This window comes from Pseudomonas donghuensis (assembly GCF_000696345.2).
Classification (GTDB): Bacteria; Pseudomonadota; Gammaproteobacteria; order Pseudomonadales; family Pseudomonadaceae; genus Aquipseudomonas; species Aquipseudomonas donghuensis.
This window is the reverse complement of record NZ_CP071706.1, coordinates 270,001-731,373: the sequence shown is the minus strand read 5'-3', so window position 1 is coordinate 731,373 and position 461,373 is coordinate 270,001. Positions and strand designations below refer to the sequence as shown.

At 62.9% G+C, this 461,373-nt stretch carries 390 protein-coding genes, 3 tRNA genes, 3 rRNA genes, 2 pseudogenes and 2 riboswitches (1 of these 400 only partly in view); of the genes and pseudogenes, 181 read left to right on the top strand and 217 right to left on the bottom strand.

The features are described from left to right. Positions 1-60 precede the first annotated feature (60 nt). From BV82_RS03290 to BV82_RS03270, 5 genes are all read right to left on the bottom strand, one after another. On the bottom strand, positions 61-777 hold the full coding sequence (locus BV82_RS03290) for an ABC transporter ATP-binding protein (protein WP_010221628.1): 717 nt from the start codon (positions 775-777) through the stop codon (positions 61-63). Further along, positions 774-1,649, bottom strand: a complete 876-nt coding sequence (locus BV82_RS03285) for an ABC transporter ATP-binding protein (RefSeq protein ID WP_010221627.1) — start codon at positions 1,647-1,649, stop codon at positions 774-776. Before BV82_RS03285 ends, BV82_RS03290 begins: the two co-directional genes overlap by 4 nt. Beyond that, the gene (gene livM, locus BV82_RS03280; protein ID WP_010221626.1) at positions 1,646-2,929 is read right to left on the bottom strand and encodes a high-affinity branched-chain amino acid ABC transporter permease LivM; all 1,284 of its coding nucleotides are present in this window, start codon (positions 2,927-2,929) and stop codon (positions 1,646-1,648) included. The genes BV82_RS03285 and livM overlap by 4 nt, the downstream gene beginning before the upstream one ends. Before the next feature lie 2 nt (positions 2,930-2,931). Continuing rightward, positions 2,932-3,846, bottom strand: a complete 915-nt coding sequence (locus BV82_RS03275) for an ABC transporter permease subunit (RefSeq protein ID WP_010221625.1) — start codon at positions 3,844-3,846, stop codon at positions 2,932-2,934. Between the two features lie 160 nt (positions 3,847-4,006). Next, entirely contained in the window at positions 4,007-5,143 is a 1,137-nt protein-coding gene (locus tag BV82_RS03270) for a branched-chain amino acid ABC transporter substrate-binding protein (RefSeq protein ID WP_010221624.1), read from the bottom strand. 470 nt (positions 5,144-5,613) lie between these two features. Between BV82_RS03270 and pncB the strand changes: the two genes are divergently transcribed. Then, positions 5,614-6,816, top strand: coding sequence for a nicotinate phosphoribosyltransferase (gene pncB, locus BV82_RS03265; protein WP_010221623.1), 1,203 nt, complete (start codon positions 5,614-5,616; stop codon positions 6,814-6,816). Between the two features lie 3 nt (positions 6,817-6,819). Next, positions 6,820-7,647 carry an ammonia-dependent NAD(+) synthetase gene (gene nadE / locus BV82_RS03260; RefSeq protein ID WP_010221622.1) on the top strand — a complete coding sequence of 276 codons (828 nt, stop codon included), beginning with the start codon at positions 6,820-6,822 and terminating at the stop codon, positions 7,645-7,647. A 95-nt stretch (positions 7,648-7,742) separates the two neighbouring features. Here nadE and azu read toward each other — a convergent pair whose 3' ends face one another. Next, on the bottom strand, positions 7,743-8,189 hold the full coding sequence (gene azu, locus BV82_RS03255; protein ID WP_010221621.1) for an azurin: 447 nt from the start codon (positions 8,187-8,189) through the stop codon (positions 7,743-7,745). Between the two features lie 354 nt (positions 8,190-8,543). On the opposite strand from azu, the gene BV82_RS03250 reads away from it, so the two are divergent. Further along, positions 8,544-9,131: an LOG family protein gene (locus BV82_RS03250; protein WP_010221620.1), complete on the top strand. Its 588-nt coding sequence runs from the start codon at positions 8,544-8,546 to the stop codon at positions 9,129-9,131. A 90-nt stretch (positions 9,132-9,221) separates the two neighbouring features. On the opposite strand, the gene BV82_RS03245 is transcribed toward BV82_RS03250, so the two are convergent. The 4 genes from BV82_RS03245 to BV82_RS03230 all read right to left on the bottom strand — a co-directional run bounded on the left by BV82_RS03245 (position 9,222) and on the right by BV82_RS03230 (position 18,441). After that, the gene (locus BV82_RS03245) at positions 9,222-10,127 is read right to left on the bottom strand and encodes a transglutaminase family protein (protein WP_036995512.1); all 906 of its coding nucleotides are present in this window, start codon (positions 10,125-10,127) and stop codon (positions 9,222-9,224) included. Further along, positions 10,127-12,613 (bottom strand): circularly permuted type 2 ATP-grasp protein, encoded by a 2,487-nt coding sequence (locus tag BV82_RS03240; protein WP_036995510.1) that lies wholly within the window; start codon positions 12,611-12,613, stop codon positions 10,127-10,129. The genes BV82_RS03245 and BV82_RS03240 overlap by 1 nt, the downstream gene beginning before the upstream one ends. Before the next feature lie 39 nt (positions 12,614-12,652). Then, positions 12,653-15,937, bottom strand: a complete 3,285-nt coding sequence (locus BV82_RS03235) for a transglutaminase family protein (protein WP_036995509.1) — start codon at positions 15,935-15,937, stop codon at positions 12,653-12,655. 200 nt (positions 15,938-16,137) lie between these two features. Continuing rightward, entirely contained in the window at positions 16,138-18,441 is a 2,304-nt protein-coding gene (locus BV82_RS03230) for a YgiQ family radical SAM protein (RefSeq protein WP_036995507.1), read from the bottom strand. Between the two features lie 168 nt (positions 18,442-18,609). On the opposite strand from BV82_RS03230, the gene BV82_RS03225 reads away from it, so the two are divergent. After that, a complete protein-coding gene (locus tag BV82_RS03225) occupies positions 18,610-23,139 on the top strand; it encodes a hypothetical protein (protein ID WP_036995506.1) in 4,530 nt (1,509 codons plus the stop codon). Positions 23,140-23,144: 5 nt separating this feature from the next. Here the strand turns inward: BV82_RS03225 and dnaB are convergent, their stop codons facing one another. From dnaB to rnr, 7 genes are all read right to left on the bottom strand, one after another. Then, the gene (gene dnaB / locus BV82_RS03220) at positions 23,145-24,542 is read right to left on the bottom strand and encodes a replicative DNA helicase (RefSeq protein WP_010221608.1); all 1,398 of its coding nucleotides are present in this window, start codon (positions 24,540-24,542) and stop codon (positions 23,145-23,147) included. Between the two features lie 110 nt (positions 24,543-24,652). Then, positions 24,653-25,099, bottom strand: coding sequence for a 50S ribosomal protein L9 (rplI, locus tag BV82_RS03215; protein WP_010221607.1), 447 nt, complete (start codon positions 25,097-25,099; stop codon positions 24,653-24,655). Positions 25,100-25,120: 21 nt separating this feature from the next. Then, complete coding sequence (locus tag BV82_RS03210; protein WP_010221606.1) at positions 25,121-26,011, bottom strand: YybS family protein; 891 nt, start codon at positions 26,009-26,011, stop codon at positions 25,121-25,123. Positions 26,012-26,047: 36 nt separating this feature from the next. Beyond that, a complete protein-coding gene (rpsR, locus tag BV82_RS03205; RefSeq protein WP_009403887.1) occupies positions 26,048-26,278 on the bottom strand; it encodes a 30S ribosomal protein S18 in 231 nt (76 codons plus the stop codon). A 28-nt stretch (positions 26,279-26,306) separates the two neighbouring features. Then, a complete protein-coding gene (rpsF, locus tag BV82_RS03200) occupies positions 26,307-26,732 on the bottom strand; it encodes a 30S ribosomal protein S6 (RefSeq protein WP_010221605.1) in 426 nt (141 codons plus the stop codon). A gap of 254 nt (positions 26,733-26,986) precedes the next feature. Beyond that, positions 26,987-27,739: a 23S rRNA (guanosine(2251)-2'-O)-methyltransferase RlmB gene (rlmB, locus tag BV82_RS03195; protein ID WP_036995505.1), complete on the bottom strand. Its 753-nt coding sequence runs from the start codon at positions 27,737-27,739 to the stop codon at positions 26,987-26,989. After that, entirely contained in the window at positions 27,736-30,327 is a 2,592-nt protein-coding gene (gene rnr / locus BV82_RS03190) for a ribonuclease R (RefSeq protein ID WP_036995504.1), read from the bottom strand. Before rnr ends, rlmB begins: the two co-directional genes overlap by 4 nt. Positions 30,328-30,593: 266 nt before the next feature. Between rnr and BV82_RS03185 the strand changes: the two genes are divergently transcribed. The 4 genes from BV82_RS03185 (at position 30,594) to BV82_RS03170 (ending at position 33,613) form a co-directional block, all read left to right on the top strand. After that, positions 30,594-30,680 (top strand) — tRNA-Leu (locus tag BV82_RS03185). 87 nt (positions 30,681-30,767) lie between these two features. After that, a tRNA-Leu gene (locus BV82_RS03180) sits at positions 30,768-30,854 on the top strand. 177 nt (positions 30,855-31,031) lie between these two features. After that, entirely contained in the window at positions 31,032-32,045 is a 1,014-nt protein-coding gene (locus BV82_RS03175; protein WP_010221602.1) for an extracellular solute-binding protein, read from the top strand. Next, positions 32,045-33,613 (top strand): ABC transporter permease, encoded by a 1,569-nt coding sequence (locus BV82_RS03170; RefSeq protein ID WP_010221601.1) that lies wholly within the window; start codon positions 32,045-32,047, stop codon positions 33,611-33,613. The genes BV82_RS03175 and BV82_RS03170 overlap by 1 nt, the downstream gene beginning before the upstream one ends. 66 nt (positions 33,614-33,679) lie before the next feature. Here BV82_RS03170 and BV82_RS03165 read toward each other — a convergent pair whose 3' ends face one another. From BV82_RS03165 to BV82_RS03110, 12 genes are all read right to left on the bottom strand, one after another. Then, positions 33,680-35,614 carry a methyl-accepting chemotaxis protein gene (locus BV82_RS03165; RefSeq protein WP_010221600.1) on the bottom strand — a complete coding sequence of 645 codons (1,935 nt, stop codon included), beginning with the start codon at positions 35,612-35,614 and terminating at the stop codon, positions 33,680-33,682. 138 nt (positions 35,615-35,752) lie between these two features. Continuing rightward, complete coding sequence (locus BV82_RS03160) at positions 35,753-37,045, bottom strand: adenylosuccinate synthase (protein WP_010221599.1); 1,293 nt, start codon at positions 37,043-37,045, stop codon at positions 35,753-35,755. Between the two features lie 54 nt (positions 37,046-37,099). Beyond that, on the bottom strand, positions 37,100-38,287 hold the full coding sequence (locus BV82_RS03155) for an ATP phosphoribosyltransferase regulatory subunit (protein ID WP_010221598.1): 1,188 nt from the start codon (positions 38,285-38,287) through the stop codon (positions 37,100-37,102). A 275-nt stretch (positions 38,288-38,562) separates the two neighbouring features. After that, a complete protein-coding gene (hflC, locus tag BV82_RS03150) occupies positions 38,563-39,432 on the bottom strand; it encodes a protease modulator HflC (protein WP_010221597.1) in 870 nt (289 codons plus the stop codon). After that, on the bottom strand, positions 39,432-40,595 hold the full coding sequence (gene hflK / locus BV82_RS03145) for an FtsH protease activity modulator HflK (RefSeq protein WP_010221596.1): 1,164 nt from the start codon (positions 40,593-40,595) through the stop codon (positions 39,432-39,434). Before hflK ends, hflC begins: the two co-directional genes overlap by 1 nt. Before the next feature lie 96 nt (positions 40,596-40,691). After that, on the bottom strand, positions 40,692-41,993 hold the full coding sequence (gene hflX, locus BV82_RS03140; RefSeq protein ID WP_010221595.1) for a ribosome rescue GTPase HflX: 1,302 nt from the start codon (positions 41,991-41,993) through the stop codon (positions 40,692-40,694). Positions 41,994-42,005: 12 nt separating this feature from the next. Further along, positions 42,006-42,266, bottom strand: coding sequence for an RNA chaperone Hfq (gene hfq / locus BV82_RS03135; protein ID WP_010221594.1), 261 nt, complete (start codon positions 42,264-42,266; stop codon positions 42,006-42,008). Between the two features lie 96 nt (positions 42,267-42,362). Further along, positions 42,363-43,334, bottom strand: coding sequence for a tRNA (adenosine(37)-N6)-dimethylallyltransferase MiaA (gene miaA / locus BV82_RS03130; RefSeq protein WP_036995503.1), 972 nt, complete (start codon positions 43,332-43,334; stop codon positions 42,363-42,365). A 1-nt stretch (position 43,335) separates the two neighbouring features. Beyond that, on the bottom strand, positions 43,336-45,237 hold the full coding sequence (mutL, locus tag BV82_RS03125; RefSeq protein ID WP_036995502.1) for a DNA mismatch repair endonuclease MutL: 1,902 nt from the start codon (positions 45,235-45,237) through the stop codon (positions 43,336-43,338). After that, positions 45,234-46,658 carry an N-acetylmuramoyl-L-alanine amidase gene (locus BV82_RS03120; protein WP_198421649.1) on the bottom strand — a complete coding sequence of 475 codons (1,425 nt, stop codon included), beginning with the start codon at positions 46,656-46,658 and terminating at the stop codon, positions 45,234-45,236. Before BV82_RS03120 ends, mutL begins: the two co-directional genes overlap by 4 nt. Positions 46,659-46,661: 3 nt before the next feature. Next, on the bottom strand, positions 46,662-47,132 hold the full coding sequence (gene tsaE, locus BV82_RS03115) for a tRNA (adenosine(37)-N6)-threonylcarbamoyltransferase complex ATPase subunit type 1 TsaE (RefSeq protein ID WP_010221590.1): 471 nt from the start codon (positions 47,130-47,132) through the stop codon (positions 46,662-46,664). Beyond that, the gene (locus BV82_RS03110; RefSeq protein WP_010221589.1) at positions 47,120-47,980 is read right to left on the bottom strand and encodes an NAD(P)H-hydrate dehydratase; all 861 of its coding nucleotides are present in this window, start codon (positions 47,978-47,980) and stop codon (positions 47,120-47,122) included. The genes tsaE and BV82_RS03110 overlap by 13 nt, the downstream gene beginning before the upstream one ends. A 62-nt stretch (positions 47,981-48,042) precedes the next feature. Here BV82_RS03110 and queG point away from each other — a divergent pair, with 62 nt between their 5' ends. Further along, a complete protein-coding gene (gene queG / locus BV82_RS03105; protein WP_036995501.1) occupies positions 48,043-49,116 on the top strand; it encodes a tRNA epoxyqueuosine(34) reductase QueG in 1,074 nt (357 codons plus the stop codon). Positions 49,117-49,239: 123 nt separating this feature from the next. Here the strand turns inward: queG and BV82_RS03100 are convergent, their stop codons facing one another. Together BV82_RS03100 and orn are read right to left on the bottom strand one after the other, a co-directional pair. Further along, positions 49,240-49,851 carry a trimeric intracellular cation channel family protein gene (locus BV82_RS03100; protein ID WP_010221587.1) on the bottom strand — a complete coding sequence of 204 codons (612 nt, stop codon included), beginning with the start codon at positions 49,849-49,851 and terminating at the stop codon, positions 49,240-49,242. 100 nt (positions 49,852-49,951) lie between these two features. Further along, a complete protein-coding gene (gene orn / locus BV82_RS03095) occupies positions 49,952-50,494 on the bottom strand; it encodes an oligoribonuclease (protein ID WP_036995500.1) in 543 nt (180 codons plus the stop codon). 91 nt (positions 50,495-50,585) lie between these two features. Between orn and rsgA the strand changes: the two genes are divergently transcribed. Together rsgA and BV82_RS03085 are read left to right on the top strand one after the other, a co-directional pair. Next, positions 50,586-51,617: a small ribosomal subunit biogenesis GTPase RsgA gene (gene rsgA, locus BV82_RS03090; protein ID WP_010221585.1), complete on the top strand. Its 1,032-nt coding sequence runs from the start codon at positions 50,586-50,588 to the stop codon at positions 51,615-51,617. 257 nt (positions 51,618-51,874) lie between these two features. Then, entirely contained in the window at positions 51,875-52,357 is a 483-nt protein-coding gene (locus BV82_RS03085) for a TIR domain-containing protein (RefSeq protein WP_010221584.1), read from the top strand. A gap of 62 nt (positions 52,358-52,419) precedes the next feature. Here the strand turns inward: BV82_RS03085 and motB are convergent, their stop codons facing one another. Both motB and motA read right to left on the bottom strand, forming a co-directional pair. After that, positions 52,420-53,442, bottom strand: coding sequence for a flagellar motor protein MotB (motB, locus tag BV82_RS03080; RefSeq protein ID WP_036995499.1), 1,023 nt, complete (start codon positions 53,440-53,442; stop codon positions 52,420-52,422). A gap of 3 nt (positions 53,443-53,445) precedes the next feature. Then, positions 53,446-54,297: a flagellar motor stator protein MotA gene (motA, locus tag BV82_RS03075; protein ID WP_010221582.1), complete on the bottom strand. Its 852-nt coding sequence runs from the start codon at positions 54,295-54,297 to the stop codon at positions 53,446-53,448. A gap of 131 nt (positions 54,298-54,428) precedes the next feature. On the opposite strand from motA, the gene BV82_RS03070 reads away from it, so the two are divergent. Genes BV82_RS03070 through asd form a run of 3 tightly spaced genes read left to right on the top strand, consistent with a single transcriptional unit; the run spans position 54,429 to position 57,694 of the window. Further along, positions 54,429-55,964: an HDOD domain-containing protein gene (locus BV82_RS03070; protein ID WP_010221581.1), complete on the top strand. Its 1,536-nt coding sequence runs from the start codon at positions 54,429-54,431 to the stop codon at positions 55,962-55,964. 47 nt (positions 55,965-56,011) lie between these two features. Continuing rightward, the gene (locus tag BV82_RS03065; protein ID WP_036995498.1) at positions 56,012-56,821 is read left to right on the top strand and encodes a rhodanese-like domain-containing protein; all 810 of its coding nucleotides are present in this window, start codon (positions 56,012-56,014) and stop codon (positions 56,819-56,821) included. Between the two features lie 9 nt (positions 56,822-56,830). Beyond that, entirely contained in the window at positions 56,831-57,694 is an 864-nt protein-coding gene (gene asd, locus BV82_RS03060) for an archaetidylserine decarboxylase (protein WP_010221579.1), read from the top strand. Positions 57,695-57,805: 111 nt separating this feature from the next. Here asd and serB read toward each other — a convergent pair whose 3' ends face one another. Next, positions 57,806-59,020 carry a phosphoserine phosphatase SerB gene (gene serB, locus BV82_RS03055; RefSeq protein ID WP_010221578.1) on the bottom strand — a complete coding sequence of 405 codons (1,215 nt, stop codon included), beginning with the start codon at positions 59,018-59,020 and terminating at the stop codon, positions 57,806-57,808. A gap of 135 nt (positions 59,021-59,155) precedes the next feature. On the opposite strand from serB, the gene BV82_RS03050 reads away from it, so the two are divergent. Further along, the gene (locus BV82_RS03050; protein WP_036995497.1) at positions 59,156-60,658 is read left to right on the top strand and encodes a HAMP domain-containing protein; all 1,503 of its coding nucleotides are present in this window, start codon (positions 59,156-59,158) and stop codon (positions 60,656-60,658) included. A 205-nt stretch (positions 60,659-60,863) separates the two neighbouring features. On the opposite strand, the gene BV82_RS03045 is transcribed toward BV82_RS03050, so the two are convergent. From BV82_RS03045 to BV82_RS03005, 9 genes are all read right to left on the bottom strand, one after another. After that, a complete protein-coding gene (locus BV82_RS03045) occupies positions 60,864-61,568 on the bottom strand; it encodes a PqiC family protein (RefSeq protein ID WP_026001219.1) in 705 nt (234 codons plus the stop codon). Positions 61,569-61,745: 177 nt separating this feature from the next. After that, positions 61,746-64,004, bottom strand: coding sequence for a DNA topoisomerase IV subunit A (gene parC / locus BV82_RS03040; protein WP_010221575.1), 2,259 nt, complete (start codon positions 64,002-64,004; stop codon positions 61,746-61,748). Positions 64,005-64,014: 10 nt separating this feature from the next. Further along, positions 64,015-64,533, bottom strand: coding sequence for a retropepsin-like aspartic protease family protein (locus tag BV82_RS03035; protein WP_036995496.1), 519 nt, complete (start codon positions 64,531-64,533; stop codon positions 64,015-64,017). Further along, positions 64,530-65,516 (bottom strand): esterase-like activity of phytase family protein, encoded by a 987-nt coding sequence (locus tag BV82_RS03030; protein ID WP_036995495.1) that lies wholly within the window; start codon positions 65,514-65,516, stop codon positions 64,530-64,532. Before BV82_RS03030 ends, BV82_RS03035 begins: the two co-directional genes overlap by 4 nt. Continuing rightward, complete coding sequence (parE, locus tag BV82_RS03025) at positions 65,513-67,417, bottom strand: DNA topoisomerase IV subunit B (protein WP_010221572.1); 1,905 nt, start codon at positions 67,415-67,417, stop codon at positions 65,513-65,515. The genes BV82_RS03030 and parE overlap by 4 nt, the downstream gene beginning before the upstream one ends. 36 nt (positions 67,418-67,453) lie before the next feature. After that, positions 67,454-68,062 (bottom strand): YqiA/YcfP family alpha/beta fold hydrolase, encoded by a 609-nt coding sequence (locus tag BV82_RS03020; RefSeq protein ID WP_036995494.1) that lies wholly within the window; start codon positions 68,060-68,062, stop codon positions 67,454-67,456. A gap of 102 nt (positions 68,063-68,164) precedes the next feature. After that, positions 68,165-68,980 carry a 3',5'-cyclic-AMP phosphodiesterase gene (gene cpdA, locus BV82_RS03015; RefSeq protein WP_051636765.1) on the bottom strand — a complete coding sequence of 272 codons (816 nt, stop codon included), beginning with the start codon at positions 68,978-68,980 and terminating at the stop codon, positions 68,165-68,167. Positions 68,981-69,064: 84 nt separating this feature from the next. After that, on the bottom strand, positions 69,065-69,517 hold the full coding sequence (locus BV82_RS03010) for a DUF1249 domain-containing protein (RefSeq protein ID WP_010221569.1): 453 nt from the start codon (positions 69,515-69,517) through the stop codon (positions 69,065-69,067). After that, the gene (locus BV82_RS03005) at positions 69,508-70,128 is read right to left on the bottom strand and encodes an NUDIX domain-containing protein (RefSeq protein WP_010221568.1); all 621 of its coding nucleotides are present in this window, start codon (positions 70,126-70,128) and stop codon (positions 69,508-69,510) included. Before BV82_RS03005 ends, BV82_RS03010 begins: the two co-directional genes overlap by 10 nt. A 186-nt stretch (positions 70,129-70,314) precedes the next feature. Here BV82_RS03005 and BV82_RS03000 point away from each other — a divergent pair, with 186 nt between their 5' ends. After that, entirely contained in the window at positions 70,315-71,061 is a 747-nt protein-coding gene (locus tag BV82_RS03000; RefSeq protein WP_036995493.1) for a DUF3298 and DUF4163 domain-containing protein, read from the top strand. Here BV82_RS03000 and cytX read toward each other — a convergent pair. Continuing rightward, positions 71,030-72,322: a putative hydroxymethylpyrimidine transporter CytX gene (cytX, locus tag BV82_RS02995; RefSeq protein ID WP_036995491.1), complete on the bottom strand. Its 1,293-nt coding sequence runs from the start codon at positions 72,320-72,322 to the stop codon at positions 71,030-71,032. The genes BV82_RS03000 and cytX overlap by 32 nt on opposite strands. A gap of 134 nt (positions 72,323-72,456) precedes the next feature. Beyond that, the gene (thiC, locus tag BV82_RS02990; RefSeq protein WP_010221565.1) at positions 72,457-74,343 is read right to left on the bottom strand and encodes a phosphomethylpyrimidine synthase ThiC; all 1,887 of its coding nucleotides are present in this window, start codon (positions 74,341-74,343) and stop codon (positions 72,457-72,459) included. Positions 74,344-74,500: 157 nt separating this feature from the next. After that, positions 74,501-74,605: riboswitch (TPP riboswitch) on the bottom strand. A gap of 141 nt (positions 74,606-74,746) precedes the next feature. Here thiC and BV82_RS02985 point away from each other — a divergent pair. Continuing rightward, complete coding sequence (locus BV82_RS02985; protein ID WP_036995489.1) at positions 74,747-76,180, top strand: TolC family outer membrane protein; 1,434 nt, start codon at positions 74,747-74,749, stop codon at positions 76,178-76,180. A gap of 77 nt (positions 76,181-76,257) precedes the next feature. On the opposite strand, the gene waaA is transcribed toward BV82_RS02985, so the two are convergent. Next, complete coding sequence (waaA, locus tag BV82_RS02980) at positions 76,258-77,526, bottom strand: lipid IV(A) 3-deoxy-D-manno-octulosonic acid transferase (protein WP_010221563.1); 1,269 nt, start codon at positions 77,524-77,526, stop codon at positions 76,258-76,260. 14 nt (positions 77,527-77,540) lie between these two features. Next, positions 77,541-78,431, bottom strand: a complete 891-nt coding sequence (locus tag BV82_RS02975; RefSeq protein ID WP_036995487.1) for a LysR family transcriptional regulator — start codon at positions 78,429-78,431, stop codon at positions 77,541-77,543. A gap of 86 nt (positions 78,432-78,517) precedes the next feature. On the opposite strand from BV82_RS02975, the gene BV82_RS02970 reads away from it, so the two are divergent. From BV82_RS02970 to BV82_RS02955, 4 genes are all read left to right on the top strand, one after another. After that, on the top strand, positions 78,518-78,850 hold the full coding sequence (locus tag BV82_RS02970; RefSeq protein WP_010221561.1) for a DMT family transporter: 333 nt from the start codon (positions 78,518-78,520) through the stop codon (positions 78,848-78,850). Between the two features lie 68 nt (positions 78,851-78,918). Then, on the top strand, positions 78,919-80,094 hold the full coding sequence (locus BV82_RS02965) for an NAD(P)/FAD-dependent oxidoreductase (RefSeq protein ID WP_036995485.1): 1,176 nt from the start codon (positions 78,919-78,921) through the stop codon (positions 80,092-80,094). After that, the gene (locus tag BV82_RS02960; RefSeq protein ID WP_010221559.1) at positions 80,091-80,900 is read left to right on the top strand and encodes an aldo/keto reductase; all 810 of its coding nucleotides are present in this window, start codon (positions 80,091-80,093) and stop codon (positions 80,898-80,900) included. Before BV82_RS02965 ends, BV82_RS02960 begins: the two co-directional genes overlap by 4 nt. 47 nt (positions 80,901-80,947) lie before the next feature. After that, positions 80,948-81,910 (top strand): hypothetical protein, encoded by a 963-nt coding sequence (locus BV82_RS02955; protein WP_010221558.1) that lies wholly within the window; start codon positions 80,948-80,950, stop codon positions 81,908-81,910. A 33-nt stretch (positions 81,911-81,943) separates the two neighbouring features. Here BV82_RS02955 and hldE read toward each other — a convergent pair whose 3' ends face one another. The 4 genes from hldE to BV82_RS26595 all read right to left on the bottom strand — a co-directional run bounded on the left by hldE (position 81,944) and on the right by BV82_RS26595 (position 85,969). Continuing rightward, positions 81,944-83,365: a bifunctional D-glycero-beta-D-manno-heptose-7-phosphate kinase/D-glycero-beta-D-manno-heptose 1-phosphate adenylyltransferase HldE gene (hldE, locus tag BV82_RS02950; protein WP_010221557.1), complete on the bottom strand. Its 1,422-nt coding sequence runs from the start codon at positions 83,363-83,365 to the stop codon at positions 81,944-81,946. A gap of 133 nt (positions 83,366-83,498) precedes the next feature. Beyond that, positions 83,499-85,307: a lipid A export permease/ATP-binding protein MsbA gene (gene msbA / locus BV82_RS02945; RefSeq protein WP_036995483.1), complete on the bottom strand. Its 1,809-nt coding sequence runs from the start codon at positions 85,305-85,307 to the stop codon at positions 83,499-83,501. Positions 85,308-85,322: 15 nt separating this feature from the next. Further along, positions 85,323-85,493: a hypothetical protein gene (locus tag BV82_RS26600; protein ID WP_420831686.1), complete on the bottom strand. Its 171-nt coding sequence runs from the start codon at positions 85,491-85,493 to the stop codon at positions 85,323-85,325. Next, complete coding sequence (locus BV82_RS26595; RefSeq protein WP_420831685.1) at positions 85,493-85,969, bottom strand: hypothetical protein; 477 nt, start codon at positions 85,967-85,969, stop codon at positions 85,493-85,495. Before BV82_RS26595 ends, BV82_RS26600 begins: the two co-directional genes overlap by 1 nt. Before the next feature lie 387 nt (positions 85,970-86,356). Here BV82_RS26595 and BV82_RS02935 point away from each other — a divergent pair, with 387 nt between their 5' ends. Beyond that, positions 86,357-86,959 carry a BUD32 family EKC/KEOPS complex subunit gene (locus BV82_RS02935; RefSeq protein WP_036995481.1) on the top strand — a complete coding sequence of 201 codons (603 nt, stop codon included), beginning with the start codon at positions 86,357-86,359 and terminating at the stop codon, positions 86,957-86,959. 6 nt (positions 86,960-86,965) lie between these two features. On the opposite strand, the gene BV82_RS02930 is transcribed toward BV82_RS02935, so the two are convergent. From BV82_RS02930 to putP, 9 genes are all read right to left on the bottom strand, one after another. After that, positions 86,966-88,060, bottom strand: coding sequence for a glycosyltransferase (locus tag BV82_RS02930; RefSeq protein ID WP_036995479.1), 1,095 nt, complete (start codon positions 88,058-88,060; stop codon positions 86,966-86,968). Between the two features lie 48 nt (positions 88,061-88,108). Further along, the gene (locus tag BV82_RS02925) at positions 88,109-88,882 is read right to left on the bottom strand and encodes a glycosyltransferase family 2 protein (protein WP_036995477.1); all 774 of its coding nucleotides are present in this window, start codon (positions 88,880-88,882) and stop codon (positions 88,109-88,111) included. Between the two features lie 67 nt (positions 88,883-88,949). Next, positions 88,950-89,906 (bottom strand): glycosyltransferase family protein, encoded by a 957-nt coding sequence (locus tag BV82_RS02920; protein ID WP_036995475.1) that lies wholly within the window; start codon positions 89,904-89,906, stop codon positions 88,950-88,952. 51 nt (positions 89,907-89,957) lie between these two features. Continuing rightward, positions 89,958-91,358, bottom strand: coding sequence for a PIG-L deacetylase family protein (locus tag BV82_RS02915; protein WP_036995474.1), 1,401 nt, complete (start codon positions 91,356-91,358; stop codon positions 89,958-89,960). Continuing rightward, positions 91,355-92,251 carry an antimicrobial resistance protein Mig-14 gene (locus tag BV82_RS02910; protein ID WP_036995473.1) on the bottom strand — a complete coding sequence of 299 codons (897 nt, stop codon included), beginning with the start codon at positions 92,249-92,251 and terminating at the stop codon, positions 91,355-91,357. The genes BV82_RS02915 and BV82_RS02910 overlap by 4 nt, the downstream gene beginning before the upstream one ends. Further along, the gene (locus BV82_RS02905; RefSeq protein WP_036995472.1) at positions 92,251-93,381 is read right to left on the bottom strand and encodes a glycosyltransferase; all 1,131 of its coding nucleotides are present in this window, start codon (positions 93,379-93,381) and stop codon (positions 92,251-92,253) included. The genes BV82_RS02910 and BV82_RS02905 overlap by 1 nt, the downstream gene beginning before the upstream one ends. Next, on the bottom strand, positions 93,365-95,122 hold the full coding sequence (locus tag BV82_RS02900; RefSeq protein WP_036995471.1) for a carbamoyltransferase family protein: 1,758 nt from the start codon (positions 95,120-95,122) through the stop codon (positions 93,365-93,367). Before BV82_RS02900 ends, BV82_RS02905 begins: the two co-directional genes overlap by 17 nt. A gap of 158 nt (positions 95,123-95,280) precedes the next feature. Further along, a complete protein-coding gene (locus tag BV82_RS02895) occupies positions 95,281-96,117 on the bottom strand; it encodes a 23S rRNA (adenine(2030)-N(6))-methyltransferase RlmJ (RefSeq protein WP_010221549.1) in 837 nt (278 codons plus the stop codon). A 126-nt stretch (positions 96,118-96,243) separates the two neighbouring features. Next, positions 96,244-97,728: a sodium/proline symporter PutP gene (putP, locus tag BV82_RS02890; protein ID WP_036995470.1), complete on the bottom strand. Its 1,485-nt coding sequence runs from the start codon at positions 97,726-97,728 to the stop codon at positions 96,244-96,246. A gap of 353 nt (positions 97,729-98,081) precedes the next feature. Here putP and putA point away from each other — a divergent pair, with 353 nt between their 5' ends. Next, positions 98,082-102,035 (top strand): trifunctional transcriptional regulator/proline dehydrogenase/L-glutamate gamma-semialdehyde dehydrogenase, encoded by a 3,954-nt coding sequence (gene putA, locus BV82_RS02885; protein ID WP_036995468.1) that lies wholly within the window; start codon positions 98,082-98,084, stop codon positions 102,033-102,035. A gap of 56 nt (positions 102,036-102,091) precedes the next feature. Here the strand turns inward: putA and BV82_RS02880 are convergent, their stop codons facing one another. Continuing rightward, positions 102,092-102,652: a hypothetical protein gene (locus BV82_RS02880; RefSeq protein ID WP_051636763.1), complete on the bottom strand. Its 561-nt coding sequence runs from the start codon at positions 102,650-102,652 to the stop codon at positions 102,092-102,094. A gap of 205 nt (positions 102,653-102,857) precedes the next feature. On the opposite strand from BV82_RS02880, the gene BV82_RS02875 reads away from it, so the two are divergent. The 7 genes from BV82_RS02875 to yccS all read left to right on the top strand — a co-directional run bounded on the left by BV82_RS02875 (position 102,858) and on the right by yccS (position 114,018). Further along, positions 102,858-104,660 carry an acyl-CoA dehydrogenase gene (locus BV82_RS02875; RefSeq protein ID WP_036995467.1) on the top strand — a complete coding sequence of 601 codons (1,803 nt, stop codon included), beginning with the start codon at positions 102,858-102,860 and terminating at the stop codon, positions 104,658-104,660. 32 nt (positions 104,661-104,692) lie between these two features. Next, positions 104,693-106,135, top strand: a complete 1,443-nt coding sequence (locus tag BV82_RS02870) for a TldD/PmbA family protein (RefSeq protein WP_010221543.1) — start codon at positions 104,693-104,695, stop codon at positions 106,133-106,135. Continuing rightward, entirely contained in the window at positions 106,135-107,466 is a 1,332-nt protein-coding gene (locus BV82_RS02865; RefSeq protein WP_010221542.1) for a TldD/PmbA family protein, read from the top strand. The genes BV82_RS02870 and BV82_RS02865 overlap by 1 nt, the downstream gene beginning before the upstream one ends. A 105-nt stretch (positions 107,467-107,571) precedes the next feature. Then, entirely contained in the window at positions 107,572-108,999 is a 1,428-nt protein-coding gene (gene mdtD / locus BV82_RS02860; RefSeq protein WP_010221541.1) for a multidrug transporter subunit MdtD, read from the top strand. A 105-nt stretch (positions 109,000-109,104) separates the two neighbouring features. Then, positions 109,105-110,442, top strand: coding sequence for an ATP-dependent RNA helicase DbpA (gene dbpA, locus BV82_RS02855; RefSeq protein WP_232531859.1), 1,338 nt, complete (start codon positions 109,105-109,107; stop codon positions 110,440-110,442). A gap of 92 nt (positions 110,443-110,534) precedes the next feature. Next, a complete protein-coding gene (locus tag BV82_RS02850; protein ID WP_036995466.1) occupies positions 110,535-111,716 on the top strand; it encodes a BaiN/RdsA family NAD(P)/FAD-dependent oxidoreductase in 1,182 nt (393 codons plus the stop codon). Between the two features lie 118 nt (positions 111,717-111,834). Further along, positions 111,835-114,018, top strand: coding sequence for a YccS family putative transporter (gene yccS / locus BV82_RS02845; RefSeq protein WP_036995465.1), 2,184 nt, complete (start codon positions 111,835-111,837; stop codon positions 114,016-114,018). On the opposite strand, the gene BV82_RS02840 is transcribed toward yccS, so the two are convergent. Then, the gene (locus BV82_RS02840) at positions 114,019-114,759 is read right to left on the bottom strand and encodes a substrate-binding periplasmic protein (protein ID WP_010221537.1); all 741 of its coding nucleotides are present in this window, start codon (positions 114,757-114,759) and stop codon (positions 114,019-114,021) included. A 232-nt stretch (positions 114,760-114,991) separates the two neighbouring features. Here BV82_RS02840 and BV82_RS02835 point away from each other — a divergent pair, with 232 nt between their 5' ends. Then, positions 114,992-115,444 (top strand): GNAT family N-acetyltransferase, encoded by a 453-nt coding sequence (locus tag BV82_RS02835; protein WP_010221536.1) that lies wholly within the window; start codon positions 114,992-114,994, stop codon positions 115,442-115,444. A 95-nt stretch (positions 115,445-115,539) separates the two neighbouring features. Here the strand turns inward: BV82_RS02835 and BV82_RS02830 are convergent, their stop codons facing one another. The 9 genes from BV82_RS02830 to tkt form a co-directional block, all read right to left on the bottom strand. Beyond that, positions 115,540-115,836: a winged helix-turn-helix domain-containing protein gene (locus BV82_RS02830; RefSeq protein ID WP_010221535.1), complete on the bottom strand. Its 297-nt coding sequence runs from the start codon at positions 115,834-115,836 to the stop codon at positions 115,540-115,542. A gap of 17 nt (positions 115,837-115,853) precedes the next feature. Beyond that, complete coding sequence (locus tag BV82_RS02825; protein WP_036995464.1) at positions 115,854-116,354, bottom strand: YgjP-like metallopeptidase domain-containing protein; 501 nt, start codon at positions 116,352-116,354, stop codon at positions 115,854-115,856. A gap of 40 nt (positions 116,355-116,394) precedes the next feature. Further along, entirely contained in the window at positions 116,395-118,515 is a 2,121-nt protein-coding gene (locus BV82_RS02820) for a putative bifunctional diguanylate cyclase/phosphodiesterase (protein WP_010221533.1), read from the bottom strand. A gap of 213 nt (positions 118,516-118,728) precedes the next feature. Next, positions 118,729-119,793 carry a class II fructose-bisphosphate aldolase gene (gene fba, locus BV82_RS02815; protein ID WP_010221532.1) on the bottom strand — a complete coding sequence of 355 codons (1,065 nt, stop codon included), beginning with the start codon at positions 119,791-119,793 and terminating at the stop codon, positions 118,729-118,731. A 97-nt stretch (positions 119,794-119,890) separates the two neighbouring features. Continuing rightward, complete coding sequence (locus tag BV82_RS02810) at positions 119,891-120,217, bottom strand: MliC family protein (RefSeq protein WP_010221531.1); 327 nt, start codon at positions 120,215-120,217, stop codon at positions 119,891-119,893. Positions 120,218-120,268: 51 nt separating this feature from the next. Beyond that, entirely contained in the window at positions 120,269-120,520 is a 252-nt protein-coding gene (locus BV82_RS02805; protein ID WP_026001215.1) for a hypothetical protein, read from the bottom strand. Further along, positions 120,520-121,683 carry a phosphoglycerate kinase gene (locus BV82_RS02800; protein WP_010221529.1) on the bottom strand — a complete coding sequence of 388 codons (1,164 nt, stop codon included), beginning with the start codon at positions 121,681-121,683 and terminating at the stop codon, positions 120,520-120,522. Before BV82_RS02800 ends, BV82_RS02805 begins: the two co-directional genes overlap by 1 nt. A gap of 12 nt (positions 121,684-121,695) precedes the next feature. Next, positions 121,696-122,763 (bottom strand): erythrose-4-phosphate dehydrogenase, encoded by a 1,068-nt coding sequence (gene epd, locus BV82_RS02795; RefSeq protein ID WP_036995463.1) that lies wholly within the window; start codon positions 122,761-122,763, stop codon positions 121,696-121,698. Positions 122,764-122,917: 154 nt separating this feature from the next. Next, positions 122,918-124,915, bottom strand: coding sequence for a transketolase (tkt, locus tag BV82_RS02790; RefSeq protein WP_036995462.1), 1,998 nt, complete (start codon positions 124,913-124,915; stop codon positions 122,918-122,920). Between the two features lie 259 nt (positions 124,916-125,174). Between tkt and BV82_RS02785 the strand changes: the two genes are divergently transcribed. From BV82_RS02785 to BV82_RS02770, 4 genes are all read left to right on the top strand, one after another. After that, positions 125,175-126,176, top strand: a complete 1,002-nt coding sequence (locus tag BV82_RS02785) for an ArsR/SmtB family transcription factor (protein ID WP_026001214.1) — start codon at positions 125,175-125,177, stop codon at positions 126,174-126,176. A 12-nt stretch (positions 126,177-126,188) separates the two neighbouring features. Then, positions 126,189-127,379, top strand: a complete 1,191-nt coding sequence (gene metK / locus BV82_RS02780) for a methionine adenosyltransferase (protein ID WP_010221525.1) — start codon at positions 126,189-126,191, stop codon at positions 127,377-127,379. Positions 127,380-127,574: 195 nt separating this feature from the next. Continuing rightward, the gene (ligB, locus tag BV82_RS02775; protein ID WP_010221524.1) at positions 127,575-129,254 is read left to right on the top strand and encodes an NAD-dependent DNA ligase LigB; all 1,680 of its coding nucleotides are present in this window, start codon (positions 127,575-127,577) and stop codon (positions 129,252-129,254) included. A gap of 59 nt (positions 129,255-129,313) precedes the next feature. After that, entirely contained in the window at positions 129,314-129,709 is a 396-nt protein-coding gene (locus BV82_RS02770; protein ID WP_036995461.1) for a DUF1090 domain-containing protein, read from the top strand. Between the two features lie 81 nt (positions 129,710-129,790). On the opposite strand, the gene BV82_RS02765 is transcribed toward BV82_RS02770, so the two are convergent. Further along, positions 129,791-130,237: a c-type cytochrome gene (locus tag BV82_RS02765; protein ID WP_010221522.1), complete on the bottom strand. Its 447-nt coding sequence runs from the start codon at positions 130,235-130,237 to the stop codon at positions 129,791-129,793. Between the two features lie 130 nt (positions 130,238-130,367). Here BV82_RS02765 and mltA point away from each other — a divergent pair, with 130 nt between their 5' ends. Then, a complete protein-coding gene (gene mltA / locus BV82_RS02760) occupies positions 130,368-131,519 on the top strand; it encodes a murein transglycosylase A (RefSeq protein WP_010221521.1) in 1,152 nt (383 codons plus the stop codon). Between the two features lie 6 nt (positions 131,520-131,525). On the opposite strand, the gene BV82_RS02755 is transcribed toward mltA, so the two are convergent. After that, the gene (locus BV82_RS02755) at positions 131,526-131,912 is read right to left on the bottom strand and encodes an MAPEG family protein (protein ID WP_036995460.1); all 387 of its coding nucleotides are present in this window, start codon (positions 131,910-131,912) and stop codon (positions 131,526-131,528) included. A 25-nt stretch (positions 131,913-131,937) separates the two neighbouring features. Further along, complete coding sequence (locus BV82_RS02750) at positions 131,938-132,771, bottom strand: EamA family transporter (RefSeq protein ID WP_036995459.1); 834 nt, start codon at positions 132,769-132,771, stop codon at positions 131,938-131,940. Between the two features lie 200 nt (positions 132,772-132,971). Here BV82_RS02750 and BV82_RS02745 point away from each other — a divergent pair, with 200 nt between their 5' ends. Beyond that, positions 132,972-134,207, top strand: coding sequence for a cation:proton antiporter (locus BV82_RS02745; RefSeq protein WP_036995458.1), 1,236 nt, complete (start codon positions 132,972-132,974; stop codon positions 134,205-134,207). Between the two features lie 66 nt (positions 134,208-134,273). Here the strand turns inward: BV82_RS02745 and BV82_RS02740 are convergent, their stop codons facing one another. Then, complete coding sequence (locus BV82_RS02740) at positions 134,274-134,672, bottom strand: acyl-CoA thioesterase (RefSeq protein ID WP_010221517.1); 399 nt, start codon at positions 134,670-134,672, stop codon at positions 134,274-134,276. A gap of 336 nt (positions 134,673-135,008) precedes the next feature. Here BV82_RS02740 and BV82_RS02735 point away from each other — a divergent pair, with 336 nt between their 5' ends. The 7 genes from BV82_RS02735 to BV82_RS02705 all read left to right on the top strand — a co-directional run bounded on the left by BV82_RS02735 (position 135,009) and on the right by BV82_RS02705 (position 142,845). Next, positions 135,009-135,515 (top strand): inclusion body family protein, encoded by a 507-nt coding sequence (locus BV82_RS02735; RefSeq protein ID WP_036995457.1) that lies wholly within the window; start codon positions 135,009-135,011, stop codon positions 135,513-135,515. A gap of 82 nt (positions 135,516-135,597) precedes the next feature. Next, positions 135,598-136,107, top strand: a complete 510-nt coding sequence (locus BV82_RS02730; protein WP_036995456.1) for a hypothetical protein — start codon at positions 135,598-135,600, stop codon at positions 136,105-136,107. Positions 136,108-136,206: 99 nt separating this feature from the next. Next, a riboswitch (S-adenosyl-L-homocysteine riboswitch) is annotated at positions 136,207-136,311 on the top strand. Between the two features lie 21 nt (positions 136,312-136,332). Next, positions 136,333-137,742, top strand: a complete 1,410-nt coding sequence (ahcY, locus tag BV82_RS02725) for an adenosylhomocysteinase (RefSeq protein WP_010221514.1) — start codon at positions 136,333-136,335, stop codon at positions 137,740-137,742. A gap of 93 nt (positions 137,743-137,835) precedes the next feature. After that, a complete protein-coding gene (gene metF, locus BV82_RS02720; protein WP_036995455.1) occupies positions 137,836-138,681 on the top strand; it encodes a methylenetetrahydrofolate reductase [NAD(P)H] in 846 nt (281 codons plus the stop codon). 110 nt (positions 138,682-138,791) lie between these two features. Beyond that, entirely contained in the window at positions 138,792-139,874 is a 1,083-nt protein-coding gene (locus tag BV82_RS02715; RefSeq protein WP_010221512.1) for a hypothetical protein, read from the top strand. A gap of 65 nt (positions 139,875-139,939) precedes the next feature. Next, the gene (locus BV82_RS02710; RefSeq protein WP_010221511.1) at positions 139,940-140,725 is read left to right on the top strand and encodes a substrate-binding periplasmic protein; all 786 of its coding nucleotides are present in this window, start codon (positions 139,940-139,942) and stop codon (positions 140,723-140,725) included. Between the two features lie 221 nt (positions 140,726-140,946). Next, on the top strand, positions 140,947-142,845 hold the full coding sequence (locus BV82_RS02705) for an RNA helicase RhlE2 (RefSeq protein WP_036995454.1): 1,899 nt from the start codon (positions 140,947-140,949) through the stop codon (positions 142,843-142,845). Between the two features lie 64 nt (positions 142,846-142,909). Here BV82_RS02705 and BV82_RS02700 read toward each other — a convergent pair whose 3' ends face one another. The 3 genes from BV82_RS02700 to BV82_RS02690 form a co-directional block, all read right to left on the bottom strand. Then, positions 142,910-143,488 carry a YceI family protein gene (locus tag BV82_RS02700; protein WP_036995453.1) on the bottom strand — a complete coding sequence of 193 codons (579 nt, stop codon included), beginning with the start codon at positions 143,486-143,488 and terminating at the stop codon, positions 142,910-142,912. Positions 143,489-143,521: 33 nt separating this feature from the next. Then, the gene (locus BV82_RS02695; RefSeq protein ID WP_010221508.1) at positions 143,522-144,073 is read right to left on the bottom strand and encodes a cytochrome b; all 552 of its coding nucleotides are present in this window, start codon (positions 144,071-144,073) and stop codon (positions 143,522-143,524) included. A gap of 263 nt (positions 144,074-144,336) precedes the next feature. Then, complete coding sequence (locus BV82_RS02690) at positions 144,337-146,193, bottom strand: flavin monoamine oxidase family protein (RefSeq protein ID WP_036995452.1); 1,857 nt, start codon at positions 146,191-146,193, stop codon at positions 144,337-144,339. Between the two features lie 191 nt (positions 146,194-146,384). Between BV82_RS02690 and BV82_RS02685 the strand changes: the two genes are divergently transcribed. After that, positions 146,385-147,791: an adenosylmethionine--8-amino-7-oxononanoate transaminase gene (locus BV82_RS02685; RefSeq protein ID WP_010221506.1), complete on the top strand. Its 1,407-nt coding sequence runs from the start codon at positions 146,385-146,387 to the stop codon at positions 147,789-147,791. Between the two features lie 99 nt (positions 147,792-147,890). After that, entirely contained in the window at positions 147,891-148,610 is a 720-nt protein-coding gene (locus tag BV82_RS02680; protein ID WP_010221505.1) for a 16S rRNA (uracil(1498)-N(3))-methyltransferase, read from the top strand. Here BV82_RS02680 and trhA read toward each other — a convergent pair. The 7 genes from trhA to pilG are packed head-to-tail and all read right to left on the bottom strand — an operon-like array spanning position 148,607 to position 158,508. Further along, positions 148,607-149,224, bottom strand: coding sequence for a PAQR family membrane homeostasis protein TrhA (trhA, locus tag BV82_RS02675; protein WP_010221504.1), 618 nt, complete (start codon positions 149,222-149,224; stop codon positions 148,607-148,609). The two genes, BV82_RS02680 and trhA, sit on opposite strands and share 4 nt — an antisense overlap. A gap of 55 nt (positions 149,225-149,279) precedes the next feature. Further along, the gene (locus BV82_RS02670; RefSeq protein ID WP_010221503.1) at positions 149,280-149,747 is read right to left on the bottom strand and encodes a chemotaxis protein CheW; all 468 of its coding nucleotides are present in this window, start codon (positions 149,745-149,747) and stop codon (positions 149,280-149,282) included. Then, complete coding sequence (locus BV82_RS02665; protein WP_036995451.1) at positions 149,740-155,052, bottom strand: Hpt domain-containing protein; 5,313 nt, start codon at positions 155,050-155,052, stop codon at positions 149,740-149,742. Before BV82_RS02665 ends, BV82_RS02670 begins: the two co-directional genes overlap by 8 nt. A 25-nt stretch (positions 155,053-155,077) precedes the next feature. Then, the gene (locus tag BV82_RS02660) at positions 155,078-157,123 is read right to left on the bottom strand and encodes a methyl-accepting chemotaxis protein (protein ID WP_010221501.1); all 2,046 of its coding nucleotides are present in this window, start codon (positions 157,121-157,123) and stop codon (positions 155,078-155,080) included. A gap of 15 nt (positions 157,124-157,138) precedes the next feature. Next, the gene (locus BV82_RS02655) at positions 157,139-157,693 is read right to left on the bottom strand and encodes a chemotaxis protein CheW (RefSeq protein WP_026001212.1); all 555 of its coding nucleotides are present in this window, start codon (positions 157,691-157,693) and stop codon (positions 157,139-157,141) included. Continuing rightward, positions 157,690-158,055: a twitching motility response regulator PilH gene (pilH, locus tag BV82_RS02650; protein ID WP_036995589.1), complete on the bottom strand. Its 366-nt coding sequence runs from the start codon at positions 158,053-158,055 to the stop codon at positions 157,690-157,692. Before pilH ends, BV82_RS02655 begins: the two co-directional genes overlap by 4 nt. Before the next feature lie 42 nt (positions 158,056-158,097). Next, positions 158,098-158,508: a twitching motility response regulator PilG gene (pilG, locus tag BV82_RS02645; protein WP_010221498.1), complete on the bottom strand. Its 411-nt coding sequence runs from the start codon at positions 158,506-158,508 to the stop codon at positions 158,098-158,100. 314 nt (positions 158,509-158,822) lie between these two features. Between pilG and gshB the strand changes: the two genes are divergently transcribed. The 15 genes from gshB to BV82_RS02570 all read left to right on the top strand — a co-directional run bounded on the left by gshB (position 158,823) and on the right by BV82_RS02570 (position 173,768). Further along, complete coding sequence (gene gshB / locus BV82_RS02640) at positions 158,823-159,776, top strand: glutathione synthase (RefSeq protein ID WP_036995450.1); 954 nt, start codon at positions 158,823-158,825, stop codon at positions 159,774-159,776. A 109-nt stretch (positions 159,777-159,885) separates the two neighbouring features. After that, positions 159,886-160,791 carry an energy transducer TonB gene (locus tag BV82_RS02635; protein WP_010221496.1) on the top strand — a complete coding sequence of 302 codons (906 nt, stop codon included), beginning with the start codon at positions 159,886-159,888 and terminating at the stop codon, positions 160,789-160,791. An 84-nt stretch (positions 160,792-160,875) separates the two neighbouring features. Beyond that, positions 160,876-161,859: an ankyrin repeat domain-containing protein gene (locus BV82_RS02630; RefSeq protein WP_051636762.1), complete on the top strand. Its 984-nt coding sequence runs from the start codon at positions 160,876-160,878 to the stop codon at positions 161,857-161,859. A gap of 71 nt (positions 161,860-161,930) precedes the next feature. Next, positions 161,931-162,500 (top strand): YqgE/AlgH family protein, encoded by a 570-nt coding sequence (locus BV82_RS02625; RefSeq protein ID WP_010221494.1) that lies wholly within the window; start codon positions 161,931-161,933, stop codon positions 162,498-162,500. Next, complete coding sequence (gene ruvX, locus BV82_RS02620; protein WP_010221493.1) at positions 162,500-162,931, top strand: Holliday junction resolvase RuvX; 432 nt, start codon at positions 162,500-162,502, stop codon at positions 162,929-162,931. The genes BV82_RS02625 and ruvX overlap by 1 nt, the downstream gene beginning before the upstream one ends. Before the next feature lie 62 nt (positions 162,932-162,993). Continuing rightward, positions 162,994-163,512 (top strand): bifunctional pyr operon transcriptional regulator/uracil phosphoribosyltransferase PyrR, encoded by a 519-nt coding sequence (pyrR, locus tag BV82_RS02615; protein ID WP_010221492.1) that lies wholly within the window; start codon positions 162,994-162,996, stop codon positions 163,510-163,512. A 12-nt stretch (positions 163,513-163,524) separates the two neighbouring features. Continuing rightward, positions 163,525-164,529 carry an aspartate carbamoyltransferase catalytic subunit gene (locus tag BV82_RS02610; RefSeq protein ID WP_010221491.1) on the top strand — a complete coding sequence of 335 codons (1,005 nt, stop codon included), beginning with the start codon at positions 163,525-163,527 and terminating at the stop codon, positions 164,527-164,529. Continuing rightward, entirely contained in the window at positions 164,526-165,797 is a 1,272-nt protein-coding gene (locus BV82_RS02605; protein ID WP_036995449.1) for a dihydroorotase, read from the top strand. Before BV82_RS02610 ends, BV82_RS02605 begins: the two co-directional genes overlap by 4 nt. 184 nt (positions 165,798-165,981) lie before the next feature. Next, positions 165,982-166,512 carry an ATP-dependent protease subunit HslV gene (gene hslV, locus BV82_RS02600; protein ID WP_010221489.1) on the top strand — a complete coding sequence of 177 codons (531 nt, stop codon included), beginning with the start codon at positions 165,982-165,984 and terminating at the stop codon, positions 166,510-166,512. A 77-nt stretch (positions 166,513-166,589) separates the two neighbouring features. After that, positions 166,590-167,927: an ATP-dependent protease ATPase subunit HslU gene (gene hslU / locus BV82_RS02595; protein WP_010221488.1), complete on the top strand. Its 1,338-nt coding sequence runs from the start codon at positions 166,590-166,592 to the stop codon at positions 167,925-167,927. A 92-nt stretch (positions 167,928-168,019) separates the two neighbouring features. Beyond that, positions 168,020-168,397 carry a gamma-butyrobetaine hydroxylase family protein gene (locus BV82_RS02590; RefSeq protein ID WP_010221487.1) on the top strand — a complete coding sequence of 126 codons (378 nt, stop codon included), beginning with the start codon at positions 168,020-168,022 and terminating at the stop codon, positions 168,395-168,397. 349 nt (positions 168,398-168,746) lie between these two features. After that, on the top strand, positions 168,747-170,426 hold the full coding sequence (gene phaC / locus BV82_RS02585; protein ID WP_036995448.1) for a class II poly(R)-hydroxyalkanoic acid synthase: 1,680 nt from the start codon (positions 168,747-168,749) through the stop codon (positions 170,424-170,426). Positions 170,427-170,486: 60 nt separating this feature from the next. After that, complete coding sequence (gene phaZ / locus BV82_RS02580; protein WP_010221485.1) at positions 170,487-171,338, top strand: poly(3-hydroxyalkanoate) depolymerase; 852 nt, start codon at positions 170,487-170,489, stop codon at positions 171,336-171,338. Positions 171,339-171,457: 119 nt separating this feature from the next. Next, on the top strand, positions 171,458-173,140 hold the full coding sequence (phaC, locus tag BV82_RS02575) for a class II poly(R)-hydroxyalkanoic acid synthase (protein WP_036995447.1): 1,683 nt from the start codon (positions 171,458-171,460) through the stop codon (positions 173,138-173,140). Positions 173,141-173,153: 13 nt separating this feature from the next. Further along, entirely contained in the window at positions 173,154-173,768 is a 615-nt protein-coding gene (locus BV82_RS02570; protein ID WP_010221483.1) for a TetR/AcrR family transcriptional regulator, read from the top strand. Between the two features lie 99 nt (positions 173,769-173,867). Here the strand turns inward: BV82_RS02570 and BV82_RS02565 are convergent, their stop codons facing one another. The 3 genes from BV82_RS02565 to BV82_RS02555 form a co-directional block, all read right to left on the bottom strand. Continuing rightward, positions 173,868-174,629 (bottom strand): phasin family protein, encoded by a 762-nt coding sequence (locus BV82_RS02565; protein WP_036995446.1) that lies wholly within the window; start codon positions 174,627-174,629, stop codon positions 173,868-173,870. A 10-nt stretch (positions 174,630-174,639) separates the two neighbouring features. Further along, positions 174,640-175,059, bottom strand: a complete 420-nt coding sequence (locus tag BV82_RS02560) for a phasin family protein (protein ID WP_010222343.1) — start codon at positions 175,057-175,059, stop codon at positions 174,640-174,642. Positions 175,060-175,292: 233 nt separating this feature from the next. Beyond that, a complete protein-coding gene (locus tag BV82_RS02555) occupies positions 175,293-175,568 on the bottom strand; it encodes a polyhydroxyalkanoic acid system family protein (protein WP_036995445.1) in 276 nt (91 codons plus the stop codon). A gap of 124 nt (positions 175,569-175,692) precedes the next feature. Here BV82_RS02555 and ubiE point away from each other — a divergent pair, with 124 nt between their 5' ends. From ubiE to BV82_RS26585, 11 genes and pseudogenes are all read left to right on the top strand, one after another. After that, the gene (gene ubiE / locus BV82_RS02550; RefSeq protein ID WP_010222341.1) at positions 175,693-176,463 is read left to right on the top strand and encodes a bifunctional demethylmenaquinone methyltransferase/2-methoxy-6-polyprenyl-1,4-benzoquinol methylase UbiE; all 771 of its coding nucleotides are present in this window, start codon (positions 175,693-175,695) and stop codon (positions 176,461-176,463) included. After that, entirely contained in the window at positions 176,463-177,086 is a 624-nt protein-coding gene (locus BV82_RS02545; protein WP_010222340.1) for a ubiquinone biosynthesis accessory factor UbiJ, read from the top strand. The genes ubiE and BV82_RS02545 overlap by 1 nt, the downstream gene beginning before the upstream one ends. Next, positions 177,083-178,690 carry a ubiquinone biosynthesis regulatory protein kinase UbiB gene (ubiB, locus tag BV82_RS02540; RefSeq protein ID WP_010222339.1) on the top strand — a complete coding sequence of 536 codons (1,608 nt, stop codon included), beginning with the start codon at positions 177,083-177,085 and terminating at the stop codon, positions 178,688-178,690. The genes BV82_RS02545 and ubiB overlap by 4 nt, the downstream gene beginning before the upstream one ends. A 72-nt stretch (positions 178,691-178,762) precedes the next feature. After that, positions 178,763-179,155 (top strand): phosphoribosyl-AMP cyclohydrolase, encoded by a 393-nt coding sequence (hisI, locus tag BV82_RS02535; RefSeq protein WP_010222338.1) that lies wholly within the window; start codon positions 178,763-178,765, stop codon positions 179,153-179,155. 1 nt (position 179,156) lies between these two features. Then, a complete protein-coding gene (locus BV82_RS02530; protein ID WP_010222337.1) occupies positions 179,157-179,492 on the top strand; it encodes a phosphoribosyl-ATP diphosphatase in 336 nt (111 codons plus the stop codon). A gap of 25 nt (positions 179,493-179,517) precedes the next feature. Further along, positions 179,518-179,787, top strand: a complete 270-nt coding sequence (locus tag BV82_RS02525) for a twin-arginine translocase TatA/TatE family subunit (protein ID WP_010222335.1) — start codon at positions 179,518-179,520, stop codon at positions 179,785-179,787. Between the two features lie 3 nt (positions 179,788-179,790). Continuing rightward, positions 179,791-180,174, top strand: coding sequence for a Sec-independent protein translocase protein TatB (tatB, locus tag BV82_RS02520; protein WP_036995444.1), 384 nt, complete (start codon positions 179,791-179,793; stop codon positions 180,172-180,174). Next, positions 180,171-180,962 carry a twin-arginine translocase subunit TatC gene (gene tatC, locus BV82_RS02515; RefSeq protein ID WP_010222333.1) on the top strand — a complete coding sequence of 264 codons (792 nt, stop codon included), beginning with the start codon at positions 180,171-180,173 and terminating at the stop codon, positions 180,960-180,962. The genes tatB and tatC overlap by 4 nt, the downstream gene beginning before the upstream one ends. Beyond that, complete coding sequence (locus BV82_RS02510) at positions 180,959-181,666, top strand: 16S rRNA (uracil(1498)-N(3))-methyltransferase (RefSeq protein WP_010222332.1); 708 nt, start codon at positions 180,959-180,961, stop codon at positions 181,664-181,666. The genes tatC and BV82_RS02510 overlap by 4 nt, the downstream gene beginning before the upstream one ends. A 24-nt stretch (positions 181,667-181,690) precedes the next feature. Next, positions 181,691-182,806 (top strand): annotated as a pseudogene (locus tag BV82_RS26590) (methyl-accepting chemotaxis protein); the annotation flags it as partial. Next, positions 182,789-183,661 (top strand): methyl-accepting chemotaxis protein, encoded by an 873-nt coding sequence (locus tag BV82_RS26585; RefSeq protein WP_374045263.1) that lies wholly within the window; start codon positions 182,789-182,791, stop codon positions 183,659-183,661. The pseudogene BV82_RS26590 and the gene BV82_RS26585, both read left to right, overlap by 18 nt. Positions 183,662-183,727: 66 nt before the next feature. Here BV82_RS26585 and BV82_RS02500 read toward each other — a convergent pair whose 3' ends face one another. The 14 genes from BV82_RS02500 to hutC form a co-directional block, all read right to left on the bottom strand. Then, the gene (locus BV82_RS02500) at positions 183,728-184,462 is read right to left on the bottom strand and encodes an amino acid ABC transporter ATP-binding protein (protein ID WP_010222327.1); all 735 of its coding nucleotides are present in this window, start codon (positions 184,460-184,462) and stop codon (positions 183,728-183,730) included. Next, on the bottom strand, positions 184,455-185,417 hold the full coding sequence (locus tag BV82_RS02495; protein ID WP_010222325.1) for an amino acid ABC transporter permease: 963 nt from the start codon (positions 185,415-185,417) through the stop codon (positions 184,455-184,457). Before BV82_RS02495 ends, BV82_RS02500 begins: the two co-directional genes overlap by 8 nt. Before the next feature lie 78 nt (positions 185,418-185,495). Continuing rightward, positions 185,496-186,296: a transporter substrate-binding domain-containing protein gene (locus BV82_RS02490; RefSeq protein WP_162471126.1), complete on the bottom strand. Its 801-nt coding sequence runs from the start codon at positions 186,294-186,296 to the stop codon at positions 185,496-185,498. Positions 186,297-186,547: 251 nt separating this feature from the next. Continuing rightward, positions 186,548-189,121 carry a glucans biosynthesis glucosyltransferase MdoH gene (gene mdoH, locus BV82_RS02485; protein ID WP_010222323.1) on the bottom strand — a complete coding sequence of 858 codons (2,574 nt, stop codon included), beginning with the start codon at positions 189,119-189,121 and terminating at the stop codon, positions 186,548-186,550. Next, complete coding sequence (locus tag BV82_RS02480; protein ID WP_036995587.1) at positions 189,114-190,829, bottom strand: glucan biosynthesis protein G; 1,716 nt, start codon at positions 190,827-190,829, stop codon at positions 189,114-189,116. The genes mdoH and BV82_RS02480 overlap by 8 nt, the downstream gene beginning before the upstream one ends. Before the next feature lie 261 nt (positions 190,830-191,090). Next, positions 191,091-191,528, bottom strand: a complete 438-nt coding sequence (gene dtd / locus BV82_RS02475) for a D-aminoacyl-tRNA deacylase (RefSeq protein WP_010222321.1) — start codon at positions 191,526-191,528, stop codon at positions 191,091-191,093. Beyond that, positions 191,525-192,496 carry a prolyl aminopeptidase gene (gene pip / locus BV82_RS02470; protein WP_010222320.1) on the bottom strand — a complete coding sequence of 324 codons (972 nt, stop codon included), beginning with the start codon at positions 192,494-192,496 and terminating at the stop codon, positions 191,525-191,527. Before pip ends, dtd begins: the two co-directional genes overlap by 4 nt. Before the next feature lie 168 nt (positions 192,497-192,664). Then, a complete protein-coding gene (hutG, locus tag BV82_RS02465; protein WP_036995442.1) occupies positions 192,665-193,468 on the bottom strand; it encodes an N-formylglutamate deformylase in 804 nt (267 codons plus the stop codon). A 10-nt stretch (positions 193,469-193,478) separates the two neighbouring features. Then, positions 193,479-194,684: an imidazolonepropionase gene (hutI, locus tag BV82_RS02460; protein ID WP_036995441.1), complete on the bottom strand. Its 1,206-nt coding sequence runs from the start codon at positions 194,682-194,684 to the stop codon at positions 193,479-193,481. A gap of 15 nt (positions 194,685-194,699) precedes the next feature. Beyond that, the gene (locus tag BV82_RS02455; RefSeq protein ID WP_010222317.1) at positions 194,700-196,106 is read right to left on the bottom strand and encodes an amino acid permease; all 1,407 of its coding nucleotides are present in this window, start codon (positions 196,104-196,106) and stop codon (positions 194,700-194,702) included. Between the two features lie 91 nt (positions 196,107-196,197). Further along, positions 196,198-197,730, bottom strand: coding sequence for a histidine ammonia-lyase (gene hutH / locus BV82_RS02450; protein ID WP_036995439.1), 1,533 nt, complete (start codon positions 197,728-197,730; stop codon positions 196,198-196,200). A 67-nt stretch (positions 197,731-197,797) separates the two neighbouring features. After that, on the bottom strand, positions 197,798-199,477 hold the full coding sequence (gene hutU / locus BV82_RS02445) for a urocanate hydratase (RefSeq protein WP_010222315.1): 1,680 nt from the start codon (positions 199,475-199,477) through the stop codon (positions 197,798-197,800). Between the two features lie 296 nt (positions 199,478-199,773). Further along, the gene (locus tag BV82_RS02440) at positions 199,774-200,346 is read right to left on the bottom strand and encodes a HutD/Ves family protein (protein WP_036995437.1); all 573 of its coding nucleotides are present in this window, start codon (positions 200,344-200,346) and stop codon (positions 199,774-199,776) included. Continuing rightward, positions 200,343-201,053, bottom strand: a complete 711-nt coding sequence (gene hutC / locus BV82_RS02435; protein ID WP_174242316.1) for a histidine utilization repressor — start codon at positions 201,051-201,053, stop codon at positions 200,343-200,345. Before hutC ends, BV82_RS02440 begins: the two co-directional genes overlap by 4 nt. Positions 201,054-201,196: 143 nt before the next feature. On the opposite strand from hutC, the gene BV82_RS02430 reads away from it, so the two are divergent. Then, complete coding sequence (locus tag BV82_RS02430) at positions 201,197-202,561, top strand: formimidoylglutamate deiminase (RefSeq protein WP_036995435.1); 1,365 nt, start codon at positions 201,197-201,199, stop codon at positions 202,559-202,561. Positions 202,562-202,652: 91 nt separating this feature from the next. Here BV82_RS02430 and BV82_RS02425 read toward each other — a convergent pair whose 3' ends face one another. Further along, complete coding sequence (locus BV82_RS02425) at positions 202,653-203,228, bottom strand: lipocalin family protein (protein ID WP_010222310.1); 576 nt, start codon at positions 203,226-203,228, stop codon at positions 202,653-202,655. Next, a complete protein-coding gene (locus BV82_RS02420; protein ID WP_010222308.1) occupies positions 203,225-203,479 on the bottom strand; it encodes an outer membrane protein assembly factor BamE in 255 nt (84 codons plus the stop codon). The genes BV82_RS02425 and BV82_RS02420 overlap by 4 nt, the downstream gene beginning before the upstream one ends. A gap of 235 nt (positions 203,480-203,714) precedes the next feature. On the opposite strand from BV82_RS02420, the pseudogene BV82_RS26580 reads away from it, so the two are divergent. Then, positions 203,715-204,752: pseudogene (locus BV82_RS26580) on the top strand (HAMP domain-containing protein); the annotation flags it as partial. Between the two features lie 24 nt (positions 204,753-204,776). Next, positions 204,777-205,607 carry a methyl-accepting chemotaxis protein gene (locus BV82_RS26575; RefSeq protein WP_374045262.1) on the top strand — a complete coding sequence of 277 codons (831 nt, stop codon included), beginning with the start codon at positions 204,777-204,779 and terminating at the stop codon, positions 205,605-205,607. Between the two features lie 83 nt (positions 205,608-205,690). Here BV82_RS26575 and BV82_RS02410 read toward each other — a convergent pair whose 3' ends face one another. The 3 genes from BV82_RS02410 to BV82_RS02400 form a co-directional block, all read right to left on the bottom strand. After that, positions 205,691-206,287, bottom strand: a complete 597-nt coding sequence (locus tag BV82_RS02410; RefSeq protein WP_010222304.1) for a DUF924 family protein — start codon at positions 206,285-206,287, stop codon at positions 205,691-205,693. Positions 206,288-206,290: 3 nt separating this feature from the next. Further along, the gene (locus tag BV82_RS02405; protein ID WP_010222303.1) at positions 206,291-207,301 is read right to left on the bottom strand and encodes a class 1 fructose-bisphosphatase; all 1,011 of its coding nucleotides are present in this window, start codon (positions 207,299-207,301) and stop codon (positions 206,291-206,293) included. A 143-nt stretch (positions 207,302-207,444) separates the two neighbouring features. After that, positions 207,445-209,895 (bottom strand): glycogen/starch/alpha-glucan phosphorylase, encoded by a 2,451-nt coding sequence (locus BV82_RS02400; protein WP_010222302.1) that lies wholly within the window; start codon positions 209,893-209,895, stop codon positions 207,445-207,447. Positions 209,896-210,094: 199 nt separating this feature from the next. Here BV82_RS02400 and BV82_RS02395 point away from each other — a divergent pair, with 199 nt between their 5' ends. Then, complete coding sequence (locus tag BV82_RS02395) at positions 210,095-210,502, top strand: YkgJ family cysteine cluster protein (protein ID WP_036995432.1); 408 nt, start codon at positions 210,095-210,097, stop codon at positions 210,500-210,502. 141 nt (positions 210,503-210,643) lie between these two features. Here the strand turns inward: BV82_RS02395 and typA are convergent, their stop codons facing one another. Continuing rightward, positions 210,644-212,467, bottom strand: a complete 1,824-nt coding sequence (typA, locus tag BV82_RS02390) for a translational GTPase TypA (protein ID WP_010222300.1) — start codon at positions 212,465-212,467, stop codon at positions 210,644-210,646. Between the two features lie 128 nt (positions 212,468-212,595). Next, on the bottom strand, positions 212,596-214,050 hold the full coding sequence (gene thiI / locus BV82_RS02385; RefSeq protein ID WP_010222299.1) for a tRNA uracil 4-sulfurtransferase ThiI: 1,455 nt from the start codon (positions 214,048-214,050) through the stop codon (positions 212,596-212,598). 330 nt (positions 214,051-214,380) lie between these two features. Here thiI and glnA point away from each other — a divergent pair, with 330 nt between their 5' ends. The 4 genes from glnA (at position 214,381) to ntrC (ending at position 219,594) form a co-directional block, all read left to right on the top strand. Then, positions 214,381-215,787, top strand: a complete 1,407-nt coding sequence (gene glnA / locus BV82_RS02380; RefSeq protein ID WP_010222298.1) for a glutamate--ammonia ligase — start codon at positions 214,381-214,383, stop codon at positions 215,785-215,787. A gap of 144 nt (positions 215,788-215,931) precedes the next feature. After that, positions 215,932-216,819: a chorismate mutase gene (locus BV82_RS02375; protein WP_081839656.1), complete on the top strand. Its 888-nt coding sequence runs from the start codon at positions 215,932-215,934 to the stop codon at positions 216,817-216,819. Positions 216,820-217,075: 256 nt separating this feature from the next. Further along, positions 217,076-218,161 carry a nitrogen regulation protein NR(II) gene (gene glnL, locus BV82_RS02370; protein ID WP_010222296.1) on the top strand — a complete coding sequence of 362 codons (1,086 nt, stop codon included), beginning with the start codon at positions 217,076-217,078 and terminating at the stop codon, positions 218,159-218,161. Then, complete coding sequence (gene ntrC / locus BV82_RS02365; RefSeq protein ID WP_010222294.1) at positions 218,158-219,594, top strand: nitrogen regulation protein NR(I); 1,437 nt, start codon at positions 218,158-218,160, stop codon at positions 219,592-219,594. The genes glnL and ntrC overlap by 4 nt, the downstream gene beginning before the upstream one ends. Positions 219,595-219,900: 306 nt before the next feature. On the opposite strand, the gene BV82_RS02360 is transcribed toward ntrC, so the two are convergent. Continuing rightward, a complete protein-coding gene (locus BV82_RS02360; protein ID WP_010222292.1) occupies positions 219,901-220,338 on the bottom strand; it encodes a hypothetical protein in 438 nt (145 codons plus the stop codon). Between BV82_RS02360 and BV82_RS02355 the strand changes: the two genes are divergently transcribed. Beyond that, positions 220,337-220,792 (top strand): tRNA (cytidine(34)-2'-O)-methyltransferase, encoded by a 456-nt coding sequence (locus BV82_RS02355; RefSeq protein ID WP_010222290.1) that lies wholly within the window; start codon positions 220,337-220,339, stop codon positions 220,790-220,792. The genes BV82_RS02360 and BV82_RS02355 overlap by 2 nt on opposite strands. A gap of 98 nt (positions 220,793-220,890) precedes the next feature. Here the strand turns inward: BV82_RS02355 and secB are convergent, their stop codons facing one another. The 3 genes from secB to BV82_RS02340 are packed head-to-tail and all read right to left on the bottom strand — an operon-like array spanning position 220,891 to position 222,095. Next, positions 220,891-221,382, bottom strand: a complete 492-nt coding sequence (gene secB / locus BV82_RS02350; protein ID WP_010222288.1) for a protein-export chaperone SecB — start codon at positions 221,380-221,382, stop codon at positions 220,891-220,893. A gap of 40 nt (positions 221,383-221,422) precedes the next feature. Then, the gene (gene grxC / locus BV82_RS02345; RefSeq protein WP_010222287.1) at positions 221,423-221,677 is read right to left on the bottom strand and encodes a glutaredoxin 3; all 255 of its coding nucleotides are present in this window, start codon (positions 221,675-221,677) and stop codon (positions 221,423-221,425) included. A gap of 1 nt (position 221,678) precedes the next feature. Further along, complete coding sequence (locus BV82_RS02340) at positions 221,679-222,095, bottom strand: rhodanese-like domain-containing protein (RefSeq protein ID WP_010222286.1); 417 nt, start codon at positions 222,093-222,095, stop codon at positions 221,679-221,681. A gap of 218 nt (positions 222,096-222,313) precedes the next feature. On the opposite strand from BV82_RS02340, the gene gpmI reads away from it, so the two are divergent. The 4 genes from gpmI (at position 222,314) to BV82_RS02320 (ending at position 227,482) form a co-directional block, all read left to right on the top strand. Next, positions 222,314-223,849, top strand: a complete 1,536-nt coding sequence (gene gpmI / locus BV82_RS02335; RefSeq protein WP_036995429.1) for a 2,3-bisphosphoglycerate-independent phosphoglycerate mutase — start codon at positions 222,314-222,316, stop codon at positions 223,847-223,849. Positions 223,850-224,001: 152 nt separating this feature from the next. Beyond that, positions 224,002-225,288 carry a murein hydrolase activator EnvC family protein gene (locus BV82_RS02330; RefSeq protein WP_010222283.1) on the top strand — a complete coding sequence of 429 codons (1,287 nt, stop codon included), beginning with the start codon at positions 224,002-224,004 and terminating at the stop codon, positions 225,286-225,288. Between the two features lie 88 nt (positions 225,289-225,376). Further along, the gene (locus tag BV82_RS02325) at positions 225,377-226,705 is read left to right on the top strand and encodes a S41 family peptidase (protein ID WP_010222282.1); all 1,329 of its coding nucleotides are present in this window, start codon (positions 225,377-225,379) and stop codon (positions 226,703-226,705) included. A 9-nt stretch (positions 226,706-226,714) separates the two neighbouring features. After that, a complete protein-coding gene (locus BV82_RS02320) occupies positions 226,715-227,482 on the top strand; it encodes a divergent polysaccharide deacetylase family protein (RefSeq protein ID WP_036995427.1) in 768 nt (255 codons plus the stop codon). Here BV82_RS02320 and BV82_RS02315 read toward each other — a convergent pair. Then, positions 227,473-228,213 (bottom strand): substrate-binding periplasmic protein, encoded by a 741-nt coding sequence (locus BV82_RS02315; RefSeq protein WP_036995425.1) that lies wholly within the window; start codon positions 228,211-228,213, stop codon positions 227,473-227,475. The two genes, BV82_RS02320 and BV82_RS02315, sit on opposite strands and share 10 nt — an antisense overlap. 128 nt (positions 228,214-228,341) lie before the next feature. Next, positions 228,342-230,345, bottom strand: coding sequence for a choline BCCT transporter BetT (gene betT / locus BV82_RS02310; RefSeq protein ID WP_036995423.1), 2,004 nt, complete (start codon positions 230,343-230,345; stop codon positions 228,342-228,344). A gap of 422 nt (positions 230,346-230,767) precedes the next feature. On the opposite strand from betT, the gene betI reads away from it, so the two are divergent. The 6 genes from betI (at position 230,768) to selO (ending at position 241,673) form a co-directional block, all read left to right on the top strand. Next, positions 230,768-231,433: a transcriptional regulator BetI gene (gene betI / locus BV82_RS02305; RefSeq protein ID WP_010222276.1), complete on the top strand. Its 666-nt coding sequence runs from the start codon at positions 230,768-230,770 to the stop codon at positions 231,431-231,433. A gap of 31 nt (positions 231,434-231,464) precedes the next feature. Then, on the top strand, positions 231,465-232,937 hold the full coding sequence (gene betB / locus BV82_RS02300) for a betaine-aldehyde dehydrogenase (protein ID WP_010222275.1): 1,473 nt from the start codon (positions 231,465-231,467) through the stop codon (positions 232,935-232,937). A 151-nt stretch (positions 232,938-233,088) separates the two neighbouring features. Then, positions 233,089-234,780 carry a choline dehydrogenase gene (gene betA / locus BV82_RS02295; RefSeq protein ID WP_010222274.1) on the top strand — a complete coding sequence of 564 codons (1,692 nt, stop codon included), beginning with the start codon at positions 233,089-233,091 and terminating at the stop codon, positions 234,778-234,780. 241 nt (positions 234,781-235,021) lie between these two features. Then, positions 235,022-236,764, top strand: coding sequence for a potassium/proton antiporter (locus tag BV82_RS02290; protein ID WP_010222273.1), 1,743 nt, complete (start codon positions 235,022-235,024; stop codon positions 236,762-236,764). Positions 236,765-236,803: 39 nt separating this feature from the next. Continuing rightward, on the top strand, positions 236,804-240,154 hold the full coding sequence (mscK, locus tag BV82_RS02285; RefSeq protein ID WP_036995421.1) for a mechanosensitive channel MscK: 3,351 nt from the start codon (positions 236,804-236,806) through the stop codon (positions 240,152-240,154). A gap of 58 nt (positions 240,155-240,212) precedes the next feature. Next, positions 240,213-241,673, top strand: a complete 1,461-nt coding sequence (gene selO / locus BV82_RS02280; RefSeq protein WP_036995420.1) for a protein adenylyltransferase SelO — start codon at positions 240,213-240,215, stop codon at positions 241,671-241,673. Positions 241,674-241,683: 10 nt separating this feature from the next. On the opposite strand, the gene BV82_RS02275 is transcribed toward selO, so the two are convergent. Beyond that, positions 241,684-242,169 carry a DUF4265 domain-containing protein gene (locus tag BV82_RS02275; RefSeq protein WP_010222270.1) on the bottom strand — a complete coding sequence of 162 codons (486 nt, stop codon included), beginning with the start codon at positions 242,167-242,169 and terminating at the stop codon, positions 241,684-241,686. 109 nt (positions 242,170-242,278) lie between these two features. Here BV82_RS02275 and trxC point away from each other — a divergent pair, with 109 nt between their 5' ends. Next, a complete protein-coding gene (gene trxC / locus BV82_RS02270; protein ID WP_010222267.1) occupies positions 242,279-242,713 on the top strand; it encodes a thioredoxin TrxC in 435 nt (144 codons plus the stop codon). Here trxC and BV82_RS02265 read toward each other — a convergent pair. Further along, positions 242,710-243,483 carry a ParA family protein gene (locus BV82_RS02265; RefSeq protein ID WP_010222266.1) on the bottom strand — a complete coding sequence of 258 codons (774 nt, stop codon included), beginning with the start codon at positions 243,481-243,483 and terminating at the stop codon, positions 242,710-242,712. The two genes, trxC and BV82_RS02265, sit on opposite strands and share 4 nt — an antisense overlap. A gap of 317 nt (positions 243,484-243,800) precedes the next feature. On the opposite strand from BV82_RS02265, the gene BV82_RS02260 reads away from it, so the two are divergent. Genes BV82_RS02260 through BV82_RS02155 form a run of 22 tightly spaced genes read left to right on the top strand, consistent with a single transcriptional unit; the run spans position 243,801 to position 262,682 of the window. Continuing rightward, positions 243,801-244,517: a beta-ketoacyl synthase chain length factor gene (locus tag BV82_RS02260; protein WP_036995418.1), complete on the top strand. Its 717-nt coding sequence runs from the start codon at positions 243,801-243,803 to the stop codon at positions 244,515-244,517. Next, positions 244,493-245,305: a lysophospholipid acyltransferase family protein gene (locus BV82_RS02255; protein ID WP_010222264.1), complete on the top strand. Its 813-nt coding sequence runs from the start codon at positions 244,493-244,495 to the stop codon at positions 245,303-245,305. Before BV82_RS02260 ends, BV82_RS02255 begins: the two co-directional genes overlap by 25 nt. Further along, the gene (locus BV82_RS02250) at positions 245,280-245,552 is read left to right on the top strand and encodes a phosphopantetheine-binding protein (protein ID WP_010222262.1); all 273 of its coding nucleotides are present in this window, start codon (positions 245,280-245,282) and stop codon (positions 245,550-245,552) included. The genes BV82_RS02255 and BV82_RS02250 overlap by 26 nt, the downstream gene beginning before the upstream one ends. A 9-nt stretch (positions 245,553-245,561) precedes the next feature. After that, positions 245,562-245,816 (top strand): acyl carrier protein, encoded by a 255-nt coding sequence (locus BV82_RS02245; protein ID WP_010222261.1) that lies wholly within the window; start codon positions 245,562-245,564, stop codon positions 245,814-245,816. Further along, complete coding sequence (locus BV82_RS02240) at positions 245,813-246,358, top strand: COG4648 family protein (protein ID WP_010222260.1); 546 nt, start codon at positions 245,813-245,815, stop codon at positions 246,356-246,358. The genes BV82_RS02245 and BV82_RS02240 overlap by 4 nt, the downstream gene beginning before the upstream one ends. Continuing rightward, complete coding sequence (locus tag BV82_RS02235) at positions 246,355-248,034, top strand: acyl-CoA synthetase family protein (protein WP_036995417.1); 1,680 nt, start codon at positions 246,355-246,357, stop codon at positions 248,032-248,034. Before BV82_RS02240 ends, BV82_RS02235 begins: the two co-directional genes overlap by 4 nt. Next, positions 248,027-248,761, top strand: a complete 735-nt coding sequence (locus BV82_RS02230; protein WP_036995416.1) for a glycosyltransferase family 2 protein — start codon at positions 248,027-248,029, stop codon at positions 248,759-248,761. The genes BV82_RS02235 and BV82_RS02230 overlap by 8 nt, the downstream gene beginning before the upstream one ends. Beyond that, positions 248,758-249,696 carry an LpxL/LpxP family acyltransferase gene (locus BV82_RS02225; RefSeq protein WP_010222256.1) on the top strand — a complete coding sequence of 313 codons (939 nt, stop codon included), beginning with the start codon at positions 248,758-248,760 and terminating at the stop codon, positions 249,694-249,696. The genes BV82_RS02230 and BV82_RS02225 overlap by 4 nt, the downstream gene beginning before the upstream one ends. Continuing rightward, positions 249,677-251,221, top strand: coding sequence for an HAL/PAL/TAL family ammonia-lyase (locus BV82_RS02220; protein WP_026001259.1), 1,545 nt, complete (start codon positions 249,677-249,679; stop codon positions 251,219-251,221). Before BV82_RS02225 ends, BV82_RS02220 begins: the two co-directional genes overlap by 20 nt. After that, entirely contained in the window at positions 251,214-251,639 is a 426-nt protein-coding gene (locus tag BV82_RS02215) for an acyl-CoA thioesterase (RefSeq protein WP_010222254.1), read from the top strand. The genes BV82_RS02220 and BV82_RS02215 overlap by 8 nt, the downstream gene beginning before the upstream one ends. Beyond that, positions 251,636-252,235 carry an outer membrane lipoprotein carrier protein LolA gene (locus BV82_RS02210; protein ID WP_010222253.1) on the top strand — a complete coding sequence of 200 codons (600 nt, stop codon included), beginning with the start codon at positions 251,636-251,638 and terminating at the stop codon, positions 252,233-252,235. The genes BV82_RS02215 and BV82_RS02210 overlap by 4 nt, the downstream gene beginning before the upstream one ends. Next, the gene (locus BV82_RS02205) at positions 252,225-254,537 is read left to right on the top strand and encodes an MMPL family transporter (RefSeq protein WP_036995414.1); all 2,313 of its coding nucleotides are present in this window, start codon (positions 252,225-252,227) and stop codon (positions 254,535-254,537) included. Before BV82_RS02210 ends, BV82_RS02205 begins: the two co-directional genes overlap by 11 nt. Continuing rightward, positions 254,534-255,694, top strand: a complete 1,161-nt coding sequence (locus tag BV82_RS02200) for a hypothetical protein (protein ID WP_036995413.1) — start codon at positions 254,534-254,536, stop codon at positions 255,692-255,694. Before BV82_RS02205 ends, BV82_RS02200 begins: the two co-directional genes overlap by 4 nt. Then, positions 255,681-256,928 carry an NAD(P)/FAD-dependent oxidoreductase gene (locus BV82_RS02195; RefSeq protein ID WP_036995411.1) on the top strand — a complete coding sequence of 416 codons (1,248 nt, stop codon included), beginning with the start codon at positions 255,681-255,683 and terminating at the stop codon, positions 256,926-256,928. The genes BV82_RS02200 and BV82_RS02195 overlap by 14 nt, the downstream gene beginning before the upstream one ends. Next, on the top strand, positions 256,925-257,659 hold the full coding sequence (locus BV82_RS02190) for a class I SAM-dependent methyltransferase (protein ID WP_036995410.1): 735 nt from the start codon (positions 256,925-256,927) through the stop codon (positions 257,657-257,659). The genes BV82_RS02195 and BV82_RS02190 overlap by 4 nt, the downstream gene beginning before the upstream one ends. Further along, entirely contained in the window at positions 257,656-258,141 is a 486-nt protein-coding gene (locus BV82_RS02185; protein ID WP_010222248.1) for a hypothetical protein, read from the top strand. Before BV82_RS02190 ends, BV82_RS02185 begins: the two co-directional genes overlap by 4 nt. After that, positions 258,138-259,337 carry a beta-ketoacyl-[acyl-carrier-protein] synthase family protein gene (locus tag BV82_RS02180; RefSeq protein WP_036995408.1) on the top strand — a complete coding sequence of 400 codons (1,200 nt, stop codon included), beginning with the start codon at positions 258,138-258,140 and terminating at the stop codon, positions 259,335-259,337. Before BV82_RS02185 ends, BV82_RS02180 begins: the two co-directional genes overlap by 4 nt. Then, a complete protein-coding gene (locus BV82_RS02175; protein ID WP_010222245.1) occupies positions 259,334-259,804 on the top strand; it encodes a hotdog family protein in 471 nt (156 codons plus the stop codon). Before BV82_RS02180 ends, BV82_RS02175 begins: the two co-directional genes overlap by 4 nt. Next, positions 259,797-260,525, top strand: coding sequence for a 3-oxoacyl-ACP reductase FabG (gene fabG, locus BV82_RS02170; protein WP_036995407.1), 729 nt, complete (start codon positions 259,797-259,799; stop codon positions 260,523-260,525). Before BV82_RS02175 ends, fabG begins: the two co-directional genes overlap by 8 nt. Then, complete coding sequence (locus BV82_RS02165; RefSeq protein WP_036995405.1) at positions 260,525-261,751, top strand: beta-ketoacyl-ACP synthase; 1,227 nt, start codon at positions 260,525-260,527, stop codon at positions 261,749-261,751. The genes fabG and BV82_RS02165 overlap by 1 nt, the downstream gene beginning before the upstream one ends. 25 nt (positions 261,752-261,776) lie before the next feature. Beyond that, a complete protein-coding gene (locus BV82_RS02160) occupies positions 261,777-262,220 on the top strand; it encodes a hypothetical protein (protein ID WP_050990002.1) in 444 nt (147 codons plus the stop codon). Positions 262,221-262,235: 15 nt separating this feature from the next. Next, positions 262,236-262,682, top strand: coding sequence for a hypothetical protein (locus tag BV82_RS02155; protein ID WP_010222241.1), 447 nt, complete (start codon positions 262,236-262,238; stop codon positions 262,680-262,682). A 1-nt stretch (position 262,683) separates the two neighbouring features. On the opposite strand, the gene BV82_RS02150 is transcribed toward BV82_RS02155, so the two are convergent. Then, the gene (locus tag BV82_RS02150; protein WP_010222240.1) at positions 262,684-263,583 is read right to left on the bottom strand and encodes a LysR family transcriptional regulator; all 900 of its coding nucleotides are present in this window, start codon (positions 263,581-263,583) and stop codon (positions 262,684-262,686) included. 153 nt (positions 263,584-263,736) lie between these two features. On the opposite strand from BV82_RS02150, the gene BV82_RS02145 reads away from it, so the two are divergent. Beyond that, complete coding sequence (locus BV82_RS02145) at positions 263,737-264,966, top strand: MFS transporter (RefSeq protein ID WP_302184151.1); 1,230 nt, start codon at positions 263,737-263,739, stop codon at positions 264,964-264,966. 67 nt (positions 264,967-265,033) lie between these two features. Here the strand turns inward: BV82_RS02145 and BV82_RS02140 are convergent, their stop codons facing one another. The 10 genes from BV82_RS02140 to pilM form a co-directional block, all read right to left on the bottom strand. Beyond that, positions 265,034-265,381: a YgiW/YdeI family stress tolerance OB fold protein gene (locus BV82_RS02140; RefSeq protein ID WP_010222238.1), complete on the bottom strand. Its 348-nt coding sequence runs from the start codon at positions 265,379-265,381 to the stop codon at positions 265,034-265,036. A gap of 140 nt (positions 265,382-265,521) precedes the next feature. After that, complete coding sequence (gene hemE / locus BV82_RS02135; RefSeq protein WP_010222237.1) at positions 265,522-266,583, bottom strand: uroporphyrinogen decarboxylase; 1,062 nt, start codon at positions 266,581-266,583, stop codon at positions 265,522-265,524. A 188-nt stretch (positions 266,584-266,771) separates the two neighbouring features. Continuing rightward, the gene (locus BV82_RS02130) at positions 266,772-268,190 is read right to left on the bottom strand and encodes an FAD-dependent oxidoreductase (protein WP_010222236.1); all 1,419 of its coding nucleotides are present in this window, start codon (positions 268,188-268,190) and stop codon (positions 266,772-266,774) included. A 116-nt stretch (positions 268,191-268,306) separates the two neighbouring features. Next, the gene (gltB, locus tag BV82_RS02125) at positions 268,307-272,752 is read right to left on the bottom strand and encodes a glutamate synthase large subunit (RefSeq protein ID WP_036995404.1); all 4,446 of its coding nucleotides are present in this window, start codon (positions 272,750-272,752) and stop codon (positions 268,307-268,309) included. Between the two features lie 363 nt (positions 272,753-273,115). Continuing rightward, a complete protein-coding gene (locus BV82_RS02120; RefSeq protein ID WP_036995403.1) occupies positions 273,116-274,738 on the bottom strand; it encodes an AAA family ATPase in 1,623 nt (540 codons plus the stop codon). 16 nt (positions 274,739-274,754) lie between these two features. Continuing rightward, on the bottom strand, positions 274,755-275,852 hold the full coding sequence (aroB, locus tag BV82_RS02115; protein ID WP_010222232.1) for a 3-dehydroquinate synthase: 1,098 nt from the start codon (positions 275,850-275,852) through the stop codon (positions 274,755-274,757). Between the two features lie 98 nt (positions 275,853-275,950). Then, on the bottom strand, positions 275,951-276,469 hold the full coding sequence (aroK, locus tag BV82_RS02110; protein WP_010222231.1) for a shikimate kinase AroK: 519 nt from the start codon (positions 276,467-276,469) through the stop codon (positions 275,951-275,953). Positions 276,470-276,473: 4 nt separating this feature from the next. Next, the gene (locus tag BV82_RS02105; protein WP_051636761.1) at positions 276,474-277,715 is read right to left on the bottom strand and encodes a type IV pilus secretin PilQ; all 1,242 of its coding nucleotides are present in this window, start codon (positions 277,713-277,715) and stop codon (positions 276,474-276,476) included. 24 nt (positions 277,716-277,739) lie between these two features. Further along, a complete protein-coding gene (locus BV82_RS02100; RefSeq protein WP_036995402.1) occupies positions 277,740-278,591 on the bottom strand; it encodes a pilus assembly protein PilP in 852 nt (283 codons plus the stop codon). Further along, the gene (gene pilM / locus BV82_RS02095; protein WP_159387996.1) at positions 278,588-279,835 is read right to left on the bottom strand and encodes a pilus assembly protein PilM; all 1,248 of its coding nucleotides are present in this window, start codon (positions 279,833-279,835) and stop codon (positions 278,588-278,590) included. The genes BV82_RS02100 and pilM overlap by 4 nt, the downstream gene beginning before the upstream one ends. Before the next feature lie 8 nt (positions 279,836-279,843). Between pilM and BV82_RS02090 the strand changes: the two genes are divergently transcribed. After that, positions 279,844-282,297 (top strand): penicillin-binding protein 1A, encoded by a 2,454-nt coding sequence (locus BV82_RS02090; RefSeq protein ID WP_374045261.1) that lies wholly within the window; start codon positions 279,844-279,846, stop codon positions 282,295-282,297. 170 nt (positions 282,298-282,467) lie between these two features. Here BV82_RS02090 and BV82_RS02085 read toward each other — a convergent pair whose 3' ends face one another. The 3 genes from BV82_RS02085 to rpmE form a co-directional block, all read right to left on the bottom strand. Beyond that, complete coding sequence (locus tag BV82_RS02085) at positions 282,468-283,736, bottom strand: malic enzyme-like NAD(P)-binding protein (protein ID WP_010222225.1); 1,269 nt, start codon at positions 283,734-283,736, stop codon at positions 282,468-282,470. A gap of 178 nt (positions 283,737-283,914) precedes the next feature. Continuing rightward, positions 283,915-284,736: a thermonuclease family protein gene (locus BV82_RS02080; protein WP_026001258.1), complete on the bottom strand. Its 822-nt coding sequence runs from the start codon at positions 284,734-284,736 to the stop codon at positions 283,915-283,917. A gap of 2 nt (positions 284,737-284,738) precedes the next feature. Continuing rightward, a complete protein-coding gene (gene rpmE / locus BV82_RS02075) occupies positions 284,739-284,954 on the bottom strand; it encodes a 50S ribosomal protein L31 (protein ID WP_010222223.1) in 216 nt (71 codons plus the stop codon). Positions 284,955-285,125: 171 nt separating this feature from the next. Here rpmE and BV82_RS02070 point away from each other — a divergent pair, with 171 nt between their 5' ends. The 3 genes from BV82_RS02070 (at position 285,126) to BV82_RS02060 (ending at position 289,934) form a co-directional block, all read left to right on the top strand. Then, complete coding sequence (locus BV82_RS02070) at positions 285,126-287,345, top strand: primosomal protein N' (protein WP_036995400.1); 2,220 nt, start codon at positions 285,126-285,128, stop codon at positions 287,343-287,345. A gap of 161 nt (positions 287,346-287,506) precedes the next feature. Then, positions 287,507-289,243 carry an arginine--tRNA ligase gene (argS, locus tag BV82_RS02065; RefSeq protein WP_010222220.1) on the top strand — a complete coding sequence of 579 codons (1,737 nt, stop codon included), beginning with the start codon at positions 287,507-287,509 and terminating at the stop codon, positions 289,241-289,243. A gap of 1 nt (position 289,244) precedes the next feature. After that, complete coding sequence (locus BV82_RS02060; RefSeq protein WP_010222218.1) at positions 289,245-289,934, top strand: SPOR domain-containing protein; 690 nt, start codon at positions 289,245-289,247, stop codon at positions 289,932-289,934. Positions 289,935-289,982: 48 nt separating this feature from the next. Here BV82_RS02060 and BV82_RS02055 read toward each other — a convergent pair whose 3' ends face one another. Then, on the bottom strand, positions 289,983-290,402 hold the full coding sequence (locus BV82_RS02055; RefSeq protein WP_010222217.1) for an NINE protein: 420 nt from the start codon (positions 290,400-290,402) through the stop codon (positions 289,983-289,985). Between the two features lie 169 nt (positions 290,403-290,571). Here BV82_RS02055 and BV82_RS02050 point away from each other — a divergent pair, with 169 nt between their 5' ends. Further along, positions 290,572-291,282, top strand: coding sequence for a C40 family peptidase (locus BV82_RS02050; RefSeq protein ID WP_374045260.1), 711 nt, complete (start codon positions 290,572-290,574; stop codon positions 291,280-291,282). Here BV82_RS02050 and BV82_RS02045 read toward each other — a convergent pair. Next, the gene (locus BV82_RS02045) at positions 291,279-292,307 is read right to left on the bottom strand and encodes a type IV pilus twitching motility protein PilT (RefSeq protein WP_036995399.1); all 1,029 of its coding nucleotides are present in this window, start codon (positions 292,305-292,307) and stop codon (positions 291,279-291,281) included. The two genes, BV82_RS02050 and BV82_RS02045, sit on opposite strands and share 4 nt — an antisense overlap. Positions 292,308-292,373: 66 nt before the next feature. Between BV82_RS02045 and BV82_RS02040 the strand changes: the two genes are divergently transcribed. The 9 genes from BV82_RS02040 (at position 292,374) to BV82_RS02000 (ending at position 299,046) form a co-directional block, all read left to right on the top strand. Next, entirely contained in the window at positions 292,374-293,060 is a 687-nt protein-coding gene (locus BV82_RS02040) for a YggS family pyridoxal phosphate-dependent enzyme (RefSeq protein WP_010222211.1), read from the top strand. A gap of 38 nt (positions 293,061-293,098) precedes the next feature. Next, the gene (gene proC, locus BV82_RS02035; protein WP_010222210.1) at positions 293,099-293,917 is read left to right on the top strand and encodes a pyrroline-5-carboxylate reductase; all 819 of its coding nucleotides are present in this window, start codon (positions 293,099-293,101) and stop codon (positions 293,915-293,917) included. 10 nt (positions 293,918-293,927) lie between these two features. Beyond that, the gene (locus BV82_RS02030; protein ID WP_010222208.1) at positions 293,928-294,518 is read left to right on the top strand and encodes a YggT family protein; all 591 of its coding nucleotides are present in this window, start codon (positions 293,928-293,930) and stop codon (positions 294,516-294,518) included. 164 nt (positions 294,519-294,682) lie between these two features. Continuing rightward, complete coding sequence (gene metX, locus BV82_RS02025; RefSeq protein ID WP_010222207.1) at positions 294,683-295,822, top strand: homoserine O-succinyltransferase MetX; 1,140 nt, start codon at positions 294,683-294,685, stop codon at positions 295,820-295,822. Positions 295,823-295,829: 7 nt separating this feature from the next. Beyond that, positions 295,830-296,450 (top strand): methionine biosynthesis protein MetW, encoded by a 621-nt coding sequence (metW, locus tag BV82_RS02020; protein ID WP_010222206.1) that lies wholly within the window; start codon positions 295,830-295,832, stop codon positions 296,448-296,450. 24 nt (positions 296,451-296,474) lie between these two features. Then, positions 296,475-296,909, top strand: a complete 435-nt coding sequence (locus tag BV82_RS02015; RefSeq protein ID WP_010222205.1) for a DUF4426 domain-containing protein — start codon at positions 296,475-296,477, stop codon at positions 296,907-296,909. Further along, on the top strand, positions 296,906-297,502 hold the full coding sequence (gene rdgB, locus BV82_RS02010) for an RdgB/HAM1 family non-canonical purine NTP pyrophosphatase (RefSeq protein ID WP_010222204.1): 597 nt from the start codon (positions 296,906-296,908) through the stop codon (positions 297,500-297,502). Before BV82_RS02015 ends, rdgB begins: the two co-directional genes overlap by 4 nt. Further along, the gene (gene hemW, locus BV82_RS02005) at positions 297,499-298,713 is read left to right on the top strand and encodes a radical SAM family heme chaperone HemW (RefSeq protein ID WP_036995398.1); all 1,215 of its coding nucleotides are present in this window, start codon (positions 297,499-297,501) and stop codon (positions 298,711-298,713) included. The genes rdgB and hemW overlap by 4 nt, the downstream gene beginning before the upstream one ends. Positions 298,714-298,722: 9 nt before the next feature. Beyond that, on the top strand, positions 298,723-299,046 hold the full coding sequence (locus BV82_RS02000) for a DUF3392 domain-containing protein (RefSeq protein WP_010222202.1): 324 nt from the start codon (positions 298,723-298,725) through the stop codon (positions 299,044-299,046). Positions 299,047-299,189: 143 nt separating this feature from the next. Here the strand turns inward: BV82_RS02000 and trmB are convergent, their stop codons facing one another. The 4 genes from trmB to BV82_RS01980 form a co-directional block, all read right to left on the bottom strand. Beyond that, entirely contained in the window at positions 299,190-299,912 is a 723-nt protein-coding gene (gene trmB / locus BV82_RS01995) for a tRNA (guanosine(46)-N7)-methyltransferase TrmB (protein WP_036995396.1), read from the bottom strand. A gap of 9 nt (positions 299,913-299,921) precedes the next feature. Then, a complete protein-coding gene (locus BV82_RS01990; RefSeq protein WP_010222199.1) occupies positions 299,922-300,716 on the bottom strand; it encodes a thiazole synthase in 795 nt (264 codons plus the stop codon). Positions 300,717-300,764: 48 nt separating this feature from the next. Beyond that, positions 300,765-300,965 (bottom strand): sulfur carrier protein ThiS, encoded by a 201-nt coding sequence (gene thiS / locus BV82_RS01985; protein ID WP_010222198.1) that lies wholly within the window; start codon positions 300,963-300,965, stop codon positions 300,765-300,767. A 101-nt stretch (positions 300,966-301,066) separates the two neighbouring features. Then, positions 301,067-301,438 carry a DUF423 domain-containing protein gene (locus BV82_RS01980; RefSeq protein ID WP_010222197.1) on the bottom strand — a complete coding sequence of 124 codons (372 nt, stop codon included), beginning with the start codon at positions 301,436-301,438 and terminating at the stop codon, positions 301,067-301,069. A 34-nt stretch (positions 301,439-301,472) separates the two neighbouring features. Between BV82_RS01980 and mtgA the strand changes: the two genes are divergently transcribed. Continuing rightward, complete coding sequence (gene mtgA / locus BV82_RS01975; protein WP_420831680.1) at positions 301,473-302,231, top strand: monofunctional biosynthetic peptidoglycan transglycosylase; 759 nt, start codon at positions 301,473-301,475, stop codon at positions 302,229-302,231. Positions 302,232-302,294: 63 nt separating this feature from the next. On the opposite strand, the gene BV82_RS01970 is transcribed toward mtgA, so the two are convergent. The 5 genes from BV82_RS01970 to ftsY form a co-directional block, all read right to left on the bottom strand. Further along, positions 302,295-302,804: a DUF1993 domain-containing protein gene (locus BV82_RS01970; protein ID WP_010222195.1), complete on the bottom strand. Its 510-nt coding sequence runs from the start codon at positions 302,802-302,804 to the stop codon at positions 302,295-302,297. Positions 302,805-302,884: 80 nt separating this feature from the next. After that, entirely contained in the window at positions 302,885-303,739 is an 855-nt protein-coding gene (gene rpoH / locus BV82_RS01965) for an RNA polymerase sigma factor RpoH (protein ID WP_010222193.1), read from the bottom strand. Positions 303,740-303,851: 112 nt separating this feature from the next. Beyond that, positions 303,852-304,880 carry a permease-like cell division protein FtsX gene (gene ftsX, locus BV82_RS01960; protein ID WP_010222192.1) on the bottom strand — a complete coding sequence of 343 codons (1,029 nt, stop codon included), beginning with the start codon at positions 304,878-304,880 and terminating at the stop codon, positions 303,852-303,854. Continuing rightward, positions 304,877-305,548 carry a cell division ATP-binding protein FtsE gene (gene ftsE / locus BV82_RS01955; protein ID WP_010222191.1) on the bottom strand — a complete coding sequence of 224 codons (672 nt, stop codon included), beginning with the start codon at positions 305,546-305,548 and terminating at the stop codon, positions 304,877-304,879. Before ftsE ends, ftsX begins: the two co-directional genes overlap by 4 nt. Beyond that, positions 305,545-307,065 carry a signal recognition particle-docking protein FtsY gene (ftsY, locus tag BV82_RS01950; protein WP_036995394.1) on the bottom strand — a complete coding sequence of 507 codons (1,521 nt, stop codon included), beginning with the start codon at positions 307,063-307,065 and terminating at the stop codon, positions 305,545-305,547. Before ftsY ends, ftsE begins: the two co-directional genes overlap by 4 nt. 230 nt (positions 307,066-307,295) lie before the next feature. On the opposite strand from ftsY, the gene BV82_RS01945 reads away from it, so the two are divergent. The 6 genes from BV82_RS01945 to BV82_RS01920 all read left to right on the top strand — a co-directional run bounded on the left by BV82_RS01945 (position 307,296) and on the right by BV82_RS01920 (position 314,668). Continuing rightward, the gene (locus BV82_RS01945; protein WP_036995393.1) at positions 307,296-308,651 is read left to right on the top strand and encodes a M16 family metallopeptidase; all 1,356 of its coding nucleotides are present in this window, start codon (positions 307,296-307,298) and stop codon (positions 308,649-308,651) included. Next, complete coding sequence (locus BV82_RS01940; protein ID WP_010222188.1) at positions 308,644-310,143, top strand: M16 family metallopeptidase; 1,500 nt, start codon at positions 308,644-308,646, stop codon at positions 310,141-310,143. The genes BV82_RS01945 and BV82_RS01940 overlap by 8 nt, the downstream gene beginning before the upstream one ends. Further along, a complete protein-coding gene (rsmD, locus tag BV82_RS01935) occupies positions 310,143-310,736 on the top strand; it encodes a 16S rRNA (guanine(966)-N(2))-methyltransferase RsmD (RefSeq protein ID WP_010222187.1) in 594 nt (197 codons plus the stop codon). The genes BV82_RS01940 and rsmD overlap by 1 nt, the downstream gene beginning before the upstream one ends. A 103-nt stretch (positions 310,737-310,839) precedes the next feature. Next, a complete protein-coding gene (locus BV82_RS01930) occupies positions 310,840-312,198 on the top strand; it encodes a M16 family metallopeptidase (protein ID WP_374045259.1) in 1,359 nt (452 codons plus the stop codon). Continuing rightward, positions 312,191-313,600 (top strand): M16 family metallopeptidase, encoded by a 1,410-nt coding sequence (locus BV82_RS01925; RefSeq protein WP_010222185.1) that lies wholly within the window; start codon positions 312,191-312,193, stop codon positions 313,598-313,600. The genes BV82_RS01930 and BV82_RS01925 overlap by 8 nt, the downstream gene beginning before the upstream one ends. Before the next feature lie 66 nt (positions 313,601-313,666). Further along, positions 313,667-314,668 (top strand): hydrolase, encoded by a 1,002-nt coding sequence (locus BV82_RS01920; RefSeq protein ID WP_036995392.1) that lies wholly within the window; start codon positions 313,667-313,669, stop codon positions 314,666-314,668. Positions 314,669-314,725: 57 nt separating this feature from the next. On the opposite strand, the gene BV82_RS01915 is transcribed toward BV82_RS01920, so the two are convergent. Beyond that, positions 314,726-315,580 carry a sulfurtransferase gene (locus tag BV82_RS01915; protein WP_010222183.1) on the bottom strand — a complete coding sequence of 285 codons (855 nt, stop codon included), beginning with the start codon at positions 315,578-315,580 and terminating at the stop codon, positions 314,726-314,728. 39 nt (positions 315,581-315,619) lie between these two features. Continuing rightward, the gene (locus BV82_RS01910; RefSeq protein WP_010222181.1) at positions 315,620-316,285 is read right to left on the bottom strand and encodes a TetR/AcrR family transcriptional regulator; all 666 of its coding nucleotides are present in this window, start codon (positions 316,283-316,285) and stop codon (positions 315,620-315,622) included. 150 nt (positions 316,286-316,435) lie between these two features. Here BV82_RS01910 and BV82_RS01905 point away from each other — a divergent pair, with 150 nt between their 5' ends. The 6 genes from BV82_RS01905 to ggt all read left to right on the top strand — a co-directional run bounded on the left by BV82_RS01905 (position 316,436) and on the right by ggt (position 322,693). Then, positions 316,436-317,869, top strand: coding sequence for a coniferyl aldehyde dehydrogenase (locus BV82_RS01905; RefSeq protein WP_036995391.1), 1,434 nt, complete (start codon positions 316,436-316,438; stop codon positions 317,867-317,869). Between the two features lie 24 nt (positions 317,870-317,893). Next, the gene (locus BV82_RS01900) at positions 317,894-318,427 is read left to right on the top strand and encodes a hypothetical protein (protein WP_010222179.1); all 534 of its coding nucleotides are present in this window, start codon (positions 317,894-317,896) and stop codon (positions 318,425-318,427) included. A 27-nt stretch (positions 318,428-318,454) separates the two neighbouring features. Continuing rightward, entirely contained in the window at positions 318,455-320,053 is a 1,599-nt protein-coding gene (locus BV82_RS01895; protein ID WP_036995390.1) for a GMC family oxidoreductase, read from the top strand. A 112-nt stretch (positions 320,054-320,165) separates the two neighbouring features. Beyond that, complete coding sequence (coaD, locus tag BV82_RS01890) at positions 320,166-320,645, top strand: pantetheine-phosphate adenylyltransferase (RefSeq protein ID WP_010222177.1); 480 nt, start codon at positions 320,166-320,168, stop codon at positions 320,643-320,645. Between the two features lie 108 nt (positions 320,646-320,753). After that, positions 320,754-321,005, top strand: coding sequence for a YfhL family 4Fe-4S dicluster ferredoxin (locus BV82_RS01885; protein WP_010222176.1), 252 nt, complete (start codon positions 320,754-320,756; stop codon positions 321,003-321,005). Further along, positions 321,005-322,693: a gamma-glutamyltransferase gene (gene ggt / locus BV82_RS01880; RefSeq protein WP_036995389.1), complete on the top strand. Its 1,689-nt coding sequence runs from the start codon at positions 321,005-321,007 to the stop codon at positions 322,691-322,693. The genes BV82_RS01885 and ggt overlap by 1 nt, the downstream gene beginning before the upstream one ends. A gap of 6 nt (positions 322,694-322,699) precedes the next feature. Here the strand turns inward: ggt and mutM are convergent, their stop codons facing one another. Both mutM and BV82_RS01870 read right to left on the bottom strand, forming a co-directional pair. Then, a complete protein-coding gene (gene mutM, locus BV82_RS01875; protein ID WP_010222174.1) occupies positions 322,700-323,512 on the bottom strand; it encodes a bifunctional DNA-formamidopyrimidine glycosylase/DNA-(apurinic or apyrimidinic site) lyase in 813 nt (270 codons plus the stop codon). A gap of 3 nt (positions 323,513-323,515) precedes the next feature. Then, positions 323,516-324,382: an HDOD domain-containing protein gene (locus BV82_RS01870; RefSeq protein ID WP_010222173.1), complete on the bottom strand. Its 867-nt coding sequence runs from the start codon at positions 324,380-324,382 to the stop codon at positions 323,516-323,518. 154 nt (positions 324,383-324,536) lie between these two features. On the opposite strand from BV82_RS01870, the gene BV82_RS01865 reads away from it, so the two are divergent. Next, on the top strand, positions 324,537-325,733 hold the full coding sequence (locus tag BV82_RS01865; protein WP_010222172.1) for a class I SAM-dependent rRNA methyltransferase: 1,197 nt from the start codon (positions 324,537-324,539) through the stop codon (positions 325,731-325,733). Positions 325,734-325,791: 58 nt separating this feature from the next. Here BV82_RS01865 and BV82_RS01860 read toward each other — a convergent pair whose 3' ends face one another. After that, positions 325,792-327,465 (bottom strand): DUF4153 domain-containing protein, encoded by a 1,674-nt coding sequence (locus BV82_RS01860; protein ID WP_036995388.1) that lies wholly within the window; start codon positions 327,463-327,465, stop codon positions 325,792-325,794. 315 nt (positions 327,466-327,780) lie between these two features. Here BV82_RS01860 and ilvD point away from each other — a divergent pair, with 315 nt between their 5' ends. Further along, on the top strand, positions 327,781-329,622 hold the full coding sequence (gene ilvD, locus BV82_RS01855) for a dihydroxy-acid dehydratase (RefSeq protein WP_010222169.1): 1,842 nt from the start codon (positions 327,781-327,783) through the stop codon (positions 329,620-329,622). Positions 329,623-329,693: 71 nt separating this feature from the next. Here the strand turns inward: ilvD and BV82_RS01850 are convergent, their stop codons facing one another. From BV82_RS01850 to BV82_RS01835, 4 genes are all read right to left on the bottom strand, one after another. Then, positions 329,694-332,099 carry a TonB-dependent siderophore receptor gene (locus BV82_RS01850; RefSeq protein WP_036995387.1) on the bottom strand — a complete coding sequence of 802 codons (2,406 nt, stop codon included), beginning with the start codon at positions 332,097-332,099 and terminating at the stop codon, positions 329,694-329,696. A gap of 130 nt (positions 332,100-332,229) precedes the next feature. After that, on the bottom strand, positions 332,230-333,174 hold the full coding sequence (locus tag BV82_RS01845) for a FecR family protein (RefSeq protein WP_159387982.1): 945 nt from the start codon (positions 333,172-333,174) through the stop codon (positions 332,230-332,232). Between the two features lie 29 nt (positions 333,175-333,203). Next, on the bottom strand, positions 333,204-333,737 hold the full coding sequence (locus BV82_RS01840) for an RNA polymerase sigma factor (RefSeq protein WP_010222163.1): 534 nt from the start codon (positions 333,735-333,737) through the stop codon (positions 333,204-333,206). An 80-nt stretch (positions 333,738-333,817) separates the two neighbouring features. Then, on the bottom strand, positions 333,818-334,873 hold the full coding sequence (locus BV82_RS01835; RefSeq protein WP_010222160.1) for an HAD family hydrolase: 1,056 nt from the start codon (positions 334,871-334,873) through the stop codon (positions 333,818-333,820). A gap of 240 nt (positions 334,874-335,113) precedes the next feature. Here BV82_RS01835 and BV82_RS01830 point away from each other — a divergent pair, with 240 nt between their 5' ends. Then, the gene (locus BV82_RS01830; RefSeq protein ID WP_010222159.1) at positions 335,114-336,505 is read left to right on the top strand and encodes an L-cystine transporter; all 1,392 of its coding nucleotides are present in this window, start codon (positions 335,114-335,116) and stop codon (positions 336,503-336,505) included. Positions 336,506-336,556: 51 nt separating this feature from the next. Here BV82_RS01830 and BV82_RS01825 read toward each other — a convergent pair whose 3' ends face one another. Further along, positions 336,557-337,075, bottom strand: a complete 519-nt coding sequence (locus tag BV82_RS01825) for a dihydrofolate reductase (RefSeq protein WP_010222158.1) — start codon at positions 337,073-337,075, stop codon at positions 336,557-336,559. A gap of 63 nt (positions 337,076-337,138) precedes the next feature. Here BV82_RS01825 and BV82_RS01820 point away from each other — a divergent pair, with 63 nt between their 5' ends. Together BV82_RS01820 and BV82_RS01815 are read left to right on the top strand one after the other, a co-directional pair. Continuing rightward, positions 337,139-338,530: a DUF2868 domain-containing protein gene (locus tag BV82_RS01820; protein WP_026001253.1), complete on the top strand. Its 1,392-nt coding sequence runs from the start codon at positions 337,139-337,141 to the stop codon at positions 338,528-338,530. Next, positions 338,523-339,887 (top strand): GTPase/DUF3482 domain-containing protein, encoded by a 1,365-nt coding sequence (locus BV82_RS01815; protein ID WP_010222156.1) that lies wholly within the window; start codon positions 338,523-338,525, stop codon positions 339,885-339,887. Before BV82_RS01820 ends, BV82_RS01815 begins: the two co-directional genes overlap by 8 nt. 52 nt (positions 339,888-339,939) lie before the next feature. On the opposite strand, the gene BV82_RS01810 is transcribed toward BV82_RS01815, so the two are convergent. The 6 genes from BV82_RS01810 to BV82_RS01785 form a co-directional block, all read right to left on the bottom strand. Next, positions 339,940-341,067, bottom strand: a complete 1,128-nt coding sequence (locus BV82_RS01810) for a TIGR03364 family FAD-dependent oxidoreductase (protein WP_036995384.1) — start codon at positions 341,065-341,067, stop codon at positions 339,940-339,942. Between the two features lie 113 nt (positions 341,068-341,180). Further along, a complete protein-coding gene (locus tag BV82_RS01805) occupies positions 341,181-342,206 on the bottom strand; it encodes a putative 2-aminoethylphosphonate ABC transporter substrate-binding protein (RefSeq protein WP_010222153.1) in 1,026 nt (341 codons plus the stop codon). 39 nt (positions 342,207-342,245) lie between these two features. Then, the gene (locus BV82_RS01800; RefSeq protein WP_036995382.1) at positions 342,246-343,970 is read right to left on the bottom strand and encodes a putative 2-aminoethylphosphonate ABC transporter permease subunit; all 1,725 of its coding nucleotides are present in this window, start codon (positions 343,968-343,970) and stop codon (positions 342,246-342,248) included. A 1-nt stretch (position 343,971) separates the two neighbouring features. Then, positions 343,972-345,036 carry a putative 2-aminoethylphosphonate ABC transporter ATP-binding protein gene (locus tag BV82_RS01795; RefSeq protein WP_010222151.1) on the bottom strand — a complete coding sequence of 355 codons (1,065 nt, stop codon included), beginning with the start codon at positions 345,034-345,036 and terminating at the stop codon, positions 343,972-343,974. Between the two features lie 206 nt (positions 345,037-345,242). Continuing rightward, positions 345,243-346,112 (bottom strand): LysR family transcriptional regulator, encoded by an 870-nt coding sequence (locus BV82_RS01790; protein ID WP_010222149.1) that lies wholly within the window; start codon positions 346,110-346,112, stop codon positions 345,243-345,245. Positions 346,113-346,119: 7 nt separating this feature from the next. Then, entirely contained in the window at positions 346,120-348,384 is a 2,265-nt protein-coding gene (locus BV82_RS01785) for a heavy metal translocating P-type ATPase (protein WP_036995380.1), read from the bottom strand. Between the two features lie 82 nt (positions 348,385-348,466). Between BV82_RS01785 and cadR the strand changes: the two genes are divergently transcribed. Further along, a complete protein-coding gene (cadR, locus tag BV82_RS01780) occupies positions 348,467-348,910 on the top strand; it encodes a Cd(II)/Pb(II)-responsive transcriptional regulator (RefSeq protein WP_010222147.1) in 444 nt (147 codons plus the stop codon). Positions 348,911-348,948: 38 nt separating this feature from the next. On the opposite strand, the gene BV82_RS01775 is transcribed toward cadR, so the two are convergent. The 3 genes from BV82_RS01775 to BV82_RS01765 are packed head-to-tail and all read right to left on the bottom strand — an operon-like array spanning position 348,949 to position 351,574. Further along, a complete protein-coding gene (locus BV82_RS01775) occupies positions 348,949-349,920 on the bottom strand; it encodes a thymidylate synthase (RefSeq protein ID WP_036995378.1) in 972 nt (323 codons plus the stop codon). 47 nt (positions 349,921-349,967) lie between these two features. After that, on the bottom strand, positions 349,968-350,777 hold the full coding sequence (gene lgt / locus BV82_RS01770; protein ID WP_036995377.1) for a prolipoprotein diacylglyceryl transferase: 810 nt from the start codon (positions 350,775-350,777) through the stop codon (positions 349,968-349,970). A gap of 14 nt (positions 350,778-350,791) precedes the next feature. Beyond that, complete coding sequence (locus tag BV82_RS01765; protein WP_036995375.1) at positions 350,792-351,574, bottom strand: sulfite exporter TauE/SafE family protein; 783 nt, start codon at positions 351,572-351,574, stop codon at positions 350,792-350,794. A gap of 130 nt (positions 351,575-351,704) precedes the next feature. Here BV82_RS01765 and BV82_RS01760 point away from each other — a divergent pair, with 130 nt between their 5' ends. After that, on the top strand, positions 351,705-352,451 hold the full coding sequence (locus BV82_RS01760) for an NRDE family protein (RefSeq protein ID WP_010222142.1): 747 nt from the start codon (positions 351,705-351,707) through the stop codon (positions 352,449-352,451). 96 nt (positions 352,452-352,547) lie between these two features. On the opposite strand, the gene ptsP is transcribed toward BV82_RS01760, so the two are convergent. Next, positions 352,548-354,827: a phosphoenolpyruvate--protein phosphotransferase gene (ptsP, locus tag BV82_RS01755; RefSeq protein WP_010222141.1), complete on the bottom strand. Its 2,280-nt coding sequence runs from the start codon at positions 354,825-354,827 to the stop codon at positions 352,548-352,550. A 22-nt stretch (positions 354,828-354,849) separates the two neighbouring features. After that, on the bottom strand, positions 354,850-355,329 hold the full coding sequence (locus BV82_RS01750) for an RNA pyrophosphohydrolase (protein WP_010222140.1): 480 nt from the start codon (positions 355,327-355,329) through the stop codon (positions 354,850-354,852). A 140-nt stretch (positions 355,330-355,469) separates the two neighbouring features. Between BV82_RS01750 and BV82_RS01745 the strand changes: the two genes are divergently transcribed. After that, a complete protein-coding gene (locus BV82_RS01745; RefSeq protein WP_010222139.1) occupies positions 355,470-356,126 on the top strand; it encodes a histidinol-phosphatase in 657 nt (218 codons plus the stop codon). 34 nt (positions 356,127-356,160) lie between these two features. Here the strand turns inward: BV82_RS01745 and BV82_RS01740 are convergent, their stop codons facing one another. The 4 genes from BV82_RS01740 to ilvA are packed head-to-tail and all read right to left on the bottom strand — an operon-like array spanning position 356,161 to position 359,881. Continuing rightward, entirely contained in the window at positions 356,161-356,628 is a 468-nt protein-coding gene (locus tag BV82_RS01740; RefSeq protein WP_036995374.1) for a DUF2269 family protein, read from the bottom strand. After that, positions 356,625-357,881: an SDR family oxidoreductase gene (locus BV82_RS01735; protein ID WP_036995372.1), complete on the bottom strand. Its 1,257-nt coding sequence runs from the start codon at positions 357,879-357,881 to the stop codon at positions 356,625-356,627. The genes BV82_RS01740 and BV82_RS01735 overlap by 4 nt, the downstream gene beginning before the upstream one ends. Positions 357,882-357,896: 15 nt before the next feature. Beyond that, a complete protein-coding gene (locus BV82_RS01730; protein WP_036995371.1) occupies positions 357,897-358,325 on the bottom strand; it encodes a DUF2269 family protein in 429 nt (142 codons plus the stop codon). A 41-nt stretch (positions 358,326-358,366) separates the two neighbouring features. Beyond that, positions 358,367-359,881, bottom strand: coding sequence for a threonine ammonia-lyase, biosynthetic (gene ilvA / locus BV82_RS01725; protein WP_036995369.1), 1,515 nt, complete (start codon positions 359,879-359,881; stop codon positions 358,367-358,369). A gap of 136 nt (positions 359,882-360,017) precedes the next feature. Between ilvA and rpiA the strand changes: the two genes are divergently transcribed. After that, positions 360,018-360,689, top strand: a complete 672-nt coding sequence (gene rpiA, locus BV82_RS01720) for a ribose-5-phosphate isomerase RpiA (RefSeq protein ID WP_010222132.1) — start codon at positions 360,018-360,020, stop codon at positions 360,687-360,689. Between the two features lie 92 nt (positions 360,690-360,781). Here rpiA and BV82_RS01715 read toward each other — a convergent pair whose 3' ends face one another. From BV82_RS01715 to BV82_RS01700, 4 genes are all read right to left on the bottom strand, one after another. Continuing rightward, the gene (locus BV82_RS01715; RefSeq protein WP_036995368.1) at positions 360,782-361,693 is read right to left on the bottom strand and encodes an SdiA-regulated domain-containing protein; all 912 of its coding nucleotides are present in this window, start codon (positions 361,691-361,693) and stop codon (positions 360,782-360,784) included. Between the two features lie 85 nt (positions 361,694-361,778). After that, complete coding sequence (locus BV82_RS01710) at positions 361,779-362,711, bottom strand: SdiA-regulated domain-containing protein (protein WP_036995367.1); 933 nt, start codon at positions 362,709-362,711, stop codon at positions 361,779-361,781. 149 nt (positions 362,712-362,860) lie between these two features. Next, positions 362,861-363,526 carry a fumarylacetoacetate hydrolase family protein gene (locus tag BV82_RS01705; protein WP_010222128.1) on the bottom strand — a complete coding sequence of 222 codons (666 nt, stop codon included), beginning with the start codon at positions 363,524-363,526 and terminating at the stop codon, positions 362,861-362,863. A gap of 41 nt (positions 363,527-363,567) precedes the next feature. Further along, positions 363,568-364,965: an FAD-binding oxidoreductase gene (locus BV82_RS01700; RefSeq protein ID WP_036995366.1), complete on the bottom strand. Its 1,398-nt coding sequence runs from the start codon at positions 364,963-364,965 to the stop codon at positions 363,568-363,570. A 172-nt stretch (positions 364,966-365,137) separates the two neighbouring features. Between BV82_RS01700 and serA the strand changes: the two genes are divergently transcribed. After that, positions 365,138-366,367, top strand: coding sequence for a phosphoglycerate dehydrogenase (gene serA, locus BV82_RS01695; protein WP_010222125.1), 1,230 nt, complete (start codon positions 365,138-365,140; stop codon positions 366,365-366,367). A 56-nt stretch (positions 366,368-366,423) separates the two neighbouring features. Here serA and BV82_RS01690 read toward each other — a convergent pair whose 3' ends face one another. Next, complete coding sequence (locus BV82_RS01690; RefSeq protein ID WP_010222123.1) at positions 366,424-366,900, bottom strand: DUF4399 domain-containing protein; 477 nt, start codon at positions 366,898-366,900, stop codon at positions 366,424-366,426. Between the two features lie 225 nt (positions 366,901-367,125). Between BV82_RS01690 and BV82_RS01685 the strand changes: the two genes are divergently transcribed. Beyond that, positions 367,126-367,896, top strand: coding sequence for a transporter substrate-binding domain-containing protein (locus tag BV82_RS01685; protein WP_036995364.1), 771 nt, complete (start codon positions 367,126-367,128; stop codon positions 367,894-367,896). 105 nt (positions 367,897-368,001) lie between these two features. On the opposite strand, the gene BV82_RS01680 is transcribed toward BV82_RS01685, so the two are convergent. After that, positions 368,002-368,484 (bottom strand): 2-thiouracil desulfurase family protein, encoded by a 483-nt coding sequence (locus BV82_RS01680; RefSeq protein ID WP_036995363.1) that lies wholly within the window; start codon positions 368,482-368,484, stop codon positions 368,002-368,004. 1 nt (position 368,485) lies between these two features. Then, on the bottom strand, positions 368,486-369,118 hold the full coding sequence (locus tag BV82_RS01675; RefSeq protein WP_010222120.1) for a 2OG-Fe(II) oxygenase: 633 nt from the start codon (positions 369,116-369,118) through the stop codon (positions 368,486-368,488). 114 nt (positions 369,119-369,232) lie between these two features. Between BV82_RS01675 and BV82_RS01670 the strand changes: the two genes are divergently transcribed. Continuing rightward, positions 369,233-369,982, top strand: a complete 750-nt coding sequence (locus BV82_RS01670; RefSeq protein ID WP_010222119.1) for a DUF2059 domain-containing protein — start codon at positions 369,233-369,235, stop codon at positions 369,980-369,982. Here the strand turns inward: BV82_RS01670 and bipL are convergent, their stop codons facing one another. After that, the gene (bipL, locus tag BV82_RS01665; protein ID WP_036995361.1) at positions 369,983-370,924 is read right to left on the bottom strand and encodes a phospholipase BipL; all 942 of its coding nucleotides are present in this window, start codon (positions 370,922-370,924) and stop codon (positions 369,983-369,985) included. It lies immediately after the preceding gene. Between the two features lie 98 nt (positions 370,925-371,022). Here bipL and BV82_RS01660 point away from each other — a divergent pair, with 98 nt between their 5' ends. Beyond that, a complete protein-coding gene (locus tag BV82_RS01660; protein WP_010222116.1) occupies positions 371,023-371,592 on the top strand; it encodes a DUF6436 domain-containing protein in 570 nt (189 codons plus the stop codon). On the opposite strand, the gene BV82_RS01655 is transcribed toward BV82_RS01660, so the two are convergent. After that, on the bottom strand, positions 371,589-372,137 hold the full coding sequence (locus BV82_RS01655; RefSeq protein WP_010222115.1) for a sugar O-acetyltransferase: 549 nt from the start codon (positions 372,135-372,137) through the stop codon (positions 371,589-371,591). The two genes, BV82_RS01660 and BV82_RS01655, sit on opposite strands and share 4 nt — an antisense overlap. 84 nt (positions 372,138-372,221) lie before the next feature. On the opposite strand from BV82_RS01655, the gene BV82_RS01650 reads away from it, so the two are divergent. Then, positions 372,222-374,591: a penicillin acylase family protein gene (locus BV82_RS01650; RefSeq protein WP_036995360.1), complete on the top strand. Its 2,370-nt coding sequence runs from the start codon at positions 372,222-372,224 to the stop codon at positions 374,589-374,591. Positions 374,592-374,704: 113 nt separating this feature from the next. On the opposite strand, the gene BV82_RS01645 is transcribed toward BV82_RS01650, so the two are convergent. The 11 genes from BV82_RS01645 to BV82_RS01595 all read right to left on the bottom strand — a co-directional run bounded on the left by BV82_RS01645 (position 374,705) and on the right by BV82_RS01595 (position 385,399). Next, positions 374,705-375,583, bottom strand: a complete 879-nt coding sequence (locus tag BV82_RS01645; RefSeq protein WP_010222113.1) for a transporter substrate-binding domain-containing protein — start codon at positions 375,581-375,583, stop codon at positions 374,705-374,707. Continuing rightward, a complete protein-coding gene (locus BV82_RS01640; RefSeq protein ID WP_010222112.1) occupies positions 375,580-376,353 on the bottom strand; it encodes an amino acid ABC transporter ATP-binding protein in 774 nt (257 codons plus the stop codon). Before BV82_RS01640 ends, BV82_RS01645 begins: the two co-directional genes overlap by 4 nt. After that, positions 376,350-377,009, bottom strand: coding sequence for an amino acid ABC transporter permease (locus BV82_RS01635; RefSeq protein WP_010222111.1), 660 nt, complete (start codon positions 377,007-377,009; stop codon positions 376,350-376,352). The genes BV82_RS01640 and BV82_RS01635 overlap by 4 nt, the downstream gene beginning before the upstream one ends. After that, entirely contained in the window at positions 376,990-377,655 is a 666-nt protein-coding gene (locus tag BV82_RS01630) for an amino acid ABC transporter permease (RefSeq protein WP_010222110.1), read from the bottom strand. Before BV82_RS01630 ends, BV82_RS01635 begins: the two co-directional genes overlap by 20 nt. Positions 377,656-378,084: 429 nt before the next feature. Further along, the gene (locus BV82_RS01625) at positions 378,085-378,870 is read right to left on the bottom strand and encodes a MetQ/NlpA family ABC transporter substrate-binding protein (RefSeq protein ID WP_010222109.1); all 786 of its coding nucleotides are present in this window, start codon (positions 378,868-378,870) and stop codon (positions 378,085-378,087) included. 176 nt (positions 378,871-379,046) lie between these two features. After that, the gene (locus tag BV82_RS01620; protein WP_036995359.1) at positions 379,047-379,988 is read right to left on the bottom strand and encodes a sigma 54-interacting transcriptional regulator; all 942 of its coding nucleotides are present in this window, start codon (positions 379,986-379,988) and stop codon (positions 379,047-379,049) included. 69 nt (positions 379,989-380,057) lie between these two features. Beyond that, a complete protein-coding gene (locus tag BV82_RS01615) occupies positions 380,058-380,639 on the bottom strand; it encodes an alpha/beta hydrolase (RefSeq protein WP_036995358.1) in 582 nt (193 codons plus the stop codon). Between the two features lie 209 nt (positions 380,640-380,848). Then, complete coding sequence (locus tag BV82_RS01610; RefSeq protein WP_010222106.1) at positions 380,849-381,250, bottom strand: ExbD/TolR family protein; 402 nt, start codon at positions 381,248-381,250, stop codon at positions 380,849-380,851. Between the two features lies 1 nt (position 381,251). Beyond that, positions 381,252-381,980: a MotA/TolQ/ExbB proton channel family protein gene (locus BV82_RS01605; RefSeq protein WP_010222105.1), complete on the bottom strand. Its 729-nt coding sequence runs from the start codon at positions 381,978-381,980 to the stop codon at positions 381,252-381,254. Positions 381,981-382,008: 28 nt separating this feature from the next. Next, positions 382,009-382,809 (bottom strand): energy transducer TonB, encoded by an 801-nt coding sequence (locus tag BV82_RS01600; RefSeq protein ID WP_036995356.1) that lies wholly within the window; start codon positions 382,807-382,809, stop codon positions 382,009-382,011. Positions 382,810-383,056: 247 nt separating this feature from the next. Beyond that, complete coding sequence (locus BV82_RS01595; RefSeq protein WP_036995355.1) at positions 383,057-385,399, bottom strand: TonB-dependent receptor; 2,343 nt, start codon at positions 385,397-385,399, stop codon at positions 383,057-383,059. Positions 385,400-385,543: 144 nt separating this feature from the next. On the opposite strand from BV82_RS01595, the gene BV82_RS01590 reads away from it, so the two are divergent. Together BV82_RS01590 and BV82_RS01585 are read left to right on the top strand one after the other, a co-directional pair. Continuing rightward, a complete protein-coding gene (locus BV82_RS01590) occupies positions 385,544-386,494 on the top strand; it encodes a LysR family transcriptional regulator (RefSeq protein WP_036995354.1) in 951 nt (316 codons plus the stop codon). 100 nt (positions 386,495-386,594) lie between these two features. After that, positions 386,595-388,202, top strand: coding sequence for an alkaline phosphatase family protein (locus BV82_RS01585; protein WP_036995580.1), 1,608 nt, complete (start codon positions 386,595-386,597; stop codon positions 388,200-388,202). A gap of 93 nt (positions 388,203-388,295) precedes the next feature. Here the strand turns inward: BV82_RS01585 and BV82_RS01580 are convergent, their stop codons facing one another. From BV82_RS01580 to dibA, 6 genes are all read right to left on the bottom strand, one after another. Next, a complete protein-coding gene (locus BV82_RS01580; RefSeq protein ID WP_010222100.1) occupies positions 388,296-389,285 on the bottom strand; it encodes a sulfate/molybdate ABC transporter ATP-binding protein in 990 nt (329 codons plus the stop codon). Between the two features lie 3 nt (positions 389,286-389,288). Then, positions 389,289-390,161, bottom strand: a complete 873-nt coding sequence (gene cysW, locus BV82_RS01575; RefSeq protein WP_010222099.1) for a sulfate ABC transporter permease subunit CysW — start codon at positions 390,159-390,161, stop codon at positions 389,289-389,291. 14 nt (positions 390,162-390,175) lie between these two features. Next, on the bottom strand, positions 390,176-390,994 hold the full coding sequence (cysT, locus tag BV82_RS01570) for a sulfate ABC transporter permease subunit CysT (RefSeq protein ID WP_010222098.1): 819 nt from the start codon (positions 390,992-390,994) through the stop codon (positions 390,176-390,178). Between the two features lie 88 nt (positions 390,995-391,082). After that, complete coding sequence (locus BV82_RS01565; RefSeq protein WP_036995353.1) at positions 391,083-392,090, bottom strand: sulfate ABC transporter substrate-binding protein; 1,008 nt, start codon at positions 392,088-392,090, stop codon at positions 391,083-391,085. A gap of 47 nt (positions 392,091-392,137) precedes the next feature. Beyond that, positions 392,138-392,320 carry a sulfur starvation response protein OscA gene (gene oscA, locus BV82_RS01560; RefSeq protein ID WP_007941032.1) on the bottom strand — a complete coding sequence of 61 codons (183 nt, stop codon included), beginning with the start codon at positions 392,318-392,320 and terminating at the stop codon, positions 392,138-392,140. A 175-nt stretch (positions 392,321-392,495) separates the two neighbouring features. Then, complete coding sequence (gene dibA / locus BV82_RS01555) at positions 392,496-394,391, bottom strand: phosphodiesterase DibA (protein ID WP_036995351.1); 1,896 nt, start codon at positions 394,389-394,391, stop codon at positions 392,496-392,498. A gap of 150 nt (positions 394,392-394,541) precedes the next feature. Here dibA and desA point away from each other — a divergent pair, with 150 nt between their 5' ends. Both desA and BV82_RS01545 read left to right on the top strand, forming a co-directional pair. Further along, positions 394,542-395,726, top strand: coding sequence for a delta-9 fatty acid desaturase DesA (desA, locus tag BV82_RS01550; protein ID WP_010222095.1), 1,185 nt, complete (start codon positions 394,542-394,544; stop codon positions 395,724-395,726). 135 nt (positions 395,727-395,861) lie between these two features. After that, entirely contained in the window at positions 395,862-396,851 is a 990-nt protein-coding gene (locus BV82_RS01545) for a GGDEF domain-containing protein (protein ID WP_010222094.1), read from the top strand. A gap of 100 nt (positions 396,852-396,951) precedes the next feature. On the opposite strand, the gene BV82_RS01540 is transcribed toward BV82_RS01545, so the two are convergent. From BV82_RS01540 to gabD, 3 genes are all read right to left on the bottom strand, one after another. Then, positions 396,952-398,160 (bottom strand): response regulator, encoded by a 1,209-nt coding sequence (locus BV82_RS01540; RefSeq protein WP_036995350.1) that lies wholly within the window; start codon positions 398,158-398,160, stop codon positions 396,952-396,954. A gap of 141 nt (positions 398,161-398,301) precedes the next feature. Beyond that, positions 398,302-399,582: a 4-aminobutyrate--2-oxoglutarate transaminase gene (gabT, locus tag BV82_RS01535; protein ID WP_010222092.1), complete on the bottom strand. Its 1,281-nt coding sequence runs from the start codon at positions 399,580-399,582 to the stop codon at positions 398,302-398,304. A 183-nt stretch (positions 399,583-399,765) separates the two neighbouring features. Next, complete coding sequence (gene gabD, locus BV82_RS01530; RefSeq protein ID WP_010222091.1) at positions 399,766-401,208, bottom strand: NADP-dependent succinate-semialdehyde dehydrogenase; 1,443 nt, start codon at positions 401,206-401,208, stop codon at positions 399,766-399,768. A gap of 261 nt (positions 401,209-401,469) precedes the next feature. On the opposite strand from gabD, the gene BV82_RS01525 reads away from it, so the two are divergent. The 6 genes from BV82_RS01525 to BV82_RS01500 all read left to right on the top strand — a co-directional run bounded on the left by BV82_RS01525 (position 401,470) and on the right by BV82_RS01500 (position 405,641). Next, positions 401,470-401,546, top strand: a tRNA-Arg gene (locus BV82_RS01525). 378 nt (positions 401,547-401,924) lie between these two features. Beyond that, the gene (locus tag BV82_RS01520) at positions 401,925-402,164 is read left to right on the top strand and encodes a hypothetical protein (protein ID WP_200874275.1); all 240 of its coding nucleotides are present in this window, start codon (positions 401,925-401,927) and stop codon (positions 402,162-402,164) included. 52 nt (positions 402,165-402,216) lie between these two features. Further along, complete coding sequence (locus BV82_RS01515) at positions 402,217-404,073, top strand: DUF3857 domain-containing transglutaminase family protein (RefSeq protein WP_010222089.1); 1,857 nt, start codon at positions 402,217-402,219, stop codon at positions 404,071-404,073. 134 nt (positions 404,074-404,207) lie between these two features. Continuing rightward, positions 404,208-404,561 carry a hypothetical protein gene (locus BV82_RS01510; RefSeq protein WP_010222088.1) on the top strand — a complete coding sequence of 118 codons (354 nt, stop codon included), beginning with the start codon at positions 404,208-404,210 and terminating at the stop codon, positions 404,559-404,561. A 15-nt stretch (positions 404,562-404,576) separates the two neighbouring features. Further along, on the top strand, positions 404,577-405,026 hold the full coding sequence (locus tag BV82_RS01505; RefSeq protein ID WP_010222087.1) for a DUF805 domain-containing protein: 450 nt from the start codon (positions 404,577-404,579) through the stop codon (positions 405,024-405,026). A 174-nt stretch (positions 405,027-405,200) separates the two neighbouring features. Continuing rightward, entirely contained in the window at positions 405,201-405,641 is a 441-nt protein-coding gene (locus BV82_RS01500; protein ID WP_010222085.1) for a CBS domain-containing protein, read from the top strand. A 12-nt stretch (positions 405,642-405,653) separates the two neighbouring features. On the opposite strand, the gene BV82_RS01495 is transcribed toward BV82_RS01500, so the two are convergent. From BV82_RS01495 to BV82_RS01485, 3 genes are all read right to left on the bottom strand, one after another. Further along, on the bottom strand, positions 405,654-406,289 hold the full coding sequence (locus tag BV82_RS01495; RefSeq protein ID WP_010222084.1) for a hypothetical protein: 636 nt from the start codon (positions 406,287-406,289) through the stop codon (positions 405,654-405,656). A gap of 71 nt (positions 406,290-406,360) precedes the next feature. Further along, entirely contained in the window at positions 406,361-406,603 is a 243-nt protein-coding gene (locus BV82_RS01490; protein WP_010222083.1) for a DUF2789 domain-containing protein, read from the bottom strand. Between the two features lie 60 nt (positions 406,604-406,663). Further along, positions 406,664-407,122, bottom strand: a complete 459-nt coding sequence (locus tag BV82_RS01485; protein WP_010222082.1) for an aminoacyl-tRNA deacylase — start codon at positions 407,120-407,122, stop codon at positions 406,664-406,666. 102 nt (positions 407,123-407,224) lie between these two features. Between BV82_RS01485 and BV82_RS01480 the strand changes: the two genes are divergently transcribed. Both BV82_RS01480 and BV82_RS01475 read left to right on the top strand, forming a co-directional pair. Further along, positions 407,225-408,610, top strand: coding sequence for an NfeD family protein (locus BV82_RS01480; RefSeq protein ID WP_036995349.1), 1,386 nt, complete (start codon positions 407,225-407,227; stop codon positions 408,608-408,610). A gap of 1 nt (position 408,611) precedes the next feature. Then, positions 408,612-409,358, top strand: a complete 747-nt coding sequence (locus tag BV82_RS01475; RefSeq protein ID WP_010222080.1) for a slipin family protein — start codon at positions 408,612-408,614, stop codon at positions 409,356-409,358. Positions 409,359-409,451: 93 nt separating this feature from the next. On the opposite strand, the gene BV82_RS01470 is transcribed toward BV82_RS01475, so the two are convergent. From BV82_RS01470 to BV82_RS01445, 6 genes are all read right to left on the bottom strand, one after another. Then, positions 409,452-410,852 carry an efflux transporter outer membrane subunit gene (locus BV82_RS01470; protein WP_036995348.1) on the bottom strand — a complete coding sequence of 467 codons (1,401 nt, stop codon included), beginning with the start codon at positions 410,850-410,852 and terminating at the stop codon, positions 409,452-409,454. Next, positions 410,849-411,724 carry an efflux RND transporter periplasmic adaptor subunit gene (locus BV82_RS01465; protein WP_010222077.1) on the bottom strand — a complete coding sequence of 292 codons (876 nt, stop codon included), beginning with the start codon at positions 411,722-411,724 and terminating at the stop codon, positions 410,849-410,851. Before BV82_RS01465 ends, BV82_RS01470 begins: the two co-directional genes overlap by 4 nt. Then, positions 411,721-411,933, bottom strand: a complete 213-nt coding sequence (locus BV82_RS01460) for a DUF1656 domain-containing protein (protein ID WP_010222076.1) — start codon at positions 411,931-411,933, stop codon at positions 411,721-411,723. Before BV82_RS01460 ends, BV82_RS01465 begins: the two co-directional genes overlap by 4 nt. After that, positions 411,930-414,020, bottom strand: coding sequence for an FUSC family protein (locus tag BV82_RS01455; RefSeq protein WP_036995347.1), 2,091 nt, complete (start codon positions 414,018-414,020; stop codon positions 411,930-411,932). Before BV82_RS01455 ends, BV82_RS01460 begins: the two co-directional genes overlap by 4 nt. Continuing rightward, the gene (locus tag BV82_RS01450; protein ID WP_010222074.1) at positions 414,017-414,469 is read right to left on the bottom strand and encodes a MarR family winged helix-turn-helix transcriptional regulator; all 453 of its coding nucleotides are present in this window, start codon (positions 414,467-414,469) and stop codon (positions 414,017-414,019) included. The genes BV82_RS01455 and BV82_RS01450 overlap by 4 nt, the downstream gene beginning before the upstream one ends. 94 nt (positions 414,470-414,563) lie before the next feature. Beyond that, complete coding sequence (locus tag BV82_RS01445; protein WP_010222072.1) at positions 414,564-415,382, bottom strand: tetratricopeptide repeat protein; 819 nt, start codon at positions 415,380-415,382, stop codon at positions 414,564-414,566. A 206-nt stretch (positions 415,383-415,588) separates the two neighbouring features. On the opposite strand from BV82_RS01445, the gene BV82_RS01440 reads away from it, so the two are divergent. After that, on the top strand, positions 415,589-416,599 hold the full coding sequence (locus BV82_RS01440) for a helix-turn-helix transcriptional regulator (protein WP_010222070.1): 1,011 nt from the start codon (positions 415,589-415,591) through the stop codon (positions 416,597-416,599). A 5-nt stretch (positions 416,600-416,604) separates the two neighbouring features. Here the strand turns inward: BV82_RS01440 and BV82_RS01435 are convergent, their stop codons facing one another. The 7 genes from BV82_RS01435 to BV82_RS01405 form a co-directional block, all read right to left on the bottom strand. Continuing rightward, a complete protein-coding gene (locus tag BV82_RS01435) occupies positions 416,605-417,471 on the bottom strand; it encodes an ABC transporter permease (protein WP_010222068.1) in 867 nt (288 codons plus the stop codon). Positions 417,472-417,485: 14 nt separating this feature from the next. Then, the gene (locus tag BV82_RS01430; protein ID WP_010222067.1) at positions 417,486-418,349 is read right to left on the bottom strand and encodes an ABC transporter ATP-binding protein; all 864 of its coding nucleotides are present in this window, start codon (positions 418,347-418,349) and stop codon (positions 417,486-417,488) included. Between the two features lie 5 nt (positions 418,350-418,354). Further along, a complete protein-coding gene (locus BV82_RS01425) occupies positions 418,355-419,374 on the bottom strand; it encodes an ABC transporter substrate-binding protein (protein WP_036995346.1) in 1,020 nt (339 codons plus the stop codon). Between the two features lie 18 nt (positions 419,375-419,392). Then, a complete protein-coding gene (locus BV82_RS01420) occupies positions 419,393-420,292 on the bottom strand; it encodes a TauD/TfdA dioxygenase family protein (RefSeq protein ID WP_010222065.1) in 900 nt (299 codons plus the stop codon). 248 nt (positions 420,293-420,540) lie between these two features. Beyond that, positions 420,541-421,896 carry an HlyD family type I secretion periplasmic adaptor subunit gene (locus BV82_RS01415; protein ID WP_174242313.1) on the bottom strand — a complete coding sequence of 452 codons (1,356 nt, stop codon included), beginning with the start codon at positions 421,894-421,896 and terminating at the stop codon, positions 420,541-420,543. Positions 421,897-421,903: 7 nt separating this feature from the next. Then, positions 421,904-424,060: a type I secretion system permease/ATPase gene (locus tag BV82_RS01410; RefSeq protein WP_010222063.1), complete on the bottom strand. Its 2,157-nt coding sequence runs from the start codon at positions 424,058-424,060 to the stop codon at positions 421,904-421,906. A 42-nt stretch (positions 424,061-424,102) separates the two neighbouring features. Continuing rightward, entirely contained in the window at positions 424,103-425,440 is a 1,338-nt protein-coding gene (locus BV82_RS01405; RefSeq protein WP_010222062.1) for a TolC family outer membrane protein, read from the bottom strand. Between the two features lie 345 nt (positions 425,441-425,785). On the opposite strand from BV82_RS01405, the gene BV82_RS01400 reads away from it, so the two are divergent. Both BV82_RS01400 and BV82_RS01395 read left to right on the top strand, forming a co-directional pair. Next, positions 425,786-442,339, top strand: a complete 16,554-nt coding sequence (locus tag BV82_RS01400) for an immunoglobulin-like domain-containing protein (protein ID WP_215444981.1) — start codon at positions 425,786-425,788, stop codon at positions 442,337-442,339. Between the two features lie 157 nt (positions 442,340-442,496). Next, positions 442,497-442,841 (top strand): hypothetical protein, encoded by a 345-nt coding sequence (locus tag BV82_RS01395; protein WP_036995343.1) that lies wholly within the window; start codon positions 442,497-442,499, stop codon positions 442,839-442,841. Positions 442,842-442,878: 37 nt separating this feature from the next. Here BV82_RS01395 and lapD read toward each other — a convergent pair whose 3' ends face one another. Continuing rightward, positions 442,879-444,825 carry a cyclic di-GMP receptor LapD gene (gene lapD, locus BV82_RS01390; RefSeq protein ID WP_010220449.1) on the bottom strand — a complete coding sequence of 649 codons (1,947 nt, stop codon included), beginning with the start codon at positions 444,823-444,825 and terminating at the stop codon, positions 442,879-442,881. A 10-nt stretch (positions 444,826-444,835) separates the two neighbouring features. Then, positions 444,836-445,528, bottom strand: a complete 693-nt coding sequence (lapG, locus tag BV82_RS01385) for a cysteine protease LapG (protein ID WP_010220448.1) — start codon at positions 445,526-445,528, stop codon at positions 444,836-444,838. A 303-nt stretch (positions 445,529-445,831) separates the two neighbouring features. Between lapG and BV82_RS01380 the strand changes: the two genes are divergently transcribed. The 10 genes from BV82_RS01380 (at position 445,832) to BV82_RS01335 (ending at position 458,938) form a co-directional block, all read left to right on the top strand. Continuing rightward, a complete protein-coding gene (locus BV82_RS01380; protein ID WP_010220447.1) occupies positions 445,832-446,524 on the top strand; it encodes a GntR family transcriptional regulator in 693 nt (230 codons plus the stop codon). Between the two features lie 77 nt (positions 446,525-446,601). After that, on the top strand, positions 446,602-447,192 hold the full coding sequence (locus tag BV82_RS01375) for a thioesterase domain-containing protein (RefSeq protein ID WP_036995342.1): 591 nt from the start codon (positions 446,602-446,604) through the stop codon (positions 447,190-447,192). Positions 447,193-447,804: 612 nt separating this feature from the next. Then, positions 447,805-448,581, top strand: a complete 777-nt coding sequence (locus BV82_RS01370) for a DUF3050 domain-containing protein (protein ID WP_010220444.1) — start codon at positions 447,805-447,807, stop codon at positions 448,579-448,581. Continuing rightward, entirely contained in the window at positions 448,578-449,519 is a 942-nt protein-coding gene (locus BV82_RS01365) for a diiron oxygenase (RefSeq protein ID WP_036995341.1), read from the top strand. Before BV82_RS01370 ends, BV82_RS01365 begins: the two co-directional genes overlap by 4 nt. Before the next feature lie 2 nt (positions 449,520-449,521). Next, a complete protein-coding gene (locus tag BV82_RS01360; RefSeq protein WP_036995340.1) occupies positions 449,522-452,968 on the top strand; it encodes a non-ribosomal peptide synthetase in 3,447 nt (1,148 codons plus the stop codon). Positions 452,969-452,998: 30 nt separating this feature from the next. Further along, positions 452,999-453,466 carry an SRPBCC family protein gene (locus BV82_RS01355; RefSeq protein ID WP_010220439.1) on the top strand — a complete coding sequence of 156 codons (468 nt, stop codon included), beginning with the start codon at positions 452,999-453,001 and terminating at the stop codon, positions 453,464-453,466. Positions 453,467-453,592: 126 nt separating this feature from the next. After that, positions 453,593-454,096 carry a sigma-70 family RNA polymerase sigma factor gene (locus tag BV82_RS01350; protein ID WP_026001151.1) on the top strand — a complete coding sequence of 168 codons (504 nt, stop codon included), beginning with the start codon at positions 453,593-453,595 and terminating at the stop codon, positions 454,094-454,096. A gap of 6 nt (positions 454,097-454,102) precedes the next feature. After that, complete coding sequence (locus tag BV82_RS01345) at positions 454,103-455,068, top strand: FecR domain-containing protein (protein ID WP_010220437.1); 966 nt, start codon at positions 454,103-454,105, stop codon at positions 455,066-455,068. A gap of 89 nt (positions 455,069-455,157) precedes the next feature. Then, positions 455,158-457,674, top strand: coding sequence for a TonB-dependent siderophore receptor (locus BV82_RS01340; protein ID WP_036995339.1), 2,517 nt, complete (start codon positions 455,158-455,160; stop codon positions 457,672-457,674). Between the two features lie 85 nt (positions 457,675-457,759). Further along, the gene (locus BV82_RS01335; protein WP_010220433.1) at positions 457,760-458,938 is read left to right on the top strand and encodes a PepSY-associated TM helix domain-containing protein; all 1,179 of its coding nucleotides are present in this window, start codon (positions 457,760-457,762) and stop codon (positions 458,936-458,938) included. Positions 458,939-459,061: 123 nt separating this feature from the next. Here BV82_RS01335 and rrf (BV82_RS01330) read toward each other — a convergent pair. The 3 genes from rrf (BV82_RS01330) to BV82_RS01320 all read right to left on the bottom strand — a co-directional run. Beyond that, positions 459,062-459,177 (bottom strand): 5S ribosomal RNA (rrf, locus tag BV82_RS01330). Positions 459,178-459,287: 110 nt separating this feature from the next. After that, positions 459,288-459,403: ribosomal RNA gene (gene rrf / locus BV82_RS01325) — 5S ribosomal RNA — on the bottom strand. Between the two features lie 139 nt (positions 459,404-459,542). Further along, positions 459,543-461,373, bottom strand: a 23S ribosomal RNA gene (locus tag BV82_RS01320); it runs 1,059 nt beyond the window's last position.

The window sequence follows — 461,373 nt, the reverse complement described above, 5'->3', positions numbered from 1 at the left end:
CACAAAACTGTGGACAAAAAAAGACGCCCCGTCAGGCGGGGCGCTTTTTCCAGCTACAGATCAGTGCCCGCCCAGATAAGCGTTACGCACCTCCTCGTTGACCAACAGCTCCTGGCCAGTGCCAGTCATGCGGATATGGCCGTTGACCATCACATACGCGCGGTCCGAGAGCTTCAGCGCATGGTTGGCGTTCTGCTCCACCAGGAAGATGGTCATGCCGGTCTGCGCCAGCTCGCGCAAGGTGGCGAAGATCTGCTTGACCACGATCGGCGCCAGGCCCAGCGACGGCTCATCGAGCAGCAGCAACTTGGGACGGCTCATCAGCGCCCGGGCGATGGCGAGCATTTGCTGCTCGCCGCCGGACATGGTCATGGCGCGCTGGTTGCGCCGCTCCTTGAGCCGTGGGAACAGCTCGAACATGCGCTGCATGTCCTCGCTGGCGAACGTGTCGCCAATGGGGATGGTGCCCATCATCAGGTTCTCTTCCACCGACATGTCGGGGAACACCCGCCGGCCTTCCGGCGACTGGGCGATGCCGTTGGAGGCGATATAGTGCGAAGACTTGTGGGTAATGTCGGTGCCACGGTAGACGATCTGCCCGGCCGCCGCCCGCGGCTGACCAAAGATCGACATCAGCAGGGTCGACTTGCCGGCACCGTTGGAGCCGATCAGGCTCACCGTTTCACCTTCATCGATGTGCAGCGAGACTTTTTTCAGGGCCTGGATCGGCCCGTAAAACACGTCGATCTCTTTCAGTTCGAGGATCGCTGTACTCATACCAGTTCCTCTTCATCGGCGCCCAGGTAAGCGGCAATCACCGTCGGGTTGTGACGGATGTCCTGTGGCGCGCCTTCGGCGATCAGTTTGCCGTGGTCGAGCACCACGATATGGTCGGAAATACTCATGACCATGCCCATGTCGTGCTCGATCAGCACCACGGTCAGGTCATGCTCGTCGCGCAGTACACGGATCATCTTGCTCAGCGCTTCGGTTTCCTGCGGGTTGAGGCCGGCGGCCGGTTCGTCCAGGCAAATGATTTGCGGGCGCGTGCACATGGCCCGGGCAATCTCCAGGCGACGTTGCTGCCCGTACGACAGCTCACCGGCCAGGCGGTTGGCACAGTCGACCAGGTCGACCACTTCCAGCCAGTAGAAGGCATGGTCCAGGGCATCGCTTTCGGCCTTGCGGTAGCCCTTGGTGTTGAGCACGCCAGCCAACAGGTTGCGGTTGACCCACATGTGCTGGGCTACCAGCAGGTTCTCGACCACCGACATTTCCCGAAACAGGCGAATATTCTGGAAAGTCCGCGCCAGGCCCGCGCGGTTGACCAGGTGGGTGCCGCCGAACATCTTGTAGTGCAGGCGGTTGATGAAGCGCTTGGGCGAGACGAAATCGCCCAGCCGGAAGCGCTCGCCCAACAGCTGGATCACGTTGGTGCGGGTGCCGCGCAGGTTCAGTTCGATGTTGCCGCCACTGGCTTTGTAGAAGCCGGTCAGGCAGTTGAACACCGTAGTCTTACCCGCACCGTTGGGGCCGATCAGGGCGAAGATGGAGTTGCGCTTGACCTTCAGGCTGACGTCACTGAGCGCCTTGATCCCGCCAAACTGCATCATCAGGTTGTCGACCGAGAGAATCACCTCATCGCTCATGGCGCTACTCCTTTACGCGGGACTACACCGGTACGGCTGATGCGAATCAGGCCGCGCGGTCTCCAGATCATCATCAGCACCATCAGCACGCCGAACAGCAGCACCCGGTACTCGGAGAAACTGCGCAGCAGCTCGGGCGCCACGGTCAGCACGAACGCCGCGATCACCACACCGACCGTCGAGCCCATGCCGCCGAGCACAACGATGGCGAGGATCAGCGCCGACTCGAAGAAGGTGAACGACGACGGGTTGACGAAGCCCTGGTAGCTGGCAAAAAACACCCCGGCAAGGCCGGCGGTGGAGGCGCCGAGAGTGAAGGCCGAGAGTTTCACCAGCACATGGTTCAAGCCCATGGAACGGCAAGCGATCTCGTCTTCGCGCAGCGCTTCCCAGGCGCGACCGACCGGCATGCGGGTCAAACGGTGCTTGATGTACAGCACCGCCAGCACCACCAGGAACAGCACGATGTAAATGAACAGGAATTTCAGGTTGGGGTTGTAATCAACGCCGAAGAACTCGTGGAACGGCACCCCGCCGTCCTTGGCCCGCCGGCCAAACTCCAGGCCCATGAAGGTTGGCGAAGGCACCGGCATGCCGTTGGGACCACCGGTGAACGACAGCCAGTTGTTGAGCACCAGACGGATGATTTCACCAAAGCCCAGCGTCACGATGGCCAGGTAGTCACCATGCATCCTCAGCACCGGGAAGCCCAATATGCACCCGGCCAGCGCCGCGGCCAGCGCCGCCAGCGGCAACACGGTCCAGAAGCCCAGCCCCAGGTACTGGTAACCCAGCGCCAGGCCATAGGCGCCGATGGCATAGAAGGCCACGTAGCCCAGGTCGAGCAGCCCCGCCAGACCGACCACGATGTTCAGGCCCAGGCCCAGCAGCACGTAGATCAGGCCGAGGATGACCACGGTGAGCAAGTACTTGTTGGCGAAGAACGGAAAGACGATGGCAATCACGATCAGTGCCGGGATGATCCAGCGCAGCCGCGACTTGTAGTCCGGCGCCAGCACGTGCACGCCGGAACCACTGCCCTCGAAGCCCTGGAGGATCGACTGGCCCTTGGGCGTCTGCAGGAACAGGCTGAGGATAAAGCGCCCGGCCATCACCCCGGCCACCAGCCAGGCAACACGGGTGGGTTCCAGGTTGAAACTGTAGCCGTCGAGCACCACGCCGACGATGGGCCCGAACACGATCAGGGAAATCAGCCCGGCGAGAATCGCATCGATCAGGCTGCGCTTGATATCGAATGTAGTTGTTTTGGCAGCAGACATACTTACACCTTCGCCACGAGTGGGCGACCCAGCAGGCCTTGGGGACGGAAGATCAGGATCAGCACCAGCAGCGAGAAACTGAACACGTCTTTGTAGTCGGAGTTGATCAGCCCGGAGAACAGCGACTCGGAAATACCGAGGATGATCCCGCCGAGCATGGCGCCCGGTAACGAGCCGATGCCACCGAGCACCGCGGCGGTGAAGGCCTTGATGCCGATGATGAAGCCGGCATAGAAGTCGAAGGTGCCGTAGTTCATGGTGATCAGTACGCCGGCCAGGGCCGCCATTACCGCACCGATGACGAACACATAGGAGATCACCCGGTCGGTGTTGATACCCAGGATCGAGGCCATCTTGCGATCCTGCTGGGTGGCCCGGCACATGCGCCCAAGCTTGGTGAACTTGATGATGTAGGTGAGTGCGGCCATGCCGACGAAGGCAGCCACCAGGATGAAGATCTTGGTGTAGGTCAGTTGGACGAAACCGGTGCCCACCTCGACGCGCCAGGCGCCTTCGAGCAGGGTCGGTACGCCTTGCTGGCGTGCGCCCTGGCTGATCTGCGCGTAGTTCTGCAGGATCAGCGAGATACCGATGGCACTGATCAGCGGTGCCAGACGGGTGGAGTTGCGCAGGGGTTTGTAGGCAATGCGTTCGATGGTCCAGCCGTAGACTCCAGTGACCACCACCGTGAAGATCAGCGTCCCGAGCATCAGCAAGGGGAAGGATTCGATACCGAAATACGCCAGCAATGCCAGGCTGATTGCCGCCAGATACGCGGAAATCATATACACCTCGCCGTGCGCGAAGTTGATCATGCCGATGATGCCATAGACCATTGTGTAGCCGATGGCGATCAGGCCATAGACAGACCCGAGGGTCAGCCCATTGACCAGTTGCTGCAGGAAAATACCATCCATAACGCAATCTCACGTATTTGAGATTGCACAAGCGCCGACTACGGTGAGCCCTGGATGAAGCGGCTCTCGCAGCGCAGGGTTGTGCAGATCTACGAGAAAAGACAGGTACGGCGCAAAACCGGGCAGCGACCCGGGCACAGGCCCGGGTCGCCTACCGTTGTTATTTTTGTTTTTCCAGTTGGTGATACTTGCCGTCCTTGTCCCACTGGTAGACCACGTAGTCGGAGACCGTCAGGTCACCCTTGCTGTCCCACTTCTTCTCACCCATCACGGTTTGCACCGGGTTGGCCTTGAGCCACTTGGCAGCGTCTTCGCCCTTGTTCGACTTGGCGCCGTTGAAGGCGGCGGCCAGGGCCTGAACCGAGGCGTAGGCATACAGGGTGTAGCCTTCAGGTTCGGTGCCGCCTTTGCGGAACTCTTCAACCACTGCCTTGCTGTCTGGCAGCAGGCGCGGGTCGGCGCCGAAGGTCATGTACACGCCATCGACGTACTGCGGGCCGCCAGCGGTGGCGACCAGTTCGTCAGTGACGATGCCGTCGTCGGACATGAACTTGACGTCTTTCAGACCCGCCTCACGCAGTTGCCGGACCAGTGGGCCGGCTTCCGGGTGCAGGCCACCGAAGTAGACGACGTCGGCACCGGTTCCGCGGATCTTGGTGACCACAGCGCTGAAGTCCTTCTCGCCACGGGTCAGGCCTTCATACAGCACTGGTGTCACGCCGCGTTTGACCAGTTGAGCCTTGGTCGCATCGGCCAGGCCCTGGCCGTAGGTGTCCTTGTCGTGCAGGACCACGACCTTCTTGCCCTTGAGCACATCGACGATGTAGTCGCCGGCGACGATGCCCTGCTGGTCATCACGCCCGCACATGCGGAACATGCCGGTCAGGCCGCGTTCGGTAACTTGCGGGTTGGTCGAACCCGGGGTGATGGCGATGACACCGGCTTCGTCGTACACCTCCGAAGCGGGGATGGTATTGGACGAGCAGAAGTGCCCGACCACACCGACGACCTTTTCCTGATCAACCAGGCGGTTGGCCACGGCCACGGCCTGCTTCGGCTCGCAGGCATCGTCACCCTTGACCAGCTGAATCTTCTCGCCGTTGACACCGCCTGCGGCGTTGATCTTGTCGGCCGCCGCCTGTGCACCTTTCATGTACTGCTCGCCAAACGCTGCGTTGGCACCGGTCATCGGGCCTGCTACGCCGATCTTGATGTCGGCCTGAACATACGAAGAAACGCCCAGCGCCGTAGCCACGGCAAGGGCCAGAAAGCCTTTCTTGTAAAACGTCTGCGACATGAGGTGGTGCTCCTGGAGTTTTTTTTGGTTGGCACTACAACTTTCAGCAATTGCTCTGAGCAAGCGCCGTGCCAGTGGTTTTTTATTCTGGAAAAACTCGTGAACAAGTTGCAGCGCAAGGATTCGCGGCCTTTTTTTATTGGTCGTGCAACCGTCTGCCTCACGGCAAGCGCCACCCGTTCCAGCAAAAAAGAGCAACCGCGAAGTGCCATCATTGCAACCCTTGGTTGTGGTTACGTGCAACCGGCCTGTAACAGGATGCGTAACCGAACTGCACATCCGTGGTGCGCGACTGCTACAGCGGGCACCATTACAGGCTAGCCGCTGAGCGCTAAAAGCGCCGCTACCTGTAGCCTGCTACTGAATTACCCCAGGCCTGGCCTGCCCCCGCAGCGATAAAGGCTGGCACAATGCGCAGGTCTGTGCGTCGTCGCGGCTGGTGATGGCGTGCGCCCCCTTTGGAGCCCTTTATGAGCGAGAGTGCATTTGCCGATCGCATCGTGCAGAACCTGCTCGACACCGACTTCTACAAGCTGACCATGATGCAGGCCGTGCTGCACAACTACCCCAACGTCGACGTTGAATGGGAGTTCCGCTGCCGCAATGGTGAAGACCTGCGCCCTTATCTGGCGCAGATCCGCGAACAGATTGAGCAACTGTGCGAACTGAGCCTGGGTAATGGCCAGTTGGGTTTTCTTGAGCAGATCAGCTTCATGAAGCCGGACTTCTTGCGCTTTCTCGGGCTGTTCCGTTTCAACCTGCGCTACCTGCAACTGGGGGTGGAGAACGATCAGCTGTACCTGCGCCTGCGCGGGCCCTGGCTGCACGTGATCCTGTTTGAAGTGCCTTTGCTTGCGATCATCAGCGAAGTACGCAACCGCCATCGTCATCCGCAGGCAAAGCTCAGCGACGCACGCGACCAGCTGTACCGCAAGTTCGACTGGCTCAAGGCCAATGCCAGCAGCGACGAGCTGGCCGAGTTGCAGGTCGCCGACTTCGGCACCCGCCGACGCTTCTCCTACAAGGTTCAGGAAGAAGTAGTACGGGTGCTCAAGGAAGATTTCCCGGCGCGCTTTGTCGGCACCAGTAACGTGCACCTGGCACGGAAGCTGGATATCAAGCCCTTGGGGACCATGGCCCATGAATGGATCATGGCCCATCAACAACTGGGGCCGCGGCTGATCGACAGCCAGATCGCCGCGCTCGATTGCTGGGTGCGCGAATACCGCGGGCTGCTTGGCATCGCCCTGACCGACTGCATCACCATGGATGCCTTCCTGAGCGATTTCGACCTGTACTTTGCCAAGCTGTTCGACGGCCTGCGCCATGACTCGGGCGACCCGGTGCAGTGGGCGGAAAAGGCCATCGCCCACTACCGCAAGCTGGGGATCGACCCGATGACCAAGACCCTGGTGTTCTCCGACGGCCTGAACCTGACCAAGTCGCTGGAGATCTTCCGTGCCCTGCGCGGGCGGATCAACGTCAGCTTCGGCATCGGCACCAACCTCACCTGCGACCTGCCCGGGGTGGCGCCGATGAGCATCGTGCTTAAAATGACCGACTGTAACGGCCAGCCCGTCGCCAAGATTTCCGATGAGGCGGCCAAGACCCAATGCCGCGACGAAAACTTCGTCGCCTACCTGCGCCACGTCTTCAAAGTGTCCAAGGAGTAATTCATGCAAGCCGTCCAGCGAGAGATTGCGCAAGCGCTCAAGGTCCAGCCGCCGTTTACCGACAGCGCCGCGCTCGACGCCGAAGTCGCCCGGCGCGTGGCGTTCATCAAGACCTGCCTGAGCAACGCACGGCTCAAGACCCTGGTGCTGGGCATCAGCGGCGGCGTCGACTCGTTGACCGCGGCGCTGATGGCGCAACGGGCGATCAACGAACTGCGCCGCGAGACCGGTGACGAGCAGTACCGCTTCATCGCCGTGCGCCTGCCCTACCAACTGCAGCACGACGAGCACGATGCCCAGGCCTGCCTGGAGGTGATCAAGGCAGACGAGGTGCACACCGTCGACATCGCCCCGGCCGTGCGGGCCCTGGCAGCCGAGGTCGAGGCCCTGGAGAACGGCACGCCGGCAATGGTCGACTTTGTCGTCGGCAATACCAAGGCGCGCATGCGCATGGTTGCTCAGTACACCATCGCCGGCGCCCGTCAGGGCCTGGTGATCGGCACCGACCACGCCGCCGAAGCGGTGATGGGCTTCTTTACCAAGTTTGGTGATGGTTCCTGCGACCTGGCACCGCTCAGCGGCCTGGTGAAGAACCAGGTACGGGCCATCGCGCGCAGCTTTGGCGCGCCGCACTCATTGGTGGAAAAGGTCCCGACGGCGGACCTGGAAGACCTGGCGCCCGGCAAGCCGGACGAAGCATCCCATGGGGTGACCTATGCGCAGATCGATGCGTTCCTGCATGGCGAGCCGGTGAGCCAGGAAGCCTTCGACATCATCAGCGCCACGTACCGCAAGACCCAGCACAAGCGCGAGATGCCGTTCGCGCCTTGAGGCGCTGATTGAATCGCCGGCAACGCCGGCTCCCGCAGTAATCGGTGTGGGAGCCGGCGTTGCCGGCGATGGGCTGCAAAGCAGCCCCAGGGCAATTACTTCAGGGTAACAGTGCCTTTCATCATCGAGATGTGGCCAGGGAACGAGCAGAAGAAGCCGTACTTCTCGTCTGCCTTGAGCTTGGACACGTCGATGGTCAGCGAATCCTTCTCGCCAGCGCCAATGATCTTGGTATGGGCGATCACGCGCGCGTCGCCTTCTTTCAGGTAGCTCTTGTCGATGCCAGCCGCCAGGCCGTCGGTGGCGATTGGCTGCATGTCAGCTTCTTTGCTGATCACCAGGTTGTGGCCCATGACGTTCTTCGGCAACGAACCGGAGTGGGTCAGCTCGACGGTGAAGGTCTTGCAGCTCTTGTCGATTTCGATGGCCTTGGTGTTGAAGGACATCTGGTCGGTGGAGTCGATCGTCGCCTTGCACTCAGCGGCAAATACCTGAGTGCTGGCGAGGGTCAGCAAGGATACTGCTACAACTTTGGCAAACATCGTGAATCTCCATGGCAGGGGTTTTTATCAGTTTGAAGACTGCCTGAAACCGCAAGGCCGGCCCATGATGTGGGTCAAGCGCTGGCCGAAGAGCCAGGCAGTGAATTTGTTCTATGGATTGTATACAGGAAATCTAAGTGCCCATCATGCACCTTTGAGGGAGGATGAGACAACCTCTCATTTAGGAGTAAATGATCATGTCCTTTGGTACTTTCCTGAACAGCCTCCTGGCCGCCTACGCCTGCGGCGCTGCTGGCGCCTCCTGCGAGTTTGCCCGGCCGGAGTGAACACTGCGGGCTTGGAAGCGAGCGGCCAGCGCCTTACTCTGTGTGCGCTTGTAACCGGAGAGAAGCAATGCCCGTACGTTCCGTTTGTGTATTCTGTGGCGCCAGCACCGGCGTCAACCCGGCCTACCGCGAGGCGGCCATCGCCCTCGGCCAGGCCATCGCCGAGCGCGGCCTGACCCTGGTCTACGGCGGTGGCGCCGTGGGCTTGATGGGCATCGTTGCCGATGCGGCCATGGCTGCGGGCGGCGAGGTGATCGGCATCATCCCCGAAGCGCTGAAAAACGCCGAGATCGGCCACACCGGCCTGACCCGCCTGGAAGTGGTCGACGGCATGCACGCGCGCAAGGCACGCATGGCTGAACTGAGCGACGCCTTCGTCGCCCTCCCGGGCGGCCTGGGAACCCTGGAAGAACTGTTCGAAGTCTGGACCTGGGGCCAGTTGGGCTACCACGCCAAGCCGCTGGGCCTGCTCGACGTCAACGGCTTCTACAGCAAGCTGGGCAGCTTTCTCGACCATGTGGTGGAAGAGGGCTTCGTACGCCCGCAACACCGCGCCATGCTGCAACTGGCCGACTCGCCCGCCGAGCTGCTCGACGCCATGGACAGCTTCGAAGCCCCGGTCCTGCCCAAGTGGGTCGACAAAAAGCCTGACTGACTGTGGGAGCGGGCTTGACCCGCGATCGAGCGCGTAGCGGTCGCAATCCAGGCAACACCTGATGGGCCTTATCGCGGGTCAAGCCCGCTCCTACAAGGCAGCGGCTTCATCCAGCGGCATCACCGTGACCTGCACCTGCGGGTCATGGCAGCCGCCACCGAGGATCACCCCGCGCAACGGCGACACATCGGAAAAGTCCCGGCCCCAGGCCAGGGTGATGTGCTCCAGCGCCGGGCGCAGGTTGTTGGTGGGGTCGAAATCGATCCAGCCCTGCCCCGGGCAAAATACCGAAACCCACGCATGCGAGGCATCGGCACCGATCAGCCGTGGCTGGCCGGGTGGCGGCCGGGTCAGCAGGTAGCCGCTGACATAGCGCGCCGCCAGCCCACGCGAACGCAGACAGGCGAGCATCAGGTGGGCAAAGTCCTGGCACACCCCACGACGGCGCTCCAGCACCTCCACCAGCGGCGTGGCGACCTGGGTAGCGTCGGCGTCGAAGGTGAACTCAGTAAAAATCTTCTCCATCAGCGCCTGCACGCCCGCCAGCAATGCCTGCCCGGGTTGAAAACAGGACTCGCTGAAGACAACGAAGCGCTGCTTGAGCCGCACATAAGGTGACTCGAAGCGGTAGCGACAGGCTTCCAGAGCCTCGCTCGAAAGCGGCTGGTTGGCATAGGTCAGGGCATCGCGTACCTGCTCCCACGCGGGCGCCGCGGCAAAGTCCGGCGCGGCCCGCTCCAGCACTTCGATTTGCAAGCGCGCCACCACCCGCAACTGCTCATGCTGGCGCTCGAATGCCAGGCGGGTCAGCGGGTTGCCGAACACATCCCACTCATCACGGCGCTGGGTCGGCTGCGGGCTGACCTGCAGGGCCTGGGCCGTACAGCGTTGCCAGGCACAAGGCCGCGGCCACAGGTGCGCCAGCTGCTGGGCCAGGGACACCGGGCTGTCGTAGCGGTAGTGGGTGTCGTGAACAATCTGGTAGCGGGCACTCATCACAGCGACACCGTCTGTTGGCTGACATCATCGACATGAGCGAAATGGCGTAGGGCCAGGCGCTCGGAGAGCTCGCCACTGGCGATGGCGACCGCTTGCAGCAGATCAGCCAGCCCGGCCAACACCGCCTGCACGCTGGCGTTGCCGAACAGTGGATGCTCCAGGCTGCGCAGGTCGAAGTGGCGCAATTGCTCAGCCAGCAGGGCCAGGGCCGGATCGCGAGGGCTGTCGAACTCTTCGCTCAAGCGCTGGTTGGCACGCACCAGCAGCTTGAGCTGGAACAGCACCGCGTGGGGGTTTTGTTCATCGAGCAACAACAGATCGAGCACCGGGATCAGTTGCGCAACGGCCAGATAACGCGAGCGATAAGTGATGCTGCTGTTGCCCAGCTCCAGCAACCATTCAAGCCCGGCTTGATCGTACACCGCCGGCCCGCGCAGAAACGCCGCCAGGCTACTGCACAGCGATTGCAGACGCTCGATGCGCCGGCCAAGCATCAAAAAGCGCCAGCCCTCGTCGCGGGTCATATCGTCCAGGGCAAACCCCGAGAGCGCCGCCAGCGACATCACCAGGCGGTTGAGAACATCCACCCGTTCGCCGAAATCCGCCTCGCCATCCTCCAGGCATTGCGCCTCCCGCTGCAGCTCGACCAGCGCCTGCCAGTTCTCCCGTGAGAGCTTGCCGCGCACCTGCGACGCCGCCCACTGCAGGCGCAGCAGGTTGGCGCGCAGGCTGAACGCCCAGTCCGCATCATCCAGCGCCGCGCGCAAGCGCCCGGGCAAGTCGCCCTCCTCCGGCAGCAGCGACAACTCATCGGCCAGCTCCACCGCTGCTTGCAAGGCCAGCGGATCGTCGCCGTCCAGGTAACGGGTTAGGATGATCCGCAGCAAACGCGCACTGGCATCGCAACGCTCGCAGTAGCGTCCGAACCAGAACAGGTTCTCTACCACGCGCGATGGCAGGTAAGGGTCCTGACGGATCAATTCGGCCACACCGATAGTGCGCTGGGCCCGCCACTGTTCACCCTGTGGTGCCGCCTCGCCAAGTACCCAAGTGTCCTTGCTGGCGCCGCCGCGCTGCATCGACACCACTTCGGCATCGGCCTGGGCCGCGACCCGGGTCAGGCCACCGGGCAACACCCGATACCCCTCGGCCGTGGCCACCGCATACACGCGCATGCCAATGGCCCGCGCCTGCAACTGGCCCTGCTCGGCCTGCCACACCGGCGCCTGGGACAACTGCGCCAACGCCTGGGCCACGTAGGCATAGGGCCGGGCCTGGATGCGCTCGGCCAGGGCCTGGCGTTGGGCCGGGTCGAGGTCGCGACCGAACACCGGGCTGAAACTCTGCGAGGGAAACGCCGGCCTGACCACCAACATGGGCAACTGCTCCAGGGCGCGGGCCATCACCGGAGGCTCACCACACCACCAGGTGGCAATCGACGGCAGGCTCAGGTCTTCAGCAAAAAAACGCTGGTTGATCGCGGGCAAAAAGCCGAGCAGGCCAGGCGATTCCAGCACCCCACTACCCAGTGCATTGGCCACCAGCACCCGGCCCTGGCGCACCGCATCAAGCAAACCGGGCACGCCCAGGGCCGAATCGGTGCGCAGCTCCAGCGGGTCGCAGAAGTCATCGTCCAGGCGGCGCATGATCGCGTGCACCCGACGCAAGCCGCTCAAAGTCTTGAGGTACACCGTGGCGTCGCGCACGGTCAGGTCGCTGCCCTCGACCAGTGGATAACCCAGTTGCCGAGCCAGGTACAGGTGCTCGAAATAGCTCTCGTTAAAGCGCCCCGGAGTCAGCAGCACCACCAGCGGCGCGTCCTTGTCGCTTGGCGCCAGACGCGCCAGGGTCTGTTGCAGGGTGCGGAAAAACCCGGACAGGTGCTGCACTTGCAGATCGCGGTAGAGCTCGGGCAAGGCCCGCGAGACGATGGTGCGGTTTTCCAGCGCGAAACCTGCACCCGACGGCGCCTGGGTACGGTCGGCGGTTACCCACCAGCGACCGTCCGGGGCGCGAGCAAGGTCCACGGCGTAGATATGCAGGTAAGTCCCTTCCGGCGCGGCGATACCCTGGCAGGGCCAGAGAAAATTGTTATGGCCATAGACCAGCTCGGCCGGCAGCAGGCCTTCACGGATCAACTGCTGCGGCCCGTAGATATCGGCCAGCACCGCATTGAGCAAACGCGCGCGCTGTTCAACTCCGGCCGCCAGCTGCTGCCATTCGGCGGCCGGCAGCAGGTGCGGCAACAGGTCCAGCTCCCACGGCCGGTCGGCGCCCTTGGGGTCGGCATAAACGTTGTAGGTGACGCCGTTCTCGCGTAACTGGCGGGTCAACGAGGCCTGGCGTTGAGCCAGTTGCGCCGGCCCGCTGCGCTGCAGGTAGGCGCACAGCGGTTGCCAATGGCCACGCACGGCGCCTTGGCCTTCGAGCATCTCGTGATAGGTCCCCGCACTCAGCGGGTAAGCATCAAACAGGTCAGGCATGGCAATGCTCGAAGGCCACAAGTCAGTTCAGAGTAGCGCTCAGTTGCGGCGCAAATCCAGGGTAAAGGGTAGTTCCGGGTTCACCTGCGGCTCAGCGATCGCCATCACGCCCGGGCTGTGCCCAAGGCGGAAGAAGCGCGCCTGACGCCGGCTCTGGGCTTCGTTGGCATTGACCGGCAGGGTCTGGTAACTGCGCCCGCCCGGATGGGCGACATGGTACTGGCAGCCGCCTAGCGAACGGCCCATCCAGGTGTCCAGCAGGTCGAACACCAGCGGCACATGCACCGCGATGGTCGGCTGCAAACAATTGGCCGGCTGCCAGGCGCGATAGCGCACGGCGGCGACGAACTCACCGACCCGCCCGGTTGCCTGCAAGGGTAGCGCCCGACCGTTACAGGTCAGTTGATAGCGCTCCGGCGACAGGCCGCTGACCTTGACCTGCAGGCGCTCCAGCGACGAATCGACATAACGCACGGTGGCACCGCCACTGCCCTCCTCGCCCAGTACATGCCAGGGTTCCAGGGCCTGGCGCAGTTCCAGTTCAATGCCATTGACGGCAAAGTCGCCGACCTTGGGAAAGCGAAACTCCAGGTGCGCGGCGAACCACTCGGCCCGCAGCGGGTAACCTGCGGCGTTGAGCTCGACCAGCACATCAGCGAAGTCCTGCTCGATAAAGTGCGGCAGCATGAACCGGTCATGCAGTTCGGTCCCCCAGCGGGCCAGGCGCTTGGGCGCATAAGGTTCACGCCAGAAACGCGCGACCAAGGCACGCAGCAGCAGTTGCTGGACCAGGCTCATGCGTGCATGCGGCGGCATCTCGAAGGCACGCAGCTCAAGCAAACCCAGGCGCCCGGCCGGACCATCCGGGGAATACAGTTTGTCGATGCAGAACTCGGCGCGATGGGTGTTGCCGGTAACGTCGATCAGCAGGTTGCGCAGCAGCCGGTCGACCAGCCACGGCGGGCATTGCTCACCGGCCTCGGGCATCTGCGCGAAGGCGATTTCCAGCTCATACAGGGCATCGTTACGCGCTTCATCAACCCGCGGCGCCTGGGACGTCGGGCCGATGAACAGGCCGGAAAACAGGTAGGACAATGACGGATGGTTGTGCCAGTAGCTGATCAGGCTGCGCAGCAGGTCGGGGCGGCGCAGGAAGGGGGAGTCGGCCGGCGTCGCGCCACCAAGGACGAAATGGTTGCCGCCACCGGTACCGGTGTGACGGCCGTCGATCATGAATTTTTCGCAGCTCAAGCGCGTCAGCCGCGCCTGTTCGTAGAGAAACTCGGTGCGCTCCACCAATTCATCCCAACTGGCCGAAGGCTGCACGTTGACCTCGATGACGCCGGGGTCGGGGGTGACTTTGAAATTGGCCAGGCGCGGATCGGCCGGTGGCTCGTAGCCTTCGAGGATGACCGGGCAATGCAGCTCGGCCGCGGTGGCTTCGATCACTGCGAGCAGCTCGAGGTAATCCTCCAGCCGTGACAGCGGCGGCATGAACAGGTACAACCGCCCCTCACGCGGCTCGGCGCACAGCGCCGTGCGCGTCAGCCAGTCTGCCGAAGCATCGATCTCGGGGGCTGCGCGCTCCTGCTGGTCGACTGCCTGCTGCGCACTGGCCTTGAGCAACTCTTCACAACCGGGCAAGTCGCCCAAGGTCTGGTTCGGGTCGGCGGGGTGCACATAGGGGTATTCAGCGGCTTTGACCCAAGGCTGCGCCGCCAGCGGCAAGCGATAGCCAAGCGGCGAGTCGCCAGGCACCAGCCGGCAATGTTCATCACGCAGGTACCAGCGCCCACTCTGCCAGCGTTGTTCGTCGGCGCTGCGGGCCAGCGGCAGAACCTGGCCGATGACCTGGTCCAGGCCCTGGCCAAACACCTTGCGCAGCCTCGCCCGTTCCATCTCGTCGTTCAGGCGCGCATCGTCGGCGCGCACATTGGACGGCAAGCCGCCCTCGCGCCATAGGTAATAGAGGTGGTCTTCATAAGCGGCGAAGACATAGCGTGGCGGCAGCTTCAGCCGTTCGGCAACGCTGGCCAGGAAGCGCCCGGCCAGGTTGCTGTCGGCACCGAGGTCCTCCTGCTCGTCGGCAATCAACGCCGGGTTGCTCCACAACGGCACACCATCGCGGCGCCAGAAGCAGTTGAGCGACCAGCGCGGCAGCTGCTCCCCCGGATACCACTTGCCCTGGCCGAAGTGCACCAGAGCGCTGGGGGCGTAATGCTTGTACAGGCGCTGGAACAGTTCGCCCGCCAGGCGCCGCTTGTTCGCACCCAACGCGGCGGTATTCCACTCGGCGCCGTCAGGGTCGTCGATGGCCACGAAGGTCGGTTCACCGCCCATGGTCAGGCGTACATCCGCCGCTTTCAGGTCGCTATCCACCTGCCGCCCGAGGGCAACGATGGCCTGCCATTGCTCATCGCTGTAGGGCAACGTCACCCGTGGCGATTCCCACAGGCGCTCGACGCTCATGTCATGTTCGAAGGTGCATGCGCAGGGCTCGACCAGGCCACTGATCGGCGCCGCTGAAGTCGGATCGGAACTACAGGCCAATGGAATATGACCTTCACCGGCAAACAGCCCTGAGGTGGCGTCCAGGCCGACCCAGCCAGCACCTGGCAGGTACACCTCGCACCAGGCGTGCAGGTCGGTGAAATCTTCTTCGGTGCCGGACGGCCCGTCCAGCGACTTGATGTCGGCCGTCAGCTGAATCAGATAACCGGAGACAAACCGCGCCGCCAAGCCCAGGTGGCGCAGCAGTTGCACCAACAGCCAGGCCGAATCGCGGCAGGAGCCGGAGCCCAGTTCCAAGGTCTGCTCCGGGGTTTGCACGCCAGGCTCCAGGCGAATCAGGTAACTGATGTCTTCGCTCAGGCGCTGATTGAGCGCCACCAGGAAATCGACGCTGGCTTGCGGCGCGCGCTCGATGCTTTGCAGGTAGGTGGCGAACATCGGCGTCAGCGGCAGCTGTTCCAGGTAGGGCATCAGCTCATGGCGTTCGTCACGGCCATAGCTAAAGGGAATCTGCTCGGCGTAGGGTTCAAGGAAGAAGTCGAAAGGGTTGAACACCGCCATCTCGGCGACCAGGTCGACTTCGACACGCAGGCTGTCGGTCTTTTCCGGAAACACCAGGCGCGCCAGGTAATTGCCCTGTGGGTCCTGCTGCCAATTGATGAAATGCCCACCCGGTTGCACTTTCAGTCCGTAGGAAAGGATCCGCGTGCGGCTGTGGGCCGCCGGACGCAGGCGCACGATTTGCGGGCCCAGTTCAACCGCACGGTCGTAGCGGTATTCGGTGACATGGTGCAAGGCGACATGAATCGACACGGCGGGCCTCCTGCGAGCCTGGGCGGTAGTGGAACCGCGCAAGACTTGTGCCATGGCCCCAGGCCTGCGATTCCTTGCATGCAGCCCGTACCGTCGCACTCAAAACGCACCGTAGCGAGGCCGCCGTGCAAGCCTTGCACAGATTTGAGGCTTTGCCAGCGACGCAAACAAAAACGCCAGCCCGAAGGCTGGCGTTTCAGTTAGCGCGGCAGAACCGGCTGGCGGGCGGGCTTCTTCTTGCCCTTGCCGCCCTTGGCGGCATCCTTGCGCGCCTTGGCCGCTTCCTGGTTGCGGGCAAACGCCGCAGCCTTGGCCTGTTCGCGCTTGTCCCAAGGCTTGGAACCGTCACTGGCACGCGGCGGCAAGCCGTTGTGCTGGGTGAGGATCTTCTGTTCCTTGGCCACCTTGTGGCTGCCGGCCGGGGTCGAGTTCTTGCGCCGGGCACTCTGGTAGCTGTCGGTCGCCGGCTGGTGCAGCGGGATCAACTGGTGCTTGCCCGGGCCGATCAGGTCGGCACGGCCCATGCGTTCCAGGGCTTCACGCAGCATCGGCCAGCCCTTCGGGTCGTGATAGCGCAGGAACGCCTTGTGCAGGCGGCGCTGCTGCTCGCTCTTGACGATGGTCACCGGGTCGCTCTTGTAGGTGACCTTGCGCAGCGGGTTCTTGCCCGAGTGATACATGGCCGTGGCCGACGCCATTGGCGACGGGTAGAACGCCTGCACCTGGTCGGCACGGAAGCCGTTGCCCTTGAGCCACAGGGCCAGGTTCATCATGTCTTCGTCGGTGGTGCCCGGGTGCGCGGCGATGAAGTACGGGATCAGGTACTGCTCCTTGCCCGCCTCTTTCGAGTACTTCTCGAACATGCGCTTGAAGCGGTCGTAGCTACCGATGCCCGGTTTCATCATCTGGTTCAGCGGGCCTTCCTCGGTATGCTCCGGGGCAATCTTCAGGTAGCCGCCGACGTGGTGGGTCACCAGCTCCTTGACGTACTCCGGCGATTCCACCGCCAGGTCGTAACGCAGGCCCGAGGCGATGAGGATCTTCTTCACCCCTGGCAGGTCACGGGCGCTGCGGTACAGCTTGATCAGCGCCGAGTGGTCGGTGTTCAGGTTCGGGCAGATGCCGGGGAACACGCACGATGGCTTGCGGCACGCCGATTCGATCTCGGGGCTCTTGCAGGCGATGCGGTACATGTTCGCGGTCGGGCCACCAAGGTCGGAGATCACCCCGGTAAAACCGGGAACCTTGTCACGGATCTCTTCGATCTCGCGAATGATCGACTCGTGCGAACGGTTCTGGATGATGCGCCCTTCGTGCTCGGTGATCGAGCAGAAGGTGCAGCCGCCGAAGCAGCCGCGCATGATGTTCACCGAGAAACGGATCATGTCGTAGGCAGGGATTTTCTCCTTGCCGTACGCCGGGTGCGGGATGCGCGCATAGGGCATGCCGAACACGTAGTCCATTTCTTCGGTGGTCATAGGAATGGGTGGCGGGTTGAACCAGACGTCCACTTCGCCATGCTTCTGCACCAGGGCACGGGCGTTGCCCGGGTTGGTTTCCAGGTGCAACACGCGGTTGGCGTGGGCATAGAGCACCGGGTCGTTGCGAACCTTCTCGAACGACGGCAGACGGATGACCGTCTTGTCGCGGGTCATGCGCGGGCTGGCGAGAATCTGCACCACCTTGGCTTCGTTCGGGTCTTCGACCTCGCCCTTCTCCTGCTCGATGGCGCAGGCCTGGGTGTCCTGGGTGTTGACGTACGGGTTGATGATCTTGTCGACCTTGCCCGGGCGGTCGATACGGGTCGAGTCAACCTCGTACCAGCCTTGCGGGGTATCACGGCGTACGAAGGCAGTGCCGCGAATGTCGGTGATGTTCTCGATCGACTCACCGAACGACAGGCGCTGGGCCACTTCGACGATGGCCCGCTCGGCGTTGCCGTACAGCAGGATGTCGGCGCAGGCGTCGATCAGGATCGAATGACGCACCTTGTCCTGCCAGTAGTCGTAATGCGCAATACGGCGCAGGGAGGCTTCAATGCCGCCGAGGACGATCGGCACATGCTTGTAGGCTTCCTTGCAGCGCTGGCTGTAAACCAGGCTGGCGCGGTCCGGACGCTTGCCGGCCATACCGCCCGGGGTGTAGGCATCGTCGGAACGAATCTTCTTGTCGGCCGTGTAGCGGTTGATCATCGAGTCCATGTTGCCGGCCGCGACGCCGAAGAACAGGTTCGGCTCGCCGAGCTTCATGAAGTCGTCTTTGGACTGCCAGTTCGGCTGGGCAATGATGCCCACGCGAAAGCCCTGGGCCTCCAGCAGGCGGCCGATGATGGCCATGCCGAACGACGGGTGGTCGACGTAGGCATCACCGGTCACGATGATGATGTCGCAGGAATCCCAGCCGAGCTGATCCATCTCCTCCCTGCTCATCGGCAGGAACGGTGCTGGCCCGAAGCATTCGGCCCAGTACTTGGGATAGTCGAAAAGTGGTTTGGCTGCTTGCATGTCAGTGACCGGTGGCTAATCGATGAAAAATCGCGGGCGCGGAATATAGCACAAAAATTGACCAAATCCGACGGTGGTGGTCGGAATCAACCCACAACAATTATTTACCGCCCGTCGCCGCCAGTGCCGCGCTCTGATCTGCGTTTTCCACCAATGGAGACGCACACCATGCCCCCCTCAACTGTCGAGCAGGACCCACTGGCAGCCAACGACCAGCAACGCTGGTCGGATCGACTGACCCTGGAGCTGATTGAAGAGCATCTGAACCAGACCTTGCAAACCCTGGATGAACAAGAACAGCGCCGCTACCTGCAACTGGCCCGTCTCGGCCCGCAACTGCGCCAGCGCCTGAGCGATGCCCTGCGTCAGTTTCAACGGACTTTCGAGCACCAGGCCCTGGAGGACCTGCGCCAACAACTTGCCCTGGCATCCGGCCAGGCGCTGGACCCCCTGAGCACCTACCTGCACACCTATTCGCTGGAGATTCAGCGCGAGTTCCCCCACCAGGAAGTCGAACACCTGCAGACTCGCAGCCTCTGGCAGGCAGCCCAGGACAACTTTGGCTTCAACATTGCCCTGCAAAGCGGCTCAGGACAGGACTTCCTCAGGGCCAGCAGCATCAACACCCGCGAGTCAGGTGGGCGTCATTCGCTGATCCCGGTCAGCACCTTCGTCGATATCGTGCGCAAGCTGAACCTGGGCAAGCGCTTGCAAGACGCGTTGCAGCAGAAGCTACCTGCCCTGAGCGCACAAGCGGTCAGCGACTACCAGCGTGCCCTGCTGCAATTTGCCCTGCTGGAAGCCTATCGCAGCACCGACGACCACGAATTCAACCGTGAGCAACTGGCTAGCCTGCAAACGGCCTGCGAGCGACCAGGGGGCCTGCAGTGGACGTATTTCAGCCTTAAGTTGCCGGACGGGGTCATCGAGCACCTGCTTCGGCTGGCCGAGGCCCAGCCACTGCTCAGGCCGATCAAGCAGGCACTGGATGCACTGGCCAGCCAGCGCATGACCCAGACCCTGATGGGCAACCTGATTCCTCTGCCATTCTTCGTGGTGCGCCTGGGCGATGGGGTTTTCAGCTATTTTCCCGAACGCCCGGGCGGCGCCTGGCGCTCTCACGTCTCGGCCGTCGACGCTGTGGACTCGCTGCGCCAGCAGATCCACCAGAGCCAAAACACCAGCGCGTTGCATTGGCTCTATCAATGGCTGCCGCTTGCGCTACAACAAAAACTCTCGGCACTGCTCAAGCCTGACAACGTTGACCGCAACCAGCTCAATGCATTGGCCAAATGGCTGTACGACACCTTCGCCACCCAGCCCTCCACCGCCCTGCTCGATGTCGTCGAGAACCCGAACAGCCCGTGGAAATCGCAATCACTGCTCCAGGCTATCGCCCAGGAGCAGCAGCACGGGATCGCCGCCGACCTTTCGCTGATGGCGATCAGCAACAACAGCGTGGATTTCGACACCTTCCAGAAAGGTGCGCTGTTCGTGGTCAGCGAAGTGCTGGAGCTGCTGACGCTGTCGGTTCCCGGCGGCGTTACCGGTCTCAACCGCGCCATGCTCACCGCCACCTTCGCCAGCCTCGGTTTCCAGTCGATTTGCGCAGCCAACGCACTGCTGTCCGGCCGCACCAGCGAAGCAGTCCAGGCAGCGGCTGATATCGCCGACCTGATAATCAGCGCCAGGCTTCAGGGCCTCGGCGCACGGCTCTCGGCGCGCCGCTCAAGGCAGTTGGTGACGGCCCTTGGCCGTGCACCGGCAATTGAGGCACGCGTGGCGCAGCAACTGGATTCGCGAAGCTGGAGCGCCGCCAAATTGCTGGAACACCTGCTGCCTCAGCTCCCAGCCAAGGCGATAACCTCAGTGTTGCGCCTGAGCGGTGTGCAGCGCGAACAGCTGGAGGCGGCATGGAGCGTCGCAGCGGACCTGCCTTGGCAACTGCGCTGCGTGATTGAAAGGCAACAACCGACCAACGCAGAGGGCAACCCGGCCATTGCCGCCCTGACCCTGCGCTTCCCCGGTCTGTCTGTTGCGGCCGCGCGCGAAGCCCTGCACCGCCACCCCGAGCTGATGCAGCTACAAGCGAACAGCCTCATCGAGCCCGGCCCCATTGCGACCGTGCTCGGGCTTGCGCAAGAAAGCCGCAGCCTGTTGGCGCTGTGCAAGCTGGACGATGAACTGGCGGGCCCCGACCGGGATGTCGAAGCCCTGTGCTGTCAATTGCTCGCCAGCCACCCTGAGTGGCCAGCCACATCAGGCATCCGCATCGAAGAGAACCTTCAGGCCCCACCCGCTACAGGCTTCGCCCCCGCATCGCCCGTTCAGTACTTCGCTGCTCCCGACGCCACGGGCTACCTGAACCTGACCCGCACCGGCAGCCACTATCACTTCCAGGACATGCCAGGCGCTGCACTCCTGCAAGCCTTGCACGAGCATCCACACAACCCATTGCGCAAGGACGTTAGTGTTGCCATGTTGCGCGCACAACTGCTCGACATCGCCCTGCGCAACCGCGAACTGCTGCCGGAACTGCTGGCCGAGCCCCCTCTGCAAGCGGTCTCAGCCGGGCGATTGAGGGTCAGCGCCCATCCATTGGCCAGTACTGCCGGCACGCCTGGCAGCGGAATTCATCATTACCAAGGGACAACCTACGCCATGATCGAGGGCGCGGCATACCCGATAGTGCCTGACGCCCCGGCATCAACGCCAGAATGGCGGGTATGGCGGCTGGCAGACGGCCCGCGCGCCGATAGCCCGGCGATTGTGCTGTATCGCCAGCACTGGTACTACGCCCGGGTTCCTGGCGCCGCCGGCATGCCCCGCCGAGGAGGGCGTCTGGCGCAAATGCAGGAGCAGAACCGCGCAGCAGCCACAGCCGAGCGAGCTGCCCAATTTCAACAGCAGCACAACACTCGCCAGCAACTGCTTGAGGTCAACCAGGCACTGCTGACGACCGCCGACCAGATGACCCAAGTCACTGCCCGGGTCAACGCCGCGATTGGAGGCTCAGACACACAGCAACAAGCCATCGCCGCCCTGGTGGTGACCTACTGGAAAGCCATCAAACACATTTCGACGAAGATCGACCTGCTTGCAATCCTGGGCGATCCGCAAACACTGCCCCAGCAACGAGAGATGCACGTGTATCGGCTTCATTGCCTGGAAAAAATCATGCTCAGCCAGGACCTCGCCTTCACCGGTGAAACCGGGGAAATGCTGGCCGACCCGCATCAAGGCGAGCATGGCCGCTATCGCCTGCAACACCGGCGCATCCTCCAGCACCTGGAAGAAAAACGCCCCTTCCTCGACAAGCACGCCGCCTATATCGAGGCCCTGTCCAGCGGTTTTCCAGGCACTCAGACCGACACTTATCTCGCCCGAGCCAGGGAAGACTTCCCTGCAACCCCGCTGATGCGCCAAGCAGCGGTGATCCTGTTCAAGTTGGACTTGCTGGTGATCAGCGACACTCCGGACCCGCAAGCCCCGATCCAGTTCAATACCGAGGCGGCGCTGCGCCTGGTGCAACTGCACGACGCCCTGACCACCTACACCGACCTGGACAGCCTCCCGGAAAACTATCAGCTCTCACTGCTCGATGACCTGCAACGCCAGTTCGACAGCCACCAGCAAGGGCTAAGATCCATGCAGGACACCGCTGCCACGCTGGATAAAGCCCACCTGCGCGATATCGACCAGGTGCTGGTCAGCCTCATGCGGCAGATACAGCAGCGACTTGAGTCGATGTATCGGGACCTGACCAGCAACACCTTGTTGAGCCTTGATTCGCAGGCCCTGGACACTGATTTTCTGCCCGCCCAACCACTGCAGCGGCCTGTCGCCGGGCCACGCAAGCGGGTGATCAAAGTCAGGCAGCAGGGCACTACGGCATTTAAGGTAGGGCAAGCACATACCGACGAGCAGGGCCGGGAAGTGGTCGATATCATCAGCCCCGGCATCGTTGCCGGGCCCCGGGTGCAGCGCTACGTCAATCCGGTGGCCGGCTACTGGCAGCCACTTGCCGTTGAGCGCAGAGTTGGCACCGCTGCGTCACTGGCAACGCAACTGTCCCAGGCCAATACGTTACTGGGCAAAGTCGAGCAGCAACTGGACAGCGCACACCAGGATGCCGAGAAACAGCAAAACCCGACCAACATCGTCGAGGCCCTTGAGCGTCACGCCGGGGCCTTGGAGGTTTTGGCACAGGGCATTGAGTCATCCAGCACCGAGGCTGAACAGCGAACACTGCTCGATCGCCTGCGCGGCGGCGCCCAGCGCTTGCGCCAGCACGGCGAAGCATTGCGCCTGATGCTGTACAAATCACCGGAAACGCTCGACATCAATCGCCTGCTGTACCTGATCGAGCACCGGCAAGTGAGCGTGCACAAGACACTGATGCGAGCGCCGCGCGGTAAAGGCCGGAACAAGCACTTCCTCGACATTTACCAGATCCGCGATGTCCAGGGCAGCCGCTCGACACTGTGGGAAGCGCATTTTCACTACGATGCCACAACGACCGCCATGGAGCAGTTCCAACTCAAGGGCGCGCACTTGAAGACCCTGGCGCAAAGCCGCCTGGGCGCGGCATCACAGGCCCAGGCCGAGCGGGAGGGGCAAGCCCATGTGCCGATCTGGCGTGCTGCCTTCAGCCCTCAGGCAGCGCGCGAACTGTTCAGAGCCGCCAGTGACGGCTGAGCGACTTACTCGTCGTCGTCGAAGTTGTAACTGCCCGGCGCGAGGTTTTCGAAGCGTGTGTACTTGCCGATGAAGGCCAGGCGGATAAAGCCGATCGGGCCGTTCCGCTGCTTGCCGATGATGATTTCGGCAATGCCCTTGTGCTCGGTCTCCGGGTGGTAGACCTCGTCGCGGTAAACGAACATGATCACGTCGGCGTCCTGCTCGATCGCACCGGATTCACGCAAGTCGGAGTTCACCGGGCGCTTGTTTGGCCGCTGCTCGAGGGAGCGGTTGAGCTGCGACAAGGCGACTACCGGGCAGTTGAACTCTTTGGCCAGGGCCTTGAGCGAGCGGGAGATCTCGGAAATCTCGTTGGTGCGGTTGTCGCCGCTGGAGCCCGGGATCTGCATCAGCTGCAGGTAGTCGATCATGATCATGGCGATGTCGCCATGCTCGCGCACCAGGCGGCGGGTACGCGCACGCATCTCCGACGGGCTGATGCCGGCGGTATCGTCGATGAACAGCTTGCGGTCGTTGAGCAGGTTGACCGCCGAGGTCAGGCGCGGCCAGTCGTCGTCTTCCAGCTGGCCGGAACGCACCTTGGTCTGGTCGATGCGCCCGAGCGAGGACAGCATACGCATGATCAGCGATTCGCCTGGCATCTCCAGGGAGTACACCAGTACCGCCTTGTCGCTGCGCAGTACGGCGTTCTCCACCAGGTTCATGGCGAAGGTGGTCTTACCCATCGATGGACGACCGGCGACGATGATCAGGTCGGCGGGCTGCAGGCCGCTGGTTTTCTCGTCGAGATCGGTGTAGCCGGTGGACAGGCCGGTGATCGCGCTGTCGGTGTTGAACAACGTATCGATGCGGTCGATGGCCTTGGTCAGCAGGTCGTTGACGCCCACCGGGCCGCCGGTTTTCGGTCGGGCTTCGGCGATCTGGAAGATCTGCCGTTCGGCTTCGTCGAGGATCTCCGCGGCATTGCGCCCCTGGGGGTTGAAGGCGCTGTCGGCGATCTCGTTGCTGATGCTGATCAGTTGGCGCAGGGTCGCCCGCTCGCGGATGATCGCGGCATAGGCCTTGATGTTGGCCACCGACGGGGTGTTCTTGGCCAGCTCGCCCAGGTAACCAAGGCCGCCGACTTGCGAACTCAGGCCTTCCTTGTCCAGCTGCTCGTGCAGGGTGACCACGTCGAACGGGGCCATCTGGTCGGCGAGCTTGTGGATAGCGCGGAAGATCAGGCGGTGGTCATGCCGGTAGAAGTCGCCATCGGAGACTTGATCGAGCACCCGCTCCCAGGCGTTGTTGTCCAGCATCAAGCCACCGAGCACGGCCTGTTCGGCCTCGATGGAATGCGGCGGCACCTTCAGGGCAGCGGTTTGCAGATCATATTGCTCGGGGGCGGTTATCTCGTTCATGGCCACGCAGGAATCAGGGTGATGAAAAAGACAAAGGGCACGACCTGCAAAGCAGGATCGTGCCCGATGTTAACCGGCTGACACCCAAGGTGCCAGCCGATCGGTACAGCTTAGGCTGCGACAACAACCACGCGAACGGTGGCTTCAACGTCGCTGTGCAGGTGCACGGCAACGTCGTATTCGCCGACGTTACGGATGGTGCCGTTCGGCAGACGAACTTCAGCTTTGGCCACTTCAACGCCGGAGGCGGTCAGGGCGTCAGCGATGTCGTGGGTGCCGATCGAACCGAACAGCTTGCCTTCGTCACCGGCGGTGGCAGTGATGGTCACTTCCAGCTCAGCCAGTTGGGCAGCGCGAGTTTCGGCCGAAGCTTTTTTCTCTGCAGCGATTTTTTCCAGCTCAGCACGACGCTCTTCGAACGCAGCCAGGTTGGCAGCGGTCGCAGCGGTGGCTTTGCCGAATGGCAGCAGGAAGTTACGACCGTAACCGGCCTTAACATTTACCTTGTCGCCCAGGTTGCCCAGGTTGGCGACTTTTTCCAGCAGGATCAGTTCCATTTGGTATTAACCTCTTAACTTTTAACCTTCACCGTTCGCGTCATCGGCATCCTTGGATGCTGAACGACCACGAAAATCAATCAGGCTGTCGACAATGGCCAGAACCACGAGCAATGGACCGATCAAGTGCATGAAAGGCAACAGCGTGACGTATAACCCCACCAGCCAAAAATTGGCCAGGCGTTTCTGCGCGACCAGCCCGTGAATCAGGGCCAGCCCGGCGAACATGAACGCAACACTGCACAGCGGCAACAGAATCAATGCGTGCAGCCCCATGAACGGTGCTACAAACATGACGGCCAGCAATGCCAGCATCACGCCCTTGGGGAACCGAATCGCGCGAAATTCGCGACCGAAACCACCTGGGTTGTACAACAACGCCTGCCAATAACGCCCAAGAATCAGACATGACACGCTAAAGACCTGCAGCGTTATCGCTATTGAAGCGATCAAGATTGGGGCCATCACTGAGGCGAGCATTGCCTTCTGGTCCGCCGAGATAGTCTCGTAGGCTTTACCCATCACTAACGGCAAGGCATCTTGCGACGCTTTGGCGAGTGAATCGATGTAAGGACCCAGCAAGGTCCCCAGGCTCACCGCAAACAACAACCCCACTACCACGCTGACCAGCAGCACGCGGTTCCAGGAATGGCCTGCGCGCAAAACCAACGCAAGGCTGCAAGACCCCACCAGCACCAGCAACGCTGTCGGGTCCTTCAGGAAGTGCCAGCTCAACAACGTCGCCAGCAATCCCAGACCAAGGACGCTCAATGCGTCCGAACCGCGCCGCAGAAGCACAAGGCATCCCGCAGCGGCACTCAACCAGAACAACAGCGGCAATGCCGCCGATCCGGCCACGACAAGCGTGGCCTGCACACGTCCGCGCATGATGTAATCAGCTAGCGCTCGCATGCACTTTATCCTTTGCTACTTGTCGACGACCCGGTCTCAGCGGCCGTGGCTGTCGGTGTAGGGCAGCAGGGCCAGGAAGCGGGCGCGCTTGATAGCGGTAGCCAGCTGACGCTGATAACGAGCTTTGGTACCGGTGATACGGCTTGGAACGATCTTGCCGGTTTCGGATACGTAAGCTTTCAGGGTGTTGAGATCTTTGTAATCGATCTCTTTCACGTCTTCAGCAGTGAAGCGGCAGAATTTACGACGACGGAAGAAACGTGCCATGTAATAGGCTCCTCAAAAGGTCCGTGGATTACTCGTCAGCGTTATCGCTGTTGTCGCTGTCGTTGCTGTCATCGCCATCGGCGCTGTCAGCATGCTCAGGACGGTCGCGACGCTCACGGCGCTCACTGCGGTTCTCTTCAGCCTTGAGCATCTCGGACTGGCCGGTAACGGCTTCGTCGCGACGGATGACCAGGTTACGGATCACGGCATCGTTGTAGCGGAAGTTGTCTTCCAGCTCGGCCAGGGCCTTGCCGGTGCACTCAACGTTCAGCATCACGTAGTGAGCCTTGTGAACATTGTTGATTGCATAGGCCAGTTGACGACGGCCCCAGTCTTCCAGACGGTGGATTTTGCCGCCGTCTTCTTCGATCAGCTTGGTGTAACGCTCAACCATGCCGCCGACTTGCTCGCTCTGGTCAGGGTGGACCAGAAAGATGATTTCGTAATGACGCATGAATGCTCCTTACGGGTTGTAGTCTGCCACCAGAGTGGTCAGACAAGGAGTGAAGGACACTTGTATGTCTTGCCCTGGGAAAAGGCGCATGAACGCCTGCCAACATGGCAAGGGGCGCAATTGTAGAGAAGCGCCGAAAGACAAGCAAGGCAATTGGTGAATTATTGAGCAGCTAGAAAAGCATCGCGGGTCAAGCCCGCTCCTACAAGTCCTTGTGGGAGCGGGCTTGACCCGCGATAGATGCAGCGCCGATATCAAGCCTTGCGCTTGGCCTGCCGCTGACGAACGGCCTCGAACAGGCACACGCCCGTCGCCACCGATACGTTGAGGCTGCTGACGCTACCGGCCATCGGCAGCTTGACCAGAAAATCACAGTGCTCGCGGGTCAAGCGGCGCATGCCCTTGCCTTCGGCGCCCATGATCAGGATGGTCGGGCCCGTCAGGTCCTGTTGATACAGCTCCTGCTCGGCCTCGCCCGCCGTGCCCACCACCCACAGGCCACGTTGCTGGAGTTTCTCCAGGGTCCGCGCCAGGTTGGTGACCGCCACCAGGGGGATGACTTCCGCCGCACCGCAGGCCACTTTACGCACCGCAGGGGTCAGGGTCGCCGACTTGTCCTTGGGCACCACCACCGCCAGGGCGCCGGCAGCATCGGCGGTGCGCAGGCAGGCGCCGAGGTTGTGCGGGTCGGTGACGCCGTCGAGCACCAGGATCAGCGGCGCGCCCTCAGTACGGTCGAGCAGCTCTTCGAGCATCGCCTCGCCCCAGACCTGGCTCGGGCTGACTTCAGCCACCACGCCCTGGTGCACGCCTTCAACCCAGGCATCCATCTCGCGGCGCTCGGCCTGGCCGACCGCCACGCGGTTCTGCGCAGCAAGCTCAAGCAGTGGCTGCAGGCGCGGCTCGCTGCGCCCTTCGGACAACCAGATCTGCTTGACCCGCTTGGGGTGATGACGCAACAGGGCTTCCACGGCATGCACGCCGTAGATCTTTTCCAACTGACTCATGACTTGGCCTTGGGTTTACGTGACGCGGAGCCGGCTTTCGGCGGCCCTTTACGGTGCTTGCTCGGTTTTTCCGACTTGCCCGACTTGGATGCCGGCTTGCTACCTGCGTGCTTGGCATCGGACATCAAGGCCTTCTTCATCTCCCGGCTCTTGCGCACTTCGGCGTTTTTCGCCGCGGCATGGGAGGGGAAATAGGCTTCGGCGGTTTCGTTCTTCTTGCTCCGGCGCGCAGGTTCAGCGGCCTTGGTCACTTCAGCCTTGTCGAGCACCGGTACCGGCTTGCCGTCTTGTGGACGCACGCCTTCGCCACGCTGCTTGCGACCAATCGGCGCCTTGAGGGTGTTCTCGGCCATCTCGAAGTCGATCTTGCGCTGCTCGAGATCGACGCGCATCACCCGCACCTCGACGGTGTCGCCCAGGCGGAAGTTGCGCCCGGTACGTTCACCGGCCAGGCGGTGATGCACAGGGTCGAAGTGGTAGTAATCACCCGGCAAGGCGCTGACGTGCACCATGCCTTCGACGTAGATGTCGGTCAGCTCGACGAACAGGCCAAAGCCGGTCACCGCGGTGATCACACCCGGGAAGCTCTCGCCGACGCGGTCTTTCATGTACTCGCACTTGAGCCAGTTGACCACGTCGCGGGTGGCCTCGTCGGCACGCCGCTCGCTCATCGAACACTGCTCGCCGAGCTGCTCCAGGGTCGCCTCGTCGTACGGGTAGATACGCGCCTTGGGAATGCTCATCGCACCGGCACGCTTGACGTGCGGGGTTTCCTGGCGCGAACGGATCACGCTGCGGATGGCCCGGTGGGTGAGCAGGTCCGGGTAGCGACGGATCGGCGAGGTGAAGTGGGTGTACGCCTCGTAATTCAGACCGAAGTGGCCATTGTTGTCGGCGCTGTACACCGCCTGGCTCAGGGAGCGCAGCATCACGGTCTGGATCAGGTGGAAATCCGGGCGGTCGGCGATGCTCGCCAGCAGTGCCTGGTAATCCTTGGGCGACGGCCCCTCCTTGCCCTTGTGCAGGGACAGGCCCAGCTCGCCCAGGAAGGCGCGCAGTTTTTCCAGACGCTCCGGTGGCGGGCCGTCGTGAACACGGTACAGCGCAGGGATTTCGTGCTTCTTGAGGAACTCGGCGGTGGCCACGTTGGCCGCCAGCATGCACTCTTCGATCAGCTTGTGGGCGTCGTTGCGCACGGTCGGGCGAATTTCGGCGATCTTGCGCTCGGAACCGAAGATGATCCGGGTTTCCTGGGTTTCGAAGTCGATCGCACCACGGGTATGACGGGCCGCCAGCAGCACCTTGTACAGCGCATAGAGCTGCTTGAGGTCCGGCACCACGTTGCTGTACTGCTCGCGCAGGGCCTTGCCTTCGCGGGTACGGGCGTGTTCGAGCATGCTGCTGACCTTGTTGTAGGTCAGGCGCGCATGAGAGTGGATCACCGCTTCGTAGAATTGGTAATCGACCATCTGCCCGGACTTGTTGATGGTCATTTCACAGACCATCGCCAAGCGGTCGACGTGCGGGTTCAGCGAGCACAGGCCGTTGGACAGCTCTTCGGGCAGCATCGGCACCACGCGCTCGGGGAAATACACCGAGTTGCCGCGCACCTGGGCTTCGGCATCCAGGGCAGAACCCAGGCGCACGTAGCTGGAGACGTCGGCGATCGCCACGTACAGGCGCCAGCCACCGGAGAACAGGCGCAACTTGCCCAGGCTCTCGCAGTACACCGCATCGTCGAAGTCGCGGGCATCTTCGCCGTCGATGGTGACGAACGGCAGATGGCGCAGATCGACGCGGTGCTCTTTGTCTTTCTCTTCGACTTCCGGCTTGAGCTTGCGCGCTTCCTTGATCACGGCTTCTGGCCAGACATGCGGAATATCGTAGCTGCGCAGGGCAACGTCGATTTCCATGCCCGGGGCCATGTAGTTGCCGATCACTTCGGTGATATCGCCCTGAGGCTGGAAGCGCGGGGTCGGCCAGTGGGTGATCTTGACCTCGACGAACTGACCGATCTTGGCACCGCCGTTGCGACCCGGGGTGATCAGCACTTCCTGCTGGACCTTGGGGTTGTCGGGGGTGACAAAGCCGATACCGCCTTCTTCGAAGTAGCGGCCGACGATGCTCTCGTGGGCACGGGAGATCACTTCGACCACCACACCTTCGCGGCGGCCACGACGGTCCAGGCCGGAAACCCGGGCCAGGGCGCGGTCGCCATCGAACACCAGGCGCATTTGTGCGGGGCTGAGGAACAGGTCGTCGCTGCCGTCATCCGGGATCAGGAAACCGAAGCCGTCGCGGTGGCCGGCGATGCGGCCGAGGATCAGGTCGAGCTTGTCTACCGGGGCATAAGTGCCGCGCCGGGTATAGATCAGCTGGCCGTCGCGCTCCATCGCACGCAGGCGGCGGCGCAGGGCTTCGATCTGGTCTTCGGTGGTCAGGCCGAACTCTTCGACCAGCTGCTCACGGGCTGCCGGCGAGCCGCGCTCGTCCAGACGCTGGAGGATCAGCTCACGGCTAGGAATAGGGTTTTCGTATTTTTCCGCTTCACGAGCGGCCTCGGGATCGAGGGTCTGCCAATCGGCCATTAGGAGGGGTTCACCTTGTCTATATAAGGGTTAGTTTGGCATAGGCGTATTGAAACCGGAAATTTCAGGCTTGGACAGCCCTGTCAGAGCCCCCTCGATGCTGCCAAAACCATCATAAGGAACAACGACTTGAATTTTTTAAGATTTTTTCTGAACGGGGGTTTACAGCTCTCAGAGGCATCCGTATAGTGCGCACCACAGCGACGGACACCGTCGTTATAGTTGAGATGCAACACGATGTGAAGCATCATGTTCCTCAGCGAAATGCCCAGATGGTGAAATTGGTAGACACGCCAGCTTCAGGTGCTGGTGACCTTACGGTCGTGGAAGTTCGAGTCTTCTTCTGGGCACCAATTTCAAATCTTAGAACTGCCTCCGGCTTCTGAGATTTACTGCAACACGCTACACTGTTTTTGTTTCAAGCTACACCGCTTCATTTTGCCCAGATGGTGAAATTGGTAGACACGCCAGCTTCAGGTGCTGGTGACCTTACGGTCGTGGAAGTTCGAGTCTTCTTCTGGGCACCAATTCAGATCAAACCCGCGAAAGCGGGTTTTTTCGTTTCTGCCCCTCCCCTTTTCCTCGCCTGCAATCCTGAAACGACCGATAGCCTGCTCATGAATTTTCCCTCACAAGGGCATTTGAGAAGCAATATCGATTATCATTGTTTCCAGATATGTAGCCGCAAGCGAGGAAGTACCCGCATGACGTTCCGCAATAACACCCTGTTGCGCGGCCTGGCCGTCTCTGTTTTTGCCATGGTGCTGGGCACGCCAGCCGCCATGGCCGCCGATCCTGTGGCACTGACCCTGTACAACGGCCAGCACAAGGAAATCGGTGAAGCCATCGCCAAGGCCTACGAGGCCAAGACCGGTATCCACATCAACATTCGCAAGGGCAGCAGCAACCAGCTGGCCAGCCAGATCATCGAAGAAGGCGATCGCTCCCCCGCCGACGTCATCTACACCGAAGAATCGCCACCGCTGAACAACCTCGGCGAGCTGGGCCTGCTGGCCAAGATCGATGATTCGACCCTGCAGGTGCTGCCTAAGGAATATGTCGCCGGCAACGGCACCTGGATGGGCGTCACCGCGCGCACTCGCGTGGTCGCCTTCAACCCCAAGGTGATCGACGAGAAAGACCTGCCGCCCTCGGTGATGGATTTCGCCGACCCCGAGTGGGACGGCAAGATCGGCTTCGTGCCGACCAGCGGCGCGTTCCAGGAACAGGCCGTGGCCATCCTCAAGCTGCACGGCCGCGACGCCGCCGAAGAATGGCTGACCGGCCTCAAGGCCTTCGGCAAGACCTACACCAACAACATGGTTGCACTCAAAGCCGTGGAGAACGGCGAAGTCGCGGCGGTGCTGGTGAACAACTACTACTGGTACGCCCTGAAGAAAGAGCGCGGCCAGCTGGACTCGAAACTCTACTACCTGGCCGATGGCGACGCTGGCGGCCTGGTCACCATCTCCAGCGCTGCTGCGGTGAAAGCCAGCAAACACCCGAAACAAGCCCAGGCGCTACTGGCCTGGATGGCCAGCGAAGAAGGCCAGCGGGTGATTACCCAGACCACCGCCGAGTATCCGCTGCATAAAGGCATGGTCTCGGACCAGGGCCTGAAGCCCTTCGAAGACCTGCGCCCGCCGAAAATCAGCCCGGCCGACCTGGGTAATGCCGAAGAAGCCCTGGAGCTCGAACGCGAAGTTGGCCTGCTGTAATGAGCGCAGCCCTGCCCGCGGCCGCACTGGCCAGCCGTTACGTACCCAAGCGCAAGCGCCCGTCGATCTGGGTGGTGCTGCCGGTGTTGCTGCTGGTCGGGCTGAGCCTGTTACCGCTGCTGTATGTCGCCCTCAAGACCTGGGAAGCCGGCTGGCGCGAAGCCTTGCACCTGCTCTGGCGCCCGTTCGTTTGGGGCCTGCTGCGCAACACCCTGATGCTCATGGCCGGCGTCACCCTGGCCTGCATGGCCCTGGGCGTATCCCTGGCCTGGTTGCTTGAGCGCAGCGACCTGCCAGGGCGGCGCCTGTGGGGCGTGATCCTGTGCCTGCCGTTTGCCGTGCCGGCGTTTGTCAGCGGCTTTACCTGGGTATCGCTGAGCCCGCGCTTCGAAGGCCTGGGCGGCGCCATCCTGGTAATGAGCCTGTCCAAATATCCGCTGGTGTTCCTGCCGGTGGCGGCCACGTTGCGCAACCTCGACACCTCGCTGGAAGAGTCGGCGCGCACCCTGGGACAGACACGCTGGGGCGTATTCTTTCGCATCACCCTACCGCTGCTATGGCCGTCGATCATCGGTGGTAGCCTGTTGATTGCCCTGCACATGCTGGTGGAGTTCGGCGCCTTGTCGATCCTCGGCCTGCAGACGTTCACCACCGCGATCTACCAGCAGTTCGAGCTGGAGTTCAGCAACGCCAACGCCGCCATGCTCTCGGCGGTGCTGTTGTTCATGTGTCTGCTGATGCTATGGCTGGAACTGCGCGTGCGCGGCAAAGCCCGGCATGTGCGGATCGGCCAGGGCGTGGCCCGGCGTGGTGCGCCGATTCACCTGCGCGCGTGGATGCCGGTGGGGCAGCTGTACTGCCTGACATTGGCACTGCTGGGCAGCGGCATTCCGTTGGGCATGCTCGGCTACTGGCTGAGTGTTGGCTCGTCGGCGGCGTTTCCGCTGGCCGATATCAGCCGCGCCCTGTTCTCGTCGCTGTCGCTGTCACTGGGTGGCGCCGGGCTGAGCCTGTTGCTGGCACTGCCGGTTAGCTTCCTGGTGGTGCGCTACAAGGGCCGCCTGGCGATCTGGGCCGAGCGCCTGCCGTACTTGCTGCATGCGCTGCCGGGGTTGGTGATTGCCCTGACCCTGGTGTACTTCGCCCTGCACTACGTGCCGGCGCTGTACCAGACCACAGGATTGTTGTTGCTGGCTTATGCGCTGCTGTTCCTGCCGCTGGCCCAGGCACCGGTGCGCACGGCCCTGAACAAGGCGGCGCCACAGCTTGAAGAAGCCGCACGCACCCTTGGCGCGACGCAGTTCACGGCGTTCTGCCGGGTGACCCTGCCAATCATCTTCCCGGCCCTGGCTGCGGCATTTGCCCTGGTGTTCCTGGATGCCATGAAGGAACTGACGGCGACCCTGCTGCTCAGCCCGACCGGCATGACCACCCTGGCCACCGAGGTGTGGGCGCATACCGCCAACGTCGAGTTCGCGGCAGCGGCACCTTATGCGGCGCTGTTGATTCTGGTGTCCGGGTTGCCGGTGTATCTGCTGACTACGCGGATGTACCTGAACCGCGCGTGATGCCTGAAAAGCATCGCGGGGCAAGCCCGCTCCCACGGTGGGAGCGGGCTTGCCCCGCGATTACGCTCAAGCCCGGAACTGCCCCAAGCTGGCCTTGAGCTGCGCTGCCAGGTCATCGAGCACCTTGCTGCTGGCGGTGGTCTGCATCACCACCTCGGCGGCCCGCTCGGCCTGGGTGTGAATGGTCTGCACCCGGCCGCGCACCGCCTGAGCACCCTGCGCCTGCTGCTCAGCCGCACGGGTAGCCAGGCCGATGGCCGCATGCACCTGCTCCACCGAGGCCTGCACCGACTGCTGCACGCGAGCGTTATCGCGTAGCACCAGCAGGCCCTCGCTGGCTTGCCGCCCTGCCTGGCTGATCGCCGCCACCGCTTCTTTCGCCCCTTGCTGCAACGCACCGATATGCGCCTGGATATCACCGGTAGAGCTCTGAGTTTTGCTCGCCAGCGCCCTCACCTCATCGGCCACCACAGCAAAACCACGGCCGGTTTCCCCGGCGCGCGCCGCCTCGATGGCAGCGTTGAGCGCCAGCAAGTTGGTCTGCTCGGCGATGCCATGGATCACCGTCAGCACCACCTCGATCTGCTCGCTTTGCTGGGCCAGGCGCTCGATGACCTTGGAACCGGTCTCGACCTGCCCGGCCAGGTCCTCGATAAGCTTGGCCACCTGAGTAGAGGTACGGCTGTTCTCGTCAGTGGCCTGACGAATATCCACCACCTGCTGCAAGGCCGATTGCATGGCTTGGCTTTCGGCCTGGGCCTCATCGGCCATGCTCGACAGGTCGCGCAGGCTGGCGGCAACCTCATCGCGCTGCAGCTCGGCAGCGGCGTCGGCGCCAGCATTGCGCTGGGCCATGGCGCCGATCTCGATGCCGGTACGCTGGGCCACCTCGCCGGCCTCGCGAACGATGGGCTGCAGCTTGGCGACGAACTGATTGACCGCTGCGGCCATATCGCCGATCTCGTCGCGGCTGTCGATGGTGACGCGCTTGGTCAGATCGCCCTCACCCGCCGCCAGGTCGTTCAACGCAGCGATCAACAGGCGCAACTTGTTGACCACGCGCCGACCGAGCACCACGGCCACCACCAGCAACACGCCCAGGCCGACCAGGGCCAGACCCACGCCGATGTTCCAGCGCAGGGTTGCCGCGGCGTCCTGGACGCTTTGCGCAGTGTTGGCCTGCATGCCGGCCGCACTCGCCTGAGCCGCTTCCAGGCGCGCGCTCAGGGCCTTGTTGCTGTCTGCTGCGGCGCCCACCAGGCTGTCGCCAACCAGTTGATCACCACTGGCAATCAACGCCGAGAAGCGCTTGTCCAGCGCCACCAGCTCATGGTCAACCACGGCAGTGGAGACGCCCATCAGCACCTTGCCGATCTCGACACCGTTGGGGTTGATCGAGGCTTCGACAAGGTACACCGACGGGTCGTTACGCGCGGCGTCCAGTACCTTGTCCAGCGCCCGCTCGCCCTGCCCCCTCTCCAGCAGCGCCTGGTTGATCGGGTTCTGCCGGTTGAGGTAACGGGTCAGGTGCTGGCCCTGAGCGTCGTCGTACACCACGAACAACACGTTGGGGTTGCGCTGGGCCCGACGGGAGAACTCCGACAGGGTCGGCACGTCGTTATCCCACATGGCTCGCGGCGCCACCGAGGCCAGCAGCTCGGCCATGTCGTTGGCCGAATCCTTGAGGTTCTTTTCAAGGGTCGCGCGCAATTGTGCCTGTTCATCCTGCAAGCGCGTGGAAAGGCCTGCAGTCAGGCGCTGACGGGTACTGGTGGAGAGGCTATCGAGCCCGGAGCTGACCTCCCTGCCAGCCTGTTCGAGTTCAGCGGCAAGCTTCTGGCTGTCGGTAGCCAGACGATTGTCCAGATCGGCCTCCAGAGCAGTGACCGTGCTCCGGGTCAGCGCGACCGCGACCAGCACCTGCACCAAAAGAGCGATACCAAGAGCAACAAAGACAGGCCGCAACAGGCGGCTTCGTAACAGTGAGAGAACGGCAGACACGAAAGAACCCTCTACTTCTGGGGCCATTAAGGTGATGGCACCGCTTGAGCGATTCTTACAGCAAAGGTTGTGCCGATCAGCCGACAGAAACGACAAAGGCCCCTATCAAGGGGCCTTTGTCTTTACATCAGTCGCGAATCAGGCGAACGGATGACGCAGCACGATGGTCTCGTTGCGGTCCGGGCCGGTGGAGATGATGTCGATCGGCGCGCCGACCAGCTCTTCCACACGCTTGATGTAGGCACGGGCATTGGCCGGCAGTTCTTCCAGGGTCTTGGCACCCAGGGTCGACTCGCTCCAGCCCGGCATTTCTTCGTACACCGGCTCCAGGCCGATGTAGCTGTCGGCGTCGGTCGGGGCGTCGATAACGGCACCGTTCTCGTTCTTGTAGCCCACGCAGATACGGATGGTTTCCAGGCCGTCGAGCACGTCCAGCTTGGTCAGGCACAGGCCGGAGATGCTGTTGACGTCGATGGCGCGACGCAGGATCACGGCATCGAACCAGCCGCAACGACGGGCACGACCGGTGGTGGCGCCGAACTCATGACCACGCTTGGCCAGGAAAGCACCGACGTCATCGAACAGTTCGGTCGGGAACGGGCCCGAGCCAACGCGGGTGGTGTAGGCCTTGGTGATACCCAGGATGTAGTCCAGGTACATAGGGCCAACGCCCGAACCGGTAGCGATGCCGCCAGCGGTGGTGTTGGAGCTGGTCACGAACGGGTAGGTACCGTGGTCGATGTCCAGCAGCGAGCCCTGGGCGCCTTCGAACATGATGTCCTTGCCGGCGCGACGCAGGTTGTGCAGCTCGGCAGTGACGTCGAGCATCATCGGCTTGAGCAGCTCGGCGTATTCCATGCACTCGTCCAGGGTCTTCTGGAAGTCGATTGCAGGCTCTTTGTAGTAATTGACCAGCACGAAGTTGTGGTAGTCCAGCAGCTCGCCGAGCTTGGCAGCGAAACGCTCGCGGTGGAACAGGTCACCGATGCGCAGGCCGCGACGGGCAACCTTGTCTTCATAGGCCGGGCCGATGCCGCGACCGGTGGTGCCAATCTTCTGCTCGCCACGGGCTTTTTCACGGGCCTGGTCGAGGGCCACGTGGTAGGACAGGATCAGCGGGCAGGAAGGGCTGATGCGCAGGCGCTCGCGCACCGGTACGCCTTTCTCTTCGAGCTTGTTGATTTCACGCAGCAGGGCGTCCGGTGCTACCACCACGCCGTTGCCGATCAGGCACTGCACGCCTTCGCGCAGCACGCCCGAAGGGATCAGGTGCAGCACGGTCTTTTCACCGTCGATCACCAGGGTGTGGCCAGCGTTGTGGCCACCCTGGTAGCGCACTACGGCGGCAGCATGTTCGGTCAGCAGATCGACGATCTTGCCTTTGCCCTCATCCCCCCACTGGGTGCCCAGGACTACGACATTCTTACCCATAACACTTGTCCTCATTCGCGCAAACTTGGCGCCGGCTCGTACCGGCGGGGAATCTCAAATGGCCAGCGGCAGAACCTGCCAAAGCCCGTTTTGCTGAATCAATTGCCGATCGCAATCCGCCTCGACGGCGGCAGTCAATGGCTGCCCAGGCAAGGCCTGAACCACCCGCTGACCTTCACTGCGCAATTGGCAGACCAACTGCCAGAGTGCCGCATCGCTGCTGTCGGGCATCCAGATCCCGCCAGACGGCAATACCACCTCGGCTCGCCCCAGTGTGACCAGGGTCTTCAAATCCGTGGAGAAACCGGTGGCCGGGCGTGCCCGGCCAAAGTCTGCTCCGATGTCGTCGTAACGACCGCCCTGGGCGATCGACTGACCGACACCCGGGACGAACGCGGCAAACACCACACCGGTGTGGTAGTGGTAGCCACGCAACTCGCCCAGGTCAAAATACAGCGGCAGCTCGGGGTAACGCGTGGCCAGCCGCTCGGCGATCGCCATCAGGTCATCCAATGCCGCCAGTACCGCCGCCGGTGCACGGCCCAGACGCACACGCGCCTCGGCCAGCACTTCGCGACCACCGCACAGCTCGGTGAGCGAGCGCAGCATGGCGGCCAGGTCCGCTGGCAGCTTGGCGGTCAGCTCGATCACTTCGTCGACGGCCTTGCGCTGCAGGGCATCGAACAGCTGCTGCTCGATCGCGCCCGACAAACCGGCGGCACGGGCCAGGCCGCGGTAGATACCGACGTGGCCAAGGTCCATGTGCACGTCCGGTACATCGGCCAGTTGCAGCATGGCCAGCATCAGGCTGATCACCTCGACGTCGCTGACCGGGCTGGCGTCGCCGTACAGCTCGGCACCGAGCTGGATCGGGCTGCGCGAGGTCGACAACGCCCGTGGCAAGGCATGCAGCACGCTGCCGGCATAGCACAGACGGCTCGGACCTTCACGACGCAGGGTGTGCGCATCGATGCGCGCCACCTGCGGGGTGATGTCGGCACGGAAGCCCATCTGCCGGCCCGATTGCGGGTCGATGACCTTGAAGGTCCGCAGGTCCAGGTCCTGGCCGGCACCGGTGAGCAGCGATTCCAGGTACTCGATATGCGGAGTCACGACGAAGTCATAACCCCAGCTCTGGAACAGATCCAACACCTGCCGACGCGCGATTTCGATGCGCGCCGCCTCAGGTGGCAGTACTTCTTCGATGCCATCTGGCAGCAGCCAGCGGTCTACCGTTGCCATTACGCCATTTCCCCTATGGTCCGGGCGGCTTGCCCGCGGGCGAGCCTTGAGTGAAGCAGGTATCGGCAAACAATGGCGCGCAGCACCGATTCCAGCGCTACCGCCGTGCCTATACCCTCGAATACCTTGGGCTGCTCTGTAGACCCGAGCCGGGTTTGAACCGTTCGATCTTGCAGACGCAAAAAAGCCGGGAATTTCCCGGCTGCCGCATCATACACCCGTTTTCTCGCGGGATCACCCCGCCAGGCGTTTTAGCCGCCCGGCGGGGTAGATGCTTATGGCTTGGTCTTGCCCATAAAGCGGAAGAACTCGCTGCTCGGATCGAGCACCAGTACGTCGCTCTTGTCGGCAAAGCTCTCGCGGTAGGCCTTGAGGCTACGGTAGAACGCGTAGAACTCCTGGTCCTGACCGTAGGCCTTGGCGTAGATCGACGCTGCCTGGGCATCGCCATCACCGCGGGTCTCTTCCGATTCCCGGTAGGCTTCAGCCAGCAGTACCCGGCGCTGACGATCGGCGTCGGCACGGATGCCTTCGGCCAGCTCGTTACCCTTGGCGCGGTGCTCGCGGGCTTCACGCTCGCGCTCGGTGCTCATGCGCTCGAACACGCTGCGGTTGACTTCCTTGGGCAGGTCGATGGCCTTGACGCGAACGTCGACCACTTCGATACCCAGTTCCTTGCTGGCCATACGGTTCAGCGAGGCAGTGATGTCAGCCATCAGCGCGTCACGTTCACCGGAGACCACTTCGTGCAGGGTGCGTTTACCGAACTGGTCACGCAGGCCGCTTTCCAGACGGCGCGACAGACGTTCGTCGGCAATCTGCTTGAGGCCCGAGGTCGCGGTATAGAAGCGCTCGGCATCCTTGACCCGCCACTTGGCGTAGGCATCGACCATCACCGCTTTCTTTTCCAGGGTCAGGAAGCGCTGGGTCGGGGCGTCCAGGGTCATCAGGCGGGCGTCGAACTTGCGCACCTGGTTGACGTAAGGAACCTTCACATGCAGGCCAGGCTGGACATCAGCCTGGACCACACGACCAAATTGCAGGAGTACCGCACGCTCGGTCTGGGCCACGATGTAGAAGCTGTTCCAGGCCACGATCGCCAGCACCACGGCCACGATCAGGGCGATCAGCGATTTATTGCTCATCAGCGGCTCTCCCTAGTACGCAACTGTGTTTGCTGCTGTTGCAGTTCCGCCGCCGCACGGTTGGCCGCATCGGCATTGGCCGACGGCGCAACGGTGACCGGGGCAGAGCCGGAACGGCTGCCCTGCACCATCTTGTCGAGCGGCAGGTAGAGCAGGTTGCTCTGGCCGTCCTTGCCGGAAACCAGGACCTTGCTGGTGTTGCTGTAGACTTCCTGCATGGTGTCCAGGTACAGGCGCTGACGGGTCACTTCAGGGGCCTTGCGGTACTCGGCAACCAGCTTGGTGAAGCGGTCGGCCTCACCCTTGGCACGCGAGACGACTTCGTCGCGGTAACCGTTGGCGTCCTCGATGATCCGCTGGGCCTGACCACGGGCCTCCGGCACCACGCCATTAGCGTAGGACTCGGCCTGGTTGCGGGCACGCTGCTCGTCTTCACGGGCACGGATCACGTCGTCGAAGGCTTCCTGCACTTCACGCGGGGCTGCCGCGCTCTGTACGTTGACCTGGGTGACAGTGATACCGGTCCGGTAGGTATCGAGGAAACGCTGCAGGCGCTCCTTGATTTCCACGGCCATCTGCTCACGACCTTCGGTCAGCACCTTGTCCATCGCGGTGGAACCCACCACGTGACGCAAGGCACTGTCGGTCGCGTGCTGCAGGCTGATTTCAGGCTGATCGACGTTCAGCACGAAATCCTGCAGGTTGGTGATCTTGTACTGCACGGTCAGCGGCACCTCGACGATGTTCTCGTCTTCGGTCAGCATCTGCCCCTGCTTGGTATAGGCACGTTCGCGGGTAACGTTCTCCATGTACTTGCGATCGATCGGCGGGAAGTAGATGTTCAGGCCCGGCCCTACGGTTTCGTAGTATTTGCCGAAGCGCAGCACGACTGCCTGCTCCTGTTCGTCGACCACGTACACGGCGCTGTACAGCCAGATAGCTGCAAGCACGGCGAGACCGATGCCGAGCAGGCCGAAGCCACCGCCCTTGCCGACGCCGCCATCACCACCGCGTTTCTTGCCACTGCCGAACATGCCGTTCAGGCTGTCCTGCAGCTTGCGGAAGGCCTCGTCGAGATCCGGCGGCCCTTTCTTGTCGCCACCACGGCGCCCGCCCCACGGATCCTGATTGTTCGAGTTGCCACCCGGCTCATTCCAAGCCATAGCGCTCTCCATCTGATAAAGCAAAGACGCGCCCACGGCGCGCCGTCCAATGCTACAGAATGCCTGTCACGGCTGCCCGACCGCGTCGCCGGGCATTTATTGCAAAGTATGTTGCTCGATGAATTCCAGCGGCTGCAAACCTTCGCGGCTGACCAGGCGGTTCAACTCCACCCGCGGCAGTCGCACAGCCAGCAGGCTGCTGCCTTCATCGTCATGCTCTTCGCTCTGCACCGCGCCCAGTTCAAAGAACTGCGCACGCAACCGGGCAAAACGCTGTTCAAGGCGCAAGGTACCGACAAACAGGTCATCCCCCAGCAATTCGGCGACCGCCTGCCCCACCAGCTCCAGCCCCCGACCATCGCGGGCCGAGACCCAGACCCGTTGCGGCTTGCCATCGGCATCGCGCTGAATCTGCGGCTCGACACCTTCAAGCAGGTCGAGTTTGTTATAGACCTCGAGGATCGGCAAGCCTTCTGCACCGATCTCTCCCAATACCGCCATGACCTGCTCGATCTGCGCCATGCGCTCAGGCTCATGGGCGTCGATCACATGCAGCAGCAGGTCGGAGTTGCTCGACTCTTCGAGCGTAGCCCGAAATGCCTCGACCAGCTTGTGCGGAAGGTGACGAATGAAGCCCACGGTGTCGGCCAGCACGATCGGCCCGAGATCGTCGAGCTCAAGCCGGCGCAGGGTCGGGTCGAGGGTCGCGAACAACTGGTCGGCGGCATAGACCTCGGACTGGGTCAGGGCGTTGAACAGGGTGGACTTGCCGGCGTTGGTGTAGCCGACCAGGGAAACCGAGGGGATATCCGCCCGTTTACGGCCACGGCGAGCTTGTTCACGCTGGCTGCGGACCTTCTCCAGGCGCGCCTTGATCTGGCGCAGGCGTACCCGCAGCAGGCGGCGGTCGGTTTCCAGCTGGGTTTCACCCGGGCCGCGCAGGCCGATACCGCCCTTTTGCCGCTCAAGGTGAGTCCAGCCACGCACCAGCCGCGTGCTCATGTGCTCGAGCTGGGCCAGTTCGACCTGCAGCTTGCCTTCATGGGTACGCGCCCGCTGGGCGAAGATATCGAGAATCAGACCGGTGCGGTCAAGCACGCGACACTCGAAGACTCGCTCGAGGTTACGTTCCTGACTGGGTGTGAGGGTGTGATTGAATATCACCAAATCTACCTGCTCGGCGTTGACCAGGTCGCGTAACTCTTCGACCTTGCCGCTGCCAATCAGGTATTTGGCGGTGGGCTGATGTCGCGCCACATTGGCGAACGCGACAATATCGGCCCCAGCCGACAGTGCCAGCTCCTGAAACTCCTGCGGATCTTCGCGCGCCTCAGGGTTCTGACCTTCCAAGTGAACGAGGACCGCCCGTTCACCACCACCGTGGCGCTCAAAGAACAAAGCAGACTCCTATCAGGCGTTACCTGGCTCAGCGTCGCCTTGCTCGGATTCGGTTGCGCTAGGCAGACGGATCGGACGCACAGGGACAACTGTCGAGATGGCGTGTTTGTAAACCATCTGGCTAACGGTGTTCTTCAGCAGAATCACGAACTGGTCGAAGGATTCGATCGTGCCTTGCAGCTTGATGCCGTTAACCAGATAGATCGAAACCCCAACTTTTTCTTTTCTCAAAGTATTCAAGTAAGGGTCTTGTAGCGAATGCCCTTTTGACATATGCCGCACTCCTGTAAGGATCAATAGTAAAAAAATCAAAGAAAAACTGATGGCTCAAGCCGCCCCACCCCAAGGATAGACGGCAATTGCAAGGACTCAGCTCAATATGGAGACCGATCCAAGGTATTTCAAGGTGCGAGACAGATTGTCGCAGGCCAGGCTGTCCAACCAGTGCAGCTCAGCCCAACTACGCAACCAGGTGAACTGCCGCTTCGCCAATTGGCGAGTGGCAATGATGCCGCGCTCCTGCATTTCAACTGAATTCAACTTGCCATCAAGGTGATCCCAGACCTGGCGATAACCAACCGCCCGTATAGACGGCAGCCCCGCGTGCAAGTCACTTCTGGCTCGCAGCAATCGGACCTCGTCAACGAAGCCCTGTTCCAGCATTTGCCCGAATCGTAGCGCAATCCGCTCGTGCAGTATGTGCCGATCGGTTGGGGCAATGGCCAGGCTGGCGACAGTATAGGGCAATTGTCCCGCTGCGGACGCGCCTGCGGCGCTACTTTCCGCGGATTGACGCTGGCGATGTGACGTCATCGTCAGGCCGCTGACCCGGTAGACCTCCAGCGCGCGGATCAGCCGCTGCGGGTCATTGGGGTGAATACGTGCCGCCGATTCCGGGTCGACCGCCGCCAACTGCTGGTGCAAGGCGTGCAAGCCGAGGCGCTGGGCCTCTTCTTCGAGCTCGGCACGCACCTGTGGGTCAGCCGCCGGCATGTCCGCCAGGCCTTCGAGCAAAGCCTTGTAATAAAGCATGGTGCCGCCGACCAGCAGGGGGATTTTGCCGCGCGCGGTGATATCGGCCATGGCCTCCAGCGCATCGCGACGAAAATCGGCGGCCGAATAGCTTTCAGCCGGGTCAAGGATGTCGATCAAGCGATGCGGATGGGCAGCCAGAATCTCTTTGGACGGCTTGGCGGTGCCAATGTCCATGCCACGGTAGACCAGCGCCGAGTCGACACTGATCAGCTCACATGGCAGGACCTTGGTCAGCTCGATGGCAAGGTCGGTCTTGCCCGCCGCAGTCGGGCCCATGAGGAATATCGCTGGAGGTTTGCCACTCATGTCATCGACCGCGCAAAAACAGTTTGTCCAGATCGTCCAGGCCCATCTGGGTCCAGGTCGGCCGGCCATGGTTGCATTGACCGCTGCGCTCGGTGTTTTCCATGTCGCGCAGCAGGCCGTTCATTTCAGCGATGGCCAGGCGCCGGTTGGCGCGGATGGCGCCGTGGCAGGCCATGGTCCCGAGCAGCTCGTTCAGGTGCGCCTGAATACGGTCACTGGTGCCGTATTCCATCAGATCGGCCAGAACGTCCTGGACCAGGCGGTTGGCCTCGGCCTGCTTGAGCAGCGCCGGAATCTGCCGGATCGCCAGGCTTTCCGGGCCCAGGCGCTGCAGCTCGAAGCCCAGGCGCTGGAACCACTCGGCGTGCTCTTCGGCGCAATCGGCTTCGCGCTGGCTCAAGGCCAGGGACTCCGGCACCAACAGCGGCTGGCCGCTGAGGCCTTCGCTGGCCATGGCCACCTTGAGGCGTTCGTACATGATCCGTTCATGGGCGGCGTGCATGTCCACCAGCACCAGACCGACGGCGTTTTCGGCAAGAATATAAATGCCCTTGAGCTGGGCCAGGGCGTAGCCCAGCGGCGGGATGTCGCCCTGGCCTTCGGGCAAGGCCACCGGCGCAGCCTCGGCCAGCGGCGCAAAGAACTCCCGGTACACGCCCTGAGCTTCGGCTGCAGGCAATGCCTGGGTCGGTCGCGGCGTGTACTGGTATTGATAGCCTGCACCACTGCCATTGCTACCCACAGACGGACGCAGGCCTGGCTCGGCCATCGGCTGCTCAAGCAGGTTGGCAGCCAGGCGCATCTCGCCCTGGGGACCGAACTCACCGACCTGAATGCCGCTGGGGCGGATGATCTCGCTGGTGGCAGCGGGCGCGGCCAGCTGATCTTCCGGGCGCACATCGGCCAGGGCGCGATGCAGGGTGCCGTATAAAAAGTCGTGAACCATGCGCCCGTCACGGAAGCGCACTTCGTGCTTGGTCGGGTGCACGTTGACGTCGACACCGGTAGGGTCGACCTCGAAAAACAGCACGAAAGTCGGGTGCCGGCCATTGAACAGCACGTCACGGTAGGCCTGGCGCACGGCGTGGGCGACCAGTTTGTCGCGCACGGCACGACCATTGACGAAGAAGTACTGCAGGTCGGCCTGGCTGCGCGAGAAGGTCGGCAAACCGACCCAACCCCACAGGTGCAGGCCGTTGCGCTCAACCTCGATCGGCAGCGCCTGTTCTAGGAAGCCCGGGCCGCAGATGGCCGCTACACGGCGGGCGCGCGCGGTATCGTCATGGGCTTCGTGCAGGCTGAGGATGCTTTTGCCGTTATGGCGCAGGTGAAAACCCACGTCAAAACGCGCCAGCGCCAGGCGCCGGATCACTTCCTGCAGGTGATCGAATTCGGTTTTTTCGGTCTTGAGAAACTTGCGCCGGGCCGGGGTATTGAAGAACAGGTCGCGCACTTCCACCGAGGTACCGACCGGATGCGCTGCGGGCTGCACTCGCGGGGCCATGTCGCGGCCTTCGGTTTCCACCTGCCAGGCCTGTTCGGCATCGCGGGTACGCGAGGTCAGGGTCAGGCGGGCGACCGAGCTGATCGAGGCCAGGGCTTCACCACGAAAGCCCAGGCTCATGACCCGCTCAAGGTCTTCAAGGTCGCGAATCTTGCTGGTGGCGTGGCGGGCCAGGGCCAACGGCAGGTCATCGGCGGCAATACCAGCGCCGTCGTCGCGCACGCGCAGCAACTTGACGCCGCCCTGCTCGACTTCAACGTCGATACGCTTGGCGCCGGAGTCCAGGCTGTTTTCCAGCAGCTCCTTGATCACCGATGCCGGGCGCTCGACCACCTCACCGGCGGCAATCTGGTTGGCCAGCCGCGGGCTGAGCAGCTCGATGCGGGCACTGCTGCTCATTGCTGGGCCGCCAGGGCGGTGGTCGGGATGTTCAGGTGCTGGCCGACTTTGAGCTCATCGGTTTTCAGGCTGTTGGCGCTGCGCAGGCTGGCAACGCTGACCTGATAACGCACGGCGATCATCGCCAGGGTCTCGCCCGGGCGCACCGAATGCTCGCGCGGGCCCTGGGCAATCTTGCCGCTGTCGCGCAGCCAGGCGACATAAGTGCCCGGCGGCGGGTTCTGCTGGAAGAACTGGCGCACGCCGCTGTGGATCGAACGCGCCAGGGATTGCTGGTGGCTCGGGGTAGCCAGCTTGGCCGCCTCGTTGGCGTTGGAGATAAAGCCGGTTTCCACCAGGATCGATGGGATGTCTGGCGATTTAAGCACCATGAAGCCGGCCTGCTCGACGCGCTGCTTGTGCAGCGGGGTGATCCGGCCCATGTTGCCCAGGACCTTCTGGCCGACGTTGAGGCTGGAGGAGAGCGAGGCGGTCATCGACAGGTCGAGCAGCACACCTGCAAGCATGCGGTCCTTGTCATCGAGGCTGACGTTGCCGGCACCACCGATCAGGTCGGAGCGGTTTTCGCTGTCGGCCAGCCAGCGCGCGGTTTCCGAAGTGGCACCGCGATCGGACAGCGCAAACACCGAGGCACCGAAGGCCGCCTTGGACGGCGCAGCGTCCGCGTGGATCGAAATGAACAGGTCGGCGCCCTTCTTGCGGGCAATCTCGGTGCGTTTACGCAGCGGGATGAAGTAGTCACCGGTACGGGTCAGCTCGGCGCGAAAGCCCTTCTCGGTGTTGATCTGGCGCTGCAGTTCCTTGGCAATGGCCAGGACGATGTCTTTTTCATGCTGGCCACGCGAACCGGAAGCCCCCGGGTCTTCACCGCCGTGACCGGCGTCGATGGCAATGACAATGTCACGCTTGCCGTTGGGCACTGGAGGCAGCTTGATCGCCGGTTGCGCCGGGGTTACCGGCACTGCCGGCGTGGTCGCCACCGGCGGCGTTGGCGGTGGCGGCGCGGCATCGGCCTCCTGGTCGAACAGGTCGACCACCAGGCGGTTGCCGTACTGGGCATTGGGCGCCAGGATGAAGCTCTTGGGCGTCACCGATTTTTTCAGGTCGACCACTACGCGCAAGTCGGTCGGCGTACGCTGGGCCGAGCGCACGCTGGTAATCGGGGTATTGGAGGTAGACACCGACAACGGCGCAGCCAGGGTCGCGCCATTGATGTCGATCACCAGGCGATCCGGGGCGGTCAGGGTAAATACGCTGTGCTGCACAGGGCCCGAGAGGTCGAAGACCAGCCGTGTGTTATCCGGCGCTCGCCATAAACGCATACTTTTGACTTGCGTGACGGCCAGAGCGTCAACGGTCACTACCGTAAGCAGCAGTCCTACGACAGAAACCAGTGCGCGAATGCGCATACCTATCCCCATTTTCTATTTGAATTCCAAGGCCAGAGCGGCACACCAGGCTTCGCCACGTGCCCCCTGCGGCGACAGGTTGAGCGAACGACCGCCCGCCTGGGGGCTTATGGTAATGGTCAGGTCGGGCTTTGGCAAAATGCCCGCCCCTTTTTGGGGCCACTCGAACAGGCACAAGGCGTCATCTTCGAAGTAATCGCGGATGCCCAAGAACTCCAGTTCCTCCGGATCGACCAAGCGATACAGGTCGAAGTGGAACGCGCGAATGTCGCCAATCTCGTAAGGCTCAACCACTGTAAAGGTAGGACTCTTTACCGCCCCTTGGTGTCCGAGGCCGCGAATAATACCGCGCGACAGGGTGGTCTTGCCCGCTCCCAGGTCCCCTTCGAGAAAAATCACGCCGTGACCTTGAGTCACCTTGGCAATGCTATGGCCAACGTTGACCGTGGCCTGTTCATCGGCCAAAAACAGGGTTATGCCAAACACGCTGAATGCTCCTCCAATAACTGACGAATTGCCGGGACCATGTCGCTGGCCGCCAGGCCGCGGCCCTGCACGGCCAGGCGCTCGCCCGCACAGGCATGCAGCCAGACGCCCAGGCAGGCCGCGTCCCAGGCCGACATGCCCTGGGCGAGCAAGGCGCCGAGCACACCACTGAGCACATCCCCCAGGCCGGCACCCGCCATGGCCGGATGACCGCGCGAGCACAGCGCCAGTTGCCCCGCCGGGTCGGCTACCAGGGTGCCGGCGCCCTTCAGCACGCATATGACCGCGTATTTACGCGCGAGTTTGCGTGCCGCGCCGGGCCGGTCAGCCTGCACCGCCTCGGTCGATACACCCAGTAAACGAGCGGCCTCCCCCGGGTGCGGGGTGATGACGCTGCCTTTGGGCAATGGCAAAGGCTGGCGCGCCAGCAGGTTCAGGGCATCGGCGTCCCACACCTGCGGCGCCTGGCTGCTGGCCACCGCCGACAACAGGCTGCGGCCCCAGGCCGCCTGCCCAAGCCCCGGGCCGACCACCAGCACCGAAGCCCGCTCGATCGGCGTCATCAACTGGTTGGCCGAATGCACACCCAGGCTCATCACCTCGGGCAGACGGGCCATTGCTGCGGGCACATGCTCGGCACGCGTGACCAGCGACACCAGCCCGGCGCCGCAACGCAACGCCGCTTCGGCACTGAGCAGCACGGCACCACCCGTGCCGCGATCACCACCGACCACCAGCACATGGCCGAAGTCGCCCTTATGGGCGTCGGCAGGACGTGGCGCCAGGGGCGCAAGGGTGACGCTGGTGAGCCGATGTGGCTCGTTTGCGGGGTGTTTGGTCTGAGGCATGGGTCAAAGGCTCTGATGTCTGGCAGAATTATACGCACCTGAGTCCGTATTGCCTTATTCCCATGTCTGCTTCCGCCCCCGACCTACCCACGCTGGCCCAATCGATCAAGGATTGGGGCCGAGAGCTCGGCTTTGCCCATGTCGGCATCGCCGGGGTGGACCTGGGCGAGCACGAAAAACACCTGGAGCGCTGGCTTGAGGCCGGCTATCACGGCGAAATGGACTACATGGGCGCCCACGGCAGCAAGCGCTCGCACCCGGATGAGCTGGTGCCCGGCACCTTGCGCGTGGTGTCCCTGCGCATGGACTACCTGCCGGGTGATACGCGCATGGCCCAGCAACTGGCCCAACCGGAGAAAGCCTATATCTCCCGCTACGCCCTGGGCCGCGACTACCACAAGCTGGTACGCAAACGCGTGCAACACCTGGCCGAGCGCATCCAGAAAGAGATCGGCCCGTTCGGCTTTCGGGCGTTTGTCGACAGCGCCCCAGTGCTGGAAAAGGCCATCGCCGAGCAGGCCGGGCTGGGCTGGATCGGCAAGAACACCCTGCTGCTCAACCGCAAGGCCGGCAGTTACTTCTTTCTTGCCGAGCTGTTCGTCGATATGCCGCTGCCGGTCGATCCGCCACACGCCAGCGAACACTGCGGACGCTGCAGCGCCTGCCTGGACATCTGCCCGACCCAGGCCTTTGTCGGCCCCTATGTGCTGGATGCCAGGCGCTGTATCTCGTACCTGACCATCGAGCTGAAAAGCGCGATCCCCGAAGAGCTGCGACCGTTGATCGGTAATCGGGTATTCGGCTGCGACGACTGCCAGATTGTCTGCCCGTGGAACCGTTTTGCCCGCCCCAGCGGCGAGAGCGACTTCAAACCCCGGCACAATCTCGATAGCGCCGGGCTTGCAGAGCTGTTCATGTGGGATGAGCAGACCTTCCTCGACAGCACCGAAGGCTCACCGCTGCGCCGTGCCGGTTATGAGCGCTGGTTACGCAACCTGGCGGTGGGGCTGGGCAATGCACCGTCGACTATCCAGGTGCTGGAGGCGCTCAAGGCGCGGCGGGAGTATCCGTCGGAGCTGGTGCGCGAGCATGTGGAGTGGGCGTTGGGGCAGCATGCCGAGCGGCAGGCTGGCTGAATCAGCGGCGCAGGCATCGCTGGCAAGCCAGCTCCCACAGGGGACCAGGCTGGTTGCATTATTGAGACCGGTCAGGGGTTATGTGGGAGCTGGCTTGCCAGCGATGAGGCCGGCACAAGCAAATCAATGCTCGTCGTTGTAATGAAACTTGGGCATTTCCCAATGAAACCGAATCGCCAGCAGCCGTAGCAGGAAACCGCCAAACAAGGTCAGCAGAATCGCCTGCTCACCCGGCACATTGAAGTACACGCACCCCAGATAGAACCAGGCCGCCGCGAACGACACACTGGCATACAGCTCTCGGCGGAAGATCAGCGGAATATCGTTACAAAAGATATCCCGAAGAATGCCGCCAAACACCCCGGTGATCACCCCGCTGATCGACGCCACCAGCATGCCCTGGCCCATTTCCAGCGCCGTCATGCAGCCGATCAGGGTGAAGGCCACCAGCCCCAGGGCATCGAGCACCAGGAACAGCGAGCGCAGGTGGCGCATCAGCGGTGCAATGAAGATGGTCATCAGCGCCGCGAAACTGGTCAACACCAGGTATTCCGGGTGCTTGACCCAGGTCAGCGGGTAATGCCCCAGCAGCACGTCGCGCACCGAGCCACCACCCAGCGCGGTGATGCAGGCGATCAGCACCACACCGAACCAGTCCATGCCGCGACGGCCGGCCGACAGCGCGCCAGTCATGGCTTCAGCGGTGATAGCAACGAGGTAGAGCATCAACAACATGGCGCAGATCCGAGCAATGGGGCGCGCAGTCTAACCAGTTGCCACAGGCACCAAAAGGGGGCGCCGCACGGATTGTCTGTACAAGCCGACGGCGCTGCGATCAGAACTTGATGAAGTGCTCGCGATAGTGGCGCAATTCGTTGATCGATTCGCGGATATCGTCCAGCGCCAGGTGGGTACCGCCCTTCTTGAAGCTGTCGCGCACCTCAGGGGCCCAGCGTGCCGCCAACTCCTTGAGGGTCGAGACGTCGAGGTTGCGGTAGTGGAAGTAGTTTTCCAGGTTGCGCATGTGGCGATAGAGGAACCGGCGATCCTGGCAGATGCTGTTGCCACAGATCGGGGATTTGCCTTTGGGTACCCACTGCTCCAGGAAAGCGATGGTCTGGGCCTCGGCTTCGGCCATGCTGACCGTGCTGTCCTTGACCCGCTGAGTCAGGCCGGAGGCGCCATGGGTGCGGGTGTTCCACTCATCCATGCGCGCCAGCACTGCATCACTGTGGTGAATGGCGATCACCGGGCCTTCGGCCAGGGTGTTGAGGTCGCTGTCGGTGACGATGGTGGCCATTTCGATAATGACGTCTTGATCCGGATCCAGACCGGTCATTTCCAGGTCGATCCAGATCAGGTTCTGTGGGTTCTGCATGATTCTGCTCCTCGGTAGGTGCGCAGTTTAGCCTAGTGGAGCGTGCTAAACTCCCCGCCGTTAAATATTGCCTCCCGAACACGGAACCTTCATGGCCAAACGCCAGCTCAATCGACGCCAGAACTGGCGCATCGAAAAAATCCAGGGTGAACGCGCTGCCCGCGCCGCCAAACGCGAACAACAGACCCTGAAGGAGCTCGAAGGCGGCGACCTCGGCCCGGAACAACTGGGCCTGGTTATCGCCCACTTTGGCGTGCAGGTCGAAGTCGAAGCCCAGGACGGCGACGTTGCCGGCCAGGTGTTCCGTTGCCACTTGCGCGCCAACCTGCCAGCGCTGGTCACCGGCGACAAGGTCGTGTGGCGGGCTGGCAACCAGGGCATCGGTGTGATCGTGGCACAGATGCCGCGCCACACCGAGCTGTGCCGCCCGGACAGCCGCGGCCAGCTCAAGCCGGTGGCGGCCAACGTCGACCTGATCGTGATCGTCTTCGCCCCGGCACCGGAACCCCATGCCAACCTGATCGACCGTTACCTGGTGGCGGCTGAACATGCCGGCATCCGGCCGTTGCTGCTGCTGAACAAGGCCGACCTGATCGACGAACAGAACGCGCCGGCGCTCAATGCGTTGCTGGCGGTGTACCGACAGCTGAGCTATCCCGTGCTGGAAGTGTCGGCCCATCAGGGCAATGGCATGGAGCAGCTGCAGGCGCAACTCGACGGCCACATCAGTGTGTTCGTCGGCCAGTCCGGGGTTGGCAAGTCATCGCTGGTCAACAGCCTGCTGCCCGATGTGCAGACCCGCGTCGGCGACCTGTCGGAATGGTCCGGCCAGGGCACCCACACCACCACCACCGCCCGCCTCTATCACTTCCCTGGCGGTGGCGAACTGATCGACTCCCCGGGTATCCGTGAATTCGGCCTGGGCCATGTCAGCCGCGCCGATGTCGAAGCCGGCTTCATCGAATTCACCGACCTGCTCGGCACCTGCCGCTTTCGCGACTGCAAGCACGATCGCGAACCCGGTTGCGCGTTGCTCAAGGCCCTCGAAGATGGCCGCGTGCAACAGCAGCGAATGAACAGCTACCGTTCGATCATCGCCAGCCTGCCGCAAGACAGCTACTGAGTACCCGAGGCTCGGAAACGGGCCTCAAACGGCTACAAAGTAGGACCTATATGTAGGGATTTTTACCCAAACAAGCAGGAAGCATCTTGTTTGTTGGTCGTACCTTGCTGTCCGAAAGACTTTCGCTGATTGTCACCTTTCAAGATTCGCCGCCATGAAGCGAATCGCCCCATGCCCTGCGTATGAAAGGAATCAACCATGACAATTCAGCCGTTACGCATCGATGCCACGCCCTCCAGCCTGGGAGGGCACCACTGATGCCAGTCTTTATCAGTTATCGCCACAGCCAACGCCTGGACGCCTTCATCATCAATGAACGGCTCAAGCTCGAAGGCATCAGTACCCAACTGGACCTGTTCGACAACGAGGCGCAGCAGACCACCGACGATATCAGCGGCATTATCCGGCGCAACATCAGCCAATGTACCCATCTGATCGCCGTGCTTGCCCCCGAGACCGCCGACGCCTGGTGGGTGCCCTTCCAACTGGGGGCGGCGACCCTGGTCAATCGCCGGGTTGCCTTCTACCAATGCGGCGAGGCCACCTTACCGGCCTATCTGGAGAAGTGGCCAACCATGTACAACCGCGAGCACATTGACCTGTACGTTCGCGCCTACCATGACGAGCAGACCTTCAAGCGTTCGATCGACAGTGAAGCCTGCGAGGCCAATGCCACCAACCGCTCCAACGCCGATTTCTTCCATGCCGACCTCAAGGCCAAGATCCGCCGCGGCTTCTAGCCCGTAGCGTAAAAAAACGCCCGTGGGCATCGCTGCGCACGGGCGTTTTTCTACAAACAGTATTACTGCTTGTTTTCGTCCATCTTCAACACGCCGTCCTCGAAGATGTTCAGCTTCTGCCGCAACTCCCGTGGCTGCATCGGCTCGGGCTCGGCCGCCGGGGCCTGCGCTTGCGGGGCAGCCGGTGCCGGCGCTGCAGCACCGGGTTGCGCGGCATCAGGGGCAGCAGGCTGGGTCTGCTCGCCCTCGATGGTACGCTGGGCCTTCTTGGTCAGAACAATGATATCGATACGGCGGTTGACCGGGTTGAGCGGGTTCTGCCGGTCGAACAACGACGACGAGGCGTAACCCACTACCCGTGCCACCTGAGTATCCGGATAGCCACCGGCGACCAGCGCACGACGGGCCGCGTTGGCACGGTTGGCCGACAGCTCCCAGTTACCGAAGTCACCGGTACCGGCGTACGGCTTGGCATCGGTATGGCCGCTGATGCTGATCTTGTTCGGCACCGCCTTGATGGTGTCGGCCATGGCCAGCAGGATGTCTTCGAAGTACGGTTGCAAACGCGCGCTACCCAGGTCGAACATCGGCCGGTTCTCGGCGTCCATGATCTGGATGCGCAGGCCGTCCTGAGTGATTTCGAAGAGGATCTGGTCCTTGAACTTCTGCAGTTGCGGGTTTTCTTCGACCTTGTTCTGCAGCTCCTGCAACAGCAGTTCCAGGCGTTCGCGCTCAACCTGCTCGGCCATGCTCTCAACCTTGTCCTGGTCCAGTTGCAAGCTGGTGTCAGGGGTCGGCTCGGATTTCACTTCCGGGTTGATGGTCTTTTCCGGAGCGAGCTGGGGCGAACCACCGAGATCGATGATGTAGGGCGTACCGCTCTCGGAAAAACCGATCGGGTCTTTGAAGTAGCCGGCAATGGCAATCTTCTGCTCAGGCGTGGCCGTCGACAGCAGCCACAGCACCAGGAAGAACGCCATCATCGCCGTAGCGAAGTCGGCGAAGGCGATCTTCCAGGCGCCACCGTGGTGGCCGTCGCCAAAGCGCTTGATGCGCTTGACGATAATGGGCTGATTGTTCTCCATGGCTTAGCGACCGCGAACTGCTTGTTCCAGCTCGGCGAAGCTCGGGCGATGGGCCGGGAACAGCACCTTGCGCCCGAATTCCACGGCCAGCGATGGCGGCATGCCCGAGGCCGAAGCCACCAGCGAGGCCTTGATCGCCTCGTAGATGTTGAGCTCTTCCTTGGCGTCATGGCGCAAGGATGTGGCCAACGGGCCGAAGAAACCGTAGGCGGCGAGAATACCGAAGAAGGTACCCACCAGCGCCGCACCCACGTGCAGGCCGATGGACTTCTGGTCGCCATCGCCCAGCGAGGCCATGGTCACCACGATACCCAGAACCGCAGCGACGATACCGAAACCTGGCATGCCGTCGGCGATGCCGGTCACGGCATGGGACGGGTGCTCGAGTTCTTCCTTCATGCTCAGCAGTTCCATGTCGAACAGGCCCTCGAGCTCGTGCGGGGCCATGTTGCCAGTGGACATGATGCGCAGGTAATCACAGATGAACGCCGTCATGCGCTCATCCCCCAGGACTGCCGGGTACTTGGCGAAAATCGGGCTGGCAGCGGCGTCTTCGATATCGGCTTCGATCGCCATCATGCCTTCGCGACGGGATTTGTTGAGAATCTCGTAGACCAGGCCCAGCACCTCGATATAGAAAGTGTGGGTAAAACGCGTGCCAAACATCTTCAGCGACTTCTTGATTACATGCATGGTCATGTAACCAGGGTTGGCCTGAAGAAATGCACCAAAGGCAGCGCCACCGATGATCAGCACTTCGAAAGGCTGAATCAGGGCCGCAATCTTGCCGTGGGAAAGAACATATCCGCCGAGCACACTCGCGAATACGACGATGATGCCGATAATTTTAGCCATAGATAGGAAGCACTTACTGTCGTGGTCAGGGTCGTGAGCGGAAGTTAAAAAAACTCTTCTTCTACTTATCGGCAGAAGTGCGCCAGACTATAGTCAGTCAAGGCGAAAAGCCAGTTCGGCCTACCTCCAGCATGCCTATTGAAACCATCGTGCCAAGTCAAACACCAAAAACACTCGATGCCTGGGTCAAGCTCCTCGATAGCGTGCGCCTACCGGTGCCGCTGGCCAGTTTCGAGCGGGTAAAAGCCGCCATCGGCGACAGCCGCCGCTCATTGCGCGATATCGCCGAACTGATGCAGGACAGCCCGGCCCTGGTGCTCAGCGTGATGCGCGAGGCCAATCACCACAGCAGTACGGCCATGAGCGAGCCGGCCGAGAGCCTGGAAATCGCCCTCAACCGCCTGGGGCTTGCGCGTACCACAGAGCTGCTGGAACGCCTGCCGGCCGTGCCCGAGAGCGAGATTGCGCCCACCCTGCGCCAGTTGCAGATGGTCAGCCAGCACGCCAGCCAGCAGGCCAACGGCCTGTTCGCCAGCCGCCTGGCGCGTCTGTGGCAAGAAATCCACTGGGGTAGCCTGCTGTTCCTGGCGCCGCTGTGGCCGCTGGCGCTGACGCACCCCAAGCTCCTCGATGAATGGGAGCTGCGCGTGGTGCACAAAGGCGAGTCGGCCTCCCGAGTGGAAGAAGAGCTGTTTGGCGTACGGGTCATGAGCCTGTGCAAGGCCCTGGCCGAACACTGGCGCCTGCCGGACTGGGTAACCCGCGGTTACCATTTACTGCAGGAAGAACGCCGCCTGCTGGCCGAGGCGATCCTCATCGCCCGCGATCAGGACAGCCTGCACCAGCAACAACGCCTCGACGATCAGCCAAGCTTGCGCCGCTGGTTCAATCAGCCGGCCAATACCGTGCTACTGGCCAACGGCCTGGCCCTGGCCTCGCAGGCGGGCTGGACCAATGCACATGTGCAGCGCTGGCAACTGCTCACCAGCCTTTACCTGCAAACGCCGTTGGACGATGTGCAACAACTGGTGCACCAACAGGCGGCGATCAGTGCCCGTCATCACGCCTGCCCCGGCCTGTTCCACCCGGCCGAGGCTCTGCTCTGGCCCTGGCAGCAACAACACCTGCACCAGGGCCAGATCGCCCCGCCAACGCCCTCGGCCCAGGCCCTGGGCACCTGGCGCAAGCTCTGCGGCGAGTTGCTCGCCGAGCCGAGCCCGTTCAGCAATGCCATCCACCTCACTACCCTGGCGCGCGATGCCCTGGTCGCCTGCGGCATGCAACGACTGATGCTGTTGATGACCGACAAGACCGTGAGCCAGTTGCGGGTTCACCAGACTGCCGGCATTCCCGGTGAAGCTGCCAACCTGGTGCTGCCTATCGAGCAAAGCAAACTGTTGCAGCGTTTGCTGAGCAAGTCGGCGCAACTGCGCCTGACCCCGGACAACCACGCCCAGTTCTCGGCCCTGCTGCCGGCCAGCCTGCGTGCGCTGTTTCGCAGCGAACATGTGTTGCTGCGCTCGCTATCGAGCAATGGCCGGGTGGTGATGCTGCTGGTCGCCGACCAGGGCGGCAAGCCATTGGCCGACGTCAGCGTGCAAGCCTTCGGCAAAACCGCGCAATGCATCGAGCGGGCCCTGACCGCCTTCAGCAACCGCAGCGCCTGAGCCATGCGCTACAATCGCCCCCCTCTGTTCTGCTCTGGAGACTCTGGATGACTGACTTTTCTGGCTTGCCCCTGGTAATCGAGCCGGCTGATCTGCAAGCCCGGCTGGATGCGCCAGAGTTGATCCTGGTCGACCTGACCAGCCCCAACCGCTATGCCAGCGGGCATGTTCCCGGTGCGCGCTTCGTCGACCCGAAGCGCACGCAGCTGGGCCAGCCTCCCGCGCCAGGCCTGTTGCCGGCCAAGGCTGACCTGGAAAAACTGTTTGCCGAACTCGGCCATAACGCCAACGCGGTCTACGTCGTATATGACGAGGAAGGCGGGGGTTGGGCCGGGCGCTTCATCTGGCTGCTCGACGTCATCGGGCACAAGCGCTACCACTACCTCAACGGTGGCATCCAGGCCTGGCCGGCCAACAACCTTGCCACTGATGTGCCGCTCAACATCACCGGCACGGTCAGCCTGACCCTGCACGAAGAGCCAACGGCAACCCGCGAGTACCTGCAAAGCCGCCTCGGTGCCACCGACCTGGCGATCTGGGACGCGCGCAGCCCAGCCGAGTACCGTGGCGAAAAAGTCCTCGCGGCCAAGGGCGGGCATATCCCCGGCGCGGTCAATTTCGAATGGACCGCCGGCATGGACATGAACGATCACCTGCGTATCCGCAAGGACATGCCCGAAATCCTCGCGCAGCTGGGCATCAGCAAAGACAAGGAAGTGGTCACCCACTGCCAGACTCATCACCGTTCCGGCTTTACCTACCTGGTGGCCAAGCATCTGGGCTACCCTCGGGTCAAAGCCTACGCCGGATCCTGGGGCGAATGGGGCAACCACCCCGACACCCCTGTCGAAGTTTAAGGAAACCTAATGAAATCCCGCTTGTTCATCATCAGTCAGTACCTGCTGCCTCATCACCTGCTTTCGCGCCTGGCCGGCTGCATCGCCGAATGCCGCGTGCGCTGGTTCAAGAACGCCTTCACCAGCTGGTTCGCCAAGCGCTACCAGGTGGACATGTCCCAGGCCCTGGTCGAAGACGTCACCGCCTACGAGCACTTCAACGCCTTCTTTACCCGCGCCCTCAAGCCAGGTGCGCGTCCGCTGGATGAAACCCCGGGGGCGATCCTCTGCCCGGCCGACGGTGCCGTCAGCCAGCTCGGCCCGATCGAGCATGGGCGTATCTTCCAGGCCAAGGGCCACAGTTTCAGCGCCCTGGAGCTGCTGGGTGGCGATCCGGCCAACGCCGCGCCGTTCATGGGTGGCCAGTTCGCCACCATCTACCTGTCGCCCAAGGACTACCACCGCGTGCACATGCCGCTGGCCGGCACCCTGCGCGAGATGATCTACGTACCGGGCCGGTTGTTCTCGGTCAACCAGACCACTGCCGAAAACGTTCCGGAACTGTTCGCCCGCAACGAGCGCGTCGTCTGCCTGTTCGACACCGAACGCGGGCCGATGGCCGTGGTACTGGTGGGTGCGATGATCGTCGCCTCGATCGAAACCGTCTGGGCCGGCCTGGTGACGCCACCCAAGCGTGAACTGAAAACCGTGCGCTACGACGAAGCCAGCCGTGCGCCGATCCACCTGGAGAAAGGCGCCGAGCTGGGCCGTTTCAAGCTGGGTTCGACAGCCGTGGTACTGTTCGGGCCAGAGCAAGTGAAATGGGCCGAAGAGCTCGGCGCAGGCTCTGCGGTAAGCATGGGCCAGCGCCTGGCACTGCCGGAGCAAGCCTGAAAATAAAAAAGCCCGCAGCGATGCGGGCTTTTTTGTACCTGGCTTTCGGATCCTGCGCAAAACCCTGTGGGAGCTGGCTTGCCAGCGATGGGCCGCACAGCGACCCCGCCATCACGCGCGACCGTCGCGATCCCGGAAACCCAACAGGTACAGCACACCATCCAGGCCCAGGGTCGAGATCGCCTGCTTGGCCGATTGTTTGACCAACGGCTTGGCGCGGAAGGCCACGCCCAGGCCGGCAATCGCCAGCATCGGCAGATCGTTGGCGCCGTCACCGACCGCAATGGTCTGCTCCATCTGCAGGCCTTCCTTGCGCGCCAGCTCGCCAAGCAGGTCGGCCTTGCGCTGGGCATCGACGATCGGCTCGACAGCCACGCCGGTCACCTTGCCATCGACCACTTCCAGCTCGTTGGCGAACACATAATCGATGCCCAGCTTGGCTTGCAGCTGCTTGGCGAAGTAGGTGAAGCCGCCAGAGAGAATGGCGGTCTTGTAGCCCAGGCGCTTGAGTTCGGCAAACAGCGTCTCGGCGCCTTCGGTCAGGCGTAGCGAAGCACCGATCTGGTCCAGCACGCCAACGTCCAGGCCCTTGAGCAGCGCCAGGCGCTCCTTGAAGCTGGCACGGAAATCCAGTTCGCCGCGCATGGCCCGCTCGGTGATTTCTGCAACCTGCTCGCCTACACCCGCCGCCTTGGCCAGTTCGTCGATCACTTCGGCTTCGATCAGCGTCGAGTCCATGTCGAACACCGCCAGGCGGCGGTTGCGACGGAACAGCGAATCCTGCTGGAAGGCGATGTCAACGTTCAGCTCCTGGGCGACGCTGAGGAACTCGGCGCGCAGGGCCTGTGGATCAGCCGGTTCGCCACGTACCGAGAACTCGATGCAGCCCTTGCCCTGCTCAACCGGAGTGTCCAGCGCCACACGACCGGACAGGCGATCGATATGGTCGATGTTCAACCCGTACTTGGCGGTGATCGAGCTGACGCGCTGCAACTGCTCGGCAGTCACCTTGCGGGTCAGCAGGGTGACGATATGCCGGGCCTTGCCCTGGCCTTCGACCCAGTTCTGGTAGTCGGCTTCGGAAACCGGAGTAAAACGCACCTGCTGGTCGAGTTCGTAGCCCGCAAACAGGATGTTCTTGAGCACCGATGAAGCCTTCTCGGTATCCGGAATTTCCACCAGGATGCCAAAGGACAGGGTGTCGTGAATCACCGCCTGACCGATGTCGAGGATGTTCACCCCACCCTGGGCCAGGACGCCGGTGATGGCCGCAGTAAGACCCGGGCGGTCCTCACCAGTGATGTTAATCAGAACGATTTCGCGCAAGACGGGCTCCGACTCGTTGAAAAAAAGCGCATTCTACCGATTTTCGCTGACCATCGGGCGCAGTCGATACTTTGCCCGCCCCTGAGCCCTCGCTATACTGCGCAGCAACTTCTCCGACATAAAGAGCCGCGCTCTGTGAACCGGCCCACGCCCGTTAAGACCGACAACTTCTTCCTGCTGATCTTCCACGCCCTGCGCCAACGCCGAATACCGCTGGCGCTGCGTATCGCCTGCCATAACGTGTTCCTGGTGGCACTGGCGCTGGTGATCTACGCCTGCGTGATGGGCCTGCAGTTCAAGGAAGCCATGCATGAGCAGGCCGATGCCCTGGGGCAGAGCCTGACCACCCAAACCGCGACCTCGGCCACCGAGCTGCTGGTGTCCAACGACATCCTCAGCCTCAATGTGCTGCTCGGCAATCTGGTGAAGAACCCGTTGGTGGCCCATGCGGCGATCTACAGCGTCGACAACCGGATCCTTGCAGAAGCCGGCCAGCGCCCGAAAAACGGCCTGCTGGGCGAGGCCGAGGGCCTGTACCAGACCAAGATCACCTTCCAGGACGTGACCGCCGGGCAACTGCGCATCAGCCTGGACATGAGCCAGTTCCAGCAGCCACTGACCATCAGCCTGCAGAGCATGGGCATTCTTGCCGGCATCCTGCTGGCCCTGGCACTGGCCATGAGCCTGCGCCTGGGTCGCTACATCTCCACCCCGCTGCTGCAATTGCGGGTCTGGCTGCGCGACATCAACGAGTTCACCCCGGCCATCGAGCGCCAGGATGAAATCGGCGACCTGGCGCGCCAGCTGCACACCCGCCTGGCACCGCCGCCACGGGAAGTCGAGCCGGAAGAAGAAGCCGAAGAATCCTTCGACGAGGATGAGCCGGAATTCGAAGTGCGCAACCTGCGCGATCCAAGCTTCGACGAGCAACCTGCCGTGGCCAGGGCCGCCAAACCGGTAAAACCTGCGGCAGATGACGACAGCGATGATGCCTTCGCCGACCTGCTCGACGAAGACCACAGCCCCGCCCCTGTTCCGGCTGCCCCGATCAACCGTGAGCCACAGGCCAGCGCCGTTCTGGCGGTGCAACTGGGCTCCCAGGAACAACTGCGACGGCTGCCGCGCACGCGCCTTACCGAACTGCTTGAGCGCTACCGCGACTGCCTCGACCAGGCTGCCTCGCTGTATGAAAGCGAAGTGCACACCCTTAACGACGGCAGCACCCTGCTGTTGTTCCACAGCCAGGACAGTGGCGAGGACTACCTCACCAACGCCATCTGCTGTGGCGAGCTGCTGCGTGCCCTGGGCCATGCCCTGCAGATCGAAGTGGCCGACAGCGGCATCACCCTGCAATTGCAGTTGGGCCTGACCCTGGGTGAAGACCTGCACGGCCTGAGCCAGATCGACCTGTTGCTGACTGAAAAGGCCCAGGATGCCCTGGCCCTGTCGCAGCACAGCCGCAACCTGCTACTGGTCGAGCGCAAGATCAGCGACGACGCCCTGGTGCGCCAGCGCGCCCGCATCCGCCCGATCGCCAGCCCCGAGGGTGCCTGCTGCGTCGAGCGCTTGATGGAGCCGTACCCGTCGATGCTGGAACGGCAATTGGCGCGGATGCATGAGCGCCGGGTCAAGAGCTGAGCCCCTGCTAGACCTAAAAGCCCGCAGTGATGCGGGCTTTTTTGTTGCTGACCTGTGGGAGCTGGCTTGCCAGCGATGAGGACAGACCGGTGCTGGCTGACTTACGACCGCTTCACGGCCGATCGCTGGCAAGCCAGCTCCCACAGACAGGATGAGCGCCCACAAAAAAGCCCGCATCGCTGCGGGCTTTTTGTAGGCACTCGACTCAGAAGCGGAACACTTCCAGATCAGTACGAATCGGTGTCGCCAACGGAATTTTCGGCTTCTCCGGCTCTTTGCGCACCTGAACCGGTGCCGCCTTTTTCGGTTGTTCTTCAACCACCACAGGCTGATTGGCCAGCGGCTTCAAGGCAATACTCAACTGTTCTGCGAGCTTTTGCAGCAACTGCCCCTGGGCCTGGACCTGAGCGGCCGAGCTACCCTGGTGCTGTTGCTCCAGGTGCACGATGCGGTTGTCACGGACCTGGCCACGGCGATCCAGCAGGCGCCACTGGGCGTCGAGGATCGCTGGCTGGTTGGTACCGGAGTCCAGGCGGGTAATCGACAGCAGAACCTGTACATCCGGGGTGAAACCGGTGCTGGCCGGGGCCAGGACCACCCGCTGGCTGTCCAGACGCCAGGCCAGTTGACGGACCAGCAACTGGTCGATATCGGCCGACAGGCTACCGGCCCAACGGCCATCGGTGGCTGCGGTCAGGCTGCCATCGGCCTGGCGCTGCAGCAGGGTCTCGCGTTGCAGGTAGTCGGCAACCGATACAGGGCCGAGCACCACTGCCATGCCAGCGCTTTGCTTGGGTTGGCCAGGCTCACCGCTGTCGAGCTGATACAGGGATACCGGTTGGTGCATGCTGCAACCGGCCAATCCGAGCACGCCACACAGCAGAACCAACGGAAGGCGCAGAAATTTCATCATCCCATCCAGGCGGTCGCCACAAGGCAAACCGCAGTGATACTCATATAGATTCGTTCGGGTACACAGCCACGCTGGTACCGCAAGGGGCCTATCATCCGCGAAATAGCGGCTCGACTCCAGTGTTTCAACCCCGAACGGGCAGGAAAATACCCGTTCAGGCTGTCTAACCCAGACTTACCCGGGGATTTCGACCAACAGTGCGTCAACCCGCTGGAAGCCACGGGGCAGCTTGTTGCCCCGGCGCCCGCGTTCGCCCTTGTAATGTTCAAGGTCGTCGGCCTTGAGTGACAGGGTACGCTTGCCGGCCTGCAATACAAGGGTCGCGCCGTCAGGAAGGACGGCCAGATCTGTGACAAATTCTTCACGTGAGGCCACCCGATCACCCGGGATGCCAATGATTTTATTGCCCTTGCCCTTACCCAGCTGTGGCAGGTCGCTGACCTTGAAGATCAATAGCCGACCTTCGGTGGTCACCGCCGCAAGCCAGTTGTGCTCGCGATCGGCCACCGGCCGCGGCGCGATGACCTTGGCGCCGTTTGGCAGGCTGAGCAGCGCTTTACCGGCCTTGTTCTTGGCCTGCAGGTCTTCGCCCTTGACCACGAAGCCGTAGCCGGCGTCGGAGGCGATCACATACAGGGCGTCATCTTCAGGCAACAGCACGCAATCGAAGCTCGCCCCCGGCGGCGGCGTCAGGCGCCCGGTCAGCGGTTCGCCCTGGCCACGGGCCGACGGCAAGGTATGAGCGGCCAGCGAGTAGCTGCGCCCGGTGGAGTCGATCAGTACGGCAAACTGGTTCGAGCGCCCGGCAGCGGCGACCTTGAAGCCATCGCCGGCCTTGTAGGACAGCCCCGTGGCATCGATGTCGTGGCCCTTGGCGCAACGTACCCAGCCCTTCTCCGAGAGCACCACGGTAACCGGTTCGGTCGGCATCAGTTCGTTTTCCGACAGGGCCTTGGCTTCGGCCCGCTCGACGATGGGCGAGCGGCGGTTGTCGCCATAGGTTTCGGCGTCCTTGATCAGCTCGGCACGCACCAGCTTGCGCAGCTTGGTTTCGCTGCCCAGCAGGGCGATCAGCTTGGCTTGCTCCTTGGCCAGCTCGTCCTGCTCGTTGCGGATCTTCATCTCTTCCAGGCGCGCCAACTGCCGCAGGCGGGTCTCGAGGATGTACTCGGCCTGGGTTTCGGTGAGGTCGAAACGGGCAATCAGCGCAGCTTTTGGCTGGTCCTCGGTACGGATGATATGGATCACTTCATCCAGGTTGAGGAAAGCCACCAGCAGGCCTTCGAGCAGGTGCAGGCGGCGTTCGACCTTGTCCAGGCGGAACTTCAGGCGGCGGCGCACCGTCTGCACGCGAAATTCCAGCCATTCAACCAGCAGCGCACGCAGGTTTTTCAACTGCGGGCGGCCGTCCAGGCCGATGATGTTGACGTTGACCCGGTAGCTGGACTCAAGGTCGGTAGTGGCGAACAGGTGCTGCATCAGTTCGTCGAGGTCGACCCGGTTGGAACGGGCGATGATGACAATGCGGCACGGGTTCTCGTGGTCCGACTCGTCGCGCAGGTCGGCGACCATCGGTAGCTTCTTTGCCTGCATCTGCGCGGCGATCTGCTCCAGCACCTTGGCCCCGGAAACCTGGTGCGGCAGCGCGGTGACGACGATGTCGCCGTCTTCGATGCGGTACACCGCACGCATGCGCACCGAACCACGGCCGCTTTCGTAGATTTTCAGCAGCTCGGCGCGCGGGGTGATGATCTCGGCTTCGGTCGGATAGTCCGGGCCCTGGATGTGCTCGCAGAGCTGCTCGACCGTGGCCTTGGGCTCATCGAGCAGACGTACGCAGGCCGAGGCGACTTCGCGCAGGTTGTGCGGCGGCACGTCGGTGGCCATGCCCACGGCGATACCGGTGGTGCCGTTGAGCAGGATATTCGGCAGGCGCGCCGGCAGCACCGCAGGCTCGTCGAGGGTGCCGTCGAAGTTCGGCACCCAGTCGGCCGTACCCTGGCCCAGCTCGCTGAGCAGCACTTCGGAGTAGCGCGACAGGCGTGCTTCGGTGTAACGCATGGCGGCGAAGGATTTCGGATCGTCCGGCGCACCCCAGTTGCCCTGGCCATCGACCAGGGTGTAGCGGTAGCTGAACGGCTGCGCCATCAGCACCATGGCCTCATAGCAGGCCGAGTCGCCATGGGGGTGGAACTTGCCGAGCACGTCACCGACGGTACGCGCCGACTTCTTGTGCTTGGAGTCGGCGTCCAGGCCCAGTTCGCTCATGGCATAGACGATGCGCCGTTGCACCGGCTTCAGGCCGTCGCCGATATGCGGCAAGGCACGGTCCATGATCACGTACATGGAGTAGTTGAGGTAGGCCTGTTCGGTGAAGTCAGCCAGTGACCGGCGCTCTACGCCATCGAGGCTGAGATCAAGGGAGTCGCTCATGCGGGCCTCATCATTTCAGGTTCTGGCGCAGCAGCAAGGTGCCACCACGCTGGGTAAATTCGAGTTGTTTCAGGGCACTCATGCCCAGTAATACCTGTTCGCCATCCAGCCCCGGCACCACCAGCGCGCGGACATTGCGCAGGAGGATATCGCCCAGTTGCAACTGCTCCAGGCGTGTGCGATAGCCCTGGGTACGGCCGTTGGCGGTACTCAACATCACCGGCGCACCGCGTTCCAAGCCGAGCTTGCTGGCCAGGGCTTCGGGAATCGCCACGTCGGTGGCCCCGGTGTCGAGCAGAAAATGTACTGTCTGGCCGTTGATCCGGCCATCGGCGACGAAATGCCCCTGGCCATTGCCGGCCAGTTGCACTTCGATGTAACCCTCGCCATGTTGCGAGGTGACCACGGCATTGGGGTTGGCCTGGCGCTGTTCCCACTCGCCGAAAAAGCGCGTAGCCAGGAACAATCCGGCCGCCCAGGCCAGAATCAGCAATACCCGGCCAGCCCGCTTGCCCGGCGGCTGGCTCACGACTTGGCACTCCAGCCACCGGCCGGCGCGGCAAAGCGCCAGACGATCGGTCGCGATTCGCCGTCCTGGCGGGTCGCACCGTTGTTGTCCAGGCCGATCCAGGCGCCCGTGTCATCGATCACCAGCGCCTCGGCCAGGCCGAAAGGCTGCGAGTAACGCCGATGCTCGGCCAGCGCATCGGCGGCAAACGACCAGCAGCGTTCGACCTTGGCAGTCTGCGCGTCCCGCCGGCAGATGCGGTAGGCATTGCGTTCCAGGGTAAAGAGCTTGTCGTTGTACAGTGCCAGGTCGGCAAAGTCCCGCGACACCGGGCGCGGCTTGGTCATCTGCGATGGCTGCATCTCGACCCCGGCTTCGCTGAGCAGCACGCAGCCGTCGCCACAGTTCCAGGTGGTCTGCAAGCGGTTGATCAACAACAGGCCGCGGCGCTCGCGCTCGGCCGCCAGCCAGATGCGGTCACCGGCCGGGCTCACCGCCAGGCCTTCGAACAGCGCATTGAAATGCAACAACATGCCACTGGCCCGCGCCTGACGGACCATGCTCGGGTCGATCTTCAACCAGTTAGGTGCACCCTCTACCGGCACTTGCAGCACTGCCGCATGGGCTTCGCTGACCAGGTAGTGGTTGCCGGCGCCGTCGCAGCTCAGGCCTTCGAAATCCAGCTCACCGCCGCGCACCTGCGAAGCAGCCCAGGTGCGCGAACGCAAGCCCCAGGGCAGACCGCTTTCCGGTACCGGCGGTACGTCCATGTGCAGCGCTTGCGCTTGCCAGACCGTTGCCGAGGTGTCCAGGCGGTAGAGCAGCTCGTCGTCGCGGTCCGAAACCGCCCACAATCCGCCACGGCATGCACTCAGGCCGGACAGGTTGCCACCGCGCATGCCCTCGACCGGGTGCTCGGCAACCAGCTTGAGCTCGGGCCAGGGCGCCGCCTGTGAAGACAGGGCGAACAGCGCCAGCAGCGCAGCCAGGGCCCGAGCTATCAAGCCAGGACCTCGGCCAGGTTGCCTTTGGATTCCAGCCAGCTCTTGCGATCGCCAGCGCGCTTTTTGGCCAGCAGCATGTCCATGATCTCGCGGGTGCCGTCCAGATCGTCCAGGGTCAGCTGGACCAGGCGCCGGGTGTTCGGGTCCATGGTGGTTTCGCGCAGCTGCGGCGGGTTCATCTCGCCCAGCCCCTTGAATCGGGTGACCTGCGGCTTGCCGCGCTTCTTCTCGGCCACCAGGCGGTCGAGGATGCCATCGCGTTCGGCTTCGTCCAGGGCGTAGTAGATCTCCTTGCCCAGGTCGATGCGGTACAGCGGCGGCATGGCCACATACACGTGGCCAGCTTCGACCAGCGGGCGGAAATGCTGGACAAACAGGGCGCAGAGCAAAGTGGCAATGTGCAGGCCGTCGGAGTCGGCGTCGGCGAGGATGCAGATCTTGCCGTAGCGCAACTGGCTCATGTCCGCAGCGCCCGGGTCGACACCGATGGCCACGGCGATGTTGTGCACTTCCTGGCTGGCGAGTACTTCGCCGCCATCGACTTCCCAGGTGTTGAGGATCTTGCCGCGCAGCGGCAGGATGGCCTGGAACTCTTTGTCACGTGCCTGCTTGGCCGAACCGCCCGCCGAATCACCCTCGACCAGGAACAGCTCGGCGCGCATCGGGTCCTGCCCGGCGCAGTCAGCCAACTTGCCGGGCAGTGCCGGGCCCTGGGTGATGCGCTTGCGCTCGACCTTCTTGCTCGCCTTGAGGCGCCGGCCGGCGTTGTTGATGGCAAGCTCGGCCAGTTGCATGCCCAGCTCGGGGTGAGCGTTGAGCCACAGGCTGAAGGCATCCTTGACCACGCCGGAGACGAATGCGGCCGCCTCGCGGGAGGACAGGCGCTCCTTGGTCTGCCCGGAGAACTGCGGCTCCTGCATCTTCATCGAGAGCACGAAGCTGATGCGCTCCCAGACGTCTTCCGGCGCCAGCTTGACCCCGCGCGGCAGCAAGTTGCGGAACTCGCAGAACTCGCGCATGGCATCGAGCAGGCCCTGGCGCAGGCCATTGACGTGGGTACCGCCCTGGGCGGTGGGGATCAGGTTGACGTAGCTTTCCTGAACGCTGTCGCCGCCTTCGGGCAGCCACAGCAGCGCCCAGTCGACCGCTTCCTTGTTACCGGCCAGGCTGCCGCAAAACGGCTCGTCGGGCAGGCGCAGGAAGTCGCTGACCGAATCGACCAGGTAGGAACGCAGGCCGTCTTCGTAATGCCACTCGACCTTCTCGCCGCTGGCCTTGTCTTCGAAACTGACCAGCAGCCCCGGGCACAATACCGCCTTGGCCTTGAGCACGTGCTTGAGGCGGCTGATGGAGAATTTCGGCGAATCGAAATACTTCGGGTCCGGAGCGAAGTACACGCAGGTTCCGGTGTTGCGCTTGCCAACGGTGCCGACCACTTCCAGCTCGGTGGCCTTGTAGCCATCGGCGAAGGTCATCTGATACTCGTTGCCATCACGCTTGACCTTGACCCGCACCTGGCTGGACAAGGCGTTGACCACCGAAATACCAACCCCGTGCAGACCGCCGGAGAACTGGTAGTTCTTGTTGGAGAACTTGCCGCCGGCGTGCAGCTTGGTGAGGATCAGCTCGACCCCGGAGACGCCTTCTTCAGGGTGGATGTCCACCGGCATGCCGCGACCGTCGTCGGACACTTCCAGGGAATGGTCGGCGTGGAGGATCACCTGCACCGACTTGGCGTGCCCGGCCAGGGCTTCGTCGACACTGTTGTCGATCACTTCCTGGGCAAGGTGGTTCGGCCGGCTGGTATCGGTGTACATGCCCGGGCGCTTGCGCACCGGATCAAGGCCGGAGAGGACTTCGATGGCGTCTGCGTTATAGGCACTAGCGCTGGGAATGGCCATGGGTTCTCGTCGTCAGTCGTGGGTGAAAATAGGTTATCAAAATACAGAAAAATCGAGCGCTTGATACTGCTGCGGGGCAATACCGGCAAAGCTCAGCAGGGCTGGCAGGCGTTCGCTAAAGCCCTGGAAGCTGTGATCGCCACCGGCCTGGATGCGCAGCGCGCAAGCGCGGTAGAACTGCTCGGCCTGGCGGTAGTCCAGGGTTTCATCGGCGGTTTGCAGCCACACTTGAAAGCGACCGGCATCCACCGGTGCTGGCACTTCCAGTTCGGCCAACGCCTGCACGTGGTCCAGGGTCAGCTCCCAGGTTTCGCCGGTGTAGAGGTTCTGCTGGGACCCCAGGTAGCCATCGAACAGCCGGTGCGGGTTGACCGCCGGGTTGATCAGCAAGGCCTTGAGCCCATGGCGCTCGGCCAGATGGGTGGCATAGTAGCCGCCGAGCGAGCTGCCGACCAGTAATGGCGATTCAAGCTCGGCAATGGCGGCGTCCAGCTGGGCAATGGCCTGGCGCGGGTGATGATGCAGCGCCGGGACGCGCAGGCGCTCGCTCAGCCCCAGTTGTGCCATGACTGCTACCAGTTGGCAGGCCTTTTTCGACGACGGCGCGCTGTTGAACCCGTGAATATAGAGAATCGAACCCGACATGCCGCCCCCGATGCGCCTTGAATGCCTGGATCGCCAGGCAGGAAAGCGCGCATTTTAGCCTGTTCGGCGGCAGAAGGAGCGGTTTCAGTGTTTTGGCAACACTTAATAGCCGTCGCCTGCGTAATCGACGGTGAATTCGAAGTCGGTCACCCGCGATACGCCGGTGTCGATCGAGCCATCCGCCTGCAGGCGCAGCCAGCGATAGCCCGGAGCCTGCTCGCCGACTTTGAAGTCTTCGCTCCCCGGCTCGAACTGGATGCAGGTCGACGGTGAGGCCAATAGCCGCACACCGTCGCGCACCTGGTCCCATTCCTGATGAATGTGTCCCCAGAGCAAGGCGCGCACCTGTGGATAACCTTTCAGTACGGCAAACAGCGCATCGGCATTGCGCAAGCCGATCGGTGCCATCCAGGCGCAATCGATAGGCACCGGCTGGTGATGAAAGCAGATCAGGTGATGGCGCTCGGGCGCTTCGCTCAACGCTTGCTCGAGCACGTTGAGCTGGCCGTCATCGAGCAACCCCGGCACCGAGCCGGGCACTGCCGAGTTGAGCAGCAGGATTCGCCAGTTACCGATATCCACCACGGGATCGAGCAGTTCGGTGCCCTGCGCCGCCTGCTCCATCGGCAACGGCTCGTCATGATTACCGGCAAGCCAGCGTGCCGGGGCCTTGAGGCTGGCGGTCAGGTCACGAAAACTGGCGTAGGACGCCAGCGAGCCGTCCTGGGACAGGTCGCCGGTGGCCAGCACCAGGTCGATCCGCGGCTGCTCGGCGCGCACCCGTTCGATCACGCGCTGCAGGCTGTCGCGGGTGTTCATGCCCAGCAGCGTGCCTTGCGGGTCGGCAAACAGGTGGCTGTCGGTCAGTTGCACCAGGTGCACTGGCGCGTCGCGAAGTGGGATCGATGATTGCGGCAATGGCCGACTCCTTGAACGGATTCAGCGCGATTATGGCGGCTGGCGGGCTTTGAGCAAATACTCGAAAACGACCGCCGTCACATTTCAGCGAACGACGGCCAACTCATGGCCACAGGCCAGGCAATAGCTCAGCCATTCACCGAGGAAGAGGTTGAGCTGGGCCTTTTCATCCGGCTGGTGCATGGCCGCATTCGGGTACGGGTAGATGCTGCGAAAGCGCCGGGCATGCTCGGCGCTGACCACTTCGGCCATGCGCGCGTCGTGGTAGACCTGCACTTCCAGCTGCGGCACCGGCAGCCAGGGCAGGCTGTGCTCCTGGCGCACGCGCAAGGTGGTGGTGTAAGGGCAAGCGAGCACGACATCGAGGACCAGTACGCCAAGCATCTGGTCCCCTTGGGTCATGCCGATCCGGCGCGAGCTCTGGGTGCTGCGCATGTCGGGCAACAGGCGCATCAAGCGCGCATAGTTGGCCTCGCAGGCAGCCTGCAACCCGACCAGATCGACCCGGTAGCGCTCGCGCAGCAGATTCACGACCATAGCCCCCTGACTTCAGCGCGGTTCAAGGCCAGCCATTGCAAGGCAATGATGGTTGCCGCGTTGGCAATTTTGCCATCGCGCACGGCCTGCAGCGCATCCTCGAACGCCCAGACCCTGACGCGAATATCCTCGCCCTCTTCTTCCAGGCCATGCAGGCCACCGGCCCCATCGCTGCTGCAGCGACCCAGAAACAGATGCACAAATTCATCGCTGCCGCCCGGTGACGGGAAATACCGGGTCATCGGCCACAGCGTACTGAACACAAGTCCAGCTTCCTCCTCGGCTTCGCGGTGTGCAACTTCTTCCGGTTGTTCGTCCTTGTCGATCAGACCGGCGACCAGCTCGATCAACCAGGGGTTGTCGACCTTGCCGATGGCACCGACGCGAAACTGCTCGATCAGCACCACTTCATCGCGCTGGGCGTCGTAGGGCAGCACGCACACCGCATCGTGACGCACGAAAAGTTCGCGGCTGATTTCGCGCCCCATGCCACCGGCATACAGCTCGTGGCTAAGGCGAAGTTTGTCCAGGCGGTAGAAGCCCTTGTAGCAAATGGCCCGGTCGATGATCTCGACCTTGCTGGGCGTTGCGTTGTTGAACGTGTCTGGCATGGGAATCCTCGTTACCTCATTTACCGCATCGCGCCATCCTAACCTGCACACCGCCGTGTTTCACCTCTTTAAAGATACTGTCCAGGCTGCGAGGATAGACACCCCGCTGGTCTATTCAGCTTAGTGGCGAACTGAAGGCCTTGCCGACGGTCCAAGTCCGATCACCTTTGCCTTACAAGGATCATCATGACGCTTGTGAAACTGACGTCCGTGGCCGTGCTGGCCCTGGCCCTGGGCGCTTGTCAGAGCCTGTTCCAGCCCAACATGCGCACGCCGCTGGAGGTCAAGCGCGACCGCTGGGAGCACATCAAGCCCGGTTGCAGCAACGCCGATTGCCCGCTGGTCAACATCGACACCATCCACTTCCCGGCCACCCCCAAGCTGGACGGCATCATCGAGAAACGCCTGCTACAACTGACCCAGGACAACGAGCGCAGCGCCCTGCCCGCCTCGCTCAAAGCCTATGAAGAGCAGTTTATGGCCAGCGCCGAAAGCCGCAACAGCAGCTACCTGCAAGCCAAGGTACGCGAGCAGCATGACGGACTGGTGATCATCGAGCTGTCCAGTTATCTGGATACTGGTGGCGCCCATGGTATGCCCGGGCGCGGCTTCATCAACTATTCGCGCCAGCAGGACAAGGTGCTGAGCCTGCAGGACATGCTGGTACCGGGCCAGGAAGCGACCTTCTGGAAGACTGCCGAAGAAGCCCACAAAGGCTGGCTGATCAGCACCGGCATGGACAAGGACGCCGAGTTCGTCAAGACCTGGCCCTTCCGCCAGACCCCGCACATTGCCCTGACCTACGGTGCGGTGGTGCTCAAGTACGAGGTCTATGCCATCGCCCCGTACTCCATGGGCCACATCGAGCTGAAAATCCCCTACCCGCGCCTGAACGGTGTGATCAAGCCGGAGTTGTTTCCCGGTCGCGGCTGACCGCTGGCGCTGCCGCCCAGTACACCACCCCTGCCAGCAGCAAGGCCGGCAGGGTCGAGCCGAGGTTCGGGGCGTAGTGTGCCAGCAGATGGTACGCCGCCACGCCAATCGCCCAGGCCAACAATGCCGGCCAATGCAGGCTGTGGATCGGGCTGGCATCGCTGCGGCGGCGACGGATGATGAAATGATCGACCAGCACCACGCCGAACAGCGGTGCGAACACCGAGCCGATCAGCAAGAGGAAGTTCTGGTACTGCGCCAACGGCGCGAAACTGGCGATCAGGGTGCACAGCACGCCGATGGCCAAGGCCAGGTGCTCGACCTTCAGGCGTACCAGAAAACCGCTGGAAACGGCCGCCGAGTGAATATCGGCAAAGGCCTTTTCCGACTCGTCGAGCAGGATCAGCAGCAGTGGGATACCCAGGCCCGCGCCAGCCAGCGCCAGCAGCAGGGTATTGACCTCAGCCGCTGGAGCAAACGCCAGGGTGTAGGCCACGCCCAGGCTCATCATCCATACGTTGCCGATGAAATAGCCCAGCGCCGTGCCGGCAAACACCCGGCTGGCACGCTGGCTGAAGCGTGAGTAGTCGGCAATCAGCGGCAACCATGACAGCGGCATGGCAATCGCAATGTCGATACCGATCGCCAGCGGCATCGAACCATCGCCGGCACGCGCCCACAGCGCGGCCAGATCGGCCTTGGCAAAGAGGTTCCAGGTCAGCCACAGGCAGGCACCGATCAGCAGCCAGATCCCCCACTTGCGCAAGATCTTGCGCACGAAGGTCAACGGCCCGCTGATCGCCAGCAAGGTGGCCAGGACACCAAAGCACAAGGTCCAGAGCAACGGGTTGGTCAGCGCACTGCCTGCACCGAAGGCGCGCTCGCTGAGCAAGCTGGCGGCATCACGCATGACGATGATTTCGAACGAGCCCCAGCCGATCAACTGCAGCAGGTTGAGCATGGCCGGCAGGCGTGCGCCATTGCGGCCCAGGCTGCGGCGCAGGGCGGCCATGGACGACAAACCGGTGTCACTGCCGATGACCCCGACGGAGGCGAGCAGCAGCACGCCGACGCTGGTACCGACGATGATCGCCAGCACCGCATTGGCCAGGCCCAGGCCCGGGCCGAGCAAGGCGCCGGTCTGCAGGACCATCAGGCCGATACCGAGGGAAAACCACAGGGAACAAAGGTCGCGACCGCTGAGCACGCGCTGCTCGGCGCTGACCGGGTGATCGGGGGAAAACGGGCTGGGTGTGCTCACGAGAGTAGTCTCGACAGGAGGAATTTATTGTTCTTCAGGGCCCTAACGCTGGCAAGCCAGCTCCCACCGGTACCTTGTGGGAGCTGGCTTGCCAGCGATGCGGTGTGCACCAGCACACCGCCTGAACAGCCCGATCAGACCTTCTTGTACAACTGGCTGCCTTCCTGGCGGAACCGCTCGGCCTGCTCGCGCATGCCATCCTCGACCGCCACGTCCACCGCTTCGATGCGCTGGTTGGCGGCGTATTCGCGCACTTCCTGGGTGATCTTCATCGAGCAGAACTTCGGCCCGCACATGGAGCAGAAGTGCGCGACCTTGGCCGAATCCTTGGGCAGGGTTTCGTCATGGAAGCTGCGCGCGGTGTCCGGGTCCAGGCCGAGGTTGAACTGGTCTTCCCAGCGGAACTCGAAGCGCGCCTTGGACAGCGCGTTGTCGCGGATTTGCGCACCCGGATGACCTTTTGCCAGGTCCGCAGCATGGGCGGCGATCTTGTAAGTGATGATGCCGGTCTTGACGTCATCCTTGTTCGGCAGGCCCAGGTGTTCCTTGGGCGTGACGTAGCAGAGCATCGCACAACCGAACCAGCCGATCATCGCCGCACCGATGCCGGAGGTGATGTGATCGTAGCCCGGGGCAATGTCGGTAGTCAGCGGGCCGAGGGTGTAGAACGGCGCTTCGTCGCAGCACTCGAGCTGCTTGTCCATGTTCTCCTTGATCAGTTGCATCGGCACGTGGCCCGGGCCTTCGATCATGCACTGGACGTCATGCTTCCAGGCGATCTTGGTCAGCTCGCCGAGGGTTTCCAGCTCGCCGAACTGCGCTTCGTCGTTGGCGTCGGCAATCGAGCCCGGACGCAGGCCATCGCCCAGCGAGAAGCTGACGTCGTAAGCCTTCATGATTTCGCAGATTTCGTCGAAATGGGTGTAGAGGAAGTTCTCTTTGTGGTGCGCCAGGCACCACTTGGCCATGATCGAGCCGCCGCGGCTGACGATACCGGTTACCCGCTTGGCGGTCAGCGGCACATAGCGCAACAGCACGCCGGCGTGGATGGTGAAGTAGTCCACGCCCTGCTCGGCCTGTTCGATCAGGGTGTCGCGGAACAGCTCCCAGGTCAGGTCTTCGGCCACGCCGTTGACCTTCTCCAGGGCCTGGTAGATCGGCACGGTACCGATCGGCACCGGCGAGTTGCGGATGATCCACTCGCGGGTTTCGTGGATGTGCTTGCCGGTGGACAGGTCCATGACGGTGTCCGAACCCCAGCGAATGCCCCAGGTCAGCTTGGCCACTTCTTCTTCGATGGACGAGCCCAGGGCGCTGTTGCCGATGTTGCCGTTGATCTTCACCAGGAAGTTGCGGCCGATGATCATCGGCTCCAGCTCCACGTGGTTGATGTTGGCCGGGATGATCGCGCGACCGCGGGCGATTTCCTCGCGTACGAACTCGGCGGTGATTTCTTTCGGGATGCTGGCACCGAAGCTGTGACCGGCATGCTGCTGGTCGAGCAGCCCTGCGGCGCGAGCTTCCTGCAACTTCATGTTTTCACGGATGGCGACGTATTCCATCTCGGCGGTAATGATGCCCTGGCGCGCATAGTGCATCTGGCTGACGTTGGCGCCGGCCTTGGCCCGGCGCGGGTTGCGCACGTGGGCGAAACGCAGTTTGGTCAGTTCGGCATCGGCCAGGCGTTGCTGGCCGAAGTCCGACGACAAGCCGGCGAGGCGTTCGGTGTCACCCCGGGCGTCGATCCACGCTGAACGAACATCGCCCAGGCCTTTGCGCACGTCGATGATCACGTTGGGATCGGTGTAGGGACCGGACGTGTCGTAGACCAGCACCGGAGCGTTGGCTTCGCCGCCGAAATCGGTCGGAGTGTCGTCCAGGCTGATTTCACGCATGGGCACGCGGATGTCCGGGCGCGAGCCTTCGACATAGATTTTGCGCGAACGGGTGAACGGCTGTACGGACTGTTGATCGACCTGGGCCGATTCACTCAGATTGGTATGTTTTTCTTGTTTACTCATCACAGGCTCTCCAGACGGCTTCCTAGCAGTGGAATGTCGGGGAGAACCTGAAAGGCACGGACGCACCATGGGTGGTGCTGTACCAAATGCGCGGTGATGCCTGCAGCGATGATGGCTGTCTCGACATTCCCGGACCTGGCACAAGAGACTCGCCGGGAAAGCGAGAAATCTTGTTCCCTACGCAGGCGCTAACCTGATCAGGTTCAACGGGATCCGGATTATCCGATCTCAGCCTCAACGCAAGGCACCCCGACAAGAACGTGGGCAGTCTAGACTGGAGTGGCATGCAAAGCCAAGCACCTGGACATGGACACGATAAATGGCGCAAATAGCGGATTGTTGCGAAATGCCTGCACAACTACACTCACCAGTTCAGAAATTCTCACCGTTCAAGGATTGCCCTATGCTGCGCAAACTCTCACTGGCCCTTGCCGTGTCTTGTGCTACCAACGGAATGGCCTGGGCAGCGGATGTGCCCCTGTCGGCGAAGACCGACCTGGTCAGTGTCTATCAGGAAGCCGTGAACAATAACGCCGACCTGGCGGCCGCCCGCGCCAACTACGGCGCCCAGAAGGAAGTGGTGCCCCAGGCCCGTGCCGGCCTGCTGCCAAACCTCTCGGCCGGCGCCGAGATGATGAGCAACCGCACCAAGATCGACAGCCCTTCGGTGACCTCCAACCGCAGCGGCAATTCCTGGCAGGCGACCCTGGCGCAACCGATCTTCCGCGCTGACCGCTGGTTCCAGTTGCAGGCGGCTGAAGCGGTCAACGAGCAGGCGGCCCTGGAGCTGTCGGCTACCGAACAGAACCTGATCCTGCAAAGCGCCGAAAACTACTTTGCCGTGCTGCGCGCCCAGGACACCCTGGCCTCGACCAAGGCCGAAGAAGCCGCGTTCAAGCGCCAGCTCGACCAGTCCAACGAGCGCTTCGACGTCGGCCTCTCGGACAAGACCGACGTGCTGCAGTCCCAGGCCAGCTACGACACCGCCCGGGCCAACCGCATCGTTGCCCAGCGTCAGGTCGATGACGCCTTCGAGGCGCTGATCACCCTGACCAACCGCGACTACAACTCGGTGCAGGGCATCGTCCACACCCTGCCGGTACAAGTGCCGGTGCCAAACGATGCCAAGGCCTGGGTCGAGACGGCCGGCAAACAGAACCTCAACCTGCTGGCCACCAACTACGCGGTAAGCGCCGCCGAAGAGACCCTGCGCCAGCGCAAGGCCGGGCACGCACCGACCGTGGATGCGGTAGCACGCTACCAGAAAGGCGACAACGACAGCCTGGGCTTCACCAACCCCAACCTCACCGGGCAGAACTACAGCGGCGATGTCGAACAGACCAGCATCGGCCTGCAGTTGAACATCCCGATCTACAGCGGCGGCCTGACCAGCTCGCAGGTACGCGAGGCTTACCAACGCCTGAGCCAGAGTGAACAGCAACGCGAAAGCCTGCGCCGCCAGGTGGTGGAAAACACCCGCAACCTGCACCGTGCAGTGAACACCGATGTCGAGCAGGTGCAAGCGCGCAAGCAGTCGATCATCTCCAACCAGAGCGCCCTGGAAGCCACGGAAATCGGCTACCAGGTGGGTACCCGCAACATCGTCGACGTGCTCGACGCCCAGCGCCAGCTGTACACCTCGGTGCGCGACTACAACAATACCCGCTACGACTACATCCTCGACAACCTGCGCTTGAAGCAGGCGGCAGGCACGTTGAGCCCGCAGGACCTGACGGATTTGAGCCGCTATCTGAAATCGGACTACAACCCGGACAAGGACTTCCTGCCGCCAGACCTGGCAGCAGCGGCCAAGGCCAACTTCGAAGCCCTTCCCTGAAAAGCGATCGCCGGCAAGACCGGCTCCCACAAAACCTGTGGGAGCCGGCCTTGCCGGCGATGGCAGGCGAAGCCTGCCTAGATCAACCGCCCCAGCGCATCCAGCAAGCGCTTCAATGCCCCCTGATTGGCCTTCATCACCGCCAACCCCGCCGCCCCCATGCGCTGCGCATCCCGCGGCAACTCGATCAGCCGCCGCACCTCGGCCGCCAGCCCTTGGGCATCATCGACTTCCTGCAAGGCACCGGCCTCACGCAGCATCGCCGCGATCTCGAGGAAGTTGAACAGGTGCGGACCACTGAGCACCGGCAGCGACAGCGCCGCCGGCTCCAGCAGGTTGTGCCCGCCGTTAGCCACCAGGCTGCCGCCAACGAAGGCAATATCGGCCAGGGCGTAGAGAAACAGCAGCTCGCCCATCGTGTCGCCGAGCAGCACGGCCGTATCCGCGTTGATCGGTTCGGCACTGGAACGGCGAACCGTTGGGAATTGCCCGCGACACAGCTCGAACACGCTGTTGAAGCGTTCCGGATGGCGCGGCACCAGGATCAGCAAGGCGTCGGCGTGATGTTCACGCAACTGCCGGTGGGCAGCGAGAATGACCTCGTCTTCGCCTTCATGGGTACTGGCGGCGATCCACACAGGGCGCTGGCTGGCCTGCCACTGCTCACGCAAGGCACGAGCGCGGGGCAGCAGTTGCTCGTCGATACTCAGGTCAAATTTGATCGAACCGGTGACCTGCACACACTCAGGTCGCGCACCCAACTGGCGAAAGCGCTGGGCCTCGGTTTCGGTCTGCACCGCGATCAGGCTCATTTCGGCCAGCATCGGCCGGGTCAACCCGGCAAAGCGCGCATAACCGCGGGCCGAGCGCTCAGACAATCGCGCGTTGGCCAACGCCACCGCTATACCGCGCTTGGCGCACTGGTGAATGTGATTGGGCCACAGCTCGGTTTCCATGATCACCGCAAGCTTGGGCTGCACGTGATCGAGAAAGCGCCCGGCAGCCCAGGGCAAGTCATATGGCAGGTAGCAGTGCTGAATTCGCGGCTCATCGGCAAACATCGCCCGGATCCGCTCGGACCCAGTCGGGGTCATGCAGGTGATGGTGATCGGCAGCTGTGGATAAGCCTGCAGCAAGGCGCGAATCATCGGCGCCGCGGCGATGCTTTCACCTACCGACACCGCGTGCACCCAGATACCGCCCTTGGCCATGGCCGGCAGGTTCAGGGCGAAACGCTCGCCGACACGCTGAGCATAGGCCGGGGCCTTGCGCGAACGCAGAAACAGGCGCAGCGCAACCAGCGGCAGGCCCAGGTGAAACAGCAGGGTATAGAGGGTTCTGTTCATGGCGCCGAAGTGTACTAGCCAATTGCGCGCAAGTGCACTGCGAAGCGTTCAGCCAGCCACTGTGCAGCGGGGCCCAGCGGCTCGTCACGACGCCACACCAGCTCGACCACCAGCGCCGGTGGCGTCCATTCGCTGGCCAGCTCGACCATTTGCGTCTGGTAGGTGGGGTACTGCACCACATGCCGCGGCAACCAGGCCCAGCCCAGGCCACGCATCAGCAACTCGGCCATGGCGTAGAAACTGTCGGCACGCCAGATCTGCGGGCTGATCGGCTCGCCACCGGGATAGCCGCTTTCCTGTGGGGTGATCAGCAACTGGCGGTGCCTGGCCAGGTCCTGGCGGGTAACCCGCTGCAGGCCGGTCAGTGGATGATCCACCGCACACACCGTGACCATCTCGATCCGTCCTACAGCCCGACGCTCAAGGGCCTCCGGCATATGGTCATGGTGAAACAACAGGCCCAGATCGGCGCGCCGTTCGATCAACTTGCGTGCAACGTCGCCCTGGGCGCCGCTGGCCATCTGCACCTCAAGCAAGGGGAACTGCCGAGCCAATTCGTCGAGGCTGTCGATCACCGGTTGATAGGGCATGGCCTCGTCCTGGGCCACGCGCAGTTGCGCCTCTTGCCCGCGCATCAGGGCCAGGGCACGGCCGTCGAGGCGTTCGCACTGGCGCAGCAGTTCGCGGGCATCTTCCAGCAAGGTTGCGCCGGCCTCGGTCAGGCGCGGCTGGCGGCCGCTGCTGCGCTCGAACAGGGTCACGCCCAGGTCAGTCTCCAGCAGGGCAATGCCGTTGCTCACCGCCGATTGCGCCTTGCGCTGCTCACGGGCCACTGCCGAAAACGAACGCAGTTCGGCGACCCGCACGAACATGCGCAACTGCTCCAGGTTCCACTGCTCGGCCATCAACCTATCTCCAGGAAAGATAGGTAATGACTTTACCCCATTCAGGCTTGCTCTAGAATGCCCAGCCAGAACAGAGGATTACCGAAATGAATGCCTACACCTACCTGGCTATCGCCATCTGCGCCGAAGTTATCGCCACCGCCTCGATGAAAGCCGTCAAGGGCCTGAGCACGCCCCTGCCGCTGCTGCTGATGGTCTGTGGCTACGCGGTGGCGTTCTGGATGCTGACCCTGGTGGTGCGCAGCATTCCGGTGGGTATCGCCTATGCAATCTGGTCGGGCCTGGGCATCGTCCTGATCAGCATCGCGGCGCTGGTGATCTACGGGCAGAAGCTGGATGTACCGGCGATGCTCGGCATGGCCATGATCGTCGGCGGCGTGGTGGTGATCCAGGTCTTCTCGAAAACCGCCGGGCATTGATCCGCAACCGGGTGCAATGCTTCACAGGCTGTATACTGGGCGTCTGTCCAAGCTTGTGAGGTTCATGCATGCCAACCGTAATTTCCACCGATGTGCTGATCGTCGGCGCCGGGGTCGCAGGCCTCTGGCTCAATGCCCGCCTGCGCCGGCTCGGCTATTCGACAGTGCTGGTGGAACGCGCCAGCCTCGGTGGCGAGCAAACCCTCAAGTCCCAGGGGATCATCCACGGCGGCGCCAAATATGCCCTGCACGGTGCCCTGACCGGCGCCTCGGAGGCCATCGCCGACATGCCGCGGCGCTGGCGCGAGGCCCTGGCCGGCAACGGCGAGCTGGACCTGTCCGGCGTGCGCCTGCTGTCTGACGCCCATTACTTGTGGTCACCCGGCACCCTGGCCGGCAATCTCACCAGCTTTTTTGCCAGCAAGGCGGTGCGCGGCCGTGTCGATCAGGTCAAGGGCGATCAACTGCCGCCTGCCCTGCAGGACCGCGCCTTCAAGGGCAAGGTCTATCGCCTGGCCGAATTGGTCGTCGATGTGCCGAGCCTGCTGAACAAGCTCGCGGAGCTGGCCGGCGACAGCCTGCTGGCCGCTCAATCCATCGAACCGCTGAACGACAATGGCGAGCTGCTTGGCTTGCGCGTCGACGGCCGCGAGATCCGCGCCCAACGCGTGGTGCTCAGCGCCGGTGCCGGCAATGCCGCGTTGCTTGAAGCCCTGGGCCTGAGCCAGCCGGCCATGCAGCGCCGGCCGCTGCACATGGTCATGGCCAAGGGCGCCAGCCTCAAGCCCTTGTACGCCCACTGCCTGGGCGGCGGGCCGAAGCCGCGCATCACCGTCACCAGCCACCCGGCAGCTGATGGCCAGTGGGTCTGGTACCTGGGCGGCGACCTGGCCGAAGCCGATGGCGTAGCCCGCGAACCTGAAGCGCAGATTGCGGCGGCGAAAAAAGAAGTCGGCAACCTGCTGCCCTGGATCGACCTCAGCCAGGTGCGCTGGGCCACCGTGCGCATCGACCGCGCCGAGCCCGCACAGTCGGGGCTGGTGCGCCCGGACAACGCCTTCCTTGCCGAGCAACAGCATCTGCTGGTGGGCTGGCCGACCAAGCTGGCCCTGGCCCCGGACTTCAGCGACCGGGTGCTGGCCACCCTTGAGCGTGACGGCATCAAGCCGGCCGCTCAGGCTGCCCTGCCCGAACTGCCCCGGCCACCCATGGCCCTGCCGGTGTGGGAGCAACTGCTGCCATGAGCCTGCCGAGCCTGCACGACCTGCATCGTCCCCTCGGCAGTACCGGCCTGACGGTGTCGCCACTGGGCCTGGGCACCGTCAAGCTCGGCCGCGACCAGGGCGTCAAGTACCCCAACGGCTTCACCATTCCCGACGACGCTGAAGCACGCATGCTGCTGGCCCAGGCCCGCGAGCTGGGCATCAACCTGATCGACACCGCGCCAGCCTACGGCCGCAGCGAGGAACGCCTCGGCCCGCTGTTGCGCGGTCAGCGTGAGCACTGGGTGATCGTCAGCAAGGTGGGCGAGGAGTTCGAAGACGGCCAGTCGCGTTTCGACTTCAGTGCAGCGCACACGCGCTTTTCCATCGAGCGCAGCCTCAAACGCCTGGAAACCGACTGCATCGACCTGGTGCTGGTGCATTCCGACGGCAACGATCTGCATATCCTCGAACATGAAGAGGTCTACCAGACCCTCGAAGCGTTGAAGCAGGAAGGCAAGATCCGAGGTTTCGGCCTTTCCGGCAAGACCGCAGCGGGCGGCCTCAAAGCGCTTGAGCGCGGCGATTGCGCCATGGTCACCTACAATCTGAACGAGCAGGCTGAACGACCGGTGATCGATTACGCTGCCGAACACGGCAAGGCGATCCTGGTGAAAAAGGCCCTGGCCAGTGGTCACGTGTGCCTGAGCCCGGGGGTCGATCCGGTGCGCGCCAGCTTCGAACTGCTGTTTGCCCAGCCTGGCGTCAGCAGTGCTATTGTCGGCACCATCAACCCGCTGCACCTGGCCCATAACGTGGCAACCGTTGCCAACGTCCTGCGCCACTGACATCCACGCCGCCGCCGCGGCCGACCCCAACGCAAGAAGGAGCCGACATGCCGCGAACGCTGATCCGCAAGAACCCCAGCAACTTCAAGACCCTGCCGCTGCACGTCGAGGCCAGCCCCGAAGGCCTCGTCTACCAGAGCATCGGCATGCCGCTGAACTTCGCCCAGACCCTGCAACGGCGCAAGCCGATCCAGCTCGCCGACAGCCAGCACTTTGCTATCGAGCTGGCCAATCTCGGCGTGTCGGTGCGCCTGACCCTGCGCTGGCAAAATCGCGATTACTGGGTGCTGGTGCGTCAGCGCCGTCAGGACCGCGGCGATGTGGTGCTGAAACTGATTTCAGGCTATGTGCCCGCTCAGGAGCTGAACCTGCCGCTGCATACGGCAATTCAGGAGGTTGCCGAAGAATGCCTGCTGGAAACCCCGGAAGGCTGGCTTGGCGGGCGCTTCAACGACACCTGGCTACCGGCGCCCTACGCTGACGCCTTGCACTACCGCGAAGCCCTGCCCTTCGTGCTCACTCCGCAGTCCGGCGCCGCACGCCCGGTGCGCTGCGCCAATCTGCAGTTGCTGGAGCGGCCTCGGGCCTACGTGCACTTGCCCACCGCGTCACTGCAGTTGATCTACGACCTGTGCCTGCAAGTCCCCCGCGAGGCCAAATCGCTGAGCCTGTTCCACGTTGACGAGCGCCTTGAAGGCGACCAACTCGTCGCTCGCCTCAACCGCAAGCGCCCCGACCTGTACCTGATGCCGCTGGAAGACGGCCAGCCACGTGCCGAACTCTACACCCTGAGCAAGGATCGTCTGCTACCGGCCAGCACCCGCGGCCTGTACCTAGCCGAAAGCTTTGCCAGGCAGGAGGGATGGCTGGTCAGGGATGAGCGGATACGTTGGAAGGACTGGGTCAGGCAGCAAGGCCTGACGCCAGCGAAGCCGGACAGCGGCTTGAAGCGGCTGACCGGTAGAGCGCGGGAGCTGTTGCAGATGGCCCGTGGCGGATTGCGCAAGTAGAGCCGATCGCAGGGCGACTTGCCCCGCGATGTTTCAGTTCTTGCGGATCTTCTCGACGATAGCGGTGGTCGAGCTGTTTTCCACCAGCCCCAGCACCTTCACGGTACCGCCGTAGGCCGTGACGATATCGGCGCCGACCACCTGGTCGATGCCATAGTCACCGCCCTTGACCAGCACGTCCGGCTTGACCTGGCTCAGCAGGTTCTCCGGCGTACCCTCAGGGAAGCTGATGACCCAGTCCACTGCCCCGAGGCCGGCCAGCACAGCCATGCGCCGGTCAACACTGTTGATCGGCCGGCCCGGACCTTTCAGGCGGCTGACCGAGGCATCATCGTTGACCGCGACAATCAGGCGATCGCCCTGGGCACGGGCCTGCTCCAGGTAGGTCACGTGACCGGCATGGAGGATGTCAAAGCAACCGTTGGTGAAGACGATCTTCTCGTTGTGCGCGCGGGCATCATCAATGGCCAGCAGCAGCTGGTCGAGGCTCAGCACGCCACGCTCGGAACCTTCTTCGCGCTGGATGGCGCGGCGCAACTCCGGGGCACTGATGGCTGCGGTACCCAGTTTGCCGACCACGATACCGGCGGCAAGATTGGCCAGGCCCACCGCATGGGGCAGCTCTTCGCCGGCAGCAATGGCTGCGGCCAGGGTCGAGATCACCGTATCGCCGGCACCCGTCACGTCAAACACTTCACGGGCCCGGGCAGGCAGGTGCAGGGCCGGGTGACCAGGACGCAGCAAGGTCATGCCGTGCTCGCCACGGGTCACCAGCAAGGCACCGAGCTCCAGCTCGCTCATTAGTTGGCCACCCTTGGCCACCAGCTCGGCCTCGTCGGCGCAACGGCCAACGATGGTTTCGAACTCGCTGAGGTTGGGGGTGATCAGGCTGGCACCACGGTAGATCGAGAAATCCTTGCCCTTGGGGTCGGCCAGCACCGGAATGCCCTTGGCCCGGGCCGCCTGGATCAGGCTCTGGTGGTTTTTCAACGCTCCCTTGCCATAGTCCGACAGGACCAGCACCTTGACGCCATCGAGCAGCGCATCGACCTCGGTGCCCAGGGACAACGGGTCGGTGGCAAAGGGCTCTTCAAAGTCGATACGCAGCAACTGCTGATGGCGGCTCATGACCCGCAACTTGACGATGGTCGGTTGGTGGGCAATACGCTGGAAGATCGAGCGCACACCGGCAGCCTGCAGGCTGTTGGCGAGGCTGTCGGCCGCCTCGTCCTGGCCCGTCACGCCAACCAGTGCAGCCGGGGCCCCCAGGGCGGCGATGTTCAAGGCCACGTTGGCCGCGCCGCCGGGACGGTCCTCGATCTGTTCGACCTTGACCACCGGTACCGGCGCTTCAGGCGAAATCCGTGAGGTACCGCCATGCCAGTAGCGGTCGAGCATGACATCGCCCACCACCAGTACCGGGGCTTGATCGAAACGCGGCATGGACAACTTCATGGGCAACCCATATACAAAATAATTAACAGGGGCAGGATATTAGCACAGGCAAAGCGAAGGCTTGTTTACCGCCTTGTTGCCAGGCATTCCAAGGAAAGGCTGCCGGGGCACGACAGGCCCCGGCGCGTGTGAATCAGGTGATATCAGCCTTGGCCGGTTCGTCCAGGCCCATGGCATGCAGCCTGGCGTAATAGCCATTGGCAGCCAGCAACTCGGCATGGGTACCGCGCTCGACCAACTTGCCCTGATCCATGACCAGGATCATATCGGCTTTCTCGATAGTCGACAGACGGTGGGCGATCACCAGCGTGGTGCGCCCTTGCATCACGTGATCCAATGCGGCCTGGATGTGTCGCTCGGACTCGGTATCGAGGGCCGAAGTGGCCTCGTCGAGAATCAGCAACGGCGCATTCTTGAGCAGCGCCCGGGCAATCGCCAGGCGCTGGCGCTGACCACCGGAGAGCAGCACGCCATTCTCACCGACCTGGGTGTCGAAGCCTTGCGGCAACTGCTCGACGAACTCCTTGGCATAGGCATCGGCGGCAGCGGCTTCGATCTCGGCCCGCGGCGCACCGGCCAGGTCGCCATAAGCGATGTTGTTGGCCACGGTGTCGTTGAACAGGGTCACGTGCTGGGTCACCTGGGCGACGTGCTTACGCAAGTTACGCAGTCGGTAGTTCTCGATCTCCACGCCGTCGAGCAGGATCTGCCCCTGGTCGTGGTGATAGAAGCGCGGGATCAATGCCGCCAGAGTCGACTTGCCACTGCCCGAACGCCCCACCAGGGCGATCATCTGCCCGGGTTCGGCGGTGAAGGAAATGTCGCTCAGGACCTGACGTTCGGTACCCGGATAGGTGAAATTCAGGTTACGGACCTCGAGGCGCCCCACAACACGGTCCAATTCAACGGTGCCACTGTCGACTTCCGGCGCCTCGTCCAGTTGCTCGAAAATGCTTTCGGCACCGGCCAGCCCCTTCTGGATGGTCGAACTGACTTCCGACAACTGGCGGATTGGCTTGGGCAGCAGGCCCGCCGCAGTGATATAGGCCACCAGATCACCGGCCGTAGCATCACCGCGCAGAAACAGCACCAAGAACATCAGCGCGGCCATGGCGGTATAGATCACCAGTTGCAGCATTGGTGTGTAGACCGCGCCGGTCTTGGTCATGCGCAGCTGCTTGTCGGTGTTGCTCTGGCTGGCATTGGCAAAGCGCTGTTGCTCATAGCTTTCGCCACCGAAGCTGCGCACGACGCGGTAGCCCTGGATGGTCTCGGAAGCGACGTGGGTGACATCGCCCATGGCCACCTGAATCTTCTTGCTCTGCTTGCGGAATTTCTTGCTCGCAGTTCCGACCATCAGCGCAATCACCGGCAGGATCGCCAGCATCACCAAGGTCAGTTTCCAGTTCATCCACAACAGGTAGACAAACAGGAAGACCACGGTCAGGCCTTCGCGGATCACCACCTTGATCGCATCGGTCGCAGCGCCGGTGACCATGGTCACGTTGAAGGTGATGCGCGAGATCAGGTGACCGGAGTTGTGGTTATCAAAGTAGCGGTTGGGCAGCACCAGCAGCTTGTTGAACAACTCGACCCGCAGGTCATGTACCAGACCCAGGGAGACTTTGGCCAGAAAGTAGTTGCCCAGGAACGAGCCGAGGCCCTGCCACGCTGCGATCAGCACGATCAGCAGTGGTACGGCCTGCAGCAACTGCAGGTCTTTCAGGTAAGGCACGGTGGGGAACAACACAGCCTGAGGGTTGCTCAAACCATCGACGAAATACTTGAGAATGCCGGCCAGCATTGGCTGGGTCGAGGCAAAGATCACAAAGCCAAGGATACTCAGCATAAAAATGCCGATGTACGGCTTCACGTAGCTCAGCAGCCGGAAGTAGATTTTCAGGCTGGAGCTCTGCTCCGCCTCTCGCGGTGTTTCGGCCATCGTCGAGCTCGCTGTTCAGATTGAACCGGAAATTTTATCACAGCCTGGAGCTCGGGCACGCCCCCAGACCAGGACAGTGGCCAGGCCAACCGGCAGCCAGCTGATGAACCATTCAGCGCGCGGGGTGCCAGTGAGGCTGGCGGCGTCGAACTGCATGGCCAGGGTCGAGAAAAGCCACAGGCCCATCAAGCCCTTGCCGAAGGCGGTGTCACGGGCTTTCCAGATTTCGCGTAATACATAAAGCCAGACAGCCAACCATAGCAGCACCCGCGATCCAGCAACCACAACGGTCTCAGCACCAGATCGGCATGGCAAGCACGGAAATAAGCAGTACCAGTGCCGCACCTCGACGCTGGCAGAGCAGCAGGAACATGCCGAGGGCGACCAACGCCAAGCCCCAGACACTTTGCAACACCAAGGTGCGCGGCGTACCAATGAAGCATCCAGATAATGGCGGCAGCAATTACGTAAGCGCCAAGAATAGGATAGGAAATCTTACCGACACCGTATAACCGGACATTCCTGGGCTGCGCCTGAACGCAATAGAACAGCACAATTGAATAGACCGCTGCGATTGCCAGACCAACACCGCCCCAGCTCAACAGGCGCATCACACGCGCAGTATCTGCATTGGCCATCATTGGAAAAAACAGCAGGAACACTGCGATATACACCAGACGTTTGCCCCCCCCTGGTCGGCACTGCTCCAAGAAAGACTCAGAACAGACCAGCCAAGCAGCAAGGCAACCGACAGCCATAGCCAGCGCTGGGCTTTCCAGGTATCAACGAGCACGCGAGCCGACCACAGCAACACCAGTGCCGGCAGCCACAAAAATGCGGTCACCCCCTACTGATAAACCTTGTTACTGGGCGCCAAAGCGATTGCCACCACGAACCACAACAAACCGATCGCCAGCCAGGACTGTGCCCAGCGCCTTGCGTACATCATGCTTTTCCCCATCGTTTCAACAACACCGGCATGGTGCATCCTTAAAACTTTCGGCATTATTGCCGGTCATTTTGCTTGCCCGATGACAAGGCCCCTATCCATGCAATGTTCCCGGCTACCCCAGGTCGACTTCAATCAGCTGACACTCGGCGCCCAGGTCCTGGAGGCCGACAGCTACGGAGCTAAAGTCTACCTGCTAACCGATGGCAATATCCTCAAGCTGTTCCGACGCAAGCGGCTAATTTCATCTGCCTTGCTGCGACCTTACTCGCGTCGCTTCATCGACAACGCCTTGCAACTGAAGAAGCTTGGAATTCCTACGCTTGAAGTACTCAAGTACTTCACCCTCGATGCCCCTGGCATGACCGCCGTGCTGTACCAACCTTTGCCCGGAGAAACCCTGCGCCAACTGTCCCGACAGCCGGGCTTCAGCTGGCAGAAGCACCTGCCGGAGCTGGTTGCCCTGATACAGCAGCTGCATCGTTCGGGCATCTACTTTCGCTCATTGCACCTGGGCAACATTGTGGTGACGCCACAACAGCAATGGGGCTTGATCGATGTGGCTGACATGCGTTTCCTGCGCGCACCGTTATCCGCGCGCCTGGTCAGACGCAACGTGCAGCACTTTGCCCGCTACATCGGCCGGGAGCAACTGGGTGACGAGTTTCCCCTTGCGGAATTAGAGCGAGCCTTGTCGAGATGAGGTTTTTCAAGGCGTGCGTAGCAGTTCACGGGAAGCCTGACTGAAACGCTGCCAGGCTTGATCCGGGGCCAGCGCCTGCTGCTGAGCCGCCGCGACCTGCTCTGCGGGCAATCCCGCACAGTCAATGATCGCCTTGGCCCACGCCTGGGGATCGCCCGCTGGGGCATAAAGTCCCGCATCACCCAATTGCTCGCGAAACACTGACAAATCGCTGCACAGTACCGGCACTTCTGCCATCACCGCCTCCTGGAGCACCAGCCCCAGGCCTTCGGCATGCGAGGGTATGAGCACCCAGTCAAATGCCCGGTAGAGCTGCGCCAGGCCGTTGCAATGGCCTGGCATCAAGACTTTATCAACCAGCCCCAGCGCCTTTATCCGCCCTTCCAGCAATGCGCGTTGCACACCCTCACCGAGAATCACCAGGCGCAGGTCCGGCTGCTGCTGGCTAGCCTGAGCAAAGGCCTCCAGCAGGTAATCGAAGCCCTTGCTATCAACGAGACGGCCGACTGCGCCCATAACCCGCACACCTTGGGTTGGCAAGTTCAACGCCTGTCGGGCTTGCTCCGGCTCAAGCAGGCCACGGCGAAACCCTTTTGGCTCGAGGGCTGTACGTAATACGTTGACTGGTATGCCGAGGTCTTGCTCCAGCGCGCTGGCAAGGGTCTGGGATACCGCCACAATACTCAATCGACTACCGGGGATCGAGCGTAGCAAGGCGACATCCGCCCGACGTAAGCGGGTCTTGCCGTGAAAGACGATAGCTACCCGGACATCCGGCATCTTCTGCACAACCGGCAAAATCAGCCGCGATACCCCCAACCCATCCAGCACCAGCACCTGCGCATTGGCCTGCTCCAAGGCTTCACGCAGGCGGCCATGCAACCAGGGCCTGAGCAACATCCACAGATGCCGCCCCTTGAGCAGGCGATGGGATAGTTGCCACTCGCGTGTCGACTCTGTGCTGCAGCAGGAACCCCGGCCTTGCAGTAGCCAACTGCTGATCCTTGCCCCAGGCTCGGCCTGGGACAATATTTGCTGATGCACCTTGTGCACCGAGACGTACGGCGAACCACCAGCCCACATGATGTTGATGATATTCACGGGGAGCCCCCTGCTGTATCGGACTGGAACCCCGTCAAACCGGCAGAATCAATTCGCAAAAAAGCCAACACCGACTCCCAGTGCAATGCCGACCAGCAACGTTAAAGCCAGCTTGACCCGCTCGCGCTGACGCCGGCGGGCTTTACGCTGACGCTCTTCAGGCAGACTCACGTGCATGCCGAAGCCTGTGTGCAACACTGCGTCACCTTCCAGGCTCACCCCAGTCAGGTTCAACTCGGCATAGCGCTTTGACAATGCCTTTTCACCAGCATAGGCGGCAAACGGCGCACAGCGCTGATAATCGCTCAGGCGGCGCAAACCGGGGTTCAGCGAGAAGCTTTGCCACTCGGGCTTGTCCGACAGCAATGGGTAGCAGGGAACACCGGCGATCACCTGGCGCTCGCCCAGATGGATATACGGGCTGTGCAATTTCAGGTCGTAGACATAGCTACGCAACCAGACCTGCAGGAGCTGCGGGCTGACCGCCAGGATCGCCAGCGAGTCCTCGACAAAGCCTGGGCGGTAGAACTCCCAGTCATCCTCGCAATGGAAGATGTAGGGGGTCTTTACGTGACTATAGGAAAGGTCGATCGACGCCAACTGGCCCAGCTTCGGGCGATTGACGAAGACCGTGCAGTACGGCTTCCAGTGCTCGGGGATAGCCTGGTGAACAGCCTCATCCCCGGAGTCCTCGGTGATGAACACTTCACGAATAGGCGCGGTATTGAACCGGTCAAAGCTTTCCAGCGTAAGTTTTAGCAAATCGAAGCGTCCGCAACTGGTGACAACCAGTGTTACGTCACTATCTTGGCAGAATCGCACCGGACCCCCTCCCCATAAACTGTATTCAAATGTTCAAGACTACTTGCCTGGTTTCAGGACAGCCGGCTCATATGCCCAGTCTCAAACGCAAGCGCTGCCAGCCGGTCAGGGCTGGACGGGGACGAAGAGGTGGCTGCATTTTTTCCACGATGCTACGACCTACCTGGGCGAAGCTGAATTGCGAGACCGCCAGATCACGACCGTTATTGCTGATTCGCTCAACCAGTTCAGGGTCGGCACGCAACACTTTCAGCTTCTCTTGCAACTGGGCAATGCTGTCATAGAGCACCACGTTATGCATGTCTTTGAGGCCCAGGGCGCGATTCTCCGCCTCACCCTGGCTAAAGGCCAGCAAAACGCAGCCACAGGCCATCGCCTCGAAATTCTTGATCATGTATTCGCCCATGCCGACATCCGCGCTGACAAAAAAGCGGATGCGGTTGAGCGTGTTGCAGTATTCTTCGCCCGACTTGGTGCGCGTAACCAGCAGGTTTTCAACCTGGGCCAGCTCGTCGAGCAGCGCCTTGCGGCCACTGTAGGCAACACTGTTGGTACTGCCGACGAACGCCAGCTCGATGTCCCGCTCACGCCCCTGGTCGGCCAGCAACTGCTGGTCGTAGCCCTTGGGCACAAACACAGCATCAAAACCTTCCTGGCATAGCTGTTCGCTGACCCTGTAGCCGGAACTGATCACCCGCGCCCAGGGCAACTGGCGGTAGTGAGCGCTGAACTTGCCGGTGTACTTGCACGGGATGTAATTCTGGTAGGCATCATGTTCGAGGATGACCAGGTTGGGCACCGTGCGAATGAAGCCAACCTGGCGAATCTCTTGCTTGAAGCGCAGGAAGAACACGATCCGGTCGTACTTGTCGACCTCGACTTCGCGGCGAAAATAACGACGCAGATTACGCTGATCGTCACTGCTCAGCCAGCGCAGATCACAGTCGCAATGCGCAGCAACACCGTCATACAAGCGATCAAGGATCGCCCGTTGTTCTTTCTGCACCAGAAATAGAACTTTCATTGTCTTCCTTGCGGCGCTCGGGCCACAGCTTTCAATCTTGCAGCGTCATGATCAGAGGTCACGACGCCAGAACAATTCATGGCGACGCACGGCCTTGCGGAAAAATTCGTTCTCGCCATAAGGCGAAGCTCGGCGCCCGGCCAGCCAGCGTTGCAGCAAGCGGCGCAGGCGGCGCTTGAACGGTGCAGGAGGCTGCAGGTCGTGCATCATGCCCAGTGCCATGGCCTTGTCGCGCTGGCTTGGCAAGTCCAGCACCAGGCTGTAGGGCACCCAGCCCTGGCTCGCCTCCAGTTGCGGCGGCAAGGCCACCCCTGTACCGCTGTCACCCATTGGCCAACGGTCGTTGTCATACAGGTGATTGGCATAACACAGCAGGGTTTCAGGCTGCCATTCCAGGCCCAGCAACGCCTCAAGCACGGCCGCCTGGGCGCAGATGTGGTCAGGGTGCGGATCGAGAGTCGGGTGTGGCATCACCAGCACCTGTGGCCGGGCCTTGAGCAACAGTGCACGCAAATCGGCCAGCAGGTTGTTCCAGGTCGGCGCGCCGTCCTGGTCACCCGGCAGGGTCAGCGGGTTGAACTGGCGGAACAGGCGAGTATCGGTAAGCTCCGCCTCGCGCGAAGCCATCGGCTCTGCAGGCGCGGCCTGCATGACCGGGAGCTGCAAGCAGAAATACCCAAGCTGCACGCAGCGAGATTCCGGCACACCCGCCCAGCGCGGCACGGCGATGCTGTCCCAGGCCCGCAAGCGGCCCTTCAAACGTGCAGCCTCGGCCTTCTCCAGGCCCATTTGCTGGTAGTGTTCGGCTTCGATTTCACCAGCAGTCAAGGTCACCACCCAGGTCTCCTCGGCCTGGCTGTAGAGGCCAAATGCAGCGAGTTCGGCATCATCGGCATGGGGCGCAATGACCATCACCCGTCGTTGGCGCAGGTCCGCGCACGCTGCAACCCACAGCTGCGCTTCGCCCTCCAGCCGGCAGTAGCGCCCACGCAGGCGCAGGCCCCCAGCCATGAGCGGTTCAGCCAGCCCGGTAAGGTTCAGGTAACGAAGACCGTTTACGCCCCGCTCGAAGGTCTGAACATCTTCACCGCCCAGGCTTACCGCAGGGTCGAGGAAACGCCCCAGCCAACTGCTCTTCAGGCGCAGCTGAAGGATCAGCGTTTCGTCACCGCCAAGCTGCAGCGGCGAGTGCAGGCGCACAAGACCGTCGACCAGTGCGGCCGGATGGGCCACGCAGCCTGGCGGGAACTGATACTGATAGTCCTCGGTCGGCGAATAGAACAGGTGATCGGCAAACCACGCCTCGTGAGCCGCCCACAGCAGCGGCAGCAACAGCAGCGGCAGCCACCACTGGACAAAAATGCCCAGGGCGAGCAGCACCAGCAGACCAATCAGCAGCCCCAGGCGCTTGTTGCGCCGGTGGCGCTTGAGCAACTGCTGCTTGCGGCTCACACCTGAAACACCGGCACAGGGTTGCACCAACGGTCCTTGTACTCACGATCGGCACGGCCGAAGGAGAAACGCAGGGGCTTGTCGCGCGTGCGGGCGTCTTCCCAGGCGGCCTGGGTATTGAGGAAGCTCAGTACGCTGCCAGGGCTGAAAGCCTTGGTTTGCGGGTCGACACCGCCGTTGATGTATTCGACGCTGATCCACTGCGGCGCTTCGACCCGGTAAACCAGCTGGATGGCAATCGGCGCACCCTCAAGAAACAACACCGAACCGATCAACAACTCGCGCAGGCGCTCGATCACTTCGGCCATGCGCTCGGCACCGGTGGCCGGGAACTCCCAGCGGCGCTGGAACAGATCGCAGTAGATTGCGGCAAGTTCAGCACTGGAGAAATCCGTGACCGGCCGCACCTGGCCGCCCGCCTCTTCGAGCAAACGCAGTTCGCGGCGCTGGTTGTAGCGAAACTTCTTCGACAGGTCTTCAGGCGTACGCGCCATGGCCAGCGCTTCGGTCTGCGGCTTGAGGTTGGCAAAGCGGCCCTGGTTGAGCTCGGACAGATAGCGCCCGGCATGACGCAGCGGCGCCTGGGTATCGGCGGCAGCCGGCAGGATCAGCTCGGCGTTGCCCAGGTCGTACAGGCCTTTTTTGCCCTGACGCTTGAGCACATCCTTGGACAGTGCCAGATGGCGGCCCCAGGTAGGAATCGCGGCCTTGAGCTCGCCATTGTGCTGCCAACCCAGGTAACGCACCGGGATCTGTGCCAGATCAGCCAGTTGCTCGACCACCAGCGGATGGGTGGCGACACTGCCACCAAATTGGTGCCAGACCTGAGCGTAGGTAGCCGCATCGATCTGCGTCCAGCCGCGCTCGCGCCAGCCTTGAATATGATTGAGCATCAGGCCTCCGCCGCCAGCGCACGAACGTGCGGCAGTTGCCAGAAGGCCTCGCGCACCGCGGCATCGGAGAAACGCTCACGCAGGCGTTCAAGCATGCGCCCGGCACATTCCTGGCGTTGCCCTGGATCGAGCGCAGCCAGGTGCTGCAAGCCCTGCCCCAGGCGCTCGGCGTCGCCCAGCGGGAACAGGATGCCGACACCCTCGGCCACCTCGACCGCACCACCACAGGCCGTGGCCAGCAGCGGTACACCAGCGACCATGGCTTCGAGCAAGACCATGCCGAACGGCTCGTGGTCGGAGCTCAAGGCGAAGGCGTCGAAAGCACGGAAGTAATGCCGGGCATCAGGCACCTGACCGAGAAAATCCACCTGCGCGGAAATACCGAGCTCGGCGGCCTGGTCCTTGAGCTTCTGCTCCAGGCGGCCCTTGCCGAGAATTACCAGCCGAGCACCGGCCGGCAGCTGCGGCAGAGCCTGGGCAAAACCACGCAGCAAGGTGGCCTGGTCCTTGTCCGGATGCAGGCGGCCGACGTTGCCGACAATCCATGCTTGCGGGTCCAGGCCCAACGCCTCGCGCGCCTGCGCGGCAGGTACCTGGCTGGCCTGCAGCGCCTCGATGTCGATGCGGTTGTAGAGGGTCTGGATACGCTCGGCCGGCCACTTGGGCAGGCATTTGCGCATGTCGTCGCGCACCGCATCAGAGACACCGAGCAGGCTCAGGCGCTTGCTGAACAGGTTGGCAAACAGCTGGCGGCTGCCCCGCAAATAGTCACCAAACGCGTGGTGCACGCCAATCACCGGCAAGCGCGTGCCAAGCAAGGCGATATAGATAGGCTTGAAGCGGTGAGCGATACAGAAGCTGAACTCGCGGCTGGCGACGATCCGCCGTAACGCACGGATCGCCCCCAGCTTCAGGCCACGGATGGCCTTGGAGCTGAACCCGAGGAAGATCACTTCATCCGAGGCGCAGCCGGCCGCTACCTGAGGGTCGGCAGCGCCGGTAAGGAACACCGTGGTGACCTTGTAGCCGCTGCCGTCGAACAGACTGGCGTACTGGCGCGCGCAGTCCAGAAACGGACCGTCATATCCATGACAGAACTGCAGTACGCGTTTTTCAGCCCTGGACGTCATAGGTGTCCGCGCCGTCCTTGACCACCAGGATGTCTTCCATGATCAGGTACTGCAGGTCCGAGCCGAAGAACATGTTCAGCGCATCGGTCGGCGAGCAGATCATCGGCTCGCCACGGCGGTTGAGCGAGGTGTTCAACGACACGCCGTTACCGGTCAGGGTCTCCAGCGCTTTCATCATGTCGTAATAGCGCGGATTGTACTCGCGTTTGAGCACCTGGGCCCGCGAGGTGCCGTCTTCGTGGACGACTTCCGGCACGCGGGTCTTCCACTCTTCAGCCACTTCGAAGGTGAAGGTCATGAACGGCGCCGGATGATCGATCTTGATCATCTGCGGTGCGACGGTGTCGAGCATCGACGGGCAGAAAGGCCTCCAGCGCTCGCGGAACTTGATCTGGTGGTTGATGCGGTCGGCAACGCCTTCCACGCTTGGGCAACCAATGATCGAACGACCACCGAGCGCGCGCGGGCCGAACTCCATGCGGCCCTGGAACCAGGCCACCGGGTTGCCGTCGACCATGATCTTGGCGATCTGCTCGGGCATATTCTCCAGCTTGCGCCATTTCGGCTGGCTCGGGTGACGCGCACAGGCGGCGATCACGTCCTCGTTGGAGTATGCCGGACCGAGGTAGACGTGTTCCATCTTCTCGACCGGCACGCCACGGGCGTGGGACACATAGGCAGCAGCACCCACCGCGGTACCGGCGTCGCCGGAAGCCGGCTGGACGAACAGTTCCTTGAGGTCTGGACGGGCAATGATCTTCTGGTTGAGCTTGACGTTCAGCGCGCAACCACCGGCAAAGGCCAGCTTGCCGGTCTCCTTGAGGATGTCGCCCAGATAATGGTCGATCATCTGCAGGGCGAGCTTCTCGAACAGCGCCTGCATGCTCGCGGCGTAGTGGATGTACGGCTCGTCGGCGATGTCGCCTTCGCGTTTCGGGCCCAGCCATTCGATGAGCTTGGGCGAGAAGTAGAAGCCTTTGCCCTTCTCTTTATACCGACGCAGGCCGATGACGTTGGCGTAGTCGGTGTTGATCACCAGCTCGCCGTTCTCGAACGAGGCCAGGCGCGAGAAATCGTACTTGCTGGCATCGCCGTACGGCGCCATGCCCATGACCTTGAACTCGCCATCGAGCATCTCGAAGCCGAGGAACTCGGTGATCGCGCCATACAGGCCGCCCAACGAGTCCGGGTCGAAGAATTCCTTGATCTTGTGGATCTTGCCGTTTTCGCCGTAGCCAAAGAAGGTCGTGGCGTATTCGCCTTTACCGTCGATACCGAGGATCGCGGTCTTCTCCTTGAAGCCCGAGCAGTGGTAGGCACTGGAGGCATGAGCCAGGTGGTGCTCGACCGGCTCGATCTTGACCTTCTTCGGGTCGAAGCCCAGTTGCTCCAGGCACCAGACGATTTTCTTGCGATAGCGCTTGTAGCGACGGTTGCCCATCAGGATCGCGTCAAGGGCGCGGTCCGGGGCATACCAGTAACGCTTGGCGTAGTGCCAGCGAGCCTTGCCGAACAGGCTGATCGGGGCGAACGGGATCGCTACCACGTCAACGTCGGACGGTTTGATACCGGCCTGTTCCAGGCAGAACTTCGCCGATTCGTAGGGCATGCGGTTCTTTGCATGTTTATCGCGCACGAAGCGCTCTTCTTCAGCGGCGGCAATCAGCTTGCCGTCGATGTACAGAGCCGCGGAAGGGTCATGACTAAGGGCGCCGGACAGGCCAAGAATCGTCAATGCCAAGGGTCTAGCCTCTTCAATCTGTAAATATGCGCGCGGGCCATTGGGGCGGGCGGCAGCCAAAGCGCGGGATTATAACGCAAAGCGTAGGAGCGGGCTTGCCCCGCGATTGCATACATTCAGACACACCGCATTGCGGGGCAAGCCCGCTCCTACAGCAGTTATTCGGCGATCAACCAATCCATCCGCCAGCTACCCTGGGTCTGCGCCAGCACCTGGGACAGCCACGGCAGCAGCGCACGCAGCTCTTCTTCCAGGCCCCATGGCGGGTTGGCGATGGCCAGGCCCGAGCCGTTGAGGCCCTGCGGGCTGTCCTGTGGATGCACATACAGCTCGACCCGCAGCAGCTTCGGCGCACCGGTACTGGTCAGGTCCTGGTAGAAGCGCACCAGTTGGCGCTGGTCCTTGATCGGGTACCAGATAGCCGCGACGGTCTGGCGCATGCGACCGATGGTCTCTTTCATCGCCTGGGTGCAGCGCTTGAGCTCGTCGGCTTGCTCGAACGGTGGATCGATGAGCATGACAGCGCGTTTTTCCTGCACCGGCAACAAGGCCCGCGGCACATGCCAGCCCTCACCCAGGTGCACGGCGACGCGCGGGTCCTTCTTCATGTTGTCCTTGAGCAGGCGGCCGTCTTCGGGGTGCTTCTCGTTGAGCAGCACACGGTCCTGCTGGCGGGCCAGGCGCCGGGCCAGCTCCGGGGAACCCGGGTAGTAGCGCAGCTCGCCGTCAGGGTTCATCTTGCGCAGGATGCGCAGGTAGTCTGCGGTGACTTCCGGCAAGTCGTCGCGCCCCCAGAGACGACCGATCCCTTCGATCCATTCGCCGGTACGCGTCGCCTGGTCGCCCTGCAGGTCGTAAAGACCCAGGCCGGCGTGGGTGTCGAGGTAGGCAAACGGCTGCTCCTTGCGCGACATCAACGCGATCAGACGGGTCAGCACAAGGTGTTTGAAGACGTCGGCATGGTTGCCGGCGTGGAAGGCGTGACGATAGTTCATGGCAACTCCTGCAAGACCGCGCAGTTTACCTTGTCATGCGGGCGGCGTCAGGCACAGGCCGCCAAAACGACAACGGCCCGGGCTCTTGCGAGACCGGGCCGTTGTCAGGCGAAGCTCAACAGTCGATCAATGACCGGCTTTGAACGCCTCGTCGGCAGCTTCGAAGCGCGACACCATGCCCTTCGACGGGCTACCGGCCTTGCTGACGAAGTAGATCGCCAGGGCGCCGAGAATGAAGCCCGGGATGATCTCGTACAGACCCCAGATGGAGAAGTGCTTCCACACCACAACGGTGATCGCACCCACCAGGATACCGGCCAACGCGCCGTCACGGGTCATGCCTTTCCACAGCACCGAGATCAGCACCACCGGACCGAAGGCAGCACCGAAGCCGGCCCAGGCGTAGCTGACCAGACCCAGCACGCGGTTCTCAGGGTTGGAGGCGATCAGGATGGCAACCACAGCCACCAGCAGCACCATGGCACGGCCGACCCAGACCAGCTCCAGCTGCGAGGCACCCTTGCGCAGGAAGGTCTTGTAGAAGTCTTCGGTCAGGGCGCTGGAGCACACCAGCAGCTGGCAGCTCAGGGTACTCATGACCGCTGCCAGGATGGCCGACAGCAGAACACCGGCGATCCAAGGGTTGAAGAGGATCTTGGCCAGCTCAATGAACACCCGCTCATGGTTCTCGGCGACCGGGCCCGCGACGTCAGGATGCGCCGAGAAGTAGGCGATGCCGAAGAAGCCAACGGCGCAGGTGCCGACCAGGCAGAGGATCATCCAGGTCATGGAGATGCGACGCGCATTGGCGATCGACTTGACCGAGTCAGCGGCCATGAAGCGCGCCAGGATGTGCGGCTGGCCGAAGTAGCCCAGACCCCAGCCCATCAGCGAGATGATGCCGATGAAGGTGGTGCCCTTGAGCATGTCGAAGTTGCCCGCGTCCTGCAGCTCGATGGCCGCGAAGGTGGTATCGAGGCCACCGGTTGCGATCAGCACGATCACCGGCGTCAGGATCAGGGCGAAGATCATCAGCGTGGCCTGGACGGTATCGGTCCAGCTCACCGCCAGGAAGCCACCCACGAAGGTATAAGCAATGGTCGCCGCTGCGCCAGCCCACAGCGCGGTCTCATAGGACATGCCGAAGGTGCTTTCGAACAGGCGGGCACCGGCAACGATACCGGAAGCACAATAGATGGTGAAGAACACCAGGATCACCACCGCGGAGATGATCCGCAGCAACCCGCTGTTGTCTTCAAAGCGGCTGGAGAAGTAATCCGGCAGGGTCAATGCATCACCGTTATGCTCGGTCTGCACACGCAGGCGGCCGGCGACGAACAGCCAGTTCAGGTAGGCACCGACGATCAGGCCGATGGCGATCCAGCTTTCCGACAGACCCGACATGTAGATGGCGCCCGGCAGGCCCATCAACAGCCAGCCACTCATGTCCGAGGCACCGGCCGAAAGCGCGGTAACCACGCTGCCGAGGCTGCGACCGCCAAGAATGTAGTCAGAAAGGTTGTTGGTGGAGCGATAGGCCATGAAGCCGATCAGCACCATTGCCGCGATGTAGATCACGAACGTGATCAAGGTTGGATTGCTTACACTCATTGTTGCGCCCTGGCGTTTGTTTTTATGTAGCGACAGCCTCAGAGGAGGTTGCACCCAGGCCGCGAATCCTATGCAACAACGCAAAGAGGGTGCAACCTGTTTTTACAATCAAGTTGCACCTCGTCGGAAATTTTGCGTAACAGCAGGTTTTTGCTCCCTTTTGGAGCAAGAACACCTATTTTCAGAAGAAAATGCACCATAAACAGCCATTTCCGCTGCGGGGTTTTACCCACCGGACGAGTTGCACTTTTTTCCTGCATTTTTTGGGTTGCACTAGGTTGCACCCGAAATCGCGCACGGCTAATCTTGGCGCCAGCTTAAGTCACAACCTGTGGCAATAATGAGGATAAGAAATGGCGACGACCACCCTTGGGGTCAAACTCGACGACCCTACCCGTGAGCGACTCAAAGCAGCTGCGACGTCTATCGACCGCACGCCGCACTGGTTGATCAAACAAGCGATCTTCAACTACCTGGAGAAGCTCGAGGGTGGCGCCACCCTGACCGAACTCAACGGTCAGCCCGGCATTCATGCTGACGATGCCGGCGAAGTCCAGGCCGACCACGCCCACCAGTGCTTCCTCGAATTCGCCGAGAGCATCCTGCCGCAATCGGTACTGCGCTCGGCCATCACCGCCGCCTACCGCCGCCCTGAGCCGGAAGTGGTGCCGATGCTGCTGGAGCAGGCACGTCTGCCGGCCGCCATGGCCGAAGCGACCAACAAACTGGCCGCTGGCATCGCCGAAAAACTGCGCAACCAGAAAAGCGCTGGCGGTCGTGCCGGCATCGTCCAGGGTCTATTGCAGGAATTTTCCCTGTCGTCCCAGGAAGGCGTGGCACTGATGTGCCTGGCCGAAGCCCTGCTGCGTATCCCCGACAAAGGCACCCGTGACGCCCTGATCCGCGACAAGATCAGCACCGGCAACTGGCAACCGCACCTGGGCAACAGCCCGTCGCTGTTCGTCAACGCGGCCACCTGGGGCCTGTTGCTGACCGGCAAGCTGGTCTCGACCCACAACGAATCCGGCCTGACCTCTTCGCTCAGCCGCATCATCGGCAAGAGCGGCGAGCCGATGATCCGCAAGGGCGTCGACATGGCCATGCGCCTGATGGGCGAGCAGTTCGTGACTGGCGAAACCATCGCCGAAGCCCTGGCCAATGCCAGCAAGTTCGAAGCCAAAGGCTTCCGCTACTCCTACGACATGCTCGGTGAAGCGGCACTGACCGAACATGACGCCCAGAAGTACCTGGCGTCCTATGAGCAGGCCATTCACTCGATCGGCAAGGCCTCTCACGGTCGCGGCATCTATGAAGGCCCGGGCATCTCGATCAAGCTCTCGGCCCTGCACCCGCGCTACAGCCGCGCCCAGTACGAGCGGGTGATGGACGAGCTGTACCCGCGCCTGCTGTCGCTGACCCTGCTGGCCAAGCAATACGACATCGGCCTGAACATCGACGCCGAAGAAGCCGATCGCCTGGAGCTGTCGCTGGACCTGCTCGAGCGCCTGTGCTTCGAGCCGCAACTGACCGGCTGGAACGGTATCGGTTTCGTTATCCAGGCCTACCAGAAGCGCTGCCCGTACGTGATCGACTACGTCATCGACCTGGCCCGCCGCAGCCGCCATCGTCTGATGATCCGCCTGGTTAAGGGCGCCTACTGGGACAGCGAAATCAAGCGCGCCCAGGTCGAAGGCCTGGAAGGCTATCCGGTGTACACCCGCAAGGTGTACACCGATGTGTCCTACATTGCGTGCGCACGTAAACTGCTGTCGGTGCCGGAAGTCATCTACCCGCAGTTCGCCACCCACAACGCTCATACCCTGTCGGCCATCTACCATATTGCTGGTCAGAACTATTACCCGGGCCAGTATGAGTTCCAGTGCCTGCACGGCATGGGCGAGCCGCTGTACGAACAGGTTGTCGGCAAGGTCGCCGATGGCAAGCTGAACCGTCCGTGCCGCGTGTACGCACCGGTCGGCACCCATGAAACCCTGCTGGCCTACCTGGTTCGCCGCCTGCTGGAAAACGGCGCCAACACCTCGTTCGTCAACCGCATCGCCGACCAGTCGATCTCGATCCAGGAACTGGTCGCCGACCCGGTCGCCACCATCGAGCAGATGGCCACCCAGGAAGGCAGCTTCGGCCTGCCGCACCCACGCATTCCGCTGCCGCGTGACCTGTATGGCGCCGAGCGGGCCAACTCCGCCGGTATCGACCTGGCCAACGAACACCGCCTGGCTTCGCTGTCCTGCGCCCTGCTGGCCACCGCCCACAATGACTGGAAAGCCGCGCCGATGCTCGGTTGCGCCTCCAGCAGCGAAGCGCCTGCCCAGGTTTTGAACCCGGCAGATCTGCGCGATGTGGTCGGTCACGTCCAGGAAGCCAACGTCACCGACGTCGACAACGCCATCCAGTGCGCCCTCAACGCCGCGCCGATCTGGCAGGCCACCCCGCCAGCCGAACGCGCTGCGATCCTGGAACGTGCCGCCGACCTGATGGAAGCCGAGATCCAGCCGCTGATGGGCCTGCTTGCCCGTGAAGCCGGCAAGACCTTCGCCAACGCCATTGCCGAAGTGCGTGAAGCAGTCGACTTCCTGCGCTACTACGCCGTGCAGGCGCGCAACGACTTCAGCAACGACGCCCACCGCCCACTGGGCCCGGTGGTGTGCATCAGCCCATGGAACTTCCCGCTGGCTATCTTCAGCGGCCAGGTTGCCGCTGCGCTTGCCGCCGGTAACCCGGTGCTGGCCAAGCCGGCCGAGCAAACGCCGCTGGTGGCTGCCCAGGCCGTGCGCCTGCTGCTCGAAGCCGGTATCCCTGAAGGCGTGGTGCAACTGCTGCCAGGGCGCGGTGAAACCGTCGGCGCCCGTCTGGTCGGTGATGATCGGGTCAAAGGCGTGATGTTCACCGGTTCCACCGAAGTCGCCCGCCTGCTGCAACGCAACATCGCTGGCCGCCTGGACGCCCAGGGCCGTCCGATCCCGCTGATCGCCGAAACCGGCGGCCAGAACGCAATGATCGTCGACTCCTCGGCGCTCACCGAACAAGTGGTCATCGACGTGGTGTCGTCGGCCTTCGACAGCGCCGGTCAGCGTTGCTCGGCCCTGCGCGTACTGTGCCTGCAGGAAGATTCCGCCGACCGCGTCATCGAAATGCTCAAGGGCGCCATGGCTGAAAGCCGTCTGGGTAACCCCGAGCGCCTGGCCGTGGACATTGGCCCGGTGATCGACGCCGAAGCCAAGGCCGGTATCGAGAAGCACATCCAAGGCATGCGCGACAAAGGCCGTACCGTGTACCAGATGGCAATCGCCGATGGTGAAGAGATCAAGCGCGGCACCTTCGTGATGCCAACCCTGATCGAACTGGAGAGCTTCGACGAGCTGCAACGCGAGATCTTCGGCCCGGTACTGCACGTGGTGCGCTACAACCGCAAGAACCTCGACCAGTTGATCGAGCAGATCAATGCCTCCGGTTACGGCCTGACCCTGGGTGTGCACACCCGGATCGACGAAACCATTGCCAAGGTCATCGACAACGTCAACGCCGGTAACGTCTACGTCAACCGCAACATCGTCGGTGCCGTGGTTGGCGTGCAGCCATTCGGTGGTGAAGGCCTGTCTGGTACCGGCCCGAAAGCCGGTGGCCCGCTGTACCTGTACCGCCTGCTGTCGACCCGTCCGGCCGGCGCCATCGAGCAGTCATTCCAACGCACCGACGGCGAAAACGCCCCGGACACCCGCCTGCGCGACAGCTTGAGCAAACCGCTGCAAGCCCTCAAAACCTGGGCGGCGAGCAATCAGCTGAACGACCTGAGCGGCTTGTGCGAACAGTTCGCCCAGCAATCGCAAAGCGGTATCAGCCGCCTGCTGGCGGGGCCGACTGGCGAGCGCAACAGCTACACCATCCTGCCGCGCGAGCACGTGCTGTGCCTGGCCGAGGTCGAAGCTGACCTGCTGACCCAACTGGCCGCAGTCCTGGCCGTGGGCAGCTCGGCGGTCTGGCCGGAAGGCGAGCTGAGCAAGACCCTGCGCAATCGTCTGCCAAAGGAAGTGCAAGCGCGCATCCAGCTGGTGGCCGACTGGAACAAGGACGAAGTGGTGTTCGACGCCGTCCTCCATCACGGCGACTCCGACCAACTGCGCGCCGTGTGCGAGCAGGTGGCCAAGCGAGCCGGTGCCATCGTCGGTGTTCACGGCCTGTCGTCGGGTGAAACCGCGATTGCCCTGGAGCGCCTGGTGATCGAGCGCGCACTTAGCGTCAACACTGCTGCTGCCGGTGGTAACGCGAGCCTGATGACTATCGGCTGACGTTAGCGCAACCACGAAAAAGGGAGAGCATCTGCTCTCCCTTTTTCGTTACGGGCTCAATAAAAACCTATCATCAGCGAACCTACAGCAAGCAACACCAACGACGGCCAAAACAATAGCCCCCAGAGCATCCAAATCCAGTTAATCAACGACAGCCTTGCATTGGCCAACCCCTGCTCATCTCCTTCACTGAAGTTGATGGCGCACTGAATTCTGACAATCACCCAGATGAATACTCCATGTGAAGTCAGCAGGAGCATCGTGGCGATATGAAAGAAATGTTCCCAGGCGCCCTGGTCCAACAACAGCAAAGGACCCACGCCAATCAGGTAAAGCAATGTCAGGACCAATGGTGACCATCGGTACTCAAGCCTTGATTGGCGAATCCGCGCATCGATCCGCCTCATCAGCGGATACAGGAAAATGATCGGGAACAAGGCGCGGACCAATGGCAAGACAGGCTCGCCTGTAACTTTTCGGTACAAGACCCAGCTTCGGTGAAAACAGAACCACCAATACAGGCCAAAGGTGAAGAAACTCATGATGGCCAGTTTTTTGGGCGACACCACAAAGAACTGAGGATGATCGTTGACCCCGGAAGTTGTTTCTGACGACATCGACAAATACCGACTCAGAGGAACAGAGACATCTAACCGGTTTGAGGCTGTTGAAATCTGCCGTACCGATCCTAACCAGAAGTACGACCGGTCCTAAGCCGAGCGCCGCCGCTCGCTCATGCCCCGTCATCACCTGTACCTATTAACCTGTCCTGATCCCTGCCTGCACCCTAGACTCGGCCCATCCCCAGACAGGAATGCCGCCATGTCCGAGACCCTGCTCAGCGCCCGCAACCTGGCCTTCGAACTCTATGAAGTGCTCGACGCCGAGGCCCTGACCCAACGCCCGCGCTTTGCCGAGCACAACCGCGAAACCTTCGACGCCGCCCTGAGCACCGCGCGATCCATCGCCGAAAAGTACTTTGCCCCGCACAACCGCAAGGGCGATGAGCACGAGCCGCGCTATGAAAATGGCGAGGCGGTGCTGATTCCGGAGGTCAAGCCTGCGGTCGATGCCTTCCTTGAAACAGGTTTTCTCAATGCCAGCCGTGACTTCGAAGCCGGTGGCATGCAGTTGCCGACCCTGCTGTCGCAAGCCTGCTTCGCCCACTTCCAGGCCGCCAACGCCGGGACCACGGCCTACCCGTTCCTGACCATGGGCGCTGCCAACCTGATCGAGAGTTTTGGTAGTGACGAGCAGAAACGCCTGTTCCTGCAGCCGATGATCGACGGCCGGTTCTTCGGCACCATGGCCCTGACCGAGCCGCACGCCGGTTCGTCCCTGGCCGATATCCGCACCCGCGCCGAACCGGCCGACGATGGCAGCTATCGGCTGCGCGGCAACAAGATCTTCATTTCCGGCGGTGACCATTCGCTGTCGGAAAACATCGTGCACATGGTCCTGGCCAAATTGCCGGATGCGCCGCCCGGGGTGAAGGGCATTTCGCTGTTTATCGTGCCCAAGTTCCTGGTCAACGCCGACGGCAGCCTGGGCCCGCGCAACGATGTGCTGCTGGCCGGGCTGTTCCACAAGATGGGCTGGCGCGGCACCACCTCGACGGCGCTGAACTTCGGCGACAACGGCCAGTGCGTCGGCTACCTGGTGGGCAAGCCGCACCAGGGCCTGGCCTGTATGTTCCAGATGATGAACGAGGCGCGCATCGGCGTCGGCATGGGTGCGGTGATGCTCGGCTATGCCGGCTACCTGTACTCGCTGGAGTACGCCCGCCAGCGTCCGCAGGGACGCCTGCCAGACAACAAGGACCCGGCCACTGCTGCCGTGCCGATCATCAACCACAGCGATGTCAAGCGCATGCTGCTGACCCAGAAGGCCTATGTCGAAGGCGCCTTCGACCTGGGCCTGTACGCGGCGCGATTGTTCGATGACAGCCAGAGCGGCGAAAGCGCAACGCTTCGCCAGCAGGCCCATGATCTGCTCGACCTGCTGACGCCGATCGTCAAGTCATGGCCGTCGGAGTTCTGCCTGAAGGCCAACGAACTGGCCATCCAGATTCTCGGTGGCCATGGCTACACCCGCGAGTACCCGGTCGAGCAGTACTACCGCGACAACCGCCTGAATCCCATTCACGAAGGCACCCACGGCATCCAGTCACTGGACCTGCTCGGGCGCAAACTGGCGCAGAACGGCGGTGCCGGGCTCAAGCAACTGGTCCGTCTGATCGCCACCACCTGCAAGCATGCCCAACAGCACAGCAGCCTGGATCGCCTGCGTGTACCGTTGGAGCAGTTGCTCATGCGCCTGCAGGAAGTGACGCTCGGGCTGCTCGACGACTTGGGCCAGGGTCAGGTCAATGCTGCCCTGGCCAACTCGGCGCTGTACCTCAAGGCCTTCGGCCACTGCGTGATCGGCTGGCGCTGGCTGGAGCAGGCAGTGCGTGCCGAACAGGGCCTGGCCGGGGGTAACCCGGCTGATCGCGACTTCTACCTGGGCAAATTGCAGGCCGCGCGTTATTTCCTGACCTGGGAAGTGCCGGGCTGCCATAATGAGCTGGCATTGCTCGCGGCCCGTGACGATACCTGCCTGAGCATGCACGACGAGTGGTTCTGAGGGGGAACCACCGCGCACACGGAGGTTCCCGCATGTTCGAGTTGACCGCATTGCTGCGCCAGCGCTTCGCCGCCCTGCGCAGCAGTGGCGAATTCTTTTCCCTGCGTTATGTGCAGCAGAGCCAGCAGCACCTGTCGGTGCGCAAGAATATCGCCGAGCCGCCGTTCCTCAGCCGTGACGAAGGCGCAATGCTGACCGTGCGCCTCAATGGCGTGGAAACCTACGCCGCCACTGCCGACCTGTCCCAGGCCGGCCTGCAGCGGGCTCTGGAGCAGGCTGAAGCACTGGCCCGGCAGATCGCCGGGCGCGCCCTGCTCGACCTGCGCGAACAACCGGTGGCCACAGGCCGCGCCGACTACTGCTCGCCCAACCTCGAGCAAGCTTTCCCGTCCCTGGCCGAGTGCTACGCCCTGCTCGCCCAGGAGTCGGCCAGCGTGCCGAGCGACAGTCGTCTGGTGAACTGGCACGCCAGCCTCGGTATCAGCACTATCGAACAGATCTACCTGAACACTGCCGGCGCCGAATTGCGCCAGGCTCAGCGCTTCATCTACCCGGGCTTCAGCACCACTGCCTTCGACGGCCAGGACAGCCAGACCCGCACCCTGGGCCGGGAGAACTTCGGCCAGCAGGGCGGCCTGGATGTGATCGAGCGTTGCGGGCTGGTCGGCGCCGGAGCCAAGGTCGCCGATCAGGCCCTGCAACTGCTGCTGGCGCCGAACACGCCAAGCGGTGTGCGCGACCTGCTGCTGATGCCCGACCAGATGATGCTGCAGATCCACGAATCCATCGGTCACCCGCTGGAAATGGACCGCATCCTCGGCGACGAGCGCAATTACGCCGGCACCAGCTTCGTCAAAGCCAGCGACTTCGGCAACCTGCAATACGGCTCGAAACTGCTCAACGTGACCTTCGACCCGTCGATCCGCGAGGAGCTGGCCAGCTACAGCCACGACGATGACGGCAGCGCCGCACACAAGCAGTTCCTGATCAAGGACGGTTTGCTGGTTCGTCCGCTCGGTGGCGCCCTGTCGCAGTTCCGCTCTGGCCTTGAAGGGGTGGCCAACAGCCGCGCCTGCGGCTGGAACCGCGCGCCGATCGACCGCATGGCCAACCTCAACATCGAGCCGGGCGACAAGCCCCTGGCGCAACTGATCGGCGGCATCGAGCAGGGCATCCTGATGCGCACCAACCGCTCGTGGTCGATCGACGATGCGCGCAACAAGTTCCAGTTCGGTTGCGAATGGGGCCAGTTGATCGAGAACGGCGAGCTCAAGGGCGTGGTCAAGAACCCCAACTACCGCGGCATCTCCGCACAGTTCTGGGGCAATCTCAGCGCCGTCGGTGACGCCAGTACCCTGCAGGTATTGGGTACACCGAACTGCGGCAAGGGCGAGCCCAACCAGGTGGTACGGGTGGGCCACGCCTCCCCCGCCTGCGTATTCAGCCAGATCGACGTATTCGGAGGAGACGCCTGATGGCTGCCACCCCACTGCAAAGCTTTCAGCACCTGGTCGCCAGCCTGCGTGACGCAGTACCCGCCCCTGAGCATTTCACCCTCAGCTACAGCGGCGAACACTCGCAGTTCATCCGTTTCAATCACGCCAAGGTGCGCCAGGCCGGTGAAGTCCAGCAAGCCAGTTGCGTGCTCAAGCTGATCGCCGACGGGCGCCAGGCCGAGCTGCAGTTCACCTTGGGCAACGATGCCGAAGTGGACCAACTGCGCTTGCAACAGGCTTTGGAGCAGCTGCGCCAGACCCTGCCGCTGCTCGAGCCCGACCCTTACCTGCAGCTCAACGACAGCGCCTGGCAAAGCCATAGCGTGCAGGATCAACCGCTGCCTGACAGCGCCGAGGTACTGGCGCAGATCGAGCAAGGCGCAGGTGATCTGGATCTGGTCGGCATCTATGCCGCAGGCCCCATCTGCCGCGGCTTTGCCAGCTCGTTCGGGGCATTTGGCTGGCACCAGGCCAATAGCTTCAACTTCGACTGGAGCCTGTTCCACAGCAACGGCGAAGCGGTCAAAGCCAACTATGCCGGGCAAACCTGGGACCACGAAGCCTTCGCCGTGCGCCTGCAGCAGACCCGCGAACAACTTGACTACCTCGGCCGCCCGCTGAAAAAGCTCGCCCCCGGCCAGTACCGCGCCTACCTGGCACCGGCGGCGCTCGACGAGGTCATGGGCATGCTCTGCTGGGGTGGCTTCTCGGCCCAGGCCATCGCCACCAAGAACAGCCCGCTGCAGCGCCTGTACAGTGCCGATGCCAGTCTGAGCCCATTGACCAGCATTGCCGAACAGGTCAGCGGTTCGCTGAGCCCGTCGTTCTCGGATGAAGGCTTGCTGCGCAGCGACCTGCGTCTGATCGACAAAGGCCAGGCCCTGGATCGCCTGATCTGCGCACGCAGCGCCGCCGAGTTCGAGCTGGCGGCCAACGGTGCCGACAGTCACGAAGCACCTTGCGCCCTGAGCATGGCGCCAGGTGACCTGGAGCACAGTGAAATCCTCACCCGCCTGGGCACCGGCCTGTACATCAGCAACCTTTGGTACCTGAACTACTCGGACCTGCCTGCGGCGCGCATGACCGGCCTGACCCGCTTTGCCACCTTCTGGGTCGAGAACGGTGAGATTCAGGCTCCAGTAAGCACCATGCGCTTTGACGACAGTGTCTACAGCTTGCTGGGTTCGCAGCTGGAAGCGTTGACGACAGACCGCGAGCTGATTCTGTCGACCAGCACCTACGGGCAACGGCAGACCAGTTCGAGCCATTTGCCGGGAGCCTTGGTCAAACGCCTGACGTTGACACTGTGATAACCCCGATCGCTGGCAAGCCAGCTCCCACACGGATCTGTGTGAACTTGTCCCTGTGGGAGCCGGCTTGCCGGCGATGAGGCCCTCGACCTTGTAGAGATGCCCATGCCCAACCGCGCCCCGCTGGACCCGACCACCGCCCGCTGGATCCCCTGGGTAGTGGCCATCGCCTTCTTCATGCAGTCGCTCGACGGCACCATCCTCAACACCGCCCTGCCGGCCATGGCCCGCGACCTGGCCGAAGACCCGCTGCGCATGCAGTCGGTAATCATCGCCTACATGCTCACCGTGGCCCTGCTGATCCCGGCCTCGGGCTGGATTGCCGACCGCTTCGGCACCAAGCGCATTTTCTTCGGCGCCATCCTCCTGTTCAGCCTCGGCTCGCTGCTCTGCGCCCTGGCCAGCAGCCTCGGCATGCTGGTGGCGGCGCGGGTGATCCAGGGCCTGGGCGGGGCATTGATGTTGCCGGTCGGGCGCTTGGTGGTGCTGCGCGCCTATCCGCGTTCGGAACTGGTGCGGATCATGAGCTTCATCACCATCCCCGGCCTGCTCGGTCCGTTGCTGGGCCCGACCATGGGCGGCTGGCTGGTGGAGATTCTCAGCTGGCACTGGATCTTCCTGCTCAACCTGCCGGTTGGCGCCATCGGTTGTTATGCGGTGTGGAAGTTCATCCCCGACCTGCGCGGCAGCGAGCGCACCCGCTTCGACAGCATCGGCTTCGTGCTGTTCGGCGCGGCGATGGTGCTGATCACCATCGCCATGGAAGGCCTGGGCGAACTGCACTTGCCGCACCTGCGGGTGATGTTGTTGCTGTTCGCCGGCATGGCCTGCCTGGCCGCCTACTGGCTGCGCGCCGGCAGCGTCGACAACCCGCTGTTTTCGCCAAAACTGTTCCGCACCCGGACCTTCTCGGTGGGTATCCTCGGCAACCTGTTCGCTCGTCTCGGCAGTGGCGCCCTGCCGTTTCTGGTGCCGCTGTTGCTGCAGGTGGCGCTGGGCTATTCACCGTCCCAGGCCGGCATGAGCATGATCCCCCTGGCCGCTGCGGCGATGCTCGCCAAGTCGATTGCCCGGCCGCTGATCGAGCGTTTCGGCTACCGCAACATTCTCACCGGCAACACCCTGCTGCTGGGCTTGCTGCTGGCCAGCCTGGGCCTGGTCGACGAGCAGACGCCCTACGCCCTGCTGCTGTTGCAACTGGGCTTGCTGGGCGCGGTCAACTCGATGCAATTCACGGCAATGAACACCGTGACCCTGATCGATCTGGATGACCACAACGCCAGCAGCGGCAACAGCCTGCTGTCGGTGGTCGCGCAACTGTCGCTGAGCCTCGGCGTGGCCTGCGCTGGCGCCCTGCTCGGCGGTTTTACCGCAGCGGGCAGCGCCGAGGGCGTAGAAAGCACCCTCGGGGCGTTCCAGCTGACCTTCGTGACCATCGGCCTGATGGCCATGTTCGCCGCAGCGATCTTCATGCAGCTGTCCAGGGCGGACGGAAGGCGTGCCCCTCGTCCGGAACCGGAGATCGAGCCTTAGGGCTAAAGGCCACGAGGCTGGTACACTGCGCGACATTTTGTTTTGCAGGCCAGTCTCGTGACCACCATTGCCACCGCCTTCGCCACTTTGCCGCTGTCCGCCGCCATGCTGGCCAACCTGGACGCCCTCGGCTACGCCCAGATGACCCCGATCCAGGCCCAGAGCCTGCCGGTGATGCTCAAGGGCATGGACCTGATCGCCCAGGCCAAGACCGGCAGCGGCAAGACTGCCGCCTTCGGCATCGGCCTGCTCAACCCGCTCAACCCGCGCTACTTCGGTTGCCAGGCGCTGGTGCTGTGCCCGACCCGCGAGCTGGCCGACCAGGTGGCCAAAGAACTGCGCCGCCTGGCCCGCAGCGAAGACAACATCAAGATCCTCACCCTCTGCGGTGGTGTGTCCCTCGGCCCGCAGATCGCTTCGCTGGAGCACGGCGCGCACATCATCGTCGGTACCCCGGGCCGCGTGCAGCAGCACCTGAGCAAGGGCACCCTGGTGCTCGATGGCCTCAACACCCTGGTGCTCGATGAAGCCGACCGCATGCTCGACATGGGCTTCTACGACGCCATCGCCGACATCATCGGCCAGACCCCGAAGCGCCGCCAGACCCTGCTGTTCTCCGCCACCTACCCGGCCGGCATCAAGCAACTGGCCTCGACCTTCATGCGCGACCCGCAGACCGTCAAGGTCGAGTCGCAGCACGCCGACAGCCAGATCGAGCAGCGCTTCTACGAGATCAACCCGGACCAGCGCATGGACGCGGTGAGCAAGCTGCTCGGCCATTTCCGTCCGCAGTCGTGCGTGGCGTTCTGCTTCACCAAGCAGCAGTGCCAGGAGCTGGTCGAGCACCTGCAGGCCAAGGGCATCGCCGCCCAGGCCCTGCATGGCGACCTGGAGCAGCGTGACCGCGACCAGGTCCTGACCCTGTTCGCCAACCGCAGCCTGTCGGTGCTGGTGGCCACCGACGTCGCCGCCCGCGGCCTGGATATCGATGCCCTGGACATGGTTATCAACGTCGAGCTGGCCCGCGATGCCGAGATCCACGTGCACCGCGTCGGCCGTACCGGTCGGGCGGGCGAGAAAGGCCTGGCGGTGAGCCTGGTGGCCCCGGCCGAAGGCCATCGCGCCCAGGCCATCGAAGACATGCAAAAGGCCGCCCTGCGCTGGGAACAGCTCGACAGCCTCAAGGCCCAGAATGGTGCACCGCTGCTGCCGACCATGAGCACCCTGTGCATCGCTGCCGGGCGCAAGGACAAACTGCGTCCTGGCGATATCCTCGGCGCCTTGACCGGTGATGCCGGCTTGCCGGGCACCCAAGTGGGCAAGATCGCCATCTTCGACTTCCAGGCGTTCGTCGCTGTCGAGCGGGCGGTGGCCAAGCAGGCGTTGCAGCGGCTCAACAGCGGCAAGATCAAGGGGCGGTCGTTGCGGGTACGGATCGTCTGACACCTTTTCGCCGGGCAAGCCCGTTCCTACACACCCTGTAGGAGCGGGCTTGCTCCGCGATCGCTTCACCACCGAATCTCGAGGATTTTGCAGTGCGTTCCACCGAAGTGATCATCATCGGCGCTGGCGCCGCCGGCCTGATGTGTGCCTTGACCGCCGCCAAACGTGGCCGTCAGGTGCTGTTGCTCGACCACGCCAACAAGCCGGGCAAGAAGATCCTCATGTCCGGCGGCGGCCGTTGCAACTTCACCAACATGTACACCGAGCCGAGCAACTTCCTCTCGCACAACCCGCACTTTTGCAAATCGGCCCTGGCCCGCTACACCCAGTGGGATTTCATCGAGATGGTCGGCAAGCACGGCGTGCCCTACCACGAGAAGAAGCTCGGCCAGCTGTTCTGCGATAACAAGTCCAGCGACATCCTCGGCATGCTCCTGGACGAATGCGCCAGCGCCGGCGCCGAACTGCGCATGGACACCCGCATCGAGCAGATCGAGAAACTCGACAACGGCTACCTGCTGGAAACCAGCGCCGGCCAGTTCCAGTGCCAGTCACTGGTGATCGCCACCGGCGGCCTGTCGATCCCGACCCTCGGCGCCACCGGTTTCGGCTACCAGGTAGCCCGCCAGTTCGGCCACACCTTGCTGCCGACCCGCGCGGGCCTGGTGCCGTTCACCATCACCGAACCGCAGCTCAAGGCCATCTGCACTGAACTGTCGGGGACCTCGGTGGATTGCGTAGCCAGCTGCAACGGCAGCAGCTTCCGGGAAAACCTGCTGTTCACCCACCGCGGCCTGAGCGGCCCGGCGATCCTGCAGATTTCTTCGTTCTGGCAGGCTGGCGACACGCTTGAAATCAACCTGCTGCCGGAGCATGACGCCCTGGGCTGGCTGCAACAGCAGCAGGCCGAGCGCCCCAACAGCGAGCTCAAGACCCTGCTCGGGGAGATCTTCACCAAGAAGATGGCCAACCTGCTGGCCGAGCACTGGTTCGTCTCCAAGCCGATGAAGCAGTACACCCCGGCGGAACTGGCCCAGGTCAGCGACAAGCTCGGGGCCTGGCAGGTGGTGCCGGCCGGCACCGAAGGCTACCGCACGGCCGAGGTGACCCTGGGCGGCGTCGATACCCGCGAGGTCTCGTCGAAAACCATGGAATCACTGAAAAGCCCAGGCCTGTACTTTATTGGCGAAGTGCTCGACGTCAGCGGCCACCTGGGCGGCTTCAACTTCCAGTGGGCCTGGGCCTCGGCGTACGCGGCCGCGCAGTTCGTCTAACCTTCGCGGTAGAATCAGCGCATCAAGGAACAAATTTTGCTGGTCAGAGGGTAGCGGTAACACCGCTGCCATCTGATTGGCTCAATTTCGATCATCGCCCAAGGCCTGCCCACCCGACATGTCATCTTCCTCGTTCAGCCAATCGTTGCGCCGCCTCTGGGCCCTGGACAAGTTCAGCTATGCCATCCGCGTTCTCATCGCCCTGACCGGCAGCATGCTGCTGTGCTGGTACAAGGACGAGATGAGCCTGCTGATCCCGCTGTTCCTGGGGATTATCGCCAGCGCCCTGGCTGAAACCGACGACAGCTGGCAGGGGCGCCTGAATGCCCTGGCGGTAACCCTGGTATGTTTCACCATCGCCGCGTTGTCGGTGGAGTTGCTGTTTCCCTATCCGATCATCTTCGGTTGCGCCCTGGCCCTGGCCAGCTTCGCCCTGACCATGCTTGGCGCCCTCGGTGAACGCTACGGGGCGATTGCCTCGGCAACGCTGATCCTCTCGGTGTACACCATGATTGGCGTCGACCAGCGTGGCGGCGAGGTCACGGACTTCTGGCATGAGCCACTGCTGCTGGTGGCCGGGGCCGCCTGGTACGGTTTGCTTTCAGTGCTGTGGCAGGCGCTGTTCTCCAACCAGCCGGTACAGCAGAGCCTGGCCCGGCTGTTCCGCGAACTGGGCCGCTACCTCAAGCTCAAGGCCACCCTGTTCGAACCGATCCGCCAACTGGACGTCGAAGCCCGCCGCCTGGAGCTGGCGCAGCAGAATGGCCGGGTGGTGGCCGCGCTCAATGCGGCCAAGGAGATCATCCTGCACCGGGTTGGCAATGGCCGGCCGGGGTCGAAGGTCAGCCGCTATTTGAAGCTGTACTTCCTCGCCCAGGACATCCACGAGCGCGCCAGCTCTTCGCACTACCCGTACAACGCCCTGACTGAAGCCTTCTTCCACAGCGATGTGCTGTTCCGCTGCCAGCGCCTGCTGCGCCAGCAAGGGGTGGCCTGTCAGCAGCTGTCCGAATCCATCCAGCTGCGCCAGCCGTTCACCTACGACACCAGCTTCACCCAGGCCCTGGAAGACCTGCACGCCTCGCTCGAACACCTGCGCATCCAGAGCAACCCGGCCTGGCGCGGCCTGCTGCGTTCGCTGCGCGCACTGGCGGCTAACCTGGCGACCCTCGACCGCCTGCTCAGCGACGCCAGCAACCCCGACAACCTCGCCGATGCCAGCGACAGCAGCCTGCTCGACCGTTCGCCGCGTAACTTCAAGGACGTCTGGAGCCGCCTGCGCCAGCAACTGACACCGACCTCGCTGCTGTTCCGCCATGCCCTGCGCCTGCCGCTGGCGCTGTCGATCGGCTATGGCATGGTGCACCTGATTCACCCGACCCAGGGCTACTGGATCATCCTCACCACATTGTTCGTCTGCCAGCCCAACTACGGCGCCACGCGGCGCAAGCTGGTGCAACGGATCATCGGCACCGCCATCGGCCTGACCGTCGGCTGGGCGCTGTTCGACCTGTTCCCGAGCCCGGTCATCCAGTCGCTGTTCGCCGTGGCCGCCGGGGTGGTGTTCTTCGTCAACCGCACCACCCGCTACACCCTGGCGACCGCAGCGATCACCCTGATGGTGCTGTTTTGCTTCAACCAGATCGGCGATGGCTACGGGCTGTTCCTGCCGCGCCTGTTCGATACCCTGGTAGGCAGCCTGATCGCCATCCTCGCGGTGTTCCTGTTCCTCCCGGACTGGCAGGGACGGCGCCTGAACAAGGTGCTGGCCAACACCCTGAGCTGCAACAGCACCTACCTGCGCCAGATCATGCAGCAGTACGCCCAGGGCAAGAGCGACGACCTCGCCTACCGCCTGGCCCGGCGCAATGCCCACAACGCCGATGCGGCGCTGTCGACCACCCTGGCCAACATGCTCATGGAGCCTGGGCATTTTCGTAAGGAGGCGGATGTCGGCTTTCGCTTTTTGGTGCTCTCGCACACCCTGCTCAGCTATCTCTCGGGCCTGGGTGCACACCGCGATAACGCGCTGGATGCCGAGGTTCGCGAGCAGTTGATCGACAGTGCCGGAGCGCGCCTGGCCAATAGCCTGGATGAGATTGCCGAAGGCCTGGCCAGCAAGCTGCCGGTGGCCATTCACAGTGATGCCGAAGAGGCCCTGGCCAATGAGCTTGAGCAGATGCCCGAAGAGCTCGACGAAAACCAGCGCCTGGTGCAAACCCAGCTGGCGCTGATCTGCCGTCAATTGGGACCGCTACGGACCCTTGCCGCGCACCTGATCAAGGACAGCGCGACAGCCTGATCACAAGCCGTGCTGCCTGAGCAGCCGGGCATAGCTACCGTCGGCTTTCATCTGCGCAATGGCGCGGTCGAAGCCGGCGACGATCTGCTGGTGCTCGGGGTTCTTCAGACTGACCAGGATATGCAGGCTGTTCTCGCTGATGGGCTGGTCAAAGAACTCCACCGCCTCACGCACCTCTTTCGGTTCGCGCTTGAGGTAGTAACCGGCAACGAACTCATCTTCCAGCGCCAGGCGCACGCGGCCCGCGGCCAACATGCCGACGGCGACGGAAAAACTGCGTACCGGAATCTTCTGCAAATGGGTGTCGCTGTCGAACTCGGGCGAGTAGGCGTAATCGCGCACTACAGCAATGGGGAACGGGTACAGGTCGCTGAGGGCATTGAAGCGCACCGCGTCGCCTTTGCGCTTGAGCAGACGGATACGGTTGGTCAGGTAGCTGGCGGAAAACTGGCCAATCTGCGTACGCGCGTCGTTGTACCAGGCGTTGACCAGCACATCGTAGCGCCCGTCCCCCACTCCCAGCAGCGCCCGCGCCCAGGGCACCTGTTCGTATTGGCTGGTATAGCCGGCACGGGTCAGGGCGGTGGTGACGATGGCCGTGGCCAAGCCGCCGTTGGCCATGTTGGCGTCAGTGAAAGGTGGCCAGCTGTCAGCAACCAGGCGCAGCGTGGCGGCCTGCGCCGTCGTGCTCGCCAGCAGCAGTATTCCCAGCAAAGCCAAGACTCGAAGCAATGGCCGCATGCTCAAATCCTTTAGCGAACCTCTGGTTCGCGCCGTTGATTTCAACTGCTTGAGAATGTTCAGTGCCTATCAGCCATTGCAGGTTACACAAAGAAGCAGCACTCGGGCAGAGACAAATGATATCAAATAGCCTCTATTCTGGTCGACTTCGAGCCTGTGTTGACCTGGAGCAATTAGACCCTCGCCCCGCTGTCTGCCATGATCAGGGGTATCAACCGCTTGAGAGACGCCCATGGCCATCGACTGGATCTGCAAACACCACAGCGACATTGGCAAGGAACAACTCTATGCCATTCTGCGACTGCGCACCGAAGTGTTCGTGGTCGAACAGAAATGCGCCTACCAGGAGGTCGACGGCCAGGACCTGGAGGGCGACACCTGCCACCTGATGGCCTGGGAGGGTGACAACCTGCTGGCTTACCTGCGTTTACTCGATCCGCAATCCCAGGGCGGTGACGTGGTCATTGGCCGGGTACTGATCGCCCCAGAGGCACGTGGTCGTGGGCTGGGTCATGAACTGATGGAGCACGGGCTCAAGTATGCAGAGGAATACTGGCCAGAAGTGCCGGTGTATCTGTCCGCCCAGGCGCACTTGCAGGACTACTATGCACGCCATGGCTTCAAGGTGGCGGGAGAGGAGTATCTGGAAGACGATATCCCGCATATCGGTATGCGTCGCGGCTGAAATTCAGGGCTGCTGCGCAGCCCATCGCTGGCAAGCCAGCTCCCACAGGAGTCACACAGAACCTTGTGGGAGCTGGCTTGCCAGCGATGGGGCCCTCAGGGATACCCCAGCACTTCACGAATACCGCGCAAATGCTGGATGATCCACTGCTTGTCGATCGCTCCCCAGTCACGAATCCGGTAGTGCCCTGCATGATTGCGCGCCCCTGCCTGCTGCTCGAACTCACAGACGATATCCAGGTCAGCCAGGGCGGCAATGGTGTCCTGGGCGGTGCGCCGCGGCATGCCGGTGGCCTCCATCAACGCCGGGACAGTGCTGGCCGTCTGGCTGTCGATCAGCCAGGCGACATACAGCCGGCGGTAGAAACTGCTCTTGGTCTTGCTCACTTCCATTGGCAAATCCTCAGGGCCTACAGGCTGGCGGGCAGCTCGCGGTAGGTCAGGTAAACCCGCAGGTCGAATTCCAGTTGATGGTAGCCCGGCTGCATGTATTCGCAGAGCTGGTAGAACGCCTTGTTGTGATCGGACTCTTTCAGGTGCGCCAGCTCATGCGCCACGATCATCTTCAGGAACTGCGGCGCCGCTTCCTTGAACAACGAGGCGATGCGGATTTCCTTCTTGGCCTTCAATTTGCCGCCCTGTACCCGCGACACCGCGGTGTGCAGGCCGAGTGCCCGGTGGGTGAGGTCCAGGCGGTTATCGAACAGCACCTTGTCAAGGTTCGGCGCGTTGCGCAGGTGCTCCTGCTTGAGCGCCTGGGTGTAGGCGTATAGCGCCTTGTCGCTCTGCACCGCGTGCTTGTCCGGATAGCGCTGCTGCAGGTAGTCGCCCAGGCGATTGCTGGCAATCAACTGGCGAACCTGGTCTTGCATTGCGGGCGGATAGGCTTGCAGGTACTTGAGCACAGTCATGGTCAAAACGGCTGACGATAAAAGCGCCCAGTGTACCCAACTACACCCCTTGCCAGTCAAAAAAGCCCGGAAACGCCCCGGCGTCACCAGGAGTCATGGGCCGCGCCACCAAGAAGCCTTGCACATACTCGCAACCATTGGCTTGCAACCAATGCGCCTGCTCGCGGGTTTCGACGCCTTCGGCGATCACGCTGATACGGTACTGCCGGCAGAGGTCAATCACGCAACGCACCAGCGCCGCGTCCGCTTGCGACCCGGGCAGACGTGCGACCAAATGGCGGTCAAGCTTGAGGGTGTCGATCGGTAGATCGCGCAGCATGCGCAACGAACAATCGCCGGCACCGAAATCGTCGAGGGCAACGCGTACGCCTAGCTCTCTGAGCTTGTGCAACTGCTTCAAGGCCACCTCGTTGTTGACCATCAGCGAGGTCTCGGCAATCTCGACCTCCAGCTGCGCCGGCTCCAGACCCTGGCTGCCAATCACCCGCCCGAGCTCCTCGACCAGGTTGGGCATGGCAAACTGCACGCGACTGAGGCTGATCCCCAGCACCAAGGCTGGATCGAAGCAATCCTGCCAGTCACGCCGTTGCGCCGCACCCTGGGCATAGATCCAGCTGGCCAGGCGCGAAATCAACCGCGCCTCCTCCAGCAAGGGCAGGAACAGCCCCGGCGGTACATCGCCAACGCTGGGGTGCTGCCAACGCAACAACGCCTCGAAGCCGCGCAGGCGTCCGTCGGCAAAGGCGACCTGAGGCTGGTAGACCAGGCTGAAGTCCTGGTTCTCAATGGCGCCGCGCACCGAGTCCTCGAGCATCAGCCGTGAACGTGCCCGGCCGTTAAGGTCCTGGTCGTAATAGCGGTATTGCTGGCGCCCAGCCTGCTTGGCCGCATACATCGCGGCATCGGCCGCACGCAGCAGGCCGTCGAGGTTGGCGCCACAATCGGGGTAGGTGGCAATACCGATGCTCACGCCCAGGGTCACTTCCATGCCGTCGATCTGCTGGCAGATCGACATGCGCTCGATCACCCGCTCGGCAAATCGCGCAGCCTGCTCCGGGTATTCAAGTGCATCGAACAGCGCCGTGAACTCATCGCCGCCCATGCGCGCGAGAATCGCGCTGGCCCCCAGGCAATCCTTGAGCTGCTCGGCCACCCAATGCAGCACCCGGTCGCCCGCCTCATGGCCGAGAAAATCATTGATCCGCTTGAATCCATCCAGGTCCAGGTACATCAGGGCCTGGGCCTTGTCGCTGCGTTCGTTGCGTACCAGCGCACTTTCGGCGGCCTGATAGAAGCCACGACGGTTGAGCAGTCCGGTCAGGGGGTCGGTGACCGCCTGGAACTCCAGTTGCTGGTGCAGGTTGCGCACCACCGACATGTCCAGCACCGTGACCACCATGGCCCGCTGACCATCGGTCAACGGCGAACAGGACAGCGCCACCGGCACCGGCTGGCCACCGGCGGTGCGCAGCAAAGCATCGTGGATACGGAAAATCTGCCGGTCCAGGTAGGCCTGGTAGAAGGCCGACTCATTCCACAACGTCATGCCTGGCGATTGCACGAAATCCAGCAGGCTGGCGCCTTGCAGCTTCTCGACAGGGGCTTCGAGCAACTGGGAAATGGCCGGATTGGCAAAGGTGATTCCACCGTTTTCATTCACCACCAAAATACCTTCGGCGGCATTGTTGAGCACCGAGGCATTGAAGGCCCGCGCCGCCTCGAGGTCGCGACTCAAACGCTGCAACGAGCGCCGGTTGCGCTGCTGCTCAAGCAAGGCCTGGACCTTGGGTTTGAGAATCTGCGGGTCGAAGGGTTTGAACAGGTAATCCACTGCGCCACTGGCATACCCTTTGAGCACGGCGGCCTGGGACTGCTCGTTGGCGGTAAGAAAGATGATTGGCGTCAACCGCGTGCGTTGGCTGCCGCGCATCAAGCGGGCAACCTCGAAACCGTCCATGCCGGGCATCTGCACATCCAGCAGCACCAGGTCCACTTCGTGTTCGAGCAACGCGCTCAGGGCTTCCGTCCCGGAGCTCGCGGTAAGTACTTGCCAATCCTGGCGGGCCAGCAAGGCCCGCATGCTGATCAGGTTTTCCGGGTAGTCATCAACGACCAGCAGTACTGAGCCGCTATCGTGTGACTGAGGTTGCGCGCAATCCATGCTGCTTCTCTTAAGGCACCAATGCCGGACTTCGGCTGAAATCTGTGCGTAACTCTAGACCCGGCTGCCGCAAATCTGAAGTCAGCACATTGCCATCATGCGCGGAATGGCCTGTTAGCCGACTAACGGTCTGTCCATCCGGGCCATGCGCGCCGACTCCCTGGCGCACAGGCACAAAAAAACCCGCATCGCTGCGGGTTTTTCTGTTCAGGCTTAGTTGACCTTGGCGGCCAGCTCGCCCTTGGCGTAGCGCTGGAACATCGCTTCCAGGGAGATCGGCTTGATCTTCGAGGCGTTGCCTGCGGTACCGAAGGCTTCGTAACGGGCGATGCAGACATCGCGCATGGCCTTGACGGTTTCGCCGAAGAATTTGCGCGGGTCGAACTCGCTCGGATTGGTGGCCATCAGGCGACGCATGGCACCGGTGGAAGCCAGGCGCAGGTCGGTGTCGATGTTGACCTTGCGTACGCCGTACTTGATGCCTTCGACAATTTCCTCAACCGGAACGCCGTAGGTTTCCTTGATGTCGCCGCCGTACTGGTTGATGATCGCCAACCACTCTTGCGGTACCGAGGACGAACCGTGCATCACCAGGTGGGTGTTGGGGATGCGCTTGTGGATTTCCTTGATGCGGTCGATTGCCAGCACGTCGCCGGTAGGCGGCTTGGTGAACTTGTAGGCACCGTGGCTGGTACCGATGGCGATGGCCAGGGCATCGACCTGGGTCTTCTTGACGAAGTCGGCGGCTTCTTCCGGATCGGTCAGCATCTGGCTGTGATCCAGCACGCCTTCGGCGCCGATACCGTCTTCTTCACCGGCCATGCCGGTTTCCAGCGAACCCAGGCAACCCAGCTCGCCTTCAACCGAAACGCCGCAAGCGTGAGCCATGGCCACGGTTTGCTGGGTAACGCGGACGTTGTAGTCGTAGTCGGTTGGAGTCTTGCCGTCTTCACCCAGCGAGCCGTCCATCATGACCGAGCTGAAACCCAGCTGGATCGAGCGCTGGCAGACGTCAGGGCTGGTACCGTGGTCCTGGTGCATGCACACCGGGATGTGCGGGAATTCTTCGATGGCAGCCAGGATCAGGTGGCGCAGGAACGGCGCGCCAGCGTATTTGCGGGCACCGGCCGAGGCCTGGACAATCACCGGGGAGTCGGTCTTGTCAGCGGCTTCCATGATGGCGCGCATCTGCTCGAGGTTGTTGACGTTGAAAGCTGGAACGCCGTAGCCGAATTCAGCGGCGTGGTCCAGCATCTGGCGCATGCTAATGAGTGCCATTGTGTATCTCTCTCCCGACAAGCGTCGTTTTTCGTGCAAGCCTGCCGCAGCGGCGGTTGCTATTCAAGTAGTGTGGGCCATCAGACGGCCCGGCCAGTCACGGCGCCTTGCAGCCCCGCCCTATCAAATCGTTGGTGGCGACCCAGTACACCAGGCCTTCATCACCCTTGCTGTGGAACGCCAGCACTCCATCGCTGTACAGCGCACCCGAGCCACTGGGCTCCGGCTTGAGCCGGTAGACCTGGTCGCCGCCCCCAAGGCGTACATCCACGTCCTGCTGGCTGCTGTCGACAAAACGCCAGAGCACTTCGGCCTGGCTGTCACAGACCCAGCGGGTCCAGTTGTCGGTCGGCGCCGGTGCAGGCTTGAGGCTTGCACAACCACCGAGTACTGCCAGGGCCATCAAGGCCACTACCGCTTTCATCCAATACCCTCTAGCAGACCACAAACCGGCCGGTAGGTTGCCGCGAACCGATCAAGGGCAACCCTGGGCCCGGCGCTGATGTTCGTCGTCGTATTTTTCCAGGCCATCCGGGCCCAGCCTTTTGTTGATCACCGGTGCCGTTTCAGCCTGCCATTCAGACTGATAGCAGCCGCCTTTCGGCGTGCCGGGCTTTGGCGCCGCCTGCTCCGGGTTGCTGGAGCAAGCGCCGAGCAACCCGGCCAGGATAATCACAGGCAACTGCTTGACCATCAGGTCGCTCCCTTTGCCAGGCGCTGAGTGGATCAGGCCTTGGCCCGCTGTTCCAGCACTTCAACGGCCGGCAGCACTTTACCTTCGACGAACTCGAGGAATGCACCGCCACCGGTAGAAATGTAGGAGATCTGCTCGGCAACGCCATATTTGTCGATAGCCGCCAGGGTATCGCCACCGCCAGCGATGGAGAATGCAGCGCTGTCGGCGATGGCCTGGGCCAGGACCTTGGTGCCGTTGCCGAACTGGTCGAATTCGAACACGCCAACCGGGCCGTTCCACAGGATGGTCTTCGACGACTTCAGCAGCTCGGCGAAGTTGGCCGCGGTTTGCGGACCGATATCCAGGATCATGTCGTCTTCGGCAACGTCAGCAATCAGCTTGACGGTCGCTTCGGCGCTTTCGGCAAATTCCTTGGCAACCACTACGTCCACCGGCAGCGGCACGTTGACCTTGGCGGCGATGGCCTTGGCGGTGTCGATCAGGTCAGGCTCGTACAGCGACTTGCCGACCGGGTGACCGGCCGCAGCCAGGAAGGTGTTGGCGATGCCGCCGCCGACGATCAGCAGGTCGCAGATCTGGCTCAGGCTGTTGAGCACGTCCAGCTTGGTCGAAACCTTGGAGCCGGCAACGATGGCCGCCATCGGCTTGGCCGGGGCTTTCAGGGCCTTGCCCAGGGCGTCCAGCTCGGCAGCCAGCAGCGGGCCAGCAGCGGCGACCTTGGCGAACTTGGCAACACCGTGAGTCGAGCCTTCGGCGCGGTGAGCGGTACCGAACGCGTCCATCACGAATACATCGCACAGGGCGGCGTATTTCTGCGCCAGCTCGTCAGCGTTCTTCTTCTCGCCCTTGTTGAAGCGCACGTTCTCGAACAGGACGATATCACCGGCCTTGATTTCGACACCGTCGAGGTAGTCGGCAACCAGCGGCACGTCGCGGCCCAGGGCCTTGCTCAGGTACTCGGCGACCGGCTTGAGGCTGTTCTCGGCGGAAAACTCGCCTTCGCTCGGGCGGCCCAGGTGCGAGCAGACCATCACGGCCGCGCCCTTTTCCAGGGCCAGCTTGATGGTCGGCAGCGAAGCGAGGATACGCGCATCGCTGGCAACCACACCGTCCTTCACAGGCACGTTGAGGTCTTCGCGGATCAGTACGCGCTTACCTTGCAGATCGAGGTCGGTCATCTTCAACACGGTCATGAATGCAGTCCTTCAGGGCTGTTTACAAGTGGAGCGGGTTTGATTGACGACGTGCAGAAAGTGATCGGCAACGTCGAGCATACGGTTGGCAAAACCCCATTCGTTGTCGAACCAGGCCAGCAGGTTGACCAGCCGGGGGCCGGAAACGCGGGTCTGGCTGGCATCGACAATCGCCGAATGCGGGTCATGGTTGAAATCACAACTGGCGTGCGGCAGTTCAGTGTAGGCCAGCAGACCTTGCAGCGGGCCGCTCAGGGCGGCTTCGCGCAGCACCCGGTTGACCTCGGCTGCGGTGGTATCGCGGGCGGTCTGCAGGGTGATGTCCAGGCACGACACGTTGACGGTCGGCACGCGTACGGCTTTGGCCTGAATTCGCCCGGCAAGTTCCGGCAACAGCCGTTCGATACCGCGGGCAAGGCCCGTGGACACAGGGATCACCGACTGGAACGCCGAACGGGTACGGCGCAGGTCTTCGTGGTGGTAGGCGTCGATCACCGGCTGGTCGTTCATCGCCGAGTGAATAGTGGTGATCGACACGTACTCCAGGCCAAAGGCCTGGTCCAGCACCCGCAGCAGCGGCACCCCGCAGTTGGTGGTGCAGGAGGCGTTGGAGACCAGCGTCTCGGTGCCGTCCAGGCAATCCTGGTTGATGCCGTAGACCACCGTGGCATCGACATCCGCCTCGCTGGCCATGGGCTGGGAGAACAGCACCCGCGGCGCACCGGCGTCGAGAAAACGCATGGCATCGGCACGGGTGTTGTAGGCACCGGAGCACTCCAGCACCAGGTCGACGTCGAGCGCCGCCCAGTCGACCCCTTCCGGGGTGGCACTGCGCAACACCTTCACGCAGTCGCCGTTGATATGCAGACAATCGCCGTCGACCTTCACCTCACCGGGGAAACGCCCGTGGGTGGAGTCGAAGCGTGTCAGGTATTCGATGCTGGCCTGATCGGCCAGGTCGTTCAGTGCAACGATCTCGAAGCCCGCCTTCGCCCCCCGTTCAAAGAGTGCGCGCAAGACGCAACGACCAATACGGCCGTAGCCGTTGAGTGCAACTTTGTAAGGACGCGATTGGGGCATGGGATGCTCACGGAACAGAAGCGTTATCTGCAACCTGCGGGAATCGAGTTGACTTCAATCGCTGGCAAGCCAGCTCCCACAGGGATCACCGCAGCCCCTGTGGGAGCTGGCTTGCCAGCGATGAAGCCGACGCCAGTCCCACAGGGAAACGGGATCAGTCTTCCAGCAGCTCTTCAGCAGTACCCAGGATGTTTTCCAGGGTGAAACCGAACTCTTCGAACAGCGCCGACGCAGGAGCCGACTCGCCGTAGGTGGTCATGCCGATGACGCGGCCTTCGAGGCCGACGTACTTGTACCAGAAGTCGGCATGGGCCGCTTCGATGGCGATACGCGCGCCGACTTCCAGTGGCAGCACCGACTGCTTGTAGCCAGCATCCTGAGCGTCGAACACACTGGTCGATGGCATCGACACGACGCGGACCTTGCGGCCTTGCTCGGTCAGCTTGTCGAACGCCTGAACCGCCAGGCCGACTTCGGAACCGGTGGCGATCAGGATCAGCTCCGGCTCGCCGGCGCAGTCTTTGAGGACGTAGCCGCCGCGGCTGATGTTGGCGACCTGCTCGGCGTCACGCGCCTGGTGCTGCAGGTTCTGACGCGAGAAGATCAGCGCCGATGGGCCGTCTTTGCGCTCCAGGGCGACCTTCCAGGAGACTGCCGACTCGACGGCATCGGCTGGGCGCCAGGTGTCCAGGTTCGGCGTGCTGCGCAGGCTGGTCAGTTGCTCGATCGGCTGGTGGGTCGGGCCGTCTTCGCCCAGACCGATGGAGTCGTGGGTGTAGACGTGGATGACCCGCTGCTTCATCAGCGCCGACATGCGCACCGCGTTGCGGGCGTATTCCATGAACATCAGGAAGGTCGCGCCGTAAGGCACCAGGCCGCCGTGCAGGGCGACACCGTTCATGATCGCGGTCATGCCGAACTCACGCACGCCGTAGAACATGTAGTTGCCGCTGGCGTCTTCGGCGCTGACACCTTTGCAGCCTTTCCACAGGGTCAGGTTGGAACCGGCCAGGTCGGCCGAACCGCCCAGCAGTTCAGGCAGCAGCGGGCCGAAGGCGTTCAGGGCGTTCTGGCTGGCTTTACGGCTGGCAATGGTCTCGCCCTTGGCCGCGACTTCGGCGATGTAGGCTGCAGCCTTCTCCGCGAAGTCAGCCGGCAGGTCACCGCTCAGGCGGCGCACCAGTTCATTGGCAAGCTCTGGGTGAGCGGCGGAGTAGGCAGCGAAACGCTGGTCCCATTCGGCTTCAACGGCCTTGCCGGCTTCCTTGGCGTCCCACTCGGCGTAGATGTCAGCCGGGATTTCGAACGGTGCGTGATTCCAGTTCAGCGCCTTGCGCGCCAGGGCGATTTCGTCGTTGCCCAGCGGGGCACCGTGGCAATCTTCCTTGCCCTGCTTGTTCGGCGAGCCGAAACCGATGATGGTCTTGCAGCAGATCAGGGTCGGCTGCTCGCTCTTGCGCGCGGTGTCGATGGCGGTGCGGATCTCGTCGGCGTCATGGCCGTCGACATTGCGGATCACCTGCCAGTTGTAGGCTTCGAAACGCTTCGGGGTGTCATCGGTGAACCAGCCTTCGACTTCGCCGTCGATGGAGATGCCGTTGTCATCGTAGAAGGCGATCAGCTTGCCCAGGCCCAGGGTACCGGCCAGGGAAGCGACTTCGTGGGAAATACCTTCCATCATGCAACCATCACCCAGGAACACATAGGTGTGGTGGTCGACGACGTTATGACCTGCGCGGTTGAACTGGCTCGCCAGGACTTTTTCCGCCAGGGCGAAACCAACGGCATTGGCCAGGCCCTGGCCCAGTGGGCCGGTGGTGGTCTCGACGCCCGGGGTGTAACCGAACTCCGGGTGGCCCGGGGTACGGCTGTGCAGTTGACGGAAGCTCTTCAGGTCGTCGATCGACAGGTCGTAGCCGGTCAGGTGCAGCAGCGAGTAAATCAGCATCGAACCGTGGCCGTTGGACAGCACGAAGCGGTCACGGTCAGCGAAGTTCGGGTTGGTCGGGTTGTGCTTCAGGTAGTCACGCCACAGAACCTCGGCGATATCCGCCATGCCCATAGGGGCACCGGGGTGGCCGCTGTTGGCCTTTTGCACGGCATCCATGCTGAGGGCACGAATGGCGTTGGCACGCTCACGACGGCTGGGCATCGCTTATCTCCTGGGTGTTGAATTAGTTACGAAACGAAAAAAGGCGGCCATTTTCGCCCAGGCACGTGCCCGGGGGCAATGACGGATGGTCGATGCAGCGTGATTTTCCTGTGATTGAGAGAAGAATCAGGCGTTAGACCGGGCAAACAGCCGGATCGGTCGCACAGCCTGCGACGAATTGCCCCGCTTATCGCGCAATATCAAAACTTTTTGATATTGGCCTTGCGACGTTATCGCTGCCTGACTAGACTGCCGCACCATGAACCTACCCGTGCCGTCGATCCGCCAAGAGCAAAGCGACGCGCTGGCTGCCCTGTGCAAAGCCGGCGGCGACCCATTGCGCCTGAATGTATTGCGCGCACTGGCCAGCGACTCGTTCGGTGTGCTGGAGCTGGCGCAGATCTTCGCCATTGGTCAATCGGGCATGAGCCACCACCTCAAGGTGCTGGCCCAGGCCGGCCTGGTGGCGACCCGTCGCGAAGGCAATGCGATCTTCTACCGTCGCGCCCTGCCCGACGGCCCAAGCCTCGGCGGCAAGCTGCATGCAGCGTTGCTCGAAGAGGTGGACGGGCTGGGCCTGGCCGATGAAGTCCAGGCCCGTATCGCCCAGGTGCAACAACGCCGGGCCGCCACCAGCCAGGACTTTTTCCTGCGTGTCGAAGAGAAGTTTCGTGCCCAGCAGGACCTGATCGCCGGCTTGCCGCAATACCGCGAAAGCCTGCTGGCCCTGCTCGACAAACTCAGCTTCGAAACCGACGCCGATGCCCTCGAAGTAGGGCCCGGGGACGGCGAATTTCTTCCCGAGCTGGCCCGGCGCTTCACCCGGGTCACCGCTCTGGACAACAGCCCGACCATGCTCGACCTGGCCCGCCGGGTCTGCGAGCGCGAAGGTCTGGCTAATGTGAACCTGCAGTTGGCCGATGCACTCAGTGCAACGGATGTGGAAGCCGACTGCGTAGTGCTGAATATGGTCCTGCACCATTTCAGCGCCCCGGCCGAAGCCCTGAGGCAGCTGGCCAACCGCGTGAAACCAGGCGGAAGCCTGTTGGTAACAGAGTTGTGCAGCCACGACCAGAGCTGGGCCAGAGAGGCCTGTGGCGATATCTGGCTGGGCTTCGAGCAGGACGACCTGGCCCGTTGGGCCAGCGCTGCGGGACTGGCGCCCGGGGACAGCCTCTATGTGGGCTTACGTAATGGTTTCCAGATTCAGGTCCGCCATTTTCAGCGACCGGCTGGCGACATCACCATCGGTAAATTTTAGGAACCCGTCGAGATGAGCGAATACTCCCTTTTCACCTCCGAGTCCGTGTCTGAAGGGCATCCGGACAAAATCGCCGACCAGATTTCGGATGCGGTGCTGGACGCCATCATCACCCAGGACAAGTTCGCCCGCGTGGCCTGCGAAACCCTGGTGAAAACCGGTGTGGCAATCATCGCTGGCGAAGTCACCACCTCGGCCTGGGTCGATCTGGAAGACATCGTTCGCAAAGTCATCGTCGACATCGGCTACAACAGCTCCGACGTCGGCTTCGACGGCGCGACTTGCGCGGTCATGAACATCATCGGCAAGCAGTCGGTAGACATCGCCCAGGGCGTTGACCGCAGCAAGCCTGAAGACCAGGGTGCCGGCGACCAGGGCCTGATGTTCGGCTACGCCAGCAACGAAACCGACGTGCTGATGCCAGCACCGATCTGCTTCTCGCACCGTCTGGTCGAGCGCCAGGCCGAAGCACGCAAGTCCGGCCTGCTGCCGTGGCTGCGCCCGGATGCCAAGTCGCAGGTTACCTGCCGTTACGAAGGCGGCAAGGTAGTCGGTATCGACGCCGTTGTACTGTCGACCCAGCACAATCCTGAAGTGTCGCAAAAAGACCTGCAGGAAGCGGTGATGGAGCTGATCGTCAAGCACACCCTGCCGGCCGAACTGCTGCACAAAGGCACCCAGTTCCATATCAACCCGACCGGCCAGTTCATCATCGGCGGCCCGGTGGGTGACTGCGGTCTGACCGGCCGCAAGATCATCGTCGACAGCTATGGCGGCATGGCCCGTCACGGCGGTGGTGCGTTCTCCGGCAAGGACCCGTCCAAGGTTGACCGTTCCGCGGCTTACGCCGGTCGCTACGTGGCCAAGAACATTGTCGCAGCCGGCCTGGCCGAGCGTTGCGAGATCCAGGTTTCCTACGCCATTGGTGTCGCTCAGCCGACTTCGATCTCGCTGAACACCTTCGGCACCGGCAAGATCTCCGACGACAAGATCGTCCAGCTGGTGCGCGAGTGCTTCGACCTGCGCCCGTACGCGATCACCACCATGCTCGACCTGCTGCACCCGATGTACCAGGAAACCGCTGCCTACGGTCACTTCGGCCGTATCCCGCAGCAGAAGACCGTCGGCGACGACACCTTCACCACCTTCACCTGGGAACGCACCGACCGCGTCGACGCCCTGCGCGCCGCTGCCGGCCTGTAAGGGCTGAAGCCACAAGCCGCAAGATACAAGCTGCAAGCTGCAAGCTGCAAGCAAAAGCCCCGACCGGGTAACTGGTCGGGGCTTTTTCTATTGGCTGCAGTACTTCTCGACACATGACCTGACAGTTGAACACCCTCAAGGCGAACAATCTTTCCTAGGCTTGGTATTCCACCCCACCGAGCAAGGATGCTCGCCATGCTGCACACGTCCCTGCTGTCCCTTCTGCTCTTCTTCTGGCTGCTCCCGGCACACGCGCAGACTTGCCCCGACTGGCCGACGGTCCAGGCCCGGGCTGAAATCCGCCAGCTCCAGCTGACGCTTGCCGACTGGGACGATCACTATCACCGTCAGGGTGTCTCACTGGTCGCCGACGAACTCTACGACCAGAGCCGTACGCGCCTGAGCCATCTGCAAAGCTGCTTCCCCTTGCCGGCCAAGGCGCCGGGCAACCCGCTGAAAACCGCCGTCGGCCCCCTGCGCCACCCGATTGCCCATACCGGCCTGGGCAAGCTGGCCGACGAGGCGGCAGTCAAAGCCTGGCTGCATGGCAAGCAAGACCTGTGGATTCAGCCCAAGGTCGACGGCGTGGCTGCCACCCTGGTCTATCGCGGCGGCAAGCTGGTGCAACTGATCAGCCGTGGCGACGGCGTTCATGGTCACGACTGGAGCCGCCACATCCCGGCCCTGGGCGGGCTCAACCAGCAGTTGCCCGAGCCGCTCGACCTTGTGCTTCAGGGCGAACTGTTCTGGCGCCTGGACGGCCATGTGCAAGCCAATGCCGGCAGCCTCAACGCCCGCGGCAATGTCGCCGGCTTGCTGGCACGCAAACGCATCAGCGCCGAACAGGGCGCGGTGGTCGGGTTGTTCGTCTGGGCCTGGCCGCAGGGACCGGCCGATCAGCGCGCGCGGCTCAAGGGTTTGAGCACATTGGGCTTTGAACATAGCGAGCGTTACAGCGAACCCTTGAGCACCTTTGCCGAGGCTGCCAGGTGGCGTGAGTATTGGTACCGCAGCCCGCTGCCGTTCGCCAGCGACGGCGTTGTGCTGCGTCAGGGCAATCGTCCGGACGGCACGCGCTGGCAAGCACGCGACCCTTACTGGATAACCGCCTGGAAGTACCCTTTTGCCCAGGCCCTGGCTGAAGTCCGTGGTGTGCAGTTCAACATTGGCCGCACCGGGCGCATCACGCCGGTGCTGCAGATCAAGCCGGTGCAACTGGATGACCGGCAGATCCGTCAGGTCAGCCTCGGCTCCTTTCAGCGCTGGCAGCAGCTGGACATCCGCCCCGGTGATCAAGTGGCCATCAGCCTGGCCGGGCTGACCATCCCGCGCCTGGACGAGGTCGTACTCCGCAGCGTTCAACGTATGAACATCGCGGTCCCGGACCCTGCCCACTACCACCTGCTCAGTTGCTGGCAAGCGAGCGATGGCTGCCGCGGCCAGTTCATCGCCCGGCTCAACTGGCTCAGCGGCAAGCAAGGCCTGAACATGCCAGGGCTGGGCCCGGGTACCTGGGAGAAACTGATCGACAGCGGTCATGTTCGCGGCCTGGGCGACTGGCTGGACCTCCAGGACCAAGACCTGCAATCGGTACCCGGACTAGGTGAGCGCAGCCGCCAGCAGTTGCTGCACGCCTTCGACCAGGCTCGCCAGCAACCCTTCGCGCGCTGGCTCAGCGCTTTGGGCGTTCCAGCCGCAACGCCTTTGGCAGCGGATACCACTTGGGTAGACCTGCTCCAGCGCGACGCCGGGCAATGGCTGAGCGAACCGGGTGTTGGCCAAGGTCGCAGTGCTCAATTGCTGGCATTTTTCAGCTCACCCGAGGTGCAGATAGTGGCCGAACAATTGCGCAGACACACAATCGAGGGTTTCTAATTTTCCCGGATCAGGGCAGCATCACGGATTCTGCCAAGCCCGCGACAACGGAGCCCCCAATGAAACTGCTTTCCCCGCTTGCCCTGTTCACTGCCTGCTCACTCCTGGCCGCGCCCCTGCTGGCCGCTGAAGAACAGCCAGGCCTGACCGGTTGCGCAGCCAAGAAGCAAGCCATCAGCGAGCAGATCGAGCAGGCTCGCGCCCATGGCAACAGTGATCAGCAAGCCGGCCTGGAAAAGGCCCTCAGCGAAGTGACCGAGCACTGCACCGACGCCGGTCTGCGCAAGGAGCGCGAGCAGAAAGTCCTCGACGCCCGCCATGAAGTGAACCAGCGCACCAAGGACCTGGACAAGGCCATGAAAAAAGGCGATGCCGAGAAGATCAACAAGCGCAAGGACAAGCTGGCCGAGTCCAAGCAGGAGCTGCAGCAAGCCCTGGATGAGTTGGAGAAGTAACAGCAGGCGGGAACATTGGGGCTGTTACGCAGCCCATCGTTGGCAAAGCCAGCGATGGGGCGCCTTGCGCCCCCTGATCAGTCAGTGATTACGAAACTCGGTATGACAGGCTTTGCATGCCGCCTCGACCTTGTTCATCGGCACCGTCAGCGCTGCCGCCTTGAGCGGCTGGGTACGGGTCGCCGCCACCAGCTCGGCGGTGGTGGCCTCCATCTGCCGGGCCAGGTCCTGGAAGCGCGCCTGCTTCTCCCAGACATCGGCGCGGGCGCTGCTATCATCCTCCTCACGAACCTGCGGGAAGTGCTTCCACGGTTCACGAGACAGGTTATCGAGCTTGACCGCGCCATCGGCGAACTTCTGCCCATCGAAGGCCAGGCGCCCACGCAACATGCCACCCAGATCTTCGCTGGTCTTGAGCATTTGCTTGAAGATCGTCTTGCGCTGGCCCAGCGGCGAGTTCGGGTCGACCCCGCCACAGGCACTCAGGGTCACACACGCCAGCAATACAACAGAAAGTCGCTTGAGCATCTTGATCACTTCGGCTCACGGAAAAAGGCGGCCAGTATCCTCGCCTCACCGGCAAAGACCAATACCCTTATTAAAACTACGGTTTGCAAAACAGGCGGCAAGCCCCGCAAACCGCCGAGGAACCCCGTTGATGAAACTTCCTTTGCGCCACTTTGGCTGGACCCTGTCAGTACTGGCCCTGCTGGCCGGCTGCAACGGCAGCGAGCCAGAAAAAACCCAACCTCATCCGCTGGCCAGCTATGTTGGCGCCACCTGGAAAGACCTGCCGCAGGTCAGCGACAGCGACCTGGTGGCCGGTTTCGAATCCTGGCGCAGTGCCTGCGAGCGACTCAAGCGCGATGCCGTCTGGGCCAACACCTGCACGGCAGCAGCAGCCGTTCCATCCAGCCCGGTTGAAGTACGCAGCTTTCTTCAAGCGCAGCTGGACGTCTACAGCATGCGTTCAGCCGACAACAACGCCAATGGCCTGATCACCGGATATTACGAACCGGTGTACCCCGGCAGCCTGACCCAGACCGCCAGCGCCAACGTGCCGGTCTATGGCGTGCCGGACGACATGATCGTGGTCGCCCTGGACAGCGTGTATCCCGAGCTCAAGGGCAAGCGCCTGCGTGGCCGCCTTGATGGCCGGGTGCTGAAGCCTTACGACACCGCTGAAACCATCAATGCCCAGGGCGTCAAAGCGCAGGTTCTGGCCTGGCTGACAGATCCGATGGACCTGCAGTTCCTGCAGATCCAGGGCTCGGGCCGCATTCAGCTGGAGAGCGGCCGCCAGCTGCGCATCGGCTATGCCGACCAGAACGGCCACCCTTATCGCCCGATCGGCCGCTGGCTGGTGGAACAGGGGCAATTGAAGAAAGAAGAAGTGACCATGGGCAGCATCCACGCCTGGGCCCAGAGCAACCCGACGCGGGTACCGGAACTGTTGGCGAGCAACCCCAGTTATGTGTTCTTCAGCACTCGCCCGGACAGCAATGAGGGCCCGCGCGGTTCGCTCAACGTACCGCTGACCGCCGGCTACAGTGTGGCCATCGATCGCAAGGTGATTCCGCTGGGCAGCCTGCTATGGCTCTCCACCACCCGCCCTGACGGTGCTCCGGTGGTTCGCCCGGTCGCGGCCCAGGACACTGGCGGGGCAATCACCGGCGAGGTGCGCGCCGACCTGTTCTGGGGCACCGGCAGTGAAGCCGGCAAACTGGCCGGCGACATGAAGCAGCAGGGCCAGATCTGGTTGCTGTGGCCCAAGGGCGCAGCGTTGCCGGCCGTGCCCCAGGTGCCGTGACGCGGCTTAGATCGAGACGAAGAAGAACGACGCTACCAGGCCCAGGCCGACGAACCATACCAGCGAGCGCAGGGCGGCCCAGTCGGCCAGGTAGCAGATGATGTAGAGCAGGCGGCTGGTGATGTAGAGCACCGCCAGAACATCCTGGGTCACCTGCTCGGCATTGCCGACGATGTCGGCGATGATTACCGCGGCGGCAAACGCCGGGAAGGCTTCGAAGCTGTTCAATTGCGCCGCGTGGGCTCGACGCGGGAAGCCCTCGAGCTTGTCGAGGAAAGCCCGCGGGTCGTGGTTCTGCCGCAGGCTGAAGCGACCGCTGCCAACCTTGGCGATGCTGGTACAGAGAATGGGGAGGAACAACGCGATCAGTACACACCAGAAGGCAACGGTCATGGCCAAGTCCTTGTCAGTAAAAATATCAGAGCTTCATGATCAGCATGCCGATCAGCACCAGCGCACAGGCTAAGAGCCTCGGCCTGCCAAAAGGTTCTTTGAGGTAGCGCATGCCCAACAGCACCACCAGGATCACGCTGACCTCGCGCAGCGCTGCCGCCTCGGCCACCGAGCCCAACTGCATGGCCCAGAGCACCAGGGCATAGCTCAACAGCACGCAAAAGCCTACCGCCAGCCCCAAGCGCCACTGCAGTCGCCAGAACAGCATGAACGGTGCGCGTCGGGCCACCCCTGCCAGCAACGGAAACGGCCAGGCGCTGACCAGGGTCAGCCATACAAGATAGTCCAGCGGCTGTGACCACAGGCGGATCGCCTGGCCATCGAACCAGGTGTAGCAACCGATGCACAAGCCAATCAAGGCCACCACCGGCAGCATCGACCAGGGTAGCCGATCACCGCCACCGCCTTGCCAGAGCAGACAGAGCATGCCGCAGGGGATCAGCAAAATGCCGATGATCTGCTGGCTGCTCAGGGACTCGCCGGCAAACGTCAGGGTCAGTGCCAGCACCACCAGCGGCGACAAGCCGCGCATCAACGGATAGACCAGCCCCAGGTCACCGACCCGGTAAGCTTGAATCAGCAGGAAACGATAGAAGAGCTCGAACAGCGCCGACGCCAGCATCCACGGCCAGACGTCAGCCGGCGGCACCTGGACGAACGCCACCATGGCAAACGCGAACACCAGTGCCACCACGTCCATGCTGGCAATTACCAGCAGGCGTTCGCCGCTGAACTTGATCAGGGTGTTCCAGGTCGCGTGCAGCAGCGCCGCGACCAGTACCAGTGAAGTGGCTAACACGCAAAGGTCCTTGGCAAGGCAGGTGAGGTCATCAATGGCCAGCCGCTATATAACCACTTCAGCGCAGGGCGCTGGAAACGAAATTGAAGGAACGTGGTCAACGGATCCAGTCAAAAGTGTGTCCCGAAGCCCTCGGCAGGTCATCAAAGAAATGCCCGAGGCTATCGGGTGTCGACTTGGAAGCCACTACAGGACCTAGGATGCTTGAGCTCGTTGCTGCGTTTATCTGTTTGACCACCCTCCTCACCTATGTGAACTACCGCTTCATCGGCCTGCCCCCGACCATCGGCGTCATGGTCACCGCCTTGCTGTTCTCCCTACTGTTGCAAGGCCTGAGCGTTATCGGCTATCCCGGCCTGGAAGAACGCGTGCAGGGCTTGATGAACCAGATCGATTTCAACGATCTGCTGATGCACTGGATGCTGTCGTTCCTGCTGTTCGCCGGCGCCTTGCACGTGAACCTGGCCGACCTGCGCAGCTACCGCTGGCCGATCGGCCTGCTGGCGACTGTCGGCGTGCTGATCGCCACCGTGGTCATCGGTTTTCTTGCCCACTGGATTTTCGCCCTGTTCGGCTGGCACGTGAGCTTGCTCTACTGCCTGCTGTTCGGCGCGCTGATCTCGCCAACCGACCCGATCGCGGTACTCGGCGCGCTGCGTACCGCCAACGCCTCCAAGCCGCTGAAGACCACCATCGTCGGTGAGTCGCTGTTTAACGACGGCACCGCCGTTGTCGTGTTCACCGTGCTGCTGGGCATCGCCCAGCTTGGCGAAACACCCACGGTGGCTGACACCGCGATTCTGTTCGCCCGCGAAGCCATTGGCGGCGTGGTGTTCGGCGGCCTGGTCGGCTACATCACCTACCGCATGATCAAGAGCATCGAGCAGTACCAGGTCGAGGTCATGCTGACCCTGGCGCTGGTCATCGGCGGCTCGGCCATGGCCTATGAACTGCATGTTTCAGCGCCGATCGCCATGGTGGTGGCGGGCCTGATCATCGGTAACCTGGGCCGCAACCTGGCGATGAACGACATGACCCGTCGCTACCTGGATGGCTTCTGGGAACTGATCGACGACATGCTCAATGCCCTGCTGTTTGCCCTGATCGGCCTCGAGCTGTTGTTGCTGCCGTTCTCCTGGATGCACCTGGCGGCGGCTGGTGTACTGGCGCTGGCGATCCTGCTGTCGCGCCTGCTGACCGTGGCCCCGGCCATCCTGATGCTGCGCCGCTGGCGCAGCGTTCCGCGCGGCACCGTGCGGGTACTGACCTGGGGTGGCTTGCGTGGTGGTGTGTCGGTGGCCCTGGCCCTGTCGCTGCCATCGGGTGCCGAGCGTGACCTGCTGTTGAGCATCACCTACATCGTGGTGCTGTCGTCGATCCTGTTGCAGGGCCTGACGATCGGGCGGGTGGTGCGCGGGGTTACCGAGCAGCCTTGAGGCCGCTATCGCTGGCAAGCCCGCTCCCACAGGGATATGTGGGAGCCGGCTTGCCGGCGATGCCTTTCATTCCACCGCGGTATCGAACTGATCCTTGATGTACTTGATTTCGGTGCGCCCGTGCGGCGCCGGCAGGCCGTCTTCACCCAGGTTGACGAAGACCATGCGGTCGACCGTGAGGATGCTCTTGCGGGTGATCTTGTTGCGCACTTCGCACTTGAGGGTGATCGAGGTGCGCCCGAATTCGGTGGCGGTGATGCCCAGTTCGATAATGTCGCCCTGGCGCGAGGCGCTGACGAAGTTGATCTCCGAGATGTACTTGGTCACCACGCGCTGGTTGCCCAGTTGAACGATCGCATAGATCGCCGCCTCTTCATCGATCCAGCGCAGCAGGCTGCCGCCGAACAGGGTGCCGTTGGGGTTGAGGTCTTCGGGTTTTACCCATTTGCGGGTGTGGAAATTCATCGCTACTCCTGACCTTGGCCTCTGAAAAGTCGAGCGCCAAAGGGCAATACAGCCCTCCGGCCCTTGTTCTACATGGTAGTCCCATTCGGGTGGCGTCGACCATTACGACCATTGGTCAGTAGCCATGGAAATTTCACCGGGCGCACTTTGACACCCCACTCTATACATCTAGCCTGAGCATGTGATCCAAAGATCACTCCAGGTAGTCGGACAACCGGAACTTGGCATACGGCGCGGCAGAACCGGCATCGCAGGAAGCGAAGCTCCGGGCAGTGCCAGTGGAGAGCAACTGAGGCTCACCATTGACCTACTCGAACTGTGAAAAGGAATCCACTCATGTCCCGAGTCATTGATGTCAGCATCAACTTCGACACCGAAACCATCCTCAAGAAATTCCCCAATCCGAGCAAGGACCCGAACAAGCCCACGTTCATCCCGCCGGAACATATCTACATGGTCACCTACCAGGACAACGTCATCGCCGGCCAGGCCGGCGGCGAGTTGCACCTCAGGGGCCGCGTAGGCGATGTAGTTCGCTGGCGCGAGCAGAGCATTTCATTTGGCTTCGAGCAGTCCGTAATCCTTTATGCGTTCGTCTGCGACGACCCGAAGCACCAACTGCTGGAAGACCCTCGTCCCCTGCGCGCCAAAGTGCAAACGGCTGTGCCTAACGCGAACAATAAGTCTGTTCCGACCTGCCAGATCAACGACAACTACTACTGGCGCGGCGACCTGCTCGCGCAAGGCAAAGTCACTTACCACTTCAAGTTCATGATCGTCGATCGTGATTGCAAGTGCTGTGGCTACTTCGAATGGGATCCGTTCATCACCATCACCAACTGATCCAGTGCATGTGCCATCGGCCTGCGGGCCGGTGGCACATGTCAAAACCCTCCCCAATTGGTGCTCATGGAAGGAGCTCATCATGGCTACGGAGAAACCTGAACACGTTGTGCTTATCGTCGATACCAAGGGCCTGCTCGACTCTCTCGAACCGCTGCCCACAGCCCCCGACTCACCCGCCGATCTCGACCCCCGCCACCTGTGCATCCTGCACGCCCGCCCGGAGACGGACGCCCCCCTGCTTGTCGACGCTCCACGGCTGACCATCGAGGCTGGGAAAACGCTGCTGCTGCGCATGGTGCCAGTGGCGCTGCTCGGCGAAGAAATACTCTTCAGCCACAGCCCTGCCAGCACGCCCCCGCTGGCAATCGAGCTGATCGAACAGCACAACGTGCACCTGGCGCTTCCCGAAGCGTCCACCCCGCTGCAACCGTCGAGCCGTGAGGTCGACGATTATCACTGGCAGCTGCGCAGCGACCAGCCTGGCGAGTTCAAGCTTACCTGGCAGGTCATGCTACTGGCCCAGGACTGCGAGCCGCTGGCTTACCTGCGCCTGCACCTGGATCTGCTGGTCACGATGCCGACCGGCTGAGCCGTTGATTTGTCTTTAGCGCTTGGGAAGCTCGAAAAGCCCGGCTATAATCGCCCGGCATTATTCGACGGTGGCTGCATTGGCCACCGTTCCCGCCACCTGTCCGAGGGGCGCTGCAGCAGGTTCAACCTGTCAGGCTCGGATGGGGCGTTGTCCCGCCAGGCATGCCTGCGGACACTAAACGCACAACGGCGCCCATTCGCACATTACGAATGGAGGCTCTCAATGAGCGCTGTAAACACGCCTGCTGGTTTTACCGATTACAAAGTCGCCGATATCTCCCTGGCTGCCTGGGGCCGTCGCGAGACCATCATTGCTGAATCGGAAATGCCTGCGCTGATGGGCCTGCGCCGCAAGTACCTGCAAGAGCAACCGCTCAAGGGTGCGAAAATCCTCGGCTGCATCCACATGACCATTCAGACCGCCGTGCTGATCGAAACCCTGGTTGCCCTGGGTGCCGAAGTACGCTGGTCGTCCTGCAACATCTTCTCGACTCAAGACCAGGCCGCTGCCTCCATCGCGGCTGCCGGCATCCCAGTTTTCGCCTGGAAAGGCGAGACCGAGGAAGAGTACGAGTGGTGCCTGGAGCAAACCATCCTCAAGGATGGCCAGCCATGGGACGCCAACATGATCCTCGACGATGGCGGCGACCTCACCGAGCTGCTGCACAAGAAGTATCCGGCTGTGCTGGAGCGCGTCCACGGCGTCACCGAAGAGACCACCACCGGTGTGCACCGCCTGCTCGACATGCTGGCCAAGGGTGAGCTGAAAGTCCCGGCGATCAACGTCAACGACTCGGTCACCAAGAGCAAGAACGACAACAAGTACGGCTGCCGTCACAGCCTCAACGACGCCATCAAGCGCGGCACCGACCACCTGCTGTCGGGCAAGCAGGCGCTGGTCATCGGCTACGGTGACGTCGGCAAGGGCTCGGCCCAGTCGCTGCGTCAGGAAGGCATGATCGTCAAGGTGTCGGAAGTCGACCCGATCTGCGCCATGCAAGCCTGCATGGACGGTTTCGAGCTGGTCTCGCCGTTCATCGACGGTATCAACAACGGTACCGAAGCGAGCATCGACAAGGCGCTGCTGGGCAAGATCGACCTGATCGTGACCACCACCGGTAACGTCAACGTCTGCGATGCCAACATGCTCAAGGCCCTGAAGAAGCGCGCCGTGGTCTGCAACATCGGCCACTTCGACAATGAAATCGATACCGCTTTCATGCGCAAGAACTGGGCTTGGGAAGAAGTCAAACCACAGGTACACAAGGTCCACCGTACCGGCCATGGCGACTTCGACCCACAGAACGACGACTACCTGATCCTGCTGGCCGAAGGCCGCCTGGTGAACCTGGGCAACGCCACCGGTCACCCGAGCCGGATCATGGACGGCTCGTTCGCCAACCAGGTCCTGGCCCAGATCTTCCTGTTCCAGCAGAAGTACGCCGACCTGCCAGCCGCTCAGAAAGCCGAGCGCCTGACCGTTGAAGTCCTGCCGAAGAAGCTCGACGAAGAAGTGGCCCTGGAAATGGTCCGCGGCTTCGGCGGCGTGGTGACCCAACTGACCAAGCAGCAGGCCGACTACATCGGCGTTACTGTTGAAGGGCCGTTCAAGCCACACGCCTATCGCTACTGAAAGTTGGTAGCTGCAAGCTACAAGCTGCAAGCGGTTCGCGCCGCTTCTGCTTATAGCTTGCGGCTTGTAGCTTGCCGCTGAAGAGAATCTTCTATGTCTCAGGAACGTCGTTACAGCTTCGAGTTCTTCCCGACCAAGACCGATGCTGGACATGAAAAACTGCTTGCCACTGCCCGCCAGCTGGCCAGCTACAACCCGGATTTCTTCTCCTGCACCTACGGTGCCGGTGGCTCGACCCGCGACCGCACGCTCAACACCGTGCTGCAGCTGGAAAGCGAAGTGAAAGTCCCGGCGGCCCCGCACCTGTCGTGCGTCGGCGACAGCAAGGATGACCTGCGCTCGCTGCTGATCCAGTACAAGGCAGCTGGCATCCAGCGCATCATTGCCCTACGCGGCGACTTGCCATCAGGCATGGGCATGGCCAGCGGCGAGTTGCGCTACGCCAACGAACTGGTCGAGTTCATCCGCCAGGAAAGCGGCGATCACTTTCACATCGAAATCGCCGCCTACCCGGAGATGCATCCGCAGGCGCGCAACTTCGAAGATGACCTGAAAAACTTCGTACGCAAGGCCAACGCCGGCGCCAACAGCGCCATCACCCAGTACTTCTTCAACGCCGACAGCTATTTCTACTTCGTCGAGCGTGTGCAGCAGATGGGGGTGGATATCCCTGTAGTACCGGGGATCATGCCGATCACCAACTACAGCAAGCTGGCGCGTTTCTCCGACGCCTGCGGCGCCGAGATCCCACGCTGGATCCGCAAGCAGCTGGAAGCTTACGGCGACGACGTGAAGAGCATCCAGGCCTTTGGCGAAGAAGTCATCACCCGTATGTGCGAACAACTGCTGCAAGGCGGCGCACCTGGGCTGCACTTCTATACCCTGAACCAGGCCGATCCGAGCCTGGCGATCTGGAACAACCTCAAGTTGCCCCGCTGATCGGCTCGCTACACCACAGGTAACAATTGCGTCAAAATATTGATAAGGCCTTTAGCTTACGCTAAGGGCCTTTTCTGCATTCTTACCCCCTGACGGATTCTCGTGCCTTCATGCGCCAAGGACTTACCCCTGCTCGACCGCAACTTGTTTACCTGGTCTTCGGGCCACACACCTATCATCAGGAAGCCCAGTTCAGCATCGTCAGCGCCCTGGCCAACCTGCGCAAGACTCCCGGGCAAGCCCTTGATATCCAGGTCTACAGCGACAACCCCGAGCCCTACCTGCATCTGCCGGTAAGCGTACATCCACTCGACGCGGCCACCCGCGAAGCCTGGAACCAGCCCTACGGTTATCACTTTCGCAGCAAGCATGTGGTGCTGCGTAAGGTGCTGGCCAGTGCGCCCATGGCAGTGCTGATCGATACCGACACGTTTTTCCATCAGTCGCCCATCGAACTGTTCCACCGGGTCAAGCCAGGCACCTTGCTGTGCAACGCCATCGGCGGCACCTATGGCAGTGACCCGCAGTGCCTGCTGTTTCAGACCCTGGCACCAATGCTCGAGGAGCGCGGCCTGGCCGACCGGAACATGCCACTGCTGAACTCCGGGGTCATTGGCCTGGTGCAGGAAGATGCACCGTTGCTCGACCGCTCCATCGCCTTGATGGACGAGTACTACCCCCACGCCAAGGGGGCTTACACCCTGGAAGAGTTCTGCCTGACTGTCGCGGCCTACCGGCAGATGCAGGTCAACCAGTGCACCGACCTGATCCATCACTACTGGAGCCGCAAGCAGCTGTTCCGGGCCAAGGTCCAGGCCTGGCTGGCCAAGCACCAGCATGCCCCTCTGACTGAAGCGGCGCTGGCCGATGTCTACCGCGTCAACGCCCAGCTGCCCAAGCCGCCCACCCTGCAGCGGCTGGGCTACAAGGCCTTGAGCCTGACCTTGCCGGCCGAACAGCGCCAGTTCATGCGCGAGTTGCTCAACGGCTGCTACGACTACCCCAACGAGTTCGACCGCGCCTGCGCCTCGGCTTGGTGGGACAAGGCCCTGGACAACGCCAAGGCCCGGCATCCGCAGCCGCTCTGCCCCGCGACCCTGCAGCAATGGTTCGAGCATCCCGGTATGCGCCTGTCCCTGGGCCGCAAGCACCGCACCGTGCGTGATTTGCTGTTAAAGCGATCACAGCGCTGACAACCCGGCTGGATCGACGTGCACGGCTACTAGCCATAGCCGTGCGCACGTCGTAATCTCCAGCCATGCCCGATTTCACCCGTCTGTTGACCGCGCTGTTTCTCACTTGCCTGAGTGCCTTTGCCCATGGCGAGAAGCTACGTATCGTCACCGAACCCTGGGCTCCCTATGTCTACCTTGAAGACGGTCAGGCCAAAGGCATCGACTACGAGGTGACCGCCGAAGTATTCAAACGCCTGGGCGTCGAGGTGGAATGGCAATTCCTGCCGTGGAAACGCTGCCTGGCCATGATCGAACAAGGTCTGGCCGATGGTGTGCTGGACATCTTCCAGACCGAACAGCGCGACAGCCAGCTGTTCTACCCCAGCGAACCGCTGTCCGACGTCGAATTCACCCTCTTCTACGCCAACGACCGACCGCACAAGGTCAAGCGCCTGGAAGACCTGCGCGGCCTGACGGTAGGGACCTCGCCCGGTTACAGCTACGGAGCGGCGTTTATCGAGTCGCCGCTATTCACCCGCGAACCTGCGCCCACCCATGAGGCCAACTTCGGCAAGCTGCAGCGCGGGCGCATCGACCTGCTGATCACTGACCGTCGAGTAGGCCGCTACCTGGTGCGCAACCTGGGCCTGGAGCAGCAGATCAGCGAACTGCCGCTGGTGATCAGCCGCCAGAGCCAGTACCTGGCGGTGCGCCGCAATGTCGGCATGGACCTGCTGGCCCAGCGCTTTGCCGCCGAGCTGCGCCGCTTCAAGCGCGAACCGGCCTATGCCGCGCTGCATGCCCGTTACGCCAGTGCCGGGGAAAACTTTCAACCCGCCGTTGAGCAGCAGGAACACAGCACGCGCTGAATGCTCTGTTATACTCGGGCCTTCCCGCCAGGCTTACGCCCGGACGCTCGGCCTTGCAAAAGGCATCCCGACCGGCAGGACAGCGCGGCCAAGAGCCCGCCCGCCGCCCCGGATGCGCATTGAAGGCCCTGCAGGACCGGACGCGATAGCATCACCTGATGCCCGTCGCGCCAGGCAAGATTATCCCATCGGGCTCAGCCCCCATTAGAACAGGATTACTCATGTCCTTTGCTTCCCTCGGTCTCTCCGAGGCTCTAGTCCGCGCCATCGAGGCAGCGGGCTACACCCAGCCCACTCCGGTGCAACAGCGGGCCATTCCCGCCGTGTTGCAAGGCCGCGACCTGATGGTTGCCGCCCAGACAGGTACTGGTAAAACCGGCGGCTTCGCCCTGCCGATCCTTGAGCGCCTGTTCCCAGGCGGTCACCCGGACAAATCCCAGCGTCATGGCCCACGCCAGCCGCGGGTACTGGTGCTGACCCCGACGCGCGAACTGGCCGCCCAGGTTCACGACAGCTTCAAGGTCTACGCCCGCGACCTCAAATTCGTCAGCGCCTGCATCTTTGGTGGCGTCGGCATGAACCCCCAGGTTCAGGCCATGGCCAAGGGCGTTGATGTGCTGGTAGCCTGCCCGGGGCGCTTGCTCGACCTGGCCGGCCAGGGCAGCGTTGACCTGTCCCATGTCGAAACCCTGGTGCTGGACGAAGCCGACCGCATGCTCGACATGGGCTTCATCCACGATGTGAAAAAGGTCCTCGCCCGTTTGCCGGCCAAGCGCCAGAACCTGCTGTTCTCGGCGACCTTCTCCAAGGACATCACCGACCTTGCCGACAAGCTGCTGCACAATCCGGAACGCATTGAAGTCACGCCGCCGAACACTACCGTCGAGCGTATCGAACAACGCGTCTACCGCCTGCCGGCCAGCCACAAGCGTGCCTTGCTGGCGCACCTGATCACTACCGGCGCCTGGGAACAGGTACTGGTGTTCACCCGTACCAAGCATGGCGCCAACCGCCTGGCCGAGTACCTGGAAAAGCACGGCCTGACCGCCGCCGCGATCCACGGCAACAAGAGCCAGAACGCCCGTACCAAGGCCCTGGCCGACTTCAAGGCCGGTACCGTGCGCATCATGGTCGCCACCGACATCGCCGCCCGTGGCCTGGACATCGACCAACTGCCGCACGTGGTCAACTTCGAGTTGCCCAATGTCGAAGAAGATTACGTCCACCGCATCGGCCGTACCGGCCGTGCCGGTCGCTCGGGTGAGGCCATTTCGCTGGTCGCTCCGGATGAAGAAAAGCTGCTCAAGAGCATCGAGCGCGTCACCCGCCAGAAAATCCCGGATGGCGACCTGATGGGCTTTGACGCCTCCAAGGTCGAAGCTGAAAAACCCGAAACCCGTGAACGTCCGCAAAACAATCCGCGCACTGGCCGTGGCCAACGTGCCGATGGCAGCAATGCCAACAGTGGCGGTCGCAAGGACAAGGGCAAGGATCAGGGCAAAGACAAAGGCCGCGACAAGGACAAGGAAAAAACTGCGGAGAAATCCGCTGGTGGCCGCCAGGAGCGCAAGCCGCGCGACAACAAGCCGCGTCAGGCCCAGTCGGCTCAGCCAGGTATCCCGCCAGTGCCGGCCAACCGTGATCCGGAAGAATTCCTGGATGACGAAGTCGACAACTTCGGTAACCGCGCCGACTACGTCAGCCCTTACCAGAACAAGGGCAACCAGGGCCGCAACCGTCGCCCGGGTGCACCTGCCCAGGCTGGCGCCGGTACGGGTGGCCAGCCACGGGGTGGTCAGCCACGCAGCAACAACGGCCCGCGTAGCGGTGGCGGTGCTTCGGCCAATGGCGAGAAACGCGGTGGTGGTGCCCGTAGTGGTGGTGGCGGCCGTGACGGCCAAGCGCGCCGCGACGGTGGTGGCGGTCGTAACCGTCGTCCAGCCCGCGATGATCAATCGAGCCAGGAACCGGCCGTGCGCAACCCGCGTGAAGGCCAGTCGCAGCCGAAGATCATGCACAAGGAGTCGAAGGTCGATCGCTTCCCGACTGCCGAGCAGCTCGAGCAACTGCCAAGCCGTCCACGTGGCGAGAAACCTGCTTTGCTGACGCGCAACCGCTGATTCAGCGACCGCGCCAACAAAAACGCCGCCCCTAGGGGCGGCGTTTTTGTTCGTTCAGCAGCAATTACTTCTGCTTGACGCCTTCGATCGTGATGTCCAGATCCAGGGTCTGCGATGCAGGGCCTGGGCCTTTGATGCCGAAGTCGTTCAGGTTCAGCGTGGTCTTGGCGTTGAAACCGGCACGCTCGCCACCCCATGGATCCTTGCCTTCACCGTTGAAGGTAGCCTTGAAGATCACCGGTTTGGTCACACCGTGCAGGGTCAGGTCGCCGGTCACGTCAGCGGTTTTCTCGCCGGTAGATTTAACGGCGGTGGACACGAACTTGGCCTCTGGGTACTTCTTCACATCGAGGAAGTCTTTGCTGGCGATGTGCTTGTCACGCTCGGCGTGGTTGGACCACAGGCTGGCGGTTTTCAGGTCGACTGCGATCTTGCTGGCTTCAGGCTTGGTCGAATCCCAGCTGAAGGAACCATCGAAATCCTTGAAAGTACCGTGGATGAAGCTGTAGCCCAGGTGGCTGATCTTCCAGTCAACGAAGGCGTGCTGGCCTTCCTTGTCGATCTTGTAATCTGCTGCCATGGCTTGGCCGGCGGACAACAGTGCGGTACCGAGCGCCAGAGCGGCAAAAGTCTTTTTCAACATGCGTCTATATCCCTTTGGAGTTGAGGTTGAACATCAAGCTTTGCGGCCCAGCATGCGGATCAGGGTCGCGTCACGGTCAATAAAGTGGTGTTTCAGGGCGGCCAGGCCATGCAGCCCGGCAAAAATCACCAGGCCCCAGGCCAGGTAGAAATGGATTTCGCCGGCGACGTCGGCCTGGTCGGGCAGATTACTGACCAGCGCCGGCACTTCGAACAGGCCGAACACCGGAATGCCAACACCATCGGCGGTAGAAATCAGGTAACCGGCAATCATCACCGCGAACAAACCCAGGTACAGCAGGCCATGGCCGGCAGTGGAGGCCAGGCGAGTCAGTTTGCCGTGGCTGGCCGGAGCCGGCGGGGGCGGACTGACAAAGCGCCAGAGCACACGCAGCAGCATTACCCCAAGCAGCACCAGGCCGATGCTTTTGTGCAGGTCGGGGGCGTCTTTGCGCCAGGTGCTGTAGTAGTCCAGGCCCATCATCCACAGGCCCAGGCCGAACAGGCCGAATACGGCCAGCGCAACACCCCAGTGCAGGAAGATGCTGACAAGGCCATAACGAGAAGATGAATTGCGCAGTTGCATTGCCGTGTTTCCCTGTAAGAACTGTGCTCAAGACTAACGAGTTATTTATCGATTAAAAGCAGAAAAACTTGCTCTGAAATATCGAGAAATATGATCTTTAGTATGAAACGAAGCTATTAAGGAAACATTAACTACGTGGGAAGGGAAGACCCTGAGGGTCTTGGGGCCGTAGCGCGGCCCATCACCGGCAACGCCGGCTCCCACAGGTTCGGCTTGAACAAAACCCTGTGGGAGCCGGTCTTGCCGGCGATGAAGTCAGCGCATTACTGCGCCTTGGCCTGGGTATCGGCCACCGGCTTTTTCACCGGTTCCGCCTTGGCAGCGGTTTTCTTCACTGGCGCAGCCTTGGCTGCAGTCTTTTTCTGCTGTTGCGCTTTGGCCACCGGTTTTTTCGCCGGCGCCTGCTTGGCCGCAGGTTTGGCCGGGGCCGCTTTTACCGGCGCCTTGGCCGGTTCTTCCTTGGCAACCGGTGCTACCGTGGGTGCCGGTGCAGTAGCCGGAGCGGGTGCCGGGGCAACCTCGGCAGGCTTGGCGGATGGCTGCTCGGCAGGCTTGTCAGCACCGCCGAACAGACGCTTGAAGAACCCTGGCTTGCCCTCTTCCTTCTTCACCGGCTCCTCGGCCTTGGCCGACTTGTCGGACGAACCACCAAACAGGTTGCTGAAGAAGTTGCCCTTGCTCGCCGCCGCCGCAGCCGTGCCTGCAGCAGCGGTGGCCGCTACCGCCTTGACCGGTTCGAACGACTTGCCGGCCGCCAGATCCTGGACCTGGCTGGCAGCGCGCTGACCACTGCGCAGGGCGCCTTCGAGGGTGCCCGGGTACATCGCATCGGTGTGCTCGCCCGCAAAGGCAATACGCTGCACCGGACGCTCCCACAGGCGCCAGTACTTGCTGATCTGGCCAGGACCATAGGCCAGGTAGGCGCCACCGGTACCGACGTCGGTGCTGTAACGGCGCACTTCGTAGCCGGTGAAGGCACCGCGGGCCTGCGGGTAGAAGGCGTGCAGGCGGATCAGCACCTGATCGACCATCTGCTTGTCGCCAAAGGCTTGCAGCAGACGCGCGTTGTCACCGGAAAGGTTGATCACCACGTTGGCGCCGCCCTTGAGCGCAGGCTCGATCCAGAGCATGCCCAGGCCGGTGTTGCTGTAGATCTCGCCGGACATCCGCGAGCGGCTCTCCCACACCGGGGTCTTGAACTTGAGCATCAGCTGGTCGCGCCAGCCGTAGTTGGTACCCTTGAGCGCAGCCAGGTGCTTGGCGTCCAGGCCCGGGGTCATCTGGATTTTCGACAGGGCGCGCAGCGGCACGGCCAGCACTACGTAATCTGCCTGGTAACCGACGCTACCGACTTTGACGGTGACGCCGTCCTTGTCCTGGACAATGGCACTGACCGGCGATTGGGTCTTGATGGTCTTCAACTGTTTGACGAAGGCCTGGGCCAGTACCGGGCTGCCGCCTGGCAGGCGGGCCGCGCGCAGGTCACGGTCGCTGACGCCACGGTAGACGCGGGTCTGCTGGGCGAAATAGAGCAGCGACAGGCGCGATGGCTCGTCGTAGCGGGTACGGATTTGCTGATTGATCAACTGGCGTGCGGTGGCCGGCAACTGCAGCTTGTCGAGCCAGCCGGAGACGTTGAGCTGGTCGAGGGCAAACAGGGTGCTGTTGGCCGCCGGGTTCAGCGGATCGTCGATCGAGCGCGCCAGGTCGTCGAGGGTCTTCTCGTAACGCTTGAGCGCCTCGGCGGTGGCCGGCTGCTTGGTGGCCAGGTCGGTCGAGCTGAAATACTCGCCGTCGATCAGGTAACCCGGGGTCCGCACGAACTCCGGTGCCGGCAGGGTACTGAGCTTGAAGGTGTCCAGGTACTGGTTGAGCACCGGCTGGGCCTTGCTGTTGCCGATCCATTCGCTGGTGGCCAGGCCCGAGCGCCCGCCCATGCCGGCCTTGGCTTCCAGCAGGGTCACCTGCCACCCCTTGTTCTGCAACTCATAGGCGGCTGTCAGGCCGGCCAGACCGCCACCGACGACGATTGCCGTCGGGGCCTTGTCCTTGGCCAGCGCAGTGCCGCTGAACAGTCCTATCATTACCAGCGCACACGCGCGCAGCCAACCAGCAGACATTTGGCGAACTCCGGATCAAAGCAGAAGTGTTTGGGGGGATCCCCCCAGAAAGAGTAGCCGAAGGATACGCCACGCCAAGCGCCCCCGCCAGCAACGCCAGCACCCTGATTGCAGCGCACGGGTTGTTCTCGGCCGGCGCATTGCATAGGCTTGCGCGGCATGTCCGAGCCGCCGTCGCCAGGAGAATCGAAATGGGCCTCAACCAACAGTGGATGCAACGCGACCTCAAGGTCCTGTGGCACCCCTGCACCCAGATGAAAGATCACGAACAACTGCCGCTGATTCCAATCAAGCGCGGCCAAGGCGTGTGGCTGGAAGACTTCGAAGGCAAGCACTATCTCGACGCCGTCAGCTCCTGGTGGGTCAACGTTTTTGGCCATGCCAACCCGCGCATCAACCAGCGCATCAAGGATCAGGTCGACCAGCTCGAACACGTGATCCTCGCCGGCTTCAGCCATCAGCCGGTGATCGAGCTCTCCGAGCGCCTGGTGCAGATCACCCCTGAAGGCCTGGACCGGGTGTTCTACGCCGATAACGGTTCGTCCTGCATCGAAGTGGCGCTGAAAATGAGCTTCCACTACTGGCTGAACAAAGGTCAGCCGGAGAAAAAGCGCTTCGTCACCCTGAGCAACAGCTATCACGGCGAAACCATCGCGGCGATGTCGGTCGGCGATGTGCCGCTGTTCACCGAGACCTACAAGGCGCTGCTGCTCGACACCATCAAGGTGCCGAGCCCGGACTGCTACCTGCGCCCCGAGGGCATGGGCTGGGAAGAACACTCGCGCACTATGTTCGCGGCCATGGAGCAGACCCTGGCCGAACACCATGCCACGGTTGCCGCCGTCATCGTCGAACCGCTGATCCAGGGCGCTGGCGGCATGCGCATGTACCACCCGGTGTACCTCAAGCTGCTGCGTGAAGCCTGCGACCGCTATGGCGTGCACCTGATCCACGACGAAATCGCCGTGGGCTTTGGCCGCACCGGGACGATGTTCGCCTGCGAACAGGCCGGCATCCGCCCGGACTTCCTGTGCCTGTCCAAGGCCCTGACCGGCGGCTACCTGCCGCTGGCCGCCTGCCTGACCACCAACGAGGTGTACAGCGCCTTCTACGACGATTACCCGACCCTGCGCGCCTTCCTCCACTCGCACAGCTACACCGGCAACCCGCTGGCCTGTGCCGCGGCGCTGGCGACCCTGGATATCTTCGAGCAGGACAACGTCATCGAAGCCAACAAGGCTCTCTCCCAGCGCATGGCCACCGCCACCGCGCACCTGGTCGACCACCCGCATGTCGCCGAAGTGCGCCAGACCGGCATGGCCCTGGCCATCGAGATGGTCCAGGACAAGGCCAGCAAGACCGCCTACCCGTGGCAGGAGCGCCGTGGCCTGAAGGTCTTCGAGCACGCCCTGAGTCGCGGTGCCCTGCTGCGCCCGCTGGGCAGCGTGGTGTACTTCCTGCCGCCTTACGTGATCACCCCGGAGCAGATCGACTTCCTTGCCGAGGTGGCCACCGAGGGCATCGACATCGCCACCCGCAGCAGCATCAGCGTGGCGGTGCCGGCTGATTTCCACCCTGACTTCCGCGATCCGGGCTAACCGCATCGCGGGTCAAGCCCGCTCCCACAGAGATCCCTGTAGGAGCGGGCTTGACCCGCGATGAGGCCCGCACTGCCAACACATTTTTAGAGTTAACCCATGAGACTGTCCCGCTTCTTCATCGACGCCCCCCTGAGCCTCGGCGCCCACGATCTGCCCGAAGCCCAGGCCCACTACATCGGCCGCGTGCTGCGCATGGCCGCCGGCGACGCCGTGCAACTGTTCGACGGCAGCGGCCAGGAGTTTCGCGGCCAGTTGCTCGAAGTCGGCAAGAAAACCGTCCGCGTGCAGCTCGACGAAGCCTTCGCCGGTCAAGCCGACTCAAGCCTGCAGGTTCACCTCGGCCAGGGCCTGTCCCGCGGCGAGCGCATGGACTGGGCCATCCAGAAGGCCACCGAGCTGGGTGTCAGTGCCATTACCCCGATCGTCAGCGAGCGCTGCGAAGTGCGCCTGAAAGATGAGCGCGCCGACAAGCGCCTGGCCCACTGGCGCCAGGTGGCAATCAGCGCCTGCGAGCAGTGCGGGCGCTCCAGCGTGCCGGTGATTCACCCGCCGCAGCTGCTGGCCGACTGGCTCAAGGCCTGCGACGAAGACCTCAAGCTGGTCCTGCACCCGGTTGCTGAACCGATGGTCAGCCACCAGAAGCCGGCCAGCCTGGCCTTTCTGATCGGTCCTGAGGGCGGTCTGAGCGAAGCAGAAGTGGAGCAGGCCAAAGGCGCCGGCTTCCACGCCGCGCGCCTGGGCCCGCGGGTGCTGCGCACCGAAACCGCGCCGGTGGTGGCCCTGGCCGTCGCCCAGCAGCTGTGGGGCGACTTCTAGAGCACGTAGAAGAACACCGCGATGAAGTGCAGCAGGCTGCCGGCAATCACGAACAGGTGCCAGATGCCATGCCAATGGCGAAAGCGGCTGTCGTAGGCGAAGAAGATGATGCCGATGGTGTAGAACGCACCACCGGCCGCCAGCCAGGCAAAGCCTGCGGCGCCGAGACTGGCCAGCAGTGGCTTGACCGCCACCAGCACGATCCAGCCCATCAGTGCATAGATGATGATCGACATCACCCGCGCTTCGGAGCGCGGCTTGATCTCTTGCAGCATGCCGATCACCGCCAGCCCCCAGACTACCCCGAACAGGCTCCAGCCCCACGGCCCGCGCAGGCTGACCAGGCAGAACGGCGTATAGCTGCCGGCAATCAACAGGTAGATGGACAGGTGATCGAGCTTGCGCATGACCACTTTGGCCTTGCCGCGCACGCTGTGATAAAGCGTCGAGATGCTGTAGAGCAACAACAGTGTGAAACCGTAGATCGCCAGGCTGACGATCTTCCAGGGGTCACCTTGCAGGCTTGCCACCACCAGCAGCCAGATGGTGCCAATGCAAGCCAGCACGGCGCCGACCAGATGGGTCCAGGCATTGAAACGTTCACCGTGATACATGCAACAGGATCCTCCTGACTAGTAACAGGGCTCCCATCCTACACAGGCAAATGTTTCAAACCACCCCTGCGTTCACCAACAGCTGTTCCAGTGCAGGAAGATCCGGCACCCGCGCCACCTGTTCGCCCACCTGCACCGCCGCCATCTCCAGGGCGGCCAGCGGCACATCGACGTAGTTGAGCTGGCTGTCGAGCTTGCACGAGCGTGGAATGCCCTGCACCAGCAAGGCAACAAAGCGCAGCGGGCTGCTGCCCAGGGCATTGAGCACGACAATCCGCGCCCGCTCGCCAACCTGTAGCTGGCCGCCACAGGCCGATTCGAAGCTGAGCAGAGGCAAGCGCTGGCCACGCCAGTCGATCCAGCCAAGCAACCATTCAGGCGACGCCAGCACCGGGCTGCCGGCCTGAAAGCCGATCAGTTCGGCCACGGCAACGTTGGGCAGCACCAGGCAGCGATCGCTCAAGGGCAGCAGCAAGCCGGTCAGGCTGCTGCGCCGGTTATGCCGGGCGGGTTGTTCAAGCATCGCGGCGGCTCCATTGGGCAATACTCTGCAGCAGCACCGACTCTTGATAGGGCTTGCCCAGGTAGTCGTTGACGCCGATGGCCATGGCCCGGTCGCGGTGTTTCTGGCCGGTACGCGAAGTGATCATGATGATCGGCAGGTCCTCGAGCTTGGGATCGTGACGAATCTGTGTGGCAACTTCAAAGCCGTCCATGCGCGGCATTTCAATGTCCAGCAGAAGCACGTCCGGACGATGTTCCTGCAACAGGGCCATGGCGTCGACCCCGTCCTTGGCGGTCAGCACGTTCATGCCGTGGCGCTCGAGCAGCCGCCCGGTGACCTTGCGCACGGTCACCGAGTCGTCCACCACCATCACCAGCAGCGGCCGTTCCGGCACGCTGCCATGGTTTTCCCGGCGCAGACCTTCGCTGCTGCGATGGTGCTGGGCCAACTGCTGCTGCAGGCCGCGTAACTGGCCGAGCAAGTCGAGAATCAGCACCACCCGGCCATCACCCAGCAAGGTCGCCCCGGACAACCCCTGGACCGCAGCGAACTGCGGCCCCAGGCTTTTGACCACGATCTCGCGGCTGGCCGCCAGGCCATCGACCTGCACGGCGTACTGTTGATCGTGGGAATGCACCAGCAACACCGGCAGCGGCAGGCTCTGGCCCAACAGTTTCGGTTGCGCCGCGCCTTGCAGCAGCTCGCCCAGGTAGCGCAGCTCATAGCGGTGTCCGGCGTATCGGTAATGCGGCGGGTCGAGCTGGTAGCAGGCTTCAAGCTCGGCCGGCGGCACGCGGACGATGCCTTCGATGGTGTTCAGCGGAATCGCGTACAGCTCTTCACCGTACTGGACCATCAACCCACGGTTGATCGACACGGTGAACGGCAGGCGGATCAGAAAACGCGCGCCCTTGCCCGGCTGCGACTCGATCACCATCGAACCACCGAGCTGCTTGACCTCTTCATGGACCACGTCCATGCCCAGCCCTCGCCCGGAAATCTGGGTGATCTTCTCGGCGGTGGAGAACCCCGGCTGAAGGATGAACTGCATGATCTCGTGGTCGCTGAGCACCGCCGCAGGGTCGAGCAGCCCACGGTTGATCGCCTTGCGCCGCACGGCCTCAAGCGGCACCCCTGCACCGTCATCGGTCATTTCGATGACGATATCGGCGCCTTCATGCAACAGGTTCAGCGAGATCAGCCCCTGCTCCGGCTTACCGGCCGCCAGGCGCGCCTCGCGCGACTCCAGGCCATGGTCGACGGCGTTGCGCAGCATGTGCTCTAGCGGCGCCATCATGCGCTCCAGCACGCTGCGGTCCATCTCGCCCTCGGCATTGCCGATCACCAGTTCAACCTGCTTGCCCAGCTCGCTGGACACCTGCCGCACCACCCGCTGCAAACGCGGCACCAGGCGCTCGAACGGCACCATGCGGGTGCGCATCAGGCCTTCCTGCAGGTCGCTGTTGACGCGCGCCTGCTGCTGCAACAGGCTCTGCGCGTCATGGGCGCGCACGCTCAGGGTTTCCTTGAGGTCAAGCAGGTCGGAAGCCGACTCGAACAGCGCCCGCGACAACTGCTGCAGTTGCGAATGGCGGTCCATCTCCAGCGGGTCGAAGTCATCGTAGGCCTGGCCGTCGCCGTCGGCCTGGCGGCTGAGAATGCGCCCCTGGGTTTCGGTATCCAGGCGGCGCAACTGGTCGCGCATGCGCTCCAGGGTGGTTTCCATCTCGTTCAGGGCCACCTGCGCATCGTTGACCTGCTGCTCGATGCGGCCACGGATGATCGAGTTTTCCCCGGCCAGGTTGCCCAGGTCATCGAGCAACTCCGAGGCCACCTTGACCATGTCGCCGGCGCCACGCTCAGGCGCGGTCACCGGCAGTTCCGGCGGCGCCGTGTCCGGGTGCGCCTGGCCGGCGGCGGTATCGGCCAATGCCGCGCTGCTGAAGTTGCGGATGTAGTCGATCAGCGCCGTGGCCGCGTGCAGCGGCTGTTGCAGGCGCACGGCATCGAGCATGTGGGCCAGGCGGTCATGACAGTTCTGCAGCAGGCTGAACAGCGCCGGGCTGGGTTGCAACTGGCCAGCGGCAAGCAGTTCGTATAGGAACTCCAGCTCGTGGGCCAGGTCGCCGATCGGCCCGATCTCGACCATGCGTGCACCGCCCTTGAGGGTGTGCAGGTCACGCAGCAGGTTTTCGACCTCGACGCCATTGCGCGGCTCGGCTTGCCAGCGCAGCAGGGCCGCACTGGAGCTTTCGACCAGGTCGAGGCTTTCTTCGAGAAAGATCTCCAGCAACTCTTTGTCGCCAGCGTCCTGCTGCGCTTCGGCAGGCTTATCCACAACCGCAGGCGGCGGTGCGTCATGACGGAACTCGCGCAGCGCCGCCAGCAGTTCGACCTGGGCTGCCGGCACCTGGCCTTGCTGCAATTGTTCGAGCATCTGCGCCAGTTGCTGGTGGCTGCGCTTGAGCAGGGCAAACAGCTCGGCACCGGGGCTGAAGCGCCGGTCCACCAGGCCTTCGTAAAGCAGCTCAAGCTCTTGCGCCAGCACTTCGAACGCCCCCATGGCAGCCATCTGTGCGCCGCCCTTGAGGGTTTGCAGGTCACGGGCCAGCGACGACAGCGCCGAGGCGTTATCGGTATCCAGCAGCCAGCGCGCCAGGGCCTGGTCGGCACTGTCGAGAATGTCGTTGGCTTCATCGAGGAACAGCTCGAGCATGGCCGGGTCCGGTGCCTGGGCGGCCAGTTCGGCGGTGGCGCTGGCAAGCTCGGTGATTGCCCCGCCCTGGCTGCTGACCAGGCCCATGGCCGACGGTTCCAAGCCTTCGTCGAGCAGTTCGCGCAGGGCCTGCAAGCGTTCCGGACGCGGGTCGACTTCCTGGCCGGCGGCGATCTGGTCTAGCATGTCGATCAGCGCTTCATGGGCGCTCTGCGCCTCGCTGAAGAATCGCGGGCTGACCGCCAGGCTGCTCTCCTCCACTGCACCGTAGAGGTCGAGCAAGGCTTCACACAGTTCGTCCACCTGCCACAGGTCGGCCAGGTGCGCGCTCTGGCCGAGAGTGGTCAGTTCATCGAGCAGCGCATTGAGCTCCTGGCGCTCACCGGGATGCTCCTGCCAACGCAGCAGCAACGACTCGGCGTCGAGCAGAATGTCCATGCCCTGGGCCAGGAAGCTGGCAATCAGTTGCGGGTCGCGCTTGACCCGCAAGCCCTGGCTCGGCGCCTCCAGCAACGCCTGCAGGCGCGCATCGACCACCTGGTGAATATCGGCAATCAGCGTCGCAGCCCCGGCAATCGGCGCCAACGGTGAACTGGAAAGCTGCTGCACGCCACGGCGCAGCAGTGGATCTGCGGTTTCCAGGAGGTAGATTTCTTCAAGATCAAAGGCCAGCAGATGGGCCTTGAACTCGCGGGCCAGTAAGTCCAGGGCACCGGCCAGCTCGGCAATCGGCAACACCCCGGCCATCGCCGCGCTGCCCTTGAGGGTGTGCAGGGCGCGCTGCAGGTTGTCACTGACCGGCAGCGGCAGGTGCTGATCGGCCTCGCGCAAAAAGGCTTCGAGGCTGTCCAGGTGCCCCAGGGCCTCGTTGCGGAATATCTCCAGCAATTGCGGGTCAATGGCTTCGCTGGCCACGGCCTCGCTGTGCGGGTCATTCATGGCCAGCGCATGCAGATGCGTCGCCAATTGCTCAATCTCGGGATGGGTCGGCGCCAGGGCCTGGGCAAACTCGCCAAGCAGCGCAGGCATCTCATCCAGGGCTTGTTGCAACGCGGCGAAGGGCGCCGCGCCGATCTCCACCCGGCCTTCGAGCACACGGTTGAGCAGGTGCTCCGCCGCCCATGCCAGTTCCGCCAGCGCCTGGGCGCGGACCATGCGCCCACTGCCCTTGAGGGTGTGCAGGCCGCGGCGCAGTTCGATCAGGGCTTCGCGATCGGCGCTGTCGGCTTGCCAACGGGCCCACATTTCATTGAGCAACGGCAGCAGCTCGTTGGCTTCTTCAAGGAATATCTCGCGCAACTCGTCATCGATCGGCATGACGTCAGGCGCAGCTACCGCCGGCACCTCTATCACCGCAGGTTCCGGCTCAAGGCGATAACCCAGGGCAGCAAGGCTGTGCTGGGCCGCCTCGAGGAACCGCGAGGGATTGGCCTGGGGGTCGGCAATCAGCCATTGCAGGTAACACTCGCAGGCACTCAAGGCCTCGGCCAGATGGCTCAGGGCCGAAGGCTCAGCGAGGGTTTCGTTGCCCAGCAGATGCTCATGTACATAGTCGCCGCAGTGGCCGATCAACGCCGCTGCCCGCGGCAGCATCAGCATCGCCAGGGCGCCACGGATTTGCTGCAGCAAGCCAGGCAGTGGCTGCAGGCGTTGTGGCTGCCAGCCAGCATCCAGGCAATCGCCGATCAGGTCCTTGACCTGTTGCAACACGGCTAAGGCCTCTTCAAGCACCAGTTGCCGAATCTCGGCCAGATCGGTGCCCGGCAGCGGGCTCTGGCTGCTCTGCTCCAGCGGCCCGACCATGCCGGCCAGGGTTGCCTCGACATACAGCAACGCCCCGGCGATATCCATCAACAGCGCATCGGCCGGCTCACGCTGGCCCTGGGCCAGGCTTTGCAGCACCAGCACCTGATCGATGATCACTCGGCGCGGCTGACCAAAGCCGAGCACGGCCAGGGTGTCGGCGATCTGCCGCAGCGGCGCCAGCAACGGCTCCAGCTCGTCCAGATGCTGGCGATCGCCACGCACGAACTGGTCCAGACGCTCCTTGACCCGCTTGAGGTCTTCGCACAAAGCGGCGACCACCGAGCGCAGCGCATCGCGATCAGGCCCGGCCTGCAGGCGATCGCGCCAGGTCCCCAGGTACAGGTCGAGGTTGGCCAGTTCTTCAGCGTCAGCGGGGCTACTGGTCAGTAGGCTGTCCTGCGCCAGGGGCTCGGCGCCGCGCTCGGCACGCAGCTGGTTGAGCACCGGCAGCACCACCAGCGGCAGGTCACGGCGGGCGCTGCGCAGGCGCTCAAGGTACAGCGGTAATTGCTCCAGGCCGCGAAACAGTGCGCCCAGCGCTTCACCGCGCTGGCTGGCCCGGCCCTGGCGCAAGGCCAGACCCAGTTGTTCCATTTCTTCGGCGAGCAGGGCCGCGCCATTGAGCTCGAGCATCAGCAGGCTTCCGCGCACCTGATGCAGCTGTTCGACGAAGCCATCGAGTACGGCCTCATCTCCGGGCTCGGCGGCGAAGTGCTCCAGGGTCAGGCGCGCCTGGCCCAGGCAGTCGGCAATCGCCCCTTTGACCCAGGCCAGTGCTACCGTATCGTGCCGATCCGCCATAACTGCTCCCATCACCATGAGGCCCTCAACGCGGCGGCGTCGGCGGCAAGGTAAAGCCGGACACCGAGCGGCGCATTTCACTGGCCATGCGCGCCAGGTTGCCAATGCTTTCGGCGGTGGCGGTAGAGCCAGCCGAGGTTTGCGAGGTGATCTGCTGGATTACCGACATGGTATGCGAGATCTGCCCGGCCGAAGAGGTCTGCAGCTGGGCGGCATCGGAGATGCTGTGAATCAGGTCGGCGAGGGTCTGGGATACGCCTTCGATTTCCGCCAGGGCCACCCCGGCATCCTGGGCCAGGCGTGCGCCGCGCACCACCTCGGCGGTGGTCTGCTCCATGGAGATCACCGCCTCGTTGGTGTCGGCCTGGATGGTCCGCACCAGCGCTTCGATCTGGCGCGTGGCCGACGACGAGCGCTCGGCCAGGCGTTGCACTTCATCGGCAACCACGGCAAAGCCACGCCCGGCTTCACCGGCCAGCGAGGCCTGGATCGCCGCGTTGAGGGCGAGGATGTTGGTTTGGTCAGCAATGTCGTCGATCAGGCTGACGATATCGCCAATCTCCTGGGACGACTCGCCCAGGCGCTTGATCCGCTTGGCGGTGTCCTGGATCTGTTCGCGGATGTTGTCCATGCCGTTGATGGTGTTGTGCACCACCTCGTTGCCCTTGTTGGCGATGGCGACCGAACGCTCGGCCACTTTCGCCGACTCGTAGGCGTGGGTGGACACCCGGTCGATGGACTCGGCCATGTCGCCCACCGCCACCGAGGCATCGCTGATCTGCTGGGCCTGGTGTTCGGAGGCCTTGGCCAGCTGTCGCGCGGTGTTCTGGGTGTCCTGCACGGCGGCGGCCACCTCCTCGGCACTGAGGTTGATGGTCGCCACCAGGTCGCGCAGTTGGTCGATGGAGTAATTGATCGAGTCGGCGATGGCGCCGGTGAAGTCCTCGGTGACCGAGACCGTCACGGTCAAATCGCCATCGGCGAGGTCTTCGATTTCGTCGAGCAGACGCATGATCGCCTGCTGGTTGCGTTCGTTTTTCTCGGCGGTTTCGCGCAGCTGGCGGTGAGTGGTACGCACCATCACCAGGCCGATGAGGATGATCGAAGCCAGCGCCAGCAAGCCCAGCACATAGCCGCCGACGGTATCCAGAGTGCGCCCGCCGGCCAGGTTCTCGAAGCCGGTGGCCAGTCGCGAGGCTTCATCGAGCAGGGTTTGCGACAGGCCGAAGATACTCCCGGCGGCCTCGCGGACACGGAACAGCTCAGGCGAGGTTTCAAGGATCTCGTCGACCGAGCCTGCGACGAACTGGAACAGTTCGGCGATCTCGGCCAGCCGCGCGCGGGCATCGGGGTCTTGCACGCGGGTAACCTGGATCGCCTCGTTGCCGCCGAGCATGGCTTCGAGCACCTGGCCGAAACGGCTGGCGTCGCGGCCGAAGGCATCGGCGGCCTGAACCGCAGTGTCATCCCCGGCCAGAACGGTGTTGACCGAGCCGAGAATGCGCTCTGCCAGCAGCGACTGGCGCTGGGCCACCGCGACCTGACTGGCCGGGGCGCCGCTTTGCAGCAGGATTTCCACGACCTTTTCGTATTCCACCTGCAACTGCGGCACGGTTTCGGCCAGGGTCGCGGCGACCTGGTGCAGCGACAGCACGGTCTGTTCACTGGCAAGAATCGCGTCGGTGTTCTTGCGCAGGTTTTCCCAGTCGCGCAGCACCGCGTCCATTTCCTTGCGCACCGCCGGCGGCGCGGCAGGCAGGCCGGTACTGCTATCACCCTTTTTCAGGTAGCCCCAGCGCTGTTCGAAATCATTGCGCGCCTCGCTCAGCAGGCGAAAGGCCACAGCCTTGCCGGCCGCCGCTTCAGTGGCGTTCTTGGCAATGCGCTGGGACAGCACGCGCAGCTCGCCGGCATGGCCGATGTACTGCTTGTCGTAATTGGCCTGGGTGTTGAGGTAGGCGAAGTTGGCGAACAGCAGGATGATCGACAGGATCAGCACCACGAACAACGCCGCGATCTGCGCGCTGCTGCGGGAACCCTGGGGCGATGGAGCCGTCTTGGTGGTAGTCACGGAGGTGGCATTCCTTTACAACGCGACGTCGAGGAAACCCGGCGCCTGGGCCAGGGCGAAGGGGCTGAAGATCGCCCAACTGCGCTCACGCTGAAAATGTCCCTGAACGAAGGGCGCGGCAGCGCTCAATAACGGAGTTGGCGGCGACAGGTCGAGGTTGTGCAGCGCAAAGTGCTGCAGACCCAGCACCTCATCGACCAGCAACCCGGTAAACAACTCGTCATGGTCAAGTACCAGCACCCGTCGCTGCTTGCGTGGGGCCGACAGGCCGAGGCCGAAAAAACCGCAGAGGTCCATCACCGGCAACAAGCGGCCGCGCAGGTTGGCCACCCCGCTGACCCACGGCTTGACCCCGGGAATGCGGCTCAGACGCGGCTCGTGCAGGACCTCGGCGACTTCGCCCATGGGCGCGACGAACCACTGCTCGGCGATGCGAAAGCCGATGCCGCTCCAGCTCTGCAGGCGGGTTTCCTGCAACGGCAGGTCGGCGGCCAGCAGCCGGCAACGCCGGTCGATGTCCAGCAGCAGCTCGAAAGCCGTCAGCGACTCGCCCATGGGCTGGCTGGTCAACCTTTGAGCACGGCGTTGAGCTTCTTGATCAGGGTGTCTTCGTCCACCGGCTTGGTCAGGTAGTCCCTGGCGCCCTGACGCTGGCCCCAGACCTTGTCGGTTTCCTGGTCCTTGGTGGTAACGATGATCACCGGAATGTGCGCGGTCTCAAGGGTCTTGCTCAACTGGCGGGTGGCCTGGAAGCCGTTGACCCCGGGCATGACGATATCCATCAGCACCGCATCGGGCTGTTCCTGGCGAGCCAGGGCCACGCCGTCGGCGCCGTTTTCGGCCTTGAGCACCTGATGCCCGTGTTTTTCGAGCATACCGGTCAGTTTGTACATTTCGGTCGGCGAGTCGTCGACGATCAGAACTCGGGCCATGCTGTTCCCCATGAAGGAATAGACGCCTGCGGCGGCGCAGCGTCAGGGTGCGTGTTGTTCTTCTGCGGCGAATCCCGGCACATGGGCCTTGATTGCGTCCAGCAGTTCTTCCTTGCTGAAAGGCTTGGTCAAAAATTGATCAGAACCGACGACGCGGCCGCGGGCCTTGTCGAACAGACCATCGCGAGACGACAGCAAAATCACTGGCGTGTCCTTGAAGGTGCTGTTCTGCTTGATCAGGGCGCAGGTCTGGTAACCGTCCAGACGCGGCATCAGCACGTCGACGAAAATGATCTGCGGCTGGTGGTCGATGATCTTGGCCAGGGCATCGAAACCGTCGATGGCCGTGATGACCTCACATCCTGCTTCGCTGAGCAATATCTGGGCGGTGCGGCGAATCGTCTTGGAGTCGTCGATCACCATCACCTTCAATGCCGCGCCGGGCTGTTCCATAATTGCTCTACCATCGCTGCTCGCTATGAGCGGCAAGCTACAAGTTTCTAGCGGTAAGAAAAAGCAGGGTGAACGCGGCGTGCTTTTTCTTGTGGCCTATGGCTTGTGGCTTGCAGCTGGAGACGGCCTCGCAGGCCACGTGCCAGGCCTTTTTAGCACACTCTGGGGGGTGCATTCCATCGGCCCGCGCCGACGCCCGCCGCAGCACCGGCCAGGATGCGTTTTTCCCTTGACCGCCAGCGCCGCGAGCGCCACCCTGACGCCACTTTTCATTCGAGCCAATGCGGCCCATTGCCGCTGAGAGGATTTAGCCCATGAGCGTTCGCCTCGGGATTGTCATGGACCCCATTGCGCGCATTTCCTATAAAAAGGACAGCTCGCTGGCCATGTTGCTGGCCGCCCAGGAGCGCGGCTGGTCGCTGTTCTACATGGAGCAGCAGGACCTCTACCAGGGTGCCGGCCAGGCCCGCGCGCGCATGCGCCCGCTGAAAGTCTTCGCCGACCCGGAGCACTGGTTCGAGCTCGACGCCGAGCAAGACTGCGCCCTGAGCGAGCTGGACGTGATCCTGATGCGCAAGGATCCGCCGTTCGACATGGAGTTCGTCTACAGCACCTACCTGCTGGAACAGGCCGAAGCCGCCGGCGTGCTGGTGGTCAACCGCCCGCAGAGCCTGCGCGACTGCAACGAAAAACTGTTTGCCACGCTGTTCCCGCAGTGCACGCCGCCGACCCTGGTCAGCCGCCGCGCCGACATCCTGCGTGAATTCGTCAACCAGCAGGGCGACACCATCCTCAAGCCGCTGGACGGCATGGGCGGCACCTCGATCTTTCGCCATCGCCCCGGCGACCCGAACCTCTCGGTGATCCTCGAAACCTTGACCGGCAACGGCACCCAGCAAATCATGGCGCAAGGCTATCTGCCGGCCATCAAGGACGGCGACAAGCGCATCCTGATGATCGACGGCGAGCCGGTGCCTTATTGCCTGGCGCGCATCCCCGCCTCTGGCGAAACCCGTGGCAACCTTGCCGCCGGTGGCCGTGGCGAAGCCCGCCCACTGACCGACCGCGACCGCTGGATCGCCGAACAGGTCGGCCCGACCCTGCGCGAGAAGGGCCTGCTGTTCGTCGGCCTGGACGTGATCGGCGAGCACCTGACCGAAATCAACGTCACCAGCCCGACCTGCATCCGCGAGATCGACAATGCCTTCGGCACCAAGATCGGCGTGCAGTTGATGGATGCCATTGATCGCAAGCTCAAGGCGCGCTGACAGCCGACGCGGAGCAACCGCGCAGAGTGGGGTATCATGCCGGTCGTTTTTATGACCTGGGCACCTGCTCTGCCGGTTTTTCCCGGGTTTTGCAGCTGCTGGATACCTGATGACGCTTCCTGCTGACATCCCTGCCGACTTCTCTCCACCCCGCGTACGCCCGGTGGATCGCCTGGGTTTTACCTTGTTCCTGGCGGCGCTGCTGCACCTGGTGCTGATCCTCGGCGTCGGTTTCACCTTCGCCAAGCCCGAAGAAATCCGCCGGACCATGGAAATCACCCTGGCCACCTTCAAGAGCGAGAAAGCACCGCAGAAGGCTGACTACCTGGCCCAGGACAACCAGCAAGGCAGCGGCACCCTGGACAAGAAAGCGCTGCCGAAAACCACCGAAGTGGCGCCCTTCCAGGACAGCAAGATCAATAAGGTCACACCGCCTCCAGCCGCCAAGCCCGAAGTGCAGCCGCAACCGACGCCGCCCAAAGCCGTGGTCGCGACCAAGGCACCGAAGCCGGAAAAAGTCGAAACCCGGCCCAAGGAAGCCAAGCCGCAGCCCAAACCCAAGGCCGCGACCCCGGATTTCGACAGCTCGCAGCTGTCCAGCCAGATCGCCAGCCTCGAAGCCGAGCTCTCCAACGAGCAACAGCTGTACGCCAAGCGTCCGCGCATTCATCGCCTCAACGCCGCCTCGACCATGCGCGACAAGGGCGCCTGGTACAAGGATGAGTGGCGCAAGAAGGTCGAGCGCATCGGCAACCTCAACTATCCCGACGAAGCCCGGCGCCAGCAGATCTACGGCAGCCTGCGGCTGATGGTGTCGATCAACCGCGACGGCTCGCTGTATGAGGTGCTGGTGCTCGAGTCCTCCGGCCAGCCCCTGCTCGACCAGGCTGCCCAGCGCATCGTACGCCTGGCCGCTCCGTTCGCGCCGTTCACCGGCGACCTGGCCGATATCGACCGGCTGGAGATCATCCGTACCTGGCGTTTCGCCCGCGGCGACCGCCTGCAAAGCAACTGATCTAAGGCTCCGCCTGATGGCAAAACAATAGCCATTTTGCGATGATGCGCGCCCGTATATCCCCCTCAAGAAAGGATTCTTTTGATGTCGCGCATCAATTTTGCCCGCAAAACCGCTGCCCTCGCCCTGGCCCTGGCCGCCTGCGCCCTGCCTGCTGCCGCCTTCGCCGACGCCGCCGAGCTGTCGCAGAAGCTGTACAACGAAGTTGGCGAGTACAAGTACGACGAAACCCCGGCGCGCCTGGCCAAGATCCAGGCCCTGCTCGACCAGGGTGCCGACCCGAAAGGCCAGCCGATGTTCCTGGCAGCCTCCTACAAGATCGTCGCGCCGTTCGAGCTGTTCCTGCCAAAGATCGGTGACGTCAACACGCCAATCCAGGAAAACGGCGAAACCCTACTGCTATTCGTCCTCAACCAGGCCGAACAGTCGAAGGCCTCCGAGGCTGACCTGCGCATGGTCAAGGGCCTGATCAAGGCTGGCGCCAACGTCAATGTATTAGCCCAGGGCGATTCCGCCACGCCGCTGAACACCGCAGCACGCAAGGGCTCACCCGAACTGATCAAGCTGCTGCTGGATTCCGGCGCCGATGCCAAGGCCGTCCGGCCGAACGGCTTTACCCCACTGACCGGACCGGGTGCTTCAAACCTGGAGGTGATCAAGCTGCTGGTCGCTGCCGGCGCCAATCCGTACCAGGTCACCCTGACCGGCTCGACGCCGCTGCACCATGTTTGCGAACGCGCTTTTGAGATGAACGGCCAGCCCGACCCGCAAGCCGCCCAGCGCATCGCCCTGCTGCTGAAAAAAGGCAGCTCGATCGATGCCTACCACGAGCAGCACGGCACCTTCCCGGTCGGTACGCCGCTGGAAGAAGCCGCCCGCTCGGACAACCCGGACTGCGTCGCCGCACTGATCAAGGCCGGCTCCAGCCTGAAGGCCCCGGCGTTCCCGGAGAGCTACCTGGCCAAGTACCCGCAGGCCAAGCAGCAGACCGTCCAGGAGTACGTGCTGTCGGCCGCTGAAGAGTCGCCAACCCTGTATACCGAAGAAGTGGTCAAGCTGTTCAAGTAACCCCGCAGTAAAGCTGACAAGGTGACGCCAGCACCTTGTCAGCGTGGCCGCTCACCGCCACACTATCAACCATGAAGAACCTCAGCCCGGATTACCTCAAGCACCAGTTCCTGATCGCCATGCCACACATGGCCGACCCGAACTTCGCGCAGACCTTGACCTACATTGTCGAGCACAACGCCAATGGGGCGATGGGGCTGGTGGTCAATCGACCGCAGGACCTCAACCTGGCCGACATCCTCGAACAACTGCGCCCGGAGGTCGATCCGCCGGCCAGTTGCACCCACGTCCCGATCTACATGGGCGGCCCGGTACAAACCGACCGCGGCTTCGTCCTGCATAGCAGCGAGCGCACCTTCCAGGCCACCGTCGAGCTCGACGGCCTGTCACTGACCACCTCCCAGGACGTGCTGTTCGCCATCGCTGACGGCCTTGGCCCCAAGCGGAGCCTGATCGCCCTCGGCTATGCCGGCTGGGAAGCCGGGCAACTGGAAGCGGAGCTGGCCGACAACGCCTGGCTGAACTGCCCGTTCGACCCCGAGATCATCTTCGGCATGGCCTGCGAGCAGCGCCTTGCAGCGGCCGCAGCACGCCTGGGGATCAACCTCAGCCTGTTGACCAGCCAGGCGGGGCACGCCTGATGGCCGAAGTACGCTTGCTGCTGGGCTTTGACTACGGCAGCCGCCAGATCGGCGTCGCGGTCGGCCAGGTCATCACCGGCCAGGCCCGCGAGCTGTGCACCCTCAAGGCGCAGAACGGCACACCGGACTGGGCCCAGGTGGAAAAACTGATCAAGGAATGGAAACCCGACGCCCTGGTGGTCGGCCTGCCATTGAACATGGACGGCACCCCCAGCGAGATGAGCGAGCGCGCGGAAAAATTCGCCCGCCGCCTCAATGGCCGCTTCAACCTGCCGGTGCACACCCACGACGAGCGCCTGACCACCTTCGAGGCCAAGGGCGAACGCATGGCCCGTGGCGGCCAGCGTGGCAGCTATCGCGACAACCCGGTGGACGCCATTGCCGCCGCCTTGCTGCTGCAGGGCTGGCTGGAGGCCAATACCGGGGCCTGAGACCCGATCATCGCATTCAAGCCGGGCCAGCGTACCGCTCCCCGGCCCCTTGAGGAGCAAGCATGAGCCTACCCAATCCCGCCGAACTGATCCGGCAGATGGCCGTTGACCTTCGCGCCCATCTGGCCCGGCGCGCCATTGCCGAGCCGCGCTTCATCGGCATCCGCACTGGTGGTGTCTGGGTCGCCCAGGCACTGCTTGAAGAACTGGGCAGCGATGCCGCCCTGGGCACACTTGACGTTTCCTTCTACCGCGACGACTTCAGCCAGAACGGCCTGCACCCGCAGGTGCGCCCGTCCGACCTGCCGTTCGAGATCGAAGGCCAGCACCTGGTGCTGATCGACGACGTGCTGATGAGCGGACGCACCATCCGCGCCGCCCTCAACGAACTGTTCGACTATGGCCGCCCGGCCAGCGTGACCCTGGTCTGCCTGCTCGACCTGGATGCCGGTGAATTGCCGATCCGGCCGAATGTGGTCGGCGCCACCCTGTCGCTGGCCGCCCATGAACGGGTAAAATTGACCGGACCCGCACCGCTCGCCCTCGAGCGCCAGGACCTCGCCTCCGCATCCGCCCTTTAAGAGTCCCCCGCGATGACGCCAATCGACGCCAAGCGCCCGCTGCAGCTCAATGATCAGGGCCAGCTGCGCCACTTTCTCTCGCTCGACGGTTTGCCCCGTGAACTGCTGACCGAAATCCTCGACACCGCCGACTCGTTCCTCGAAGTCGGCGCCCGGGCCGTGAAGAAGGTCCCGCTGCTACGCGGCAAGACCGTCTGCAACGTGTTCTTCGAGAACTCCACCCGCACCCGTACCACCTTCGAACTGGCCGCCCAGCGGCTGTCGGCGGACGTCATCACCCTGAACGTGTCGACCTCCTCGACCAGCAAGGGCGAAACCCTGTTCGACACCCTGCGCAACCTCGAAGCCATGGCGGCCGACATGTTCGTCGTGCGCCATGCCGACTCGGGCGCCGCGCACTTCATCGCCGAGCATGTATGCCCGGAGGTGGCGATCATCAACGGCGGCGACGGCCGCCACGCCCACCCGACCCAGGGCATGCTCGACATGCTCACCATTCGTCGGCACAAGGGCGGCTTCGAGAACCTCTCGGTGGCCATCGTCGGCGACATCCTGCACTCGCGGGTCGCGCGCTCGAACATGCTCGCACTGAAAACCCTGGGCTGCCCGGATATCCGCGTGATCGGCCCGAAAACCCTGCTGCCGATCGGTATCGAGCAGTATGGCGTCAAGGTCTACACCGACCTCGAGCAAGGCCTCAAGGACGTCGACGTGGTGATCATGCTGCGCCTGCAGCGTGAGCGCATGGCCGGCGGCCTGCTGCCCAGCGAAGGCGAATTCTACCGCCTGTTCGGCCTGACCACCGCACGCCTGGCCGGAGCCAAACCGGATGCCATCGTCATGCACCCGGGCCCGATCAACCGCGGCGTGGAGATCGAATCGGCCGTGGCCGACGGCGCTCACTCGGTGATTCTCAACCAGGTCACCTACGGCATCGCGGTGCGCATGGCGGTGCTGTCCATGGCCATGAGCGGGCAGACCGCACAACGTCAATTCGAGCAGGAGAACGCCCAGTGACCCTCAGTATCCTCGGCGCCCGGGTCATCGACCCCCTGAGTGGCCTGGACCAGACCACCGACCTGCACATCGATGCCGGCAAGATCATCGCCATCGGCGCCGCCCCGGCAGGCTTCAAGCCCGCGCGCAGCATCGACGCCCAGGGCCTGGTAGCCGCACCCGGCCTGGTCGACCTCAATGTCGCCCTGCGCGAGCCCGGTTACAGCCGCAAAGGCAGCATCGCCAGCGAAACCCGCGCCGCCGCTGCCGGCGGCGTCACCAGCCTGTGCTGCCCACCGCAGACCAAGCCTGTGCTGGATACCTCGGCAGTGGCCGAACTGATCCTCGACCGCGCCCGCGAAGCCGGGCACAGCAAGGTCTATCCGATCGGCGCCCTGAGCAAAGGCCTGGAAGGCGAGCAGCTTGCAGAGCTGATTGCCCTGCGCGACGCCGGTTGCGTGGCCTTCGGCAACGGCCTCAATGCCTTTGCCAACAACCGCACCCTGGCCCGTGCCCTGGAATACGCCGCGACCTTCGACCTGACGGTGATCTTCCACTCCCAGGACCGCGACCTGGCCCAGGGCGGCCTGGCCCACGAAGGCGCCATGGCCAGCTTCCTCGGCTTGCCGGGCATCCCGGAAACCGCCGAAACCGTGGCCCTGGCGCGTAACCTGCTGCTGGTCGAACAAACCGGCGTGCGCGCCCACTTCAGCCAGCTGACCAGCGCCCGCGGTGCGCGGCTGATCGCCCAGGCCCAGGCACTGGGCCTGCCGGTCACCGCCGACGTTGCCCTGTACCAGTTGATCCTCACCGACGAAGCGCTGCGCGACTTCTCAAGCCTCTACCACGTGCAACCGCCGCTGCGCACCCGTGCCGACCGCGACGGCCTGCGCGAGGCAGTGAAGTCCGGGGTGATCCAGGCGATCTCCAGCCATCACCAGCCCCATGAGCGTGATGCCAAGCTGGCGCCGTTCGGGGCGACCGAACCGGGCATCAGCAGCGTCGAACTGTTGTTGCCGCTGGCCATGACCCTGGTGGAGGACGGCCTGCTCGACCTGCCAACTTTGTTGCAGCGTTTGTCTGCGGGCCCTGCCGCGGCGCTGCGCCTGCCAGCGGGCGAGCTGAAGGTTGGCAGTGCGGCCGACCTGGTGCTGTTCGATGCCAAGGCCTCGACCGTCGCTGGCGAGCAGTGGCGCTCCAAGGGCGACAACTGCCCGTTCATCGGCCACTGCCTGCCGGGAGCGGTGCGTTATACCTTGGTCGATGGGCATATCAGTCACGAGACCTGAAGGTCAGCCACAAGCTGCAAGCCTTGAGCTACAAGCGGACCAGGCCAGTCGCCGGTCCGCTTTTTCTTGCCGCTTCAAGCTTGCAGCTTATCGCTCACACACATGTGTGTAGTTGAAATCCTTCCCACCACCCCCATATGAGTCTGCATCAGGCATTTTCGCCCCGCTGCGTGGAGACTCTCCCTTGACCACCATCGTTTCAGTTCGCCGCCACGGCAAAGTCGTCATGGGCGGCGACGGCCAGGTTTCCCTCGGCAACACCGTGATGAAAGGCAACGCCAAGAAAGTCCGCCGCCTGTACCACGGCCAGGTCATCGCCGGTTTCGCCGGTGCCACCGCCGACGCTTTCACCCTGTTCGAACGCTTCGAAGGGCAACTGGAAAAACACCAGGGCCATCTGGTCCGTGCCGCCGTGGAGCTGGCCAAGGAATGGCGTACCGACCGCTCCCTGAGCCGCCTGGAAGCCATGCTGGCCGTGGCCAACAAGGACGCCTCCTTGATCATTACCGGCAACGGTGACGTGGTCGAGCCCGAAGACGGCTTGATTGCCATGGGCTCCGGTGGCGCCTACGCCCAGGCCGCCGCCCGCGCCCTGCTGCAGAAGACCGACCTCTCGGCCCGCGAAATCGCCGAGACCGCGCTGAACATCGCCGGTGACATCTGTGTGTTCACCAACCATCACCTGACCATCGAGGAGCAGGACCTGGCCGAGTAATTCAGCTGTTCTGGCGCCCGGCCCCGGTGGCCGGGCTTTTCCACGCTGACTTATCGAGCCCAAGGACCATCATTACCATGTCCATGACCCCCCGCGAGATCGTCCACGAACTCAACCGCCACATCATCGGCCAGGACGACGCCAAGCGCGCCGTCGCCATCGCCTTGCGCAACCGCTGGCGGCGCATGCAGCTGCCAGCCGAGCTGCGCGTTGAGGTGACGCCGAAGAACATCCTGATGATCGGCCCGACCGGCGTCGGCAAGACCGAAATCGCCCGGCGCCTGGCCAAACTGGCCAATGCACCGTTCATCAAGGTCGAAGCGACCAAGTTCACCGAAGTCGGCTATGTCGGTCGTGACGTCGAGTCGATCATCCGCGACCTGGCCGATGCCGCAATCAAGATGCTCCGCGAGCAGGAAATCATCCGTGTCGGCCACCGCGCCGAAGACGCCGCCGAAGAGCGCATCCTCGATGCCCTGCTGCCGCCTGCGCGCACTGGCTTCAATGAAGACCAGGTGACCAGCCAGGACTCCAACACCCGTCAGCTGTTCCGCAAGCGCCTGCGTGAAGGCCAGCTGGACGACAAGGAAATCGAGATCGAAGTGGCCGAGGCCATGGGCGTCGACATTTCCGCGCCACCGGGCATGGAAGAGATGACCAACCAGCTGCAGAACCTGTTCGCCAACATGGGCAAGGGCAAGCGCAAGAGCCGCAAACTCAAGGTCAAGGAAGCGCTCAAGCTGGTGCGCGACGAAGAAGCCGGGCGCCTGGTCAACGAAGACGAGCTCAAGGCCAAGGCCCTGGAAGCGGTTGAGCAGCACGGCATCGTGTTCATCGACGAAATCGACAAGGTCGCCAAGCGCGGCAACGTCGGCGGCGCCGATGTCTCGCGCGAAGGTGTCCAGCGCGACCTGCTGCCGCTGATCGAAGGCTGCACGGTGAACACCAAGCTGGGCATGGTCAAGACCGACCATATCTTGTTCATCGCCTCCGGTGCCTTCCACCTGAGCAAGCCAAGCGACCTGGTGCCCGAGCTGCAAGGCCGTCTGCCGATCCGCGTCGAGCTCAAGGCCCTGAGCCCGGAAGACTTCGAGCGCATCCTCAGCGAACCGCACGCCTCGCTCACCGAGCAGTACCGTGAGCTGCTGAAAACCGAAGGCCTGAACATCGAGTTCGCCGCCGACGGCATCAAGCGCCTGGCCGAGATCGCCTGGCAGGTCAACGAGAAGACCGAGAACATCGGTGCCCGTCGCCTGCACACCCTGCTCGAGCGCCTGCTCGAAGAGGTGTCGTTCAGCGCCGGCGACCTGGCCAGCGCCCACAGCGAAGCGCCGATCCACATCGACGCCGACTACGTCAACAGTCACCTGGGCGAATTGGCGCAGAACGAAGACCTGTCACGCTACATCCTGTAGCGCAGCGGCAAGCTTCAAGTTGCAAGCTGCAAGCTGGACACCGGTGTCTTGCAGCTTGTAGCTTGCAGCTTGTAGCCCAAGAGCCCTTATCCATGACCAGACTCCCCAGCAGCATCAACCTGCACAAAGCTTCCAAGACCCTCTCCCTGACCTACGGGCCAGGCGAGGTGTACCACCTGCCCGCCGAATTCCTGCGCGTGCACTCCCCCTCCGCCGAGGTCCAGGGCCACGGCAATCCGATCCTGCAGTACGGCAAGCTCGGCGTCGGCCTAAGCGGGCTGGAACCTGCCGGCCAGTACGCACTGAAACTGACCTTCGACGACGGCCATGACAGCGGCCTGTTCACCTGGGAATACCTCGAGCAGCTGTGCCTGCGCCAGGAGGCCCTCTGGGCCGACTATCTCGATGAGCTGGCAAAGGCCGGAAAATCCCGCGACCCCAACGAGTCGATCGTCAAGCTGATGCTCTAGCTCGCGCCCTCCAGGGTTTAGAGCGCATTTTCTAATTCTATTTGCTTGAATGCCTGCACTACGGCCAATGAGTGGCCGTCTTGCGCTATACCAAAAAGTCGGGTAACCAATGGATCTGGCAAGTTCCCTGCATCGGATTTAATGCAGGGTCGGGCTGGTATGTAGAGGTCGCGAGCGAAAGCAGGCAGTCTTCTCACGCAGAAAAAACCCGCAGGGCTCATCGTCGTTTGCATCCGGCCGCAGGACCGCAGTTCGTTATCACTGGTCACCCGAGCAGCAGTACCGGGCGTTCGTCTGTGTAACGCGCACAGTCAACCGGTACTCGTCTCAGGACAACGGAGCGTCGTAGATGAGTAACAAGAATAACGATGACCTGCAGCGCCAAGCCTCGGAAAACACCCTGGGTCTGAACCCGGTGATCGGCTTGCGCCGCAAGGATTTGCTGACTTCTGCTCGAATGGTACTGCGTCAGGCCATTCGCCAACCGCTGCACAGTGCCAAGCATGTCGCGCATTTCGGCATGGAACTCAAGGATGTGATCTTCGGCAAGTCGAGCTTGCAGCCGGAGAACGACGACCGTCGATTTCACGACCCGGCCTGGAGCCAGAACCCGCTGTATCGCCGCTACCTGCAGACTTACCTGGCCTGGCGCAAGGAACTGCACGATTGGATCGGTAGCAGCAATCTTTCCGACCAGGACATCAGCCGCGGCCACTTCGTCATCAACCTGATGACCGAGGCCATGGCGCCGACCAACACGGCGGCCAACCCGGCGGCGGTCAAGCGCTTCTTCGAAACCGGCGGTAAGAGCCTGCTCGACGGCTTGTCGAACCTGGCCAAGGACTTGGTCAACAATGGCGGCATGCCCAGCCAGGTGAACATGGACGCCTTCGAGGTCGGCAAGAATCTGGGCACCAGCGAAGGCGCGGTGGTGTTTCGCAACGACGTGCTGGAGCTGATCCAGTACCGGCCGATCACCGAACAGGTGCTGGAAAAGCCGCTGTTGGTGGTGCCGCCGCAGATCAACAAGTTCTACGTCTTCGACCTCAGCCCGGAAAAGAGCCTGGCGCGTTTCTGCCTGCGCTCCAACGTGCAGACCTTCATCGTCAGTTGGCGCAACCCGACCAAGTCCCAGCGCGAATGGGGCCTGTCGACCTACATCGATGCGCTCAAGGAGGCGGTCGACGTGGTCCTGGCGATCACCGGCAGCAAGGACCTGAACATGCTCGGCGCCTGCTCCGGCGGCATCACCTGCACTGCGCTGGTGGGCCACTACGCGGCGCTGGGCGAGAAAAAGGTCAACGCCCTGACCCTGCTGGTCAGCGTGCTCGACACCACCCTCGACACCCAGGTGGCGCTGTTCGTCGACGAACAGACCCTCGAAGCCGCCAAGCGCCACTCCTACCAGGCCGGCGTGCTCGAAGGCCGCGACATGGCCAAGGTGTTCGCCTGGATGCGGCCCAACGACCTGATCTGGAACTACTGGGTCAACAACTACTTGCTGGGCAACGAGCCACCGGTGTTCGACATCCTGTTCTGGAACAACGACACCACGCGCCTGCCGGCCGCCTTCCACGGCGACCTGATCGAAATGTTCAAAAACAATCCACTGCTGCGCCCCGATGCACTGGAAGTGTGCGGCACACCGATCGACCTCAAGCAGGTGACCACCGACATCTTCAGCGTCGCCGGTACCGCCGATCACATCACCCCGTGGCAATCGTGCTACAAATCGGCCCAGCTGTTCGGTGGCAAGGTCGAGTTCCTGCTGTCCAACAGTGGGCACATCCAGAGCATCCTCAACCCGCCGGGCAACCCCAAGGCGCGTTACATGACCAACAGTGAAATGCCCGCCAGCGCCCTCGACTGGCAAGAGAACTCGACCAAGCACACCGACTCCTGGTGGCTGTACTGGCAGACCTGGCTGGCCGAGCGTTCGGGCAAGCTGAAGAAAGCGCCGGCCAACCTTGGCAACAAGGCTTATGTGGCCGGTGCCGCAGCGCCAGGGACCTACGTTCACGAGCGTTGATAGCGAACACCGCCGCAGCTCGAAAAGGCTGCGGCGTTTATCCACCACAGGGCTTCGCGCATGCCGCAACCGTATATTTTCAGGACCGTCGATCTGGATGGACAAACCATCCGCACCGCCGTCCGACCCGGCAAGCCGCACTTGACGCCCTTGCTGATCTTCAATGGTATCGGCGCCAACCTGGAGCTGGTATTCCCCTTCATCCAGGCCCTGGACCCGGATCTGGAGGTGATTGCCTTCGATGTGCCGGGCGTCGGTGGCTCATCGACCCCGCGCCACCCGTACCGCTTTCCCGGGCTGGCCAAGCTCACCACCCGCATGCTCGACTACCTCGACTATGGCCAGGTCAATGTCATTGGCGTGTCCTGGGGCGGTGCCCTGGCCCAGCAGTTCGCCCATGACTATCCCGAGCGCTGCAAGAAACTGGTGCTGGCCGCCACCGCCGCCGGTGCGGTGATGGTCCCGGGCAAGCCCAAGGTGCTGTGGTTGATGGCCAGCCCCAGGCGCTACGTGCAACCGTCCCATGTCATCCGCATCGCGCCACAGATCTACGGCGGCGGTTTTCGCCGCGACCCTGACCTGGCCTTGTCGCACGCGGCCAAGGTGCGCTCCGGGGGCAAGCTTGGTTACTACTGGCAGCTGTTTGCCGGGCTCGGCTGGACCAGCATTCACTGGCTGCACAAGATCCAGCAGCCGACCCTGGTGCTGGCTGGCGACGACGATCCGCTAATTCCCTTGATCAACATGCGTCTGTTGGCCTGGCGAATTCCCAATGCCCAGCTACACATAATCGACGACGGTCATTTGTTCCTGATCACCCGGGCCGAGACCGTCGCCCCGATCATCATGAAGTTCCTCCAGCAAGAGCGCCAACGCGCCGTCATGCACCCTCGGCCCGCTCCCAGCAGCTGAGAAGCCTGCCACACCCGAGCCCTTGGCAGGACGCCAGGCAACCCGGGTGCGCGGCGTGAGGTTGGTGTCGCTCTTGCATTGATGTGTTTGTTGATGGCCTGACGACGGAGTGTTGCCTGATGAAAGACAAACCCGCGAAGGGATCGCTACCGGTCCCCGCCACCTATATGAACGTGCAGAGTGCGATCAGCGGCCTGCGCGGTCGTGACCTGCTCTCGACCTTGCGCAGTGTCAGCCGCCATGGCCTGCGCCATCCGCTGCACACCGCCAAGCACATGCTCGCCCTGGGCAATCAACTGGGCAAAGTGCTGCTCGGCGAAACCCCCTATCAACCCAACCCCCGCGACAACCGCTTCAAGGACCCGGCCTGGAGCCAGAACCCGCTCTACAGCCGCGGCCTGCAGGCGTACCTGGCGTGGCAGAAGCAGACCCGCCTGTGGATCGATGAAAGCCAGCTGGAACCGGACGACCGCGCCCGCGCGCACTTCCTGTTCACCTTGTTCAACGATGCCGTGTCGCCCAGCAACTCGCTGCTCAACCCCCTGGCGGTCAAGGAACTGTTCAACTCCGGCGGCCTGAGCCTGGTGCGTGGCATCAACCACCTGCTCGATGACCTGCGCCACAACGACGGCCTGCCGCGCCAGGTCAACCCACAAGCCTTTGAAGTCGGCCGCAACCTGGCCACCACGCCGGGCGCGGTGGTGTTTCGCAACGAGCTGCTGGAGCTGATCCAGTACAAGCCGATGAGCGAAAAACAGTATGCCAAGCCGCTGTTGGTGGTACCGCCGCAGATCAACAAGTTCTACATCTTCGACCTGAGCCCGGCCAACAGCTTCGTTCAGTACATGCTCAAGAACGGCTTGCAGACCTTCATGATCAGCTGGCGCAACCCCGACCCGCGTCATCGCGAGTGGGGCCTGTCGAGCTACGTCGAAGCGCTGGAAGAAGCCATGAACGTGTGCAGGGCGATCACCGGCAGCCGCGAGATCAACCTCATGGGCGCCTGCGCCGGCGGCCTGACCATGGCCGCGCTGCAAGGCCACTTGCAGGCCAAGCGCCAGTTGCGCCGGGTCAACAGCGCCACCTACCTGGTCAGCCTGCTCGACAGCCAGATCGACAGCCCGGCCAGCCTGTTCGCCGATGAACAAACCCTGGAAGCGGCCAAGCGCCGCTCCTACCAGCAAGGGGTGCTCGATGGCCGCGAAATCGCCCGGGTGTTTGCCTGGATGCGCCCCAACGACCTGATCTGGAACTACTGGGTCAACAACTACCTGCTGGGCAAGGCGCCACCGGCGTTCGACATTCTCTACTGGAACAACGACAACACCCGCCTGCCGGCCGCGCTGCATGGCGACCTGCTGGACTTCTTCAAGCACAACCCGCTGGCCCATGCCGCGGGCCTTGAGGTGTGCGGCACGCCGATCGACCTGCAGAAGGTCAACGTCGACAGTTTCAGCGTCGCCGGCAACAACGACCACATCACCCCCTGGGATGCGGTGTATCGCTCGGCATTGCTGCTCGGTGGCGACAAGCGCTTCATCCTCGCCAACAGCGGCCATGTACAGAGCATCATCAACCCACCGGGCAACCCCAAGGCGCATTACGTCGACAACTCGCGCCTGAGCAGTGACCCGCGGGCCTGGCTCTACGATGGCAAGCAGATCGACGGCAGTTGGTGGCCGCAGTGGCTGGAATGGATTCAAGCGCGCTCCGGCGCCCAACGCGAAACCCTGATGGCCCTTGGCAACCAGCACTACCCTCCCATGGACCCCGCGCCCGGCAGCTACGTCCAGGCGCGCTGAACAAGAAGAACGGATGAAAACCCGCGACCGTATCCTCGAATGTGCCCTGCAGTTGTTCAACCGCCAGGGCGAGCCGAATGTCTCGACCCTGGAGATTGCCAACGAGATGGGTATCAGCCCGGGCAACCTCTACTACCACTTCCACGGCAAGGAGCCGCTGGTGCTGGGGTTGTTCGAACGTTTCGAGGAGGAGCTCACGCCACTGCTCGACCCGCCGCTGGAAGTGCGCCTGGATGCCGAGGACTACTGGCTGTTCCTGCACTTGATCGTCGAGCGCATGGCCCAGTACCGCTTCCTGTTCCAGGACCTGTCGAACCTGACCGGGCGCTTGCCCAAGCTGGCTCGCGGCATGCGCAACCTGCTCAACGCCCTCAAGCGCACCCTGGCGGCGCTGCTGGCCAGCCTCAAGGCGCAGGGCCAGGTGCTCAGCGATACTCGGGCGTTGGGGCAGCTTGTTGAGCAGATCACCCTGACGCTGCTGTTCTCGCTCGATTACCAGCGGGTGCTGGCCCGTGAAGGTGAGGTGGGGGTGGTGGTGTATCAGGTGATGATGCTGGTGGCGCCGCACCTGGAGGCGGGCTCGCGGCATGCAGCCGAGCAGTTGGCGCTAAGGTATCTGGAGGGCTGAAAGCACGCGGGGCAAGTCGGGTCGCCGCACCGCCGCTCCCACAAAATCCTGTGGGAGCGGCGGTGCGGCGACCCGACTTGCCCCGCGATAAAGCCAGTATCAGGACTGGCTGATCGGGCTTACCGGTGCCAATGGCGCCACAGAGGCCGGTGCAGCACTGGCTACCGATGCCGGGCTTGGCGCCGGTGCAGCGCTGGCCGCAGGTGCCGCCGGCTTCGCTGCTGCAGGTTTAGCTGCTGGCTTGGCCGCTGGCTTCTTCACTGCCGGTTTCTTCGCCGCAGCCGGTTTGGCTGCTGGCTTGGCCGCAGGTTTAGCCGCTGCGGTTTTCGCCGCTGGCTTGGCTGCAGGTTTAGCCGCTGCAGTTTTTGCTGCAGGTTTCGCCGCCGCTTTCGGTGCAGCCTTGGCCAATGGCTTGGCCGCAGCCTTGCTCGCTGCCGGCTTTTTCGAGATAGGCGTCACCGATGCACCGGTCAGCTTCTCGATCTGCTTGGTCAGCGTGTCGACCTGCTTGTGCAGGGCGGCGACTTCATTGCGGCTCGGAACGCCCAGACGCGAAATGGCACTGTTCAGGCGCTTGTCGAAAGCCTCTTCGAGCTCGCCCCATTTGCCCAGCGCGCGATCTTTGACATCACTGACCCGAGAGCTAGCCGATTTCGCAGTAGCCTTGGCCGAGTCGACCGAACTCTTGGCTAGCTTCTCAGCTTTCTCACCATCCTTGACCAGGGTGTCGAACAGCTTGCTGCCATCCGCATCGATCTTGGAGTAGATACCCAAACCAGCCAGCCAGATCTTGCGGGAATACTTCTCGATCCCCCCGACCCAGGAGCTGCCTTCTTTCTCAGTATTCTTCTTGCCAGCCATCCCGCTCTCCTTATTGTTTACGTGCGACACGTTCAAGCAATGCCGTGAGCTCATCGAGCTTGGCAGAGAGTGCCTCCACGTCATGTTTAGACGGAATGCCGATGCGATTCAAGGCGCTTGCGACCCGCGTGTCGAAAGCCTTTTCGATTTTGTCGAGTTGAACCTCGACCTTGCCCTTGACGCTGGTCAGCTCGCCCTTCACCGAATCAATCTCGGAGTTGGCAGCATCGACCTTCGCATCGAGTTTTTTCTTGCCGCGTTGTTCTACCGATTCGCCGGCCTTGACCAGCTCTTTAAGGTAGTCGGCACCTTCCTGACCTACCCGGGTGTAAGCCCCCAGGCCTGCCAGCCAGATCTTGCGCGCGTAGCCGCGCACCTCACCCAACCTGCGCTGGGCGTCGTCTTTTTTCTTCAGGATCACTTTGGCCATGCTCTGCACCTCACGCTCTGAACGGAAATGGAGGAACTGCCCACGGAAGTTGGGCCTGAGCACAAGGTAGGGGGGAAAATTAGAATTGGCACACTAATAAAGGGGCAGCGGCAAGCTTCAAGCTTCAAGCGGCAAGAAAGGGCAGCGGTGATCTTGAAACCGTCGCCCCCTCCCATTCACCGCGAAGCACTTGCAGCTTGCAGCTTGCAGCTTGAAGCTCCCCCCTTGAGCCGCTAGGCGAGCGCCTTATCCAGCGCCCGCTCGATCTCGCTCTTGATGGTCCCGCTCATCATCGACAGCATCATGCCCAGCTTCAGCTCGACCTTGATGCTGTCCTCGCCAATCAGCACGCTGCCGTTGGCACCACTGCGCTTGACCTCGACCCGGTCGCCGTGCCAGCTGGCCTTGAGGTCGTATTCGCGGGCCAGCTTGTCGACCAGGGCTTCGGCCTTTTGCCGGGCCGCGTCGCGGCCCAGGCTGTGTTTGCGTTCAACGCTGATCTGGGTCATTCATTCAATCCTGGGTTCGAAGGCATACTTATATTATGCCCGCGCCCCACCTGCGACACACCCCGCCAAGACAAATCCGACCGTACGCCCTAGAATGGCCAGTAATTTTTTCCGGTGAAGCGATATGAACGATCAGCGCAAAGGCGACCACGCCGAACCCACCACCCACTTCGGCTACAAGAACGTGCCGGAAAGCCAGAAGGCCGAGAAAGTCGCCGAGGTGTTCCACTCGGTGGCGGCCAAGTACGACCTGATGAACGATGTGCTCTCCGGCGGCATGCACCGCCTGTGGAAGCGCTTCACCATCGAGCTGTCGGGCGTGCGCCCGGGTAACCGGGTGCTCGACATCGCCGGCGGCACTGGCGACCTGGCGGCCAAGTTCTCGCACCTGGTCGGCCCTACCGGCCAGGTGGTGCTGGCCGACATCAACGAGTCGATGCTCAAGGTCGGTCGCGACCGCCTGCTCGACCGCGGCGTGGCAGGCAACATCGAGTTCGTCCAGGCCGACGCCGAAAAACTGCCATTCCCGGACAACCACTTCGACTGCGTGACCATCGCCTTCGGCCTGCGCAACGTCACCCACAAGGAAGACGCCATCCGCTCCATGCTGCGGGTGCTCAAGCCCGGTGGCCGGTTGCTGGTGCTGGAATTCTCCAAACCGACCAACAAGCTGATGTCCAAGGTCTACGACGCCTACTCGTTCGCCTTCATGCCGCTGGCCGGCAAGCTGATCACCAACGACTCGGAAAGCTACCGCTACCTGGCCGAATCGATCCGCATGCACCCCGACCAGGAAACCCTCAAGGCGATGATGGTCGAGGCCGGCTTCGATCGCGTCACCTACCACAACATGACCAGCGGCATCGTCGCCCTGCACCGGGGAATCAAGCCCTGATGCTCCTGGCCGGCCTGCTCGCCAGCGTCGAACACGGCCTCAACCGTGTTTTGCGCCTGGACAGCACAGCGCTGCCGCGCTTGAGCCCGCTGGACGGCAAGGTGATTGCCATCGACTGCCGCCAGCCGGCCTTGCAGCTGTTCATCCTGCCCAGCGACGAAGGCCTGATGCTCGCCGCGCACTGGGCCAATGAGGCTGACTGCACCTTGCGTGCGCCGGCCAGCAGCCTGGTGCGCCTGGCCCTGAGCCAGGACAAGAGCGCGGTGCTGCACAGCCCGCAGGTCGAGCTTGAAGGCGATAGCGCGGTGCTGCTCGATCTGGTCGCGGTGCTGCAGGACCTGGAGCTTGACTGGGAGTACGAAGTCTCCCGCTGGCTGGGGCCGATCGCCACGCAGTTGCTCAGCGGCCATTTGCGCAGCCGCGCCAACTGGACCCGCCAGGGCCTGGCGGCGCTCAACCAGAACCTCTCCGAGTACCTCGCCGAAGAGGCCCGGACCCTGGTAGGCCAGCGCGAAGCCGAAGCCCGTTTCAGCGAACTCGACACGCTAAAAGTCGATATTGAACGCCTTGAGGCGCGCATCGAGCGCCTTGCCCGATCCCTTGATACCAGCGATAACGCATGAAGCTGCTTGCCGTCCGCCGTCTGTTGCGCATCCAGCGCGTCGTGATTCGTTACCGTCTCGATGACCTGCTGTTCGCCCTGCCCCTGCCCTGGTGGCTGATGGGCCTGCGCTATGCCATGCCCTGGCGCTGGCTGCCGCGCAAAGAGCTGGAGCTCAGCCGTGGCGCGCGCCTGCGCCTGGCGCTGCAGGACCTGGGGCCGATCTTCATCAAGTTCGGCCAGTTGCTGTCGACCCGCCGCGACCTGCTGCCCGAAGACATCGCCGACGAGCTGATGCTGCTGCAGGACCGGGTGCCGCCGTTCGATCCGCAAAAAGCCATCGCCCTGATCGAAGAACAGCTCGGGGCGAAGATCAGCGAGGTGTTCAGCCGCTTTGACGTCGAGCCACTGGCTTCGGCATCGGTGGCCCAGGTACACGCGGCCAAGCTCAAGAGCGGCGAAGAGGTGGTGGTCAAGGTGGTGCGCCCGGGCCTCAAGCCGGTCATTGCCCAGGACCTGGCCTGGCTGTTCCTGATTGCTCGCGGCGCCGAACGGGTTTCGGCCGATGCACGCCTGCTGCACCCGGTGGAAGTGGTCAACGACTACGAAAAGACCATCTACGACGAACTCGACCTGTTGCGCGAAGCGGCCAACGCCAGCCAGCTCAAGCGTAACTTCGAAGGCTCGGAGATGATGTACGTGCCCCAGGTGTACTGGGACTGGTGCCGGCCTAAAGTGCTGGTGATGGAGCGCATCTACGGTATTCAGGTCACTGACCTGGCGACCCTGGCCGACCAGCGCACCGACATGAAGATGCTCGCCGAGCGTGGCGTGGAGATCTTCTTCACCCAGGTCTTTCGCGACAGCTTCTTCCATGCCGACATGCACCCAGGCAACATCTTCGTCAGCACGGTCAAGCCGTGGAGCCCGCAGTACATTGCCATCGACTGCGGCATCGTCGGCAGCCTGACCCCCGAGGACCAGGACTACCTGGCACGCAACCTGTTTGCCTTCTTCAAGCGCGACTACCGCCGTGTGGCGCAGTTGCACATTGACTCGGGCTGGGTACCGGCACAGACCAAACTGAATGAATTCGAAGCGGCGATCCGCACCGTGTGCGAGCCGATCTTCGAAAAACCGTTAAAGGATATTTCTTTCGGCCAGGTGCTGATGCGCCTGTTCCAGACCGCGCGGCGCTTCAACATGGAAGTCCAGCCGCAGCTTGTTCTGTTGCAGAAGACCCTGCTCAACATCGAAGGCCTGGGCCGCCAGCTGTACCCGGACCTGGACCTGTGGACCACCGCCCAGCCGTTCCTCGAGCGCTGGATGCGCGAACGGGTCAGCCCCAAGACCCTGCTGCAGAACCTGCATGGCCAGGTCGAGCAGATCCCGCACCTGGCCGGCATGACCCGCGACCTGCTCGAACGCATGTCGCAGCCGCACCTGGCCGACCCGCCCGCGACCTGGCAGCCGAAGAACGATCACTGGGCCCTGCGCCTGCTCGGTGCCGGGCTGCTCGGCGGCGGCGCCACCCTGGCTGCCGGCGCGGTCAGCCTCAGCGCTCCCGCTGCCTGGCCTGCCTGGTTGATGCTGGCCGCTGGCCTCTACCTGATCGTGCGTCGATAGCCAGCCGGGCTGCTGGCTGGCACACTAGCACAAGGGTTCGGCAAAGGATCGGACCCGGCTTTGGAGTCGAAAATGAAAGACTGGCTGGACGAGATCAACTGGAACAGCGATGGCCTGGTACCGGCTATCGCCCAGGACCACAAGACCGGGCGCGTGCTGATGATGGCCTGGATGAACCGCGAAGCGCTGGCGCTGACCGCCGCCGAGCAGCGGGCCATCTACTGGTCACGTTCGCGTGGCAAACTGTGGCGCAAGGGCGAAGAATCCGGCCACGTGCAAAAGCTGCACGAAATGCGCCTGGACTGCGACGCCGACGTGATCATCCTGATGGTTGAACAACTGGGTCATATCGCCTGCCATACCGGCCGCGAGAGCTGCTTCTACCGGGTCTTCGACAACGGTGAGTGGAAGACCGTCGATCCGGTCATCAAGGACCCGCATGCCATCTACAGCGCAGGACATTGACATGAGCGACACCCTGACCCGCCTGGCCGAAGTACTGGAAGCGCGCAAAGGCGCCGAGCCCGACAGCTCGTACGTGGCCAGCCTGTATCACAAGGGCCTGAACAAGATTCTGGAAAAGCTCGGCGAAGAGTCGGTCGAGACCATCATCGCCGCCAAGGATGCCGCCCACAGCGGCGACTGCAGCGATGTCATCTACGAGACCGCCGATCTGTGGTTCCATAGCCTGGTCATGCTCGCCCAACTGGGCCAGCACCCGCAGGCGGTGCTGGACGAACTGGACCGCCGTTTCGGCCTGTCCGGGCACGCCGAGAAAGCAGCGCGTCAGCCGTCGGCCTAACTGAATTATTTCGAGGGATTGCACCATGGGTATTTTTGACTGGAAACACTGGATCGTCCTGCTGGTCGTGGTCGTACTGGTGTTTGGTACCAAGAAGCTGAAGAACTTCGGCAGCGACCTGGGCGAGTCGATCAAGGGCTTCAAGAAAGCCATGAACGAAGAAGAGACCAAGCCGGCCGAACAGACACCCCCTCCGGTGCAACCCGTCCAGCCGCAGGCCACGTCGCCGCTGAACCAGCCGCAGACCATCGATGGCCAGGCCCACAAGGTCGAAGAGCCGATCAGGAAAGATTGATCAATGTTCGGGATCAGCTTCAGCGAACTGTTGCTCGTGGGCCTGGTGGCCCTGCTGGTGCTCGGCCCCGAGCGCCTGCCGGGCGCCGCGCGTACCGCCGGGCTGTGGATCGGCCGGCTCAAGCGCAGCTTCAATACGATCAAGCAGGAGGTCGAGCGTGAAATCGGCGCCGATGACATCCGTCGTCAGTTGCACAACGAGCACATCCTCTCCATGGAGCAGGAAGCGCGCAAGATCCTCAACCCCAACAGCGTGACGCCTGAGCCGCCTGCAACCCCGGTTGCCCATGGCGAAAGCGCCCCGGCGCCAACACCAAGCAGCAGCGAAACCACGCCGCCAGCCGCCAGCGCGCCCACCGAACCGACACAGCCCCCGCGAGCCCCATGAGCGATATTCCGGAAAACGACCAGCCGATGCCGCTGGTTTCGCACCTCACCGAGTTGCGTACACGCCTGCTGCGCTGCGTCGCGGCCATCTTCCTGATCTTCGCCGGGCTGTTTTCCTTCGCGCAGCAGATCTACACCCTGGTCTCGGCGCCGTTGCGCGAGCACCTGCCGGCCAACGCGACGATGATCGCCACCGACGTCGCCTCGCCGTTCCTGACGCCGTTCAAGCTGACCATGATCGTCTCGCTGTTCCTGGCCATTCCGTTGATCCTCCAGCAGATCTGGGGCTTCATCGCGCCGGGCCTGTACCGCCATGAAAAGCGCATCGCCATTCCGTTGCTGGTGTCGAGCATCATCCTGTTCTACGCCGGCATGGCCTTTGCGTATTTTCTGGTGTTCCCGCTGATCTTCGGCTTCTTCGCCAGCGCCACCCCGGAAGGGGTGTCGATGATGACGGACATTTCCAGCTACCTGGACTTCGTCATGACCCTGTTCTTCGCCTTCGGCGTGGCCTTCGAGATCCCAGTGGCCGTGGTCCTGCTGGTGTGGATCGGCGTGGTCGATGTGAAGTACCTGCGAAAGATCCGCCCGTACGTGATCATTGGCTGCTTCGTAGTCGGCATGATCCTGACCCCGCCGGACATCTTCTCGCAGACCCTGCTCGCCGTGCCGATGTGGCTGCTGTTCGAGATCGGCGTGCTGTTTGGCGGGCTGATCCGCAAGCGTAGCGAGCACCCTGAAGACGCTGCCGATGACCATAACGACCAGCCGCCAGCGACTCAGCCGTGAACCTGCTGTTACTTGAAGAGGCCGATTTCATCGCGGCCGATCGCGTGGTGCTGGCTGACCGGCGCTTTACCCACATGCAGGAAATCCACCGCGTGGCGGTGGGCGATACCCTGCGCGTCGGGCGTATCGGCGGGCTGATGGGCCAGGCCGTGGTACTGCGCCTGGAAGGCCATGAAGCCGAGCTCAGCGTCAGCTTCGACCAGCCACCACCGGCCAAGCTGCCGCTGACTTTGGTGCTGGCCCTGCCACGGCCGAAAATGCTCCGTCGGGTGTTCCAGACCGTCGCCACCATGGGCGTGCCAAAGCTGATCCTGGTCAACAGCTACCGGGTCGAGAAAAGCTTCTGGCAAACCCCGTTCCTCGAGCCCGAAGCCATCCGCGAACAGCTGATCCTCGGCCTTGAGCAGACCCGCGATACCGTGCTGCCCGAGGTGATCATCGAGAAGCGCTTCAAGCCATTTGTCGAAGACCGCCTGCCGGCCATTGCGCAAGGCACCCTCGGCCTGGTCGGCCATCCAGGCCCGTACCCGCCCTGCCCGCGCGGGCTGAACGAGCCGGTTACCCTGGCCATTGGCCCGGAAGGTGGCTGGATTCCCTACGAGATCGACCTGCTGGGCAAGGCCGGGCTGAACCCGGTACAACTCGGCGAACGCATCCTGCGCGTGGAAACAGCGGTCACCGCCCTGCTCGCCCGTCTGTTCTGACTTCAGTTTTGCCGCTCCAGGCCGATGCATTGGCACCAGAAAAATAATCGCCTCTGCCGATCGCAATGGAGTCCCACCATGTACCGTTGGTTAGCCCAGCACCTGGGTAACGTGAGCGTCAATCTCAAACTCGGCATCGGCTTCGGCCTGGTCCTGTTGCTGACCCTGGCCATTACCCTGACCGGCTGGCAGGGCCTGAACGGCATCAGCAACCGTGGCGACACCCTGGGCGGGATTTCCCAGGTGCACCAGGCCACCCTCGAACTGCGCATTGCCCGCCAGGGCTTCCAACTCAAAGGCGACGAGGCCGCGGCGCAGAACCTCAACAATGCCCTGGCTGCGCTTGAGCGCCAGTTGCAAGCGGTCGACCAACGCATCGTCCTGCCCGAGAACCGCCGTCGCATCGAGCAGCAGCACGAAGCCGTGCGCCAGTACCGCCAGGCGCTAAGCAGTGCCGACAAGGCCGCCCAACAGCGCGAAGCCGCTCGTGCCGTGCTCGGCAGCAGCGCCGACGAGGCCGCGGCGTTGATCGCCCAGGTCGAGCAACAACTGCTCAGCGGCAGCGACCTGAACCTGTTCAACAGCGTGGTCGGTGCCAGCAAGCTGCTGCAACAGGCGCGCTTCCAGGTCCGTGGCTACACCTACAGCGGCAAGCCCGAATTCCAGCACACTGCGCTGGAGGCCATCGACCAGGCCACCTCGCAGCTCAAGACCCTGGCCGAAGTACTGCCGGCCAGCTACACCAGCAACTTCAACCAGGCCGCCCGCGCCCTGGGTAACTACCGCGGCGCCGTGGTCGAGTTCGGCAATGCGCAAAACGCCTCCGAGCAGGCCGCTCAACAAATGGTTGTCTTGGGCCAGAACCTGATCGAGCAGAGCCAGCAACTGACCAGCACCCTTACCACCCTGCGCGATGACGAGTCGCAACACGCCAAGTCGATGCTGGCCCTGGCCACCGTGCTGGCCTTGCTGTTCGGCCTGCTGGCCGCCTGGGCGATTACCCGGCAGATCATTATCCCCCTGCGTCAAACCCTCAATGCCGCCGACCGGGTTGCCAGTGGCGACCTGCGCCACGACCTCAAGATCGACCGCCGTGACGAGCTGGGCCAGTTGCAGCGCAGTATGCAGCGCATGACCGTGAGCCTGCGCGAATTGATCGGCGGCATCGGCGACGGCGTCACCCAGATTGCCAGCGCCGCCGAAGAACTGTCGGCGGTCACCGAGCAGACCAGTGCCGGGGTCAACAATCAAAAGGTCGAGACCGACCAGGTGGCCACCGCCATGAACGAAATGGCCGCCACCGTACAAGAGGTCGCACGTAACGCCGAGGAAGCCTCGGAAGCGGCGGTGATGGCCGATCAGCAGGCCCGCGAAGGTGATCGAGTGGTCGGCGAAGCCATCGCCCAGATCGAGCGCCTGGCCAGCGAGGTCAACCACTCCAGCGAAGCCATGGGCCAGCTCAAGGCCGAAAGCGACAAGATCGGCAGCGTGCTCGATGTGATCAAGTCAGTCGCCCAGCAAACCAACCTGCTCGCCCTCAACGCCGCCATCGAAGCTGCCCGCGCCGGGGAAGCCGGGCGTGGCTTCGCCGTGGTCGCCGATGAAGTACGCAGCCTGGCACAACGCACCCAGCAGTCCACCGAAGAGATCGAACAGTTGATCGCCGGCCTGCAGAACGGCACCCAGCAGGTTGCCACGGTAATGGACGCCAGCCGCGGCCTGACCGACAGCAGCGTCGAGCTGACTCGCCGCGCCGGCACCTCGCTGGAAACCATCACCCGCACCGTGTCGTCGATCCAGGCGATGAACCAGCAGATCGCTGCGGCAGCCGAGCAGCAAAGCGCGGTGGCCGAAGAAATCAACCGTAGCGTGATGAATGTGCGGGATGTGTCGGACCAGACCTCGGCCGCCAGTGAAGAGACGGCGGCGTCGAGCGTTGAGCTGGCGCGGTTGGGGACGCATCTGCAGACGCTGGTCGGCAAGTTCCAGCTGTAGAAAGCATCGCGGGGCAAGCCCGCTCCTACCGGTCTGGTGGGAGCGGGCTTGCCCCGCGATGGGGCCCTAAAGCACCTGCCGCAAAAACGCCTGGGCGCGCAGGTCCTTGGGCGAGGTGAAGAACGCCTCCGGCGGCGAATCTTCCAGCAGCTTGCCGTGATCGAAGAACAGCACCCGATCCGCCACTTCCCGGGCAAAGCCCATTTCGTGGGTGACGCAAACCATGGTCATGCCTTCCAGGGCCAGGGTTTTCATCACATCCAGCACTTCGCCGACCATTTCCGGGTCGAGCGCCGATGTCGGCTCATCGAACAGCATCACCTTGGGGTCCATGGCCAGGGCCCGGGCGATCGCCACCCGTTGCTGCTGACCGCCGGACAGGCGTGACGGGTACTCGTTGGCCTTCTGGCCAATCCCGACCTTCTCCAGCAACGCCCGGGCCTTGGCCTCGCGCTCGACCTTGCCACGCTTGCGCACGACCTTCTGCGCCAGGCACAGGTTCTCCAGCACGGTCATGTGCGGGAACAGGTTGAAATGCTGGAACACCATGCCCACTTCACGGCGGTAGGCGTTGACGTCGGTCTTCGGGTCGGCCAGCTGCAGGCCATCGATGGCCACGGTGCCTTCATCGAACGACTCCAGGCCATTGAGGCAGCGCAGGAAAGTCGACTTGCCCGAGCCCGAAGGGCCAAGTACCACCAGCACTTCGCCCTTGGCCACGTTGGTGCTGACGTGATCGACCGCACGCACCACCTGCCCGCGGGTATCGAAGACTTTTACCAGGTCACGGACTTCAATCACTTTGCGCAAGCCTCCGCTCAAGCCGGCTGGCCATGTGCGACAGCGGCAGGTTGATCAACAGGTACAGACCGGCGACGCAGAACCAGATCTCGAACGTCGAGAACGAGGTGGTGATCGCCTCGCGACCGCTTTTGGTCAGTTCGGTGATGGCGATCACCGAGACCAGCGAGGTGTCCTTGACCAGGCTGATGAACTGCCCGGCCAGCGGCGGCAGCACGCGTTTGAAGGCTTGCGGCAGCACCACATGGCGCATCGACTGACCGGCGCTCAGGCCCAGCGAACGGGCGGCTTCACCCTGGCCCTTGGCGATCGACTGCACACCGGCGCGGACGATCTCGGCGACATAAGCGCCGGTGAACAGCGCCAGCGCCGCCACCCCGGCAAACTCCCGGGACAGGTTGAGCACAGTGCCGATGAAGAAGTAAAAGATGAAAATCTGTACCAGCAACGGCGTGCCGCGCACCAGCTCGACGTAGACCGTCGACAGGTCACGCAGGGTCGGGTTGTTCGACAGCCGGCAAAGCCCGGCAAACAGGCCGATCAGCAGCCCCAGCACGCCGGAGGCGATCGAGATCCATACGGTGGTCCACAGGCCCCAGGCCAACGGCCCGGCAGCCCAGTGATGGGTAACGCCGATCAGGTCGCCTTCGGCCACATCGTCGCCGCGCGACAGCTGCACGCTGGCCTGCTCGACCTCGAAGACCTGCTCGCCACCGCTCTCGTCACGTACGGTGACGCTGGCCATGTCGCCTTTGCTGACGATGGCTTCGATGGTGCCGTTTTCGCTGACGCGTTGGGCGACTTCAGCCTGGTAGGCGAAATACTGCGGCACCCGGTTCCAGCGCCACTCGTAGGAAATCATCGAGGTCGCGTAATACAGGCTGACCGCCAGGCCGATCAGGACCAGCGCGGTCAGCCCGTGCCAGGGCCACTGGGCTTTCTTGTGTTTGATCACGTGAGGGTACTTCCGTAAAAGCGAACGCGCAGGGCCAGCCTGCGCGTCGGGTTTCAAGCCAGGCGTGGTGCCTCGGCCTTATTCCATGTCCTTGAGCCAGGCGGTGTCCTTGAACCACTTGTCGTGGATTCGATCGTAGGTACCGTCGTGCTTGATCTGGTGCAGGAAGTTGTTGATGAAGTTCAGGCTGTCGTAATCGCCCTTCTTCAGGCCGAAGGCCAACGGTTCGAAGGTGAACGGCTTGTCGAGGAACAGCAGCTTGCCGGCGCCGGCCTTGTTCACCGCCACGACGTTGTATGGGGCGTCGTAGACAAAGGCATCGGCCTTGCCGTTGACCACGTCCATCACCGCTTCCTGCTCGTTGTCGTAGCCGTGGTACTTGGCCTTGCCGATCAGTTTCTTGGCGACCATCTCACCGGTGGTGCCAAGCTTGGAGGTCAGGCGGTACTTCTCGTTGTTCAGGTCTTTGTAGGACTTGATCTCTTCAGCCAGTTCCTTGCGAATCAGCAGGGTCTGGCCGACCACGATGAAGGGCTCGCTGAAGTTCAGCTTGAGGTTGCGTTCCTGGGTCAGGGTCATGCCGCTGCCGATCATGTCGAACTTGTCGGTCATCAGCGCCGGGATAATGCCGTCGTAGGCGGTGGAGACCATCTCCAGCTTGACGCCCATGGACTTGGCCATGGCCTTGAGGATATCGACCTCGAAGCCGATGATCTCACCGCGCTTGTTGGTCATCTGGAACGGCATGTAGGTAGGGTCCATGCCGACACGCAGGGTGCCGCGCTTGACCGCGTCATCGATAGCACCGGCCGCCTGCGCGGCACTTACCGCAACCAGCGCCGTGACGCCGACCAGCAGCATCGACAGATACTTCTTAATCATCACCAGATCCCCTAGCAGGAAAGCTCGAATTTTATTGTTGGCGCGAACCGTCCTATTCAGACGGGTGCGAGATATTCGGGGAGGGATGCTAACGCATGAACGGCACGGTACATATAGCCGAAGACGACTTTGTTACCCATTGATCCCAGAAAAAACATCGCCGGCAACGCCGGCTCCCACAAGGTCAGTTGTGCATACAACCCTGTGGGAGCCGGCGTTGCCGGCGATTGCTTGAGCCGATCAGGCGATCAGGCACTGGCCAGCGAAGGCTGTACGGCAGGCTCCGGATGCAGGGGCAGCAGCGGCGAGTGCGGGTCGTTGGCGATCGACTGACGCCAGACGCCCAGCCAGGCCTCGTTCTGCTCATCCCAGACAGCTGTGTGCAGACGTGCCAGGGCGACCGGGTCGCTGAGCAGGGCCAGACGGGTATTGCCATCCAGACCGCTCGGGCCGCCGTCCAGGGCCTTGGCGATACGTTCGGCTCGCAGCGCTTCGATTGGCGCCGCGACGCCGTGACGGGCTGTGGCCAAGGCGCAGGCCAGGGCGTTCTGCTGCGGGTCGACCACGGCACGGACGAAGCCGTCGTGCATGGCGTGCCAGCGGTTCTCGTGGGTGTACTGGTCGGTGGCCAGCAGCTCATGAGGCGTGGCGTATTCCTCGGGAATCAGGAACAGGCTCTCGTCCTTGGCACGCAGGCCCAGGTGCACACGGCTGGAGATCACCGACACCGGGATCGACAGCATCAGCGAACCGACGATCGGCACCAGCCACCACAAAAAGCTCGGGTTCAGCCAGGCCACCAGCAGCGCCCAAGCCACACCCAGCAGGGTTTGCGGGCCATGGCGGCGTACCGCTTCACTCCACGGGGTGGAGTCATCGTCACGTTGCGGCGAGTTCCAGGTCGCGGCCCAGCCGAGGAACGCGGCAAGCACGAAGCGGGTGTGGAAGATCATCCGCACTGGCGCCAGGAGCATGGAGAAGAGCATCTCCAGCAGCATCGACAGGGTGACCTTGAAGCGCCCGCCAAACTCTTTCGCACCCTTGGCCCAGATCAGGATGACACTGAGCAGCTTGGGCAGGAACAGCAGCACGATAGTGGTGGAGAACAGCGCGATGGCCTTCTCCGGGTGCCACTGCGGCCACAGCGGGTAGAGCTGGCGTGGTTCGAGGAAGTACTGCGGCTCCATCAGGGTATTGGTCGCCAGCAACGCGGTCGACAATACCAGGAAGAAGAACCACAACGGTGCCGACAGGTACGACATCACCCCGGTGAGGAACACCGCACGGTGCACCGGGTGCATGCCTTTCACCAGGAACAGGCGGAAGTTCATCAGGTTGCCGTGGCACCAGCGCCGGTCGCGCTTGAGCTCATCGAGCAGGTTCGGCGGCAGTTCTTCGTAGCTGCCCGGCAGGTCGTAGGCAATCCACACGCCCCAGCCAGCCCGACGCATCAGCGCCGCTTCAACGAAGTCGTGGGAAAGGATCGCACCGGCAAACGCGCCCTTGCCCGGCAACGGCGCCAGGGCGCAGTGCTCGATGAAGGGCTTCATGCGGATGATCGCGTTGTGGCCCCAGTAGTGCGACTCACCAAGCTGCCAGAAGTGCAGGCCAGCGGTGAACAGTGGACCGTAGACGCGGGTGGCGAACTGCTGCATGCGCGCATACAGGGTATCCATGCCCGAGGCTTTCGGCGCGGTCTGGATGATCCCTGCGTCCGGGTTGGCCTCCATCAGGCGCACCAGGCTGGTCAGGCATTCGCCACTCATCACGCTGTCGGCGTCGAGCACCACCATGTAGCGGTAATCGCCCCCCCAGCGACGGCAGAAGTCGTCGAGGTTGCCGCTCTTGCGTTTGACCCGGCGGCGACGGCGACGGTAGAAGATCCGCCCGAAGCCCTTGGACTCGCGGCAGACTTCCAGCCAGGCCTGTTGCTCGGCCACGGCGATGTCGGTGTCGTTGGTGTCGCTGAGCACGAAGAAGTCGAAACGGTCGAGGTCACCGGTTGCGGCCACCGACTCGAAAGTCGCCCGCAGGCCAGCGAATACCCGCGGCACGTCTTCGTTGCAGATCGGCATGACGATCGCAGTGCGAGCACCGGCTTCGATCGGCTCGTTGCCGGCACTGCTGCCGGAGATCCGGTACTTGTCACGCCCGGTAAGCAACTCCAGAAAGCCCATCAGCGCGGTCCAGAAACCCGCCGAGACCCAGCAGAAGAGGATACCGAAAAGGACCAGGATGCTGGTCTGCAGCGCATACGGCCAGACTTGCGTGGCGGTTTGCAGCAGCGGTTGGTGCATGACTTCGGCGAGGTCGACGAACGACCAGCCCTGGTACGGCAGGATGCCTTTCATGTACCAGCCGGCGACGATGGTCTGACCGAGCATCAGCGCCAACAGGATGTAGCGGCGCATCGAGCCGACCCAGCGCCAACGGGCCTTGGGCAGCTCGCGTTTTTCCGGCGCCGGCGCGTTGGTGCGGCCGGTCAGGCGGCGCCAGGCGCGGATCAGGATGTTGGTGCGCCACGGCTCGGGGATTACCCGGGTGCGACGGATCGGCGGCGTGGCCTTCAGGCACACTCGGCCGCTACCGTCCACCGCAAGCATCTCGGCGTCTTGCAGGTCTTCGGCGCAGGTCACGTGCAGGCGCTCGCCCACCGAGGCCTGGACGGCCTCGGCAGCTTCGACGCCCGGCTGGGCAGACAGGCGCTGATGCAACTCGCTGAACGAGGAGCAGCGGGCGAGTTCCGCGCGTTGCTCGTCGCTCAGGGGCAGGTGGGCCAGATACTCGCTGAGCGATTCTGGCCGGGTATGGGCATTACTCATCGGCAGGCAACTGATAGCTCCAGGTCTCGGTCAGCACCTGTTCGGTGGTGGCCGGTGCCCCGGTGGTGGACGCCGCATCGGCGGCAGGTTGCTCGGCAGGCTTGTCGGCCTTGGCCTGTTTGGCCGCAGCTTTGTCCTGCTTGCTTGGTTTGGCAGGCTTGGCCGGTTCGACCGGAACATCACGCAGCAGCGCGGCGCGCATTTCCACGGACTTGCTCGGGTCCTTGACCTTCAACCGCAGGGTCAGGCGCCAGCCTTTGATTTGCGGGTTGTAACGCAGGTTGTTCTCGACCACTTCGGCATTGTCGCCGACGCTGATCTGGCTACGCACTGCGGTGTCTTCCGGCAGTTTGCTCAGCACCGGGCCTTCGAAGTCGACCAGGAAGGCCACGCTGCCGTCAGGCTGACGGATCAGGTTGGACTGCTTGACGTCACCGGTCGAGCGCAGGGTCTGCTTGACCCAGCCCAGGTTCGGCGAGTGCAGGTTGGACTCGTCGATGGTCCAGTGCAGGCGGTAGGCGTATTCGAACGGGGTGCCTGGCTCCGGCAGTTTCTCCGGGCTCCAGAAAGCCACGATATTGTCGTTGGTTTCATCGGCGGTCGGGATCTCGACCAGATCGACGGTACCCTTGCCCCAGTCACCCACCGGCTCGATCCAGGCACTTGGACGCTTCTGGTAGTTGTCGTCGAGGTCTTCGAACTGGCTGAAGTCACGCTGGCGTTGCAGCAGGCCAAAACCACGCGGGTTCTCGACGCTGAAGTTGCTCACGGCCAGGTGTTTCGGGTTGTTCAGCGGGCGCCACAGCCACTCGCCGTTACCGGCATGGATCGACAGGCCTTCGGAGTCGTGCAGGGCCGGACGGTAGTTGAGCACCTTGGATGGCTGGTTGCCACCGAACAGGAACATGCTGGTCAGCGGGGCGACACCCAGGCGGCTGACGCGGTCACGCAGGAACACCTTGGACTGCACGTCAACAATGGTGTCGCTGCCCGGACGCAGGGTCAGGCGGTAGGCGCCGGTGGAGCGCGGCGAATCGAGCAGCGCATAGATCACCAGCTGCTTGTCGGTCGGTTTTGGACGCTCGACCCAGAACTCGGTGAACCGCGGGAATTCTTCGCCAGACGGCAATGCAGTGTCGATGGCCAGGCCACGAGCGGACAGGCCATACACATGGCCCTTGCCGACCACGCGGAAATAGCTGGCGCCAAGCAGGGTCATGATTTCATCCTGCTTGTCGGCCTTGTTGATCGGGTACAGCACGCGGAAACCGGCGTAGCCCAGTTTTTCGGTGGCCTTGGCGTCGAACTGCAGGTCACCGAAATCGAAACGGCTCGGGTCGTACTTGATCTCTTTCACCGCCTTGGGGGTGATTTCGTTGATCTTGACCGGCGTGTCGAAATGCATGCCCTGGTGGTAGAAGGACAGCTTGAACGGCGTCTTGTCCTTGGCCCACTCGGCCTTTTCGTTGAGGAAGCGGATCTTCTGGTAGTCCGCGTACTTCATTTCGCGGAACACCGCCGGCAGATTGCTTTTTGGCGCCTCGTACTTCTGCCCGGCAAGATCCTTCGCCTTGGCCGCGACATCGTCAAGGTTGAACGCCCAGAGCTGGCCTGCGCCGAGCAGGCTTACCAGCGTTGCGCCTGCCAACAGGGCCTTGCGCAGCCGAATGCCGGGAGTTCTTGGTGCATTACAGGGACTTACAATCACGAGCAACCCTCGCCGAAAACAGATCATAAAACCAACGGCCAGCGACATATGCCAGGTTGGCGAGCACTGTTCGGACTCCGAAAGGGCACAATGATTCCCCAAACGGTTCCGGACAGTCTCAAGTCAGAGTGAAACGAACCCACGAACGCAGGCCCACATAGCGCGCGATTATCCAGCAGGCCGCGTTACAACGCATCAGGCTGAACAAACTATTTATGCAACCAAACCCCTTGTTTTCCCGCAAACAGGGGTTTTTTGCCATCATATTTGTAACATAAATGTTACCGGGCCATCATTGACCAGGTGCACCTGCATGTCAGCTCCGAACTGACCACTGGCAACCGTCGCGTGCTGGACCTGGGCCTGGGCCAACATATAGTCGAAAAGCTCGGCGCCCAGCGCTGGCGGCGCAGCCGTGGAAAAACTCGGGCGCAGGCCGTTCTGGGTATCGGCGGCCAGGGTGAACTGCGACACCAGCAGCAGGCCGCCGCCAATATCCTTGAGCGACAGGTTCATCTTGCCCTGGGGATCGCTGAACACCCGGTAGTTGAGTAGCTTGTGCAGCAGCTTGTCGGCATGTGCGCGGGTATCGCCGGGCTCGACCGCGACCAGCACCAGCAGGCCCTGGTCGATGGCCCCGACGGTTTTGCCCTCGACATCCACCCGCGCGCCACGCACGCGTTGCAGCAAACCCTTCATGCTTCTTCCAGGGGCAGGTCGAGCAGGCGCCGGGCCATTTGGTCGGCGGCACGCACCAGGGCATCGGTAATGCCCGGCTCGGAGGCCGCGTGACCGGCGTCGCGAATCACCTTCAGCTCACTGTTCGGCCAGGCCTGGTGCAGTTCCCAGGCGTTGTCCAGCGGGCAGATCACGTCGTAGCGACCATGCACGATCACCGCCGGCAGGTGGGCGATCTTGGGCATGTCGCGGATCAACTGGTCCGGCTCAAGGAACGCATTGTTGGTGAAGTAGTGGCATTCGATACGGGCAATCGACAGTGCACGCTGCGGCTCGGAGAAACGGTCGACCACCAGCGGGTTGGGCCGCAGGGTCGCGGTACGTCCTTCCCAGGTCGACCAGGCCTTGGCCGCATGCATCTGGGCAATCTGGTCGTTGCCGGTCAGGCGCTTGTGGAAGGCCTTGACCAGGTCGTCGCGTTCTTCGGCCGGAATCGGTGCGATGTAGTCCTGCCAGTAATCGGGGAACAGGCGGCTGGCGCCGGCCTGATAGAACCATTCGATCTCTTGTGCACGGCACAGGAAGATGCCGCGCAGGATCAGGCCATGTACCCGCTCGGGGTGGGTCTGGGCGTAGGCCAGGGCCAGGGTAGAGCCCCAGGAGCCGCCGAACAGCACCCACTTCTCGATCCCCAGGTGCTTGCGAATGCGCTCCAGGTCTTCGACCAGGTGCCAGGTGGTGTTGTTTTCCAGGCTGGCATGCGGGGTCGAACGACCGCAGCCGCGCTGGTCGAAGGTGATGATGCGGTACTGGTTGGGATTGAAGTAGCAGCGGCTCTGGGCATCGCAGCCGGCACCCGGGCCGCCATGGATGAACACCACCGGCAGACCTTCCGGCGAACCGCTCTCATCGACATACAGCACATGCGGTGCTTCCACGGCCAGATCGTGCCGGGCGTAGGGTTTGATCTGCGGGTACAAGGTCTGCATTACGCACTCCGTGTGGGAATTATTCTGCCGTTGGGCATCATAAACCTGAATTGCGCTTAGAGCATGTACCTGTGATGGCTTTGAGGGCCCTATCGCTGGCAAGCCAGCTCCCACAGGTTCGATACACCCTGCGGGAGCTGGCTTGCCAGCGATGAGGTCACCCCCGGCTCAAGCCTGGTAGCGCTCCTTGCCCCACGCCAGCACCGTCTCCAGCAATTGCTGTAACACCACCTGCGTCGGCGCGGCCAGATCCTCGCGGTACTTGAACGGCTCGACCTCTTCCATATAGGTGCTTTGCGCCAGCTCCAACTGCACCGCATGAATGTCGTTGGCCGGGTCACCGTAGTGACGGGTGATATGCCCACCCTTGAAGCGACCATTGAGCACATGGCTGTACTGCTCAAACTTTGCGCAAACGCCCTGCAGCCGCTCAGCCAGCTGCGAGTCGCAACTGGCGCCGTTGAAGGTGCCGAGGTTGAAGTCCGGTAGCTTGCCCTCGAACAGGTGCGGGATGTGCGAGCGGATCGAGTGGGCATCCCACAGCAAGGCATAGCCAAACTGCTCGCGCAGGCGCGCCAGCTCATTGCCGATAGTGTCGTGGTACGGCCGCCAGATCGCTTCCAGGTACCCCGCGCGTTCCTGCGCCGACGGCGCCTGGCCGTCCTTGAACAACGGCTCGCCCTCGAACAGGGTCGCCGGGTAGAGGCCGGTAGTGGCACCGACATACAGCGGCTTGTCGTCGTCCGGGCGGTTCAGGTCGATGACGAAACGCGAATACTCGGCCGCGACCACACTGGCACCCAAGCCACGGGCGAAGTCGTACAGCTGCGGAATATGCCAGTCGGTATCCGGCAGGCTTTGCGCAGGCTCGACCAGGCCCTGCTGCACCGCAGGCGTCAGGCGCAAACCGGCGTGGGGCATGCTGATCAGCAGCGGCAACGTGCCCTGGTGAAAACTCAGTACCTTTTCCATACGGCCTCTCTCAATTGAAAATTTCATGGCCCAGGCGCACCACCCGCTTGGGCAGTTCGCCGCCCAGCCAGTAAGCCAGGTCGGCCGGTCGTTCGATCTGCCAGGCGACGAAGTCGGCCACCTTGCCGGCCTCCAGCGAACCATGGCTATCGCCCAGGCCCAGGGCCGTGGCCGCGTGCAGGGTGACACCGGCCAAGGCTTCTTCCGGGGTCATGCGGAACAGGGTACAGGCCATGTTCAGCATCAGGCGCAGCGACAGCGCCGGCGAAGTGCCAGGGTTGAGGTCGCTGGCAATGGCGATCTTCACCCCATGCTTGCGCAGGGCATCCATTGGCGGCAACTGGGTTTCACGCAGGAAGTAGAAGGCACCGGGCAGCAGCACCGCCACGGTACCGGCCGCCGCCATGGCGATGGCGTCGTCTTCAGTCATGAACTCCAGGTGATCGGCTGACAACGCCTGGTAGCGCGCCGCCAGGCTGGAACCGGCCAAGGACGACAGTTGCTCGGCATGCAGCTTGACCGGCAGGCCCAGCTCCCGGGCCTTGATAAACACCCGCTCGACCTGGGCCGGAGAGAACGCCAGGTACTCGCAGAAAGCATCCACCGCGTCGACCAGGCCCTCGGCGGCCAGGGCCGGGAGCATTTGGTCGCAGATGTGGCTGATGTAGTCGTCTGCGCGATCCTTGTATTCCGGCGGCAAGGCATGGGCGGCCAGGCAGGTGCTGCGCACGGTCAGTGGCAGCTCCTCGCCCAGGCGGCGAATGACCTTGAGCAGCTTGCGCTCGCTGGCCAGGTCCAGGCCGTAGCCGGACTTGATTTCCAGGGTGGTGACGCCATCGCGCATCAGCGCCTGCACGCGCTGGCGGGCGCTGGCGAACAGTTCGTCCTCGCTGGCCGCGCGGGTTGCCCGCACAGTGCTGGCGATACCGCCGCCCTGGGCGGCGATCTCGGCATAGCTGACGCCTTGCAGGCGCTGCTCGAACTCACCGCTGCGGTTGCCGCCAAACACCGTGTGGGTGTGGCAGTCGATCAAACCCGGTGTGACCCAGGCGCCGCCCAGGTCCACGGTTCTGTCAGCGACCAGGGCCGGCAGTTGCTGGCGCGGGCCGATCCACTCGATATGACCGGCGCTGGTGACCATCGCCGCATCCTCGATGATCGAGTAAACGCCTTGCGCCATGCTTGCCACATGGCAGTGCTGCCAGAGGGTTTTCATCCAGAGTCTCCTTGATCAGAGTTGAGAAGGTTCCTGCACCAGCGGCTGCTCGACGGCAACCACCTGTGGCTTGCACCAGAGTTTGTACGCCACCACCAGGAACAGCACCCAGACCACGCCCACCAACAACGCTGCCTGCGTATCCGGGAAGTAGCCGAGTACGCCGAAAACGAACAGCATGAAAGCAATCGCCGCCGCCGGGCCATAAGGCCAGAACGGTACCGGGAATTTCAGCTGGGCGACTTCTTCGCGGCTCATGCTGCGGCGCATGGCAACCTGGGTCACCAGGATCATCAGCCAGACCCACACGGTAGCAAAGGTCGCAATCGAGGCGATCAGCAGGAACACGTTTTCCGGGATCAGGTAGTTGAGCACCACACCGCCGAGCAACGCCGCGCCCATGACCAGTACGGTCATCCACGGCACACCGTGACGGGAGATCTTGGCAAAGCCCTTAGGCGCCTGCCCTTGCTGGGCCAGGCCGTACATCATGCGCCCGGCGCCGAAGATGTCGCTGTTGATCGCCGAGACGGCAGCGGAAATCACCACGATGTTGAGCACGGTCGCCGCCGAACCGATCCCCAGATTGCTGAAGATCTGCACGAACGGGCTGCCCTGGCTGCCAATCTGCGGCCATGGGTACAGGCACATCAGCACGAACAGGGTCAGCACATAGAACAGCAGGATGCGCATCGGCACGGCGTTGATTGCCTTGGGGAGAACGCGCTGCGGGTCCTTGGCCTCACCGGCGGTGATACCGATGATCTCGATACCGCCGAAGGCAAACATCACCACGGCAAACGAGGCGATCAGGCCGCCAATGCCATTGGGCATGAAGCCGCCATGCTCGAACAGGTTGCTGATACCCACGGCGTTATCGGCACCGGCATTGCTCAGGCCGAAGGCCATGATGCCGAAACCGGCCAGGATCATCGCGACGATGGCACCGACCTTGAGCAGCGACAGCCAGAATTCCATCTCGCCGAACACCTTGACGTTGCACAGGTTCAGGCCGCCGATCAGAAAGACGATGCCCAACACCCAGATCCAGCGTGCCACTTCCGGGAACCAGAACCCCATATAGATGCCGAAGGCGGTGACGTCGGCCAGGCAAACGATGATCATTTCAAAGGCATAAGTCCAGCCGAGGATGAACCCCGACATCGGCCCCAGATACGTGCTGGCGTAGTGGCCGAACGAGCCGGATACCGGGTTGTGCACGGCCATTTCGCCCAACGCGCGCATGACCATGAACACTGCCGCGCCACCGATCAGATAAGCCAGCAGCACCGCAGGCCCGGCCATCTGGATGGCCGAGGCCGAACCGTAGAACAACCCGGTGCCAATCGCTGACCCCAGCGCCATGAAACGAATGTGTCGCGCGGTTAGCCCGCGCTTGAGTCCTTGAGCTTGAGATTGCATTTTCGCGTCCTGTTCTTGTTGTAGGCGAAAAGCGGCACGGACCCGAGGGTCCGTGCGGCAGGCGGCTGGCCAGGCAGGCCAGCCCGAGGGGTCACAGGCTAGGCAGGACCTTGGCCGGCAGCAGGCCGGTCAGGCGCCCAGCGGCCAGCAGGGCGATGGCCGCCTCGATGTCCGGGGCGAAGAAGCGGTCTTTCTCGTAGAAGGCGACCTTGCTGCGCAGGGTTTGACGCGCCTGCTCCAGTTTTGGCGAAGTCTTCAGGCCTTCGCGCAGGTCCAGGCCCTGACAGGCGGCCAGCCATTCAACGGCGAGGATGCCGCGCACGTTGTCGCTCATTTCCCACAGACGCTTGCCGGCAGCCGGGGCCATCGACACGTGGTCTTCCTGGTTGGCCGACGTCGGCAGGCTGTCGACACTGTGCGGATGGGCCAGGGCCTTGTTCTCGCTGGCCAGCGCAGCTGCGGTGACCTGGGCGATCATGAAGCCGGAGTTGACCCCGCCATTGGCCACCAGGAACGGCGGCAGCTGGGACATGTGCTTGTCCATCATCAGCGAGATGCGGCGCTCGCTCAGCGAACCGATCTCGGCGATGGCCAGGGCCATGTTGTCGGCGGCCATGGCCACGGGCTCGGCGTGGAAGTTACCACCGGAGATCACATCACCTTCGGCGGCGAACACCAGCGGGTTGTCGGACACGGCGTTGGCTTCGATCACCAGCACTTCGGCGGCCTGGCGGAACTGGGTCAGGCAGGCGCCCATGACCTGTGGCTGGCAGCGCAGCGAGTACGGGTCCTGGACCTTGCCGCAGTTCTCGTGGGAGGCGGAGACTTCGCTGCCGTCACCCAGCAGGTCGCGGTAGCAGGCGGCGGCGTCGATCTGGCCGCGCTGGCCACGGGCTTCGTGAATACGCGCATCGAACGGCGAACGCGAACCCAGCACCGCTTCGACGGTCAGGCCACCGACCGACATGGCCGCGGCGAACAGGTCTTCGCCTTCGAACAGGCCGCGCAGGGCAAAGGCGGTGGACGCCTGAGTGCCGTTGAGCAGCGCCAGGCCCTCTTTGGCCGCCAGGGTCAGCGGCTCAAGGCCGGCAACCGCCAGGGCCTCGGTGGCCGACAGCCATTGGCCGTTGTGGCGCGCCTTGCCTTCACCCAGCAGTACCAGCGACATGTGCGCCAGCGGCGCGAGGTCGCCGGAAGCGCCGACCGAACCCTTGAGCGGGATGTGCGGATAGACTTCGGCGTTGATCAGCGCGATCAGGGCGTCGATCACCTTGCGGCGGATGCCGGAGAAACCACGGCTCAGGCTGTTGACCTTGAGCACCATGATCAGCCGCACCAGGGCATCGTCAATCGGCTGGCCAACGCCGGCGGCGTGGGACAGCACCAGCGAACGCTGGAGGTTTTCCAGGTCGTGGCTGGCGATACGGGTCGAGGCCAACAGGCCGAAGCCGGTGTTGATGCCGTAGGCGGTGCGGTTTTCCGCGAGAATCTGCTCGACACAGGCGACGCTGGCGTCGATCTGCTGGTCAGCGCTGGAGTCCAGCTTGAGTTTTACCGGCTGCTGGTAGATCGCACGCAGCTGAGCCAGGGTCAGGGTGCCGGGCTTGAGGGTCAATTCAGTCACGTTAATGCTCCGTACTCGTGAGGCGAATGCGCCTGCATAGATATCAGTATCAACCATTTACCGCAGATCAGCCTGTGATCATCGGCAGGTTCAAGCCTTGTTCTTTGGCGCAGTCGATGGCGATCTGATAACCGGCATCGGCGTGACGCATGACACCGGTGCCCGGGTCGTTGGTCAGTACGCGGGCGATCCGCTCGGCAGCCTCGTCAGTACCGTCGCAGACGATGACCATGCCCGAGTGCTGGGAGAAGCCCATGCCCACGCCACCACCGTGGTGCAAGGACACCCAGGTCGCGCCGCTGGCGGTGTTGAGCAGGGCGTTGAGCAGTGGCCAGTCGGAGACGGCATCGGAGCCATCCTGCATCGATTCGGTTTCACGGTTCGGGCTGGATACCGAGCCGGAGTCCAGGTGGTCGCGGCCGATGACGATCGGTGCCGACAGCTCACCGCGGCGGACCATTTCGTTGAATGCCAGGCCCAGCTTGGCGCGCTGGCCCAGGCCGACCCAGCAGATACGCGCTGGCAGGCCCTGGAAGCTGATGCGCTCACGGGCCATGTCCAGCCAGTTGTGCAGGTGGGCGTCGTCCGGGATCAGTTCCTTGACCTTGGCGTCGGTCTTGTAGATGTCTTCGGCGTTGCCCGACAGCGCTGCCCAGCGGAACGGACCGATACCACGGCAGAACAGCGGGCGGATGTAGGCCGGTACGAAGCCCGGGAAGTCGAAGGCATTGGTCACGCCCTCTTCCTTGGCCATCTGGCGGATGTTGTTGCCGTAGTCGAAGGTCGGCACGCCCTGCTTCTGGAACTCGAGCATGGCTTTGACGTGTACGGCCATCGATTGCTTGGCGGCCTTGACCACGGCTGCCGGTTCGGTCTGCGCACGCTCGCGGTACTGCTCCCAGGTCCAGCCGGCCGGCAGGTAACCGTTGAGCGGGTCGTGGGCGCTGGTCTGGTCAGTGACCATGTCCGGGCGCACGCCACGCTTGATCAGCTCAGGCAGGATTTCGGCGGCGTTGCCCAGCAGGGCGATGGAAATGGCCTTGCCTTCGGCGGTGTACTTGGCGATGCGCGCCAGGGCGTCGTCCAGATCCTTGGCTTGCTCGTCGACATAACGGCTGCTCAGGCGGAAGTCGATGCGGCTCTGCTGGCATTCGATGTTCAGCGAGCAGGCACCGGCCAGGGTCGCCGCCAGAGGCTGGGCGCCGCCCATGCCACCCAGGCCTGCGGTCAGCACCCACTTGCCCTTGAGGCTGCCGTTGTAGTGCTGGCGACCGGCTTCGACGAAGGTTTCGTAGGTGCCCTGGACGATGCCCTGGCTGCCGATGTAGATCCAGCTACCGGCGGTCATCTGGCCGTACATGGCCAGGCCTTTGGCATCCAGTTCGTTGAAGTGTTCCCAGTTGGCCCAGTGCGGTACCAGGTTGGAGTTGGCGATCAGTACGCGCGGGGCGTTGCTGTGGGTCTTGAACACGCCGACCGGCTTGCCGGATTGCACCAGCAGGGTCTCGTCGTCGTTCAGGTTGGTCAGGCTCTCGACGATCTTGTCGTAGCACTCCCAGTTACGCGCGGCACGGCCGATACCACCGTACACCACCAGCTCTTTCGGGTTCTCGGCCACTTCCGGGTCGAGGTTGTTCATCAGCATGCGCAACGGTGCTTCGGTCAGCCAGCTTTTGGCGGTCAGCTTGTTGCCGCGCGCTGCGCGGATTTCGACGTCACGGTATTTCTTGAAGTTGTTGTCAGTCACGGAAATGGCTCCTCAGCGATCGGTCCAGAGCAACCCAGGCATTGGGTGGGTCATGGCACTTATACAAACACATCTTTACTTGTATGTACAAGCATAGGCAATTGAAATGCCAACTCCTCTCCTGGGTGCTTTCGCGGCGCTAATGCAGGCGCTAGAGCCCCGCAGCACGTGGGCTGTGGCGAGATAAAAAAATTTGAGCCGATGAGTGGTCGAACAACGTGGAGCCGTGGCGTTGCACCACTTTGGGTCAATCGGTAACAGCCCCGGCCGAACCGCTCAGCCGAGGCGTAACAACTTCAGCGAGGGCTCAGCTCGATCAGGCAGCAACGACCCTGGAGGTTCAAGGTCTGCAGGCTATCGGTACCGTCAAGGCGCAAGCAGTCATAACGTCCGAGCACAGGCTCACCCTGCCCGTCCAGCGCCACCTCGACCTGCGAGGCTGCCGCAAACAGCAGCAAGGTCGTCGCCGAACTGAACACCCGCTGGCTGCCATCGAGCCACTGCAGGCGCGCGCGGTAACGCTCGGGGGAATAGATCAGATTGAAATCGCGAATCGAACCGCCGAGCAGGCTGCAACTGACCTGACTCTCGCCCCTGAAGGCAAAGGCATCGAACGGCAACAGCGGGCGCGTCGGCTGACCATCAACCTGCAGGCGCATGCCCTCACCCTCAAGCACGGTGATAATCCGCTGATAACCGGCAAAGCTGGAAAAGCCACCGGACTCGGCGATATCGGCAATCGATAGACGCCAACCGAAACCCTCCAGGCCTGCGCCGCCATCGCGGGTGATTTCTTCGGTGCTGCCGCCGCCGTTCTTCCATGGCATGCGGGGGTAGTCTTTGGCGCGTAAAATCTGCAACTGGCTCATTTGCTGAAGCGTCCTTCCAGACGATGACGGGATCCGGGATGAATCAGACGAGCGGCAGTCACTGGCTGGCGCCCCGACCAGGTACGGCGGCGGATCAGCAGGCACGGCTCGCCTTGTTCGATTTGCAGCAGGCGGCATTCTTCCGGCTCGGCGAGGATCGCTTCGACCACGTGCTCGCCTTCGGTCAGCGGCGCGACCTGGGACAAATAGGCGTAGGGCGTCTGCCGGGTGAAGTCCTGCTTGAGGTAATCGGGTGCCACCGCGGCGTTGACGAAGCGGTCTTCGATTTGCACGGCAACGCCGTTCTCGTAATGCACGATCAGCGAGTGGAACACCCGCTGGCCTTCACGCATGTCCAGGGCCAGGGCGCGCTCGGAACCGGCGGCCTCTTCGGCCAGGACAATCACCTGGCACGTGTGCTGGTGCCCGCGGGCGGCGATCTCGTCGGCAATGTTGTTGACTTCGAACAGCGCCGAGCGGCTCTTGGGTTCGGCAACAAAGGTGCCGACGCCCTGCATGCGCACCAGCAGGCCTTCAGCAGTCAGCTCGCGCAGGGCGCGGTTGATGGTCATGCGACTGAAGCCCAGCTGGTTGACCAGCTCGCTTTCAGACGGCACCCGGTGATGCGGCGGCCAGCTGCCATTCTGGATCTGCTGGGCGATCATTTGTTTGACCCGGGCGTACAGCGGCGCCGGACCCTCGCCCATCTGGGCAACCAGCGCGGAGACAGGAGGTGTCGGCACGGAAAATATCCTTGTTCGATTGAATGAACGGTAGCTTGCCGGAGTTTACCCAGCAGGCAAACGTCTGTATATGTATATACAAATAATCACAATGAGGTGCCGTGCCGATGTCCGTCTTCTTTGCCGAACGTGCTTTGCTGCCTACGGGCTGGGCCGAAAACGTCCGAATCGAGGTCGGCGCCGACGGCCTGCTGACCAGCCTCCAGGCCAACGCCTCGGCCGAAAACGCCGAACGCCTGGCCGGTCCGCTGTTGCCGGGCATGCCCAACCTGCACTCGCACGCCTTCCAGCGCGCCATGGCCGGGCTCGCGGAAGTGGCCGGCAACCCTAACGACAGCTTCTGGACCTGGCGCGAACTGATGTATCGCCTGGTCGGCAAGATCAGCCCTGAACAGCTGCAGGTCATCGCCCGCCAGCTGTACATCGAGATGCTCAAGGCCGGCTACACCTCGGTTGCCGAATTCCACTACGTTCACCACGACACCCAGGGCCAGGCTTACGCCGACCCGGCGGAGCTATCCCTGCGCATCAGCGCGGCGGCGCGCGCCAGCGGCATCGGCCTGACCCTGCTGCCGGTGCTGTACAGCCACTCCGGCTTTGGCGGGCAAGCCCCGAACGAAGGCCAGCGGCGTTTTATCAACAGCACCGAACAGTATCTGAACCTGCAGGCGCGCCTGGCGCCGCTGCTGGCCGAGCAGCCCGCGCAGGCCCTGGGCCTGTGCTTCCATTCCCTGCGTGCGGTGACGCCGGAACAGATTGCCCAGGTCCTGGCCGCCAGCGACAAGGCCTGCCCGGTGCACATCCATATCGCCGAGCAGCAGAAGGAAGTCGACGATTGCCTGGCCTGGAGCGGTCGCCGGCCATTGCAGTGGCTCTATGAGAACACCGAAGTCGATCAGCGCTGGTGCCTGGTCCATGCCACCCATGCCGAACCCGACGAAGTCGAACTGATGGCCCGCAGCCGCGCGGTCGCCGGCCTGTGCCTGACCACCGAAGCGAACCTGGGCGACGGGATCTTCCCGGCGGTGGACTACCTGGCCCGCGGCGGGCGCCTGGGGATCGGCTCGGACAGCCATGTGTCGCTGAGCGTGGTCGAGGAGCTGCGCTGGCTGGAATATGGCCAGCGCCTGCGCGACCAGCGCCGCAATCGCCTGTACCGCGGCGACCAGCCGATGGTCGGGCGCACCTTGTTCGATGCCGCCCTGAGCGGTGGCGCCCAGGCCCTGGGGCAGCCGATTGGCGAACTGGCGGTGGGCAAGCGCGCAGACTGGCTGGTGCTCGATGGCAACGACCCGTACCTGGCGACGGCCAGTGCAGACGGCATTCTCAACCGTTGGCTGTTTGCTGGCGGCGACCGTCAGGTGCGCGATGTGATGGTCAACGGCCAGTGGGTAGTGCGCCAGGGCCGCCATGCCCAGGAAGTAGACAGCGCGCGGGAATTTGCCGGGGTGCTGCGCAGCCTGTTGGGCTGATCCAAAACCGAGGCGAGACTATCGCTGGCAAGCCAGCTCCCACAGGGATTGCACTGCCCTTGTGGGAGCTGGCTTGCCAGCGATTCGGGCATCAAGGCTTAGCCGCAGCCATGTCCTTGTCCGCCACCCGCCAGATCAGCCGCTGGGTGTCGTAGCCCTGCTGGCGCGCCTTGGCCAGCAGGCTTTCGCGCTGCAAGGCCGGGATGGTCGGGGTACGCGAGAGTATCCACAGGTACTTGCGATCCGGATTGCCGACCAGCGCGGTGTGGTATTTGTCGTCGACGTAGAGGATCCAGTAGTCACCCTTGGCAACGCCCGGCAGCAACTTCGAGAACCAGTTGTCGAACACCACCCAAAGCTTGTCGGTCTTGCCCGGCACCTGCACGTTGGCCGTGCCGCTGGCCTCCTGCCATTCGCCTTCAAGGGTGCGGCAGCGGTTGAGCACACCAACGCTGCCGTCCGGCTTGAGGTTGTAATGGGCCTCGGACTGGGCACAGTCACGCTGGAAATACATCGGCAAACGCGCCAGCTCATACCACTTGCCCTGGTAGCGCTTGAGGTCGACGCTGTTGGCGGTCTTCGGCTCAAGCGAGCCTGCACCGGAACTGGCGCAGCCGCCGAGGATCAACCCGGCGCACAGCGCCAACAGCAGGTGCAGCTGCTTCATTTGAGGCCCTGCCCGGAATACATCAGCACCTTGTCACCGGCGTACTGGACGCTGATAAAGGTCTTCTCGTCGCCCCAGGTGCAGCTGGACATGCCCAAGGCACCGGAGCAATCGGTCGGCGCACCGAGCAGTTTCTCGACCTCGGCCTTGGCCATGCCGGACTTGAGCTGTGAGTAGTTTTCCTGGTTGATCTTGTTGCACGCAGTGAGGAACACGCACAAGGACAGCAGGGCGAGGGAACGCAACGACATGAAGGGTCACTCCTGGACATGAGGGTGCAGGCGCAATGGCCTACCGACAGCTTAGAAGGGAAAAAGCCCATCCGGTTCCCGAGCGTCCCGGTTTTGTTGGCGTCAAAGCCCCGCCATTGGTCGACTGGTGAGTTCTGTGATTAATCTTTTGCCCAGAACGGACGACACAGGAAGGCGCTGCGACCGTTTGCCGCGCCCCATCCGTTGACCCCGCCTTGTGCAGACAGACCTCGCAATGACAAAAAACCTGAAGTTCAGCCACAAGATTCTGCTCGCCGCCGCCCTGGTGGTCGCTGTCGCCTTCACCTGTTTCATCCTGTTCAACGATTACCGCCAGCGCCAGACCCTGCGCAGCAATACCGAAGCCTCGATGCAGGAGCTCGGCAGCCTGACCAGCAGCAACATCCAGACCTGGCTGCAAAGCCGCATGCAACTTTTGCAATCACTGTCCCAGCAGGTCGCCATCGATGGCGCCAGCAAGGACAGCCTGACCCGCAGCCTGAGCCTGCCGGTGTACGGCAGCAACTTTCTGCTGACCTACTTCGGCGGCCAGGACGGCTACATGCAGTCGGTACCGCTGGGCAACCGCGCCGCCGACTACGACCCGCGAGTGCGCGGCTGGTACAAGGCTGCCACCGGCGCCGGCCAGACCATCGTCACCGAGCCGTACATTTCTGTTTCAGCGAACAAATTGGTGATTACCCTCGCCACCCCGGTACAGCATCAGGGCCGGCTGATCGGGGTCAACGGCGTCGACACCGACCTGGACAGCATCAGCGCGATCATCAACGCCCTGAACTTCGACGGCCACGGCCAGGCCTTCATCGTCAACGGCGCGGGCAAGATCCTCGTGCACCCGCAAGCCGACCTGGTCCTGAAAAACCTCAGCGACGCTTACCCGCAAGGCGCCCCGCAGGTCGGCAGCGGCCTGAAAGAAGCCGAACTGGACGGGCACAAGCAGTTCATCACCTTCACCAAGGTCAACGGCGTGCCTTCGGCTGACTGGTACGTGGCACTGGTGCTCGACCAGGATTTTGCCTTTGCCACGCTCAGCGAACTGCGCACCTCGGCGGTGGTCGCCACGGTGATCGCGGTGCTGATCATCATCGCCCTGCTTGGCGTGCTGATTCGCGTGCTGATGGAGCCACTGCACGTGATGGGCCGGGCCATGCATGACATCGCCGAAGGCGAAGGCGACCTGACCCGGCGCCTGCGCATCCATGGCCAGGACGAATTCGGCAGCCTCGGCCAGTCGTTCAACCGTTTTGTCGAACGCATCCATGAGTCGATCCGCGAAGTGGCCTCGGCCACCGGCCAGGTCAATGAAGTGGCCCTGCGCGTGGTCAGTGCCTCTAACGCCTCGATCCACAACGCCGACCAGCAGTCGAGCCGCACCAGCAGCGTCGCGGCGGCGATCAACCAGCTCGGTGCCGCCGCCCAGGAAATCGCCCAGAACGCCGCCCTCGCCTCGCAGCATTCCAGCGACGCGCGCAATCTGGCCGAACAAGGCCAGCAGGTGGTCGAGCAGACCATCGAGGTAATGAACCAGCTGTCGGCGAAGATCAGCGACTCGTGTGGCAACATCGAGACGCTCAATGCCAACACGGTGAACATCGGTCAGATTCTTGAAGTGATCAGCGGCATTTCCCAGCAAACCAACCTGTTGGCGCTCAACGCCGCCATTGAAGCGGCCCGCGCCGGTGAAGCCGGACGTGGATTTGCCGTGGTGGCGGACGAGGTCCGCAACCTCGCCCACCGCACCCAGGATTCGGCGCAGCAGGTTCAGCGCATCATTGAAGAGCTGCAGGCCGGCGCCCAGGTGGCGGTCAGCACCATGACCGAAAGTCAGAGCCACAGCCAGCACAGCGTCGGCATCGCCAACCAGGCCGGTGAGCGGCTGGGCAGCGTGACCCAGCGCATCGGCGAGATCGACGGCATGAACCAGTCGGTGGCCACCGCCACCGAAGAGCAGACCGCCGTGGTCGAGTCGATCAATGTCGACATTACCGAGATCAATACGCTGAATCAGGAAGGGGTAGAGAACCTGCAGGCAACCTTGCGCGCCTGCAATGACCTGGAGAATCAGGCCAATCGCTTGAAGCAGCTGGTGGGGAGTTTCAGGATCTGATCTACAGCTAATCGCAGGTCAGGCCAGCTCCCACAGGCAATGCAAATCTCTGTGGGAGCTGGCTTGCCAGCGATAGATTCAGCTCAAAACCTCGAGCCTGGCTCCAGCAGAAAATCCATCTCTTCGTCGGTGCTCGGCCGGCCCAGCAGCAAATTGCGATGTGGGAAGCGGCCAAAGCGGGCGATCACCCGCTGGTGCTGCTCGGCGTAGTCGAGAAAACCTTCGAACAAACGCCGATCGGCATCCGGCTGGGCCTCGAGCAGCCACTGGTAACGCTCGACGCTGATGTTCTGCCAATCCAGTACCTCGGCATGCTCCAGCACCAGCAGGATGAACACCCGCTGGATCGGCAGCAGCTGGTAATCCCAGTTCTTCTGCAAGCCCTGCATCACCACCACCTGCGCTCGCCGGTCGCCATCGAAGGCCCGCGGCGTATCGCGGTGGATCATGCGCGGCAACTGGTCGAGCAGCAACACCAGCCCCAACCAGCCCTGAGGGCATTGCTGCCACTCATCCAGGCCACCGGCCAGGGCGTGCTCCATCAAATCGCCGAACAGCGCCTGCGCCTCAGCATCATGGTGCTTGCCGAACCACAGCGTGCTCTTCTCGTCAGCCACGGCCTGGGGGCTGGTGCCCCAGCCAAACCACCACTCCAGTAACGGCTGCCAAGGTGCGAGCATGATTTACTCCTTGTGATAACCGGTAACGCGCTCGACTTCCTGCTTGGAGCCGAGGAACACTGCCACGCGCTGGTGCAGGCTATCCGGCTGGATGTCGAGGATGCGCTGGTGACCGTCGGTGGAAGCACCGCCGGCCTGTTCGATGATGAAGGACATCGGGTTGGCTTCGTACATCAGGCGCAGCTTGCCCGGCTTGGACGGCTCGCGCGCATCGCGCGGGTACATGAACAGGCCGCCACGGGTGAGGATGCGGTGCACATCGGCAACCATCGAGGCGATCCAGCGCATGTTGTAGTTCTTTTTCAACGGACCGGTCTCACCGGCCAGCAGCTCGCCCACGTAACGGGTCACCGGCGCTTCCCAGTGGCGCTGGTTGGACATGTTGATGGCGAACTCGGCGGTGGTTTCCGGCACCTGGATGTTCTCGTGGGTCAGCACGAAGCTGCCCAGCTCGCGGTCCAGGGTGAAGCCCTTGACGCCGTTGCCCAGGGTCAGGATCAGCATGGTCTGCGGGCCGTAGATCGCGTAACCGGCGGCAACCTGCTTGGTACCCGGCTGCAGGAAGGCCTGCTCGTTGAGGCTTTCGTTCTGGCTCAGGTATTCGTTCGGGCAGCGCAGTACCGAGAAGATGGTACCGACCGAAACGTTGACGTCGATGTTCGACGAACCGTCCAGCGGGTCGAATACCAGCAGGTAGGCACCTTTCGGGTACTTGCCCGGGATCTGGTAGGCGTTGTCCATCTCTTCGGAGGCCATGCCGGCCAGGTGACCGCCCCACTCGTTGGCTTCGAGCAGGATGTCGTTGGAGATCACGTCCAGTTTCTTCTGGACTTCGCCCTGCACGTTTTCAGTGCCCATGCTGCCCAGAACACCACCCAGCGCGCCTTTGGAGACGTTGTGGCTGATTTCCTTGCACGCACGCGCCACCACTTCGATCAGGAAGCGCAGATCGGCAGGGGTACTGTTGCTGCGGGTCTGCTCAATCAAATAGCGACTCAGGGTAACGCGGGACATGTAAGGCTCCGAAGGAAGGGGGGTAATAAAAACCCACGCAGTTTACAGGGAGAGTGAAGCGCTAGCGAGCAATCAGACACGCCTGGCCGATCAGACGGCACATCGGCCCGAGAGTTCACCACCCCCGGGCCGACCTTTGCAGCTTAGCCAAGCGCTCTCCAGATGTCAGTGGCATACTCGCGGATGGTCCGGTCCGAGGAGAACCAGCCCATGCGCGCGGTGTTGAGCACCGCCATGCGCCACCACTGCCTGGGCTCGCGCCAGAGCGCTTCGACGCGCAATTGCGCGTCCCAGTAAGCGTCGAAATCGGCGCACACCAGGAAGCGGTCATAGGCCACCAGCGAGTCGACCAGACCGACATAGCGACCCGGGTCATCAGGTGAAAACACCCCGCCGCGAATGGCCTGAAGCACGTCGTTGAGCCGATGAGAGGCGCCGATCGCCGCACTGGCGCCAAAGTCGCCGCTGCGCTTGCGCGCCTCCACCTGCTGGGAGGTCAGGCCGAAGATGAACATGTTCTCAACGCCGACCTGCTCGCACATCTCGACATTGGCCCCGTCCAGGGTGCCGATGGTCAGCGCACCGTTAAGGCCGAACTTCATGTTGCTGGTGCCGGACGCCTCATACCCGGCGGTGGAAATCTGCTCGGAGAGATCGGCCGCCGGGATGATGCTCTCGGCCAGGCTGACGTTGTAGTTGGGCAAAAACACCACCTTGAGCAGGCCGCGCACGGTCGGGTCGTTGTTGACCACCTTGGCGATGTCGTTGGCCAGCTTGATGATCAGCTTGGCCTGGTGATAGCTGGCCGCCGCCTTGCCGGCGAATATCTTCACCCGTGGCGCCCAGCCGGTGCCAGGCTCGGCGCGGATGGCCTGGTACAGGGCCACCGTGTGCAGCAGGTTGAGCAACTGGCGCTTGTACTCATGGATCCGTTTGACCTGCACATCGAACATCGCCTCGGGATTGAGGGTGATGCCAAGGCGCTCCTGGATCAAGCTGGCCAAGGCCTTCTTGCTGTGCAGGCGCTGGGCGGCGAATTGCTTGCAGAACGACGCTTTGTCGGCGAAGGGATCAAGGTCGCGCAGACGCCCTTGCGGGTCATCGAGCACGTCGGCGCCCAGCGCCTCGACCAGCATGCCGGTCAGCTGCGGGTTGGTCTGGAACAGCCAGCGACGGAAGGTAATGCCGTTGGTCTTGTTGTTGATTCGCTCCGGGTAGAGCTTGTGCAGCTCGGCGAATACCGTGCTGCGCATCAGCTTGCTGTGCAGCGCCGACACGCCGTTGACGCTGTGCGAGCCAAGGAACGCCAGGTTGCCCATGCGCACCCGGCGACCGTTGTCTTCCTCGATCAGCGACACCGCGCGCAGCACGTCGAAATCGTGGATGCCCTTGGCGCGCAAGGCGTCGATATGAAAGGCGTTGATCAGGTAGATGATCTGCATGTGCCGCGGCAGCATGCGCTCCATCAGGCCCACCGGCCAGGTTTCCAGGGCTTCGGGCAGCAATGTGTGGTTGGTGTAGGCCAGGGTCTCGACGGTCAGCTGCCAGGCCGTGTCCCAAGGCACTTCGTGCTGGTCGACCAATAGGCGCATCAGCTCGGCGACGGCGATCGAAGGATGGGTGTCGTTGAGCTGGATCGCCGCCTGCTGCGGCAGGTTGAGCAGGCTGTCGTGCATGTTCAGGTGACGGCGCAGCAGGTCCTGCAGCGAGGCCGAGACGAAGAAATACTCCTGGCGCAGGCGCAGTTCCTGGCCGGCCTCGGTACTGTCGGCCGGGTACAGCACCCGCGAGATACTTTCAGCCCGCGCCACTTCGGCGACGGCGCCCAGGTGGTCACCGGCATTGAAACGCTCCAGGTGCAGCTCTTCCAGCGCCCGCGCCCGCCACAAGCGCAGGGTGTTGACGCTGGCGCCGCGCCAGCCGACCACCGGCGTGTCGTAGGCCACCGCCCGCACGGTCTCGGCCGGCCACCATACCTGGCGCTGCTGGCCACCGGCGTCGTGCACGGTTTCGACGCTACCACCGAAGCTGATCGGGTAGATCACCTCGGCACGCTCGAATTCCCAGGGGTTGCCGAAGTCCAGCCAGTTCTCGGTCTGCTCCTGCTGCCAGCCATCGACCACCGCCTGGCGGAACAGGCCGTGCTCGTAACGAATGCCGTAACCGTGGGCGGCGATGCCGAGGGTCGACATGCTCTCCATGAAACAGGCCGCCAGGCGCCCCAGGCCACCGTTGCCCAGGGCCGCATCGGGTTCCAGCAGGCGGATGCGCTCAAGGTCGACGTTCAGCCCGTCCAGCGCCTCACGGGCGACATCCAGCAGGCCCAGGTTGCTCAAACTGTCGTACAGCAGGCGGCCGATGAGAAATTCCAGCGACAGGTAATACACCCGCTTCTGGCTTTTGCGGTAGATCTGCCGGGTGTGGTCCATCCAGTGATCGACCATGTGATCCCGGGCAGCCAGGGCAATGGCTTCGAACCAGTCGTGATCGAAGGCGTGCTCCGGGTCCTTGCCGACCGCGTAGGTCAATTTATCCAGCACAGCGGTGCGAAAAGCGGCCACCTCTGCGTCACGAGCGAGCGGTTCCTGAGACATGCGATGTCCTCGGGCAAGTTGACGAATGCGGATGGAGATTTCTCAGCCTAGACCGTTCGACACAGAGCGGAAGCGCAGGTTCGGGAGTTTCTGCGTAAAAACAGCGGCGATGGCGGGCGCAACCGGCAAATGGCTGTTCACATTTTGACCAACTCCGGTATGATCGCGCGCCCACCCGAACATCTAAAACCAGAACCTGATGAAACCGACCCTGATTGCCGCCGCCGAAGTCGACCGCCTGGAAACCTGGCAGAAGTACCAAAGCCATATGTGCGGAGGCTGCAACTCGACCTGCTGCACCTTGCCGACGGAAGTGAAAATCAAAGACTTGATCCGCATGGGCGTAGTGGATGAGTTCGAGGTGGGCGAGCCGCCGAAGAACATTGCCAAGCGTTTGCAGAAAGACGGGATCATCCAGCGCTTCAACCAGAAGTCGGGAATTTTCACCCTGGCGCAGATGAGCAACGACGACTGCCTGTACCTGGATCGTAAGAGCCGCCTGTGCACCATTTATGACACACGCCCGGACACCTGTCGCAACCATCCACGGATCGGCCCGCGGCCGGGTTATTGCGCGTACATTCCCAAGCCAGCGGCGCGCCGCTAAAAGCATCGCGGGTCAAGCCCGCTCCTACAGGATTGTGCATTGCCCTGTAGGAGCGGGCTTGACCCGCGATTGATTTTTCTCCAGGCAAACAAAAACGCCCCCGGCCTTGCGGCCGGGGGCGTTTTTTTATTTCAGCCGAGCTTAGTTAGCCTTGGCTTTCTTGGCAGCGCGGGTACGCTCGCCTTCGTCGAGGATCTTCTTGCGCAGACGGATCGACTTAGGCGTGACTTCGCACAGCTCGTCGTCCTGGATGAACTCCAGAGCCTGTTCCAGGGTGAAGCGAACAGGTGGAACCAGGGCGATGGTTTCGTCTTTACCCGAAGCACGCATGTTGTCGAGCTTCTTGCCCTTGGTAGGGTTGACGCCCAGGTCGTTGTCACGGCTGTTCAGACCAACGATCTGACCGTTGTAGATCTCCTGGCCGTGCTCGACGAACAGCTTGCCGCGCGCCTGCAGGGTTTCCAGGGAGTAGGTCAGGGCCTTGCCGGTCTCGACCGAAACCAGTACACCGTTCTGACGGCCGGACATGTGGCCGGACTTCATCGGAGCGTAACGGTCGAAGATCGAGGTCAGGATGCCTGCACCGTTGGTCAGGGTCAGGAACTGGTTACGGAAACCGATCAGACCACGGGCTGGAATGTTGTATTCCAGGCGTACACGGCCCTTGCCATCCGGAACCATGTTGGTCAGGTCGCCTTTACGCAGACCCATTTCTTCCATGACCTTGCCCTGGGAATCTTCAGGGATGTCGATGGTGACGTTCTCGAACGGCTCGTGCTTGGCACCGTCGACTTCACGGATGATCACTTCCGGACGACCAACACCCATTTCGAAGCCTTCGCGACGCATGGTTTCGATCAGAACCGACAGGTGCAGCTCACCACGGCCGGATACCTTGAACTTGTCAGCCGAGTCGCCTTCTTCAACGCGCAGTGCAACGTTGTACAGCAGCTCTTTGTCCAGACGTTCCTTGATGTTGCGGGAAGTCACGAACTTGCCTTCTTTACCGCAGAACGGCGAGTCGTTGACCTGGAAGGTCATCGAAACGGTTGGCTCGTCAACGGTCAGCGGCTTCATCGCTTCAACTGCGTCCGGGGAGCACAGGGTGTCGGAGATGAACAGCTCGTCGAAACCGCTGATGCAGACGATGTCGCCAGCCTGGGCTTCTTCGACGTCAACGCGGTGCAGACCGTGGTGACCCATCAGCTTGAGGATACGGCCGTTGCGCTTCTTGCCGTCGGTGTCGATGGCGACAACCGGGGTGTTCGGCTTGACGCGGCCACGGGCGATACGGCCAACGCCGATAACACCGAGGAAGCTGTTGTAGTCCAGTGCCGAGATCTGCATCTGGAACGGGCCGTCACGGTCAACAGCCGGCGCCGGTACGTTGTCGACGATCGACTGGTACAGCGGGGTCATGTCTTCGGCCATTTCGGTGTGGTCCAGACCGGCAATACCGTTCAGGGCCGAGGCGTAGACAACTTTGAAGTCCAGCTGTTCTTCGGTGGCACCGAGGTTGTCGAACAGGTCGAAGATCTGGTCCAGAACCCAGTCAGGACGCGCGCCTGGACGGTCGACCTTGTTGATCACCACGATTGGACGCAGGCCGGCTTCGAAAGCCTTCTTGGTCACGAAACGGGTTTGCGGCATAGGGCCGTCCTGGGCGTCGACCAGCAGCAGCACCGAGTCAACCATCGACATTACACGCTCAACCTCGCCACCGAAGTCGGCGTGGCCGGGGGTGTCGACGATGTTGATGTGGTAGCCGTTCCAGTTGATGGCGGTGTTTTTCGCCAGAATGGTAATACCGCGCTCTTTTTCCTGGTCGTTGGAGTCCATGACGCGCTCGTCGTTGAGCTCGTTACGCTCCAGGGTGCCGGACTGACGCAGGAGTTTGTCGACCAGGGTGGTTTTACCATGGTCAACGTGGGCGATGATGGCGATGTTACGCAGATTTTCGATCACGTGTGTATCTCGATCAGAGGATTCGGGTTGCCGCCCAGTCTAGGCGGCGAATATGAATGAATGGCGCTCAAACGGCCCGGTGGTCGGGAGGGCGATGGCGGATGCTCCCGCCATATAGCCCCGGCGTCTTATGTCGGACGATAAACGCGCACATTGGCATGTCCCTCACTGAGCAGATGATGGGCATGCAGGCGACTCATTACTCCCTTGTCGCAATACAGCAGGTACTGGCGCGTGGCATCCAGCTCCTTGAAGCGACTGTTCAGGGCGTAGAACGGCAAGGCCTTGACCTCGATGCCGTCCAGTTCCAGGGGCTGGTCTTCCTGGGCATCAGGGTGACGAATGTCGATCACCACCTGCCCGGCCAGCGCCTGGCTGACTTCTTCGATCTGGATATCTTCGCTGAGTTCATCGATCACGTGGTCGATGGAGATCAGCCGGGCGCGTTCCAGGGCGCGCTCAAGCACCGCCATGTCGAACTGCTTCTCTTCATGGTCGAGGCGATGACGCTTGGCGCAGGTGGTCGGGTTCACCGAGATCACGCCGCAGTATTCAGGCATGTGCTTGGCGAACTCGGCGGTGCCGATCTGCTGGGCCTGGTCGATGATGTCCTGCTTGTGGCTGGCGAGCAAGGGGCGCAACACCAGTTTCTCGGTGGCCGAATCGATCACCGCGAGGTTCGGCAAGGTCTGGCTCGACACCTGGGAGATGGCTTCACCGGTCACCAGGGCGTCGATTTCCAGACGGTCGGCGATGTTGGTCGCCGCGCGCAGCATCATGCGCTTGAGGGTCACGCCCATGTAGCTGTTGTCGACCTTGCCGAGGATCTCGCCGACCACTTCTTCGAACGGCACGCTGACGAACAGCACGCGCTGGCTGCTGCCGTACTTCTTCCACAGGTAGTGGGCGACTTCCATCACCCCCAACTCGTGGGCACGGCCGCCGAGGTTGAAGAAGCAGAAGTGGGTCATCAGGCCACGGCGCATCATCTGGTAGGCGGCGACGGTGGAGTCGAAGCCACCGGACATCAGCACCAGGGTCTGCTCCAGCGCGCCCAACGGATAACCGCCGATGCCTTTGTGCTGGTTGTGAATGACGTACAGGCGCTTGTCGCGCACCTCGATGCGCACCTCGACTTCCGGCGTACGCAGGTCGATACCGGCGGCGCCGCACTGCTGGCGCAGCTGGCTGCCGACATAACGGTCGACGTCCATCGAGCTGAAATCGTGGTGGCCGCCGCGCTTGCAGCGTACGGCAAAGCGCTTGCCGGCCAGCAGGTGACCGAAGTGCTGCTTGCACTTGGCGACGATGTCGTCGAAATCACCCAGCGGGTATTCGTCGACCTGCAGGAAGTGGGCGATGCCCGGCATGCAGGTCAGACGCTCGGTCATTTCGCGCAGGACTTTCTCGTCCTCGATGTGAGTGATCACTTCGAGGTTATCCCAGACACCGTTAACCGCGAGCGCAGGATCGAGGTCCTTGAGCACGGTGCGGATGTTGCGGGCCAGTTGACGGATGAAGCGCTTGCGAACCGGCCGGCTCTTGATGGTGATCTCTGGGAAGACTTTTACGATTAGTTTCATGAAAAACAGCGCGCGAGGTGCCGACTAAAAAAGTGGGGCGCGGATTATAGCGGAAATTGCTCAAGCTTTGAGCAACTTTTGTACAGAAGGTTTTCTGTGCGCCAAAATGGTGCGCCATGCTCGATTAGCGCATCTTTAAAGTGCAGAAAAAAGCCGTGCATTTGCGAAATCGGTCGAAAACGCTTGGGTTTGGGGCAAAAATCCCAACTCGGGGCACTGGCATGCAATTTGCTCCCTTGTGAGGCAGGTTGCCTTGGCCGACTATTCGCGCCCGGCATCACCCAAATTAAAGGGCTGCACAGGCAAGCTCTACCCCACCCGGAGGACACTATGTCGAAGTCGGTTCAACTCATCAAAGATCATGACGTTAAATGGATTGATCTGCGCTTCACTGACACCAAAGGCACTCAGCACCACGTGACCATGCCAGCTCGTGATGCGCTGGATGAAGATTTCTTCGAAGCCGGCAAGATGTTCGACGGTTCCTCCATCGCTGGCTGGAAAGGCATCGAAGCTTCCGACATGATCCTGATGCCGGACGACGCCTCCGCCGTGCTCGACCCGTTCACCGAAGAGCCGACCCTGATCCTGGTCTGCGACATCATCGAACCGTCGACCATGCAAGGCTATGACCGCGACCCACGCGCCATCGCCCGCCGCGCCGAAGAGTACCTGAAGACTACCGGTATCGGTGACACCGTGTTCGTCGGCCCAGAGCCTGAGTTCTTCATCTTCGACGAAGTGAAGTTCAAGTCCGACATTTCCGGCTCGATGTTCAAGATCTACTCCGAGCAAGGCTCGTGGATGTCCGACCAGGACGTCGAAGGCGGCAACAAGGGCCACCGTCCAGGCGTCAAAGGCGGCTACTTCCCAGTACCTCCGTTCGACCACGACCACGAAATCCGTACTGCCATGTGCAACGCCATGGAAGAAATGGGCCTGGTCATCGAAGTACACCACCACGAAGTGGCAACTGCCGGCCAGAACGAAATCGGCGTGCAGTTCAACACCCTGGTGAAGAAGGCTGACGAAGTTCAGACCCTCAAGTACTGCGTACACAACGTTGCCGACGCCTACGGCCGCACCGCGACCTTCATGCCGAAGCCGCTGTACGGCGACAACGGCTCGGGCATGCACGTGCACATGTCCATCTCCAAAGATGGCAAGAACACCTTCTCCGGCGAAGGCTATGCCGGCCTGTCCGACACCGCCCTGTACTTCATCGGCGGTATCATCAAGCACGGTAAGGCCCTGAACGGCTTCACCAACCCGGCCACCAACTCCTACAAGCGTCTGGTGCCAGGTTTCGAAGCACCGGTCATGCTGGCCTACTCGGCCCGCAACCGTTCGGCCTCGATCCGTATCCCGTACGTTTCCAGCCCGAAAGCCCGCCGTATCGAAGCGCGCTTCCCGGATCCGGCTGCCAACCCGTACCTGTGCTTCGCGGCACTGATGATGGCCGGTCTGGACGGTATCCAGAACAAGATCCACCCAGGCGATGCCGCCGACAAGAACCTGTACGACCTGCCGCCTGAAGAGGCGAAAGAGATCCCGCAGGTCTGCGGCAGCCTGAAAGAAGCCCTGGAAGAGCTGGACAAGGGCCGTGCGTTCCTGACCAAGGGCGGCGTGTTCTCCGACGACTTCATCGATGCCTACATCGCGCTGAAAAGCGAAGAAGAAATCAAGGTCCGCACCTTCGTACACCCACTGGAATACGAGCTGTACTACAGCTGCTAATCCAGTGACGCTCGCGCAAGCGGCGTAGCTTGAAAAAAGGCCTCCTTCGGGAGGCCTTTTTCATACACATTCTTCAGACGCTCCCGATAGGTCAACCCCCTGACCTCGACCATGCTGGCTCAGCAAACCACGCCCGAGCCCATCATGATCCGCACCCTTATCACTCTCCCCCTGTTCGCCTTGCTGACAGGCTGCAGCACCCCGCCAGCACAGGTCGAATCACAGGTGCTGCTGCGCACCAGCAACGCCTGGGATGGCAGCCAGTACCCAAACTACCCCGACGGCCCGCCGGAACTGACCCTGGTGAAGATCCGCATCCCGCCTGAAACAACGCTCGACTGGCACAGCCATCCAATGCCCAACGCCGGCTACCTGCTCGCAGGTGAACTGCTGGTAGAAACCCGCGACAGCGGCAAGCAAGTGCGCATCAAGGCCGCAGACGCCTTGGCCGAGATAGTCGATGGCGTGCATCGTGGGCGCACAGGCACACAAGCGGCCGAGTTGATCGTTTTTTATGCAGGCAGCTCCGGCGTGCCGCTCTCCCGCCCCGCGATATCATCCAAACCGCTGACGTCGCTGCTCGACAGCATCGACCAACGACTGCACATCGCCCAAGCCGTTGCCCTGAACAAATGGGACTCGGGCCAGCCTGTAGAAGCGCCCGAGCGTGAGCAGCAGGTCATCGCCAATGCCCGGAGCCAGGCCCTGCGCTTTGGTGTGGACGAGCACCGGGCAGCCGTGTTCTTCGCCGACCAGATCGAAGCCAACAAGCTGCTCCAGTACCGCGCACTGTCGCGCTGGCATGCCGCAGGCAGCGCACCACAAACGCCACGAGTCGATCTGCGCAGCCAATTGCGCCCGCAACTGGATCGCCTGCAACGCACACTGCTGAGCCAACTGGCAGAGTTTGATCGCAACGGCCCGGCGCAATGCCAGGCAACCCTCGCCCAGGCCATCGGTCAACTGGGCAAAGATCCGCAGCAGTCCCTGGCCCTGATCCGCGCCACCACGCATTTATGCTCGTCGCAGTAAACCTTCCACTATGCTCTATATTGGTGCATGCAATTGCCTGCACCTGAGCAACTCAGCCCATTTTGGTTCATGAAAAGTGCTAACTCAGGACTTTTTAGCCATTTTTCGCGCAAATACAGGTCTTAATCCGGAAATTCCGCTTCTTTTCGGAGCCTTGGTTTGCTTTTTGCATTTTCTTTGTACCAGCGGATTACCAGCGACCGCGACTTGGGCCCAGGCCGAGGTTGTATGAGCCAAAAGAGGTCAACGACGCCCCATGACCATCAGCGATGCACTGCACCGACTGCTACTGGACAACCTGACCACCGCCACCATCCTGCTCGACGCCGACCTGCGTCTTGAGTACATGAACCCGGCGGCGGAAATGCTCCTGGCCATCAGTGGCCAGCGCAGCCATGGGCAATTCATCAGCGAACTGTTCACCGAATCGCCCGAAGCGCTGAATTCTCTGCGCCAGGCGGTGGAACACGCACACCCCTTCACCAAGCGTGAAGCCCAACTGACCTCGCTGACCGGCCAGACCCAGACCGTCGACTACGCGGTGACGCCGATCCTCAGCAAGGGCGCGACCCTGCTGCTGCTTGAAGTGCACCCGCGCGACCGCTTGCTGCGCATCACCAAGGAAGAGGCCCAGCTGTCCAAGCAGGAAACCACCAAGATGCTGGTGCGCGGCCTGGCTCACGAAATCAAGAACCCCCTCGGCGGTATCCGCGGCGCCGCCCAGCTGCTGGCCCGCGAACTGCCCGAAGATGGCCTGAAGGATTACACCAATGTGATCATTGAAGAGGCCGATCGCCTGCGCAACCTGGTCGACCGCATGCTCGGCTCGAACAAGCTGCCATCGCTGGCCCTGACCAACATCCATGAGGTGCTGGAGCGGGTCTGCAGCCTGGTCGAAGCCGAAAGCCAGGGCGGTATCACCCTGGTGCGCGACTACGACCCGAGCCTGCCGGACGTGCTGATCGACCGCGAGCAGATGATCCAGGCGGTGCTCAACATCGTGCGCAACGCCATGCAGGCCATCAGCGGCCAGAACGAGCTGCGCCTGGGCCGCATCAGCCTGCGCAGCCGGGCCATGCGCCAGTTCACCATCGGCCACACCCGTCATCGCCTGGTGGCCAGGATCGAGATCATCGACAACGGCCCCGGCATTCCTGCCGAACTGCAGGAAACCATCTTCTACCCCATGGTCAGCGGTCGCCCGGACGGTACCGGGCTGGGCCTGGCCATTACCCAGAACATCATCAGCCAGCACCAGGGCCTGATCGAGTGTGACAGCCACCCTGGCCACACCACCTTCTCGATCTTCCTGCCGCTGGAACAAGGAGCCACCGCCTCATGAGCCGAAGTGAAACTGTCTGGATCGTCGACGATGATCGTTCCATCCGCTGGGTGCTGGAAAAAGCCCTGCAACAGGAAGGCATGACCACCCAGAGCTTCGACAGCGCCGACGGGGTCATGAGCCGCCTGGCCCGGCAGCAGCCGGACGTAATCATTTCCGACATCCGCATGCCCGGCGCCAGCGGCCTGGACTTGCTCGCACAGATTCGCGAGCAGCACCCGCGCCTGCCGGTGATCATCATGACCGCCCATTCCGACCTGGACAGCGCGGTGGCGTCCTATCAGGGCGGTGCCTTTGAGTACCTGCCCAAGCCGTTCGACGTCGACGAGGCGGTATCGCTGGTCAAGCGCGCCAACCAGCACGCCCAGGAGCAACAGGGCCTGGACGTGGCACCGAGCCTGACCCGCACCCCGGAGATCATCGGCGAAGCGCCGGCGATGCAGGAGGTGTTCCGCGCCATTGGCCGCCTGAGCCATTCCAATATCACCGTGCTGATCAATGGCGAGTCCGGCACCGGTAAAGAGCTGGTCGCCCACGCCTTGCACCGCCACAGCCCGCGGGCGGCATCGCCGTTCATCGCCTTGAACATGGCGGCGATTCCCAAGGACCTGATGGAGTCGGAGCTGTTCGGCCACGAGAAAGGCGCCTTCACCGGCGCCGCCAACCTGCGCCGCGGCCGCTTCGAGCAGGCCGATGGCGGCACCCTGTTCCTCGACGAGATCGGCGACATGCCGGCCGACACCCAGACCCGCCTGCTGCGGGTGCTGGCCGATGGCGAGTTCTACCGGGTGGGTGGGCATGTGCCGGTCAAGGTCGATGTGCGAATCATTGCCGCCACCCACCAGAACCTGGAAACCCTGGTGCTAGCCGGCAAGTTTCGTGAAGACCTGTTTCACCGTCTGAACGTGATCCGCATCCACATCCCGCGCCTGGCCGATCGTCGCGAGGATATCCCGACCCTGGCCAGGCACTTCCTCGGCCGCGCCGCCCAGGAGCTGGCGGTGGAGCCCAAGTTACTCAAGGCCGAGACCGAGGAGTTCATCCGCAACCTGCCGTGGCCGGGCAACGTGCGTCAGCTGGAGAACACCTGCCGCTGGATCACGGTGATGGCCTCGGGGCGTGAAGTGCATATCGGCGACCTGCCGCCGGAGCTGCTCAACCTGCCGCAAGACACAGCGCCGGTAACCAACTGGGAACAAGCCTTGCGCCAGTGGGCCGACCAGGCCCTGGCCCGTGGCCAGTCAAGCCTGCTCGACAGCGCCGTGCCGAGCTTCGAGCGGATCATGATCGAGACTGCGCTCAAGCACACCGCTGGCCGCCGCCGCGATGCCGCGGTGCTGCTGGGCTGGGGCCGCAACACCCTGACGCGCAAGATCAAGGAGTTGGGGATGAAGGTCGATGGCGGCGATGAGGACGGTGACGACGAGGCCTGACCTGTGGGAGCTGGCTTGCCAGCGATCGAGCGCGAAGCGGTCGCATCCGGTCTGTAGAGAATGCACAGACTGCATTGACCTCATCGCTGGCAAGCCAGCTCCCACAAGATTGCAATTTGCCCCATTGATGCACCGACGCCGCTATCGGTGCACCGCCTGAAGGCACAAATCCCCGGCAAAACCCTGCCTACCCCCTCAAAACCCACCATTTTGCGCACTGCAACAAAACTGGCACACACCCTGCACTAGTATCAGTACTTCCAGTTTTGGGGACCTTGGTACAGGCAGGCCGGGGAATCCCCTCTTTTATTCGCGCAGCTTCACCTGCACCCGCCAGCGTCCGCCCTCCTCTGCACCGGCCCATTCGCCGTGCAGGGGGCGGGCCGCGACCAGGGTCACGAGCAAGCCAGCATCACTGCTCTGCACCCGCCAGCTCACAGGCTTACCCTGCAACTGCAACTGACCACGCGCAGCCTTGCCCTCGGCCTCGAACAGCAGGGCCAGGGTGCCTTCGACCTCTTCGCCGTGCAGCTTGGGCTCCTCGTTGAACCACAGGTTCAAGCCCGCCTCGACCACCTCGACCTGCTCCAGCACGCGTGGCTCGGGCGCGGTCAGGCGACCGATCATCAGCCCCACCAGCATGCCGAACAGCGCCAGGGAAAACAGCACGCGCGGCCAGAGCTGCGAACGCGGGTCCGGTTCAGGAGTAGAATGCTCGCCATCTTTATGTTCGGAGCCGTGCATGTTTCACGTCATCCTCTTTCAACCAGAGATTCCGCCGAATACCGGCAACATCATCAGACTGTGCGCCAACAGCGGCTGCCACCTGCACCTGATCGAGCCGATCGGCTTCGAGCTGGACGACAAGCGCTTGCGCCGGGCCGGTCTGGACTACCATGAGTATGCCACGCTCAAGCGCCATGCAGACCTGCCCAGCTGCCTGGAAAGCCTAGGCCAGCCGCGGCTGTTCGCGTTCACCACGAAAGCATCGCACCCTTACCACGAAACCGCTTTCCAGCCGGGTGACGCCTTCCTGTTCGGCCCGGAAAGCCGTGGCCTTCCCGCCGAGGTACTGGACAGCCTGCCCGCCGAGCAGCGCCTGCGCCTGCCGATGCGTCCGGGCTGCCGCAGCCTGAACCTGTCCAACACGGTGGCGGTGACGGTGTACGAGGCGTGGCGCCAGCAAGGTTTTGCCTGAGAGATCCTTTCGCGGGTCAAGCCCGTTCCTACAGTGTTCGCGATAACCCCCAAGAAAAAAGCGCCCCGAGGGGCGCTTTTTGCTTCATCGCAACAGGCTTATTGCAGCGAAGGGGCTTCGCCAGCTTCCTGCATGCGTTGCATTTCCTGAGCGTACAGTGCGTCGAAGTTGACCGGCGAGAGCATCAGTGCCGGGAACGAACCACGGGTCACCAGGCTGTCCAGCGCTTCACGGGCGTACGGGAACAGGATGTTCGGGCAGAAGGCGCCCAGGGTGTGGCTCATCGACGCCGGGTCGAGGTTCTTGATCAGGAAGATACCGGCTTGTTGCACTTCAGCGATGAAGGCCACTTCTTCGCCGTTCTTCACGGTCACCGACAAGGTCAGCACAACCTCGTGGAAGTCGCCTTCCAGGCCTTTTTGCTTGGTGTTCAGGTCCAGGGCGACGCTCGGCTCCCACTGCTGACGGAAGATCGCCGGGCTTTTTGGCGCTTCGAACGACAGGTCGCGCACGTAGATGCGCTGCAGGGAGAACTGCGGAGTGTTGTCGTCGGCTGCGGCTGCGGCGTCGTTGTTCTGTTGATCAGTCATGACAGATCCTTCTTTCCAGAGTCTTTAATGGGTTTCTGATTCAGGCCTTGAGCAGCGCGTCGAGCTTGCCGGCGCGCTCCAGGGCATACAGGTCGTCGCAACCGCCGACGTGGGTGGCGCCGATCCAGATCTGCGGCACCGAGGTACGCCCGGCCTTCTGGCTCATTTCGGCGCGCACCTGAGGCTTGCCATCGACCTTGATCTCTTCGAAGGCCACGCCTTTGCTGGCGAGCAGGTGCTTGGCCCGCGAGCAGTAAGGGCAGTAATCGCTGGAGTAGACGATGACGTTGCTCATGTCACTTCACCAGCGGCAGGTTATCGGCCTTCCAGCTCGACACGCCGCCCGACAGCTTGGCAGCAGTGAAGCCGGCCTTGAGCAGCTCGCGCGCGGTGGTGCCGGCGTGCTGGCCCATGGCGTCGACGATGATCAGGGTCTTGTTGGCCTTGTGCTTTTCCAGCTCGCCGATGCGCGCGGCGACCTTGTCCTGGGGAATGTTCACGGCACCAACGATGTGGCCGGCGGCGTAGTCCTTGCTCGAACGGATGTCGATCACCAGGCCTTTGTCGGCGTTGACCAGTGCAGTCAGCTCGCCAGTGCTCAGGCTGCGGCCGCCCTTGCGTGCTTCGGTGACGATCAGCAGAACCAGCAGAACGACGAAGATACCGACCAGCAGATAGTGATTTGTTGCGAATTCAATCAGGTGAGCAACCATCGGAGGGTGTTTCCAGGCCATTAAAAATGTTGGCCAGTATACACAGCCCCCAAGGTCGGCCAAAGCCCGCCGGGCAGGGTTATCGCCAGTAATTCTCATTGCCGCGCTACAGCCCGTCGGCCAGCGCCAGCGGGGCTGCAAGGTTAATTCGTCATTCGTGGCAAATTTGCCCTAAAATGCGTGTCTTTATCATCTGAACAACCGTGAGTGTGGGATTGATGACGAGCACGCCAAAACCCTTGGTCCTGATCATCCTGGATGGTTTCGGTCACAGCGAAAGCCACGAATACAACGCCATCTACTCGGCCAACACGCCGGTCTACGATCGCCTGCGCGCTACCCTGCCGCATGGCTTGATCTCCGGTTCCGGCATGGATGTCGGCCTGCCGGACGGGCAAATGGGTAACTCCGAGGTCGGCCACATGAACCTCGGCGCCGGCCGCGTGGTGTACCAGGACTTCACCCGGGTGACCAAGGCAATCAAGGACGGCGAGTTCTTCGACAACCCGGTGTTGTGCGGTGCAGTCGACAAGGCTGTCGGCGCCGGCAAGGCCGTGCATATCCTTGGCCTGCTTTCCGATGGCGGCGTGCACAGCCACCAGGACCACCTGGTGGCCATGGCCGAGCTTGCCGCCCAGCGCGGTGCCGAAAAAATCTACCTGCACGCCTTCCTCGACGGCCGCGACACGCCGCCCAAAAGCGCGCAATCGTCGATCGAGCTGCTCGACGCCACCTTCGCCAAACTCGGCAAGGGCCGCATCGCCAGCCTGATCGGCCGCTACTACGCCATGGACCGCGACAACCGCTGGGACCGCGTATCGGCCGCCTATAACCTGATCGTCGACAGCAACGCCGAATTCAGCGCCGACAGCGCCCTGGCCGGCCTCGAAGCGGCCTACGCCCGCGACGAGAGCGACGAATTCGTCAAGGCCACGCGCATTGGCGAAGCGGTCAAGGTCGAAGACGGCGACGCGGTGATCTTCATGAACTTTCGCGCCGACCGCGCCCGCGAGCTGTCGCGAGTGTTCGTCGAGCCTGAATTCAACGAATTCCCACGCGCGCGCCTGCCCAAGCTTGCCGCCTACATCGGCCTGACCCAGTACTCGGCAAAAATCCCGGCCCCGGCCGCATTCGCCCCGGGCAGCCTGGACAACGTGCTCGGCGAATACCTGGCGAAAAACGGCAAGACCCAGCTGCGCATCGCCGAAACCGAGAAATACGCCCACGTCACCTTCTTCTTCTCCGGTGGCCGTGAAGAGCCCTTCGAAGGCGAAGAACGCATCCTCATCCCGTCGCCGAAGGTCGCCACCTATGACCTGCAGCCGGAAATGAGCGCGCCGGAGGTCACCGACCGCATCATCGAAGCCATCGAGCAGCAGCGTTACGACGTGATCGTGGTCAACTACGCCAACGGCGACATGGTCGGCCACAGCGGCGTGTTCGAGGCTGCGGTCAAGGCCGTCGAAGCCCTGGACCTGTGCGTCGGGCGCATCGTCGAGGCGCTGGACAAGGTCGGCGGCGAAGCGCTGATCACCGCCGACCACGGCAACGTCGAGCAGATGGAAGACGAATGCACCGGCCAGGCGCACACCGCGCACACCACCGAGCCGGTACCGTTCATCTATGTTGGCAAGCGCAAAGTGCAGGTCCGCGAAGGCGGCGTGCTGGCCGACGTGGCGCCCACCATGCTCAAGCTGCTGGGCCTGGAAAAACCGGCAGAAATGACCGGCTCGTCGATTCTGATCGACGGCTAAAGCCGCTAAAGACAAGCTACAAGCCGCAAGAAAGAGCCCATTCACCCGTTTTTCTTGCCGCTTGTAGCTTGCCGCTTGCCGCTAAAGCCGTTTTTTTTGCAAGCCATGGCGGGCATACTAGGCCAGTCTCTATGCCTGGTGCCGCCCACCCCATGTTTCGCGCCCTGATCGTACTCGCCCTGTCTTGCCTGCTCAGCCCGGCCTTCGCCGATGAGCGCGCGCAAACCCAGCAACAACTGGACGCCACGCGCCAGGACATTGCCGAGCTGAAAAAGATGCTTGGCAAGTTGCAGGAGGAAAAATCCGGCGTGCAGAAAGACCTGCGCTCGACCGAAACCGACATCGGCAAGCTGGAAAAGCAGGTGGAGGCCCTGCAACTCGAACTAAAAAAGACCGAAGGCGAACTGGAGCGCCTTGATACCGAGAAAAAAAAACTCCAGAGCGCCCGCATTGAACAGCAACGACTGATCGCCATCCAGGCCCGTTCGGCCTACCAGAATGGCCGCGAGGAATACCTGAAACTGCTGCTCAACCAGCAGAACCCGGAAAAATTCGCCCGCACCCTGACCTATTACGATTACCTGAGCCAGGCGCGCCTGAGCCAGTTGCGCAATTTCAACGAGACCCTGCGCCAGTTGGCCAACGTCGAAAAGGACATCAGCCTCCAGCAGGCCCAGTTGCTGGCCCAACAAGGCACCCTCGACAGCCAGCGCCAGGAGCTGGAGAAAGTCCGCGCCGAGCGTAAAGAGGTGCTGGCCAAGCTCAACAATGACGTCAAGGCCCGCGACCAGAAGTTGCAGGCCCGCGAGCAGGACCAGGCCGACCTGACCAAGGTGCTCAAAACTATCGAGGAAACCCTCGCCCGTCAGGCCCGCGAAGCCGAAGAAGCGCGGCAGAAGGCCCTGCTCGCCGCCCAGGAGGCGGAAAAGCAACGCCAGCGTGAAGCCCTGGCCGCCAACAGCAGCGAGGCGCCGAAGAAGCCCAAGGCGATCCCTGGCCCACTGGTTTCCAGCAGCGGCGAAACCTTCGGTGGTGCTTTTTCTGCCGCACAGGGAAAACTTCCATGGCCGGTCAATGGTCGATTGCTGGCCCGCTTTGGCGAAACCCGTGGTGATGACTCGCGGGCCAAGTGGGACGGCGTGATGATCAGTGCCTCCCCTGGCAGCCAGGTGCGCGCCGTGCATGGCGGCCGGGTGGTATTTGCCGACTGGTTGCGCGGCGCTGGACTTCTGGTCATTCTCGACCATGGTAATGGTTACCTGAGCCTGTACGGCCATAACCAGAGCCTGCTCAAGAGCGCCGGCGACGTGGTCAAGGCCGGTGAGGCCATCTCCACCGTCGGCAACAGTGGCGGCCAAGACAGCTCAGGGCTGTATTTTGCCATCCGCCAGCAGGGCCGCCCCAGCGACCCCGCACAATGGTGCCGTGCCCAGGGATAGGCAACACCCCCCTTTTTGACGGCGTAGCGCAACTTCGGGCTGCGCCGATGCTCTACGGAGCGCTACCAGGATCAGGAGTTCGTTCGACATGCTGCAATCGCCTCGCCTCACCTCGCTGGCCCTGACCATCGCCATGGTCCTCGGCGCGCCCCTGGCCCGTGCGGCCGAGCCGGCCAAGCCCGCCGCGATTCCAGCGACGACCGTCTCGGCATCGTCGTCCAAGGCACCGTTGCCACTGGAAGAACTGCGCACCTTCGCCGAGGTCATGGACCGCATCAAGGCCGCCTATGTCGAACCGGTAGACGACAAGACCCTGCTGGAAAACGCCATCAAGGGCATGCTCAGCAACCTCGATCCGCACTCGGCCTACCTCGGCCCGGAAGATTTCCTCGAGCTGCAAGAGAGCACCAGCGGTGAGTTCGGCGGTCTGGGCATCGAAGTGGGCATGGAAGACGGCTTCATCAAGGTGGTCTCGCCGATTGACGAGACCCCGGCCTCGCGCGCCGGTATCGAAGCCGGCGACCTGATCGTCAAGATCAACGGCCAGCCGACCCGCGGCCAGACCATGACCGAAGCGGTCGACAAGATGCGCGGCAAGGTCGGCGAGAAAATCACCCTGACCCTGGTGCGCGACGGCGGCAACCCGTTCGATGTAACCCTTGCCCGCGCGGTCATCCAGGTCAAGAGCGTCAAGAGCCAGATGCTCGAAGACGGTTACGGCTATATCCGCATCACCCAGTTCCAGGTCAAGACCGGCGAAGAAGTCGGCAAGGCCCTGGCCAAGCTGCGCAAGGACAACGGCAAGAAGATGCGCGGCCTGGTCCTGGACCTGCGCAACAACCCCGGTGGCGTCCTGCAATCGGCCGTGGAAGTGGCCGACCACTTCCTCACCAAGGGCCTGATCGTCTACACCAAGGGCCGTATCGCCAACTCCGAGCTGCGCTTCTCCGCCGACCCGGCCGATGCCAGCGAAGGCGTGCCCTTGGTGGTGCTGATCAACGGCGGCAGTGCCTCGGCGTCGGAAATTGTCGCCGGCGCCCTGCAAGACCAGAAGCGTGGCGTGCTGATGGGCACCGACAGCTTCGGCAAAGGCTCGGTGCAAACCGTGCTGCCGCTGAACAACGACCGCGCACTTAAGATCACCACGGCGCTGTACTTCACCCCCAACGGCCGTTCGATCCAGGCCCAGGGCATTGTCCCGGACATCGAGGTGCGCCGCGCCAAGATTACCGCCGAGCAGGACGGTGAAAACTTCAAGGAAGCCGACCTGCAGGGCCACCTGGGCAACGGCAACGGCGGCGCCGACCGTCCGTCGGGTAAGGGCGGCGGCGCCAAGCCTCGCCCACAGGATGATGACTACCAGCTCAGCCAGGCCCTGAGCCTGCTCAAGGGCCTGAGCATCACCCAGGGTAAATAAGGCCAGTTGATGCGTTACCTGCTGTTGGCCCTGTTGTACCTGATGAGCGGTGTCGCCCTCGCGGCGCCGACTCAACCGGGCAAGGCCTACCTGACACTGATCATCGACGACCTGGGGCAGAACCCTGCGCGCGACTCACGCGCCCTGGCCCTGCCCGGCCCGGTGACCCTGGCGATCATGCCCGATACCCCGCATGCCACAGCGTTTGCCCGCCAGGCCCATCACGCCGGCAAGACGGTGATCCTGCACATGCCCATGGACCCGGCCACCGGCCCCTACGCCTGGCACCCCGGTACACCCTTGCCGGAGCTTGAGCGGCGGTTGAACGCGGCGCTCGACAAAGTGCCCTACGCCGTCGGGATCAACAACCACATGGGCAGCCGCATGACCGCGGAGCCTGCGGCCATGGCCTGGTTGATGGGTGAATTGCAGCGCCGCGACCTGTTCTTCGTCGACAGCCGCACCAGCGCCGCCACGGTGGCCGCCAAATCGGCACAAAGCATCGGCCTGGCCAGCGTGTCGCGGGATGTGTTCCTCGATGACCTGCGCACCACCGAAGCCATTACCGGCCAGCTGCAACAGGGTATTGCCCTGGCGCGCAAGCAAGGCACGGCGGTACTGATCGGGCATCCTTATCCACAGACCCTGGAAGTGCTCGAACGCGAACTGCCCAAGCTCAAGGCCCAGGGCGTCGAGTGGATAGAAATTCAGCAGATGATCACCGAGCGCAGCAATCGCGCGATGTCCGGCCACGGGCGCGACGGCATCTACAAGTAGCGGGCGAAGGTTGCCTCGACAAAGCCGTCGCTGCGCATCTGCTCCAGCGCTTGCTGCAGCTTGTTCACTACCTCGTCCGGCACTTCACGGTTAAGCGCCAGGTACAGCTCGGCACCGTGAAAACGCAGCACCGTCTTAAGCTTGCTCACCCCCACCTGGCGCGCCAGGTAGCGCCCGGCCGGGTCGCCGCTGGCCCACAGGTCGATTTCGCCGTTCACCAGCTTTTTCGCGTTGTCGCGGTCGCGCAGCACCAACACCGGGTTCAGGCCTTGCTTGGCCAGGTATTCGGCAATCGCATCCCCTTTATAAGCCCCGATACGATAACGCTTGGCTTGCTGCAGGCTGCTCAAGGCAATCGGGCTACCCTCGGGGGCCAGCAAAATCCAGTCATCCGGCCCCAGCGGTCCGACCCACTTGAACAGTTTTTCCCGCTCGGGCTGGCGAGCCATGACGAAAACGCCGTAGCCGGGGGTTTGCAGGGCCTGCTCGTAGATGCGCTGCCAGGGGAAGCGCAGGGTCATGCTGTAGGGCACCCCGGCGCGCTTGAACATCTCGCGTACCAGGTCGGCGGCAATGCCATTGATGCCATCGTCGCGGGCGAAGCTCTTGCCGCTGATGGCCATGTTGTAGGGCGGGAAGTTTTCGGTGAGCAGCACCACAGGCTCGCTCGCCTGGGCAAGGTGGGTGAACGACAGGCAGCTGCACAGCAACAGGACAAGACGCTTGAACATGGTGGCACCGGGCTCCTTGGCAACGCCAAGAGTGCCGGGGCCTAGTGCGCCTGTCCAGTCTGCACCGGTATCACAACAAAAAGGGCCCTGTTCCTGCGAACAGAGCCCTTCGGGTCAATCAGCCGTTATCAGCTGTAGACACGCCCCAGCAACTGGCGATGGCTTTCGAACTGATCGAGCACATCCCGGGTGATCTGCTCCGGGGTGAAGCCCATCAGATCGTATTCCTGGCTGCCGTTGTGCAGGTACACCTCGGCGCGGTAGAAGCGCTGGCGCACTTCCGACTCGCCTTCCACCGGTGCTTCGCTCGGCGCGGCCAGGTAGCCGTCCAGGCTTACTTCGTAAACGAACGGGTTACCTTCTTCCATGTCGATGCGCAGGCCCATGGCCGAACGCGACTGGCCGACCCGGGTCTGCACCTGGAAGCCCAGGGTCTGCAACTGCGCGGCTGCTTCCTTGAGCGCCGGGCTGACGCGCTTGTCCATGAAGCGCTGAACGATCGCCTGGGTCGGCTGCAGGTCCAGCTGGCTCAGGCGCTCGCTGAAACCGCGACGGCCACGGGCAGCCAGTTCGGCCTGCTCCTGCTCGACCTGGCTGTCCTGTTTCATGGCCTTGTACAGGCCGAACATGAACAGCACCAGCACTACCGAGAACGGCAGTCCCGCCAGCACCACCATGGTCTGCATGGCCTGGAAGTTACCGGCCAGAAGCAAACCGATGGTGACCACGGTAATGATCGCCGACCAGAGAATACGCAGCCAGTTCGGCGCATCTTCGTCGACATGGCCGCCTTTGCAGGAAAGGTTGGCCATCATCACCGCGCCGGAGTCGGCTGGGGTCAGGAACAGTACGAAGCCAACGAAAATCGCGACACCGACCACGATCTTGGCAAACGGATAGTGCTCGAGCAGCTGGTAGATCGACATCGCCGGCTGTTCCAGCGCCGTTCGACCGAGTTCCACCGCGCCCTGGTTCATCACCAGGTCCAGTGCCGAGTTGCCGAAGATCGACAGCCAGGCCAAGGTGAAGCCCAGCGGAATCAGCAGCACGCCAGCGACCAGTTCGCGCACGGTACGACCGCGCGAGATACGGGCAATGAACATGCCGACGAACGGGCCCCAGGAAATCCACCAGGCCCAGTAGAACACGGTCCACAGGCCCAGCCAGCGCTCGGACTTGTCACTGTCGCCTTCATAGACGTACAGGTCGAAGGTCTTTAGCACCGCGCCGTTGAGGTAGTCGCCGATGTTCTGCACGAAGCTGTTGAGCAGGTGCAGGGTCGGGCCGTTGAGCAGCACGAACAACAGCAGGCCGCTGAACAGGATGATGTTGAGGTTGGACAGGCGGCGGATGCCGTTCTCCACACCCGACACGGCGGCGATGGTCGCCACGGTGCTCATCACCAGGATCACGATCAGCAGGTTGGTGTCGCTGTGCTGCATGCCGAACAGGTATTCCAGCCCCGAGGACACCTGCATCGAACCAATACCCAGGTTGGTCACCAGGCCCAGCAGGGTCACGAACATGCCGAAGATGTCGACGGTGTGGCCCGCGGCCCCCTTGACCCAACGCTCACCGACCAGCGGGTACAGCGCCGAGCGCAGTGCCAGGGGTTGGTTGTGGCGGTAGGCGAAGTAGGCCACGGCCAGGCCGACCAGAGCATAGATTGCCCAGCCATGCAGACCCCAGTGCAGGAAGGTCAGTTGCAGGCCTTCACGGGCCGCTTGCAGGCTGGCCGGTGCGCCTTCAGGCGGGTTGAAGTAGTGATCCAGCGGCTCGGACGCGCCGAAGTACAGCAGCGAGATACCGATACCGGAGGAGAACAGCATCCCGGCCCAGGCACCGTAGCTGAAGTCCGGCTTGTCATCCTTGCCGCCAAGCTTGAGCTTGCCGAAATTGGAGAAGGCCAGAACGATGACGAACAGCAGGTAGCCGCCAATCACCAGCATGTAGTACCAGCCGAAGCTGCGCGACAACCAGGCCTGGGCCTCGTTCAGCACGCGGCCGGCGGTTTCGGGAACTGCGATCAGCAAGGCAGTCAACAGCAGGATCAACAACGTCGAGGTGAAGAACACCACGCTGTTGACCCGGACCCTCTCGGCAGGGGTCTTGATTAGGGAGGCAGAACTCATTGCACATAGGCTCCGGGCAGTGCGAGAGAAACACGAAACAATCGTTACCCAAGCAAATGGTGCAATAGCCCCACTGCTTCAGGTGTTATAAAAGCACCTTGAAAAAACCGTGATCCCGAATCGATTGCGTTGAAAAAAACAGGCCGAAAACCCCGTCCCGAGGGTTGGCCGCGCGGTGCGATACCGCTCGGCAGATCTGCTCAACGCGCCGTTTACACCCGTCAACACCTTGTATTCCGGGGGTTCCACGTCTTTTTGGGGTGCCAATTTGTGCTCACTGCAGGTAGGAAAAACCTGTCAATTGCACAGATTGTCGCAGAGCTTATTCTTTGTTGATTGAACGTTCAATCAAAACAAAATAGACTGGCCTTCGCCGAGGCAGCCGCTCGTCGACTGCTCGCAGGCCTGAGGAGATTTGCAAGATGCCCAAGGTCGGTATGCAACCCATTCGCCGCCAGCAGTTGATCGAAGCCACATTGATGGCCATCGACCAGGTCGGCATGGGTGACGCCAGCATTGCGCTGATCGCCCGTTTGGCCGGTGTGTCGAATGGCATCATCAGTCACTACTTTCAGGACAAGAACGGCCTGATCGCAGCGACCATGCGGTACTTGATGAGCGTGCTGAACGAGAACGTCGTCGCCAACCGGCAGGCGCTCAAGGACACCAGCCCGCGCGCCCACCTGCAGGTGATTATCGAAGGCAACTTCGACGCCAGCCAGGTCAACGGCCCGGCAATGAAAACCTGGTTGGCCTTCTGGGCTTCCAGCATGCACCAGCCGTCTTTGCACAGGTTGCAGCGGATCAACGATCACCGCTTGTATTCCAACCTGTGCTGCCAGTTCCGCCGCGTCCTGCCGCTGCCTGATGCACGCACCGCGGCCCGTGGCCTGGCAGCATTGATCGACGGTCTGTGGCTGCGCGGTGCGCTGTCCGGAGACGCGTTCGACACCGACCAGGCGAAACAAATCGCTTACGAATACATGGATCTACAACTGGCGAAACAGACGAGCCCGGACACGCAAAACCAGGCCTCTGAACCACCGCGCGTCGCGATTGCCAAACAAGCAGGAGCGCTGCACGGATAGCCAAACACACATATGCACTTGCGAGGACACTATGGCCCGTTTCGAACTGCAAAAACTCTACATTGATGGTGGTTATGTCGACGCTTCCAGCGACGCTACCTTCGACGCCATCAACCCGGCCAACGGCGAAGTCCTCGCCCAGGTGCAACGCGCTACCCAGGCCGACGTCGAGCGCGCCGTAGAAAGCGCCGAACGCGGCCAGAAAGTCTGGGCGGCGATGACCGCCATGCAGCGTTCGCGCATCCTGCGCCGCGCCGTCGACATCCTGCGCGAGCGCAACGATGAGCTGGCCGCCCTGGAAACCCTGGACACCGGCAAGTCCTACTCCGAAACCCGCTACGTCGACATCGTCACCGGCGCCGACGTGCTGGAATACTACGCAGGCCTGGTACCGGCCATCGAAGGCGAGCAGATCCCGCTGCGCGACAGCTCGTTCGTCTACACCCGCCGCGAGCCGCTGGGCGTGACCGCCGGTATCGGCGCCTGGAACTACCCGATCCAGATCGCCCTGTGGAAATCCGCTCCTGCCCTGGCGGCCGGTAACGCGATGATCTTCAAGCCGAGCGAAGTCACCTCGCTGACCACCCTGAAACTGGCCGAGATCTACACCGAAGCCGGCCTGCCGGACGGCGTGTTCAACGTTCTGACCGGCAGCGGCCGCGAAGTCGGCACCTGGCTGACCGAGCACCCGCGCATCGAGAAAATCTCCTTCACCGGCGGCACCACCACCGGCAAGAAGGTCATGGCCAGCGCCTCGAGCTCGACGCTCAAGGAAGTCACCATGGAACTGGGCGGCAAGTCGCCACTGATCATCTGCGACGACGCCGACCTCGATCGCGCCGCCGACATCGCCATGATGGCCAACTTCTACAGCTCGGGCCAGGTCTGCACCAACGGTACCCGCGTGTTCGTCCCTGCCTCGATGAAAGCGGCTTTCGAAGCCAAGATCGCCGAGCGCGTTGCGCGCATCCGCGTTGGCAACCCTGAAGACGAAAACACCAACTTCGGCCCGCTGGTCAGCTTCGCTCACATGGAAAGCGTGCTGGGCTACATCGCCAAGGGCAAGGAAGAAGGCGCACGCGTTCTCTGTGGCGGCGAGCGCCTGACCGCAGGCGAACTGGCCAAGGGCGCATTCGTGGCGCCGACCGTGTTCACCGACTGCCGTGACGACATGACCATCGTCAAGGAAGAGATCTTCGGCCCAGTGATGAGCATCCTCTCCTACGAGACCGAGGAAGAAGTCATCCGTCGTGCCAACGACACCGAATACGGCCTGGCCGCTGGCGTGTGCACCAACGACATCAGCCGCGCCCACCGCATCATCCACCAGCTGGAAGCCGGTATCTGCTGGATCAACGCCTGGGGCGAGTCGCCAGCCGAAATGCCGGTCGGCGGTTACAAGCAGTCCGGTGTCGGCCGTGAGAACGGCGTGAGCTCGCTGGCTCAGTACACTCGCATCAAATCCGTTCAAGTTGAGCTGGGTTCCTACAACTCGGTGTTCTGAAGCGACAAGCTTCAAGCGGCAAGCTGCAAGTCAAAGCCGGTGCGTGTTGCGCCAACCGGCTCTTGCAGCTCTCACTCATTTGCGAGCCTCGCACGACCGCATTTTCTTGCGGCTTGTAGCTTGAGGCTTGCAGCTGCTTTCGGAGAAAGCCATGGAATATGACTACATCATCGTCGGTGCCGGCTCTGCCGGTAATACCCTGGCGACCCGCCTGACCGAAGACGAAGGCGTGACTGTCCTGCTGCTCGAGGCCGGTGGCCCTGACTACCGCATGGACTTCCGCACCCAGATGCCAGCCGCGCTGGCCTTCCCGCTGCAGGGCCGCCGCTACAACTGGGCCTACGAGACCGACCCGGAGCCGCACATGGACGGCCGCCGGATGGAATGCGGTCGCGGCAAGGGCCTGGGTGGCTCGTCGCTGATCAACGGCATGTGCTACATCCGCGGCAACGCCATGGACTTCGACGGCTGGGCAAAACTGCCAGGCCTTGAGGACTGGACCTACCTGGACTGCCTGCCGTACTTCCGCAAAGCGGAAACCCGCGACATCGGCGCCAACGATTACCACGGCGGCGAAGGCCCGGTCAGCGTGACCACGCCTAAAGCCGGTAACAACCCGCTGTTCCACGCCATGGTCGAAGCCGGCGTGCAAGCCGGTTACCCGCGTACCGAAGACCTCAACGGCTACCAGCAGGAAGGTTTCGGCCCGATGGACCGTACCGTGACGCCTAAAGGCCGTCGCTCCAGCACCGCCCGCGGCTACCTGGACACCGCCAAGAAGCGCTCGACCCTGACCATCGTCACTCACGCCCTGAGCGATCGCGTGCTGTTCGACGGCAAGCGCGCCGTGGGCGTCAGCTACCTGGTCGGCGCCAGCGAAGAGCGCGTCGAAGCCCGTGCGCGCAAGGAAGTGATCGTCTGCTCCGGCGCCATCGCTTCGCCGCAACTGCTGCAACGCTCCGGCGTTGGCCCGCGTGCGCTGCTGGAAAGCCTCAACGTGCCTGTGGTTCACGACCTGCCAGGCGTGGGCGAAAACCTGCAGGACCACCTTGAGCTGTACCTGCAGTACGCCTGCACCCAGCCAGTGTCGCTGTACCCGTCGCTGCTCTGGTACAACCAGCCGGCCATCGGTGCCGAGTGGCTGTTCAAGGGCACCGGTATCGGCGCCAGCAACCAGTTCGAAGCCGGTGGTTTCATCCGTACTCGTGAAGAGTTCGAATGGCCGAACATCCAGTACCACTTCCTGCCGGTGGCGATCAATTACAACGGCAGCAACGGTGTACAGGAACACGGCTTCCAGGCCCACATGGGTTCGATGCGCTCGCCTAGCCGCGGCCGTATCCAGCTCAAGTCCAAAGACCCGCGCCAGCACCCGAGCATCCTGTTCAACTACATGGCGACCGAGCAGGACTGGCAGGAATTTCGTGACGGCATCCGCCTGACCCGCGAAATCATGGCCCAGCCTGCGCTGGACGCCTACCGTGGCCGCGAAATCAGCCCGGGCGCCGACGTGCAGACCGACGAGGAACTGGACAAGTTCATCCGCGAGCACGCCGAGACCGCGTTCCACCCGTCCTGCTCGTGCAAGATGGGCGACGACGAGATGGCGGTGGTCGACGGCCAGGGCCGCGTGCATGGCATGCAGGGCCTGCGAGTGGTCGATGCCTCGATCATGCCGATCATCATCACCGGCAACCTCAACGCCACCACGATCATGATCGCCGAGAAAATCGCCGACAAGATCCGCAACCGCCAGCCGCTGCCACGCAGCACCGCCAAGTACTACGTCGCCAACGGCGCGCCGGTCAAAGGCAAGGCGCTGCGTGAAGTGAAACAGGCTTAAGCCTCTTTCGCGGGGCAAGCCCGCTCCCACAGGTGATGTGCAATCCGTGTGGGAGCGGGCTTGACCCGCGATGAGGCCCGCCAAGGCAACACAAGAAGGCACTCCAGGGAGTGTCTTTTTTGTCCCCGCGATTAACCCTTTACAGCCCGCCAACCCCTCAGGTTAGAATCCTTGGCACGCGACCTGCTTGATATTCAAAGCAAACCGCCCCTCCTTCCTGCTTTTCCCCGGAGTACTGCCTTTGGATGCGTCCACCATCAATAGCCTGTTCTTGATCGGCGCATTGCTGGTGGGTGCAAGTATTCTGGTCAGCTCACTGTCTTCACGCCTGGGCATCCCGATCCTGGTCATCATCCTTGCGGTCGGCATGATCGCCGGGGTCGATGGTGGCGGGATCATCTTCAACAACTACCCGACCGCCTATCTGGTGGGCAACCTGGCCCTCGCGGTGATCCTCCTCGACGGCGGCCTGCGCACGCGGGTGGCGAGTTTCCGCGTGGCCCTGTGGCCGGCGCTGTCGCTGGCGACCGTCGGCGTGCTGATCACCACCGGCCTGACCGGCATGGTCGCCGCCTGGCTGTTCAACCTGAGCCTGATCCAGGGCCTGCTGATCGGCGCCATCGTCGGCTCCACCGACGCTGCGGCGGTGTTCTCGCTGCTCGGCGGCAAGGGCCTGAACGAACGGGTGACGGCAACCCTCGAAATCGAATCGGGCAGTAACGACCCGATGGCGGTGTTTCTCACCGTAACCCTGATCGACATGATCGCCAGCGGCCAGACCGGCCTGCACTGGAGCCTGCTCACTCACCTGTTGCGCGAGTTCGGCATCGGCGGCCTGCTGGGCCTGGGGGGCGGCTGGCTGATGCTGCAGCTGGTCAACCGCATCAACCTCGCCGGCGGCCTGTACCCGATCCTGGTGGTGGCCGGCGGCCTGGTGGTGTTCTCGCTGACCAACGCCCTGCACGGCAGCGGCTTCCTTGCCGTGTACCTGTGTGGCCTGGTGCTGGGCAACCGCCCGATCCGCAGCCGCCACGGCATCCTGCACATGCTCGACGGCATGGCCTGGCTGGCGCAAATCGGTATGTTCCTGGTCCTCGGCCTGCTGGTGACGCCTCACGACCTGCTACCGATCGCCCTGCCGGCGCTGGGCCTGGCGCTGTGGATGATCATCTTCGCCCGGCCGCTGTCGGTGGTCGCCAGCCTGCTGCCGTTCAAGGCCTTCCATGGCCGCGAAAAAGCCTTTATCTCCTGGGTAGGCCTGCGTGGCGCGGTACCGATCATTCTGGCGGTGTTCCCGTTGATGGCCGGGCTGCCGGATGCCCAGTTGTTCTTCAACCTGGCGTTCTTCATCGTCCTGGTGTCGTTGCTGGTGCAGGGCACCAGCCTGCCCTGGGTGGCCAAGCTGCTGAAAGTGACGGTACCGCCCGACCCTGCCCCGATCTCCCGTTCGGCCCTGGAAGTGCACATCACCAGCGAGTGGGAGTTGTTCATCTATCGACTGGGCGCGGAAAAATGGTGCATCGGCGCCGCCCTGCGCGAGCTGAAAATGCCTGAAGGCACCCGTATCGCAGCGCTGTTTCGCGGTCAGCAACTGCTCCATCCGTCGGGAAGTACCACCCTGGAAGTCGACGACCTGCTCTGCGTGATCGGCCACGAACACAACCTGCCAGCCCTCGGCAAGCTGTTCAGCCAGGCACCGCAGCGTGGCCAGGACCTGCGCTTCTTTGGTGACTTCGTGCTCGAAGGTGACGCAGAACTGGGGGCTGTAGCGGCGTTGTACGGATTGAAGCTCGACGGCCAGGACCCGCACATGCCGCTCAGCCGCTTCATCGCGCAGAAGGTTGGCGGCGCACCGGTGGTCGGCGACCAGATCGAGTGGAACAGCACCTTGTGGACGGTTGCAGTGATGGAAGGGAACAAGATCCTCAAAGTGGGCGTCAAATTCCCCGAAGGAACTCGACCCGGCCCTGGATTGTTCCTTTAAACTCTGTTCTTCGCCTCTGCCTGTACGAATTTTCTGCCTATGTCCCTGCGCACGTTGTTAAGCGCAGCCCTGATCGGGCTGTGCCTGTCCTTCTCCCCGGTGTGGGCGGCTGAACCGCCAACCACGGCAGCGATCCAGCAAAGCCTGGACAAGATCACCGAACGCAAGCTGCCCGAGGCCGAACAGAAAGCCCTGCAGCAGGTGCTCGAAAAGACCCTGGCCTTCCTCGGCAACAAAGAGGACAGCGAGAAGAAGCTCACCGCGCTCAAGCACCAGCTCAACGACGCGCCGCGCCAGACCAGCGAAAACCAGCGCGAGCTGGCCAAACTCAAGGACAGCAAGGTGATCCCGGTCACCCAGCGCTACGCCGCCTCCAGCGTGCCGCAGCTGGAGCAATTGCTTGCCGAGCGCACCACCGAGCAGGGCGAACTACAAAAAGCGCTGTCCGAGGCCAACAGCCTGACCATCACCGCGCAGACCCGGCCCGAACGGGCCCAGGCAGAAATCAGCGCCAACCAGACCCGCACCCAGCAGATCAACACCAGCCTGAAGATCGGCAAGGACGGCGGCAAGCCGCTCAGCGCCGACCAGCGCAACCAGCTCAACGCCGAACTGGCCGCGCTCAACGCCCTGACCCTGCTGCGCCGCCAGGAACTGGCCGGCAACAGCCTGCTGCAAGACCTGGGCAACAGCCAGCATGACCTGCTGATCGAGCGCGCCGCGCGCCTGGAACAGGAAATCCAGGACCTGCAGACGCTGATCAACCAGAAGCGTCTGGCCCAGTCCCAGCAAACCGTCACCGAACAGTCGATCGAAGCGCAGAAAGCTGGCGGCAGCACCCTACTGGCCACCGAAAGCGCCGCCAACCTCAAGCTCTCCGACTACCTGCTGCGCAGCACCGACAGCCTCAACGACCTGACCCAGCAGAACCTCAAGACCAAGCAGCAGTTGGACAGCCTGACCCAGAGCGACCAGGCTCTGGACGAGCAGATCAGCGTGCTCAAGGGCAGCCTGCTGCTGTCGAAGATCCTCTACAAGCAAAAGCAGGCGCTGCCGCACCTGAAGCTCGACCGCGACCTGGCCGACCAGATCGCCGACATCCGCCTGTACCAGTTCGAGATCAACCAGCAGCGCGAGCAGATCAGCAGCCCGAGCAGCTATGTCGACAAGCTGCTCACCGCACAACCACCCGAGACCGTCACCCCGCAATTGCGCAAGGCCTTGCTGGAAGTGGCGATCACTCGCAGCGACCTGCTCGAACGCCTGAACCGTGAACTGAGCGCGCTGCTCAACGAATCAATCACTCTGCAGTTGAACCAGAAGCAACTGTTCAGCACCGCGCAGAACCTGCGTGCAACCCTTGATGAGCAGATGTTCTGGATCCCCAGCAACAAGCCGCTGGACCTGGAATGGCTGCGCAGCGTGCCCGAGCGCCTGCAGAAACAGGTGGTCAGCCTGCCCTGGGGGTCGGGCCTGCGGGAGCTGACCGACGGCCTGGCCCAGCGCCCGTTGCTGTTCCTGCCCTTGCTGTTGCTGATCGGCGCCCTGCTGTGGCGGCGCAAGTACCTGTATGCGCGCCTGACCAAGGTTCATCAGGATGTCGGCCACTTCAAGCGTGACAGCCAGTGGCACACGCCCCAGGCCATCCTGGTCAATATTCTCCTGGCCATGCCCCTGAGCCTGGGCCTGGCCCTGTGCGGCTATGCCCTGCAGGTCGACGCCCGCGGGCAGAACGCCAACCTCGCCTCGGCGCTGTTCCAGGTGGCCCAGGCCTGGCTGGTGTTCTACACCGCCTACCGGATACTCGCCCCGGGCGGCGTGGCCGAACTGCACTTTCGCTGGGAAAAGCCCCAAGTCGAATTCCTCCGTGGCTGGATCCGCCGCCTCGGCACCGTGGTCCTGGCCCTGGTCGGGGTGGTGGCGGTGGCCGAGCATCAACCCTCGGCGCTGGCTGAAGACGTGCTCGGCATCGGCGTGGTGCTGACCTGCTATGCGCTGATGGCCTGGCTGCTCAGCCGCCTGCTGCTGAGCAGCCCCACCCACCGCAACACCTCGCTGTTTCGCAAGGCCGTGGGCGTGGCCTTCACCGCGCTGCCGGTGGCGCTGTTCATCGCCGTGTGCTTTGGCTATTACTACACCGCGCTCAAGCTCACCGACCGCCTGATCGATACCCTGTACCTGCTGATGTTCTGGCTGGTGATCGAAGCCGCCTTCGTCCGCGGCCTGGCCGTGGCCGCCCGGCGCCTGGCCTACCAGCGGGCGCTGAGCAAGCGCCAGGCGGCCAAGGAAGGCCTGGATGGCGAAGTGCTGGTCGAAGAGCCGACCCTGGACATCGAACAGGTCAACCAGCAGTCCCTGCGCCTGATTCGCCTGGCCCTGCTCGGCGGCTTCATCGCCGCCCTGTACTGGGTCTGGTCGGACCTGATCAGCGTGTTCGCCTACCTCGACAACATCACCCTGTACGAGTACACCAGCGGCACCGGCGCATCCATGAGCATGGTGCCGATCAGCCTGCGCGACCTGCTGGGCGCACTGGTGATCATCGGCATCACCGTTGCCCTGGCCGGCAACTTGCCTGGCCTGCTGGAAGTGCTGGTGCTATCACGCCTGAACCTGGCCCAGGGCAGCGCCTACGCCACCACCACGTTGCTGTCCTACGTGATTGCCGGGGTCGGCTTCGTCTCTACCCTGTCAGCCTTGGGCGTCAGCTGGGACAAGCTGCAATGGCTGGTGGCCGCACTGTCGGTGGGCCTGGGCTTCGGCATGCAGGAGATCTTCGCCAACTTCATCTCCGGGATCATGATCCTGTTCGAGCGCCCGGTACGGATCGGCGACACCATCACCATCGGCAACCTCTCCGGCACGGTGAGCAAGATCCGCATTCGCGCCACCACCATCACCGACTTCGACCGCAAGGACATTATTGTCCCGAACAAGACCTTCATCACCGGGCAACTGATCAACTGGTCGCTGACCGACACCATCACCCGGGTGACCCTCAAGCTCGGCGTCGACTACGGCTCGGACCTCGACCTGGTGCGCACCCTGCTGCTCAAGGCCGCCAACGACAACCCACGGGTACTCAAGGAACCGGCGCCGATCGTCTATTTCCTCAACTTCGGCGAAAGCACCCTGGACCATGAACTGCGCATGCACGTACGCGACCTGGGCGACCGCAACCCGGTACTCGACGAGATCAACCGCTACATCAACAAAGAGTTCAAGCGGCAGCACATCAACATCTCCTTCCGGCAGATGGAGATCTACCTGAAGAACATGCAGGGCCAGGAGTACAAGATGGTCCCGGTAGAAAGCCTGGACAAGACCGTGCTGCCAACCGCCAACAACAGCGGCAAGCCCGCTGACGAAGCGCCAGGCAAACCGGCCTGACTGGACGCCAGCGGCCATACCCTTGCAGAATACTCAGGTTTTCTCCAGGAGATGGCCGTTGAAAGCCCTCGACGAACTGACGTTCGATAACCGTTTCGCCCGCCTGGGCGACGCCTTTTCTACTTCGGTACTGCCCGAGCCGATTGCCGAACCGCGCCTGGTGATCGCCAGCGAAGCGGCCATGGCGTTGCTCGACCTGGAACCAACCGAAGCCTATTCCCCGGTCTTTGCCGAACTGTTCGGCGGCCACAAACTGTGGGCCGAGGCCGAGCCGCGGGCGATGGTCTATTCCGGGCATCAGTTCGGCTCCTACAACCCACGCCTGGGCGATGGCCGTGGCCTGTTGCTGGGCGAAGTGCGCAATGACGCCGGCCAATCCTGGGACCTGCACCTCAAGGGCGCCGGGCAGACGCCGTATTCGCGTATGGGCGATGGCCGCGCGGTACTGCGCTCCTCGATCCGCGAATTCCTTGCCTCCGAAGCCCTGCCAGCCCTGGGCATCCCCAGCAGCCGGGCGCTGTGCGTGATCGGCTCAAGTACGCCGGTCTGGCGCGAAACCCAGGAGCGCGCGGCCATGCTGTTGCGCCTGGCGCCGAGCCATGTACGCTTCGGTCATTTCGAGTATTTCTATTACACCCGCCAGCCCGAGCAGCAGCGCATGCTTGCCGAGCATGTGCTCAATACGCATTTCGCCGAGTGCCGCGACGCGCCGGAACCGTACCTGGCGATGTTCCGCACCATTGTCGAGCGCAACGCCGAGCTGATTGCCCGCTGGCAGGCTTACGGCTTCTGCCACGGCGTGATGAACACCGACAACATGTCGATCCTGGGCATCACCTTCGACTTCGGCCCCTTTGCCTTCCTCGACGACTTCGACGCCAACTTCATCTGCAATCACTCCGATGACCAGGGCCGCTACAGCTACAGCAATCAGGTGCCCATCGCCCACTGGAACCTCAGCGCCCTGGCCCAGGCCCTGACGCCGTTCATCAGCGTCGAAGCGCTGAAGGAAACCCTGGGGCTGTTCCTGCCGTTGTACGAGGCCCATTACCTGGACCTGATGCGTCGGCGTCTGGGCCTGACCCGCGCGGAAGACGGCGACAAGCTGCTGATCGAACGCCTGTTGCAACTGATGCAACCGGGCGCGGTGGACTACACCCTGTTCTTCCGCCAGCTCGGCGACCAGCCTGCTGAGCAGGCGCTGCAGGTAGTGCGTGACGACTTCATCGACCTGGCCGGTTTCGACCTGTGGTCAGCCGATTACCTGGCACGCCTGCAGCGCGAGCCCGGCAACGCCGAAGGCCGCCGCGCGCGCATGCATGCGGTCAACCCGCTGTACATCCTGCGCAACTACCTGGCCCAGCGCGCCATCGAGGCGGCCGAGGGTGGTGACTACGAGGAAGTTCGCCGCCTGCACCAGGTGCTGAGCAAACCGTTCGAGGAGCAAGCGGGGATGCAAGCCTACGCCCAGCGGCCACCGGAGTGGGGCAAGCACCTGGAAATCAGCTGCTCGTCGTAAGGCCTGCGCCTCAGCTGTCGAGCCACCAGTCGAGCAGGGTTTCGTCCTCGTCATCGTCGAGGTTGCGGTAGATGTTGGCGTAATACCACTCGACGCCGGTGCACTGGCGAAAGCGGTCGAACACTTCACGGATGGCTGCAAAACCGTTACGCGCGGGGATGGCCAGGGTCAGGTTGCCCTTGTAGCGACCATCCAGAGTACCGCCGAGCAGCGTCTGCACTTCGTCTTGCAGTGTGTCGACAGCCCCCTGGGGCAAGTCGTCGGCATAGATATGAATGCAGAAGTTGCCACCCCGCTGCAGCACTTCGGCGCGCTGGTCCGGGTGGTTGATACGGATGGTATCGCCACGCGCCAGGTCGAGGGCCAACCCTGGTGACGACAGCAGCTCAAAGGTATTCGCATCGATCTGACGGACCGGCACGCTCTCGAATACCGGTTCGCCATTGGATCGGGAATCGACAAAAATGCGGATATGCGCTGAATGCTGGCAATCCATCGGGCACTCCATGGCCTGTGTACAAGGCGTACATGCTAAACCATTCAACATGTAGGTGCGGGCGTAACCCGCGAACGACCGCAGACCGGTCGCAACTCTCGGAGCTTTCATGACTGATCCACTACTCATCCCCTGCCCCCACTGCAACGGCCTCAACCGCATCCCCGGCGAACGCCTTGGCGACAGCCCGAAATGCGGCCGCTGCAAGAACCCGGTCCTGCTGAGCACGCCGTTTGATTTGAAACAGGGCGACTACGCCAGCCAGATCAAGGGCGACCTGCCGTTGCTGATCGATGTCTGGGCCGATTGGTGCGGGCCATGCAAGTCGTTTGCGCCGATCTTCGCGCAGGCGGCCAGCCAGCTCAGCGGGCGCTGCCGCCTGGCCAAGCTGGACAGCGAGGCCAACCAGCAACTGGCCGGGCAATTGGGGATTCGTTCGATTCCCAGCCTGATCCTGCTCAGAAACGGCCGGGAAGTGGCGCGCCAGAGCGGTGCATTCCCACTCCAGCAACTGCTGGAATGGTTGCGCAGCCAGGGCGTCTAGACGCCTTCTTCGAGCAGGGCGTGCAGTTCAACGAACTGCTGGGTCAGCTTGTGCCGCGGCTCCAGATGAATCAGCGGCAGGCTGGCCTGGTGTGATTCACGCATCTTCACCGAGCTGTTGAGGTATACCGGCAGCACCGGCAGCCCCTCGGCGATCAACTCGTCAAGCATCTGCTGGGGCAGGCTGGCGCGGGCCTGGAACTGGTTGACGACAATGCCTTCGACCCGCAGTTCTTCGTTGTGATCGTCCTTGAGCTCGTCGATCTCGGCCAGCAGCCCGTACAGCGCCTGGCGCGAGAAACTGTCGCAATCGAAGGGGATCAACACTCGATCAGCCGCGATCAACGCAGAAACAGCATAGAAGTTAAGCGCTGGCGGAGTATCCAGGTAAATCCGGTCATAGTCCTCGTCCAGCTCATCCAGCAGTTTGCGCAGCTTGTTGATCTTGTGCTTGGCCTCAAGCTTGGGCTGCAGGTCAGCCAGCTCGGCGGTGGCGGTCACCACATGCAGGTTGTCGAACGGTGTTTCGTAGATATCGACCTTGTTCTTTTTCGCAAACGGCCCGGAAGACAGGGTCTGCTTGAAAAAGTCGGCAATGCCCATGGGAATGTCCTCGCCGGTAAGGCCGGTAAGGTACTGGGTCGAGTTGGCCTGGGCATCCAGGTCGATCAACAGGGTTCGATAGCCTTCATTGGCACTCACCGCTGCCAGGTTGCAGGCAATGCTCGACTTGCCGACGCCACCTTTCTGATTGAACACCACGCGCCGCATGGAATGACCTCCGTGTGTCTGGGGATGACCGAGTATGTGTGCGAAGGGTTCGCTTGACCAGCACCGTTGGGCTCAAGTTGACGAGGAATCGACCGACAACCCATAACCTCCGTTGGTCGGGAAAAACCTGACTGATCTGACGAAGCTGAACAATCGAGGTCTGTTTCAAGCCGGAGTATTTGTAACCAGCATTTGCTACACGCCGACAGCACCGGGATAATGCGCGCCACTCGGCGATTGCGCCACACCCCTGTCAGGTCGTTGTTGCGAGTTACTCCCTCGGCAAGGAAGTCCCTCAGGGCGGGAAGTACAACAAAGTGATCACATTCAATATCAGCCAGTGGCGCGCGTGGGCACCAGGCCTGCAGACGGCTGCCGATTGGCAGGCCTGGAGCCAGGCAAAGCACTTGCCGGCAGAGGCTGAACAGGCACCGGATGTGTCGTTTTTACCAGCCATGCAGCGTCGTCGCCTGAGCCGCCTGGCGCGCATGGCCTTTGCCGTGGGCTGGCCGCTGGCCGAGGGTTTGCAGGATGTGCCGCTGGTGTTCGTTTCCCGGCATGGCGAAACCCCGCGTACCTTCGAGATCCTCAGCGACCTGGCCAATGAGCAACCGCTGTCGCCAACCCAATTCAGCCTGTCGGTACACAACGCGGTGATTGGCTTGTGGTCGATCATGCGGGGCGAAACCAGTGAGATGACCGCCCTGGCTGCTGCCGGTGACGGTTTCGAACAGGGTGTGCTGGAAGCTGCTTGCCTGCTGGGCGAAGGCGCTCCGGCGGTGCTGCTGATTGTTACTGAAGAGCAGCCGCCCGCGGCTTACGGCCCGAGGATTGATGACGTGCCCTTCGCCTATGCGCTGGGCCTGCTCCTGACACCAGGCGATGAATGGCAACTGCACCTTGGCGATAACGTCGGCGCTGTACCTTCGAGCGAACCCCATGCCTTGAGCTGGTTGCGTTGCCTGCTCAAGGGCGACAGCACTTGTACCCACACCTGGAAGAGCCGCACATGGAACTGGCAACGCAAGCCATAAGCAGACCGCGCGACGCCTATTACTGGCGCCTGCTCGCTACCGCCGTCAGCTTTCTGCTGTTCGGCGTCGGCGGCCTGTGCCTGCGCCTGCTGGTCTTCCCGCTGCTGGCCGGCCTGCCCGGCGATGCCGCACGCCATCGCCAGCGCGCCCGGCACACCATCAGCTGGCTGTTCTGGCGCTTCATTCGCTTCATGGCCGCCAGCGGCGTGCTCACCTATGAAATCAAGGGCGCCGAAAAGCTCGGCCGCCCGGGGCAGATGATCATCGCCAACCACCCGTCGCTGATCGATGTGGTGTTTCTCATCGGCCTGGTGCGCCAGGCCAATTGCGTGGTCAAGCAAAGTCTCTGGCACAACCCGTGCACCCGTGGCCCGGTGCGCTCGGCCGAGTACATCAGCAACGACGGCAGCATGGACATGCTCGACAGCGCCGTGGCGGCGCTGCAAGGCGGCCAAACCCTGATCATCTTCCCCGAAGGCACGCGCACCCAACCCGGCCAGCCGCCTGCCTTTCATCGCGGCGCGGCGGCCATTGCCCTGCGCGGTGCGAACATCATCACCCCGGTCACCATCAAGGTCGCCCCCAGCACCTTGACCAAGGCCGAACCCTGGTACCGCATACCCCAGCGCCGGGTGCATTTCAACTTGCAGGTCGGTGCCGACATCGACCCGCAGGCCTTCGCCGCACAAGGCCCTGCCCCGCAGGCCTCGCGCAAACTCAATGAACACCTGCATCAGCACTTCACCAAGGAGCTCGCCGAAGATGAGCGATCCACAGAACACCCTTAACCACGACATCAAGCTGTTGATCATCGACGCCCTGGGCCTGGAAGACATCAGCGCCCAGGACATCGGCGACGAGCAGACCCTGTTTGGCGAAGGCCTGGGCCTGGATTCGGTGGACGCCCTCGAACTCGGCCTGGCGATCCAGAAGAAGTACGGCATCAAGATCGACGCCGATGCCAAGGACACCCGTAACCATTTCACCAGCGTGGCCAGCCTTGCGGCTTTCGTCACCGCTAAACAGGCAGCCTGAGACAGCACCATGCAAACCCGCGAAGACATTTTCAACACCCTGCGCGACGCCCTGGTCGAACTGTTCGAACTGGATCCGGCCAGCATCAGCCTGGAGTCGAACCTGTACCAGGACCTGGAAATCGACAGCATCGACGCCGTCGACCTGATCGATCACATCAAGCGCCAGACCGGCAAGAAAATCGCCGCCGACGAATTCAAGGCCGTACGTACCGTCAATGACGTGGTCGAGGCGGTGTACCGCCTGGTCAACTCTGCGGCATGAAACGCCTGATCGGCCTCGGCCTGCTGCTGGCCGGTCTGCTGTACCCCTTTGCGGTGCATTTTGGCATGGCCCACTTTGCCCCCTGGCAGTTCGGCCTGTTGCTCGGCGGCCTGTGGCTGGCGCGCGCCTTGAGCGAACCGAGGCGGCCCGGCGGGCACTGGATGGCCGTAGCCGCGATTGCCTTCTGCGCGTTGCTGGCGCTGTTCAACAGCCCGCAGCTGCTGCGTTGGTACCCGGTGCTGATCAGCGCGTTCATGCTCGGCCTGTTTGGCCTGAGCCTGAAATTCGGCCCGCCGGTGGCCGAGCGCCTGGCGCGGCTGCGTGAGCCGGAACTGCCTGCCGTGGCGATCCACTACACGCGCCAGGTGACCAAGGTCTGGAGCCTGTTCTTCCTGGCCAACGGCCTGGTCGCCGCCGCCCTGACCCTGTGGGCGCCGCTGAGCTGGTGGACCCTGTATAACGGCCTGATCGCCTACGGGCTGATGGGCCTGCTGTTTGCCATTGAATGGCTGATAAGACAACGCGTGCGAGGACGCTCATGAAATGGATTGCCCTTGAGCAACTGCTGCACCCGGCCGATGCGCCGCGCACGGTGAGCTTCGCCCCGGCGCTGGACCACGCGAGCCTGTGCCAGCAAGCCCTGCAAGTGGCCGCCGGTCTCCAGCTGCGTGGTGTGAAGCGCATTGCCGTGCACCTGGAAGACGCCGCACAGCTGGCCGTCGCCCTGCTCGGCGCCTGGCGTGCCGGCGTGCAGGTGCTGCTGCCTGCCGACCTGCAAGCCCAGACCCGCCAGCGCTGGCTCGGCGAGGTCGAGCTGTGGCTGAGCGATCAGCCACAAGACACCACGCTGGAGGCCCTGTTCGAAGCGCCGCTGGCCGCCGCCGACCTGAATCTGGACCAGTGCCGGTTGAGCCTGTGCACCTCCGGCTCCAGCGGTGAACCCAAGCGCATCGACAAGAGCCTGCGCCAGCTGGCCAATGAGGTGCAGGCCCTGGAACAGCTGTGGGGCAAGGACCTGGGCGCTGCCTGCATCATCGGCAGTGTCGCCACCCAGCATATCTATGGCTTGCTGTTTCGCGTGCTCTGGCCGCTGTGCGCCGGGCGCCCGTTCGTGCGTCGCCAGTTGCCTTTCCCGGAAGACCTGCAGCGCGCCAGCCGCGAGCACCCGGCCTTTGCCTGGGTGGCCAGCCCGGCGCTGCTCAAGCGCATGGGCGACAACCTCGACTGGCCAGCGTTGAGCCCGGTGCGCCGGGTGTTTTCCTCCGGCGGCGAACTGCCGGCCAGCGCCGCCCAGGCCTTGCACCAGCGCCTGCAGCAATGGCCAACGGAAATCCTTGGCAGCTCGGAAACCGGCGGCATCGCCTGGCGTCAGGGCGACAGCCTGTGGCAGCCATTTGCCGAGGTGCGCCTGAGCCAGAACCAGGACGGTGCACTGCGCATTGAATCGCCTTACCTGCCGCCCGGTCATATCGAACAAAGCGCCGATGCCGTCGAGTTTGCCGCTGATGGGCGTTTTCGTTTGCTCGGGCGCCTGGACCGCATCGTCAAACTGGAAGAAAAACGCATCTCCCTGCCGATGCTGGAGCAGGCCCTGATCGAGCACGCCTGGGTCGAGGACGCGCGCCTGGGCGTGATCCAGGAAAACCGCGCCAGCCTCGGCGCCCTGCTGGTGCTCAGCGCTGTTGGCCTGTACGCCTTGCGCAACCAGGGCCGCCGCGCGCTCACCGAAGGCTTGCGTCAGCACCTCAGCCAGCACTGCGAAGCCCTGGCCCTGCCCCGGCGCTGGCGCCTGCTGCGGCAATTGCCGTTCAACGCCCAGGGCAAACTGCCCCAGGCCGAACTCCAAGCCCTGTTGCTGGCGCCCCGGCCGAAAGGCCCGGAAGTGCTCAGCCAGGCCGAGGTGGATGGCGAGCTGCAGCTACAACTGGCAGTGTCGGCGGACCTGGCCTATTTCAACGGTCACTTCCCGCAGACCCCGGTGCTGCCAGGCGTGGTCCAGGTCGACTGGGCGCTGGCCCTGGGACAACAATTGCTCGACCGGCCGCGCCAGTTCGCCGGCATGGAAGTGCTGAAATTCCAGCAACTGGTGCGCCCCGGCGACCCGCTGCAGCTAACCCTGCGTTTCGATGCCGAGCGCAGCAAGCTCTACTTCGCCTACAGCAACGCCGGAGCGCCCTGCTCCAGCGGCCGCATCGTGCTGGAGGCCGTTGATGAATAAGCCTTGTGCGGTGATCCCGGTGTACAACCACGAACTGGCGGTGCCGGCGGTGGTTGCCGACCTGCTCGCAGCCGGCCTGCCCTGCGTGCTGGTCGATGACGCCAGCAGCCCGGCCTGCGCGACCGTGCTGCGCCAGCTGGCCGAGCACCAGCAGGTGTTCCTGGTGCAACTGCAGGTCAACCAGGGCAAGGGCGGCGCGGTCATGGCCGGCCTGCGCGAAGCCGCGCGCCTGGGCTTCAGCCATGCCTTGCAGGTGGACGCCGACGGCCAGCATGACCTGGCCGATGTCAGCCACTTTCTTGAACAGTCGCAGGCTTATCCACAGGCGCTGATCTGCGGTTATCCACAGTACGACGCCAGCGTGCCCAAAGGCCGTCTGTACGCGCGCTACCTGACCCATGTATGGGTGTGGATCAACAGCCTGTCGCTGCAGATTCCTGATTCGATGTGCGGTTTTCGGGTCTATCCGCTGCCACCGACCCTGGCGCTGATCGACGCGGTGAACCTCGGCAAGCGCATGGACTTCGACCCGGAGATCCTCGTCCGCCTGGCCTGGCGCAACCAGCCGATGCGCTGGCTGCCGACCAAAGTGCATTACCCGGCCGATGGCCTGTCGCACTTTCGCCTGTTCCACGACAACGCGCTGATCTCGAAGATGCACACCAAGCTGTTCTTCGGCATGTTGCTGCGCGCCCCGGCAATCCTCTGGCGGCGGTGGCAGGCATGAGCAGTCGCGAACAACACTGGGCCGCACACCAGGAGCGCGGCAGCTTCTGGCTGATGAAACTGACCGCCTTGGGCATCAAGCTGCTCGGCCGGCGCCTGCTCAGCCCGGTGCTGTATGCCATCGTCCTGTACTTCTTCCTGTTCGGTCGCCGCGCCCGGCAGAGCATCTGGCAATACCAGCGGCGCCTGGCCGACTGGAGCGGGCAACCCCGTCTGCGCCCCAGCCACCGTCGGGTGTTCGGCCAGTTCATGGCCTTCGCCGATGCCCTGCTGGACAAGCTCGATGTGTGGAACGGCAAGCTGCGCCTGGAGCAGATCGAGATCGTCGACCCGGGCAAACTGCACACCCAGCTACGCGCCGAGCGCGGGCAGCTGCTGGTGGGTGCGCACCTGGGCAACCTTGAAGTCTGCCGCGCCCTGGCCGAGCTTGGCGAGCAAGTGACCATGAACGTGCTGGTGCATACCAAGCACGCCGAGCGCTTCAATCGCCTGCTGGGTGAATCGGGGGCGAGCAACCTGCGGCTGATCCAGGTCAGCGAGCTGGACCCGGCGATCATGCTGCAACTGAGCCAGCGCCTGGACCGCGGCGAATGGCTGGCGATTGCCGGCGACCGCGTGCCGCTGCATGGTGCGCGCACGGTCGAAGTGGATTTCCTCGGCCACCGCGCCGCCTTCCCGCAGGGCCCGTGGCTGCTGGCCGGGCTGCTCAAGTGCCGGCTCAACCTGTTCTTCTGCCTCAAGCAGCAAGGCCGCTACCAGGTGATCCTCGAACCCTTCGCCCAGGCCATCGAGTGGCGCCGCGGCCAGCGCGATCAGGTGATCGCCGACTGGGCCGGGCGCTACGCCGAACGCCTGGGCCACTATTGCCTGCAAGCGCCGCAGCAATGGTTCAATTTCTACCCTTTCTGGAAGACCGATGACGATGCATCCGCATAAGCCCGTGACCTTCGGCGCGCTGCCGTTGGCAATCGAAGACGTCCTCGCCCTGGCCCACCGCCAGGCCGAAACCCGCCTGCAGGACGACAGCGAATACCGCGCGCGGATTGCCCGTGGCGCGCAGTTCCTCGACTCGCTGCTGGACAAGGAAGGGGTGATCTACGGGGTGACCACCGGCTACGGCGACTCGTGCGTGGTGGCAGTGCCGCTGGAGCATGTCGAGGCCCTGCCCAAGCACCTGTACACTTTCCATGGCTGCGGCCTGGGCCAGTTGCTGGATGCGCCGGCCACCCGCGCGGTGCTAGCCGCCCGCTTGCAGTCGCTGTGCCACGGCGTCTCTGGCGTGCGCATCGAGTTGCTGGAGCGCCTGCAGGCGTTTCTCGCCCATGACATCCTGCCGTTGATTCCCCAGGAAGGTTCGGTGGGTGCCAGCGGCGACCTGACGCCGCTGTCCTACGTTGCCGCAACCCTGTCCGGCGAGCGCGAAGTCATGTACCGCGGCGAGCGCCGCAGCGCCGCTGACGTACACCGTGAGCTGGGCTGGCAGCCGCTGGTGCTGCGGCCCAAGGAAGCCCTGGCGCTGATGAACGGCACTGCGGTAATGACCGGCCTGGCCTGCCTGGCGTTCGCCCGTGCCGATTACCTGCTCAAACTCGCCACGCGCATCACCGCGCTGAACGTGGTTGCCCTGCAAGGCAACCCGGAGCACTTCGACGAGCGCCTGTTCGCCGCCAAGCCGCACCCGGGGCAGATGCAGGTGGCCGCCTGGTTGCGCCAGGACCTGGCCATCGACGCGCCGACTGCGCCGCTGCACCGCCTGCAGGACCGCTACTCGCTGCGCTGCGCTCCGCATGTGCTGGGCGTGCTGGCCGACAGCCTGGGCTGGCTGCGTGGTTTTATCGAGACCGAACTGAACAGCGCCAACGACAACCCGATCATCGACGCCGAAGCCGAACGCGTGCTGCACGGCGGGCACTTTTATGGTGGCCATATCGCCTTCGCCATGGACAGCCTGAAGAACCTGGTGGCCAACGTTGCCGACCTGCTCGACCGCCAGCTCGCCCTGCTGGTCGACGTGCGCTACAACCACGGCCTGGCGAGCAACCTGTCGGGCGCCAGCGCCGAGCGGGCGATGCTCAACCACGGCTTCAAGGCCGTGCAGATCGGCGCCAGCGCCTGGACCGCCGAAGCCCTGAAAAACACCATGCCGGCCAGCGTGTTCTCGCGCTCCACCGAATGCCACAACCAGGACAAGGTGAGCATGGGCACCATCGCCGCCCGCGATGCCCTGCGGGTGCTGGAGCTGACCGAACAGGTCGCCGCCGCCACCCTGCTGGCCGCCAACCAGGGCGTCTGGCTGCGCAGCCGCGAAGCCGACGCCCGCGACCTGCCGCCGGCCCTGGCCGAGATGCATGCAGCGTTGCTCGAAGATTTCGCCCCGGTGATCGAAGACCGCGCGCTGGAAAGCGATCTGCGCCGGTGCCTGAGCCGTATTGCCGAACAACACTGGAGGCTGCATGCGTAGTCAGGGAGTGCTGCACGTTGATACCGAAGTGCTGGTGCCATTCTTCGATGTCGACAGCATGCTGGTGGTCTGGCACGGCCATTACGTCAAATACCTCGAGGTAGCGCGCTGCGCGTTGCTCGACCGCCTCGAACACAACTACCTGCAGATGCAGGCCTCGGGCTTTGCCTGGCCGGTGATCGACCTGCAGTTGCGCTATGTGCGCGGCGCCACCTTCGGCCAGCGCCTGAACGTACGCGCCAGCCTGGTGGAGTGGGAGAACCGGCTGAAGATCAATTACCTGATCAGCGATGCCGCCACCGGCGAACGCATGACCCGCGCCAGTTCCGTGCAGGTCGCCGTCGACATCGCCAGCGGCGAGATGCAACTGGCGTCGCCACAGGTGATGCTCGACGCAGTGAACCAGGTGCTCAAATGAAAACGCTATTGCGTAGCCTGCTGTGCATCGGCCTGCTTGCCAGTTGCACGCTGGCCCAAGCCTTTGGCCTCGATGAGCTGAGCAAGCAACTGGGCGAACCTGCGGTCATCAAGGGTCCGTTCATCCAGGAAAAACACCTGCGCGCCCTGCCGCAGCCGCTGGTCAGCAAAGGCCAGTTCGTTCTGGCCCGAGACCATGGCCTGCTCTGGCTGCTGCAAACGCCGCTCAAGCAGGACTACCGCCTCAACGCCCAGGGCATCGCCCGCCGCGACCCGTCCGGCTGGCAGATGCTGCCGGGCAAGAGCGCCGGCGCCGAGCAGAACCGCCTGTTCTTTGCCGTGCTGCAAGGCGACAGCAGCGGCCTGCAGCGTGACTTCGAGTTGAGCCTGAAAGGCGACGCCGGGCACTGGCAGCTGCGCCTGACCCCGCGTTCGCTACTGCTCAAGCAGGTGTTCAGCCAGATCGATATCGATGGCGGGCGCTATGTCGAACGCATTCAGTTGCTGGAAACCCAGGGCGATAGCACGGTACTGCGCATGCCAGCGAGCAGCAGCGCCAGCCTGACCGACACGGAGCGCCGCGATTTTGCCGAGTGAGCGCCTGTTGCCACGACTGTTTTTACTGTTGTTGATCGCCGTGCTGGCCCTCGCGGGGTGGCAGTGGCACCGCGCTGCGCCTTTGTCTGCAGACCTGATGACGCTGGTGCCCGGCGCCACCCAGGACCCGCTGGTGCAGCGCGCCGAGCAGCGCATGCAGGAGCCGCTGAACCGCGAAATGCTGGTGCTGGTCGGCCATCCCCAGCGTGAGCAGGCCATCGCCCTGGCCCAGCGCCTGGCTGAGCAATGGCAGGCCAGCGGCGTGTTCGAGAAGGTTCAGTGGAGCCTGCAGACCGACCTGCAGGCGTTGCGCGAGCAGTTGCTGCAAGGGCGCCTGGCGATGCTCTCGCGCGCCGACCGCAACAGCCTGGTCGACAACCCGCAAGGCTTTATCGAGCAACGCGTACAAAACCTCTACGACCCCTTTGCCGGCTTTAGCCTGGTGCCGAGCCAGGACGACTGGCTGGGCCTGACCGGACGCATCCAGAACAGCCAGCCACGTCCTGCCGCGGTGCAACTGGACACCGCCAGCGGCGCGCTGGTGGCTGAAGCGGACGGGCAGCACTGGGTGCTGCTGCGTGCCCGCACCCTGGGCAATGCGTTCGATATGCAACTGCCCCTGCAAGTCGCCGACCTGCTCGCCAGCAGCCGGGTTGAAGCCGGGCAGCACGGCGCCCGCCTGCTGGCCGCCAGTGGCTTGCTGTATGCGGCCAACGGCCAGCGCCAGGCCAGCCAGGAGATCACCTGGGTCGGCGGCGGCGCCACGGTCGGCATCCTGCTGCTGTTGCTGCTGGCGTTCCGCCGCCTGCGGGTACTGCTGGCCTTCGTTCCGGTGCTGGTCGGCATGCTGTTTGGTGCGGTGGCCTGCGTGGCGCTGTTCGGCCAGATGCACGTGATGACCCTGGTGCTCGGCTCGAGCCTGATCGGCGTGGCCGTCGACTACCCGCTGCACTACCTGTCGAAAAGCTGGAGCCTGCGCCCCTGGCGAGCCTGGCCGGCTTTGCGGCTGACCTTGCCGGGCCTGAGCCTGAGCCTGGCCACCAGTTGCATCGGCTACCTGGCACTGGCCTTCACGCCGTTCCCGGCGCTGACCCAGATTGCCGTGTTTTCCGCCGCCGGCCTGCTCGGCGCCTACCTCAGCGCCGTGTGCCTGCTGCCGGCACTGCTCAAAGGTATCGAGCTGCAGCCTGCGCAATGGCCGTTGGGCATTGCCCAGTGGCTGGTGGACCTGCGTCAGAAACTGCTGAACAAGGTGCCAAGCGCCATCCTGCTCGGCCTGCTGATGCTGTTCTGCGCTGCGGGCCTGTGGCAGCTGGACAGCCGCAACGACATCCGCCAGTGGGTCGGCAGCCCGCCGCAATTGCTCGAAGAAGCCCAGGCCGTGGCGCGCATTACCGGCTACCAACCCACCAGCCAGTTCTACCTGGTGCGCGGCGCCGACCAGAGCCAACTGCTGGCACGCCTGCAAAGCCTCGGCACACGCCTGGACGAGCTGGTCGAAACCGACAAGCTCAAGGGCTACATGGCCCTCAGCCAACTGGTCGCCAGCCCAACCGAGCAGCAACAGGTACGCGACGCGCTGGGCAGCCTGCCGCTGCAACCGCTGCTGGCCCTGGGCGTGCCGCAAAGCGCCCTACAGGCTGAGCTGGCGAAAGTCCAGGCGCTGCCTACCCTCGACATCGATCACGCCCTCAGCGGGCCGCTGGGCGAACCCTGGCGCACCTTGTGGCTGGGTGCGGACGGCCAGGGCGTCGCCGCCATCGTCAGCCTGCAAGGCTTGAACGATCCGGCGTTGCTGCGCCTGCAGGCCGATGATCTCGACGGCGTGCAACTGGTGGACCGCCTCGGCGACCTCAACCGGGTGTTCGCCGCCACCCAGGTCAGTGCTGCCGAGCTCAAGCTGTTGTCGTGCGCGCTGATCGTGGTGCTGCTGATCCTGCCGTTTGGCCTCGGCGGTGCCCTGCGCATCGTCGCCCTGCCGTTGCTCGCCGCGCTGTGCAGCCTCGCTTGCCTGGGCTGGCTGGGCCAGCCGCTGACCCTGTTCAGCCTGTTCGGCCTGCTGCTGGTCACCGCCATCAGCGTCGACTACGCGATCCTCATGCACGAGCAGATCGGCGGTGCCGCCGTCAGTCTGCTCGGGACCCTGCTCGCGGCCACCACCACCTGGTTGTCGTTCGGCCTGCTGGCGGTGTCGAGTACTCCGGCGGTGAGCAATTTCGGCCTGGCGGTCAGCCTGGGCCTGGCCTTCAGTTTTGTCCTGGCACCCTGGGCGGCCACCGGGCACAAGGAACAGGCGGCATGAGTATCGCGTTGCTCTGGGCCCTGGCCCTGGTGTTGTTCTGGATCGTCAGTGAGCTCGGCCGGCGCCTGGGGCTGATCCCGATTGTCAGCCAGTTGCTGCTGGCAACCCTCGGCCTGCCACTGCTGATGTTGTTCTGGGTCGAGCCCCACTTGCAGCTCAGCGGCGCCGCGCTGGTGGCACCGGCCTGGCTGAAAACCCTGTATGGCCTGAGTTTTGCTCTGCTGCTGGGGCATATTCTTGCTGACGTCGTGGAGCTGAACGTCGACCGCCAGAGCCTGAAGATCGCCCTGCCGAGCTTCCTCGTGCCCTTTGCCTGCGGCCTGGCCTGTGGTGCGTTGTTGCTGCCCGAGCAGCCCTGGCTGACCACCCTGGCCCTCGGCCTGGTTTTCGCCATCACCGCCATCCCGGTGCTCTACCTGTACCTGCGCAACATCGACTACCCACCCGCCGCAACCCGCCGGCTGATGCAGTCGGCGATCCTCATCGACCTGACCTGCTGGCTGCTGTTCGGCCTCGGCAAGGGCAGCCTCGAACCCGTGAGCCTGTTGCTGCCGCTGCTCGGTGCCTGCCTGCCGTTGCCGCTGTACGCCCTCGGTGTGCGTCGGCCCTGGGTCTACAGCCTGGGCTTTTTCGGCCTGCTGTTCGTCGCCGAACACTACCGGCTCAACGCGCTGATCTTCGGCATCGGCTACCTGTGCTGCCTGGCCTGGCTCAAGTTGCCGCTGCGCATGCCGTTATCGGACCTGTGGATAAAACGCCTGCAGAACGGCATTGCGATCCCGCTGATCCTGACCTTCGGCATCATCCAGATCGATGTCCACAACGTGCTACTGGGCTTCGATGCCATCCAGTTGAGTGCCCTGCTGCTGTTGCCGATCGTCAGCAAGCTGCTCGGCAACTGGCTGGGCCTGTGCTGGGCGACGCCGTCGTTCGCCGGCGCGAGCAAATGGCGGGAAAGCCTGCTGCTCAATATTCGCGGCTTGAGCGAGATCGTCTTTCTCAACCTGCTGCTGCAACAACAGTTGATCAGCCCGGCGCTGTACTTCGCGCTGATGCTGATGAGCCTGGTCGCCACGCTGATGCCCGCGCTGGCCGGCCTGCACCGGATTCCATTGAAGACTGCCCAACCGGCAAGGAGGCCTTATGCCGAACCCTGAACTGCAACAACGGCAGGTATTGATTATCGGCGCCGGCCCGTCCGGCGCCATCGCCGGGGCCTTGCTCAAGCGCAACGGCCACGACGTGCTGATCATCGAGCGCCAGCGCTTCCCGCGTTTTTCCATCGGCGAAAGCCTGTTGTCGCATTGCATCGACTTCGTCGAAGAAGCCGGCATGCTCCCGGCCCTTGAAGCGGCGGGTTTCCAGCGCAAGAACGGCGCGGCCTTCGCCTGGGGCGATGAGTACAGCGCCTTCGATTTCGGCGACACCTTCAGCAATGGCAAGCCGAGCACCTTCCAGGTTCAACGCGCCCAGTTCGACCAGCTGCTGGCCGACCAGGCCGAGGCCCAGGGCGTTGAAATCCGCTACGAAGAAGAGATCATCGCCGCCGACTTCGAGCGCCCGCGCCCGCAGGTGCGCGTGCGCCGCCTGGATGGCAGTGAGTACTGCATCGAAGCCGCATTCGTCCTCGATGCCAGCGGCTATGGCCGCGTGCTGCCGCGCCTGCTGGACCTGGAAGCACCGTCGAACTTCCCGGTGCGCCAGGCGGTGTTCACGCATATCGAAGACCGCATCGACCACCCGGCCTTCGACCGGGAAAAGATCCTCATCACCACCCATCCGCAGCACCGGGATATCTGGTTCTGGACCATTCCGTTCAGCAACGGCCGCTGCTCCCTGGGGGTGGTCGCCGCCGCCGAGCACTTTGCCGCCGCGCCGGCCGACCTGGATGCCTGCCTGAAGGACTTCGTCGCCCAGACCCCAAGCCTGGCCAAGGTCCTGGCCAACGCCGTGTGGGACACCCCGGCGCGGACCATCGGCGGCTACTCGGCCAACGTCAAGACCCTGCACGGCCCGGGCTTCGCCTTGCTCGGCAACGCCGCAGAATTCCTCGACCCGGTGTTCTCCTCCGGGGTGACCATCGCCATGCGCTCGGCGAGCATGGCCGCCGGCGTCCTGCACCGCCAGTTGCAGGGCGAAGGCGTCGATTGGCAGAGCGAGTTCGCCGAGCCGCTCAAGCGTGGCGTCGACACTTTCCGCGCCTACGTTGAAGGCTGGTACAACGGCAGCTTCCAGGACGTCATCTACCACCCGGCCAGCTCGCCGGAAATCCGCGCGATGATTAGCTCGATCCTGGCCGGCTACGCCTGGGACCAACGCAACCCGTTCGTGGCCGAACCCAAGCGGCGCCTGCGCATGCTCGCCGAAGTCTGTGCCAGGACGCCGGCATGAAATTCCTCAGCGACAGCTACGTCGAGGAAACCCGTTTCGGCTTCTGGTTCCTGCGCAGCCATACCTGGCAGCATCATGTGCTGCGCGTAGCGATCAACGACCTGCGCCGGCTGTTCGACCAGGCACCACCCCGTGCCCCCGTGCTGCTCGATGCCGGCTGCGGCCAGGGCAAGTCGTTCCAGTACCTGCAGCAGGTGTTCGCCCCCGCCCGGTTGCTGGGTACCGACGCCGACCCGCACAGCCTTGAACTGAGCCAGGCCGAGGCCAGCCGCCTGGGCCTGAACGTCGAGCTGCGCGGCAGTGACTGCGCGGCGTTGCAGTTTGCCGACAGCAGCGTCGATATCCTCTTCTGCCACCAGACCTTCCACCACCTGGTCGAGCAGGAAAAAGCCCTGGCCGAGTTCTACCGGGTACTCAAGCCCGGTGGCTACCTGCTGTTTGCCGAGTCCACCGAAGCCTACATCGACACCTGGGTGATTCGCTGGCTGTTCCGCCACCCCATGCACGTGCAGAAAAGTGCCGAACAGTACCTGCAGATGCTCCGCGACCAGGGTTTCGAATTTGGCGCGCAGAATGTCTCTTACCCGTACCTGTGGTGGAGCCGTTCCAGCGACTTCGGCCTGCTCGAACGCTTTGGCCTGTGCAAGCCGCCACCGGTCGGCCAGCGCGAAGAGACCCTGGTCAACGTGGTCGCCCGCAAACCCTTGAACCCAGCCGAGCCGAGTGCATGAAACGCCTGTTGCTGATCCTCGCCTTCGCCCTGCTGAGCGCCTGCGCCAGCCGTGCGCCGCTGCCCGTGCAGTTACCGCCGCTGAGCCTGCCGCTGCAGTTGCACATCCAGCGCGAACAGGCCGGGCAGCGACAGGACTGGTTGCTGGTGATCCAGCGCGAGGACACCAACCTGCGCTGGTCGCTGCTGGATCTGCTGGGTATTCCGCAAGCCCGGCAGTTGCTCGATCAAGGCCAGTGGCAAGCCGACGGCCTGCTACCGCCCAACCCGGCGGCCCGCGAACTGTTCGCTGCCCTGCTGTTCGCCCTGACCCCTGCCGAACAGCTGCAACAGCTCTATCCCGGCGCCCGCCAGCTAGGCCAGCAGCGCTGGCTGGGTGAACGCTGGCGCGTCGACTACCGACAAGCCGACGACTTCACCTTGAACCTCGACCGGGGCCTGCGTTATCTAGTCAGCCCACTACCCAGCGAGAACACGCCATGACCGCTTATCTCAATGCCCTGGGCCTGGTCTGTGCCCTGGGGCGCGGCCAGGCCGACGTTGCCCGCCGGCTGTTTGCCGGCGACTGCTCAGGCATGCGTGTGGAGGACGGCTGGGTACCGCAACGCGGTCTGCCGGTGGCGGCCGTACAAGACGAGTTGCCAAGCTTGCCCGCCGCGTTGCAGGCCCATCACAGCCGCAACAACCAACTGCTGTACGTCGCCTGCCTGCAAATTGGTGCAGCGATCGAAGCGGCCATCGCCCGCTTTGGCCGCCAGCGCATCGGCATCGTCCTGGGCACCAGCACCTCGGGCATCAAGGAAGCCAGCGACAGCATCGCTCACTACCTGCGTGAGCAGCAGTTCCCGCCGAGCTACGACTACGCCCAGCAGGAGCTCAGCGCCCCGGCCAACTTTCTCGCCGACTGGCTGCAGCTGAGCGGCCCGGCCTATGTGATTTCCACCGCCTGCACCTCCAGTGCACGGGCCTTGATGAGTGCCCGGCGTCTGTTGGACCTGGGGGTGTGCGACGCGGTGATCTGCGGTGGCGTGGATAGCCTGTGCAAGCTGACCCTCAACGGCTTCACTGCCCTGGAAGCAGTCAGCGCCGAGCGCTGCAACCCGTTCTCGGTCAACCGCAACGGCATCAACATCGGCGAAGCCGCGGCGCTGTTTCTGATGACCCGCGAAGCCAACCACGAAGGCGCCAGCATCGCCCTGCTCGGTGCCGGTGCCAGCTCGGACGCGCATCACATCTCCGCCCCCGAGCCCAGCGGCAAAGGCGCCTTGCAGGCGATGCGCAAAGCGCTGGACAATGCCCGCCTGCAACCTGCACAGATCGACTACCTGAACCTGCACGGCACCGCCACGCGGCACAACGACGCCATGGAAAGCCTGGCCGTGCATGAACTGTTTGGCAGCCAGCTGGCCTGCTCATCGAGCAAGCCTATGACCGGGCATACCCTGGGTGCCGCCGGCGCCCTGGAAGCCGCGTTCTGCTGGTTGAGCCTGGCCGCCGACAATACCGAAGGGCGCTTGCCACCGCATGTCTGGGATGGTGTGGATGACCCACAACTGCCGGCCCTGAACCTGGTCGATGCCAGCCAGCGCCTGCCGGCCCAGGGCCCGCGACGCCTGATGAGCAACTCGTTCGCCTTCGGTGGCAACAACGTCAGCCTGATTCTCGGAGACACCCCATGATCACCTGGCCACTGGCCGAACTGCTGCCCCATGCCGGCGACATGATCCTCATCGATCAGGTCGAGTCCTTCGATGAAGAGCAGATCCATACCCACCTGACCGTGCGCCCCGGCGGCCTGTTCAACCGCGCCGACGGCAGCCTGCCGGCCTGGGTCGGCATCGAGCTGATGGCCCAGAGCGTGGCCGCCTACGCCGGTTGCCGCGCGCGCCAGCAAGGCCAGGCGGTGGCGCTGGGCTTTTTGCTCGGCACGCGTAAATTCGAATGCAATGTCGAACATTTCCCTGCCGGTGCCCACTTGCGCATCCATGCCCTGCGGTCGCTCGAAGACGACAACGGCATGGGGGTGTTCGAGTGTCACCTGCGTGGCCCGGGCATCCATGCCACGGCCCGTTTGAATGTTTTTCGCCCGCCACAGGCGGCCAGTTACCTGGCCGAAGCGGGCCCAGAGGAGTCCCCCCATGACTGATACCATCCTGGTCACCGGTTCCAGCCGAGGCATAGGCCGAGCCATCGCCCTGCGCCTGGCGCGGGCCGGTTTCGACCTGGTCCTGCATTGCCGAAGCGGGCGCAACGAAGCCGACGCCGTTGCAGAAGAAGTCCGGGGCTTGGGCCAGCAAGCCCGCGTGCTGCAGTTCGACGTTGCCGATCGCGCCGCTTGCGCCGCCCTCCTTACTGATGACGTTGAAACCCACGGCGCCTACTACGGCGTGGTCTGCAACGCCGGCCTGACCCGCGACGGCGCCTTCCCGGCCCTCACCGAAGAAGACTGGGACCAGGTACTGCGTACCAACCTCGACGGCTTCTACAACGTTCTGCACCCGCTGATGATGCCGATGATCCGTCGGCGCAAAGCCGGGCGCATTGTGTGCATCACCTCGGTTTCGGGGATGATCGGCAACCGCGGCCAGGTCAACTACAGCGCTTCCAAAGCCGGGGTGATCGGTGCGGCCAAGGCCCTGGCGATCGAGCTGGGCAAGCGCAAGATCACCGTCAACTGCGTCGCCCCGGGGCTGATCGACACGGCCATGCTGGATGAACACGTGCCGGTCGAAGAGCTGCTGAAAATGATCCCGGTGCAGCGCATGGGCACCCCGGAAGAAGTCGCCGGCGCAGTGAATTTCCTCATGTCGGCCGAAGCCGCCTACATCACCCGCCAGGTGCTGGCAGTCAATGGAGGCCTGTGCTGATGAAACGTGTAGTCGTCACCGGCATGGCCGGTATCACCTCGCTGGGCAGCGACTGGCAGAGCATCGCCGGCAACTTCGCCAGCAACCGCAGCGGCATCCGCCGCATGGACGAATGGGACCGCTTCGAAGAGCTCAACACGCGCTTGGCCGGCCCCATCGATGACTTCAAGGTGCCCGCCGGCTGGACCCGCAAGCAACTGCGCAGCATGGGCCGGGTCTCGCGCCTGGCCGTGGCGGCAGCGCAGAACGCCCTGCGCGATGCTGGCCTGCTCGATGACCCGTCAATCCGCGATGGGCGCATGGGCGTGGCCTGCGGTTCGTCCACCGGCAGCACCGACGAGATCAAGGCGTTTGGCAACATGCTGCTCAACTCGGTGGCCGAGGGCCTCAACGCCAACTCCTATGTCCGGATGATGCCGCACACCACGGCAGCCAATATCAGCATTTTCTTCGGTCTCACCGGGCGCCTGATCCCCACCTCCAGCGCCTGCACCAGCGGCAGCCAGGGCATCGGCTACGCCTATGAAGCGATCAAGTTCGGCCGCCTGCCGCTGATGCTCGCTGGCGGCGCCGAAGAGCTGTGCCCGACCGAGGCCATGGTCTTCGACGCGCTGTACGCCACCAGCCTGAAGAACGATGCCCCGCACAGCAGCCCCAGCCCTTACGACAGCGGCCGCGACGGCCTGGTGATCGGCGAAGGCGGCGGCATGCTGGTGCTCGAAGAGCTGGAACATGCCCAGGCCCGCGGCGCACACATCTACGCCGAGATCGTCGGCTTTGGCAGTAACGCCGACGGCCAGCACACGACTCGCCCGGAGCAGGCGACCATGCGCCGGGCCATGGAGCTGGCACTGCAAGACGCCAACCTGGCGCCGGAGGCCATCGGCTATGTGAACGGTCATGGCACCGCCACCGAGCAGGGCGATATCGCCGAAACCCTGGCCACCAGCAGCCTGTTTGGCCCACGCATGCCGATCAGCTCGCAAAAAAGCTTCCTCGGCCACACCCTGGGCGCTTGCGGCGCGCTGGAGTCCTGGTTCAGCATCGAGATGATGAACAGCGACCGCTATGTGCACACCCTCAACCTTGAGCACATCGACCCGCGCTGCGGCGAGCTGGACTACTTGTGCGGCGAGTTTCGCAGCATGAGTCACGACTATGTGATGAACAACAACTTCGCTTTTGGCGGGGTCAACACCTCGCTGATTTTCCGTCGCTGGACCTGACCTGAAACCTGCTGGAGAGAAAGGAATGTCTTCATTGATTCGCGCCGCTGTCCTCGGCCTGGCCCTTGCGGGCCTGGCTGGCTGTACCTCGAAACCGGTACTGACCCCACAAGAGCAGCTTGTAGTCGGCCACAACTACAACCATGAGCAGGTGCAGCAGGCCATCCTCAAGGCCGTGGCCAACCGCGGCTGGACCCCGCGCAAGGTCACCCCGAACCTGATCCAGGCCGACATCCTGGTACGCAACACCTTCTATGCCGCCGTCGACATCCACTACAGCGTCAGCAACTTTCGCATCAACTACCGCGACAGCCGCGAGCTGGGCTACAAGGACGGCAAGATTCACCGCAATTACAACCGTTGGGTGAACAACCTCGACAAAAGCATCCTGCAAGAGCTGAACAAGCTGGAAGCCCAGAACATCGTGCAGCGCGCCATCAGCGAACAGCATTCGAACACTGTTGAATAATCAAGGAACGACATAATGCGTCTGAAAACCTGGACCGCCACCACCGCCCTGCTGCTCTGCGCCCTGCCCGGCCTCAGCCAGGCCCGCGACACCACCCACTACCTGCCGTTCGAGAAAGTCGTGGCGCAGATGACCGCCGAGAACAAGCTCGACGGTTCGGTGAAGTTCTACCTGGCCGGCGTGCAGCCCAAGGGCAAGGTCACCGTGGTCAGCCCGGCAGCGGTCACCAACAAGAAGACCAACGCCTTCAACAAAACGGACGCAGCAGCCTGCGAATGGGCCCTGCAATCAGCGCTACTGACCATGCAGGACGCCGCCCGCAAGGTTGGCGCCAACGCCGTGACCAACATCAGCAGCTACTACAAGCGCAACGAGCGCAAGGACGCCACCACCTACGAATGCCACGCCGGCGCGATCATGGCTGGCGTTGCGCTGAAGGGCGACCTGGCCAAGGTCCAGTAACTCAGCTGCGTTCCAGGGCCTGGCGGGTCAACAGCTCGGCAAAGGCCCTGGCCATCGCCGACGGCGCATCGCGGCGCTGCACCAGCCACACGGCAGTCACCGCGTCGTCGTCGAGCAAGGTCCGGTACACCACCCCGTCGATGCGCATGCGCTGGAACGAAGCCGGCAATACCGACACCCCCAGCCCCGCCGCCACCAGGCCGATGATGGTCATCGCCTCCCCCGCCTCCTGGGCAAAATGCGGACTGAACCCGGCCTGGCGTGCCAGGCTCAGCAACTGCGCGTGCAAGCCACTGCCGTAACTGCGCGGAAAAAACACGAACGGCTCCTGGGCCAGGGCCGCCATGTGCACCCCGGCGTCACTGCCTTGCGCCAGCGGATGGGCAGCATTGATCACCGCCACCAGCGGCTCGCGAAACAGCTCGACGACATTCAGGCTCTCAGGCAAGGCCAAGGGGCGCATCAGGCCGACTTCGATCGACTCGTCGAGCAAGGCGTCAGCGACATCGCGGCTGCTCATTTCCTTGAGGTTCAGGTGCACCGCCGGGAAGCGCTGACGAAACGCGTGAATAGCCTTGGGAATGCTCGAGTTGAACGGTGCCGAAGAAGTGAAGCCAATCTTCATCTCGCCCAGCTCACCCAGTTGCGCACGCCGGGCGACATCGGCAGCCTTGTCGACTTGCGCCAGCACCAGCCGTGCCTCTTCGAGGAACAGGCGCCCGGCCTCGCTGAGCTCGACCCGACGATTGGTTCGCTCGAACAAGCGCGCTCCCAGCTCCTGTTCCAGGGCCTGGATCTGCTGGCTCAACGGCGGCTGGGAAATCCCCAGGTTCTGCGCCGCCCGGCCAAAATGCAGCTCTTCGGCGACGGCGATGAAGTAGCGCAGGTGACGCAATTCCATGGCGGCTCCAATAGGTCGTAAAACCTCTTAAACAGGTCGAACAATATATTGGAAATGATCATTAGCCAGCTATATGCTTTTTTCACTGCCTGACAGGCCGTAGCGCCCCCGAGGTCACCCGTGAAAACTGCTGTTGCGCCCCACGCCCACGAACTGCCCCCTGCTCCGCTCGACGAAATCGTCGCCACCCTCAACGAAAGCTGGATCGAAAAAGGCACCCCGGCCTTTTTGCGCACCGTACTGGCGCTGTTCTGCGGCGGCTTTGCCACCTTTGCCCTGCTGTACTGCGTACAGCCGATGATGCCGCTGCTGTCACAGGAGTTCTCGATCAGCGCCGCGCAAAGCAGCCTGATCCTCTCGGTGTCCACCGGCATGCTGGCGTTCGGGTTGCTGATCACCGGGCCGATTTCCGACCGCATAGGGCGCAAGCCGGTAATGGTCTTCGCCCTGTTCTGCGCAGCGCTGTGCACCATCGTCAGCGCCCTGATGCCCAGCTGGCACGGCGTACTGCTGACCCGGGCGCTGCTCGGGCTGTCGCTCAGCGGCCTGGCGGCGGTGGCCATGACTTACCTGAGCGAAGAGATCCACCCTCAGCACATCGGCCTGGCCATGGGCCTGTACATCGGTGGCAACGCCATTGGCGGCATGAGCGGACGCTTGATCACCGGCGTGCTGATCGACTTCGTCAGCTGGCACACCGCGATGCTGGTGATCGGTGGCCTGGCTCTGGTTGCGGCGGCGGTGTTCTGGAAGATCCTTCCGCAATCGCGCAACTTCCGCCCGCGCTCGCTGCACCCGCGCAGCCTGCTCGACGGTTTTACCCTGCACTTTCGCGATGCCGGCCTGCCTTGGCTGTTCCTCGAAGCCTTCCTGCTGATGGGCGCTTTCGTCACCCTGTTCAACTACATCGGCTATCGCCTGCTGGCCGAGCCCTATCACATGAGCCAGGCGCTGGTCGGGCTGCTGTCGGTGGTGTACCTGTCGGGGATCTACAGCTCGGCGCAAATCGGCGCCCTGGCCGACAAGCTGGGCCGGCGCAAGGTGTTCTGGGCGACCATTGTGCTGATGTTCGGCGGCTTGCTGATGACCCTGCTCAGCCCCTTGCCGCTGATTATCGTCGGCATGCTGGTGTTCACCTTCGGCTTTTTCGGCGCGCATTCGGTGGCCAGCAGCTGGATCGGCCGACGGGCAACCAAGGCCAAGGGCCAGGCCTCGTCGTTGTACCTGTTCAGTTATTACGCCGGGTCGAGCGTGGCGGGGACGGCGGGCGGGATGTTCTGGCATCAGGCAGGGTGGAACGGCATCGGCCTGTTCATCGGCAGCTTGCTGGTGGTGGCCTTGCTGGTGGCGGTGCACTTGAGCAAGTTGCCGGCCAAGGCTTGAGCTGAGGGCCGCTGCGCGGCCCATCGCCGGCAAGGCCGGCTCCCACAGGAGCGGGCCTGCCACTGGATCAGTTGATCACTTCAACCCGATCAACATCCACTTCACGGCTCATCAGGTGCTTCTCGACTTCACCGCTCAGCTTGACCTTGGTCTTGTCGTTGAAGGCTACCGGCGGCAGGTCTTCGTCATCGATCTCGACGGTGATGGTGCCGGTGGTGTCCTTGAACTCGTACTTGTCATCGTTGTTCACTTTCTTCACCACGTAGCCTTGCAGCACCACCGGGGTGTCGTCAGCGGCGTCATTGGCGGCGGCAACCGTGGTCACCGACTGGGCGCCAGGGCCGGTATAGCCGGCAGCCAGGGCAGCGGTGCTGAACAGCGGGGCAAGCAGCAGAGCGAGGTAACGGGTTTTCATGGTGTGGATCCTGTCTGGGTTTCGATGGAGCCAGATTACCCAGGCAGGCTGAATTGAACCTTAATAGCAGTGGGAGCGGGCTTGCCCCGCGATCGCGCTGATTCAGTCAGGTCGCAATCGCGGGGCAAGCCCGCTCCTACTTAGTGGTACTGCGCCGACAACTCGTGCACGGCGTTGATGAACACGCCGGCATGCTCCGGATCAACCTCCGGGGTGATGCCGTGACCGAGGTTGAATACATGGCCACTGCCCTGGCCGTAGCTGGCAAGGATGCGCCCGACTTCGGCACGGATGGCCTCCGGCTTGGCATACAGCACGGTCGGGTCCATGTTGCCCTGCAGGGCGACCTTGCTGCCAACGCGCTGGCGGGCTTCGCCGATGTCACAGGTCCAGTCCAGGCCCAGGGCATCAGCGCCGGCCTCGGCGATGCTTTCCAGCCACAGACCGCCGTTCTTGGTGAAGAGGATGACCGGCACCTTGCGCCCTTCGTGCTCGCGGATCAGGCCGCTGACGATCTTGCGCATGTAGGCCAGGGAGAACTCCTGGTAGGCCGCCGCCGACAGGTTGCCGCCCCAGGTGTCGAAGATCTGTACCGCTTGTGCGCCAGCCAGGATCTGCCCGTTGAGGTAGCTGATGACCGACTGGGCCAGCTTGTCGAGCAGCAGGTGCATGGCCTGCGGGTTGTCGTAGAGCATGGCCTTGGTCTTGCGGAAGTCTTTCGACGAACCGCCTTCGACCATGTAGGTGGCCAGGGTCCAGGGGCTGCCGGAGAAGCCGATCAGCGGCACGCGGCCATTGAGCTCGCGGCGGATGGTGCTGACGGCGTCCATGACGTAGCCCAGGTCCTTCTGCGGATCAGGGATCGGCAGCGCTTCGATGTCGGCCAGGGTGCTGATGACCTTCTTGAAACGCGGGCCTTCGCCGGTTTCGAAGTACAGGCCCTGGCCCATGGCGTCAGGGATGGTGAGGATGTCCGAGAACAGGATCGCGGCGTCCAGCGGGTAGCGGTCCAGCGGTTGCAGGGTGACCTCGCAGGCAAACTGCGGGTTCATGCACAGGCTCATGAAGTCGCCGGCCTTGGCGCGGCTGGCGCGGTACTCCGGCAGGTAGCGGCCGGCCTGGCGCATCATCCACACCGGGGTGACGTCTACGGGTTGCTTGAGCAGGGCGCGCAGAAAACGATCGTTCTTCAAGGCAGTCATGTCGGCATCCGGAAAAAAAGTGGGGGCATTTTCTCAGAGCCCAACGTAAAAGGCACGGTATCAACCGTGCCTTTTGTCTATCGACTTGTGACAGGTCAATAGATTTTGCTGAATTCATCGCGGGTCAAGCCCGCTCCCACAGGTTCAGCACACATTCTGTGGGAGTGGGCTTGTCCCGCGAAGCCTTTTCAGACTTCCAGGTAATCCAAGATCCCCTCGGCGGCATTGCGCCCCTCGAAGATCGCCGTCACCACCAGGTCGGAACCGCGGACCATGTCGCCACCGGCGAAGATCTTCGGGTTGCTGGTCTGGTGCTTGTAGGTGTTCTTCTCCGGTGCCACGACGCGGCCCTGGCTGTCGGTCTGGATGCTGAACTGCTCGAACCACGGCGCCGGGCTGGGGCGGAAACCGAAGGCGATGACCACGGCATCGGCCGGGATGATCTCTTCGGAACCCGGGATCGGCTCAGGGCTGCGGCGGCCACGGGCGTCCGGCTCGCCGAGACGGGTCTCGACCACCTTCACGCCTTCGACCTTGTCTTCACCGACAATCGCGATCGGCTGACGGTTGTAGAGGAACTTCACCCCTTCTTCCTTGGCGTTCTTCACCTCTTTGCGCGAGCCGGGCATGTTCGCCTCGTCACGACGGTAGGCACAGGTCACGGCCTTGGCGCCCTGGCGGATGGAGGTGCGGTTGCAGTCCATCGCCGTGTCGCCGCCACCGAGCACCACGACCTTCTTGCCTTTCATGTCGACGAAATCTTCCGGCGACTTTTCAAAGCCCAGGTTGCGGTTGACGTTGGCCACCAGGAAATCCAGGGCATCGTGCACGCCCGGCAGGTCTTCACCGGGGAAGCCGCCCTTCATGTAGGTGTAGGTGCCCATGCCCATGAACACGGCATCGTATTCCTCGAGCAACTGCTCCATGCTGACATCCTTGCCCACCTCGGTGTTGAGGCGGAACTCGATGCCCATGCCGGTGAAGACTTCGCGGCGATTGCTCAGCACGGTCTTTTCCAGCTTGAACTCGGGGATGCCAAAGGTCAGCAGGCCGCCGATTTCCGGGTTGCGGTCGAACACCACCGGGGTCACCCCGCCGCGCACCAGCACGTCGGCGCAGCCCAGGCCGGCCGGGCCGGCGCCGATGATGGCAACGCGCTTGCCGGTCGGCTTGACCTTGGACATGTCCGGGCGCCAGCCCATGGCGAAGGCGGTGTCGGTGATGTACTTCTCCACCGAACCGATGGTCACCGCGCCGAAGCCGTCGTTGAGGGTGCAGGCACCCTCGCACAGGCGGTCCTGCGGGCACACCCGGCCGCAGACTTCCGGCAGGGTGTTGGTCTGGTGCGACAACTCCGCGGCGGCGAGGATGTTGCCTTCGGCGACCAGCTTCAACCAGTTGGGGATGAAGTTGTGCACCGGGCACTTCCACTCGCAGTACGGGTTGCCACAGCCCAGGCAGCGGTGGGCCTGTTCGGCCGACTGCTGTGGTTTGAAAGGCTCGTAGATCTCTACGAACTCTTTCTTGCGTTGACGCAACAGTTTCTTCTTCGGATCCTTGCGCCCGACCTCGATGAACTGGAAGTCATTGCTGAGACGTTCAGCCATTTTCAATACCTCTTTACCGCAGTTGCTAGCTTCAAGCTGCAAGCTGCAAGACGATCACGTGGGCCGGCAAACCTCGTACTGCTTTGAACTTGCAGCTTGAGGCTTGCCGCTTGCCGCTACTGCGGGTTGGCACGGGTGCTGGACAGCAGGTTCTTCAGGTTGGCCGCCTTCGGCTTGACCAGCCAGAAGCGCCGCACGTAGTCGTCCAGGTTTTCCCAGAGCTCACGACCCCATTCGCTGTTGGTTTCTTCGACGTACTCAGCCAGCACGCGCTGCAGGTGGCTGCGATAAGCCTCCATGGCCTCGCCGCTGATGCGCTGGATCTCGACCAGTTCGTGGTTGAGCTTGTCGACGAAGCTGTTGTCCATGTCCAGCACGTAGGCAAAACCACCGGTCATGCCCGAGCCGAAGTTGTAACCGGTCTTGCCCAGAACGCAGACAAAGCCACCGGTCATGTACTCACAGCAGTGATCGCCTGTGCCCTCGACAATCGCGTGGGCACCGGAGTTGCGCACGGCAAAGCGCTCGCCTGCGGTACCGGCGGCGAACAGCTTGCCGCCGGTGGCGCCGTACAGGCAGGTGTTGCCGATGATGGCGCTGTGCTGGGTGGCGAACGGGCTGCCCGCAGGCGGTACGATCACCAGCTTGCCACCGGTCATGCCTTTACCGACGTAGTCGTTGGCATCGCCTTCGAGGTACATGTTCAGGCCACCGGCGTTCCACACCCCGAAGCTCTGCCCGGCAGTGCCCTTGAAGCGGAAGGTGATCGGTGCCTTGGCCATGCCCTGATTGCCGTGCAGGCGGGCGATTTCGCCGGAGATCCGCGCACCGATGGAACGGTCGCAGTTGCAGATGTCCAGGTCGAACTCGGCGCCCGACAGGTCGCGAATGGCCGGCAGGGCCATGTCGACCATTTTCTCAGCCAGCACGCCCTTGTCGAACGGCGGGTTGCGGTCGACTTCACAGAACTGCGGCTTGTCGGCCGGCACGTGCTCGCTGCCCAGCAACGGGCTGAGGTCCAGGTGCTTCTGCTTCTCGGTTTCACCGGGGAGCATTTCCAGCAGGTCGGTACGCCCGATCAGCTCGCCGAGGCTGCGCACGCCCAGCTTGGCCAGCCACTCACGGGTTTCTTCGGCGACATAGGTGAAGAAGTTCACCACCATGTCGACGGTACCGATGTAGTGATCCTTGCGCAGCTTGTCGTTCTGGGTGGCAACGCCGGTGGCGCAGTTGTTCAGGTGACAGATACGCAGGTATTTGCAGCCCAGGGCGATCATCGGCGCGGTGCCGAAGCCGAAGCTTTCGGCGCCGAGGATCGCCGCCTTGATCACGTCCAGGCCGGTTTTCAGGCCGCCGTCGGTCTGCACCCGGACCTTGCCGCGCAAGTCGTTGCCGCGCAAGGTCTGGTGGGTTTCGGCCAGGCCCAGCTCCCACGGCGCACCAGCGTACTTGATCGAGGTCAGCGGCGAAGCGCCGGTGCCGCCGTCGTAGCCGGAGATGGTGATCAGGTCGGCATAGGCCTTGGCCACGCCGGCGGCGATGGTGCCAACGCCCGCTTCTGCCACCAGCTTGACCGAGACCAGTGCCTGCGGGTTGACCTGCTTGAGGTCGAAGATCAGTTGCGAAAGGTCTTCGATCGAGTAGATATCATGGTGCGGCGGAGGCGAGATCAGGGTCACGCCAGGCACGGCGTAGCGCAGCCGGGCGATCAGGCCGTTGACCTTGCCGCCAGGCAGCTGCCCGCCCTCACCCGGCTTGGCGCCCTGGGCCACCTTGATCTGCAGCACTTCGGCGTTGACCAGGTACTCGGGGGTAACGCCGAAGCGGCCGGTGGCCACCTGCTTGATCTTCGAGCTCTTGATGGTGCCGTAGCGGGCCGGGTCTTCGCCACCCTCACCGGAGTTGGAGCGCGCGCCCAGGCGGTTCATCGCCTCGGCCAGGGCTTCGTGAGCTTCCGGCGACAGCGCGCCGAGGGAGATACCGGCAGAGTCGAAACGCTTGAGGATATCTTCCAGCGGCTCGACCTGCTCCAGCGCCAGCGGCTGGTCGGCGACCTTGACCTTGAGCAGGTCGCGGATCATCGACACCGGGCGCTTGTCGACCAGCGCAGTGTATTCCTTGAACTTGGCGTAGTCGCCCTGCTGCACGGCGGCCTGCAGGGTGTTGACCACGTCCGGGTTGTAGGCGTGGTATTCGCCACCATGGACGAACTTCAGCAGGCCACCCTGCTGGATCGGCTTGCGCGCGCTCCAGGCTTCGGCGGCGAGCAGCTTCTGCTCGTTCTCGATGTCGACGAAGCGTGCGCCCTTGAGGCGGCTGGCAACGCCACGGAAGCTCAGGTTCACCACTTCTTCCGAGAGGCCGACGGCTTCGAACAACTGCGCACCACGGTAGGAACCGACAGTCGAGATACCCATCTTCGAGAGGATCTTCAACAGGCCCTTGGAGATGCCCTTGCGGTAGTACTTGAAGACTTCTTCCAGGTCACCGAGCACTTCGCCGGTGCGGATCAGGTCAGCCAGCACTTCGTAGGCCAGGTACGGATACACCGCCGAAGCACCGAAACCGATCAGCACGGCAAAGTGATGCGGGTCGCGGGCGGTGGCGGTTTCAACCAGGATGTTGCTGTCGCAGCGCAAGCCCAGCTCGGTCAGGCGGTGATGCACGGCCCCCACGGCCAGCGACGCATGCACCGGCAGTTTGCCCGGGGCGATATGGCGGTCGCTGAGCACCAGCTGGGTCTTGCCACTGCGCACGGCTTCTTCGGCCTGATCGGCGATGTTGCGCACCGCAGCTTCCAGGCCCAGGCTCTCTTCGTAGTTGAGGTCGATCAGCTGGCGCTCGAAGCCGGGGCGGTCGAGGTTCATCAGCGAACGCCACTTGGCTGGCGAGATCACCGGCGAGCTGAGGATTACCCGCGAGGCGTGCTCGGGGGATTCCTGGAAGATGTTGCGCTCGGCACCCAGGCAGATCTCCAGCGACATGACGATCGCTTCGCGCAGCGGGTCGATCGGTGGGTTGGTGACCTGGGCGAACTGCTGGCGGAAGTAGTCATAGGTCGAACGCACGCGCTGCGAAAGGATCGCCATCGGCGTGTCATCGCCCATCGAACCGACCGCTTCCTGGCCTTGCTCGCCGAGCGGACGCAGTACCTGGTCGCGCTCTTCGAAGGTGACCTGGAACATCTTCATGTATTGCTTGAGCTGGTCAGCGTCGTAGCTGGCCACGCCCTGGTCGTCGCTGAGGTCGGCCTGGATGCGCAGGGCATTCTGGCGCAGCCAGCGCTTGTACGGGTGGCGCGACTTCAGGCGGTTGTCGATGGCGTCGGTGTCGAGGATCTGCCCGGTTTCGGTGTCCACGGCAAAGATCTGCCCCGGGCCGACACGGCCCTTGGCGATCACGTCTTCGGGCTTGTAGTCCCACACGCCGATTTCCGACGCCAGGGTGATATAGCCGTTCTTGGTCGTGACCCAGCGCGCCGGGCGCAGGCCGTTACGGTCGAGCAGACACACCGCGTGGCGGCCTTCGGTCAGTACCACGCCGGCCGGGCCGTCCCACGCTTCCATGTGCATGGAGTTGTATTCGTAGAAGGCGCGCAGGTCGGCGTCCATGGTCTCGACGTTCTGCCACGCCGGCGGAATGATCATGCGCACGCCACGGAACAGGTCGATGCCGCCGGTGACCATCAGTTCGAGCATGTTGTCCATGCTCGAGGAGTCGGAGCCGACGCGGTTGACCAGCGGGCCGAGCTCTTCCAGGTCCGGGATCAGGTCATTGGCGAACTTGGTGCGACGCGCCTGGGCCCAGTTGCGGTTACCGGTGATGGTATTGATTTCGCCGTTGTGGGCGAGGAAGCGGAACGGTTGCGCCAACGGCCATTTCGGCAGGGTGTTGGTGGAGAAGCGCTGGTGGAACACGCAGATCGCGGTTTGCAGGCGCTCGTCGCTAAGGTCCGGATAGAAGGCGGCGAGGTCCGCCGGCATCATCAGGCCTTTGTAGATGATGGTCTTGTGCGAAAAGCTGCAGATGTAGTGGTCGGTGTCGTCGGCGTTGGCCACCGAAGAGCGACGACGGGAACTGAACAGCTTGATGGCGAATTCCTGATCGCTCAGGCCTTCACCGCCGATGAACACCTGCTCGATCTGCGGCAGGCGTTCCAGGGCCAGGCGGCCAAGGACGCTGGTGTCGATCGGCACTTTGCGCCAGCCCACCAGTTGCAGGCCAGCCGCGAGGATTTCGCGGTTCATGTTGGCGCGCGCGGCTTCAGCCTTGGCGTTGTCCTGATTGAAGAACACCATGCCGACCGCGTACTGCTTGGGCAGCTCATTGCCGAACTGTTCGCGGGCCACGGCACGCAGGAACTGGTCGGGCTTCTGCATGAGCAGACCGCAACCGTCGCCGGTCTTGCCGTCGGCGTTGATCCCACCACGGTGGGTCATGCAGGTCAGGGCCTGGATGGCCGTTTGCAAAAGGTGGTGGCTGGGTTCACCCGTCATATGGGCGATCAGGCCAAAACCACAGTTATCCTTGAATTCTTCGGGATGGTACAGACCTGTTTTCATAGACACTTTCTCACCAGGTTCGCCTCTCACCAAGGCAAATCTTTTTTTAGTACAACCACTTACCATCCACGCCGAACGAATGCCAGCTTTGCGGGGGCAATAGGGGAGCCATTGTTGCACAGCGACAGGGAAGCCCACAAATTTACGACGAATTGCCGTAAATCCATGTCGCGTTTTTGAATGTTTTTAAGCGTACGCCGTGGTAACAGCATGGCTTGAGTCTGAAGCGTTTCAGCCTGGACTGCAAGATGGGCTTGTGGCCGGCAGTCTGGGACAGAAAAGCCTGCCGCGCAGTACGCAGCAGGCTTGACCGATGTTCAGGAGTCGCTCAGCAGGTGGCGGGGGTAGTGCCACCAGGCTATATCAGCGGGTCGAGGCCAGTTCTTGTTGGACGCTGGCGACGGTACGTGGCCAAGGTTTACCAGCCTGGACCTTGGCTGGCAAGGCCTTGATTGCAGCCAGAGCGGCATCACGGCTGGCGAAGTTGCCATAAGTGATCACGTACAGCGGCTTGCCCTGCAGGGTTTTCTTGAAGTAGCGATAGTCGCCACCCTGCGCCTTGACGTAGGCCTGGGCCGACGCTTCGGAGCTGGTACCGAGGATTTGCACGACATAATTGCCCGGCTTCTGCCCGGCATACCAGCTACCACCGGCCGCAGGCTTGGCCGCCGGCTTCTCGGCAGGCTTAGGTGCAGGCTTGGTGGTTGCAACCTGGGTTGGCGCAGGCTTGGCAGCAGGTGCAACCGGCTTGCTGGCAACAGGCGCCGCCGGCTGCTGCACAGGTGCAACCGGCTGTACCGGAGCAACGGGCTGTGCTGGAGCAACCGGTTGTGCCGGCGCTGGCGCTGGGCCAGCGGCGACACCCGCCGGTGGAGCAATAGTGGTGACGGTAGGTGGCTGCAGTGCGGTTTCGCCAGCAGGCGTGGACTCTTCACCCTCGCCCATGCCGGTCGACTCGGCCAGCGGGCCACGCATCACCGGTTGCGACTGACCTACCAGCGGCAGCGGCATTGGTTGCGAATTGCCGGCGAACTCGATGGCCGGGCCGCCATTGTTCGACTGGGCATTGCCCGGCTGACCTTCACCCAGCGGCAGTTGCGCCTGTTCGGCAGGAGCAGTCGGCGCCTGATCACCCTTCTTCGGCATCAGCACGGCGGCCGCGACGGCGACCACGACGACAGCAGACAACGCCAGCACATGTTTCTTCGGCATATTGAACCCCATTGATGGTCGCTTCGCCGTGGTCCGGCTGGCGATCATGGCTTCGATCAAGGTATCGCGGGCGACCTGGTTGATTGCCCCAGGCCAGCCGTCAGAGTTTTGGTGAATATCAACGATCTGTTCACTGGTGAACACCTCGATGCCCCGCCCGGCACCGTCCAGGCGCTGCTCGAGGTACTCACGGGTTTCTTCTTCGCTATAGGGCTCAAGCTCGATGACATGGAAACGTTCCTGCTCGGCATTGAGCTCTTCCAGCCCGGCGATCAGTGACGGCTCGCCAAACAGGAAGACATGCGGACGCCCTTCCGGAGTGCCCGCCGCCAACTCCAGCAAGGCTTGGAGTGCCGACTCGCCAAGTTGTTCCGCATCGTCCACCAGCAGATAGACTTCCTGCCCGGTCAGTGCCAGTTGCACCACCTGGGCGAGGATGTCCGGGACTTCGACCTGGGCCACGCCCAACGACTGGGCAACCTGGCCGAGCAGGCTGGCGGCATCGCTGGCACCACGGGCGGAAACCACCACACTCTGCACCGATTGTTTGTTGGTGCTGGCCACCAGGGCCTGACGCAGCAGGGTTTTGCCGCTGCCCTGCGGGCCGGTAACCACCAGCAGCAACTGGCTGTAACGGGCCAGGTGGTGCAGTTGGCCCAGCACCGGCTTGCGCTGGGCAGGGAAGAATTTGAAACCCGGCACCCGTGCAGCGAAGGGGTCGTGGTTCAACTGGTAATGGCCGAGAAAGGCCTCGTCGGCATGCAAACTAGTCATCGGACGCTCATCAACCTCAAAGCTGGGCCACGATCGCGCGGTAATCCGCGGCCAGCGTGGCCTGAAGAATCTCTTTCGGATAGTCGTCGGTGACCACCGCTTCGCCCATGCGGCGCAGCAGGACCAGACGCAGACGACCGTCGAGTACCTTTTTATCTACTGCCATGTGCTCCATGAACTGCGCCGGGGTCATCTCCGCGGGCGGCACCACCGGCAAGCCTGCGTTCTGGAACAGACGGATACCACGGTCACGCTCCTGCTGGCTGATCCAGCCCAGGCGCATGGACATTTCCAGGGCCATGACAGTACCGGCAGCGACGGCCTCACCGTGAAGCCACACACCATAGCCCATGTGGGTCTCGATGGCGTGGCCAAAGGTGTGGCCCAGGTTCAGGGTGGCGCGCACGCCGGACTCACGTTCATCAGCACCGACCACCGCGGCCTTGGCCGCGCAGGAACGACGGATGGCCTCGGTCAGCGCCACCTGGTCGAGACCGCGCAGGGCCTGCATGTGTTCTTCGAGCCAACCGAGGAACGGTTCGTCACAGATCAGGCCGTACTTGATCACTTCGGCCAGGCCCGCCGACAGCTCGCGCGGCGGCAGGGAATTGAGACTGCGGGTGTCGATCAGCACCGCATTGGGCTGATAGAAGGCACCGACCATGTTCTTGCCCAGCGGGTGGTTGATACCGGTCTTGCCGCCCACCGACGAATCGACCTGGGACAGCAGGGTTGTCGGCACCTGGATGAAATCCACGCCGCGCTGGTAGCAGGCGGCGGCAAAGCCGGCCATATCGCCAATCACTCCACCGCCAAGCGCAACCACGGTAGTGCGGCGGTCGTGGCGGGCAGTCAGCAGCGCATCGAAGATCAGCTGCAGGGTTTCCCAGTTCTTGTAGGCCTCGCCGTCAGGCAGCACCACCGGCAGCACCGAGTAGGCCCCCAGGGTCTTGCTCAAACGTTCCAGATAGAGGGGTGCGACAGTCTCGTTGGACACGATGGCGACCTGTCGGCCGGCAATATGCGGCGCCAGCAGTTCAGGTTGATCCAGCAGGCCTTCGCCAATGTAGATCGGGTAGCTACGTTCGCCCAATTCGACCTTTAGTGTCTGCATGTGTCCCCACAATGAACTAGGCGCGGCATCGATGGCTCGAACCGCGCGATAACGGTGTGCCCTGTCACGGCATGACTGGTCGCGAGGATAGTCCTGGCTTAACGGGGCGGCAACTTCTGCAAGCGCTCGAGAATATCCTGCACCACCATCCGCGGCGGCCGTTCGTCGGTTTCCACCACCAGATCGGCAATCTCGCGGTAAAGCGGGTCGCGAACCTCCAGCAGCGCGCGCAAGGTCGCCTCCGGGTTGGCCGTGCGCAGTAAAGGCCGGTTGCGATCACGCGAGGTACGCCCGACCTGCTGCTCAACCGAGGCGTGCAGGTACACCACCCGCCCGCCGGCATGCAGGGCTTGGCGGTTGGCATCGCGCATCACCGCGCCGCCTCCGGTAGCCAGCACCACGCCATCGAACGCACAGAGCTCGGCGATCATCGCCTGCTCGCGGTCACGAAAGCCCGGCTCGCCTTCTTTATCGAAGATCCACGGGATATTGGCGCCGGTGCGCAATTCAATTTCCTTGTCGGAATCCTTGAACGGCAGGCGCAGCTCTTTGGCCAGCAGGCGGCCGATGGTGCTTTTGCCAGCACCCATCGGCCCCACAAGTATCAAATTTCGCACAGAATCAACGACTCACAGCAATCGCCTGGTCACTCATGATACGCGGAGTCAGGAAGACCAGCAGCTCGGATTTTTTCTCTTGTAGAACATCGCGACGAAACAGCCGCCCAACATACGGCACATCGCCGAAAAATGGCACCTTGTCGACAACTTTACTTTGCACCGTCGAGTACACGCCGCCGATCACGATGGTCTCGCCATCATTTATGCGCACCTTGGCGTTGACCTCGTTCTTGCGGATCGCCGGCACGTGATCAAGGGCATTGAGGTAGTCGGGCTCGTCCTTGGTCACCTTGACCGCCATGATCACCCGGTTGTCCGGGGTGATCTGCGGGGTCACCTCCAGAGACAGCGATGCCTCACGGAAGGTCACGGACGTGGCGCCGCTGCCGCTGGTTTCCTGATACGGCACCTCGGTGCCCTTGAGGATCCGCGCGGTTTCCTTGTCGGCGGTAACCACCTTGGGCTGGGAGATGATCTCGCCATTGCCGGTCTTTTCCATGGCGCTGAGCTCCAGGTCGAGCAGTACGTTGTTGCGCACCAGGCCCACGCCGATGCTGGACGCGGCCCGATCCACGCCAAGATCGACAAAGGTATCGGCGCTGCCGAGGCTCAAACCCTTGCCCACCTGCACGGCGCCACCCCAACGCACCCCCAGGGCCTTTTCGAAATCGACATTGGCCTCGACAATCCGCGCCTCGATCATCACCTGACGAACCGGTACATCCAGTTCGCCGATCAGCCTGCGCAGCTCTTCCAGACGCTCTGGCGGCTGGCTGGCGACCAGGGTATTGGTGCGCTCGTCGACACTCAGCGAACCGTGGCTGGCGCCCCCGGCCTCATAGGCCATCAGGGCGTGGAACAACTCGGCGATATCGGCGGCCTTGGCATGATGGATCGGGATCAGCTCGCGCCGCGACGGCGCTGAACCGGCCAGCTCGGCACGCGGTGCGACCAGCAGCACATTGCCGTCCTTGCGCTGCTCCAGGCCCTTGCTGCGCAGTACCAGATCCAACGCCTGGTCCCAGGGCACATCCTGCAAACGCAAGGTCACCTTGCCTTGAACCGCGTCACTGGCCACCAGGTTGACCCCGGAAAAGTCGGCCAGCACCTGCAATACCGTACGTACCTCGACATCCTGGAAATTAAGCGACAGCGGCTCGCCACCATACAGCTGCTTCCCCGCAACGACGCCGGCAAACAGACAGCCCCCTATCAGCGCTGCAATAACACCTCCCTTGCCCATCGATGACCTCCCTGGCCAGCACCTTCAACGCAGGGCGAGTGTTCGCCGCCGCAGTTGCCAGCCTTGGCCGGCAATAAAAACCTGCTCGATAACGTCGACCTGCCGCTCGCTTATCTCGACAACCTTCCCCTGATCACGGCCCAGCCGGTCACCGACCTGAAGCCGATGCACAAGGCCATCAGCCTGAATCAGTGCATAGCGGACGCTACGATTGGCCAAGCTACCGACCATCTCGAACTGCTCCAGCGCCAGACGCTGCAAAACATCGGCGGCTGGCTGCAGCGCAGAAGGCGCAAAAGGGTTGCGCAGCACGGCAACTGCTCGGCGCTCGGGAGGCGCTGGCGGCAAGCCCTGCGCCAGGGCATACAGTGAGTGATGCCGGTAGGTCCGGGCTTGCAGCTCCATGAGCACAAGCCCCGCATCGGCCGGCTTGAGCGACAGCCCATGCACGGTCACCAGCCGCGGCTGCGCAGCCAGGTCAGCGAAGAACCCGGCAAGGTCCGAAAAGGTGCCACGCAGACGCAGTTGCAGGGGCCGCTCAAGGTAATGCTCAGCGGGTGACGCCTCGAGCACCTGCAACTGCTCGATGGCCACCGCATGGGCCTCGGCCAGGCGGGACAGGGTTTCGAACACCGCAGGCTCGTCGCGCCCCGACGACAATTGCCAACGGGCTTGTTGCAGACGGCTGTGCAATGCCACCTGCTCGGCACTGCTTGCGCCCTCGTGCGGTAATGGATCGGTCCCTTGGCCAACCTGCATCAGCAAAGGCCGCAAATGCACGGCGTAGGCCACGCTCGCCAGCAGTGCCAGCAACCCCATCAGCAGCATCACCTGCACGGGCCAGGCACGCCGTGCCACCGGGCCCCAGAGGCTCAAGGCGCTACCTTCAAGGCCGCGGCCAACTCGAACGCATGGCCTTCCTCGACCGCACTTATCTGCTGCAACTCGGCAGAACTGATCAAGGGTGAGGACGACAGGTTGCCTGCCAATTGCGCAACCAAAGCGGCCGACTGAGCCATTCCAGTGAGTTTGAGCGCAGTCAGCTCCTGGCTCAGGGCGGTGAGGTACAGACCGTCGGGCATGGCCTGCTCAATATGTTCAAGCACATCCACGGCAAAAAAACGGCCAGCCTGCAGGCCCTCCAACTGACGCAGCTCATGCAGCAGGGCTTCAGGCTCCGGCTGCCCGCCCTCCCGCTTGAGCGTGGCCAGGCTCAGCGCCTGCTCCTGCAGCACGCCCCGGTAATGGAGGTCGACGAACCCGGTGGTAACGGCAGCCAGCAGCACAACGGCTGCACAGCCAGCCTGAAACCTTCGAATACGCAGGCGATGGCGGCGCTCGCGCCACGGCAACAGGTTTAGCCCGCATTCCCACATCGCCAGGCCACAGGCCACGCGCAGGTTCGATGCCACGTGCGCCAGCTCGGCGTCGAGCTGCAGAACAGCCGCCTCGCCTGTGGTTGCACGCTGCACTGCATGAGTATCGATTTCCAGCACCCTGGCGCTCAGCCCTGCGACCTCAAAGGTGGCTTCCAGCACATCCAGCATGCCGCGATGGCAGGCGGTAATCGCCACCTGCACGCTGGATGCATCGCCTGCAACCGGTTCAAGAACCTGGTAATCCAGCGCGGTATCTTCAAGGTCAAAGGGGATGAACTGCTCGGCGGCATCGTGCACGCGCGCAGCGACTTCTGCATCGCCCAGGCCAGCCGGCAGCGTCAGTAATTTGCTGATGGCCCGCGTAGCCGGCAAGGCCACAGCGCCCTGCCGACAGCGGCTGCCGCTGCGCTGCAGTGCGCGTTTCAAGGCTTGGCCGACCACCTCGGGGTCAGCAATCCAACCGTCTACCACGGCCCCTGCAGGCAGCGGCTCAAGCGCCCAGGCCCGCACGCACCAGGCGCCTTTGCGCCGGTGCAACTGCACCAGTCGGATGGACGGCAGGGCAATTTCTATCCCCAGGAGTGAACCGGCATCCATGCCGAAGCGTCCTAGCATTGGTTTTTCCTTGCTGGCGGTAGCCGCGCGCGTAACGCGGCGAGTTGAAAAATGCTTATAATGCCCAGCGTTTATCCTTTGTCCGCTGGCCCCGCGCGCAACCCATTCTTCTATCTGGACGCCCAAAAGCCTTGATACGCCTGCTGAAGTTCTTCTGGTGGTCTTTCGTCGCAGTCATCTGCGCGCTCATGCTCGGTCTGAGCGGCGCATTTCTGTATCTTAGCCCCAGCTTGCCCTCGGTAGAGGCCCTCAGAAGCATCCAGTTGCAGATCCCTTTGCGGGTCTACAGCAGCGACGGCAAACTGATTGCCGAGTTTGGCGAAATGCGCCGCTCGCCCATCCGTTTCGCCGACATTCCGCCGCATTTCATCCAGGCTCTGCTCTCGGCCGAAGACGACAATTTCGCCAATCACTATGGCGTCGACCCCAGCAGCCTGATGCGTGCTGCAACACAATTGCTCAAGTCCGGGCACATCCAGACCGGCGGCAGCACCATCACCATGCAGGTGGCGAAGAACTTCTTCCTCAGCAGCGAACGCAGCTTCTCGCGCAAGACCAACGAGATTCTCCTGGCCCTGCAGATCGAACGCGAACTGACCAAGGACGAGATCCTCGAGCTGTACGTCAACAAGATCTACCTGGGCAACCGCGCCTACGGCATCGAGGCCGCAGCGCAGGTGTACTACGGCAAATCGATCCGCGATGTGAGCCTGGCGCAGATGGCGATGATCGCCGGCCTGCCTAAAGCACCGTCGCGCTTCAACCCATTGGCCAACCCGGTGCGCGCCAAAGAGCGCCGCGACTGGATCCTGGGGCGCATGTACAAGCTCGGCAAGATCGACGAAGCCAGCTACCAGGCTGCCCTGGCCGAGCCGATCAACGCCAGCTACCACGTACCGACCCCGGAAGTTAACGCCCCTTACATCGCCGAAATGGCCCGCGCCGAAATGGTCGGCCGCTACGGCAGCGATGCCTACACCGAAGGCTTCCGTGTCACCACCACGGTGCCAAGCGACCTGCAGGAAATCGCCAACAAAGCGGTACTCAATGGCCTGACCACCTACGATGAGCGCCACGGCTACCGTGGCCCCGAATCGCGCTTCCCGGGCAAGACCCGCGACGCCTGGCGGCAGGAGCTGAGCAAGCAGCGCCCGCTGGGCGGCCTGGAACCTGTGATCGTCACCGACGTCAGCAAGGCCGGCCTGCAGGTTCTGACCCGCGCCGGCAATCAGGAAAGCGTGGCCTGGGAGACCATGAAGTGGGCCCGCCCGTTCCTCAACACCAACAGCCAGGGTCGCGCGCCGCAGCAGCCTTCGGACGTTGCCCAGGTCGGCGACCTGATTCGCGTCCAGCGCCTGGACGACGGCAGCCTCAAGTTCAGCCAGGTACCGGGAGCGCAGAGCGCCCTGGTATCGCTGGACCCGAACAGCGGTGCGATCCGCGCCCTGGTCGGCGGCTTCTCGTTCGAGCAGAGCAACTACAACCGCGCCATGCAGGCCAAGCGTCAGCCGGGCTCGAGCTTCAAGCCGTTCGTGTACAGCGCCGCGCTGGACAACGGCTACACCGCCGCCAGCCTGGTCAACGACGCACCTATCGTGTTCGTCGACGAGTACCTGGACAAGGTCTGGCGCCCGAAAAACGACACCAACACCTTCCTCGGCCCGATCCGCATGCGCGAGGCGCTGTACAAGTCGCGCAACCTGGTATCGATCCGCCTGCTGCAGGCCATGGGCGTCAGCTCGACCATCGACTACATCAGCAAGTTCGGCTTCAACAAGCAGGACCTGCCGCCCAACCTGTCCCTGGCCCTGGGCACCGCGACCCTGACGCCGATGGAAATCGCCACCGGCTGGAGCACCTTTGCCAACGGCGGCTACAAGATCAGCCCGTACCTGATCGAACGCATCGAGAGCCGCAACGGCGAGACCCTGTTCACCGCCAACCCGCCGCGGGTCCCGCAAGCCGAGCAGGTCGAGGCCGGCATCGCCGCGCCAGAGCAGCCGATTACCAGCCAACTGCCGGGTGAAGGCCTGAGCACCGTTGCCAGCAACCCGGCTGCAGACGTCGTCCAGCCCCCTGCCGTGGCCGAGCGCATCGTCGACGGGCGCACTACCTACATCCTCACCAGCATGCTCCAGGACGTGATCAAACGCGGTACCGGGCGCCGGGCCCTGGCCCTGGGCCGTACCGACCTGGCCGGCAAGACCGGCACCACCAACGAGTCCAAGGACGCCTGGTTCTCCGGCTATAACGCCGATTACGTGACCACGGTGTGGACCGGTTTCGACCAGCCGGAAACCCTCGGCCGTCGCGAATACGGCGGTACCGTGGCACTGCCGATCTGGATGAACTACATGGGCGCTGCGCTCAAGGACAAGCCCAACCATGCACCGGCCGAGCCGGAAGGCATCCTCAGCCTGCGCGTCGACCCGGTCAGCGGTCGCGCGGCCACACCGAGCACGCCGAATGCCTACTTCGAGCTGTTCAAGGCCGAAGACACTCCGCCATCGGTCAATGAGCTGGGCAACGGCAGCGCGCCGGGTAGCCCGCTGCCAGCGGATGAGGCGGCACCGATCGATCTGTTCTGATGGCCAGCCCCCAGCGCGGGGCAAGCCCGCTCCCACACTGAAACAGGCCCCATCAGCCTCTGTGGGAGCTGGCTTGCCAGCGATGAAGCCAAAACCGATCCACAGCCGTCACCCACAAAAAAGCCCCGACTCTCACGAGCCGGGGCTTTTTGTTACAACGCTACAACAGCTTAGCCGTTGAACACGTCATCCACGTTTTTCAGCGGGTAGTTCTTCGGATACGGCAGGGTTGCCACGCCGGTCTCGATCGCAGCCTTGGCCACGGCATCGGAAACGACGGTGATCAGACGGGCATCCATCGGCTTCGGAATGATGTACTCACGGCCAAATTCCAGGGAGTCGACGCCGTAGGCTGCGCAGACTTCCTTCGGCACTGGCAGCTTGGCCAGGTCTTTCAGGGCGTTGGCGGCGGCGATCTTCATCTCTTCGTTGATGCGCTTGGCGCGAACGTCCAGGGCACCACGGAAGATGAACGGGAAGCCCAGTACGTTGTTGACCTGGTTCGGGTAGTCGGAACGACCGGTGGCCATGATCACGTCATCACGGGTGGCGTGAGCCAGCTCCGGGGAGATCTCTGGATCAGGGTTGGAGCAGGCGAACACGATTGGGTTCGGCGCCATCGACTTCAGGCCTTCAGCGCTCAGCAGGTTCGGGCCGGACAGGCCGACGAACACGTCAGCGCCTTGCAGGGCGTCAGCCAGGGTGCGCTTGTCGGTAGCGTGGGCGAACACCGCCTTGTACTGGTTCAGGTCGTCACGGCCAGCGTGGATCACGCCAGTGCGGTCAACCATGAAGATGTTCTCGATCTGCGCGCCCATGCTCACCAGCAGTTTCATGCAGGAGATGGCGGCAGCACCGGCGCCCAGGCAGACGATCTTGGCGTCGGCCAGGTTTTTGCCAGCGATTTCCAGGGCGTTGATCATGCCGGCGGCGGTAACGATCGCGGTGCCGTGCTGGTCATCGTGGAATACCGGAATGTCGCACTGTTCGATCAGCGCGCGCTCGATTTCAAAGCACTCTGGCGCCTTGATGTCTTCCAGGTTGATGCCACCGAAGGTGATGGAGATACGCTTGACGGTGTCGATGAAGGCCTGCGGGCTCTCGGCGTCGACTTCGATGTCGAACACGTCGATACCGGCGAAACGCTTGAACAGAACACCCTTGCCTTCCATGACCGGCTTGGAGGCCAGTGGGCCGAGGTTACCCAGGCCAAGGATGGCGGTGCCGTCGGAAATGACTGCTACCAGATTGCCCTTGCCGGTGTACTTGTAGGCCAGTTCCGGATCGCGACCAATTTCACGTACCGGCTCGGCCACGCCAGGGCTGTAGGCCAGCGCCAGGTCGCGAGCAGTCGCGGTAGGCTTGGTGAGCTCGACGCTCAGTTTCCCCGGACGAGGCTGAGCATGGTATTCGAGAGCGGCGGTTTTCAAATCTGACATGGTGGGCATTCCGCTATTTACTGTTCTGACGGACCGCCGAGGATACGCAAAGAGCAAAGGGCCGACAAGACTGCCCGGTCACTTGTGTCAAGGCCTTTAACCTACGACTTTCCGCCAAGAGCCGCAGCCCGCAAGGGTTTTGATGTGTACAATCGAAATTAAAAATGTAGACAATTTTTTATCTTTCGACCCTTTCCAGCATCGACGGATCGGTCAGCGGCAGCAGCCAGCGCTGCTGACCAGGCTTCAGGCCACCTTTGCGGGAACGATCCAGCACCCAACCGCGGGCCTCAATGGATCGACCTTTCAGCTCAGCAAAGAAGGAAGAGGGGAAATTGCGCTGCAGCCGCGCGGGTACCTGGAGCACCAGGGCATCGTCGATTTCAATCCAGATCCCCCCGCGATTGCGCTCGATATCCATCACCTTGCCACTTATCAGCGCAAAGCCAGACTGTCGCAACTCGCTCGCCGGGGTCAGTGGCGATTGCCGCCACAGGCCTTTGCCAGCCTGACGAGCGGCACGCTCGGCCTGCTCCTGGCAGACAGTCAGGGCGACGTTGGGCGCGACCGCAACCCGGTAGCCAAGACCTTCACTGAGCAATTGTGCTTCGAAATTGTCGCCAGAACGGCCGTAGACATGAGCCAGAGTGCGGCCGTATTTGTCCCGCGGCTCGACGCCCGGAACCAGGCTCACCTCGCCGCCACTGGCCTTGACCAGGGCTTGCAAACGCTGGCGCGCGGCCTCGGCGAAGGCTTCACTGGTGCGACCTTTGCGACCGATTTCCGGTGCATTGATACCGATCAGGCGGACACTGCGCCCATCATTCAGACGCAAGGTATCGCCGTCGACCACCTGACGCACGCTGACCACCTGTGCATCGACAGGCGCCGCGCAGAACGCCAGGGCCGGCAACTGCCAAATCGCGCCCATAAAAAAGGCGCCCGCGAGGGACGCCTTTTTCAGCAGCAATGCCAAACCCATGGGGCCAGCTTCGCGCAATCTTACTTCTTGGCACCGAACATGCCGAAGCGATCTGCGAACTTCTGTACGCGGCCGCCGGTGTCCAGGACCTTCTGCTTACCGGTGTAGAACGGGTGGCAGAGGTTGCAAACGTCGATCGGCAGGGCCTTGGCCAGAGTCGAGCGAGTTTCGAATTTGTTACCGCAGCTGCAGGTAACTTCTACAGCTTCGTATACCGGATGGATATCGGCTTTCATGGTGTTTCCTCAGTGCTGACGTGCCGCCACTCAACACCATTGTTGAATACCGCACGCAAAATAGGGTCCGAATAATACCAGAGCAAACAGCCAACGCAAGTTGTCGCTTACACCGGCGGTCGTCTGCTAGGCTCGCCGGGTCCTGGAATTCCCCTGCAGAGAACCTTTCGCGTGTCCGACGTCATTCTACGCCTTGCCCTGCCCTCGCCTCTGCGGCGGCTGTTCGACTACAGGGCACCGGCGAGCATGGCGCGCCAGGCACTGACCCCGGGCATGCGCATCCGCGTGCCGTTCGGTCGGCGCGAGATGATCGGGATACTCATCGAGATCAGCGACACCAGCGAGGTGCCGGCCGACAAACTGAAGCCGGCCATAGCCCTGCTCGACCCGGTGTCGCCGGTGCCGCCGGCGCTGTTCAAGCTGTGCCTGTGGACCGCGCAATATTATCAGCACAGCCTCGGCGACACCTTGAGCTGGGCCCTACCGGTGCTGCTGCGCCAGGGCGAACCGGCGCAAGCGCGCCAGGAGCGCTTCTGGCAAGTGGCTCCGGGCGCTCGCCTGGACGACCCGCGCATCGCCCGCGCGCCGCGCCAGCGCGAAGCCCTGGCAACCTTGGCGCAACATCCCCACGGTGTTGCCCATACCTTGCTGAGCAAGCTGATGTTGAGCAAGGACAGCCTCGACCTGCTGCTGGCCAAGGAACTGGTCCAGGTCGAAGTACGCCGCCACCTGCCCCAGGAGCGCCACGAGCGCTGGTTGGCGCAGCCGGAACTACCCCTGAACGACGAGCAGCGCGCCGCCTTCAATGCCGTGCGCTCGGGTTTTGACAGCTTTCATGCGTTTTTACTGGCCGGGGTTACCGGCAGCGGCAAGACCGAGGTCTACCTGCAGCTGATCCGCGAAGCCCTGGAAGCCGGCAAGCAGGCGCTGATCCTGATCCCGGAGATCAACCTCGGGCCGCAAACCCTGGCGCGCTTCGAGCAGCGCTTCAACGCGCGCATCGCCCTGCTGCACTCGGCGGTCAACGACCGCGAGCGCCTGGACGCCTGGCTGGCCGCCCGCGACGGCGAGGCCGACATCATCATCGGCACCCGCTCGGCATTGTTCACGCCGATGAAAAACCCGGGGCTGATCATCATCGACGAAGAGCACGACGGCTCGTACAAGCAGCAGGAAGGCCTGCGCTACCACGCCCGCGACCTGGCGCTGGTGCGCGCACGCCAGGAGGACATCCCGATCCTGCTGGGTTCGGCCACGCCTTCGCTGGAGAGCCTGCACAATGCCCACAGCGGCCGCTACGGCCTGCTGCGCCTCAATCAGCGTGCTGGCGGCGCCCAGCAGCCGCGCTTCTTGCGTCTGGATGTAAAAAGCCGGCCACTGGACAGCGGCATCAGCGGGCCGATGCAGCAAGCCATCGGCCAGACCCTGGCGGCCGGCCAGCAGGTGCTGGTGTTCCTCAACCGCCGCGGCTTTGCCCCGACGCTGCTGTGCCATGACTGCGGCTGGATGTCCGAGTGCCCGCGCTGCGATGCGCGGATGACCGTGCACCAGCGCTCCAACGAGCTGCGCTGCCACCACTGCGGTTATGACGAGCGGGTGCCGCGCCAGTGCCCGCAGTGCAACAAGGTCGACCTGCGCCCGGTCGGCGCCGGCACCGAGCGCGCCGAAGAGCGCCTGAGCATTCTTTTTCCCGATTACCCGGTGCTGCGCGTCGACCGCGACAGCACCTCGCGCAAGGATGCGATGAACCAGTTGTTCGCCACCATCCAGCGCGGCCAGCCGTGCATCCTCGTTGGCACCCAGATGCTCGCCAAGGGCCACCACTTTCCGCGGGTGACCCTGGTGTCGATCCTCGATGCCGATGGCGGCCTGTTCTCGGGGGATTTTCGCGCCAGCGAGCGCATGGCGCAGATGATCGTCCAGGTCGCCGGCCGCGCCGGGCGCGCCGAAGAGCCGGGCAAGGTGATCATCCAGACCCACCTGGCCGACCATCCTTTATTGGTGCAACTGACCGAACAAGGCTACTTCGCCTTTGCCGAACAGGCCTTGAGCGAGCGCCGCGCCGCCGGTTTGCCGCCTTTCGCGCACTTGGCCCTGTTGCGCGCTGAGGCGCACAAGCCGGGGCAAGCCGAGGGTTTTCTCGATGAAGCCTGCAGCGCCGCCGAACAGTTATTGGCCGAACAGGGCCTGCACGGTATCGAGCTGCTCGGCCCGGTACCGGCGCCGATGGAGCGCCGTGCCGGGCGGTTTCGTGCGCAATTGTTGCTCCAGGCCAATGCCCGGGCACCTTTGCATCGACTGATCAGCGCCTGGTTGCTAGTGTTGGAGCAGATGCCGTCCGGGCACCAGGTGCGTTGGTCGCTGGATGTCGATCCGGTGGATTTGTACTGATCCATCGCGGAGCAAGCCCGCTCCTACACACCCCTGTAGGAGCGGGCTTGCCCCGCGATAGCGCCCCAAAGGTTGGCAACCTCGCCCCGGCAACGGATAATGTCCAGTTTTTCCACCTGCGCATCGAAGCGCCGCCGCGCTTGCGGTCGAAAGAGAAGCCCATGAAAGACACCATTCGCCAGCTGATCCAGCAAGCCCTCACCCAACTCGTCACCGACGGTGTGCTGCCTGAAGGGCTGACGCCGGCGATCCAGGTGGAGAACGCCCGGGACAAGACTCACGGCGACTTCGCCAGCAACATCGCGATGATGCTGGCCAAGCCTGCCGGCATGAAGCCGCGCGACCTGGCCGAGAAGCTCATCGCCGCCCTGCCTGCCGACGAGCAGGTCAGCAAGGTCGAGATTGCCGGCCCAGGCTTTCTCAACTTCTTCCAGAACACCCAGGCCCTGGCTTCGCGCCTGGATGCGGCCCTGGCCGACGCCAAGCTCGGCGTGAAGAAAGCCGGCCCGCAGCAGAAGGTGGTGGTCGACCTGTCGGCACCGAACCTGGCCAAGGAGATGCACGTTGGCCACCTGCGCTCGACCATCATCGGTGACGCCGTGTCGCGCGTGCTGGAGTTCCTCGGCGATGACGTGATCCGTCAGAACCACGTCGGCGACTGGGGCACCCAGTTCGGCATGCTGATGGCTTATCTGCAGGAAAACCCGATCACCAGCGACGAGCTGTCGGACCTGGAAAACTTCTACCGTGCGGCGAAAAAACGCTTCGACGAATCCGAAGCGTTCGCCGACCGCGCTCGCGGCCTGGTGGTCAAGCTGCAAGCTGGCGACCCGGAATGCCTGAAGCTGTGGACCCGCTTCAAGGACATTTCGCTGTCGCACTGCCAGAAGACCTACGAGCTGCTCAACGTCAAGCTGACCATGGCCGACGTTATGGGCGAAAGCGCCTACAACGATGACCTGGCCAATGTCGTCAACGACCTCAAGGCCAAGGGCCTGCTGGTCGAGAGCAAGGGCGCCCAGTGCGTGTTCCTTGAAGAGTTCAAGACCGCCGAAGGCGAGCCGCTGCCAGTGATCGTACAGAAAGCCGACGGCGGCTACCTGTACGCCACCACCGACCTTGCCGCCGTGCGCTACCGCAGCAACGTGCTCAAGGCCGACCGCGCCCTGTACTTTGTCGACCAGCGCCAGGCCCTGCACTTCAACCAGGTGTTCGAAGTGGCCCGCCGCGCCGGTTTCGTCGGCCACCCGATGCAGATGGAACACATGGGCTTCGGCACCATGAACGGTGCCGACGGCCGCCCGTTCAAGACTCGCGACGGCGGCACGGTGAAGCTGATCGACCTGCTCACCGAAGCCAAGGAACGTGCCTACGCCCTGGTCAAGGAGAAGAACCCGGAGCTGGCCGAGGCCGACCTGCGCGCCATCGGCGAAGTGGTGGGGATTGGCGCGGTGAAGTACGCCGACCTGTCCAAGCACCGCACCAGCGACTACAGCTTCAACTTCGAGCTGATGCTCAACTTCGAAGGCAACACCGCGCCTTACCTGCTGTACGCCTACACCCGCGTTGCCGGCGTGTTCCGCAAGCTGGGCAAGGACTTCGATGAAGTCGACGGCCAGATCATCCTGCAAGCGCCACAGGAGCAGGACCTGGCCGCGCGCCTGGCGCAGTTCGGCGAGATCCTGAACAACGTCGCCGAAAAAGGCACGCCGCACGTGCTGTGCACCTATCTGTACGACGTTGCCGGCCTGTTCTCCAGCTTCTACGAGAACTGCCCGATCCTCGCCGCCGACACCCCTGAACAACAGCAGAGCCGCCTGCGTCTGGCGGCCCTGACTGGCCGCACCCTCAAGCAAGGTCTGGAACTGCTCGGCCTGGAAACCCTGGAGCGCATGTAAGTTGGCTGCCAAGAAAAAACCCGCACCCAAGCGCGGCGCCAGTCGCTATCAGCCACCTGCCAAGCAACCGATCCCGGGCTGGCTGTGGCTGGCGATCGGCCTGTCGGTGGGCGCCTTTGTCGTTTTCCTGATGAAGCTCGAGCCCGGCAACGACGAGGTCAAGCGCAGCAAGCCCGAGCAGCAGAAGGCCGAGAAGGTCGCCGAGGCCAACAAGACCACGCCAAGCCCGCAGCAGCCGGTAAAACCGAAGTACGACTTCTATACCCTGCTGCCGGAATCGGAAGTGATCGTGCCGCCTGAAGCGGTGCCGGAGAAAACCCCGCCGGTACCGGCGCAACCACCGGTAACCCCGGCGGAAGCGGCGAAGATCGACACCGCCCGGGCCCAGGCGGCGCTGAACGGCCTGACCCCGCCACCGGCGCCACCGGTGATCAAGCCAGCAGCGACCACCCAGTTCTTCCTGCAGGCCGGTTCGTTCCGCAAGCAGGCGGATGCCGACAAGGTTCGCGCGCAGATCATCCTGCTTGGCCAGGCGGTCAAGGTGGAATCCGGAACGGTCAAGGAAGAAACCTGGTACCGCGTACTGGTTGGCCCGTTCAGCAACCGTGAACAGCTGACCGTGGCGCAGAAGCAACTGGCCGGCAGCGGCTTCAGCAACTTGCTGTTGCAGCAACGCCAGACCCGCCAGTAACCCCGCCCCAAGGCCTTGTCGCAGCGCACTGCGACAAGGCCTCAGGCTTTAACGCCGCTGGGCGTTGGCCAGTGACACCTGGGTATTGAGCGTCCAGAAGTCATACAGCACACCCACCAGAAACAGCCCGCCGGTGCACAGGTAGATCAGGCCAGTGATCCACTTGCCCTGGTACATGCGGTGCACGCCAAACACCCCCAGGAAGGTCAGCAGGATCCACGCCAGGCTGTAGTCCAGTGGACCTGGCTGAAAGCGCAGGTCGGCTTCGCGGTCCATCGCCGGGATCAGGAACAGGTCGATCAGCCAGCCAATGCCCAATAGGCCCAAGGTGAAGAACCAGAGGGTGCCGGTGACCGGTTTGCCGTAGTAGAAGCGGTGCGCGCCGGTGAAGCCAAAAATCCACAGCAGATAACCGATCACTTTGCTGTGGGTGTCGTGCAACTGACTGCCCTGTTGATAACTGTTCATTCATAGCCCCTGTGGGTTATCGATAAATTTTCTAAAGAAAAATGTGACTTTTCTCTGGCGACCCGACGTGTGGTCATTTGCCACCCCGCCCGCCGCAAACCCCTATCCTGTCTGGCCCACGCCTTTCAAATGCAGGCCAATCGCCGCTTCTGGCGGTTTTTGCCGGCACCTGGAATCGACCAACGGATCAGAATTTGATCAAAAAGCTGTTATAAAGTTGCGCGCTAACCTACCTAGAGCCCTGCCTATGCGTCCTTTTTTCAAGACATGGCTGACCATCTGCCTATTATTGCCACTGGCCGCCCACGCCACCAATCGTGAGCAACGGCTACCCAACGGTTTCTCCGGGTATACCTCCAATTCCACTGCTGCACGTCCATACAAGAACGTCAGCAGCAACATCCAGCACAGCCCCAAGCGCAGCGCCCGTTCGAGCAAGCCGCTACCGGTCGCCGCGGCCATGTCGCCGCAGCAGAGCAGCGATGTGCTCAGCCGTGCGGTCAACGTGCTCGGCACCCCGTACCGCTGGGGCGGCAGCAGCCCGAGCAAGGGCTTTGACTGCAGCGGCCTGGTCAAGTACGCCTTCAATGACATCGATGAAGTCGACCTGCCACGCACCTCCAACGCCATGGCCAGCGGCCACGGTATCAAGGTCGACCGCAACGACCTCAAGCCGGGCGACCTGATCTTCTTCAACATCAAGAGCCGCCGGGTCAACCACGTCGCCATCTACCTGGGTAACGACCGCTTCATCCACGCGCCGCGCACCGGCAAGCGGGTCAGCATCGACACCCTGAACAAACCTTACTGGCAAAGCCGCTACGTGGTTGCCAAACGCGTCCTGCCAAAAAGCCAGCAACTGGCCCTGGCCAAGCGCTAGAAACGTCCCGGCGCCCGCTCACGAGCGCTGTCGGGGCTGACCAGCCCTTGCCGCACCAGGCCCTGCAGACATCCGTCCAGGGTCTGCATGCCCTGCGCTCCACCTGTCTGAATCGCCGAATAGAGCTGCGCCACCTTGCCCTCACGGACCAGGTTACGCACTGCCGGCGTTGCCAGCAGGATCTCATGGGCCGCCACCCGCCCACCGCCTACACGCTCGACCAATACCTGCGAGACCACCGCCTGCAGCGACTCGGCCAGCATCGCGCGCACCAGTTGCTTCTCCTCGGCGGCAAACACATCCACCAGGCGATCGATGGTTTTCGCCGCCGACCCGGTGTGTACCGTGGCCAGCACCAGGTGCCCGGTTTCCGCCGCAGTCAGCGCCAGGCGTATCGTCTGCGGGTCGCGCAGCTCACCGAGCATGATCACATCCGGGTCCTGACGCAGCGCCGCACGCAATGCCTGGGCAAAACCATGGCTGTGCCGGCCGATCTCGCGCTGACTGATCCGGCTACGCTGCGAGCTGTGGATAAACTCGATGGGGTCCTCGAGGGTGACGATATGCAATGGCCGCTCGCGGTTCAGGTGATCGACCAGGGCCGCGAGGGTGGTTGACTTACCCGAACCGGTGGGCCCGGTGACCAGCACCAGCCCGCCCGCCAGCTCGGCAATCTGTCGAAACACATCCCCAAGACCCAGCTCGGCCAGGCTGCTGACCTGCGCCGGAATCACCCGCAGCACCGCCGCAGCGCCCTGCAACTGCTGGAACACATTGACCCGAAAGCGCGCCAATGCTGGCACGGCGAAGGCAAAGTCGACGTCCAAATGTGTTTCAAAATCCTTTTGCTGCGCCTCAGACATGATTTGCGCGAGCAGTTCATCCATGTGTTGCGGCATCAGCAGCGGCAGCGACAGCGGGCTCAAGCGCCCCTCAAGACGCAGCGCCGGTACTTCGCCCGCCGCCAGGTGCAGGTCGGAGGCACCGGCCCGTACCGCCAGCGCCAGCAGTTCAGTCACATCCATGAGACTCCCCAAAGACCGCCAAGCAGGTAGAATGCCGCAGACCCAAAGAGCCGCTGGCATCGATCAATGTCCACCATAGCAGACAACCTTTCCACGCTCGCCGCACGCATCCGTGCCGCCGCGCTGGCCGCCGGGCGCGAGCCTTCGGCCGTCCAGCTGCTGGCCGTGAGCAAGACCAAACCCGCCGCCGCCGTGCGCGAAGCCTTCGCCGCCGGGGTGCGCGATGTCGGTGAGAACTACCTGCAGGAAGCCTTGAACAAACAGGGCGAATTGACCGACCTGCCCTTGACCTGGCACTTCATCGGCCCCATTCAGTCGAACAAGACTCGTGCGATTGCCGAGCACTTTGACTGGGTACATTCCGTGGACCGCCTGAAAATCGCCCAACGCCTGTCCGAGCAACGCCCCGACCACCTTGCAGCGTTGAATATCTGCCTGCAGGTCAACGTCAGTGGCGAAGCGAGCAAGTCCGGCTGCACCCCCGAGGAGCTACCGGCGCTGGCCCGCACCATCGCCGCGCTGCCACGCCTGCGCCTGCGCGGGCTGATGGCGATTCCCGAGCCGACCGACAACGAGGCCGCCCAACAAGCCGCCTTCGCCCGGGTGCGCCAACTACAGGCGAGCCTTGGCCTGGACCTCGACACCCTGTCCATGGGCATGAGCCATGACCTGGAAGCCGCGATTGCCCAGGGCGCGACCTGGGTGCGTATCGGCACCGCGCTGTTCGGTGCCCGTGACTACGGCCAGCCCTGACCCATGCTTTTTCCCTCTTTCCCTATCAAGGACCTGACATGAGCAAGACTCGTATTGCCTTTATCGGCGCCGGCAACATGGCTGCCAGCCTGATCGGCGGCCTGCGCGCCCAGGGCCTGGAAGCTTCGCAGATCCGCGCCAGCGATCCGGGCGCCGAGCAGCGGGCGAAAATCCATGCCGAGCACGGCATCGAGATGTTCGCAGACAACGCCCAGGCCATCGAAGGTGCCGATGTGGTGGTCCTGGCGGTCAAGCCACAGGCGATGAAAGCCGTGTGCGAAGCCCTCAAACCCAGCCTCAAGCCCGAGCAACTGGTGGTCTCGATTGCCGCCGGGATCACCTGCGCGAGCATGAACAACTGGCTCGGCGCCCAGCCGATCGTGCGCTGCATGCCCAACACCCCGGCGCTGCTGCGCCAGGGCGTCAGCGGCCTGTTCGCCACCGCCCAGGTTTCGCCGGCCCAGCGCCAGCAGGCCGAGCAGCTGCTGTCGGCCGTGGGTATCGCCCTGTGGCTGGACGCCGAGCAACAGCTCGATGCGGTGACCGCCGTGTCCGGCAGTGGCCCTGCGTACTTCTTCTTGCTGATCGAGGCCATGACCGCCGCCGGCGAAAAACTCGGCCTGCCACGGGAAACCGCCGCCAAGCTGACCCTGCAAACCGCCCTGGGCGCCGCGCACATGGCGGTCAGCAGCGATGTCGACGCCGCCGAGCTGCGCCGCCGGGTAACCTCGCCGGCCGGCACCACGGAAGCGGCGATCAAGTCGTTCCAGGCCAATGGATTCGAAGCGCTGGTGGAACAGGCGCTGGGTGCCGCTGCGCACCGCTCGGCCGAAATGGCCGAACAACTGGGCAACTAAGGAGCCGAAGATGATCGGATTGAACACCGCTGCAATCTATGTGCTGCAAACCCTCGGCAGCCTGTACCTGCTGATCGTGGTCCTGCGCTTTGTCCTGCAACTGGTGCGCGCGGACTTCTACAACCCGCTCAGCCAGTTCGCCGTACGTGCTACCCAACCGCTGCTCAAACCGATGCGTCGGGTGATCCCGAGCCTGTTCGGCCTGGACATGTCGTCGCTGCTGCTGGCGCTCATCATCCAGATGCTGGTGATGGGCCTGACCCTGCTGCTGGCCTACGGCACCACCGGCAACCCACTGCAACTGCTGGTCTGGTCAATCATTGGCGTGACCTCGCTGTTTCTGAAGATTTTCTTCTTCGCCCTGATCATCAGCGTGATCCTCTCGTGGGTCGCACCGGGCAGCCATAACCCGGGCGCCGAGCTGATCAACCAGATCTGCGACCCGTTCCTCGCCCCGTTCCGGCGCATCCTGCCAAACCTGGGCGGCCTGGACATCTCGCCGATCCTGGCGTTCATGGCCCTGAAGCTGATCGACATGCTGGTGATCAACAACCTGGCGGCGATGACCGGAATGCCGGAGGTTCTGCGCCTGTTGGTCTGATCTGCACCTGCAGCGCCCTATCGCTGGCAAGCCAGCTCCCACAAGGCTCGCGACAACCTGTGGGAGCTGGTTTGCCAGCGATGTTTTTCAAGCCTTGGCACATTGCTTGCCGCCCACCCCGGTGGTCTTTAGACTTACGCCTCATTCAAGCGTGAGCAGGGTCGATGTCCACTGTCTTTCCCGAAGATTCGGTCGGTCTGGTAACACCGCAACTGGCACAGTTCAGCGAGCCGCTGGCGCTGGCCTGCGGTCGCTCGCTGGCCACCTATGAACTGATCTACGAAACCTACGGCACGCTCAACAGCAAGGCCAGCAACGCCGTGCTGATCTGTCATGCGCTGTCCGGCCATCACCATGCCGCCGGATACCACAGCCCCGACGACCGCAAGCCGGGCTGGTGGGACAGCTGCATTGGCCCTGGCAAGCCGATCGATACCAATCGCTTCTTCGTGGTCAGCCTCAACAACCTCGGCGGTTGCAATGGCAGCACCGGCCCCAGCAGCATCAATCCGCTCACCGGCAAACCCTACGGCGCCGATTTCCCGGTGCTGACCGTGGAAGACTGGGTGCACAGCCAGGCGCGCCTGGCCGATCGCCTGGGCATCCAGCAATGGGCCGCAGTGGTAGGCGGCAGCCTGGGCGGCATGCAGGCACTGCAGTGGACCATCACCTACCCCGACCGTGTGCGACACTGCCTGGACATCGCCTCGGCGCCCAAACTCTCGGCACAGAACATCGCCTTCAACGAGGTGGCGCGCCAAGCCATCCTTACCGACCCCGAGTTCCACGGTGGCTCGTTCCAAAACCTGGGCGTGATCCCCAAGCGCGGCCTGATGCTGGCGCGCATGGTCGGGCACATCACCTACCTGTCCGACGACTCCATGGGCGAGAAATTCGGCCGCGAGCTGAAAAGCGACAAGCTCAACTACGACTTCCACAGCGTCGAGTTCCAGGTCGAAAGCTACCTGCGTTACCAGGGCGAGGAATTCTCCGGTCGTTTCGACGCCAACACCTACCTGCTGATGACCAAGGCGCTGGACTACTTCGACCCGGCCGCCAGCCACCGCGGCGACCTGGCGGCGACCCTGGCGCATGTCACGGCGGACTACTGCGTGATGTCGTTCACCACCGACTGGCGCTTCTCGCCGGCGCGCTCGCGCGAGATCGTCGACGCCCTGATCGCCGCACGCAAGAACGTCTGCTACCTGGATATCGACTCGCCCTATGGCCACGATGCCTTCCTGATCCCGACCCCGCGCTACATCACGGGTTTCACGAACTACATGAACCGCATCGTCTGCTGAGGACCCTATGAGAGCCGACCTGGAAATCATCCAAGACTGGATCCCCGCTGGCAGCCGGGTACTCGACCTCGGTTGCGGTACCGGTGAGCTGCTGGCGTCGTTGCGCGACCACAAGCAAGTCACCGGCTATGGCCTGGAAATCGACCCCGACAACATCGCCCAGTGCGTGGCCAAGGGCGTCAACGTCATCGAGCAGGACCTCGACAAGGGCCTGGGCAATTTCGCCAGCAACAGTTTCGACGTGGTGGTCATGACCCAGGCCCTGCAGGCCGTGGAGTACCCTGACCGGATTCTCGACGAAATGCTCCGCGTTGGCCGCCAGTGCATCATCACCTTCCCCAACTTCGGCCACTGGCGTTGCCGCTGGTACCTGGCGACCAAAGGTCGCATGCCGGTTTCCGACTTCATGCCGTATACCTGGTACAACACGCCGAACATCCACTTCTGCACCTTTGAAGACTTCGAGGCCCTGTGCGGCGAACGCCGCGCCCAGGTCCTCGACCGCCTGGCGGTCGACCATTTGCACCGCCACGGGTGGGCGAGCAAGCTATGGCCTAATCTTCTAGGTGAGATCGGCATTTACCGTGTCAGCAGCCCCGGCCTTACCGAACACAAGGTCGCGGTTTAACCCGCACACCGGAGGAGAACGATCATGGGTCGCTTGTTGAGCTGTTTACTGGTTGCCTGCCTGAGCCTGTCGGCGGTTGCCGCCGATGCCATCAAGGGCGAGCGCAAGGAAGTCTTTGGCGATACCACCGTGCACTACAGCACCTTTATTTCCACCTTCCTGCAGCCGGACATTGCCAAGTCTGCGGAGCTGGTGCGCAGCAAGAACCAGGGCGTGATCAACGTCTCGGTGATCAAGGCCGGCAAGCCGGTGGTCACCCAGGTCAGCGGCACCGTCAAGGACCTGACCAGCGCCTCGGTACCGCTGAAGTTCAAGCAGATCACCGAGCAAGGCGCGATCTACTACATCGCCCAGTTCCCTGTTGAGCAACAGGAAACCCGTACCTTCACCATCAATGTTGGCGTTGACGGCAAGACCGAAACCATCAGCTTCAACCAAGAGCTTTTTCCAGGCGAATGATGACTTTTCAACAAATCGTATTGGCCAGCCACAACGCCGGCAAACTCAAGGAACTGCAGGCCATGCTCGGTGATACCGTGCGGCTGCGCTCCATTGGCGAATTCAGCAGCGTCGAGCCGGAAGAAACCGGCTTGTCGTTCGTCGAGAACGCCATCCTCAAGGCACGCAATGCCGCACGCATTTCCGGCATGCCGGCGCTGGCCGACGATTCGGGCCTGGCCGTGGACTTCCTGGGCGGCGCGCCAGGCATCTATTCGGCACGTTACGCCGATGGCAAAGGCGACGCCGCAAACAACGCCAAATTGCTCGATGTGCTCAAGGACGTCCCGCAGGAGCAGCGCGGCGCCCAGTTCGTCTGCGTCCTGGCCCTGGTCCGCCATGCCGACGACCCGCTGCCGATCCTCTGCGAAGGGCTGTGGCACGGTCGCATCCTGACCCAGGCCAGCGGCGCCCACGGTTTTGGCTATGACCCGCTGTTCTGGGTGCCGGAGCGCGATTGCTCGAGCGCCGAGCTGAGCCCTGCCGACAAGAACCAGATAAGCCACCGTGCCCGCGCCATGAGCCTGCTGCGTCAACGTCTGGGCCTGGCATGACCGAGCGTTCGCCGGCACAGCCACTGCACCTGGGCGAGGCTGGCTTTACTTCCCAAGCACCGCGGGCGGCCCTGCCACAGCTGCCGCCCCTGGCGCTGTACATCCATATCCCCTGGTGCGTGCGCAAATGCCCGTACTGCGACTTCAACTCCCACGCCGCCACCCCCGAACTACCGGAAGAAGCCTACGTCGACGCCCTGCTCGCCGACCTCGACCAGGAGCTGGGCAACGTCTATGGCCGCCCGATCAGCTCAATCTTCTTTGGCGGCGGCACCCCGAGCCTGTTCAGCGCCCGCGCCCTGGGGCGCTTGCTGGTAGGTGTGGAACAACGCATACCGTTTGCCAGGGACATCGAAATCACCCTGGAGGCCAACCCCGGGACCTTCGAACAAGAGAAGTTCAAGGCCTACCGGCAGCTGGGCATCAATCGCCTGTCGATCGGCATCCAGAGCTTCCAGCAGGCCAAGCTCGAAGCCCTGGGCCGCATCCACAACGGTGACGAGGCCATTCGCGCCGCCGACATGGCGCGCAATGCCGGGTTCGACAACTTCAACCTCGACCTGATGCACGGCCTGCCCGACCAGTCGCTGGACGACGCCCTGGGCGACCTGCGCCAGGCGATTGCGCTGAACCCCACGCACCTGTCCTGGTACCAGTTGACCCTGGAGCCGAACACGGTGTTCTGGAACCAGCCGCCGCTGTTGCCCGAAGACGACATCCTCTGGGACATCCAGGAGGCCGGCCAGGCCCTGCTCGCCAGCCACGGCTATGCCCAGTACGAAGTCTCGGCCTACGCCCAGCCTGGCCGCGCCGCCCGCCACAACCTCAACTACTGGAGCTTTGGCGATTTCATCGGCATTGGCGCTGGTGCCCACGGCAAGCTCAGCCACCCCGACGGGCGTATCCTGCGCACCTGGAAGACCCGCCTGCCCAAGGACTACCTGAACCCGGCCAAGGCCTTCAAGGCCGGCGAGAAGCTGCTGCCGGTGGATGAGCTGCCGTTCGAGTTCCTGATGAACGCCCTGCGCCTGACCCAAGGGGTGGAGATCGAGCTGTTCAGCCAACGCACCGGCTTGCCGCTGGAACAGCTCGCAGCAGCGCGCCGTGAAGCCGAACAAAAAGGGCTTTTGCAGGTCGAACCGACGCGACTGGTCGCTACCGCGCGTGGCCAGTTGTTCCTCAACGACCTGCTGCAGTATTTCTTGACCTAAGGATTGCGAATGGACCTGGTACTCGACTTGCTCTCGACCGTTTCCCGCTGGAGTCGCAGCAACTTGTCGGAGATTTCCCTGGCCTTGGTGGGCTGTTTGCTGGTGCTGTTCGGCACCGACATCAAAGGCTGGGTCGAACAACGCCTGGGCGGCCTTGCAGGCGCCTTGCGCGTACCGTTCATGGCCTTGCTGGTGATGATCGGCAGCGGTGCCGCGCTGATCTATGCCACCCCGTGGGTGGTGAAGGGGCTGGCGCAGTTCAACAACTATGCGTTGGCGCCGGTGTTGCTGATTGTGCTGGTGTTGATTGGCGTGGTTGCTGATCGACGCTGAAAAAATATGGCGCTTTCAGGGCTGCTTCGCAGCCCATCGCCGGCAAAGCCCACAAAGATCTCCTGACACTTCAAAACTGCAGGCAATCACAGCACCTGTGGGAGCCGGCCTTGCCGGCGATCGAGCGCAAAGCGCTCGCCGTTTTACGCCAGCTTTTCGAACTTCAAGTCCCACACCCCATGCCCAAGCCGCTCGCCACGGCGTTCGAACTTGGTGATCGGGCGCTCGGCCGGGCGCTCTACGCACTTGCCGTCTTCGGCCAGGTTGCGATAACCCGGGGCGACGTTCATCACTTCCAGCATGTATTCGGCATAGGGCTCCCAGTCGGTGGCCATATGGAACACGCCACCCACCTTGAGCTTGCTGCGCACCAGCTGCGCGAATTCCGGCTGGACGATGCGGCGCTTGTGGTGACGGCTCTTGTGCCAAGGGTCGGGGAAGAACAGCATCAGCCGGTCGAGGCTGTTGTCAGCCACGCACTTGTTCAGCACTTCGATGGCATCGCAGTCATACACCCGCAGGTTCTTCAGGCCCTGGGTCAGCACACCGTTGAGCAGTGCACCAACACCCGGACGGTGCACTTCGACACCGATGAAGTCCTGCTCCGGTGCGGCAGCGGCCATTTCCAGCAGGGAATGGCCCATGCCGAAACCGATCTCCAGGGTACGCGGCGCCGAGCGGCCGAAAACCTGGTCGTAGTCCACCGGGCTATCAGCCAGGGGCAGGATGAACAGCGGCCCACCCTGGTCCAGGCCACGCTGCTGGCCTTCGGTCATGCGCCCGGCGCGCATCACGAAACTCTTGATGCGGCGGTGTTGGCGCTCTTCGCCTTCGGTGGTGATCGGCGTTTCTTGCGATTCAGTCATCAGGGGCTCTTACTTGATCAGACCATCCAGCGGCGACGAGGCGCTGGCATAGAGTTTTTTCGGCATACGCCCGGCCAGATAGGCCAGACGGCCAGCGACAATGGCGTGTTTCATGGCTTCGGCCATCATGATCGGCTGCTGTGCGTGAGCAATTGCCGAGTTCATCAGCACCGCCTCACAGCCCATTTCCATGGCGATGGTGGCGTCGGAAGCAGTACCGACACCGGCATCGACCAGCACCGGGACTTTCGATTCCTCGAGGATGATCTGCAGGTTGTACGGGTTGCAGATCCCCAGGCCCGTACCGATCAGGCCGGCCAGCGGCATCACCGCGATACAGCCGGCTTCGGCCAGCTGACGGGCGATGATCGGGTCGTCGCTGGTGTAGACCATCACGTCGAAACCGTCCTTGACCAGCACTTCGGCGGCCTTGAGGGTCTCGATCACGTTGGGGAACAGGGTCTTCTGGTCGGCCAGCACTTCCAGCTTGACCAGATTGTGGCCATCGAGCAGTTCACGGGCCAGGCGACAGGTGCGCACGGCTTCGACCGCATCAAAGCAGCCGGCGGTGTTCGGCAGGATGGTGTAGCGATCAGGCGGCAGTACGTCGAGCAGGTTCGGTTCGCCCGGGTTCTGGCCGATGTTGGTGCGGCGCACGGCCACGGTGACGATCTCGGCACCGGAAGCCTCGATGGCCAGGCGGGTTTCTTCCAGGTCACGGTACTTGCCGGTGCCGACCAGCAGGCGCGACTGGAAGGTACGACCGGCCAGGGTGAAGGGCTTGTCGCTACGAACGTTGCTCATCGGTAATCCTCTTGAAGGTTGAGGGACTTGCAGGTAAATCGCGAAGGCCTAGCCACCGCCAATGGCGTGCACCACTTCAACCTGGTCGCCTTCGTTCAGCGCGGTGCTGTCGTGCTGGCTGCGTGGCACGATATCCAGGTTGAGTTCGACCGCCACCCGGCGACCTGCCAGGTCAAGCCGGTTGAGCAGGGCCGCGACGCTTTCGCCATCGGGCAATTCGAAAGGTTCACCGTTCAGTTGAATGCGCATGCGCACGGCCGCCATTATTTTTAGGGGCCCGCATTCTAGCCCTGATCAGGGCGCAAACCCAAGGCCGGGCCGCGCCATTCGTCTCGATCCGGACTCGCGGGTCAGCTCAGGCGCCAGGCTGCAAGGCCCAGGCACAGCCATCCGCCGAGAAACGCCAGGCCGCCAAAGGGGGTGATGATACCGAGCTTGCCGATACCGCTCAGGGTCAGCACATACAGGCTACCGGAAAACAGCAGGATCCCCAGGGCGAACAGACCACCGGCCCAACCGACCAGGCGCCCAGGCAGGTGCACCGACAGCACCGCCACCGCGAGCAGCGCCAGGGCATGCACCAGCTGGTAGGTCACGCCGGTATGGAAGATCGCCAGGTATTCGCTGCTCAGCCGGCCCTTGAGGCCATGAGCCGCAAAGGCGCCCAGGGCCACGCCGGTAAAGCCGAAAAACGCCGAAAGCAGCAGAAAACTACGCAGCATTGGGAAGACTCCTAGTCAGCACAGGGTCTGTATAATGGCCCGCTCCATCGGTTCGGCCAAGCCATCACCTATGCTGTCTTCCATTTTCCGTCGCCTCACCCGTGCCCTGCTGTGGTTTGCCGCAGGCAGTGCCCTGCTGGTGCTGGTGTTTCGCTGGCTGCCGCCGCCAGGCACCGCGCTGATGGTCGAGCGCAAGGTCGAGTCCTGGTTCAACGGCCAGCCCATCTACCTGCAACGGGACTGGGAGCCATGGGAACAAATCTCCGATGAGCTGAAAGTGGCGGTGATCGCCGGCGAAGACCAGAAGTTCGCCAACCACTGGGGCTTTGACTTCAACGCCATCCAGGCGGCGCTGGCCCATAACGAACGCGGCGGCAGCATCCGTGGTGCCAGCACCCTCAGCCAGCAAGTGGCCAAGAACCAGTTCCTCTGGGCTGGCCGAAGCTGGTTGCGCAAGGGCCTGGAAGCCTGGTTCACCGCGCTGATCGAGCTGCTGTGGTCGAAAGAGCGGATTCTTGAGGTCTATCTCAACAGCGCTGAATGGGGCGAAGGGGTGTTTGGCGCGCAGGCGGCAGCGCGGCACCACTTCGGCGTCGATGCCAGCCAGCTGTCGCGCCAGCAAGCCAGCCTGCTGGCAGCGGTACTGCCCAGCCCGTTGAACTGGAGCGCCAGCCGGCCAAGCACTTACGTGGCGCGACGCGCCGGCTGGATTCGCCAGCAGATGCGCCAACTGGGCGGTAACGGCTACCTGGCGCCGCTGGACAGCCCACGCCGGGCGCCCTGGAGCCAATAAAAAACCCGGCAGAGCACGCACCTTGCCGGGTTTTCATTGTTCGCTGATTACTGGGTAAACGACTTAGAACGCGCCCATGTAGTCACGCTTGCCCACTTCTACACCGTTGTGACGCAGGATTGCGTAAGTGGTGGTGACGTGGAAGAAGAACTGCGGCAGGCCGTAGGTCAGCAAATAAGCCTGGCCACTGAAGCGCTTCTCTTTCGGCGTGCCCGGACGGGTCACGATTTCGATGCCTTCCTTGCCGTCGATCTGCGCCGGCGCAACGCCGTCCAGGAAAGCCAGAACCTTGCTGATCAGCGCTTGCAGTTCAGCAAAGGTGGTTTCGCTGTCATCGTATTTCGGCAACTCGACCTCAGCCAGGCGCGCCGATACACCCTTGGCGAAATCAACAGCGATCTGCACCTGGCGAACCAGTGGAAACATATCCGGATACAGGCGAGCCTGGAGAAACACGCTCGGCTCAATGTTTTTCGCCGTAGCGTGAGCTTCGGCCTTGCTCAGAACATCGCTCAAGGCGTTGAGCATTTGCTTGAAAACAGGAACAGAAGCAGCATACAAGGAAATGGTCATAACAGCCTCGACAGGGGTGGCGGAGAATCATGAAAAAGCCCCGACACGTCGGGGCTTTTTGGTTATTGCCGTTTTGCGAATCAGACCGCGATCAAGGCTTTGACCTTATTCATCGCGTTCTTTTCCAGCTGGCGGATCCGCTCGGCGGACACGCTGTACTTCTCGGCCAGGTCATGCAGGGTGGCCTTTTCCTCGGCCAGCCAGCGCTGGTAGAGGATATCGCGGCTGCGGTCATCCAGACCCTGCAGGGCTTCGTGCAGGTTGCTGGTGGAGTTGTCACTCCAGTCGGCATCCTCCAGCTGACGCGCAGGGTCGTAACGGTGGTCTTCCAGGTAGTTGGCCGGCGACTGGAACGCACTGTCGTCGTCGGCTTCACTGGCCGGGTCGAAGGCCATGTCCTGACCGGTCAGGCGGCTCTCCATCTCCCGCACTTCACGCGGCTCGACGCCCAGGCTTTCGGCGACACGATGGACTTCATCGTTGTTCAGCCAGGCCAGGCGTTTTTTCTGGCTGCGCAGGTTGAAGAACAGCTTGCGCTGGGCCTTGGTGGTGGCCACCTTGACGATGCGCCAGTTGCGCAGGATGAACTCGTGAATCTCGGCCTTGATCCAGTGCACCGCAAAGGACACCAGGCGCACGCCCATTTCCGGGTTGAAGCGCTTGACCGCTTTCATCAGGCCAACGTTGCCTTCCTGAATCAGGTCGGCCTGGGCCAGCCCGTAGCCGGAATAGCTGCGAGCGATGTGTACGACAAAGCGCAGGTGGGCGAGCACCATCTGCCGAGCCGCCCCAAGATCCTGCTCATAGTAGAGACTCTCGGCCAGTTCACGCTCCTGCTCCGGCGTCAGCAGTGGAATGCTGTTGACCGTGTGCACGTAGGCTTCCAGGTTTGCGCCGGGAACCAGGGCATAGGCAGGTTGCAACGAAGTGGTCATACGAAAAAACCTCCGACTCACTAAACTCGTGCCAAAGGCACTGCCAACATTGACCGGGAACCGCGAAACAAGTTCCCTAAAAATGAAAAGAGTCAATACCGGCAAAAAGACACTATCGCGGTGCAAGCTCGCTCAAGTGGCGGGCGACCGCAATCCAAGCACCGATATACCCTAACAATACCGCTCCAAGCAAGAGGGAAAGACCATCGGCTGACGGAACCCCGGCCAGGGCAAAATCACTGCCATATAGCCCGGAAAGCCCGATAACCGCGTCATTCAGCCAGTTCAGGCCAAATGCCAGCACGCCCCAGGCCAGTACCCCGGCACCCAGGCCGTACAAGGCGCCCATGTACAGGAAAGGCCGGCGCACATAGCTGTCGGTGCCACCGACCAGCTTGATCACTTCAATCTCGGTACGACGGTTCTCGATGTGCAGGCGAATTGTGTTACCAATTACCAAAAGCAGGGCCGAGACCAGCAAAACGGTCAAACCGAAGACGAACCGATCCCCCAACTTGAGGATCGCTGCCAGGCGCTCGACCCACACCAGGTCAAGCTGCGCGGCTTCGACCTTGGGCAGCTCGGCCAGGCGCTGACGCAGGGCTTCCAGTGCCGGCTTGTCGACTTGCGCCGGGGTCACCACCACCACGCCAGGCAGCGGGTTTTCCGGCAGTTCGCGCAGGGCTTCGCCCAGGCCGGACTGCTGCTGGAACTCGTTGAGGGCCTGTTCGCGGCTGACATACTCGGCTTCGGCAACACCTGGCAAGCCTTTGATCTGCTCGCGCAGGGCTTCGCCGTCATGGCTGCTGGCATCCAGCTTCAGGTACAGTGAAATCTGCGCCGCGCGCTGCCACGAACCGCCCAGACGCTCGACGTTGCTCAGCAGCAACGACAGGCCCATCGGCAGGCTCAGGGCCACCGCCATCACCAGGCAGGTAAAGAAGCTGCCGATCGGCTGTTTGCCCAGGCGCCGCAGGCTGTCGAGCAGGCTCGAGCGGTGGCTTTCCAGCCAGGCGTGCAGCAGGGTACGGAAATCCGGGCCGTCATCATCGTGAGCGCCGCGTTTTTTTTGTTCCGGTGCAGGTTCAGCGGCTTTTGGCGCTACCCGCTCGGACACCTTGGGACTACGTGTCGCACTCATTGCCCGGCCTCCCCATCGCCGATCAAGCGGCCGCGCTGCAGGGTCAGCATGCGATGGCGCATGCGCGCGATCAGCGCCAGGTCGTGACTGGCGATCAGCACGCTGGTACCCAGGCGGTTGATATCTTCGAAAACGCCCATGATCTCCGCGGCCAGGCGCGGGTCGAGGTTACCGGTGGGTTCGTCCGCCAGCAGCAAGGCCGGGCGGTGGACGATAGCGCGAGCAATGCCGACGCGCTGTTGCTGGCCGGTAGACAGGTCGCCGGGGTACAGCTCGGCTTTGTCCGACAGGGCCACGCGTTCGAGCGCCGAGTCGACCCGCTTGGCCACTTCGGCCTTGGACAGGCCGAGGATCTGCAGCGGCAGGGCGACGTTGTTGAACACGGTGCGGTCGAACAGCAGCTGGTGGTTCTGGAATACCACGCCGATCTGCCGGCGCAGGAACGGGATCTGCGCATTGCTGATCTGCCCCAGGTCCTGCCCGGCCAGCAGCAACTTGCCGCTGGTGGGGCGTTCCATGGCCAGCAGCAGGCGCAGCAGGGTACTTTTGCCGGCACCGGAATGGCCGGTAACGAACAGGAATTCGCCCCGACGCACCCGAAAACTCAACTCATGCAGGCCAACGTGACCATTGGGGTAGCGCTTGGCGACCTGTTCGAATCGAATCATGGATGCTCCCGCTCGGCAAACAGTGCTTTCACGAAGGGTTCGGCTTCGAACGTGCGCAGATCGTCAATTCCTTCGCCCACGCCAATATAGCGGATCGGCAGGCCGAACTGCTTGGCCAGGGCAAAGATCACCCCGCCTTTGGCGGTGCCGTCAAGCTTGGTCAGGGCCAGGCCGGTCAGTTCGACGCTCTGGTTGAAATGCTTGGCCTGGTTGATGGCGTTCTGGCCGGTACCGGCGTCGAGCACCAGCAGCACCTCGTGCGGCGCGTCGGCATCGAGCTTGCCGATAACCCGGCGAACCTTCTTCAGCTCTTCCATCAGGTTGTCTTTAGTGTGCAGGCGACCGGCGGTGTCGGCGATCAACACATCTATGTTACGGGCCTTGGCGGCCTGCACGGCATCGAAGATCACCGAGGCCGAATCGGCGCCGGTGTGCTGGGCGATGACCGGGATCTGGTTGCGCTCGCCCCAGACCTGCAGTTGCTCGACCGCTGCGGCGCGGAAGGTGTCGCCAGCGGCGAGCATGACTTTCTTGCCTTCGAGCTGCAGCTTTTTCGCCAGCTTGCCGATGGTGGTGGTCTTGCCAGCGCCGTTGACGCCGACCACCAGGATCACGAACGGCTTGGCCTGGTGGTGGATACGCAGCGGTTGCTCGACCGGCTTGAGCAGGTCGGCCAGCTCGCCTTGCAGCGACTTGTACAACGCATCGCTGTCGGCCAACTGCTTGCGCGCAACCTTCTGGGTCAGGCTCTGGACGATCACCGAGGTGGCTTCGACGCCAACGTCGGCGGTCAGCAGGCGGGTTTCGATCTCATCGAGCAGGTCGTCGTCGATAGCCTTCTTGCCCAGGAACAGGCTGGCCATGCCTTCGCCGATACTGGCGCTGGTCTTCGACAGGCCCTGTTTGAGGCGGGCGAAGAAGCCACCCTTGCTCTCTTCGCTGCGGGCTGGAGCGGCAGGCTCGGCTGGAGCAGGCTCGGCAACCGCAGCAGGCACCGCAACGGCAGCGGCTACAGGGGCAGGCTCGGGTTGCGGTACGACGACCGGCGCAGGCGCAACAACCGGTTCAGGCGCAACGACTACTGGCTCAGGCTCAGGCTCAGGCCCAGGCACAACCACCACCGGCTCAGGCTCGATGACCGGGGCCGGGACAGGCTCCTGACGCGGTGGAATGGGCGGCGGCGTATGCGGCTCAAGGTCGGCAACCAGGGCTACCGGCTCTTCAGGCACGGGCAGCACCAGGCCGACGGACGGTACCGGTTGCACCTCGACTGGCGCAGCAGGTGGCGCAGCGGTCACAGGCTCCGGCGCGGCAACCGGCGCAGGCGCAACCTCGACCGGGGCAACGGCGGCCACAACCTCGGCAGGCAACGCAGCAGGATGCTCCGCTTCAATCGGTGCAGGAGCTTGCGGCTGTTCGGCTACAGGTTGCTGGGGCTTTTTGCGCAGCCAGCCGAACAGGCCTTTCTTTTCACCAGCCGCGGCCGGCGTCTTTTTGTCGTCGTTGGAACCAAACATGGAAGACGGCTATCTCAGGGTAGCGATGCGCCACTGCGGCGCTTCTTAAATTCTCTTAACGCAGAACAGTCTACTTTTAATCCGGCTCGTTCTTGCGCAGCATTTTGTCATCAAGCCTTCGGGCTGGTTCCATGACAGGCATGGTCCTCAGGCAACCGGATCAGTATCCTAGCACCTCCAAGCCCGCCGACGCTAAGACCACGCGGGCAGTCCTACAGGTTAAACAACGTATGAATGCTCTAGCCCGCCGCGCCGCTGGCCTGTTGCTCAGCACAGTTTGTCTGCCGTTCGCGGCCTTTGCCGCCGATACGCAACCCACCCACGAGTTCATTCTCGACAACGGCCTGAAAGTGGTCGTGCGCGAGGACCACCGGGCGCCGGTGGTGGTCTCGCAGATCTGGTACAAGGTCGGCTCGACCTACGAATCCCCCGGCCAGACCGGCCTTTCCCATGCACTGGAACACATGATGTTCAAGGGCAGCGAGAAGCTCGGCCCCGGCGAAGCCTCGCGCATTCTGCGTGACCTGGGCGCCGAAGAGAACGCCTTCACCAGCGACGATTACACCGCCTACTACCAGGTGCTGGCCCGCGACCGCCTGCCGGTGGCACTTGAGCTCGAAGCCGACCGCATGGCCAGCCTGCGCCTGCCGGCCGACGAGTTCAGCCGCGAAATCGAGGTCATCAAGGAAGAGCGCCGCCTGCGCACCGATGACCAGCCCAACGCCAAGGCCTTCGAGCTGTTCAGCGCCATGGCCTTCCCGGCCAGCAGCTATCGCACCCCGACCATCGGCTGGATGGCTGACCTTGACCGCATGAAGGTCGAGGAGCTGCGCCACTGGTACGAGTCCTGGTACGTGCCGAACAACGCCACCCTGGTGGTGGTCGGCGATGTCACCGTCGATGAGGTCAAGGGCCTGGCCCAGCGCTTCTTCGGCGCCATCCCGAAACGTGCGGTGCCACCGGCCAAGCTGCCGCTGGAACTGGCCAAGCCTGGCCTGCGTGAAACCACCCTGCATGTGCAAACCCAGCTGCCGAGCCTGATCTACGGCTTCAACGCCCCGGGCCTGTCCACTGCCAAGGACCCGCGCACCGTGCACGCCCTGCGGCTGATCTCGGCGCTGCTCGACGGCGGCTACAGCGCTCGCCTGCCGAGCCGCCTGGAGCGCGGCCAGGAGCTGGTTTCCGGCGCCTCGTCCAGCTACAACCCGTTCACCCGCGGCGATAGCCTGTTCCTGATCTCGGCCACGCCGAACCTGCAGAAGCACAAGACCCTGGCCGACGTCGAAGCCGGTATCTGGAAGCTGCTCGACGAGCTCAAGACCACCCCGCCCTCGCCTGAAGAGCTTGAGCGCGTACGTGCCCAGGTCATCGCCGGGCTGGTCTACGACCGCGACTCCATCAGCAGCCAGGCCACCGCCATCGGCCAGCTGGAAACCGTCGGCCTGTCGTGGAAACTGATCGACAGTGAACTGGACGAGCTGAAAAGCGTGACGCCGGCCGATATCCAGAACGCCGCCCGCACCTATTTCACCCGTGAACGCCTGAGCGTTGCCCATGTACTGCCCGAGGAGAACGCTCATGAGTGAACGCAGCGCACCCCGCTACACCCTGATCGGCCTGGGCCTGCTGTTGCTGATCGGCCTGCTGGCATTCTTCCTGGCCAAGCCTGCGCAGTCGGATAACGCCGCGCAACCGGCCACCAGCACCGCAGCCAAGCCGGCCAATACCCTGCAATCGCTGGCCGAGCTGGACGGCAAGGCGCCAAGCCGCCGGCAACTGAACATCCAGACCTGGAACACCGCCGAAGGCGCCCGCGTGCTGTTCGTCGAAGCCCGCGAGTTGCCGATGTTCGACCTGCGCCTGACCTTCGCCGCCGGCAGTAGCCAGGACGGCGATGCCCCGGGCCTGGCGACCCTGACCAACGCCATGCTCAACGAAGGCGTGGCCGGCAAGGACGTCACCGCCATCGCCGAAGGCTTCGAAGGCCTGGGCGCCGACTTTGGCAACGGCGCCTACCGCGACATGGCTGTAGCCTCGCTGCGCAGCCTGAGCGCCGCCGACAAACGCGAGCCGGCGCTGAAGCTGTTCGCCGACGTGGTCGGCAAGCCAACCTTCCCGCAGGACGCCCTGACCCGCATCAAGAACCAGATGCAGGCCGGCTTCGAGTACCAGAAGCAAAACCCGGGCAAACTCGCCAGCATCGAGTTGTTCGAGCGCCTGTACGGCAACCACCCCTATGCTCACCCAAGTGACGGCACCGCCAAGAGCATCCCGCCGATTACCCTGGAACAACTGCGTGCCTTCCACGCCAAGGCCTACGCCGCTGGCAACACGGTGATCGCCCTGGTCGGTGATCTGAGCCGCAGCGAAGCTGAAGCCATCGCCGCGCAGGTCTCCTCGGCCCTGCCCAAAGGCCCGGCCCTGGCCAAGCTGGCCCAGCCAAGCGAGCCCAAGGCCGGCGCCAACCACATCGATTTCCCGTCCAAGCAGACCCACCTGATGCTCGCCCAACTGGGTATCGACCGTAACGATCCGGACTACGCCGCGCTGTCGCTGGGTAACCAGATCCTCGGCGGCGGCACCTTCGGCACCCGCTTGATGAGCGAAGTGCGCGAGAAGCGCGGCCTGACCTATGGCGTGTACTCGGTGTTCAGCCCGATGCAGGTGCGTGGCCCGTTCATGATCAACCTGCAGACCCGTGCCGAGCTCAGCGAGGGCACCCTCAAGCTGGTCCAGGACATCCTCGCCGACTACCTCAAGAGCGGCCCGACCCAGCAAGAACTGGACGACGCCAAGCGTGAACTGGCCGGCAGCTTCCCGCTGTCCAATGCCAGCAACGCCAGCATCGTCGGCCAACTGGGCGCCATCGGCTTCTACAACCTGCCACTGACCTGGCTGGAAGACTACATGCAACAGTCCCAGGCGCTGACCACCGAACAGGTCAAGGCTGCGCTGAACAAACACCTGGCCGCTGACAAGATGGTCATCGTCACCGCCGGGCCAAGCGTGCCGCAAAAACCCTTGCCGCCGCCCACTGACAAACCCGCCGAGCAACCGCTTGGCGTACCGGAGCACTAATGGCCAGTCCATCCGCAAAACCGGCCAAGCCGCACCACGGCCAGGGCCAACTGCGCATCATTGCCGGCGAATGGCGTAGCCGGCGCCTGAGCTTCCCTGACGCGCCGGGCCTGCGCCCGACCCCGGACCGGGTCCGCGAGACCCTGTTCAACTGGCTCGCCCCGTACATCGAAGGGGCCAAGGTGCTCGACGCCTACACCGGCAGCGGTGCGCTGTACCTCGAAGCGCTGTCCCGTGGCGCGGCCGAGTCCGTGGCCCTGGACAGCAACCCGGCGGCCATCGCCAGCCTGCGGCAGAATCTGGAAACCCTGCGTTGCCCACGCGGCCAGGTGATCCAGACCGACGCCCAGCGCTACCTGCAGGGTGAACCGAAGCTGGCCTTCGACCTGGTGTTCCTCGATCCGCCGTTCAACCAGGGCCTGCTGCCCACCACCTGCGCCTTGCTTGAAGAGCGTCAGTGGCTGGCCGAGAGCGCCTGGATCTACACCGAGAGCGAAACCCCGCCATCGACCCTGCAACTGCCCGGCAACTGGCGCTTGCACCGGGAGAAGAAGGCCGGCCAGGTGTACTACGCACTCTGGCAGCGCGGCTGAGCAGTCACCACGACCCGGCCGCTGCCGGGTCGTGCGCGCTAAATATCTAACGCCTTTCATCTCCACGCTTGCCTGATCGTGTGCCTTGTTTTCAACCACAAGGATCACTGTCATGGATCGACGCACCTCCCTCAGGAGCAGCCTGCTCGGCCTGTTTCTGCTATCAGGCCAGGCCCTGGCCGAACCCTCCATTCGCCATGAGTTCACCCTCGACAACGGCCTGCACGTAGTCATCAGCGAGGACCGCCGGGCTCCCGTGGTCACCACACATATGCTGGTCAAGGTGGGTTCGAGTCACGAATACCCCGGGCAGTCCGGTTTGTCCCACGCCCTCGAACACCTGCTCTACCGAGGCAGTGCCAAGACCGCCCCAGGTCAGCTCTCACAGATCATCGAGCGCCTGGGCGGCGAGGACAACGCCTACACCATCCGTGACTTCACCGTGCATCATCAGACGCTGCCCAGTGATCGGCTGGCTGTAGCGCTGGAGCTCAATGCCGATCTGCTCAAAGGCGCAGTGCTGAGCGAACACGAGTTCGTGCGCGAAATCGAAGCGGTCAAGGCTGAGCGGCGAGAGAATGTCGATGACGATCCATTGCAAAGGCTCTTCGAGCAACTGCAGGCCATTGCCTACCCGCAAAGCAGCTATCACACCCCGGTAATCGGCTGGATGAGTGATCTGCAGCGCATGCACAACGATGAACTGCACGCCTGGTATCGCACCTGGTATGCACCCAATAATGCGACGTTGATCATCGTCGGCGATGTGCAGCGCGATGATGTAAAACGACAGGTTGAAAAGTACTTTGCAGGCTTCCCTCGCCAGGACCTGCCAATCAGCAAAAAACCCCTTCAAGTCACTGCGCCAGGACAACGGCAGGTTACGGTGCATGATGATTTCAGCACGCCAACGCTGATCATGGCCTTCAACGTGCCGACCTACGCCACCGCTGAATCGGCAGATGACGTGCATGCCTTGCGCCTGCTCTCGGCATTGCTGGGCTCAGGCCTGAGCGCCCGCCTCAGTACCAGGCTGGAACGCCAACAAACACTGCTATCGCATCCCGAAGTCAACTATGGGCCGGTGGCCAGGGGCGATAACCTGTTCGAAATCCAGGCCTCTATCAACACCGCCCACCCCAGACCGCTGGCCGAACTGCAAGCGGCTATCTGGGCAGAACTGCAGGCACTGAAAAAGCGTCCTCCCGAACCTGTCGAACTTGCTCGGGCGCGGGCACTGCTGCTGGCCGAAAATACCTTTGCCCGCGATTCCCTCGAAGGCCAGGCCAGCGATATAGCCGCCATGCTCGGCAGCGGCTTGCCAGCCTCTCAGTTGGACAATGACGCAACCGACCTACAGCGAATAACCTGCGAACAGATTCAACAGGTCGCCAAAACCTACTTCACCCGCGAACGACTCGCGGTCGCCTACCTGCAGGCCAAGGAGGCCGATGATGAATAAGCTCAAACGTTACCTTTTGCCTGCCCTACTGGTGATGGCATCCGCCACTTCCCACGCCCAGAGCCAAAGCGCTCCACTTGAACTGGAATCCCTGAAAACCACCGGGACACTGGCAATCAACCCGCAATTGCCGATCGAATCGTGGCAGACACCTCAGGGCAGCAAAGTCCTGTTTGTGCGCAACAACCAATTGCCGATGTTTGATCTTCAGGTTGTATTTGCCGCTGGCAGCGCCCGCGATGATGGTGCCGCCGGCCTGGCGCAACTCACCCTGAGCATGCTCGATGAAGGCACCGTCGAGCGCGATGCCTTGCAGATCGCCGAGGACTTCGACGAAGTGGGTGCGATATTCAACAAGCAGGCACTGCGAGACAGTGCAGCCGTAACCCTGCGCAGCCTCAGTAGCCAAGAGCAGAGAAGCAAAGCCGTCGGGTTGCTGGCAGAAGTGCTCGGCAAACCCCAATTGGCCGAAGACAAGCTGCCGCAGATCAAGGATCAGCTCACCAGCCTGCTCACACAACGCCAGCAGCACGCGACTTACAAGGCCCATGACCTGCTCTACCAACATGCATTCGCTAATCATCCCTACGCGTCGAACAGCATCGGCACCGTGCAGGCTATCGAATCGCTGACCATTGCCGATGTACGGGCCTTTCACCAAAGCGCCTTCAGCGCGGGCAATGCCCTGATAACCCTGGTGGGCGACCTTTCGCTCGAGCAGGCCGAGGCTATCGCGAGTCACATATCGGCAGCGTTGCCCCAGGGGCCGGCACTCTGGCCATTACCCGTGCCAGCGTCCTTCGAGCCCGAGATTTACCACCTTGAACATCCAGGCACCCAGGCGCTCTTGTTGTTCGCCATTCCCGGCATCAATGCCCGAGATCCAGATGCGCCCGCGCTGACGCTGGCCAACCTGATATTAGGTGGGCCCGGCGCAACTTCGCGGCTGTTCAATGAACTGCGCAGCCAACGCGGATTGACCTACGCTGCCAGCTCAAGGCTGATCCAGCACCCTGCCAGCGGTATCTGGACCTTTACTACTCAGGTTCAGGCCAGGTATCGCGATGCCACAATGGCGTTGCTGGAGCAATTGCTTACAGACTATGCCGTTCAGGGCCCAACTGCGCAGGAGTTCGAAGATGCGAAGCAGAAACTACGCGGCAACTACCTGCTGGGCTCGGTGAGCAACCAGCAGATCAGCGATATCCTGCGCTTCACCGGCTTCAACCAGTTACCACTGGATAGCCGCCAGGCTTTTCTCAAGAAGGTCCAGGCCTTGACCCTGGACCAGCTGAAAGTCGCATTGAAAAATCACCTCAAGCTCGACAAGCTGGTGCAAATCAGTGTCGGCCCAACGGTCGAACAGGACGCCTTGCCTGAATCCAAACCTGCAACCGGCTGATGGTTTCAAGCAAGTGTCAGTAACCGGACATACACTTATCTGAAATAGATTTGCGAGTAATACACGATGTCGCCCTCAGCCCCCAGCCCCTTCAAACCTGCCCTGGGGCTGGGCAATCCGCATTTGCAGACACTCTGGGGGCCGCTGTGGCGCAAGTCGGCGGCCCTGAGCCGTCAGCGCGAACGTCTATGGCTCGCCGATGGCGACTTTCTCGACCTCGACTGGCATGGCCCACATGAAGCAACAACGCCAGTGGTGCTGGTACTGCACGGGCTGACCGGCTCTTCCAACTCACCGTACGTCATCGGTATCCAACAGGCCCTGGCCGACTGCGGCTGGGCCAGCGTGGCGCTGAACTGGCGCGGCTGCTCGGGGGAGCCCAACCTGCTGCCACGCAGCTACCACTCCGGCGCCAGCGAAGACCTGGCCGAAACCATCGACCACCTGCGTGCGCAGCGCCCGCAAGCTCCGTTGTACGCCGTCGGTTATTCGCTGGGCGGCAATGTACTACTCAAGCATTTGGGTGAAGCCGGCTCGGCCAGCCAATTGCAGGCGGCGGTGGCGGTATCGGTACCGTTTCGCCTTGACCAGTGCGCCGACCGCATCGGCCTGGGTTTTTCCCGGGTGTACCAGGCGCATTTCATGCGCGCCATGCTCGCTTATGTGAAGGACAAGCAGCGCCACTTCCAGCATCACGGCCACCACGAAGGGCTCGCCGCGCTGGAGCGCCTGGGGCCGCTGGAAAATCTGCGCACCTTCTGGGATTTCGACGGCCGGGTGACCGCACCGCTCAATGGCTTTCGCGATGCCAAGGATTACTACCAGCGTGCTTCCAGCCGGTATTTTCTGGGCGAGAACCGCACGCCGACGCTGATCATCCATTCCATCGATGATCCGTTCGTGTTCGCCCATAGCTTGCCAGCGGCCAATGAACTGGCGGCGCAGACCACCTTTGAGCTGCATGCACGGGGCGGGCATGTGGGCTTTGTCGATGGCAGCGTGCGCAACCCGGGGTATTACCTGGAGCGGCGGATTCCGCAGTGGCTGGCGATAAATAGAGCTGGCTGAAAAAGCATCGCCGGCAAGGCCGGCGAAAGGCTGCATTGCAGCCCAACAAGGGCTTACTCAGTCGCCGGTGGCCACCGCCCGTTTGGAGTCGGTAATCCACTCACTCCACGAGCCTGCATACAGCTTGCCCAGCGGATACCCCGCCAGCGCCAGAGCAAACAGGTTGTGGCAAGCCGTCACCCCCGACCCGCAGTAAGCGACCAGTTGCTCTGGCGAACGCTTGTCCAGCTTCTCGGCAAAGCGCTGCTTGAGCTGCTCGGCCGGCAGAAACCGCCCGTCGGCGCCCAGATTGTCGGTAAAGGCCGCGCATTGTGCACCGGGAATATGCCCGGCCACCGGATCGATTGGCTCGACCTCGCCGCGAAAACGCGGCAGCCCACGGGCATCAATCAACGTAAGCTCCGGCTGGCCCAGGCGCTCGCCCAACTGCGTGGCATCCAGTACCAGGCTATCGTCCGGCTCGCCGCTGAAGTTACCTTCGCGCTTGACCGGCGGGTCGAGGCTCAGCGGCAGCCCGGCCGCATGCCAGGCTTTAAGACCGCCATCGAGGATGAATACACCACTGCGCTTGCCCAACCAGGCCAGCAACCACCAGGCCCGGGCCGCGAAGGCGCCCGGACCATCGTCGTACAGGACAATCTCACTGTCGTTATCGATACCCCAGGCCCGCAGCCGTCCGATCAGGTGCTGCGGCTCCGGCAGCGGATGGCGCCCGGTCACGCCCTTGGTGACCGGCCCACTGAGGTCGCGCTCAAGGTCGGCAAAGTGCGCCCCGGCAATATGCCCCTCGGCATAGCTGCGCTGACCATAATCGATGTCTTCCAGGGCAAAACGGCAATCGAGAATCACCAGCGCCGGCGCCTCCAGGCGTTCGGCCAATTGCTGGGCGGTGATCAGTTGCGCGAGGGGCATGACAGTCTCCTGAACGATTGAACGGGTAAGGCCTGGGCGTTATTGCTCCAGTGCCTGGTCAAGCGAAACGTAGAACTCCTGGCACAAGGCATCCACAGCGGGGCGCGCCTTGGCGGTGACAAAGCCGAGCTCCAGCACCAATACCTGATAGACACCACGCTTGAAGGCTTCTTCACTCAAATGCGTTGAAATTTCGCGAGTCGTGCAGAGAAAACGCACCCAGGATGTGAGAACAATCCAGGCATTGAGGGTCAGCGACTCGATCTGCACGCTGTCCATCTCAACGATGCCGGCCTCGACAAAGCCGCGATAGATCGCCTGGCCCTGCAGCAGGCAACGCTGGGAAAAGCGCCTATATCGCGCAGCCAACTCTTTGTCGCTGTCGAGCAGATGCTCAAGGTCGCGGTGCAGAAAGCGGTAGTTCCACATCGCCGCCAGCAGCGCCTTGAGGTAGAAGCGCTTGTCCTCGACCGTCGCCTGACGCCCTTGCGGCGGGCGCAGGAAGCTTTCCACCAACTCTTCATACTGGGTGAAGAGCACGGCGATGATTTCCTGCTTGTTGGCAAAGTGGTAGTACAGGTTGCCGGGCGAGATTTCCATGTGCGCGGCAATGTGGTTGGTGCTGACACTGCGCTCGCCCTGCTGGTTGAACAGCTCCAGGCTGTTCTGCACGATGCGCTCGCGGGTCTTGATACGCGGGGCCATGATCAATTCCAGGCGTTGAGCTTGAATGTATAGGTCCATCTTACGGTGTATCCACACCGGTATGTACCTGCAGACGCTGTGAAAAACAGTCGCACAGGGCACATATTAGAGTATATGCTCTAGAAAACCTGCCTTGCCGTGGAGTTTCGCATGCTCGCCGACGCTACCCGCTCTTTGCCGCTCACCGAATTCGATGCCCTCGACGCGCTGTTCGCCGCCCAGCGCCAGGCCTTTGCCGGTAACCCCATGCCCTCGGCGCCGCAGCGCCGGCAATGGCTGAAAAGCTTGCGCGAAGCCCTGCTGGAGCAACAGGACGCGTTGGTTGCAGCGATCAGCGAGGACTTTTCCGGGCGCAGTGCCGACGAAACCTTGCTGGCCGAACTGATGCCGAGTATTCAGGGCCTGCGCCATGGCGAAAAACACCTCAAGCAGTGGATGAAAGCCTCGAAACGCAAGGTCGGCCTGGCCTTCCAGCCGGCCAGCGCCAAGGTGCAGTACCAGCCGCTGGGCGTGGTCGGCATCATCGTGCCGTGGAACTACCCGCTGCTTCTTGCCATCGGCCCGCTGACCTGCGCCCTGGCCGCCGGCAACCGGGTAATGCTCAAGCTCAGCGAAGCCACGCCAGCCACCGGCCTGCTGCTCAAGCAGTTGCTCGACAAGGTATTCCCCGACGACCTGGTCAGCGTCGTGCTGGGTGAAGCCGAGGTTGGCCAGGCCTTCTCGCGGCTGCCGTTCGACCACCTGTTGTTCACTGGCGCCACCAGCGTCGGCCGCCAGGTAATGCTTGCCGCCGCGCAGAACCTGACCCCGGTGACCCTGGAGCTGGGCGGCAAATCGCCAGCCATCGTCTCTGCCAGCGTGCCCCTGGCCGATGCCGCCGAACGCATCGCCTTCGGCAAGACCCTCAATGCCGGGCAGACCTGCGTGGCCCCCGACTACGTGCTGGTGCCGCGCGATCGTCTCGACGACTTCGCCCATGCCTATCGCAATGTGGTCCGGCGCTTCTACCCGACCCTGGCCGACAACCCGGACTACAGCGCGATCATCAACCCACGCCACCTGGCCCGCCTGCAGAGCTACCTGGAAGACGCCCGTAGCAAGGGTGCCGAAATCATCGACCTGTACCCCGAAGAACCTCGCCAGGGCCGCCGCCTGCCGCCACACCTGCTGCTCAAGGTCAGCGACGAGATGCGTGTGATGCAGGACGAAATCTTCGGCCCATTACTGCCACTGGTGCCCTACGACAGCCTCGACCAGGCGCTGGCCTACATCAATCAGCGCCCGCGCCCGCTGGCGCTGTATTACTTCGGCTACGAACGCCGCGAACAACAACGGGTGCTGGAGCAGACCCACTCCGGCGGCGTGTGCCTCAATGACACGTTGCTGCACGTCGCCCAGGACGACCTGCCATTCGGCGGCATCGGCCCGTCGGGCATGGGCCATTACCACGGTCATGAAGGCTTCCTGACCTTCAGCAAGGCCAAGGCGGTACTCGCTAAGCAGCGCTTCAACGCCGCGCGGCTGATCTACCCGCCCTACGGCAAGACACTGCTCAAGCTGGTGTACAAACTGTTCATTCGCTGAAAACCACCCTCGGGCCTGATAACAATGACTACAAGCCTGCCTGTACCCCCCGCGCTCAGCCGGCGCGGGCTGCTCAAGTTCAGCCTCGGCGCCAGCGCTTTCCTCGCCACCGCCGGGCTGGGTGCCAGCCTTGCCGGCTGCTCGGCGCAATCACCGGCGCATGGTTTCATCGCCCTGCGCCAGAACGACCTGGCCATTGTTCAGGCGCTGATTCCGGTCGTGCTTGCCGGCACCGAGGCGGCTGATAGCGGCGCAGCCTTGCTGCACAGGCTGGACAACAAACTTGCCGCCCTGTCGCCGGCCATGCTCAAGCTGACCCGGCAACTGTTCGACGTGCTCGCCATGGCGCTGACCCGTGGGCCGTTGACCGGCATCTGGGGTAGCTGGGACAACGCCAGCAGCGCGCAGATCCAAGCCTTTCTGCAACGCTGGCAGGACAGCTCGCTGAATCTGCTGCGCATGGGCCACGCCTCGTTGCTGCAGCTGCTGCACATGGCCTGGTACGAGTTGCCGGAATCCTGGGCCCATTGCGGCTACCCCGGCCCGCCCAAGGTTTGATCCACCCATAACAACAAGAGGCTGAAGATGCCCGTACCCGACCTGTTTCGCGACGGCCTTGGCCGTGGCTGGAAAACCCGTGACGCCTCGCGCCTGGACCAGGACCTGAGCCTTGAAACCGACATCGCCATCATCGGCAGCGGCGCCGGCGGTGCCACCAGTGCCGAACTGCTCAGCGCCGCCGGCTTCAGGGTGCTGCTGATCGAGGAAGGCCCGCTGAAAACCAGCAGCGACTTCCACATGCTCGAAGACCAGGCCTACGCCAGCCTCTACCAGGAAGGTATCGGGCGCATGAGCAAGGATGGCGCCATTACCATCCTGCAAGGCCGCGCGGTCGGCGGCACGACCTTGATCAACTGGACCTCGAGCTTTCGCACCCCTGAACCGACCCTGGAGCACTGGGCCAGGGAACATGGCGTTAAGGGCCTGAGCAGCGCCGAACTGGCGCCGTGGTTCGCGCGCACGGAACAACGCCTGGGCATCGAGCCGTGGATCATGCCGCCCAACGCCAACAACGAGGCGCTGCGCCGCGGCTGCGAAGCGCTGGGCTACACCTGGAAGGTGATCCCGCGCAACGTGCGCGGCTGCTGGAACCTGGGCTATTGCGGCATGGGCTGCCCGGTCAACGCCAAGCAGTCGATGCTGGTCACCAGCATCCCGGCGGCCCTCGAGCACGGCGGCGAGCTGCTCTACCTGGCCCGGGCCGAGCGCCTGGAACACAACGGTGAACAGATCAGCGGCCTGCAGTGCGTGGCCATGGACTCACGCTGCGTCGAACCCACCGGCCGGCAAATCCGGGTCAAGGCCCGGCATTACATCCTCGCCGGCGGCGGCATCAATAGCCCCGGCCTGCTGCTGCGCTCGGACGCCCCGGACCCGCATGAACGCCTGGGCAAGCGCACCTTCCTGCACCTGGTCAACTTCAGCGCCGGGCTGTTCAAGGAGCCGGTCAACCCGTTCTACGGCGCACCGCAGTCGATCTACTCCGACCATTTCCAGTGGCGCGACGGCGTCAGCGGGCCGATGGGCTACAAGCTTGAAGTACCGCCCCTGCACCCGGCGCTGGCCAGCACCCTGCTGGGCAGCTTCGGCAAGGAAAACGCCCTGCGCATGGCGCAATTGCCGCATACCCACGTGATGCTCGCCTTGCTGCGCGACGGTTTTCACCCCGACAGCGTCGGTGGCGAGGTGCAGTTGCGCGGCGATGGCTCGCCAGTGCTCGACTACCCGGTTTCGCCCTATGCCTGGGACGGCGTGCGCCGGGCCTTCCAGAGCATGGCCGAAATCCAGTTCGCCGCCGGCGCCGACAGCGTGATGCCGGTGCACAGTGATGCCCGCCAGGTAAAAACCCTGGCCGAAGCCCGGCAGATGATCGACGGCCTGAACCTTGAGCTGTTTCGCACGCGCCTGGGCAGCGCCCACGTCATGGGTGGCTGCGCCATGGGCGAGGACCCGCGCCAGGCGGTATGCGACAGTCTGGGACGCCATCATCAGCTGGCCAACCTGTCGATCCATGACGGCTCGCTGTTCCCCACCAGCATCGGTGCCAACCCGCAATTGTCGGTGTATGGCCTCAGTGCACGGCTCAGCGATGCCCTGGCCGAGCGTCTGGCGCCTGGCAGATGACAACAAATGGCCGCACTGTCTATAGTGCCTTCAGCGTGGACGGGTGACTTGGCCGACCGCCACTGCTGCGATACCATCCGACTCCCCAACGCACTCCTGCCAGGACGACGCGATGAACCGAGTGTTGTACCCAGGTACTTTCGACCCTATTACCAAGGGCCATGGCGATCTGGTCGAGCGTGCCTCGCGGCTGTTCGACCAAGTGATCATTGCGGTCGCCGCCAGCCCGAAGAAAAACCCCCTGTTCCCAATGGAGCAACGGGTGGAACTGGCTCGCGAGGTCACCAAGCACCTGCCCAATGTCGAAGTCATCGGCTTCTCCACCTTGCTGGCGCATTTCGCCAAGGAACAGCAGGCCAATGTGTTCCTGCGCGGCCTGCGGGCTGTTTCGGACTTTGAGTACGAATTTCAGCTGGCGAACATGAACCGCCAGCTGGCCCCCGACGTCGAGAGCCTGTTCCTCACCCCCTCGGAGCGCTATTCGTTCATTTCCTCGACCCTGGTCCGGGAAATCGCGGCGCTGGGCGGCGACATCAGCAAATTCGTCCACCCGGTGGTGGCCGAGGCCCTGACCGAACGCTTCAAGAAGTGACATCGGCGATTTGACCATGGCGCCCGCGTGCACTGCGGGCGCTAATGCGGCACAATTATGCCCATTGGTTTTCAAATGCCCGGGTGCTGAGCCCTGGCCGGAGTCCCCATGTCCCTGATCATCACCGACGACTGCATCAACTGCGACGTCTGCGAACCCGAGTGCCCGAACGCCGCGATCTCTCAAGGCGAAGAGATCTACGTGATCGACCCTAACCTGTGCACCCAGTGCGTCGGCCACTACGACGAGCCGCAATGCCAGCAAGTCTGCCCGGTAGACTGCATTCCTCTGGATGAAGCGCATCCGGAAACCGAAGAGCAGCTGATGGAAAAATACCGCCGAATCACCGGCAAGGCCTGATGCCGTTCGTCGCCCGGCTCGTACCGCTGGTCCTTGGCATCGCCCTGGCGCTGGGCGCGGTTTGTGCCCAGGCCCAAGGCCCGGGCCGCGCCGCGATTGCCACGCCGCATGCCCAGGCGACCGCGGCTGCGCGGGAAGTGCTTGAGCAAGGCGGCAACGCCTTTGATGCAGCCATTGCAATCAGCGCCGCGCTGGCGGTGGTCGAGCCCTATGGCTCGGGCCTTGGTGGCGGCGGCTTCTTCCTGTTGCGCGAAGGCAAGACACCGGCCCGCTATGCCTTTATCGATGCCCGCGAGCGGGCACCGGGCAAGGCCAGCGAAGCCATGTACCTCAAGGACGGCAAGGTCCAGCCCGGGTTGTCGATCAATGGCCCGTTGGCAGCGGCGATTCCCGGCTTGCCGGCAGCGCTCGCCGATCTTGCCGCCCAGTACGGCAAGCTGCCGCTGAAAAGCACCCTGGCACCGGCCATTCGCCTGGCCAACCAGGGTTTTGCCGTCGACCGCATTTACCGCGACCGCGCCCAGATGCGCCTGAGCGCCCTGCGCGATGATCCGGAAAGCGCCCGACTGTTCCTCATCAACGGTGAAGTCCCGGCCCTTGGCGCGCACATCCGCCAACCAGAACTGGCCATCACCCTTGAGCGCATCGCCTATCAGGGCCGCGACGGTTTTTATGCCGGCCCCACCGCTCAGGCCATGGTTCAAGGCGTACAAGCGGCGGGTGGCATCTGGAGCCTGGATGACCTGGCCAATTACCGCACGGCCAAACGCGAGCCGCTGCGTTATCAGCTGGCCGATCAACGCGAACTGATCAGCGCCCCACCGCCCTCAGCCGGTGGCGTGGCCCTGGCCCAGAGCCTGGCAATGCTCCAGCGCCTGCCTTGGCAAAGCGCCGAACCGGTGCAGCGCAGCCATTACGTGCTGGAAGTATTGCGCCGGGCCTACCGCGACCGCGGCCTGCTCGGCGATCCGGACTACGTCGCCAACCCGCTGCCACAACTGCTCGCACGCCATTACCTGACGGGCCTGGCCGACAGCATCGACGTGCACCAGGCCACGCCCAGCAGCAGCCTGCCGCCCGCCCCGGCCTGGCGCGAAGGCGATCACACCACCCACTTCGCGGTGATCGACGCCGACGGCAATGCCGTGGCCGCGACCTTGTCGGTCAACCTGCCATTTGGCGCAGCGTTTAGCGCCCCCGGTACCGGCGTGGTGCTGAACAACGAAATGGATGACTTTGCCGCCGACCCTCGTGGCAGCAACAGTTACGGCCTGGCTGGCAGCCAGGCCAACGCCGTGGCCGCCGGCAAACGGCCGCTGTCGAGCATGAGCCCGAGTTTTATCGAGAGCCCGACCCAGTTCGCCGCGTTCGGCACGCCGGGCGGCAGCCGTATCCCGAGCATGGTGCTGTTGTCGATGCTGGGGTTTCTTGAGGGCAAGCCGGTTGCCAGCTGGCCGGCGGTGCCGCGCTATCACCACCAGTACCTGCCCGATGTGGTCGAGCACGAGCCGGGGGCGTTCAGCACCGGGCAGCAGCGTGAACTGCAGGCACGCGGCTACCAGCTCAAGGACCTGGGGCGGACCTACGGCAATCAGCAAGTACTGTACTGGGACAAGGCCGGGCAAACCCTCGAAGCCGCCAGCGACCCCCGCGGCGTGGGCGCCGCGCAGGTGCTCAGCCCGCGCTAAACACCTTCACTTCTGGCAGCGTAGGCAGAAGACGCTGGCGCGCTGGCCGAGCTTGACCTCACGCAGGATGCTGCCACACACCTTGCACGGCTCTTCCCCACGCCCGTAGACGAACAGTTCCTGCTGGAAGTAGCCCGGCTGGCCGTCGCCACCGATAAAGTCGCGCAAGGTGGTGCCGCCGCGCTCGATGGCGCAGGCCAGGATGCGTTTGATCTCGATCGCCAGCTTCAGGTAGCGCGCCCGGGAAATGCTCCCGGCTTCGCGGCGCGGGTCGATGCCGGCAGCGAACAGCGCTTCGGTCGCATAGATATTGCCAACCCCGACCACCACCGCGTTGTCCATGATGAACGGCTTGACCGCCATGGACTTGCCCCGCGACAGCTGGAACAGTCGCTCGCCATCGAACAGATCGGTCAAAGGCTCCGGGCCGAGCTTGATCAGCAGCTCGTGATTGAGCGGATCAAGGCTCCACAGCATCGCCCCAAAGCGCCGCGGATCGGTGTAGCGCAGCGCCAGGCCCGACTCCAGTTCGATATCCACATGCTCGTGCTTGGCCGCCGGCAAGCCGATCTCGACCAGGCGCAAATTGCCGGACATGCCCAGGTGGCTGATCAAGGTGCCGACCTCGGCATTGAGCAGCAGGTACTTGGCGCGCCGCTCGACCTTGACGAAGCGTTGCCCGGACAGGCGAATGTCGAGGTCCTCGGGGATCGGCCAACGCAAGCGCCGCTCACGGACGATCACCCGGCTGACCCGCTGGCCTTCCAGGTAAGGCGCGATGCCGCGCCGGGTGGTTTCGACTTCTGGCAATTCCGGCATGGATCAGTGACCGCCCAGTTCGCGAATAGTCTGCTTCAGACTCTCAAAGTCATACTCGGACAAGCCGACATAATCGAGCACCAGGTGCCCGACGGTATTCCATTCGTGGTCCACGCTCTGGTTGCCCAGGACTCGGTACGATGAACAGATATGCTCGGCCATCTTCAGGATCGCCAGCAGATTCTTCAGTTGGCTATTGCGCGCCGAGTCATCGCTGAACACCGCCAGGGCGTTGTGATGGTTGGCGATGGCATTGCTCAGGTGTTCCGGCAGGCGCCACGACTTGGCAGTGTAGTAACCGACCACCGCGTGGTTGGTGTTGAACACCTGGTTCTCGGTGTCGACCACCCGGTGTTCGGCACCGGCGCTGGCATAGGCATCCTCGAGCACGCTCATGTACTCGGGAAAGCGCTTGAGCATCAGCGGCACGCCGCAATCATGGAACAGGCCCAGGGCATAAGCTTCGTCCACCGCCTGCGAGCCGATGCGCTTGGCCAGGGTCAGGCAGGTCATGGCCACGTCCTGGGCGGTATCCCAGAACCGATTGAGGGTGACGATGGTGTCGTCGCTCATCTCGCCCTTGATCGACTGGGCGTTGATCAGGTTGATGATCGAGCGGCTGCCAAGCAGGTTCACCGCGCGCTGGATCGAGGCGATCTTGTTGCTCAGGCCGTAATACGGCGAGTTGACCAGCTTGAGCAACGCACCGGACAGGCCCGGGTCCTGGGAGATCAGCTTGGCGATCACCTCCAGGTCAGGGTCGGGCATGTATTGCTCGAACTGCAGGTCAACCATGATCTGCGGCTGCGGCGGGACGCTGATGCCTTGCAGGGCGTTCTGGATCTGTTCGGCGGAGAGTTCCTGGGACATAAGTACACACTCGGGGCTGAGCGGCGATTCTAACCCGATCGTACTGGCCAGGGGTGAAGCGAAAGGCCATCGCTCTGTTGCAATTTGTCGCTATTCCCCATCGACGCGCCAGGCATCGGGTTATAATCCCGCTCTTTTTTCCCGGAGCGACGTCATGTCCCTGCCCAGCCTTCGTCTTAAAGCCAATGCCGACCGCCGCCTGCGCGCCGGCCACCTGTGGGTCTACAGCAACGAAATCGACGTCGCCGCGACCCCGCTGCATGGCTTCAAGGCCGGTGACCAGGCGATCCTCGAAACCGCCGGCGGCAAGGCCCTTGGCGTCGTCGCCATGAGCCCGAACAACCTGATCTGCGCCCGCCTGCTGTCGCGTGACGCCAAGCTGGCCCTGGACAAATCGCTGCTGGTGCACCGCATCAACGTTGCCCTGTCGCTGCGCGAGCGCCTGTTCGACAAGCCGTTCTACCGCCTGGTGTACGGTGATTCCGACTTGCTGCCGGGCCTGGTGGTCGATCGTTTCGGCGACATCCTGGTGGTCCAGCTCGCCTCGGCGACCATGGAACAGCACAAGGACGACGTGGTTGCCGCGCTGGTTCAGGTGCTCAAGCCGACCGGCATCCTGTTCAAGAACGACTCGGCCGCGCGCGATGCCGAAGGCCTGGGTCGTTACGTCGAAACCGTGTTCGGCCTGGTGCCGGAGTGGGTGGCTCTGGAAGAGAACGGCGTGAAGTTCGAAGCGCCGGTCATGGAAGGCCAGAAGACCGGCTGGTTCTACGACCACCGCATGAACCGCGCGCGCCTGGCACCGTACGTCAAAGGCAAGCGCGTGCTCGACCTGTTCAGCTACATCGGTGGCTGGGGCGTACAGGCCGGTGCCTTTGGCGCCAGCGAAGTGTTCTGCGTCGATGCCTCGGGCTTTGCCCTGGACGGCGTCGAGCGTAACGCCGGGCTCAACGGCATTGCCGAGAAGCTGACCTGCATCGAAGGCGACGTGTTCGAAGCACTGAAAGAGCTCAAGGCCTCCGAAGAACGTTTCGACGTGATCGTGGCCGACCCGCCCGCCTTCATCAAGCGCAAGAAGGACCTGAAAAACGGCGAAGGTGCCTACCGCCGCCTGAACGAACAGGCCATGCGCCTGCTGACCAAGGACGGCATCCTGGTCAGTGCATCCTGCTCGATGCACCTGCCGGAAGACGACCTGCAGAACATCCTGCTGACCAGCGCCCGCCACCTGGACCGCAACATCCAGCTGCTCGAGCGCGGCGGCCAGGGCCCGGATCACCCGGTGCACCCGGCGATCCCGGAAACCCGCTACATCAAGAGCATCACCTGCCGCCTGCTGCCTAACAGCTAAGGCGCGGTGCAATAAAAAATCCCGGCCTGGTGCCGGGATTTTTTTCGCCTGTAATACGCTAGCGGTTGGGCTGCCAGGTCAGATCGACGCCATCGAGGGTCAGTGTCTTGTAGCGCGGCATCACCGGCTTCATCTGCCCATGGCGGATCAGCTGAACCAGTCGCTCGGTGTTATCGCGAATACTGTGCAGGCTACCGACTTCGCGCCATTCCCCCTTGCCCTCGCGGGCAAACAGGAAAACGCTGGATGCGTAGGTGTGCCGCGGGATCATCAACACTTCGTTGCGCCCGTCGCCATCCATGTCCACGCCCCACAGAAAACAGCCCCTGCCAGAGCATTGAGTCTCGGCCATGCCCATCTTGGCGAACGCCTCGCTGCCAGGCTGCTCGGGGCCCAACCATTCCAGTGTCGGCCCGCGATTGTCTTCGCCATACCGCGAGTGGGACTCATCCATGATCCACTGCAGTCTCTTGCGGCCTTCAGCGTCGAACAGCTCGTCAGTCTTGAGCCGCTCTTCCAGCGCCGTGAACGCCTCACGCCCCGGCTTGCCCAGGCTGTGATACAAGGTTCTGGCATCGAATTCCTGGATGGCGGTACGCCCGCTAAGCAGGCGCTCGACCTGGTTGTTGGCACTGAGCTGCAAAGGGTTCAGCAGTGGCGTATAGAACAGCACCACCAGCACCGCGCTGAGCAGGGCAATCCACGGGTTACTGACTCGCAGGCTATTGAGCCAGCCCTTGCGCGAGGCGAACACCGCCCACAGAGCAGCAAGGCTGTGCACCTGCATCACGCCGATCAACAACAGGGCGAGGATACGCTCAGGCGTCAGGCCGTACTGATTCACCCGCAACCAGCTTGAATAGCCCGCCAGCGCCACCAGCACCGGCAAGCACAGCAAGCAGGCCTCGACCAGGCGCTTGAGCACGCCCGGATAGGGATTGGCCTGATGGCCATCCTGGAACACGCCGTTGACCAAAAACAGGTTGATGGCCACCAGCAACAACAGGATGGTGGTCGAGTAGCCGGTATTCCAGATCGGCTGCAACCCGGTAAACGGCAGCATCAGGCTGAACAGTACGGCGATCAGTGCGCTCAGTGGCAGCAACACACGACACAGGGTCAATAGCACGCCGCGCAGCAGGCCGATGACTTTTTCGTTCTCCAGGCCCATGCGCATCCCCAGGGAGAACACTACCGCCAGACCGATGCGCACTACTGGCGCCGAGGTCAGCACGTCTTCGACCTGGGGGATGCCGAGCATCAGGAACAGGCGTCCGCACAACCACAGCAGCAGCCAGAACAACAGGGTGAACAGCAGTGCCAGGAGGACGATGAAGATGTTGTTCCAGGCATGCCGGAACAGGTCTTCATAGCGCAGCCGCAGGCCTTCGCGGGTCGGCCAGCTGAGGATGAAGGCGGTGCCGATGTAGGTCACGGCAACCGCAGCCACCCATGAGCTCTGCCAGACCCAGCCCAGGGTGTCCTGACTGAAGGTCCAGCTGCTGATAAAGCCGATCAGCAGCGTCAGGCCCAGGACCAGCCAACCGGTACCGCGTTGCAACACCGCACTGCCGAGCAGTTGCAGGTTGACCCCGGCCACCAGCACGGCGGCGCACAGGCCAAATGGCAGCCCGGCGATATCGATCTGGATGTGCCTGGCGTAGAGGAACACCAGGCCTTGCAGCAGGCCAATGGCCAGGTAGAACAGTAAAGATCGACTTATCGCAGGCATTGCAAATCCTTTTGGCCAGTGGGGTGCGAAGCGTGCAAGTCTACCCAAAGCCTGGCAGCCGACGCCAAGGCCTTTACCTTGCGGGCTGTACTAACGGCCAATTATCACAACGCCATTCCCTCAAGGCCGCAGCGGTGTAGAATCGGGCTATTCATCGCCAGTCATCCCCGGCGGGTTTATGAGCTCTGGCCGAGCGCACGGCGATCCCGCGGCGATCTCGGCTTCATCCGTACCAGCGGCCACCTGCCTTCGGTGCAAAGGACAAGAGAAGCTCACTCCCCTTTTTGTTACCTGATTAGCCGCCAGGAGTGCTTCATGCCTGATTACCGCTCGAAAACGTCCACCCACGGCCGCAATATGGCCGGCGCCCGCGCCCTCTGGCGTGCCACCGGGATGAAGGACGAGGACTTCAAAAAACCGATCATCGCCATCGCCAACTCCTTCACCCAGTTCGTCCCGGGCCACGTGCACCTGAAGGACCTGGGCCAGCTGGTGGCCCGCGAGATCGAACGCGCCGGTGGCGTGGCCAAGGAGTTCAACACCATCGCGGTCGACGACGGCATCGCCATGGGCCACGACGGCATGCTCTATTCGCTGCCCAGCCGCGAGATCATTGCCGACTCGGTCGAGTACATGGTCAACGCCCACTGCGCCGACGCCATCGTCTGCATCTCCAACTGCGACAAGATCACCCCTGGCATGCTGATGGCCGCCCTGCGCCTGAACATTCCGGTGATCTTCGTTTCCGGCGGGCCGATGGAAGCTGGCAAGACCAAGCTGGCCAGCCACGGCCTGGACCTGGTCGATGCCATGGTCATTGCCGCCGACTCCACCGCCAGCGATGAAAAAGTCGCCGAGTACGAGCGCAGCGCCTGCCCGACCTGCGGTTCGTGCTCCGGCATGTTCACCGCCAACTCGATGAACTGCCTGACCGAAGCCCTGGGCCTGGCCCTGCCGGGCAACGGTTCGACCCTGGCCACCCACAGCGACCGCGAGCAGCTGTTCCTGCAGGCCGGGCGCACCATCGTCGAGCTGTGCAAACGCTACTACGGCGACAACGACCAGAGCGTGCTGCCGCGCAACATCGCCAACTTCAAGGCGTTCGAGAACGCCATGATGCTCGACATCGCCATGGGCGGTTCGACCAACACCATCCTGCACCTGCTGGCCGCCGCCCAGGAAGCCGAGATCGCTTTCGACCTGCGCGACATCGATCGCCTGTCGCGCAAAGTGCCGCAGCTGTGCAAAGTGGCGCCGAACATCCAGAAGTACCACATGGAAGACGTCCACCGCGCCGGCGGCATCTTCAGCATCCTCGGCTCGCTGGCCCGCGGCGGCCTGCTGCACACCGACCTGCCGACCGTGCACAGCCCGAGCATGGAAGAAGCCATCGCCAAGTGGGACATCACCCAGACCAACGACGAAGCGGTTCACCACTTCTTCAAGGCGGGCCCGGCGGGTATCCCGACCCAGACCGCATTCAGCCAGTCGACCCGTTGGCCGACCCTGGATGATGACCGTGAAAACGGCTGCATCCGCAGCGTCGAGCACGCCTACTCGCAAGAAGGCGGCCTGGCCGTGCTGTACGGCAATATCGCCCTGGACGGCTGCGTGGTGAAAACCGCCGGCGTCGACGAGTCGATCCACGTCTTCGAAGGCAACGCCAAGATCTTCGAAAGCCAGGACAGCGCCGTGCGCGGCATCCTTGCTGACGAAGTGAAGGCAGGTGACATCGTCATCATCCGCTACGAAGGCCCGAAAGGCGGCCCGGGCATGCAAGAGATGCTCTACCCGACCTCGTACCTCAAGTCCAAGGGCCTGGGCAAAGCTTGCGCCCTGCTCACCGACGGCCGCTTCTCGGGCGGCACCTCGGGCCTGTCGATCGGCCACGCTTCGCCAGAAGCCGCAGCCGGCGGCGCCATTGGCCTGGTGCAGGACGGCGACAAGGTGCTGATCGACATCCCCAACCGCTCGATCAACCTGCTGGTCAGCGATGAAGAGCTGGCCGCACGCCGGGTGGAACAGGACAAGAAAGGCTGGAAACCGGTCGAAGCACGGCCACGCAAAGTGACCACTGCGCTCAAGGCCTACGCCCTGCTGGCGACCAGCGCCGACAAGGGCGCGGTACGCAACAAGGCACTGCTGGACGGGCTGTAAGCAGAAAAGCATCGCGGGGCAAGCCCGCTCCCACAGGTGTGGGAGCGGGCTTGCCCCGCGATGGCCTCAACTCAGTACTTGGCCCGTACAGTAAAGGTCAGGTTGCGCGGTTCGCCATAGAAGTTCGACCCCCACGAACTGTCCACCCGCTCATAGTACGTACGATCGAACAGGTTATTGGCCGTCAGCGTCGCCGACAGGTTCTGGTTGAATTTGTAGCCCATCTGGGCCGTGGCGATGCTGTAGCCGCCCTGGACGAAGTCCACGTCACGCTTGTAGTAGGTGGCACTCACTGCCCGCACCCCGCCACCGACGCTGAAGTCCTTCAGCGGGCCATCGGCAAATTCGTAGCGCGTCCACAGGTTGAAGTTGTGCTTGGGGGTGATGGTGGTGCCCTGGTTGGTGTCTTCGCCACTCAGCGACTTGAGCAGGGTGAAGGCGTAGCCGGTGCTGATGCTCCAGTTGTCGGTGAGGTTGCCGCTCAGCTCGGTTTCCCAACCCTGGCTGCGAATCTTGCCTTGCGGCTCGTAGTACTGGTTGTTGGCCACCAGCTCGGCGCGGTTCTCGTCGTAGATGCGAAACAGCGCCACGCTGCCATTCAAGCGGCCATCGTAAAACTCACGCTTGAGGCCGATTTCGTACTGTTTACCTTTGCGCGGGGCGATGGTCTGGCCACCGGCATCCACATCGGTCTGCGGCTTGAACACGCTGGTGTAGCTGGCATAGGCCGACAGCTCCGGCGTCAGCTTGGCCACCAGCGCCCCGTAGGGAATGACCTTGCGGTTGATGCTGGTCTCGGTGCTGTTGAAGTTGTTGAAGAAGGCGTTGGCGTTATGCGCATCGCTTTCGAACCAGGTCACCCGGCTGCCGAGGATTACGTCCAGCCAGTCGGTGGCGCTGATCTTGGTGCGGGCGTAGAGGCCGTACTGGTGCGATTTCGACCAGTTGCCGTTGTCCATTTCGTACTTCTGCTTGGGGATATTGATGCTGCCCGGGTCGAACACGTTGGTGTCGAAGTATTCACCACCGCCATAGGTGAAGTCCTTGTCCAGGTGCTGGTATTCAGCCCCCATGGTCAGCTCGTGGGTACGGCCAAAGGCTTCCACCGGCAAGGTCACGAAGCTGTCCAGGCCCAGGGTCTTGATGTGGGTGTAGTAGGAGTAGGCCACCGCCGAGCTGGCGCCGGTGTCCGGGTCGACCGCACCGTCGCTCCAGGTGAAGTTGCGGGTCGGGGTTTCAGCATCGCGGTAGGTCAACGAGGTCTTGAACTGGCCACCGTTCTCCAGGGCGTGATCGACTTCGAAGAAGCTTTCCCAGACGTGCTCGTCCAGTTCGTTCCACTTGGCATCGACGAAGGTCGAGCGCTTGACGTCCAGCAGCTTGCCGCTGGCGTAAGCCGGCAGGCCGAACGCCGGAGTAGAACGGTTCTTCTGATAGGCGCCGCCCAGCGACAGGGTAGTGTCCGGGGTCACGTCGTATTCCAGCCGGCCATACACCATTGGCCGCTCGTTCTGGGCGTAATCGACGAAGGACTTGTTGTCCTCATAAGCGGTAACGAAGCGCCCGCGCAGGCTGCCGTCGCTGTTGAGCGGGCCGGTGATGTCCACGGTCGAGTGGTAGTGATCGTAGGAGCCTGCCGACAGCTCGCCACTGAGGGCGAACTGACCGAGGGCGCGCTTGCGCACCAGGTTGATGGTGCCGCCGGGCTCACCGGCGCCCTGGTACAGGCCGGAGGGCCCGCGCAACACTTCGACGCGGTCGAACATCGCCAGGTCGAAGCTGGTCATCAGGTCGCCCTGGCCAGTCATTTGCGAGACGCCGTCGACCTGCACCTGATCGACCAGGAAGCCGCGCATGTACACATCATTCAGACTGGAGCCGGAGTTGTAGCTCTTGATCGTCGCCCCGGTGACCTGGCGCATGGCGTCCTGCAGGCTGTTCATGTTCTGGTCGTCCATACGCTGACGGGTGACGACCGACACCGACTGCGGAATGTCCTTGAGCTTTTGTTCGCCCTTGCCGATGGTCAGCGCACCGGTTGTGTAGGACTGGCTACCTTCGGTGGTAGCGCCCAGCACCTTGCCGCCGACCATGGTCGCGCCCAACTGCAACGCGGTGTCTTCGCCCTGGCGTTTTTCCAGGGTTACGCTATCGCGATCGATGTAGGTTGCACTCAGGCCAGTGCCGGCCAGTAGCTGGGCCAGGGCCTGGTCCTGTGGATAACTGCCGCTCAAGCCCGGGGAGCGCAGGCCTTGAGTGACCTCGGCGCCCACCAGCACCTGCACCCGGGTTACCGCACTGAAGGCCGCCAGCGCCGCATCCAGCGATTGCGCCGGGATCTCGAAGCGATAGGCCTGCGCTTGCGCGGTAGACGCGGCCAGGGTCGGCATTGCCAGCGTGCCGCAGCCCAGGGCAATGGCCAGGCTCAGCAGGGTCGGCACGCCGGGCAGGCGCCGGGTGGCGGTGGTGTGTTCCATCAGTGGTGCTCCCCAGAATCGTCGAAGTCGTTAAGTGGCGCCACACTGTCTGAGAGTGCTTATTATTTGCGCCTACGAGATCAAGGACGTCAGCTGCTGGGGAAACCCTGAAACTTTCGTAAGAAATTTTTCAGCCCTCGCGCAACACCCGCAGATACGGGGTGTAGTGCTCGGCGCGCAGGCCCAGGGTGTGGGTCAAGGCCTTGAGCACGGCCTCGGGCTTGTCGATCTCGAACACTCCCGAGACTTTGCGCTGGCGCAGGCTCTCGCCCAACACCAGGGTCTGCCCCGGCCAGTAGCGGTTCAGGGCATCGACCACTTCGACCAGCGGCTGCTCGCGGAACACCAGTTGGCGCTGGCGCCAGGCGAACTCGGCGGGCACATCAAAACCATGCTCGGCGCTCAGGCGAGCGCCGCGATACTCGACACCGCGACCGGGTTCCAGCAGCACTGACCGAGTGTTGTCGGCACTGACCTGGACCTTGCCCTGGGCTACCCGCACCCGGGTCTGGTCGCCTTCCCGGGCCACGCTGAAGCGCGTGCCCACGACCCTGACCCAGCCATCACCGGAGCGAATCACAAACGGCCGCGCCGGGTCATGGCTGACGTCGAACCAGGCCTCGCCACGCAATAACCGCACCCGCCGCTCGCCATCGACCAGCTCGACCTGCACGGCCGTATCGGTGTTGAGTTGTAGTTGCGAACCGTCCGCCAGGGCAATGCTGCGCGACTCGCCGGTGCGGGTGGCATAGTCGGCGCGCCAGCGGTCCGGCCAGGGGCTGTACGCCAGCCAACCGACCATCAGCAGCACCGCGGCAGCACTGGCCCAGACCTGCAGCCGCGGCCGGCGCCAACGCGCGCGCTGCGCCTGGCGGATCTGCCGCGCCGGTTCACACAAGGCACCCAGCAGGCCAAGCACTTCCTCCCAGGCCTGGGCCTGTGCCGGGCCCTGGGCCAGCCAGGCGCTGAAGGCCTCGCGCTCATCGGCCGTGACGTCTTCGGCCTGCAGGCGGTAGTACCAGCCGCTGGCTTCGGCGAACAGGTCGTCGGCCTCTATGGCGTGTGGGTCGGTCATCGGGGTATCCGTCGCTGCAATTGGCCGGCTCATGGGCACGACCTCGGCGTACCGCTGAGCAAGCGCGCCTTGATAAAGGCCCGGCAGTCGATCAGCGCACGACGCAATTGGTATTCGACACTACGCGGGGAGACCTGCAGGCGCTCGCCAATTTCCCGGTAGGAACATTCGTCGACATGATAGAGCAGGAAGATGTGCCGGGTCGCCTCGGGCAGGGCCTGGATAGCCTCGTGCATCAGCGCCTGCTCTTGCAGCGCAGACAATTGCTCGTCGGCACCTGGCGTTTCGCAGGCCAGCTCCTCGCTGGGTTCGCCGCCGTCCAGGCGCTCGCGACGAATGGACTGACGCTGATGGTCACGTACCAGGTTGCTGGCAATGGTGAAGAGGAAGGCCGGTAGATTGTCGATCTTCTTGTCGGCAGGCAGCCGCGCCAGACGCAGGAAAGACTCCTGGGTCAGGTCGGCTGCCACCTGCGCATTACCGGTACGGCGCGCAACAAAGGCTTCCAGCGCTTTCTTGTGCTCGGCGAACAAGCGGGCAATCTGCGTATTCCACGAAGACACGGTACTTCCTGGCGTTGGGCCTCAAGGTGAGCGCACGCTAGCAGAAGATGAGATTAGTTCGCAATTGATATCTATTTTGCTTACTGAATCTGCTCCGGCGTGACGATCACCCAGTTCTTGTCCGCCGTCACCGGCAACCCCTCTTTGGCCTGGGCCGCTGCATGCTTGGCAATCATGCCGTTGATCTGGTCCATGTACTTGGCCTTGCGATTTATCCACAGGTGGATGCCGCCCTTGGCCACGTCGACGCTATGGAACTGCATGTAGCCATCACTGGTTGGGGTATCGCCACCGACCAGCACCGGCTTCTTCCACTCATCAATATAGGTGAGGATCGCCGCCTGCTTGCCCGCCATCCAGGTGGCCGGGGTCCACAGGTAGGGGGTCAGTTCCAGGCCCAGGTTGGCCTGCGCGTCGTAGCGGCCGGCACTGATCTGCTTGCGCGCGGTGGTCAGGGCGCCGCTGGTGCGGTCCTTGAGCAGCAAGCTGACGCCAATCACGTTCTGCGGTTTGACGTTGTAGCCATACTTGGGATCGGCGGCGACCATGCGCACCAGTTCTTCGGAGGCGGCGCTGATCACGTAGACCTCGATGCCGTTTTCCATCAGCTTGTTGAACAGCTCGGCTTGGCCTGCGAACACTTTCGGCGGTTGCACCTCGATGGGCTTGACCTGATCACCCTCGTAGTAGGTGCTCGGCACCGGCTTGCCCGAAGCCATCAGCTCATCGACATAACCTTTGAGCTCCTTGAGGGTGAAGCCGGAAAACACTTGGGCGACCCAGGGGTAGCAGACCATGTCGTCGATTTCGCAGAGCCGGTAGTAGTAACTGAACAGGCTCTCCTTGTGCTCGGCGGTGTCCTTGAAGGGGATGAGCTTGAGTGACGGATCGAGCTTGTCACGGCTGAGCAGGCCCTTGTTCTCCATGAACGGCAGCAGCGATTCTTCGAGGTCGAAGCGGTAGCTGGTGTTGTCCATGTCGAAGACCGCGTAGTTGCCCTTGTTGGCGTTGGCGGCAATCATTGTGTCCAGTTGTTTGGCAGCCTCGACCGGCCAGTGCTTGAGTTCCGTGGCCCAGCTATGCCCGGTCAGCAACAAGGCAAGGCCGGCGGCGAGGATTTTCGGAGCAGACGTCATGTGCATTTCTCCAGAAAAGTGGCCCGCTCACGCTAGCAAAGCCTGAAATGCACACCGACCCGACAGCGACACCGACACGCCCCTGAGCGGCCACGTGCATTCTGTTTGCGACCCGCCGTTATTCCAAAAACGACTATAGAAATTCCATTTCGATATAAATTCGTTCGTTTTCATGCTGTTAGCATTTCTGTTCGCAATCGCACACAGAGGCGATGCCCCGCCTTTTTTCCTGGAGCTTCAATGAATCTGCCGTTGTCTCTCAATCTGCTGGCGTTCCTGGCGTTGTTGCTGGGCCTGGCGCAAACCCGTCATGGCAACTGGAGCCTGGCCAAGAAGGTCCTGGTCGGCCTGGTCCTCGGCGTGCTGTTCGGCGCCGCCCTGCATGCCATCTATGGCGCCGGCAACCCGATCCTCAAGGCCACCATCAGCTGGCTCGACCTGGTGGGCAACGGTTACGTGCAGTTGCTGCAGATGATCGTCATGCCGCTGATCTTCGCCTCGATCCTCAGCGCCGTGGCGCGCCTGCACAACGCTTCGTCGCTGGGCAAGATCAGCTTCCTGACCATCGGCACCCTGCTGTTCACCACGGCCATCGCCGCATTGATCGGCATCGTGCTGACCAACCTGTTCGGCCTGACCGCCGAAGGCCTGGTGGCCGGCACCGCCGAAACTGCGCGCATGGCGGCGATCCAGAGCGACTACGTGGGCAAGGTCACTGACCTGAACATCCCACAGCTGCTGCTGTCGTTCATCCCCAGCAACCCGGTGGGCGACCTGGCCCGGGCCAAGCCGACCTCGATCATCAGCGTGGTGATCTTTGCCGTGTTCCTCGGCATGGCCGCCCTGCAGTTGCTCAAGGATGATGCCGAGAAGGGCAACCGCGCCCTGGCTGCCATCGACACCCTGCAAGCCTGGGTGATGCGCCTGGTGCGCCTGGTGATGAAGCTCACCCCGTACGGCGTGCTGGCGTTGATGACCAAGGTGGTGGCCAGCTCGAACCTGGACGACATCCTCAAGCTCGGCAGCTTCGTGGTGGTGTCGTACATCGGCCTGGGCCTGATGTTCGTGGTGCACGGCCTGCTGCTGGCTATGAGCGGTGTGAACCCGCTGCGCTTCTTCCGCAAGGTCTGGCCGGTGCTGACCTTCGCCTTCACCAGCCGCTCCAGCGCCGCCAGCATCCCGCTGAGCATCGAGGCGCAAACCCTGCGCCTGGGCATTCCGCAGTCGATCGCAAGCTTTGCCGCATCATTCGGGGCGACCATTGGCCAGAACGGCTGCGCCGGCCTGTACCCGGCGATGTTGGCGGTGATGGTGGCGCCAGCGGTGGGCATCGATCCATTTGACCCGCTGTGGATTGCCACCCTGGTGGCGATCGTCACCCTGAGTTCGGCGGGTGTCGCGGGCGTGGGTGGTGGTGCGACCTTCGCGGCACTGATCGTACTGCCAGCCATGGGCTTGCCGGTCGAGCTGGTGGCCTTGCTGATCTCGGTCGAGCCGTTGATCGACATGGGCCGCACGGCGCTGAACGTGAACGGTTCGATGACTGCAGGGGCGATCACCAGCCAGATGCTCAAGCAGACTGACAAGTCAGTGCTGGAGGCGCAGGAGCATGCGCAGCTGACGCACTCCTGAGTCCTGCGTCGCCCTGAAGGGCCTCATCGCCGGCGTTGCCGGCGATGCTTTTCAGGCCTTTTCCCAGACCTCGAAGTGATAAGCAGGCTTGTCACCTTCAGCCGCATTCGCCTGACTCGACGCCAGCTTCCACTGCGCCTGATCAAACGGCGGAAACCACGCATCCCCTTCCGGGTTCAATTCCACCCGCGTCAGGTACAGCCGATCCGCCAGGCCGCGCTCGATCGCCTGGGTATACAGCTGCGCGCCGCCGATCAGCATCAGCTCATCGACGCCCTGCGCCAGTGCCCATTGCTCGGCACGCACCATCGCTTCATCGAGCGAGGCGAACACCTCGGCACCTTCGAGCTGCAAGCCCGGCTGGCGGCTGACCACCAGGTTCAAGCGCCCCGGCAGCGGTCGGCCCAGCGAATCCCAGGTTTTGCGACCCATGATGATCGGCTTGCCCAGGGTGGTGGCCTTGAAATACTTGAAATCCCCCGGCAGGTGCCAGGGCATGCTGTTGTCGATGCCGATCACGCGGTTCTCGGCGAGGGCCGCGATCAGGCTGAGGGGGAGTGATGTTTTCATGCCGGCGAGGATAGCAAAGCCCGATCTTCGATGCCTGGGTTATGCTTTGGGCTGACTTGATCAATGGAAGACCGCGTGACTGCACTGACTGACCTGGACAAACGCTGGCTCACCGAAGCCGTGCGCCTGCGCGAAGAACATGCAGGCCCCTTGGAAGACCAGGAAGCCAACCGCCGCGCCCGCCAATCGGGCGGCGACCTGCCGGCGCGCATCGAAAACCGCGCCCTGTGGCTGGCCGAACGCGACGGCATGCGCAGCGCCCTGCAACACTGGAAACAAGGCGCACGCCTGGCGCTGGCGGCCCTGATGGTGCTTGCCGTGCTCAGCGGCGCCGGCCTGGCCTTGGCCGCCCTCGGCGACAGCCTGCGCCCGGTGAACGTGTTCTGGGCCCTGGGCAGCCTGCTCGGGCTTAACCTGTTGCTGTTGCTCGGCTGGTTGCTGGGCTTTTTCTTCGCCGCTGAACAGGGCGCCAGCCTTGGCCGCCTGTGGCTGTGGCTCAGCGAAAAATTCGCCCGTGATGCCCAGGCCGCGCACCTGGCACCCGCCCTGCTAGTGATGCTGCAACGGCAAAGGCTCAACCGCTGGCTGCTCGGCCTGCTGGTGCACAGCCTGTGGCTGGTAGCCCTGGGCACGGCGCTGCTGATGTTGCTGATTCTGCTGGCGACCCGGCGTTATGGCTTCGTCTGGGAAACCACCATTCTTGGCGCCGACACCTTCGTTGCCCTGACCCAGGCCCTGGGTGCCCTGCCGGCGTTGCTTGGCTTCAGCGTACCGGACGTGGCCATGATCCGCGCCAGCGGCGACAGCCAACCGGCACTGGAACTGGCCCGCCAGGCCTGGGCCGGCTGGTTGCTGGGGGTGCTGCTGGTGTATGGCATCGTCCCGCGCCTGCTGCTTGCCGCCTGGTGCCTATGGCACTGGCGCAGTGGCCGGGCGCGCTTGCACCTGGACCTCAATCTGCCCGGCTACAGCCAGTTGCGCGATGCGCTGATGCCCAGCAGCGAACGCCTGGGCGTCAACGATGCCGCGCCTGATGCCCTGCCGCAGATTGTCCGGGGCGTCGGCGAAGAACACAGCAATGGCGCCCTGCTGGTCGGTCTCGAACTGGACGACAAACGCCCATGGCCACCCGCCCTGCCAGCAGCGGTAAGCAACGCCGGCATCCTCGACAGCCGCGAGTCCCGCAACAAGCTGCTCGAACAGCTCAGCCGCTTTCCTCCGGCGCGCCTGGCGATTGCCTGCGACCCGCGCCGCTCGCCCGACCGCGGTAGCCTGGCACTGCTTGCCGAGCTTGCGCGTAATGCCGGCGCCACGCGCATCTGGCTGCTGCAGGCGATGCCCGGCCAGGCGCTGGATGCTGACCGTCTCGGCGACTGGCATCAGGCCCTGGAACAACTCGGCTTGAATTACGCCGACACTGCCCCGCTGAACTGGCTGGAGCATGGCCATGACTAAGCCACTGAAACTGGCCGTGGTCGGCCACACCAATGTCGGCAAGACCTCGCTGTTGCGCACCCTGACCCGCGATGTCGGCTTCGGCGAAGTGTCCCACCGGCCGAGCACCACCCGCCATGTCGAGGGCGCACGCCTGTCGGTTGACGGCGAGCCACTGCTGGAGCTCTACGACACGCCGGGGCTGGAAGATGCCATCGCCCTGCTCGATTACCTCGAACGCCTGGAACGCCCGGGCGAACGCCTTGATGGTCCGGCGCGGCTGGAGCGCTTTCTGCAGGGCAGCGAAGCACGCCAGCGTTTTGAACAAGAGGCCAAGGTGCTGCGCCAGTTGCTGGCCAGCGATGCCGGTCTGTATGTGATTGATGCCCGCGAGCCGGTGCTGGCCAAGTACCGCGACGAGCTGGAAGTGCTCGCCGGATGCGGCAAGCCGCTGTTGCCGGTGCTCAATTTCGTCGCCAGCAGCGACCATCGTGAAGCCGACTGGCGCGAAGCCCTGGCGCGTCTGGGTCTGCATGCGCTGGTGCGCTTCGACAGCGTCGCCCCGCCGGAAGACGGCGAGCGCCGCCTGTACGAAAGCCTGGCCTTGATGCTGGAGCACTCCCGCAGCGCACTGCAACGCCTGATCGACGATCAACAAGCCCAGCGCCAGGCCCGGCGTGAAAGCGCCAAGCGCCTGGTCGCCGATCTGCTGCTCGACTGCGCTGCCTGCCGGCGCAGCGTAGTTGCCGAACCCGGCGCCGAGGCCGTGGCCATCGAAGCCCTGCGCCGCGATGTGCGCCAGCGCGAGCAACGCTGCGTCGAAGCACTGCTCAAGCTCTATGCCTTTCGCAAGGAAGACGCCGCCAGCAGCGACCTGCCCTTGCTCGACGGGCGCTGGGGCGATGACCTGTTCAACCCGGAAACCCTCAAGCTGCTCGGAGTACGCCTGGGCAGCGGCGTGGCGGCCGGTGCGGCGGCCGGGGCGGGAGTCGATTTGCTGGTCGGCGGCCTGACCCTCGGGGTTGCAGCACTGGCCGGGGCGATTGCCGGCGGCGCCCTGCAGACCGCCCGCAGCTATGGCTCGCGCCTGCTCGGCAAGCTCAAGGGCCAGCGTGAACTGACGGTGGATGACAGCGTGTTGCGCCTGTTGGCACTGCGTCAGCATCAGCTGATGCATGCGTTGGATGCCCGTGGTCATGCGGCGATGGAGCGAATCAAGCTGGCAACACCGCAGGAGCAGACCTGGCGTGAAGGCAAATTGCCGGAAGCGCTGAACAAGGCACGGGCGCATCCGCAGTGGTCGTCGCTCAATCCGGGGGCGAGGGTCAATCAGGCGGAGCGTCAGGAGCAGATTGATGCTTTGGTGCTAGAGCTTTAGGACGCTATCGCGGGGCAAGCCGGGGACATGGTTTACAGGCTCATACGCATGGTCAGTTGCTCTCCTCTAGCAAACGGGCGATATGTTGCTCGGCCAGGGCCGGGCCGACGCTCATGCCGACGCCGCTGTGCATCAGCGCGGCGCTGATACCCGGCGCGACCTGCAGCAAGGAAAACGGCCCCGGCCCGCCAGAACCATAGACGCCCTGCCAGCGTTCGACCACTGCGATGCGCCCGCCCAGGGTGTGCTCGGCCAGCTCGATCATCCAGTTGTCGACCTGCTCGGCGTTGAACGGTGAAGCATCGCTGCCATAGGCATGGGAGTCGCCAATGATCAGCTCGCCATGGGGTGTAGGGCTGATCAGCAGGTGGATGCCGTGCTCCAGCAGGTGCGGGCTGTTGGCCTGCAGTTGCGCTTTAAGCGCCTGGGCTTGCGCCAGGTCGGCGAAGGCGCCGTAGTGTACGCAGCTCAGGCCGGTCAGCAATGCGTGCTGCAGGTCGAGCTTGAAGCGCGGCCGGGCACGCAGCATCTGTAGACGACAAATCTGCGGCTGCAGGGCAGCGATGGGTTCGGCGAGCAGGGTCTGGTAGTCGTGACCGGAGCAGACCACCACCTGTTTGGCGTTGAAATCCCCCGCCGTGGTCGACACCCGCCCCGGTTCGATACCGCGCACCAGGGTAGAGAAATGAAACTGTACATCCAGCACCTGCTGCAGGAAGCGGATCAGGCTCGGCAAGGCTTCGCGTGAATACAACTGCTGGTCTTGCAGCCCGCGCAAGGCGGCGCGGTGGTGGCGGAACTGGCCGCCATACAGGTCGTTCAGGTCGGCGCCGCTGAGCAGTTGCACCTGGTAGTCATGTTGTGGCGCACGCTCGGCGCAGAAGGCTTCGAGCAGTTCCAGTTCCAGCGCGGTACGGGCAAACAGCAGCGAGCCATTGGCCTTGAGCTCGAAGCCGGCCTGCTGCGCCCAGTGCTTCCAGATGCCGCTGCTGGCCTTGGCCAGCTCGAGCATCTGGCCGGGCGGCTGGCCGGTGACCAGGGCCTGGCCGAAGTTGCGCACCGAAGCGCCCAGGGGCGTGGCGCTGCGCTCGAAGACCCGCACCTTGAGCCCACGCCGGGCGGCGGCATAGGCATGGGACAGGCCGAGGATGCCGGCGCCGACGATGAGTAGATCGGTCATTTGAGGTTCCTTGAAGAATTCGTCGCCCCCATCGCTGGCAAGCCAGCTCCCACAGGTACTGCATACACCGATCCTGTGGGAGCTGGCTTGCCAGCGATGAAGTCAACGCAGTGTTACTGCTGCGCCACCTTCTCCGACTTGCCGTCATAGCGCTTGCGCCACTCGGCGAGGATGCTGTCGCGGTTCTTCGAAGCCCAGGCGAAGTCGTTCTTGATCAGGCGCTGCTCGTAGTCGGCCGGCAGTTCGGTCTGCGGCTTGGCGATACCGGGCTGGGCCAGGACGGCGAAGTTTTCCTTGTACAGCTCCATGGCCGCCGGGCTTGCCGAGAAGTCGGCCAAACGCTTGGCCGCGTCTTCATGCTGGCTGCCCTTGATCACCGCAGTGGCTTCGATCTCCCAGCCCAGGCCTTCCTTGGGCAGGACGATGTCCAGCGGCGCGCCCTGGCGCTTGAGCTGCACGGCCGGGTATTCGAAGGAGATACCAATCGGGAATTCACCCGCCGCCGCCAGCTTGCAAGGCTTGGAGCCGGAGTGAACGTACTGGCCGATGTTCTGGTGCAGGCCGTCCATGTACGCCCAGCCCTGTTTCTCGCCGAAGGTCTGCAACCAGGCGCTGACATCGAGGAAGCCGGTGCCGGAAGACGCCGGGTTGGGCATGACGATCTTGCCCTTGTACTCGGGCTTGGTCAGATCCTGCCAGCTCACCGGCTTGCTCAGGCCCTGTTTCTCGGCCTCGACGGTGTTGAAGCAGATGGTCGCGGCCCAGACGTCCATGCCCACCCAGGCTGGCGGGTTGGCGGCATCGCGGTAGTTGGCGCCGATCTTGCCGAGGTCTTTCGGTGCATAGCTTTGCAGCATCCCCTGCTGGTCGAGGATGGCCAGGCTCGACGCTGCCAGGCCCCACACGGCATCGGCTTGCGGGCGGTCTTTTTCGGCCAGCAGTTTGGCGGTGATGATGCCGGTGGAATCCCGCACCCATTTGATTTCGATGTCCGGGTTGGCCTTCTCGAAGGCTTGCTTGTAGCTCTTGAGCTGTTCGGCTTCGAGTGCGGTGTAGACCGTCAGCTGGGTGTCGGCGGCGTAGGCCTGCACACTGAACGCAGTGAGGACGGCAGCGGCAAGAGCAAGTGGCTTGAACATGATGCGGTTCCTTTGAACGGTACAGGTTGGGAGAGGCAATCAGTGACCCGGCGCGCGCTGGCGCCAGGCTTGGGAGCGTTGCAACAGGCCGCGCGAGGCCCAGGCCAGGAGCAGCGAAACGGTGGCGCTGGTAAGCAGGATCAGGGTCGACATCGCCGCGGCACCGCCGACGTTGCCGGCGTCATCCATGTTCAGTACGGCGACCGCGGCGAGGATGGTGTCGGGGCTGTAGAGGAAGATCGCCGCCGACACCGTGGTCATTGCCGAGACGAACAGGTAGCGGATGATGTCGAGCAATGCCGGCAGGCAGATCGGCACGGTGACCCGCAGAAAATGCCGGTACAGCGGCGCCTTGAGCGACAGCGCAGCGGCCTCGAACTCGCCATCGAGCTGGCGCAGGGCGGTGGTCGCGGTCATCTGCGCGGTGGTCAGGTAGTGGGCGATGGTGCACACCACCAGCAGCGCCATGCTGCCGTAGAACACATGCAGCGGGTTGCTGGCGAGGTTGAAGAAGAACACGTAGCCAAGCCCCAGAACCAACCCCGGCACCGCCATCGGCACGAAGCTGAGCAGGCGCAGCAACAGGTTCAGGCCGCGCTGGCCCTTGGTTTTTTCCATCAGGTAGGCGCCGGTGAAAATCACCGCGCTGCCGATCAGCGCCGTGCCCAGGGCCATGGTCAGACTGTTGCGGTAGGCCAGCCAGCCGCCACCGGCGGTTTCGTCGAACTGGTAGTGCTTGAGCGACAGCGACAGGTTGTAAGGCCAGAACTTGACCAGCGATGAGTACACCGCCATGCCCACCACCAGCAACAGCACCGCGCAAATCAGTATGACCACGGCCAGGAAGCAGGCATCGCGGCGCCGCGAAGGCTGTGGCTGGAACACCTGGGCACGGCCGCTCATCGAGTCGCCCTGGCGGCGGCGCAACCAGGCATCGACGGCAAAGCTGAGCAGCGCCGGCACCAACAGGACCATACCGATCAAGGCACCGCGGCCGAACTGTTGCTGGCCGACCACGGCCTTGTAGGCCTCCAGCGCCAGCACCTGATAATCGCCACCGACCACCACTGGCACACCGAAATCGGTGATGGTCAGGGTGAACACCAGGCAGAAGGCGGCGAACACCGCCTGCCGGGTCGCCGGCCAGGTGATGCTGTGAAAGGCGCGCCAAGGCCCGGCCCCCATGCTCGAGGCGGCGTCGAACAAACGCGCATCGGCCAGCGACAGGGCTGAAAGCAGGATCATCAGCGCATGCGGGAAGGTGTAGATGGCCTCACCGAGGACAATGCCCCAGAAGCCGTAGATATTGTCGCTGAGCAGCCCGCGCAGCAGGCCCTGATTGCCGAACAGGTAGACCAGGGCAATGGCCGGCAGCATCGATGGCGCCAGCAACGGTAGCAATGAGATGCCGCGCCACAGGCCTTTGGCCGGGATCAGCGTGCGCTGCAGGGCGTAGGCGAACAGGTAGGCCAGCGGCACCACAATGGCTGCAACGCTGAGCGAGACTTTCAGGCTGTTGCCCAGCAACCAATGGAAGTTGGCACTGGCAAACAATTCGCGGGCGGCAACCAGGCCACCGCCCTGGCCGGTATCACTGCTGAAACCGCGCCAGAAGATCGCCAGCAGTGGCATCAGGACCGCGACGGTGAGCAGAAGCAGCAGCAACCACTTGCCGCCGACCACGAACAGTCGATCCCCCAGCGATACACCGGTGCGCTGTGCTGCCTTCGCGTGTGCGATCGGCATGGCGATTGGCGCAGCCATCTCAGGCAAACACCTGCAGGCTGCGCGGCGGCAAGGCGACCCAGATGTCCTGGGAGCCCAGGCGCGGCATCGACTCGGGGGCGACTTCAGCAAGCAGGGCATGGCCTGGCAGCTCGTTGAATTCGAAACTCATGCGACAGCGATTACCCAGGAAAGTGATCTCGCGCACCCGTGCCGGAAACAGGTTCTCCTCGTGCACCGGCGGGTTGACGCTGATCGCTTCCGGGCGGCAGAACAGGCGACCGCTACGGGCCTGGCCGGCACCGTCGGCCAGGCGCATGTTCAGCGCACCGACCTGGGCATGGCTGTCGCTGTGACGCTGGAACGGCAGCCAGTTACCCTGGCCAACGAACTCGGCAACGAACGGCGTGGCCGGCTTGTCGTAGATTTCCTGCGGGGTGGCGTACTGTTCGACCTGGCCGTTGTTCATCACCGCAATGCGGTCGGCCATCAACATGGCTTCGTCCTGATTGTGGGTGACCATCAGGGTGGTAATGCCGAGCTGGCGCTGCAGCTGGCGCAGTTCGCTGCACAGGTGCTCGCGAACCCGCGCGTCGAGGGCCGACATCGGCTCATCGAGCAGCAGCAACGAAGGTGCCGGGGCCAGGGCGCGGGCCAGGGCCACCCGCTGTTGCTGGCCGCCGGAAAGCTGGCCGGGGTACTTCTTCTCGCTGCCGCTCAGGCCCACCAGCTCGAGCATCTGCGCCACCCGCTGGCGCACTTCGTCACGGCCACTGCCAGCCAGGCCGTAGGCGATGTTGGCTTCGACGGTAAGGTTGGGGAACAGCGCGTAGGACTGGAACAGGATGCCATAGTCACGAGCCTGGGGCGGCAGCTCGGAGATGTCGCGCTCACCGATGTACAGGGTGCCGCGGTCCTGGCGCTCCAGGCCTGCAATGCAGCGCAGCAGGGTGGTCTTGCCACAGCCGGACGGGCCCAGCAAGCACACCAGCTCCCCGGCAGCGACGTCGAGGGAAACATCATGCAGGGCGGTAAAGGCGCCGAAGCGCTTGTGGATACCGCGCACCTTCATCTGTGCGCCTGGGTTTGCGACCGCAGTGTTCATGGCAGGACCTCATCGAACGAATGAGGGTCATGCTAGGCAGGCAATGCGAAGGTTCTGTGGCGCAGAGGCAAAAGTTGCCGATAGTGGTATAGGCAGATTTTGGTGTGATCTCGGTTGGCAAGGCTGCGCCTTGCATCGCTGGCAAGCCAGCTCCCACAGGTCCAGTGCATGCAGTACCCTGTGGGAGCTGGCTTGCCAGCGATTATCTATATCTCTACCGCCGCAACTTCCTGAGCCAACCCCAGAAACGCCGCCGGCAAGCGCGCCTGGCGCCGCTCCTTGAGGCAATACAGATACTCATGCATCACCGGCGCACCCTCCAGGCTCAGCACCCGCAGCTCGGGGTTATGCGGCACTTCATGGCGGGCAATGATGCTGATGCCGATATTGCGCAGCACCGCCTCGCGAATCGACTCGCGGCTGCCGATCTCCAGCAGCGACCCAACCTTCACCCCCGCCGCTTCCAGCATCTGTTCGGTCAGTTTGCGCGTGGTCGAACCCTGCTCACGCACCAACAGGCAATGCCCGGCCAGTGCCGACAACGGCAGCGACTCACGGCTGGCCAACACATGGTTACGATGCACCGCCACCACCAGCGGATCGGTACCCAGCACCCGCCGTACCAGGCGCGCATCCTCGACCAGTTGCGAAGACGCGGCCAGATCGACCCGATAGTCTTCGAGCAACTCCAGCACCTGCTGGGAGTTGCCGATCTCCACCGACACCTCCACCTGTGGCAGGCGCTCGCGGAAGATCTTCACCAGGTCGAGGATGTAATACGGCGCCGTGGCGGCGATGCGCAAACTGCCCTGGCCCTGGCCGCTGTTGCGCAGGAAGAACTCGATATCGGCTTCCTGCTGCAGCAGCGCCTTGACCATCGGCAACAGCCGCGTGCCGTCGTCACTGAGGGTCAGGCGCCGACCGCCGCGGTAGAACAGCTCCACCGCGTACTGGCTTTCCAGGTTGCGGATCTGCGTGGTCACCGTCGGTTGGCTGAGCCCGAGTTTCTTCGCCGCCAGGGTAATGCTGCCCAGGCGGGCAACCATGTAGAAGGCTTTCAACTCGGAACTCAACATACATCCTCTATTTACGCAGCAGGCGCAGGCCGTTGAAGACCACCAGCAAACTCACGCCCATGTCGGCGAACACCGCCATCCACATGGTTGCCATGCCAGCGAAGGTGACCGCCAGGAAGATCGCCTTGATCCCCAGGGCCAGGACGATGTTCTGGGTCAGGATCGCCGCACTCTGGCGCGAGAGCCTGACGAAGGCCGGGATTTTGCGCAAGTCATCATCCATCAGCGCCACGTCGGCGGTCTCGATGGCAGTGTCAGTACCGGCCGCAGCCATGGCAAAACCGATCTCGGCCCGGGCCAGGGCCGGCGCATCATTGATACCGTCGCCGACCATGCCGACCCGATGGCCCTGGGCGTACAGGTCTTCGATGGTCTTGAGCTTGTCGGCCGGCAGCAGGTTGCCATGGGCCTGGTCGATACCGACCTGGGCGGCAATGGCCTGGGCCGTGTGCGGATTGTCGCCGGTCAGCATGACAGTCTTGATACCCAGCTCATGCAGTTCGGCAATCGCCTCGCGGCTGCTGTCCTTGACCGTGTCGGCGACGGCGAACAGCGCCAGCGGGCCGGACTTGTCGAGCAGCAGCACGACGGTCTTGCCCTGGCGCTCGAGGGCATCGAGCCGGGCTTCGAGCTGCGCCGAGCACAGGCCCAGTTCTTCGACCAGGCGATGGTTGCCCAGGTGATACAGCTCGCCGTCGATTTCGCCGCGCACACCTCGGCCGGCCAGGGCTTCGAAGGCCGTCACCTCGCTCAGGGGCAATTGCTGCTCTGTGGCGAACACGGCAATGGCACGGGAGACCGGGTGGTCGGAGCGGTCGGCGAGGCTTGCGGCCAGCGCCTGGGCACGGCCTTCGAACAACGGCTCAAGCACTTCATGGTCGGTTTGCACCGGCTTGCCATGGGTGATGGTGCCGGTCTTGTCCAGGGCCAGGAAGTCGAGCTTGCGCCCGCCTTCCAGGTACACCCCGCCCTTGACCAGGATGCCTTTGCGCGCCGCCGCAGCCAGGCCGCTGACAATGGTCACCGGGGTAGAAATCACCAGCGCACACGGGCACGCCACCACCAGCAATACCAGGGCGCGGTAGATCCAGTCGAACCAGGCGCCAGCCATGAACAGCGGCGGAATCACCGCTACCGCCAGGGCAAAGGCGAACACGGCCGGGGTGTAGATGCGCGAGAACTGGTCGACGAAGCGCTGGGTCGGCGCCCGCGCGCCCTGGGCTTCTTCCACGGCCTTGATGATCCGTGCCAGGGTCGATTGCCCGGCCGCCGCCGTGACCCGGTACTCCAGCGCACCGGCCTGGTTGATGGTACCGGCGAACACCTTGTCGCCCGGGCCCTTCTCTACCGGCAGGCTCTCGCCAGTGATCGGCGCCTGGTCGATACTTGACTGGCCGCTGACCACCTCGCCGTCCAGGCCGATGCGCTCGCCGGGACGCACCCGCACCAGCGCGCCCAGGGCGACCTGCTTGACGTCCAGCTCACGCCACTGGCCATCGGCTTGCTGCACGGTGGCGAGGTCCGGGCTCAACTGCATCAGGCCGCCAATAGCATTACGCGCGCGGTCCAGCGAGCGTGCTTCGATCAGCTCGGCGACGGTGAAGAGGAACATGACCATGGCCGCTTCCGGCCACTGGCCGATCAACACCGCACCGGTCACGGCGATGCTCATCAGCGCGTTGATATTGAGGTTGCCGTTCTTCAGCGCGATCCAGCCCTTTTTGTAGGTACCCAGGCCGCAGCTGAGGATCGACACCAGGGCGACCAGGGCCACCACCCAGGAAGGCGCCAGCTCGGCGAAATGGATAGCCTCGGCGCCCAGCGCCGCCACACCGGCCAACGCCAGCGGCCACCAGTGCTTTTTCGCTGGCGCAGGCGTAGCGCCAGCTTCCTCGGTGGCATCGCTCAGCGGTTCAGCCTGCATGCCCAACGAGGCTACGGCCTGCTCGATGACGACAGTGTCGGCATGGGTATGGCGTACACCGAGGATGCGGTTGATCAGGTTGAATTCCAGCTGCTCGACCCCCGCCAGCTTGCCCAGCTTGTTCTGGATCAGCGTCTGCTCGGTCGGGCAATCCATGGCCTCGATGCGGAAACGGCTCAACCGCGCACCGGCGCTACTCGCCTCGCTCAGCTGCACCAGCGCCGGCGCGGCGTCGTGGGAACAGCAGCTGCTGTGGGCGTGCTCGGCATGCTCATGCTTGGCGTGATCATGGCTGTGCTCATGATCGTGGGGGGCTTTACCTGGGGTGTGGCTGACAGGCTGGTTCATGGGTTCATCCTTAAATGTCCTGTTGCCAAGTGAACACCCTGTAGCCACTATAGGGTCAAGCCACTTGTCGAGGTATTTGCAGATGAAGATCGGAGAACTGGCCAAGGCCACCGATTGCGCGGTGGAAACCATCCGTTATTACGAGCGGGAAAACCTGCTGCCGGAGCCGGCGCGCAGCGAGGGCAACTACCGGATGTACACCCAGGCCCACGTCGAGCGCCTGACCTTCATCCGCAACTGCCGCACCCTGGACATGACCCTGGAAGAAATCCGCAGCCTGCTGCACCTGCGCGACAGCCCGGAAGACCAGTGTGAAAGCGTCAACGCCCTGATCGACGAGCATATCCAGCACGTCAAGGCGCGTATCGACGGCCTGCAGGCCCTGCAGGCCCAACTGCTGGAACTGCGTCAGCACTGCCATCCCAAGGAGGTCCAGTGCTCGATCCTGCAGCATCTTGAGGTCAATGGCGCGGTAACGGCGCCAGAGGCGGAGCATTCGCATGTGGGCAGGAGCCACGGGCACTGATTGAGGTGCCCGCTCCCACAGTAATTTCAGACGGTTAATCAGACCGCCATCGGCGCCGTCATTGGCGCGTGGTGCTCGTAGCCTTCGAGGCTGAAGTCGCTCGGTTCGATCTTCTCCAGCCACTGCGGCTCGTACACGCCGGTCTTGGCGAATTCCGGCACGCGATCATTGATCACCAGCTTCGGCGCTGCCAGCGGCTCGCGCTTGAGCTGCTCGTTGAGCATGTCCAGGTGGTTCTCGTAGACGTGCGCATCACCGATGAAATAGGTGAACCAACGCGGCGTGTAGCCGGTCAGGCGGCCCATCAGCGACAGCAAGGCAGCGCCTTCGGTGAGGTTGAACGGCGTGCCCAGGCCCAGGTCGTTGGAACGGATGTAGAGGGTCAGGGAAATTTCCCTGGTCTCGACATTCGGGTGGAACTGGTACAGCAGGTGGCACGGCGGCAGGGCCATCTCGTCGAGCTGGGCGCAGTTCCAGCCGTGGAACAGGATGCGGCGGCTGCCCGGGTCGTTGTGGATGGTGTCGATGCACTGGCGGATCTGGTCGATGGCCTTGTACAGCACGACGAAGGCTTCACCGTCTTCCTCGGCCTGGGCGATCTGCTGGAAGCCCTGGCTCCGGGCCAGCTCGATGGCGGCCGGGTTGCTCAGCGGGATGCGCTTGTAAGCCGGCCACTGGCGCCATTGCACGCCGTAGATCTCGCCGAGGTCGTCATGGCCCTGGCGGAACGGGTTGGCCAGCCACTGGGCGTTTTCGTTGGCGTTCTGGTCCCAGACCTTGCAGCCCAGCTCGCGAAACTCGCCAGCGTTCTTCACGCCGCGCAGGAAACCGACCATCTCGCCGATCGCCGACTTGAACGCCAGCTTGCGGGTGGTGATGGCCGGAAAGCCCTTCTGCAGGTCGAAGCGCAGCATGGCGCCCGGCAGGCTGATGGTGCGGATGCCGGTACGGTTACCCTGCAGGGTGCCGTTTTCGAGCACGTCACGGACCAGATCTAGATACTGTTTCATGGCTTACCTGTAGCTAGGACGGCAGGGGATCGCCCTGCCGTGGAAATTCAAACGGCGGCCTTGGCCGTGGGTTTGCGGTTATAGGCCCACCAGATCAGGCCGATGCCGCCGAGGATCATCGGCACGCAAAGCAACTGCCCCATGGTCAACCAGCCAAAGGCAAGGTAGCCAAGCTGGGCGTCGGGTACCCGCACGAATTCGACGATGAAGCGGAAAATTCCGTAGAACAGCGCGAACATGCCGGAAACTGCCATGGTCGGACGCGGTTTGCGCGAGTACAGCCAGAGAATCAGGAATAATGCCACACCTTCCAGGGCGAACTGGTACAGCTGCGACGGGTGACGTGGCAGCTGGGCCGGGTCGCTGAACGGCGGGAAGACCATGGCCCACGGCACGTCGGTGGCCTTGCCCCACAGCTCGGCATTGATGAAGTTGCCGATACGCCCGGCGCCCAGGCCAATCGGCACCAGTGGCGCGACGAAGTCCATCAGCTCGAAGAACGACTTGTTGTTGCGCTTGCCGAACCACAAGGCCGCGAGCATGACGCCGATGAAGCCGCCGTGGAACGACATGCCGCCCTTCCATACCTCGAAGATCAAGGTCGGGTTGGCCAGATAGGCGTGCAGGTCATAGAACAGCACGTAGCCCAGGCGACCACCGACAATCACCCCCATCGACAGCCAGAACACCAGGTCGGAGAGCTTCTCGCGGCTCCAGGTCGGGTCAAAGCGGTTGAGGCGACGCGAGGCCAGCAGCCAGGCGCCGCCGATACCGACCAGATACATCAGGCCGTACCAATGGATTTTCAGCGGACCCAGGGCCACGGCCACTGGATCGATCTGCGGGTAAGGCAGCATGGTGACTCCTCTCGTTAAAGCAAAAAGCTCAAGCCGACGCAGAACAGCAGCGCGGCAAACAGCCGTTTGAGCAAGCGTGGCGACAGTTTATGCGCCAGGCGCGCGCCGAAGCGGGCGAAAAACATGCTGGTCAGGGCAATGCCCAGCAGCGCCGGCAGGTACACGAAGCCCAGGCTGTGCGCCGGCAGATGCGGGTCATGCCAGCCCAGCCAGATGAAACTCAGGGCACTGGCCACGGCAATCGGGAAACCACAGGCCGACGAAGTCGCCACCGCCTGCTGCATGGGCAGGCTGCGCCAGGTCAGGAACGGCACGGTCAACGAGCCGCCGCCAATGCCGAAGATTGCCGAGGCCCAGCCGATCACGCTACCCGCAACCGTCAGCCCGGGCTTGCCGGGGATGCCGCGGCTGGCCTTGGGCTTGAGGTCCAGGGCCATCTGCACGGCGATCACCAGGGCGAACACGCCAATGATCTTTTGCAGCATCGGGCCCTGGATCGCCGAGGCGGTTTTGGCGCCGATACCGGCGCCGATCAGTATCCCCAGGGTCATCCAGACGAAGATCGGCCACTGCACCGCGCCCTTGCGGTGGTGCTCGCGAATGGCATTGACCGAGGTAAAGACAATGGTCGCCAGCGAAGTCCCCACCGCCAGGTGGGTCAGCACCGAAGCGTCGAAGCCTTGCACAGTGAAACTGAGCACCAGCACCGGCACGATGATGATGCCACCACCAACGCCGAACAGCCCGGCCAGCACGCCTGCGCAGGCGCCCAGCGCCAGATAGAGCACGAATTCCATTGCCGCCCCCCGTAAATTCAGTCCGGCATGGTAACGGAAGGTAGGCCTGCGGCTCTAGTGAAGACACATTAAGTCGATGGATCGCGTCGGACGCTATGGGTAGAGTGGGCAAAAACACAGAGGCCCACCTATGTGCCTGATCGTTTTTGCCTGGCGGCCGGGGCATGCCCAGCCGCTGATCGTCGCGGCCAACCGTGATGAGTTCTACGCCCGCCCCAGCCGTGTGCTGGGGGCCTGGGAGGATGCGCCCGGGGTTTACGCCGGGCGCGACCTGGAAGCCGGCGGCACCTGGCTGGGTGTCGGGCCCAATGGCCGCTTTGCGGCGCTGACCAATATCCGCGACCCGCATCAGCCCCAGGGCGCCCGGTCGCGGGGCGAGCTGGTGGCGGCGTTCCTGCGAGGTGAGCTGGGGGTCGAGGCTTATCTGGATCAGGTCGCCAGCCGTAGCCAGCAGTATTCGGGCTTCAACCTGCTGGTCGCCGATAACGCACAACTGGGTTACCTGAATGCCCGACAACCTACGCCGCAGGTGCTGGGCGAAGGGGTTTACGGCGTGTCCAATGCCGGGCTGGATACGCCCTGGCCGAAGCTGCTCAAGGCGCGGGCGGGGTTGCAGCAGCACCTGGCCGATCCGCAGCCCGAGCGCTTGCTGGAGCTGCTTGGGGATAACTTGCCGGCGGCGGACAGCGAGCTGCCGGAGACCGGCGTGGGGTTGGGGACCGAACGGTTGCTGTCGAGCGTGTTTATCGCCAGCCAGAACTACGGGACGCGGGCCAGTACGGTGCTGATTGTCGAGGCGGATGGTCGGCGGCGGTTGCTGGAGCGCAGTTTTGGGCCGCTCGGGGGGCATCTGGGGGAGGTGTGTTTGCAGGTCTGACGCTATCGCCGGCAAGCCAGCTCCCACAGGGTCGGTGAATGCAGGTCCATTGTGGGAGCTGGCTTGCCAGCGATGGGCTGCAAAGCAGCCCTAAAATCACAAGGCCTTGCCCACCCCGGGCCCGATCATCCGCGCCAGGCCCAGGTTCTTCAGGGCCAGCTGCAGCGAGCTGTGGATAACTTGCGGGTTGTCGATGCTCATGGCCTGGGCCAGCAACTCCTTGGACTTGCTCAGGCTGACCTGACGCAGCATCCACTTCACCTTGGGCAGGTTGGTGGCGTTCATCGACAGGCTGTCGAAGCCCATGGCCATCAACAGTACCGCTGCCGCCGGGTCACCGGCCATTTCACCGCAGATGCTCACCGGCTTGCCTTCGGCGTGGGCGTCGCGCACCACGTTCTGCAGGGCCTGGAGCACCGCCGGGTGCAGGTAGTCATAGAGGTCGGCGACGCGCGGGTTGTTGCGGTCCACCGCCAGCAAATACTGGGTCAGGTCGTTGGAGCCGACCGACAGGAAATCCACCTGGCGTGCCAGCTCGCGGGTCTGGTACACCGCAGCGGGGATCTCAACCATCACTCCCACCGGCGGCATCGGCACGTCGGTGCCTTCGTCGCGCACTTCGCCCCAGGCCCGATGGATCAGGTGCAGGGCTTCTTCGAGTTCGTGGATACCGGAAATCATCGGCAGCAGGATGCGCAGGTTGTTCAGGCCTTCGCTGGCCTTGAGCATCGCGCGGGTCTGCACCAGGAAGATTTCCGGGTGGTCGAGGGTGACGCGAATACCGCGCCAGCCGAGGAACGGGTTGTCTTCCTTGATCGGGAAGTACGACAGCGCCTTGTCACCGCCGATATCCAGGCTGCGCATGGTTACCGGCAGCGGGTGGAAGGCCGCCAGTTGCTCGCGGTAGATCGCCAGCTGCTCTTTTTCACTGGGGAAACGCTGGTTGATCATGAACGGTACTTCGGTACGGTACAGGCCGACACCTTCGGCGCCACGTTGCTGGGCGCGGGCGACATCGGCGAGCAGCCCGGTGTTGACCCACAGCGGCATGCGGTGGCCATCGAGGGTTACGCAAGGCAGTTCACGCAGGGCGTCGAGGCCCTGGGCCAGCTGGCGCTCTTCTTCGACCACTTCGGCGTACTGCTTGCGCAGCACTTCGCTGGGGTTGGTGTAGACCTCGCCCTTGTAGCCATCGACGATCATGTCGATGCCGTCGACCTTGGAGTACGGCAGGTCAACCAGGCCCATGACGGTCGGGATGCCCATGGCCCGGGCCAGGATAGCGACGTGGGAGTTGCCTGAGCCCAGTACCGAGACCAGGCCGAGCAGCTTGCCTTCCGGCACCTCGCCGAGCATCGCCGGAGTCAGTTCTTCACTGATCAGAATGGTGTTGTCGGGATAGACCAACGACAGCTGACGGGCCTCCTGCAGGTAGGCCAGCAGTCGCCGGCCCAGATCCTTCACGTCGGAAGCCCTCTCGCGCAGGTAGGCATCGTCCATCAGCTCGAAGCGATTGACGTGCTCGCCGACCACCTGGCGCAGCGCGCCCTGGGCCCACTGGCCGGTCTTGATCACCTGCACCACTTCACCGCCCAGGGCCGCGTCTTCGAGCATCATCAGGTAGACGTCGAACAGCGCGCGCTCTTCCGGGCGCAATTGGGTGGCGAGCTTGGCGGAGAGGTTGCGCATGTCTTCGCGCACCCCTTCCAGGGCGTTGTTGAATAGAAGCAGTTCGGCGTCGATGTCATCGACGGTCTTGTCCGGCACCACGTCGAGGTCGGCCGGCGGCAGCATGACCACCGCCTTGCCCACCGCAGCGCCGGGTGAACCGGGTACGCCGACGAATTTGGCCTCCTGGATACCCTTACCCTGACGGCCCAGGCCGCGGATCGAGCCGGTGGCCTCGGCGTGGGCGATAACCCCGGCGAGCTGCGCGCTCATGGTCACCAGGAAGGCTTCTTCGCCTTCATCGAACTGACGGCGCTCCTTTTGCTGGATGACCAACACCCCGACCACGCGGCGGTGGTGGATGATCGGTGCACCGAGGAAGGAGGCAAAACGCTCCTCGCCGGTTTCGGCGAAGTAGCGATAACGCGGGTGATCGGCGGCGTTTTCCAGGTTCAGCGGCTCTTCCCGGGTACCGACCAGGCCGACCAGGCCTTCGTTGGGGGCCATGCTGACCTTGCCGATCGAGCGCTTGTTCAAGCCCTCGGTGGCCATCAGCACGAAGCGGTTGGTCTCGGGATCGAGCAGGTAGACGGAGCAGACCTGACTGCCCATGGCCTCTTTTACGCGCAACACAATGATCCCCAACGCCGTCTTGAGATCCTTGGCGGAGTTAACTTCCTGGACGATCTTGCGCAGCGTATTGAGCATGGCTCGGGGTCGAACTCCGTCGTCAGTCGCGCGCCAGCAGGCGCGGGGCAAGCTCTTTGAGAGCGCGGCGGTAAACCTCGCGCTTGAATGTCACCACCTGGCCCAGCGGATACCAATAGCTGACCCAGCGCCAGCCGTCGAACTCCGGTTTACCGGTCAAGTCCATCCGCACCCGCTGCTCGTTGGAGACCAGGCGCAACAGGAACCATTTCTGTTTCTGGCCGATGCACAGCGGTTGGCTGTGGGTACGGACCAGGCGTTGGGGTAAACGATAACGCAACCAGCCACGGGTGCAGGCAAGAATTTCAACATCATCTCGCTCCAGCCCCACTTCTTCGTTCAGCTCGCGGTACAGGGCATCTTCCGGCGTTTCCTCGGGGTTGATACCTCCCTGGGGAAACTGCCAGGCATCCTGGTTGATCCGTCGAGCCCATAGCACCTGCCCAAGATCATTCGTCAGAATGATCCCGACATTGGGGCGAAAACCATCGGGGTCGATCACGGCAGCAACCTCGCAAACGCATGTCACGGCATTGTTCCACAAAGGTCACGAAGCCAGCAACGCGCCTGTTTACCTTATGTGCACCGTTGTGAAAAGTCCGTATTCTGTGGGACTTTTCAGATGTTATGCGAGTGACTTAAATGCGCCTGGCTTTATTCGATCTGGACAATACGCTCCTTGGTGGCGACAGCGACCACGCCTGGGGGGATTACCTGTGCGAACGCGGCATTCTCGACCCGGTCGAGTACCAGAACCGCAACGACGCTTTCTATCAGGACTACCTGGCCGGCAAGCTGGACCTCAGTGCCTACCTGAACTTCAGCCTGGAAATCCTCGCGACCACGGAAATCGCCCAGCTCGACGAATGGCATCGCGATTTCATGCGCGATTGCGTCGAGCCGATCATCCTGCCCAAGGCGCTGGCCCTGCTGAAGAAGCATCGGGATGCCGGCGACAAGCTGGTGATCATCACCGCCACCAACCGTTTCATCACCGGCCCGATCGCCAAACGCCTGGGCGTTCAGACCCTGCTGGCCACCGAATGCGAAATGGTCGACGGTCGTTTCAGCGGCCGCAGTACCGATATACCGTGCTTCCGTGAAGGCAAGGTGACGCGCCTGAACCGCTGGCTGCTGGAGAACGGCTATAGCCTGGATGACAGCTACTTCTACAGCGACTCGATGAACGACCTGCCACTGCTGGAAAAGGTCACAAACCCGGTGGCGGTCGACCCCGACCCGAACCTGCGTGCCGAAGCCCAGAAGCGCGGCTGGCCAGTGATCAGCCTGCGCGATTGATGCGTGAGTGGCCGCTGCCTCCCCGGCAGCGGCCTCAGCTTGGCTTGGCGACCATCATGTAGAAAATCACCATGAACGCCAGGAACGCCGGCCAGCCCAGGCCAAACCACCAGCGCATGTAGCTGGTCGCCTTCATCGGCATCGCCACACCGTCGCGCAAGGCCTGCTCGGCCAACCTGTGCACGCGAATCTGCAGCCACACCACCGGCAGCCAGCAGATGCCGGCAAACACGTACAAGCCAAAGCTCCACATCAGCCAGCTCTGGTGCGGCGGCCACCCGGCCAGCAACACCAGGCCGATGCCGCTCAATGGCTGGAACACCGCAGTGGTCGCGGTAAATGCCCAGTCGGCGAACACCAGGTGCTTGAAGGTCGTCGCGATTACCTCGACCTTGCCGGTACGCCAGGCGCGCAGGGCATAGTAGGCCGAACCGGCACCGAGGCCGAACAGAACGGTAGAAGACAGGATGTGCAGGGTTTTGAGCAGCAGGTAAGCACTCATCGACGCGGTTCAGTCCATAGAAGCCAAAGGGTAGCCACCATCATCACCAGGTTCTTGGCGACGGCAGCGTAGGGGTCAAACCAGTAATGCGGCAGCACCACGCTGATGATCAGCGTGTAGCCGAGCATCAACAGCAGTTGCGCCTGCAGCGCCCGGCGTCGCCAACGGCGCAGCAGCAGGCCGATGCCGAGGACGAAATCGCACAGTGAGCCGGCAATTACCGCCAGGGTTGCCGCAAAGCCTTGCAAACCGGCTTCGGCAAGAATACGCAGACCCCAGTCATGGCCAGGGCCAAGGCTGACCGCGGCAGTGCCCAGCCAGATCAGCACCAACACCGCCAGCATTAGCGGTCGTAACGCCAGCTGGCTGCTCTGGGCGGCGCTCGGCCAGGTTGCCAACCGCGAGGCCAGCGGCGCGCAGCGATAACCGCAGTGCCTGGCGAGGATATCGGGGTCGGCGCAATTGTCGCGCCGGGCCATGCGCAGGCTCTGGCTGTTCAATGCCCGCCAGCCGAGGCGATCGCCAAGCCAGACCGCAGGCCGAGCGAGCATTGACGGCACTTCAAGGTAGCGGGCTGGCGCCCAGCCCTGTGCCGCACGCAGGCTATCCAATACTTGGGCCAAGGTCATTTGCTGCGGGCCGACCAACGGCACGACGCAGGGCTGCGCCGGCCACTGTCGCATCAGCGCCAGCACCGCCGCACTCAGGTCGTCGATGTGCAGGGGTTGCAACTGCGCCTTGAGGCCCAGCAGCGCAATCATTGGCCAGGGTGACAAGCGCGCCAGCCACTGGCTGCTGGTGCCGCCGGCCCCGAGCAGCAGCGACGGGCGCAGCACCACGGCCGGAATGCCCAGCCCTAACAGGTAATCATCTGCACGCGCCTTGCTGGCCAAAAAGGGCACATCCGCCTGTTCACCGGCGCCCAGCGCAGAAATCTGCAAAACCCGCACGCCACGCTGCGCCGCCAGGTCGAACAGCGCCCGGGTGCCAATGTCCTGGGTTCGCGACAGCTGGCCTTCCTGGGTGCTGAGCACACCGGCGGCATTGATCAGCAGGTCGATACCGGCGGGAAGCGCATAGGCCGTTGGCTCCAGCGCCAGCCGGTCGAGGTCGAGGATTTGCCAGGTAACCCCGGGCAGCGACGCTGGCTGCGCATGGCGGCTGGTCGCGAAAACCTGATGGCCAGCCATGTGCAAGGCCTGCAGAAGATGGCGGCCAACGAACCCCGTGGCCCCCACCAGTAACACCTTCATGACGATCCTTATCGTTTAAACCGGCTTGGCACCCATCAGCCCGGCGATGGCGATGAAACACACACCACTGAACACTGCCAGCGCCAGGGTGAATTTCGGGTTGCCCACGGTCGGCGCCGTGCGCAGGCGGTTGACCCGCACCAGCAGCCAGAACCAGCTGAACGCACCGACGGTGTAGATCACGCTGGAACCCAGCACCCAGGTCTGGCCCAACGGCCAGCCGATCAGGTGTACCAGCCACCAGCCGGTGAACGGCATGCTCACCAGGCAAATGCCCATCAACAGCCAGACAAACACCAGCGGCCGAGCCATCAGCCGCGTGTGGGCACTGGCATCACCCTTGCGGCGCGCGATAAAGGCCCAGATCGCCAGCCCCAATGCGCTGCCCAGCAGCAACACGGTGGCCAGAATGTGGGCGGTTTTCAGGGTCGTCAGCAGTTCCATTTCTTTTATCTTCCTCAGGCATTGCCCAAAAGCGTAGACGCTCAGCCCAGGAACAGCCGGTACGCCGGGTTATCGGTTTCGTCCCAGTATGGGTAGCCGATCTTGGCCAGCGCCGCCGGCACCAGATGGCGCTCATCATCCGGCACCTGCAGGCCGGCGACCACGCGACCATCGGCCGCGCCGTGGTTGCGGTAGTGGAACATCGAGATGTTCCAGCGCCCACCCAACTTGTTGAGGAAGTTGAACAGCGCACCCGGGCGTTCGGGAAACTCGAAACGCAACACCAGCTCATCGCTGACCCGCGCCGCATGGCCGCCGACCATATGGCGGATGTGCAGCTTGGCCAGTTCGTTATCGGTCAGGTCGAGGACCGGGAAGCCTTGCTCGGTCAGGCTCTGGATCAGCGCACTGCGCGGGTCGGTATCCGGATGGGTCTGCACACCGACGAAGATGTGCGCCTCGCCGTCGGCATGGTAGCGGTAGTTGAATTCGGTGATCTGGCGCTTGCCCACCGCCTCGCAGAAGGCCTTGAAGCTGCCGGGCCGCTCGGGGATGGTCACGGCGATGATGGCTTCACGGCCCTCCCCCAGTTCGGCACGCTCGGCGACATGGCGCAGGCGGTCGAAGTTGACGTTGGCGCCGGAATCGATGGCGACCAGGGTCTGCCCGGTCACCCCGTTGAGTTCGACGTACTTCTTGATCCCGGCAACGCCCAAGGCGCCGGCAGGTTCGGTGATCGAGCGGGTATCGTCGTAGATATCCTTGATTGCCGCGCAGATCTCGTCGGTACTGACGGTGATCACGTCATCGACATACTGCTTGCAGATGTCGAAGGTGTGCTGACCGATCTGCGCCACTGCCACACCGTCGGCAAACAGCCCGACCTGCGGCAGTACCACACGCTCACCCGCTGCCATGGCGGCCTGCAGGCAGTTGGAGTCGTCCGGCTCGACGCCGATCACCTTGATCTGCGGGCGCAGGTACTTCACGTAGGCCGCGATGCCGGCAATCAGGCCGCCGCCGCCAACCGGAACGAAGATCGCATCCAGCTGCCCCGGGTGCTGACGGAGGATCTCCATGGCCACGGTGCCCTGCCCGGCGATGGTGAGCGGATCGTCATAGGGGTGGATGTAGACGAAGCCCTTTTCGTCCACCAGCTTCAGCGAGTACGCCAGCGCTTCCGGGAACGTATCACCATGCAGCACCACCTTGCCGCCGCGCGAACGCACGCCTTCGACCTTGATCTCGGGGGTGGTCTTGGGCATCACGATGGTGGCCTTGATCCCCAGCTCACGGGCCGCCAGGGCCACGCCCTGGGCATGGTTGCCGGCCGATGCGGTGACCACGCCACGGGCCAGTTCTTCAGCACTGAGCTGGGCCAGTTTGTTGTAGGCACCGCGAATCTTGAACGAGAACACCGGCTGCAAGTCTTCACGCTTGAGCAGGATGTTGTTGCCCAGGCGCTTGCTCAGCTGGCCGGCGGTCTGCAACGGGGTTTCGACGGCAACGTCGTAAACGCGCGAGGTGAGGATCTTCTTGACGTACTGTTCGAGCATCGGGAAAGCATCACTGAGCGGTTGGGCGAGGTTTGCGAGTCTACCCCAGCGCCCTGTCGGGCGACCACAGCAAGCCAGGGGTTTTAGCCGCTATACTACGCGCCTTCACGATACTCCTCCCCGCTTCGGAGCCCGCATGACCCAGGACCAACTCAAACAGGCTGTCGCCCAGGCCGCTGTCGATTTCATTCTGCCCAAGCTCGACGACAAGAGCATCGTCGGCGTCGGCACCGGTTCGACCGCCAACTGCTTCATCGACGCCCTGGCCAAGCACAAGACCGCCTTCGACGGCGCCGTGGCCAGCTCCGAAGCGACCGCTGCACGCCTGAAAGGTCATGGTATTCCGGTGTATGAGCTGAACACCGTCAGCGACCTGGAGTTCTACGTTGATGGTGCCGACGAAAGCGACGAACACCTGAACCTGATCAAGGGCGGTGGCGCGGCCCTGACCCGCGAGAAAATCGTTGCCGCCGTGGCCAAGACCTTCATCTGCATCGCCGACGCCAGCAAGCTGGTGCCGGTACTGGGCGCCTTCCCGTTGCCGGTCGAAGTGATTCCAATGGCCCGCAGCCACGTGGCGCGCCAGCTGGTCAAGCTGGGGGGCGACCCGGTGTACCGCGAGGGTGTGCTGACCGATAACGGCAACATCATTCTCGATGTGCACAACCTGCAGATCACCAACCCGGTCGAGCTGGAAAGCCAGATCAATGCGATTGTCGGCGTGGTCACCAATGGCCTGTTCGCGGCGCGGCCGGCGGATCTGCTGTTGCTGGGGACTTCGGAAGGGGTCAAGAGCCTCAAGGCCTGAGGTGTCTGACTCAGGGCGGCTTTGCAGCCTATCGCTGGCAAGCCAGCTCCCACAGGTTCTGCTTGTGGGAGCTGGCTTTCCAGCGATGAAGTTTACTCGGCTGGCTTCTTGAACACGTAAAACAGGTTCGGCTCGCTGACCAGGTAAATGGTCCCGGCATCGTCCATGGCGATACCTTCGGCCTGCGGCACGCTCTTCTTCAGGCCCTGAAAGCCCTTGCGCAACGACAAGGTGCTCAGCGGCTTGCCCTGCACATCCAGCTCCAGCACCAGCTGCGATTCATCCGACAGCGCCAGCAAGTGGCCGCTGCGCTCATCGAACTGCAAGCTCGACAGGTCACGCACAAACAACCGCGAATCACGCTTCTGGTCCTGCACCACATGCACCGCATACGGTTGCTCGGGGTTGTCATGGGGGAAGCCATGCACCTCGTAGATCAGCATCGGGTCACGCTCCTTGGCCACGAACAGGCGCTTGCCGGCCGAGTCGTAGGCCAGGCCTTCAAAGCCTTTGTTGCCATTGAGGCCGATACCCAGGGTCAGTTGTTCGGCATCCTTGGCATCGAGAAAGGGCGTGTTGTCGTTCAGGCGCACGCGAATCAGACGCTGCTCGCGCTCATCGGTGATCACGTAGCTGTTGGGGCCGACGTACTCCACCGCCTCCGGGTCGCCAAAGCCGGTCAGCGGCACCCGGCGCAGGATACGCCCGTCCAGTGACAGCTCGATCAGCTCGGAGCGCTTGTTGGTCACGGTAAACAGGCTGTTGCGGTCGGGGTCGAAGGTCAGCGCCGAGATATCGTCGTCCAGGCCTTCGACAGGTTGAGCCTCCAGCACCACCTGGTACTGGTCCAGGCCAATGCTCTGCTCGAACGGCTGCCACCAGGTCTTGAGGTTGAACCAGCCGCGCTCGAACAGGCGGTACTGCTGCCCGGCCGCGGTGACCAGAAGCAAGCCGAGCAGGCTCAAAACCAGGAAAATCAGGGGCAGGCGAATGTAGCGACGCATTCAGGTGGACTCAGTAAGTGACAGCCTGAATCTTCCCACACTCAACTGAAGTGAAACTTAATCCTGAAGTAGGAAAAGTCTGAAATCAGGGCTTGTTAAAACGATAGAACAGGTTCGGCTCACTGACGATGTACAGCGTGCCTTTGTCGTCCATCGCCACGCCTTCGGCTCGCGGGATACGCTTGTTCAAGCCATTGAAACCGCCCAGCAGAGTCATGAAGCTGACCTGCTCGCCCTTCTCGTTCAGCTCCAGCAGCATGTTCGAGTCAGCGGACAGCACCAGCAGGTGCCCGGTACGCGGATCGACGCCCAGGGCCGAGAGGTTGCGCAGGTCCAGCTCGTCGCTTGGCAGCGGCTGCTTGTCGCCAGTCAGTGGGCTATGGCCGTCGCTGCTCCAGGTGAACAAGGCCGGCGGCCGCTCTTCACCAAGGATGATGCGCTGTTGCATAGGGTCCCAGGCCACGGCTTCGAAGGCTTTGTTCTGGTTTTCCGAAGGGCCGAGGTCGTATTGCGGGAAATCGGCGATGTTCAGCGATTGGGTGTCGGCATTGAGGGTGACGATGGTCATCTTGTGATCGCGCTCGTCGACAATCGCCAGGCGCCCGCCCTCCAGCACTGCAACCCCTTCAGGATTGCTCCAGCCCACCAGCGGCATTTTGCGCAGCACGTCGCCTTCAAGGGTCAGCTCAACCAGAAAGGGATTCTTGCCCATGACGGCGAACAAGGTTTTGCTCACCGGGTTGTAGGACAGGTCAGAAGCTTCATCATCCTCCATGCCCGGCAGCACCTTGGCATCGATATTGACCTGGTAATCCGGCAACCAGATGCTGGCCTGCTGCTCGACCTTGCTTTCGAAACGCTCCTGCAACCAGAGCAAGCCACGGTCATCCCAATGCATGGCAATCGCCACGCCGTAGCCGATGATTGCCGCGGCTGCCGCCCAGGTGGACCAGCGCAAGGCCAGGCCACGTTTGCGCGCAGGCGGCACGGAATTGCTCGAAGGTAGGGGAGTGGCCATGAAGTTTTGCTCTTTTTGCCAGTTGATATCACGTAACCGGCGCGTTCGCAGAGCCAGGTCCGCACGCATTATCCGGATCGGTTGTGAAAAAAATGGCAAAACCGACAAGCCGCATGGCAGCCGACAATACTGGCTGCCATGCCAACAGGTTAAAGCACCTGGCTTTCGAAACGGCTGACGCCTGGCAGCTCCACCACCAGCTTGTCGCCCGGATTGAGCGGGCCAACCCCGACCGGGGTACCGGTGAGAATCACATCACCGGCCATCAGCGAGAATTGCGTGGCCATGTGCTGGATCATCGGCACGATCGGGTTGAGCATCAGTGCGCTGTTGCCGTCCTGGCGCACTTCGCCGTTGAGGGTCAGGCGGATGCCAATGTCGGTCAGGTCTTCAAAGGCGCTGACCGGCACGAACGGCGGCAGCACGCAGGCGCCATCGAAGCACTTGGAGCGCTCCCACGGCAGGCCTTTTTCCTTCAGCTGTGCCTGCAGATCGCGCAGCGTCAGGTCCAGGGCCGGGGCGAAGCCGGAGATAGCGTCGAGCACTTCTTCTACGGTCGGGTTGGTAGACAGCGACTTGCCGAGCAACACGGCAATTTCTGTCTCGTAATGCACCGAACCGCGCTCAGTCGGGATCTTGAAGCCGCTGTCGAGCGGCACCACACAACTGCCCGGTTTGATGAACAACAGGGGTTCGGTCGGGATCGGGTTATCCAGCTCTTGGGCGTGCTCGGCATAGTTGCGCCCGATGCACACCACCTTGCCCAGGGGAAAGTGAATACGCGTGCCGTCTACATACTGGTGCTGATAGCTCATTGCCGACTCCTGGCGCTATTGGATGCTCTTGTGCCTGTGGCTTACTCGACAGCGAAGATCTTGCCCGGGTTCATGATCCCGTTGGGGTCGAACGCCGCCTTCACTGCTTTCATGTATTCGATCTCAACCGGCGAGCGACTGTAGGTCAAGTAATCGCGCTTGGTCATGCCCACGCCGTGCTCGGCAGAGATCGAGCCGTTGTACTTCTCGACGGTCTCGAACACCCACTTGTTCACCGTCGCGCACTTGGCAAAGAATTCGTCCTTGCTCAGGTTCTGCGGCTTGAGGATATTCAGGTGCAGGTTGCCGTCGCCGATATGGCCGTACCAGACCACTTCGAAATCCGGGTAGTTATCCGCGACGATCGCGTCAATATCCTTGAGAAACGCCGGCACTTTCGACACGGTCACCGAAATATCGTTCTTGTACGGGGTCCAGTGCGAGATGGTTTCGGAGATGAACTCGCGCAGCTTCCACAGGTTCTGCAACTGCTGTTCGCTCTGGCTCATGACCCCGTCCAGCACCCAGCCCTGCTCCACGCAGTGCTCGAACGTGGCCAGGGCGTCATTGGCCACCTCCTCGTTGCTGGCTTCGAACTCCAGCAATACATAGAACGGACAGTCGGTCGCGAACGGCGCCGGCACGTCGCCGCGGCCCATGATCTTGGCCAGGGCCTTGTCGGAGAAGAACTCGAAGGCGGTCAGGTCGAGCCTGGCACGAAACGCGTGCAGCACCGGCATGATCGAGTCGAAGTCCGGCGTACCGAGGACCATGGCCGTGAGATTGTTCGGCGCCCGGTCCAGGCGCATGGTGGCCTCGACCACAAAACCCAGGGTGCCCTCGGCGCCAATGAACAGCTGACGCAGGTCGTAGCCGGTGGCGTTCTTGATCAGGTCCTTGTTCAGCTCGAGCACATCGCCCTTGCCGGTGACGACCTTGAGGCCGGCGACCCAATTGCGGGTCATGCCGTAGCGAATAACCTTGATTCCGCCGGCATTGGTGCCGATATTGCCGCCAATCTGACTGGAACCTGCCGAAGCGAAGTCCACCGGGTAATACAACCCCTTTGCTTCGGCGAAATCCTGCAACTGCTGGGTAATCACCCCCGGCTGACAGACCACCGAGCGGTCGAATTCGTTGAAATCGAGAATCTGGTTCATGTAGTCGAAAGCCACGACCACTTCGCCATTAGCCGCTACCGCCGCTGCCGACAGCCCGGTTCGGCCGCCCGACGGCACCAGGGCGACCTTGTGCTGATTGGCCCAGCGGACAATAGCCTGAACCTGCTCGATGCTCTTGGGGAAGACGATGGCCGAAGGCGCCGGCGCGAAGTGCTTGGTCCAGTCCTTGCCGTAAGCGTCAAGGGAGGCCGCGTCGGTCAGCACCTTACCGGGCTCTACCAGAGTCATCAGTTCATCAATCAGCGCAAGATCGGTCATCGATAGAACTCTCGAACTATTCATAGTCACCCTGAGCACACTTCACGTCCCAGGGATGGGCGTATCGGGGGGTACTCATGCTAGCATACGCCCCCCGCTGATCGTGCTTCAGGCCGATGCTGCGAGAGCTTCACTTCCCTGCCATTTTTCTCCGGGACACAGGTTTACGCAGATGAGCAAGACTTCTCTCGATAAGAGCAAGATCAAGTTCCTTCTTCTCGAAGGCGTCCACCAATCCGCCGTGGACGTCCTCAAGGCCGCCGGGTATACCAGCATCGAGTACCTCACCGGTTCTCTGCCCGACGCTGAGTTGAAAGAAAAGATCGCTGATGCCCACTTCATCGGCATCCGCTCGCGCACTCAACTGACCGAAGAGGTTTTCGACTGCGCCAAGAAACTGGTCGCTGTCGGCTGTTTCTGCATCGGTACCAACCAGGTTGACCTGAACGCCGCTCGTGAGCGCGGTATCGCCGTGTTCAACGCGCCGTACTCCAATACCCGTTCGGTGGCCGAACTGGTGCTGGCCGAAGCGATCCTGCTGCTGCGCGGCATCCCCGAGAAAAACGCTTCCTGCCACCGTGGTGGCTGGATCAAGAGCGCGGCCAACTCCTTCGAGATCCGTGGCAAGAAGCTGGGCATCGTCGGCTACGGCTCGATCGGTACCCAACTGTCGGTCCTGGCCGAAGGCCTGGGCATGCAGGTGTTCTTCTTCGACCCGCTGACCAAGCTGCCATTGGGCAACGCTACCCAGGTCACCAGCCTGCACGAGCTGCTGGGCCTGGCCGACATCGTCTCGCTGCACGTGCCTGAGCTGCCATCCACCCAATGGATGATCGGCGAGAAAGAAATCCGTGCGATGAAGAAGGGCTCGATCCTGATCAACGCCGCCCGCGGTACCGTGGTCGAGCTGGATCACCTGGCTGCGGCCATCAAGGACAAGCACCTGATCGGCGCCGCCATCGACGTGTTCCCGGTCGAGCCACGCTCCAACGACGAGCAGTTCGAAAGCCCGCTGCGCGGCCTGGACAACGTGATCCTGACCCCGCACATCGGCGGTTCCACCGCTGAAGCCCAGGCCAACATCGGTCTGGAAGTGGCCGAGAAGCTGGTCAAGTACAGCGACAACGGTACTTCCGTGTCGTCGGTCAACTTCCCTGAAGTGGCCCTGCCGGCGCACCCGGGCAAGCACCGTCTGCTGCACATCCACGAAAACATTCCGGGTGTACTCAGCGAAATCAACAAAGTGTTCGCCGAAAACGGGATCAACATCTCCGGTCAGTTCCTGCAGACCAACGAGAAAGTCGGTTACGTGGTGATTGACGTTGACGCCGAGTACTCGGACCTGGCGCAAGAAAAACTGCAACAGATCAAGGGCACCATCCGTTCCCGCGTTCTGTTCTAAGTTTTCCGTGCGACAAAAAAGGGAGGCCGTGATGGCCTCCCTTTTTTATGCCCGCCTTACTTGACGGTAACGGTGATCTTCTTCGACTCGACACTCGGCTTGAACGGCACGTGGAACTTGTCGCCCAGCACCAGTTGCAGGGTGTGCTGGCCCGGGGTCAGGGTCAGTTGGACTTCGGTCTGCGCCTTGCCGAAGTGCAGCACTTGCGGGCCCGCCGGCAGCGGTGCGTTGTTTTCCGGCAGCAGGCTGGTTGGCAGCACCTGGTCGGCCGCAGGCTGCTTGTCGACATCCACCAGCAAGTGGTGGTGGCCGGTATGCGGAGTAGCATCACCTGCCGGTTTGAGCTCCATGCCCTCGATGCCGAACTTGACGGTGAAGGTCTTGTCGACCGTAGCGCCATCGGCCGGGGAAACGATGAAGACCTTGGCGTCTTTTGGCGGCTCTTGGCTTTTCAGGCCATCGGCGGCCGCGGCAAAGGCCGAGACACCCATCAGCAATCCGGCGACGGCTGCACGCGAAAATAGGCTTTTCATTCACTTCTCCTGTGTTTTACTTCAATAACGTTTGCCACTGAACGAACGGCAACGGTGGATTACCATAGTCCAAATGCGTCAAAACATGTTTAACAACGGGAGAGAAAAAATTTCGCCGCCGGTTAAACATCCTCCACCTGACGTGGTCCTAAGTTGTGCTCGACCGTGACAACAACAGAAAGTCGCGGCGACTCGATTTCACTGCCAAGCATTCAAGGGGCTTAAATGCGTTTTGCCATTGGGGTACTACTTGCCACCCTCCTCAGCCCATGGGCACAGGCCGAGCTGATCGACGACGTCAATGACCGCGGCGAACTGCGCATTGCCGTAGAAGCCAACATGGCGCCGTTCAACTTCAAGGACAAGGACGAGAAACTGAGCGGTTTTGAAGTCGAACTTGGGCAATTGCTGGCCAATGAGCTTGATCTGCGCGCCGACTTTGTCGTGGTTGAATCCAAGGATTTGCTGGCAGGTGTTGAAAGCGGTAGCTACGACATCGCAATCAACCACGTCGCCGCCACCCCGGAACTCAAGGAGCGCCTGGATTTCAGCGAACCCTACGCCTACTCCAGCGCCCAGTTGATTGTACGCAAGGAGGAAAAACGCCCGCTGAGCACCCTTCAAGCGCTCAAGGGCCATAGCCTGGGCGTCGTTCAGGGCAGCCAGTTCGCTGAGCAGGCGCGAGTGGTTGAAGGCGTGGACCTGCGCAGCTACCCGGATGCATCGCAGCCGATCAAGGATGTGGCCAACGACCAGATCGATGCCGCCATCAGCGACCGTTTGCTGGTGCCTTATGCCATTCGCGACAGCCAGCAGCCCGTAAGCAAAGGCGCCACGGTCGGCCCGACTCTGAGCCTGGCGATTCCGTTCCAGAAGGGTAACCCCGCGTTCCAGAGCGCTGTGGATAACGCCCTGCAACGAATCAAGGCCGATGGCCGGCTGAGCGAGTTGTCGCAGAAGTGGTTCGGGATGGATGCGAGCAAGCCGCCGAAGTAATCGATAGGGGCTGCTTTGCAGCCCATCGCTGGCAAGCCAGCGCCCACAGGTACTGCAAGCACTGGACCTTGTGGGAACTGGCTTGCCAGCGATGAGGCCTGCAGATCAAAGTTGCTTTAACGCCAACTCCGCCGCCTCAAGCTCCAGCTCACTGAACACCTGTAGCCCCTCCCGGCGCAGCAGCGCCGTGGTCACGCCCTCGCCCGCCACTTTGGTGCCGCTGAACGTTCCGTCATAAGTCAGCGCATTGCCGCACGACGGGCTGCCGGACTTGAGCACGGCAATCCGGATGCCATGGCGGCGCACCAGCGCCAGCGCCAGCTGCGCCCCGGCCAGGAACTGCGCACTGACATCCTCGCCCGTGACCGTCAGTACCTGTCCATCACCCTCAAGCACCGCCGCCCCCTGCCCACCGGGAATCTCTGCCGGCGGCCGTGGCGTTGGCAAGCCGCCCGCCACTTCAGGGCACAATGGCACCACACGCCCTTCGGCCTGCCACTGCTGGAGCAAATCCGGATGGCCACTGGCGCGCCCGTCATAGCGCACCGGCTGGCCGAGCAGGCAAGCACTGACCAGGACCTTGTGCATCTCAGAACGGCTCGTTGCCACGGCGGCGGAACCAGCCGGTAAGCGACAGGCGATCGCGCCGAGCCGGCAGCACCTCATGGGGGACTTCGCCGGACAGGAACACCACCAGGCACCCACCGATCGGCTGCACGTCATGCTCGACGTCGCCCCTGAGGGTCATGCGCAACTGACCACCGTGTTCGGGCTGCCAGCCCTCGTTGAGGTAGATCACTGCCGAGACCATGCGCCGGTCGTCATCGCGAAAGCGGTCGACGTGCTTGCGGTAGAAAGCACCAGGCGGATACAGGGCGAAATGGCACTCGAAGTCCTCAAGGCCGAGGAACAAGCCGCGATTAAGGGCTACGCGCAGGCTGTTCATAAGCTCGAGGTAGTGGTCGCAAGGCTCGGCCTGGCCGGGTTCCAGCCACTGGATATGGTCGCCACGGATGCCCTCGCGGACCTCCTGGGCAACGCCCCGGCCCACGGCTGCTGGCGCAAGCTCGCCCTCGGCGGCGCGTTTGCGGCACTCGGCCGCCAGCGCCAGGGTCAGCGGCTCTGGAAGAAAGGTATCTTGCTGCGACCAGCCACGGGTGGCCAGGTCGTCGACGATGCGCAACAGCAGGGGGTCATCAGGGGATATGTGCATGTCGCGCATAGTATCGATCTGCCGCGAAATCCGACAGCGCCACTTGGCCGAGAGTGTGCAATGGCTTCTCGACAAAGCCCCGCCATGGCAAGGACAATAGCGCCCTGCCGACAGGAGTCCTGAATGCGCCGTTTGTTTTTACTGCTGATGATGATCTGCACCACGCCTGTCTGGGCAGACAGCCTCGACCAACTCTACAAGGTCGCCGGCTGGCCCGAGCAGCGCGCCCACTTTACCGATGCCCTCGATGCCGCCCAGCAGCGCTATCGCAGCAGCCTGCCGCCTGCGGTTTACCAGGCGCTGGTCAACAACAGCAATCAGCGCTTCCAGGCCCAGGCCGTGGACAAACGCGCTGAGGCCCAGTTGCGCGCCAACCTCAGCGACCCTGCCCCGGCCCTGGCCTTTTTCCAGTCGCCGCTGGGGCGCAAGATCGTCGCCGCCGAACTGCTTGCCACGCGTCGCGATCAGTTGGCCAAGAACGCCAAGGGCTTGCCCAAGGTCCAGGCCAGCGACAACCGTCTGCTGATCATCGGCCACCTGGCCCAGGCCCTGCCTGCCCGTGAAGCCGGCGCCGAAGTGAGCCTGGCAATCGCCGGGGTCGCCGCCGACAGCCTTAGCCAGATGATCCCCGGCCTGCTCGGTGGCGGCCAGGCCCAGGGCCTGCTCGACGGCCAGCGCCAGCGCCTGATGGAGCAGATCGGCAGCGAGCTGAACAACACCCTGCTGTACGTCTACCGCGACCTGTCCGATGCCGAGCTGGAAGCGTTCGCCACCTTTGCCGAGTCAGCCGAGGGCAAGGCTTACTACAAGGCAGCCCTGGCGGCGATTCGCGCCGGCCTTGCGGTTGGCCAGGACACCTCGCAACTGCAGTGATCAGCCCAGGCGCTGGTCGATGAAATCAAAGTAGCGCGCGCGGATCGCTGGCAGTTCGTTGGCCAGGTGATGCCGCGCTTCGGGAATCATCAGGATCCGCGGCGCGGCGAATTTCTCCCCCAGCACCTTGAGGTTGTACGGCCAGTCGACGGTCATGTCCGACTCGCCCTGGATGATCAGCGGCTGGCGCGGGCTGACCGGCGCCGCTTCAATGCGCTTGACCCAATCGAGCAACGCCCCCACCCAGGCCGTCGGCAAGCACCGTGGTTGCAACGGGTCGGCCAGCAGGAACGGCAGGAAGGTCGGGTCGTTGCTGTTCTCGCTGAAGCGCCGCTCGATGCCGTTGACGAAAGGACTGAGCACCCGGTAGCTGAACTTCGACCAGCGCCACGCACGTGGCCGTACCAGCGGCGCGAGCAGGATCACCTCGCCCTGGGCCGGGCTCTCGGCACCGCGATGCAGCAGGTGGTCGACGACGATCGCGCCGCCGGTGCTCTGCCCAAACAGATGCCAGGGCTGCGGCAGGTTCAAGCCGCGCGCCTGCTCGAACAGCGCTTGCAGCACCTGCTGATAGGCACTGAAATCATCGATGCTGGCCCGCTCGCCACTGGACAGCCCGTGCCCCGGCAGGTCGCAGGAGATCACCGCATACTGCTGATCCAGCGCCCAATCGATGACATGCCGGTACAGGCCCATGTGGTCATAAAAGCCGTGCAGCAAAATCAGGGTCGCCACTGGCGCTGCCGGCAGCCACACCTGGCCGACCACCTCGAAACCGGCGACGTCGAAGCGTCCCAGCCAGATCTGCGGCACGGCGTCACGAGCGGGCAGGTCCAAGCCATAAAAGCGCTGATAGGCCTGGGCCTGCGTCGACAGTGGCTGCCGCGCCGCCAGGGAAGACAGGCTGGCACGTAGGGAGTCGGGCTGAAATGACGCGGGCATAAAAGATTTCCAGACGCAAAAGCGGGTTATTGACCTGTGATATTCATCTGTCGCCGCCAGCATGGCAAGCTAGGCGACTTTTTTCGGACATTGCCCACATGCCCCGCTCGCCCGCCAAAACCCTGCTTGGCCTGTTACTCGTCGCGCTCTGCGGCGCTGGCCTGTGGTGGGCCTACGACAGCTTCCAGAGCCGCTACCTGCGCACCTTCGACAACCAGACCGCGCTGTTTTCCGGCGACCGCCTGCAACTGCCGACGAGCCTTGCCGGCCCCGGGCCGATCCGCCTGGTGCACTTCTGGGACCCGGCCTGCCCGTGCAACGTCGGCAACCAACAGCACCTGGCTGAATTGATCGAGCACTTCGGCCCCCAGGGCGTCGAGTTCTATGTGGTGCAAAAACCCGGGACCCGCGGCCAACTGCCCGCCACCCTGAGCGCGCTCAAACCGCTGAGCGCGCTGCCCGGCGCCGAACACCTGCCGGCCACCCCGGGCGTGGCGATCTGGGACCGCAACGGCCAGTTGGCCTACTTCGGCCCTTACAGCGAAGGCGCGACCTGCAACTCAAGCAACAGCTTCATCGAACCGATCCTGCTGGCCCTGAGCCAGGGCCGGGCAGTCAACGCCACCCACACCATGGCGGTAGGCTGCTACTGCCCCTGGCAGCCCTAGCGCACTCGCGCAGGATTGCCCACCACGGTGGCGCCAGCCGGTACATCGCGAGTCACCACACTACCGGCACCGATCACGGCGTTATCACCCACCGTCACCCCCGGCAGAATGATCGCGCCGCCGCCGATCCAGACGTTGTTGCCGATCTTCACCGGCCGCCCGCTTTCCAGGCCGCTGCGGCGCAGCTCCGGGTCCAGCGGGTGGTCGGCGGTGTAGATCTGCACTGCCGGGCCGATCTGGCAGTCATCGCCGATGCTCACCGGGGTGACGTCGAGGATCACGCAGTTGAAGTTCATGAACACGTTGGCGCCCACGCTGATGTTGTAGCCGTAGTCGCAGTAGAACGGCGGGCGAATCACCGCCCCGTCGCCGACCTCGCCGAAATGCTCGACCAGCAGGCCGTGGCGCTGCTCATTAAGCAGCTCGGCGCTGTTGTTGTAACGCTGCATCCAGTGCTTGTTGGCAATCTGCTCGGCCTGCAGCTGCGGGCAACTGGCGTGATAGAGCTGGCCGCTGAGCATCTTCTGCTTTTCACTGAGATTCATCAGTCCCTCCTGTGGGGCTATCCTCTGTCCGATTTTACCGCGATGATCGGAGCACAAGATCCGCTAAAAGCACAAGGAGTCACGATGAAGCGCAGCCTGACCTTCCTCGCCGTGGTCATTGCCGCGGCCGCTGGCGGCGGTTACTGGTACGTGCACGACAAGCTGCCGCAACGCCAGGGCGAGGTCATCCTGAGCCATCTGCAAGCGCCGGTCAGCGTGCGCTATGACACCCGCGGCGTGCCGCATATCCAGGCGCAGAACGAGGCCGACCTGTACCGCGCCCTGGGCTATGTGCACGCCCAGGATCGCCTGTTCCAGATGGAGGTCATCCGCCGCCTGGCCCGGGGCGAGCTGGCCGAGATCCTCGGCAGCAAGCTGGTGGGTACCGACGCCCTGTTCCGCAGCCTGCGCATTCGCGAGCAGGCCGAGCTGTATGTCGAGCGCCAGGACAAGCACTCGCCGGCCTGGCTTGCCCTGCAAGCCTACCTGGAGGGCGTCAATGCCTGGCAGGACAGCCATCCCAAGCCGATGGAGTTCGACGCGCTGGGCATCAAGCCGCGCCCCTTCACCGCACAGGACACCCTGAGCATCGCCGGCTACATGGCCTACAGCTTTGCCGCGGCGTTTCGCACGGAACCTGCACTGACCTACATCCGTGACCAGTTGGGTGCCGAGTACCTGAAGATCTTCGACCTGGACTGGAACCCGCAAGGTGCCCTGGCCAGCAAGCCAGCCCTGGCCGCCAACGACTGGCGGAGCCTGCAACAGCTGGCGCAACGCAGCCAGCAAGCCCTGAGCGAGGCCGGCATTCCCCAGTACGAAGGCAGCAACGCCTGGGCGCTTTCCGGCAGCCGCACCCGCAGTGGCAAGCCGCTGCTGGCCGGCGATCCGCATATCAGCTTTGCCGTGCCGTCGGTGTGGTACGAGGCGGAACTGAGCGCGCCCGGCTTCAACCTCTACGGCTATCACCAGGCGCTGAACCCCTTCGCATCGCTGGGCCACAACCGCGACTTCGGCTGGAGCCTGACCATGTTCCAGAACGATGACGTCGACCTGATCGCCGAACAGGTCAACCCCGACAACCCCGAACAGGTGAAGATCAACGGCCAGTGGCAGACCCTGACCCAGACCCAGGCACAGATCGCGGTGAAGAACGAGGCGCCGGTGAACATCACCCTGCGCCGTTCGCCCCACGGGCCGATCGTTAACTCGGTGCTGGGCGATACCGCGGGGCCGACGCCGATTGCCGTGTGGTGGGCGTTCCTGGAAACCGAGAACCCGATCCTCGAGGGTTTCTACCAGGTCAACCGCGCCGACACCCTGGCCAAGATGCGCGCTGCGGCGGCAAAAATCCAGGCGCCCGGGCTCAACCTGGTCTGGGCCAATGCCCGTGGCGATATCGGCTGGTGGGCGGCGGCGCAGTTGCCGATTCGCCCCGCCGGCGTCAACCCGGGCTTCATCCTCGACGGCAGCACGCCCCAGGCCGACAAGCTCGGTTTCTACCCCTTCAGCGCCAACCCGCAGGCGGAGAACCCGGCCAGCGGCTACATCGTTTCGGCCAACTTCCAGCCGCCGGCAAACATGCCGATTGCGGGCTATTACAACCTGGCCGACCGGGGCCAGCGCCTGAACCAACAGCTGGCCGATCCGCAGACCAAATGGGACCAGCAGAACAGCCAGGCGCTGCAACTGGACACCATCACCGACTACGGCCCGCGCACCCTGGCGCCGCTGCTGGCGGTGCTGCGGGAAGTGGCCGAGGGCGATCAGGAGAAGGAGCTGGTCGAGCAACTGGCAGCGTGGAACGGCGACTACCTGGTGGACTCGGTCAGCGCCACGCTGTTCAACCAATTCCTCTACGACCTGGCCTACGCGGCGCTGCATGACGAGCTGGGCGATACCTGGTTCCGGACATTGATCAGCACCCGCGCCATCGATGCCGCGTTGCCACGCCTGGCGGCCGACGCCGCTTCCCCCTGGTGGGGTAGACAGGGCAGCAGCGAGCACGGTGACCGCCAGGCGGCGGTGAAGCAGGCCTGGGGCAAAACGCTGGCGCACCTGCGCGCGACCCTTGGCAATGACCCGGAGGGCTGGCAATGGGGCAAGGCCCACACCCTGACCCACAATCATCCATTAGGGCTGCAGAAGCCGTTGAACCTGTTGTTCAATGTCGGGCCGTTTGCCGCGCCGGGTACTCATGAGGTGCCGAACAACTTGTCGGCGAAGATCGGCCCGGCACCGTGGCCGGTGACCTATGGGCCGTCGACCCGGCGGCTGATCGATTTTGCCGATGCCGGGCAAGCACTGACCATCAACCCGGTAGGGCAAAGCGGAGTATTGTTCGACAAGCACTATGGCGACCAGGCCAAGGACTATATCGAGGGCCGGTATCACAAGGCGCAGATGGGGGTGATTCCCGCGCAGAGCACCTTGAAGCTGGTGCCCCGGAATTAGCAAGGCTGCGCCTTGCATCGCTGGCAACGCCAGCTCCCACAGGTCCGGTGGACACACGTTCATTGTGGGAGCCGGCCTTGCCGGCGATGGGCTGCGCCAGCAGCCCCAAATGGTCAGCCCTGCCAGTTACCCCCTTCGACAATCACGCTCTCAGGCTTGGTGTCATCGCTGAGCTCCTTGCGCACATACTGGTCATACAGTTTGAGCAGGTACTTTTGCTCACCCAGGCGCGCCAGTTCGGCGTTGACCCAATCACGCAGCTCGATGTTGCCCTTCTTCACCGCCGGTGCAATCGGTGCTTCCTCGCCGAGTTTTTCTTCCAGCACGCGATAGCCCGGGTTCTGCTTCGACCAACTGAACAGGATCAGGTTGTCCTGGGCGTAGGCATCACCACGACCACTGGCCAGGGCCTGCAGCGACTCGGTGTTCTTCTCGAACTTGAGCAGCTTCCAGTCCGGGTGGTTCTTGGTCAGCCAGATATCGGCGGTGGTGCCGGTGGTGACGATGGTGGTCTTGTCGGCTAGGTCATCGAGCTTCTTCACGCTGCTGCCTTCCGGTACCAGGGCCTGCACGGCAACGCGCAGGTTGGGGTTGGTGAACTCCACCGCGTCCTTGCGTTCCGGGGTGACGGTCATGTTGGCCAGGATCAGGTCGACCTTGTCGCTCTGCAGGAACGGAATCCGGCTGGCTGGCTCAACGGCAACGAACTCCACCTTGTTCTCGTCGCCGAGCAGATCCTTGGCAAACTGGCGGCCGATGTCGGTATCAAAACCGACATAGCGCCCGGCCTCATCGACAAAGCCGAACGGCGGCTTGTCGGTGAATACGCCGACGATCAGCTTGTCGCGGGCCTTGATGGTTTCCAGGTAGCTGGTGGCCGGGGCGGCGCCACCGGCGGCCGGTTTGCCCGGTTCTTCAGCCTTGTTGCAACCGGCCAGCAAGGCCAGGCCGAGTACCGACAACAGCAGTTTCGAAGTCTTGGCAGTTTTCATGACAGTTCCTTTGCGGGAGTTTTGGGCAGGCTTTCAACAAAGGAGAATTTCTCCAGAAACTGCTGCGCGCGTGCGCTCTGCGGGTTCGTAAAGAAGCTCTCGGGGTCGCGTTGTTCAAGGATCCTGCCGGCCTCCATGAACACGATACGGTCGGCCACCGCACGAGCGAAGGCCATTTCATGGGTAACGATGAGCAGGGTCATGCCGCCCTGGGCCAGGCCCTGAATCACCTGCAGCACTTCCTTGACCATTTCCGGGTCGAGCGCGGCGGTGACTTCGTCGAACAGCATCACTTGCGGGTTCATGCACAGCGAACGAACGATGGCGATGCGTTGCTGCTGACCACCGGAAAGCTGGCGCGGGAAGGCGTCGCGCTTGTCCAGCAAGCCGACCCTGGCCAGCAGGGCTTCAGCGTGGGCCTGGGCTTCTCGGCGCTCGCGCTTTTGCACCTTGAGCGGGCCAAGCAGCAGGTTGTCGATCACGCTCATATGGCCGAACAGGTGATAACTCTGAAACACCATGCCGACCTGCTGGCGTACCTGGCGCCAGTCGGTGCCGGCCCCCAGCAATTCTTTACCGGCCAGGCGCAGGCTGCCGCTGTGGGCCGTTTCCAGGCCATTGAGGCAACGCAGCAGGGTGCTCTTGCCGCAGCCGCTGGGGCCGAGGATCACCACCACTTCGCCGCTGCGTACCTGCAGGTCGACGTGGTCGAGCACCTGCTGTGCGCCGAAGAATTTGTTGAAGCCCTTGAACTCGATCAGTGCGCTCATGCGTGTGTCCAGCGGCGCTCCAGCGCGCGCGAGGCGGCTGACAGCGGGTAGCAGATAAAGAAGAAAAACAGGAACAGTACGCCGTAGATCAGCACCGACTCGTAGGTGCGCTCGATGATCTGCTGGCCGACCTTGATCACGTCGACCACGCCGATCAGCACCGCCAGCGAACTGGTCTTGATGATTCGCGTGTAGATGTTGATGGTCGGCGGGGTCATGCGCTTGAGCGCCTGGGGCAGCAATACGTAGCCATACAGTTGCAACCCGGAAAGGCCAATCGACAGGCCCGCTTCGCGCTGCCCGCGTGGCAACGACTGCAGCGCGCCACGCACCACTTCGCCCACTTCGCTGGCGCCCCACAACGACAGCACCAGCACCGCACACCAGAAGCTCGGAATACTCAAGGCAAAGAAAATCGGCAGGCCGAAAAACAGCAGGTACAGCCAGACCAGCACCGGGATCGCCCGGAACAGCTCCAGGTAGATGCGCAGCAGCACATTCACACTGCGTTTGCCCAGGGTCGCCAACACGCCGTAGAGCACGCCGCCGAGAGTGGCGAAGAGGATGCTCAGCGCCGAAATTGCCAGGGTTTGCGCGGCCCCCTTGCCCAGTTGCGGCAAGGACACCAGCAACAACTCAAGACCCGAACTGGCCATGCTGCAGCCTCCGTTCCAGGCGGCTAAGCAGCAGCGACAATGGCAGGAACAGCAGCACGCAGATCAGCGTCAGCACCGCAAGCATCTCGTAGGTCTTGTAGTACAGGGCGATATAGCTCTTGGTGGTGTAGAGAATCTCCGGCACCGCCACCGCCGACACCACGGTGGTTTCCTTGAGCAAAAAGATGAAATTGGCGAACAGCGCCGGCAGGCTGAGGATCCCCGCCTGGGGCAGGATCACATGGCGCAGCAACTGGCCTTCCGACAGGCCGATGGAGCGCCCCGACTCCAGTTGCGCCACCGGCACCGCCTCGACGCCTGCGCGCAACACCTCGGTCAGGTAGGCGCCGCCAAGGAAGGTCATGGTGATGAGCGCCGCAGCAAAACCGGAAATCTTCAAGCCCAGTTCCGGCAAGGCGAAGTAGACGAAGAACAGCTGGATCAGCAGCGGCGTGTTGCGCGCCAGCTCCACATAGAGCTTTACCAGGCGCTGCAGGTACGGCGTGCGGTAAACCAGGATCGCCGCGTTGACCAGCGCCACCAGCAGCGAAGTGCCGATGGCGATCAGGCCGACTTGCAGGGTGACGCCCACCGCCTTGAGAAACGCTGGCAATGTGCTAAGGATAAAAGCGAAGTCGAAGCTCATGGAGTAAGCCTCGGCAGACAGTGACGATGCGTCATGGACAGGATCTCGGACCGGCCCGAGGGTAAACGGGCGGCTCTAAACAGGGGTTGTCAGTGCGGGTAAGCACAATAGGTAGACTCTAAAGGTATAAAAATATTTATTTAAATACCTTTATTGCATATTGATATCACCCAAACAGCTAACCTGCGAAATCCTTGGCGGTGGCGGGATCTTTTCGCTGCAAATGCTATCCAAGCGCTGTCACTTCCCTCCCTTTCAAGGAAGACAACAACAATGAACAGCCAAGCGAACCACGATCCCCAAGACCTGTTGAAACTGCTCAGCGCCTTGTTGCGCGCGGTGCAAACCCGCAACTGAGGCACACACGAAAACGCCGACGCAGCAGAGCCGGCGTCGGCGTTATCAGGGTAGTGAAGGTGCTGCCGCGGATCAGAACGCCGGCAGTACCGCGCCGCTGTATTTCTTCTCGATGAAGGTCTTCACTTCAGGGCTGGTCAGGGCCTTGGCCAGCTTCTGGATGGCGGCGCTGTCCTTGTTGTCCGGACGGGCGACCAGGAAGTTCACGTACGGCGAGTCGGCACCTTCGATCACCAGGGCGTCCTTGGCCGGGTTCAGGCCGGCTTCCAGGGCGTAGTTGGTGTTGATCATGTCCAGGTCGACCTGATCCAGCACACGCGGCAGCATGGCCGACTCAAGCTCGCGGAATTTCAGTTTCTTCGGGTTCTGGGCAATGTCTTTCGGGGTCGCCAGGGCGTTCTTCGGGTCTTTCAGGGTGATCAGGCCAGCCTTCTGCAACAGCAGCAGGGCACGACCGCTGTTGCTGCCTTCGTTAGGGATGGCAACGGTAGCGCCGTCCTTCAGATCGCTCAGCTTGGTGACCTTCTTCGAGTAGCCGCCGAACGGTTCGACGTGCACGCCGATCACGGTTTCCAGGTGGGTGCCTTTGCCTTCGTTGAAGTTCTTCAGGTACGGCAGGGTCTGGAAGTAGTTGGCGTCCAGACGCTTCTGGTCGACCTGCACGTTAGGCTGCACATAGTCGGTGAAGACCTTGATCTCCAGGTCCACACCTTCCTTGGCCAGGGTCGGCTTGATCAGCTCGAGGATTTCCGCGTGCGGTACCGGGGTAGCGGCAACTACCAGCTTCTCGCCCGCCTGGGCAAAACCTGCAACCGACAGAGCGGCCGCCAGAGCAGTCAACAACAGAGCCTTTTTCATGCGCAGTCCTTATTCGAATACACGGCCATCGGGCGACGGCGAAGGTGAGGGTTGCCAGTACGTTGCTAGCTGGCTTGAGGCGGACAATACCTAGATTTTTTATGCCAGAACAATATCTTTTATTTCGCTTCTTATTCCATTTCTAACAGGCACCGTCATGCACCCCTTGCATGGGTTCAGGCGCCTGGTTGCGCCAGGCGCAACAGGGCCGCTTCCAGCAGTTGTTGCAGCGCACTGCGTTCACCCGGCTCGCCAAGGCTCAGCAACTGCTCCAGCTGGCGGGCCAGAGCGCTCAACGGTGTCGGCAGGTTCAGGTGCTGGGGGAGAATTTCTTCACCGCTGCTGACCAGCAGGGCAAAGTGAATGACGTTCTCAAGTTCGCGGGTATTGCCCGGCCAGCTGTGCAACTCGAGCAGCCGCTGCGCCGCTTCGCTGATCAAGGGCACCGGCAGGTTCAGGCGCGGGCTGTAGATGCCGACGAAATACTCGGCCAGCGGCAGGATATCGCCGACCCGTTCGCGCAAAGCCGGCAGCTCCAGCTGGCCTTCGCGCAGGTAATGATAAAGGCGCTCATGAAACTTACCGGCACTCACCGCCTCCGCCAGGTCAATGCTCGACGCGGCGACCAGGCGCACGTCCACCGGGTTCGGTTGCTGGGCACCGACGCGGGTGACTTCGCGATTCTCCAGCGCCGAGAGCAGCTTGGTCTGGATCGGCAGCGGCAAGTCGGCGATTTCGTCCAGGTACAGGGTCCCGCCGTTGGCCGAACCAAACCAGCCCGCCCGACTGCTGGCCGCACCGCTGTGGGCACCGGCGCTGTAACCGAACAGCTCGGCGTCGGCATAGGTCGGGCTGATCGCCGCGCAATTGACCGAAACAAATAGCCCACCGCGATCACTGGCGCGATGAATCTGCCGGGCCAGTAGCTCCTTGCCGGTTCCGGTCTCGCCGCGGATCAGCACCGGCAGGGCCAAGGGCGCGAGCAGCTCAAGCTCCTCGCGCAGTTGCCGCGAGCGCGGGTCGACGAACACCAGCGCCTTGGCGCGAATGCTCAACGGGCTCTTGTCCAGTTCGGGAAACGTCAGCAAAGGCTGGCCGAAGGTGTCGTGATTACTCATGGCAAACTCCCGCCCTTGGCGCTTTCCGGCCGGGCGTTCGAATCAAGGCGAAGGGTCAGCGCCGGAAGGTCAGGCGCGGCGTAGGGCGTGCTGTTCCAAGCGGTTCTGCAGGCGATACAGGTAAGCGAAACCCTGCTCCCAGCGACGGTGCCCGGACTTGACGTTGATATGCCCGGCACCGGCCAGAAAGCCGGTCTCGGCGCCCCAGGCACGGGCCAGCTGCATGGCCCGCGGGGCGCTCACGGCCGGGTCGTTATCAGAGCTGACCACCTGGCTGGGAAATGGCAGCAGCAGTTGCGGAATCGGTGCGAAGTTACGCAGGGCTGGTGCACAGGTCGGGCGTTCGACGTCCGCCGGGGCCACCAGCAAGGCACCCCGTATGCGGCGCAACAGGGTCGCGCTGGCCTGCGCCGCCCAATGGGCAACAGTGATGCACCCCAGGCTGTGGGCGATAAGGATCACCGGCGATTCATCCGCGGCCACGGCATGCTCGAGTGCGGCCACCCAGTCCTGGCGCTGTGGGGTCAACCAGTCGGCTTGCTCGACCCGGGCGCTGTTGGGCAACACCTGCTGCCAGTGAGTTTGCCAATGATCGTCTGGCGAACCTTGCCAGCCCGGCACAATCAGGTAACGGATCGACTCGTTGCGCATGGGGCTCCTCCTGCTGCGTTTGCGTGCATGAGGCCAAGTATAGGGGGGTGGTTATATTCGTAAAGGAATAAGAAGCTATTTATTAATAACCAAATATCGAATCAGGACCGACCTCATCGCGGGGCAAGCCCGCTCCTGCAGGGGCGATAAAAAAGGGGCCACCCCCTGCCGAAGGACTGGCCCCTGAAGCATTGCCTGAGAGATGTTGCTCAGCGGGCGGTGATCACCGACAGCTTGGTGATACCCGCACGTTCGATCGAGGCCATGGCCCGCGCCACTTCCCCATAGTTCACGCCATCGTCGGCCTGCAGCTGCACGCGCAGCTCCGGGTCCTTGGCCTTGGCCGCCTGCAGGTTGGTTTCCAGCAGATCCGGCTGGATCTGGTCCTTGTTGATGAACAGCTTGCCGCCACCGTCGATGCTGACCACCAGCGGGTCCTTCTGCTCCACCGGGGCCACGGCCTCGGTCTTGGGCAGGTTGATGGGGATGGCGTTGGTCAGCAGTGGTGCGGTGACGATGAACACCACCAGCAGCACCAGCATCACATCCACCAGCGGCGTTACGTTGATCTCACTGAGTACTTCATCACTGTCCTGGGTCGAGAAGGCCATATCAGGACGCCTCCTTCACTTTCTGGGTGTTCTGGCCAGCGACGGCCTTGTAGGCGGTGGGGTGCACCAGCACCCGGAACGCGCTCTTCTGCGCCAGGCTATAGAAATCGTGGGCAAAGTCATCGAGGTCGGCGGCGGTCAGCTTCAGGCGGCGCAGGAAGTAGTTGTAGACCAGCACCGCCGGTACTGCGACAGCGATACCCACACCGGTGGCGACCAGCGCCGCACCGATCGGCCCGGCCACGGTTTCCAGGCTCGCCGAGCCTGCGGCGCTGATGCCCTTGAGGGCTTCCATGATCCCCCAGACGGTGCCGAACAGGCCGATGAAGGGCGAGGTGCTGCCGATACTGGCGACTACCGCCAGGCCGGTTTCCAGCGAACGGCGCTCCCGCACGATTTGCTGGCGCAGGGCACGTTCGAGGCGGTCCTGATGGTTGATCGCCTGGCTCAGGTCGCTGGCCTGCTGGCCAGGTTCACCGACGGCAATGGCGGCGTAACCGGCCTGGGCGACACGGGCGGCTGCGCCAGGTTGCGCATGGCTGAGTTCGGCGGCTGAATCCAGGCTTGAGGCAGCCCAGAATTGTTTGTGGAAACGTTTGTCCTGGTTCTTCAGGCGCACGAACTGCACGCCCTTGACCAGGGCCAGGCCCCAGGTGACGACGGAGAAGCCCACCAGCAGCCAGATCACCGCGCTTTCGATGGATTCGAGGGGGGATGCCAATACAGTCATGATCAATACTCTCTTCTGTTAGCGCGAATTAGCGGATCTTGAAGTCGATGGGTACGCTGACCCAGCCGTCCTGGGCCACGTCGCCCTGCTTGGCCGGGACGAAGCTCCAGCGCTTGACCGCCGCCAGGGCGGCGTCGTCGAGTTGCTGGCGGCCACTGCTTTTCTGAATCTGGATGTCTCCCGGCTTGCCGCTGGCCAGCACCTTTACCCGCAACAACACCGTGCCTTCCCAACCGCGCCGCTGGGCCAGCGACGGGTATTCCGGCGCCGGGTTCTTCAGGTACCCGGCGTTGGCCGAAGCCGGCGTCACCGGGGCTGGCGCCGCTGGTGCGGGAGGCGCTGGCGGTGCTGGCGGTTGTGGCGGCGCAGGCGGTTGCTCGACAGCCTTGGGCGCAGGTTTGGGTGCCGGTTTGGGCACAGGTTTAGGCTTGGGCTTGGGTACCGGTTTCGGTGCAGGCTTGGCGGCCAGTTCATCGACCACCGGTGGCGGCGGCTCGACCACTGCCGGCGGTGGCGGCGGTGGCGGCTCGACAGCCGGGGGCGCCGGTTGCGAAAACTCGATGGTCATCGGCGGAATTTGGGGCGGTACCACCGGCAACACCGGGGTCGGCGCCTGGCTCACCCAGTAGGCCACCGCACCGTGCAAGGCCAGGGCAAACACCCCGAGCAGAATCTTCTCCCGACGGCTCAGCGCGCTTTTCGGCGTGCTTTGCAGGCGCAACTGCGACAGCGGCAACCGCAGCGGGCGACCGAGGTCGACCAGCTCGCCGCTCGGCGTCTGGCGCCAAAGCACATCGTGAGCACTGGCGGCGGTCTGGACATTACCCATTGATCAACTCCTGGGACGTGAGTGCGTTTCGTCGAAGGCAGGTCAATTGCCTTCGCTGGGGTGGATCATCAACTTCTGCTGCTTATGTCTTAAAGTAATTTTTAAAGTTATGAATAGAACCAAAATACATATACAAAACGGCTGAACCGCTCTAAGCCGCGCCCTTCAAGGGCTGGCGCCAAGCGCCTGAAACGCCATGCCTGCAGTGCATGAAAAATATTCGGCAAAGGCATGGCAAAACGCCGTTTCAGAAGTCGTAGCGGCCGGTGACACCCAAGGTTCTCGGGGTGCCCAACAGGCCTTCATAGCCGCCGTTGGCCGCGCTCCAGAGGGTGGTGTAGTAGGTCTTGTCGAAGGCGTTCTTCAGCCACAGCGAGACATCCCACTGGCCCTGGCCAAGGTCGCCACGCAGGCCGGTGGACAGGTTGACCACGGCATAGCTGGGGATCTGCGCATAGTCCGAGTCCTCGACGGTGCCCACCGCCTTGGAGCGGAACGCGTAGCTGGCGGTGACATAAGGCTGCAGGCCGTTGTCCAGGTCCCACTGGTATTGGCCATTGGCGTTGGCGATCCATTTCGACGCGCCGACCACCTGGTGGCCGCTCAAGTCGCAAGCCGCAGGGGCTCCCGGTTGCAGCGCGACTTCTGGCGCGCACGGGGCGTCCTTGTAGGACAGGTACCGAACGTCGTTGTAGGAGCCGTTGAGGTTCAGGGTCAGGCCGCGCAGCGGGATCAGCGTGCTTTCCAACTCCACCCCGCGCGAACGGACGGAGCCGGCGTTGGTCAGGTACTGCACGCGGTTGGCGTCGTCGTAGGCGTTGGTCTGGTAGCCGTGCACTTCGGTCCAGAACAGGTTGGCGTTGAGCTGCAGGCGACGGTCCCACAGGGTGCTCTTCACGCCCAGCTCAGCATCGTTGGCGCGCTCGGTGCCAATCAACAGCGAGTCGGCGCCAGCCACCGGCGCCGTGCCCACCGCCAGGTTGACGCCACCGGACTTCTCGCCGTGAGACAAGGTGGCATAGCCGAGCAGGTCATCGGTGAAGCGATAACTCAGGTTGAGCAAGCCCGAAGGGCTGGTGCTGTACTGGTTGAGGTCGCCCGAATCATAGGCGCCAACCCGGCCCTGGCGCGCGGTTGCCGCAGCGCCTGCCACAGCGGCACCACCGACCGGCGCGGCACGATCGACCCAGGCGCTTTTCTCTTCGTAGGTGCCGCGTACCCCGGCGGTGAAGTCCAGGCGCTCGGTCAGGTGCCAGGTACCCTGGGCGAACAAGGCAAAGCTGTCGGTCTCGATATGGCCCTTGCCGACGCTGCTGACATTGGTCAGCGCACCGGCTGGCGTGCCATTCCAGACATCGGCCTGGGGCCCGTAATGAACAAAGGATTTGTTATCCAGATCCGAGCCGAAGTAATAGGCACCGATGACATAGTCAAAGAAGCCGCCGCTGGGTGAGGCCAGGCGCAACTCCTGCGAGTATTGCTTATCGCGCACCGACACCCCGGCGTTGTAGGCCGCCGGCACATTGAGGCCATCGTCGTTGCGCGGGGTGAAATCCCACCAGCGGTAGGAGCTCACCGAGGTCAGAGTGAAGTCGTTGGCCAGGGTCCAGTTGGCTTCCAGTGACGTGCCGCCCTGGAACACCGTGACCTGCTGATCGTCATCGAGGTTGACCTTGCGCTTGCTGCCGTCGACCAACGTCGCCCCAGCGGCCCGGGCCCGCACTTCATAGCGGTTGACGCCATTGATGGTCGGCCCGGTGCTGTACAGCAGGCGGGTGCCGGCGCTGGAATCCTCTTCGTTGTAGTCGCCGATCCAGCGCAGGTTGAACTGCTCGTTGGGTTTGTACAGCAACTGCCCGCGAAAGCCCTGGCGCGAACCGCCGTTGAGGGTGTGGCCGTCGAACTCGTTCTTGATGTCGCCGTCGTTGCGCGTGCGGTAGGCCGAAATGCGCCCGGCCAGGGTCTCGCTCAAGGGCCCGGACAGGGTGCCCTTGGTTTGGAAGTAGCCATCCTCGCCCACTGAGGTTTCGATGCTGCGCTCGGGGGTGAAGCTCGGCGCACGGGTGCTGATGTTGATCACCCCGGCAGTGGTGTTCTTGCCGAACAGCGTGCCTTGCGGGCCACGCAGCACTTCCAGTTGCTCGATGTCCATGAGGTCGAACACCGCCATGCCCGGGCGGCCGAGGTAGACGTTGTCCAGGTACAGGCCGACGCTGCCTTCCAGACCGTCGCTGGCCGGGTTGTTGCCAAGACCGCGAATCGACACGCTGGACTGGCGCGCATGCATGTAAGCGACGTTGACGCTGGGCACCAGTTGCTGCAGGTCCTGGATGCGATAGACCCGCTGGCTTTCCAGGGCTTGGCCGTCGAGCACGCTGATCGGCGTCGGCACGCTCTGCGCGCTCTCTTCGCGGCGCCGGGCGGTGACGGTGACAGTCTTGAGCTGGCTGTCACTGGCCTTGGCCTCGGGCTTTGCCGTTTCTGCAGCCTGGGCCGGCAACCAGTGGGCGCTGCCGGCCAGCAGCAAGGCCAGGGGCAGGCGCTGGAGCCGCCGTGAAGACAAGGGTGCAGCGCGAAGGGTCAGGCTCATGGGCGGCTCCTGGCAAAGGAATTTATATTCCTTTAAGTTATTTATTTATGATTCGACATACGTTTACCGCATAAGAGATTGCCTTTATAAGGAGTGCACCAGAGGCAGAGCAAATGCATTTGCCCGATACTTTTTATGTGAAAAATGCATATAGACCTGCGCCAACTCCGCCACCTGATCGCCCTTGCCGAACACCGCAGCTTCGTCGCCGCGGCGACAGCGGTGAACCTCTCGCAATCGGCCTTCAGCCGCAGCATCCAGGCCCTGGAGCACAGTGTCGGTTGCCAGTTGGTGGACCGCTCGCACAAGGAGCTGCCGCCGACCAAGCAAGGCCTGGTGGTGCTCGAACACGCGCGGCGGCTGGTCGGTGGCGCGCGCCAGCTGAGCAACGAAATCAGCCAGTTCAATGGCCTGGAGGCGGGCGAGCTGCGTTTCGGCTGCGGCCCGGCGCCAGCAGCGGGCCTGGTGCCGCGGGCGATTGGCGGCTTCATCGGCCGCTACCCCAAGGCACGGGTGCAGTTTCAGGTCGATGACTGGCAGAGCCTGAACAAGCGCCTGCTGGCCGAGGAGTTCGAATTCTTCGTTGCCGACACCCGCCACTTCGAAGCCGATCCGCAGTACCAGACCCTGCGCTTGCGCCCACGGCGCTGGCACTTCTGCTGCCGTGCCGGGCATCCGCTGGCGGCGCAGCCCGGCGTCAGCGCCGAGCAGCTGTTGCAGTACCCACTGGCCGTCACCTTGCGTCCGCCAAACCTGCGCAAGGTGATCGCCGACCTGAGCGGTCGCCCGGATTTCGTCGCCAACGTCGAGTGCGAGAACAGTTACAGCCTGCTTGGCGTCGTGCTCAACTCCGATGCGATCGGCATCTGCGGTTCGTACAGCGACGCCCTGCACAACGCTAATGGCAAGCTGGTACGGCTGAACATCGACGGCCTGGGTGACAACTGCGAGGAGCTCTACACCCGCTATGGCATCGTCAGCCAGGCGCGCCTGCGCCTGTCGCCGCTGGCCGAGGCAATGATCGAGCAGATCATCCTCACCGATCAGGCCGACCGCGCCCTGGACACCTGCAACCTGGAGCAGCTGGCGATCTGAGCCATTGCGCGGCACGCATCGCCAGCATTCGCCAAATGCGCTTGTGATGCGTGCCTCGGGCGGCGAAAACAGTCAGCTGAAATTCGCTCAGGTGACTGCCATGCCCCACCCCACTGCCGTGCGCAACGTGCTGTACATCATGTGCGACCAACTGCGTCGCGATTACCTCTCGTGCTACGGCCACCGCCACTTGCACACGCCGAACATCGACCGCCTGGCCGCCGCCGGGGTGCGCTTCAGCCGCGCCTATACCCAGGGCACCATCTGCGGGCCGTCGCGAATGTCGGCCTACACCGGGCGCTATGTCAGCAGCCATCAGGTCGCCTGGAACGCTGTGCCGCTGCCGTTGGAGGAACTGACCCTGGGCGATTACCTGCGTCCGGCCGGGATCCGCACCGCGCTGGTGGGCAAGACCCACGCCACGCCGAACCAGGAAGCCTTGCAACAACTGGCCATCGACCCGCTCGGGAGCATGGCCGAACAACTCAACGAGGTGGGTTTCGAGCCCGTTGCCCGTCACGACGGGATCTTCCCCGACGATTCGCTGTTCGCCGACAAACGCGAAAGCGCGCCCTACACCCGCTACCTGCGCGACCATGGCTTTACCGGCGACAACCCCTGGCACAGCTGGGCCAATGCCGCCGAGGGCGACGACGGCAAAATCCTCAGCGGCTGGCACATGCGCAACGCCGACCTGCCCACGCGCCTGCCCGAGCAGCATTCGGAGACGGTCTATACCACCGACCGCGCCATCGACTTCATCCAGGCCCAGGGCGAGCAGCCCTGGTGCCTGCACCTGTCGTACATCAAGCCGCACTGGCCCTACATCGCCCCCGCGCCGTACCACGCGCTGTACAACGCCAGCCAGGTGCAGGCAGCCATACCCGTTCAGCAAGACAACAATCACCCGGTGTATGCCGCGTTCCGCCAGCATCAGGAAAGCCTCAACTTCTCTCGCGAAGAAGTACGCCTGAAAGTGATCCCCACCTACATGGGCCTGATCAAACAGATCGACGACCAGCTCGGGCGCCTGTTCGATGTGTTGCAAAGCAATGGGCGCTGGGATGACACGCTGATCGTGTTCACCAGCGATCACGGCGATTTCCTCGGCGACCACGGCCTGGGCGAAAAGGAGTTTCTCCTCGAGCCGGCGGTGGGTGTGCCACTGATCGTGCGTGATCCGCGCGCGGCGGCCGATGTCAGCCGGGGCACGGTGGATGAGCGCTTGGTGGAAACCATCGATGCGCTGCCGACCTTTCTCGAAGCGCTGGGGCTGCCGAGTGCCGAGCATCGGCTGGAGGGGCGCTCGTTGATTCCGCTATTGCATGGCACGGCCAGCACCTGGCGCAGCTATGCCATCGCCGAATACGACTACGCCTTCCAGGCCCCGGCCCGCGAGCGCCTGGGCCAGCCGATCGATCGTTGCCGGATGACCATGGTGCGCAGCGAGCGCTGGAAGTACCTGGCCTATGACGGCTTTCGCGCGCAGCTGTTCGACCTGCTCAATGACCCGCAGGAATTGCACGACCTGGGCGCGGATCCGGCCTACGCGGATGTGCGCGAGACGCACCAGGGCTACTTGTTCGAATGGCTAAGGGGCTTGAAGCGGCGGACCACCATCAGCCATGCCGAAATCGAGCGGCGTGGGCAGTGGTTTCGTTATGGCGAGCCGCGGGAGGATAGCGTGGTGAAGATCGGGGTGTGGTAGGGGCTGCTTTGCAGCCCATCGCTGGCAAGCCAGCTCCCACAGGGTTCAGTGTATGCAGTACCTGTGGGAGCTGGCTTGCCAGCGATGAGGCCCTTAGATATTGGCCACTTTCTGCCAGACCTTGGGCTTGAAGAACAAGGTCTCGCCGCGCGCCAAACCACTCAGGCTGTCATGGTCCTTGACCACCTCGGCCTCGATCAGCTCGCTCTGCCCTTCGACCTTCAAGGTCACCCGGGTAGTTGCCCCCAGCGGGCGGATATCGCGTACTTCGGCCGGGTGGTGGCCCTCGATCTCGTGACGCGACAGCGACACTTCATGCGGGCGGAACAACACGTGGTGGCCTTCACTCAGGTGCAGGCGGTTGGAGTCGCCGAGGAAGTGATAAACAAAGTCGCTAGCCGGGTTCTCGTAGACCTCGCCCGGCGAGCCGATCTGCTCGATCACGCCCTTGTTCATCACCACGATACGGTCAGCAACTTCCATGGCTTCTTCCTGGTCATGGGTGACGAACACCGACGTCAGGTTGATGTCCTCGTGCAGGCGCGCCAACCAGCGGCGCAGCTCTTTACGCACCTTGGCATCCAGCGCACCGAACGGCTCGTCGAGCAGCAGCACCTTGGGCTCCACCGCCAGGGCGCGGGCCAGGGCAATACGCTGGCGCTGGCCGCCAGACAACTGTTCCGGGTAACGGTCGCTGAGCCAGTCGAGCTGGACCATGTTCAGCAGCTCGTGGACCTTCTCGGCAATCTTGCTCTCGCTCGGGCGCTCGCCCTTGGGCTTCATGCGCAAGCCGAAGGCGACGTTGTCGAACACGCTCATGTGGCGGAACAGCGCGTAGTGCTGGAACACGAAACCGACGTTGCGATCACGCACGTCGTGGCCGGAGACGTCTTCGCCGTGGAAGACGATGCTGCCCTGGTCGGGGGTTTCCAGCCCGGCGATGATCCGCAGCAGGGTGGTCTTGCCGCAGCCGGACGGGCCGAGCAAGGCCACCAGCTCGCCGCTGTGGATATCCAGGTTGATGCTGTCCAGTGCCTGGAAAGCGTTGAAGCGCTTGCTGACGTTACGAACTTCGATCGACATGAATTATTCCTCCGCCGCGTTATGGCGCAGACGGTTAATACGGGACTCGCTCCACTGCTTGAGCAGCAGGATGAAGAGCGCCAGGATCAGCAACAGGCTGGCGACGCTGAAGGCCGCAACGTGGTTGTATTCGTTGTAGAGGATCTCGACGTGCAGCGGCAAGGTGTTGGTCACCCCGCGAATGTGCCCGGACACCACCGACACCGCACCAAACTCACCCATCGCCCGCGCGGTACACAACACCACGCCGTAGATCAGGCCCCATTTGATGTTGGGCAGGGTCACGTGCCAGAACATTTGCCAGCCGTTGGCACCGAGCAGGCGCGCGGCCTCCTCTTCCTGGGTGCCCTGCTCCTGCATCAGCGGGATCAGTTCACGAGCCACGAACGGCACGGTGACGAAGATGGTCGCCAGAACGATGCCCGGCAAGGCGAAGACGATCTGGATGTCGTGATCCTGCAGCCACGGCCCGAACAGGCCCTGGGCACCGAACATCAGCACGTAGACCAGGCCTGCGATCACCGGCGACACCGAAAATGGCAGGTCGATAAGGGTGACCAGGATGCTCTTGCCACGGAAGGTGTACTTGCTCACGCACCAGGCGGCGCTGACCCCGAACACCAGGTTCAGCGGCACCGAGATGGCCACGGCGATCAGGGTCAGCTTCAGCGCCGACAAGGCGTCGGGCTCGAAGATCGCCTCGAAGAACGTTCCCAGGCCCATTTTCAGGCCCTGGGACACCACGATCACCAGCGGCAGCAGCAGGAACAGGGCAAAGATCAACCAGCCAAGGCTGATCAGGATGCGCCGTGAAGTGGCACTGCCACGGCGGGCGGCGTTGGCCGAAGCGGCCGCGCCAATAGAAGTCGCAGACATGGACGTGGCCTCCTTCAAGGGGTTTCGATGCGCCGCTGCAGCAGGTTGATCAGCAGCAACAGGATGAAGGAAACCACCAGCATCAACACGCCGATGGCGGTGGCGCCGGTGTAGTCGTACTGGTCGAGCTTGACCATGATCAGCAGCGGCAGGATCTCGGTCTTCATCGGCATGTTGCCGGCGATGAAGATCACCGAACCATACTCGCCAACGCCCCGGGCAAAAGCCAGGGCAAAGCCGGTCAGCCATGCCGGCAACAGTGCCGGCGCCAGCACATAGCGAAACACCTGCAGCGGCTTGGCACCCAGGCAGGCGGCGGCCTCTTCGACTTCACGGGGGATGTCGGCCAGCACCGGCTGCACCGTACGCACCACGAACGGCAGGGTCACGAAGGTCAGCGCCAGGGTGATACCCAGCGGGGTGTAAGCAATCTTGAAACCCAGGTCGGTGGCGAACTGGCCAACCAGGCCGGCCGGTGCGTACAGCGCGGTCAAGGCGATACCGGCCACCGCCGTGGGCAGGGCGAACGGCAGGTCGATCATGGCATCGATGATCTTGCGCCCGGGGAAGGTATAGCGCACCAGCACCCAGGCCAGCAGGGTACCGATGATACCGTTGATGATGGCAGCGTAGAGGGCCGTGCCGAAGCTCAGCTTGAGCGCCGCGAGCACTCGCGGTGCGCTGACGATGGCCCAGAACTGCTCCCAGGTGAGCTGGGCGGCATGTATGAACATGGCGGCCAGCGGTATCAGCACAATCAGGCTGAGGTACACCAAGGTGTAGCCCAGCGTCAGCCCGAAGCCGGGTATGACGGGGGAAATACGACGTGACATAAAGGTCCCTGGTTGAACGCACGAAGCCCGGGACGAATCCCGGGCCCATGCTGGCTACTGAACGGCGATTATCCTGACGGGCATTGCATCACTGCGCCGTGTAGATCTGGTCGAACACGCCACCATCGTTGAAGAACTTGGGTTGGGCAGTCTTCCAGCCACCGAAGTCTTTGTCGATAGTCACCAGGTCCAGTTTAGGGAACTGCTTGGCGTATTCGGCAGCAACTTTCGGGTCACGCGGGCGGTAGAAGTTCTCGGCGGCAATCTTCTGCCCGGCCGGGCTGTACAGGTGCTTGAGGTACGCCTCGGCGATCTGCTCGTTGCCCTTCTTCTGCGCGTTCTTGTCGACTACCGCCACGGGCGGCTCGGCGAGGATCGACAGCGACGGCACGACGATCTCGAACTTGTCGGCGCCACCATCTTCCTTGAGGGCCAGGAAGGCTTCGTTTTCCCAGGCCAGCAACACGTCACCCTGACCGTTGTTGACGAAGGTGATGGTCGAGCCACGGGCGCCGGTGTCCAGTACCGGTACGTGCTTGAACAGCTCTTTCACGTATGCCTGGGCCTTGGCTTCGCTGCCACCGCTTTTCAGACCGTAGGCCCAGGCAGCGAGGAAGTTCCAGCGGGCGCCGCCGGAGGTTTTCGGGTTCGGCGTGATGACCGAGACGTCTTTCTTGATCAGGTCGCCCCAGTCCTTGATGCCTTTCGGGTTGCCCTTGCGCACCAGGAACACGATGGTCGAGGTGTAGGGGGTGCTGGCGTCCGGCAGGCGGGTCTGCCAGTTGTCCGGCAGGGTCTTGCCGAGCTTGGCCACTTCGTCGATGTCGCCGGCCAGGGCCAGGGTCACCACGTCGGCGCGCAGGCCGTCGATCACCGCGCGGGCCTGCTTGCCCGAACCACCGTGGGACTGCTGGATCTTCACCTTGTCGTCCGGGTGAGCCTGCTGCCAGTGCTTGACGAACTCGGCGTTGTACTGCTGATACAACTCGCGGGTCGGATCATAGGACACGTTCAGCAGTTCGTAGTCCTTGGCGATTGCGGAACCGGCAAAAACGGCGCTGGCGAGGGCGGCCAGGGCATAACGGCGGATGGACATGGTGAAGCTCCCGATTGGCGTATTTTTCTAATTAGGTGGCGCGATAATCAGCTGGGCTTGTTGCCGGGGTTCTGCAGGCGGAACTTTTCCTTGCGTTCGATCTGCACGACCTGGGCGTTGTGCACGGTGATTTCCACCGCGCCAAACCGCAGGTCACGCAGGGCGCTCTGGATTTCGCGCAGAATGGTGGCTTCGTCCTGACCGTCAACGCTACGCAGAGATGCGCTCATGCTCGTGCTCCTGTGATATGGGTGCCGTGCAGTGCGTGAAGGGGAGCGACTGCGCCTGGCTTGAGGGCAATCTTAGGGGGACGCGAATATTCTTAAAAATACTATTTAAGAATTTTTATATAACTGAAATAGAGTTTCGCGGGACCAGTCGGATCACCGCCCCGCGATAGGGCCCTCAGGCCCAGCGCAATTGCTGCGCCGGCACCGGCCGCCCGAACCAGTAGCCCTGGCCCAGCTGACACTGTTGCTCCAGCAGAAAGCGCGCCTGCTCGGCCTGCTCGATGCCCTCGGCATGCACCAGCATGCCCATGCTCCGGGCCAGGGCGATAATCACCCGCACAATCGCCACATCGTCTTCATCACAGGGCAAGCCGGCGACAAAACCCTGGTCGATCTTGAGCTTCTGCACCGGCAGGCGCTTGAGCCGCAGCAACGACGAATAGCCGGTGCCAAAGTCATCGATGGCCAGGCGCAAGCCCAACTCACGCAGCCGATGCAATTGCTCAAGGGCTACTTCAGGGTCGTCCATCACCGCGCTTTCGGTAACCTCCAGCTCCAGCAACGCCGGGTCCAGCGCCGTGTCGTGCAGCACCTGCGCCACTTGCTGATAAAGGTCACGATGACCAAACAGGCGGCTGGAGATATTCACTGCAACAAATTCCAGCGCCCGCCCCTCGGCCTGCCATTGCACCCTCTGCAGGCAGGCCTGGCGCAACACCCAGGTGTCGATATCGGCAATCAGCCCGGTGCGTTCGGCAATCGGGATGAACTCCCCGGGCGGCACCAGCCCGCGCTGCGGATGCTGCCAGCGCACCAGCGCCTCGACACCGATCATCTTGCCGCTGCACAGGTCATGTACCGGCTGGTAATAGACCCGCAGCTCTTCCTGCTCCAAGGCCCGGCGCAGCTCGCCAGCGGTCTCGACCCGCTGCTGGGCGTGAGCGGTCAGCTCTTCGGTGTACAGCGCATAACCGGCACGGCCGCTGCTCTTGGCCTTGAACAGCGCGGAGTCGGCATTGCGCAGCAACTGCTCGGCGCTCAAGGCGTCGCTGGGGAACAGGCTGATGCCGATGCTGACGCTGATGAACAAGCGCTGGCTATCGACCTCGAATGGCGCTTTCATGCCATCGATGATGCTCTGCGCCAAGGCTGCGGCCTGGCCGACCTGCGAGCAGTTTTCGGCCAGCACGGCGAACTCGTCACCGCCCAGGCGGGCCAGGGTCACACCATTGCCCAGGAGCGAGCGCAAGCGCTCACCGACCACCTTGAGCAACTGGTCGCCAATGTTGTGGCCAAGGCTGTCGTTGATGCTCTGGAAGTGGTCCAGGTCGAGCAGCAGCAAGGCGCAACCGCGCTTGTTGGTCTGTGCCGCAGCCAGTGCCTGCGCGGTGCGGTCGTTGAACAGCAGGCGGTTGGGCAGGTCGGTGAGCGGGTCGTGATGGGCCAGATACGCCAGCTCGCGCTCGGAATGCTTGATCGCGCTGATGTCGCTGAACACCGCGACGTAATGGCTCAACTCGCCGCTATCATCGCGGATGGCGCAAATCGTCTGCCATTGCGGATACACCTCGCCGCTTTTGCGCCGGTTCCAGATCTCGCCGCTCCACTCGCCCTTTTGCGCCAGGGTGGCGTAAATCTGCTGGTAGAACGCGGCAACATGGCGGCCGGACTTGAACTTGCTCGGGCGCTGGCCAAGCACTTCGTCCTTGTCGTAACCGGTGATCTGCATGAATGCCCGATTCACATGCACGATCAGGCCATCGCGGTCGGTGACCAGCACCCCTTCCAGGGTGCTGTCGAACACCGCGGCAGCCATGCGCAGACGCTCGCGGTCTTCACGGCGCAAGCGCACACCGACGCCGATGAAATTGAGCAGGCGGGCGCGCGAGACAAAAATCAGCAGGGCACTGCACAACACCCAGAAATGCGCGCTGATCAGCTGCCAGCGGCCGATTTGCTCAGGCGCATCGAAAAGACTGTTCAATAATTGATCAGACAGTGCCAGCCACAATACCGATAGCACAAGGTAGAGCGCCGCCATGCGCATGGCGTCTCGAATGGAAGCAGACATAAGGTCCCGGGCAAACCCACAAAAATTTGTGGGGGATTATAGGGTAGAAACATCCGGTGACCTCCTATCTAAAAGGCCGACTGGTTTTATTTGCTGGCGCAGGGATAATGTTTCCCGCTGTTCCCTATGTTTTTGAGGGCCATTTCGCCTATGTGGTACGAAGGTTTGCTCAACTTGTCAGTGTGGCAATTGCTGGCAGTTACCCTGGTAATGACGCATGTGACCATCGTCAGCGTTACCGTTTACCTGCACCGTTATTCCGCCCACCGCTCGCTGGAACTCAACGCCGGGCTCAAGCACTTTTTCCGTTTCTGGCTGTGGCTGACCACGGCGCAGAACACCCGCGAGTGGACCGCCATCCACCGCAAGCACCACGCCAAATGCGAAACCGTCGACGACCCGCACAGCCCGGTCATCAAGGGCCTGTCGACGGTGCTGCGCAAGGGCGCCGAGCTGTACCGCGAAGAGGCACAGAACCCGGAAACCCTGCGCATCTACGGCAAGAACTGCCCGGAAGACTGGATCGAACGCAACCTCTACAGCCGCTACAAGCTCGGCGGCATCGCCCTGATGGCGGTGATCGACCTGCTGCTGTTCGGCACCGCCGGCATCACCATCTGGGCCGTGCAGATGATGTGGATTCCATTCTGGGCTGCCGGCGTGGTCAACGGCCTGGGCCATGCGGTCGGCTATCGCAACTTCGAGTGCCGCGACGCCGCCACCAACCTGGTGCCCTGGGGCATCATCATTGGCGGTGAAGAGCTGCACAACAACCACCACACCTACCCCAACTCGGCCAAGCTGTCGGTCAAGCGCTGGGAGTTCGACATGGGCTGGGCCTGGATCAAGCTGTTCTGCTGGCTGCGCCTGGCCAAGGTGCAGCGCGTCGCGCCTATCGCCCACCGGGTCGAAGGCAAGGGCCAGCTGGACATGGACACCGCCATGGCGATCCTCAACAACCGCTTCCAGATCATGGCCCAGTACCGCAAGCTGGTGATCGCGCCGCTGGTCCAGCAGGAGCTGGCGCGGGTCGACGATTCGGTCCGTCACCAGTTCCGCCGTGCCAAGCGTTTGCTGTCGCGGGAAACCAGCCTGCTGGAAGACCGTCATCACCTGCGCATCCAGACCATGCTCGAGCACAGCCAGGCACTGAAAACCATCTACGAGAAACGCCTGGCCCTGCAACAGATCTGGGCGCGCACCAGCGCCAACGGCCACGACATGCTCGCGGCCATGAAAGACTGGGTACACGAAGCCGAGGCCAGCGGTATCCAGTCGCTGCGCGACTTCGCCGCCCAGCTCAAGACCTACTCGCTGCGCCCTGCCCTGGCCTGATGCCGTTGATCGGCGCGCCGGCTTAGCGGCGCGCCGACCGGAACTTAGCCGCCGAATCTCACTCTGACAGGCATATCGCCCGCGTGGCGGGCCGGGTCGTGGCCGCACGCCCCAGTCGTGAGAATTTCCGCGCAAATGGTCAAGAACACTCCAACAACCCTGGCCTGCAACCCGCCACCTGAAGCCGCCCAAACCCTTCTGGCCCTGATGCATGCCCAAGGCGAAGTCGCGCGCCTGAGTGAGCGTGAACAGCTGTTTAGCTCTTTGCTCGACAGCGTCAATGCCGTGCTCTGGGCATTCGACTGGGAAAGCCGCCAGGTGCTCTACGTCAGTCCCGCCTACGAACGCATTTTTGGCCGGCCGGCCGGCCTGTTGCTGGCCGACTTCAACGAATGGCGCGACAGCATCTACCCCGATGACCTGGACTACGCCGAACGGAGCCTGGCGCAAGTGCTGGAAAAAGGCGCAGTGGAGGATCGCGAGTACCGCATCATCGCCGCCGACGGCCAGGTGCGCTGGATCAGCGACAAATGCTTCATCAGCCAACAGGCCATGCCGGACCAGCGGGTGATCATTGTCGGCATGGCCGAGGACATCACCGAAAAGAAGCAGCTCGAAGGCGAGCTGCAGCGCCTGGCGACCACCGACGTACTGACCCAGAGCAGCAACCGCCGACACTTCTTCGAGTGCGCCCAGCATGCCTTCGAAACCGCACGACGGGAGCAGGCGCCGTTAGCGTTCCTGCTGCTCGACATCGATGACTTCAAGCAGATCAACGACACCTACGGCCACCAGGAAGGCGACTATGTGCTACAGCGCATCGCTGATACCGGCAAGGCGGTGCTGCGCCGTGGCGACCAGTTCGGGCGCATTGGTGGCGAGGAGTTCGCCGCGGTGTTTCCGGGCTGCACGCCGGAAATTGCCCAGCACATCGCCGAGCGCCTGCAGCGCGAGATCCAGCGCTTGAGCTTCAGCCATGACGACAAGGTATTCGGGGTGACGGTGAGCCAGGGCCTGACCGGGATCACCGAGGCCGACGAGTCGCTGGACAGCCTGTTTGCCCGGGCGGATGCGGCGATGTACCAGGCCAAGCGCCAGGGCAAGAATCAGATTGTAAGAGGCTGAAAAGCATCGCTGGCAAGCCAGTTCCCACAAGGGCCGGGGCATGCAAACCCTGTGGGAGCTGGCCTTGCCAGCGATTGGGCCGCAAAGCGACCCCAAAATCTCAAACCTTGCGCAACCTGCCCAGCTCCGCCATCCCCACCTTGAGCAAGCGCGCCGTCTTGCTTTCAGCCAGGCCTTCCAACCCCTGATCCGCCGGCAAGCGCGCCAACTGCCCGGCCAGGTTCATCACCAGCGCATCGCGCGAATACACCCCGCCGCCCAACTGGTAGATCGCCGCAATCAGTTCACGCAGCTCCAGCGGTAGCCGCCAGCGGGTACGCAGCGCCGAGCCGAACGCCGCACCAAACTCGTTGAGCGACAACTCCACCGAATCCTCATCCAGCTCACCCCCGGCCTGCTGCCACTCCTGCAAACATCGCAGCAGCGCCAGATCGCCCAGGCAATGCAGCAAGCCGGCGCAATAGCAGCGCTCCTGGTCGAGTTCGAGCATGCGCGCCAGGGTCCGCGCGTATTCGGCGGTGTGCAGCGACAAGCCCCAGAAGTGTTCGGCATGGCGCGACAGGATTGGATCGCTGAGCTTGGCGCTACGCTTGAGCGCCAGCCCCAGAATCAGGTTCATGCTCTGGGTCGTGCCCAGCTTGTTCAGCGCCTGCATCAGGCTCTGCACCGCACCGTCGCGATGCAGTGCAGCGCTGTTGGCGGCGGCGATCAGCACGGCGGTGACCTGTGGATCGTTGCGGATCTCGGCTTCCAGTACCTTGAGGTCCAGGCCCTGGGGCTGCAGGCTGCGCTTGATTGCCAACTTCACATCAGCGAACAGCGGGCCGCCATCGGAGGTGGCGCGGCGCCCTTGCAGAAAGCGCGGCAAAGTCGCGCCTGGCTGCAACGGTGGTACCGGGCAAGCGACCTCCTCCCCGGCGCTGAGCAACAAGTCTTCCAGGCGCTGGCGCAGGGCGTCCATGTTCAGCGGCTTGCTCAGGTAAGCGGTCGGCGCGAACGGCAGCACCTCGCGCACACTGGCGGCGTCACTGCGGTTGCTCATGAGAATGAACGGCAATACCGGCTGGCGGCCCTTGGCACGCACATTGCGCAGCAGGTCGAGGCCATCGCCGCCGGGCAGCTCGCGTGCGGCGATGATCAGGTCCGGCTTGCTGGCCAGCGCCGCCAGCGCTTGCGAGCCATCGGCGCACACCTGCAGGCGCGCATCGCAGCGCACACTGAGGAGCATCTGGCTCAGCATGTCCCGTACCCAGGGATCACCTTCGGCAATCAGCACGCACGGTGCCTGGGCGGGCTCTACAACGCTCATACACAACTCTCCCGATATTCCGCTACACGCAATCCCGTGCACCTTCCAAGGTGTCTCCTTGTAGGCAACCTTAGCTCCCTGGCCATCCTTTGAGCGAAAAAAAACCCGCCGAAGCGGGTTTTTCTTCTAATGCGTCACAGTTTACGCGAGTTCTGCGAAGCACTCTTCGATGATTGCCAGACCTTGGTCCAGTTGCTCATCAGGCGAGGTCAGCGGAACCAGGATACGCAGGACGTTGCCGTAGGTGCCGCACGACAGCAGGATCAGGCCCTTGTCGCGCGCCTTGGCCACGACCGAAGCGACAGCAGCAGCGTTCGGGGTGTGGGAGCCGGCTTTGTCGAACACTTCAACCGCGATCATCGAGCCCAGGGCACGCACGTCACCGATGATCGGGTGCTTGTCCTGGATCTTGCGCAAGCCGGCGACCAGACGCTCGCCAACGGCCTTGCTGCGGTCCAGCAGTTTCTCTTCTTCGAACACGTCCATCACCGCCAGGGCCGCGGCGCAAGCGATCGGGCTACCGGCGTAGGTGCCGCCCAGGCCGCCTGGGGCGATGGCGTCCATGTACTCGGCCTTGCCGCACACACCGGCCAGCGGGAAGCCACCAGCGATGGATTTGGCGAAGGTGGTCAGGTCTGGAGCAACGCCCATCTGTTCCATGGCGAAGAAGGTGCCGGTACGGCCAGCGCCGGTCTGCACTTCGTCAGCGATCAGGAGGATGCCGTGCTGGTCACACAGGGCACGCAGGCGCTTCATGAACTCTTTCGGCGCAACATAGAAACCACCTTCGCCCTGAACTGGCTCGATGATGATTGCCGCGATGTCACGGGGTTCGGCGTCGTTCTTGAAGATACGCTCGATGGAAGCGATCGAGTCGTCGATGCTCACACCGTGCAGCTCGTTCGGGTACAGGGCGCGGAAGATGCCGCCTGGCATCAGGCCCATGCCGGCCGAGTAAGGCACGACTTTACCGGTCAGGCCCAGGGTCATCATGGTACGGCCGTGGTAAGCGCCGGTGAAGGCGATCACGCCGGCACGGCCAGTGGCGGCGCGGGCGATCTTGACCGCGTTTTCAACGGCTTCGGAACCGGTGGTGACCAGCAGGGTTTTCTTGGCGAAGTCGCCTGGTACCTTGGCGTTGATCTTTTCGCACAGCTCGACGTACGGCTCGTAGGCCAGGACCTGGAAGCAGGTATGGGTCAGCTTGTGCAGCTGGGCTTCAACGGCAGCGATGATCTTCGGATGCACGTGACCGGTGTTCAGTACTGCGATACCGCCGGCGAAGTCGATGAACTCGCGGCCTTCGACGTCAGTGACAGTGGCGTTCTTTGCCGACTCGGCGAAGATCGGGTGGATCTGGCCAACACCACGTGGAACTGCGGCGACACGACGTTGCATCAAAGATTCGTTGGTCTTGCTCATAATGTCCTCAATTCGCCACCCACAAGGTGGCGCGATTCAAGTCGGAGTGGCCGGTATTCAACTGCAGGCAGCATGCGTTGATCGACTGCTGCAGGGGCCCAGGCCACGGGGTGTACGGTGTAAAAAGGCCAGCGAGACGTCGCTCTCGCGCCCCGCTGGCAGAGGTAAAGCCTTACGCTGCGATCAGATGCTGATGCACAGGTATTTGATTTCCAGGTAGTCCTCAATGCCGTACTTGGAACCTTCGCGGCCCAGGCCCGAGGCCTTGATACCGCCGAACGGCGAGACTTCGTTGGAGATCAGACCGGTGTTGATACCGACCATGCCGTATTCCAGGGCTTCGGCGACACGGAACACACGGCTCATGTCACGGGCATAGAAGTACGAGGCCAGACCGAACTCGGTGTCGTTGGACATGGCGATGACTTCGGCCTCGTCCTTGAAACGGAACAGTGGCGCCAGCGGGCCGAAGGTTTCTTCCTTGGCCACCGCTGCGTTGTTTGGCACGTTGACCAGCACGGTCGGCTCGAAGAAGTTACCTTCGATCAACTTGCCGCCGGTCAGTACCTGGGCGCCTTTGCCAACTGCATCGGCAATGTGCTCCTGGACCTTGGCCACGGCTTTTTCGTCGATCAGCGGGCCGGTGGTGGTGCCGTCTTCCAGGCCGTTGCCGATCTTCAGCTTGGCCACAGCGGCCTTGAGCTTCTCGGCGAAGGCATCGTAGACGCCGTCCTGCACGTAGATACGGTTGGCGCAGACGCAGGTCTGGCCGTTGTTGCGGTACTTGGAGATGATCGCGCCGTCGACGGCCTTATCCAGGTCTGCGTCGTCAAACACGATGAACGGCGCGTTGCCGCCCAGCTCCAGGGAAACCTTCTTGATGTCCTTGGCGCATTCGGCCATCAGCTGGCGACCGATCTCGGTGGAGCCGGTGAACGACAGCTTGCGCACGATCGGGTTGCCGGTCAGCTCGCTGCCGATGTCGCCGGCGCTGCCGGTCACCACGCTCAGCACGCCAGCCGGGATACCGGCACGGGTGGCCAGCTCAACCAGGGCCAGGGCCGAGTACGGGGTTTGCGAAGCAGGCTTGAGCACCATGGTGCAGCCAGCGGCCAGGGCCGGGCCGGCTTTACGGGTGATCATCGCCGCCGGGAAGTTCCACGGGGTAATGGCCGCGGTCACGCCGATCGGCTGCTTGATCACGATCAGGCGCTTGTCTGGCTGGTGACCCGGGATGGTGTCGCCGTAGACGCGCTTGGCTTCTTCAGCGAACCACTCGATAAAGGAAGCGGCGTAGACGATCTCGCCCTTGGCTTCGGCCAGTGGCTTGCCCTGCTCGGTGGTCATCAGGCGGGCCAGGTCGTCCTGGTGCTCGATCATCAGCTCGAACCAGCGACGCAGCTTGCCAGCACGTTCTTTGGCGGTCAGCGCGCGCCAGGCCGGCAGCGCCTTGTCGGCGGCCTCGATGGCACGGCGGGTTTCAGCGGCGCCCATCTTCGGCACAGTGCCGATGATCTCGCCCGTTGCCGGGTTGTTGACCTTGATCGTCTGGCCGTTGTCCGCGTCCAGCCACTCTCCATTGATGAAGGCTTGCTGGCGGAACAACTGGGCGTCTTTAAGCTGCATGTCGGGCTTCCTTAACTGCACCGTGCAGGCACGGCGCGAATTATTGATTGTAGAAAAAGGAGAGCGTTTGAAATCTCAAACGAATCCTAGGATCAACGAGGAGAAAGGACAATAGGGTGTTCGAAAAAAAGAACAAAAAGCGCTGTGCGGCTGATTTTTTCAGATCAACGTCATTTATAGCCCCTTGAATGTGCGAAATCGACCACAGCCATTCTGACGATGGACGCCGCCAGCCTAGATGGGTATCATGGCGCCCGCGTTGCACTCGTAGCTCAGCTGGATAGAGTACTGCCCTCCGAAGGCAGGGGTCGTGGGTTCGAATCCCGCCGAGTGCGCCATATCGATCAAGGCTCAGGTGAATACCTGGGCCTTTTTTGTTTTCCGAGCCCGCTGCTACCAGCACGCGTCTATGTCAGATGATGTTTCGAAGTCTCGAAATATGTCGTCCTAAGAAATACCCTACGCGGTCTGTCGATACCCGTCTGCTTGTCCCTGGGAACTCGTGCCTCTAGGCTCCTACCCATCACCGAAATCTCGGTGATCGGGCGTGGTAACCCGGAGTGTGCATCATCCTATACAGTCAATGGCGGCTGTATGCGGGAGGCTTTCGAGCCTGCCGGGATTGATGCTCACCCCGGTTTACCACCCCGTGTACAGCTGCCACCCATTCGGGTGGTAACGGATTGCGGTGTCAGCTCCGACTTGTGAGCATCGACATGAAAAAAATCGTCCCCGATCCACCACTCGATACATCCGCCGCCACCGCCCACTCCGTCTTTGGCAACTGCCAAGCCGGGCACTCTGCGCTGTTCGCTGTCTGCTCCGGCGTCGCCGCCCATGATGCGCTGGTGCATGCCTCTCTCTACCTAGGCTGCGCTTACGACACTGGGAAATACCCACGCAAGAAAATGTCGCAGCAGAGAAGCCTTCGGATGAGGCAAAATGCCACTAACTGATTCGCATTTATCGAGTCAGGCCCCCTGGAATACACCAGCAAGAAGGATCTTTATGAAGCGGTTCGCTTTGACCCCGGCCCGGTGGGTCGGGATGCTGTGCTGTCTGTTCGCCTTGAACATGGCACAGGCCAAGGACGACGGTACCGACCCCTCCGTCACCATCGAAAAGGACATTCTACGCACCGTGGTTGCCGAAGACGGCAGCTACGCCTCCACCCAGGACCTGGTCCTGCTGATCAACGAAGAACGCGCGATCCAGGCCAAGGCCCAGCAATCGCTGTACTACAACCGCACGCTGGAAACCCTGGAAGTTACCCAGGCCTACACTCAGAAGCCGGACGGCCGCAAGGTCGTGGTCAGCCCAGAGCAGATCAAGGAGCAACAGGAACGCCAGTCATCCCAGGCGCCAATGTTCCATGACAGCCTGGTCAAGGTGGTGATTTTCCCGGAAGTGGCAGTCGGCGACCGCCTGGTGCTGAGCTTCAAGAAGCAGCGCAAGACCCCGCTGTTCCCCGGCCAGTTCGAAGACCTGGCGATGCCGCAGTTCCACCCCACCAAACAGTTCACCCTGATCTACGACCTGCCGAAGAACCTCAAGCTCAATGCCGAGGCCAAGGGTTTCAAGGCATCCAGCCCCAAGGCCGAGACCGGCCGCAAGGTTTACCAGTGGGACTACGTGCAGGGTGACAACGCTCGTACAGAATTGGGCGCGGTAGCCTACTCGGACTACGGCAAGTACCTGGCCGTGTCCACCTTTGCTGACTACAGCGAATTCGCCAAAGCCTACGCGGCGCGGGCCAACAGCGAAGTCACGCCGGCCATCCGCGAGCTGGCCGAGAAGCTGACAGCCAAGATCGATGACCCACGCGACAAGGCCTTGGCCCTGGGTGACTGGGTGCGCCGCAATATCCGCTACGTGGCGGTGTACATCGGCGCGGGCGGCGTCGTGCCGCATGCTGCCGACACCGTACTGAGCAACCGCTATGGCGATTGCAAAGACCACGTAGCCCTGCTCGAAGCGCTGCTGGCCGCGGTCAACATTGAAAGTACCCCGGCCCTGATCAACCTCGGCAGTGCCTACGCCCTGCCCAAGGTGCCAACCCTGGGTGTGATCAACCACGTGGTCACCTACGTGCCGAGCCTGGACCTGTACCTGGACTCCACTGCCGAAGCCATCGCCAGCGGCTATCTGCCAGCCCCGGTGCTGGACAAGCCTACCGTGCTGGCCCGCTCGGGCAAGCTCGGCCACACCCCGGCCACCCAGCCAGGCCTGGTGCACAACAGCACCACGTATACCGTGGCCAGCAGCGGCGCCGCCGACTTCACGCATGCCTCGAAGATCGACGGTTGGGCCGCCGAGATGAACCGCTGGATGATGCGCAACATGCAACCGGCCGAGCGCGACCTGCTGACCCAGCGCATCCTCGCCGCCTACGGCCAGCGTGGCAGCGGCAAGATCAGCAGCGATGACCTGGAAACCAGCGGCGCCTTCGAGATGCACATCAACGGTCGCAGTGAAAACCTGGTCAACCTGCCCGGCCCGATCGGCGTGCCGACCCTGACCAGCCTGGCCGGCGGCATCGCCCAGAACGTCTTCGGCTTCATCGCCGAGAAGCAGCGTACCCAGGACTTCACCTGCATCTCCGGTATCACCGAAGAACAGGCACGCTTCGAGTTCCCGGCCGACGTCAAGATCATCGCCGCGCCCAAACCTGTGACCCTCAAGGACAAGCACTTCGATTACAGCGCCGAGTATGCCCTGCAGGGCAACAGCCTGGTGGTCAAGCGCCGCCTGGACTTCCACAACCCGAAAGCGGTGTGCAGCGTGAAGGACTTCGAGAAGATGAAGCCAACCCTGGACGCCATGCTCAATGACCTGAACAGCCAGGTGATCGTGCAGAAGAGCTGACGTATCGCGCCCTGTTAAATCCTTTGGGGTTCAGCAGGGCGCTGCCACTGTTACGCCACCTATGAAATATTTGGTAAACTCCCCGCCGACTTCTGCTGCACACACGCAAGCAGAAACGATCAAAAGGAATTGTCATGGCAATGGTTTTTTGCCGCGGTTGTGCCAAGGAAATCCATGAAACGGCACCCAGCTGCCCACAGTGCGGCGCCCCTCAGTATCTCCCCGCCACCTCGCAACCTGCCAGCCAACCCTCGCCCTGGATGGGCATCACTTCGCTGATCCTCGGCATCCTCTGCGGGCTTTCACTGTTCGACGATTCCGATTGGGACCGTAACACTCTGTTGGGATTAGGCCTGTTTGCGCTGACCGGGTTGATCCTGGGCACGCTCAGCATCGTCAACAAAAAGCCGGGAAGCAACATGGCAATTGCCGGTGCGACTTTGTCGGGTATTTCACTGTTTGTGTATATCGGACTATCAGTTAATTAATGTAAGGGACAACAAATGAGTATGGTTTTTTGCCGTGGCTGCGCCAAGGAAATCCACAGCAGCGCCCTGGCTTGCCCGGCGTGTGGTGCACCGCAAGCTGCTGCAGCACCTGTGACCGCCGCACCTGCGCCGACTGGCATCTGGTACTTTGAAGTATTGAAGAAATACGCCGTGTTCTCCGGCCGCGCGCGCCGCAAGGAATACTGGATGTTCTTCCTGGTCAACATCCTGGTGGCCATGGTGCTGGGCTTTATCGACCGCGTGGCCGGTACCGGTGCCATCCTCTCCAACCTGTATAGCCTGGCACTGCTGATCCCGGGCATCGCCGTAGGCGTTCGACGCATGCACGACACCGACCGTAGCGGCTGGTGGCTGCTGCTCCCGATTGTCAACCTGATCTTCCTGTGCCAGGACAGCCAGCCAGGCCCGAACCGTTTCGGCCAAAACCCGAAAGGTATCGCTTGATCACGGAATGATCGAGTCTCAAAGCAAAGCGGCCATCATTGGCCGCTTTTGCATTTTTGCGCCCATGACGTTTTTCAATCACATCGATGCCGCTTTCGCCCTTGCCCTGCAGCCATCAGTACACGATTCTTTAGCTATCTGCCGTCACCCACTCCCAGCATCGCAGAGGCCTCTATGAAAACCGTGGCACAGCTTCTAAAAACAAAAGCCCAGCAGCACCACCAGGTTCACACCATCGGCCCCGACCACATGGTGCTCGATGCGCTGAGGTTGATGGCGGAGAAGAACGTCGGTGCCCTGCCGGTGGTGCAGGACGGGCGTGTAGTGGGGATCGTCAGTGAGCGCGACTACGCGCGCAAGATGGTGCTCAAGGGCCGCAGTTCGGTGGGCACTCCCGTCAGTGCGATCATGAGTGCGCCGGTGATTACCGTCGACCCGCACCAGAACGTCGAATACTGCATGAACATGATGACCAACAGTCACCTGCGCCACTTGCCGGTGGTCGAGAACGGCGAACTGCTCGGCCTGTTGTCGATTGGCGACCTGGTCAAGGAAGCCATCGCTGAACAGGCCAACATGATCCTGCAGCTGGAACAGTACATTCGCGGCGACTGATTCGCTGCGCGCTCAGCGGTATTCGCCCTCCAGCTCGTCGAGCTGGTGGTCGAAGCTGCGCAAGCGCGCCGACCAGGTGTATACCAGCACTTCCAGGTCGCGATTGAGCACGGCGGCGCCACGACCGCTGCTTTGCTGCGAGTCGCACAAGTCCAGTTGATAACGTTCCCGGGCCATGGCGGTGGCCACGGTCGAGAGCTCGCGGGCGTTGTCCAGCCAGTGGCGGCGGTCATGGGTTTCGCGATCAAGCTCGCGGCATTGGCGTTTCAGGGCTTCAAGGCTCTGCTCCAGCGGCGTGCCTTCAAGCTCGCCCATCACTTCCTGAAAGGTGCGTCCGGGCTGCCAGTAGCTGCCCCAGAAATAGCGGTCGAACACCGTCTCGACCCGGCGCAAGGCAACCTTGGTGTTCCAGATCGCGACCAGCGTTCGGCCCTGGGCCAGCTGACGCTTGCTCACGCGCAATTGCTGCCAGCCAATCCAGGCCAGCGCGGTCAGCGCCAACGCACCGATCACGCCCCCGGCGGCATAGAGAAACACCAGTGCCTGGCCCAGCTGGTGGGTCTGTTTGATTCCGTAGAAATAACCGACGGTCAGCAGGCCCAGGGCAGTCACGGCACACCAGAAACCGGCGGCATAGGGATCTTTCATTGGCGCTATCCCCTTGTTGTTTTTTCCTGAGCATAGCAACGCCGTTCACCGGAAGATGTGCCGCTCAGCGTTTATTTTCTAGGACGCCGCAGCGCCTCGTTGAGCTGGTCGAACATCACCGCCCAGTCGGCATCTTCGTCGATACTGTCTTTCAGAAACGCTCGCTGGCTTGAGGTCCAGAACGGTGCATCGACCAGCTTGATATCGCTTTTTAGCGGCGAATGACTGGTTATGAATTGATCAATCCCCTTCGGATCGTCAGGTAATCCCAGTTGCTTGAACAATTCGGAAAACTTGTGGTTTGGTGCTTCCATGGGTCACTCCTTGGGGCCAGGCCGGGCATCCACGACGCCAGCCTGGCAGTGGGTTGATCATCAGCAAACCTCACGCACTTCGGCGTTTGGCACCAGTTTCAGGTACTGCGTCATGTTCATGTGGATCAGGTGATCGTGATCGCCTGCCTCGACATAAATATCCCCCTGACGGGTCAGGGTCGGATCGAGCAGCATCTTGATCGAGTAAGCATCACCCAACGCCGGAATGGCACCACGTTCGCAGTCGCCGAACAGATGTGGCAAGCCGCTTTCATGGGTCATTTGCCAGGGTCCGGTGGCCCGCACCTTGCTCATGTCCAGGTGACGGTTAGCCGGTAGCACGGCCATCAGGTAATTGCCCCGGCGGTCGTCGAGCATGACCGACTTGGCCACCCGCTCGGCAGGTACGCCGGCGGTACGCGCCGACTCAAGGCTGGTTGATGAGTGCGGATGAGAAACGATTTCATAGTCGCAGCCGGCCTTGTCCAGGCATTGCTGCAGGGTTTTTGCCATACGCATGATGCACCTCCGGATACAACGCCCCCACTTCTGAAGTTTAGGCCGTGCTGCATCAAGCAGCCGACTAAACTTATTGGACACGCACTGCCCGGGTGAATTCAGGTGATCGCTCGCTGGTGTCGGCACCTGCTGCTTCTACTGATGCTCAGCGCCCTGACGAGCGGCGTGGCTGCGCCCGGCAATCCGGTGCTGGTGATGAGTATCGACGGTGCCATCGGTCCGGCCAGCGCCGACTATCTGGTACGCGGCCTGGAACAGGCCAAGGCACAGCAGGCGCAACTGGTGGTCATCCGCCTCGACACCCCGGGCGGGCTCGACAGCTCGATGCGCGCGATCATCAAGGCGATTGTCGCCAGCCCCGTACCCGTCGCGACCTTCGTCGCGCCCGGTGGCGCCCGCGCGGCCAGCGCCGGCACTTACATCCTTTATGCCAGCCACGTGGCGGCAATGGCCCCGGGCACAAACCTTGGCGCCGCCACGCCGGTACAGATCGGCGGCCTGCCGGGCACGCCCAAGGACCCAGCCGCACCGCCCGCCTCGCCCACCGGCGACAAGCAAGCGCCGAACAGTGAGCAGGACACCCTGACCCGCAAGCAGATCAACGACGCCGCCGCCTACATTCGCGGCCTGGCACAACTGCGCGGGCGCAATGCCGATTGGGCGGAGCAAGCGGTGCGCGAATCGGTGAGCCTGCCCGCCAACGAAGCCCTGCGCCTGAAAGTCATTGACCGTATCGCCAACGACCTCCCCGACCTGCTGCGCCAACTCGACGGCAAGAGCCTGGAAGCCGCTGGCCAGCCGGTGCAGTTGCATACGGCCAATGTGGCGATCATCGAACGCGAGCCGGACTGGCGCACGCGCCTGCTGGCGGTGATCACCAACCCCAGCGTGGCGCTGATCCTGATCATGATCGGCATCTACGGGCTGATGTTCGAGTTCATGAGCCCCGGCTCCGGAGTGGGCGGGGTGATCGGCGGCATCTGCCTGCTGGTCGCTCTGTATGCCCTGCAGCTATTGCCGGTGAGCTATGCCGGGGCGGCGCTGATCATGCTCGGTATCGCCTTCATGATTGCCGAGGCGTTCCTGCCCAGTTTCGGTGTGGTCGGCTTTGGCGGCATCGTCGCGTTCGTGGTCGGCGCGGTGATATTGATGGACACCGATGTGCCCGGCTTCGGCATCCCCCTGGCATTGATCCTGACCCTCGCGCTGCTCTCGGCGCTGCTGCTCGGCGGTGTCTTGGGCATGGCCATGAAGGCGCGCAAGCGCGCGCTGGTCAGCGGTGATGCCGGGCTGGTGGGCAGCCTGGCGACAGTGATGGCGGTCAATGACAGCGACCCGTTCATCGGCTCGGTGCAGGTGCAGGGTGAGCAGTGGCAGGCCCAATGCCAGACGCCACTGCAGGTGGGGCAACGCGTCCGGGTGATTACACGCAAGGGCGTACTACTGGACGTCAGCGCCGAAGCAGAAGCACCGGCGCAAGGAGACTGAGATGTTTTTCGAACTGGGCTTTGGCGCATTGCTGGCACTGCTGGCGGTGCTGTTGCTGGCGGCATTCCGCATCCTGCGCGAATACGAACGTGGCGTGGTGTTCCAGCTCGGACGCTTCTGGCGAGTCAAGGGCCCGGGCCTGGTGTTGCTGATCCCGGGGATCCAGCAGATGGTCCGGGTCGACCTGCGCACGGTGGTGCTGGATGTGCCGCCGCAGGATGTAATCACCCGCGACAACGTCTCGGTCAAGGTCAACGCGGTGCTGTACTTTCGCGTGCTCGACCCGCAGAAGGCGATCATCCAGGTCGAAGACTTTCTCATGGCCACCAGCCAACTGGCGCAGACCACCCTGCGCGCGGTGCTCGGCAAGCATGAGCTGGATGAGTTACTGGCCGAGCGCGAGCGGCTGAACCTGGACATCCGCCAGGTGCTGGATGCGCAGACCGATGCCTGGGGCATCAAGGTCGCCAACGTCGAGATCAAGCACGTCGATCTCAATGAGTCGATGATCCGCGCCATTGCCCGTCAGGCCGAGGCTGAACGGGAGCGGCGAGCCAAGGTGATCCATGCCGAAGGCGAATTGCAGGCATCGGAGAAGCTGATGCAGGCCGCGGAAATGCTCGGCCGCCAATCGGGCGCGATGCAGCTGCGGTACATGCAGACCCTGGGCACTATTGCCGGGGACAAGTCGTCGACGATCGTGTTTCCGTTGCCGATCGAGATGCTCAAGGGGCTTGTGGATAAGTGAAGTCGCCAATCGCCGGCAAGGCCGGCTCCCACAAAGGATCTGTTGACGCCGGACCCCGTGGGAGCTGGCTTTGCCGGCGCAGCCTTGCCGCTCTTACCAACCGCCACCCAACGCCAGGAACAACCCAATCTGCCCCATCGCCACCTGGGTATTGGCCGCCGCCAGCTGCGCGCGCATGTCGGTGTAGGTGCGGGTTGCCTGCAGGTCGGCGAGGAACGACTCGCGCCCGGCCTGATAAAAGCGGTGGGTCTGATCCGCCGCCAATTGCGCCGAACGCTCGGCATCAGCCAGGGCATCACGGCGCTCCAGCAAAGCACTGTATTGCGCAAGGCTGGTCTGGGTTTCACGAATGGCATTGAGCACCACCCCATCAAAATGCGCAAGCGCCGCCTGGGTCGAAGCTTCTGCCGCGCGAATGCGCGCTCGCGAACCGTTGGTCGGCACCGTCCAGGTCAGCAGCGGGCCGAAGCCCCAGCGGTTGGTCGCAGGTTCCCCCAGGTTGTCGAGAATACCGATAGTGCCCACTTGGGCACCGATACTGATGTCTGGATACAACTGCCCAGTGGCCACGCCAATGGTCGCCGTGGCCGCCGCCAGGCTGCGTTCGGCCTGACGGATATCCGGGCGGCGCTTGAGCAGCGCCGCGCCATCACCCACCGGCAGGACCTGGGCGATATGCGGCAACTCGGCGCAATCGCCCGTGCCGGCCGGCAATTGATTGAGCGGTTTGGCCAACAGCATCGACAAGGTGTACAGGCCCGCTTCACGCGCGGCCTGGTAACGCGGCAGCTCGGCGCGCAGGGATTTGAACTGGGTCTGCGACCGGGTCACCTGGGTTTCGTCACCACGACCGGCGTCGCGCAGGCGCTGGGTCAGGGTCACGCTCTGTTCTTGCAGGCCCAGGGACTCATGGGCGATGTGATATTCCTCGTTGGCCGCGCATACCTGGGTATAGGCGCGGACCACATCCGCCACCAGGGTGATGCGCGCAGTATCGGCGGCAGCCTGGGTCGCATCGGCATTGGCCTGGGCGGCCTCGACGCCACGCTTGAGGGTGCCCCACAGGTCAAACTGGTAGGAAGCGCTGATAATCGCCTCACCAATGTTGGCCACCGGCACCTTCTCTGGCAGCAGGAACGCCTCGCCAGACTCTTGCAAACGCTGGGCGCCCAGCTTCACGCCACCATTGAGGCCGCCCTGGGCCTCGGCTTCTTCGACCTGGGCACGGGCCTTGGCGATATTCGCTGCCGCTACGCGCAGTTCAGTGTTGGCGGCCAGGGCCAGACGCACCAGCTCATTGAGGCGCTCGTCCTGGTACAGGTGCCACCAGTCTTTGGGCACAGGCGCCGAGACCACGCTGTTGGCGTCCTGGCGCAGTTCGCCCTGCAGGTCGGCGCGCTGGATGGCAGCGTCCTTGGGCACGTGGTAATCCGGCCCGACCATCTGACAGGCCGACAGCAGCAGGCTCAGGCCAAGCAGCGACAGCCGTTTCATTGCCCGCGGCCCTCAAGGATCGACACCGTCGCGGTACGCCCGGCGATCATGCGAAAGTCCGCCGGCACTTCATCGAAGGCAATGCGCACCGGGATCCGCTGGGCCAGCCGCACCCAGCTGAACGCCGGGTTGACGTTGGGCAGCAGGTTGGCGCCGCTGCTGCGGTCGCGGTCCTCGATACCGGCGGCGATGCTCTGCACCCGCCCGCTCAGGCGGGTATTGTCGCCGAGCACGCGGATATCCACAGCCTGGCCGATGTGAATGCCGGCCAGCTTGGTTTCCTCGAAGTAGCCATCGACGTGGTAGGAGTCGCTGTCGACCACCGACAGCACTGGCCGACCGGCGCTGACAAATTCGTGGGCACGCGGCGCGCGGTCGTTGAGGTAGCCATCGACCGGGCTGCGTACCACCGAGCGGTCGAGGTTCAGTTGCGCGGCATCCACCGCCACCTGGGCCTCGGCCAGGGCCGATTCGGCGCGGGCCTGGCGCGACTGGCTCTCTTCCAGTTGCTCCTGCGCCACCAGGTTGCCCAGGCCACGGTTACGCCGGGCTTCACGCTGGGCCTGGGCCAGGGTTTCCTTGCGCTCGGCCAGGGTCGCCTGGGCCTGGCGCAAGGCCAGGTGGAAGCGGTCCTGGTCGATGGTAAACAGCACGTCACCGCGCTTGACCACCTGGTTGTCGCGCACTTCGACCTGCTGGATCAAGCCGGAAACATCCGGGGCAATCTGGATCACATCAGCACGGATGTGACCGTCACGGGTCCAGGGCGCGAACATGTAGTACATGACCATCTGCCAGACCAGTACGGTCGCCAGCGTCACTACCAGCAGGGTCAGGACCACGCGGCCCAGGGTCAACAAGGGTTTTTTCATGGCAGCATCAGGTTTCGGCAAAAGTGGTCGACCGTGCCGAGCAGCACGGCGTAAAGCGCAACGTTGAACAGCGCCCGGTGCCAGACCAGGCGATAGAAGTGCACCCGGTTGAGCAGCGCGTGCACAGCGAGGAACACCAGGTAGGTGAGCACCATCATCACCAGCAGCGTGGGCAGGAACACCCCGCTGATATCCAGATCTCCGATCACAGCGGTGCTCCATCGATGCCGTAGGGCAGTTGTGGCTGATCGTCGGATGGTTCCAGCACCACCTCGACACCTGGCAACAGCGCCAGGCGCAAACCACTCAGGGCATGCAGCAGGTGCACGCGGGCTTCGGCGCTATCGGCCAGGTCATTAAGGTTCAGGGCGCGGCGGGCGCGCTCCATGCTCTGCAGCAACACCTCGGGAGCGTGCAGGCGACGACGGACATCCAGGCAGGCCTGAAAGTGTTCACCCACCTCCTCCACCACCCGCCCCAGCAATTGGCGCGGGTGTGCGCCGACCCGAGGCATGTAGGCCAGCAGGTCGAGCAGGTTCAGGCCCACGCGCAGGTCACGCAGCGCGGTGCCGGTGTCCTGGCCGGTCTGGGTCAGGCGCGGCAGTTGCTGCATCAGCCGATCGAGCATCTGCACACCCAGGCGCCGATGCTCGGCCAGGGTCGCCGGCTGGGTCATGCCGACGATGTCGTGCCAACTGAAACGGGTCAGGCGCTTGGCCGCAAGCTCGACGCCGAACGGGCGCACCACCAGGGTCCAGATAAAGGCGAACAGCAAGCCCACCGGCCCGGCCAGGTTGGCGTTGATAAAGGTCAGGAAGTTGGCGTCGTAGGCACCCTGAATGCTGATGAACGAGGCGGTGTTGACGATGGTCAGCAAGGTGCCCAAGTAGAAGCGCGGCTGCACGGTCAAGGTGCCGACGCAGATGCACGGCACGGCGAAGGCCAGTACCAGCATCGGGAAGTCATGCAGGTTGGGCAGCACCAGGAACAGGTAAAGGCTGGCGAACAGCACCGACAACGAGGTCCAGAAGAAAAAGCGGTAGATCTGCGGCGCCGGATCGTCCATGGCGGCAAAGAAGCTACAGGCTACGGCAGCGAGAATCACCGCGCTGCCACCGTCGCTCCAGCCAAGCAGGATCCACAGCGTGGTGGCGGCAATGATCGCGGTGACGGTGGAGAACACCGAATAGAGCATCAAGCCACGGTCGAAGAATGGCGTCAGCCGGCCCAGGCGCCAGTGCCGATAGACCGCGCGCCACGGCGACAGGTCTTCATTGCGGATAGCGTGCTGCAGGCTGCAGCAGTCCTGCCACAGATCGACCCACTCGGCCAGCCGATAAAGCGCGTTGGACAGCAGCAGCGAGGCGCGTTGGTCAAGGGACACAGCGCTCGGTTGCAGGTGTTCGATTTGCCCACGCAGAGCAGACCAGCGCGCCGGCGATGCATCCTGTGCGGTGCCTTGCAGCCAGGCACGGGCCTCGCCCAGCAACGGCTGCAATTGCTCGGTCTGGGCCGGGGCGCGGCCTTCGAGGGCAAGCAAGGCGTCGTCGAGGGCATCGATCACCGGCAGCAGGTGGATCATCCGCCCGCGCAGCTCGCGGGCGTTCTTTACCGTTTGCGGGCGGGCGCCTTCATGGGACAGCTGGCCGATCATCAGCTCCAGCGAGTTGAAGGTGGTGACCATCGAGGCACGCAGACCGCCGACTTTCTCGGCGCTGGCTTCGCGGGCCAGAAAGGTGTCGCTATAGCGAATCGCCTCGTTGAACCAGTTGCCGGTGGCGCCGACCAGCACCGGGGTCAGGCGCCGCGGCCAGAAGATCGCCCCGACCACCGCCGCACAGACAATGCCCAGGCAGATTTCCTGGGCCCGTGACGAGGCAATGTCGAATACGGCCAGCGGCTCATCGACCACCGGCAGGGCAATCATCGGCAAGGTGTAGCCGGCAAGCATCAGCGCATAGCTATTGGCGGTGCGCAGGTGCAGCGAGAGGAACAGCAAGGTGCCGGTCCACAAGGCCACGGCGACCGTCAGCAGTACCGGTGTCTGCACCAGCAGCGGCACCAGGAACACCGCCCCGGCGGCGCCGAGCAGGGTGCCCATGGCCCGGTACAGGGCCTTGGAACTGGTGGGCCCGACGAATGGGCTGGAGACGATGTACACCGTGGCCATGGCCCAGTAAGGCCGCGGCAGCTGCATGAGCAGGGCGATGTACAGGGCGATCATCGAAGCGGCAAAGGTGCGCACGCCGTAGAACCAGTCGCGCGCAGGCGGCATCGAGCTGAAAAAACCGTTCACGTCGGCACGCCCGGGGTGCGCTGGGCAGCCTCTTCGAAGGCGCGCAGCACGCGCAGGGTGGCCAGCAGGTCGGCTTCGTCGATGCCCTGCAGCACTTCACGGCGCAGGCGCACCAGTTCGCCTTCGATGGCTTCGGCGAGCACCCGGCCGCTGGCGGTCAGGCTCAGTGCCTTGGCCCGGCGGTCGAGCGGATCTTCCGTGCGGCAGACGAAGCCGGCCGTGCACAGCTGGTCGAGCAGGCGTACCAGCGACGGGCTTTCAAGCCCTGCCGCTTGCGCTACGGCGACCTGGTGCACGCCATCGCCCAGGCGCACGATCATCAGCAGTGGCATCGCACAGGCTTCGGAAATGCCGTAGCCGGCCAGAGTCGCCTGGCAGATGCGCCGCCAGTGCCGGCCGGCCACCACCATACCGCTGCTGATGTTGAGTTGCAGTGCGTCGAGGGTCATGAAGGGAGGTTCGTGGCTATATTCATAGTTTGCTAACTATCAATATTCTTCGATCACCGCCCCTGCCGTCAATAGTGGCTGACAGACGTCATGTTCAAGGTTGCAGCTGATCGTCCAGCTTCATGTTCAGCGCCAGCTTGCTGCCCAGGCTGATCGCCTGCTCGCGCCAGAACAGATAACGCAGGGCGTTGTTGACCTCGCTGAAGTGCAGCGCCAACGCTTCGGCAGCCTGCATCACCCCGGCCACAGCGGCCAGTTCCAGCCAGTACACCGCGGCTTTGGTGTCGACGTTGACCGTCAGCCCATGCAGCAGCCGGTAGCCAACCTCGAAGCGGCAACGGGCGTCACCGCGCTGGGCGCCACGTAGAAACCAGCGATAGGCCTGCTGCAGGTCGACCTGCCATTCCTGGCTGTCGCTGTCACAGATTTCTTCCTCGTAGAGGTCGCCAAGGGCGGCGGCGGCATGCTCCAAGCCACGCTCGAAAGCCTGCTGGTAATACTCCGCCGCGCTGGCGTAGGCCACCTCGACGCCTTTGCCGAAGTAATGCTGCTGGCCAAGATTGAACCAGGCAGCAGCGCTGCCCTGCAGGGCCGCCATGCGCAACAGATGCCCGGCCAAGGTCGGGTCGGCGCGCCAGTACTTGCCGTTGAGCCAGATCCAGCCCAGGTCATTGAGCGCACCGACGTTGCCCTCCAGGGCCTGGGCACGCAGGTCGTCGTACACCGCCTGCAGGTCAGCGGCTTCATCCAGGCGGCTGATCAGGCTGAAACTCTCGCCCAGCGCTGCCCGCTGGCTGGGCATGCCGACCCCGGCGTACAACCGCTGCAGGCGGCCGGGCCGACCAGGCGCAGGGATGATCCGCTCGGGCAACAGGCGCTCAAGCAGTGGGTAAATGTTGCTGGCAGCTGACATGTTCGTCCTCATTGAACTACCCACAGATCCAACAGCGGGAGTGATGAGGCGTGATTCTGCGCACGGTCACGACAAAACCTGTCGCGAACAATTCAGTTAGGGCACTCAACTGCTTCATCCTTGATCTGGATACATAAATGGCTAATTGCCATATCACCGCGCTGGCGCCATGCTACAACCGCAAGCCTAGACAAGGACGCCGCCTTTTGCCCTCTGCCACGACACGTGCCACCCTCAGCCGCCAATGGGAGTTGCTGCGCCAGTTGCCCAGCCGCTCGCCGGGGATTACCAGTGCCGAGTTGGTAGGCCGCCTGCAGGACGCAGGTTTTTCCATCAGCAAGCGCAGCATCGAGCGCGACCTCAATGAGCTGTCGCTGATCTTCCCGCTGGAACGCAACGACAAGAGCATCCCTTATGGCTGGCACTGGGCGGCCAACGCCTGCATCGAGCTACGCGGTATCAGTGTCAGCGAGGCGCTGAGCCTGGCGCTGGTGGAAGAGGCCGTGCGCCCGCTGTTGCCGGGGAGCATGCTGAAAGTGCTGGACCCGCGCTTCAGCCATGCCCGGCAAAAGCTCGAACACCTGTCGGGGGCGAACAAGGTGGCGCGCTGGCTGGACAAGGTCGCCAGCGTGCGCCCGGACATGAACATGCAGGCACCGGAAGTGCCCGACAGCATCCTCGAGACCGTGCAACACGCGCTGCTTGAGGAATACCAGTTGCACTGCCAGTACTACTCGGCTCACAACGACACGCTCAGCGAACTGACCCTCAACCCGCTAGCGCTGATCCAGCGCGGCCAGGTCAGTTACCTGATTGCCAGCGCCGCGTCCTGTACCGACATTCGCCAGTTCGCCGTGCATCGCTTTCGCAAGCTGCACATTCTCGACAGCCCGACCGAAGGCCTGCATGCCTTCGATCTGCAGGCCTACCTGCGCAGCGATGCCCTGCAGTTCGGCGATAGCGACAAGATCGAGCTGCAGGCCTGGATCAGCGACAACCTCGCCCGCCTGGTGCGCGAAACGCCGCTGTCGGCGGACATGCACCTGACCCCGCTGGAGAATGGCCACCGCCTGCGGGCCACCGTCAGCAACAGCTGGCAGCTGCGCTGGTGGCTACTGAGCCAGGGCGACGGGCTGATCGTCGAGCAGCCCCTGAGCCTGCGCCAGCAGATTGCCGAAACCCTCCACAATGCCGCCGCGCAGTATCGATCGGCCTGAGCCTGTCAGCGCTGCATGCCCCAGCGGCGCACGGTAATACGCTCCAGGGTGTTGAATACCAGGCTTTCGACCAGCAGGCCGATGAGGATCACCACTGCGAGCCCGGCGAACACCTTGTCGGTGTACAGCTCGTTGCGGTTCTGGAAGATGTACCAGCCCAGCCCGCCCTTGCCGCTGGTGGCGCCAAACACCAGTTCGGCGGCGATCAGTGTGCGCCAGGCAAAGGCCCAGCCGATCTTCAGGCCCGAGAGGATCGACGGCAGCGCCGCCGGAATCAGGATCTGCACCACCAGCCGCAAGCCACGCAGGCCATAGTTGCGACCGGCCATGCGCAAGGTCTCCGACACCCCGAGAAAGCCCGCGTAGGTATTGAGCGCCAGGGCCCAGAGCACCGAATGCACCAACACGAAGATCAGGCTGTTGTCGCCCAGGCCGAACCACAGCAGCGCCAATGGCAGCAAGGCAATTGCCGGCAGCGGGTTGAACATCGAGGTCAGGGTGCTGAGCAGGTCGCGGCCGAACTGGGTCGACACCGCCAGGCTGGTCAGGCCGAAAGCCAGGACGATCCCCAGCAGATAGCCCTTGAGCAGCACCACCAGCGACACGCCGACCTTGGCCGGCAGCTCGCCGCTGAGCAGGCCGTCATACAGGGCTGCCGCAGTCTGCAGGAAGCTCGGTAGCAGCAGGTCGTTGCCCTGGTAGCGGGCGATGGCTTCCCAGGCCAGGGCCAGCAGAATCAGGATCAGGCCCTTGCGCAGCCAGCCCTGTTGCCAGAGGCGCTGACCCAGCGGCAGTTCACGCTCTACGGGGACACTCAGTAGCGGTTCGAGGACAACTTCGTATTCCTGACGCGGCGTAACAGTTGTGGTCATGGTGAGACTCCCGGTCAGTAGGCAATGCGAATGTCGGCGAAGCCCAAGGCCGGGTCGTGCTCGACCTGGGCATCGTCGTCGAACAGCAAGCGGTGGACGCGCCGCGCCGATGCCTGAAAGTCGCTGGCGCCCAGGCTCTGCAGGTCGTACTGGTGGCTGTGGATCTCGGCGCGTACCCGGCCCGGATGCGGCGACAGCAAGAGGATGCGGTTGCCGACCACCAGCGCTTCTTCGATCGAATGGGTGACGAACAACAAGGTGAAACGCACCTCTTCCCAAAGCAGCAGCAACTCTTCCTGCATCTTGCGCCGGGTCAGGGCGTCGAGGGCGGCGAAGGGTTCGTCCATCAGCAGGATCTTCGGCTGCATGGCCAGCGCCCGGGCAATCGCCACACGGGCTTTCATGCCGCCCGACAGGGTATGCGGATAGGCGTCGGCAAAGCCGGCCAGGCCGACTTTCTCCAGGTAGTGCAAGGCGCGCGCTTCGGCCTCCTTGCGTTTGAGCGTGCCGGAAGCGAGCAGCGGGAACATCACGTTCTGCTTGACGGTTTTCCACGGCGGCAGCTGGTCGAACTCCTGGAACACCACGATGCGGTCCGGGCCCGGGCCCTGCACTGCCTGGCCCTGCAAGCGGATCTGCCCTTCCCGGGGCTCAATGAAGCCGGCCACCGCCTTGAGCAGGGTCGACTTGCCACAACCCGAGGGCCCGAGCAGGACAAAGCGGTCGGCCTTGTCCACTTCGAAACTGACCTGGTGGGTAGCCCGCACCACGCGCTGCGCGGTGCGGTACTCCAGGCTTAGGTTATCCACCTGCAGCAGCGGCGGCGTTGCGACGCTGCTCAGCTTGCTGACCGTGTGGCCTGGCAATGGGGTGTTCATCCGGCTCAGCTCCCTTGCAGCGGTTTCTCGTCCTGGAAGAAGTAGTCCTTCCAGGATTCGGGTTTGTGCTTGATCGCGCCCACGCGGTAGAGGAATTCAGCCAGCGGATAGGTATTCTTCGGCGTCACGCTGAATTCGTACTGCGGGTTGTCGATGATCTTCAGCAGTGCCTCGCGGTCGATCTTGGCCTTGGTCACGCGGATGTAGGTGTCGGCTGCGGCGGCCTTGTCGTTCTGGGCGAACTCGGCGGCTTGCGCCAGGGCATCGACGAAAGCTTTGTAGGTCTTGGGGTTGTCGTTGCGAAATTTCTCGGTGGCGAACAACACGGTCGGCGAGTTCGGGCCGAGCAGGTCGTAGGTGTTGAGCACCACGTGCACGTCCTTGTTGGCCAGTACCTGATCCTGGAACGGCGGGTTGGAGAAGTGCGCGTTCAGCTCGGTGCCACCGGCCAGCAAGGCCGCGGTGGCATCAGGATGGGGAACGGCCAGGGTGTATTTGTCGAGGCGGTTGTATTCCTTGTCGCCCCACTGCTTGGCAGCGGCGTACTGCAGGAACCGCGACTGCACCGAGACGCCCACCGCCGGCAGGGCGATGCGGTCTTTCTCGCTGAAGTCGGCGATGGTCTTCACCTTGGGATTGCTGCTGACCAGGTAGTAGGGAAAGTTGCCCAGCGAGGCCACGGCCTTGACGTTCTGCCGGCCCTGGGTGCGGTCCCAGATGGTCAGCAGCGGGCCGACGCCGGCGCCGGCGATATCCACCGAACCGGAGAGCAAGGCGTCGTTGATCGCGGCGCCACCAGACAGCTGCGTCCAATCGACCTTGATGTCGATGCCCTGCGCCTTGCCATGCTTCTCGATCAGGTTCTGATCGCGCACTACGTTGAGCAGCAGGTAAACAATGCCGAACTGTTCGGCAATGCGGATTTCACCTTCGGCCTGGGCCGTGGCCGGTGCCACCAGGCTGCCGGCAAACAGGCTGGCACCCAGGCCGATACTGGCCGCCAGGCGGCTGATTGAGTTGCGCATGCTGTACTCCTCGAAAGATCAGAACGGGGCATCGCCCTGGATGGTGGTGCGGTACAGCTTGCGGCGCAGGTGCGCAGGGCAGCCGCTGGCCAGGTGAATCAACGAGCGGTTGTCCCAGAACACCAGGTCATGGGGCTGCCATTGGTGGCGGTAGATGTTCTGCTCGAGCACGCTGTGGGCGTAGAGCTCGGCAAGGAGCTGCCGGCTTTCGTCTTCAGGCAGGCCAACGATGCGGGTGGTGAAGCCTTCGCTGACGAACAGCGCCTTGCGGCCGTTTTCCGGGTGGGTGCGCACGACCGGGTGAATGACTTCCTGAACCTGCGCCAGTTGTTCGGCGGTCAGGGTCGGGCGCCAGTTGCCTGCGAACTTGCTCTCGCTGTAGCGGGCGGTATATGAATGCGCGGCGCTGCGGCCTTCAACGGCTTTGCGCAGGGCTTCGGGCAGGCCGTCCCAGGCCTTGTGCATATCGGCGAACAACGTGTCGCCACCTTCGCGGGGCAGCTCCTGGGCGTGCAGCATCGAGCCCAGGCTTGGCAGTTCCTTGTACGACAGGTCCGAGTGCCAGAACTTGCCGGCGTCGCCCAGGCCGATGTTCTGCCCGTTTTCGATGATGTTGGAGACGATCAGGATTTCCGGGTGGCCGCGGAGCAAAAACTGTTTGAGCACGTGAATCTGCAGCACACCGAAGCGGCGGCTGAAGGCGATCTGTTGTTCGGGGGTAATGCGCTGGTCGCGAAACACCAGCACGTGGTGGTCGAGATGGGCCCGGTGGATCCGGGTGAAGTCCTCGGCGCTGACTGCTCGGGTCAGGTCCAGGCCGATGATCTCGGCGCCGACGGCACCACTGAACGGCAGGATTTCGAAGGCTTGCTGCTGTGCACTGTCGATGGACGACAAGGCGTTAGAGGCCGCTGACATGATTCACTCCCACGCAGAGCGCGCCCAATGGTGCGCGCATCGATCAGAAACTCACGGTGTTCCGTGTTGGTTCGGTCGTGCGGCGCGCCGATTGGTCGGCAGGTACGCAGGGGAGTGACTATAAAGTCATAAGAGAAAGAATTTAAATATCTTTAGCGCATAAGCATATGGTGAGCTTCAGGGCCTCATCGCTGGCAAGCCAGCTCCCACAAAGTCCAACTGTGGGAGCTGGCTTGCCAGCGATGCTTTTAGCGCTCGCGCAGCGCTTCGGCACGCGCGCGGATGATCGGCTTGAGCAAGTAGCTCAACACGCTCTTCTTGCCGGTGATGATATCCACCGAAGCGACCATCCCCGGGATGATCAGCAGCGGCTTGTCGTCGGTCCCCAGGTGGCTGCGCTCGGTGCGCAGCTTGATCACGTAGAAGGTGTTCTTGTCTTCGTCGGTGATGGTGTCGGCACCGATCTGTTCGAGCTTGGCTTTCAAGCCGCCGTAGATGGTGAAGTCATAGGCGGTGAACTTGACCATCGCCTCCTGCCCCGGGTGCAGGAAGGCGATGTCTTGCGGGCGGATGCGCGCTTCGACCAGCAAGGTGTCATCCAGCGGGACGATCTCGACCAGGTCGCTGCCCGGCTGGATCACCCCACCCACGGTGTTGACCAGCAGCTGCTTGACGATACCGCGCACCGGCGAGGTCACCAGGGTACGGTTGACCCGGTCGTCCAGGGCCTTGCCGGTGGCCTGGGCCTTGCTCAGGTCGGTGCGCGCCTCGTTGAGTTGGGTCAGGGCTTCGCTGCGAAACTTGCCGCGGGTCTCGTCGATCTTGCGCTCGACTTCCTTGATCGCCGATTCGGCGCGCGGAATCGCCAGCGAGGTGGCGTCCAGCTGGCCACGGTTCTCCACTTCGGCACGCTTGAGGCGCAGCACTTCCACCTGGGAGATCGCGCCCTGGGCCACCAGCGGCTCGGACATGCTGATCTCCTGGCGCAACAGCTGCAGGCTGTTGCGGTACTGGCCCTGCTTGGAGCTGAACTCGCGCAGTTCCTGCTGACGCTGCACCAGTTGCTCCTGCAGGCCGCCGATCTCGTCCTGCAACTGCTGGCGGCGGCTCTGGTACAGGGATTCTTCGTTGGCGGCCTGGCTCGGCGCGGCCTTGCGGATTTCGGCGTCGATCTTCAGCGGCCGGTCTTCGACCTCGGCGCTCAGGCGTTCGACGCGCAGGGCCATGGCCAGGCGGTCCGCCTCGGTCTCACCGACGTTGGAAACAAAGCGGGTGTCGTCCAGGCGCAGCAACGGGTCGCCCACTTCGACGATCTCGCCTTCTTTGGCGTAGATCTGCGCGACAATACCGCCTTCCAGGTTCTGGATTTTCTGCAGTTTGGACGACGGGATCGCCTTGCCTTCGCCACGGGTCACTTCGTCGATAATGGCGAAGTTGGCCCAGAGGCCCATGAACAGGAAGAAGCCAAGCACCCCCCAGATGGTCAGGCGTACGATGCGCGGGGCATCTTCGATCAGTGCCTTGTTGACCTCCGGCAACGGTTGCCCGCTGAGCGACTCGGAACCCTTGAAGTACTTGCGCAGGCTGTCCTTGATCTGGCCCATATCCAACTTAAGCAACACTGATCTGCCCCTTCTTCAGCGCATCCATGACGGCGGCTTTCGGGCCATCCGCGACTATCTGCCCGCGATCGACAACAATCAGGCGGTCGACCAGTGACAACAGCGAGGCCCGGTGAGTCACCAGGACCACGGTCTTGTTCTCGATGACCGCTTGCAGGCGTTGCTTGAGGCGTTCTTCACCGGTGTTGTCCATGGCGCTGGTCGGCTCGTCGAGCAGCAGGATCTGCGGGTTGAGCAGCAAGGCGCGGCCAAGGGCGACGTTCTGCCGCTGGCCACCGGACAGGTTCTGGCCACGCTCGCCGACCTGCAGCTCATAACCTTGCGGGTGCAGCCGGGCGAACTCATGCACCCCGGACAACTCGGCAGCCTGCAGGACCATTTCGTCCTCCACGTAGCGGGCACCGCTGACCAGGTTGTCACGCAGGGTACCGGCCAGCAGCTGGATATCCTGGGGCACATAGCCGATGTTGTGGCGCAGTTCGCTGACGTCGATCTGGCGGATGTCCACGCCATCGACCAGCAAGGAGCCGGCATCGGCTTCGTAGAGACCGACGATCAACTTGGCCAGCGAGCTCTTGCCCGAGCCGCTGCGGCCGATGATGCCGATTTTCTCGCCGGGGCGGATCGCCACATTGACGCCCTTGAGCGCCAGGTTCTGCTGGTTCGGGTAGGTGAAATCGACGCCACGGAACTCGATGGCGCCCTGCAGCACCTGACGGCTCAGCGGGCGTTCTTCGAAGTTGCGCTCTTGCGGCAGCTCCATCATCTGGTCGGTGGAGACCATGGTGACCTTGGCTTGCTGGTAACGGGTCAGCAGGCCGGAAAGCTGGCCCAGCGGGCCGAGGGCGCGGCCACTGAGCATGTAGCAGGCGATCAGGCCGCCCATGCTCAGGTTGCCAGCCATGATCTGGTAGACGCCGGCGCAGATCAGCGCCACGCCTGCCAGTTGCTGGATCAGCAGGGTGATGTTCATTGCCAGGCCAGAGAGCACCTTGACCCGCAGCTCGAGGCGGCTGAGGGTGCCGATGGTCTGCTCCCACATGTACTGGCGTTCGCTTTCGGCGTTGTTGACCTTGACCGCATCGAGCCCGGCGAGGGTCTCGATCAGGCTCGACTGGCGCTCGGAGGCCAGCGCCATGGTCCGTTCAAGGGTCGCCACCAGCGGTTTCTGCAGGGCATAACCGATGCCCAGGGCCAGCGGGAAGGCGATGATTGGAATCCACACCAGGTGCCCGCCAATGATGGCGATCACCAGCAGGATCAACAGGGTGAACGGCAGGTCGATCAGGCTGGTCAGGGTCAACGAGGCGAGGAAGTCGCGCAGGCCCTGGAATTCATGAATGTTCTGGGCAAAGCTGCCGACCCTTGCCGGCCGGTATTTCATGGCCATGCCAACGATGCGTTCGAACAGCGTGGCGGAGATGATCAGGTCGGTCTTCTTCCCGGCCAGATCCAGGCACAAGCTGCGCAGGCCCTTGAGGATCAGGTCGAAGATGTAGGCGCCGGAGATACCCAGGGCCAGGACCCAAAGGGTCGAGGTGGCCTGGTTGGGCACCACGCGGTCGTAGACGTTCATCACGAACAGCGGCGCGGCCAGGGCGATCAGGTTGATTACCAGGCTTGCGGCGATGGCGTCGATGTACAGCCAGCGGCTGCGCTTGAGGGTGTCACGGAACCAGGAGCGTGCCCGCGGGATCAGGTTGCCGTGATTGACGTCGAACTTGTGCTGCGGCTGGGCGAAGAACACCCGGCCACTGTAGTCGCTCTGCAGGGCTTCGCGGCTGACATGCACCTCGCCGCCGTCGCTCTCGCTGAGCAACAGGCGCGCGGTGTCGTCGTTCTCCCACCCCAGCAACACCGTGCTGCGACCGTCCTTGAGCAGGAGCATGGCCGGCATGGCAATGCTCGGGATCTGCTCCAGCTTGCGTTGCAGCAAGCGGCCCTGCAGGCCGGCACGGGCTGCCGCACGTGGCAGCAGCTCCGGGCTCAGGCGCTGGGCCGGCAACGGCAGGCCGGTGGTCAGCATGGCCCGGCTGGCGGGCTTCTGGTGCAGCACGCAGAGAGACAGCAGGCTGTCCAGCAGCGGGTCGTCGTGCTGACTGCGGGGATCATGGCTGAGCTGGACTCGACTGACTTCTGATTCCACGCGGGCTCTCTTAACGGTTGCGGTTGGCTATGACAGTGAACCTCAGTTCATGCCTGGCAGGTTCACTTTCGGTTTAAGGTCGTTCTGCACCACGGTGGCCATCGGTGCGACAACACCCTGGCTCTTGAGCAGCTGACCAATGGTCGCTTTGATTCGGTACTGAGTAAACAGCTGGATGTTCTTCACTTCGGTCAGCCGACGCTGCGCGGTGAAGAGTTCGTTCTCGCTGTCGAGCAAGTCTAGCAAGGTACGTTCGCCCAGGCTGAACTGCTTCTGGTAGGCGGTGCGCACACTGTTGCTGTGATCGACGTATTGCTGGGCGATCGGCAACTGCGCATTGGCGTTATCCATAGCATTCCATGCCAGGCCTAGCTCCTCATTGAGCTGGCGCAAGGCATTGTTACGAATGTCCAGCGCCTGGTTGGTCAGGTACGACTTGGATTCCAGGTCGGCCTTGTTACTGCCGCCGGCGTACAAGTTGAAACTCATGCGCAGCATAGCCTGCCATTCGTTGTTGTGGCCGTTCATGCCATCCAGATCGTTATCGGCCGTCCGTCCGAGTTCTGCATCAAAACGCGGATAGAAAGTAGACTTTGCCGCTTCGTATTGTTTCTCCGCTGCTGCGATATCGGACTCCGCCGAGCGCAGGATCGGGCTGCTCTCGACCATCTGCTGACGGGCTTCGTCGAGGTTGGCTGGCAACAGGTCGACAAACGGCGCAGGGCTGCTTAACTCGTCCGGCAGTTGACCGACCACGCTCAGGTAGTTGGTCTTGGCATCGGCGAGGTTGGTCTGCTCGGTGATCAGGTTGTTGCGCGCCTGGGCCAGACGCGCTTCGGCCTGGTCAAGGTCAGCCAGGCGGCCGACGCCACGGGCGGTGCGCAGCTTGATCTGGTCGTAGATGCGCTCGTGGCTGCGCAGGTTGTCTTCTGCCAGGCGGACCATCTCGCGACGGGTCAGAACATCCAGGTAGACCTGGGCAACGGTCAGCGCGGTGCGCTCGGACGCCCCCAGCAGCGAGTAGGCACGGGAGTTGACGGTGGCTTGCTGGCGGCCGACTTCGCTCGAGGTGGCAAAACCGTCGAAGACCATCTGCCGCAGACGCACACTCGACTCACCGCGGTTGAGGGTTTCCCAGCGGTTGCCGGTGCTCGGGCTGTCGGTGCCTTCACGGCCATAACCGGCCAGCACATCGACACGCGGCAGGTAACCGCCCTTGGCGGCGCGCAGTTGGTAGTCGGCAGCAATTCGGCTGTTAACCCCGGCCTGAATTTCCGGGTGCACCTCGAGGGCTTTCTGCATGGCCTCTGGCAGGCTCTGTGCTTGAACGAAACTGGTGGCGAGGACGAAAGGAAGAGCAGTAAACAGTGACGCGCGCATTTAACTTTTTCCCAGGGACGTCTTGTCCCAAATCACAGCAGAAATCGTTGCTGCATTAGAAAATGGCAACCGGATTGACCTTATGTCGGAAACTTCCGAAGGAGTACTTGGTTCGTACGGTGGAAGAGTGGCAGCCGCTCAAATATCAATGTGACATTACAGAGCTGATTGTTTAGGATGGCAGCAGGAAGGTCAATACTTTGGCATAAACTTAATAGCCAACAGATATCGACAATTAATTGACGTCAAAAGCGTCGAACTCACTATTGAAACATTCCATCAGAAGCGGCAATTCAGCGCCTGCTGGCATGGAAGCCAAATTGAACGGGTAGTCCGGAGAGTCCAATGAGCAGTGTTGTTGCCATCGTCAAAAGCATTGTTGGCCAAGTAATCGCCGTATCCCCAGAAGGGATTCAACGTGTACTCATCGAAGGTGACCGCCTGTTCGCTGGCGAGCAGGTACTCACCGGCCTGGCCGGTGCCGTCACCCTGGAATTGGCCGATGGCCGCAGCCTGGACCTGGGCCGTGATACTCAGTGGAGTGCCGACACCCCGGACAGCAGCACTGACCTGGCGGCTGCCACCGCTCAGGCAGCGCCTTCGGTCGAAGAGCTGCAACAGGCCATCGCCGCCGGTGCTGACCCGACTACCGAACTTGAAGCCACCGCAGCCGGCCCGACTGCCGCAGGTAGCGGCGGCGCGGCCGGTGGTGGCCACAGCTTCGTCATGCTCGATGCCACCGCAGGCTCGGTCGACCCGACCATTGGCTTCCCGACCGGCCCTATCGGCTTTGCCACCGGCGCCGCCACCCAGGAGCTGGGCGGCCTGGACGATGCCAACAACCCGGCAACCACCACGCCTACCCGCGAGTCCGGCCTGACCCTGAGCGCCACGCCGTCGATCACCGAGGCCGGAGGCGTGATCATCTACACCGCCACCCTGGGCCAGCCACCGCTGACCGACCTGACCGTGACCCTGTCCAATGGCCAGGTCATCGTCATCAACGCCGGGCAGACCACCGGCAGCGTCAGCGTGACCATCCCGCCGAACGATACCGTGTACCTGGACAGCAGTGAGATCTCCACGACCATCACCGGCACCACCGGCGGCGCGGGCCTGATCGTCACCCCGGACACCACCCCGGCGGTGACCCAGATCACCGACACCATCGACACCACCACAGTCACCCTGACCGCCAACCCGAGTGTCACCGAAGGCGGCGTGATCACCTACACCGCTACCCTGACCAATCCGGCGCAGACGCCGGTGACCGTCACCCTGTCCAACGGCAGCACTATCACCATCGGCGCCGGCCAGAGCACCGGTACCGTTGACGTGCAGATGCCAGCGAACGACGTCTACAACAACGGCAGCAGCGTCAGCACCACCATCGCTGGCGCCACGGGCGGCAACTTCGAGAACCTGGTACCGAACCCGAACCCGGCGGTCACCACCATTACCGACTCGATCGATGACACCGGCCTGAGCCTGAACGCCACCGGTACCGTGGCCGAAGGCGGCTCGATCATCTACACCGCGACCCTGACCAACCCGGCCGGCACACCAGTGACCGTGACCCTGAGCAACGGCGCGGTGATCACCATTGCCGCAGGCCAGACCGAAGGCAGCGTCACCGTGCCTGCGCCAAGCGATGACGTGTATGTCGATGCCGGCAACGTCAGCGTGAGCATCGACAAAGTCGATGGCGGCAACTTCGAGAACCTGGTGGTCAGCAATCAGCCGGCAGTGACTGAAGTTACTGACACCATCGATACGTCGACCGTCACCCTGACGGCCAATAGCAGCGTTGCCGAAGGTGGTGTGGTGACCTACACCGCTTCGGTCACTGCGCCAGTCACCGGTTCTGCGCTGGTTATTACCCTGGCCAATGGTCAGCAGATCACTATTCCGGTCGGCCAGAGCACTGGCTCGGTCGAGTTCGTTGCGCCGAACAACGTGCACACCACCAACCCGGACCTGACCAACAGCATCACCGGCACTTCCGGCGGCAACTACGAGAAGCTGGACACTGCGGGTAACCCAGTGACCACCGTCACCGACGGTCCAGGTACCGATGACACTACTGGCCTGAAACTGACGGCCACTGGTTCGGTCGCAGAAGGCGGTTCGATTGTTTATACCGCAACGCTGACCAACCCGGCCGGTACCGAAATGAAAGTCACCCTGAGCAATGGTGAAGTGATCACCATCGCCGCGGGCCAAACCGAAGGCAGCATTACCGTCGCAGCGCCTGCCGATGACGTCTACATCGATGCCGGTGAAGTGAGCGTGACCGTCACTGGCACTACGGGCGGTGATTTCGAGAAAGTTGCAGTAGATGGCACTCCGGCCGTTACTCAAGTGACGGACACCATCGATACTTCGACTGTCACCTTGACTGCGAACAGCAGCGTTGCCGAAGGTGGCGTCGTCACCTACACCGCTTCGGTCACTGCGCCGGTTACCGGTTCTGCGTTGGTGATCAACCTGGCCAACGGTCAGCAGATCACTATTCCGGTCGGCTCCAGCTCCGGGACCGTGGACTTCGTGGCACCGAACAACGTACACACCACCAACCCGGACCTGACCAACAGCATCACCGGCACTTCCGGCGGCAACTACGAGAAGCTGGACACTGCGGGTAACCCAGTGACCACCGTCACCGACGGTCCAGGTACCGATGACACTACTGGCCTGAAACTGACGGCCACTGGTTCGGTCGCAGAAGGCGGTTCGATTGTTTATACCGCAACGCTGACCAACCCGGCCGGTACCGAAATGAAAGTCACCCTGAGCAATGGTGAAGTGATCACCATCGCCGCGGGCCAAACCGAAGGCAGCATTACCGTCGCAGCGCCTGCCGATGACGTCTACATCGATGCCGGTGAAGTGAGCGTGACCGTCACTGGCACTACGGGCGGTGATTTCGAGAAAGTTGCAGTAGATGGCACTCCGGCCGTTACTCAAGTGACGGACACCATCGATACTTCGACTGTCACCTTGACTGCGAACAGCAGCGTTGCCGAAGGTGGCGTCGTCACCTACACCGCTTCGGTCACTGCGCCGGTTACCGGTTCTGCGTTGGTGATCAACCTGGCCAACGGTCAGCAGATCACTATTCCGGTCGGCTCCAGCTCCGGCACCGTGGACTTCGTTGCACCGAACAACGTCCACACCACCAATCCGGATCTGACCAACAGCATCACCGGCACCACCGGTGGTAACTACGAGAAGCTGGACACTGCGGGTAACCCAGTGACCACCGTCACCGACGGTCCAGGTACTGACGACACTACCGGTCTGAAGTTGACCGCTACTGGTTCGGTCGCTGAAGGCGGCGACATCATCTACACCGCTACGCTGACCAACCCAGCTGGCACCGAGATGAAAGTCACCCTGAGCAACGGTGAAGTCATCACCATTGCTGCCGGTCAGACCGAAGGCAGCATCACTGTTCCGGCTCCGGAAGACGATGTGTACATCGACGCAGGTGAAGTCAGCGTCACTGTCACCGGCACCACTGGTGGCGACTTCGAGAAGCTGGCTGTGGATAACACGCCAGCCGTCACCGAAGTGACCGATACCATCGACACTTCGACTGTCACCCTGACCGCTACTCCAAGCGTGACCGAAGGCGGCGTCGTCACCTACACCGCTTCGGTTACTGCGCCAGTGACCGGTTCCGCGTTGGTGATCAACCTGGCCAACGGTCAGCAAATCACCATCCCAGTTGGTTCGAGCTCGGGTACCGTGGACTTCGTGGCACCAAACAACGTGCACACCACCAATCCGGACCTGACCAACAGCATCACCAGCACCACCGGTGGTAACTACGAGAAGCTGGATACCGCTGGCAACCCAGTGACTACCGTCACCGACGGCCCAGGTACCGACGACACCACCGGCCTGAAACTGACCGCCACTGGTTCGGTCGCCGAAGGCGGCGACATCATCTACACCGCCACCCTGACCAACCCAGCTGGCACCGAGATGAAAGTCACCCTGAGCAACGGTGAAGTCATCACCATCGCTGCAGGTCAGACCGAAGGCAGCATCACTGTTCCGGCTCCGGAAGACGATGTGTACATCGACGCGGGCGAAGTCAGCGTCACTGTCACCGGCACCACTGGTGGCGACTTCGAGAAGCTGGCTGTGGATAACACTCCAGCCGTTACCGAAGTGACTGACACCATCGACACTTCGACTGTCACCCTGACCGCTACCCCGAGCGTGACCGAAGGTGGCGTCGTCACCTACACCGCTTCGGTGACTGCGCCGGTGACTGGCTCTGCGCTGGTTATTTCTCTGGCCAACGGTCAGCAGATCACCATCCCAGTCGGTTCGAGCTCCGGCACCGTGGACTTCGTTGCACCGAACAACGTACACACCACCAATCCGGACCTGACCAACAGCATCACCGGTACCACCGGTGGCAACTACGAGAAGCTGGACACTGCGGGCAACCCAGTGACCACCGTCACCGACGGCCCAGGTACCGACGACACCACCGGCCTGAAACTGACCGCCACTGGTTCGGTCGCCGAAGGCGGCGACATCATCTACACCGCCACCCTGACCAACCCAGCTGGCACCGAGATGAAAGTGACCCTGAGCAACGGTGAAGTGATCACCATTGCTGCCGGTCAGACCGAAGGCAGCATTACTCTGCCGGCACCGGAAGACGATGTGTACATCGATGCGGGCGAAGTCAGCGTCACTGTCACCGGCACCACCGGTGGCGACTTCGAGAAGCTGGCTGTGGATAACACCCCAGCCGTCACCGAAGTGACTGACACCATCGACACCTCGACCGTCACCCTGACCGCTACCCCGAGCGTGACCGAAGGTGGCGTCGTCACCTACACCGCTTCGGTGACTGCGCCGGTGACTGGCTCTGCGCTGGTTATTTCTCTGGCCAACGGTCAGCAGATCACCATCCCTGTCGGTTCCAGCTCGGGCACCGTGGACTTCGTTGCGCCGAACAACGTACACACCACCAATCCGGATCTGACCAACAGCATCACCGGTACCACCGGTGGCAATTACGAGAAGCTGGACACTGCGGGTAACCCAGTGACCACCGTCACCGACGGTCCAGGTACTGACGACACTACCGGTCTGAAGTTGACCGCTACTGGTTCGGTCGCTGAAGGCGGCGACATCATCTACACCGCTACGCTGACCAACCCAGCTGGCACCGAGATGAAAGTGACCCTGAGCAACGGTGAAGTCATCACCATTGCTGCCGGTCAGACCGAAGGCAGCATCACTGTTCCGGCTCCGGAAGACGATGTGTACATCGACGCGGGCGAAGTCAGCGTCACTGTCACCGGCACCACTGGTGGCGACTTCGAGAAGCTGGCTGTGGATAACACTCCAGCCGTTACCGAAGTGACTGACACCATCGACACTTCGACTGTCACCCTGACCGCTACCCCGAGCGTGACCGAAGGTGGCGTCGTCACCTACACCGCTTCGGTTACTGCGCCAGTGACCGGTTCTGCGCTCGTGGTGACTCTGGCTAACGGCCAACAGATCACCATCCCTGTCGGTTCCAGCTCGGGCACCGTGGACTTCGTTGCACCTAACAACGTACACACCACCAACCCGGACCTGACCAACAGCATCACCGGCACCACCGGTGGTAACTACGAGAAGCTGGACACTGCGGGTAACCCAGTGACCACCGTCACCGACGGTCCAGGTACTGACGACACTACCGGTCTGAAGTTGACCGCTACTGGTTCGGTCGCTGAAGGCGGCGACATCATCTACACCGCTACGCTGACCAACCCAGCTGGCACCGAGATGAAGGTGACCCTGAGCAACGGTGAAGTCATCACCATCGCTGCCGGTCAGACCGAAGGCAGCATCACTGTTCCGGCTCCGGAAGACGATGTGTACATCGATGCCGGCGAAGTCAGCGTGACCATCGCTGGCACCACCGGTGGTGATTTCGAGAAAGTTGAAGTCGACCCGGCGGCGGCAGTGACTGAAGTCACCGATACCATCGACACTTCGACTGTCACCCTGACCGCTACTCCAAGCGTGACTGAGGGTGGTGTGGTTACCTACACCGCCTCGGTGACTGCTCCGGTTACCGGCTCGAACCTGGTCATTACTCTGGCCAACGGTCAGCAGATCACCATCCCAGTCGGCTCCAGCTCGGGCACCGTGGACTTCGTTGCACCGAACAACGTGCACACCACCAATCCGGACCTGACCAACAGCATTACCGGCACCACCGGTGGCAACTACGAGAAGCTGGATACCGCTGGCAACCCAGTGACTACCGTCACCGACGGCCCAGGTACCGACGACACCACCGGCCTGAAACTGACCGCCACTGGTTCGGTCGCCGAAGGCGGCGACATCATCTACACCGCCACCCTGACCAACCCAGCTGGCACCGAGATGAAAGTGACCCTGAGCAACGGTGAAGTGATCACCATTGCTGCGGGCCAGACCGAAGGCAGCATCACTGTTCCGGCTCCGGAAGACGATGTGTACATCGACGCCGGTGAAGTCAGCGTGACCATCGCTGGCACCACCGGTGGCGACTTCGAGAAAGTCGAAGTCGACCCGACTGCTGCCGTGACTGAAGTCACCGATACCATCGATACCTCGACTGTCACCCTGACCGCTACCCCGAGCGTGGCCGAAGGTGGCGTCGTCACCTACACCGCTTCGGTTACTGCGCCAGTGACCGGTTCTGCGCTCGTGGTGACTCTGGCTAACGGCCAACAGATCACCATCCCAGTCGGTTCGAGCTCCGGCACCGTGGACTTCGTTGCACCGAACAACGTCCACACCACCAACCCGGACCTGACCAACAGCATCACCGGTACCAGCGGCGGCAACTACGAGAAGCTGGACACTGCGGGTAACCCAGTGACCACCGTCACCGACGGCCCAGGTACCGACGACACTACCGGCCTCAAACTCACCGCTACCGGCTCCGTGGCCGAAGGCGGCGACATCATCTACACCGCTACGCTGACCAACCCAGCTGGCACCGAGATGAAAGTCACCCTGAGCAACGGTGAAGTGATCACCATCGCTGCAGGTCAGACCGAAGGCAGCATCACTGTTCCGGCTCCAGAAGACGATGTGTACATCGATGCCGGCGAAGTCAGCGTCACCGTGACCGGCACCACTGGTGGCGACTTCGAGAAGCTGGCTGTGGATAACACCCCAGCCGTCACCGAAGTGACTGACACCATCGACACTTCGACTGTCACTCTGACCGCGACGCCAAGCGTGACCGAAGGCGGCGTCGTCACCTACACCGCGTCGGTCACCGCGCCGGTGACTGGTTCTGCGTTGGTGATCAACCTGGCCAACGGTCAGCAGATCACCATCCCGGTCGGCTCCAGCTCCGGCACCGTGGACTTCGTTGCGCCAAACAACGTGCACACCACCAACCCGGACCTGACCAACAGCATCACCGGCACCACCGGCGGCAACTACGAGAAGCTGGATACCGCTGGCAACCCAGTGACTACCGTCACCGACGGCCCAGGTACCGACGACACTACCGGCCTCAAACTCACCGCCACCGGCTCCGTGGCCGAAGGCGGCGACATCATCTACACCGCGACCCTGACCAACCCAGCTGGCACCGAGATGAAGGTGACCCTGAGCAACGGTGAAGTCATCACCATTGCTGCCGGTCAGACCGAAGGCAGCATTACTGTTCCGGCTCCGGAAGACGATGTGTACATCGATGCCGGCGAAGTCAGCGTGACCATCGCTGGCACCACCGGTGGTGATTTCGAGAAAGTCGAAGTCGACCCGGCGGCGGCAGTGACTGAAGTCACCGATACCATCGACACTTCGACCGTCACCCTGACCGCTACTCCAAGCGTGACTGAGGGTGGTGTGGTTACCTACACCGCCTCGGTGACTGCTCCGGTTACCGGCTCGAACCTGGTCATTACTCTGGCCAACGGTCAGCAGATCACCATCCCGGTCGGCTCCAGCTCCGGCACCGTGGACTTCGTGGCACCCAACAACGTGCACACCACCAACCCAGACCTGACCAACAGCATCACCAGCACCACCGGTGGTAACTACGAGAAGCTGGATACCGCTGGCAACCCAGTGACTACCGTCACCGACGGCCCAGGTACCGATGACACTACCGGTCTGAAACTGACCGCTACTGGCTCCGTGGCCGAAGGCGGCGACATCATCTACACCGCCACCCTGACCAATCCGGCTGGCACCGAGATGAAGGTGACCCTGAGCAACGGTGAAGTGATCACCATTGCTGCCGGTCAGACTGAAGGCAGCATTACTCTGCCGGCACCGGAAGACGATGTGTACATCGATGCGGGCGAAGTCAGCGTCACTGTCACCGGCACCACTGGTGGCGACTTCGAGAAGCTGGCTGTGGATAACACGCCAGCCGTCACCGAAGTGACCGATACCATCGACACCTCGACTGTCACCCTGACCGCTACCCCGAGCGTGACCGAAGGTGGCGTCGTCACCTACACCGCCTCGGTTACTGCGCCAGTGACCGGTTCTGCGCTCGTGGTGACTCTGGCCAACGGCCAACAGATCACCATCCCTGTCGGTTCCAGCTCCGGCACCGTGGACTTCGTGGCACCGAACAACGTACACACCACCAACCCGGACCTGACCAACAGCATCACCAGTACCACCGGTGGCAACTACGAGAAGCTGGATACCGCTGGCAACCCAGTGACTACCGTCACCGACGGCCCAGGTACCGACGACACTACCGGCCTCAAACTCACCGCCACCGGCTCCGTGGCCGAAGGCGGCGACATCATCTACACCGCGACCCTGACCAACCCAGCTGGCACCGAGATGAAGGTGACCCTGAGCAACGGTGAAGTGATCACCATTGCTGCGGGCCAGACCGAAGGCAGCATCACTGTTCCGGCTCCGGAAGACGATGTGTACATCGACGCCGGTGAAGTCAGCGTGACCATCGCTGGCACCACCGGTGGCGACTTCGAGAAAGTCGAAGTCGACCCGACTGCTGCCGTGACTGAAGTCACCGATACCATCGATACCTCGACTGTCACCCTGACCGCTACCCCGAGCGTGGCCGAAGGTGGCGTCGTCACCTACACCGCTTCGGTTACTGCGCCAGTGACCGGTTCTGCGCTCGTGGTGACTCTGGCTAACGGCCAACAGATCACCATCCCAGTCGGTTCGAGCTCCGGCACCGTGGACTTCGTTGCACCGAACAACGTCCACACCACCAACCCGGACCTGACCAACAGCATCACCGGTACCAGCGGCGGCAACTACGAGAAGCTGGACACTGCGGGTAACCCAGTGACCACCGTCACCGACGGCCCAGGTACCGACGACACTACCGGCCTCAAACTCACCGCTACCGGCTCCGTGGCCGAAGGCGGCGACATCATCTACACCGCTACGCTGACCAACCCAGCTGGCACCGAGATGAAAGTCACCCTGAGCAACGGTGAAGTGATCACCATCGCTGCAGGTCAGACCGAAGGCAGCATCACTGTTCCGGCTCCAGAAGACGATGTGTACATCGATGCCGGCGAAGTCAGCGTCACCGTGACCGGCACCACTGGTGGCGACTTCGAGAAGCTGGCTGTGGATAACACCCCAGCCGTCACCGAAGTGACTGACACCATCGACACTTCGACTGTCACTCTGACCGCGACGCCAAGCGTGACCGAAGGCGGCGTCGTCACCTACACCGCGTCGGTCACCGCGCCGGTGACTGGTTCTGCGTTGGTGATCAACCTGGCCAACGGTCAGCAGATCACCATCCCGGTCGGCTCCAGCTCCGGCACCGTGGACTTCGTTGCGCCAAACAACGTGCACACCACCAACCCGGACCTGACCAACAGCATCACCGGCACCACCGGCGGCAACTACGAGAAGCTGGATACCGCTGGCAACCCAGTGACTACCGTCACCGACGGCCCAGGTACCGACGACACTACCGGCCTCAAACTCACCGCCACCGGCTCCGTGGCCGAAGGCGGCGACATCATCTACACCGCGACCCTGACCAACCCAGCTGGCACCGAGATGAAGGTGACCCTGAGCAACGGTGAAGTCATCACCATTGCTGCCGGTCAGACCGAAGGCAGCATTACTGTTCCGGCTCCGGAAGACGATGTGTACATCGATGCCGGCGAAGTCAGCGTGACCATCGCTGGCACCACCGGTGGTGATTTCGAGAAAGTCGAAGTCGACCCGGCGGCGGCAGTGACTGAAGTCACCGATACCATCGACACTTCGACTGTCACCCTGACCGCTACTCCAAGCGTGACTGAGGGTGGTGTGGTTACCTACACCGCCTCGGTGACTGCTCCGGTTACCGGCTCGAACCTGGTCATTACTCTGGCCAACGGTCAGCAGATCACCATCCCGGTCGGCTCCAGCTCCGGCACCGTGGACTTCGTGGCACCCAACAACGTGCACACGACCAATCCGGACCTGACCAACAGCATCACCGGCACCACCGGCGGCAACTACGAGAAGCTGGACACTGCGGGTAACCCAGTGACCACCGTCACCGACGGCCCAGGTACCGATGACACCACCGGCCTCAAACTCACCGCCACCGGCTCCGTGGCCGAAGGCGGCGACATCATCTACACCGCCACCCTGACCAACCCAGCTGGCACCGAGATGAAGGTGACCCTGAGCAACGGTGAAGTCATCACCATCGCTGCCGGTCAGACCGAAGGCAGCATCACTGTTCCGGCTCCGGAAGACGATGTGTACATCGATGCCGGCGAAGTCAGCGTGACCATCGCTGGCACCACCGGTGGTGATTTCGAGAAAGTTGAAGTCGACCCGGCGGCGGCAGTGACTGAAGTCACCGATACCATCGACACTTCGACTGTCACCCTGACCGCTACTCCAAGCGTGACTGAGGGTGGTGTGGTTACCTACACCGCCTCGGTGACTGCTCCGGTTACCGGCTCGAACCTGGTCATTACTCTGGCCAACGGTCAGCAGATCACCATCCCAGTCGGCTCCAGCTCGGGCACCGTGGACTTCGTGGCACCGAACAACGTCCACACCACCAATCCGGACCTGACCAACAGCATCACCGGCACCACCGGTGGCAACTACGAGAAGCTGGACACTGCGGGTAACCCAGTGACTACCGTCACCGATGGCCCAGGCACCGACGACACTACCGGTCTGAAATTGACCGCTACTGGCTCTGTGGCCGAAGGCGGCGACATCATCTACACCGCCACCCTGACCAATCCGGCTGGCACCGAGATGAAGGTCACCCTGAGCAACGGTGAAGTCATCACCATCGCTGCGGGTCAGACCGAAGGCAGCATTACTGTTCCGGCTCCGGAAGACGATGTGTACATCGACGCGGGCGAAGTCAGCGTCACTGTCACCGGCACCACTGGTGGCGACTTCGAGAAGCTGGCTGTGGATAACACCCCAGCCGTCACCGAAGTGACTGACACCATCGACACCTCGACTGTCACCCTGACTGCTACTCCAAGCGTGACTGAGGGTGGTGTGGTTACCTACACCGCCTCGGTGACTGCGCCAGTAACCGGTTCTGCGCTCGTGGTGACTCTGGCTAACGGCCAACAGATCACCATCCCAGTCGGTTCGAGCTCCGGCACCGTGGACTTCGTTGCACCGAACAACGTCCACACCACCAATTCGGACCTGACCAACAGCATCACCGGTACCACCGGTGGTAACTACGAGAAGCTGGACACTGCGGGTAACCCAGTGACTACCGTCACCGACGGTCCAGGTACCGACGACACTACCGGTCTGAAGCTGACGGCTACCGGTTCGGTCGCTGAAGGCGGCGACATCATCTACACCGCCACCCTGACCAATCCGGCTGGCACCGAAATGAAGGTGACCCTGAGCAACGGTGAAGTCATCACCATCGCTGCGGGTCAGACCGAAGGCAGCATCACTGTTCCGGCTCCGGAAGACGATGTGTACATCGACGCGGGCGAAGTCAGCGTCACTGTCACCGGCACCACTGGTGGCGACTTCGAGAAGCTGGCTGTGGATAACACTCCAGCCGTTACCGAAGTGACTGACACCATCGACACTTCGACTGTCACCCTGACCGCTACTCCAAGCGTGACTGAGGGTGGCGTGGTGACTTACACCGCCTCCGTCACCGCGCCGGTGACTGGTTCGGCGTTGGTGATCAACCTGGCCAACGGTCAGCAGATCACCATCCCGGTCGGTTCCAGCTCGGGCACCGTGGACTTCGTTGCACCGAACAACGTGCACACCACCAACCCAGACCTGACCAACAGCATCACCGGCACCACCGGTGGCAACTACGAGAAGCTGGATACCGCTGGCAACCCAGTGACTACCGTCACCGACGGCCCAGGTACCGACGACACCACCGGCCTCAAGCTGACCGCGACTCCAACCGTCAATGAAGGCGGCTCGATCACTTACACCGCGACGCTGACCAATCCGGCCGGCACCGAGATGAAAGTGACCCTGAGCAACGGTGAAGTGATCACCATTGCCAAAGGCCAGACCGAAGGCAAGATCACCATCGATGCACCAAGCGACGACGTTTACATCGATGCTGGCCAGCTGAGCGTGACCGTCACTGGCACCACCGGCGGTGACTTCGAGAAGCTGGCTGTGGATAACACCCCAGCGATCACCGACGTCAAGGACACCATCGACACTTCGACGGTTACCCTGACCGCCAGCACCAACAGTGTTGTCGAAGGCGGCGTAGTGACTTACACCGCCAAGGTCTCCGCGCCGGTTACCGGTTCCGACCTGGTAATCAACCTGGCCAACGGTCAGCAAATCACCATCGTTGTCGGCCAGACCACTAGCACGGTAGATTACGTTGCACCGAACAACGTGCACACCACCAACCCGGACCTGACCAACAGCATCACCGGTACCAGCGGCGGCAACTACGAGAAACTGGTCAGCACCGGCAACACCACCGTCAGCGTCACCGACGGCCCGGGCACCAAGGACTCCACCAGCCTGACCCTGACCGCGACCCCGACCGTGGCCGAAGGCGGCTCGATCACTTACGTGGCCAAGCTGAGCAATCCGGCCGGTACCGAGATGAAGGTCACCCTGAGCAACGGTGAGACCATCACCATCGCCGCAGGCCAGACCGAAGGCAAGGTGACCATCGCCGCGCCTGGCGATGACGTGTACATCGATGCCGGTAACGTCAGCGCGAAAATCACTGGCAGCACCGGTGGTGACTTCGAAGAGCTGAAGATCGACGGTTCGTCTGCCGTGACCAGCGTCACCGATACCATCGACACCACCAACCTGACCCTGAGCGCTACGCCGTCGGTCGCTGAAGGTGGCAACATCACCTACACCGCCACCTTGAGCAACAAGGCGCAGACCCCGGTCACCGTGACCCTGAGCAACGGTGCCAGCATCATCATCGACGCTGGCAAGACCACCGGTACGGTCAGCGTGCCTGCGCCAGCGGACGACGTGTACATCGATGCCGGCAGCGTCAACGCGACCATTACCGGCGCCACCGGTGGCAACTTCGAAGACCTGGCAATCAGCAAACAGCCAGCCGTCACCCAGGTGACCGACACCATCGACACCACCACCGTCAGCATCAGCGGCACCACCTCGGTGACCGAAGGTGATTCGGCCAACTACACCCTGACCCTGACCAACAAGGCGCAAACCGATGTGGTCATCAAGCTGACCTACAGCGGTACCGCCACCAATGGTGCGGACTACACCGGTGTGGCCACCGTGGTAATCAAGGCGGGCAGCAACGTTGGCACCTTCAGCGTGCCGATCATCCGCGACGGAATTGCCGAGAGCGCCGAGAACTTCACCGTGAAGATCGACTCGGCCACCGGCGGCAACTTCGAGAACCTGGTGGTCAGCGGCAGCGCTGGCAGTGTCACCACCACCATCGTCAGCAACGAGGCACCTGTTGCCGCTGGCGGTGCCGTGACCGGTACCGAAGATACCGACCTGGTGCTGAGCTGGGCCAACTTCGGCATCACCGATGCCGATACCCCTGCGGCTAACCTGGGTCTGACCATCACCAAACTGCCCGCCGATGGCGTGCTGCAGTACAAGGATGGCAACGTCTGGAAAACCCTGACCGACGCTGACGCCGGCAAAGTCTTCAGCAAGGCCGACATCGACGCTGGCAAGCTGAAATTCGTGCCGGATCACAACGAGTCGGGCATCGATGCCAACGGCGGCACCGGCGTCGGCAACAAAGAAGCCGACTACGCGCAGATCAAGTTCAAGCCGACTGACGGCCAGGGCCTGGGCAACGAGGCCACCATCAAGGTCGATATCACCCCGGTGGCCGACAAGCCTGACCTGAACATTGGCAGCAACAACGTCAACTCGATCGGCCTGGTCAAGGAAACCTGGAACAGCCTCAGCGGCCTGGGCACCAATGGCAACGGCATCACCGGCGACGCGCTGAAGACCGTGTTCGACAACTCGGGCAAGGCCAACAGCAGCTCGCTGGTGACCAACGCCCAGTCCGACGCCAGCGTCGTTGGCGGTTCCGGCTCGAAGACCTCTGGCCTGATCTACCTGGAAGCGGGCAAGACCTACAGCTTCAGCGGCGTCGGCGATGACAGCCTGCTGATCACCATCGGCGGCAAGAACGTGGCCCAGGCTACCTGGGGCGCTGGCGGTGCGATCAACGGTTCGTTCAAGCCGACCATCAGCGGCTACTACACCCTGGACATCTACCACGCCAACCAGAGCGGCCCTGGCAGCTATGACGTCAACCTGTCGGTCAACGGCAGCACCCCGGTCGACCTGAGCAACGCCAATATCCCGATGTACCCGGGCGTGAACGAGCTGACCAACGCCGGCGTCACCGTCGGCGAGTTGCACGGCGCCAATGGCGAAGGCTACTACCAGGGCTACAAGCTCAACGAAGGCGCCGAGAACGGCACCGTCAAGCTGGTCGGTATCTCCACCAACCTCACCGACACCGATGGTTCGGAAACCCTCAGCGTCAAGCTGGGCGGCATTCCGGCAGGCTCGGTACTGAGCGATGGCGCCGGCCACACCGTCACCGTCGGCAAGGACGCAGTCGATGTCACCGGCTGGAACCTCAACGGCTTGAGCATCAAGCCGCCGGCCTATTACCAGGGTCAGTTCGACGTGACCGTCACCTCGACGGCCACCGAGAAGGCCAACGGCAGCACTGACTTCAGCCAGGGCACGATCAAGGTCACCGTTTACCCGGATACCTACGTCACCACCAACCTCACGGCGGAGAGCGACAACCATACCCTGGGCACCAGCAACGACATCGTCGTCGCCGATGTCAACGGCCTGCACGTGGTACCGGGACAGGACTACAACCTGGCGTTCATCGTCGATACCTCCGGCAGTATGAAAGCCGCCGGTGTGGACGCTGCGCAGAAGTCCCTGCAGTCGGTGTTCGATACCCTGGCCAACAGTGTGAAGGGTGCACAGTCGGGTACCGTGAACATCCTGCTGGTGGACTTCTCCAGCCAGGTCAACAAGTCGGTTTCGGTCAACCTGTCCGATGCGGGCTCGCTGCAAGCGCTGAAGGATGCGCTCAAGGCCATGTATTCCGAGGGCGGTACCAACTACGAGGACGCCTTCAAGACGACGGCAAACTGGTTCCAGAACCTCAAAAATGCCGGCAACACCGGTAGCAACCAGACGTTCTTCATTACCGATGGCCAGCCGACTTTCCACCAGGCCAACGAGCAAGGCAACCCGCAGCTGGCCAGCTCCGGCTGGACCCTGGACAGCTTCCTCCAGTCGATCAACTACAAGCCAGGCGATACGCTGAACCGCTACCAGCTGGACAGCAATAACCGGGTCAGTATCGATGCCGACGGTAACCTCAATGCCCAGTACAAGTACTACGGCAACTGGTACACCTCGACCTCCGGCACCATCCGCGCTCAGGGCGATGGCACCTACGAGCTGTCCAGCCGTTCCGGTTGGGGCAATGGCACCAGCAACGACACCTGGAACAACTCGCTGGACAGCTTCAAGATCCTCAGCGGCCTCTCCAGCGTCGAAGCCATCGGCCTGAACAGTGGCGTTAACGTCAACGATCTCAAGCCGTTCGACAGCGACAGTAAACCGCAGACCAACATCGACCCAAGCCAACTGGCCGAAGCGATCCTTGGTCATACCGAGGCCACCAAGCCGGGCAACGACACGGTCAGCGGCGGCGATGGCCACGACATCCTGTTCGGCGACCTGGTCAGCTTCGACTCGATCGCCGGCAACGGTGTCGAAGCCATACAGGCCTACGTGGCCGGCAAGCTGGGGGTCAACCTGGGTGACGTCGATGGCCGCGTGCTGCATCAGTACATCACCGAGCACGTCAGCGAGTTCGATGTGTCGCGCAGCAACGATGGCGCCGACATCCTCATCGGTGGCGACGGCAATGACATTCTCTTCGGCCAGGGTGGCAACGACTACCTCGATGGCGGCAAGGGTAATGACATCCTCCTTGGCGGTACCGGCAACGACACCCTGCTGGGCGGTGAAGGCAACGACATCCTGATCGGCGGCAAGGGCGACGACATCATGACCGGCGGTAGCGGGGCCGACACCTTCGTGTGGAAGGCCGGCGACACCGGCAAGGACGTGATCAAGGACTTCAAGGCTGCCGAAGGCGACCGTCTGGACCTGAGCGACCTGCTCCAGGGCGAGAAGGCCAGCACCATCGACAACTACCTGAAGATCACCACGGTCAACGGCGAGTCGACCCTGCAGGTCAGCTCCGAAGGCAAGCTCAATGCCTCCGGCGGCCTGGCCAATGCCGATGTGACGATCAAGCTGGAAGGGGTCAATTGGGCCAATACCACGATCAACTCGCTGGTTACCGGTGCCGACCCGACCATCAAGATCGACCACTCCAACAGCTGATCCACGGCCTGCGCCAGCCCTCCCGGGGCTGGCGCGGCGCTTCGGACTTTGCCTGCACCGTATTCACAGCGCATACTCGCTCGCCGGGCCACACGCCCGACCAGCTTGGCCTATGCTGCTGACTGCGGATACGGACTGACATTCAGAGGGATACCCCATGTTCTACGTGCAACGCGATGCACAGGGCCAACTGGTCCGGGTAGAGGCCGCACCCTACGCCGAATACACGGAAATCCTCCCGGCCGACCATGCCGAGGTCCAGGAGTGGTTCGCCGACGATGTGGTCGAGAACAGCCTCAAACAACTCAAACAGAGTGACCTGGACATGATCCGGGTGCTCGAGGATTTGATCGAAGTGCTGACCACCAAAGGCGTGATCAGCATTACCGACCTGCCGCCCGGCGCGCAGGCCAAATTGCTCAGCCGCTCCAATGCTCGCCAGGTGCTGGGCGGGTTGACCAACCTGATCGATGACAGTGAAGAAAACGGCGGCCTGATCTGAGCGCTGCAGGCCCGTTGCCGGCCTGCAGCCGCTTGCTTCAACGCCAGGGTGCCGGCTCGCCGATCAGTCGTCCCTGAACCCCTTGAATGCCCATCTCGCGCAATACCTTGAGCTCACCCTCGGTTTCGACCCGCTCGGCAATCAGCGGCAAGTCGATGCTGTGCGCTGCGCGCTGGATCGCTTCAATGAACAGGCGCTTGTGCCGTTCATGGTCGATGGCGCGGATGTAGCTGCCGTCGATTTTCAGGTAAGCCAGGCCCAGGTGCGCCAGGTTGCCGATCATGCTGAAACGCCCGCCAAAACGCTGCAGGCTGAGGCTGAAGCCCAAGGCCCGCAGACGGCGGGTGAGCTGTTCGAGCACCGCTTGTTCAGGCAGTTGCTCTTCGCCGATCTCAAGGGTCAGGCGCGGGCCCAGCACAGCGTTCTGGCCAAGCAGCTCATAGACTCGCTGTAACGCCTTGGGGTCGGCCAGGGTCGCCGCCGACACGTTCAGGGCCAGCGCTTCATTGTGGTTGTGCATATGCTTGAGCACCTGTTCAAGCATCAGCACATCGAGCCGCGCCGACCAGCCAAAACGCTCCAGCCACGGCAGGAAGCGCCCGGCGGCAACGGCCTGGCCCTGGGCATCGAGCACCCGCGAGATCACTTTGTAATGCAGCACACGCTCCGGCGCATCGCAGGCCACCACCGGCTGGAAGAACAACTGGAAGCGACCCTGCTGCAACGCCTCATCAAGCAGCGTGTGCCAGGCATGGTGAGTATCGCCGGCTTGCGGTGCGGTGCCCTGCTCCAGGCACACCCAGCCCGGCTCCAGCTGGCTCTCGGCGCGGGCCAGGGCTTCGTCGGCAAGCTTGAGCAAGGCCTGCGGGTCATCGCCCGGACTGTAAGGGGCCATGCCGATGCAAGCGACCGGGGTCACATCGCTGGCGCCGGTGTCGGCCAGGCTCTGCAAGGTCACTTCCAGGGCCTGGGCCAACTGGGTCGCCTCTTCATGCACCAACCCCGGCGCCAGCACGGCGAACTCGCCGCCGCGGCTGCGGGTGATCAGGTTGTTGGTTTCCGGGTAGTTGGCGCAGGTACGTTGCAACTGCTGGCCGACTGCTTGCAGCAACTGGTCGGTGCGCTGACCACCCAGACGCTGGTTGAGCCCGGCCAGGTCCTTGACCCGCAGCAACAGCAGGTAACCCGGGCGCGCTTCTTCGAGGTTGCTGACCAAGGCGTTGAGCTGCATTTCGAAATAGCGGCGGTTGGCAAGGCCGGTGAGGCTGTCCTGGTACGACTCGACCCGCAGCTTCTCGCTGCGTTCGGCCTGCTCCTGGAACAGCGCCTTGAGCTTCTCGACCATCTGGTTCATGGCCTGTACTACCCGGCGCAACTCCGGGGTGCGTGGCAGGTCTGGCAGGCTGAGGAACTCACGCCGGGCAATGGCGTGGGACTGCGCCACCATGTAATCCAGCGGCTTGAGCTGGCGACGCAGCAACAATGCACCAAGCACCGCACTCAACGCGCCGCACAGCAGCAGCCAGCCGAGGCTGCCCAGTGCACTCTGCCAGAGCTTGGCCAGGGCGAACATCGGATGGCTGACCACCTCGACCCGTGCCGCCTGTTGCCAGCCGCGGCTGACGATGGCATCGCCACCGGCCGCCTCCAGGCCGATCAGGCGGATGAACCAGGCCGGCACACCATTGGCATCAGGCTCGGCATGGCGTTCCACCAGCAGGGCGTTGGAGCCCGTGTCGATGACCTTGATGCTCGAATAGTAACCACTGTCGAAGATCGAGCTGACCATCAGCTCGACCATTGCCGGGTCATCAATATTCGGTGTCAGCGACAACGCCAGGGCCGTAGCGGCATCCTGGGCGTGAGAGCGCAACTGGTTGACGTACTGGCTGCGCGAACTCTCCAGGCTGACCATGAAGCTGCCGCTGAAGGCGACCACCAGGAACAGGCAGATGGCAAGCAGCAATTGTTTGAACAGTGACATCTGTGCTCCTTCAGTAAGCCGGCTCGGCGGGGAAGCCTTCGGCCTGCATCTTCTTCAATAGATCCTGCCAACGCGACAAACGTTTGGTGTCGCCAACTTTCTTGTTGCCACCCGCCCCGGTCAGCCACAGGCCCTCACCGTTGAACGAATACACCGGCAACAGGTCCGGCCGCTGGCTGGCGGGCTTGATCGCATCGATCAGGCTGTCGAGCACCAGCGGCATGGCCTCCGGGCTTGAATAATAGGTCAGGACCATGTGCGCACGGTTCTGGCGCAGGGCCTTGACGTAGGTAATGCGCAGTTTTTCGGCAGGAACCCCGAGCCGGCGCAGGCTGAAATACTTGGCGATAGCGTAGTCTTCACAGTCACCAGCGCCCTTGATCAACGATTGCACCGGCGTTGCCCAGTAGTCCACCTCACGCCACAGGTCGATGTCTTCGACATAGCGCAACTGCTGGTTGAAGAACTGGTTGACCACCTTCAGGCGCTCAGCTTCGCTGCCTTGCTTCTGGGTTGCCAACAGGTTCTGCCAGGCATCGATGCGGCCCTGACCAGGCCCCAATGGCCCGTACAACGACTGAGCGCGGCGGCTGATCTGGGAAAAGTCCCAGTCCGCCTGCAGGCCGCCCAGCAACAGGCAGCCGAGCACCACGGCCAGGCCAAGCCGGCGCAGGGTCAATTGAACAGCCCAACGTATCGCCAATGCGAATAATCCGCGCAGACTTGTGAGAAAACACCGATGGTGCGGCCTCACCCCGAAAAAAACAATGGCACCATACAATCACCCTGCCATCAACCTGTTGATCATGAGCAACCCCTTGTCAGGCGCGGGCTACAACCCTGCTTCCCTTGAGCAAAAACTTCCTTCACGATAGCAAGCATGGCGCCGGTGAGCGTGGTTTCGCATTGTTGATGCGCGGCCTCATCGATGCGGTTTGACAAGTAAATCTCTCCTAACTAGGGTTATTGGATCCAATGACCCCCTTCGACTTCAGGCAAAGACAGCGTGGGCGGAAAAACCAAACTCCTGAGCGAAATCCTGGGTGGCGAGCAAGTTCCGCCACACTTGGCTCGTACTGTGATCGAAGAACGGCTGCGCAGTGCCATCCTTGATGGTCGCCTGGAGCCCGGTCTGGCCTTGCGCCAACAGGAACTGGCCACTTTGTTTGGCGTCAGCCGCATGCCCGTGCGCGAAGCCCTGCGCCAGCTGGAGGCACAATCGCTGCTGCAGGTGGTGGCGCACAAGGGTGCGGTGGTCGCGCCGCTGATCGGCGAGGATGCCGTAGATACCTATGCCTTGCGGGTCATTCTGGAATCCGAAGCGTTGCGTCAGTCGATTCCGTTGCTCGATGCCGACGACATTGCCCTGGCGCGCAGCTATATCGCCCAACTGGAAAACGAAACCCGGCATGCCGAAATCGGGCGCCTGAACCGCTTGTTCCACATGAGCCTGTATAGCAAGGCGAGCAATCAGAAACTCTTGCGACTGATTGAAAACGAACTCAATGAAGAAGAACGCTTTCTGCGTTTCCACTTATCCTCGATGGGCCTGGGCAAGTTGACCCAGGACGATCACATCGGGTTGGTGGACGCCGCTAATGACAAGTCGGTTGAAGAAGCCGTCAGGATTCTCGAACGCCACCTGAACAACGGGGCGAAAACGATCAAGGCCTACCTGAGCCGACAATCGACAGAGTAAAACCACGGCCACTGCCGGCGACCCCGGCCAATGGCCGCAATTGCGCTCGGGGCATACCTTGAGCGAAAGGACAGGCCGTGCACGCCCCTACTCTTCAGTGCAGAACCGTACCAGGCTCTGCCCAGCCGCCCCAGGTTCGCCTGATCTGCCTTGCCTGCAGCGAGGACCACCTGAGCCAATACCGTGCCTGGGCAGCGGAGCTTAACGAACATATCGAACTGGTGACCGTCAACGTCCTGGCCTACGGCGATCTGACAACCTCGCTGCCCCTGCAAAACAAGTGCGCCCTGGTCGCATCATTGGTCGAACGCTTACAGGTCTACCTGCGCACCCCCCATGCCCTGTTCGGCCAGGGGCCAGGCGCCCAGCTCGCCTTTGCCCTGGCCAATCACGCCGCGCAACTGCACCCAGGGCAGACGCGTCATCTGTTTGTCTCCACATGCGACAGCCCCCATGCGACGACGGCCGGTGAATCGGCAGCAGCGCTCAACGTGCCCGTCACGGCGCTGTATCCGTCAGGTTATCTGGCGCGGATGCTGGGCTGGCATGATTTCAGCAGCCGCGAAATCGAGCTGATCGAACTACCTGAAGAGCAAGGCAACGACCCTATGCTCAATCAGCGCCTGCTCCAGATCATCAACACCCATCTGGGCCTGCTAAGCCTGTAAACCCAGGCGCACGGCCATCCGGCGAGGGGCTCTGGCCCCTGAATTCTCTCCTCCTGTTGCAGCCAGCCATGGCGGCCCCTGCATTTTCGGCACACTCTTACCCGCGCAGCGACCGCTGATCGCCGTCAGGCGGGCCAGGTCGCGTGCCTATTGCACACCTGCAGAAGGAGCCTGGCGCCGGGCAAGGACCGATATCGATCAGCTGCCCCCAAGAGTCAACCTCGTCCGACTTACATTATTTAGTGCTCCGAGTGAGGCATTCACTCACGCAGTTTTATTCTGACACTTAGTTGCCGGAAGGAGCACTTACATAAAAATAAAACTTTAATCAATAGTTTTAATTACTTGCTTCACACCCGAAAACCATCAACTAAAAATATAATTAACAAAATGATTGCCGAACACTTAAAAGTTGTTCTAACTTTTTATCGGCACGGGCCAACCTGAGCAAAAACACCCGTAAGCCTGAGAACAGGATGCTTACAGCATCGATACGCCTGCCATCGCGCTTTTATCGAGTGATTCAGTCGAGGCCCCTGCCCGGCCCTCGAAAACTTCGACACTGGCGCTAAGGCAAATGAACCGAACGTCAGCCACTGACAAGGAAACGCCATGAGCACTTTGACTTCGCACCTTATCGCCCGCAAAGCCGAACTTGCCGCGCATCCCATCTTTGCCGAAATAGATTCATTACCGGTATTGCAACGGTTCATGGAAACCCATGTATTTGCAGTCTGGGATTTCATGTCGCTGACCAAACGCCTGCAACAGGAGCTGACCTGTATCCAGTTGCCCTGGTTACCGCCGCTTGATCCGAACGCCGCGCGTCTGATCAACGAGATCGTCCTCGGTGAGGAGTCCGACGATCGCGTGGGCCAGGGGCACTACAGCCATTTCGAGCTGTACCTGGACGCCATGCGTGAAGTCGGCGCCAGCACCTCGGCGATCGAACGCTTCATCAACCTGCAACGAGAAGGCGTCGGCTATGCCAGCGCCCTGCAACGCGCCGGTGCCAGCGAGGCGGCCCGGCAGTTTGTCTGCCACACCCTGGAGACCGCCCTGGGCGCGCCTGCCCATAGCGTCGCTGCGGCCTTCCTGCATGGGCGTGAGAGTGTGATTCCATGCATGTTCCAGCGCATCCTCGATGACTGGGGCATCACCGGCGAACAGGCGCCGACGTTGCGCTACTACCTGCAACGGCACATCGAAGTCGACGCCGAAGATCACGGCCCGGCCGCCGAGGCTCTGCTCGCCCGGCTGGTGAAAGGCGACCCGGGGCAGGAGCGCCAGGCGCTGGAAGCTGCCATTGCCGCCGTCGACAGCCGCATTGCCCTGTGGGACCACCTGCGCCTGTCGATGCGCGAGCCCGTCGCGGAGGTCAGCGCATGAATGCCCTCGACTACCACTCCTGCGCCGAGGCCTGGGAGAGCCGCGCGACCATCCGCACCCGGCCGCGACGCCAGGTCGAGGACGATCAGCGGCTGATTTACCCGCTCAGCCGCCAGCCGCTGGTGCTCAGTGAGACCTTTATGCGCGAGTGCCCGCAGCAGCGCGATTTCGCCCTGACCCAGAGCCTGTACAAGTTCATCAACGACGTGGTGATTTTCGAGACCGAGATCGTCGACCGCACGGCGCGGCGGATCGCCAAGGACCGCTTTGCCATTCGCTTTCCGTTCGCCTGTCGCTATGACGCCATGACCGTGGTGGTGGATGAGGACTACCACGCCCTGGTGGCCATGGACTTCATGCAACAAACCATCGCCCTGACCGGGTTTGAACCGATGGCCCTGCCCGAGGAAATCGAGCTGAGCCGGGCGATCCCGGCAGCCCTGGCGCTGGCGCCGGCACACCTGCGCGACGCCCTTGAGCTGATCTGCGTGGGCATCGCCGAGAACACCCTGACCGACGATGTCGCCGCCTTTGCCCGGGATGACACGGTCAAGCCATCGGTGCAGGGCTTGATGGCCGATCACCTGCTCGACGAAGGCCGCCATTCGAGCTTCTGGGCACGGCTGGTGCGCATCTACTGGCACAGCGCCCCCGACGCGGACCGGCACTGCATCGCTGAAATCCTGCCGGTGTTTCTCGCGCAGTACCTGACCAACGATATCCAGAAGCGCTTCGACTTTGCCCTGATCGCCCAGTTGCCGATCAATGAGACCGCGCGAGCGGCGCTGCGCCAGGAAGTGACGTCCATGGCCTACCCGATCGATCACCAGCATCCGCTGCTGGGCAACATCCTGCGCCTGTTCCGCGCCAGTTCCATGCTCGACTCGCCCTGTGTGCAAGACGCTCTAGCGCACTACCTGCCCAAGCCAAGGAGATAACCATGAGACGCCTGGAAATCCTGCTGATCGGCGCAAGCCCGGCGCTGCAGCTGCTGCATCGGGAACTGTACGAGCACGGTCACGCGCTGCACCTGGCCGACAGCGCCGAAGCCTTGCTGGCACGCCCCTGGCGCCAGCCACAGTTGCTGATCGATGACGGCAGCCTGGCGCTGCGAGCCTGTGACTGGCAGGCGTTGGGCGACTGTGCCCTGCTGAGCTTGCGTCTGGGGGTCTATGTGCAAACCCCTGACGCCCTGCCCACACTCGAGCTGCTGTGCTGGACCGGCAGCGCCACCGCGCAACGCCTGATCGAGCGCCAGCGTCTGGCGCCCGAACGTTCAGGTAACGGGCAGCACTTGCGCTTGCACGCCATCGACAGCCTGCGGGACATGCTCGCGCTGCTCGTCAGCCGCTTCTCGCGAAACCCTGAATACTTGCAGCAGGCCGCCGCCATCAGCCCTGGGCAACAGGATCAGGAACAGGGCCTAGACTGGCTGGAGCAGATGGCCTGTTTCCACCGTTTCAACCAGACCGGTAACCCCACATTACTCGCCGCGGCCGACGTCCCGCTGATCGAGCGCCTGGAGCAGAGCCTGTGCCTTCATGCCGACAAAACGGCACTGAACCTCAACGGCCAGCGCATCAACTACGCACAGTTGCATGCCCAGGCGGCAGCTATCCAGCAACGTATGGGTGTTTCATCGACCAGCACCGAACCACCCGTGATCGGCGTTTGCCTGGGCAAGTGCGCCGCGCTCTACGCCAGCGTGCTCGCGGTATTCGGTTGTGGAGCGGTGTACTTGCCGCTGGACCCGGCGCAACCGGCCGAGCGCCTGCGCTACATTCTGGAGAATGCCGGCGCCAGCCTGCTGCTACATGACGGTCAGCTGCCAGTGGATGACCTGTCACTGCCGACCCTGGACCTGCGCCAGCTGCCCACACCGCCGGCGCAGCCGCTGCCATCACTGTTGCGCCAGCGACCCGCGCCGGACGCCCCCTGCGTGGCGATCTACACCTCGGGCACCACCGGCCAGCCCAAGGGCGTGCTGCTCAGCCAGCGCAACCTCAGCCACTTCCAGGCCTGGTACAGCGCCCATGTGCAGCTGGATCAGCACAGCCGCGCACTGCAGTTCTCGACCATCGGCTTCGATGCCTCGTTGCTGGATATCCTGCCCACCTGGGTTTGCGGCGGCGAGCTGGTGGTACCCACTGAAGATCAACGCCGCGACCCGGCGCGCCTGCTGGCTCTGCTCCACGCCCAGCAGGTGACCCACGCCTTCCTGCCGCCGGCGCTGCTGAGCATCCTGCCACGCGACCAGCCGCTTGGGCTGAGCCACCTGATTACCGGCGGCGATGTCTGTGAGCCGGAGGTGATCGCACGCCTGGCCGGGCAGTGCCAGCTGCACAACATCTACGGCCCGACCGAAACCACCGTGCTGGCGACGACCCGGGTATTCCAGGCTGACGACAACAACCGCAACCTCGGCCGCCCGATCGCCAACACCCAGGTGTTGATCCTCGACGACGAGCTGCAGCCGGTCGCCGAAGACAGCCCCGGTGAGTTGTACATAGCAGGCCCGGGCGTTGGCCTGGGCTATCTGAACAATCCGGCCCTGAGCGATGAGCGCTTCCTCAACCTGCCGCGTGCCGATGGCAGCACGATCCGCGTGTACCGCAGCGGCGATATCGGCAAATGGACAGCCGACGGCATCGAGCTCTGTGGCCGCCGCGACAACCAGGTGAAGATCCGCGGCTTTCGCGTCGAACCAGAGGAGATCGAGCACTGCCTGCGCAGCAGCGGGCTGTTCCACCAGGTGGCGGTGGTCATCGATGGCCAGCGGCGGATCCTGGCGTTCTGCGCGCAAGCCACTGGCGACAATGGCGAAGCCGCCCTGCGCCGGCATGCCGAGCAACGACTGCCCGACTACATGCGCCCAGGCGTCTATCAGCAACTGGCACAGATGCCCTACACCGCCAACGGCAAGATCGATCGCCAGGCGCTGCTGGCGATGCCTCCGGCCCTGGCGCCGCGCGACCAGCACTTGGGTCCGGTTACGCCTGTCGAGACGCAGCTGGTTGAGGTGTGGAGCGAACTGCTGGAACTGCCCGAGGAGGACATCTCCACCGACGCCAGCTTCTTTAGCCTCGGCGGCCACTCGATCCTGCTATCGCGTTTGTTGCTGGCGGTTCGCGAGCAGTTCGCTTGCGCCATTGCGATCAATCAGTTTATCGAGATGCCTACCGTGCAGCGCCTGGCAATGCTGGTCAGCGGCGAGCATCCGCAGGCTCACGGCCTCGATCCGCAGGCCGAACGCGATGCCTGTCGCGAACTGCATCTGAACGTGCTGCCAATGGCGCAATTGGGCGATGTGCACAAGGTAGTCGTCACCGGCGCCAACAGTTTTCTTGGCGTGCACCTGATCGAAGCGCTGCTTGCATGGGGCGCCAGCGAAGTAGCCTGCCTGGTGCGCTCCAGCGCCAGTCAGTCAGCGCCGCAACGTTTCGCCGCAGCGCTGGTGGACAACGGCTTGCACGGCCTTGATATGAGCCGGGTGAAAGTCTTCGCCGCCGACCTGCGCCAGCCGCGACTGGGCCTGAGTGACAGCGACTACGACTATCTGGACAGCGAGTACGGTGCGCTGCTGCACAACGCAGCGCAGGTCAACCATGTGCTGGATTACCGCACCCTGGCCGCCGACAACGTCGAGCCACTGTTCGAGTGCCTGCGCTTGTGCGAAGGCCGGCGCAAGAAAGTCTTCAATTTCATCTCGACCCTGTCGGCCTGCAGCGCCATCGACACCAATGGCCAAGTGCTGGAGCGGGACCCGGCGGCGACACCGCCGCTCTACCTGCGTAATGGCTACAACCTGAGCAAATGGGTGGGCGAGCGCATCCTCCAGCGTGCCCGCGCCCAAGGGGTGTGGGTCAACCTGTTTCGCCCCGGCAACATCACCTTCGACAGCCGCAACGGCATCTGCCAACCCCAGCGCAACCGGCTGATGCTGATGCTCAAGGGCTCGTTGCAACTCGGTCAGGTGCCGGCCCTGGAGCTCAACTTCGACCTGATGCCGGTGGATTTTCTCGCCCGCTTCATCGCCTTCCACAGCAGCCGTTACCAGCCCGAGCAGGCGGTATTCAACCTGCACAACCCCGAGCCACTGAGCTGGAGCGACTACGTCTCGGTGTTCCGTGACAGCGGCACGCCATTCGAGCTGGTCAGCATCGAGCAGTGGCAACGGCAGTTGCAGCGAGTCGATCGCGACAACGCGCTGTTCGATGTTCTGGGTTTCTACCTGGATGGCTTCGAGGAAGACATCGGCGACATCTCGCGGATCGAGCATGGCAATGCCCGCGCCGGTGTCGAGCGCATGGGCGCGCGCTACCCGCAGAAAACCCCGCAGTTGCTGCAACGCGGCTGCCAGTACCTGCACGACATTGCCTTCATCTGACCGCCTTCAACCCACGCAGGAGATCCACCCATGCAAACCCTTCAACCCGACACCCTGATCCACAACCCTGCTGGCTGCCGAGTGGTGGCCAGTGTCGAGATCGCCAGCGATGCCGCCAGTGTCTGGAACATCGTCGGCAATTTCGCCGGCTTCCCGGTGTTCATCCCGGCCCTGGCGCACATCGAGATGACCGGCAACGGCGTGCGTTCGGTGCGCAAGAAGCTGTTCAAGGACGGCAACGTGGTCATCGAACAGCTCAATACCCGTGACGAGCAGGCCATGAGCATGACCTGGAGCCTGATCTACACCAGCCTGAACATCGGCAACCTGTGGGCGGCGATGCAGGTCGAGGCGCTGGGCGAGCGCCAGGCGCGAGCGACCTGGACCATTCAGGCCGAGCCGTGGCAAGGCGGCAGCGAGGCGCTGCCAGGCTTTCAGACGTTTTTGCAGGGGTTTGCCGATGAGGCGATGAACAATGTGAGGAATTTGTTGAGTTAAGCCTGATCGCGGGGCAAGCCCGCTCCTACAAGAGCGAGCTTGCCCTGATCAACAGTTGCAAAATAATCCAAGGATGCCAACAATGAGACTAATTATCATTTATGACCCCTTCAGCAGCGCACCTTCATGCCCTCTCGAGAGTCCGTGCACACGCTTTACAGCCACCACCACGGCTGGCTGAACACTTGGCTGCGCAGCAAGCTGGGCAATGCCGCCGATGCCGCGGATCTGGCCCAGGACACTTTCGTGCGCCTGCTGCAGCGGCGCGAACAGCTGGAGCTGAACGCTCCCCGGGCGTTCCTGCGGACCATCGCCCGCGGCCTGGTGATCGACCATTGGCGGCGTGAAGAGCTGCACCGCGCCTACCTCGAAGCCTTGGCGCACCTGCCCGAGGGCGAAGTGCCTTCGCTGGAAACCCGCGAACTGCTGCTGGAGCTGCTCGAGCGCATCGCGCAGATGCTTGACGGCCTCAAGCCGAAAGTGCGCCGCGCCTTTTTGCTGGCGCAGTGTGAAGGCCTGAGCCACAAGGACATTGCCGAACAGATGGGCGTGTCCTTGCGCTCGGTAGAGCGCTATGTGGCCGATGCCCTGTATCACTGCTACCTGCTGCGCTACGAGAGCGAGGCATAAGCCGGCATGACACCCCTCAACCCCGGCCCGCGGGTGGTCAAGCAGGCTATCCACTGGATGCTCAAGCTGCGTGAGAACGGCCACAACGCTCATCTGCAGCAACAATGCGAACGGTGGCGTACAGCCCATCAGGACCATGAGTTGGCCTGGCAGCGGGTGCAATCCCTGCATCAGGAGCTCAACCTGCGCGCCATCCCAGGTGCCAGCGTGGCCTTGCAGACCCTGGAGAACAGCAGCCAGCGCCTGCAGCGGCGCCAGGCCCTGAAACTGCTCAGCGGCGTGCTGGTGCTCGGCTCGGCAGCTTGGCTGGGCAAGGACCTGGACGTTATCAGCCCGCTGACCGCAGATTTTGCCAGCGCCACCGGTCAGCGGCGCAGCTTGCGCCTGCCGGATGGCTCGTTGCTGCAACTGAACACCAACAGCGCCGCCGACCTCGCCTTCGAGGCCGATCAGCGCCTGATTCGCCTCAAGCGTGGCGAGTTGATGCTGACCTGCGCCAAGGATTCGACCGCCCCGGGTCGTCCGTTGCTGGTACGCACCCGCGAAGCCTTGCTGCAAGGCTTCGACGGCCGCTTCGTGGTGCGCCAGGACAGCGACTGCACCCGCATCAGCGTCAGCCAGGGCAGCGTCGCCATCCACTCGCCAGGCCCTCTGCAATGGGTTCACGCCGGCCAGAGTTATCGCCTCGATGCCCGGGGCGCAACCCTCCTGCACAATCAGGACATGGATACCGGCGCCTGGGCCGAAGGGCTGATCGTCACCCGCGACATGCGCCTGGGCGATTTCCTCGCCGAAGTCGGGCGCTATCGCCACGGTTATCTGAGCTGCGCCGATGACATTGCCGACTTGCGCCTGTCCGGGGTGTTCCGCCTGGAGGACACCGACAAACTGCTGCAACTGCTGCCGCAGACGCTGCCGGTGAAGGTCAGCTATCGCACGCGCTGGTGGGTACGCCTGGAACGGCTGGCCTGAATTGATTTTTTTTGGCGGGTTTTACCCACGAGTCCGGCTAGGACAGTAAGCGACTCCTTCTGCCCTTACCGACTCAACGGATGCTCTCCATGCGTAATGCTTCGCCCCTGTTGCGGCTCAACAAGAAGAATGATTTTCAACCTGTCTTAGATTCTGCTCCAGGCAGCGTGCTGGGCAAGGCCATCCGTGCCGCGCTGCTTGGCACCGCCCTGGGTATGACTGCGCTACCGGCCGTGGCGCTGGGCGCGCAAGCGAGCAGTGTCAGCCAGCAGTACAACATCCCCGCCGGCTCCCTGGATGACGTGCTCAACCAGTTCGCCCGCCAGGCCCGGATCACCTTGTCGAGCACCCCGCAATTGACCCAGGGCCTGCAGTCGCCAGGGCTGCAAGGCAGTTACGCCACCGACCAGGCGCTGCGCCAGTTGCTCAACGGCTCAGGCCTGGAAGCCGTCAGCCAGGATGGCGGCAGCTATGTGCTGCGGGCGCAGCCACAGGACGCAGCGCTGTCGTTGCCAAGCACCGAAGTACGCGAGTTCGCCCTGGGTAACGCCCTGGGCAGCATGGAAGGCTACAACGCCACCCACAGCCAGGTCGCGACCAAGACCAGTGCGCCGATCCTGGAAACCTCGCAGTCGGTGTCGGTGGTGACCCGTCAGCAAATGGACGACCAGGGCTCGCAGACCGTGGCCCAGGCCATGCGCTACACCCCGGGCGTGCTGACCAACCCCTACGGCGCGACCCATCGCTACGACTACGTGGCCATGCGCGGCTTCAACGACGGCTCTGTGGATAACATCTACCTGGACGGTCTGAAGTCCATGGGTGACAGTGGCACCTACAGCACCATGCAGGTCGATCCGTACTTCCTCGAGCGGGTGGATATCCTCAAGGGGCCGTCTTCGGTGCTCTATGGCCGCAGCTCGCCCGGCGGCCTGGTCGCCCTGACCAGCAAGAAGCCGCTGTACGAGGCCTATCATCAAGTCCAGGCCACCGTCGGCACCCAGGGCCAGCGTGGCGTCGGTTTCGACTTCAGCGGCCCGCTGGATGACGACCAGCGCATCGCCTATCGCCTGGTGGGCCTGGCCGATCAGTCCGACACCCAGTTCGACCACAACGAAGAAAAGCGCTTCGCCCTGGCGCCAACCGTCAGCATCAACTTCAGCGAAGATACATCGCTGACCCTGCAGGCCTACCTGCAGCATGACCCCGACGGCGGTTATCACGGCGGCGTGCCGGCCGATGGTGCGCTGCACCAGCGCAATGGCCAGCGCATCTCCGATCACTTCTTCGAAGGCGAGCCGGGCATCGACCGCTACGAGCGTGACCAGCAGTCGTTCGGCTACCAGTTCGAGCATCGCTTCAACGACGTGTTCAGCGCGCGGCAGAACTTTCGCTACCTGGATTCGACGGTGAAGATGGACCAGGTGTATGCCTGGGGCTGGACCACGCCGACCAGCAATGAGCTGAACCGCTACTACACCGGCGGCGATGAAAAACTGCATTCGTACATCATCGACAACATGCTCCAGGCCGAATACTTCACCGGCAGCGCCAAGCACACCACACTGCTGGGCTTGGACTACCAGCGACGCAAGACCGTGGTCGACTGGCGCAGTGGCGCCCTGGCACCGATCAATGCCTTCGACCCACAGTACGGCAACTCGCAAATCACCTACTTCGCCCCCACCAGCTACCTGCGTCGCCTGCAACAGACCGGCGTGTACCTGCAGGATCTGATTGAGCTCGACCAGTGGCGTTTCTCGCTGGGCCTGCGCCAGGACTGGGTGAAGACGTCGGATGAGAACCGCATCGCCGAAGCCAGCCGCCCGCTGGGCACCAAAATCAGTGACGAGCGCACCAAGCTGACCGGTCGCGCCGGCGTGCTGTACCTGTTCGAGAACGGCATTGCGCCGTACATCAGCTATTCCGAGTCGTTCAACCCCAACTCCTACGCCGACCAGTCGGGTAACCCGCTGGCGCCGACCGAGGGTACTCAGTGGGAGGCCGGTATCAAGTACCAACCGCCGGGCACCGACAACTTGTTCACCGCCTCGCTGTTCCGCATCGAGCAGGAGAACCTTGCCTCCAAGTTGCCGCAGGAAGAGTTCTACCGCCCTGTAGGCCAGGTCCGCTCCCAAGGCCTGGAGCTGGAGGCGCACCTGCAAGTCACCGACAACCTGAAAGTCCTCGGCAGCTATACCTTCACCGATATCGAGTACTCCAAGTCGATGCCGAGCACGCTGTTTGGCAGCGACCTCGACAACAAGGGCAACTCGCCGACCCAGGCACCGCGGCACATGGCCTCGCTGTGGGCTGACTACAACGTCCGCCAGGGCGCCCTCGACGGCCTGCGCCTGGGCGGTGGTGTGCGCTATGTCGGCTACAGCTGGGTGGATGCCGAGAACACCATGAAGGTGCCCTCCTACACCCTGTTCGATGCTTCGGTTGGTTACGACCTGGGCAAGGTCGGGCTCAAGGGGCTGGATGTGCGGCTCAATGCCAACAACCTCACCAATGAAAGCTACATCGCCTCCTGTGCCAGCCTGAGTTACTGCTACATGGGCGAAGAACGCAATGTCAGTGCCACGGTCAGCTGCCAGTTCTGACCTCACCTGTATGAACGCCAAAGCCAGCACCTGATTCCGGGCGCTGGCTTTGTTGCATCTGGCGACTTACTCCGGACCTTTACTCATGCGTCAGCTCTACGTACTGCTACACCGCTACCTCGGCCTGATCACCGCATTGTTTCTAGCCCTGGCCGGCCTCACCGGCAGCGTCCTGGCCTTTCATCACGAACTGGACGAATGGCTCAACCCTTCCTTCTACGAAGCCCCCGCCGTGGGTGAACGGCAGCAACCGGGGGTGCTTGTGGATAAGTTGCAGGCCGAGCACCCGCGGCTGCAGGTCTGGTACATGGAGTACCCGAACGAGCCTGGGCATGCAGCGCTGCTGGCGATGGTGCCACGCAACGATCCTGCCAGCGGCGAACCCTATGCCGAGAAGAACACCGTGTTCTATCTCGACCCGGTCAGCGGCCTGACGCTGGGCCAGCGCTATTGGGGTGAATGCTGTTTCTCCCGGGAGAACTTCATGCCGTTCATGCTCGAGTTGCACTACAGCCTGACCCTGCCCGGTAACTGGGGGATCCTGCTGATGGGGGTGGTGGCGATCATGTGGGTGATCGACTGCCTTATCGCCGTGCTGCTGACTTTGCCTCGTGGGCGGCCGTTCTGGGGCAAGTGGTCGAAAGCCTGGAAGATCAAGGGCGGTCATGCCTATCGGCTGAACATGGATATCCACAGGGCAGGCGGTTTGTGGTTGTGGCTACTGCTGCTGCCGGTTGCGCTCAGCAGCGTGGCGATGAACCTGCCGGCCCAGGTGTTCAAACCGGCGGTGTCGTTGTTCTCACCTGTCGAGCCAAGCGTCTACGAAGCCCGTGGTGGCTTACCCAAGGAACAACTGGGGGTGACCCAGCTCAGCTATCAACAGGCCTACCAGCGGGCGCAGCAGGAAGGCCAGCGGCTGGGGCTAACGGCACCGATCGGTGAGCTGTACTACAGCTTCGAGTACAACTTCTATGGTGCAGGGTTTGGCCAGCACGATACCGATGCCCAGGGTAAGTCCTGGTTGTTCTTCCACGGCACTGACGGGCATTTGCTGGGCAAGGAGATTGCCGGGCAAGGCACCCTGGGGGAACGCTTTTACCGCTTGCAGCTACCCATACACGGCGGGCGCATCATCGGTATGACCGGCCAGGTGTTGATTGCAGTGTTGGGGGTGATGATTGCAGTGCTGTCGCTGACCGGGGTGTATATCTGGTGGCGCAAGTTGCAGGCGCGGCGCAGTGGCAAGGTGCGAAGAGCTGGGTAAGTCAGCGGCTGTTCTGGGGCTGCTATGCAGCCCATCGCTGGCAAGGCCAGCTCCCACAAAGGGTGACAGATCCCAGAAAGACAAAACCCCTGTCTGCAGGGCAGACAGGGGTTTCGGAATGAATCTTGACGATGACCTACTCTCACATGGGGAAACCCCACACTACCATCGGCGATGCATCGTTTCACTGCTGAGTTCGGGATGGGATCAGGTGGTTCCAATGCTCTATGGTCGTCAAGAAATTCTGTGTGCCGGTCCGTCTGTTGCGACGTGCCAGCGAATTCTTGATGCTTCTACTCTAAAGACAAAACCCCTACCTGCGTACGCAGATAGGGGTTTCGGAATTTAATCTTGACGATGACCTACTCTCACATGGGGAAACCCCACACTACCATCGGCGATGCATCGTTTCACTGCTGAGTTCGGGATGGGATCAGGTGGTTCCAATGCTCTATGGTCGTCAAGAAATTCTGTTGCCAGAAGGTCTTGTTTAAGACACTCCAGCGAATCGGGTATGTGATGTTTTGTGAGTTACAAATTCTCGGCTTTGCAGTCTTCACAACACCGCAATCTGGTCGTTCGACGCAAATTGCTTGGGTGTTATATGGTCAAGCCTCACGGGCAATTAGTATTGGTTAGCTCAACGCCTCACAGCGCTTACACACCCAACCTATCAACGTCGTAGTCTTCGACGGCCCTTCAGGGAGCTCAAGGCTCCAGTGAGATCTCATCTTGAGGCAAGTTTCCCGCTTAGATGCTTTCAGCGGTTATCTCTTCCGAACATAGCTACCCGGCAATGCCACTGGCGTGACAACCGGAACACCAGAGGTTCGTCCACTCCGGTCCTCTCGTACTAGGAGCAGCCCCTCTCAAATCTCAAACGTCCACGGCAGATAGGGACCGAACTGTCTCACGACGTTCTAAACCCAGCTCGCGTACCACTTTAAATGGCGAACAGCCATACCCTTGGGACCGGCTTCAGCCCCAGGATGTGATGAGCCGACATCGAGGTGCCAAACACCGCCGTCGATATGAACTCTTGGGCGGTATCAGCCTGTTATCCCCGGAGTACCTTTTATCCGTTGAGCGATGGCCCTTCCATACAGAACCACCGGATCACTAAGACCTACTTTCGTACCTGCTCGACGTGTCTGTCTCGCAGTCAAGCGCGCTTTTGCCTTTATACTCTACGACCGATTTCCGACCGGTCTGAGCGCACCTTCGTACTCCTCCGTTACTCTTTAGGAGGAGACCGCCCCAGTCAAACTACCCACCATACACTGTCCTCGATCCGGATAACGGACCTGAGTTAGAACCTCAAAGTTGCCAGGGTGGTATTTCAAGGATGGCTCCACGCGAACTGGCGTCCACGCTTCAAAGCCTCCCACCTATCCTACACAAGCAAATTCAAAGTCCAGTGCAAAGCTATAGTAAAGGTTCACGGGGTCTTTCCGTCTAGCCGCGGATACACTGCATCTTCACAGCGATTTCAATTTCACTGAGTCTCGGGTGGAGACAGCGCCGCCATCGTTACGCCATTCGTGCAGGTCGGAACTTACCCGACAAGGAATTTCGCTACCTTAGGACCGTTATAGTTACGGCCGCCGTTTACCGGGGCTTCGATCAAGAGCTTCGCGTTAGCTAACCCCATCAATTAACCTTCCGGCACCGGGCAGGCGTCACACCCTATACGTCCACTTTCGTGTTTGCAGAGTGCTGTGTTTTTAATAAACAGTCGCAGCGGCCTGGTATCTTCGACCGGCATGGGCTTACGGAGCAAGTCCTTCACCCTCACCGGCGCACCTTCTCCCGAAGTTACGGTGCCATTTTGCCTAGTTCCTTCACCCGAGTTCTCTCAAGCGCCTTGGTATTCTCTACCCAACCACCTGTGTCGGTTTGGGGTACGGTTCCTAGTTATCTGAAGCTTAGAAGCTTTTCTTGGAAGCATGGCATCAACCACTTCGTCGCCTAAAGGCAACTCGTCATCAGCTCTCGGCCTTAAGATCCCGGATTTACCTAAGATCTCAGCCTACCACCTTAAACTTGGACAACCAACGCCAAGCTGGCCTAGCCTTCTCCGTCCCTCCATCGCAATAACTAGAAGTACAGGAATATTAACCTGTTTTCCATCGACTACGCTTTTCAGCCTCGCCTTAGGGACCGACTAACCCTGCGTCGATTAACGTTGCGCAGGAAACCTTGGTCTTTCGGCGTGGGAGTTTTTCACTCCCATTGTCGTTACTCATGTCAGCATTCGCACTTCTGATACCTCCAGCAAGCTTCTCAACTCACCTTCACAGGCTTACAGAACGCTCCTCTACCGCATCACCTAAGTGATACCCGTAGCTTCGGTGTATGGTTTGAGCCCCGTTACATCTTCCGCGCAGGCCGACTCGACTAGTGAGCTATTACGCTTTCTTTAAAGGGTGGCTGCT

Excerpts from the sequence above, each read along its gene's own strand:
- BV82_RS03290 (WP_010221628.1), bottom strand. The coding sequence starts at position 777 with ATGAGTACAGCGATCCTCGAACTGAAAGAGATCGACGTGTTTTACGGG.
- BV82_RS03285 (WP_010221627.1), bottom strand. The coding sequence starts at position 1,649 with ATGAGCGATGAGGTGATTCTCTCGGTCGACAACCTGATGATGCAGTTT.
- livM (WP_010221626.1), bottom strand. The coding sequence starts at position 2,929 with ATGTCTGCTGCCAAAACAACTACATTCGATATCAAGCGCAGCCTGATC.
- BV82_RS03275 (WP_010221625.1), bottom strand. The coding sequence starts at position 3,846 with ATGGATGGTATTTTCCTGCAGCAACTGGTCAATGGGCTGACCCTCGGG.
- BV82_RS03270 (WP_010221624.1), bottom strand. The coding sequence starts at position 5,143 with ATGTCGCAGACGTTTTACAAGAAAGGCTTTCTGGCCCTTGCCGTGGCT.
- pncB (WP_010221623.1), top strand. The coding sequence starts at position 5,614 with ATGAGCGAGAGTGCATTTGCCGATCGCATCGTGCAGAACCTGCTCGAC.
- nadE (WP_010221622.1), top strand. The coding sequence starts at position 6,820 with ATGCAAGCCGTCCAGCGAGAGATTGCGCAAGCGCTCAAGGTCCAGCCG.
- azu (WP_010221621.1), bottom strand. The coding sequence starts at position 8,189 with ATGTTTGCCAAAGTTGTAGCAGTATCCTTGCTGACCCTCGCCAGCACT.
- BV82_RS03250 (WP_010221620.1), top strand. The coding sequence starts at position 8,544 with ATGCCCGTACGTTCCGTTTGTGTATTCTGTGGCGCCAGCACCGGCGTC.
- BV82_RS03245 (WP_036995512.1), bottom strand. The coding sequence starts at position 10,127 with ATGAGTGCCCGCTACCAGATTGTTCACGACACCCACTACCGCTACGAC.
- BV82_RS03240 (WP_036995510.1), bottom strand. The coding sequence starts at position 12,613 with ATGCCTGACCTGTTTGATGCTTACCCGCTGAGTGCGGGGACCTATCAC.
- BV82_RS03230 (WP_036995507.1), bottom strand. The coding sequence starts at position 18,441 with ATGCAAGCAGCCAAACCACTTTTCGACTATCCCAAGTACTGGGCCGAA.
- BV82_RS03225 (WP_036995506.1), top strand. The coding sequence starts at position 18,610 with ATGCCCCCCTCAACTGTCGAGCAGGACCCACTGGCAGCCAACGACCAG.
- dnaB (WP_010221608.1), bottom strand. The coding sequence starts at position 24,542 with ATGAACGAGATAACCGCCCCCGAGCAATATGATCTGCAAACCGCTGCC.
- rplI (WP_010221607.1), bottom strand. The coding sequence starts at position 25,099 with ATGGAACTGATCCTGCTGGAAAAAGTCGCCAACCTGGGCAACCTGGGC.
- BV82_RS03210 (WP_010221606.1), bottom strand. The coding sequence starts at position 26,011 with ATGCGAGCGCTAGCTGATTACATCATGCGCGGACGTGTGCAGGCCACG.
- rpsR (WP_009403887.1), bottom strand. The coding sequence starts at position 26,278 with ATGGCACGTTTCTTCCGTCGTCGTAAATTCTGCCGCTTCACTGCTGAA.
- rpsF (WP_010221605.1), bottom strand. The coding sequence starts at position 26,732 with ATGCGTCATTACGAAATCATCTTTCTGGTCCACCCTGACCAGAGCGAG.
- rlmB (WP_036995505.1), bottom strand. The coding sequence starts at position 27,739 with ATGAGTCAGTTGGAAAAGATCTACGGCGTGCATGCCGTGGAAGCCCTG.
- rnr (WP_036995504.1), bottom strand. The coding sequence starts at position 30,327 with ATGGCCGATTGGCAGACCCTCGATCCCGAGGCCGCTCGTGAAGCGGAA.
- BV82_RS03175 (WP_010221602.1), top strand. The coding sequence starts at position 31,032 with ATGACGTTCCGCAATAACACCCTGTTGCGCGGCCTGGCCGTCTCTGTT.
- BV82_RS03170 (WP_010221601.1), top strand. The coding sequence starts at position 32,045 with ATGAGCGCAGCCCTGCCCGCGGCCGCACTGGCCAGCCGTTACGTACCC.
- BV82_RS03160 (WP_010221599.1), bottom strand. The coding sequence starts at position 37,045 with ATGGGTAAGAATGTCGTAGTCCTGGGCACCCAGTGGGGGGATGAGGGC.
- BV82_RS03155 (WP_010221598.1), bottom strand. The coding sequence starts at position 38,287 with ATGGCAACGGTAGACCGCTGGCTGCTGCCAGATGGCATCGAAGAAGTA.
- hflC (WP_010221597.1), bottom strand. The coding sequence starts at position 39,432 with ATGAGCAATAAATCGCTGATCGCCCTGATCGTGGCCGTGGTGCTGGCG.
- hflK (WP_010221596.1), bottom strand. The coding sequence starts at position 40,595 with ATGGCTTGGAATGAGCCGGGTGGCAACTCGAACAATCAGGATCCGTGG.
- hfq (WP_010221594.1), bottom strand. The coding sequence starts at position 42,266 with ATGTCAAAAGGGCATTCGCTACAAGACCCTTACTTGAATACTTTGAGA.
- miaA (WP_036995503.1), bottom strand. The coding sequence starts at position 43,334 with ATGAGTGGCAAACCTCCAGCGATATTCCTCATGGGCCCGACTGCGGCG.
- mutL (WP_036995502.1), bottom strand. The coding sequence starts at position 45,237 with ATGAGCAGCAGTGCCCGCATCGAGCTGCTCAGCCCGCGGCTGGCCAAC.
- BV82_RS03120 (WP_198421649.1), bottom strand. The coding sequence starts at position 46,658 with ATGGGGATAGGTATGCGCATTCGCGCACTGGTTTCTGTCGTAGGACTG.
- BV82_RS03110 (WP_010221589.1), bottom strand. The coding sequence starts at position 47,980 with ATGCCTCAGACCAAACACCCCGCAAACGAGCCACATCGGCTCACCAGC.
- queG (WP_036995501.1), top strand. The coding sequence starts at position 48,043 with ATGTCTGCTTCCGCCCCCGACCTACCCACGCTGGCCCAATCGATCAAG.
- BV82_RS03100 (WP_010221587.1), bottom strand. The coding sequence starts at position 49,851 with ATGTTGTTGATGCTCTACCTCGTTGCTATCACCGCTGAAGCCATGACT.
- orn (WP_036995500.1), bottom strand. The coding sequence starts at position 50,494 with ATGCAGAACCCACAGAACCTGATCTGGATCGACCTGGAAATGACCGGT.
- rsgA (WP_010221585.1), top strand. The coding sequence starts at position 50,586 with ATGGCCAAACGCCAGCTCAATCGACGCCAGAACTGGCGCATCGAAAAA.
- BV82_RS03085 (WP_010221584.1), top strand. The coding sequence starts at position 51,875 with ATGCCAGTCTTTATCAGTTATCGCCACAGCCAACGCCTGGACGCCTTC.
- motB (WP_036995499.1), bottom strand. The coding sequence starts at position 53,442 with ATGGAGAACAATCAGCCCATTATCGTCAAGCGCATCAAGCGCTTTGGC.
- motA (WP_010221582.1), bottom strand. The coding sequence starts at position 54,297 with ATGGCTAAAATTATCGGCATCATCGTCGTATTCGCGAGTGTGCTCGGC.
- BV82_RS03070 (WP_010221581.1), top strand. The coding sequence starts at position 54,429 with ATGCCTATTGAAACCATCGTGCCAAGTCAAACACCAAAAACACTCGAT.
- BV82_RS03065 (WP_036995498.1), top strand. The coding sequence starts at position 56,012 with ATGACTGACTTTTCTGGCTTGCCCCTGGTAATCGAGCCGGCTGATCTG.
- asd (WP_010221579.1), top strand. The coding sequence starts at position 56,831 with ATGAAATCCCGCTTGTTCATCATCAGTCAGTACCTGCTGCCTCATCAC.
- BV82_RS03045 (WP_026001219.1), bottom strand. The coding sequence starts at position 61,568 with ATGAAATTTCTGCGCCTTCCGTTGGTTCTGCTGTGTGGCGTGCTCGGA.
- parC (WP_010221575.1), bottom strand. The coding sequence starts at position 64,004 with ATGAGCGACTCCCTTGATCTCAGCCTCGATGGCGTAGAGCGCCGGTCA.
- parE (WP_010221572.1), bottom strand. The coding sequence starts at position 67,417 with ATGGCCATTCCCAGCGCTAGTGCCTATAACGCAGACGCCATCGAAGTC.
- BV82_RS03020 (WP_036995494.1), bottom strand. The coding sequence starts at position 68,062 with ATGTCGGGTTCGATTCTCTATATTCACGGGTTCAACAGCGCGCCGTCG.
- BV82_RS03010 (WP_010221569.1), bottom strand. The coding sequence starts at position 69,517 with ATGGTCGTGAATCTGCTGCGCGAGCGCTACCGGGTCGATCTGGTCGGG.
- BV82_RS03005 (WP_010221568.1), bottom strand. The coding sequence starts at position 70,128 with ATGCCAGACACGTTCAACAACGCAACGCCCAGCAAGGTCGAGATCATC.
- BV82_RS03000 (WP_036995493.1), top strand. The coding sequence starts at position 70,315 with ATGACGCTTGTGAAACTGACGTCCGTGGCCGTGCTGGCCCTGGCCCTG.
- thiC (WP_010221565.1), bottom strand. The coding sequence starts at position 74,343 with ATGAGTAAACAAGAAAAACATACCAATCTGAGTGAATCGGCCCAGGTC.
- BV82_RS02985 (WP_036995489.1), top strand. The coding sequence starts at position 74,747 with ATGCTGCGCAAACTCTCACTGGCCCTTGCCGTGTCTTGTGCTACCAAC.
- waaA (WP_010221563.1), bottom strand. The coding sequence starts at position 77,526 with ATGAACAGAACCCTCTATACCCTGCTGTTTCACCTGGGCCTGCCGCTG.
- BV82_RS02975 (WP_036995487.1), bottom strand. The coding sequence starts at position 78,431 with ATGGCCGAGCAGTGGAACCTGGAGCAGTTGCGCATGTTCGTGCGGGTC.
- BV82_RS02970 (WP_010221561.1), top strand. The coding sequence starts at position 78,518 with ATGAATGCCTACACCTACCTGGCTATCGCCATCTGCGCCGAAGTTATC.
- BV82_RS02965 (WP_036995485.1), top strand. The coding sequence starts at position 78,919 with ATGCCAACCGTAATTTCCACCGATGTGCTGATCGTCGGCGCCGGGGTC.
- BV82_RS02960 (WP_010221559.1), top strand. The coding sequence starts at position 80,091 with ATGAGCCTGCCGAGCCTGCACGACCTGCATCGTCCCCTCGGCAGTACC.
- BV82_RS02955 (WP_010221558.1), top strand. The coding sequence starts at position 80,948 with ATGCCGCGAACGCTGATCCGCAAGAACCCCAGCAACTTCAAGACCCTG.
- hldE (WP_010221557.1), bottom strand. The coding sequence starts at position 83,365 with ATGAAGTTGTCCATGCCGCGTTTCGATCAAGCCCCGGTACTGGTGGTG.
- msbA (WP_036995483.1), bottom strand. The coding sequence starts at position 85,307 with ATGGCCGAAACACCGCGAGAGGCGGAGCAGAGCTCCAGCCTGAAAATC.
- BV82_RS26600 (WP_420831686.1), bottom strand. The coding sequence starts at position 85,493 with ATGGGCCTGTGGCTTTTCTCGACCCTGGCCATGCAGTTCGACGCCGCC.
- BV82_RS02935 (WP_036995481.1), top strand. The coding sequence starts at position 86,357 with ATGCAATGTTCCCGGCTACCCCAGGTCGACTTCAATCAGCTGACACTC.
- BV82_RS02920 (WP_036995475.1), bottom strand. The coding sequence starts at position 89,906 with ATGAAAGTTCTATTTCTGGTGCAGAAAGAACAACGGGCGATCCTTGAT.
- BV82_RS02910 (WP_036995473.1), bottom strand. The coding sequence starts at position 92,251 with ATGCTCAATCATATTCAAGGCTGGCGCGAGCGCGGCTGGACGCAGATC.
- BV82_RS02905 (WP_036995472.1), bottom strand. The coding sequence starts at position 93,381 with ATGACGTCCAGGGCTGAAAAACGCGTACTGCAGTTCTGTCATGGATAT.
- BV82_RS02895 (WP_010221549.1), bottom strand. The coding sequence starts at position 96,117 with ATGAACTATCGTCACGCCTTCCACGCCGGCAACCATGCCGACGTCTTC.
- putP (WP_036995470.1), bottom strand. The coding sequence starts at position 97,728 with ATGAGTGTAAGCAATCCAACCTTGATCACGTTCGTGATCTACATCGCG.
- putA (WP_036995468.1), top strand. The coding sequence starts at position 98,082 with ATGGCGACGACCACCCTTGGGGTCAAACTCGACGACCCTACCCGTGAG.
- BV82_RS02880 (WP_051636763.1), bottom strand. The coding sequence starts at position 102,652 with ATGTCGTCAGAAACAACTTCCGGGGTCAACGATCATCCTCAGTTCTTT.
- BV82_RS02875 (WP_036995467.1), top strand. The coding sequence starts at position 102,858 with ATGTCCGAGACCCTGCTCAGCGCCCGCAACCTGGCCTTCGAACTCTAT.
- BV82_RS02870 (WP_010221543.1), top strand. The coding sequence starts at position 104,693 with ATGTTCGAGTTGACCGCATTGCTGCGCCAGCGCTTCGCCGCCCTGCGC.
- BV82_RS02865 (WP_010221542.1), top strand. The coding sequence starts at position 106,135 with ATGGCTGCCACCCCACTGCAAAGCTTTCAGCACCTGGTCGCCAGCCTG.
- mdtD (WP_010221541.1), top strand. The coding sequence starts at position 107,572 with ATGCCCAACCGCGCCCCGCTGGACCCGACCACCGCCCGCTGGATCCCC.
- dbpA (WP_232531859.1), top strand. The coding sequence starts at position 109,105 with ATGCTGGCCAACCTGGACGCCCTCGGCTACGCCCAGATGACCCCGATC.
- yccS (WP_036995465.1), top strand. The coding sequence starts at position 111,835 with ATGTCATCTTCCTCGTTCAGCCAATCGTTGCGCCGCCTCTGGGCCCTG.
- BV82_RS02840 (WP_010221537.1), bottom strand. The coding sequence starts at position 114,759 with ATGCGGCCATTGCTTCGAGTCTTGGCTTTGCTGGGAATACTGCTGCTG.
- BV82_RS02835 (WP_010221536.1), top strand. The coding sequence starts at position 114,992 with ATGGCCATCGACTGGATCTGCAAACACCACAGCGACATTGGCAAGGAA.
- BV82_RS02830 (WP_010221535.1), bottom strand. The coding sequence starts at position 115,836 with ATGGAAGTGAGCAAGACCAAGAGCAGTTTCTACCGCCGGCTGTATGTC.
- BV82_RS02825 (WP_036995464.1), bottom strand. The coding sequence starts at position 116,354 with ATGACTGTGCTCAAGTACCTGCAAGCCTATCCGCCCGCAATGCAAGAC.
- BV82_RS02820 (WP_010221533.1), bottom strand. The coding sequence starts at position 118,515 with ATGGATTGCGCGCAACCTCAGTCACACGATAGCGGCTCAGTACTGCTG.
- fba (WP_010221532.1), bottom strand. The coding sequence starts at position 119,793 with ATGGCACTCATTAGCATGCGCCAGATGCTGGACCACGCCGCTGAATTC.
- BV82_RS02810 (WP_010221531.1), bottom strand. The coding sequence starts at position 120,217 with ATGAAAGCGGTAGTGGCCTTGATGGCCCTGGCAGTACTCGGTGGTTGT.
- BV82_RS02800 (WP_010221529.1), bottom strand. The coding sequence starts at position 121,683 with ATGACCGTGTTGAAGATGACCGACCTCGATCTGCAAGGTAAGCGCGTA.
- epd (WP_036995463.1), bottom strand. The coding sequence starts at position 122,763 with ATGCCCCAATCGCGTCCTTACAAAGTTGCACTCAACGGCTACGGCCGT.
- tkt (WP_036995462.1), bottom strand. The coding sequence starts at position 124,915 with ATGCCCAGCCGTCGTGAGCGTGCCAACGCCATTCGTGCCCTCAGCATG.
- BV82_RS02785 (WP_026001214.1), top strand. The coding sequence starts at position 125,175 with ATGAACCTACCCGTGCCGTCGATCCGCCAAGAGCAAAGCGACGCGCTG.
- metK (WP_010221525.1), top strand. The coding sequence starts at position 126,189 with ATGAGCGAATACTCCCTTTTCACCTCCGAGTCCGTGTCTGAAGGGCAT.
- ligB (WP_010221524.1), top strand. The coding sequence starts at position 127,575 with ATGCTGCACACGTCCCTGCTGTCCCTTCTGCTCTTCTTCTGGCTGCTC.
- BV82_RS02770 (WP_036995461.1), top strand. The coding sequence starts at position 129,314 with ATGAAACTGCTTTCCCCGCTTGCCCTGTTCACTGCCTGCTCACTCCTG.
- BV82_RS02765 (WP_010221522.1), bottom strand. The coding sequence starts at position 130,237 with ATGCTCAAGCGACTTTCTGTTGTATTGCTGGCGTGTGTGACCCTGAGT.
- mltA (WP_010221521.1), top strand. The coding sequence starts at position 130,368 with ATGAAACTTCCTTTGCGCCACTTTGGCTGGACCCTGTCAGTACTGGCC.
- BV82_RS02755 (WP_036995460.1), bottom strand. The coding sequence starts at position 131,912 with ATGACCGTTGCCTTCTGGTGTGTACTGATCGCGTTGTTCCTCCCCATT.
- BV82_RS02745 (WP_036995458.1), top strand. The coding sequence starts at position 132,972 with ATGCTTGAGCTCGTTGCTGCGTTTATCTGTTTGACCACCCTCCTCACC.
- BV82_RS02740 (WP_010221517.1), bottom strand. The coding sequence starts at position 134,672 with ATGAATTTCCACACCCGCAAATGGGTAAAACCCGAAGACCTCAACCCC.
- BV82_RS02735 (WP_036995457.1), top strand. The coding sequence starts at position 135,009 with ATGTCCCGAGTCATTGATGTCAGCATCAACTTCGACACCGAAACCATC.
- BV82_RS02730 (WP_036995456.1), top strand. The coding sequence starts at position 135,598 with ATGGCTACGGAGAAACCTGAACACGTTGTGCTTATCGTCGATACCAAG.
- ahcY (WP_010221514.1), top strand. The coding sequence starts at position 136,333 with ATGAGCGCTGTAAACACGCCTGCTGGTTTTACCGATTACAAAGTCGCC.
- metF (WP_036995455.1), top strand. The coding sequence starts at position 137,836 with ATGTCTCAGGAACGTCGTTACAGCTTCGAGTTCTTCCCGACCAAGACC.
- BV82_RS02715 (WP_010221512.1), top strand. The coding sequence starts at position 138,792 with ATGCGCCAAGGACTTACCCCTGCTCGACCGCAACTTGTTTACCTGGTC.
- BV82_RS02710 (WP_010221511.1), top strand. The coding sequence starts at position 139,940 with ATGCCCGATTTCACCCGTCTGTTGACCGCGCTGTTTCTCACTTGCCTG.
- BV82_RS02705 (WP_036995454.1), top strand. The coding sequence starts at position 140,947 with ATGTCCTTTGCTTCCCTCGGTCTCTCCGAGGCTCTAGTCCGCGCCATC.
- BV82_RS02700 (WP_036995453.1), bottom strand. The coding sequence starts at position 143,488 with ATGTTGAAAAAGACTTTTGCCGCTCTGGCGCTCGGTACCGCACTGTTG.
- BV82_RS02695 (WP_010221508.1), bottom strand. The coding sequence starts at position 144,073 with ATGCAACTGCGCAATTCATCTTCTCGTTATGGCCTTGTCAGCATCTTC.
- BV82_RS02690 (WP_036995452.1), bottom strand. The coding sequence starts at position 146,193 with ATGTCTGCTGGTTGGCTGCGCGCGTGTGCGCTGGTAATGATAGGACTG.
- BV82_RS02685 (WP_010221506.1), top strand. The coding sequence starts at position 146,385 with ATGGGCCTCAACCAACAGTGGATGCAACGCGACCTCAAGGTCCTGTGG.
- BV82_RS02680 (WP_010221505.1), top strand. The coding sequence starts at position 147,891 with ATGAGACTGTCCCGCTTCTTCATCGACGCCCCCCTGAGCCTCGGCGCC.
- trhA (WP_010221504.1), bottom strand. The coding sequence starts at position 149,224 with ATGTATCACGGTGAACGTTTCAATGCCTGGACCCATCTGGTCGGCGCC.
- BV82_RS02670 (WP_010221503.1), bottom strand. The coding sequence starts at position 149,747 with ATGCTTGAACAACCCGCCCGGCATAACCGGCGCAGCAGCCTGACCGGC.
- BV82_RS02665 (WP_036995451.1), bottom strand. The coding sequence starts at position 155,052 with ATGGCGGATCGGCACGATACGGTAGCACTGGCCTGGGTCAAAGGGGCG.
- pilH (WP_036995589.1), bottom strand. The coding sequence starts at position 158,055 with ATGGCCCGAGTTCTGATCGTCGACGACTCGCCGACCGAAATGTACAAA.
- pilG (WP_010221498.1), bottom strand. The coding sequence starts at position 158,508 with ATGGAACAGCCCGGCGCGGCATTGAAGGTGATGGTGATCGACGACTCC.
- gshB (WP_036995450.1), top strand. The coding sequence starts at position 158,823 with ATGAGCGTTCGCCTCGGGATTGTCATGGACCCCATTGCGCGCATTTCC.
- BV82_RS02635 (WP_010221496.1), top strand. The coding sequence starts at position 159,886 with ATGACGCTTCCTGCTGACATCCCTGCCGACTTCTCTCCACCCCGCGTA.
- BV82_RS02630 (WP_051636762.1), top strand. The coding sequence starts at position 160,876 with ATGTCGCGCATCAATTTTGCCCGCAAAACCGCTGCCCTCGCCCTGGCC.
- BV82_RS02625 (WP_010221494.1), top strand. The coding sequence starts at position 161,931 with ATGAAGAACCTCAGCCCGGATTACCTCAAGCACCAGTTCCTGATCGCC.
- ruvX (WP_010221493.1), top strand. The coding sequence starts at position 162,500 with ATGGCCGAAGTACGCTTGCTGCTGGGCTTTGACTACGGCAGCCGCCAG.
- pyrR (WP_010221492.1), top strand. The coding sequence starts at position 162,994 with ATGAGCCTACCCAATCCCGCCGAACTGATCCGGCAGATGGCCGTTGAC.
- BV82_RS02610 (WP_010221491.1), top strand. The coding sequence starts at position 163,525 with ATGACGCCAATCGACGCCAAGCGCCCGCTGCAGCTCAATGATCAGGGC.
- hslU (WP_010221488.1), top strand. The coding sequence starts at position 166,590 with ATGTCCATGACCCCCCGCGAGATCGTCCACGAACTCAACCGCCACATC.
- BV82_RS02590 (WP_010221487.1), top strand. The coding sequence starts at position 168,020 with ATGACCAGACTCCCCAGCAGCATCAACCTGCACAAAGCTTCCAAGACC.
- phaC (WP_036995448.1), top strand. The coding sequence starts at position 168,747 with ATGAGTAACAAGAATAACGATGACCTGCAGCGCCAAGCCTCGGAAAAC.
- phaZ (WP_010221485.1), top strand. The coding sequence starts at position 170,487 with ATGCCGCAACCGTATATTTTCAGGACCGTCGATCTGGATGGACAAACC.
- phaC (WP_036995447.1), top strand. The coding sequence starts at position 171,458 with ATGAAAGACAAACCCGCGAAGGGATCGCTACCGGTCCCCGCCACCTAT.
- BV82_RS02570 (WP_010221483.1), top strand. The coding sequence starts at position 173,154 with ATGAAAACCCGCGACCGTATCCTCGAATGTGCCCTGCAGTTGTTCAAC.
- BV82_RS02565 (WP_036995446.1), bottom strand. The coding sequence starts at position 174,629 with ATGGCTGGCAAGAAGAATACTGAGAAAGAAGGCAGCTCCTGGGTCGGG.
- BV82_RS02560 (WP_010222343.1), bottom strand. The coding sequence starts at position 175,059 with ATGGCCAAAGTGATCCTGAAGAAAAAAGACGACGCCCAGCGCAGGTTG.
- BV82_RS02555 (WP_036995445.1), bottom strand. The coding sequence starts at position 175,568 with ATGACCCAGATCAGCGTTGAACGCAAACACAGCCTGGGCCGCGACGCG.
- ubiE (WP_010222341.1), top strand. The coding sequence starts at position 175,693 with ATGAACGATCAGCGCAAAGGCGACCACGCCGAACCCACCACCCACTTC.
- BV82_RS02545 (WP_010222340.1), top strand. The coding sequence starts at position 176,463 with ATGCTCCTGGCCGGCCTGCTCGCCAGCGTCGAACACGGCCTCAACCGT.
- ubiB (WP_010222339.1), top strand. The coding sequence starts at position 177,083 with ATGAAGCTGCTTGCCGTCCGCCGTCTGTTGCGCATCCAGCGCGTCGTG.
- hisI (WP_010222338.1), top strand. The coding sequence starts at position 178,763 with ATGAAAGACTGGCTGGACGAGATCAACTGGAACAGCGATGGCCTGGTA.
- BV82_RS02530 (WP_010222337.1), top strand. The coding sequence starts at position 179,157 with ATGAGCGACACCCTGACCCGCCTGGCCGAAGTACTGGAAGCGCGCAAA.
- BV82_RS02525 (WP_010222335.1), top strand. The coding sequence starts at position 179,518 with ATGGGTATTTTTGACTGGAAACACTGGATCGTCCTGCTGGTCGTGGTC.
- tatB (WP_036995444.1), top strand. The coding sequence starts at position 179,791 with ATGTTCGGGATCAGCTTCAGCGAACTGTTGCTCGTGGGCCTGGTGGCC.
- tatC (WP_010222333.1), top strand. The coding sequence starts at position 180,171 with ATGAGCGATATTCCGGAAAACGACCAGCCGATGCCGCTGGTTTCGCAC.
- BV82_RS26585 (WP_374045263.1), top strand. The coding sequence starts at position 182,789 with ATGCAGCGCATGACCGTGAGCCTGCGCGAATTGATCGGCGGCATCGGC.
- mdoH (WP_010222323.1), bottom strand. The coding sequence starts at position 189,121 with ATGAGTAATGCCCATACCCGGCCAGAATCGCTCAGCGAGTATCTGGCC.
- dtd (WP_010222321.1), bottom strand. The coding sequence starts at position 191,528 with ATGAAGGGTTTGCTGCAACGCGTGCGTGGCGCGCGGGTGGATGTCGAG.
- pip (WP_010222320.1), bottom strand. The coding sequence starts at position 192,496 with ATGCAGACCTTGTACCCGCAGATCAAACCCTACGCCCGGCACGATCTG.
- hutG (WP_036995442.1), bottom strand. The coding sequence starts at position 193,468 with ATGGAAAAGGTACTGAGTTTTCACCAGGGCACGTTGCCGCTGCTGATC.
- hutI (WP_036995441.1), bottom strand. The coding sequence starts at position 194,684 with ATGAAAACCCTCTGGCAGCACTGCCATGTGGCAAGCATGGCGCAAGGC.
- BV82_RS02455 (WP_010222317.1), bottom strand. The coding sequence starts at position 196,106 with ATGCAATCTCAAGCTCAAGGACTCAAGCGCGGGCTAACCGCGCGACAC.
- BV82_RS02440 (WP_036995437.1), bottom strand. The coding sequence starts at position 200,346 with ATGAGCCAGTTGCAGATTTTACGCGCCAAAGACTACCCCCGCATGCCA.
- hutC (WP_174242316.1), bottom strand. The coding sequence starts at position 201,053 with ATGGGCGAGGGTCCGGCGCCGCTGTACGCCCGGGTCAAACAAATGATC.
- BV82_RS02430 (WP_036995435.1), top strand. The coding sequence starts at position 201,197 with ATGTCCGTCTTCTTTGCCGAACGTGCTTTGCTGCCTACGGGCTGGGCC.
- BV82_RS02425 (WP_010222310.1), bottom strand. The coding sequence starts at position 203,228 with ATGAAGCAGCTGCACCTGCTGTTGGCGCTGTGCGCCGGGTTGATCCTC.
- BV82_RS02420 (WP_010222308.1), bottom strand. The coding sequence starts at position 203,479 with ATGTCGTTGCGTTCCCTCGCCCTGCTGTCCTTGTGCGTGTTCCTCACT.
- BV82_RS02410 (WP_010222304.1), bottom strand. The coding sequence starts at position 206,287 with ATGCTCGCACCTTGGCAGCCGTTACTGGAGTGGTGGTTTGGCTGGGGC.
- BV82_RS02405 (WP_010222303.1), bottom strand. The coding sequence starts at position 207,301 with ATGTCCCGCGTTACCCTGAGTCGCTATTTGATTGAGCAGACCCGCAGC.
- BV82_RS02400 (WP_010222302.1), bottom strand. The coding sequence starts at position 209,895 with ATGTCTCAGGAACCGCTCGCTCGTGACGCAGAGGTGGCCGCTTTTCGC.
- BV82_RS02395 (WP_036995432.1), top strand. The coding sequence starts at position 210,095 with ATGAAACCGACCCTGATTGCCGCCGCCGAAGTCGACCGCCTGGAAACC.
- thiI (WP_010222299.1), bottom strand. The coding sequence starts at position 214,050 with ATGAAACTAATCGTAAAAGTCTTCCCAGAGATCACCATCAAGAGCCGG.
- glnA (WP_010222298.1), top strand. The coding sequence starts at position 214,381 with ATGTCGAAGTCGGTTCAACTCATCAAAGATCATGACGTTAAATGGATT.
- BV82_RS02375 (WP_081839656.1), top strand. The coding sequence starts at position 215,932 with ATGATCCGCACCCTTATCACTCTCCCCCTGTTCGCCTTGCTGACAGGC.
- glnL (WP_010222296.1), top strand. The coding sequence starts at position 217,076 with ATGACCATCAGCGATGCACTGCACCGACTGCTACTGGACAACCTGACC.
- ntrC (WP_010222294.1), top strand. The coding sequence starts at position 218,158 with ATGAGCCGAAGTGAAACTGTCTGGATCGTCGACGATGATCGTTCCATC.
- BV82_RS02355 (WP_010222290.1), top strand. The coding sequence starts at position 220,337 with ATGTTTCACGTCATCCTCTTTCAACCAGAGATTCCGCCGAATACCGGC.
- BV82_RS02360 (WP_010222292.1), bottom strand. The coding sequence starts at position 220,338 with ATGCACGGCTCCGAACATAAAGATGGCGAGCATTCTACTCCTGAACCG.
- secB (WP_010222288.1), bottom strand. The coding sequence starts at position 221,382 with ATGACTGATCAACAGAACAACGACGCCGCAGCCGCAGCCGACGACAAC.
- grxC (WP_010222287.1), bottom strand. The coding sequence starts at position 221,677 with ATGAGCAACGTCATCGTCTACTCCAGCGATTACTGCCCTTACTGCTCG.
- BV82_RS02340 (WP_010222286.1), bottom strand. The coding sequence starts at position 222,095 with ATGGTTGCTCACCTGATTGAATTCGCAACAAATCACTATCTGCTGGTC.
- gpmI (WP_036995429.1), top strand. The coding sequence starts at position 222,314 with ATGACGAGCACGCCAAAACCCTTGGTCCTGATCATCCTGGATGGTTTC.
- BV82_RS02330 (WP_010222283.1), top strand. The coding sequence starts at position 224,002 with ATGTTTCGCGCCCTGATCGTACTCGCCCTGTCTTGCCTGCTCAGCCCG.
- BV82_RS02325 (WP_010222282.1), top strand. The coding sequence starts at position 225,377 with ATGCTGCAATCGCCTCGCCTCACCTCGCTGGCCCTGACCATCGCCATG.
- BV82_RS02320 (WP_036995427.1), top strand. The coding sequence starts at position 226,715 with ATGCGTTACCTGCTGTTGGCCCTGTTGTACCTGATGAGCGGTGTCGCC.
- BV82_RS02315 (WP_036995425.1), bottom strand. The coding sequence starts at position 228,213 with ATGTTCAAGCGTCTTGTCCTGTTGCTGTGCAGCTGCCTGTCGTTCACC.
- betT (WP_036995423.1), bottom strand. The coding sequence starts at position 230,345 with ATGAGTTCTGCCTCCCTAATCAAGACCCCTGCCGAGAGGGTCCGGGTC.
- betI (WP_010222276.1), top strand. The coding sequence starts at position 230,768 with ATGCCCAAGGTCGGTATGCAACCCATTCGCCGCCAGCAGTTGATCGAA.
- betB (WP_010222275.1), top strand. The coding sequence starts at position 231,465 with ATGGCCCGTTTCGAACTGCAAAAACTCTACATTGATGGTGGTTATGTC.
- betA (WP_010222274.1), top strand. The coding sequence starts at position 233,089 with ATGGAATATGACTACATCATCGTCGGTGCCGGCTCTGCCGGTAATACC.
- mscK (WP_036995421.1), top strand. The coding sequence starts at position 236,804 with ATGTCCCTGCGCACGTTGTTAAGCGCAGCCCTGATCGGGCTGTGCCTG.
- BV82_RS02275 (WP_010222270.1), bottom strand. The coding sequence starts at position 242,169 with ATGGATTGCCAGCATTCAGCGCATATCCGCATTTTTGTCGATTCCCGA.
- trxC (WP_010222267.1), top strand. The coding sequence starts at position 242,279 with ATGACTGATCCACTACTCATCCCCTGCCCCCACTGCAACGGCCTCAAC.
- BV82_RS02265 (WP_010222266.1), bottom strand. The coding sequence starts at position 243,483 with ATGCGGCGCGTGGTGTTCAATCAGAAAGGTGGCGTCGGCAAGTCGAGC.
- BV82_RS02255 (WP_010222264.1), top strand. The coding sequence starts at position 244,493 with ATGGAACTGGCAACGCAAGCCATAAGCAGACCGCGCGACGCCTATTAC.
- BV82_RS02250 (WP_010222262.1), top strand. The coding sequence starts at position 245,280 with ATGAGCGATCCACAGAACACCCTTAACCACGACATCAAGCTGTTGATC.
- BV82_RS02245 (WP_010222261.1), top strand. The coding sequence starts at position 245,562 with ATGCAAACCCGCGAAGACATTTTCAACACCCTGCGCGACGCCCTGGTC.
- BV82_RS02240 (WP_010222260.1), top strand. The coding sequence starts at position 245,813 with ATGAAACGCCTGATCGGCCTCGGCCTGCTGCTGGCCGGTCTGCTGTAC.
- BV82_RS02235 (WP_036995417.1), top strand. The coding sequence starts at position 246,355 with ATGAAATGGATTGCCCTTGAGCAACTGCTGCACCCGGCCGATGCGCCG.
- BV82_RS02230 (WP_036995416.1), top strand. The coding sequence starts at position 248,027 with ATGAATAAGCCTTGTGCGGTGATCCCGGTGTACAACCACGAACTGGCG.
- BV82_RS02225 (WP_010222256.1), top strand. The coding sequence starts at position 248,758 with ATGAGCAGTCGCGAACAACACTGGGCCGCACACCAGGAGCGCGGCAGC.
- BV82_RS02220 (WP_026001259.1), top strand. The coding sequence starts at position 249,677 with ATGACGATGCATCCGCATAAGCCCGTGACCTTCGGCGCGCTGCCGTTG.
- BV82_RS02215 (WP_010222254.1), top strand. The coding sequence starts at position 251,214 with ATGCGTAGTCAGGGAGTGCTGCACGTTGATACCGAAGTGCTGGTGCCA.
- BV82_RS02210 (WP_010222253.1), top strand. The coding sequence starts at position 251,636 with ATGAAAACGCTATTGCGTAGCCTGCTGTGCATCGGCCTGCTTGCCAGT.
- BV82_RS02200 (WP_036995413.1), top strand. The coding sequence starts at position 254,534 with ATGAGTATCGCGTTGCTCTGGGCCCTGGCCCTGGTGTTGTTCTGGATC.
- BV82_RS02195 (WP_036995411.1), top strand. The coding sequence starts at position 255,681 with ATGCCGAACCCTGAACTGCAACAACGGCAGGTATTGATTATCGGCGCC.
- BV82_RS02190 (WP_036995410.1), top strand. The coding sequence starts at position 256,925 with ATGAAATTCCTCAGCGACAGCTACGTCGAGGAAACCCGTTTCGGCTTC.
- BV82_RS02185 (WP_010222248.1), top strand. The coding sequence starts at position 257,656 with ATGAAACGCCTGTTGCTGATCCTCGCCTTCGCCCTGCTGAGCGCCTGC.
- BV82_RS02180 (WP_036995408.1), top strand. The coding sequence starts at position 258,138 with ATGACCGCTTATCTCAATGCCCTGGGCCTGGTCTGTGCCCTGGGGCGC.
- BV82_RS02175 (WP_010222245.1), top strand. The coding sequence starts at position 259,334 with ATGATCACCTGGCCACTGGCCGAACTGCTGCCCCATGCCGGCGACATG.
- fabG (WP_036995407.1), top strand. The coding sequence starts at position 259,797 with ATGACTGATACCATCCTGGTCACCGGTTCCAGCCGAGGCATAGGCCGA.
- BV82_RS02165 (WP_036995405.1), top strand. The coding sequence starts at position 260,525 with ATGAAACGTGTAGTCGTCACCGGCATGGCCGGTATCACCTCGCTGGGC.
- BV82_RS02160 (WP_050990002.1), top strand. The coding sequence starts at position 261,777 with ATGTCTTCATTGATTCGCGCCGCTGTCCTCGGCCTGGCCCTTGCGGGC.
- BV82_RS02155 (WP_010222241.1), top strand. The coding sequence starts at position 262,236 with ATGCGTCTGAAAACCTGGACCGCCACCACCGCCCTGCTGCTCTGCGCC.
- BV82_RS02150 (WP_010222240.1), bottom strand. The coding sequence starts at position 263,583 with ATGGAATTGCGTCACCTGCGCTACTTCATCGCCGTCGCCGAAGAGCTG.
- BV82_RS02140 (WP_010222238.1), bottom strand. The coding sequence starts at position 265,381 with ATGAAAACCCGTTACCTCGCTCTGCTGCTTGCCCCGCTGTTCAGCACC.
- hemE (WP_010222237.1), bottom strand. The coding sequence starts at position 266,583 with ATGACTGCCTTGAAGAACGATCGTTTTCTGCGCGCCCTGCTCAAGCAA.
- BV82_RS02130 (WP_010222236.1), bottom strand. The coding sequence starts at position 268,190 with ATGGCTGAACGTCTCAGCAATGACTTCCAGTTCATCGAGGTCGGGCGC.
- gltB (WP_036995404.1), bottom strand. The coding sequence starts at position 272,752 with ATGAAAACAGGTCTGTACCATCCCGAAGAATTCAAGGATAACTGTGGT.
- BV82_RS02120 (WP_036995403.1), bottom strand. The coding sequence starts at position 274,738 with ATGACTAGTTTGCATGCCGACGAGGCCTTTCTCGGCCATTACCAGTTG.
- aroB (WP_010222232.1), bottom strand. The coding sequence starts at position 275,852 with ATGCAGACACTAAAGGTCGAATTGGGCGAACGTAGCTACCCGATCTAC.
- BV82_RS02105 (WP_051636761.1), bottom strand. The coding sequence starts at position 277,715 with ATGGGCAAGGGAGGTGTTATTGCAGCGCTGATAGGGGGCTGTCTGTTT.
- BV82_RS02085 (WP_010222225.1), bottom strand. The coding sequence starts at position 283,736 with ATGTCAGATTTGAAAACCGCCGCTCTCGAATACCATGCTCAGCCTCGT.
- rpmE (WP_010222223.1), bottom strand. The coding sequence starts at position 284,954 with ATGAAAGCCGATATCCATCCGGTATACGAAGCTGTAGAAGTTACCTGC.
- argS (WP_010222220.1), top strand. The coding sequence starts at position 287,507 with ATGAAAGACACCATTCGCCAGCTGATCCAGCAAGCCCTCACCCAACTC.
- BV82_RS02055 (WP_010222217.1), bottom strand. The coding sequence starts at position 290,402 with ATGAACAGTTATCAACAGGGCAGTCAGTTGCACGACACCCACAGCAAA.
- BV82_RS02045 (WP_036995399.1), bottom strand. The coding sequence starts at position 292,307 with ATGGATGTGACTGAACTGCTGGCGCTGGCGGTACGGGCCGGTGCCTCC.
- BV82_RS02040 (WP_010222211.1), top strand. The coding sequence starts at position 292,374 with ATGTCCACCATAGCAGACAACCTTTCCACGCTCGCCGCACGCATCCGT.
- proC (WP_010222210.1), top strand. The coding sequence starts at position 293,099 with ATGAGCAAGACTCGTATTGCCTTTATCGGCGCCGGCAACATGGCTGCC.
- BV82_RS02030 (WP_010222208.1), top strand. The coding sequence starts at position 293,928 with ATGATCGGATTGAACACCGCTGCAATCTATGTGCTGCAAACCCTCGGC.
- metX (WP_010222207.1), top strand. The coding sequence starts at position 294,683 with ATGTCCACTGTCTTTCCCGAAGATTCGGTCGGTCTGGTAACACCGCAA.
- metW (WP_010222206.1), top strand. The coding sequence starts at position 295,830 with ATGAGAGCCGACCTGGAAATCATCCAAGACTGGATCCCCGCTGGCAGC.
- BV82_RS02015 (WP_010222205.1), top strand. The coding sequence starts at position 296,475 with ATGGGTCGCTTGTTGAGCTGTTTACTGGTTGCCTGCCTGAGCCTGTCG.
- rdgB (WP_010222204.1), top strand. The coding sequence starts at position 296,906 with ATGATGACTTTTCAACAAATCGTATTGGCCAGCCACAACGCCGGCAAA.
- hemW (WP_036995398.1), top strand. The coding sequence starts at position 297,499 with ATGACCGAGCGTTCGCCGGCACAGCCACTGCACCTGGGCGAGGCTGGC.
- BV82_RS02000 (WP_010222202.1), top strand. The coding sequence starts at position 298,723 with ATGGACCTGGTACTCGACTTGCTCTCGACCGTTTCCCGCTGGAGTCGC.
- trmB (WP_036995396.1), bottom strand. The coding sequence starts at position 299,912 with ATGACTGAATCGCAAGAAACGCCGATCACCACCGAAGGCGAAGAGCGC.
- BV82_RS01990 (WP_010222199.1), bottom strand. The coding sequence starts at position 300,716 with ATGAGCAACGTTCGTAGCGACAAGCCCTTCACCCTGGCCGGTCGTACC.
- thiS (WP_010222198.1), bottom strand. The coding sequence starts at position 300,965 with ATGCGCATTCAACTGAACGGTGAACCTTTCGAATTGCCCGATGGCGAA.
- BV82_RS01980 (WP_010222197.1), bottom strand. The coding sequence starts at position 301,438 with ATGCTGCGTAGTTTTCTGCTGCTTTCGGCGTTTTTCGGCTTTACCGGC.
- mtgA (WP_420831680.1), top strand. The coding sequence starts at position 301,473 with ATGGCCCGCTCCATCGGTTCGGCCAAGCCATCACCTATGCTGTCTTCC.
- BV82_RS01970 (WP_010222195.1), bottom strand. The coding sequence starts at position 302,804 with ATGACCATTTCCTTGTATGCTGCTTCTGTTCCTGTTTTCAAGCAAATG.
- rpoH (WP_010222193.1), bottom strand. The coding sequence starts at position 303,739 with ATGACCACTTCGTTGCAACCTGCCTATGCCCTGGTTCCCGGCGCAAAC.
- ftsX (WP_010222192.1), bottom strand. The coding sequence starts at position 304,880 with ATGAGTGCGACACGTAGTCCCAAGGTGTCCGAGCGGGTAGCGCCAAAA.
- ftsE (WP_010222191.1), bottom strand. The coding sequence starts at position 305,548 with ATGATTCGATTCGAACAGGTCGCCAAGCGCTACCCCAATGGTCACGTT.
- ftsY (WP_036995394.1), bottom strand. The coding sequence starts at position 307,065 with ATGTTTGGTTCCAACGACGACAAAAAGACGCCGGCCGCGGCTGGTGAA.
- BV82_RS01945 (WP_036995393.1), top strand. The coding sequence starts at position 307,296 with ATGAATGCTCTAGCCCGCCGCGCCGCTGGCCTGTTGCTCAGCACAGTT.
- BV82_RS01940 (WP_010222188.1), top strand. The coding sequence starts at position 308,644 with ATGAGTGAACGCAGCGCACCCCGCTACACCCTGATCGGCCTGGGCCTG.
- rsmD (WP_010222187.1), top strand. The coding sequence starts at position 310,143 with ATGGCCAGTCCATCCGCAAAACCGGCCAAGCCGCACCACGGCCAGGGC.
- BV82_RS01925 (WP_010222185.1), top strand. The coding sequence starts at position 312,191 with ATGAATAAGCTCAAACGTTACCTTTTGCCTGCCCTACTGGTGATGGCA.
- BV82_RS01920 (WP_036995392.1), top strand. The coding sequence starts at position 313,667 with ATGTCGCCCTCAGCCCCCAGCCCCTTCAAACCTGCCCTGGGGCTGGGC.
- BV82_RS01915 (WP_010222183.1), bottom strand. The coding sequence starts at position 315,580 with ATGCCCCTCGCGCAACTGATCACCGCCCAGCAATTGGCCGAACGCCTG.
- BV82_RS01910 (WP_010222181.1), bottom strand. The coding sequence starts at position 316,285 with ATGGCCCCGCGTATCAAGACCCGCGAGCGCATCGTGCAGAACAGCCTG.
- BV82_RS01905 (WP_036995391.1), top strand. The coding sequence starts at position 316,436 with ATGCTCGCCGACGCTACCCGCTCTTTGCCGCTCACCGAATTCGATGCC.
- BV82_RS01900 (WP_010222179.1), top strand. The coding sequence starts at position 317,894 with ATGACTACAAGCCTGCCTGTACCCCCCGCGCTCAGCCGGCGCGGGCTG.
- BV82_RS01895 (WP_036995390.1), top strand. The coding sequence starts at position 318,455 with ATGCCCGTACCCGACCTGTTTCGCGACGGCCTTGGCCGTGGCTGGAAA.
- coaD (WP_010222177.1), top strand. The coding sequence starts at position 320,166 with ATGAACCGAGTGTTGTACCCAGGTACTTTCGACCCTATTACCAAGGGC.
- BV82_RS01885 (WP_010222176.1), top strand. The coding sequence starts at position 320,754 with ATGTCCCTGATCATCACCGACGACTGCATCAACTGCGACGTCTGCGAA.
- ggt (WP_036995389.1), top strand. The coding sequence starts at position 321,005 with ATGCCGTTCGTCGCCCGGCTCGTACCGCTGGTCCTTGGCATCGCCCTG.
- mutM (WP_010222174.1), bottom strand. The coding sequence starts at position 323,512 with ATGCCGGAATTGCCAGAAGTCGAAACCACCCGGCGCGGCATCGCGCCT.
- BV82_RS01870 (WP_010222173.1), bottom strand. The coding sequence starts at position 324,382 with ATGTCCCAGGAACTCTCCGCCGAACAGATCCAGAACGCCCTGCAAGGC.
- BV82_RS01865 (WP_010222172.1), top strand. The coding sequence starts at position 324,537 with ATGTCCCTGCCCAGCCTTCGTCTTAAAGCCAATGCCGACCGCCGCCTG.
- BV82_RS01860 (WP_036995388.1), bottom strand. The coding sequence starts at position 327,465 with ATGCCTGCGATAAGTCGATCTTTACTGTTCTACCTGGCCATTGGCCTG.
- ilvD (WP_010222169.1), top strand. The coding sequence starts at position 327,781 with ATGCCTGATTACCGCTCGAAAACGTCCACCCACGGCCGCAATATGGCC.
- BV82_RS01850 (WP_036995387.1), bottom strand. The coding sequence starts at position 332,099 with ATGGAACACACCACCGCCACCCGGCGCCTGCCCGGCGTGCCGACCCTG.
- BV82_RS01845 (WP_159387982.1), bottom strand. The coding sequence starts at position 333,174 with ATGACCGACCCACACGCCATAGAGGCCGACGACCTGTTCGCCGAAGCC.
- BV82_RS01835 (WP_010222160.1), bottom strand. The coding sequence starts at position 334,873 with ATGACGTCTGCTCCGAAAATCCTCGCCGCCGGCCTTGCCTTGTTGCTG.
- BV82_RS01830 (WP_010222159.1), top strand. The coding sequence starts at position 335,114 with ATGAATCTGCCGTTGTCTCTCAATCTGCTGGCGTTCCTGGCGTTGTTG.
- BV82_RS01825 (WP_010222158.1), bottom strand. The coding sequence starts at position 337,075 with ATGAAAACATCACTCCCCCTCAGCCTGATCGCGGCCCTCGCCGAGAAC.
- BV82_RS01820 (WP_026001253.1), top strand. The coding sequence starts at position 337,139 with ATGGAAGACCGCGTGACTGCACTGACTGACCTGGACAAACGCTGGCTC.
- BV82_RS01815 (WP_010222156.1), top strand. The coding sequence starts at position 338,523 with ATGACTAAGCCACTGAAACTGGCCGTGGTCGGCCACACCAATGTCGGC.
- BV82_RS01810 (WP_036995384.1), bottom strand. The coding sequence starts at position 341,067 with ATGACCGATCTACTCATCGTCGGCGCCGGCATCCTCGGCCTGTCCCAT.
- BV82_RS01805 (WP_010222153.1), bottom strand. The coding sequence starts at position 342,206 with ATGTTCAAGCCACTTGCTCTTGCCGCTGCCGTCCTCACTGCGTTCAGT.
- BV82_RS01800 (WP_036995382.1), bottom strand. The coding sequence starts at position 343,970 with ATGGCTGCGCCAATCGCCATGCCGATCGCACACGCGAAGGCAGCACAG.
- BV82_RS01795 (WP_010222151.1), bottom strand. The coding sequence starts at position 345,036 with ATGAACACTGCGGTCGCAAACCCAGGCGCACAGATGAAGGTGCGCGGT.
- BV82_RS01790 (WP_010222149.1), bottom strand. The coding sequence starts at position 346,112 with ATGTTGAGTTCCGAGTTGAAAGCCTTCTACATGGTTGCCCGCCTGGGC.
- BV82_RS01785 (WP_036995380.1), bottom strand. The coding sequence starts at position 348,384 with ATGAACCAGCCTGTCAGCCACACCCCAGGTAAAGCCCCCCACGATCAT.
- cadR (WP_010222147.1), top strand. The coding sequence starts at position 348,467 with ATGAAGATCGGAGAACTGGCCAAGGCCACCGATTGCGCGGTGGAAACC.
- BV82_RS01775 (WP_036995378.1), bottom strand. The coding sequence starts at position 349,920 with ATGAAACAGTATCTAGATCTGGTCCGTGACGTGCTCGAAAACGGCACC.
- lgt (WP_036995377.1), bottom strand. The coding sequence starts at position 350,777 with ATGCTGCCTTACCCGCAGATCGATCCAGTGGCCGTGGCCCTGGGTCCG.
- BV82_RS01765 (WP_036995375.1), bottom strand. The coding sequence starts at position 351,574 with ATGGAATTCGTGCTCTATCTGGCGCTGGGCGCCTGCGCAGGCGTGCTG.
- BV82_RS01760 (WP_010222142.1), top strand. The coding sequence starts at position 351,705 with ATGTGCCTGATCGTTTTTGCCTGGCGGCCGGGGCATGCCCAGCCGCTG.
- ptsP (WP_010222141.1), bottom strand. The coding sequence starts at position 354,827 with ATGCTCAATACGCTGCGCAAGATCGTCCAGGAAGTTAACTCCGCCAAG.
- BV82_RS01745 (WP_010222139.1), top strand. The coding sequence starts at position 355,470 with ATGCGCCTGGCTTTATTCGATCTGGACAATACGCTCCTTGGTGGCGAC.
- BV82_RS01740 (WP_036995374.1), bottom strand. The coding sequence starts at position 356,628 with ATGAGTGCTTACCTGCTGCTCAAAACCCTGCACATCCTGTCTTCTACC.
- BV82_RS01735 (WP_036995372.1), bottom strand. The coding sequence starts at position 357,881 with ATGAAGGTGTTACTGGTGGGGGCCACGGGGTTCGTTGGCCGCCATCTT.
- BV82_RS01730 (WP_036995371.1), bottom strand. The coding sequence starts at position 358,325 with ATGGAACTGCTGACGACCCTGAAAACCGCCCACATTCTGGCCACCGTG.
- ilvA (WP_036995369.1), bottom strand. The coding sequence starts at position 359,881 with ATGCTCGAACAGTACGTCAAGAAGATCCTCACCTCGCGCGTTTACGAC.
- rpiA (WP_010222132.1), top strand. The coding sequence starts at position 360,018 with ATGACCCAGGACCAACTCAAACAGGCTGTCGCCCAGGCCGCTGTCGAT.
- BV82_RS01715 (WP_036995368.1), bottom strand. The coding sequence starts at position 361,693 with ATGCGTCGCTACATTCGCCTGCCCCTGATTTTCCTGGTTTTGAGCCTG.
- BV82_RS01710 (WP_036995367.1), bottom strand. The coding sequence starts at position 362,711 with ATGGCCACTCCCCTACCTTCGAGCAATTCCGTGCCGCCTGCGCGCAAA.
- BV82_RS01705 (WP_010222128.1), bottom strand. The coding sequence starts at position 363,526 with ATGAGCTATCAGCACCAGTATGTAGACGGCACGCGTATTCACTTTCCC.
- BV82_RS01700 (WP_036995366.1), bottom strand. The coding sequence starts at position 364,965 with ATGACCGATCTTGCGCTGATTGATGAACTGATGACTCTGGTAGAGCCC.
- serA (WP_010222125.1), top strand. The coding sequence starts at position 365,138 with ATGAGCAAGACTTCTCTCGATAAGAGCAAGATCAAGTTCCTTCTTCTC.
- BV82_RS01690 (WP_010222123.1), bottom strand. The coding sequence starts at position 366,900 with ATGAAAAGCCTATTTTCGCGTGCAGCCGTCGCCGGATTGCTGATGGGT.
- BV82_RS01685 (WP_036995364.1), top strand. The coding sequence starts at position 367,126 with ATGCGTTTTGCCATTGGGGTACTACTTGCCACCCTCCTCAGCCCATGG.
- BV82_RS01680 (WP_036995363.1), bottom strand. The coding sequence starts at position 368,484 with ATGCACAAGGTCCTGGTCAGTGCTTGCCTGCTCGGCCAGCCGGTGCGC.
- BV82_RS01675 (WP_010222120.1), bottom strand. The coding sequence starts at position 369,118 with ATGCGCGACATGCACATATCCCCTGATGACCCCCTGCTGTTGCGCATC.
- BV82_RS01670 (WP_010222119.1), top strand. The coding sequence starts at position 369,233 with ATGCGCCGTTTGTTTTTACTGCTGATGATGATCTGCACCACGCCTGTC.
- bipL (WP_036995361.1), bottom strand. The coding sequence starts at position 370,924 with ATGCCCGCGTCATTTCAGCCCGACTCCCTACGTGCCAGCCTGTCTTCC.
- BV82_RS01660 (WP_010222116.1), top strand. The coding sequence starts at position 371,023 with ATGCCCCGCTCGCCCGCCAAAACCCTGCTTGGCCTGTTACTCGTCGCG.
- BV82_RS01655 (WP_010222115.1), bottom strand. The coding sequence starts at position 372,137 with ATGAATCTCAGTGAAAAGCAGAAGATGCTCAGCGGCCAGCTCTATCAC.
- BV82_RS01650 (WP_036995360.1), top strand. The coding sequence starts at position 372,222 with ATGAAGCGCAGCCTGACCTTCCTCGCCGTGGTCATTGCCGCGGCCGCT.
- BV82_RS01645 (WP_010222113.1), bottom strand. The coding sequence starts at position 375,583 with ATGAAAACTGCCAAGACTTCGAAACTGCTGTTGTCGGTACTCGGCCTG.
- BV82_RS01640 (WP_010222112.1), bottom strand. The coding sequence starts at position 376,353 with ATGAGCGCACTGATCGAGTTCAAGGGCTTCAACAAATTCTTCGGCGCA.
- BV82_RS01635 (WP_010222111.1), bottom strand. The coding sequence starts at position 377,009 with ATGGCCAGTTCGGGTCTTGAGTTGTTGCTGGTGTCCTTGCCGCAACTG.
- BV82_RS01630 (WP_010222110.1), bottom strand. The coding sequence starts at position 377,655 with ATGAGCTTCGACTTCGCTTTTATCCTTAGCACATTGCCAGCGTTTCTC.
- BV82_RS01625 (WP_010222109.1), bottom strand. The coding sequence starts at position 378,870 with ATGAAAAAGGCTCTGTTGTTGACTGCTCTGGCGGCCGCTCTGTCGGTT.
- BV82_RS01620 (WP_036995359.1), bottom strand. The coding sequence starts at position 379,988 with ATGAGTAATCACGACACCTTCGGCCAGCCTTTGCTGACGTTTCCCGAA.
- BV82_RS01615 (WP_036995358.1), bottom strand. The coding sequence starts at position 380,639 with ATGCGCAACGAGTCGATCCGTTACCTGATTGTGCCGGGCTGGCAAGGT.
- BV82_RS01610 (WP_010222106.1), bottom strand. The coding sequence starts at position 381,250 with ATGGCCTTCTCGACCCAGGACAGTGATGAAGTACTCAGTGAGATCAAC.
- BV82_RS01605 (WP_010222105.1), bottom strand. The coding sequence starts at position 381,980 with ATGACTGTATTGGCATCCCCCCTCGAATCCATCGAAAGCGCGGTGATC.
- BV82_RS01600 (WP_036995356.1), bottom strand. The coding sequence starts at position 382,809 with ATGGGTAATGTCCAGACCGCCGCCAGTGCTCACGATGTGCTTTGGCGC.
- BV82_RS01595 (WP_036995355.1), bottom strand. The coding sequence starts at position 385,399 with ATGAGCCTGACCCTTCGCGCTGCACCCTTGTCTTCACGGCGGCTCCAG.
- BV82_RS01590 (WP_036995354.1), top strand. The coding sequence starts at position 385,544 with ATGCATATAGACCTGCGCCAACTCCGCCACCTGATCGCCCTTGCCGAA.
- BV82_RS01585 (WP_036995580.1), top strand. The coding sequence starts at position 386,595 with ATGCCCCACCCCACTGCCGTGCGCAACGTGCTGTACATCATGTGCGAC.
- BV82_RS01580 (WP_010222100.1), bottom strand. The coding sequence starts at position 389,285 with ATGTCGATCGAAGTTCGTAACGTCAGCAAGCGCTTCAACGCTTTCCAG.
- cysW (WP_010222099.1), bottom strand. The coding sequence starts at position 390,161 with ATGTCTGCGACTTCTATTGGCGCGGCCGCTTCGGCCAACGCCGCCCGC.
- cysT (WP_010222098.1), bottom strand. The coding sequence starts at position 390,994 with ATGTCACGTCGTATTTCCCCCGTCATACCCGGCTTCGGGCTGACGCTG.
- BV82_RS01565 (WP_036995353.1), bottom strand. The coding sequence starts at position 392,090 with ATGTCCATCCGCCGTTATGCCCTGGCCGCCCTCGCCAGCGCCGTTTTT.
- oscA (WP_007941032.1), bottom strand. The coding sequence starts at position 392,320 with ATGAGCGCATCTCTGCGTAGCGTTGACGGTCAGGACGAAGCCACCATT.
- dibA (WP_036995351.1), bottom strand. The coding sequence starts at position 394,391 with ATGTCTGCTTCCATTCGAGACGCCATGCGCATGGCGGCGCTCTACCTT.
- desA (WP_010222095.1), top strand. The coding sequence starts at position 394,542 with ATGTGGTACGAAGGTTTGCTCAACTTGTCAGTGTGGCAATTGCTGGCA.
- BV82_RS01545 (WP_010222094.1), top strand. The coding sequence starts at position 395,862 with ATGGTCAAGAACACTCCAACAACCCTGGCCTGCAACCCGCCACCTGAA.
- BV82_RS01540 (WP_036995350.1), bottom strand. The coding sequence starts at position 398,160 with ATGAGCGTTGTAGAGCCCGCCCAGGCACCGTGCGTGCTGATTGCCGAA.
- gabT (WP_010222092.1), bottom strand. The coding sequence starts at position 399,582 with ATGAGCAAGACCAACGAATCTTTGATGCAACGTCGTGTCGCCGCAGTT.
- gabD (WP_010222091.1), bottom strand. The coding sequence starts at position 401,208 with ATGCAGCTTAAAGACGCCCAGTTGTTCCGCCAGCAAGCCTTCATCAAT.
- BV82_RS01520 (WP_200874275.1), top strand. The coding sequence starts at position 401,925 with ATGAAAAAAATCGTCCCCGATCCACCACTCGATACATCCGCCGCCACC.
- BV82_RS01515 (WP_010222089.1), top strand. The coding sequence starts at position 402,217 with ATGAAGCGGTTCGCTTTGACCCCGGCCCGGTGGGTCGGGATGCTGTGC.
- BV82_RS01510 (WP_010222088.1), top strand. The coding sequence starts at position 404,208 with ATGGCAATGGTTTTTTGCCGCGGTTGTGCCAAGGAAATCCATGAAACG.
- BV82_RS01505 (WP_010222087.1), top strand. The coding sequence starts at position 404,577 with ATGAGTATGGTTTTTTGCCGTGGCTGCGCCAAGGAAATCCACAGCAGC.
- BV82_RS01500 (WP_010222085.1), top strand. The coding sequence starts at position 405,201 with ATGAAAACCGTGGCACAGCTTCTAAAAACAAAAGCCCAGCAGCACCAC.
- BV82_RS01495 (WP_010222084.1), bottom strand. The coding sequence starts at position 406,289 with ATGAAAGATCCCTATGCCGCCGGTTTCTGGTGTGCCGTGACTGCCCTG.
- BV82_RS01490 (WP_010222083.1), bottom strand. The coding sequence starts at position 406,603 with ATGGAAGCACCAAACCACAAGTTTTCCGAATTGTTCAAGCAACTGGGA.
- BV82_RS01485 (WP_010222082.1), bottom strand. The coding sequence starts at position 407,122 with ATGCGTATGGCAAAAACCCTGCAGCAATGCCTGGACAAGGCCGGCTGC.
- BV82_RS01475 (WP_010222080.1), top strand. The coding sequence starts at position 408,612 with ATGTTTTTCGAACTGGGCTTTGGCGCATTGCTGGCACTGCTGGCGGTG.
- BV82_RS01470 (WP_036995348.1), bottom strand. The coding sequence starts at position 410,852 with ATGAAACGGCTGTCGCTGCTTGGCCTGAGCCTGCTGCTGTCGGCCTGT.
- BV82_RS01465 (WP_010222077.1), bottom strand. The coding sequence starts at position 411,724 with ATGAAAAAACCCTTGTTGACCCTGGGCCGCGTGGTCCTGACCCTGCTG.
- BV82_RS01450 (WP_010222074.1), bottom strand. The coding sequence starts at position 414,469 with ATGACCCTCGACGCACTGCAACTCAACATCAGCAGCGGTATGGTGGTG.
- BV82_RS01445 (WP_010222072.1), bottom strand. The coding sequence starts at position 415,382 with ATGTCAGCTGCCAGCAACATTTACCCACTGCTTGAGCGCCTGTTGCCC.
- BV82_RS01435 (WP_010222068.1), bottom strand. The coding sequence starts at position 417,471 with ATGACCACAACTGTTACGCCGCGTCAGGAATACGAAGTTGTCCTCGAA.
- BV82_RS01430 (WP_010222067.1), bottom strand. The coding sequence starts at position 418,349 with ATGAACACCCCATTGCCAGGCCACACGGTCAGCAAGCTGAGCAGCGTC.
- BV82_RS01425 (WP_036995346.1), bottom strand. The coding sequence starts at position 419,374 with ATGCGCAACTCAATCAGCCGCCTGGCGGCCAGTATCGGCCTGGGTGCC.
- BV82_RS01420 (WP_010222065.1), bottom strand. The coding sequence starts at position 420,292 with ATGTCAGCGGCCTCTAACGCCTTGTCGTCCATCGACAGTGCACAGCAG.
- BV82_RS01415 (WP_174242313.1), bottom strand. The coding sequence starts at position 421,896 with ATGGGCCAGATCAAGGACAGCCTGCGCAAGTACTTCAAGGGTTCCGAG.
- BV82_RS01405 (WP_010222062.1), bottom strand. The coding sequence starts at position 425,440 with ATGCGCGCGTCACTGTTTACTGCTCTTCCTTTCGTCCTCGCCACCAGT.
- BV82_RS01400 (WP_215444981.1), top strand. The coding sequence starts at position 425,786 with ATGAGCAGTGTTGTTGCCATCGTCAAAAGCATTGTTGGCCAAGTAATC.
- BV82_RS01395 (WP_036995343.1), top strand. The coding sequence starts at position 442,497 with ATGTTCTACGTGCAACGCGATGCACAGGGCCAACTGGTCCGGGTAGAG.
- lapD (WP_010220449.1), bottom strand. The coding sequence starts at position 444,825 with ATGTCACTGTTCAAACAATTGCTGCTTGCCATCTGCCTGTTCCTGGTG.
- BV82_RS01370 (WP_010220444.1), top strand. The coding sequence starts at position 447,805 with ATGAGCACTTTGACTTCGCACCTTATCGCCCGCAAAGCCGAACTTGCC.
- BV82_RS01365 (WP_036995341.1), top strand. The coding sequence starts at position 448,578 with ATGAATGCCCTCGACTACCACTCCTGCGCCGAGGCCTGGGAGAGCCGC.
- BV82_RS01360 (WP_036995340.1), top strand. The coding sequence starts at position 449,522 with ATGAGACGCCTGGAAATCCTGCTGATCGGCGCAAGCCCGGCGCTGCAG.
- BV82_RS01355 (WP_010220439.1), top strand. The coding sequence starts at position 452,999 with ATGCAAACCCTTCAACCCGACACCCTGATCCACAACCCTGCTGGCTGC.
- BV82_RS01350 (WP_026001151.1), top strand. The coding sequence starts at position 453,593 with ATGCCCTCTCGAGAGTCCGTGCACACGCTTTACAGCCACCACCACGGC.
- BV82_RS01345 (WP_010220437.1), top strand. The coding sequence starts at position 454,103 with ATGACACCCCTCAACCCCGGCCCGCGGGTGGTCAAGCAGGCTATCCAC.
- BV82_RS01340 (WP_036995339.1), top strand. The coding sequence starts at position 455,158 with ATGCGTAATGCTTCGCCCCTGTTGCGGCTCAACAAGAAGAATGATTTT.
- BV82_RS01335 (WP_010220433.1), top strand. The coding sequence starts at position 457,760 with ATGCGTCAGCTCTACGTACTGCTACACCGCTACCTCGGCCTGATCACC.